This window comes from Streptomyces sp. ATCC 21386, from assembly GCF_018728545.1.
GTDB lineage: Bacteria > Actinomycetota > Actinomycetes > Streptomycetales > Streptomycetaceae > Streptomyces.
Map to the genome: position 1 here is coordinate 2,964,161 of NZ_JAAVVL010000001.1, position 457,135 is coordinate 3,421,295.

Annotated in this window: 391 protein-coding genes, 3 rRNA genes, 19 pseudogenes and 3 riboswitches (1 of these 416 only partly in view); of the genes and pseudogenes, 258 read left to right on the plus strand and 155 right to left on the minus strand. The window is 71.3% G+C overall.

The annotated features are described in order from the left end of the window. Nucleotides 1–83: 83 nt before the first annotated feature. Nucleotides 84–1,460: an MFS transporter gene (locus tag GWK25_RS12910; protein ID WP_215450104.1), complete on the minus strand. Its 1,377-nt coding sequence runs from the start codon at nt 1,458–1,460 to the stop codon at nt 84–86. 147 nt (nt 1,461–1,607) lie between these two features. Here GWK25_RS12910 and GWK25_RS12915 point away from each other — a divergent pair, with 147 nt between their 5' ends. The 4 genes from GWK25_RS12915 to GWK25_RS12930 all read left to right on the plus strand — a co-directional run bounded on the left by GWK25_RS12915 (nt 1,608) and on the right by GWK25_RS12930 (nt 5,028). Beyond that, a complete protein-coding gene (locus tag GWK25_RS12915) occupies nt 1,608–2,273 on the plus strand; it encodes an SDR family NAD(P)-dependent oxidoreductase (protein ID WP_215450107.1) in 666 nt (221 codons plus the stop codon). 72 nt (nt 2,274–2,345) lie between these two features. After that, nucleotides 2,346–3,158: a VOC family protein gene (locus tag GWK25_RS12920; protein ID WP_215450110.1), complete on the plus strand. Its 813-nt coding sequence runs from the start codon at nt 2,346–2,348 to the stop codon at nt 3,156–3,158. A 144-nt stretch (nt 3,159–3,302) separates the two neighbouring features. Next, nucleotides 3,303–4,214, plus strand: a complete 912-nt coding sequence (locus tag GWK25_RS12925) for an alpha/beta hydrolase (RefSeq protein ID WP_215450112.1) — start codon at nt 3,303–3,305, stop codon at nt 4,212–4,214. Between the two features lie 118 nt (nt 4,215–4,332). Beyond that, on the plus strand, nt 4,333–5,028 hold the full coding sequence (locus GWK25_RS12930) for an alpha/beta fold hydrolase (RefSeq protein ID WP_215450114.1): 696 nt from the start codon (nt 4,333–4,335) through the stop codon (nt 5,026–5,028). A 52-nt stretch (nt 5,029–5,080) separates the two neighbouring features. Here the strand turns inward: GWK25_RS12930 and GWK25_RS12935 are convergent, their stop codons facing one another. The 3 genes from GWK25_RS12935 to GWK25_RS12945 all read right to left on the minus strand — a co-directional run bounded on the left by GWK25_RS12935 (nt 5,081) and on the right by GWK25_RS12945 (nt 9,623). Beyond that, nucleotides 5,081–5,866, minus strand: coding sequence for an MBL fold metallo-hydrolase (locus tag GWK25_RS12935; protein WP_215450116.1), 786 nt, complete (start codon nt 5,864–5,866; stop codon nt 5,081–5,083). A gap of 133 nt (nt 5,867–5,999) precedes the next feature. Beyond that, nucleotides 6,000–7,748 (minus strand): SulP family inorganic anion transporter, encoded by a 1,749-nt coding sequence (locus GWK25_RS12940; RefSeq protein WP_215450120.1) that lies wholly within the window; start codon nt 7,746–7,748, stop codon nt 6,000–6,002. A 102-nt stretch (nt 7,749–7,850) separates the two neighbouring features. Further along, on the minus strand, nt 7,851–9,623 hold the full coding sequence (locus tag GWK25_RS12945; RefSeq protein ID WP_215450121.1) for an FAD-dependent oxidoreductase: 1,773 nt from the start codon (nt 9,621–9,623) through the stop codon (nt 7,851–7,853). A 257-nt stretch (nt 9,624–9,880) separates the two neighbouring features. Here GWK25_RS12945 and GWK25_RS12950 point away from each other — a divergent pair, with 257 nt between their 5' ends. From GWK25_RS12950 to GWK25_RS12970, 5 genes are all read left to right on the plus strand, one after another. Next, entirely contained in the window at nt 9,881–10,594 is a 714-nt protein-coding gene (locus GWK25_RS12950) for a hypothetical protein (protein ID WP_215450123.1), read from the plus strand. 168 nt (nt 10,595–10,762) lie between these two features. Then, entirely contained in the window at nt 10,763–11,506 is a 744-nt protein-coding gene (locus GWK25_RS12955; protein WP_215450125.1) for a DUF1775 domain-containing protein, read from the plus strand. Nucleotides 11,507–11,601: 95 nt separating this feature from the next. Beyond that, nucleotides 11,602–12,027, plus strand: coding sequence for a DUF6003 family protein (locus GWK25_RS12960; RefSeq protein ID WP_215450127.1), 426 nt, complete (start codon nt 11,602–11,604; stop codon nt 12,025–12,027). A gap of 9 nt (nt 12,028–12,036) precedes the next feature. After that, nucleotides 12,037–13,002, plus strand: a complete 966-nt coding sequence (locus tag GWK25_RS12965) for a YihY/virulence factor BrkB family protein (protein WP_215450129.1) — start codon at nt 12,037–12,039, stop codon at nt 13,000–13,002. A gap of 104 nt (nt 13,003–13,106) precedes the next feature. Then, entirely contained in the window at nt 13,107–13,568 is a 462-nt protein-coding gene (locus GWK25_RS12970) for an ATP-binding protein (protein ID WP_215450131.1), read from the plus strand. A 57-nt stretch (nt 13,569–13,625) separates the two neighbouring features. Here GWK25_RS12970 and GWK25_RS12975 read toward each other — a convergent pair whose 3' ends face one another. Continuing rightward, complete coding sequence (locus tag GWK25_RS12975) at nt 13,626–13,847, minus strand: DUF6480 family protein (RefSeq protein ID WP_215450133.1); 222 nt, start codon at nt 13,845–13,847, stop codon at nt 13,626–13,628. Between the two features lie 25 nt (nt 13,848–13,872). Then, the gene (locus GWK25_RS12980; protein ID WP_215450134.1) at nt 13,873–14,295 is read right to left on the minus strand and encodes a CBS domain-containing protein; all 423 of its coding nucleotides are present in this window, start codon (nt 14,293–14,295) and stop codon (nt 13,873–13,875) included. A 446-nt stretch (nt 14,296–14,741) separates the two neighbouring features. Here GWK25_RS12980 and GWK25_RS12985 point away from each other — a divergent pair, with 446 nt between their 5' ends. Continuing rightward, nucleotides 14,742–15,422: a HemK2/MTQ2 family protein methyltransferase gene (locus tag GWK25_RS12985; protein WP_215450135.1), complete on the plus strand. Its 681-nt coding sequence runs from the start codon at nt 14,742–14,744 to the stop codon at nt 15,420–15,422. Nucleotides 15,423–15,513: 91 nt separating this feature from the next. On the opposite strand, the gene GWK25_RS12990 is transcribed toward GWK25_RS12985, so the two are convergent. Further along, entirely contained in the window at nt 15,514–16,194 is a 681-nt protein-coding gene (locus tag GWK25_RS12990; RefSeq protein WP_215450136.1) for a type III effector protein, read from the minus strand. 168 nt (nt 16,195–16,362) lie between these two features. Here GWK25_RS12990 and GWK25_RS12995 point away from each other — a divergent pair, with 168 nt between their 5' ends. From GWK25_RS12995 to GWK25_RS13025, 7 genes are all read left to right on the plus strand, one after another. Next, entirely contained in the window at nt 16,363–16,797 is a 435-nt protein-coding gene (locus GWK25_RS12995) for an Hsp20/alpha crystallin family protein (protein ID WP_215450137.1), read from the plus strand. Between the two features lie 169 nt (nt 16,798–16,966). Then, nucleotides 16,967–17,410, plus strand: a complete 444-nt coding sequence (locus tag GWK25_RS13000) for a DUF2267 domain-containing protein (RefSeq protein WP_251828843.1) — start codon at nt 16,967–16,969, stop codon at nt 17,408–17,410. Between the two features lie 101 nt (nt 17,411–17,511). Beyond that, nucleotides 17,512–18,063: a GNAT family N-acetyltransferase gene (locus tag GWK25_RS13005; RefSeq protein WP_215450140.1), complete on the plus strand. Its 552-nt coding sequence runs from the start codon at nt 17,512–17,514 to the stop codon at nt 18,061–18,063. 308 nt (nt 18,064–18,371) lie between these two features. After that, entirely contained in the window at nt 18,372–19,853 is a 1,482-nt protein-coding gene (locus tag GWK25_RS13010; protein WP_215450142.1) for an alanine racemase, read from the plus strand. Further along, the gene (locus GWK25_RS13015) at nt 19,850–21,169 is read left to right on the plus strand and encodes a pyridoxal-phosphate dependent enzyme (RefSeq protein ID WP_215450143.1); all 1,320 of its coding nucleotides are present in this window, start codon (nt 19,850–19,852) and stop codon (nt 21,167–21,169) included. The genes GWK25_RS13010 and GWK25_RS13015 overlap by 4 nt, the downstream gene beginning before the upstream one ends. A 1-nt stretch (nt 21,170) precedes the next feature. Beyond that, on the plus strand, nt 21,171–22,370 hold the full coding sequence (locus tag GWK25_RS13020) for an aminotransferase class V-fold PLP-dependent enzyme (RefSeq protein ID WP_215457348.1): 1,200 nt from the start codon (nt 21,171–21,173) through the stop codon (nt 22,368–22,370). A 48-nt stretch (nt 22,371–22,418) separates the two neighbouring features. Next, nucleotides 22,419–23,174, plus strand: coding sequence for a trans-aconitate 2-methyltransferase (locus GWK25_RS13025; protein WP_215450144.1), 756 nt, complete (start codon nt 22,419–22,421; stop codon nt 23,172–23,174). A 13-nt stretch (nt 23,175–23,187) separates the two neighbouring features. On the opposite strand, the pseudogene GWK25_RS43420 reads toward GWK25_RS13025, so the two are convergent. The 4 genes and pseudogenes from GWK25_RS43420 to modA all read right to left on the minus strand — a co-directional run. Next, a pseudogene (locus tag GWK25_RS43420) lies at nt 23,188–23,382 on the minus strand (molybdopterin-binding protein); the annotation flags it as partial. 136 nt (nt 23,383–23,518) lie between these two features. Next, nucleotides 23,519–24,703 (minus strand): ABC transporter ATP-binding protein, encoded by a 1,185-nt coding sequence (locus GWK25_RS13035; RefSeq protein WP_215450145.1) that lies wholly within the window; start codon nt 24,701–24,703, stop codon nt 23,519–23,521. Further along, nucleotides 24,700–25,614 carry a molybdate ABC transporter permease subunit gene (gene modB / locus GWK25_RS13040; protein ID WP_215450149.1) on the minus strand — a complete coding sequence of 305 codons (915 nt, stop codon included), beginning with the start codon at nt 25,612–25,614 and terminating at the stop codon, nt 24,700–24,702. Before modB ends, GWK25_RS13035 begins: the two co-directional genes overlap by 4 nt. Further along, nucleotides 25,611–26,435: a molybdate ABC transporter substrate-binding protein gene (gene modA, locus GWK25_RS13045; RefSeq protein WP_215450151.1), complete on the minus strand. Its 825-nt coding sequence runs from the start codon at nt 26,433–26,435 to the stop codon at nt 25,611–25,613. Before modA ends, modB begins: the two co-directional genes overlap by 4 nt. Nucleotides 26,436–26,819: 384 nt before the next feature. Between modA and GWK25_RS13050 the strand changes: the two genes are divergently transcribed. Next, on the plus strand, nt 26,820–28,766 hold the full coding sequence (locus tag GWK25_RS13050; RefSeq protein ID WP_215450153.1) for a S41 family peptidase: 1,947 nt from the start codon (nt 26,820–26,822) through the stop codon (nt 28,764–28,766). A gap of 69 nt (nt 28,767–28,835) precedes the next feature. Here GWK25_RS13050 and GWK25_RS13055 read toward each other — a convergent pair whose 3' ends face one another. After that, complete coding sequence (locus GWK25_RS13055; RefSeq protein WP_215450155.1) at nt 28,836–29,957, minus strand: peptidoglycan bridge formation glycyltransferase FemA/FemB family protein; 1,122 nt, start codon at nt 29,955–29,957, stop codon at nt 28,836–28,838. A gap of 182 nt (nt 29,958–30,139) precedes the next feature. On the opposite strand from GWK25_RS13055, the gene GWK25_RS13060 reads away from it, so the two are divergent. Continuing rightward, nucleotides 30,140–31,087, plus strand: coding sequence for an ATP-dependent DNA ligase (locus GWK25_RS13060; protein ID WP_215450157.1), 948 nt, complete (start codon nt 30,140–30,142; stop codon nt 31,085–31,087). 97 nt (nt 31,088–31,184) lie between these two features. Here GWK25_RS13060 and GWK25_RS13065 read toward each other — a convergent pair whose 3' ends face one another. Next, the gene (locus GWK25_RS13065; RefSeq protein WP_215450159.1) at nt 31,185–31,616 is read right to left on the minus strand and encodes a TraR/DksA C4-type zinc finger protein; all 432 of its coding nucleotides are present in this window, start codon (nt 31,614–31,616) and stop codon (nt 31,185–31,187) included. 197 nt (nt 31,617–31,813) lie between these two features. Here GWK25_RS13065 and GWK25_RS13070 point away from each other — a divergent pair, with 197 nt between their 5' ends. Next, nucleotides 31,814–32,758, plus strand: a complete 945-nt coding sequence (locus tag GWK25_RS13070) for an RNA polymerase sigma-70 factor (protein ID WP_215450161.1) — start codon at nt 31,814–31,816, stop codon at nt 32,756–32,758. 157 nt (nt 32,759–32,915) lie between these two features. After that, nucleotides 32,916–34,172, plus strand: a complete 1,257-nt coding sequence (locus GWK25_RS13075) for an NAD(P)/FAD-dependent oxidoreductase (protein ID WP_215450162.1) — start codon at nt 32,916–32,918, stop codon at nt 34,170–34,172. An 85-nt stretch (nt 34,173–34,257) separates the two neighbouring features. Here the strand turns inward: GWK25_RS13075 and GWK25_RS13080 are convergent, their stop codons facing one another. Together GWK25_RS13080 and GWK25_RS13085 are read right to left on the minus strand one after the other, a co-directional pair. Further along, nucleotides 34,258–36,210, minus strand: coding sequence for an amino acid transporter (locus GWK25_RS13080; protein WP_215450164.1), 1,953 nt, complete (start codon nt 36,208–36,210; stop codon nt 34,258–34,260). A gap of 195 nt (nt 36,211–36,405) precedes the next feature. Further along, a complete protein-coding gene (locus GWK25_RS13085; RefSeq protein ID WP_215450166.1) occupies nt 36,406–37,071 on the minus strand; it encodes a DUF4097 family beta strand repeat-containing protein in 666 nt (221 codons plus the stop codon). A 444-nt stretch (nt 37,072–37,515) separates the two neighbouring features. Here GWK25_RS13085 and kdpF (GWK25_RS13090) point away from each other — a divergent pair, with 444 nt between their 5' ends. The 4 genes and pseudogenes from kdpF (GWK25_RS13090) (at nt 37,516) to GWK25_RS13100 (ending at nt 40,513) form a co-directional block, all read left to right on the plus strand. Then, nucleotides 37,516–37,605, plus strand: coding sequence for a K(+)-transporting ATPase subunit F (gene kdpF, locus GWK25_RS13090; RefSeq protein WP_215450168.1), 90 nt, complete (start codon nt 37,516–37,518; stop codon nt 37,603–37,605). Nucleotides 37,606–37,636: 31 nt separating this feature from the next. Further along, a pseudogene (kdpA, locus tag GWK25_RS44520) lies at nt 37,637–38,887 on the plus strand (potassium-transporting ATPase subunit KdpA); the annotation flags it as partial. Nucleotides 38,888–38,890: 3 nt separating this feature from the next. Beyond that, a pseudogene (locus tag GWK25_RS44525) lies at nt 38,891–39,877 on the plus strand (HAD-IC family P-type ATPase); the annotation flags it as partial. Between the two features lie 5 nt (nt 39,878–39,882). Next, nucleotides 39,883–40,513, plus strand: a pseudogene (locus GWK25_RS13100) (potassium-transporting ATPase subunit C). A gap of 246 nt (nt 40,514–40,759) precedes the next feature. On the opposite strand, the pseudogene GWK25_RS13105 reads toward GWK25_RS13100, so the two are convergent. Continuing rightward, nucleotides 40,760–41,629, minus strand: a pseudogene (locus GWK25_RS13105) (SGNH/GDSL hydrolase family protein); the annotation flags it as partial. 198 nt (nt 41,630–41,827) lie between these two features. Between GWK25_RS13105 and GWK25_RS13110 the strand changes: the two are divergent. Both GWK25_RS13110 and GWK25_RS13115 read left to right on the plus strand, forming a co-directional pair. After that, on the plus strand, nt 41,828–42,487 hold the full coding sequence (locus GWK25_RS13110) for a response regulator transcription factor (protein WP_308011095.1): 660 nt from the start codon (nt 41,828–41,830) through the stop codon (nt 42,485–42,487). Beyond that, complete coding sequence (locus GWK25_RS13115; protein ID WP_215450172.1) at nt 42,484–43,593, plus strand: sensor histidine kinase; 1,110 nt, start codon at nt 42,484–42,486, stop codon at nt 43,591–43,593. Before GWK25_RS13110 ends, GWK25_RS13115 begins: the two co-directional genes overlap by 4 nt. Nucleotides 43,594–43,750: 157 nt before the next feature. Here the strand turns inward: GWK25_RS13115 and GWK25_RS13120 are convergent, their stop codons facing one another. After that, nucleotides 43,751–43,966 carry a hypothetical protein gene (locus GWK25_RS13120; RefSeq protein ID WP_215450178.1) on the minus strand — a complete coding sequence of 72 codons (216 nt, stop codon included), beginning with the start codon at nt 43,964–43,966 and terminating at the stop codon, nt 43,751–43,753. A gap of 215 nt (nt 43,967–44,181) precedes the next feature. On the opposite strand from GWK25_RS13120, the gene GWK25_RS13125 reads away from it, so the two are divergent. The 3 genes from GWK25_RS13125 (at nt 44,182) to GWK25_RS13135 (ending at nt 48,319) form a co-directional block, all read left to right on the plus strand. Then, nucleotides 44,182–45,429, plus strand: coding sequence for a DUF418 domain-containing protein (locus GWK25_RS13125; RefSeq protein ID WP_215450179.1), 1,248 nt, complete (start codon nt 44,182–44,184; stop codon nt 45,427–45,429). Between the two features lie 766 nt (nt 45,430–46,195). Continuing rightward, nucleotides 46,196–47,530 carry a glycoside hydrolase family 68 protein gene (locus tag GWK25_RS13130; RefSeq protein WP_251828844.1) on the plus strand — a complete coding sequence of 445 codons (1,335 nt, stop codon included), beginning with the start codon at nt 46,196–46,198 and terminating at the stop codon, nt 47,528–47,530. A gap of 288 nt (nt 47,531–47,818) precedes the next feature. Then, entirely contained in the window at nt 47,819–48,319 is a 501-nt protein-coding gene (locus GWK25_RS13135) for a hypothetical protein (protein WP_308404226.1), read from the plus strand. 90 nt (nt 48,320–48,409) lie between these two features. Here the strand turns inward: GWK25_RS13135 and GWK25_RS13140 are convergent, their stop codons facing one another. The 4 genes from GWK25_RS13140 to GWK25_RS13155 all read right to left on the minus strand — a co-directional run bounded on the left by GWK25_RS13140 (nt 48,410) and on the right by GWK25_RS13155 (nt 52,091). After that, nucleotides 48,410–49,006: an HD domain-containing protein gene (locus tag GWK25_RS13140; protein ID WP_215450182.1), complete on the minus strand. Its 597-nt coding sequence runs from the start codon at nt 49,004–49,006 to the stop codon at nt 48,410–48,412. A 390-nt stretch (nt 49,007–49,396) separates the two neighbouring features. Further along, nucleotides 49,397–50,662 (minus strand): MFS transporter, encoded by a 1,266-nt coding sequence (locus GWK25_RS13145; protein WP_215450183.1) that lies wholly within the window; start codon nt 50,660–50,662, stop codon nt 49,397–49,399. Nucleotides 50,663–51,045: 383 nt separating this feature from the next. Then, nucleotides 51,046–51,756, minus strand: coding sequence for a cation transporter (locus GWK25_RS13150; protein WP_215450184.1), 711 nt, complete (start codon nt 51,754–51,756; stop codon nt 51,046–51,048). After that, nucleotides 51,756–52,091 (minus strand): helix-turn-helix transcriptional regulator, encoded by a 336-nt coding sequence (locus GWK25_RS13155; protein WP_215450186.1) that lies wholly within the window; start codon nt 52,089–52,091, stop codon nt 51,756–51,758. The genes GWK25_RS13150 and GWK25_RS13155 overlap by 1 nt, the downstream gene beginning before the upstream one ends. A 239-nt stretch (nt 52,092–52,330) precedes the next feature. Here GWK25_RS13155 and GWK25_RS13160 point away from each other — a divergent pair, with 239 nt between their 5' ends. From GWK25_RS13160 to GWK25_RS13170, 3 genes and pseudogenes are all read left to right on the plus strand, one after another. Next, nucleotides 52,331–53,854 carry an ABC transporter substrate-binding protein gene (locus GWK25_RS13160; RefSeq protein ID WP_215450191.1) on the plus strand — a complete coding sequence of 508 codons (1,524 nt, stop codon included), beginning with the start codon at nt 52,331–52,333 and terminating at the stop codon, nt 53,852–53,854. Nucleotides 53,855–53,866: 12 nt separating this feature from the next. Next, on the plus strand, nt 53,867–55,660 hold the full coding sequence (locus tag GWK25_RS13165; protein ID WP_215457350.1) for an ABC transporter permease subunit: 1,794 nt from the start codon (nt 53,867–53,869) through the stop codon (nt 55,658–55,660). Nucleotides 55,661–55,843: 183 nt separating this feature from the next. Further along, nucleotides 55,844–56,037 (plus strand): annotated as a pseudogene (locus GWK25_RS13170) (IS1182 family transposase); the annotation flags it as partial. A gap of 65 nt (nt 56,038–56,102) precedes the next feature. On the opposite strand, the gene GWK25_RS13175 reads toward GWK25_RS13170, so the two are convergent. Together GWK25_RS13175 and GWK25_RS13180 are read right to left on the minus strand one after the other, a co-directional pair. Beyond that, on the minus strand, nt 56,103–58,928 hold the full coding sequence (locus tag GWK25_RS13175) for a SpoIIE family protein phosphatase (RefSeq protein ID WP_215450193.1): 2,826 nt from the start codon (nt 58,926–58,928) through the stop codon (nt 56,103–56,105). 81 nt (nt 58,929–59,009) lie between these two features. Further along, a complete protein-coding gene (locus tag GWK25_RS13180) occupies nt 59,010–60,104 on the minus strand; it encodes an ABC transporter substrate-binding protein (RefSeq protein WP_215450195.1) in 1,095 nt (364 codons plus the stop codon). Between the two features lie 382 nt (nt 60,105–60,486). Here GWK25_RS13180 and GWK25_RS13185 point away from each other — a divergent pair, with 382 nt between their 5' ends. The 4 genes from GWK25_RS13185 to GWK25_RS13200 all read left to right on the plus strand — a co-directional run bounded on the left by GWK25_RS13185 (nt 60,487) and on the right by GWK25_RS13200 (nt 65,127). Further along, the gene (locus GWK25_RS13185; RefSeq protein ID WP_215450197.1) at nt 60,487–61,836 is read left to right on the plus strand and encodes an aspartate aminotransferase family protein; all 1,350 of its coding nucleotides are present in this window, start codon (nt 60,487–60,489) and stop codon (nt 61,834–61,836) included. A gap of 27 nt (nt 61,837–61,863) precedes the next feature. After that, entirely contained in the window at nt 61,864–62,943 is a 1,080-nt protein-coding gene (locus GWK25_RS13190) for a phosphotransferase (protein WP_215450199.1), read from the plus strand. Nucleotides 62,944–63,072: 129 nt separating this feature from the next. Beyond that, nucleotides 63,073–64,245, plus strand: coding sequence for an ROK family transcriptional regulator (locus tag GWK25_RS13195; protein ID WP_215450201.1), 1,173 nt, complete (start codon nt 63,073–63,075; stop codon nt 64,243–64,245). A gap of 171 nt (nt 64,246–64,416) precedes the next feature. Then, a complete protein-coding gene (locus tag GWK25_RS13200; RefSeq protein WP_215450203.1) occupies nt 64,417–65,127 on the plus strand; it encodes a 2-phosphosulfolactate phosphatase in 711 nt (236 codons plus the stop codon). A gap of 19 nt (nt 65,128–65,146) precedes the next feature. Here the strand turns inward: GWK25_RS13200 and GWK25_RS13205 are convergent. The 9 genes and pseudogenes from GWK25_RS13205 to GWK25_RS13250 form a co-directional block, all read right to left on the minus strand. Further along, a pseudogene (locus GWK25_RS13205) lies at nt 65,147–65,380 on the minus strand (IS5/IS1182 family transposase); the annotation flags it as partial. A gap of 27 nt (nt 65,381–65,407) precedes the next feature. Beyond that, entirely contained in the window at nt 65,408–66,106 is a 699-nt protein-coding gene (locus GWK25_RS13210) for an alpha/beta fold hydrolase (RefSeq protein ID WP_215450205.1), read from the minus strand. A gap of 125 nt (nt 66,107–66,231) precedes the next feature. Beyond that, nucleotides 66,232–66,984, minus strand: a complete 753-nt coding sequence (locus GWK25_RS44530; protein WP_215450207.1) for a hypothetical protein — start codon at nt 66,982–66,984, stop codon at nt 66,232–66,234. Then, nucleotides 66,981–67,253, minus strand: a complete 273-nt coding sequence (locus GWK25_RS13220) for a PadR family transcriptional regulator (protein WP_308404227.1) — start codon at nt 67,251–67,253, stop codon at nt 66,981–66,983. Before GWK25_RS13220 ends, GWK25_RS44530 begins: the two co-directional genes overlap by 4 nt. Nucleotides 67,254–67,471: 218 nt before the next feature. Further along, nucleotides 67,472–68,611 (minus strand): N-methyl-L-tryptophan oxidase, encoded by a 1,140-nt coding sequence (gene solA, locus GWK25_RS13225; RefSeq protein WP_215450211.1) that lies wholly within the window; start codon nt 68,609–68,611, stop codon nt 67,472–67,474. A 110-nt stretch (nt 68,612–68,721) separates the two neighbouring features. Beyond that, nucleotides 68,722–69,783 (minus strand): tartrate dehydrogenase, encoded by a 1,062-nt coding sequence (locus tag GWK25_RS13230; protein ID WP_215450217.1) that lies wholly within the window; start codon nt 69,781–69,783, stop codon nt 68,722–68,724. A 465-nt stretch (nt 69,784–70,248) separates the two neighbouring features. Beyond that, nucleotides 70,249–70,653, minus strand: a complete 405-nt coding sequence (locus tag GWK25_RS44730) for an FAD-dependent oxidoreductase (protein ID WP_374200610.1) — start codon at nt 70,651–70,653, stop codon at nt 70,249–70,251. A gap of 20 nt (nt 70,654–70,673) precedes the next feature. Further along, nucleotides 70,674–71,159: a RidA family protein gene (locus tag GWK25_RS13245; protein ID WP_215450219.1), complete on the minus strand. Its 486-nt coding sequence runs from the start codon at nt 71,157–71,159 to the stop codon at nt 70,674–70,676. Nucleotides 71,160–71,215: 56 nt separating this feature from the next. Next, nucleotides 71,216–71,896: a haloacid dehalogenase type II gene (locus GWK25_RS13250; RefSeq protein ID WP_215450222.1), complete on the minus strand. Its 681-nt coding sequence runs from the start codon at nt 71,894–71,896 to the stop codon at nt 71,216–71,218. 377 nt (nt 71,897–72,273) lie between these two features. Here GWK25_RS13250 and GWK25_RS13255 point away from each other — a divergent pair, with 377 nt between their 5' ends. Next, a complete protein-coding gene (locus GWK25_RS13255; RefSeq protein WP_215450224.1) occupies nt 72,274–72,960 on the plus strand; it encodes a GntR family transcriptional regulator in 687 nt (228 codons plus the stop codon). Between the two features lie 500 nt (nt 72,961–73,460). On the opposite strand, the gene GWK25_RS13260 is transcribed toward GWK25_RS13255, so the two are convergent. The 3 genes from GWK25_RS13260 to GWK25_RS43440 all read right to left on the minus strand — a co-directional run bounded on the left by GWK25_RS13260 (nt 73,461) and on the right by GWK25_RS43440 (nt 75,000). Then, complete coding sequence (locus GWK25_RS13260; protein WP_215450226.1) at nt 73,461–74,522, minus strand: low specificity L-threonine aldolase; 1,062 nt, start codon at nt 74,520–74,522, stop codon at nt 73,461–73,463. Nucleotides 74,523–74,539: 17 nt separating this feature from the next. After that, the gene (locus GWK25_RS43435; protein ID WP_251828847.1) at nt 74,540–74,683 is read right to left on the minus strand and encodes a hypothetical protein; all 144 of its coding nucleotides are present in this window, start codon (nt 74,681–74,683) and stop codon (nt 74,540–74,542) included. Nucleotides 74,684–74,904: 221 nt separating this feature from the next. After that, entirely contained in the window at nt 74,905–75,000 is a 96-nt protein-coding gene (locus GWK25_RS43440; RefSeq protein WP_251828848.1) for a hypothetical protein, read from the minus strand. A 141-nt stretch (nt 75,001–75,141) separates the two neighbouring features. Here GWK25_RS43440 and GWK25_RS13270 point away from each other — a divergent pair, with 141 nt between their 5' ends. Then, on the plus strand, nt 75,142–76,047 hold the full coding sequence (locus tag GWK25_RS13270) for a LysR family transcriptional regulator (protein WP_215450227.1): 906 nt from the start codon (nt 75,142–75,144) through the stop codon (nt 76,045–76,047). A 55-nt stretch (nt 76,048–76,102) separates the two neighbouring features. Here the strand turns inward: GWK25_RS13270 and GWK25_RS44735 are convergent. After that, nucleotides 76,103–76,581 (minus strand): annotated as a pseudogene (locus GWK25_RS44735) (Tn3 family transposase); the annotation flags it as partial. A gap of 403 nt (nt 76,582–76,984) precedes the next feature. Between GWK25_RS44735 and GWK25_RS13275 the strand changes: the two are divergent. The 9 genes from GWK25_RS13275 (at nt 76,985) to GWK25_RS13315 (ending at nt 86,065) form a co-directional block, all read left to right on the plus strand. Beyond that, entirely contained in the window at nt 76,985–77,470 is a 486-nt protein-coding gene (locus GWK25_RS13275) for a RidA family protein (protein ID WP_215450229.1), read from the plus strand. Nucleotides 77,471–77,592: 122 nt separating this feature from the next. Continuing rightward, complete coding sequence (locus GWK25_RS13280; protein ID WP_215450231.1) at nt 77,593–78,699, plus strand: alanine racemase; 1,107 nt, start codon at nt 77,593–77,595, stop codon at nt 78,697–78,699. A gap of 76 nt (nt 78,700–78,775) precedes the next feature. Further along, complete coding sequence (locus GWK25_RS13285; protein WP_215450232.1) at nt 78,776–79,510, plus strand: SDR family NAD(P)-dependent oxidoreductase; 735 nt, start codon at nt 78,776–78,778, stop codon at nt 79,508–79,510. Nucleotides 79,511–79,751: 241 nt separating this feature from the next. Continuing rightward, a complete protein-coding gene (locus tag GWK25_RS13290) occupies nt 79,752–80,105 on the plus strand; it encodes a cupin domain-containing protein (RefSeq protein ID WP_215450233.1) in 354 nt (117 codons plus the stop codon). A gap of 416 nt (nt 80,106–80,521) precedes the next feature. Next, on the plus strand, nt 80,522–81,625 hold the full coding sequence (locus tag GWK25_RS13295) for an ABC transporter substrate-binding protein (protein ID WP_215450234.1): 1,104 nt from the start codon (nt 80,522–80,524) through the stop codon (nt 81,623–81,625). Beyond that, nucleotides 81,618–82,757 (plus strand): ABC transporter ATP-binding protein, encoded by a 1,140-nt coding sequence (locus GWK25_RS13300; protein WP_215450235.1) that lies wholly within the window; start codon nt 81,618–81,620, stop codon nt 82,755–82,757. Before GWK25_RS13295 ends, GWK25_RS13300 begins: the two co-directional genes overlap by 8 nt. A gap of 3 nt (nt 82,758–82,760) precedes the next feature. Continuing rightward, entirely contained in the window at nt 82,761–83,657 is an 897-nt protein-coding gene (locus GWK25_RS13305) for an ABC transporter permease (protein WP_215450236.1), read from the plus strand. After that, nucleotides 83,657–84,520: an ABC transporter permease gene (locus GWK25_RS13310; protein WP_251828849.1), complete on the plus strand. Its 864-nt coding sequence runs from the start codon at nt 83,657–83,659 to the stop codon at nt 84,518–84,520. The genes GWK25_RS13305 and GWK25_RS13310 overlap by 1 nt, the downstream gene beginning before the upstream one ends. A 60-nt stretch (nt 84,521–84,580) precedes the next feature. Further along, on the plus strand, nt 84,581–86,065 hold the full coding sequence (locus tag GWK25_RS13315) for an NAD-dependent succinate-semialdehyde dehydrogenase (RefSeq protein WP_251828850.1): 1,485 nt from the start codon (nt 84,581–84,583) through the stop codon (nt 86,063–86,065). A gap of 416 nt (nt 86,066–86,481) precedes the next feature. Here the strand turns inward: GWK25_RS13315 and GWK25_RS13320 are convergent, their stop codons facing one another. Then, complete coding sequence (locus tag GWK25_RS13320) at nt 86,482–87,666, minus strand: magnesium and cobalt transport protein CorA (RefSeq protein WP_215450238.1); 1,185 nt, start codon at nt 87,664–87,666, stop codon at nt 86,482–86,484. A 205-nt stretch (nt 87,667–87,871) separates the two neighbouring features. Between GWK25_RS13320 and GWK25_RS13325 the strand changes: the two genes are divergently transcribed. After that, entirely contained in the window at nt 87,872–88,990 is a 1,119-nt protein-coding gene (locus GWK25_RS13325; protein WP_215450240.1) for a winged helix DNA-binding domain-containing protein, read from the plus strand. Nucleotides 88,991–89,147: 157 nt separating this feature from the next. On the opposite strand, the gene GWK25_RS13330 is transcribed toward GWK25_RS13325, so the two are convergent. The 3 genes from GWK25_RS13330 to GWK25_RS13340 form a co-directional block, all read right to left on the minus strand. Beyond that, nucleotides 89,148–89,945, minus strand: coding sequence for a trypsin-like serine protease (locus tag GWK25_RS13330; protein WP_215450241.1), 798 nt, complete (start codon nt 89,943–89,945; stop codon nt 89,148–89,150). A 387-nt stretch (nt 89,946–90,332) separates the two neighbouring features. After that, nucleotides 90,333–93,185: a LuxR family transcriptional regulator gene (locus GWK25_RS13335; protein ID WP_215450243.1), complete on the minus strand. Its 2,853-nt coding sequence runs from the start codon at nt 93,183–93,185 to the stop codon at nt 90,333–90,335. A gap of 249 nt (nt 93,186–93,434) precedes the next feature. Further along, nucleotides 93,435–94,307, minus strand: a complete 873-nt coding sequence (locus GWK25_RS13340) for a LuxR C-terminal-related transcriptional regulator (protein ID WP_215450245.1) — start codon at nt 94,305–94,307, stop codon at nt 93,435–93,437. Nucleotides 94,308–94,408: 101 nt separating this feature from the next. Between GWK25_RS13340 and GWK25_RS13345 the strand changes: the two genes are divergently transcribed. Together GWK25_RS13345 and GWK25_RS44740 are read left to right on the plus strand one after the other, a co-directional pair. Then, the gene (locus GWK25_RS13345) at nt 94,409–96,088 is read left to right on the plus strand and encodes an AMP-binding protein (RefSeq protein ID WP_215450246.1); all 1,680 of its coding nucleotides are present in this window, start codon (nt 94,409–94,411) and stop codon (nt 96,086–96,088) included. 42 nt (nt 96,089–96,130) lie between these two features. Continuing rightward, nucleotides 96,131–96,346 (plus strand): annotated as a pseudogene (locus GWK25_RS44740) (hypothetical protein); the annotation flags it as partial. Here the strand turns inward: GWK25_RS44740 and GWK25_RS13350 are convergent. Further along, nucleotides 96,279–96,983 (minus strand): hypothetical protein, encoded by a 705-nt coding sequence (locus tag GWK25_RS13350; protein WP_215450248.1) that lies wholly within the window; start codon nt 96,981–96,983, stop codon nt 96,279–96,281. The pseudogene GWK25_RS44740 and the gene GWK25_RS13350 overlap by 68 nt on opposite strands. A gap of 289 nt (nt 96,984–97,272) precedes the next feature. Between GWK25_RS13350 and gcl the strand changes: the two genes are divergently transcribed. Beyond that, nucleotides 97,273–99,057: a glyoxylate carboligase gene (gene gcl, locus GWK25_RS13355; protein WP_215450250.1), complete on the plus strand. Its 1,785-nt coding sequence runs from the start codon at nt 97,273–97,275 to the stop codon at nt 99,055–99,057. Between the two features lie 1,012 nt (nt 99,058–100,069). Here the strand turns inward: gcl and GWK25_RS13360 are convergent. From GWK25_RS13360 to GWK25_RS13375, 4 genes are all read right to left on the minus strand, one after another. Continuing rightward, the gene (locus GWK25_RS13360; RefSeq protein WP_215450252.1) at nt 100,070–100,960 is read right to left on the minus strand and encodes a 2-hydroxy-3-oxopropionate reductase; all 891 of its coding nucleotides are present in this window, start codon (nt 100,958–100,960) and stop codon (nt 100,070–100,072) included. 47 nt (nt 100,961–101,007) lie between these two features. After that, complete coding sequence (locus GWK25_RS13365) at nt 101,008–101,856, minus strand: TIM barrel protein (protein ID WP_215450254.1); 849 nt, start codon at nt 101,854–101,856, stop codon at nt 101,008–101,010. A gap of 398 nt (nt 101,857–102,254) precedes the next feature. Next, complete coding sequence (locus tag GWK25_RS13370) at nt 102,255–103,541, minus strand: cytochrome P450 (RefSeq protein WP_215450257.1); 1,287 nt, start codon at nt 103,539–103,541, stop codon at nt 102,255–102,257. A 17-nt stretch (nt 103,542–103,558) separates the two neighbouring features. Next, nucleotides 103,559–104,887 carry a glutamine synthetase family protein gene (locus GWK25_RS13375; protein ID WP_251829753.1) on the minus strand — a complete coding sequence of 443 codons (1,329 nt, stop codon included), beginning with the start codon at nt 104,885–104,887 and terminating at the stop codon, nt 103,559–103,561. 362 nt (nt 104,888–105,249) lie between these two features. Here GWK25_RS13375 and GWK25_RS13380 point away from each other — a divergent pair, with 362 nt between their 5' ends. Genes GWK25_RS13380 through GWK25_RS13410 form a run of 7 tightly spaced genes read left to right on the plus strand, consistent with a single transcriptional unit; the run spans nt 105,250 to nt 111,375 of the window. Then, on the plus strand, nt 105,250–105,438 hold the full coding sequence (locus tag GWK25_RS13380; protein WP_215450260.1) for a ferredoxin: 189 nt from the start codon (nt 105,250–105,252) through the stop codon (nt 105,436–105,438). A gap of 2 nt (nt 105,439–105,440) precedes the next feature. Continuing rightward, nucleotides 105,441–106,670, plus strand: coding sequence for an NAD(P)/FAD-dependent oxidoreductase (locus GWK25_RS13385; protein ID WP_215450262.1), 1,230 nt, complete (start codon nt 105,441–105,443; stop codon nt 106,668–106,670). Between the two features lies 1 nt (nt 106,671). Beyond that, nucleotides 106,672–107,478 carry an acetoacetate decarboxylase family protein gene (locus tag GWK25_RS13390; RefSeq protein WP_215450264.1) on the plus strand — a complete coding sequence of 269 codons (807 nt, stop codon included), beginning with the start codon at nt 106,672–106,674 and terminating at the stop codon, nt 107,476–107,478. 31 nt (nt 107,479–107,509) lie between these two features. After that, a complete protein-coding gene (locus GWK25_RS13395) occupies nt 107,510–108,973 on the plus strand; it encodes an aldehyde dehydrogenase (protein ID WP_215450265.1) in 1,464 nt (487 codons plus the stop codon). After that, complete coding sequence (locus GWK25_RS13400) at nt 108,966–109,886, plus strand: 3,4-dihydroxyphenylacetate 2,3-dioxygenase (RefSeq protein WP_215450266.1); 921 nt, start codon at nt 108,966–108,968, stop codon at nt 109,884–109,886. Before GWK25_RS13395 ends, GWK25_RS13400 begins: the two co-directional genes overlap by 8 nt. Continuing rightward, a complete protein-coding gene (locus GWK25_RS13405) occupies nt 109,879–110,724 on the plus strand; it encodes a fumarylacetoacetate hydrolase family protein (protein WP_215450270.1) in 846 nt (281 codons plus the stop codon). Before GWK25_RS13400 ends, GWK25_RS13405 begins: the two co-directional genes overlap by 8 nt. Nucleotides 110,725–110,772: 48 nt before the next feature. Continuing rightward, nucleotides 110,773–111,375 (plus strand): TetR/AcrR family transcriptional regulator, encoded by a 603-nt coding sequence (locus tag GWK25_RS13410; RefSeq protein WP_215450272.1) that lies wholly within the window; start codon nt 110,773–110,775, stop codon nt 111,373–111,375. 169 nt (nt 111,376–111,544) lie between these two features. Here GWK25_RS13410 and GWK25_RS13415 read toward each other — a convergent pair whose 3' ends face one another. Then, entirely contained in the window at nt 111,545–111,694 is a 150-nt protein-coding gene (locus tag GWK25_RS13415; RefSeq protein ID WP_215450274.1) for a hypothetical protein, read from the minus strand. 104 nt (nt 111,695–111,798) lie between these two features. Here GWK25_RS13415 and GWK25_RS43445 point away from each other — a divergent pair, with 104 nt between their 5' ends. The 11 genes from GWK25_RS43445 (at nt 111,799) to GWK25_RS13470 (ending at nt 120,898) form a co-directional block, all read left to right on the plus strand. Continuing rightward, nucleotides 111,799–112,404 carry a cytochrome P450 gene (locus tag GWK25_RS43445; RefSeq protein ID WP_215450276.1) on the plus strand — a complete coding sequence of 202 codons (606 nt, stop codon included), beginning with the start codon at nt 111,799–111,801 and terminating at the stop codon, nt 112,402–112,404. Nucleotides 112,405–112,725: 321 nt separating this feature from the next. Next, entirely contained in the window at nt 112,726–114,183 is a 1,458-nt protein-coding gene (locus GWK25_RS13425) for an APC family permease (RefSeq protein ID WP_215450278.1), read from the plus strand. Nucleotides 114,184–114,300: 117 nt separating this feature from the next. After that, nucleotides 114,301–115,791, plus strand: coding sequence for an aldehyde dehydrogenase (locus GWK25_RS13430; protein WP_215450280.1), 1,491 nt, complete (start codon nt 114,301–114,303; stop codon nt 115,789–115,791). Beyond that, on the plus strand, nt 115,788–116,510 hold the full coding sequence (locus GWK25_RS13435; protein WP_308404228.1) for a gamma-glutamyl-gamma-aminobutyrate hydrolase family protein: 723 nt from the start codon (nt 115,788–115,790) through the stop codon (nt 116,508–116,510). The genes GWK25_RS13430 and GWK25_RS13435 overlap by 4 nt, the downstream gene beginning before the upstream one ends. Nucleotides 116,511–116,517: 7 nt before the next feature. After that, complete coding sequence (locus GWK25_RS13440; RefSeq protein ID WP_215450282.1) at nt 116,518–116,853, plus strand: hypothetical protein; 336 nt, start codon at nt 116,518–116,520, stop codon at nt 116,851–116,853. An 86-nt stretch (nt 116,854–116,939) separates the two neighbouring features. Next, nucleotides 116,940–117,191 carry a thiamine-binding protein gene (locus GWK25_RS13445; RefSeq protein ID WP_215450284.1) on the plus strand — a complete coding sequence of 84 codons (252 nt, stop codon included), beginning with the start codon at nt 116,940–116,942 and terminating at the stop codon, nt 117,189–117,191. After that, nucleotides 117,188–117,556, plus strand: coding sequence for a helix-turn-helix domain-containing protein (locus GWK25_RS13450; protein WP_215450286.1), 369 nt, complete (start codon nt 117,188–117,190; stop codon nt 117,554–117,556). Before GWK25_RS13445 ends, GWK25_RS13450 begins: the two co-directional genes overlap by 4 nt. Nucleotides 117,557–117,668: 112 nt before the next feature. Next, nucleotides 117,669–118,202 carry a 2-oxo-4-hydroxy-4-carboxy-5-ureidoimidazoline decarboxylase gene (gene uraD, locus GWK25_RS13455; RefSeq protein ID WP_215450288.1) on the plus strand — a complete coding sequence of 178 codons (534 nt, stop codon included), beginning with the start codon at nt 117,669–117,671 and terminating at the stop codon, nt 118,200–118,202. Then, the gene (gene uraH, locus GWK25_RS13460) at nt 118,199–118,612 is read left to right on the plus strand and encodes a hydroxyisourate hydrolase (RefSeq protein WP_215450290.1); all 414 of its coding nucleotides are present in this window, start codon (nt 118,199–118,201) and stop codon (nt 118,610–118,612) included. Before uraD ends, uraH begins: the two co-directional genes overlap by 4 nt. A gap of 2 nt (nt 118,613–118,614) precedes the next feature. Beyond that, nucleotides 118,615–119,508: a factor-independent urate hydroxylase gene (pucL, locus tag GWK25_RS13465; RefSeq protein ID WP_215450292.1), complete on the plus strand. Its 894-nt coding sequence runs from the start codon at nt 118,615–118,617 to the stop codon at nt 119,506–119,508. Between the two features lie 10 nt (nt 119,509–119,518). After that, nucleotides 119,519–120,898, plus strand: coding sequence for an 8-oxoguanine deaminase (locus tag GWK25_RS13470; protein ID WP_215450294.1), 1,380 nt, complete (start codon nt 119,519–119,521; stop codon nt 120,896–120,898). Between the two features lie 159 nt (nt 120,899–121,057). Here the strand turns inward: GWK25_RS13470 and GWK25_RS13475 are convergent, their stop codons facing one another. Then, a complete protein-coding gene (locus GWK25_RS13475) occupies nt 121,058–123,256 on the minus strand; it encodes an alpha-N-acetylglucosaminidase (protein ID WP_215450296.1) in 2,199 nt (732 codons plus the stop codon). 295 nt (nt 123,257–123,551) lie between these two features. Here GWK25_RS13475 and GWK25_RS13480 point away from each other — a divergent pair, with 295 nt between their 5' ends. Continuing rightward, nucleotides 123,552–125,240, plus strand: coding sequence for a heme peroxidase family protein (locus GWK25_RS13480; protein WP_215450298.1), 1,689 nt, complete (start codon nt 123,552–123,554; stop codon nt 125,238–125,240). 110 nt (nt 125,241–125,350) lie between these two features. Here GWK25_RS13480 and GWK25_RS13485 read toward each other — a convergent pair whose 3' ends face one another. The 5 genes from GWK25_RS13485 to GWK25_RS13505 form a co-directional block, all read right to left on the minus strand. Continuing rightward, nucleotides 125,351–125,773 (minus strand): thioesterase family protein, encoded by a 423-nt coding sequence (locus GWK25_RS13485; protein WP_215450299.1) that lies wholly within the window; start codon nt 125,771–125,773, stop codon nt 125,351–125,353. A gap of 93 nt (nt 125,774–125,866) precedes the next feature. Further along, on the minus strand, nt 125,867–126,517 hold the full coding sequence (locus GWK25_RS13490; RefSeq protein WP_215450301.1) for a hypothetical protein: 651 nt from the start codon (nt 126,515–126,517) through the stop codon (nt 125,867–125,869). A 52-nt stretch (nt 126,518–126,569) separates the two neighbouring features. Next, nucleotides 126,570–127,169 carry a histidine phosphatase family protein gene (locus GWK25_RS13495; RefSeq protein ID WP_215450302.1) on the minus strand — a complete coding sequence of 200 codons (600 nt, stop codon included), beginning with the start codon at nt 127,167–127,169 and terminating at the stop codon, nt 126,570–126,572. Between the two features lie 44 nt (nt 127,170–127,213). Then, nucleotides 127,214–127,747 carry an HAD domain-containing protein gene (locus tag GWK25_RS13500; RefSeq protein WP_215450304.1) on the minus strand — a complete coding sequence of 178 codons (534 nt, stop codon included), beginning with the start codon at nt 127,745–127,747 and terminating at the stop codon, nt 127,214–127,216. Between the two features lie 167 nt (nt 127,748–127,914). Continuing rightward, nucleotides 127,915–129,123 carry a pyridoxal phosphate-dependent aminotransferase gene (locus GWK25_RS13505; protein ID WP_215450306.1) on the minus strand — a complete coding sequence of 403 codons (1,209 nt, stop codon included), beginning with the start codon at nt 129,121–129,123 and terminating at the stop codon, nt 127,915–127,917. A gap of 86 nt (nt 129,124–129,209) precedes the next feature. Here GWK25_RS13505 and GWK25_RS13510 point away from each other — a divergent pair, with 86 nt between their 5' ends. Next, nucleotides 129,210–129,851: a winged helix-turn-helix transcriptional regulator gene (locus GWK25_RS13510; protein WP_215450308.1), complete on the plus strand. Its 642-nt coding sequence runs from the start codon at nt 129,210–129,212 to the stop codon at nt 129,849–129,851. Nucleotides 129,852–130,139: 288 nt separating this feature from the next. On the opposite strand, the gene GWK25_RS13515 is transcribed toward GWK25_RS13510, so the two are convergent. The 3 genes from GWK25_RS13515 to GWK25_RS13525 form a co-directional block, all read right to left on the minus strand. Next, entirely contained in the window at nt 130,140–130,952 is an 813-nt protein-coding gene (locus GWK25_RS13515; RefSeq protein ID WP_215450310.1) for a hypothetical protein, read from the minus strand. Then, nucleotides 130,952–132,229: a VWA domain-containing protein gene (locus GWK25_RS13520; protein WP_215450312.1), complete on the minus strand. Its 1,278-nt coding sequence runs from the start codon at nt 132,227–132,229 to the stop codon at nt 130,952–130,954. Before GWK25_RS13520 ends, GWK25_RS13515 begins: the two co-directional genes overlap by 1 nt. A 62-nt stretch (nt 132,230–132,291) precedes the next feature. After that, on the minus strand, nt 132,292–133,821 hold the full coding sequence (locus tag GWK25_RS13525) for an IucA/IucC family protein (RefSeq protein WP_308404229.1): 1,530 nt from the start codon (nt 133,819–133,821) through the stop codon (nt 132,292–132,294). Between the two features lie 222 nt (nt 133,822–134,043). Between GWK25_RS13525 and GWK25_RS13530 the strand changes: the two genes are divergently transcribed. Then, a complete protein-coding gene (locus GWK25_RS13530; protein WP_215450314.1) occupies nt 134,044–135,651 on the plus strand; it encodes an IucA/IucC family siderophore biosynthesis protein in 1,608 nt (535 codons plus the stop codon). Nucleotides 135,652–135,684: 33 nt separating this feature from the next. Here GWK25_RS13530 and GWK25_RS13535 read toward each other — a convergent pair whose 3' ends face one another. Genes GWK25_RS13535 through GWK25_RS13545 form a run of 3 tightly spaced genes read right to left on the minus strand, consistent with a single transcriptional unit; the run spans nt 135,685 to nt 139,393 of the window. Then, a complete protein-coding gene (locus GWK25_RS13535; protein ID WP_215450316.1) occupies nt 135,685–136,740 on the minus strand; it encodes an ABC transporter ATP-binding protein in 1,056 nt (351 codons plus the stop codon). After that, nucleotides 136,737–138,338, minus strand: coding sequence for an iron ABC transporter permease (locus GWK25_RS13540; RefSeq protein WP_215450318.1), 1,602 nt, complete (start codon nt 138,336–138,338; stop codon nt 136,737–136,739). Before GWK25_RS13540 ends, GWK25_RS13535 begins: the two co-directional genes overlap by 4 nt. A gap of 5 nt (nt 138,339–138,343) precedes the next feature. Beyond that, nucleotides 138,344–139,393: an iron ABC transporter substrate-binding protein gene (locus GWK25_RS13545; RefSeq protein WP_215450319.1), complete on the minus strand. Its 1,050-nt coding sequence runs from the start codon at nt 139,391–139,393 to the stop codon at nt 138,344–138,346. A 294-nt stretch (nt 139,394–139,687) separates the two neighbouring features. Here GWK25_RS13545 and GWK25_RS13550 point away from each other — a divergent pair, with 294 nt between their 5' ends. The 5 genes from GWK25_RS13550 (at nt 139,688) to GWK25_RS13570 (ending at nt 144,831) form a co-directional block, all read left to right on the plus strand. Continuing rightward, on the plus strand, nt 139,688–142,279 hold the full coding sequence (locus GWK25_RS13550) for an AMP-binding protein (RefSeq protein WP_215450320.1): 2,592 nt from the start codon (nt 139,688–139,690) through the stop codon (nt 142,277–142,279). Nucleotides 142,280–142,494: 215 nt separating this feature from the next. After that, nucleotides 142,495–143,283, plus strand: coding sequence for an N-acetyltransferase (locus tag GWK25_RS13555; protein WP_215450321.1), 789 nt, complete (start codon nt 142,495–142,497; stop codon nt 143,281–143,283). Then, nucleotides 143,280–143,504: a translation initiation factor IF-1 gene (gene infA / locus GWK25_RS13560; protein ID WP_031047878.1), complete on the plus strand. Its 225-nt coding sequence runs from the start codon at nt 143,280–143,282 to the stop codon at nt 143,502–143,504. Before GWK25_RS13555 ends, infA begins: the two co-directional genes overlap by 4 nt. 128 nt (nt 143,505–143,632) lie before the next feature. Then, on the plus strand, nt 143,633–144,547 hold the full coding sequence (locus GWK25_RS13565; protein ID WP_215450322.1) for a HipA family kinase: 915 nt from the start codon (nt 143,633–143,635) through the stop codon (nt 144,545–144,547). After that, nucleotides 144,544–144,831 carry a SelT/SelW/SelH family protein gene (locus tag GWK25_RS13570; protein ID WP_184901107.1) on the plus strand — a complete coding sequence of 96 codons (288 nt, stop codon included), beginning with the start codon at nt 144,544–144,546 and terminating at the stop codon, nt 144,829–144,831. Before GWK25_RS13565 ends, GWK25_RS13570 begins: the two co-directional genes overlap by 4 nt. 1 nt (nt 144,832) lies before the next feature. Here the strand turns inward: GWK25_RS13570 and aceB (GWK25_RS13575) are convergent, their stop codons facing one another. Beyond that, nucleotides 144,833–146,467 (minus strand): malate synthase A, encoded by a 1,635-nt coding sequence (gene aceB, locus GWK25_RS13575; protein ID WP_215450323.1) that lies wholly within the window; start codon nt 146,465–146,467, stop codon nt 144,833–144,835. A 187-nt stretch (nt 146,468–146,654) separates the two neighbouring features. Continuing rightward, nucleotides 146,655–147,305 carry an NTP transferase domain-containing protein gene (locus GWK25_RS13580; RefSeq protein WP_215450325.1) on the minus strand — a complete coding sequence of 217 codons (651 nt, stop codon included), beginning with the start codon at nt 147,303–147,305 and terminating at the stop codon, nt 146,655–146,657. Between the two features lie 235 nt (nt 147,306–147,540). Here GWK25_RS13580 and GWK25_RS13585 point away from each other — a divergent pair, with 235 nt between their 5' ends. Further along, nucleotides 147,541–147,855 carry a DUF5955 family protein gene (locus GWK25_RS13585; protein WP_215450327.1) on the plus strand — a complete coding sequence of 105 codons (315 nt, stop codon included), beginning with the start codon at nt 147,541–147,543 and terminating at the stop codon, nt 147,853–147,855. 280 nt (nt 147,856–148,135) lie between these two features. Here the strand turns inward: GWK25_RS13585 and GWK25_RS13590 are convergent, their stop codons facing one another. Continuing rightward, nucleotides 148,136–148,939 carry an IclR family transcriptional regulator gene (locus tag GWK25_RS13590; RefSeq protein WP_215450329.1) on the minus strand — a complete coding sequence of 268 codons (804 nt, stop codon included), beginning with the start codon at nt 148,937–148,939 and terminating at the stop codon, nt 148,136–148,138. 276 nt (nt 148,940–149,215) lie between these two features. Here GWK25_RS13590 and allB point away from each other — a divergent pair, with 276 nt between their 5' ends. The 3 genes from allB (at nt 149,216) to GWK25_RS13605 (ending at nt 152,430) form a co-directional block, all read left to right on the plus strand. Continuing rightward, a complete protein-coding gene (gene allB, locus GWK25_RS13595; protein WP_215450331.1) occupies nt 149,216–150,553 on the plus strand; it encodes an allantoinase AllB in 1,338 nt (445 codons plus the stop codon). A gap of 50 nt (nt 150,554–150,603) precedes the next feature. After that, nucleotides 150,604–151,734: an allantoicase gene (alc, locus tag GWK25_RS13600; RefSeq protein ID WP_215450333.1), complete on the plus strand. Its 1,131-nt coding sequence runs from the start codon at nt 150,604–150,606 to the stop codon at nt 151,732–151,734. A gap of 309 nt (nt 151,735–152,043) precedes the next feature. Next, on the plus strand, nt 152,044–152,430 hold the full coding sequence (locus GWK25_RS13605; RefSeq protein ID WP_215450334.1) for a ribonuclease domain-containing protein: 387 nt from the start codon (nt 152,044–152,046) through the stop codon (nt 152,428–152,430). Nucleotides 152,431–152,500: 70 nt separating this feature from the next. Here GWK25_RS13605 and GWK25_RS13610 read toward each other — a convergent pair whose 3' ends face one another. Beyond that, entirely contained in the window at nt 152,501–152,704 is a 204-nt protein-coding gene (locus GWK25_RS13610) for a hypothetical protein (RefSeq protein ID WP_215450335.1), read from the minus strand. Nucleotides 152,705–152,883: 179 nt separating this feature from the next. Here GWK25_RS13610 and GWK25_RS13615 point away from each other — a divergent pair, with 179 nt between their 5' ends. Together GWK25_RS13615 and GWK25_RS13620 are read left to right on the plus strand one after the other, a co-directional pair. After that, nucleotides 152,884–154,137 carry a histidine kinase gene (locus GWK25_RS13615; RefSeq protein WP_308404230.1) on the plus strand — a complete coding sequence of 418 codons (1,254 nt, stop codon included), beginning with the start codon at nt 152,884–152,886 and terminating at the stop codon, nt 154,135–154,137. A 272-nt stretch (nt 154,138–154,409) separates the two neighbouring features. Continuing rightward, on the plus strand, nt 154,410–155,255 hold the full coding sequence (locus GWK25_RS13620) for a hypothetical protein (RefSeq protein WP_215450337.1): 846 nt from the start codon (nt 154,410–154,412) through the stop codon (nt 155,253–155,255). Nucleotides 155,256–155,318: 63 nt separating this feature from the next. Here GWK25_RS13620 and GWK25_RS13625 read toward each other — a convergent pair whose 3' ends face one another. Next, nucleotides 155,319–156,347, minus strand: coding sequence for an aldo/keto reductase (locus GWK25_RS13625; protein ID WP_215450338.1), 1,029 nt, complete (start codon nt 156,345–156,347; stop codon nt 155,319–155,321). 124 nt (nt 156,348–156,471) lie between these two features. Between GWK25_RS13625 and GWK25_RS13630 the strand changes: the two genes are divergently transcribed. After that, entirely contained in the window at nt 156,472–157,146 is a 675-nt protein-coding gene (locus GWK25_RS13630) for a response regulator transcription factor (RefSeq protein ID WP_215450339.1), read from the plus strand. A 94-nt stretch (nt 157,147–157,240) separates the two neighbouring features. After that, nucleotides 157,241–158,431, plus strand: a complete 1,191-nt coding sequence (locus tag GWK25_RS13635; RefSeq protein ID WP_215450341.1) for a cytochrome P450 — start codon at nt 157,241–157,243, stop codon at nt 158,429–158,431. A gap of 217 nt (nt 158,432–158,648) precedes the next feature. Here the strand turns inward: GWK25_RS13635 and GWK25_RS13640 are convergent, their stop codons facing one another. Beyond that, the gene (locus tag GWK25_RS13640) at nt 158,649–159,659 is read right to left on the minus strand and encodes a Gfo/Idh/MocA family oxidoreductase (RefSeq protein WP_215450343.1); all 1,011 of its coding nucleotides are present in this window, start codon (nt 159,657–159,659) and stop codon (nt 158,649–158,651) included. Between the two features lie 129 nt (nt 159,660–159,788). Between GWK25_RS13640 and GWK25_RS13645 the strand changes: the two genes are divergently transcribed. From GWK25_RS13645 to GWK25_RS13665, 5 genes are all read left to right on the plus strand, one after another. Continuing rightward, the gene (locus tag GWK25_RS13645; RefSeq protein ID WP_215457355.1) at nt 159,789–160,526 is read left to right on the plus strand and encodes a GntR family transcriptional regulator; all 738 of its coding nucleotides are present in this window, start codon (nt 159,789–159,791) and stop codon (nt 160,524–160,526) included. A gap of 167 nt (nt 160,527–160,693) precedes the next feature. Continuing rightward, complete coding sequence (locus GWK25_RS13650; RefSeq protein WP_012999673.1) at nt 160,694–161,839, plus strand: ROK family glucokinase; 1,146 nt, start codon at nt 160,694–160,696, stop codon at nt 161,837–161,839. Continuing rightward, nucleotides 161,836–162,417: a sugar kinase gene (locus tag GWK25_RS13655; protein WP_215450345.1), complete on the plus strand. Its 582-nt coding sequence runs from the start codon at nt 161,836–161,838 to the stop codon at nt 162,415–162,417. Before GWK25_RS13650 ends, GWK25_RS13655 begins: the two co-directional genes overlap by 4 nt. Before the next feature lie 212 nt (nt 162,418–162,629). Continuing rightward, nucleotides 162,630–165,521 (plus strand): DEAD/DEAH box helicase, encoded by a 2,892-nt coding sequence (locus GWK25_RS13660; RefSeq protein ID WP_251829766.1) that lies wholly within the window; start codon nt 162,630–162,632, stop codon nt 165,519–165,521. Continuing rightward, nucleotides 165,518–168,064, plus strand: a complete 2,547-nt coding sequence (locus tag GWK25_RS13665) for an SWIM zinc finger family protein (RefSeq protein ID WP_308404231.1) — start codon at nt 165,518–165,520, stop codon at nt 168,062–168,064. Before GWK25_RS13660 ends, GWK25_RS13665 begins: the two co-directional genes overlap by 4 nt. A gap of 827 nt (nt 168,065–168,891) precedes the next feature. On the opposite strand, the gene GWK25_RS13670 is transcribed toward GWK25_RS13665, so the two are convergent. Further along, entirely contained in the window at nt 168,892–169,242 is a 351-nt protein-coding gene (locus GWK25_RS13670) for a hypothetical protein (protein WP_251828853.1), read from the minus strand. A gap of 114 nt (nt 169,243–169,356) precedes the next feature. Here GWK25_RS13670 and GWK25_RS13675 point away from each other — a divergent pair, with 114 nt between their 5' ends. From GWK25_RS13675 to GWK25_RS13685, 3 genes are all read left to right on the plus strand, one after another. Further along, nucleotides 169,357–169,605 (plus strand): hypothetical protein, encoded by a 249-nt coding sequence (locus tag GWK25_RS13675; RefSeq protein WP_215450347.1) that lies wholly within the window; start codon nt 169,357–169,359, stop codon nt 169,603–169,605. After that, on the plus strand, nt 169,605–171,905 hold the full coding sequence (locus GWK25_RS13680) for a cation-translocating P-type ATPase (RefSeq protein ID WP_215450349.1): 2,301 nt from the start codon (nt 169,605–169,607) through the stop codon (nt 171,903–171,905). The genes GWK25_RS13675 and GWK25_RS13680 overlap by 1 nt, the downstream gene beginning before the upstream one ends. Nucleotides 171,906–171,984: 79 nt before the next feature. Continuing rightward, a complete protein-coding gene (locus GWK25_RS13685; protein WP_215450351.1) occupies nt 171,985–172,503 on the plus strand; it encodes a copper chaperone PCu(A)C in 519 nt (172 codons plus the stop codon). Between the two features lie 131 nt (nt 172,504–172,634). Here the strand turns inward: GWK25_RS13685 and GWK25_RS13690 are convergent, their stop codons facing one another. Further along, a complete protein-coding gene (locus GWK25_RS13690; protein WP_215450353.1) occupies nt 172,635–173,129 on the minus strand; it encodes a copper chaperone PCu(A)C in 495 nt (164 codons plus the stop codon). A gap of 362 nt (nt 173,130–173,491) precedes the next feature. Here GWK25_RS13690 and GWK25_RS13695 point away from each other — a divergent pair, with 362 nt between their 5' ends. The 5 genes from GWK25_RS13695 to GWK25_RS13715 all read left to right on the plus strand — a co-directional run bounded on the left by GWK25_RS13695 (nt 173,492) and on the right by GWK25_RS13715 (nt 176,669). Continuing rightward, entirely contained in the window at nt 173,492–173,707 is a 216-nt protein-coding gene (locus GWK25_RS13695) for a hypothetical protein (RefSeq protein ID WP_215450355.1), read from the plus strand. 266 nt (nt 173,708–173,973) lie between these two features. Then, nucleotides 173,974–174,183 carry a hypothetical protein gene (locus GWK25_RS13700; protein WP_215450357.1) on the plus strand — a complete coding sequence of 70 codons (210 nt, stop codon included), beginning with the start codon at nt 173,974–173,976 and terminating at the stop codon, nt 174,181–174,183. A gap of 202 nt (nt 174,184–174,385) precedes the next feature. Beyond that, nucleotides 174,386–175,021, plus strand: coding sequence for an ATP-binding cassette domain-containing protein (locus tag GWK25_RS13705; RefSeq protein ID WP_215450359.1), 636 nt, complete (start codon nt 174,386–174,388; stop codon nt 175,019–175,021). Further along, nucleotides 175,018–175,896 (plus strand): metal ABC transporter permease, encoded by an 879-nt coding sequence (locus tag GWK25_RS13710; protein WP_215450361.1) that lies wholly within the window; start codon nt 175,018–175,020, stop codon nt 175,894–175,896. The genes GWK25_RS13705 and GWK25_RS13710 overlap by 4 nt, the downstream gene beginning before the upstream one ends. Beyond that, nucleotides 175,845–176,669 carry a metal ABC transporter substrate-binding protein gene (locus GWK25_RS13715; RefSeq protein ID WP_215450363.1) on the plus strand — a complete coding sequence of 275 codons (825 nt, stop codon included), beginning with the start codon at nt 175,845–175,847 and terminating at the stop codon, nt 176,667–176,669. The genes GWK25_RS13710 and GWK25_RS13715 overlap by 52 nt, the downstream gene beginning before the upstream one ends. A 401-nt stretch (nt 176,670–177,070) precedes the next feature. Here GWK25_RS13715 and GWK25_RS13720 read toward each other — a convergent pair whose 3' ends face one another. Then, complete coding sequence (locus GWK25_RS13720) at nt 177,071–178,738, minus strand: class I adenylate-forming enzyme family protein (RefSeq protein WP_215450365.1); 1,668 nt, start codon at nt 178,736–178,738, stop codon at nt 177,071–177,073. Further along, the gene (locus GWK25_RS13725) at nt 178,735–180,474 is read right to left on the minus strand and encodes a CoA transferase (RefSeq protein WP_215450367.1); all 1,740 of its coding nucleotides are present in this window, start codon (nt 180,472–180,474) and stop codon (nt 178,735–178,737) included. Before GWK25_RS13725 ends, GWK25_RS13720 begins: the two co-directional genes overlap by 4 nt. A 125-nt stretch (nt 180,475–180,599) precedes the next feature. Between GWK25_RS13725 and GWK25_RS13730 the strand changes: the two genes are divergently transcribed. Continuing rightward, nucleotides 180,600–181,772: an acyl-CoA dehydrogenase family protein gene (locus GWK25_RS13730; protein WP_215450369.1), complete on the plus strand. Its 1,173-nt coding sequence runs from the start codon at nt 180,600–180,602 to the stop codon at nt 181,770–181,772. Nucleotides 181,773–181,856: 84 nt separating this feature from the next. Here GWK25_RS13730 and GWK25_RS13735 read toward each other — a convergent pair whose 3' ends face one another. Together GWK25_RS13735 and GWK25_RS13740 are read right to left on the minus strand one after the other, a co-directional pair. Further along, on the minus strand, nt 181,857–182,885 hold the full coding sequence (locus tag GWK25_RS13735) for a glycoside hydrolase family 88 protein (RefSeq protein WP_251828854.1): 1,029 nt from the start codon (nt 182,883–182,885) through the stop codon (nt 181,857–181,859). Next, nucleotides 182,882–184,024 (minus strand): MFS transporter, encoded by a 1,143-nt coding sequence (locus GWK25_RS13740; protein WP_251829769.1) that lies wholly within the window; start codon nt 184,022–184,024, stop codon nt 182,882–182,884. Before GWK25_RS13740 ends, GWK25_RS13735 begins: the two co-directional genes overlap by 4 nt. Nucleotides 184,025–184,283: 259 nt before the next feature. On the opposite strand from GWK25_RS13740, the gene GWK25_RS13745 reads away from it, so the two are divergent. Both GWK25_RS13745 and GWK25_RS13750 read left to right on the plus strand, forming a co-directional pair. Beyond that, complete coding sequence (locus tag GWK25_RS13745; protein WP_215450370.1) at nt 184,284–185,027, plus strand: hypothetical protein; 744 nt, start codon at nt 184,284–184,286, stop codon at nt 185,025–185,027. Between the two features lie 186 nt (nt 185,028–185,213). After that, nucleotides 185,214–185,823, plus strand: a pseudogene (locus tag GWK25_RS13750) (sigma-70 family RNA polymerase sigma factor). A gap of 208 nt (nt 185,824–186,031) precedes the next feature. Here GWK25_RS13750 and GWK25_RS44745 read toward each other — a convergent pair. Continuing rightward, the gene (locus GWK25_RS44745) at nt 186,032–186,391 is read right to left on the minus strand and encodes a hypothetical protein (RefSeq protein ID WP_215450371.1); all 360 of its coding nucleotides are present in this window, start codon (nt 186,389–186,391) and stop codon (nt 186,032–186,034) included. Nucleotides 186,392–186,572: 181 nt separating this feature from the next. Between GWK25_RS44745 and GWK25_RS13760 the strand changes: the two genes are divergently transcribed. The 23 genes and pseudogenes from GWK25_RS13760 (at nt 186,573) to GWK25_RS13870 (ending at nt 212,356) form a co-directional block, all read left to right on the plus strand. Beyond that, on the plus strand, nt 186,573–188,309 hold the full coding sequence (locus tag GWK25_RS13760; protein WP_215450372.1) for an ABC transporter ATP-binding protein: 1,737 nt from the start codon (nt 186,573–186,575) through the stop codon (nt 188,307–188,309). After that, a complete protein-coding gene (locus GWK25_RS13765; protein ID WP_215450373.1) occupies nt 188,306–190,114 on the plus strand; it encodes an ABC transporter ATP-binding protein in 1,809 nt (602 codons plus the stop codon). The genes GWK25_RS13760 and GWK25_RS13765 overlap by 4 nt, the downstream gene beginning before the upstream one ends. Beyond that, nucleotides 190,111–190,290, plus strand: coding sequence for a hypothetical protein (locus GWK25_RS13770; RefSeq protein ID WP_215450374.1), 180 nt, complete (start codon nt 190,111–190,113; stop codon nt 190,288–190,290). Before GWK25_RS13765 ends, GWK25_RS13770 begins: the two co-directional genes overlap by 4 nt. Then, nucleotides 190,287–191,024: a class I SAM-dependent methyltransferase gene (locus GWK25_RS13775; RefSeq protein WP_215450375.1), complete on the plus strand. Its 738-nt coding sequence runs from the start codon at nt 190,287–190,289 to the stop codon at nt 191,022–191,024. Before GWK25_RS13770 ends, GWK25_RS13775 begins: the two co-directional genes overlap by 4 nt. A gap of 61 nt (nt 191,025–191,085) precedes the next feature. Continuing rightward, nucleotides 191,086–192,684 carry an ABC transporter substrate-binding protein gene (locus GWK25_RS13780; protein ID WP_215450381.1) on the plus strand — a complete coding sequence of 533 codons (1,599 nt, stop codon included), beginning with the start codon at nt 191,086–191,088 and terminating at the stop codon, nt 192,682–192,684. Further along, nucleotides 192,681–193,679 (plus strand): ABC transporter permease, encoded by a 999-nt coding sequence (locus GWK25_RS13785; protein ID WP_215450383.1) that lies wholly within the window; start codon nt 192,681–192,683, stop codon nt 193,677–193,679. The genes GWK25_RS13780 and GWK25_RS13785 overlap by 4 nt, the downstream gene beginning before the upstream one ends. Continuing rightward, nucleotides 193,676–195,682, plus strand: coding sequence for a dipeptide/oligopeptide/nickel ABC transporter permease/ATP-binding protein (locus GWK25_RS13790; protein WP_215450385.1), 2,007 nt, complete (start codon nt 193,676–193,678; stop codon nt 195,680–195,682). The genes GWK25_RS13785 and GWK25_RS13790 overlap by 4 nt, the downstream gene beginning before the upstream one ends. Further along, nucleotides 195,675–197,477: an oligopeptide/dipeptide ABC transporter ATP-binding protein gene (locus GWK25_RS13795; protein WP_215450387.1), complete on the plus strand. Its 1,803-nt coding sequence runs from the start codon at nt 195,675–195,677 to the stop codon at nt 197,475–197,477. The genes GWK25_RS13790 and GWK25_RS13795 overlap by 8 nt, the downstream gene beginning before the upstream one ends. 238 nt (nt 197,478–197,715) lie before the next feature. Then, entirely contained in the window at nt 197,716–197,931 is a 216-nt protein-coding gene (locus tag GWK25_RS44535; RefSeq protein ID WP_308404232.1) for an ATP-binding cassette domain-containing protein, read from the plus strand. A gap of 82 nt (nt 197,932–198,013) precedes the next feature. Continuing rightward, nucleotides 198,014–199,408 (plus strand): alanine racemase, encoded by a 1,395-nt coding sequence (locus GWK25_RS13805; protein WP_308404233.1) that lies wholly within the window; start codon nt 198,014–198,016, stop codon nt 199,406–199,408. Between the two features lie 92 nt (nt 199,409–199,500). Continuing rightward, the gene (locus GWK25_RS13810; RefSeq protein ID WP_215450389.1) at nt 199,501–200,481 is read left to right on the plus strand and encodes an ornithine cyclodeaminase; all 981 of its coding nucleotides are present in this window, start codon (nt 199,501–199,503) and stop codon (nt 200,479–200,481) included. A 29-nt stretch (nt 200,482–200,510) separates the two neighbouring features. Beyond that, nucleotides 200,511–201,914, plus strand: a complete 1,404-nt coding sequence (locus GWK25_RS13815; protein ID WP_251828855.1) for an MATE family efflux transporter — start codon at nt 200,511–200,513, stop codon at nt 201,912–201,914. 47 nt (nt 201,915–201,961) lie between these two features. Further along, a complete protein-coding gene (hisC, locus tag GWK25_RS13820; protein WP_308404234.1) occupies nt 201,962–203,050 on the plus strand; it encodes a histidinol-phosphate transaminase in 1,089 nt (362 codons plus the stop codon). Next, nucleotides 203,047–204,030 carry a PLP-dependent cysteine synthase family protein gene (locus GWK25_RS13825; protein WP_215450395.1) on the plus strand — a complete coding sequence of 328 codons (984 nt, stop codon included), beginning with the start codon at nt 203,047–203,049 and terminating at the stop codon, nt 204,028–204,030. The genes hisC and GWK25_RS13825 overlap by 4 nt, the downstream gene beginning before the upstream one ends. An 85-nt stretch (nt 204,031–204,115) precedes the next feature. Further along, nucleotides 204,116–205,129, plus strand: a complete 1,014-nt coding sequence (locus tag GWK25_RS13830) for an ABC transporter substrate-binding protein (RefSeq protein WP_251828856.1) — start codon at nt 204,116–204,118, stop codon at nt 205,127–205,129. A gap of 142 nt (nt 205,130–205,271) precedes the next feature. Continuing rightward, nucleotides 205,272–206,240 carry an iron chelate uptake ABC transporter family permease subunit gene (locus GWK25_RS13835; RefSeq protein WP_215457363.1) on the plus strand — a complete coding sequence of 323 codons (969 nt, stop codon included), beginning with the start codon at nt 205,272–205,274 and terminating at the stop codon, nt 206,238–206,240. Beyond that, complete coding sequence (locus GWK25_RS13840) at nt 206,240–207,079, plus strand: ABC transporter ATP-binding protein (RefSeq protein ID WP_215450397.1); 840 nt, start codon at nt 206,240–206,242, stop codon at nt 207,077–207,079. Before GWK25_RS13835 ends, GWK25_RS13840 begins: the two co-directional genes overlap by 1 nt. 87 nt (nt 207,080–207,166) lie before the next feature. Further along, a pseudogene (locus GWK25_RS13845) lies at nt 207,167–207,441 on the plus strand (Fe-Mn family superoxide dismutase); the annotation flags it as partial. 241 nt (nt 207,442–207,682) lie between these two features. Next, nucleotides 207,683–207,875: riboswitch (cobalamin riboswitch) on the plus strand. Nucleotides 207,876–207,915: 40 nt separating this feature from the next. After that, nucleotides 207,916–208,329 (plus strand): (2Fe-2S) ferredoxin domain-containing protein, encoded by a 414-nt coding sequence (locus tag GWK25_RS13850; protein ID WP_215450399.1) that lies wholly within the window; start codon nt 207,916–207,918, stop codon nt 208,327–208,329. Nucleotides 208,330–208,517: 188 nt separating this feature from the next. Continuing rightward, the gene (locus GWK25_RS13855; protein WP_215450401.1) at nt 208,518–209,513 is read left to right on the plus strand and encodes an ABC transporter substrate-binding protein; all 996 of its coding nucleotides are present in this window, start codon (nt 208,518–208,520) and stop codon (nt 209,511–209,513) included. Then, nucleotides 209,510–210,640 (plus strand): FecCD family ABC transporter permease, encoded by a 1,131-nt coding sequence (locus GWK25_RS13860; RefSeq protein ID WP_374200611.1) that lies wholly within the window; start codon nt 209,510–209,512, stop codon nt 210,638–210,640. The genes GWK25_RS13855 and GWK25_RS13860 overlap by 4 nt, the downstream gene beginning before the upstream one ends. 59 nt (nt 210,641–210,699) lie before the next feature. Then, entirely contained in the window at nt 210,700–211,506 is an 807-nt protein-coding gene (locus tag GWK25_RS13865) for an ABC transporter ATP-binding protein (RefSeq protein WP_215457364.1), read from the plus strand. Nucleotides 211,507–211,639: 133 nt separating this feature from the next. Further along, nucleotides 211,640–212,356, plus strand: a complete 717-nt coding sequence (locus GWK25_RS13870; RefSeq protein ID WP_215450403.1) for a (2Fe-2S)-binding protein — start codon at nt 211,640–211,642, stop codon at nt 212,354–212,356. Nucleotides 212,357–212,768: 412 nt separating this feature from the next. On the opposite strand, the gene metE is transcribed toward GWK25_RS13870, so the two are convergent. From metE to aceA, 4 genes are all read right to left on the minus strand, one after another. Further along, on the minus strand, nt 212,769–215,087 hold the full coding sequence (metE, locus tag GWK25_RS13875) for a 5-methyltetrahydropteroyltriglutamate--homocysteine S-methyltransferase (protein WP_215450405.1): 2,319 nt from the start codon (nt 215,085–215,087) through the stop codon (nt 212,769–212,771). A gap of 180 nt (nt 215,088–215,267) precedes the next feature. Beyond that, a riboswitch (cobalamin riboswitch) is annotated at nt 215,268–215,467 on the minus strand. 226 nt (nt 215,468–215,693) lie between these two features. After that, nucleotides 215,694–216,563: a 3-hydroxybutyryl-CoA dehydrogenase gene (locus GWK25_RS13880; RefSeq protein WP_215450412.1), complete on the minus strand. Its 870-nt coding sequence runs from the start codon at nt 216,561–216,563 to the stop codon at nt 215,694–215,696. Continuing rightward, nucleotides 216,560–218,152 carry a malate synthase A gene (gene aceB, locus GWK25_RS13885; RefSeq protein WP_215450413.1) on the minus strand — a complete coding sequence of 531 codons (1,593 nt, stop codon included), beginning with the start codon at nt 218,150–218,152 and terminating at the stop codon, nt 216,560–216,562. Before aceB (GWK25_RS13885) ends, GWK25_RS13880 begins: the two co-directional genes overlap by 4 nt. 100 nt (nt 218,153–218,252) lie before the next feature. Then, on the minus strand, nt 218,253–219,533 hold the full coding sequence (aceA, locus tag GWK25_RS13890) for an isocitrate lyase (RefSeq protein ID WP_215450415.1): 1,281 nt from the start codon (nt 219,531–219,533) through the stop codon (nt 218,253–218,255). Between the two features lie 383 nt (nt 219,534–219,916). Between aceA and GWK25_RS13895 the strand changes: the two genes are divergently transcribed. Further along, nucleotides 219,917–221,329: a short-chain fatty acyl-CoA regulator family protein gene (locus GWK25_RS13895; RefSeq protein ID WP_215450417.1), complete on the plus strand. Its 1,413-nt coding sequence runs from the start codon at nt 219,917–219,919 to the stop codon at nt 221,327–221,329. 45 nt (nt 221,330–221,374) lie between these two features. On the opposite strand, the gene GWK25_RS13900 is transcribed toward GWK25_RS13895, so the two are convergent. Together GWK25_RS13900 and GWK25_RS13905 are read right to left on the minus strand one after the other, a co-directional pair. Continuing rightward, nucleotides 221,375–222,910, minus strand: a complete 1,536-nt coding sequence (locus GWK25_RS13900; RefSeq protein WP_215450419.1) for a PepSY domain-containing protein — start codon at nt 222,908–222,910, stop codon at nt 221,375–221,377. A 228-nt stretch (nt 222,911–223,138) separates the two neighbouring features. Further along, nucleotides 223,139–223,825, minus strand: a complete 687-nt coding sequence (locus GWK25_RS13905; RefSeq protein WP_215450421.1) for a hypothetical protein — start codon at nt 223,823–223,825, stop codon at nt 223,139–223,141. Between the two features lie 331 nt (nt 223,826–224,156). Between GWK25_RS13905 and GWK25_RS13910 the strand changes: the two genes are divergently transcribed. Beyond that, entirely contained in the window at nt 224,157–224,381 is a 225-nt protein-coding gene (locus GWK25_RS13910) for a heavy-metal-associated domain-containing protein (RefSeq protein ID WP_215450423.1), read from the plus strand. Between the two features lie 211 nt (nt 224,382–224,592). Here the strand turns inward: GWK25_RS13910 and GWK25_RS13915 are convergent, their stop codons facing one another. From GWK25_RS13915 to GWK25_RS13960, 10 genes are all read right to left on the minus strand, one after another. After that, entirely contained in the window at nt 224,593–225,903 is a 1,311-nt protein-coding gene (locus tag GWK25_RS13915) for an MFS transporter (protein ID WP_215450425.1), read from the minus strand. Continuing rightward, entirely contained in the window at nt 225,900–227,696 is a 1,797-nt protein-coding gene (locus GWK25_RS13920; RefSeq protein ID WP_308404235.1) for an ABC transporter permease subunit, read from the minus strand. Before GWK25_RS13920 ends, GWK25_RS13915 begins: the two co-directional genes overlap by 4 nt. Nucleotides 227,697–227,788: 92 nt before the next feature. Next, entirely contained in the window at nt 227,789–229,288 is a 1,500-nt protein-coding gene (locus tag GWK25_RS13925; RefSeq protein WP_215450427.1) for an ABC transporter substrate-binding protein, read from the minus strand. 254 nt (nt 229,289–229,542) lie between these two features. Further along, nucleotides 229,543–230,361, minus strand: coding sequence for an ABC transporter ATP-binding protein (locus GWK25_RS13930; RefSeq protein ID WP_215450429.1), 819 nt, complete (start codon nt 230,359–230,361; stop codon nt 229,543–229,545). Further along, a complete protein-coding gene (locus GWK25_RS13935) occupies nt 230,358–231,428 on the minus strand; it encodes an iron ABC transporter permease (RefSeq protein WP_215450431.1) in 1,071 nt (356 codons plus the stop codon). Before GWK25_RS13935 ends, GWK25_RS13930 begins: the two co-directional genes overlap by 4 nt. Further along, entirely contained in the window at nt 231,425–232,492 is a 1,068-nt protein-coding gene (locus GWK25_RS13940; protein ID WP_215450433.1) for an ABC transporter substrate-binding protein, read from the minus strand. Before GWK25_RS13940 ends, GWK25_RS13935 begins: the two co-directional genes overlap by 4 nt. Nucleotides 232,493–232,504: 12 nt before the next feature. After that, nucleotides 232,505–232,712: riboswitch (cobalamin riboswitch) on the minus strand. A gap of 348 nt (nt 232,713–233,060) precedes the next feature. After that, entirely contained in the window at nt 233,061–233,372 is a 312-nt protein-coding gene (locus tag GWK25_RS13945; RefSeq protein WP_215450435.1) for a helix-turn-helix transcriptional regulator, read from the minus strand. Between the two features lie 64 nt (nt 233,373–233,436). Then, nucleotides 233,437–233,739: a hypothetical protein gene (locus tag GWK25_RS13950; RefSeq protein ID WP_215450437.1), complete on the minus strand. Its 303-nt coding sequence runs from the start codon at nt 233,737–233,739 to the stop codon at nt 233,437–233,439. 205 nt (nt 233,740–233,944) lie between these two features. Beyond that, nucleotides 233,945–236,167 carry a cation-translocating P-type ATPase gene (locus GWK25_RS13955; RefSeq protein WP_215450439.1) on the minus strand — a complete coding sequence of 741 codons (2,223 nt, stop codon included), beginning with the start codon at nt 236,165–236,167 and terminating at the stop codon, nt 233,945–233,947. Nucleotides 236,168–236,213: 46 nt separating this feature from the next. Next, entirely contained in the window at nt 236,214–236,525 is a 312-nt protein-coding gene (locus tag GWK25_RS13960) for a DUF1490 family protein (protein ID WP_215450441.1), read from the minus strand. A gap of 214 nt (nt 236,526–236,739) precedes the next feature. Here GWK25_RS13960 and GWK25_RS13965 point away from each other — a divergent pair, with 214 nt between their 5' ends. The 8 genes and pseudogenes from GWK25_RS13965 to GWK25_RS43475 all read left to right on the plus strand — a co-directional run. Beyond that, nucleotides 236,740–237,678, plus strand: a complete 939-nt coding sequence (locus GWK25_RS13965; protein ID WP_215450443.1) for a metal ABC transporter solute-binding protein, Zn/Mn family — start codon at nt 236,740–236,742, stop codon at nt 237,676–237,678. A 71-nt stretch (nt 237,679–237,749) separates the two neighbouring features. After that, complete coding sequence (locus tag GWK25_RS13970) at nt 237,750–238,556, plus strand: ATP-binding cassette domain-containing protein (RefSeq protein ID WP_215457367.1); 807 nt, start codon at nt 237,750–237,752, stop codon at nt 238,554–238,556. Then, nucleotides 238,553–239,434: a metal ABC transporter permease gene (locus tag GWK25_RS13975; protein ID WP_215450446.1), complete on the plus strand. Its 882-nt coding sequence runs from the start codon at nt 238,553–238,555 to the stop codon at nt 239,432–239,434. Before GWK25_RS13970 ends, GWK25_RS13975 begins: the two co-directional genes overlap by 4 nt. 39 nt (nt 239,435–239,473) lie before the next feature. Beyond that, nucleotides 239,474–240,046: a hypothetical protein gene (locus GWK25_RS13980; RefSeq protein WP_215450448.1), complete on the plus strand. Its 573-nt coding sequence runs from the start codon at nt 239,474–239,476 to the stop codon at nt 240,044–240,046. An 18-nt stretch (nt 240,047–240,064) separates the two neighbouring features. Next, nucleotides 240,065–240,187, plus strand: coding sequence for a hypothetical protein (locus tag GWK25_RS44275; RefSeq protein ID WP_286014523.1), 123 nt, complete (start codon nt 240,065–240,067; stop codon nt 240,185–240,187). Further along, nucleotides 240,174–240,302 (plus strand): hypothetical protein, encoded by a 129-nt coding sequence (locus tag GWK25_RS44280; RefSeq protein WP_286014524.1) that lies wholly within the window; start codon nt 240,174–240,176, stop codon nt 240,300–240,302. The genes GWK25_RS44275 and GWK25_RS44280 overlap by 14 nt, the downstream gene beginning before the upstream one ends. A gap of 19 nt (nt 240,303–240,321) precedes the next feature. Then, a pseudogene (locus GWK25_RS44750) lies at nt 240,322–240,717 on the plus strand (methyltransferase domain-containing protein); the annotation flags it as partial. A 243-nt stretch (nt 240,718–240,960) separates the two neighbouring features. Continuing rightward, a pseudogene (locus GWK25_RS43475) lies at nt 240,961–241,140 on the plus strand (chorismate-binding protein); the annotation flags it as partial. A gap of 101 nt (nt 241,141–241,241) precedes the next feature. Here the strand turns inward: GWK25_RS43475 and GWK25_RS13990 are convergent. Continuing rightward, a pseudogene (locus GWK25_RS13990) lies at nt 241,242–242,054 on the minus strand (SDR family NAD(P)-dependent oxidoreductase). A gap of 378 nt (nt 242,055–242,432) precedes the next feature. Next, nucleotides 242,433–244,585 (minus strand): annotated as a pseudogene (kdpB, locus tag GWK25_RS13995) (potassium-transporting ATPase subunit KdpB). 641 nt (nt 244,586–245,226) lie between these two features. Between kdpB (GWK25_RS13995) and GWK25_RS14000 the strand changes: the two are divergent. The 6 genes from GWK25_RS14000 (at nt 245,227) to GWK25_RS14025 (ending at nt 250,222) form a co-directional block, all read left to right on the plus strand. Beyond that, the gene (locus tag GWK25_RS14000) at nt 245,227–245,592 is read left to right on the plus strand and encodes a hypothetical protein (RefSeq protein ID WP_215450449.1); all 366 of its coding nucleotides are present in this window, start codon (nt 245,227–245,229) and stop codon (nt 245,590–245,592) included. Nucleotides 245,593–245,602: 10 nt separating this feature from the next. Then, a complete protein-coding gene (locus tag GWK25_RS14005; RefSeq protein ID WP_215450451.1) occupies nt 245,603–246,277 on the plus strand; it encodes a hypothetical protein in 675 nt (224 codons plus the stop codon). 178 nt (nt 246,278–246,455) lie between these two features. Beyond that, on the plus strand, nt 246,456–246,545 hold the full coding sequence (locus GWK25_RS43480) for a potassium-transporting ATPase subunit F (protein WP_215450453.1): 90 nt from the start codon (nt 246,456–246,458) through the stop codon (nt 246,543–246,545). 10 nt (nt 246,546–246,555) lie between these two features. Next, on the plus strand, nt 246,556–249,051 hold the full coding sequence (locus GWK25_RS14015) for an ATP-binding protein (protein WP_215450455.1): 2,496 nt from the start codon (nt 246,556–246,558) through the stop codon (nt 249,049–249,051). Between the two features lie 30 nt (nt 249,052–249,081). After that, nucleotides 249,082–249,840 carry a DUF4118 domain-containing protein gene (locus GWK25_RS14020; RefSeq protein ID WP_215450456.1) on the plus strand — a complete coding sequence of 253 codons (759 nt, stop codon included), beginning with the start codon at nt 249,082–249,084 and terminating at the stop codon, nt 249,838–249,840. A gap of 103 nt (nt 249,841–249,943) precedes the next feature. Beyond that, nucleotides 249,944–250,222, plus strand: coding sequence for a hypothetical protein (locus GWK25_RS14025; RefSeq protein ID WP_215450458.1), 279 nt, complete (start codon nt 249,944–249,946; stop codon nt 250,220–250,222). 5 nt (nt 250,223–250,227) lie between these two features. On the opposite strand, the gene GWK25_RS14030 is transcribed toward GWK25_RS14025, so the two are convergent. Beyond that, nucleotides 250,228–250,848 carry a hypothetical protein gene (locus tag GWK25_RS14030; protein ID WP_251828858.1) on the minus strand — a complete coding sequence of 207 codons (621 nt, stop codon included), beginning with the start codon at nt 250,846–250,848 and terminating at the stop codon, nt 250,228–250,230. A gap of 234 nt (nt 250,849–251,082) precedes the next feature. On the opposite strand from GWK25_RS14030, the gene GWK25_RS14035 reads away from it, so the two are divergent. The 7 genes from GWK25_RS14035 (at nt 251,083) to GWK25_RS14065 (ending at nt 259,154) form a co-directional block, all read left to right on the plus strand. After that, nucleotides 251,083–251,223, plus strand: a complete 141-nt coding sequence (locus GWK25_RS14035; RefSeq protein ID WP_215457972.1) for a hypothetical protein — start codon at nt 251,083–251,085, stop codon at nt 251,221–251,223. After that, a complete protein-coding gene (gene kdpF, locus GWK25_RS14040) occupies nt 251,220–251,309 on the plus strand; it encodes a K(+)-transporting ATPase subunit F (protein WP_033264828.1) in 90 nt (29 codons plus the stop codon). The genes GWK25_RS14035 and kdpF (GWK25_RS14040) overlap by 4 nt, the downstream gene beginning before the upstream one ends. A gap of 9 nt (nt 251,310–251,318) precedes the next feature. Next, entirely contained in the window at nt 251,319–252,980 is a 1,662-nt protein-coding gene (gene kdpA, locus GWK25_RS14045) for a potassium-transporting ATPase subunit KdpA (protein ID WP_215450460.1), read from the plus strand. A 44-nt stretch (nt 252,981–253,024) separates the two neighbouring features. Beyond that, nucleotides 253,025–255,118 (plus strand): potassium-transporting ATPase subunit KdpB, encoded by a 2,094-nt coding sequence (kdpB, locus tag GWK25_RS14050; RefSeq protein WP_374200612.1) that lies wholly within the window; start codon nt 253,025–253,027, stop codon nt 255,116–255,118. Between the two features lie 5 nt (nt 255,119–255,123). Then, on the plus strand, nt 255,124–255,738 hold the full coding sequence (gene kdpC, locus GWK25_RS14055) for a potassium-transporting ATPase subunit KdpC (RefSeq protein ID WP_215450464.1): 615 nt from the start codon (nt 255,124–255,126) through the stop codon (nt 255,736–255,738). A 124-nt stretch (nt 255,739–255,862) separates the two neighbouring features. Beyond that, the gene (locus GWK25_RS14060; protein ID WP_215450466.1) at nt 255,863–256,546 is read left to right on the plus strand and encodes a response regulator; all 684 of its coding nucleotides are present in this window, start codon (nt 255,863–255,865) and stop codon (nt 256,544–256,546) included. Between the two features lie 55 nt (nt 256,547–256,601). Continuing rightward, complete coding sequence (locus GWK25_RS14065) at nt 256,602–259,154, plus strand: sensor histidine kinase KdpD (RefSeq protein WP_215450468.1); 2,553 nt, start codon at nt 256,602–256,604, stop codon at nt 259,152–259,154. 54 nt (nt 259,155–259,208) lie between these two features. Here GWK25_RS14065 and GWK25_RS14070 read toward each other — a convergent pair whose 3' ends face one another. The 3 genes from GWK25_RS14070 to GWK25_RS14080 form a co-directional block, all read right to left on the minus strand. After that, nucleotides 259,209–259,931, minus strand: a complete 723-nt coding sequence (locus tag GWK25_RS14070) for a TrkA family potassium uptake protein (protein WP_215450470.1) — start codon at nt 259,929–259,931, stop codon at nt 259,209–259,211. Next, nucleotides 259,924–261,294, minus strand: a complete 1,371-nt coding sequence (locus GWK25_RS14075) for a potassium transporter TrkG (RefSeq protein WP_308404236.1) — start codon at nt 261,292–261,294, stop codon at nt 259,924–259,926. The genes GWK25_RS14070 and GWK25_RS14075 overlap by 8 nt, the downstream gene beginning before the upstream one ends. Nucleotides 261,295–261,470: 176 nt before the next feature. After that, nucleotides 261,471–262,568, minus strand: a complete 1,098-nt coding sequence (locus GWK25_RS14080) for a universal stress protein (RefSeq protein ID WP_308404237.1) — start codon at nt 262,566–262,568, stop codon at nt 261,471–261,473. 53 nt (nt 262,569–262,621) lie between these two features. On the opposite strand from GWK25_RS14080, the gene GWK25_RS14085 reads away from it, so the two are divergent. Beyond that, nucleotides 262,622–262,864, plus strand: a complete 243-nt coding sequence (locus GWK25_RS14085) for a hypothetical protein (RefSeq protein WP_215450474.1) — start codon at nt 262,622–262,624, stop codon at nt 262,862–262,864. 119 nt (nt 262,865–262,983) lie between these two features. Here GWK25_RS14085 and GWK25_RS14090 read toward each other — a convergent pair whose 3' ends face one another. Continuing rightward, entirely contained in the window at nt 262,984–263,319 is a 336-nt protein-coding gene (locus GWK25_RS14090) for a YnfA family protein (protein ID WP_215450476.1), read from the minus strand. A 126-nt stretch (nt 263,320–263,445) separates the two neighbouring features. Here GWK25_RS14090 and GWK25_RS14095 point away from each other — a divergent pair. The 4 genes and pseudogenes from GWK25_RS14095 to GWK25_RS14110 all read left to right on the plus strand — a co-directional run. Continuing rightward, nucleotides 263,446–263,793 (plus strand): annotated as a pseudogene (locus GWK25_RS14095) (transposase); the annotation flags it as partial. 32 nt (nt 263,794–263,825) lie between these two features. Further along, nucleotides 263,826–265,124 (plus strand): 4-carboxymuconolactone decarboxylase, encoded by a 1,299-nt coding sequence (pcaC, locus tag GWK25_RS14100; protein WP_215450478.1) that lies wholly within the window; start codon nt 263,826–263,828, stop codon nt 265,122–265,124. Nucleotides 265,125–265,167: 43 nt separating this feature from the next. Continuing rightward, on the plus strand, nt 265,168–265,803 hold the full coding sequence (locus tag GWK25_RS14105) for an MBL fold metallo-hydrolase (RefSeq protein ID WP_215457370.1): 636 nt from the start codon (nt 265,168–265,170) through the stop codon (nt 265,801–265,803). An 80-nt stretch (nt 265,804–265,883) separates the two neighbouring features. Beyond that, a complete protein-coding gene (locus GWK25_RS14110; protein WP_215450480.1) occupies nt 265,884–266,663 on the plus strand; it encodes an exodeoxyribonuclease III in 780 nt (259 codons plus the stop codon). Nucleotides 266,664–266,694: 31 nt separating this feature from the next. Here the strand turns inward: GWK25_RS14110 and GWK25_RS14115 are convergent, their stop codons facing one another. After that, nucleotides 266,695–268,464 carry an SGNH/GDSL hydrolase family protein gene (locus GWK25_RS14115; RefSeq protein ID WP_308404238.1) on the minus strand — a complete coding sequence of 590 codons (1,770 nt, stop codon included), beginning with the start codon at nt 268,462–268,464 and terminating at the stop codon, nt 266,695–266,697. A gap of 253 nt (nt 268,465–268,717) precedes the next feature. On the opposite strand from GWK25_RS14115, the gene GWK25_RS14120 reads away from it, so the two are divergent. After that, nucleotides 268,718–269,167 (plus strand): DUF6278 family protein, encoded by a 450-nt coding sequence (locus GWK25_RS14120; RefSeq protein WP_215450484.1) that lies wholly within the window; start codon nt 268,718–268,720, stop codon nt 269,165–269,167. Nucleotides 269,168–269,388: 221 nt separating this feature from the next. Next, nucleotides 269,389–270,132, plus strand: coding sequence for an amino acid ABC transporter ATP-binding protein (locus GWK25_RS14125; RefSeq protein ID WP_215450486.1), 744 nt, complete (start codon nt 269,389–269,391; stop codon nt 270,130–270,132). A 155-nt stretch (nt 270,133–270,287) separates the two neighbouring features. Here the strand turns inward: GWK25_RS14125 and GWK25_RS14130 are convergent, their stop codons facing one another. Beyond that, nucleotides 270,288–271,886, minus strand: a complete 1,599-nt coding sequence (locus tag GWK25_RS14130; protein WP_215450488.1) for a CocE/NonD family hydrolase — start codon at nt 271,884–271,886, stop codon at nt 270,288–270,290. A 107-nt stretch (nt 271,887–271,993) separates the two neighbouring features. After that, entirely contained in the window at nt 271,994–272,755 is a 762-nt protein-coding gene (locus GWK25_RS14135; protein WP_215450489.1) for a hypothetical protein, read from the minus strand. A 132-nt stretch (nt 272,756–272,887) separates the two neighbouring features. On the opposite strand from GWK25_RS14135, the gene ggt reads away from it, so the two are divergent. After that, on the plus strand, nt 272,888–274,693 hold the full coding sequence (gene ggt / locus GWK25_RS14140) for a gamma-glutamyltransferase (RefSeq protein WP_251828859.1): 1,806 nt from the start codon (nt 272,888–272,890) through the stop codon (nt 274,691–274,693). Here ggt and GWK25_RS14145 read toward each other — a convergent pair. Together GWK25_RS14145 and GWK25_RS14150 are read right to left on the minus strand one after the other, a co-directional pair. Beyond that, the gene (locus GWK25_RS14145) at nt 274,686–277,268 is read right to left on the minus strand and encodes an ATP-dependent Clp protease ATP-binding subunit (RefSeq protein ID WP_215450491.1); all 2,583 of its coding nucleotides are present in this window, start codon (nt 277,266–277,268) and stop codon (nt 274,686–274,688) included. The genes ggt and GWK25_RS14145 overlap by 8 nt on opposite strands. A 72-nt stretch (nt 277,269–277,340) precedes the next feature. Then, nucleotides 277,341–277,964 carry a TetR/AcrR family transcriptional regulator gene (locus tag GWK25_RS14150; RefSeq protein ID WP_215450493.1) on the minus strand — a complete coding sequence of 208 codons (624 nt, stop codon included), beginning with the start codon at nt 277,962–277,964 and terminating at the stop codon, nt 277,341–277,343. 306 nt (nt 277,965–278,270) lie between these two features. On the opposite strand from GWK25_RS14150, the gene GWK25_RS14155 reads away from it, so the two are divergent. From GWK25_RS14155 to GWK25_RS44540, 3 genes and pseudogenes are all read left to right on the plus strand, one after another. Continuing rightward, nucleotides 278,271–279,317 (plus strand): NAD(P)/FAD-dependent oxidoreductase, encoded by a 1,047-nt coding sequence (locus GWK25_RS14155; RefSeq protein WP_215450495.1) that lies wholly within the window; start codon nt 278,271–278,273, stop codon nt 279,315–279,317. A gap of 94 nt (nt 279,318–279,411) precedes the next feature. Beyond that, the gene (locus tag GWK25_RS14160) at nt 279,412–281,046 is read left to right on the plus strand and encodes an MFS transporter (protein WP_251828860.1); all 1,635 of its coding nucleotides are present in this window, start codon (nt 279,412–279,414) and stop codon (nt 281,044–281,046) included. A gap of 264 nt (nt 281,047–281,310) precedes the next feature. Next, nucleotides 281,311–281,785: pseudogene (locus tag GWK25_RS44540) on the plus strand (alpha/beta fold hydrolase); the annotation flags it as partial. Nucleotides 281,786–282,015: 230 nt separating this feature from the next. On the opposite strand, the gene map reads toward GWK25_RS44540, so the two are convergent. Beyond that, nucleotides 282,016–282,801 (minus strand): type I methionyl aminopeptidase, encoded by a 786-nt coding sequence (gene map, locus GWK25_RS14170; protein ID WP_215450497.1) that lies wholly within the window; start codon nt 282,799–282,801, stop codon nt 282,016–282,018. Between the two features lie 73 nt (nt 282,802–282,874). On the opposite strand from map, the gene GWK25_RS14175 reads away from it, so the two are divergent. The 9 genes from GWK25_RS14175 (at nt 282,875) to GWK25_RS14215 (ending at nt 294,164) form a co-directional block, all read left to right on the plus strand. Then, nucleotides 282,875–283,159: a helix-turn-helix domain-containing protein gene (locus GWK25_RS14175; protein WP_215450499.1), complete on the plus strand. Its 285-nt coding sequence runs from the start codon at nt 282,875–282,877 to the stop codon at nt 283,157–283,159. A gap of 183 nt (nt 283,160–283,342) precedes the next feature. Continuing rightward, nucleotides 283,343–284,836 carry a tetratricopeptide repeat protein gene (locus tag GWK25_RS14180; protein WP_215450501.1) on the plus strand — a complete coding sequence of 498 codons (1,494 nt, stop codon included), beginning with the start codon at nt 283,343–283,345 and terminating at the stop codon, nt 284,834–284,836. Nucleotides 284,837–285,035: 199 nt separating this feature from the next. Continuing rightward, nucleotides 285,036–285,878, plus strand: a complete 843-nt coding sequence (locus GWK25_RS14185; protein WP_215450503.1) for a nitrilase-related carbon-nitrogen hydrolase — start codon at nt 285,036–285,038, stop codon at nt 285,876–285,878. A gap of 62 nt (nt 285,879–285,940) precedes the next feature. Beyond that, the gene (locus tag GWK25_RS14190) at nt 285,941–287,227 is read left to right on the plus strand and encodes an aspartate aminotransferase family protein (RefSeq protein WP_215450504.1); all 1,287 of its coding nucleotides are present in this window, start codon (nt 285,941–285,943) and stop codon (nt 287,225–287,227) included. A 31-nt stretch (nt 287,228–287,258) separates the two neighbouring features. After that, nucleotides 287,259–288,836, plus strand: a complete 1,578-nt coding sequence (locus GWK25_RS14195; protein WP_215450506.1) for a PucR family transcriptional regulator ligand-binding domain-containing protein — start codon at nt 287,259–287,261, stop codon at nt 288,834–288,836. 155 nt (nt 288,837–288,991) lie between these two features. Continuing rightward, entirely contained in the window at nt 288,992–289,834 is an 843-nt protein-coding gene (locus tag GWK25_RS14200; RefSeq protein WP_215450508.1) for a nitrilase-related carbon-nitrogen hydrolase, read from the plus strand. 94 nt (nt 289,835–289,928) lie between these two features. Further along, nucleotides 289,929–291,332: a dihydropyrimidinase gene (gene hydA / locus GWK25_RS14205; protein ID WP_215450510.1), complete on the plus strand. Its 1,404-nt coding sequence runs from the start codon at nt 289,929–289,931 to the stop codon at nt 291,330–291,332. Nucleotides 291,333–291,343: 11 nt separating this feature from the next. Beyond that, a complete protein-coding gene (locus tag GWK25_RS14210; RefSeq protein ID WP_215450512.1) occupies nt 291,344–292,363 on the plus strand; it encodes a TIGR03842 family LLM class F420-dependent oxidoreductase in 1,020 nt (339 codons plus the stop codon). A 232-nt stretch (nt 292,364–292,595) separates the two neighbouring features. Further along, nucleotides 292,596–294,164: an NCS1 family nucleobase:cation symporter-1 gene (locus GWK25_RS14215; RefSeq protein ID WP_215450514.1), complete on the plus strand. Its 1,569-nt coding sequence runs from the start codon at nt 292,596–292,598 to the stop codon at nt 294,162–294,164. A gap of 42 nt (nt 294,165–294,206) precedes the next feature. Here the strand turns inward: GWK25_RS14215 and GWK25_RS14220 are convergent, their stop codons facing one another. Further along, on the minus strand, nt 294,207–294,878 hold the full coding sequence (locus GWK25_RS14220) for a hypothetical protein (protein WP_215450516.1): 672 nt from the start codon (nt 294,876–294,878) through the stop codon (nt 294,207–294,209). A gap of 191 nt (nt 294,879–295,069) precedes the next feature. Here GWK25_RS14220 and GWK25_RS14225 point away from each other — a divergent pair, with 191 nt between their 5' ends. The 14 genes from GWK25_RS14225 to GWK25_RS14290 all read left to right on the plus strand — a co-directional run bounded on the left by GWK25_RS14225 (nt 295,070) and on the right by GWK25_RS14290 (nt 310,652). Then, the gene (locus GWK25_RS14225; protein ID WP_215450518.1) at nt 295,070–295,765 is read left to right on the plus strand and encodes a DUF4232 domain-containing protein; all 696 of its coding nucleotides are present in this window, start codon (nt 295,070–295,072) and stop codon (nt 295,763–295,765) included. 40 nt (nt 295,766–295,805) lie between these two features. Then, on the plus strand, nt 295,806–296,663 hold the full coding sequence (locus GWK25_RS14230; protein ID WP_215450519.1) for a bifunctional 2-polyprenyl-6-hydroxyphenol methylase/3-demethylubiquinol 3-O-methyltransferase UbiG: 858 nt from the start codon (nt 295,806–295,808) through the stop codon (nt 296,661–296,663). A 64-nt stretch (nt 296,664–296,727) separates the two neighbouring features. Then, nucleotides 296,728–298,590 (plus strand): gamma-glutamyltransferase family protein, encoded by a 1,863-nt coding sequence (locus tag GWK25_RS14235; RefSeq protein WP_215450521.1) that lies wholly within the window; start codon nt 296,728–296,730, stop codon nt 298,588–298,590. 118 nt (nt 298,591–298,708) lie between these two features. Beyond that, nucleotides 298,709–299,554 carry an inositol monophosphatase family protein gene (locus GWK25_RS14240; RefSeq protein WP_215450522.1) on the plus strand — a complete coding sequence of 282 codons (846 nt, stop codon included), beginning with the start codon at nt 298,709–298,711 and terminating at the stop codon, nt 299,552–299,554. Nucleotides 299,555–299,739: 185 nt separating this feature from the next. Beyond that, nucleotides 299,740–301,152 carry an NAD(P)/FAD-dependent oxidoreductase gene (locus tag GWK25_RS14245; RefSeq protein WP_215457372.1) on the plus strand — a complete coding sequence of 471 codons (1,413 nt, stop codon included), beginning with the start codon at nt 299,740–299,742 and terminating at the stop codon, nt 301,150–301,152. Between the two features lie 104 nt (nt 301,153–301,256). Then, nucleotides 301,257–302,249, plus strand: a complete 993-nt coding sequence (locus tag GWK25_RS14250) for an SCO3242 family prenyltransferase (protein WP_251828862.1) — start codon at nt 301,257–301,259, stop codon at nt 302,247–302,249. A 32-nt stretch (nt 302,250–302,281) separates the two neighbouring features. Then, nucleotides 302,282–303,130 (plus strand): sugar phosphate isomerase/epimerase, encoded by an 849-nt coding sequence (locus GWK25_RS14255; RefSeq protein WP_215450525.1) that lies wholly within the window; start codon nt 302,282–302,284, stop codon nt 303,128–303,130. Between the two features lie 143 nt (nt 303,131–303,273). Further along, nucleotides 303,274–304,089 (plus strand): EboA domain-containing protein, encoded by an 816-nt coding sequence (locus GWK25_RS14260; RefSeq protein WP_215450527.1) that lies wholly within the window; start codon nt 303,274–303,276, stop codon nt 304,087–304,089. A gap of 81 nt (nt 304,090–304,170) precedes the next feature. Then, the gene (locus GWK25_RS14265; RefSeq protein WP_215450528.1) at nt 304,171–305,025 is read left to right on the plus strand and encodes a TatD family hydrolase; all 855 of its coding nucleotides are present in this window, start codon (nt 304,171–304,173) and stop codon (nt 305,023–305,025) included. Nucleotides 305,026–305,035: 10 nt separating this feature from the next. Continuing rightward, a complete protein-coding gene (gene eboE, locus GWK25_RS14270) occupies nt 305,036–306,259 on the plus strand; it encodes a metabolite traffic protein EboE (RefSeq protein ID WP_215450530.1) in 1,224 nt (407 codons plus the stop codon). Nucleotides 306,260–306,362: 103 nt separating this feature from the next. Further along, nucleotides 306,363–307,763, plus strand: coding sequence for an alkaline phosphatase family protein (locus GWK25_RS14275; protein ID WP_215450532.1), 1,401 nt, complete (start codon nt 306,363–306,365; stop codon nt 307,761–307,763). Next, entirely contained in the window at nt 307,760–308,944 is a 1,185-nt protein-coding gene (locus tag GWK25_RS14280; protein WP_215450534.1) for a cytochrome P450, read from the plus strand. Before GWK25_RS14275 ends, GWK25_RS14280 begins: the two co-directional genes overlap by 4 nt. Before the next feature lie 110 nt (nt 308,945–309,054). Then, nucleotides 309,055–309,564 (plus strand): O-acetyl-ADP-ribose deacetylase, encoded by a 510-nt coding sequence (locus tag GWK25_RS14285; protein WP_215450536.1) that lies wholly within the window; start codon nt 309,055–309,057, stop codon nt 309,562–309,564. Between the two features lie 233 nt (nt 309,565–309,797). After that, nucleotides 309,798–310,652 (plus strand): hypothetical protein, encoded by an 855-nt coding sequence (locus GWK25_RS14290; protein ID WP_215450538.1) that lies wholly within the window; start codon nt 309,798–309,800, stop codon nt 310,650–310,652. Nucleotides 310,653–310,799: 147 nt separating this feature from the next. Here the strand turns inward: GWK25_RS14290 and GWK25_RS14295 are convergent, their stop codons facing one another. After that, nucleotides 310,800–311,168 (minus strand): metalloregulator ArsR/SmtB family transcription factor, encoded by a 369-nt coding sequence (locus tag GWK25_RS14295; RefSeq protein ID WP_215450540.1) that lies wholly within the window; start codon nt 311,166–311,168, stop codon nt 310,800–310,802. Between the two features lie 57 nt (nt 311,169–311,225). Between GWK25_RS14295 and GWK25_RS14300 the strand changes: the two genes are divergently transcribed. The 3 genes from GWK25_RS14300 (at nt 311,226) to GWK25_RS14310 (ending at nt 315,399) form a co-directional block, all read left to right on the plus strand. Continuing rightward, nucleotides 311,226–313,190, plus strand: a complete 1,965-nt coding sequence (locus tag GWK25_RS14300; RefSeq protein WP_215457373.1) for a heavy metal translocating P-type ATPase — start codon at nt 311,226–311,228, stop codon at nt 313,188–313,190. 212 nt (nt 313,191–313,402) lie between these two features. Next, a complete protein-coding gene (locus tag GWK25_RS14305) occupies nt 313,403–314,899 on the plus strand; it encodes an AlkA N-terminal domain-containing protein (RefSeq protein ID WP_286014525.1) in 1,497 nt (498 codons plus the stop codon). A gap of 8 nt (nt 314,900–314,907) precedes the next feature. Further along, the gene (locus GWK25_RS14310) at nt 314,908–315,399 is read left to right on the plus strand and encodes a methylated-DNA--[protein]-cysteine S-methyltransferase (protein WP_215450544.1); all 492 of its coding nucleotides are present in this window, start codon (nt 314,908–314,910) and stop codon (nt 315,397–315,399) included. 23 nt (nt 315,400–315,422) lie between these two features. Here GWK25_RS14310 and GWK25_RS14315 read toward each other — a convergent pair whose 3' ends face one another. The 4 genes from GWK25_RS14315 to GWK25_RS14330 all read right to left on the minus strand — a co-directional run bounded on the left by GWK25_RS14315 (nt 315,423) and on the right by GWK25_RS14330 (nt 320,740). Then, nucleotides 315,423–316,157 carry a Sir2 family NAD-dependent protein deacetylase gene (locus GWK25_RS14315; protein WP_215450545.1) on the minus strand — a complete coding sequence of 245 codons (735 nt, stop codon included), beginning with the start codon at nt 316,155–316,157 and terminating at the stop codon, nt 315,423–315,425. A gap of 55 nt (nt 316,158–316,212) precedes the next feature. Next, nucleotides 316,213–318,618 (minus strand): PQQ-binding-like beta-propeller repeat protein, encoded by a 2,406-nt coding sequence (locus tag GWK25_RS14320; protein ID WP_251828863.1) that lies wholly within the window; start codon nt 318,616–318,618, stop codon nt 316,213–316,215. Nucleotides 318,619–319,086: 468 nt separating this feature from the next. Further along, nucleotides 319,087–319,578 carry an NUDIX hydrolase gene (locus GWK25_RS14325; RefSeq protein ID WP_215450548.1) on the minus strand — a complete coding sequence of 164 codons (492 nt, stop codon included), beginning with the start codon at nt 319,576–319,578 and terminating at the stop codon, nt 319,087–319,089. 64 nt (nt 319,579–319,642) lie between these two features. After that, nucleotides 319,643–320,740: an ADP-ribosylglycohydrolase family protein gene (locus GWK25_RS14330; protein WP_215450550.1), complete on the minus strand. Its 1,098-nt coding sequence runs from the start codon at nt 320,738–320,740 to the stop codon at nt 319,643–319,645. 280 nt (nt 320,741–321,020) lie between these two features. Here GWK25_RS14330 and GWK25_RS14335 point away from each other — a divergent pair, with 280 nt between their 5' ends. Further along, on the plus strand, nt 321,021–322,139 hold the full coding sequence (locus tag GWK25_RS14335) for a glycerate kinase (RefSeq protein WP_215457375.1): 1,119 nt from the start codon (nt 321,021–321,023) through the stop codon (nt 322,137–322,139). A 3-nt stretch (nt 322,140–322,142) separates the two neighbouring features. Here GWK25_RS14335 and GWK25_RS14340 read toward each other — a convergent pair whose 3' ends face one another. The 10 genes from GWK25_RS14340 to GWK25_RS14385 form a co-directional block, all read right to left on the minus strand. After that, nucleotides 322,143–323,360 carry an alpha/beta fold hydrolase gene (locus GWK25_RS14340; RefSeq protein ID WP_215450552.1) on the minus strand — a complete coding sequence of 406 codons (1,218 nt, stop codon included), beginning with the start codon at nt 323,358–323,360 and terminating at the stop codon, nt 322,143–322,145. Between the two features lie 206 nt (nt 323,361–323,566). Next, nucleotides 323,567–324,439: a CDP-diacylglycerol--serine O-phosphatidyltransferase gene (pssA, locus tag GWK25_RS14345; protein ID WP_215450554.1), complete on the minus strand. Its 873-nt coding sequence runs from the start codon at nt 324,437–324,439 to the stop codon at nt 323,567–323,569. After that, nucleotides 324,426–325,082: a phosphatidylserine decarboxylase gene (locus tag GWK25_RS14350; RefSeq protein ID WP_078531507.1), complete on the minus strand. Its 657-nt coding sequence runs from the start codon at nt 325,080–325,082 to the stop codon at nt 324,426–324,428. The genes pssA and GWK25_RS14350 overlap by 14 nt, the downstream gene beginning before the upstream one ends. 191 nt (nt 325,083–325,273) lie before the next feature. Further along, nucleotides 325,274–326,479, minus strand: a complete 1,206-nt coding sequence (locus GWK25_RS14355; protein WP_215450556.1) for an acyl-CoA dehydrogenase family protein — start codon at nt 326,477–326,479, stop codon at nt 325,274–325,276. Then, nucleotides 326,479–326,991, minus strand: a complete 513-nt coding sequence (locus GWK25_RS14360) for a MaoC family dehydratase (protein ID WP_215450558.1) — start codon at nt 326,989–326,991, stop codon at nt 326,479–326,481. The genes GWK25_RS14355 and GWK25_RS14360 overlap by 1 nt, the downstream gene beginning before the upstream one ends. A 4-nt stretch (nt 326,992–326,995) precedes the next feature. Then, nucleotides 326,996–327,970 carry a CoA ester lyase gene (locus GWK25_RS14365; RefSeq protein WP_215450560.1) on the minus strand — a complete coding sequence of 325 codons (975 nt, stop codon included), beginning with the start codon at nt 327,968–327,970 and terminating at the stop codon, nt 326,996–326,998. Then, nucleotides 327,967–330,003: a protein meaA gene (locus tag GWK25_RS14370; protein ID WP_215450562.1), complete on the minus strand. Its 2,037-nt coding sequence runs from the start codon at nt 330,001–330,003 to the stop codon at nt 327,967–327,969. The genes GWK25_RS14365 and GWK25_RS14370 overlap by 4 nt, the downstream gene beginning before the upstream one ends. A gap of 9 nt (nt 330,004–330,012) precedes the next feature. Next, nucleotides 330,013–331,350 carry a crotonyl-CoA carboxylase/reductase gene (gene ccrA, locus GWK25_RS14375; RefSeq protein WP_215450564.1) on the minus strand — a complete coding sequence of 446 codons (1,338 nt, stop codon included), beginning with the start codon at nt 331,348–331,350 and terminating at the stop codon, nt 330,013–330,015. Nucleotides 331,351–331,786: 436 nt separating this feature from the next. Further along, a complete protein-coding gene (locus GWK25_RS14380; RefSeq protein ID WP_230213611.1) occupies nt 331,787–332,596 on the minus strand; it encodes a TetR family transcriptional regulator in 810 nt (269 codons plus the stop codon). A gap of 307 nt (nt 332,597–332,903) precedes the next feature. After that, nucleotides 332,904–334,727, minus strand: a complete 1,824-nt coding sequence (locus GWK25_RS14385) for a 3-hydroxyacyl-CoA dehydrogenase family protein (protein ID WP_215450565.1) — start codon at nt 334,725–334,727, stop codon at nt 332,904–332,906. Between the two features lie 402 nt (nt 334,728–335,129). On the opposite strand from GWK25_RS14385, the gene GWK25_RS14390 reads away from it, so the two are divergent. After that, a complete protein-coding gene (locus tag GWK25_RS14390) occupies nt 335,130–335,702 on the plus strand; it encodes an adenylosuccinate lyase (RefSeq protein WP_215450566.1) in 573 nt (190 codons plus the stop codon). Between the two features lie 77 nt (nt 335,703–335,779). On the opposite strand, the gene GWK25_RS14395 is transcribed toward GWK25_RS14390, so the two are convergent. The 3 genes from GWK25_RS14395 to GWK25_RS14405 all read right to left on the minus strand — a co-directional run bounded on the left by GWK25_RS14395 (nt 335,780) and on the right by GWK25_RS14405 (nt 339,143). Continuing rightward, nucleotides 335,780–336,310: a GNAT family N-acetyltransferase gene (locus GWK25_RS14395; protein WP_215450567.1), complete on the minus strand. Its 531-nt coding sequence runs from the start codon at nt 336,308–336,310 to the stop codon at nt 335,780–335,782. A gap of 68 nt (nt 336,311–336,378) precedes the next feature. Next, nucleotides 336,379–337,950 carry an alpha/beta hydrolase gene (locus tag GWK25_RS14400; protein WP_215450568.1) on the minus strand — a complete coding sequence of 524 codons (1,572 nt, stop codon included), beginning with the start codon at nt 337,948–337,950 and terminating at the stop codon, nt 336,379–336,381. Between the two features lie 149 nt (nt 337,951–338,099). Then, nucleotides 338,100–339,143, minus strand: coding sequence for an Rv2578c family radical SAM protein (locus tag GWK25_RS14405; protein ID WP_215450569.1), 1,044 nt, complete (start codon nt 339,141–339,143; stop codon nt 338,100–338,102). A gap of 253 nt (nt 339,144–339,396) precedes the next feature. On the opposite strand from GWK25_RS14405, the gene GWK25_RS14410 reads away from it, so the two are divergent. From GWK25_RS14410 to GWK25_RS14460, 11 genes are all read left to right on the plus strand, one after another. After that, complete coding sequence (locus GWK25_RS14410) at nt 339,397–339,840, plus strand: SRPBCC family protein (RefSeq protein ID WP_012999610.1); 444 nt, start codon at nt 339,397–339,399, stop codon at nt 339,838–339,840. Between the two features lie 177 nt (nt 339,841–340,017). After that, complete coding sequence (locus tag GWK25_RS14415; protein ID WP_215450571.1) at nt 340,018–342,417, plus strand: MFS transporter; 2,400 nt, start codon at nt 340,018–340,020, stop codon at nt 342,415–342,417. 175 nt (nt 342,418–342,592) lie between these two features. Beyond that, nucleotides 342,593–345,055, plus strand: coding sequence for a SpoIIE family protein phosphatase (locus GWK25_RS14420; protein ID WP_215450572.1), 2,463 nt, complete (start codon nt 342,593–342,595; stop codon nt 345,053–345,055). A 110-nt stretch (nt 345,056–345,165) separates the two neighbouring features. Next, a complete protein-coding gene (locus tag GWK25_RS14425; RefSeq protein ID WP_215450574.1) occupies nt 345,166–345,891 on the plus strand; it encodes a class I SAM-dependent methyltransferase in 726 nt (241 codons plus the stop codon). Between the two features lie 125 nt (nt 345,892–346,016). Beyond that, nucleotides 346,017–346,850, plus strand: a complete 834-nt coding sequence (locus tag GWK25_RS14430) for a M55 family metallopeptidase (RefSeq protein ID WP_215450576.1) — start codon at nt 346,017–346,019, stop codon at nt 346,848–346,850. Further along, entirely contained in the window at nt 346,843–348,174 is a 1,332-nt protein-coding gene (locus GWK25_RS14435; protein WP_215450578.1) for a M20/M25/M40 family metallo-hydrolase, read from the plus strand. Before GWK25_RS14430 ends, GWK25_RS14435 begins: the two co-directional genes overlap by 8 nt. Nucleotides 348,175–348,201: 27 nt before the next feature. Further along, on the plus strand, nt 348,202–350,184 hold the full coding sequence (locus GWK25_RS14440; protein WP_215450580.1) for an LpqB family beta-propeller domain-containing protein: 1,983 nt from the start codon (nt 348,202–348,204) through the stop codon (nt 350,182–350,184). Nucleotides 350,185–350,216: 32 nt separating this feature from the next. Next, nucleotides 350,217–351,146 (plus strand): LD-carboxypeptidase, encoded by a 930-nt coding sequence (locus GWK25_RS14445; RefSeq protein WP_215457376.1) that lies wholly within the window; start codon nt 350,217–350,219, stop codon nt 351,144–351,146. Between the two features lie 36 nt (nt 351,147–351,182). Beyond that, nucleotides 351,183–351,431, plus strand: a complete 249-nt coding sequence (locus GWK25_RS14450; protein WP_215450581.1) for a LapA family protein — start codon at nt 351,183–351,185, stop codon at nt 351,429–351,431. Nucleotides 351,432–351,457: 26 nt separating this feature from the next. Continuing rightward, nucleotides 351,458–352,030 (plus strand): GNAT family N-acetyltransferase, encoded by a 573-nt coding sequence (locus GWK25_RS14455; RefSeq protein ID WP_215450583.1) that lies wholly within the window; start codon nt 351,458–351,460, stop codon nt 352,028–352,030. A gap of 46 nt (nt 352,031–352,076) precedes the next feature. Then, nucleotides 352,077–352,973, plus strand: coding sequence for an arginase family protein (locus tag GWK25_RS14460; protein ID WP_215450585.1), 897 nt, complete (start codon nt 352,077–352,079; stop codon nt 352,971–352,973). Between the two features lie 3 nt (nt 352,974–352,976). Here the strand turns inward: GWK25_RS14460 and GWK25_RS14465 are convergent, their stop codons facing one another. Then, nucleotides 352,977–353,330: a VOC family protein gene (locus tag GWK25_RS14465; protein ID WP_215450587.1), complete on the minus strand. Its 354-nt coding sequence runs from the start codon at nt 353,328–353,330 to the stop codon at nt 352,977–352,979. A gap of 77 nt (nt 353,331–353,407) precedes the next feature. Here GWK25_RS14465 and GWK25_RS14470 point away from each other — a divergent pair, with 77 nt between their 5' ends. Beyond that, nucleotides 353,408–353,908 (plus strand): phage holin family protein, encoded by a 501-nt coding sequence (locus GWK25_RS14470; protein ID WP_215450594.1) that lies wholly within the window; start codon nt 353,408–353,410, stop codon nt 353,906–353,908. 191 nt (nt 353,909–354,099) lie between these two features. On the opposite strand, the gene GWK25_RS14475 is transcribed toward GWK25_RS14470, so the two are convergent. Then, nucleotides 354,100–355,056, minus strand: a complete 957-nt coding sequence (locus GWK25_RS14475; protein ID WP_215450596.1) for an LLM class F420-dependent oxidoreductase — start codon at nt 355,054–355,056, stop codon at nt 354,100–354,102. 166 nt (nt 355,057–355,222) lie between these two features. Here GWK25_RS14475 and GWK25_RS14480 point away from each other — a divergent pair, with 166 nt between their 5' ends. From GWK25_RS14480 to GWK25_RS14540, 13 genes are read left to right on the plus strand one after another with little or no spacing between them, the layout of a single operon-like run. Next, a complete protein-coding gene (locus GWK25_RS14480; protein ID WP_308010749.1) occupies nt 355,223–356,644 on the plus strand; it encodes an NAD(P)/FAD-dependent oxidoreductase in 1,422 nt (473 codons plus the stop codon). After that, on the plus strand, nt 356,641–358,488 hold the full coding sequence (locus GWK25_RS14485) for a transketolase (protein WP_215450598.1): 1,848 nt from the start codon (nt 356,641–356,643) through the stop codon (nt 358,486–358,488). Before GWK25_RS14480 ends, GWK25_RS14485 begins: the two co-directional genes overlap by 4 nt. 36 nt (nt 358,489–358,524) lie before the next feature. After that, a complete protein-coding gene (gene ligD / locus GWK25_RS14490; protein WP_215450600.1) occupies nt 358,525–359,451 on the plus strand; it encodes a non-homologous end-joining DNA ligase in 927 nt (308 codons plus the stop codon). 52 nt (nt 359,452–359,503) lie between these two features. Further along, nucleotides 359,504–359,878 carry a gas vesicle protein gene (locus tag GWK25_RS14495; protein WP_215450602.1) on the plus strand — a complete coding sequence of 125 codons (375 nt, stop codon included), beginning with the start codon at nt 359,504–359,506 and terminating at the stop codon, nt 359,876–359,878. 45 nt (nt 359,879–359,923) lie between these two features. Further along, on the plus strand, nt 359,924–360,349 hold the full coding sequence (locus tag GWK25_RS14500; protein ID WP_033529797.1) for a gas vesicle structural protein GvpA: 426 nt from the start codon (nt 359,924–359,926) through the stop codon (nt 360,347–360,349). Next, nucleotides 360,346–361,095: a GvpL/GvpF family gas vesicle protein gene (locus GWK25_RS14505; RefSeq protein ID WP_215450604.1), complete on the plus strand. Its 750-nt coding sequence runs from the start codon at nt 360,346–360,348 to the stop codon at nt 361,093–361,095. Before GWK25_RS14500 ends, GWK25_RS14505 begins: the two co-directional genes overlap by 4 nt. Nucleotides 361,096–361,123: 28 nt before the next feature. Next, entirely contained in the window at nt 361,124–361,387 is a 264-nt protein-coding gene (locus GWK25_RS14510; RefSeq protein WP_215450606.1) for a gas vesicle protein GvpG, read from the plus strand. Next, the gene (locus GWK25_RS14515) at nt 361,384–361,962 is read left to right on the plus strand and encodes a DNA primase (protein ID WP_215450608.1); all 579 of its coding nucleotides are present in this window, start codon (nt 361,384–361,386) and stop codon (nt 361,960–361,962) included. The genes GWK25_RS14510 and GWK25_RS14515 overlap by 4 nt, the downstream gene beginning before the upstream one ends. Next, on the plus strand, nt 361,955–363,208 hold the full coding sequence (locus GWK25_RS14520) for an SRPBCC family protein (RefSeq protein WP_215450611.1): 1,254 nt from the start codon (nt 361,955–361,957) through the stop codon (nt 363,206–363,208). Before GWK25_RS14515 ends, GWK25_RS14520 begins: the two co-directional genes overlap by 8 nt. Next, nucleotides 363,205–363,570, plus strand: a complete 366-nt coding sequence (locus tag GWK25_RS14525) for a gas vesicle protein (RefSeq protein ID WP_086803677.1) — start codon at nt 363,205–363,207, stop codon at nt 363,568–363,570. Before GWK25_RS14520 ends, GWK25_RS14525 begins: the two co-directional genes overlap by 4 nt. Then, on the plus strand, nt 363,567–364,340 hold the full coding sequence (locus GWK25_RS14530) for a GvpL/GvpF family gas vesicle protein (protein ID WP_215450613.1): 774 nt from the start codon (nt 363,567–363,569) through the stop codon (nt 364,338–364,340). Before GWK25_RS14525 ends, GWK25_RS14530 begins: the two co-directional genes overlap by 4 nt. After that, the gene (locus GWK25_RS14535; protein ID WP_033529791.1) at nt 364,337–364,525 is read left to right on the plus strand and encodes a gas vesicle protein; all 189 of its coding nucleotides are present in this window, start codon (nt 364,337–364,339) and stop codon (nt 364,523–364,525) included. Before GWK25_RS14530 ends, GWK25_RS14535 begins: the two co-directional genes overlap by 4 nt. Then, nucleotides 364,522–364,803, plus strand: a complete 282-nt coding sequence (locus tag GWK25_RS14540) for a gas vesicle protein K (RefSeq protein WP_033529790.1) — start codon at nt 364,522–364,524, stop codon at nt 364,801–364,803. Before GWK25_RS14535 ends, GWK25_RS14540 begins: the two co-directional genes overlap by 4 nt. 2 nt (nt 364,804–364,805) lie before the next feature. Here GWK25_RS14540 and GWK25_RS14545 read toward each other — a convergent pair whose 3' ends face one another. The 3 genes from GWK25_RS14545 to GWK25_RS14555 all read right to left on the minus strand — a co-directional run bounded on the left by GWK25_RS14545 (nt 364,806) and on the right by GWK25_RS14555 (nt 367,459). Beyond that, nucleotides 364,806–364,976 (minus strand): hydrophobic protein, encoded by a 171-nt coding sequence (locus tag GWK25_RS14545; protein ID WP_184901459.1) that lies wholly within the window; start codon nt 364,974–364,976, stop codon nt 364,806–364,808. A gap of 43 nt (nt 364,977–365,019) precedes the next feature. Continuing rightward, nucleotides 365,020–365,841, minus strand: coding sequence for a class I SAM-dependent methyltransferase (locus tag GWK25_RS14550; protein WP_215450615.1), 822 nt, complete (start codon nt 365,839–365,841; stop codon nt 365,020–365,022). A 124-nt stretch (nt 365,842–365,965) separates the two neighbouring features. Next, nucleotides 365,966–367,459 carry a bifunctional phosphatase PAP2/diacylglycerol kinase family protein gene (locus tag GWK25_RS14555; RefSeq protein WP_215450617.1) on the minus strand — a complete coding sequence of 498 codons (1,494 nt, stop codon included), beginning with the start codon at nt 367,457–367,459 and terminating at the stop codon, nt 365,966–365,968. 354 nt (nt 367,460–367,813) lie between these two features. Here GWK25_RS14555 and GWK25_RS14560 point away from each other — a divergent pair, with 354 nt between their 5' ends. The 3 genes from GWK25_RS14560 (at nt 367,814) to GWK25_RS14570 (ending at nt 370,357) form a co-directional block, all read left to right on the plus strand. Further along, on the plus strand, nt 367,814–369,433 hold the full coding sequence (locus GWK25_RS14560; protein ID WP_215450619.1) for an ABC-F family ATP-binding cassette domain-containing protein: 1,620 nt from the start codon (nt 367,814–367,816) through the stop codon (nt 369,431–369,433). Nucleotides 369,434–369,533: 100 nt separating this feature from the next. Continuing rightward, the gene (locus GWK25_RS14565; RefSeq protein ID WP_215450621.1) at nt 369,534–369,767 is read left to right on the plus strand and encodes a DUF6158 family protein; all 234 of its coding nucleotides are present in this window, start codon (nt 369,534–369,536) and stop codon (nt 369,765–369,767) included. Next, the gene (locus GWK25_RS14570) at nt 369,764–370,357 is read left to right on the plus strand and encodes a TIGR03086 family metal-binding protein (RefSeq protein ID WP_215450623.1); all 594 of its coding nucleotides are present in this window, start codon (nt 369,764–369,766) and stop codon (nt 370,355–370,357) included. Before GWK25_RS14565 ends, GWK25_RS14570 begins: the two co-directional genes overlap by 4 nt. Before the next feature lie 171 nt (nt 370,358–370,528). On the opposite strand, the gene GWK25_RS14575 is transcribed toward GWK25_RS14570, so the two are convergent. The 6 genes and pseudogenes from GWK25_RS14575 to GWK25_RS14600 all read right to left on the minus strand — a co-directional run bounded on the left by GWK25_RS14575 (nt 370,529) and on the right by GWK25_RS14600 (nt 377,462). Next, nucleotides 370,529–372,634, minus strand: a complete 2,106-nt coding sequence (locus GWK25_RS14575) for a catalase (protein WP_215450625.1) — start codon at nt 372,632–372,634, stop codon at nt 370,529–370,531. After that, nucleotides 372,634–373,176 (minus strand): type 1 glutamine amidotransferase domain-containing protein, encoded by a 543-nt coding sequence (locus GWK25_RS14580; protein WP_215450627.1) that lies wholly within the window; start codon nt 373,174–373,176, stop codon nt 372,634–372,636. Before GWK25_RS14580 ends, GWK25_RS14575 begins: the two co-directional genes overlap by 1 nt. Before the next feature lie 98 nt (nt 373,177–373,274). Then, on the minus strand, nt 373,275–374,174 hold the full coding sequence (locus GWK25_RS14585; RefSeq protein ID WP_215450629.1) for a hypothetical protein: 900 nt from the start codon (nt 374,172–374,174) through the stop codon (nt 373,275–373,277). A 268-nt stretch (nt 374,175–374,442) separates the two neighbouring features. After that, nucleotides 374,443–374,868: pseudogene (locus GWK25_RS14590) on the minus strand (CBS domain-containing protein); the annotation flags it as partial. Nucleotides 374,869–374,955: 87 nt separating this feature from the next. Then, the gene (locus GWK25_RS14595; RefSeq protein WP_215450633.1) at nt 374,956–375,447 is read right to left on the minus strand and encodes a DUF2795 domain-containing protein; all 492 of its coding nucleotides are present in this window, start codon (nt 375,445–375,447) and stop codon (nt 374,956–374,958) included. Between the two features lie 197 nt (nt 375,448–375,644). Then, nucleotides 375,645–377,462 carry a thiamine pyrophosphate-requiring protein gene (locus GWK25_RS14600; protein WP_215450635.1) on the minus strand — a complete coding sequence of 606 codons (1,818 nt, stop codon included), beginning with the start codon at nt 377,460–377,462 and terminating at the stop codon, nt 375,645–375,647. A gap of 234 nt (nt 377,463–377,696) precedes the next feature. Here GWK25_RS14600 and GWK25_RS14605 point away from each other — a divergent pair, with 234 nt between their 5' ends. Then, nucleotides 377,697–378,485 carry an RNA polymerase sigma factor SigF gene (locus tag GWK25_RS14605; protein ID WP_215450637.1) on the plus strand — a complete coding sequence of 263 codons (789 nt, stop codon included), beginning with the start codon at nt 377,697–377,699 and terminating at the stop codon, nt 378,483–378,485. A gap of 127 nt (nt 378,486–378,612) precedes the next feature. On the opposite strand, the gene GWK25_RS14610 is transcribed toward GWK25_RS14605, so the two are convergent. After that, nucleotides 378,613–379,725: a PAS domain-containing protein gene (locus tag GWK25_RS14610; protein WP_215450638.1), complete on the minus strand. Its 1,113-nt coding sequence runs from the start codon at nt 379,723–379,725 to the stop codon at nt 378,613–378,615. Between the two features lie 110 nt (nt 379,726–379,835). On the opposite strand from GWK25_RS14610, the gene GWK25_RS14615 reads away from it, so the two are divergent. From GWK25_RS14615 to GWK25_RS14630, 4 genes are all read left to right on the plus strand, one after another. Then, entirely contained in the window at nt 379,836–380,552 is a 717-nt protein-coding gene (locus tag GWK25_RS14615; protein WP_215450639.1) for an ANTAR domain-containing response regulator, read from the plus strand. 256 nt (nt 380,553–380,808) lie between these two features. Continuing rightward, entirely contained in the window at nt 380,809–381,510 is a 702-nt protein-coding gene (locus tag GWK25_RS14620; RefSeq protein WP_215450640.1) for a PT domain-containing protein, read from the plus strand. A 273-nt stretch (nt 381,511–381,783) separates the two neighbouring features. Beyond that, the gene (locus GWK25_RS14625; RefSeq protein WP_215450641.1) at nt 381,784–383,001 is read left to right on the plus strand and encodes an aminotransferase class I/II-fold pyridoxal phosphate-dependent enzyme; all 1,218 of its coding nucleotides are present in this window, start codon (nt 381,784–381,786) and stop codon (nt 382,999–383,001) included. 112 nt (nt 383,002–383,113) lie between these two features. Further along, nucleotides 383,114–384,250: an MBL fold metallo-hydrolase gene (locus tag GWK25_RS14630; RefSeq protein ID WP_215450642.1), complete on the plus strand. Its 1,137-nt coding sequence runs from the start codon at nt 383,114–383,116 to the stop codon at nt 384,248–384,250. An 81-nt stretch (nt 384,251–384,331) separates the two neighbouring features. On the opposite strand, the gene GWK25_RS14635 is transcribed toward GWK25_RS14630, so the two are convergent. Together GWK25_RS14635 and GWK25_RS14640 are read right to left on the minus strand one after the other, a co-directional pair. Further along, complete coding sequence (locus GWK25_RS14635; protein ID WP_215450643.1) at nt 384,332–384,943, minus strand: DedA family protein; 612 nt, start codon at nt 384,941–384,943, stop codon at nt 384,332–384,334. Between the two features lie 43 nt (nt 384,944–384,986). Next, a complete protein-coding gene (locus GWK25_RS14640; protein ID WP_215450644.1) occupies nt 384,987–385,760 on the minus strand; it encodes an MBL fold metallo-hydrolase in 774 nt (257 codons plus the stop codon). A 161-nt stretch (nt 385,761–385,921) separates the two neighbouring features. On the opposite strand from GWK25_RS14640, the gene GWK25_RS14645 reads away from it, so the two are divergent. From GWK25_RS14645 to dnaK, 6 genes are all read left to right on the plus strand, one after another. Next, nucleotides 385,922–386,422 (plus strand): hypothetical protein, encoded by a 501-nt coding sequence (locus tag GWK25_RS14645; protein ID WP_251828866.1) that lies wholly within the window; start codon nt 385,922–385,924, stop codon nt 386,420–386,422. A gap of 223 nt (nt 386,423–386,645) precedes the next feature. Continuing rightward, entirely contained in the window at nt 386,646–388,820 is a 2,175-nt protein-coding gene (locus tag GWK25_RS14650; protein ID WP_374200613.1) for a phage holin family protein, read from the plus strand. Between the two features lie 170 nt (nt 388,821–388,990). Next, on the plus strand, nt 388,991–390,052 hold the full coding sequence (locus tag GWK25_RS14655; protein ID WP_215450646.1) for an ATP-binding protein: 1,062 nt from the start codon (nt 388,991–388,993) through the stop codon (nt 390,050–390,052). After that, entirely contained in the window at nt 390,049–391,860 is a 1,812-nt protein-coding gene (locus tag GWK25_RS14660) for a hypothetical protein (protein ID WP_215450648.1), read from the plus strand. Before GWK25_RS14655 ends, GWK25_RS14660 begins: the two co-directional genes overlap by 4 nt. A gap of 133 nt (nt 391,861–391,993) precedes the next feature. Next, nucleotides 391,994–392,419 carry an OsmC family protein gene (locus tag GWK25_RS14665; RefSeq protein WP_012999567.1) on the plus strand — a complete coding sequence of 142 codons (426 nt, stop codon included), beginning with the start codon at nt 391,994–391,996 and terminating at the stop codon, nt 392,417–392,419. A gap of 123 nt (nt 392,420–392,542) precedes the next feature. Further along, on the plus strand, nt 392,543–394,420 hold the full coding sequence (gene dnaK / locus GWK25_RS14670) for a molecular chaperone DnaK (RefSeq protein ID WP_215450650.1): 1,878 nt from the start codon (nt 392,543–392,545) through the stop codon (nt 394,418–394,420). A gap of 221 nt (nt 394,421–394,641) precedes the next feature. Here the strand turns inward: dnaK and GWK25_RS14675 are convergent, their stop codons facing one another. Then, nucleotides 394,642–395,505: a helix-turn-helix transcriptional regulator gene (locus GWK25_RS14675; RefSeq protein WP_215450652.1), complete on the minus strand. Its 864-nt coding sequence runs from the start codon at nt 395,503–395,505 to the stop codon at nt 394,642–394,644. A 269-nt stretch (nt 395,506–395,774) separates the two neighbouring features. On the opposite strand from GWK25_RS14675, the gene GWK25_RS14680 reads away from it, so the two are divergent. Further along, nucleotides 395,775–396,221 carry a hypothetical protein gene (locus tag GWK25_RS14680; protein WP_251828867.1) on the plus strand — a complete coding sequence of 149 codons (447 nt, stop codon included), beginning with the start codon at nt 395,775–395,777 and terminating at the stop codon, nt 396,219–396,221. Between the two features lie 3 nt (nt 396,222–396,224). Here GWK25_RS14680 and GWK25_RS14685 read toward each other — a convergent pair whose 3' ends face one another. Continuing rightward, a complete protein-coding gene (locus GWK25_RS14685) occupies nt 396,225–397,082 on the minus strand; it encodes a helix-turn-helix domain-containing protein (RefSeq protein ID WP_215457380.1) in 858 nt (285 codons plus the stop codon). Between the two features lie 144 nt (nt 397,083–397,226). Between GWK25_RS14685 and GWK25_RS14690 the strand changes: the two genes are divergently transcribed. Both GWK25_RS14690 and GWK25_RS14695 read left to right on the plus strand, forming a co-directional pair. Beyond that, the gene (locus GWK25_RS14690) at nt 397,227–397,532 is read left to right on the plus strand and encodes a 4a-hydroxytetrahydrobiopterin dehydratase (RefSeq protein ID WP_215450654.1); all 306 of its coding nucleotides are present in this window, start codon (nt 397,227–397,229) and stop codon (nt 397,530–397,532) included. A gap of 5 nt (nt 397,533–397,537) precedes the next feature. Further along, on the plus strand, nt 397,538–398,281 hold the full coding sequence (locus GWK25_RS14695; protein ID WP_215450656.1) for a class I SAM-dependent methyltransferase: 744 nt from the start codon (nt 397,538–397,540) through the stop codon (nt 398,279–398,281). Here GWK25_RS14695 and GWK25_RS14700 read toward each other — a convergent pair. After that, nucleotides 398,250–398,726, minus strand: coding sequence for a hypothetical protein (locus GWK25_RS14700; protein WP_215450658.1), 477 nt, complete (start codon nt 398,724–398,726; stop codon nt 398,250–398,252). The genes GWK25_RS14695 and GWK25_RS14700 overlap by 32 nt on opposite strands. After that, complete coding sequence (locus tag GWK25_RS14705) at nt 398,723–399,223, minus strand: hypothetical protein (RefSeq protein WP_215450660.1); 501 nt, start codon at nt 399,221–399,223, stop codon at nt 398,723–398,725. Before GWK25_RS14705 ends, GWK25_RS14700 begins: the two co-directional genes overlap by 4 nt. 39 nt (nt 399,224–399,262) lie before the next feature. Between GWK25_RS14705 and GWK25_RS14710 the strand changes: the two genes are divergently transcribed. Further along, entirely contained in the window at nt 399,263–400,228 is a 966-nt protein-coding gene (locus GWK25_RS14710; RefSeq protein ID WP_215450662.1) for a YafY family protein, read from the plus strand. Nucleotides 400,229–400,417: 189 nt separating this feature from the next. Here the strand turns inward: GWK25_RS14710 and GWK25_RS14715 are convergent, their stop codons facing one another. The 3 genes from GWK25_RS14715 to GWK25_RS14725 form a co-directional block, all read right to left on the minus strand. Further along, on the minus strand, nt 400,418–401,344 hold the full coding sequence (locus tag GWK25_RS14715) for an endonuclease/exonuclease/phosphatase family protein (RefSeq protein ID WP_215450663.1): 927 nt from the start codon (nt 401,342–401,344) through the stop codon (nt 400,418–400,420). 183 nt (nt 401,345–401,527) lie between these two features. Then, nucleotides 401,528–404,188, minus strand: a complete 2,661-nt coding sequence (locus GWK25_RS14720; protein WP_215450665.1) for a cellulose binding domain-containing protein — start codon at nt 404,186–404,188, stop codon at nt 401,528–401,530. A gap of 139 nt (nt 404,189–404,327) precedes the next feature. Continuing rightward, nucleotides 404,328–407,243, minus strand: coding sequence for a glycoside hydrolase family 48 protein (locus tag GWK25_RS14725; protein WP_215450667.1), 2,916 nt, complete (start codon nt 407,241–407,243; stop codon nt 404,328–404,330). Nucleotides 407,244–407,621: 378 nt separating this feature from the next. Here GWK25_RS14725 and GWK25_RS14730 point away from each other — a divergent pair, with 378 nt between their 5' ends. The 4 genes from GWK25_RS14730 (at nt 407,622) to GWK25_RS14745 (ending at nt 411,980) form a co-directional block, all read left to right on the plus strand. Beyond that, the gene (locus tag GWK25_RS14730) at nt 407,622–409,334 is read left to right on the plus strand and encodes a glycoside hydrolase family 6 protein (protein ID WP_215450675.1); all 1,713 of its coding nucleotides are present in this window, start codon (nt 407,622–407,624) and stop codon (nt 409,332–409,334) included. A 181-nt stretch (nt 409,335–409,515) separates the two neighbouring features. After that, entirely contained in the window at nt 409,516–410,112 is a 597-nt protein-coding gene (locus GWK25_RS14735; protein WP_215450677.1) for a dihydrofolate reductase family protein, read from the plus strand. 104 nt (nt 410,113–410,216) lie between these two features. Further along, nucleotides 410,217–411,155 carry a trans-aconitate 2-methyltransferase gene (locus GWK25_RS14740; RefSeq protein ID WP_215450679.1) on the plus strand — a complete coding sequence of 313 codons (939 nt, stop codon included), beginning with the start codon at nt 410,217–410,219 and terminating at the stop codon, nt 411,153–411,155. A gap of 123 nt (nt 411,156–411,278) precedes the next feature. Further along, entirely contained in the window at nt 411,279–411,980 is a 702-nt protein-coding gene (locus tag GWK25_RS14745; RefSeq protein WP_215450681.1) for an SDR family oxidoreductase, read from the plus strand. A gap of 102 nt (nt 411,981–412,082) precedes the next feature. Here GWK25_RS14745 and GWK25_RS14750 read toward each other — a convergent pair whose 3' ends face one another. Then, nucleotides 412,083–412,919 (minus strand): aldo/keto reductase, encoded by an 837-nt coding sequence (locus GWK25_RS14750; RefSeq protein ID WP_184901550.1) that lies wholly within the window; start codon nt 412,917–412,919, stop codon nt 412,083–412,085. 232 nt (nt 412,920–413,151) lie between these two features. On the opposite strand from GWK25_RS14750, the gene GWK25_RS14755 reads away from it, so the two are divergent. Further along, complete coding sequence (locus GWK25_RS14755; RefSeq protein WP_215450683.1) at nt 413,152–413,934, plus strand: Tat pathway signal sequence domain protein; 783 nt, start codon at nt 413,152–413,154, stop codon at nt 413,932–413,934. Between the two features lie 20 nt (nt 413,935–413,954). On the opposite strand, the gene GWK25_RS14760 is transcribed toward GWK25_RS14755, so the two are convergent. After that, nucleotides 413,955–415,781 (minus strand): long-chain fatty acid--CoA ligase, encoded by a 1,827-nt coding sequence (locus GWK25_RS14760; protein WP_215450685.1) that lies wholly within the window; start codon nt 415,779–415,781, stop codon nt 413,955–413,957. A gap of 277 nt (nt 415,782–416,058) precedes the next feature. After that, nucleotides 416,059–416,934, minus strand: a complete 876-nt coding sequence (locus tag GWK25_RS14765; protein ID WP_215450686.1) for a LysR substrate-binding domain-containing protein — start codon at nt 416,932–416,934, stop codon at nt 416,059–416,061. A gap of 140 nt (nt 416,935–417,074) precedes the next feature. On the opposite strand from GWK25_RS14765, the gene GWK25_RS14770 reads away from it, so the two are divergent. Beyond that, entirely contained in the window at nt 417,075–418,184 is a 1,110-nt protein-coding gene (locus tag GWK25_RS14770; protein ID WP_215450688.1) for a bile acid:sodium symporter family protein, read from the plus strand. On the opposite strand, the gene GWK25_RS14775 is transcribed toward GWK25_RS14770, so the two are convergent. From GWK25_RS14775 to GWK25_RS14785, 3 genes and pseudogenes are all read right to left on the minus strand, one after another. Beyond that, nucleotides 418,123–419,358: a hypothetical protein gene (locus GWK25_RS14775; protein ID WP_215450690.1), complete on the minus strand. Its 1,236-nt coding sequence runs from the start codon at nt 419,356–419,358 to the stop codon at nt 418,123–418,125. The two genes, GWK25_RS14770 and GWK25_RS14775, sit on opposite strands and share 62 nt — an antisense overlap. A gap of 10 nt (nt 419,359–419,368) precedes the next feature. Next, the gene (locus tag GWK25_RS14780; protein WP_215450692.1) at nt 419,369–421,240 is read right to left on the minus strand and encodes a sialidase family protein; all 1,872 of its coding nucleotides are present in this window, start codon (nt 421,238–421,240) and stop codon (nt 419,369–419,371) included. Between the two features lie 406 nt (nt 421,241–421,646). Next, nucleotides 421,647–422,981 (minus strand): annotated as a pseudogene (locus GWK25_RS14785) (streptophobe family protein); the annotation flags it as partial. A gap of 241 nt (nt 422,982–423,222) precedes the next feature. On the opposite strand from GWK25_RS14785, the gene GWK25_RS14790 reads away from it, so the two are divergent. Beyond that, on the plus strand, nt 423,223–425,742 hold the full coding sequence (locus tag GWK25_RS14790) for an FHA domain-containing protein (RefSeq protein ID WP_215450694.1): 2,520 nt from the start codon (nt 423,223–423,225) through the stop codon (nt 425,740–425,742). A 79-nt stretch (nt 425,743–425,821) separates the two neighbouring features. On the opposite strand, the gene GWK25_RS14795 is transcribed toward GWK25_RS14790, so the two are convergent. The 3 genes from GWK25_RS14795 to GWK25_RS14805 form a co-directional block, all read right to left on the minus strand. After that, entirely contained in the window at nt 425,822–426,490 is a 669-nt protein-coding gene (locus GWK25_RS14795) for a transglycosylase SLT domain-containing protein (protein WP_215450696.1), read from the minus strand. 325 nt (nt 426,491–426,815) lie between these two features. Then, complete coding sequence (locus GWK25_RS14800; protein WP_215450697.1) at nt 426,816–427,877, minus strand: S-adenosylmethionine:tRNA ribosyltransferase-isomerase; 1,062 nt, start codon at nt 427,875–427,877, stop codon at nt 426,816–426,818. Further along, complete coding sequence (locus GWK25_RS14805; protein ID WP_215450699.1) at nt 427,874–428,569, minus strand: SDR family oxidoreductase; 696 nt, start codon at nt 428,567–428,569, stop codon at nt 427,874–427,876. Before GWK25_RS14805 ends, GWK25_RS14800 begins: the two co-directional genes overlap by 4 nt. A gap of 284 nt (nt 428,570–428,853) precedes the next feature. Between GWK25_RS14805 and GWK25_RS14810 the strand changes: the two genes are divergently transcribed. From GWK25_RS14810 to GWK25_RS14825, 4 genes are all read left to right on the plus strand, one after another. After that, nucleotides 428,854–429,999 (plus strand): GAF domain-containing sensor histidine kinase, encoded by a 1,146-nt coding sequence (locus GWK25_RS14810; RefSeq protein ID WP_215450701.1) that lies wholly within the window; start codon nt 428,854–428,856, stop codon nt 429,997–429,999. Continuing rightward, on the plus strand, nt 429,992–430,633 hold the full coding sequence (locus GWK25_RS14815; protein WP_215450702.1) for a response regulator transcription factor: 642 nt from the start codon (nt 429,992–429,994) through the stop codon (nt 430,631–430,633). The genes GWK25_RS14810 and GWK25_RS14815 overlap by 8 nt, the downstream gene beginning before the upstream one ends. A 157-nt stretch (nt 430,634–430,790) precedes the next feature. Next, the gene (chpE, locus tag GWK25_RS14820) at nt 430,791–431,039 is read left to right on the plus strand and encodes a chaplin ChpE (RefSeq protein WP_033529228.1); all 249 of its coding nucleotides are present in this window, start codon (nt 430,791–430,793) and stop codon (nt 431,037–431,039) included. Nucleotides 431,040–431,265: 226 nt separating this feature from the next. Continuing rightward, complete coding sequence (locus GWK25_RS14825) at nt 431,266–431,505, plus strand: chaplin (protein WP_215450703.1); 240 nt, start codon at nt 431,266–431,268, stop codon at nt 431,503–431,505. Nucleotides 431,506–431,687: 182 nt separating this feature from the next. On the opposite strand, the gene GWK25_RS14830 is transcribed toward GWK25_RS14825, so the two are convergent. Next, nucleotides 431,688–432,473 carry a hypothetical protein gene (locus tag GWK25_RS14830; RefSeq protein WP_215450704.1) on the minus strand — a complete coding sequence of 262 codons (786 nt, stop codon included), beginning with the start codon at nt 432,471–432,473 and terminating at the stop codon, nt 431,688–431,690. A gap of 149 nt (nt 432,474–432,622) precedes the next feature. On the opposite strand from GWK25_RS14830, the gene GWK25_RS14835 reads away from it, so the two are divergent. From GWK25_RS14835 to GWK25_RS14845, 3 genes are all read left to right on the plus strand, one after another. Then, nucleotides 432,623–433,414 (plus strand): ABC transporter ATP-binding protein, encoded by a 792-nt coding sequence (locus GWK25_RS14835; RefSeq protein WP_215450705.1) that lies wholly within the window; start codon nt 432,623–432,625, stop codon nt 433,412–433,414. 145 nt (nt 433,415–433,559) lie between these two features. Further along, on the plus strand, nt 433,560–433,991 hold the full coding sequence (locus tag GWK25_RS14840) for an NfeD family protein (RefSeq protein ID WP_184895828.1): 432 nt from the start codon (nt 433,560–433,562) through the stop codon (nt 433,989–433,991). A gap of 175 nt (nt 433,992–434,166) precedes the next feature. Then, complete coding sequence (locus GWK25_RS14845; RefSeq protein WP_033529233.1) at nt 434,167–435,114, plus strand: SPFH domain-containing protein; 948 nt, start codon at nt 434,167–434,169, stop codon at nt 435,112–435,114. Nucleotides 435,115–435,254: 140 nt separating this feature from the next. On the opposite strand, the gene GWK25_RS14850 is transcribed toward GWK25_RS14845, so the two are convergent. The 3 genes from GWK25_RS14850 to GWK25_RS14860 form a co-directional block, all read right to left on the minus strand. Beyond that, nucleotides 435,255–435,761: an HNH endonuclease gene (locus GWK25_RS14850; RefSeq protein ID WP_033529234.1), complete on the minus strand. Its 507-nt coding sequence runs from the start codon at nt 435,759–435,761 to the stop codon at nt 435,255–435,257. Between the two features lie 151 nt (nt 435,762–435,912). Next, nucleotides 435,913–436,452, minus strand: a complete 540-nt coding sequence (locus GWK25_RS14855) for a YbhB/YbcL family Raf kinase inhibitor-like protein (protein ID WP_215450706.1) — start codon at nt 436,450–436,452, stop codon at nt 435,913–435,915. Between the two features lie 53 nt (nt 436,453–436,505). Continuing rightward, a complete protein-coding gene (locus GWK25_RS14860) occupies nt 436,506–437,288 on the minus strand; it encodes a sporulation protein (RefSeq protein WP_215450707.1) in 783 nt (260 codons plus the stop codon). A 211-nt stretch (nt 437,289–437,499) separates the two neighbouring features. Between GWK25_RS14860 and GWK25_RS14865 the strand changes: the two genes are divergently transcribed. The 5 genes from GWK25_RS14865 (at nt 437,500) to GWK25_RS14885 (ending at nt 446,091) form a co-directional block, all read left to right on the plus strand. Continuing rightward, complete coding sequence (locus GWK25_RS14865; RefSeq protein ID WP_215450708.1) at nt 437,500–438,141, plus strand: DNA-3-methyladenine glycosylase; 642 nt, start codon at nt 437,500–437,502, stop codon at nt 438,139–438,141. Between the two features lie 542 nt (nt 438,142–438,683). Then, a 16S ribosomal RNA gene (locus tag GWK25_RS14870) occupies nt 438,684–440,209 on the plus strand. Nucleotides 440,210–440,510: 301 nt separating this feature from the next. Beyond that, a 23S ribosomal RNA gene (locus GWK25_RS14875) occupies nt 440,511–443,634 on the plus strand. Between the two features lie 95 nt (nt 443,635–443,729). Continuing rightward, nucleotides 443,730–443,846 (plus strand): 5S ribosomal RNA (gene rrf, locus GWK25_RS14880). Together the 16S, 23S and 5S rRNA genes form the textbook arrangement of a ribosomal RNA operon. Nucleotides 443,847–445,221: 1,375 nt before the next feature. Beyond that, entirely contained in the window at nt 445,222–446,091 is an 870-nt protein-coding gene (locus GWK25_RS14885) for a tetratricopeptide repeat protein (RefSeq protein ID WP_251829805.1), read from the plus strand. 110 nt (nt 446,092–446,201) lie between these two features. Here GWK25_RS14885 and GWK25_RS14890 read toward each other — a convergent pair whose 3' ends face one another. After that, nucleotides 446,202–447,494: a DUF1015 family protein gene (locus GWK25_RS14890; protein WP_215450709.1), complete on the minus strand. Its 1,293-nt coding sequence runs from the start codon at nt 447,492–447,494 to the stop codon at nt 446,202–446,204. 134 nt (nt 447,495–447,628) lie between these two features. Here GWK25_RS14890 and GWK25_RS14895 point away from each other — a divergent pair, with 134 nt between their 5' ends. The 4 genes from GWK25_RS14895 (at nt 447,629) to GWK25_RS14910 (ending at nt 451,815) form a co-directional block, all read left to right on the plus strand. Next, nucleotides 447,629–448,657 (plus strand): HAD hydrolase-like protein, encoded by a 1,029-nt coding sequence (locus GWK25_RS14895; protein WP_215450710.1) that lies wholly within the window; start codon nt 447,629–447,631, stop codon nt 448,655–448,657. A gap of 134 nt (nt 448,658–448,791) precedes the next feature. Then, entirely contained in the window at nt 448,792–449,835 is a 1,044-nt protein-coding gene (locus tag GWK25_RS14900) for an iron ABC transporter permease (protein ID WP_215450711.1), read from the plus strand. A gap of 29 nt (nt 449,836–449,864) precedes the next feature. Next, nucleotides 449,865–450,914, plus strand: coding sequence for an iron chelate uptake ABC transporter family permease subunit (locus GWK25_RS14905; protein ID WP_215450712.1), 1,050 nt, complete (start codon nt 449,865–449,867; stop codon nt 450,912–450,914). A 13-nt stretch (nt 450,915–450,927) separates the two neighbouring features. Then, nucleotides 450,928–451,815 carry an ABC transporter ATP-binding protein gene (locus GWK25_RS14910; protein WP_215450713.1) on the plus strand — a complete coding sequence of 296 codons (888 nt, stop codon included), beginning with the start codon at nt 450,928–450,930 and terminating at the stop codon, nt 451,813–451,815. Here GWK25_RS14910 and GWK25_RS14915 read toward each other — a convergent pair. Beyond that, entirely contained in the window at nt 451,799–452,146 is a 348-nt protein-coding gene (locus GWK25_RS14915) for an SCP2 sterol-binding domain-containing protein (protein WP_215450714.1), read from the minus strand. The two genes, GWK25_RS14910 and GWK25_RS14915, sit on opposite strands and share 17 nt — an antisense overlap. A 42-nt stretch (nt 452,147–452,188) precedes the next feature. On the opposite strand from GWK25_RS14915, the gene GWK25_RS14920 reads away from it, so the two are divergent. From GWK25_RS14920 to GWK25_RS14940, 5 genes are all read left to right on the plus strand, one after another. Next, entirely contained in the window at nt 452,189–452,491 is a 303-nt protein-coding gene (locus GWK25_RS14920; protein ID WP_215450715.1) for a hypothetical protein, read from the plus strand. Nucleotides 452,492–452,498: 7 nt separating this feature from the next. Continuing rightward, the gene (locus GWK25_RS14925; protein WP_215450716.1) at nt 452,499–453,314 is read left to right on the plus strand and encodes a TlyA family RNA methyltransferase; all 816 of its coding nucleotides are present in this window, start codon (nt 452,499–452,501) and stop codon (nt 453,312–453,314) included. Continuing rightward, on the plus strand, nt 453,311–454,216 hold the full coding sequence (locus tag GWK25_RS14930; RefSeq protein ID WP_033528902.1) for an NAD kinase: 906 nt from the start codon (nt 453,311–453,313) through the stop codon (nt 454,214–454,216). Before GWK25_RS14925 ends, GWK25_RS14930 begins: the two co-directional genes overlap by 4 nt. Nucleotides 454,217–454,414: 198 nt before the next feature. After that, entirely contained in the window at nt 454,415–456,133 is a 1,719-nt protein-coding gene (gene recN / locus GWK25_RS14935) for a DNA repair protein RecN (RefSeq protein WP_215457382.1), read from the plus strand. 336 nt (nt 456,134–456,469) lie between these two features. Next, nucleotides 456,470–457,135: the 5' portion of a glycosyltransferase family 4 protein gene (locus GWK25_RS14940; RefSeq protein WP_215450717.1), read on the plus strand. It continues 471 nt past the right edge of the window; only the first 666 of its 1,137 coding nucleotides appear in the window; the start codon lies at nt 456,470–456,472; its stop codon lies off the right edge, out of view.

Below are 457,135 nucleotides of genomic sequence, written 5' to 3' on the forward strand. Positions count from 1 at the left end.
CGGCTGCGGGCCGGTGGGGCTTCTCGCGCAGGTCCCCGCGCCCCTGGCGGGCCGCGGTCCGCCCCCCGACCGGCGTCGTCTGGTTAGGAGGCCACTTGTTCCTTCGCGGTGGCCTGGTGTGCCGCCTCGTCCTCGCCCAGCGACTCCCGGTGCGTCTCGCGCACGAACCACACCGTCACCGCCGTGATGGCCGCACCACCGCAGATCAACAACGACACCGGCGTGCTGGAACCCCCGTTCGCGGCCACCAGGCTCCCCGCGATCATCGGTGAGAAACCCGCCCCGATCAGCGTCGCGAGCTGATAGCCCAGCGACGCCCCCGTGTAGCGCACCCGCGTCCCGAACATCTCCGTCAGCAACGCCCCCAGCGGTCCGTACATGACCGACTGCGCGATGCCGTGCCCCAGTACCACCGCCATGATCAGCAGCCCGGGTGAGCGCGAGTCCACCAGCGCCAGCACCGGAAACGCCAGCGCCGCCGAGGCCAGCGCACCCGCCAGGACCACCGGCCGGCGCCCCACCCGGTCCGACAGTGCCGACGCGCACGGCAGAACCACCAGCGCCACCGCCGCCGACACCGTCAACGCCCTGAGCACCTCGGGCCGCGGATACCCGATCCCCGTCGCGTACGCGATCAGATAACTCGTGAGCAGCGACTGAGCCGTGAACGCGCCGATCCCCACACACGCCGCCAGCACCAGCGCCCGCGGCCGGCGCACCACATCCAGCAACGGCAACCGCGCCCGGTCCTTCTTCACCTGGGTGAACAGCGGACTCTCCACGACCTTGAGCCGCACGAACAGCCCGACCCCCAGCAGCACCACACTCAACAGGAACGGCACCCGCCAACCCCACGCCGCGAACTCCTCCCGCGGCATCGCCACCACCAGGGTGACCACCAGCGACGACAGCAGCGAACCCAAGGGTGCCCCCATCTGGGTGAAGCTCGACCACAACCCGCGCCGCTTCTCCCCGGCGTGCTCGACGACCATCAGCGTCGCACCGCCCCACTCACCGCCGATCGCGATGCCCTGCAGCACCCGCAGCGTGATCAGCAGCACCGGCGCCCACACTCCGATGGTGTCGTAGGTGGGCAGCAGACCGATCAGGAAACTCGCACCGCCCATCAGCCCCATCGTCAGCAGCAGCATCGACTTACGGCCCAGCCGGTCACCGAAGTGCCCGAACACGATCCCGCCCAGCGGACGGGCCACGTATCCCGCCGCGAACGTCCCGAACGCGGCGATCGTGCCCACCGCCGGATCCGCGCCGGGAAAGAACAACTCGCCGAACACCAGCGCGGCGACCGTGCCGTAGACGAGGAAGTCGTAGAACTCCACGGCGGTGCCCAGCAGCCCGGACAGCGCCACACGGCGCAACTGTCGCGTGCGCCCGGCCTGTTCGGCCTGCTCGGCCCCTTCGGAGTTCGGGGGTGGTGGGGCGACGGGGGACGAAGGCATCGCGGTCTCCCTGGAGCGGGGGGAAGGACACTGCGAACTTAGGTGCATGTCTCAACGTCGTCAATAAAGTGCACAACATTGGGTCGCGGGGGAGGGCTCCGGGACAGTGGGGACCGTCAGTCCGTCGAGCCAGGAGGCACGCACGTCATGAACGCCATCGCCGTCATCGGAGCCGGGCCGGGTCTCGGCGCGGCCGTCGCCCGTCGCTTCGGCCGTGAGGGGTTCGCCGTGGCGCTCGTCGCCCGCGATCCCGAGCGCACGAAGGCGCTCGCCGCCGGCCTCGCCGACGAGGGTGTCACCGCGCAGGGGTTCGCGGCCGACGTACGCGACCCGGAGGCCCTCACCGCCGCGCTCGACGCGGCCCACTCGGCGCTGGGGCCGATCGAGGTCCTTCAGTACAGCCCGCTGCCGCACCCGGACTTCATGCTGCCGGTGCTGGAGACGAGCCACACCGACCTGGTCGGCCCGATCGAGTTCTCCGTCTACGGCGCGGTCGCCGCCGTACGGCAGGTGCTGCCCGGTATGCGCGCCCTCGGTCGGGGCACGATCCTGCTCGTCAACGGCGGCACGGCCGTGGTCCCGCACCCCGACCGGGCGGGGACGTCCGTCGCGTTCGCCGCCGAGAGCGCGTACGGCCACCTGCTGCACGACACCCTCGGGGCCGAGGGCATCCATGTCGCGCAGCTGGTGGTGCCCGGCGCGATCGTCCCCGGGCACCACCGCAAGGACCCGGCCGTCCTCGCCGACGCCCTCTGGGGCATCCACCGCGACCGCCATGGCTTCCGGCACTTCGCCGACGACCTCGACGCCTGACGGTCGGCGCGCGGACGCCCGGGGGCGGTGTCAGGCTGAGGGCACAGCAACGAGAACGCGAAGGGGAATCCCGTGATCACCACTGACCTGACGCCCGGCTCCCCCTGCTGGCTGGACCTCGGCGTCCGCGACCTGCCGGCCGCGGCCGCCTTCTACCGGGCGGTGCTGGGCTGGGAGTACGAGCCCATGGGCGAGGGCGAGGGCGAGGGGGAGGAGACGGAGGGCTCGGGCGGAGTCTTCCGCAAGGACGGAAAGGTCGTCGGCGGGCTCGGCGAACTCACCGAGCAGGGCGCGCGCTCGGCCTGGATGATCTACTACACCGTCACCGACGCGGACGCCACGACGCGGGCCGTGGAGAGCGCCGGCGGCACGGTCCGGGTGCCGTCGAGGGACCTCGGGGACTGGGGCCGGATGGCCCAGTACAGCGACCCGCTCGGCGGCCAGTTCGCCGTCTGGCAGCCGGGCACGAACGCGGGCTTCGAACTCGCGGACGAGCCCGGCTCGCTGACCTGGACGGAGCTGTACACGACGGACGCCCCGGCCGCCAAGGAGTTCTACGGCGGCGTCCTCGGCTGGCAGTTCGGTGAGATGCCGATGCCGGGCGACGCGGGCGCGTACACGCTCATCACGCCCGCCGGGCTTCCCGAGGAGCGGATGCAGGGCGGCCTCATGCAGCTGCGGGCCGAGGACCTCTCCCTGAACGACGGACGGCCGTACTGGCACCCCGTCTTCGCCGTCACCGACTGCGACACGGCCGTGGCGGCGGTCACCGGGCACGGCGGCAGCGTGCAGATGGGTCCCGAGGACATGCCGGGCGTCGGCCGGCTCGCCGTCTGCCTCGACCCGTCGAACGCGGACTTCGTCCTCCTCGCCGCCGAGAGCTGACTCCTCGCGGCCCCTTCGCGCCTCCCACGCCACCGTCTCCGAGACGGTGGCGTGCTCACCGTTGCGGAAATCGCGATCGGCGTCCATCATCCCATCAACAGGAATCCTGTTGATTCAATGTTGGGGCGATGGGTGGGTGCGATCATGTCGTTCGGTGCCAGAATCAAGGCCAGAGGGGTGCAGTTGCTGCTCAGCGGCGTCATGACCCGTGTCCACCAGGACCTGCGCTTCGCCGACGTCCCGAAGCGGACGGAAACCCTCCGGGTGGAGACGGGCGCCGGACCGGTCGACTGCACCGTCTACCGCCCGCCGACGACCACCCCGACCCCCGCGCCCGTCTACGTCAACTTCCACGGGGGCGGCTTCATCGTGGCCCGCCCCGAGCAGGACGACCACATCTGCCGTCACATCGCCGCCACGGCCGGCTGTGTCGTCGTCAACGTGGACTACGCCGTCGCCCCGCAGCGCGTCTTCCCCACCGCCGTCACCCAGGCCTACGACGTCGTCGAGTGGATCGCGGAGAACGGCGACGCCCACGGCTGGGACGGCTCGCGGATCGCCGTCGGAGGACACAGCGCGGGGGCCAACCTGACCGCCGGGGTATGCCGGACGGCCCGAGCCCGGGGCACCTTCACACCCCGCCTCCAGATCATCGACTCCGCGCCGCTCGACCTGGTCGCCGACCCGGCCACCAAGCGGTCCCGCATCGCCAAACCGCTGCTCAGCCCGCAGCTCATGCGGATCTTCACCGCCGCCTACGTCCCGGATCCTGCGGACCTCGCCGACCCGCTGGCCTCACCCGGACTCGCCGACGACCTCGCCGGACTGCCGCCCGCCCTCGTCATCACCGCCGAGAACGACCGCCTGCGCGACGAGGGCGACGCCTACGCCGAGGCCCTGGCAGCCGCCGGGGTCCCGGTCACCCACCGTGTCTTCGAGGGCGTCGACCACTACTTCACCCACACCGGCCCGGTGCCGGCGGGCAAGGAGGCGATCGACCTGATGGCCACGACCCTGCGCACCGCCCTGGACGCGACGGTCCCCGACGCGGCCTGACGACGGTTCGCACTCGACGACGGCTCGCCCTGGACGGCGGCCGCTTCCGAGGGCCGCGCGTCCTCGGGAGCGGCCGCTTGTCCGGCCGGACCCACACCGGATCGACGAAAGGTACGACGTGCGGTTGCACACCCGGGAATGGGGCGCCGGCGAGCGGATCGCCCTGCTTGTCCACGGCATCATGTCCGACTCCCGCACCTGGCGTCGGGTCGCCCCGGCGCTCGCGGACCGCGGCTATCGGGTGATCGCCGTGGACCTGCGCGGCCACGGGCTGTCACCGCGCGGCGAGTACAGCGCGCGGCTCTTCGCCGACGACCTCGTCGACACCCTGCCCCGACAGGCCGACCTGGCCCTGGGGCACTCCCTGGGCGGGCTCGCCCTCTCCCTCGCCGTCGATCGGCTGCGGCCCCGGCGCGCGGTCTACTCGGACCCCGCCTGGTCGTCGGCCGACCCCGACCGTCGCGTCGGCCCCGAGGTGTTCGCCTCGTTCAAACGCGCCACCCGCGCCCAGACGGCCGCGCTCAACCCGCGCTGGGACCCCGAGGATGTCGACATCGAGATGGCCACCCTGGCCGCCTGGGACGCCGGCTCCGCCCACTTCCTCGGCGGCCGCCCGCTCACCGGCTTCGTCCCCGACCGGCTCGTGGTCCCCTCCCTCCTCCAACTCGCCGACCCCAGTCACCTGGTCGGCCCCGAGGACGCCGAGCGGCTCAGGTCCGACGGCTTCGCGGTCCGTACGGTCCCCGGAGCGGGCCACACCATCCACCGGGACGACTTCGACGGCTTCATGACGTCCCTCGACGGCTGGATCTGACGGCCGCGCGCCCTTTCCACGGCGGCCCGGGACGGCCCGCGCGGTGCCGTGGCTAGCGCGCGGTGCGGGCGCGCTCGTACAGGACGGGGTCGTGCGCGTTGACGACGGTCAGGTCCTCGTCGCGGCGGCGGTGCAGTTCGGCGAGGCGGGCGTGGTTGGCGCGCACCTGCTTCAGGTCGTACGCCAGCAGGTTCTCCATGGCCCGCAGGGCACGGGGGACGGGGGCGTGACCGTCGATCGTCCCCCGGTGGAAGAACGCGTCACCCGCGTGCAGGATCCAGCCGCTTCCGGTGTCGACCGCGACGCAGGCGTGACCGCGGGTGTGCCCCGGCAGGGACACCAGGACGACACCCGGGGCGACGGCGTCCAGTTCCTTGGCGGCGGCGAAGCCACGCCACGCCTCGCCGTCCGGCGTGTGCTCGACGATCTTCGGCCCGTGGGCCCACTGCGCCGACCGGTACCGCGACCGCTCCCGGCGGGACGGGGAGACCATCGCCCCCAGGACCTCGGCCGCGGTCGTGTGGACCTGGGCGCCGGGAAAGTCGGAGATGCCGCCGATGTGGTCGTGGTCGAAGTGGGTGACGACGATGTGCCGCACGTCCTCCCGCCGGAACCCGAGGGCCTCGACCTGACGCGCCGCCGTCTCCTCGGCCCGGAGTACGGGTCTGATCAGACGCCGGGAGGGCCCCAGCCGACGGCCGGGCTCGGCGATGTCGCTCAGCCCGAACCCGGAGTCCACCAGCACCAGTCCGCCCGGCGCCTCGACCAGCAGGACGTGGCACACCAGCGCGCCGGTGAGCGGGAGCATCGTCCCGCAGTTGAGGTGGTGCACCTTCACGGCCGTACCGCCTTCGGGGGTGTCGGGGAGAGACGAGCACGCACAGGGCGCGCCCGCTCCACGGCCTCCGGGGGAGGCCCGGCGCACAGCGTACGGGTCGGCCCTGGGCCCGGGTACGGCAAGGCCCCCGGCCTCATCCCTCGTCGGCGGGCGGCGGACCCCAGTCCGCCCCGGTGCGCAGGCGGTACGCGGCCACCGCGGACTCGACGGTGGGGAAGAAGTGCCCGGGGTCGATGGTGCGCGTGAGGCCGTAGCGTTCGATCTTGCGGCGTACGGGGTCCTTGAGCTCGGCGAACACCAGGTGCACATGCCGGGCGTTGAGCTCCTCGTCGAGTTCCTCCAGCACGTCGGCGGCGGTGGTGTCCACGTCGGTCATGGGCTCCGCCGCGATCACGATCCAGCTCGGCCGCGGCTCGGCGGCCGCCAGGCGCCTGACCTCGTCGCGGAAGGTCCTGGCGTTGGCGAAGAAGAGCGGCGCGTCGAACCGGTAGATCACCAGCCCCGGCAGCTGCCCGGCCCGCGGGTAGGAGCGGACGTCGTGGTAGCCCTCCAGGTCGGGCACCCGCCCCAGGACGGTGTTGTACGGCCACCAGGCACGCCGGAAGACATTGAGGACGGACAACGCCACGGCGACGGCGATCCCGGGCAGTACGCCCAGCAGCGCCACGCCCAGGAAGGCCGCGAGGCAGAGCAGGAACTCCGCTCGGCGCTGCCGCCACAGCCGTACCGCCCCCGGCACGTCGGACAGGGAGAGCGACGCGGTGATGACCACGGCCGCGAGCGCCGGCTGCGGCAGATCGCGGAAGAGGCCGGGGACCAGCACCAGCATGAGGACGATCAGCGCCGCTCCGACGACCCCGGTGAGCTGGCTCCTGGCCCCCGCGCGCTCCGCCACGGCCGTCCGGGACCCGCTCGTGCTGACCGGGAAGCCCTGGAAGAGGCCGGCCGCCAGATTCGCGACCCCGACCCCGGCCATCTCCTGGTTGCCGCGGACCTCCTGCCCCGTGCGGGCGGCGAAGGCCGACGCGTTGGAGATCGTGTCGGTCAGGGACACCAGGGCGATGCCCAGCGCACCGCCGAGGAGCGGCACGAGGTCGGAGAGCCGGATCTCGGGGATCGTGAACGGCGGGAAACCCTCGGGCAGTTCGCCGACCAGGCTGACGCCGCGCTCGCCGAGGTCGAAGGCCGTGGCCGCGGCGATCGCCAGGACCACCATCACGAGCACCGCGGGGACCTTCGGCAGGAATCGCTGCAGCACCAGGATGACGGCGATCCCGCCGCAGCCGACCGCGGCGGCGGCCGGCACCGCCGCCCCGTCGGCGAGTTCCCGGACGAACCCGGCGCACTCGCCGAGCAGGCTGTCCGCCTCCACCTTGAAGCCGAGCAGCTTGGGCAGCTGACCGATCAGGATGGTCAGCGCCAGGCCGTTCATGTAGCCGATCATCGTCGGCTTGGAGATCAGGTCGGCGACGAAACCGAGCTTCGCCACCGACGCCAGGATCATGACGGCCGCCACCATGAGCGCGAGCATCGACGCCAGCGCGACCGCCCGGTCCGGGTCCCCGTCCGCCGCCACCAGGGGCAGCACGGTGGCGGCGATCATCGGCCCGAGCGAGGAGTCCGGGCCCAGCACCAGGATCCGGGACGGCCCGCACACCGCGTACCCGAGCAGACAGAGCACCGTCGTGTAGAGGCCGGTGATGGGCGGCAGACCCGCCAGCTCGGCGTACGCCATGCCCTGCGGGACCAGCAGCGTGGTCAGGACGACCCCCGCGACCAGGTCCTTGACCAGCCACTCGCGCCGGTAGGACGACACCGCCCGGACCCCGGGGACCGCCCGTACCCGGGCGAGCAGCCCTCGACTCTCGCGCTGCGTTGTCACAGACCGCCCCGTCCTTCCGTCCCGGCACCCCGCACAGCGTGGCACGCGAACGGCCGGGACCCCGGCGCGGACGGTGAGGTGTCGGCCTGCCGGACGTCGGCGTCAGCCGAGGTCGAAGAGGTTCGGCAGCCGCAGGAGGTACCGGGTCCGGTCGTGGCGCTTGAGCGCCTCCAACTCGGGTGCCCGGTACAGCGGGGTGACGGTGCACCGCTGGGCGGACGAACCGATCCGGTCCAGCAGGGCGTTGACCGCCTGCCGGGCGGAGGTGTTGGCGCCCTCCATCGTCGCCAGGTCGATGGGTACGGCCACGTAGTCGCCGGACAGGAAGAGGTTGGGGATCTTCGTGGCCGAGCGCGGGCGGTGGTGGAAGGTCCCCGTCGGATGGATCAGCAACTGCTCCTCGTTGACCGGGTTCGGGGTGCCGAGTCCGTCCACGGCCGGGTCGAGGAACCAGGAGTGCAGCACGGAGTCCTTCAGGACCGTACGGCCGGTGTCGTTGAGCGCGGCCTTCAGCTGCGCCCACACCTCGCGGGCTACCTCGGCGCGGGTGCACTGCTTGGCCGTCTTCCCGTACAGGATGCCCGGCCGGTCCCACTCGGAGACGTCCACGGAGAGGCAGTCCGCGACCGTGCCGTCCCCGAAGTCGGCGGGGAAGTCGTGGTCCGGCCAGTGCTGCGCCTGCGCGATCGCCGTCAGCGACCAGGGGGAGTCGATGAGGTCGAGATGGCCGTGCAGGATCGGCGTGCGTTCGGTCAGATAGAACTGGATGCCGGTCATCCAGTCGGTCTGCAGCCGGTCGCACGCGGCGAGCTGGGGGTCGGCCGCGCGCACGGCCGGGTTCCAGGTGCGTCGGGCGTGCTCGACCGGCATGGCCGAGATGTAGTGGTCGGCGGTGACGGTGCGCCGGGTGCCCGCCGGATCCTCGATGACGGCCGCGCCGATCCGGCCCCCGTCCAGGGTCAGGTCCCGTACCGTCCAGCCGATCCGGAACTCGACTCCGAGGGATCGCAGATACGTCACCCACGGGTCGATCCAGGCCTCGTTGGTGGGTGCGTCGAGGATCCGGTCCAGCGGGCCGTCCGCGCCCCGCCCCAGCAGGTTGAAGGCGAAGGCCTCCAGCAGGGTGGCGACCGTACGGGTGCTGGCCTCCTCCGCCTTGGTGGCCACGATGTTGCGGGTGATGCCGACGGCGAGGATGCGCTGGTAGTCGTACGACATCTGCCCGGCCCGTACGAACTCCCACCACGGTGTCCGCTCCCACGTCTCGTCGCGGCGTTCGTCGCAGCTGGTGAGGAAGACCAGGAAGCGGTTGGCGAAGTAGAGGGCCTCGTGCAGGGGGAGGTTGAAGGCGGTGTCCAGCACCGAGGTGACGGCCCGGCGGATCTCGTCGGGGGTGAGTTCGGCGGGGCTGTTGTCCGGCCAGGGGAGCGGGATCCTGATGTCCTCGCGGCCGCCGGACCGGGCGAACAGCATCTCCTTGGGGGCGACGAGGTTGTCGTGCACGCCATGGGCGTTGCCCGGGAAGGGGATGCGGCGCATGGTGTCGGGCAGGTTGTGATAGATCCCCGGGATGAAGCGGAAGCCGTGCTCCCCGGGCAACGGGGCACGGCCGCCCGTGCCGCTGCCCGGTACGTCCATGCTGCGGGCCTTGCCGCCGAGCGCCTTGCGTTCGTACACCGTCACCTGGAAGCCGCGTTCGGCGAGTTCGTGCGCCGCCGTGAGACCGGCGACGCCCCCGCCCAGGACCGCCACGGTGTGTGGCGCGGCCTCTTCCCGCGCCTCCGCCCGCGGCGCGGTGCCGAGGGCGACGGCGCCACCGGCGGCCGTCGCCGTACCCAGGAACCCTCTGCGTGTGGTGCCGCCCAACGCGTCCATCGCCCACCCCTTACCGTCGGTAACCGTTGGCGTACGAAGATAGGAGCGCCACACCGATCCCGAAAGACGACCGACGCCGCCGGGGCCACTTTGGCTTGATCCGCGTCGGACCACCGCGGCCGTCCCTCTCGCCCCTCGCCCCGACTCTTTCGCGGCCGGTGTGGTGTGCGTCACCGCGGCCGGATTGAGTGGCAGGCCAGGGGCGTGCACGTACCCTCTCGTGACGCATGAGACCAGGACTGCGAGGATGGGGCGCGATGACCGCTGGGGGGTGTTCCCGCACGCTCAGGGCCGCCGTGTTCGCGGCCGTCTGCGTGCTGCTCACCTCCCTCGGGCACGTCCTGATGTCGGGGACCGCGGTGCCCTGGTGGGCCATGGTCGCGGGGGCGGCGGCCACCGGCGGCGCGGCCTGGTGGTCGGGTGCCAGGGAGCGCGGACCCGTACTGGTCGGCGCCGCCACGGTCGCCGCGCAGGCCTTCCTCCACGCGACGTTCTCGCTCGCCCACGCGGTGGTGCGGCATCCCCGGGGTGCCACGGGCCCGGCCACGGACGTGTCCGGCCACGCGACGGGCGCCCTGCCCGCCCGGTCCGCCATGGCGCCGATGGACCACACGACGGGAGCCCCGCCCACCGCGCCGTCGACCGACCACCTGGGCGCGGCGGTCACACACGGGCTGGAGCACGTCATGGGCGGCCTGCCCTCGACGGGCATGCTCGCCGCCCATCTGCTGGCCGCGCTGCTGTGCGGTCTCTGGCTCGCCCACGGTGAGCGTGCCGCGTTCCGCATCCTGCGGGCGCTCGCCGGCTGGCTGACCGCGCCGCTCCGCCTGCTCCTCGGACCGTCCGCCCCGGCGCAGCGTCCGCCGGCCCGCGCCCACCGCGCCCGTGGCGACGGCGGGCCGCGCCGCTACCTCCTCATCCACGCGATCACCTCCCGGGGGCCACCGGCCGGGACCGCTGTCGCCGTCTGACGACAGCCGGTTTCCGGGGGCGCCCGCGAGCACGACGCGCTGTCGGCTCCACGCCCCGGACACACGCCGCACCCCTGAGCGCGACGATCGGCACCGGCCGATCCGCGCACGCCGGGGCTGCCCCGTGTCCCGCCACGCCAACAGCCCGTCCACTCAAGGGAGTTTCCCGTGCATCGCTCCACCCTGCAGCGCACCCTGCGTCGATCCGGCGCCCTCACCGCCGTCGCCCTCGCGGCCGTCGTCGCCGTCGCGGGGCCCGCCGCGGCCCACGCCGACGTCGAGGCGAAGGGGGCCCGCGCCCTCGACCAGAACGTCGAACTGACCTTCTCCGCCGCGTCGGAGTCCACCACGGCCGGCATCACCAAGCTGGAGGTGATCCTGCCCGAGGGCATCGCCCCCGCCGACATCACCTACGAGAAGGGCCCCGACGGCTGGAAGCTCAGCCCCACCGACCGGGGCTACACCGTCTCGGGCGAGAAGCAGGCGGTGGGGGAGGACGTCGAGTACGTCGTCACCGTACGGCAGTTGCCCGACGCGAAGTCGCTGGTCTTCAAGACCCTGCAGTCCTACAGCGACGGCAAGGTGGACCGCTGGATCGAACTGGAGGAGGAGTCCGGAGACGGCCACCACGGCCACCCGGCACCCCGCCTGGACCTGAAGGCCGCCGCGCCCGGCGCGAAGCTCGTCAGCCCCACGCCCACCCCCTCCGAAGAGCCCACGACGGCCGCCCCCACGAAGGGGGCCACGGCGGAGCCGGAGGCCGGGACGCCGTCGGCGGAGCCCGCGGCGGCCGGCACGGACGGCGACGACGGTCTCTCCCCGGCCGTGCCACTGGGCATCGGTGCGGTCGTCCTCGTGGCGGTCGGCGGCGGAGTGTGGTGGCTGCGCGGCCGCCGCGGCGGAACCGCCTGACACCGGCCCCGTCCGAGGCGGCGGCGGCCGGACGGTGAATCGGCCGGGAGGGGGTATGCGGATGTCGGTCAACAGCCGTGGGGAAAGGATTGAGGATGACCGACGACGCCTATCTGTTCCTGCTCGACGACGAGTCCGTACCGCTCGGCGTGGCCCCCGCCGCCGTCGAGGACCTCGCGTGCATGGAGACGCCCGCGGTCCGCGCGTGGCTGGACGCCCACGGGACCACGCCGACCTCCGCGCGCCTGCGCCTGCTGCCGCCGGAGGAGACGGCCGCCATCCCCGAGGGCGCGGAGCGGGTGCCCGTCCCGCTGAGCGACGAGGAACTGAGCCGGGTCCGCCACCGGTTGGCACCGGAGCCGCTGGCCCGGATCGAGGAGGAACTGCTCGCCTACCGCGACTGCGCGGACGGCCGGGACGGCCTGATCGGCCGCGCCCTGGCCGCGGGCGTGCCGCCGCACCGCATCGTCGAGCTGACGGGGATGGACCCCGCCACGGTGACGGCCGCGGCGAACGGCTGAGTCGTCGCGATGGGAACCGTGGTCCACGTCCCGCAGACGCGGGACATGATCGGGGAGGAACTCTCCGGCGACGAGGCGCTGACCGCGCTGAGGCGCTACGGCGGCCGCCGGCTGCTCCTCGACGCGTTCGCGCGGTTCCGCTACGCGGACGGTTTCAGCCACTCCCGTTCGCTCGCGTTCCAGGTGGTGCTGGGCCTGGTGCCGTTCACCATCGCGCTGGTCGGCGTGGCCACGACCGTGCACACGGAGAGCGTGGGGCGGATCATCGAACTCACCGTGGGCCGGATCGTGCCGGGCGCCAGCGCGAGCCTGGTCGAGGACGCGCTGGACACCACCACGCGCAGCGCCGGTTCCGGCGTCTGGAACGCCGTCGCCATGTGGCTGGGACTCGCCTTCGCCCTGCTCAACCTCGCCTCGGCGATGGGGCAGGTGGAGCGGGGCGCCAACCGCATCTACGGCATCGAACGCGACCGGCCCTTCCTCGCCAAGTACGGGCGGGCCCTGCTCCTCGCGCTCGCCGCGGGCATGCCGATGGTGCTGGGCTTCCTCGCGCTGGTCGCCGGGGACGCCGTGGGGAACGCGGTGGTGGAGGCCCTCGGCGGGTCGCGGGAGTGGCTCGACCGGTGGGGCCCGCTCGAAGTGCCGCTGGGCGTCCTGCTCGCCTGGGTCGCGTCGGCGGTGATCTTCCGCTGGGCTCCGCGCAGGGACCAACCGGGCTACACCTGGCTCGCGTTCGGCTCGGCGGTCCACCTGGTCCTGTGGGTCACGGCCACCTGGCTACTGGCGCTCTACGTCGCGAAGAGCGGGTCCTTCGGCGCCGTGTACGGGCCCCTGACGGCGTTCGTCGCCCTGTTGCTGTGGGCCAACCTGACGGGCGTGGCGCTGTTCCTGGGCATCGCGTTCGCCGCCCAACTCGAAGCGGCCCGCGCCGGCATCACCGAGGCCGTACGACCCGATCCCGGGCCGGGGCCGTGATGCCCGGCCCGGGACCGGGCGGCTCCGGCGGCCGACGTGGGAGGCATGCATGGGACCATCGCGGGTACGGGCGCGTATGTGAGGGGGGAATGAGGGCGGGACACGTGGGATCGAATGCCGACGGTGACGGCTGCAGCGGGCCGGACACCTATCTGATGCGCGCCGGATACGCCCTGGGTGGCGAGGACGGCTGCATCGCCGATGCCCGCCACCACGCTCTCGCCTTCCTCGACCGTGCCCACGCCGATCACCATCTGCCCGTCTCGGCACGGGTGCGGGACCTCACCCAGCTGGTGGTCAGTGAACTGGTCACCAACGCCCGCAAGTACGCCCCCGGGCCGGTGCTCCTGGAGCTGCGGGTCACCACCGACAGCGTGGACATCGTCGTATGGGACAGCGATCCCACGGTGCCCGCCGCGCAGGCCGCCGACCCCGACCGGATCGGACAGCACGGGCTGGAGATCGTCAAGGCCGTCGCCGAGGACCTCTTCGTCGAGCGGGAGCCGGTCGGCAAGCGCATCACGGCCCGGATCGCCCTGGCCGATCCGTCCGGTGGCGGCCGGTAGCGCGCGGGGAACGGTGGTTCGCGGCGACGGACGTCGGCGAAGCCCGGCGGACGGACGTCAGAGGACCACGGCCATACCGACGAGTCCGATCACTATCAGTGCTGCCAGCAGCAGGATCAGGGCGAGGGACAGCGACCCCCATCCCTTGCGCGGTGCGGGCGGCTCCGGGTGGGAGATGCCGTAGGTCCCCCCTTCGCCCGGTGGGGTCTCACCGGGCGGCACACCACGGCGGGCGTCGGCTCCCGGCATCCGTCGGGGGCCGGGATCAGAAGTCGTCATGGCACACGCTCCTTCGGCGGACGCGCTACTTGTTGGGCTTCGTGGAGCTGATGTCGCCCAGGGCCGACTCGGGGTCGCGCTCGATGGCCAGGTCCCCGAGGGAGACGATGCCCACCGGGTGCTGCTCCTCGTCGACGACCGGCATCCGGCGGACCGAGTGCTCCCGCATCAGTTCCACCGCACGGCGCACGTCGTCGTCCGGGCCGACCGTGACGAGGTCGTCGCTGCACGCGTCCGCCACGGTCGTCCGGCTCGGGTCGCCGCCCTCGGCCACCGTGCGGACCACCAGGTCGCGGTCGCTGACCAGCCCCCGCAGCCGATCGCCCTCGGTGACCAGGACGGCGCCGATGTCCTCGTCCCGCATCATCCGGGCCACGGTCACCACCGACGTCTGCGGTTCGACGGTCACCGGGGCGCTTGTCATCAGGTCGCTGACATGCTGAGTCATGGGAACCCATCCCTCCGCGGAGTGGGACGGCACCTTCACCGCCGCTCGGTCTCGCGAGTACCCATAACCGACAAAACTCCACACGGTTGCTTCGGATGCCTTCCCATGGGCACCCGTCCGTCTCACACACCCCTGAAGTGAGCTCAACCACCCGGAAGTGAGCGAGGTGTCACGGATGTCCAATCCGCAGCAGCCGGAACAGCGGCGCAGCGACAAGGGCGGTGCCACACCGCAGGACAGCGCCGAGCTGAAGGCGCGGCAGTCGGAGACCAAGCGCGGCGGCCATCCCACGGCACGGACAAGGGCGACAAGGGCGGTGGCAAGGGGGGAGGAGTGCCGCCGGGTCAGCAGCCGGATCACCCGTAGCCGAGAGGTCGTACCCGCGATACAGGTGGTACGCGCGATGCGGGTGATACCCGAGAAGCAAGCAAGACGGAGGTGACCGGATGGCGGCGCTCACGTTGGTGTCGACGTCGACGCTGTTCCTCACCCCGCCGGGTGTGTACGCACCGCAGTGGGACACGGAGTTGCTCACACGCGCCCTGTGCCGAGAAGGCGTGGACTCGTCCACCGACGTGCTCGACCTGGGGACCGGCAGCGGTGCCGTCGCCGTACAGGCGGCGCGTCTGGGTGCCCGGGTGACCGCCGTCGACATCTCATGGCTCTCCGTGTTCACGACGCGCGTCAACGCGCTGCTCGCCCGGCGGCGCGTGCGCGTCCGGCACGGCGACCTCACCACGGCGGTCGCGGGGCGCAGGTACGACCTGGTGATCAGCAATCCGCCCTATGTGCCCTCGCCCGCCGACCGGATACCGGGCGGGGGGCCGAGCCGGGCATGGGAGGCCGGCCGGGACGGCCGTGTCTTCGTCGACCGCCTCTGCGTGGCGGCACCCGGGATGCTCCGCCCGGGCGGGGCTCTGCTGGTCGTCCACTCGGCCCTGTGCGGCACCGACACCACGCTGCGAAACCTCGAGGACGGCGGACTGCGTGCCTCGGTCGTCGACCGCGCCGAGGTGCCCTACGGCCCGGTACTGCGCGCCCGCCGCCCCTGGCTCGTCCGCCAGGGCCTGATCGGCGAGGGCGACGACCAGGAGGAGCTGGTGGTCATCCGCGCGGAACGCCCCTGACGAAGGGGTACGCCACCAGGGCCCATCGCCATACCCTCGGCCCCGACATCTTCGTCCCTCCCCGGCTCCCGTCGTGCGCGACGGGAGCCGGTCACGTCCTGCTCTGGCGCTGGTCGCTGCTGGCGCGGCGGAGCCGGTCGGTGTGGCGGGTGATGTCGTCGACGCGGGCCGCGATGTCGGGGTGGCCCGGAGCCAGATAGCTGTGCGTGTCCGCCAGGGGGGCGATGAGGGCGGCGGCGTCGTCGTCGGCGAGGGCGGCGGTGAGTTCGCCGAGGGGCGTGCGGGCGGCGGCGGGGAGATCGGTCAGCGCGGTGATCCGCCCCGCGAGCCCGCGCAGGTCCGCGGCGTTGGCGCGGGCCCAGGTGGTGACGGTGCGGTCGGCGGCGCGGCGGTCGCGGGTGGCCTGTACGCGCTGTTCGCCGGTGGAACCGGGCCGTCCGGGCCGTACCCGCAGGTAGCGGCGCTCGGCCGCCTGACGGCTGGAGACGCCGAGGGGGTGGGCGAGGTCGGCCCAGCTGGCGCCCGCCTCCCGTGCCGCCTCGATCAGACCCGCTTCCCACTCGGCGAGTTGATCCCGTGCCTCACGGAGCATCAGGAGCGCGGCGAGCGCCTGCTGCGAGCTGGCAGGGTCGGGTTCGGGCCGGGCCTCGTCCTGGGGCGTCCGGGCCGTGTGCAGGGCCTCGTGGATCGTGTCCAGGGCCGCGGCGGCCGCGAGGAAGGACGTGGGCGTGAGGCCGCCGGGGTCGGAGGCGGGCTGATCGGCGCTGTTCATGGGCCCTCCAGTGCGGTGTCTTCCGAGGGGTCGGCCGAGGTGATCGTAGGAGATGTCATCACCTCGACGACTTTCCGCTTGTCATCACTTGGATGACATGTTACAACGAAGGCAGGTGAAACGCATTGGCAGGAACGTGCCTGACCCGAACACTGGAGGTGTTTGACGATGTTGATGCGCACCGATCCGTTCCGTGAGCTGGACCGCCTCACCCAGCAGCTCCTGAACACGACCGGCACCTGGTCGCGCCCCTCGGCGATGCCGATGGACGCCTACCGCGAGGGCGAGGAGTACGTGATCGCCCTCGACCTGCCCGGTGTGTCCCCGGACGCGATCGATGTCGACGTCGAGCGGAACATGCTGACCGTCAAGGCCGAGCGGCGCCCCGTCACCAAGGCGGACGACGTGCAGATGGAGCTCTCCGAGCGGCCCCTGGGTGTCTTCTCCCGCCAGGTCGTGCTGGCCGACACCCTGGACACCGAGCACATCAAGGCGGACTACGACGCGGGTGTCCTGACCCTGCGGATCCCGATCGCCGAGCGCGCCAAGCCCCGCAAGGTCGCGATCGGCGGCGGCACCACGCACCGGGAGATCAGGGGCTGAGTCTCCTGTCGGCGGCCCGGGCGAGCGCCCCGGGCCGCCGCCTCGCTCGCGACCCTCACCACCGCTCGCGCTCCCCTTCACCCCCCTCCACCCCCTTCGACCCTCGGACGAGAAAGGCGACCGCTTCACGATGTTCACCCTGCAAGAGCCGTGCCGGCACACCGTGGGCATGACGTTCGAGCAGATGCTGGAGAGAGTGCGCTACGAAGGCGCCTACCCCACCCGCGCACGCGCCGAGGAGGCCGTGCGCACCGTCCTGGCCGCCTTCGGCCGCCGGCTCACCGGCGACGAGCGCGTGGAACTCGCGGCCAGGCTGCCGCATGAGGCCGCTCTCTGCTTCACGGCGGAGATCCCCGACACCGAATCCGTCACCGGCTGGGGCTTCGTCAAGGACCTGGCGTCACGTACGGGTGGTACGGCGGCCACGACCCGCTGGGACACCGGCACCGTCCTGCGGATCGTCGCCCAACTCGCGGGCGACGACCTCCTCGACCGCATCCTCGCCCAGCTCCCACCCGGCTACGCCCTGCTCTTCGGCCGGGCCGAACTCCCCCCGGCGCCCACGGCCGCCCTGGCCTCCGCGGGAGCCCCGACCGGCACGACGACCCTCTGAACCTGCAACGACCCTCTGAACCTGAGACGGCCTTCCGAACCCCGGCGGACCGGCCCCTCATGGACGTGTGCCGGCCCCGCCGCTCTGGGAGGCTGAGGGGCATGACGGTGTGCGAAGTCGTGGAGTTGCGGCAGTTGACCTGTCCCGGTGAGGTCGGCGGTGACCTCAGGCGCGAGATCATCGACTGCTGGGCGGAGGTGGCCAACGCGGGCGGTGCCGTGCTCGCCACCGAGTTTCCCCCGCTGCCGGTCACCGCGCGGGACGTCGCCCCCGTGGTCGACGGGCTCGTCGGCCGACTGCACCCGGGGCACGGGAGACTGCTCGTCGCCACCGTCGGCGGCACGTTCGCGGGCTGGCTGATCCTGCGCCGTGAACCGCACCCCCTGGGCGCGCACTGCGGCACGGTCAACCACGTCCAGACGAGCCCGCGCCATCGGGGCCGGGGCATCGGCGTCGCCCTGATGCACCGCGTGCGTGACATCGCGCGGGACGAGATGGGTCTGGAGCGGCTCTCGCTCTCCGCACGGGGTGGCGTGGGGCTGGAGGACTTCTACCGCAAGGTCGGCTGGGTGGAGGTCGGCCGCTGGCCCGGCGCGCTGCGGATCGCGCCGGGCGACGACCGGGACGCGATCCTGATGAGCCTCGCCCTCTGACACCGGGCCCGGGCGCGCCCTCTGAACCGCGCCCGCTGAGGCGCGTCCGCTGGGCCGTGCCCTCTGAAACGCGCCCGCCGAACCGCGCCTCCTGGTCGAGACCGTGCCCGCTGAACCCCGCTCTCCGGGGCGCGCCCGATCCGTCGAGACCTGCTCCGACCGTCCCGTTCCAGCCGTCCGGCATCCGGAAACAGTCGGAAATCGCCCCCCTTCCCGCCCGCCGGATTGAGAAGGCCCGGTGCTGGTTACGGTCGTTATGACTGTTCGCCGACACCGGTCCGCACTCCTCGGCGGGAGGAACCGCTGGTATGAGCGACGACCCCTTGTACCTGGAGCCGCGGCTGGAACCGCCCACAGCGGCACTCCTGGAGTCGGTTCCGCTCCTCCACACCCTCGTGGACGCACTCGGCTCACCGCTCAACATCGTGCTGCCGGACCGGATCGCCGACAATCTGCGGCAGTTCCGTTCCGTCTTCGACCGCCACCGCCTCGGCGGGCGGATCTTCTTCGCCCACAAGGCCAACCGCTCCAGCTCGCTCGTCCGTCGGCTCACCACGACGGACGCCTGCCTGGACGCCGCCTCGCTCCGCGAGCTCCAGCACGCGCTCGGGTCCGGCTTCGCCGGGGACCGGATCATGGCGACGGGCCCCAAGGACCCGGAGTTCCTCTGGCTCGCCGCGCGCAGCGGGGCCGTCCTCAACGTCGACGGCCCCGAGGAACTGCGGCAGGCCGCCGAACTCGTCCGTACACACGAACTACCGCCCCTGCGGGTGCTGTTACGCCTCTCCGGCTTCCAAAGGGCCGGAACCAGACGGCTCTCGCGCCGAAGCCGCTTCGGCACCTCGGCGAAGTCCCTGCACCAGCTGCTCGACATCCTCGAACACCACCGGCGGTTCCTGGAGCCGATCGGTGTCGGCTACCACCTGGACACCACCAGCCTCGACGAGAAGGCGGCCGCGCTCGACGGATGTCTCCAGGCCATGGAGGAGCTCCACATCCGTGGATTCCGACCGCGTGCCATCGACGTCGGCGGCGGCTTCGGCATCGACTACCTGGCGCACGCCGCCCAGTGGGAGCGCTACACCACCGAACTGACCGGCGCCGTCATGGGCAGCCGCCCACCCCTGACCTGGGGCGGCCACGGCTACGGCCTGCGGGCCGAGAACGGCACCCTGAGGGGCGCGTTGAGCCTGTACCCCGCCCATCGCCCCGTCGCCGGGGCCGCGTACCTCGACGCGCTGCTCTCCCACCCCTCGCCGAGCCTGGGACGCCCCCTCGGCGTTCTGCTGCTGGAGAGCCTGTACGACCTCTACGTCGAGCCCGGTCGCGCCCTGGCCGACCAGTGCGGCCTGACCCTCGGCAGGGTCCTGGAGGTCCGGCAACCGGAGACGGGGCCGTACCTGGTGCGCCTCGCGACGAACGCGGGGGACGTCGGCCTGGAGGACCACGGAGTGTTCATGGACCCCTTGGTCCTGCCCCGCGACCCGGGCTCCGCCGACGCGGCGGGCGCGGTCGCCGTCCACCTCATGGGCAACCTCTGTCTGGAGGCGGATCTGATCACCCGCCGCACCGTCTTCCTGCCCCGGCTGCCGCGCCCCGGCGACCTGCTCGCCTTCGTCAACACGGCCGGTTACTGCATGGACTTCGGTGCCACACACGCCCAACAGCAGCCCGTCGCCCGCAAGGTGGCGGTCCACCGGCAGGACGGTCGGTCGCAGGACGGTCCGTGGCGGTGGTGTCTGGACGAGGAGTACTGGCCGCTCGACCGCACGGGGGGTCCGCAGGGATGAGGTACGACACCATCACCGACGCCATCGGCGACACGCCGCTGGTCCGTATCGACCCGGCCGTCCACGGCCTGCGCAACATCGACCTCTACGCCAAACTGGAGATGCTCAATCCCTTCGGCTCGCTGAAGGACCGGGCCGCGTGGAGCATGACCCGCCAGGACATCGCCGGAGCCAAGGAGCGCGGCGAGACGATCGTCGAGCTGTCCAGCGGCAACACCGCCAAGGCCCTCGCCCTCATCGCCGGCCTGCACGGACTGCCGTTCAAGAGCGTCACCAACCGGATGCGCGTACCGGAGATCAAGGACCTGCTCCTGCTGCTCGGCGCCGAGATCGAGGAACTGCCCGGCCAGACCGAATGCCTGGACCCCACCGACACCGAAGACCCCCTCACCCTCTTCCACCAACGGCTGAACCGTCCGGGCGGCGCCCATCTGCACACCGACCAGTACTTCAACGCCCTCAACACCGAGGCCCACGCCACCGGAACAGGCCCGGAGATCATCGCCGACCTGGACGGCCGCGCCCCCGACTGGTTCATCGCCTGCGTCGGCACCGCCGGATCGTCCACCGGTGTCGCCAGGGCGCTGCGCGCGCACGACCCGGCGGTGCGCGTCGTCGGGCTGGTGGGCCGCAAGGGGGACTTCATCCCCGGCATCCGTACCGTCGACGAGGTGCAGGAGGTCGGCATCTTCGACCCGGCCACCTACGACACGCTGGAGGCGGTGAGCGCCGACGAGGCCATCGACGGCATGCTCACCCTGCTCCGCCGCTGCGGACTGCTCGCCGGCCCGACCGGAGGCGCGGCCTACTACGGCGCGGTCCGCCATCTCAGCTCCCTGGACGCCGAGTTGACGGAGCGGAGGACGGCCGTCTTCATCGTCTGCGACCGGGTGGAGAGCTATCTCGGCTACGTCCGGCAGCGCCGCCCGGACCTGCTGGGCCGCCCTCCGGCGAGGAACGCGCTCACCGGCCCCACCGACAGCGAGATCCGCTCGGCGAAGGTCATCGACGTCGACGACGCCCAGAAGTGGATCGCCGAGCAGCGACCCCTGGTGATCGACCTGCGCGGCCCCTTCGCGTACGCGGCGCTCCACATCGACGGATCGGTGAACATCGTCGACGAACTCTTCGAGGAACTCGTCCGGGGCGGCCTGCCGTTCAGCAGACGGCAGCCCGTCCTGCTGGCCTGTCCGGTCGGGGAGAAGTCGGCCCGGTACGCCGCCCTGCTCACCCGGATGGGCCACCCCGACGTGCGCAGCCTGGCCGGCGGTGTCATCGCCTGGCGGGACGCGGGCGCACCCCTGGTGCGTGACTGAGATGACCGACCCCGCCAAGGAGCTGTCGGAACTGGCGGCGTGGCAGCGGCCGTTGCGCGCCCAGTTCCCGATCATCACCGCGAACCCCGACCTGGTCTACCTGGACAGCGCGGCCACCAGTCAGAAACCGAGGGCCGTCCTGGAGGCCGTACAGACGTATCTGACCACGACCAACGCCAACGCGGGCCGGGGGTCCTATCCCTGGGCCAACACCACCACGGCGCTGCTGGAGCGCACCCGCGAGCAGGTCAAGGAGTTCCTGGGGGACCCGGACCCGGGACGGTCCTCGGTCCACTTCACCAGCGGGACCACCGCCGGACTGCGCACGATCGCCCTGGACTGGCTGCCCGCCCTCCTCTGTGACGGGGACGAGATCGTCGTCCCGTACGCCGACCACCAGGCGAACCTGTCGCCGTGGCTGGAGGCCGCGCAGCTGCTGGCCCGACAGGGCGTGCGCGTCCACGTCCGGCAGCTGCCGTACCAGGCCGGTTCCGGCGACTACGATCCGCGGGCGCTCGCCGCGCTCGTCGGTCCCCGTACCCGCTTCGTGGCCGCGACCCACGTCCACCACGTCTACGGCGCCGACATGAACGTGCACCGTCTGCGGCAGGTCGTCGGGCCTGAGGTGCCGATCTGCCTGGACGCCGCGCAGAGCGTCGGGCACGTGCCGGTATCGGTGGCCGAACTCGACGTGGACTTCGTGGTCTTCTCCGGCCACAAGACGATGGCCCTGCCCGGTTCCGGCGCGGTCTGGGCGCGCGGCCGGCACGGACCGCCGTTGCGGCCCGGCGGCTGGAACGGCACCCCCAACACGGTCGGAGTGGCGGGGCTCGCGGCGGCGCTCGACTGGCTGACCGCCGCCGACCCGGCCCGCATCGAACGCTGGACCGTGGCCCTGACCTCGCTGCTGACCGACCGCCTGGCCCGGATGGACGCCTACGAGGTGCTCGGCTGCCGTACGAGCCTCAGGGCCGACAGCGAGGTGCAGCGGCGCCGCAGCCTCGTCACCTTCCGGCATCGCGGGATCGGCTCGCAGGATCTCGGCTTCATTCTCTTCAGCCGCGGGTTCATGGTGCGTTCCGACGGCCACTGCCAGGCGGGCCGCGACCCGGAGGACGGCTCGGCACGGGTGAGCCTGCATGTGCACAACACCCCTGAAGAGATGGAAGAACTGCTCACCACCCTCGCCAGTCTGCAATGATTTCCATTAACAGGAACGGTTTCCGGAGACGGGGGCAGTGCGACAGGCATGGGTCTGAGTACGACGACGGCGGCGCGCTGGGTGGAGCGCTGGGAACGCCAACAGCAGTTGTACGCGGTCGACCGTGAGGAACGGTTCGAGGTCATCGCGGATCTGGTCGAGCATGTGACGCGCGACCGGTCCGTGCCGCTCGTCCTCGACCTCGGCAGCGGCCCGGGGTGCCTGGCGGCGCGGCTCGCCGCCCGTCTGCCGACCGCCGACGTGCTCGCCGTCGACGCGGACCCGCTCCTCCTGGAACTGGGCAGCGCCCACTACGGCCCCGCCCTGCGCTACGTCAGAACGGTGATCGGTGAACCCGGCTGGCTCGACGCGCTCGCCCTGGAGCGCCCGGTGGACGCGGTGGTGTCGACCACCGCCCTGCACTACCTCGGTACCCAGACCCTGCGGGGTGTCTACCGGGAGCTCGCCGGGCTGCTGCGGCCCGGCGGCATCCTCATCAACGGCGACCACATCAGCCCGGACTCCACGAAGGTCTCCGAGCTCGCCCTCGACATCGGCCGCCGCCGGAGCGAACGCTCCGCCCTGCCCCTCGTCGAGGACTGGGACTCCTGGTGGGCAGGCGCCGCCGCCGACCCCGAGCTCGCCCGGCTCCTCTCGCACCGCGCCGACGCCGGACGCCCCCACTGCGAGGGCAACGACCTGACCCTCTCCGGCCACGTCGCCCTCCTGCGGGATGCGGGGTTCGAACACGTCGGGCCCGTCTGGCAGGTGGGCCCCAGTCACGTCCTGGCGGCCCTGCGATGAACGCCCCCTGGACCGTCGCGAGGGAGACCTCAGTCGACTTGAACAGGGCGGTGACGGCGGAGCCCGCCGCCAGACCGAGTTCGGTGACCGCGTCCTTCGTGATCGCGGCGGTCAGCTCGCCGCCCTCGACCGCGACCCGCACCGAGGCCATGGCGGAGCCGACGGTCACCTCCCGCGCGGTGCCGTGCAGCTGATTGCGGATGCTCAGGCTCATGCGGGAACGCCTCGCAGCGGGGGACGGATCCGACCGGTTTCGGACGACCGGCCTCGGGACGGCCGTGCGGCCCACCGTGGCCTCGGGAGGCGCATCGCGCCCGCGAGGCGGCACGCGGCGCCGTCCCCCGTCAGGCGGGGTAGGCGTGTGTCTGGCTCGCCTTGACCGTCGCCCAGACCTCCGTGCCCGGGTGGATACCGAGCTCCGCCGCCGCGACGGTCGTCAGATCGACGGCCAGGGCGAGTTCACCGGCGAGGGAGGCACGGATCTGGTCGCCGTGGGCGTCCATGCCGGTGACCTCGCAGTGCCAGAGGTTGCGGGCGCTGGAGCCGGTGGGCCGGTCCCGGTGGAGGGTGACGGCGCTGGGCGGGAAGGCGACGAAGACGGGGCCGGTCAGGTGCTCCGTCGTCGTGATCGCCGGCCCGTCGGGGAGGTGGACGGTGTGGCCGTGCGCCTCGCCCCGGTAGAGGTTGAGGCCGACGAGGTGGGCGATGTACTCCGTACGGGGATGGCGGGCGATGTCGGACGGGGTGCCCTCCTGGACGACGTGTCCGTCCTCGATGACGACGAGACGGTCGGCCAGGACCATGGCGTCCAGCGGGTCATGGGTGACGAGCACGGCGACGGCCTCGAAGTCGGCCAGATGGCGCCGGAGTTGGGCACGGACGTCGAGGCGGGTGCGGGCGTCGAGGGCGGCGAGGGGCTCGTCGAGGAGGAGCAGCCGGGGGTGGGTGGCCAGGGCGCGGGCGAGGGCCACGCGCTGCGCCTGGCCGCCGGAGAGCCGCCGGGGCTTGCTTCCCGCCTGCGCGGCGAGGCCCATCCGCTCCAGCCACTTCGCTGCCCGCGCCCGCGCCTCCGCCTTGCTCGCGCCGTGGCAGCGGGGACCGAAGGCCACGTTGTCGAGGGCGCTGAGGTGGGGGAAGAGGAGATAGTCCTGGAAGACCACGCCGACCGGGCGGGACTCCGGTGGCCGGCCGTCCAGTTCGACGCCGTCCAGCCGCAGCCGCCCACCGTCCGCCAGCGGCACGAGCCCGGCGAGGGCCCGGAGCGCCGTGGTCTTGCCGGCGCCGTTGGGGCCGAGCAGCGCCACCACGTCACCCGGCGCGGCGGTCAGCGTCACGTCGAGACGGAACGACGCGCCGCGTACGACCACCAGCCGTGCGTCGAGACCCTCGCCGGGGGCCGGGGCCGGTCCCTTTCCCGGGGCCGAGGCGGGGTCGCCGTAGCGGTCGAGGGCGCGGTCGTGTGGGCGGTCGTGGGTGTGCGCGCGGGTGTGCTCATGGGCGTCGGCGGTGGTCTTGTCGTTGTCGGTCATGAGGCGGTCATCCATCGGTCACGCAGCCCCGCCAGCACCGCGATCGACACGGCCAGCAGGACCAGGCTGAGGGCGATCGCCGCCTCCGGATCGTTCTGGAGGGCGAGGTAGACGGCGAGGGGCATGGTCTGGGTACGGCCGGGGAAGTTGCCGGCGAAGGTGATGGTCGCCCCGAACTCGCCGAGCGCACGGGCCCACGCCAGTACGGCGCCCGCCGCGACCCCGGGCGCGATCAGCGGCAGCGTGACCCGGCGGAACGCCGTGAACCGGGAGGCCCCCAGTGTGGCCGCGGCCTCCTCGTACCGGGGGTCGGCGGCCCGTAGCGTGCCCTCCACGCTGATGACCAGGAACGGCATCGCCACGAACGCCTCGGCCACCACGACGCCGGCCGTGGTGAACGGCAGGGTGACCCCGAACCAGTCGTCCAGCCACTGCCCGACGACCCCGTTGCGGCCGAGCGCCATCAGCAGCGCCACACCGCCGACCACCGGGGGCAGAACGAGAGGGAGGGTGACGAGGGCCCGTACGAGACCGCGTCCGGGGAAGTCCACCCGGGCCAGCAGCCAGGCCAGCGGCACCCCGAGGACCAGACTCACGGCCGTGGCCGCCGTGGCGCAGACGAGCGACAGCCGCAGCGCCTGCCACACCTCGGGGCCGGTGAGCAGGTCGGGCATGCTGCGCCAGGGCGCCCGGATCAGGAGGGCGACGAGCGGGAGGACGAGGAGGACGAGGCCGATCAGCGCGGGCAGGAGCAGGGGGAGCGGGACACCCCCGTGGCGCCCGGGGAACCCTCCGCGTCCGGGAAGCCACCCGCGTCCGGAGACACGGCGTCGCCGTGGACGCCCGTCCAGGGTGTCCGCTGCGCCGGCCCCCTCCGGAGAGGACGAGGCGGAAGGAGAGGGGGACGTCACGGCTTCAGGAACCCGGCCTCGGTCAGGACCTTCTGGCCCTCGGCGGACCGCACGAGCGCGATGAACGCCTTGGCGGCGTCGGTGTTCTCCGACTCCTCGAGCAGGGTGATGGGGTAGTCGTTGACGGCGTCGGCGGACTCGGGGAACTCCACGCCCTCCACCTTCTCACCGGCCGCCCGCACATCGGTCTTGTAGACGACCGCCGCGTCGGCCTCCTTCAGCACCACCTTGTTGAGCGCGGACTTCACGTCCTCCTCGTACGACACCGGCGTGAGCTTCAGCTTGCTCGCGTCGAGTGCCTTCCGCGCGGCGGCGCCGCAGGGCACGGCCTCGTCGCAGAGCACGACCTTCAGGTCGGAGCCGGTCAGATCCTTGAGGGAGGAGATCTTGTCGGGGTTGCCGGGGAGGGTGGCGATCTCCAGCTGGTTGCGGACGAATGTCTCGGGGGTCCCGGAGGCGTCACCGGCCTCGGTCACGACGGCCATCGTCCTGGGGCTGGCGGAGGCGAACACGTCCGCCGGGGCGCCGCCCGTGATGCCGGCGGCGAGCGCGTCGCTGCCGCCGAAGTTGAACGTCACCTTCGTCCCGGGGTACTCCCTCTCGAACCGCTCGCCCAGCGTCGTGAAGCTCTCCTTGAGCGAGGCGGCGGCGAAGACGATCACCTCACCGGACAGCTCGTCCGAGCCGGAGGAGCCCGACTTCGCGGAGGAGCCGGAGTCGGAGGAACCGCAGGCGCTCAGGGCGAGCAGAGCGGCGCCACCGGCCCCGACCGCCCGCAGGGTCCGCCTGGTCGTACGGGTCCGGCGTACGGAACGGGTCATCACGGGTCCACTTCCTCTGGTCCTGAACGGACTCGGCGACGGTCGACGCCCCTGATCGACTGGTCGACCGCTCAACTTGCCGACGCTCGCCGTCACCGATTCCGTAGGTGCCTCTGCGTAGATGATGATAATGCCGCAAGTGCCAGGTTGGAGTCATCAGCGTCATCGCATGAGCTGGCCTGTTCGCAGCTCAGCATGGCATGTGCGTTCGTACGGCAGTGTCGTGCGGCCGCCGGGTGCACCGCGCCCCGCCCGCCGAGCCCCACGTCCGCCGGGTGGGGCACTTTCCCGCGTCCGATCGGCTGAAATGCCGCCCACGGGCCTCAGGCGGGCCTCCGACGGCCCGACGTAGGGATTCCCCGATCCCCATCCCTGAGGAGCACCATGACCGACTCGGCCGACGACAGAACCGCCGCTTTCCTCCAACACGCCGCGGAACCGGTCCGCGCCCGCCTGGCCACCTCGACCCCCTTGAGCAGCTTCCTCGAAGGCGCCGGCACCCTGACGCTGGAGGAGCGCCGCCTCATCGTCGATCAGGCGCTCGTCCTGCTGGAGCAGAACTACGTGCACCTGCCGCTCAAGGCCGCGATGCACGCCGTGAACCCGGTCCAGCGCCTGCGGGTCCTGCGCCGGCGACTCGAACGGCAGACCGAGCAGACCATGCCTCGGGAGTGGCTCTTCCACGCCGAGGTGTCGGAGATCTTCCACTCCGTCCGGGACCTCCACACGAACTACCTGCTCCCGGACCCCTTCAACGGCAGGATCGCCTTCCTGCCGTTCCTCATCGAGCAGTACACCGACGAGCAGGGCACCCACTTCATGGTCACGCACGTGGCCGAGGGCTTCTCCGCACCCGGCTTCGGGCCCGGCGTGGAGATCACCCACTGGAGCGGCATTCCCGTCTCGTCGGCCGTCGACCTGAACGCGGCCCGGTTCGCCGGCAGCAACGCCGCCGCCCGCCGCAGCCGAGGCGTCCAGTCGCTGACCGTGCGGCCGCTGCGCATCCACCTGCCTCCCTTCGAGGAGTGGGTGACCGTCAGCTACCTCGACGCGAACGGCACGCCGCGTGAGCTGCGCGAGAACTGGCGGATCGTGGAGAACCTGCCCCCGATGGTGGACGCGGACGCGATCAGCGCCGCCGCGCTCGCCCAGGGCCTGGACCTCGACGCGGACGAGACGAGCCGGGCCAAGGTGCTGCTGTTCGCTCCTCGGGTCGTCGCCCAGGAACGAGCGGTCCGGGCCGACGAAGCCATGCCCGAGCTGCGCCGGGGCGAGGTCGCCACGACCATGCCCAAGGTGTTCAAGGCCCAGCACGTGGAGACGTCGTCCGGGACGTTCGGCCACATCCGGATCTTCACGTTCGGCGTGGACGACCCGGCGGCCTTCGTCCGGGAGTTCGTGCGCCTCATCGGACAGCTGCCGCAGAACGGCCTCATCGTCGACGTCCGGGACAACGGCGGCGGTCACATCCACGCCGCCGAGTTCACCCTTCAGACCCTCACCCCCCGCCGGATCGCCCCCGAGCCGGTGCAGTTCATCAACACCCCGCTCAACCTGCGTATCTGCCGGAGGCACCAGGACGGTTCCACGGGCATCGACCTGGGCGCCTGGGTCCCCTCCATGGAGCAGGCCATCGAGATCGGCGCCACGTTCTCCAGCGCCTTCCCCCTCACCCCCGAGGAGGGTGCCAACGCGATCGGGCAGCAGTACTTCGGACCGGTGGTCCTCATCACCAATGCGCGCTGCTACTCCGCCACCGACATCTTCGCCGCGGGGTTCCAGGACCACGGGATCGGCCCCGTGCTCGGCACCGACGAGAACACCGGAGCCGGTGGGGCCAACGTCTGGACCCACAAGCTTCTCTCCGACCTCCTCCAGGGCGACCGGGCCACACCGTACGTACCGCTGCCGAAGGCAAGCGGCATGCGTGTGTCCATCCGCCGCACCCTCCGGGTCGGCGCCCTGTCCGGCACCCCGGTGGAGGACCTCGGCGTGATCCCCGACGAGGCGCACCGGATGACCCGCCGGGATCTCCTGGAGGACAACGCCGATCTCTTCGACAGGGCGGGGCGGCTGCTGAAGGACCGGGAGCCCCACGCCGTGTCCATCACGGACACGATCTCCGTCAACGGTTCGCTGAAGTTCAAGGTGAGGGCCACGAACGTCGACCGCGTGGACGTCTACGTCGACCAGCGACCGCGTGCGTCGGTGGACCTCACCGACGGACAGGCCGACGTCACCGTGCCCGCCGCGCCGCCCGGTCACTCGGCCCGCATCGAGGGCTTCGAGGCCGGCCACCTCGTCGCCAGCAAGACGGAACGGCTCAACTAGAGCCTGTGGGCGGGGACATGGCCTCCATGTCCCCGCCCACGAGCTCGGACGACGGGATCAGCGACGGGATCAGCGGCGGGACATGTAGAGGTCGAAGGCCTTGTGCAGCGCCCTGTTGAGCGGGAAGTCCCACTCGCCGAGGTACTCGACGGCCTCGCCGCCGCTGCCGGACTTGAACCGCAGGAGCCCCAGCAGGTGGTTGCCCTCCTCCAGCGTGTCGGTGATGCCCCGGAAGTCGTAGACAGCGGCGCCGAGCGCGTGGGCGTCGGTCATCATCCGCCACTGGACGGCGTTGTTGGGCTGCACCTCGCGCTTACGGCTGGTGGAGGCGCCGTAGGAGTACCAGACGTGTGTGCCGACGGTCAGCATCGTGGCCGCCGCGAGTACCTCGCCCTCGTGGTGGGCGAGGTACAGGCGCATACGGTCGGTGTCCTCCGAGGTCAACGCGGTCCACATGCGCTGGAAGTACGCCAGGGGACGGGGAACGAACCGGTCCCGCCCGGCGGTCTCCACGTAGATCTCGTGGAAGGCGGGCAGGTCCTCGTACGCGCCCCGCACGACCGTGACACCGGCCTTCTCCGCCTTCTTGATGTTGCGGCGCCACTGCTGGTTGAGACCCTGCTGGATCTCCGCCAACGACCGCCCGGCGAAGGGGACTTGGAAGACATAGCGCGGCTGGCCCGCGGCGAAGCCGTCCTCGCCTCCGGGGTGGGCCGCCCGCCAGCCCATGCGGCGCAGCCGGTCGGCGATGTCGGCGGCCCCCGGCTCGTGCACGGTGGCCTCGACGTCCCGCAGCCGCCTCGCCCGCGGGTCGGCGATCGCCGCCTTGACCGCCTCGGCACTCCAGCGACGGGTCACCACCGGCGGCCCCATCTTCACCGAGAACGCGCCCTGCTCCTTCAGGTGGCCGAGCATCGGCTCCAGCCACCGCTGAAGATCCGGCGCGGTCCAGTCGATGACCGGCCCCTCGGGCAGGTAGGCGAGGTACCGCCGCAGCTTCGGCAAGGGCCGCAGCAGCACCAGGCCCACGCCGACCAGCCGGTCGCTCTCGTCGAACCAGCCGAGGCTGCGCGCCCGCCAGTCCGGCTTCACATCGCCCCACGAGGGCACCTGCATATGGCTCACCGAGGGCCGGGCCCGGACGAAGGCCAGATGATCCTCACGGGTGATCGCCTTCAGTCGCAGGCTCATACGCGGCGCTCCTTCGCTCGGCGCACCAGCCTACTGAGGCACAGGGCTCGTCCAGGTCCGCGCACGTACGCGAGTCGCCGCCACACCCGGAGCAGTCACGGGCCGTCCGGCGGGAGCGGGAGGTGTTCTCGTCGCGGGGGGAGGGGCGCCGACCTAGGCTGAGGGTGTCGTAGGAGGTCCCGGTGCCGCCCTTCGTTCTGCCGCTGCCTCTCGCTCGGGCCCGCGCGGTCGCCGCCGTACCCGAGGGGCGGGGCTGGAGTCTGGAGCCGAAGTGGGACGGCTGGCGGTGCCAGCTCCACACCGCGACACGGCGGGTGTGGAGCCGGCGCGGTACCGATCTGTCCCGTGCGTTCTCCGATGTCGCCGACGCTGCCGCCGAACTGCCGGACGCCGTTCTGGACGGTGAACTCGTCGCGGTCCTCGACGACGGCTCCGGCGTGGCCTTCGACCGGCTGCAGAGCCGGGCCGGCCGCCGCGGCCCGCGGCGCGACGCCGACTTCACGGTCCACGCCGCCTTCTTCGACGTCCTCGCCGTCGGCGCCACCGACTGGCGGCCCCGCCCGTACGCCGAGCGCCGAGCCGAACTGTTGCGGCTGCTCGACGCCGGACCCGCCACGCTGCGCCCCGTACCGGCCACCGAGGACGCCGGGCAGGCCCTCGCCTGGGTCGGAGCGCTCGCCGGGGTGGAGGGACTGGTGGGCAAGCGGACCCTCGCCCCGTATGTCGCCGGCCTCGCCTCGGGCTGGGTGAAGTGGCGCGAGCGTCACACGACCGAGGCCGTGGTCCTCGGGGTGACCGGCACGACACCGACGACCCAGGCCCTCGTCCTGGGCCGCCCGCGCCTCGGCGGGATGCGAGCCGTCGGGGTGAGTCTCCCGCTCGCCGGGCCACTGCGTCAGGCCCTGGCACCCCTGCTGCGCGTGGCGGGCGAGGAGATGTGCGAACTGCCGGGCGCGGCGTGCGGGCTCCCCGGCACGGACACGGTGCGCTTCTGGCCGGTCGAGGCCGAGGTGGTGGTGGAGATCGAGGCCGACCAGCCGGGGGTGGAGCCCGGTCGGCACGGACGTCGTCCACTCGTCCGACGCGTACGGGGCGACCTGTCGCCGGATCTGCTCGACGAAGGAGAGTGACCCGGGGGCCGGGTCCGCTCACCGTGCCCGGGCGGGCCCCCACGGGGGTGGTCCGTGGGCCGGGTGCGAGCCGGCGTCCGGCATCAGGCGTCCCGCCTCAGGCGGTGCGCGGTGGCCGACGGGTGTCGGAACCGGCGCAGCGGACGCATGTGGTCGCCGCCGGGCGGATCTCCAGGCGCTCGGGCGGAATCGTCGCCCCGCAGCTCTCGCACTGCCCGTACTCTCCGCGATCGAGGCGTTCCAGGGCACGGTCCAGCTCCGCCAGGTGCTCGCGTGCCTGCGCCATGAGGGAGGCCACGTGGGCTCGCTCGAAGGCGGTGGTGCCTCCCTCGGGGTCGTGCTCGTCGTCCACCGCGATCAGGGCGTTGGCCGCGACGATCCCGTCGAAGTCGCGGCTCAGCGCGGCCGCGCGGGCGAGGGTCTCGGCACGGGCGGCCGCGAGGCGTGCGCGGGCAAGGGTCTCGGCGCGGGCGGCCGAGAAGGTGGACGGGCCGGGGTCGTCGGGACCGTGGTGGGATGCGTCACCCATGCTGCGAGAACGTGTATACGCGGTTCACGATTCCCGTGCGGGAGACGGGAGACGGGAGACGGGAGACGGGAGACGGGAGACGGGAGACGGGAGACGGGAGACGGGAGACGGGAGACGGTAGGCGGGAGGCGGGAGCGGGAGCGGGAGCGGGGCCGGGGGGCGGCCCTCCGTCGGCGGCACCCTCTAGGATCCGGAGCATGGCGCTGACGACGCACGACGTGGATCGGTTCGAGGCGACGAGGCCCCGACTGGAGGCGATCGCCTACCGCCTCCTCGGCTCGGCGGGCGAGGCGGAGGACGCCGTGCAGGAGACGTTCCTGCGCTGGCAGGCGGCCGACGTCGACAGGGTCGAGGTGCCCGAGGCATGGCTGACGAAGGTGCTCACCAACCTGTGTCTCAACCAGCTCACCTCGGCCCGCGCACGCCGGGAGACCTACGTGGGCCAGTGGCTGCCCGAGCCGCTGCTCGCCGGCGACCCGATGCTCGGTCCCGCCGACACCGTCGAGCAGCGCGAGTCCGTCTCGTACGCAGTCCTGACCCTGCTGGAGCGTCTCACCCCGGGCGAGCGGGCGGTGTACGTGCTGAAGGAGGCCTTCGACTACCCGCACCGGGAGATCGCCGAGATCCTCGACATCAGCGAGGCGGCCAGCCAGCAGATCTTCCACCGCGCGAAGAAGCACGTGGCGGCGGGCAAGACCCGTACGGAGATCGACGAGACGGCGGCCCGGCGGGTCGTCGAGGAGTTCCTCGCGGCGGCCACCAGCGGGAAGACCGAACCGCTGGTGGCGCTGCTGACCTCGGACGCCATCGCGGTCGGCGACGGCGGCGGAAAGGTCCCGGCCCGCGCCAGGGCATTCGAGGGCGCCCTCGCGGTCGCGAAGTTCATGCGGGGCCTGTTCAAGCCGGCCCCGCAGAAGCGGTCCCTGGTCGGCGGCTCGCCCGAGATCCACATCTGGAAGGCCAACGGCAGCCCCGCGGTCCTGGCGGTCGTCGAGGGCCGGGTCGTCGGGGTCATCTGTCTGGAGATCGGTACGGACGGCATCGTCGCGTTCCGCAGCCAGGTCAACCCCGACAAGCTGGAGCGCGCGACCGAGGTGTGGGCGGCCACCGACCACGGAGAGCCGCTGTTCCACGCGTTCTGAGCCTCTGCGCGCCTGCCCGCCCGCGTTGTCCTGAGCCCCCATAGCAAAATGTGACCTGCTTCACATTCTCTTGCTGTCAGGAAAACGCGGGCTGCCCGGTTCAAGGGGCGAGACCGAGCAACGGCAAGCCTCGGACCCGCGCAGACAGGAGCAGAAAATGCAGCAGCACCGCATCATCGTCCTCGGAGCCGGCTACACCGGAGCCTCCGCCGCCGGGCGCCTCGCCAAGCGGCTGCACCACGCGGACGTCGCGATCACCCTCGTCAACGCCGAGCCCGACTTCGTCGAGCGCGTCCGGATGCACCAGCTCGCGGTGGGCCAGGAGCTCAAGCCCCGCCCCTTCGAGGAGATGTTCGAGGGCACCGGCGTCGAGGTGAAGCTCGCCGAGGTCGCCGGCATCGACGCCGACCGCAGGATCGTCACCGTGGTCGACACGCAGGGCGCCGGGCGGCAGGAACTGGAGTACGACACCCTCGTCTACGCGCTCGGCAGCGGCTGGAACCCCCAGGGCGTGCCCGGCACCGCCGAGCACGCCCACGAGATCTCCAGCCGGCCCGGCGCGCTCCGGCTGCGTGAGCGGCTGGCCCGGCTGGACGCGGGCCGGCCCGTGGTGATCGTCGGCGGCGGGCTCACCGGCGTGGAGGCCGCCACCGAGATCGCCGAGGCCCGCCCCGACCTGGATGTCGCCCTCGTGGCCCGTGGCGGCTTCGGCGACTGGCTCTCCGACAAGGGCCGAGGGCATCTGCGGAAGGTCTTCGCCGGGCTCGGCATCACCGTGCACGAGCACACCGCCGTCACCGCCGTCGAAGCCGACCGGGTCCTCACCGACGGGACGCCCGTCCCGGCCGCGGTCACCGTCTGGGCCACCGGTTTCGCCGTCCACCCGATCGCCGAGGCCAGCACCCTGGAGGTCTCCGGCACGGGCCAGATCGTGGTCGACGGGACCATGCGCTCGGTCTCGCACCCCGAGGTGTACGCCATCGGCGACGCGGCTCTGGTGATGGGCCCCGGCGACAAGCCGCTGCGGATGTCGTGCGCCTCCGGTGTTCCCACCTCGTGGCAGGCCGCCGACACCATCGCGGCCCGCCTGACCGGCGGAAAGCTCCCGAAGATCGGGATCCGCTACTACCAGCAGTGTGTCTCGCTCGGCCGCAAGGAGGGCCTGATCCAGTTCGTCACCGCGGACGACCGGGCCGTCCCGAAGGCCCTCACCGGCCGCCTCGCCGCCGTCTACAAGGAACTCGTCTGCAGGAGCGCGGCCTGGGCCGTCGCCAACCCGACGGTGGGCATGCCGGTCCGTCGCCGCCGCATGGTACAGCCGACCGTTCCGGCGGACCGGGCTGCCGGGGCGGGCCGCACGCACGCGGGGAGCCCTTCAGGGCAGGCGGACTCGACCGAGACGGTCGCGGCCTGAGCCGTACGGCCCGGCCTGCCCGGCCGCACGACGGAACGGGGCCCTCGACCAGAGGCCCCGTTCCGTCGTGCGGGCGGGCAGGCCGTCAGCCGGCGTGTACGCGCGGTCGGCGTGCGCGGTCGCGTTCCGCCTCGCGCAGGACCTCCCGGGTGACGGGAGCGACCTCGCCCTGGCCGAAGAGGAAGAAGCGGAGGAAGTTGGCGAAGGGGTTGCCCTCGGTCCACTCGAAGTAGATGTGCGGGATGCGGCCCGTCTCGTCGCGGACGTGCAGGAGCAGCGCGGCGAGGGCGTTGGGGATGGTCGAGGACTCCAGGGTCAGTACGCGATAGCGGCCGTGCAGGATCTCGCCGCGCACCGTCAGGCCCGCCTCGAACTCCGACGGGTCCGTCACCGTCACCTCGACGAAGACGAAGTCCTCCTGCTCCGGCAGATCGTTGTCGGCCCGGATCTGTTCGATCTTGTCGCGGTACTCGGCCTTGTCCCGCTGGTCGGGCTCGTTGGCGATGAACCGGATCTTGCGGCTGGCCATGTCCCTGATGAATCGGTCCGCCATGGCGTCGAGCGTCACGCTGGTCACGCGGAGCTCGAAGGCGCGGGCGAGGCGGGAGAGGAGGGAGACGAGAATGATGCCGGCGATGAAGCAGGCACCGATCTTCACGCCGTCCGGGCGCTCGATGACGTTGACCACGGTCGTGTAGAGGAAGACCACCGAGATCACGCCGAAGCCGATGGTCCAGCCCCGTTGCGCGGCCTTGCGGGCCGCTATCGTCACCGCGATGGCCGCCGAGGAGATGAGGACCAGCACGCCGGTGGCGTAGGCGCCGCCCTGGGCGTCCACGTTCGCGTCGAAGATCCAGGTGACCAGGAAGCCCACGAGGGTGAAGACGATGACCATGGGGCGTACGGCACGTGCCCAGTGCGGGGCCATGCCGTAACGGGGCAGGTAACGCGGCATCAGATTCAGCAGGCCGGCCATGGCGGAGGCGCCCGCGAACCACAGGATGGCGATGGTCGAGACGTCGTAGACCGTGCCGAAGACATTGCCCAGGTAGTCGTGGGCGAGATAGGCCAGCGCGCGGCCGTTGGCGTCACCGCCCGGCTCGAACTCCTTCTCCGGGATGAGGAGGGTGGTGATGAAGCTGGTGCAGATCAGGAAGACGCTCATGATCACGGCGGCGGCGGTCAACAGCTTCTTCGTGTCCCGGACGCGGCCCTTCGGGTTCGCCTCCGTGTCGCCGGGGTCGCCCTTCACGTGCGGCATCACGGCCACGCCGGTCTCGAAGCCGGAGAGGCCGAGCGCGAGCTTCGGGAAGACGATGAGCGCCACGCCGATCATGACGAAGACGTTGCCGTGCTCGGCCGTCAGCGCGGTCGACCAGTCGGTGACGACATGGCCCTCGGTGACGACGTGCCACAGGCCGGCGATGACGACCACCACGTTCAGCCCGAGGTAGACGGCGACCAGGGTGACCGCGACGCCGATGGCCTCCAGGAAGCCCTTGAGGAAGACCGCGCCGAGCAGGGCTATGAGAATGAGCGTGATCAGGAGCTGCTTGTCGTGCAGGGCGCCGGTCAGGTGCGGGTTCTCGATCAGGTGCGTGGAGGCGTCCGCCGCCGAGAGGGTGATCGTGATCAGGAAGTCGGTCGCCGCGAAGCCCAGCAGGGTGAGGACGAAGAGCTTGCCCTTCCAGAACGTCAGCAGGCGTTCCAGCATCGCGATGGAGCCCTCGCCCCGGGGGCTCTCCTCCGCCACCCGCCGGTACACGGGGAGGGCTCCCGCGAGGGTGACGACGACCAGCACGATGGTCGCGACGGGGGAGAGCAGGCCGGCCGCCAGCGCGGCGATGCCGGGCTGGTAACCGAGAGTGGAGAAATAGTCGACGCCCGTCAGGCACATCACCCGCCACCAGGGCTGCCCCCGGTGCGCGGGCTCAGGCCGGGCGTGCGGTCCGGTGTGGCCATCGCCCTTGCCCATGTCGGACAGACCCTCCAGCATCCAGGCGTGCAGGCGCCGTTGAGGGCGTTCGGTGATGGCCATCGGCGTGCTCCCGGTGCATGGCTCCGTAGGGGAAAGGCCATCACGCGGACGGCACCCTCAGAGTAAACAGAGAGTGACGCCCGGGCCCATGGGAAGCGTGCTCCGAAGGCGTCAAAGGTCCGTTAAGACCTTCGCGCCTTCGTGCCCTCGTGCCTTCGTGCCGTCGTGCTTCGTGCCTTCGTCAGCCGGTGCTGCTCAGAGGCTGCGGGCGGTGATGTCGCCCTGCATCGTGGTGGCGCGGATGTCCAGCTCGGCGGTGCCGTCGTTGCGGAGGGCGTTGCTGACGCGGCCGTACTCGGTGCCGGCGTCCAGGGCGGCCGAGACGCCGGCGGCGGCGCCGACCGTGATGTCCCCGGACTGGGTGAGCAGCACGACCTTGCCGCGCACGGCCTCGGCGATCCGGATGGAGCCCCGCTGCGTGCTGATGTCCGCGGGGCCGCCCAGCCGGCCGACCTCGACGTCGCCGTCGATCGCGGTGAGGCGGAGGCTCGCGACCTCGCCGACCTTGATCCGGCGGTACGCGCCCGCGAAGGCGACGTCGCCGAGGCGTCCTTCGGTCTGCAGCTCGGCGCTCTCGGACCTGGCCTCGACGTGCGAGCCGACGGGCAGGTGGACGGTGACCTCCAGGGACCCGGAGAAGCCGACCGGCTTGCTGTCGGGGGCGGCGGTGGTGACGTGCAGGACACCGTCGGCGTACGAGACGGTGGTGCGCTCGGCGGTCTTGACGTCGCGCCCCTTGGACGGGTCGGCGGGGTGGACCTCGACGGTGGTGGCGGCGCCGTCGGTGGCGACGAACCGCACGTGCCCGGCAGGGATGTCCAGGACGGCGGAGATCGGGGCGGGGGTCTCGAACTTCTGCATCATGCTCTCCTGTGAATTGAAGTTTCGGATACGGGAAAAGCTACGTTGCGTTCGTGGATCGAGCAACATAGTTGCTGTGGCCGATTGCCATTACTGCAGGTCGAGTTGGTGAATTCGTTGCAGTGGACTACCGGCTAAATGCAACGGCTGATCGCAGGAGCGTTGCAATGAGCTGCAGGTGAATGCTGCGCCCACTCACCATCGCCAGAGCCCCGGACGGATCTGGCGCGGGCCGGCCCGTATGGGTTCCGTCAAAGCCGACGGTCTCCTCGTAAGGGACCCGTCAACGGGCGCTCCGTGCGGCCGAAGAGGGGCTTTCCTCTAGTCGTCCGATCCTGTTCCGACCCTCTCCTAGGAGTTCGCGATGGCCGATGTGGCCTTCGTCGTCGTCACCGTCGCGGCGTTCGCGCTGGTGGCTCTGGTGGCCAAGGGGGTGACCCGGCTGTGAGCGTCGAGCATGTCGTCGGCCTGATCGTGGCCGTCTCCCTGCTGGGCTATCTCGTCCTCGCCCTGGTCTTCCCGGAGAGGTTCTGACAGTGACATCAGTTGCTGCCGCGGCGGGGGCATGGGTCCCGTACTCGCGGGCGTCCTCCAACTGCTCGCCCTGATCGGCGCGCTGGCTCTCGCCCACATCCCCCTCGGCACCTACATGGCCCGGGTCTACTCCTCCGACCGGCACTGGGTCGTCGAGAAGTGGATCTACCGGGGCATCGGTGCCGACCCCGACACCGAGATGCGCTGGCCCGCGTATCTGCGCGGCGTCCTGGCCTTCTCCGTGGTCGGTGTGCTCTTCCTCTGTCTGCTCCAGCTCCAGGGCGTCCTGCCCGGCTCGCTCGGCTTCGACTCGGTCGACCCGGCGCAGTCGTTCAACACGGCCGTGTCCTTCGTGACCAACACCAACTGGCAGTCGTACTACGGCGAACAGACCATGGGACATGTGGTCCAGGTCGCCGGGCTGGCGGTGCAGAACTTCGTCTCCGCGGCCGTCGGCATCGCGGTGGCCGTCGCTCTCGTACGCGGGTTCTCACGGTCCCGGACCGGTGAACCGGGCAACTTCTGGACGGACATGGTGCGCGGTACCGTCCGCATCCTGGTGCCGCTGTCCGTGGTCGCCGCGCTCGTGCTGGTGGCGTGCGGGGCGATGCAGAACTTCTCCGGCATCCACGAGGTCGGCCAGTTCACGGGCGGCTCCCAGCAGTGGAACGGCGGCGCGGTCGCCTCGACGGAGGCCATCAAGGAGATCGGCACGAACGGCGGCGGCGTCTTCAACGCCAATTCCGCCCACCCGTTCGAGAATCCGACGCCGTTCACCAATCTCTTCGAGATCTTCCTGCTGCTCGTCATCCCGTTCTCCCTGACCCGCACCTTCGGTGTGATGGTCGGCAGCGTGCGGCAGGGGTACGCGATCCTCGCCACCATGGCGACCATCTGGGCCGGCTTCGTTGCCCTGATGATGTGGACCGAGTTCGCCCATCACGGCCCGGCGTTGCAGATCGCGGGCGGGGCGATGGAGGGCAAGGAGCAGCGCTTCGGGGTCGGCGCCTCGTCGATCTTCGCCGTGTCGACGACGCTGACCTCGACCGGCGCGGTGGACTCCTTCCACTCCTCCTTCACGGGACTCGGCGGCGGCCTCACCCTGCTCGGCATGCAGTTGGGCGAGATCGCGCCCGGCGGCACCGGCTCCGGCCTCTACGGCATGCTGATCATGGCCATCATCGCCGTGTTCATCGCCGGACTGATGGTCGGCCGCACCCCCGAGTACCTGGGCAAGAAGATCGGCACCCGCGAGATCAAGCTCGCCGCCTGCTGCATCCTCGCGTACGGGCTGCGCGAGCGGAGTCGGGGCGAGCCCGTCGGCGCCGAGTGGATCGCCTTCACCGCCCAGACCCGGATGTCGGGCGTGGACGTCGACGGACGCAAGGTCCGCAAGGGCGCGGCCGGTGCGGTCGTCGCCTGGGTGCGGGCGCGGGGCGGCACGGTCTCCGAGGACGCCGGGGCGCTGGCCGACCGGATCTCCGGGGCCGGCGGCACGCCGCTGATGGTGGCCGTCGAAGACGCCGACGGGGCACGCGTGTTGGGCGTCATCCACCTCAAGGACGTCGTCAAGGAAGGCATGCGGGAGCGGTTCGAGGAACTGCGGCGCATGGGCATCCGGACGGTCATGATCACGGGCGACAACCCGCGGACCGCGCGGGCGATCGCCGAGGAGGCGGGCGTCGACGACTTCCTCGCCGAGGCCACTCCCGAGGACAAGATGGCCCTCATCAAGCGTGAGCAGGCCGGCGGCAAGCTCGTCGATGACCGGCGACGGCACCAACGACGCCCCGGCCCTCGCCCAGGCGGACGTCGGCGTGGCCATGAACACCGGGACCTCCGCCGCCAAGGAGGCCGAGACATGGTGGACCTCGACTCCGACCCGACCAAGCTCATCGAGATCGTCGAGATCGGCAAGCAACTGCTCATCACCCGGGGCGCGCTCACGACCTTCTCCATCGCCAACGACGTGGCGAAGTACTTCGCGATCATCCCGGCGCTGTTCGCGGCCGTCCATCCGGGGCTGGACAAGCTCAACATCATGGGTCTGTCCTCGCCGGACTCCGCCATCCTCTCGGCGGTCGTCTTCAACGCGCTGATCATCCTCGCGCTGGTCCCGCTGTCCCTGAGGGGCGTGCGGTACCGGCCGGTCAGCGCGGACAGGCTGCTCCGCCGCAACCTGACCGTCTACGGCCTCGGCGGCCTCGTCGCGCCGTTCATCGGCATCAAGCTCATCGACCTGCTCATCTCTCTGATCCCCGGGATCGGGTGAAGAACATGAACAACTCCTTCGCGAACACCGCCCGGTTGCTGAGCGCGGCCCTGCGGGCCCTGCTGGTGCTGACCGTGCTCACCGGCATCCTCTATCCGCTGGCCTCACAGGTGTGGCGCAGGCGCTCTTCCCCACCAAGGCGAACGGCTCCGAGGTGACGTACGACGGCAAGGTCGTCGGGTCCTCGCTGATAGGCCAACAGGGCTACAGTCTGGACTGCTTCCAGCCCCGCCCTGCGCACGGACTGGGTGAGAACTCGCTCAACACCCGCTACAAGCTGATCCTGTCCGGCGCCACCAACCTGTCCGCGGACAACAAGGAACTCATCCAGCAGGTCGAGGACGCAAGGCGAAGGTCGTCAAGGACAACTCGGTGCCCGGCCACACCGTCAGGCCGTCCGAGGTCCCCGCCGACGCGGTCACCTCCTCCGGCTCCGGTCTCGACCCGGACATCTCCCCGGCCTACGCCGATCTCCAGGTCCACCGGGTCGCCGCGAGGAACAGCCTGACCGTCGCCCAGGTGCAGAAGCTGGTCGACGAGCACACCCGGGGCCGCACCCTCGGCGTCATCGACGAGCCCCGGGTGAACGTCCTCGAACTCAACATCGCGCTCAAGGACCTCGTGGCGGACAAGTGAACGGGGCTACAACCGGACCGTATGGCGCACCGGGAAGCCCGCGAATCCCGTGCGGTGGGCCAGTGGTCCCCACAGAGCCCGCGGGAGGTCCAGCGAAACCACGATGGCCGCCGCCCCCACCACGATCAGGAACCAGACACCGCTCTGCGCGAAGTGCTTGTCGAGGAGGAAGTACGTGATCGCGCCGATGACCGGGCCCTCGATCGTTCCCCCGTCGGCGGTGCCGGCACTGCCGAGATCCGTTCACCTGCCGGTGATGCCGGACCGCACGAGTGCGGATGCGGGGGCCGGGTTCTTCAGCCAGCCGGCGCTGCCCGCGGCTCGGACGCCGCGGTGGAAGGCGTCCGCCATCTTCTGATAGCCCGCGTCGTTGGGATGCAGAGGGTCAGCCAGGTCGGCCGTGGTCAAGCCGCTCATGTCAACGTACGCGACGCGCTTGCCTGCGCCCTGTGCGTCGCTGACGATCTCGCGGACGGCCTGGTTGTAACTGCCCCGCCACCGCTCCTCCGTGCTGCTGGTGGAGACGACCAGGGAAGCGACGAGGACCGTTGCGTCGGGGACAGCGGCGGTGATCTGGCTGACCAGCAACCTCAGCCGAGTGATGGCGGTGTCGACCTCCGAGGCCCTTCGGAGGTCGTTGGTACCGATGTGCAGCGCCACGACGTCGGGCCGGTGGCGCTTCAGTGAGGCGTCGGCGAGTACGGCGATCTGGTCGATGCGATATCCGGAGTGGCCTTCGTTGCCGGGGTCGGACATCGAACCGTTGCGCACCGAGCCCACGAAGTCCAGCGGATGGCCGTCCGCAGCAAGCTTGTCCCACAGCGGCCCCCGGTAGCCGTTGCCCGTACTGCTCCCCACACCCCACGTTATCGAGTCGCCCAACGGCATGACTCGCAAAGGCGTGTCGGAGGCGACGAGGGCAGGGGCCACACCGGCCGCTGTCACCCCGAGCATGGCGGCGACAAGCGCGTACACGCCGAAGAGGGCCAGGCCGCGGGCCAGGTCCAGCCCGATCAGCCGGCCGACGCCGGGCGCGCCGGTCGACGGATCACCACGGTCACCCTCAGGAGACGGGGTATCGGCCGGGAGCAGCGCGGAGTCCGGGTGATGGGTCATGGCCCTCAGACTGGAGACCGGGCCGATCACGGCCCATCCGGCAGAAGGCTGCTGTGGCCCTGCCGACAGGTGGGTGCTACCCCGCCGTGTGGCTGGAGCTGCAGCTCAGTGGCCCACCGGGGCCTGTCGGGGCTTAGGGTCGAGTCCGCATGGGCCGGACGGTATGAACGAAGGGTAGGGGAGCGCGTGATCCGGGTAGTGGTGGTCGACGACGAGGCTCTGGTCCGCTCGGGCTTCCAGCTGATTCTGGGCGCGTCCGAGGACATCGAGGTCGTCGCGACCGCGACCGGCGGCGAGGCGGTCGCCACGGTCCGCCGGGAGCGGCCCGACGTGGTGCTGCTGGACATCCGGATGCCGGACGTCGACGGGCTCACCGTGCTCCGGGAGCTGCGTACGATGCCGGACCCGCCGGTGGTGGCGATGCTGACCACGTTCGACGCCGACGAGTACATCCTCACCGCCCTGCACTCCGGCGCGGCCGGTTTCCTGCTGAAGGACACCGAGCCCGAGCAGCTCGCCCACCTGGTGCGCACCCTGGCCGCGGGCGGTGTGGTGCTGTCTCCCAAGGCGTCGCGGACGCTGCTGCACAGCCACCCCGGCACCGGGTCGGCCGTCGACGAGGAGGCAGCCCGGGTCCGGCTGCTCACCGCGCGGGAGCGCGACGTCCTCCGCCTGGTGGCGGAGGGGCTGTCCAACGCCGACATCGGTGCGCGCATCCACCTGGGTGCGGGCACGGTGAAGGACCACGTCAGCGCCATCCTGACGAAGCTTCGCGTGACGAGCCGCGTGCAGGCCGCCCTGCTGGCGCAGCGGTCCGGGCTCCTCGACGAGTGCGTGCGGCCGGAGGCCGGCGGATGAGCCGTGCGCGCGCCCTGTGGCAGCGGGTTCCCGCGCCGGTCATCGACCTCGCCCTGGTGGCCGCGGCGGCCGTGGACGTGCGGCTGAACAACTGGGAGCCCACGCGCATCGAGGTCGCGTTGGCGGCTGTCGGGTGCACCGCGCTGGCCTTCCGGCGCCGGTTCCCGTTCGCCGTGTTCCTGCTCACCCTGCCCGTCGCGCTGATGCAGGACGTCGCCGTCGCCGTCCTCGCGGCGCTGTTCACTCTGGCCGAACGCTCCCGCAACCGCCGTCTCCTCGCCGTGTGCGTCGCCCTGGCCGCGGTCGCGAGCAGCACCCCGTGGCCCCTGGCCGAGGTCGACCGGACCATGACAGCGGTCTTCTTCGTGTACGGCCTGGCCACGGCCGCGGCACCGGTCCTCTTCGGCCAGCTTCTCCAGGCACAGCGGGACCTGGCGCGGCGGTTGGCCGAGATCGAGGAGGCAAGGGAACACGAGCGGACCCTGCACGCCCAGGCCGTCCTCGCTCGCGAACGCGCCCAGCTGGCCCGGGAGATGCACGACGTGGTCTCCCATCAGGTCAGTCTGATCGCCGTACGGGCCGGGGCGTTGCAGGTCGCCACCCGGGACGTGGACGCCAAGGAGGCCGCTCGAACGATCCGTTCGCTGAGCGTCACCACGCTCGACGAACTGCGCACCATGGTCACCCTGCTGCGGGCCTCCGGCGGCGACGCCACCGAGCTGACGCCTCAGCCCACCCTTGCCGACCTGCGTAAACTTGTGGAATCGAGCGGCAGTGACGTACAGCTGACGGGGGAACTGCCGCCCACGGTGAGCACACCCACCCAACGCGCCCTCTACCGTACGGTTCAGGAAGCGCTGACCAACGTCCGTAAACACGCACCCGGCGCCACTGCCAGCGTCGAATTGTGGCAGGACGGCGAGGGCATCGGAGTGACCGTCACCAACACCCCGTCCACGCGTCCTTCCCTGTCCCTCCCCAGCTCCCAGCAAGGGCTCGTCGGGCTGCGGGAACGCGCCGACATCCTGCACGGCACCCTGGAAGCGGGCCCGACCGCGGAAGGCGGCTACCGGGTCCGGCTGCGGATCCCGCTCGGCGCGGACTGAGCTGTCGCCCAAGGCCGCGTCAGCTGCAGCGCGCGTCGTTGAATTTCGCGGGCCACCTCCGTGATGACGTCCCGCAGCGCGAGCTCGTTTTCCTTCTGCGGTCCGCCCGGCACCGTGTGGACGGTGCCGGGCGGACCGGTCTTGATCGTGAGCCGGCTCAGCGGACGAGTCCGGCGGTGCTCGTGGAGAGGGCGCGCACCAACGCTTCGGGTACTTCGGGGTGTACGACGACCAGGACGAGGGTGCCCGCAGCCAGCACCAGGCCCAGGAACTCCAGGAAGTCGCCCCTGCGCGGGAGGACGTCACGGCCCGGTTCGTCGGCTGGTGAGGCGAGGGAGGTGTCGGGCCTCTTGCGTCGCGCGCGGTGTGTCATGCCACCAGCCTGTAAGCCCGTCCGTCCCGTGCCCATCCGACGACCGTCGGGTCCACCCCCGCCGAGTGACTGGAGAAGACTGCCGTCCGGTCGCAACCGACGGGCCGTCCGGACGGGACTCCGCCGGTCGGCAGGGCGGTACCCGCCGGTCGGCGGGGGCGTTACCGAAACCTGCCGGATGGCCCGCCCCCTGAGCCCCGCGCGAGGTTTGCGGTATGTCACAGACGCAGTCGCCGCAGGAGACGTCAGCTCTCCCGGAGAACTCACCTCCGCCGTCCCGAACCTCCCCCGACTCCGCCGTACCGGCCTCGCCCGGTCCCTCGATGGGACGCCTCGTCGGAGTGGACCTGGCCCGCGCGCTGGCGGTGTTCGGCATGTACGTCGTGCACATCGGCCCCCCGTTGTCCGCCACGAGCGGCGTCGGCAGCTGGGTCCGCTACATGTCGGACGGTCACTCGTCGGTCCTGTTCGCCACCCTCGCCGGGTTCTCCCTGATGCTGCTCGCCGGCCGCCGCGAGCCGAAGACGGGCCTGGCGGGCCGGCAGGCGAGGGCCCGCATCGCGATCCGCGCCGTGGTCCTGCTGGCGCTGGGCACCGTGATGGCCATGGAGTACGGGGGAGTGATCATCCTCGGCTTCTACGGGGTCTACTTCCTCCTCGCCCTGCCCCTGGTGCGACTGAGTGCCAGGACCCTCGCGATCATCGCGGCCGCGTTCGCCCTGGTCACACCGCAGCTGGCGTTCGTCCTGACCTCGCTGCTGACGTCGTCGGTCCAGGAGAGCATCAACGCCTACGACCCGCTCCGCCGCCTCAGCGAGGTCGGAGTGCTCGACCTGCTGCTCACCGGCTTCTACCCGGCGCTCACCTGGATGTCGTTCGTGATCGCGGGCATGGCCCTGGGCCGCCTGGACCTGTCTTCCACCACCGTCCAGAAGCGACTGGCCGCCTTCGGCGCCGCCATCACCGCGGGCGCGTACGGCATGTCCCTGCTGCTCGCCGGCCCGGGCGCGCTGCGGAGCCTCGCGGAAGACGGGTCGTCCTCCGGCGGCTCCGGATCGATGCCCCTGGACAAGGGGTCCCTGCCCGACATGCCGCCGTCGTTGCTCCTGACGGCCGGCCCGCACAGCGGCACCACGTTCGACATCATCGGCAGCATCGGAGTCGCGATCCTCGTGATCGTGGGCGCGACCGTGGCGATGGACCGCCTGCCGCGACTGCGCCGCATGGCGAAGCCGGTCATCGCCGTGGGCACCATGTCCCTGACCGCCTACGTCGGCCACTTCCTCGCCCAGTCCGCGCTGGCCGTGCCCGCCGGGACCGGCACCCAGCAGTCCTGGGTCCCGCTGCTCCTGTTCGTCCTCGGGGCGATCGTGTTCGCCGCGATCTGGTCCCGCTTCTTCCGCCGAGGCCCCCTGGAATACCTGCTCAACGCCGCCACCAAGCCGGCGAAGCACATCCGCTGACATCAGGCCGGGGTGGGGCGCCCCCTCCCTCCACCCCGGCACGGCGGGCCCAGGCAAGCCGGCACGCCTGGCCCTCCACCGACTGGAGGAGGCCCGGGCACGCGACGCGGGCGGATCCGGACTCGGCCCGGCCATCGCCCGCGACATGGCCATCGCCCACGGAGGCACCCTGACGGTCCAGGACACACCGCACGGCGCACATCTGTCGTTCCGCATCACCACGCCAGGCGGGCCGAACACTCCGACCGACCGTATGCGGAATGATGTGGCCGACCGGACTGGAGCGACGCCGGTGTAGTGACTTCCTTGCCCCGCAGTCTCACATCGACCTCTCGGCGTGCGCACCGCCGCCGTTCGGCGGTACCCGCCAACTCACCGCATCCCGCAACGGCCCGCCGCACGGCGACCATCGCGCCATAGGCCGCCGCATCGTCGATCTCACCCTCGGCGAGCCGGAGTTCGCCCCGCCAGTCCCTCTGCGTCAGCATCCGGAAAGTGTGGTTGGCCCAGGTCGCGTGCGCACGCCGAGGGCACAGTCGCATCGGACGGGACCGAGAGCGAAGGCGCGAGGGAGTCGGCCTGGCCGGTCCTGGACCGGCCAGGCCCAGCTCATGCGCCTCACCCACCACCTCTCCACTTCCTGCACGCGGAAGTTGATTGCTGTTAACGGAAGTTGATGGTGTGTCAGTCGAGAAGAGGGGTAACCGCGAAACGGAATCGCTTCCGGTTCGGTTCCATTCGGTCACTCCCTTGGGAAGGACGACGCATGCGCAGATCACGCAGAGTGCTGATCCGGCTGGCCACGGGCTTGATGGCCCTCGCGATGCTGGGCGGTGTGGCGACGCCGGCTTCCGCGGACGAGCCCGCCTCGTCGCAGACGGGAACGCGGCAGTACAGCGCGGACGACGACTACTTCGCCGTCTGGTCCCGCGCGGACGCATTGAAGCTCCGGCAGGACAAGACCAACACGGCCCCCCGCGTGTCGCCGGACTTCCCGGTGATGACCGACAAGGTGTGGGTGTGGGACACCTGGCCGCTCACCAAGCTCAACACCCGGACCGCCACCTACAAGGGCTGGCACGTCATCTTCTCGCTGACGGCTCCACGCTCGGTGCCGTTCGGCGACCGGCACTGGTACGCGAAGATCGGCTACTTCTACTCGCGTGACGCCAAGAGCTGGAAGTACGGCGGTGATCTGTTCCGGCCCGGCACCTCTTTCGGCTCACGTGAGTGGGCCGGCTCGGCGGCGCTCGTCGGCGACAAGGTGTACTCCTTCTACACCGCTTCCGGACGCGACAACGGCGGCGTCGACCCCAACGACGCACTGCAGCGTCTGGCGCAGGCGACCGGCAAGATCCATGCGGACAGCAAGCGCGTGTGGTTCAGCGGCTTCCAGGACCACCGCATCATCGCCGAGGCCGACGGCAAGCTGTACCAGACCCTGCAACAGTCCCAGGCGGGCCCGATCATCTACGCCTTCCGTGACCCGTTCGTCTTCCGGGACCCCCGGGACCGCAAGATCCACCTCCTGTTCGAGGGCAACACCGCCGGTGTCGCCGGCACGTATCAGTGCACCAAGCGCGACATAGGTGACGTCCCGGCCGGCCACGAGGTGCCGGAGGACGCGAAGTACTACACGGGCAACATCGGTCTGGCCACGGCTGACAGCGGCAGCATGGACAACTGGCGGCTGAAACCCCCGCTGCTCTCGGCCAACTGCGTGAACCAGCAGACCGAACGGCCCCACCTGGTCATCCGCAACGGCAAGTACTACCTGTTCACCATCAGTCACAAGTTCACGTTCGCGCCGGGGCTGAGCGGCTGGGACGGCCTCTACGGCTTCGTCGGATCGTCCCTGCGCAGCGACTACAGGCCGCTCAACGGCAGCGCACTGGTCCTGGGCAACCCGGAGGACGCCCCGACGCAGCAGTACTCGCACTACGTGATGCCCAACGGGCTGGTGGAGAGCTTCATCGACACGGTCCCGACCGCCGACGGCGGGACCCGCTTCGGCGGCACCCTGGCCCGCACGCTCGTGGTGTCCCTGAAGGGCGACAAGACCAAGCTCATCGCGCAGTTGGGCTACGGCTTCATCCCGTGACCGACCCGTAGTCGAGCAACCCGCCGTGGCCGGCCACGCCATGCTTGGCCCCACGGCGGGTGTGTCCATGCAACGGGTTCGGCGGTAGTCGGTGGTGACGCCGAGGAGCCGGCAGACGACGACGGCGGCAGCGGCGTCGAACACGAGCTGCATCCGCATCCCGCCGAGGTCGGAGGCGGACAGGCTGGTCCGCGCGGCCGCATCCGCCACCTGGTCGGCCACCTGCATGTGCAGCACGAGAAGGAAGGTGGCAAGGACGGTCAGTACGAGCTTCGCCGATACCCAGTAGTGGCGGAACAGACCCCATGTGGTGCCCAGGGACTGGACCAGCCCGGTCAACAGCGAGGCGAATGCCAGCGGGACGATCACGTACCAGCCTGTGACCTCCATGGCGAGATACACGCCCCGCACCTGCTGGGAGTCCTCGCCGGTCACCTCGCCGAGCTCGCCGAACTCCGGGACCGGGCGGGTAACCCGGGTGAGCGGCTGGAGGCGGTGCTGGAGCGCTACGCGTTCATCCAGAAGCAGCGGCACGGCCATGGGGGAGAGCTGTCCGCCCTCCTGCACCGGGGTGACGATGTGGCGCATGCCGAGCAGCATCTGCGCCACTTCGTCCGGGGATTGCTGGCTGAGGGGGTCCGGGCGGGCGAGGTGCGGGACGACGTCCCGCCGGACGAGCTGGCGGGCTATTGCCTGCACGCCCTGGTCGGAGCCGGAGTGCTGTCGTCCAAGGCTGCGGTGCTGCGGCTCGTCGCGGTGACCCTGGCGGGCCTACGTCCCCAGGGCTGACGCCCCATAGCCGTGTCGGGCGCTGCCGGGCGCCCAGCCCTGGTGATCGTCTGCGGCCCACGCCGGCTGACTGACACGACGCTGCCGACCTCAGGCCTGCGCGTGGCCGTATCGCGCCCTGGCCGAGGTCAGGTCTGGTTCGCCGAACCTGGCGCGCAGAAGACCGAATGCGTGGACCTTGTCCGCGCCGAACTTCTCCACGTGCGCGGCATAGGAGTCGGCGGTGAGGAAGGTGGGTGGTGTCGTCTTGCTGTGGAACTTGTCCGCGTACATGACCAGTTGCTCTTCGATGGTCTCCGCCAGATAGTCGGCCTCGGGTATGGCGAGCTTCTGTTCGCGGATGTCGTGCCGGGTGAGACCAACTCCCGTATGGCAGGAGCAGAAGCGGCGCAGGTGCTCCGGGAAGCCCTCCTCTTGGAGGATCTCGTGGCCGAGGACGCCATGGCGGATGTAGTTGCGGTGATCGAGCCGACCGGCCTGGTCGTACAGCCGGTAGACGCCGATGTCGTGGAGCAGGGCGCCGACACGGACGAGGTCGGCGTCGAGGGGGAGGTCTGTCTGTGTCACAAGCTGTTCGGCGATGCCGCAGACGATTTCGCAGTGGGTGAAGACGAGGTCCAGCGCCTCATGCGATGGCGCGTACCGCTCGTGCAGCGCGCGTACCTCATGGACCGTCGGAAGGATCACTCCGGCAGCGTACCTTCCCACCGACAAGCGATCGGCCGCCCACACAGCCGTCCGGGCGCCATGCAGTGGTCCCCCCCGGCGGGACCGTAGCAGGGTGAACCTTGCCTGATGCGGCACTACACGTCCTCCGCGTGCTGGAGCGCATGGCCGAACCCGGGAGCTGCTGTTCGCCCACGCCGTGCACCGCGCCTTGGCCGGCCCCAGCACCGGCTCCCTGCGCTCGCCAGCCCTGCGCGTGCGGATCGAGGACTTCGTCACCTGGGCCGGCGCCGAGGCAGCCCGCCACTGCATGCCCAGGAGGTCACCCCGTCTGACCCGGGCGGAGCCGTGCGGGAACAGGCCCTGTGCCACCGCACCGGAGTCCCCGATTCCCCACGGCTCGATATCCGTCTACCGGTCGGAGCATCTCGGCAGGATTGCCACCGCCAGGGCCGGTACTGCGGCGAGGATCAGCCAGGGCACGGCAGGTGGCAGGTCGAGGTCGAGCAGGGAGCCGGTGACTGAGCTGCCGACGAGGACGATCAGGCCGGAGACGGAGGACAGCGCGCCGGTGTAGAGGCCGATGCGGCCGTCCTCGGCGAGGTCGGGTACCCAGGCGCGGGCGGCGGGGACGACCAGCATCTGGCCGAGGGTGAGCAGGACGACGTACCCGGCGGCGGGCAGCAGCCCCGCCACACCCGTCCTGCCGGCGGGCAGGGCGGCGGCCACGACGGCGAAACCGGCCGCGATGAGCAGCAGTCCGGCGGTCATGGAGCGGCGCAGGCCGAGCCGGTCTCCCGCCCAGCGTGTGAGGGGCAGTTGGGCGCAGACGACCAGCAGGGAGGACAGGGCGAACAGCCAGGACAGGGCCGCCTGGGAGCCGGTCGTGCGTTGCACCTCGTCCGGCAGGGCGAGGTAGAGCTGGTTGTAGGCGAGCAGGTAGGTGCCGTAGGCGCAACACAGGGCGAGGAAGCGGCGGTTGCGTCGCAGTGCGCGTGTGCCGCCCCGCTGTCGGGTGCGCACTCGGCCGGGGATGTGCTGCGGCATCAGCCATACGTGCCCGGCCAGGACGAGGACGAAGACGGCGGCTCCGGCGAGGCAGGTGGTGCGGAAGTCCACGGCGAGCAGCAGGGCGCCGAGCAGCGGGCCGATGAAGGCGCCGGCCTGTCCGGCCGCGCTCAGCAGAGCCAGCACCCGAGTGCGTGAACCGTGGCCCTCCTCCTCCCTGATCACCGCCTGCCGGGCCACTTCGGACTCCACCGCCGGGGAGAACAGCGCGGCGGCGAAGCCGATGAGAAGCACCGCGCAGATCACCGTCCAGGTCTGCTCCGCGTACCCCAGCCAGACGAACCCGGCGACCCGCAGCACACAGCCGGCCAGCACGATCGGCCGTACGCCGTAGCGGTCGACGAGTGCGCCGCCGACCACGAAGAGACCCTGCTGGCTGAAGGTGCGCAGACCCAGGACGAATCCGACCATCCACCCTGCCATGCCGAGCGCGGTGCCGAGGTGCTCGGCGAGGAACGGCAGAACGGCGTAGAAGCCGATACCAGAGGTGAGTTGGGTGAGGATCAGCAGTCGCAGCAGCGGTGACAGATGCTTCCAGGTCCGCTCGCGTGAAGGCTTGGTCGTCCGGACGGTTCGGCGGGTCAGTGTGCGGGAGATGAGCTCGGGCATGGTGGCGTCCGTCTGTTCCTGGGTGTGTGAGTACGGGCGTACGCCGTCGCTCGCTGGTTCTCGCAGTGCTTCAGTGGAGCAGCCTGGCGCTTTGGTCGATTGTCGACCATTTGCTGCTCCGGTGCGATGAGTATCTCCGGCTTCGAGGTGATGCGGTCAGTGAAGCATCGTGGAGAATCCGGCAACAAGGGACGTGAGGCCGCGAGATCGACCACGTATTTTGTGCCTGTGCACAATTTCCTGTCAGGGGTCCGATTCAGTTCTGCTCGGCAGCGCCGTCTCGGTCGGTCGACCAGGCGGTGGCCGCGCTGAGGGCGGAGAGATCAACAGGTGACGGCTGTCGGAGCTGATCAGCTGATGGAACGGCAGCAGCGCGGGTCGGCTCAGCAGCAGTCGCAGCCCGGCCGGCAGCCGCACGCATCGGCCTGGGTGCCGTCCTTCGGCGCCGCCGCGGCGGTGGGCGGTGCGCAGCAGCCCTTGCCCTGCCAGGCGTCGTGGCCTTCCTTGACGGCGATGACGGCGATGACGAGGGCGGCGATCGGGTCGGCCCAGGTCCAGCCGAGGGTGGCGTTGAGGATGAGGCCGGCCAGGAGCACGGCGGACAGGTACGTGCACAGCAGGGTCTGTTTGGAGTCGGCGATCGCGGAGGCGGAGCCGAGTTCGCGGCCGGCGTTGCGCTGGGCTGCGGACAGGAAGGGCATGACCGCCAGCGACAGGGCGGCGAGCACGATGCCGGGGATGGATCGTTCGGCTTCCGTGGTGCCGGTCAGGACGCGGACGGCGTCGAGGGTGACATAGGCGGCGAGGGCGAAGAACGAGATCGCGATGATCCGCAGGGTGCGCTGCTCACGCGCTTCCCGTACGGCATGGTCGGGTGCCGAGAACTGCCAGGCGACTGCGGCGGCGGAGGAGACCTCGATGACGGAGTCCAGACCGAAGCCGATCAGGGCGGTGGAGGAGGCGAGGGTGCCGGCGGTGATGGCGACACCCGCTTCTATGGCGTTGTAGGTGATGGTGGCCGCCACCAGTAGCCGTACGCGCTTGGTGAGGATGTCGCGGCGGGCCGGTGAGGGCCCGAGGGATGTCGCGGCCATCAGCAGCAGCCCTTGTCGTCGGCGTCGACGCAGGTGCGGTCGCTCTCCACGGCCACTACGGCGGTGCGCAGGTCGTCCAGTGCGTGGCCGAGGCGTTCGTCGGCGAGTTCGTAGCGGGTGCGGCGGCCGTCGGGCACGGTGACGACCAGTCCGCAGTCCCGCAGGCATGCCAGGTGGTTCGACAGGCGGGTGCGGGAGACGCCGAGGGCGTCGGCGAGGTCTGCCGGATAGGCGGGGGCCTGGCGCAGGGCGAGCAGGATCCGGCAGCGGATCGGGTCGGCGAGCGCGCGGCCGAAGCGGGTCAGCACGTCGATGTCGGAGGCAACGGTCAGCACACCCACGACAGTACAGGGATTGCTGAATTCAGGGAAACGTGTACCCTTCCGGGTCGGCTCTCGGTCCACTTCGCCCACGGTTTCGGGAGGACGGGGCCCGCGCGGCGATCTCATTGGTTAAGAGTTCATCTACCGAGGTAGATCAAGTTAGGGTGTCCTAAGTATAGTGACCGAGTCCCAAGGCCCACTTATGGCGCGCAGGGGCTCAAACCACCCTCTCTTGCACGACAGGACCTTCCATGCGTACGACCCCCCGCGGCCTTGTCTTGACGCTTGCCCTCACTCCGCTGCTCGCAGGCTGTTTTGCGTCCGGCGGGCAAGGTACGGGCACGGGCGCTGAAGGAGGGTCGGCCGGTCGGTTGAGGGTCGCGCTCGCCCGGCCGCCGGTGATGGCGCTGTCCCCGTACAGCGACGACGCCACTTTGCTGGGCAAGCTCTCCGCGGTCGAAGGGCTGACTGCCCTGGACAAGAACGGGGCCGCAGCTCCCGCGCTGGCGAAGTCCTGGAAGCAGAACAGCCCTACCACCTGGACCTTCGAGCTGCGCAAGGCGACCTTCCAGGACGGCACCGAGGTCACTGCCGAGTCCGTCGTCAACGCTCTGGATCACGCGGGCGCGGCGACGCCCAAGCCCCGTGTCCTGAGCGATGTCACCCTCACCGCGAAGGCCGACGACGCCGACACGGTCACCATCAGCACCAAGACGGCTGACCCGGTGCTCCCCCTGCGTCTGGCCAGCCCGGTGCTGGCCATCCTCTCCGCCAAGGCGTACGCCAAGGACGGCACCGCCAGCGCGATCGGCACCGGAACCGGTCCCTTCGAGGTCACGAAGCTCACCGGCAAGTCCAAGGCCACCCTCGACCGTTACGACGGTTACTGGGGCGGCAAGGCCAAGGCGCCCGGCATCGACGTGACCTGGATAGCCGACGGCCCGGCCCGCGCCAACGCCCTGCGTGGCGGCGACGTGGACATCGCCGAGTGGATCCCCACGTCCCAGGCGAAGCTGCTGGAGGCGAACACCCGTCACGAAGTGCCGTCGGTACGGACTGACAGCCTCATCCTGAACACCGGCAACGGCATCTTCACCGACCCCGCGCTGCGTGCCGCCGCTCGCGAGGCCGTGGACGGCTCCGCTCTCGTCGATTCGATCTTCGGCGGCTACGCCGACCCCGCGCAGGGCCTGTTCGGCCCCGCCGTGTCCTGGGCCGCCGGCGAACGCGTCGACGTCACCGGCCGCGCCAAGGCCGCGACACCCGCACAGGTCAGGTCCAGGACGAAGGGCAAGGTCCTGCGGCTGGCCGCCTTCACCAACCGCGCAGAGCTGCCCGAGGCCGCCTCCGTGCTGCAGCAGCAGCTGGAGAAGGCCGGGTTCACCGTCAAGCAGGACGTCCGCGAGTACACGCAGATGGAGGCCGACCTGCTGGCCGGCAAGTACGACGCCCTCGTCATGTCCCGGGTGGTGCTCCTCGACACCGGCGACGCGGTCGCGTATCTGGCCAGCGACTACAAGAGCGGCGGCGTGTACAACATCGCCCGGCTGAAGGACTCCAAGGTGGACCAGGCCGTCAAGTCCGCCGCCGAGGAAGGCGACACGGCGAAGCGGCAGCAGAAGATCATGGCCGCCGAGGCGCAGATCCTGCGCACCGACGCCGTCGTCCCGCTCGTCCACGAGAAGGTGGTCCAGGGCATCGCCGCGAACGTCGAGGGCGTGATCCTCGACCCGCGCGAGCGCTCCCTGATCGACGTCGACACCCACCTGAAGTAGCCGGTGAGCGTCATGTCGGCCGGTACCGAGGCCCGCCCGTCCCGGTGGCGGGCGGGCCTCGGCCGCCTCGCCGCCGGGGTCGCGCTGCTCACGGCCGTGGCCCTGCTGCCCTGGCTGTCCGGGAACGACCCCGCGCTGACCGTCCTGCGGGCCCGCTCCGCCGACCAGGACCCCACGCCCGCCCAGCTGGCCGCCGTACGAGAACAACTGGGCCTGGATGAGGGGCCGTTCACGCATCTCGTGCAGTGGCTGAGCGGACTGCCGCGGGGTGACGCGGGCACTTCCTGGGTGTCGGGTGAGGCGGTGCTGCCCCAGGTGACGAGCGCCTTCGCGATCTCCGTCACGCTGATGCTCGGGGCGCTCGTCGTCACCATCGCCGTCGCCGCACTGGCCAGCGCCCGCACCCTGTATCTCGGCTCCCGGCGACGACTGCACCAGGCGACATCAACCATCTCGGTCGCCGTCCTCGCCGCGCTGCCCAAGTTCCTGCTCGCCTCACTCCTCGCCACCGTGTGCGGGGTGTGGCTGGGCTGGTTCCCCTCCAGCGGATGGGACGGACCAGCGTCCATGGTGCTGCCCGCACTCGCCCTGGGTGTCCCCTCCGGGGCGATGATCGGCGGCCTGCTCGACCAGTCGCTGCCCGCCGCCTTCAACGAACCGTGGGCCCGCACCTGGCACGCCTACGGCTTCGCACCCCACCACGTCGCCCGGCACGCGCTGCGCCGCGCGCTGGCCGGTGTCCTCCCGCAACTCCTGCCGACCGTCATCGCCCTGGTCGGCGGCGCCGTCGCGGTGGAGAAGATCTTCAACATTCCCGGACTGGGCCGCCTCGCCCTGGACGCCGCCATCGCCCAGGATCTGCCACCCCTGCAGACCGCCACACTGGCCCTCATCCTGCTCGGCACCGCGGCCGGCCTCCTCATCCGCGCCCTGCGCCGCGCGCTGCTCGGCCCGGCCCTGCGGGACGGGGCCCTGCCCGCCCTGCACACACCTGCCCTCCCGCGAGGGCGCTCCACCCGCTGGGCCGCCGCAGCCTGCGCCCTCGCCCTGCTCGCGCTGGTCACCGCCGGACTGCTCCGAGACCCCCTCCAGGTCGACACCGCGGCCCGACTGCTCCCGCCTTCAGCCGCACACCCGTTGGGCACGGACGCCCTCGGCCGCGACCTACTGGCCCGCCTCGGCCACGGGGCGCTGCGCACGGTGGGTGTGGCTCTCGTGGTGACCGCGGTGTGCGCGCTCACCGGCCTGCTGCTCGGCATGGCCGCACAGGTCGGCGCGGGGCTCACGGAAGTGGTGTCGACGATGCCGGCCGTCCTCGCCGGAATGCTGACCACGGCGGTGACCGGCCCGTCGGCCTCGGGTGCCGCCCTCGCCGTCTGCCTGGTCGGCTGGACCCCGTACGCAGCCCAGGCCGCCGCCCTGCTCGAACAGGAACGGGCCAGCGGCCACATGCTCGCCTCCCTCTCCTTCGGCGCCGGACCGGGCTACCTCCTCCGCCACCACCTGCTCCCCGCCGTACTGCCCCCCGTCCTGCGCAACGCCCTCCTGCGCCTGCCCACCACGGTCCTCGTCCTGGCCTCCCTGGGCTTCCTCGGCCTGGGCGAACAGCCGCCCGCCGCGGAGTGGGGCCGGCTGCTGTCGGAGAACCAGTCGTACGCGGAACTGGCGCCCTGGACCGTACTGGGCCCGGCGTGCGCGCTCGTCCTGCTCTCCGTCCTCGCCCTCTCCGGCACGGACACCACTGCTGTACGCAGCCGGACGTCAGCCCGAGCCCGGCTGTCCCGTCGGTCCCGTCAGGAGAGGTGAGCAGGGGCAGGGCAGGGCCGGCGCCGGGCGAACCGAACCCCGGTCGCCTGTACACCCCTCGGCTACAGCGGGGCCACGGTGAGGGCAACGAGTGCGGCGACACCTGACCCGTCCCGGCAAGCCGTACCTCGACGCGGCTCCGGATTCCGCGCGCCGGGTTTCCTCCACTGCATGGGACACGGCAAGCTCGAAGCGAACGCCTCCCGGCACAAGGCGATGAGCTACGGCCGCCTGGTCGACAAGGAGGAGCCGATCAAGGCCGAGATCGCCCACCTGGGGCCCGGGCCGCCGCCCTGCTCACCGACGCCGAGGCCGCCGACACCGCCGAGGACGGGACCTTCGGGCCCGACGGCAAGGACACCGATCTGCCCGAGGACGGGGGCTGCACCGCGTGAGTCCGGCACCGGGTCCGCCCCGACCTGAACCCTGGCGCGGACCGTCGTCACCAGCCCGTGTCGTCCCACTGGTCCAGCAGCGTCTCGGCCAGGTCGCCGTCGGGTTCGGGCAGGTTGCCGTGGAGAGACTGCTCCGTCCAGATCACTTTCCCGCGGGCCAGGTAGCGGGTGCCCCACCCCTGCGTGAACTGGGCCACGAGGAACAGGCCCCGCCCGCCCTCGTCGGTGTCGGCGGCCCGGCGCAGATGCGGAGAGGTGCTGCTGCCGTCGGTGACCTCGCAGATGAGGCTGTCGCCGTCACGCAGGACCCGCAGCCGCCTCGGGTCGCTGCCGTAGCGGATGGCGTTGGTGACCAACTCGCTGATCACCAACTCGGTGGAGAACGCGAACTCCTCCAGCCCCCACTCCTCCAGCCGACGGGCGACCTGGGCCCGGATACCGGCGACGGCGGCGGGGTCCGCGGGGATGTCCCAGTCGGCGACCTGGGACGGGTCGAGCAGCCGGGAGCGGGCGACGAGCAGGGCGATGTCGTCGCTCGGGCGCACCGGCAGCAGGGCGTCGAACACCGCCCCGCAGGTCTCCTCCGGTGTCCGGTCCGGCCCCGCCAGGGCGTCGTGCAGCAGCGCGAGACCGGCGTCGATGTCCCGGCCGCGGTCCTCGATCAGCCCGTCCGTGTACAGGACCAGCCGCGAGCCCTCGGGCAGGGTGTACTCGGCCTTCTCGAAGGGTTGGCCGCCTCCGAGGCCCAGCGGCGGTGAGACCGGTACCGGTATCCGCTCGACCGTGCCGTCGGGGCGCACCAGGGTCGGTTCCAGGTGCCCGGATCGGGCCAGGGAGCACCGCCCGGCAACCGGGTCATAGACGGCGTACAGGCAGGTCGCTCCGGTGATCCCCTCGCCGTCGCGGCTTTCCTCGCCGTCGACCCGGGTGACCAGCTCGTCGAGACGTCTGATCAGTTCGTCCGCGGCCAGGTCGAGGGACGAGAACGTGCGCACCGCCGTGCGCAGCCGGCCCATGGTGGCCGCGGCGTGCAGACCGTGGCCGACCACGTCGCCCACCACCAGCGCCACCCGCGCCCCGGGCAGCGGGATGACGTCGAACCAGTCGCCGCCCACACCGGCCCGGGCGGGCAGATAGCGGTACGCGACCTCGACGGCGGACTGCTCGGGCAGGGAACGCGGCAGGAGGCTGCGCTGCAGGGCCACCGCCAGGGCGTGCTCGCGCGTGTAGCGGCGCGCGTTGTCGATGGCGACCGCGGCCCGGGCGGCCAGTTCCTCGGCGAAGGCCAGGTCCTCCTCGTCGAAGGCGTCCTGATCCGCGCGCCAGAAGTTGACCGTGCCCAGCACGACACCACGGGCCTGGAGCGGCACGGTGATCAAGGAGTGGAGCCCGGAGTCCAGGATGCGCCGGGCCCGGTCGGGATCCTGGACACACCAGTCGTGGGACACGGTCAGGTCGGCGGCGAGGACGGGCCGCCCCTGCCGGGCGCTGACGGCCACCGGGTTCTCGGGGGTGAAACGGACCAGGTCCCCCACGGGGAAGAGCGGCCAGGACGACCCCTTGGCGCTGTGCAGTGCCGTGCGGCGCAGCTCGGGACTCGGGCCGACCGGCTCCTCACCTTCCAGCACCGGATCCTGGAGGTCGACCGTGGCCACGTCGGCGAACCCGGGGACCGCCACCTCGGCCAGCTCCTCGGTGGTGCGCACCACGTCCAGAGTGGTGCCGATCCGCACCCCGGCCTCGTACAGCATCCGCAGCCGCTCCCTGGCCACGGCCGCCCGGCCCGCCAGCGCCTGGAGTTCCGTGGTGTCCCGCAGGGTGGCCACATGGCCCCGTACGCCGCCTTCCGGGTCGACGGGCCGGAGGTTGACCGCCAGCAGATGGTCGCCGGCCAGGTGGACCTCGTCGGTGACCACCCGGCCGGAGGCCAGCAGAGCGGCGGTATCCGCTGCCAGGCCCAGAGCGGTGATCCGGTGCTGTTCCGCGTCCGCGGGCAGGTCCAGCAGGCGCCGTGCCTCGTCGTTGGCGAGGAGCAGCCGCCCGTCACCGTCGATGATCAGCACTCCCTCCCGCACCGCGTGCAGCACCGCGTCGTGGTGCTCGTACATCCGGGTCATCTCGGCCGGTCCCAGTCCGTGGGTCTGCCGGCGCAGCCGCCGCGACACCAGGGCGCTGCCGCCGGTGACGAGAGCGAGCGCACCTGCGACGGACCCGAGCAGGATCGGCATCTGGCGTTGGACCACGGAGTTGACGTTCTTGACCGTGACCCCGACCGACACCAGACCGACGATCTTCCGTCCTCCCGTGTCGAAGACGGGAACCGTGGACTCCACGGCGAGCCCGAGGCTGCCCTCGATGTCCTGGGTGAAGGGCCGGCCGGCAGCCGCCTCCTTGCGCAGGGCGTAGACGTGCTCCCCGATCAGACTCGGGTCGGGGTGGGTCCAGCGGTAGCCGCGCGGATCGATCGCGACGACGAAGTCGACACCGGTCAGTTCACGGGTCTCCTCCGCCCGTGGCTGCAGCGCGGCGGTGGGGTCGGCGGACTTCATGGCCTCTACCGTTCCCGGCGCCCGCGCGAAGGCCTGGGCGACGGCCAGCGACACTCTGCGGGCCTCCTCCGTGCTCGACGTGCGGGCCTGCAGGACGAGCGCCACGCCCGCCGCGGCCGCGAACAGGATCACCAGCACCAGCTGCCACAGGAACACCTGACCCGCGACGCTGCGCGCGCTCAGCACGGAACGCGCACGGGTCCCCGGCGGCCGGGCGGGCGACCCTCCCGACCGGACAGTGTCCCCGCCCGGGGGCGCGGCTGCGGCCGCACCGGAACGACGACCGCCGGGCCGGTCGGTCGACGGGTCGGAGATGCTGGTCATGTCCACGGGATGTCCTTCCCGGTGCCCGGCGGGGAGCCGGCGGTGCCGAGGGACGGTACCGGCCGTCCCTGTGCCGTGTCCTCAGGACCGCACCCACTCCTGCCAGCGCTTGGTCACGGTTTCCTTGTTCTCGACCCACCAGCCGATGTCCAGGTCGAAGCCGGTGTAGAGGTGTTCCGGGGAGCTGGCCAGATCCGCGGCGGACCTGGGCAGGTACTTGTACGCGGTCGGCACCACCGGGCCCATGGGGTAGACCTCGGCGACGGCGGCCTGCACCTCGGGGCGCAGGGCGAAGTCGATCAGCCGGTGGGCGGCGTCCGGGTGCCGGGCGCCGCGGGGGATGCCGTAGCCGTTGCTCTGCCGACGGGCGCCGTTCCACTGGTAGGCGAGCGGGGCACCTCGCTGGATGAGGTGGTTCGGGCGACCGTGCCAGACCGTGGTGGCGGCGACCCGTTGGCGTTCCAGGAGCAGCCCCGGCGTGGCGCCGTCGCCCCAGAACCGGCGGACGGCGTCCTTGAGCTCGTCCAGGGCCGCGAAGGCGCGGTCGACGTCGAGGGGGTAGAGCCTGTCGGCCGCCACACCGTCGGCGAGGAGGGCGAACTCCAACTCGGGCGGGCCCGCCTCCGGGCTCTGCAGGGCACGGCTGCCCGGGAAAGCCTTGGTGTCCCAGAAGTCGGCCCAGGTCTCCGGTGCCTTCCCGCCGAAGCTGTCGGTGCGGTACGCCATGACGCTGGCCCAGTAGTTCTTGCCGATGCCGTGGGAGGTGAGCAGGGACCGGGCGACACCGGCGTGCTGGGCGTTCCTCAGCCGGTCGTAGTCGAGTTCCTGGGTGGCGTCGTCCTTCTCGAAGAGGGCCAGTGCGCTCATGTCGATGTCGATGAGGTCGAACCGGGGCCCCTCCCGGATCTGGGAGAGGAGCTCCGCGTACGTCGGGACGTGGACCACGTCGACCCGGACGCCGGTCTCCTTGCTGAACGGCTCGTACACGACCTTGCGGTGCGCCTCGCCGTAGGCGCCGCCGATGTCCCGGACGACGACTGTCCTGCTGTTTCCGGCTCCGCCGGAGTTCCGGGCGGCGGAGGGCCCGCACGCGGTGGCCGTCACGGCGGGAGCCGCCGCCGTGACGGCGGCGACGCCCCGGAGGAACGTTCTTCGCTCGATTCCGACGTCCTTCACCGTGCGCCTCCTGCGAAGCCGGGTGCGGTGCCCGCGGGATGGGGTTGAGGGCGGCCGCCGACGTTCGCTACTGGGATGCGAGCCGGATCATGAGTCGGCCGGAGTGATGTGAGACCGGCCCCATGGTACGGCTATCGACGTCAGACCCCTATGGCCCGGACATCGCCCGCGCAAACACCGGGCCGGCCCCGGTGCCGACGGGCTGCTGGACGACGCGGGGCGCCCGCCTGCACGAGTCGCCGTCGACGCCCTCGCACGCTTCCCCGCCACAAGGGTTGCCGTACCGGCGCGTGAGAGATAAGTTTCAGGCTGAAACAGAAACAAAAAGCGTCGCGGCTGAAGTGGCCACGATGAGATGCGAGCACGAAGGAGGGATCTGCTGATGACTTCCACGCCGAACCGAGCGCTGGCCAACTACCCCAACAGGTTCGACCCCGCAGCGCTCGGTGGCCTGCCGGAGCGACTGCGGTCCACCGTCAAGCGGCGAAGCGGCGTACTGGGCCCGGGTTACGCGTTGAACTATCGGGAGCCGGTCGAGTTCGTCTCCGGTCGAGGCGCTCACCTCTTCGATCCGGAGGGCAATGACTTCCTCGACGCCTACAACAACGTGCCGTGCGTAGGTCACGCACACCCGCACGTCGTCGAGGCCGTGTCCCGCCAGCTGGCGGCGGTCAACACCAACACGCGCTATGTGCAGGAGTCACTCGTCGACTACGCCGAGCGCCTTCTCGCCACCATGCCCGAGGCGCTCTCGAGGATCAGCTTCGCGTGCAGCGGGTCGGAGGCGAACGACCTGGCCATGCGCGTGGCGCGCTTCCACACGGGCGGCGAGGGAATCATCGTGACTCGCTGGGCCTACCACGGTCTGACTCGCGAGGTCGCGAGCTTCTCGCCGACGCTCGGAGCGGGGTCACCGCTCGGCCCGAATGTGCGCGTCATCGATGCGCCGGATCCGCGACTCGTCCCGCCGGGTTCATCGCTTCCCGACCACATGCGACGCCAGGTGCGCGGCGCGATCAACGACCTCGAGCGCCACGGTTATCGGCTTGCGGCGCTGATCACCGACTGCGCGCACTCCAGTGACGGCCTCTTCACCGACCCTGTCGGTTACCTGTGCGACATGGTCGAGGAGGTGCACGCCGCGGGCGGCGTGTACATCGCCGACGAGGTCCAGTCGGGATTCGCCCGGCTAGGAGAGTCGATGTGGGGGTTCAGCCGCCACGGGGTGCTTCCGGACATCGTCACGATGGGCAAGCCCATGGGTAACGGTATGCCGATCTCCGGCGTGGCGTTCAGGCCCGAGATATGCGACGAGTTCGGGCGGAACGTTCGCTACTTCAACACCTTCGCGGGCAGTTCGATCGCGGTGGCCGCCGGCGCCGCGGTTCTGGACGTTCTCGAAGCGGAGAACGTGCAGCAGCGAGTTCTCGACAACGGCAGGGCGCTTCGAGCCGGCCTGGAGGAGATCACTCGTGAGTCCCCCCACGTCGCGGAGGTGCGCGGCGCCGGTCTGTACGTGGGCGTCGACATCGTGAAGGACCGTGAGTCGCTGGAGCCCGATCGTGCGCGCGCCGACGACATCATCAACGACATGCGCGAGCGTCGCGTCCTCATCAGCGGCACCGGCGAAGCGGTCAATGTGCTCAAGATCCGACCGCCGTTGGCCTTCGACTCGGCTGACGTGACGCGATTCCTCGAAACCTTCGCGGAGATCGCCGAGACGCGCCTCTAGCAGGCTGAAATCCGAAGGGACCGAACGGTGAACGCCTCGCCCCCCGCACGTATCGCCCAGCAGTTGTTCGACGAGAGCGGCCTGGCATCGTCCCACGAGCCCATCGAGACCAACGTGGTGGACGCCCTCCTCGCCCGGCACTACCGGCTGGGCGGACATCTTGAGCGGCTGGCAACCGAGAAGGACGACACGTTCCGCCTGCGGACCGGCGCGGACGACCATCTCGTCAAGGTTTCCCCGCCCGACGAGCCGGTGGCTGTCGTAGCTCTGCAGACGGCTGTGATGCGCCATCTCGAAACCGAGGCTCCTCATCTGCCCACCCAGCGGGTCAAGAAGACCGTCGAAGGCGCCGACAACGTACCGATCGCGCTGGAAGACGGCAGGGTTCGAGTCCTGCGTGTCCTCGACTTCGTCGAAGGCGCCGTCCTGGCGCGGACGAACCCCGATCCCACTCAGCTGGCCAAGGCCGGGCAGATGCTCGGGCGAGTGGACATGGCTCTGCGGTCATTCAGACATCCAGCGGACGAGCGGCGCCTCGTGTGGGACCTCCGCCACTTCCACCAGTTGCGGGAACTCATCGAGTACACGCCCGACGCCGCGCACCGTCGGCTGGCTCAAGAAGTGTTCCGCCTTTTCGACGAGGCCGTCGTTCCGAGGCTGGGCGATCTCGAGACCCAAGTGATCCATGGTGACTACAGCCCCTACAACGTCCTGGTGGATCCGCGGACGGACAGCTTCGTCACCGGAGTGATCGACTTCGGTGACAGCATGCGCAGTGCTTTGATCTTCGATCCCGCGGTGTCTCTCGCGAACCTTCTCGGCCGGACACCGCGAGATCCCTGGCACGAGGCATACGACTTCGTCGCGGGATACGAGCGGGCGCGCCCGATCAAGGACACCGAACTCCCGCTGCTGCCTGTTGCCGCGCTGGCACGGCTGACACTTCGTGCGCTGGTCACCCATTGGCGGGCGGAGCGGGTGCCGGACCGTCGCGAGTATCTGCTCGAGCATGCCGGCGACGACTGGGTCAACGTGGAGCGAGCCATGTCCGTCGCCATGCGGGAGGTCGTGGACCGCTTGCTGAGCACCCGCCGTGACACGCCTTGAGCGGCGCTCTGAGGCGACGCGTCGGCTTTCCACCCGGCCGACCCGCCCGACCCGGCCGCACTCACCGAGATCACCCCGGCGACCGAGACCACTGGTTCGGGCTGCGTACGGTCTGGCTAAGGTCATGAGGTGAGCAGCATCAACCCCACACCACGCGACTACAACACGGCACGCGTCCTTGAGGTGGTTCTCTCCCATGCGCCGCTGACCCGGAACAAGCTCATCGAGTCCACGGGGTTGAGCAAGGCGACGGTGTCGCGGGCCGTCGAAGACCTGCGCTCGCACGGGTTCGTCGTGGACGGGGGAGTCGACGACGTCGTCGGGCGTGGCCGTCCCTCGACGTACCTCGACGTGCCCGAGACGGCCGGCCACGTCGTGGGGGTCGGCTTCGGCGCCGTGACCACCGGCGTGCTGGTGACCGACCTCCGCGGCCGCGAGATCGGACACGTGGTCGTCCCGACGGTCGAGCACCACGACGTCCCTGCCGGCGGCCGGTGGCTGGCCGACCTGGTCGCACAGACCAGCGCCTCGGCACGAGGGCCCCGGCGCCAGATCGTCGTGGCACTGCCCGCTCATGTCCGCGACAGCACCGAGGTCCTTCGGCCCGCCGATCCGATGAAGATCTTCTCCGGCAGAGACCTCCACCGAATCCTCGAGGAACTCCTCGACACTCCAGTGACCTTCGACAGTGACGCGAACGCGTCCCTGCTCCAGGTGCTCACGGACGACGTGAGCATCCACAACGCCGCCCTGTTCAGCCTCAGCAGCACCGTGAACTTCGCGACGTGCAGGGACCGGGAACTGGCTCGGGGACGTACTCCTGCGTTCGGCGACATCGGTTCCCTCTCCTCGGGTGTCGACGACCGCACACTCAACGGGATGCTGAGCACCGCGGGGCTTGCGAAGCTCGCTCGTGAACACGGACTGGACACCGAGCGCGTCGAGGACCTGTGGCTCATGCCTCCAGACCATCAAGCTCGTGCGGAGATACTCAAGGCATTCACGACGGCGGTCACGACCGCCGTGAGTGTCGTCGCGGTGACCCTCGATCCCGAATCCGTCTACTTCGTCGGCCGGTTGCGCCCTTTGGTGGAGGAGGCGCTCCCCGAAGTGCGCAGGCGACTCGAGCACAGCTTGCCGGCCGTGCCCCGGATCACGACCGTCTCCCAGGTCCTGGGACTCTCGGTGGCGCGCGGCGCGGTGCACGCCGGCCTGGCCATGACCCACGACCGCCTGCAGGACGCACTGCTCAAGGCACGCGCTCAGGGTCCGCAGCAGGAACAGGCCGCGCCGACGTTCTGATCCGCAAGAGCCGCGACGGGGCGTGGCCGTGAACGCCGTGGGCAGCCGGGAAGCGTCCTTCGCCCGATTGCTGGGCGCGTGCCCGTGCGGTAGCCGCCCAGCGGATCCCGAGTCACCGAAGATCGTCAACGTGTCTTGTGGACCGCTTCAGCGGGCTGCGACCATCCCGGCATGGGCTCGCGAGTAGTCGGAATACCCGACGTGGACGGCACCGAACAGGTGGCCGTTGTGATCGATGTGATGCGGGCGTTCACCACCGCGGCATGGGCTTTCCACCGTGGGGCAGACAAGATCGTTCTCGCTGCCGACGAGGGCGAGGCACTGGCGATCAAGGCGTGTCACCCAGGCTGGCTTGCGCTCAAGGACGGGGCACTGGTCAACGGGTTCGACCTGGTCAACTCCCCTGGCCTGATCCAGGAGGCCGACTTGACTGGCCGCACCGTGATTCAAAAGACGACTGCGGGAACGGTCGGGGCCCTGGCGGTTGTCGAGGCGAAATTGGCGCTGTGCGCCAGTTTCGTCGTGGCCGGCGCGACGGCCCGGGCCCTGACAGATGCCGGCGCCGACTCGGTGACATTCGTGGCCACCGGCGAGGACGGCCGTGCCGCCGAGGATCTGGCCTGCGCCGAGTACCTGGATCGGCTCCTGGCCGGGGATCGTCTCGACCCCGGCCCTTGTCTGCACCGTGCCCGCACCTCCCCGGCCGCGGACGACCTGCGCAGCGGGCGACGCCGCGGTGCTCACCCCACCGATGTGGAGTTGTGTTTGGAGGTCGACCAGTTCGACTTCGCCATGAAGGTGGGGCTCGAGGAAGGGATGGCAATGCTGCGGCCGCTCCGGACTCGACCAGATGCGGTGTCCGCTGTACACCGTGCACGGTAATCAATGAGCCGTTCCCGCTTCACGCCGACGCGAGGTGGAGGGTGAGGACGGCCTTGACGATGTCGGTGATCCGGATGGTGCCGCAGCGCAGCTTGCGCAGTAGGCGCCAGCCCTTGGGCGTGGCCAAGCCTGCTCGCCCACGGCGCGGATCTTCGCATGGGCGACGTTGACCGCCTGCTTGCCGTCCGAAGGCGTCGCTGATCACCTGCACGTTCATGCCGTGCTTCTTGTGCTTGCCGGAGTAGAACGGGCGTCGGCGGCGACCCGCATGCGTCTGCGGTCACGCCCCGGCTATGTCGAGGAGGACCCGCGCCAGTTCGCGTGGCTGGGAGAACATCGGCCAGTGGCCGGTGTCCATCTCGATCAGCCGCCAGTGCCCAAGGGTCAGCAGCTTGGCTACGTCATCGCTCGGCTCTGGGTCATCGAGCGTGCACTTGATGTAAGTCGCCGGGAGGTCGCCGAGCGGCTTTTCCAGCATGGCGGGTTCGGTCAGCGTGGCACCCGGGTGCGGCGTCGCACCGTGCACGATCCGTGCGATCTGCTCATCGGTGAGACCGTGGCCCTCGAAGTGGGCCGGGGGCGCGACCGGCCAGAATCCTCCGTTCTCGGCGATCGATGCCCGCACCATCGCCCCGCCGTCCGGCCAGGCGGAGACGAACGGTTCACCATCGGCCGGAACACTGGAGTCGAGGAAGACCATGTGCGTGAGCCGGTCGCCGATCCGCCCGGCGGCCTGACCGCTGGGGATACCCGAGTAGCTGTGACCTACCAGAACGACTTCACGCAGGTCCTGGTGCTCGACCTCGTCAACGATGTCCTGGACGTGGGTCTGCTGCCCAGCCGGCACCCCTTGCTTCTCGGCGAGGCCGGAAAGGGTCAGTGGGTGGACGCCATGGCCGGCCGCACGCAGATGCGGCACCACATCGTCCCAGGCCCACGATCCGAGTCGCGCACCTGCAATGAGCACAAAGTTCACCATGGCCGCAACGTAGCGGAGCGGCCCGACGACCGCTTCGGAAATGCTTTCGATACATGGACGAAGGGCGACCACGAGCTACCCGTGAGAGGTCGCAGAACTCGTTTGATGGGCGAAGACGCGCCGGCCTAGCCGCCCTCGGCGTTCTCGCGCGCCGAGGCGAGTTCGATGCCCCTGATCCGGCGCAGCCACCCGACGAGAAGGCGCAGAGCGATGCCGCATCCGGCGCACCAGCCCCAGCCCTCGGTGAGCAGGGTGTGCAGGCCGTCCGCGTGCTGGATGTAGACGACCTGGGTGCCGACGACGGCGGTGATTAGTCCGTTCGTTCGTGATTCCTTCGAGAGCAGCCAGTCGACCGGCAGCCACACGGGGGCGACCACGTCTCGTAGGCGCATGCGCAATGCCGCCCAGAGGAAGCCGAGGGCGTAACGCGCCCTGCGGCTGGAGGAGAGGACGATGCCGTTTCCCGGATCGCCTGCCAGGACCGCTGCCCACTCCTGCCGCAGGTGTGCCCTGTGCCGGCCTGCCACGAAGGAGGCGAGGTCCACGGTCCGGCGGGCGGCTCTGCCCGGTGCGGGGGGCGTACGCGTGTGGGAGGAGGCCGGGGTCTCTTCCTCCGCGCCCGGCGGGCGATTGCGTAGAGCGGTGATCAAGAGGCTGGCGGTGGCGAGCAGGATGGCGAGTGCCGTGATCGCGCCGAAGAGCCAGCCGCCGCTGAGCAGGGCTTGGGCGAACGCCGACTCCGGGTCGAGCAGCTTCACCCCGAAGCCCACCAGCAAGAAGATCGCGGTCGTCGTTCCGGCCAGGATCGGGACCAGAACGGCGAGAACAGCCAGCCACCCGGGGCGGTCGTCCTCTTCGTGCTGCCCCTCCGTACTCATGCCGCGCCCCCTTCAGCCCTGGCGCGCAGCCCGAAGAACCGGGGCTTCCGTTCCCTCGCCTCGCGCGCTGCCTGCTGGCCGACTGCCGTGAGCTCGTAGTAGTACCGCTTGGGCCTGCCTGGGTGCTCCCCGGTCTCCTCGTACCGGGTGGCCCATCCCGCGTCGACCAGGCGCTCGAGGATGGGGTACACCGTCCCCGACCCGAGATCGGCCTCCTCGCAGATCTTCAGACCCCAGGCGGGGGAGTCGGGGGTGGACGCCAGCAACACTTTGATCACCTCAAGTGTCGGGCGTGTGAGTCGAATTGATGCCATGCCACGAGTGAAGCACCGCGTGGAGCATATGTCGAGTACGACAGATGGGTGCTGCGGTCGAGACGGGAGCCGAGGGTACGGCGGTCGGAGCCAGGCGCCTGTCCGACAGGTCATGTGTCCAGGCTGACGCCTTGGACGGGGTCAGAGGGTGAAGGGGGTGGAGGTGTTCATGGTCATGCCTCCGTACGGCCGATGGTGGAGAGGAAGCCGATGGGCTGGGGCGAGGTGCCGTCCAGGGCGAGGTCGGCGGCTATGTCGCCGAAGGCGGGTGAGAGTTTGAAGCCGTGGCCGGAGAACCCGGCGAGCAGGATGACGTTCTCGGCGCCGGGCAGCGGGCCGACCAGCGGGCGGGAGCTCTCGGTGTAGCCCTCCATGAAGGCCGTGAGACGGGTCGGGTCCGGGTGCAGGTCGGGCAGGTAACGGCCGATCAACTCCCTGAAGACCTCCAGCTCTTCCGGCCGCACCGTCCGCTCCAGCTGGTTCGGGTCTTCGACGACCCGGTGCAGTACGCGGTTCAGGCCGAGCTTGACGGAGATGCCGTCCGGGGAGGGCAGGCCGTACCAGTGGGCGGGTGCCGTGCGGATGAACGCCGGGCGCTCCTCGCCGAACCAGGCCTCGGGGTCGGTCGGCACGAACCAGGCGCTGATGACGCGGCGGATGTCCACCTCCCAGGGCAGGTCGGGCAGCAGGTCGTTGACCCAGGGGCCGGGGGTGACGACGGCGGTGTCGAAGCGCTCGCTGCCGGCGTCGGTGCGGATCTCCACTCCGCCGGCGACGGGGACGATCTCGCGGACCGTGGTGTAGCGGTGGATCACGGCGCCCAGCTGCTCGGCGCGGCGGGCGGCGGTCTGGATGGTCAGCTCGGGGCGGATGAAGCCGGCGCGGCGGTCGAGCACGGCCGCGTCGCCATCCTCGATGCGGTACTGCGGGAAGCGCTTGGCGAGGGCTTCGGCGTCCAGTACCTCGTGGTCGAGGTCGTGCTCGGCGATGGACTGCAGGACGGTGGCCATCTGCTGGTGATCGGTCGGCCCCATCAGCAGGCATCCGGTCAGGCGGCGCAGCTCGCGGCCGGTCTCCTGCTGGAGCTGCTCCCACAGGGTGTCGGCGTGCTTGAGGAGGGTGACGTAGCGGGAGTCCTCGAAGTGGGCGCTGCGGAAGATGCGGGTCTCGCCGCCGGCCGCGCTGCGGTCGTGGCCGGGAGCGTAGCGGTCGTAGCCGACGACCTCGGCGCCGCGGGCCGCCAGCCGCCAGGCGGCCTGGCTGCCCATCGTTCCGACGCCGACCACCGCGACGCGTTTCTTCGCAGCTGACACGGGACTTTCCTTTCGTATCGCCGGGGCGCTTGCTGTGCCCTCGACGCGCGGCTGTTCGATCGTGGTGGTGGGGGAGGGGAGCCGGGCTCCGAGTTCGAAGGGCCGGGCGGTCAGAGCAGTTCCAGCAGCTTCCCGGTGAACTCGTCGGTCGTCGCCGTACCGCCCAGGTCGCGGGTTCGCACATCCGACTTGGCCAGGACGGCGGTGATGGCGTTGTCGATGTCCCGGGCGGCCTCGGGGTGGCCGAGGTGGTCGAGCATCATGGCCGCGGACCAGATCGCACCCAGCGGGTTGGCGATGCCCTGGCCCGCGATGTCGGGCGCGGAGCCGTGCACGGGCTCGAACATCGAGGGGAAGTCCCGCTCGGGGTTGAGGTTGGCCGCCGGGGCGATGCCGATGGATCCGGCGACCGCGGCCGCGAGGTCACTGAGGATGTCGCCGAAGAGATTGGAGGCGACGACTACGTCGAAGCGGGCGGGGTCGAGGACGAACTTCGCGGCCAGCGCGTCGATGTGCTCCTGGTCCCAGGTGACGCCGGGGTGCTCTGCGGCCCGCTCGGCGATCAGCTCGTCCCAGAACGGCATGGTGTGGATGATGCCGTTGGACTTGGTGGCGGAGGTGAGTCTCCCCCGGCGGCGGGTGGCGAGGGAGAACGCGTAGTCGGCGACACGGGTGACCCCCGCGCGGGTGAACACCGCCTCCTGAACGGCCAGTTCCTCGGCCGTTCCCTGGTTCAGCCGCCCGCCGATCTCGCTGTACTCGCCCTCGACGTTCTCCCGTACGACGACGAGGTCGACCTCGCCCGCGGCGGCGCTGCGCAGCGGGCTGTCCACGCCCTCGAAGACCCGGATCGGCCGCAGGTTGACGTACTGGCGGAAGGCGCGGCGGATGGGGATCAGCAAACCCCACAGCGATACGTGGTCCGGTACGCCCGGGTAGCCGACGGCGCCCAGCAGGATCGCCTCCGCCTCGCGCAGCCGGTCCAGGCCGTCCTCGGGCATCATCGAGCCCTCGCGTGCGTAGCGCTCGCAGGACCAGTCGTAGGAGGTGTAGGAGAAGCCGATTCCGTGGCGGCGGCCGACGGCGTCCAGGACGCGCCGGGCGGGCGGCAGGACCTCGGTCCCGATGCCGTCACCGGGGATGAGGGCGATGCGGTGGTGGTGGTGCGTCATACGTCCGATTGCAGCAGCGGGGCGGGCAGCGCGTCCAAGACGCGATCCCGATCTGCCTTATAAGGCCGGCTTATAAGGGGCCCCATCGCGGTCCTCTCTCGCCATCGCAGGCGGACCGGAGCGGGCGCCTGCGGCGGGGCCACGACGGGATTCCTCCGTGGTCCCGGCGGCGGGGTGGCGCCGGCGCCCCAGTGGCGGGGGGCCCGGCAACAAGCCGGCACCTGGTCGGGCTGCGGCGTCGCGCTATGGCGTCGGGCGGGCCCGGTGTCGGTCGGGCAGACGGTGGGGCATGAGCGGCTCACGGATGACGAACACCCGGAACTTCAGTGCTGCTTCGGACAGTTGGGAGTCGCGGCTCCACACCAGGCTGATCAACCGGTGGCAGTCGGGCGTGTCCACGTGCACGCCTTCCGGCCCCGCGGCCAGAGCTTGGACGCCTCAAGACACCGACTTCCCGCCGACTGTTCAGAGCCAATCGCGCCGCTTGAAGATGACGTACAAAGTGGCGCGGATGGGGTGGTTCGTGGGCGCTCCGGGGTGGGCCGAGAGCCAGCCGCCGTTGCGCCCCGATGCGCCGTCGCCGACCTGTTCGGCCTCGAAGACGGCGACCGAGAGCGACGGTTCGAGCTTCTTGGCGAAGTACGCCGCCCACAGGCCGGTGTAGCCGCCGTCGACCGAGAGGGGGTTGCCCGGTGACGTACGAGGATTCCGGCGACGGGAGGCAGAGGACGGCGTCGGCGCTCTCCTCGGGAAGGGCGAGGCGCCGGAGCGGGATCTGCCCCCTCGCGCCGGCCAGCAGGATCTGTCCCGGGGGGCGATCGTGCCGGCCGCGGGCGTCGAGTGGGTCTTGAAGCCGGGCCGCCGCCGCACTGCTCATGAGTGGCTCGCCGCTACACAGCGGTGCAGACGACCTGGATCTCGACAGGGGTGTTGAGAGGCAGACCGGCGACACCGATCGCGGTGCGGGCGTGCCGTCCGTTCTCACCCAGTACTTCGATGAGTAGTTCACTGGCCGCGTTGGCGACCTGTGACTGCTGACCGAAGTCCGGTGTGCTGGCCACGAAGACCAGCATCTGCACGATCCTGAACCGGTCCAGATCACCCACCGCCTGCACAGCGGCAGCGAGCGCGTTGAGCGCGGCATGGCGTGCGAGCTCCTGCGCGGTCTCCAGCTCCACGTCACGGCCGACAACGCCCTGACCCAGCAGCTCGCCGTCCTTGAAGGGGAGTTGGCCGGAGAGGTGGATGGTGGAGCCCACCGTCCGGTGGGGCACGAGGTACGTGGTGCCGGCGAGGACGGGAAGCTTCAGTCCCAGGGCCCGGAGCCTTTCTGAAGCCGAGTCACCCTTGACGGTTTGAGGCAGGGGCTGAGTCATGCCGCCACCGCCTTGCTGCGCATCATTTTGTTCGGTTCTCCGCTCAGGTGCAGGCGTCAGGGGCGCGGGAGGCCGAAGAGGACGGGGAGGTCGGCGATGTCGGTGATCCGCTCGTAGCCGAGCCAGTGCTCGTCGTGCTCCCAGCCGCGGTCCATGTACACCTTGTTCTCGATGCCCATGATCGCCGCGGGACGATGGTCGTACATGGGGCTCGCGGAGACGTGGACGATCTCGTCGGGTGTCACGCCGAGCTTGTCGAACATGTACTCAAAGGCGCGGAGTCGCGGCTTGTAGACGCCCATCTCCTCGGCGCTGATGACGACCTCGAACGGGGCCTTCAGGTTCTCCGAGAGGCGCTTTGCGTGCGCGGTGTCGCTGTTCGTGATGATCACCAGCGGGACTTCCTCGGCCAGGCGGTTCAGCGCCTCGGTGACACCGGGGTACGGGCCCCAGGTGGGGATGGTCTCGTACACCGCCCGCGCCTCGTCCTCGCGGTACTCCAGACCGACCTTGTGCAGGGCGCGCTCCATGGAACGGGCGACGACCTGGTGGAACGGCTGGTACGCGCCCGTGCACTCGTCGATCCGGTACGCCTTGCAGATCCGCAGGAACTCGTCGGCGACCTCGGCCGGCAGCCGGTCGCCCAGGACCTCACGCATGGTGTCGTTGATGCTGAACTTGATCAACGTTCCGTTCATGTCGAACGTCACGAACTTGGGCTTGGCGTCGAATCCCATGAGTCCTCCTAGTGCTTCAGCGAGGGCCGGCCTTGGTCGATTGTCGACCATTTAGTTGGTCGATTGTCGACCAATCGAGTCTCGACTGTCAACAGCGTCGGAGAAGTGCCCTCAGGCGGACCCGGCGCCGGCTCATCGAGCGGGTTCGTCGGCAACGGCAGGTCGCCGGTCAACCGGGCGCTCGGCTTCTGACGTGAAACCTGGCACCGACTCGACGAAGTAGGCCGAAGGGGTGGCAGACCCGGATGGGGTACCGCTGTGCAAATCAGCGAGTTGCGTGCCTGGCGGTCAAGTTGAGGCGTGGATGCGGCAAAACCAGCAGGGGTATAGTCGACAAACGACCAGGTGGTCGGGCGTGGGCAGGAGAGGGTAACGGGGTGGACCACAAGTTCGAGTGGCAGGAGCAGCGGACGACAACGCCGGACGGTGTCTACCGCACGTTGCGTGCCGCCATCCTCGATGGAAGCGTCCCTCCTGGTGGCCAGCTGCGCGAGGCGCACATCGCCGCTGATCTGGGGATCAGCCGGTCCCCGCTGCGTGAGGCGCTGACCAAGCTGGAGGAGGAAGGGCTGGTCGTCAAGATCCCCTACCGCGGGGCGTTCGTCGTAGAGGTGAGCGCTCGTGAGGTCGCCGAGATCGACTCGATCCGGCTACGTGTCGAGCCGTACGCCGCCGAGCTCTCGGCCGAAGCGCTGCGTGGCCCTGAGCGGCCGCAGTTGCTGCAGACCGTCGAGGATCTCCGTCGGGCGATGGAGGAGGACGACATTCCGGCCAGCATCGACGCGCACCTCCGCTTCCACAGGCTCTTCTACGATCTCTCGGGGCACGGCGTCCTGCAGAGTCTCTGGAACGGCTGGGAGACCAAGCTGCGCCTCCACCTCAGCGTCGACCACCGCACCTACAGCGACAACCCGCAGCAACTGGTCGTCGAGCACGAGAGGTTGGCCGCCGTCGCCCTGGAAGGCGACACCGACGCGTTCCGCCACGAAATAGCTGCCCACTTCCCCATGGGGCTGGGAGCCCGGGCGGCAGGTCCAGGGGAACACACGCCCCGGCACACTTGAGGCGTTGGCGACGTGCCTGAAGTGTCAAAGCCCGCTCGCCACTGTGACGTCGCATGCACGCCGATGCCGAAACGTCGAGGATCAAGCTCGCACCCTCCACACGATCTGTGGTGGATCGTGAGTCAGGGTTGCAGGCTGCCGACCGCCGACATCGTGCGGCGGGTGGGCCACCTTGCATGCAAGGACTGATGCCGCAGTCGCACAGGGTAGGGGTCGCACCTGAGGCCGTACCTGCCTATCGGTAGGAAGGGAATGACCAACCCCCGCTGTGCGTCGGCTGGATGCCTCCGCGCCACGCTCGTTGTTCTCTCGGATCTTCCCGAAGGCCGGCGGCGTTCTTCCGGCCGTGAACGGGCCCGTTGCCGCCACGCGATGCCGCTGCCAGGTTCGTCGCCACGGGCCTGCAGGGCAATCGCCGGTGCTCTTGCGAGGCTCCTGGCGCGGCCGGAACCGCGGCCGTTGCGCGCTGAGCAAGCCGCCTTGCCCGTTACAGCCGGTGGTCAGCGGGTGTGGCGGTGGACCGCGTCCAGGAACTGATCGATGTCTTCAGGGGTGTGAGCGAAGGAGGTGACGAGTCGGACGATGCCCGGCGCCCAGCGGTCGTGGTAAAAGGTGTAACCCTCCGCGAGCAGCCCTTCGGTTGTCTGCTGGGGCAGGCGGCAGAAGAGAATGTTGGCCTGCGGGCTGCTGAGGAGTTCGGTGCCGGGGATGGCCTTGAGACCGTCGCCGAGCCGGGCGGCCATCGCGTTGGCCCGGCGGGCGTTACGCAGCCACAGACCGTCGGTGAGGTAGGCGTCGAACTGGACTGTGTGAAAGCGCATCTTGGAGGCGAGCTGGCCGGCCCGCTTGGCACGGAAGGCGAGTTCGGAGGCCAGCGCCGGATCGAAGGAGACGATGGCCTCTGCGGTCATCGCGCCGTTCTTGGTCGCCCCGAAGGACAGCACGTCGATGCCGGCCTTCCAGGTCATCTCGGCCGGGGTGACGCCGAGGTGGTCCAGGGCGTTGGCGAAACGGGCGCCGTCCATGTGGACGCGCAGTCCCGCGTCCTTCGCGATGGTGGCCAGACGGCCGATCTCGTCCAGGGTGTAGACGCTGCCGCGCTCCGTGGCCTGGCTGATGCTCACCACCGACGGCTGCACACTGTGAACGTCACCGGCTCTGCGGCGCACCGTCTCGCGGAGCGCGTCGGAGTCGATCTTGCTGTCGTCGCCGGGAACCGGGACGAGTTTGGCGCCGCCTGTGAAGAACTCCGGCGCACCGCACTCGTCGACATTGATGTGACTGCTCGGGTGGCACAGCACGCTGCCCCAGGGCGGGGTCAGAGCGGCCAGGCTCAGGCAGTTCGCGGCGGTTCCGGTGGAGACCGGGAAGACCTCGACGTCACGTTCGAAGATCTCGCTCAACCTGTGGCGGACGCTGCCGGTGAAGGGGTCGTCGCCGTACGACTGGGCATACCCGGCTGCCGCCGCGGCGACGGCCTGCACTATCTCGGGCGAGGCGCCCGCGATGTTGTCGCTGATGAAGGCCCGATGGGCGGGGATGACGTCGGTGCTGGTGCTCATGGGTGACGTTCCTTGGCTCAGGTGCTGACGGGGGAGGCGAAGACGACGGTGTTGTCCACTGCCTCGGCGGCGGTGCGGTAGAAGTGCGGGGCATCGCCGGTGAAGGCGAGCATGCCGCCGGGGCCCAGGCCCTGCGTGGCATCCACGGACCCGGTGGGCACGTGCCCGACGGCGACGAGCAGGTACTCGATCGCGCCGGTGGCGTGGCTTCGTCTCGGGCAGGATGCGCAGCCGACAGATCTCCAGGCTGTTGCCACTGCTGCTGCGCAGCAGCTCCCTGGCGACCTCGCCCGGCTCGGCGGGCGTGCCCGGCCGGTAGACCGGCCCGGCGCCGGCGTCGCACGTCGGCAGGTCGCGATCGGAATGCGCAGCGCAGCCGCGATCACGTCCAGGCTGTCATCGGCGGATCGCCCGCCTCCAGCTGCGAGAGCGTGCCCTTGCTCAGCCCGGCGCGCCGGGCCGTCTCCGTGGCGCTCATGCCACGCTGCCGGCGGCGGCGCGGCGCAGACGGATCTTCGCGCCGATTGCAGAGCGTGCATGCGCCCACACTGCCTCGTCGGCACTTTGAAGGCCACAAGCAACTTCTAAACCTAAGATGTAGCGGCGCTACACTTTCACCATGGACGAACGGCAGCTGCGGATCCTGCGCGAACTGGGGGATCTCGGCAGCGTCAGCGCGGTCGCCGAAGCGCTGCACGTGACGCCCTCCGCGATCTCGCAGCAGCTGCGGCTGCTGCAGCGCGCAATCCCCCTACCGCTCACCGAACGCGCCGGACGCCGCTTGGTCCTGACCGACGCCGGGCAGGCCCTGGCTGCCGCGGCCATCAAGGTCGAGACAGCCCTGGCCCAAGCCAGGCACACGGTCACCGACTTCGCCGAGAACCCCGACGGCACCGTCTCGCTGGCCGCATTCCACAGCGCAGCGTCCGCCTTCTTCCCGATCCTGCTGCGCGGCCTTGCCGAGCCCGGGCGACCCCGCCTGGCGCTCGCGGACGAGGACGTCGCCCAGGACCGCGTCCCGGCCCTCACCCGTCACTACGATCTCGTGCTCGCCCACCGCTTGGATCACGGCCCTCAATGGCCACGCACAGTGACCGCCATTACGTTGCTGAGCGAGCCCCTCGATGTCGCCCTGCCAGCCGACCATGTGCTGGCGTCCAAGCCGCTGCTCACGCCGCGGGACGTGGCGGACCAGCCCTGGATCACGGTGCACGACGGCTTCCCGCTGATGTCCATCATCGAGGCCATCGCGAGCATGGCGAACCGTCGGCTCGACATCGTCCACCGCGTCAACGAATTCGCGGTGGTCGCCGAGGCCGTCGCCGCAGGCGGCGGCCTCGCGCTGATGCCCCGTTGGACCGCTCGGCCGCACCCCGACGTCGTCCTCAAGCCGCTCGGCGGAGTACACGCCCGACGCGACATCGACGTCCTCCACCGGCCCGAGCGCACCGCCCGGAAGGCCGTCCGCACAGTCCTTGCCGAGTTGCACCGCGCCGCCGCACACATCCAGGGCCGCGACCGCTGACTTGCGCCAACCGCTAGCGGCTCCGTGGCACAGCTCAAGGAACAGGCGACAGCTGTCACACGGCCTCCACCGCCCGGTTGGATCGACGGTACCGCCGTGAGGATGCGTCATCGCCGTCATAGTCGTCGAGGTCGAGCTCGACCGCGTCCGGGTCCCGCAGCGGGCGCAGGGCGTCGGTGGCCGGGCCGCCGACAGTATGTTGTGGTCCAGAGCACCATGGTCGGGGTACGCCTGGTGGATGGTGCAGCGTTTGCGGTGGTACACGTCCTGGGCCCGGCTTGTACCTCGATTCCTGTACGGGGAACTGCCAGTTCATCTGCCGCCGGTAGGTGTCGTCCACCGGGTCGACCACCCATAACAGGTGCTCAGTCTTGGCGATCCATCCGTACTCCGCGAACGCCGCATCCACCGCGCCGTACGTGCCCGTCTCGACACCGGGAACCGTGGCCCCGGATCCGCTGGTTCCAAGTCGCGGAATCTTGGGCTGAGGTCGTAGCTGAGGATCTTGAACAGGCCGAACACCATGTCGGAGTACTCGTGGTACTCGTAGCTGTCCCGTAGCTACCGCGCATGCTCATACGCCGTCTTCGGCCGCGCTTGGTGAGGCCGGCCACGCACATGGTCGTCAGTGCCGAAGCGGATGAAACCGGTGAGCCAGGTCTCGCCGTCGACCGTCGTTTCCGGCGGCGGGCGGTACAGCCGCATGCGGTGTTCCGAGGTCGCATTCGAGGCTGAGCTTGGTATTGACAGTGCTCAACAGGCGCCCATATGGTCGACAAACGACAATGACGTGGTTGGTTTAAGCCGCCATACGGCGTTTTATCGCCCCTGCTACTCGAGAGGAGAACCGAGTGCAGATGACCAAGATTCATGCGAAGCGGGTTCTCGGGGCCCACCCCGTGGGCATGCGCCCTGCGCCGCACGCGGAGGTGGCGCGATGAGCCAGTCCGTGGCTTCCGCAGCGAGCACCGGCTCGGCTTCCGGTCGGCTTCAGGTCCTGGGCCTGGCGCTTCCCGAGCTCAGCGACAACCCGTACTACGTGCACCACCGGGCGGTGGGTGCCAGTATCTACATCTCGGGTCAGCTGCCTTACAAGGACGGTTGGCTGCTGGGGCAGGGCACTGTGGGCAGGGACGTGGAGCTGGAGACGGCGCGGTCGCTCGCCCGCCATGCCGTGCTCAACTGCCTCGCTGCCGCTGTGCAGGCGGTGGGTGATCTGGACCGGGTCCGGATCGTGCAGATGCTGGTCTTCGTGGCCAGTACGCCGGACTTCGGTCAGCAGTCGCAGGTCGCCAACGCGGCCAGTGACCTGCTCATCGAGGTACTGGGTGAGAACGGGCGGCACGCCCGTACCGCGATCGGTGTCGCCGGGCTGCCGCTCAACAGTCCGGTCGAGATCCAGATGGTCTGCACCGCTGCGTAGGGCGGGCCCATCGGCAGTGCACGCAAGTGGGCGCGATATCGCGGGCCGCGTGTTCGGTATTCAGAGGGAGTCAGCACCCGCGCCCCTCGATCATTCCAGGCAGAACCACAAGGAGGGGCAGCGTGAACCGGCTGCAACGAGCACTCGACGCTCTGGTCGAGCGGATCGACACCCCCGCGCCGATCGTGCTGGTCGACGTCATGCAAGGCAACATCGACCGCATCCAGAGCTTCGCGGACCAGCAGGCCCTCCAGGTCAGGCCGCACGTCAAGACACACAAGTGCGTGGAGATCGGGCGGCGCCAGATCGAGGCCGGCGCGGTCGGGATCACCGCCGGTAATGTCGGTGAGGCCGAGGTCTTCGCCGCGGCCGGGTTCGACGACATCTTCCTCGCCTACCCGATCTGGGCCGCGGGATCGAAGAAGTCCCGGATCCGCAAGCTCGCCGAGTCCGCCCGCCTGCGGGTCGGCGCCGACAACGTCGCGGCGATCGAGGCTCTCGCCGACGCGATGGGTGACGAACCCGGGCGGCTGCAGGTCGTGATCGAGGTGGACTGCGGTGCCCGTCGTTCCGGCGCGCCGCCCGAGGCCGCGGGCGACCTCGCGCTCGCCGCCCGCAGGCGCGGTCTGGTGCCGGTGGGAGTCTTCACCTATCCAGGCCACGGCTGCAATGGCCCCGATGCCCGCCGGCGCGCAGCGCGGGACCAGGAGGCCGCGCTCACCACCGCGGTACGCAGCCTCGAAGGCGTCGGCGTCACCGCTGAGGTGGTGAGTGCCGGTTCCACTCCCACTCTGGAGTTCTCCACGAGCAGTGTGATCACCGAGATCCGTCCCGGCGAGTACGTCTTCGGCGATCTGAACAATGCCCGGCTGGGCGCCTGCACGGAGGACCAGATCGCGCTGTTCGTCGCCGGGACCGTGGTCAGTGACTGGGTCCCCGGCCAGGTCATCGTCGATGTGGGCAACAAGGCCCTCAGCAAGGAAGGCGGCCCCGACATCGGCTACGGCGGCATCGCCGGCACGAAGGCGGTCCTGTCCAAGGTCAACGAGTACCACGGGTTCCTCCCGCTGCCGGAGGGCGACTTCCGCCCCAGTGTCGGCACCGTCGTCCCCGTGGTGCCGAACCATGTGTGCCCGGTCGTCCTCGGTTTCGAGGAACTGATCGTCACCGACAGCACGGGCACGTCGCTGCAGCGCTGGCCGGTCGACGCCCGCGGATTCCTCAACTGACCGGCATGGGAGGCGACTTCGTCCTCCCCGATCCCCCACCCCCGACCGACCTCCCCCGCGATCAGGAGTGCCCCACATGAGACTTGACAACGTCACGGCCCTGGTGACCGGCGCCAGCAGTGGCATCGGACAGGCGGTGAGTTCCCACTTCCGGCGTGAGGGCGCGCGGCTGCTGCTCACCGGCCGCCGAGAGCGACTCGACAGCGCTCAGCCCGACGATCTGTATGTTCCCGGAGACCTCAACGACGAGGCGTTCGTCGAGCACTTGGCCAAGCAGGCCGCCGAGTCCTTCGGCACCGTCGATGTCGTCGTCCTCAACCACGGCCTGCAGGCCGACGGCCCGCTCACCGAGATGGCCTGCGACGACGCGAGGAACGTGCTCGAGAGCAACCTGCTCAGCGCGTTCCTGGTGATGAAGCACTTCGCGCCGCTGATGCCCGAGACCGGCGGCTCGTTCGTCTGCGTCAGTTCACGGCTGGGCATGGTCGGCATGGCCGGGCAGGTCCTGTATTCCGCCGCCAAGGGAGGCCTCATCATGCTCGCCAAGGGCGCGGCGATCGAATGGGCCCCGCGCAACATCCGCGTCAACGTCGTCGCTCCGGGCCTGACCGCCACCCCGGTCATCGAAGCGGCGTTCCAGCGCAGGCCCGACCCCGAGGCCTACCGCCGCCAGCGCGAGAGCACGATCCCGCTCCAACGCCTGGCCACCCCCGAAGAAGTCGCCGACGCAGTGCTCTTCTTCGCATCATCGGAGTCGTCGTACGTGACCGGATCGGTCCTGACCGTCGACGGCGGATACACCGCCGGCTGAACAGCCCCGCTGAACACCACCACCAACAATGGGCCGAACGACCTGCACTGCTCTCGCCTTCTGCCTTGGGCGACCGCCGATCGTGGCATGAACTGTCGAACACGCGCCGAGCACGAGCCTCCTGCCGCCGTGCTCGAACAGGGCCACCCACGGTGCGCCCATGCCGACTACCGCATCCGATACCGCATCCGAGCCAAGCGGCGTCGCGGCTAGCAATTTCTCAAGCTCCAAAAGGAAAGACATGTCGCTCCTGAAGGCCATCGACACCAATCCCTCCTTCGCGCCTCGCGAGTCCGGCCCCCTCCCGGAACGCCTGATTTCCGGCAACCCCGCCTTCAAGACCTGGGCCCAGGACGTCGCCCGTGGGGAGTCCATCCATACGGGCATCTGGGAAGCGACGCCCGGCGAGCTGCGCTCGATCAAGGGCGACACCTTCGAGTTCTGCCACATCCTCTCCGGCGTCGTCGAACTCACCCCCGAAGGCGGCGAGCCGGTGATCTACAAGGCCGGCGACAGCTTCGTCATGAAGCCGGGCTACGTCGGCGTCTGGAAGACCATCGAAACCGTGCGCAAGATCTACGTGACCGTGATGTGATCCCGAATCCCGATGCCGCGCACCCTGATCGTCTTCGGATCTCTCGCGAAGCCACCTGTTGAGTTTCGCCGGGGCCGATGAACCGATCGGCCCGTTCCGCAGCCGCGAGCCCGGCTCTGCTTCATCCCTCACCACGCCCTCATGCTGCGGCTCTGGCGAGGACAACCCCACTTCGCTGATCACCGCCTGCCAGGGCTCCAGCTTCCCCACGGCCACAGCCGACGTCGCTCCGACGACCAGGTCGTCGGGGGACTTCGATCCACGGCGAACACGCGCCCAAAGCGGCGATCAGCGGCGATCGGCAACGTAGGCGGGCGATGTTCCGCCCGCGTTCGTCACCCTGCACCACCCCCCGCACCCGCGAGGTAAAGCCCCGCACAGCTGGTCCCACGCGTCCCCAGATGAGGAGTATTGCCATGAGTGATGCCCAGATCGGTCGTAGAGCGCTCCTGCGCGGAGCAGGCGGCATTGCCGCCCTGGCCGCTCTTCCCTCCCTCGCCGCCTGCGGTTCCGGCTCCAGCCGGACGTCCGGCGGCAGCGGTGGCAAGGGTTCCAAGACGGTGGTCGTCCGTGACAGTGGCGGTTCCTACGGTGCGGCTCTGCAGAAGGCGATCTACACGCCGTTCACGCAGGAGACCGGCATCCAGGTGAAGGTGCTGAACCTGGACGACGCTCCGCTGCTGGCGCAGATCAAGCAGGGCAGGCCGCAGTGCGATCTCATCAACAACTCGATGATGTCGCACACCAAGTACGTCAAGCAGGACGCCCTGGAGGCGCTGGACCTCGACCGGCTCAAGAGCGTGAAGAGCGCGAAGATCCCGCAGGAGCAGGTCACCGAGCATGCCGTCGGCCACGCTTTCTACGGTCAGTGCATCGGGTACCGCACGGACGCGTTCGGCGGCAGGAAGCCGGAGTCGTGGGCGGACTTCTGGGACACCAAGGCGTTCCAGGGCTCCCGCGCGATGGTCCATCCGGACGGTGACCTGCCGGAGCTGGAGTTCGCGCTCCTTGCGGACGGTGTGCCGATGGACAAGCTGTACCCGCTGGACGTCGAGCGGGCGTTCAAGGTGCTGACGCGGCTGCGGGGCGACATCAAGAAGTTCTGGGACAGCGGCCCGCTGCCCGGCGTGCTGCTGAGCCGCCAGGAGGTCACGATGTCCACGGTCTGGGACGGTCGGCTCGCCGATCTGGAGAAGCAGGGTGTCCCGGTCACCCGGCAGCTGAACGGTATGCGCCGGCAGTTCTCGGGCTACGCCATCGCCAAGGGCGCGGCCAACACGGACAACGCCTACAAGCTGATGGACTTCTCACTGCGTGCGGAGAGCCAGGCCGCCCTGGTCAAGTTCTTCCCGTCGAACCCGTCGTCCCCGCTGGCCTACGCCAAGCTGACCGAGGAGCAGCGCAACGCGTCCGCGGGTGCGCCGAAGTTCTACGACAAGGGTTTCGACGCGGACGTCGACTGGTGGCTGAAGAACGAGTCGGCCGTCACCAAGCGCTGGTTGGAGTGGGCTCGTGGCTGATTTCGGTGTCGCCGCACCGTCGGTGAAGGTGGCCGGCGTCAAGCCGGCCACCGCGACCGGCAAGGCGCTGTCGGTGGTGGCTCTGCGCAAGACTTACGGCGATGTCGTCGCGGTCGACGAGGCGTCGATGGAGATCGCGGCGGGTGAGTTCGTCACTTTCCTCGGCTCGTCGGGGTCGGGCAAGACCACGACGCTGATGATGATCGCCGGGTTCTGCGAACCCGACTCCGGCACCATCACCGTCGGAGGCCGTGATGTCACGCGTCTCGCCCCGCAGAAGCGGGGCCTGGGGTTCGTCTTCCAGCAGTACCTGCTCTTCCCGCACATGACGGTCAGCGAGAACGTCGCCTTCCCCCTCACCCTGCGCGGGGTGGGCAAGGACGAGATCCGCCGCCGGGTGGGGGAGACGCTGGAGATCGCCGGGCTGTCCGGGTTCGGCGGGCGTAAGCCGCGTGAGCTGTCGGGTGGTCAGCAGCAGCGTGTCGCCCTGTGCCGGGCGCTGGTCTACCGTCCGCCGGTCATCCTCATGGACGAGCCGCTGGGAGCGCTGGACAAGAAGCTGCGTGACCAGCTGCAGGTCGAGATCAAGTCCATCCAGCAGGAACTGGGCCTGACGGTCATCTATGTGACGCACGATCAGGAAGAGGCGCTGGTCATGTCGGACCGCATCGCGGTGATGCGCAACGGCCTGATCGAGCAGTTCGACACCCCGAGGGAGTTGTTCGAGCGGCCGAGGACGCCGTTCGTGGCGGACTTCCTGGGCGCGGCGAACTTCCTGCCCGGCCGCATCGACAAGCACGACGGCGAGCACACCCTGGTCCGCCTCGACGGCAGTGGTGGCCTGCTCAAGGCGCGCCGCCACCAGCTCGCCCCCGGTACTCGGGTGAAGGTGGCTGTGCAGCCGGGCCGGCTGCGGGCTTCCGCCGCCGACGACGGGTTCTGTACCGGCACGGTCGAGACCGCCACCTATGTGGGCACCCTGGTCCGCGCGGGCGTGCGCATCGACGGCGGTGACGGGCCGCTGCTGCGCATGGAGGTACCCGCGGGGCGGGGTCCGGTCGCGGGCGAGCGGGTCGGGATCACCGCCGACCCCGAGGACGTCAACCTCTTCGCCGACGAACAGGGCGGGTGAGCCATGGCCGCCACCCTCACCGCCACCGCCCCCGCACGCCCGCGCAAGCTGCTGGCCTCGCGCCGGACCCGGGTCGGGATCCTGTACGCGCTGCCGGTCGTCGTGTATCTGCTGGTGCTGTTCGTCTACCCGATCTTCAGCACGCTGCTGCTCAGCCTGAAGGACGCCGACGGCTCGTTCACGCTGCACTGGTACGCAGACGCCCTCACCGGCGTGAACCTGTCGGTGCTGTTCACCACGCTGCGGATCTCCGCCGAAACAGCGGTGCTCAGTCTGGTGTTCGGGTTCGTGCTGGCCCAGGCGATCTCCCGGCTCAAGCCCATCCTCGCCGGCCTGGCGATGCTCGTCGTGGTCGTCCCGCACTTCGTCTCCGCGCTGGTGCGCACCTACGGCTGGATCATCATGCTCGGCGACAAGGGCCTGGTGAACGAGACCCTGACGGCCATGTCGGTCCCTGGCGCGCCGTTCCAGCTGCTCTACAACGAGCTCGGTGTGGTCATCGGCACCACGTCGATGATGCTGCCCTACACGGTGCTGCTGCTCTACGGGGTGATGCGCGGAGTGGACCGGCGTCTGCTGGCTGCCGCGTCGAGTATGGGTGCGGGCAAGGTGACCATCTTCCGCCGCGTCTATCTGCCGCTGGTCGCGCCCGGTCTGGCCAGTGCCGGACTGCTGAGCTTCATCCTCTCGCTGGGCTACTACATCACCCCCGCTCTGATGGGTGGCCCGAATCAGACGATGATCGCGACCCTCATCAACCAGCAGGTGACCAAGGAGAACCAGTGGAACGGGGCCGCCGCGCAAGGAGTGATCCTGCTGGTGCTCACCCTGGCCGGACTGCTCCTGGTCAAGGCCGTCACCTCACTCGGCGCCAGCCGTAAGAAGAGGAGTGGGTCCTGATGGAGCTGCGCAAGACCCTCACCGGACGCATCGCCCTGACCGCTGTGGCCACGCTCATCCTGCTGTTCCTGGCACTGCCGATCGTCGTCATCCTCGTCACCTCCTTCAGCAACAACGCCTTCGCCGCCTTCCCCCCGGAGACGTGGACGCTGAACTGGTACAAGGCCCTGTTCGCCGACGGCAGCAAATGGCCCGCCGCGCTCTCCCTGAGCGCCCTGGTCGCCGCCCTGAGCACCGTGTTCTCCCTGATCATCGGGGTGACCGCGGCGACCGCCCTGGTCCGCAGCGAACTCCCCCTGCGCTCCGCGGTCTTCGCCCTGGTCCTCGGACCGCTGGTCATCCCCCAGATCGTCACCGCGCTCGGGCTGTTCCTGCTGTTCGAACCGGCCGCGATGCTCGGCAGCCCCATCGCCATCGCCCTCGGTCACACCGTGCTGGCCTCACCCATCGCGGTGCTCATCCTGATCGCGACCCTGCGCGGGATCGACGAACGCCTGGAGGACGCCGCCGCCAGCATGGGCGCCGGCCGCCTCACCATCGCCCGGAAGATCACCTTCCCGCTCGCGGCACCGGGCATGATCGCGGCGGCGATCTTCTCCTTCATCACCAGCTTCGACGAGTTCTACATCTCCCAGTTCCTCTCCTCCGTCGACACCGTCACCCTCCCGGTGCAGGTCTACAACTCCCTCACCTTCGAGATCGACCCCAGCGTCACGGCCGTCAGCGCCATCCTCATCGCCTTCGCCATCCTCGCCCTCGGCCTGGTCGCCCTGGTCCGCTGGATCGGCTCCGGCAGGCAGGACTCCCTGCTCTCGGTCGAGAACACGGTCGGCGTCGCCAACCCGGGAGGCGAAGCCGTATGACCACCCACCGACCGTGCTTCGCAACCACAGCAGTCTTCGATCAGCGAAAGGGCCACGCGCATGACTGACATGCTCACCGCTCCCTCGTGGGAGTCGGCAGTTCTCGAATCCGTCCCTCGTGGCTTCCTCGCCCACGACTGGCAACCCGCCACCGGAGGTCGCACCTTCGAGGTGCGCAACCCCGCAACCGAGGAAGTCATCGCCACCGTCGCCGACTGCGGCCCACGGGAGGCATTGAGCGCACTGGACGCGGCGGCCGCGGCCGCCGACCAGTGGGCCCTCACCAGCCCGCGGGATCGTGCGGCCGTCCTGCACCGGCTCACCGACGCCCTGATCGAGCACCGTGAGCGGCTGGCTCGGATCATCACCCTGGAGATCGGCAAGACGATCAGAGAAGCCCGGGGCGAGGTCGACTACGCCGCAGCCTACTTCCGCTGGTACGCCGAGGAGGCGGTCCGTCCGCCCGGGCGCAGTACTCCCTCTCCGGACGGGAGGAGTCACATCGTCACCGTCGCCGAACCGGTCGGCCCTTGCCTGCTGATCACTCCGTGGAACGTGCCGCTGGCCATGGCCGCCCGCAAGGCCGCCGCCGCCCTCGCCGCAGGCTGCACCGCCATCCTCAAACCGGCCGCGCTCACCCCGCTGTCTTCTCTGGTGCTGGGCGAGCTGGCGCGCGAGGCCGGCGCGCCCGCGGGTGTCCTGACCGTGATCACCAGCAGCGACGCGGCAGCGGTCAGCACGACGCTGCTGGCCGACCCCCGGCTGCGCAAGGTGTCCTTCACCGGGTCCACCCCGGTCGGCAGGCTGCTGCTCCAGCAGAGCGGTGCCCGGGTGCTGCGCACCTCGATGGAGCTGGGCGGCAACGCGCCTTTCCTGGTCTTCGACGACGCCGACCTCGACCTCGCGGTCCGCGAAGCGGTGATCGCGAAGATGCGGCTGGGCGGCCAGTCCTGTGTCGGCGCCAACCGGTTCCTCGTCCAGGAGGGAATCGCCGACGCGTTCGCCGCCGCGCTGGGCGAACGGATCGCCGCCATCCGGGTGGGTGCCCCGGACCGAGAGGACACCGAGCTCGGCCCACTCGCCGACCACCGGGCGGTGGACAAGGTCCGTCACCTTGTCGAGGACGCGGTGGCCCGTGGTGCCGTTGTCGTCGGCCAGGCGGACATCCCTGACGGGCCGGGCCATTACGCGGCGCCGACCGTGCTGGACCATGTCCCCGCCGACGCCGAGATCATGAGTGAGGAGATCTTCGGTCCCGTCGTGGCCATCCACCGCTTCTCCACCGAGGCCGAGGCCATAGCGGTGGCCAACGACACCGAGCACGGCCTCGCGTCGTATGTGATGACGTCCCACATCGACCGCGCCCGGCGGGTCGCCGCCCGGCTCCAGGCCGGAATGGTCGGCATCAACCGCGGCCTGGTCTCCGAGGTCGCGGCACCCTTCGGCGGGGTCAAGCAGTCCGGCCTGGGCCGTGAGGGCGGACCCGAGGGCCTCCACGAGTACCAGCAGCTCAAGTACCTGTCGCTGCCCGGCTTTCACAGCTGAGCAAGCCGAAACGCGCGGAGCCTGCTTCCGTCGTGCAGGGCAGGGCAGTGACCGGGGTGAGGGTCGATTCCGCTACGTGCACCAGCGGCTCGGTCAAGGGTGTCCGCCAGTCTCCGGCGGCTTTGATGTCGCCGGCCTGGCCCCCCGGGTCGGATCCTCGACAGGCCGATCCTCGGGACGCGGCGCCCGGCGGCCTGGCGGGGGACCGGATGCCGGTGACCGACGACGAAGGCGGGCGACGTCGCGCGGAGGTGTCGACCGGGCAGTTATGCGGGGCAGTTGCCGAGAAGGGGAGGCGGCGGTCGGCATTGATTTCTTCCCGTGCCCTCCCCACCGATCCCCCAAGGCGATTCCGGCCCTGCCGTCGGCCGATGCGAGAGCGAAGACCACGGAAGGCGCGGGCTCGACGAAAGGGCTCAGAGCCAGTCCCGCCGCTTGAAAATAACGTACAAACTGGCACAAACGACCCCCATCAGGCCGATCGCGAAGGGATAGCCGAAGACCCAGCGCAACTCCGGCATGTGCTTGAAGTTCATCCCGTAGATCGTCCCGACCAGCGTCGGGGCGAACAGGATCGCCGCCCACGACGAGATCTTCTTGATCTCCTCGTTCTGTTCGAAGCCCGCCTCCGCCAGGGCCCGCATCTCCGCGTTCTGCTGCTGGGTGACGAGGGTGGCGTTGACCGTGAGGATCTCGGTGAGGGCCTGGCGGAAGCCGTCCACGCGCTCGCTGGTGTGGGTGACGTGGTCGGCGACGTCGCGGAGGTAGCGCTGGAGCTCCTCGTCCGTCTCGTACTTGGTGAAGCCGGCCATCAGGCCGTGGAGCATCCCGACCAGGGGGCGCGTGGCGCGCTGGAACTCGACCATCTCGCGCGAGAGTTCGTAGATGCGGCGGGAGACCTCCGGGTCGCCGCGGAAGACCTCCGTCTCGATCTCGTCGATGTCGTTCTGCACCCCCGCGACGACGGGCGCGTACCCGTCGACCACCGCGTCGAGGATGGCGTAGAGGACCGCCTCGGGGCCCAGCTTCAGCAGTTCCGGGTCCTTCTCCATCCGGCGGCGCACGGCCGACAGGTCCGGTGCCGCCCCGTGCCGGACCGTGATGACGAAGTCCGGCCCCACGAAGACGTGCAGCTCGCCGAAGTCCACCTCCTCCAGCGCGTCGAGGTAGCGCGCGGCACGCAGGACGACGAAGAGGGTGTCGCCGTAGCGTTCCAGCTTGGGGCGTTGATGCGCCTCCATCGCGTCCTCGACCGCCAGCGGGTGCAGGTCGAACTCGGCGGCCAGGGAGAGGAGTTCGGCCTCGGTCGGTCGCGCGAGCCCGATCCACGCCATGCCCGCCGGGGCCCGGCGGAGTTCGCGGAAGGTGTCCGCGAGGGTCGCTGGGGAGGAGACGCGTACCCCGTCCTGGTACAAGGCCGCCTCCACCACACTGGCGGCCCGCTCGACCGCGGACGGTGGCGCCGGGTCCGGGCGCGGTGTCGTCGGCCCGCCGGGCGGTGTCGGCGGAGAGGGCAGCGCACGGCGCCAGACGGACTTCCGGCCGCTCTTGGAAGTGGGGCCGGTGCTCTTCGGCGCCGGACGGGCGCGTCGATCGGCCATCGCGGATGCCTCCCGAGGTGCGCGGAGTCGTAGGACTGTGTGATCACCCATCAGGATACGGACAGGTACGGACGGGATTACGGACCGGTACGGACCGGATTACGGACAGGGCGCGAACAGGGGCCGGGGGAGTTCGGCGGTGAAAACCGTGCGCCCTCGATGTCGAGGACAGAAGTTGTCCGCAACGCCCGCTAGCGTGCACAGCATGACGAACAAGGCGCCCCAGACCGCCGCTCCCCGGCTCGGCACCCTCGCTCTCAATCGCGCGACCCTGGCCCGGCAACTCCTCCTGAGCCGGGTGGAGATGTCCGCCCACGACGCCGTCGAACACCTCGTCGGCCTCCAGGCGCAGAACGTCCAGCCGCCCTACTACGCGCTCGCGGCCCGTCTGGACGGCTTCGCGCCCGAGCAGTTGTCGGAGCTGATGGCCGATCGGGAGGTCGTCCGCATCGTCAGCATGCGGTCCACGATCCACACGCACACCGCCGAGGACTGCCTCACCCTGCGGCCGTTGGTGCAGCCGGCCCGGGAACGTGAGCTGAACCTGTTCCGCAAGGGTCTGGTCGGCGTCGACCTCGACCGGCTGGAGGCCATCTCCCGCGAACTCGTCGAGGACGAGCCGCGCACACTGAAGCAGTTGCGTGAGGCTCTGGTCGTGGAGTGGCCCGACGCAGACCCGTTCGCCCTCGGCCTCGCCGCGCGCTGCCGGCTGCCGCTCGTCCAGGTGACCCCGCGCGGCCTGTGGGGCAGGAGCGGGCAGGTCGCCCTGACGACCGCCGAACACTGGCTCGGCCGGCCCGCCCAGGAGGCCCCGGCACCCGAGGCCGTGGTCCGGCGCTATCTCGCCGCCTTCGGGCCCGCCTCCGTGAAGGACATGCAGACCTGGGCGGGACTGACCCGTCTGCGCGAGGCGTTCGAGCGGCTGCGCCCGGAGCTGGTCACCTTCCGGGACGACCGCGGCACCGAGCTCTTCGACCTCCCGGACGCGCCCCGCCCGGACCCGGAGACTCCGGCGCCGCCCCGGCTGCTCCCCGAGTTCGACAATCTCCTTCTCTCGCACGCCGACCGTTCCCGGGTCGTGCCCCCCGACCTCAAGGGCCGTTCCTGGCAGGGGAACCAGGCCCACCGCACCTTCCTCGTCGACGGTTTCCTGGCCGGTATCTGGAAGCTCGACGGCGACGTCGTGACCCTCGAACCCTTCGGCGCTCTCACCGTGCGGCAGCGCGCGGAGCTGGTGGAGGAGGCCGCCCGCCTGCTCAAGACGCTGCACGGCACCGGCTCGTACGACATCCGCTTCGGCACGGTGGCAGCCGCCGACCGGTGACCCGCCGTCGACCGCGGCCCGCCGCCCTCGTCGCACAAGTGGAGAGGGGGCGCCCCGAACCGCTCGTGGCAGGTTCGAGGCGCCCCCTGATATCACCTGAGGACGTGCCTCAGGAGTCCGTGGGCCGACTTCCCGTCGCTTCTTCCCGTGTCTTCCGTTACGAGTTGACCTGCGCGGCGACCGCGCTGGAGAAGGTGGTCAGCCGGGTGTAGATACCGGGGTACTGCGCGTCGGCGCAGCCGTAACCCCAGGAAACCACGCCTGCCAGGACGCCCCCGATCATCAGGGGGCCGCCGCTGTCGCCCTGGCAGGTGTCCACGCCGCCGGAGGAGTATCCGGCGCACACCATGTCGCTCGCGATGAACGCGGAGCCGTAGGAGCTGGAGCTGCCGCAGACCGAGTTGGCGACGGTCGGCACGGTCGCGGTGCGCAGCTGGTTGGAGGAGGAGCCGCCCGAGGAGGTCGTGCCCCAGCCGACGATACGGGCGGTGGTGCCGGCCGCGTAGACGCTGGTCTGGGAGGAGGAGACGTACGGGACCGTGGTGTACGGCATCGACGTCGACAGCGTCAGCACCGCCACGTCGCTGCCCTGTTCGGCGGCCGTGTAGTTCGGGTGGATCCAGATGCGGCTGACCTGGCTGACCGTACCGTTGGTGCCGTTGCGGTAGGTGCGGCCGCCGACCACGCGGGTGCTGGAGGCGGATCTGCCCTCGACACAGTGGGCCGCGGTGATGACCTTCGTCGGGGAGACCAGGGTGCCGCCACAGAACTGGCTCTGCGAGGCGTTCGTGATCTGCATGACGTACGGGTACGCGCTCGCGGTGGTGGTGGTGCCACCCACGATGGGCTGGGGAGCGGCGACGGCGCCGGGCGCGGTCAGCAGTGCGCCGGCAGCGGCGGCGGCGGTGGCAGCGGCGGCGACCATCGACTTCTTGGCGCGGTTGAACCCGAACATGGTTCTCCTCATGGGGGGTTGCCGGTGGGGGACGCGCGGGTGGGGGGAGTGCACAGAGCCTGCGGTGCCGCCCCCGCTCGGGGGAGCCGAGCGGGGGCGGCGGGCCGGTCCGTGTGCCCTGGCGTGCGGCACGTCACAGAAACTAAGAGTCGGAGCGAGTCGCTCCCAAGGGGGGATCCCCCTAGGGGAGTTGAGGAGGGAAAACCCTCGATGACCCGGGCCGGGGTTTGAGCCTAGGCTGGAGCCGCAAGGTCGCCGCCCCACACGGATGCCTCCACGGTGCGCCCGCACGGATGTCTCCCCGGCGCGGCAGACGACACGCAGACGGGAATGTGACGCGACAGGGCCCAGGTCCCGGGAGGGGCTCGTCAGCCGGTCCCGGGGAGGTCAGTTCGTACGGTGTCCCGCCGCCAGACGCACGATGTCCACACGCGACCGGATACCCAGCTTCCGGTAGACGCGTGTGAGGGTCGCCTCGACCGTCTTCACGCTGATGTACAGCCGGCCGGCGATCTCCCGGTTGGTCGCGCCCTCCATGACCAGCTCCGCGACCTGGCGTTCCGTCGCCGCGAGCACGGAGAGGGCGTCCAGCGCGGACGGGGCGATCGCGGGCTGCGGCGGCGGCGCCGGGGCTACCGAGGCCTCCTCCACCTGGCGCAGCCACGGCAGGGCGCGGCACCGGCGGAACAGCCGGGACGCCTCGTCGTACACGCCCGGTGCGGGCACCCCCCCTGGCCGGCCGGCACCGAGGCCCTGCGGGGCGGCGCGCAGCCCCGCCAGGGCGTACGCGGCCCGCGCCTCCTCCAGGCCGTGGCCGAGTTTGGCGAGCCGGTCCTGTGCCGACGTCAACTGCCGTACGGCGGCGTCCTGTTCACCCCGGGCCGCACGCACCAGGGCCTCGGCGCGGTCGAGCACGGCGAGCACGCTCTCCCGGCCGAGCCGCAACGCCTGCTGACGGGTGACATCGACGACGTCCTGCGCCTCCGCCAACTCGCCCACCCGCACCAGGGCTTCGGCGAGGTCGCCGTGCCACCGGCCGCGCGCGGGGTCGTAGATCCCCAGCCCGTCCTCCAGCTCCCGCACGCGACGCAGGGACTGGACCGTTCCCGGCGCGTCCCCCGCCACCAACTGGGCGTGCCCGAGGGCGCCGAGGGCGCGGGAGAGGTACATCAGGTCGCCGTCCTGCTCGGCGCGGTCGGCGGCCTCACGGGCGAGTGCCCGGGCCCGCTCCACATCGCCGCCGGCGGCCTCCGCGAGCGAGGTGAGCATGGCGGACGCGCCCTCGCCGATGCCGGAGTCCCGGGCCAGGACGTAGCCCTCGCGGGCGAGGTCGAGGGCCCGGCCGCAGTGCCCGGAGCGCAGCTCGGTCTCGGCGAGGAAGCGCACGTAGTGCACCTCGCTCTCGACCATGCCGCGCCGGCGGACCTCCCGCAGCAGCGAGGTGATCGTGGCGCGGGCCTCGCCGAGCTGGTCGCTCATCAGCAGCCAGCGGAAGCGGGTCGCACCCGCCCCGTTGTGGTGGCACGCGAGCAGCGGGTCCTGCGGCTCCTTCAGCGCCCGTTTGATCGTCATGGGCGCGTCCGGGTGGCCCATCAGCATCTCGGTCTGCGCCTGGAAGGCCAGCGCGAGCAGCTCCGTGCGCCGGTCCTCGGCGCGTCCGGCCAGCTCCGCGGCGCGCGCGGCCTCCTCCCGGCTCTGCGCGAAGTCGCCCTCCAGGACCAGCGCCCGCCAGGCCAGCTGGTAGCGGACCAGCCCGAGCAGCCGCGGGTCGTCGCCCGCGTCGGCGAGGACCTGCGGGTAGACGGCGTCGACCTCGGCGAGGGACTGCCCGGCCGCGTCGATCACCACCATCCAGGCCCGGACCCGCTCGGCGGGCTCGGTGGCCCGGCTCAGCACCTCACGCGCGATGTCCCGGCCGAGGTCGTTCTCCCCGGCGGTGATCGCGTCCTCGGCGGCCTGCAACCGCCGCTCGTCCGGGCCGGGAGTCGCGTCCGCCGGGGTGTGCCGGGCCGAGAGCAGCCCCAGCTCGGCGGCGACCGAGGGCGCGCCCCGGTCCCGGGCCGCGGCGGCGGCCTCGCCGAGCCGTGCGGCGACCTGCGGATCGGTGCCCTGGGTGGCCAGCGCCAGGTGCCGGGCCCGTTCGATGGGGTCGACGGCGGCGGTGGACAGTGCGGCGTGGGCGGCCCGCCGCTCCTGCGCGGTCGCCTCGGCGTACAGCGCGGCCGAGACCAGGGGGTGCGCGAACCGCACGCCCGGCGCCTCACGCTCCGGAGCGAGCAGGCCCAGCTCGACGGCCTGCGCGGTCTCCGCCTCGGCGTTCTCCCGCCCGGCGGCGCGCAGCAGCGCCAGCGTGGGCCGGGCACCGGCGCTGGCGACCAGCAGGGTACGGCGGGCCTCGGCGGAGAGCATGTCCAGCCGGTTCAGGACCAGGGTCCGCAGCGAGGTCGGCACGGGAAGCGGCTCACCGGGGCGCGGCGGGGTCGCGCGGTCGGCGAGGGCGCGGCCCAGCTCCAGCGCGAACAGCGGGTTGCCGCCGCTGGTGCGGTGGATGTCACGCACGGTCGAGCGGGGCAGACCGGTGTAGCCGCGGTTCTCCAGCAGCTCGGCGACGTGCGCCCGGGACAGCGGGGCGACCCGCAGGGCGAGGGTGTCGGGCGGAGACGCGCGTAGATACCTGTCCTGCTCGTGGCCATGGGGGTCCGTCGAGGTGCGTACGGCGCACAGCATGCGCACCGGCATCTCCCCGAGCCGCCGCGCGGCGAACCCGAGCAGCTCCACACTGGCCGGATCCAGCCACTGGAGGTCGTCGGCGACGATCAGCACCGGGCCCTTGGCGGCCAGCGCGCGCAGCGTCGACAGCACGGCCAGCCGCAGGGCCAGCCCGTCACGCTGGAGCGTGGACTCGCCACGGCCGGTGAGCGCGGACTCCAGCGCGGTGCGCTGCGGCGCGGGCAGCTGGTCGGAGACCTCGTCCATGACCAGCCCGAGCAGGTCGGTCAGGGCGAGGAACGGCAGATGAGACTCGGACTCGGTGGCCGAGCACCGCAGCACCGTCCGTGCCGAGTCTTCGTATTCGGCGGCCAGGGCGCGCAGGACGGTCGATTTCCCGATGCCCGCGGAGCCGTGCACCAGCACGCTGCCGCCCCGCGAAAGCTGCTCGCGCGCCCCGGCGAACAGCTCCTCCCTGCCAATGACCAGGTCGGGGCGGGGTCTCCCAGGCTCCTTGAACTCCCGTCGCACGGGCCACCGCTCCCCTCGAGTGTCGTGTCCGGGCCAATATTAGGCGTCCGGTCTTTGAATTTCGGAACGCGGCCCGGTGTGGGAAATAACAGGAAGGGTACGGCATAGGGAATTTCACAGGCCCGTTACATGAATGCTCCCGGGACACGACGGCCGCGCCCCGGGAGAGGCGCCCCGTCAGTGGCGCGGGAAACCGCGCGACCGGCCCCCAACCGGCCCGCAGTGCGAGAACCGACCCCACCGCCCCACCTACGGCAGTAGCCCCGCCCGGCGGGCGGCCACCACCGCCTCCCACCGCCCGTGCGCCCCGAGCTTCCGCATGGCCGACCTCAGATATGCCTTCACCGTCTCGGGGCGCAGCCCCAGACGCTCCGCGGCGACCCGGTTGCTGGCACCCGTCGCGACGCACGCCAGCACATCCGTCTCACGCGCCGTGAGGACGACCCGGGGCACACCCTCCGGCGGGGCGCTTCCCCCGCCGGTCACGCCGGCGAGGCGCCCGCACACCCGCAGCAGCTCCGCCCGCAGCTCCGGATCGTCGACGCGCGGGGCGAGCGCACGCAGCGCCCCGTGTGCCTCCCGGACCTCCTCCCACGCCCCGGCCGCCCCCTCGGGCGTCGGGACGGTCGCGGCCAGCAGGTTCCGTGCCTCGTCGCGCACCACCAGCGTCTGCTCCATGTCCCGTGCCGCGTCCAGCGCGGCCGAGACCGTACGGTCGCCCAGTGGCTGGGCCGCGCGCAGGGCGCCGTACAGCACGCCGCGCACCTGGCGCCGTACGACGACGGGGACCGCGAGGACGGAGCGGATGCCCTCGGCGGCGACCGCGACGTCGTACTCGTGACTGATGCGGCGCGACGTGGAGTAGTCAGTCACCCAGCAGGGCCGGGCCAGGGCCACCGCCTTGCCGCCGAGACCGCTGCCGGAGTGCACGGCCAGGCCCTGGAGCGAGGTGGTCCGGTTCCCCTGGAGTTCGCTGATGCGCAGTTGCCCGGGACCGGGCTCGACCAGACCCGCGAAGGCGAGCGGCAGTCCGGTGGCCCGCCGCAGCCGGTGCAGCGCGCCGCGCAGGTCCGCCCGGCCCGACCAGGCCGGCCCGACGGAATCAGAGGGATCCAGTGCCACGAGCTCGCCCCTTCCGCGCGGCGCACCCCCGTTCGGGGGTAGTGAGACGTGTATCACGCATTACACGATGTCAGGCAACGGTCCGGCAATGAGGAGGACACATGTCGGCGAGGACGAGCGCCACGGAGGAGTTCCGGGCGGCCCGGGACTTCTTGCTGGCCCATCGCGAGGACTACGCCACGGCCTACAAGGGTTTCGACTGGCCCCGCCCCGAGTACTTCAACTGGGCGCTCGACTGGTTCGACGTGATCGCACGTGGGAACGACCGCACGGCCCTGTACATCGTGGAGGAGGACGGCGCCGAGACCCGTCTCTCCTTCGCCGAGATGTCCGAACGTTCCTCGCGTGTCGCCAACTGGCTGCGGGACCGGGGCGTCCGCGCCGACGACCGCGTCCTCGTGATGCTCGGCAACCAGGCGGAGTTGTGGGAGACCGCCCTCGCAGCGATGAAGCTGCGCGCCGTCGTCATCCCCGCGACCCCGCTGCTCGGCCCGGCCGATCTGCGGGACCGCGTGGAGCGCGGCCGGGTCCGGCACGTGATCGCGCGCGCCGAGGAGGCGGCTAAGTTCGCGGACGTTCCCGGCCGTTACACCCGCACCACGGTCGGCGGCACGGTCGAGGGATGGCGGCCGTACGAGCAGGCCTACGCGGCCCCCGCCCACTTCGAGCCGAACGGTGCGACCAACGCCACCGACCCGCTGATGCTGTACTTCACCTCGGGCACCACCGCACGGCCCAAACTGGTCGAGCACACCCATGTGTCGTATCCCGTCGGCCACTTGGCCACCATGTACTGGATCGGTCTGCGCCCCGGCGACGTCCACCTCAACATCTCCTCGCCCGGCTGGGCCAAGCACGCGTGGTCCAACCTCTTCGCCCCGTGGAACGCGGAGGCGACCGTCTTCCTCCACAACTACACGCGCTTCGACGCGAGCCGGCTGCTCGCGGAGATGGACCGCGCGCGCGTCACCACCTTCTGCGCCCCGCCCACCGTGTGGCGCATGCTCATCCAGGCCGACCTCGGCCAGCTGCGGACCCCGCCCCGTGAGGTCGTCGCGGCCGGTGAACCCCTCAACCCCGAGGTGATCGAGCAGGTCCGCCGCGCCTGGGGCGTCACCGTCCGGGACGGCTTCGGCCAGACCGAGACCGCCGTCCAGGTCTCCAACAGTCCCGGCCAGGAGCTGAAGAGCGGCTCGATGGGCCGGCCCGCCCCCGGCTACAAGGTCGTCCTCCTCGACCCCGTCACCGGTGCCCCCGACGCCGACGAGGGAGAGATCGCCCTCGACCTCTCGGGCCGCCCCGTCGGCCTCATGACCGGCTACCACGGAGACCCCGACCGTACGGCGGAGGCCATGGCCGGTGGCTACTACCGCACCGGCGACATCGGCTCCCGGGACCCGGACGGCTACCTCACCTACGTGGGCCGCGCGGACGACGTGTTCAAGGCCAGCGACTACAAGATCAGTCCCTTCGAGCTGGAGAGCGCCCTGCTGGAGCACGAGGCGGTCGCCGAGGCGGCCGTGGTGCCCGCGCCGGACGAGGTGCGGCTCGCCGTGCCGAAGGCGTACATCGTGCTCGCGGCCGGGTGGGAACCGGGCCCGGACACCGCGAAGCTGCTCTTCGAGCACTCCCGGACGGTCCTCGCCCCCTACAAGCGCCTGCGCCGCATCGAGTTCGGCGAACTCCCGAAGACCGTCTCCGGCAAGATCCGCCGTATCGCGCTGCGCGAGGCCACGGCCGAGGGCTCGGACGCGGAGTACCGCGAGGAGGACTTCCGGTGACCTCGTACGGCCATGGGACGGGCGCGACCCCGTTGCCGTCCCTGCGTCGTCCCGCGCGAGGCCGCCGCACCGCCCACCCTTGAGGAGCTGCGGGCCTTCTGCGACGGGCGGTTGGCGCACCGCAGGATCTGCAGCGCGCTGCGTGTCCTGGACGCCTTCCCGATGACGGCCGGTACGGCGTGGTCGTCGCTCAGGTGCTCGCGCCGGTGGCGACCAGCTTTGTCGCCGCGCGGTTCACCGGCTGCGGGGTGCCCGTGAGATCCAGGACGAACAGGGAGACGCCCAGGCCGTCGGCGCGGTCGCGGGCCTCGTCCACGTACCCGGCGAGGGAGAAGTACACGCAGTCGGCGGACTCGGTCATGGCGGTCAGCCACAGGCACTCGACGTCGCGCGGCGAGGCCGGGCGCACCGACGGGTCCACCTGGGCCAGGACACCCCGCGCGGCGAGCCCGATCCCCGCGGGCTGGCGCTGGTCGGCGCGGCGGATGTCCTGGTAGCCCAGCCAGCGCAGATAGAGGGCGACGGCGGTGACGGCGTCGCGGGCCGTGCGGATGGTGACGGGGCGGAAGGCCGCGCGGGGGCCGTCGTCCGCCCCGGTCGTCCGCACGGCGTCGCCCGGGCCCAGCGGTCGTAGGGCGCCGGTCACGGGCACCCGCAGCACGGTCCCGCAGGAGCAGCCGAGCTCCGGGTGGGGCCACTGGTCGGCGCGGCCGCAGTTCCCGCAGCGGACCGTGACCCAGTCCTCGTCCCAGGTGCGGTGGGTGACCGCGGTCGGGGCGGCGCGGTGGTCGAGGGCCGGGGCGACCGGGGCGCCGCACGCACAGGGGTAGGCCGGGGCCGCGTACCGGTGCTCCCGCCCGCAGTCGGGGCACCGCACCGCCATGCTCTCGCTCATGCTCCCCACCCCACCGCCGGGCCCGTCGCAAACGCCTCCTCATCGTGCCCCGGGCAGGGCCCCTCCGGCAGGGAAACACCCCGAGACGCCCCGGTGGGTTCCGCGCTCCGCGCCCTTGACGCTCCCTGACCCGCCCCCTACATTGCTTCCAGATAGTAGAAAATATTTTCCGCAATGTGGAATCAGTGAGCGACTGAGCAGGTGCGGAAATCACACCGACAGATCACGGAAGTGCTCACCGCGGGGCGCGACGGGAGCGCGAGTCCGGCAGCTGAAGCAGGAGTACGCAATGGCTCGTATGACCGCTGCCCGCGCGGCAGTCGAGATCCTCAAGCGCGAGGGAGTCCGTGACGCGTTCGGGGTCCCCGGCGCCGCGATCAACCCTTTCTACGCGGCCCTGAAGGCGGCCGGCGGGATCCAGCACACCCTCGCCCGGCACGTCGAGGGCGCGTCGCACATGGCCGAGGGATACACCCGCACCCGGGCCGGGAACATCGGGGTCTGCATCGGCACCTCCGGGCCGGCCGGCACCGACATGATCACCGGGCTGTACTCGGCCATCGGTGACTCCGTCCCGATCCTCTGCGTCACGGGCCAGGCGCCCACGGCCGTGATCCACAAGGAGGACTTCCAGGCCGTCGACATCGCCTCCATCGCGGGGCCCGTCACCAAGATGGCCGTCACCGTCCTGGAGGCCGCGCAGGTCCCCGGCGTCTTCCAGAAGGCCTTCCACCTGATGCGCTCCGGCCGTCCCGGGCCCGTCCTCGTCGACCTTCCCGTCGACGTGCAGCTCACCGAGATCGAGTTCGACCCGGACACCTACGAGCCGCTGCCGGTCCACAAGTCGGCCGCCACGCGCGCCCAGATCGAGAAGGCGATCGGGATGCTGAACGCGTCGCAGCGGCCGCTGATCGTCGCCGGCGGCGGCATCATCAACGCCGACGCCTGCGAACTCCTCGTGGAGTTCGCCGAGTTGACCGGTGTGCCGGTGGTCCCCACGCTCATGGGCTGGGGTGTCCTGCCGGACGACCACGAGCTGAATGCCGGCATGGTCGGCCTCCAGACCTCGCACCGCTACGGCAACGCCACCTTCCTGGAGTCCGACTTCGTCCTCGGCATCGGCAACCGCTGGGCCAACCGGCACACCGGGAAACTGGACGTCTACACGGCCGGGCGGACGTTCGTCCACGTCGACATCGAGCCCACCCAGATCGGCAGGATCTTCGCTCCCGACTACGGCATCGCCTCCGACGCCAGGGCCGCGCTGAAGCTGTTCGTCGCGGTGGCACGGGAGCTGCGGGCGGCCGGCCGGCTGCCGGACCGCTCCGCGTGGGCGGCCGACGCGCAGGACCGCAGGGCCCGCCTCCAGCGGCGTACGCACTTCGACGACATCCCGATCAAGCCGCAGCGTGTCTACGAGGAGATGAACAGGGCCTTCGGGCCCGAGACCCGGTACGTCTCCACCATCGGCCTCTCCCAGATCGCCGGCGCCCAGATGCTGCACGTCTACCGCCCGCGCCACTGGATCAACTGCGGCCAGGCGGGCCCCCTCGGCTGGACCGTGCCGGCCGCGCTCGGCGTCGCCAAGGCCGACCCGGAGGCATCCGTCGTCGCCCTCTCCGGTGACTACGACTTCCAGTTCATGATCGAGGAGTTGGCCGTCGGGGCGCAGCACCGCATCCCGTACGTCCACGTCCTGGTCAACAACTCCTACCTGGGCCTCATCCGGCAGGCCCAGCGCGCCTTCGACATCGACTTCCAGGTCAACCTGGAGTTCGAGAACGTCAACTCGCCCGAGCTGGGCGTCTACGGCGTCGACCACGTCAAGGTCGCCGAGGGCCTCGGCTGCAAGGCGATCCGGGTGACGGACCCGGCCGACCTGGGCGCCGCGTTCGAGCAGGCCAAGAAGCTCGCGGCGGAGTACCGGGTCCCGGTGGTCGTCGAGGCGATCCTGGAGCGCGTCACCAACATCGCGATGTCCACGACGAACGACATTGGCGACGTGGTCGAGTTCGAGGAGATCGCGACGGAGCCGGGGCACGCTCCCACGTCCGTCAAGCCGTTGCGGGTGTGAGGGGCTGAGGGGCTGAGGGGCATCCGCGGTGGCGTGGAGCGTCGCCGCCGGTGACCTTGGGCGTCGGCTGTGTCTCGTCGGAGTCGGGGGCGGCTCATCCTGGGGGTGGGCCGCCCCGTCCCGTGCCCGGGTCCTCGCACGGCGCCGAGCGTCTCGGAGAGGGCGGACAGGGAGAGGGGAGGCCTTGCGGCGACGTGACCTCGCGTGCATGCGAGCCGCTTCGTCGCGCCGCCGCGCTCGGCCTCCCCCGTTACCCCGGTTCACCCCCGATCCCCGGGCCCCCGTTTCCCCCGGGCCCCCGTTTCCCCCGTGGGGCCTTTCCCCCGTCGAGGCCCGCCGCCCCCGTGCCGGCGGGCCTCGTGTGTCGAGAATGTGCCCTGCCCCAGGGGCAGTTGAAGCCCCCCGGCGTGCTTTCAGAGCTTGATTTGAGGGTTCCGTAGACGCTCTACGCAGCCTTGCGTAGGCAGCGGGCGCTGACGGCCGCCGGTGATCGGGGTGTCGCACCCTGATCGCGAAAGGCCCGCCACCGGCTGGGCGGTGCACGGGCTGAGCGAAATCGACGGGTCGGACCGCGGCGGCCGCGGCGGCTCCGGTCTCGTGTCCCTCACGTCGAGACGCGGGCCGGGGCCTTCACCACCGCACTGGCGCGCAGCGCCGCCGCGGTCCGTGCCCTGCCCGCGAGCGACCGACGCTCACCCCTCATCCGGGTCGGTCGGAAACGGTCGCGGGCGGTGCGTCCGGTGGCTGATGGGTGTTCACCAGGGACCGGACGCCGATCGGGGATGGCAGGGGATGGAGGAAGACGATCGCCGGGGCGGGGCGCACGGCACACCCGTCGGCGACGGCCCGAGCTTCACCCCCCGTCAGGGGTCGTACGGCCGCCGAGGCGGGTACGCCGACGTCGCTCAGGAAGTCGGCGTACCCGGGACGGCGGTTCCGGCCCGCGGCGGCGCCTGGGCGCGACAGGACAGATGTCGGCGCCGCCGCGGACCGGAAGTGGGTGGAGCGACCCTCAGACCTGGGCGCCGGAGAGGCGTTCCACGGCCCGCAGCAGGGCCGAGTGGTCGAGGCCGCCGTCGCCCTGGGCGCGCAGCGAGGCCACCAGTTGGGCGACCACGGCGCCGACCGGCAGGGCGGCGCCCACGGTGCGGGCCGCGTCGGTGACGATGCCCATGTCCTTGTGGTGCAGGTCGATGCGGAAGCCCGGCTTGAAGTCCCGGTCAAGGAAGTTGCCCTTCTTGCGGGCCAGCACGGTCGACCCGGCGAGCCCGCCCCCCAGGACGTCGAGGGCCGCCGTGAGATCGACGCCCGACTTCTCCAGGAAGACCACGGCCTCGGCGCACGCCTGGATGTTGACGGCGACGATCAGCTGGTTCGCGGCCTTCACGGTCTGCCCCGCACCGTGCGGACCGCACAGCACGATCGTCCTGCCGAGCGCCTCGAACAGCGGCACGGCCTCGTCGAAATCGGACCGGTCGCCGCCGACCATGATGGACAGCACGGCCTCGACGGCGCCGGCCTCACCACCGGAGACCGGGGCGTCGAGCACCCGGATGCCCTTCTCCCGCGCGGCCTTCGCCAGGTCGACGGAGGTCTGCGGGGTGATGGACGACATGTCGATCAGCAGGGTGCCGGGCCGGGCGTTGGCCAGGATGCCGTCGGGACCGTACGCGACGGCCTCGACCTGCGGGGAGGCGGGCACCATCGTGATGACGACGTCGGCGTCGCGCACGGCGTCGGCGACACAGGCCGCCGCGGTCCCGCCGGCGGCGGTCAGCCGGTCCAGCTTGTCCTGCTCCAGGGTGTGGCCGGTGACGTCGTAACCCGCCTTGATCAGGTTCTCGGACATGGGGGAGCCCATGATGCCGAGCCCTATCCACGCGACCTTGGGGAGATTGCTCATGGTGAGGGTGCCTCTCTGACTGCTCTGCTACGGCGGTGGGGTGGGCCTCAGCGGCCTCGGCGAGCCGCGCGGGCCTCCCGGGGGAGCCACTCGAAGGCCTCGGAGCTCGGCCGGTCGCCCGGCTTGTACTCCAGGCCGACCAGGCCCTCGTAACCGGCCTTGCCCAGCTGGTCGAGGAGATCCTCCAAGGGGACGGCCCCGGTGCCGGGGACGCCGCGGCCGGGGTTGTCGGCGATCTGCACGTGCCCGGTCCGCCCGGTGTGCTCGGCGATCACCCGCGGGAGGTCCTCGCCGTTCATGGACAGGTGGTAGAGGTCCATCAGAAAGCGCGCGTTGCCGAGGCCCGAGGCCTCGTTGACCTTGTCGACGACGTCGGCGGCGGCCGGGGCCGACACCAGCGGGTAGAGCGGTGACTCCACCTTGTTCAGGGCCTCGATCAGCAGGATCGCGCCGATCCGGTCGGCGGCACGCGCGGCCAGGACCAGGTTGTCCAGGGCCAGGGCGTCCTGCTCGGCCGGGTCCACACCGGCGACGCGATTGCCGTACAGCGCGTTGAGCGCCCCGCAGCCGACTGACTCGGCGAACTCCGCGACCACGTCGACGTTGGCGCGGAAGCGCTCCGCTTCCTCGCCCGGGATCGACAGCGCGCCGCGATCCGGTCCGGGCAGCACCCCCGAGTAGAAGTTCAGCCCGGTCAGCCGTACGCCCGCGTCCTCGAACGAGCCACGCAGGGCGTCGAGTTCGGACCGAGGGGGAGTGGGGGAGTCGACCCAGGGCCACCACAGCTCGACCGCGGTGAAGCCGGCCGCGGCGGCGGCCGCGGGGCGCTCCAGGAGCGGGAGTTCCGTGAAGAGGATCGACAGGTTGACGGTGTAGCGCTGCTCCGCGAATCCCATGGGCCCTCGGACGCTCCCTTCCGTGCACTCTCCGAGTTCAACCGGACTGTATTTCGTATGGTGGAACTCTCTTTCTGCTTAATGGAAGATTGCCGTCGGCGGCCGGAGCTTGTCAAGAGGGCACGGCGGTAAACGGCACCGCGCGTCAGGACTTCGCCCAGATCTGCAGGCGTTCGTCGAGGAGCTTGCGAGAGAAGGCCGGGGGTGCCGAGCTCACGGGCCAGGAGCAGCGGGATGGCGTAGGGGAGCGGTGACCGCCGACGCGGCCGGACGCAGGCGCTCGGGGACAGCGGCGATCGCGCTGAGCAAGCGTGTCCGAGGCAGACGTGAGGGGCGGCCGCTCGGTCGAGTTCGGGAGTTCCGGCGGCCGCCCCCATCGGGAAAGCTGGGTCAAACGGTCAGACGAGGGTGACCTCGACCGGCAGTTTCTTGATGCCGTTGACGAAGTTGGAGCGTACGCGCGGGACTTCGCCGGCCAGACGGATGTCGGCGATCCTCGGGATGAGCTCCTCGAACATGATGCGGATCTCGGTGCGGGCGAGCAGGTTGCCCAGGCACAGGTGCGGGCTGCCCTTGCCGAAGGTCACATGATCGTTGTCGGTGCGGGCGACGTCGAAGTCGTACGGGTTGCCGAAGACCTTCTCGTCGCGGTTGCCGGAGGCGAACCACATGACGACCTTGTCGCCCTCCTTGATCCGCTTGCCACCCAGTTCCACGTCACGGGTCGCCGTGCGGCGGAAGTGGTAGACGGGCGACGCCCAGCGCAGGAACTCCTCCACCGCCGTCGGGATGAGGGAGGGGTTCTCCTGAAGCCGGGCCAGCTGCTCGGGGTGCTGGAGCAGGGCCAGCATGGAGTGGGTGATGGTGTGGCGGGTGGTCTCGTTGCCGGCCACGACGAGGAGCAGGAAGTAGTTGTCGAAGTCCTGCGGCGAGAGCGGCACACCGTCCTTCGGGGTGGTGTTCACCAGCCTGGACACCAGGTCGGTGCCGTCGCCGCCGCGCCGCTGCCGGGCCAGCTCACGGCCGTATTCGAAGACTTCGAGGGAGGCCGGGGAGCGGAAGGGCAGGTGGCGGTACTGCTCGCTCTCCGCGCTGTCCAGCAGGACGTCGGCGTAGTCGGGGTCGGTGTTGCCGATGATGCGGTTGCCCCAGTCGATGAGTTGCTGGTTGTCCTCCGGCGGTACGCCGAGGAGGCGGGCGAGGACGTTGATGGGGAAGTCGGCGGAGACGTCGGCGACGAAGTCGAAGCTCCCCTTGGCCAGCGCCGCGTCCAGCGTGGTGGCGGTCAGACCGCGCAGGAAGTCGGTGTAGCTGCCTATGACGCTCGCGCCGAACTGGCGCTGGAGCAGGCTGCGCAGCGCGCGGTGGCGGATGCCGTCCAGTTCCAGGATGGAAGCCCGTGTCTTGATCTGGTCCTCGTCGACCTCTTCGAGGTTCACGAACTTCATCGAGGTGAAGGTCTCGGCGTCACGGTCGACGCGGGCGATGTCGGCGTGCCGGGTCACCGCCCAGAAGCCGGAGTTGGGGGCCTCCTCCGGCTGCCAGTGCACCGGGTCCTGGTGGCGCAGGGTGTGGAACATCCGCCACGGGGTGACCCCGTCGGTGAAGTTGTCCAGGTCGGAGAGGTTGACGTCCGCCAGTGGCATCGGTTCGTGCACGGCGGCGGTCGGGGTCTCGGTCGTCATCGGATGGCTCCCAGTCGTCACAGGTGGTAGGCGTACTCGGTGAACTCCCAGTCGGTGACGTGCCGGTGGAAGCGTTCGATCTCGTTGCGCTTGTAGGAGAGGAAGGAGTCGGTGAAGTTCTTGCCGAGGACGTCGGTCAGTTCCGTGTCCGCTTCCAGGGCGTCCAGCGCGGTCGGCAGGCTCATGGGCAGCACGGCCGCCCTGGAGGTGTCGTAGCCGTACCCCTCCAAGGGGGCGGGGGGCTCCTCGCCGGCCAGAACCCCGAGCAGCGCGGCGGCGACCGTGCCCGCGATCAGCAGGTACGGGTTGGCGCTGGCGTCACCGAGGCGCAGTTCGAACCGTGCGCCGGAGCCGCGCTCGGGCGGGATGCGGACCATGGCGCTGCGGTTGTCCAGGCCCCAGTCGATCAGCCAGGGCGCGAGGGTGTCCGGGCCGAAACGCTTGTAGGAGTTCACGGTCGGGTTGGCCAGTGCGGCCAGGGCCGGGGCGTGGGCGAGGATGCCGGCGACGGCGTGGCGTGCGGTGGCGGACAGCCCGTACGGCCCGGCGGGATCGTCGAAGGCGTTACCGGCGCCTTCCTCGTCGAAGCTGTCGCAGGACAGATGGAGGTGGAAACCGGATCCGCCGGCGTCGTTGAACGGCTTGGCCATGAAGGTGGCGTGTTTCCCCTCCTTCCGGGCCAGCTCCTTGATCGCGGACTTGAAGCGGAAAGCGCGGTCCGCGGCGGACAGGGCCTCGGAGTGGGTGAGGTTGATCTCGAACTGGCCGCCGTCGAACTCGTGGTTTCCGCTGGTCACGCCGATGTTCATGTCCCGCAGCAGACGCAGCGTGCGGAGCAGGTGATCGTCGCCGTCGGCGCGCAGACCGGCGGTGTAGACGGCCCCGGCGGCGCCCGAGTAACGCTTCCAGCCGCTCGGGGAGGCCGGGGCCTCCTCGCAGAGGAAGTACTCGAGCTCGGGGCCGACCACCGGTCGCAGGCCGTGTTCGGCACACCGGGCGAGGACGGTGCGCAGCAGATCGCGGGGCGACTCGGGCGCGGGCAGGCCGGTGGCCGGGTCGGTGACGTCGGCTAGGCAGGAGGCGACTCCGGGCTCCCAGGGGAGGGGGGCCAGGGTGTCCATGTCCGGTCGCACGGTGATGTCGGGCAGGCCGGCGTCGAGACCGCCGGAGACGGGGACCACGTCACCCTGGGGGCTGGTGTGGTAGACGGCCCGGCAGAAGGCCAGACCGTGGTCGCAAGCCGACGGCAGGTGGTCCAGCAGGATGTCGCGTGCGCGGTCGGTCCCGATGAGGTCGGGATAGGTCACGCGCACCACGTCGATACCCTCGGCGGCGAGCCGCTGCATGTGCTGACGGAGGCTGGGGGTCGGGGCTGCGCTCACCGATGTCTCCTCGGGCGCTAGGGGTGTGGAACGTAGTCAGAGGGCCGGTACGGGTGGGGGCGCGACGTACGGACGGCTTGTTTGATGCCAAACGGTATGAGCGCTACGGACACCCCGCAAGGGGGCAGGGGAAAAAATTATCCGCATGGATAGGTATTGACCAGAGCCGGACGGCTTCCTATGTTGTTTGAAGCCAAATGAGTAAGGGTCCGGTCGGTTGCCGGGCTCTTGGCCGGGGCCCGGCCGACGGCGATCCGACGGCGGTCGGGCCCCTCTTCCTCCCTGCCTCTCCCGCCCCGACGCCCGCACCTCCAGGAGGACCGGCCATGAAGGTCGTCGTCGACATGAACAAGTGCCAGGACCACGGCCAGTGCGTCTTCGCCGCCCCCGATGTCTTCTCCATGGACGACAGCGGCCACCTCGCCTACGTCCCCGACCCCGACGACGCGCTGCGCGACGAGGTCGAGGAAGCCGCCGACGTGTGTCCGCTCCAGGCCATCCGTCTCGAGGGCTGACCATGACGCCGAGGAGTGCACGCATCGTCGTGGCCGGCGCCTCCATGGCCGGCCTGCGCGCGGCGGAGCAACTGCGGGCCGCCGGCTGGGCCGAGGCCATCACGCTCGTCGGTGACGAGCCGCACATGCCCTACAACCGGCCGCCCCTGTCCAAGGAGGTTCTCGCCGGCAAGGCCGCCTTCGAGTCGCTCTCCTTCCGCCCGCGGGCAAGCGTGGCCGACGCGGAGTGGCGGCTGGGCACCAAAGTCGTCGCCGCGCGGCTCGCGGAGAACATCGTCGAGTTCGACGACGGCGAGGCACTGTCGTACGACGGTCTGGTCGTCGCCACCGGAATGCGGCCCCGACGTCTGCGCTGCCCCGGCCCGCTCGCCGGTCGGCACACCGTCCGCACCATCGACGACGCGCAGGGCCTGCGGCAGGCCCTCACCCGGCCCGGAACCCGGGTGGTCGTCGTCGGGGGCGGTTTCATCGGCTGCGAGGTCGCCGCCACCGCCGTCGCTCTGGGCGCCCGTCAGGTGACCGTCGTCGACCCGCTGCCCCTGCCGATGGTCGGCCCCCTCGGCGAGCTCCTCGCCAAGGCCCTGCTGAAGCGCCACGAAGAGCGCGGCGTGCGCTTCGCCCTCGGCACGGGTGTGACCGGCTTCACCGGCGACGGCCACGTCACCGGCGTCGCCCTCGCCGACGGCACCGTCCTGCCCGCCGACGTGGTGGTCGAGTCGGTCGGCTCGGTCGCCAACACCGAGTGGCTGGACGGCAACGGCCTCGACCTGGCCGACGGCGTGCCCACCGACGAGCACCTGCGCGTCGGCGGACGGCCCGACGTGGTGGCCGTCGGTGACATCGCCCGCTTCCCCAACGCCCGCTACGACGGCGTACCCCGCCGTGTGGAGCACTGGTGCATCCCCACGGACACCGCCAAGCATGCCGCGAAGACCCTCGTCGCCCACCTGAACGGCGCCGAGCACGAGCTGTCCGCGTTCGCGCCGCTGCCCACCTTCTGGAGCGACCAGCACGACTTCCGCCTGCAGTCCTTCGGGGCGCCGGTACTCGGCAAGGAGGACGTGCGCGTACTCGAAGGCGACCTCGACGGTGACGTCGTAGTCGGCTACCACGCCGGCGGCCGGCTGGCCGGTGTCGTCGCCCTCGGCGGCCACGCCGCGGCGGCCGCCGCCTCCCGCTACCGCGCCGAACTGCTCAAGCAGCCCGCCCTCACCCCTGAAGGACTTTGCTGACATGACCACCGTCCGTGGATTCTTCTTCCCCAAGACGGCGAGCGGAGCCTCGTCGCTGGTCCCCTCGCCGCCCTGGCGGTACTCCGGTGACCTGCTCACCGTCGAGTACCGCACCGACCCGGCACGCGTGCGTGAACTGCTTCCCGAGCCACTGGAGCTCGCCGACGAGGACCCCGGCGCGGTGGCGCTGATCTGGGCCGACTGGCAGTCCTGCTCGGCGTCCGGGGCGGAGCTGCTCGATCCCGTGCTCTCCCAGTACAAGGAGGCCTTCGCGGTCGTCCGGTGCAAGTACCGGGGACAGACCTATTCGCGCTGCGTCTACATCTGGGTCGACAAGGACTTCGCCATCGCGCGCGGCCTGCACCAGGGTTACCCGAAGAAGCTCGGCTCGATCCACCAGACCCGCCCGCACCCGTACGGCCCCGCGCCGCGCATCGAGGCGGGGGCCCGGTTCGGCGCCACGCTCGCCGCCGCCGACCGGCGCCTGGCCCAGGCCGTGGTCACCCTGCGCGAGCCGTCGGAGTCGAACGGCTTCGTCAACGCCCACCCGATGGCCCACCACCGCTGGCTGCCCTCCATCGAGAAGGGCAAGGGCCTCGCTCTCGACGAGCTGATCGAGTCGGGGGCCGCGTCCTTCGAGGCGGGACAGGCCTGGCGCGGCGACGCCGAACTGGAGCTGTTCGAGGCGCCCACCGAAGAACTGGCCCGCCTGGAGATCCGCGAGCCGATCGGCGCCTACTACCGCCAGGTCGGCGTCGTCTGGGACGGCGGCCGACTGCTGGAATCCGGCACCTCCGGCGCCGAGTAGACCCCACCATCATGAGACCGGAGGACAGACCATGAGCGAACACACCATCACCGTGGCCGGGGTCGCCGTCGACACCCGGCACTGGATCGGCGGCGAGCGAGTCGCCTCCGCGCAGACGTTCGAGGATGCCTCGCCCATCGACGGCGGCACGATCGGCCACATCTCCCGGGGCACGGCCATGGAGGCGGCCGCCGCCGTGGCCGCCGCGAACGCCGCGTTCCCCGCCTGGGCCGCCACCTCCCGCGCGGAGCGCGCCCGCATCCTGCACGCGATCGCCGACGGGGTCGAGAAGCGGATCGAAGAGCTCGCCATCGTCGAGACCACCGACAACGGCGCCCTGCTGCGCTCCCACCGCCGCGGAGTGATGCCACGCGTGGCGCACAACTTCCGTTTCTTCGCGGACTGGCTGCTCCAGTTGGAGCACGGGGACTTCGAGACGCGCGGCCACGCCAACCACGTCAGCTGGGACCCGGCGGGCCCCTGCGTCCTGATCACCCCGTGGAACGCACCGCTCATGCTGGCCACCTGGAAGGTCGCACCGGCCCTCGCCGCGGGCGACACGGTCGTCCTCAAGCCCGCCGAGTGGTCGCCGCTGACCGCCTCCCTGCTGGCCGACATCGCCGCCGAGGCCGGACTCCCGGCAGGTGTCCTCAACGTCGTCCAGGGCTACGGCTCCGAGATCGGCGACGCGCTGACCTCGCATCCGGACGTGCGCCGCATCAGCTTCACCGGCTCGGTGCCCACGGCCACGCGCATCGCGCAGTCGGCGGCCGCGAACCTCACGCCCCTGAGTCTCGAACTGGGGGGCAAGTCGCCGCTGTTGGTGTTCGCCGACGCGGACCTGAACCTTGCCGTCGACCTGGCGGTGGAGCAGTACGACAACGCCGGCCAGGTGTGCCTCGCGGCCACCCGGCTGCTGGTCGAGGAGTCGGTCGCGGGGGAGTTCACGCGCCGGTTCGTCGAGAAGGCGAGCGCGCTGAAGCAGGGTGATCCGCGCGACGAGGCCACCGACATCGGGCCCAACATCCATCCCCGCCAGCTGGAGAAGATCGACGGCTTCGTGCGGCGGGCCGTGGCGGCCGGGGCCCGCGCGGTGATCGGCGGGCACCGGGGGGCGGGCCAGTACTACGCGCCCACCCTGCTCACCGATGTCGACCAGGACGCGGAGATCGTGCAGGAGGAGGTCTTCGGCCCGGTCCTGACGCTGCAGACCTTCGCCGACGAGGACGAGGCCGTCCGGTTGGCCAACGGCACCCGCTTCGGGCTGGCCGCCACCGTCGCCACCGGCGACCCGGAGCGCGCCGAACGCGTCACCGGGCAGCTCGTCGCGGGCACGGTCTGGGTCAACTGCTTCTTCGTCCGCGATCTGCAGGCCCCCTTCGGCGGCTCCCGCCTCTCCGGCGTCGGCCGCGAGGGCGGCACCTGGAGCTTCGACTTCTACTGCGACCTGAAGAACACGGTCACCGCACCGAACGGATGGACGAACCATGGGTGAGATCGTCGGGGCGGGCCTCCTCGCCCACGTCCCCACCATCGTGCTGCCCGAAGAGGACCGGCTGGAGCTCAACGAGGGCAAGGAGATCACCCTCGTCACGGGCCTGCACCAGCTTCGCAAGGAGGTCTTCGAGCGGGACGACTACGACACCGTCGTGGTCCTCGACTCGCACTGGGCGACGACAGTCGAGTTCGTGGTGACCGCGCAGCAGCGGCGGGCGGGGTTGTTCACCTCCGAGGAGCTGCCACGCGGGATGTGCCGTATGCCGTACGACTTCCCCGGTGATCCCGAACTGGCCCACAACATCGAGAAGTTCGCGGACAAGCACGGCACCTGGATCACCGCCATCGATGACGAGTACCTGCCGATCTACTACGCCACCATCAACCTCTGGAAGTTCCTCGGCGAGGGCCTGCCCGACAAGCGGTGGGTGACCATCGGGGTCTGCCAGACCGGCGACATGGAGGACCACCTGCGGCTCGGCCGCGCCCTGGCCGACGGTATCGCCGCCACCCCGGGGCGGCGCGTGCTGCTGATCGCGTCAGGAGCCCTGTCGCACACGTTCTGGCCGCTCAGGGAACTGCGAAACCACGAGGCCAGCGACCCGGTGCACATCTTCACACCCGAGGCGCGCGAGGCCGATCACGAGCGGATCGCCTGGTTCAAGGAGGGCCGCCACGACCGGGTCCTGGACACCATGGACGAGTTCTGGAAGTACAAGCCGGAAGCGAAGTTCTTCCACTACCTGATGATGGCCGGCGCCCTCGGCGAGCGTGCCTGCGTCGCCAGGGCACGTCAGTACGGCGAGTACGAGAACTCGATCGGCACCGGTCAGGTGCACCTCTGGTTCGACCGCCCCGAGGGCGGCTGGACCGCATCCCACACCCCCGCACAGGAGTCCGCTCATGCCTGAGTACCGCCGCATCCTGCTCGACGGCGCCGCAGTCCAGGTCACCGTCGACGGTGACGAGCTGGTCGCCGGGGACGGCCGCCGCGTCAAGACCGACGAGGCGCACCACCTGCCGCCGGTCGTCCCCTCCAAGGTGATCGCCGTCCACCTCAACCACCGCAGCCGCGTCGAGGAGTTCGGGATCGAGCTGCCGGCCACGCCCACCTACTTCCACAAGCCGACGTCGGCCCTCAACGCCCACAAGGGCGCGATCGTGCGTCCCGAGGGCTGCAAGTGGCTCAACTACGAGGGCGAGGTCGCCATCGTCATCGGCAGGACCGCGCGCAACATCTCCCCGGCCGAAGCGGGCGAGTACATCGCCGGCTACACCGTCGCCAACGACTACGGCCTGCACGACTTCCGTGACACCGACGCCGGCTCGATGCTCCGGGTCAAGGGCTCCGACACCCTGTGCCCGCTCGGTCCGGGGCTGGTCACCGACTGGGACTTCCACGGCAAGAGCCTGCGGACGTATGTCAACGGCGAGGTCGTCCAGGACGGTTCGACGGACGAGATGCAGTGGGACATGCACTACCTCGTCGCCGACATCGCCCGCACCATCACCCTGTACCCGGGCGACGTCCTCCTGTCGGGGACGCCGGCCAACTCCCGGCCCGTACGGCCCGGTGACGTCGTCGAGGTCGAGGTGGAGGGCCTCGGACGGCTCACCAACCACATCGTCACCGGCCCCACTCCCATCCGCGCCGATGTCGGCGCGCAGCCCACCGAGTCCGAGGAGGTGCTGTCCACCGCGCTCGGCGGCGACTGGGAGTTCCGCGGCATCCGCCCGCCGAAGCGCTGACGCCCCTGCGACGGTCCGCCGGCCCGGCGTACGGGTAGGGTCGCGCGCATGAGCGATTCCTCCGACAAGCCCCCGGCCAGGCCCCGCAAGCGGGTGGACTACGGGACCGGCCGCGAGGCCCTGCTCAACGCCGCTGTGCGCGTCGTGGCCCGAGGCGGGCTGCGCAAGCTCACCTATCGCGCCGTCGCGGAGGAGGCGGGTGTCACGCACGGGCTCGTGGTGCACCACTTCGGTTCCCGGGACGCGTTGATCGAGGCGGCCCTCGAACACGCGGTGCGCACCAGCGCGAGCACGAGCTCCCTGGAGCCGGGGACGGGCGACATCGCGGACTTCGCGGCGGGACTGGCGGACATGGTCACGCGTGCGCCTGCCCTGCAGACGTTCCAGTACGAGCTCATGCTCGAGTCCCGGCGCAGGCCCGAGCTGCTGCCGCAGATCCGCGCGCTGTACGACGAGTACTTCCAGGCCACGGAGAGGGAACTGTCCCGCAGCCTGCCCGAAGGCACCAGCCCTGCCCTGACCCGGCTCGTCTTCGCCGCTCTGGAGGGCCTCGTGCTGCACCAGTTGGTCTTCGACGAGCCGGACGTCACCGAGGCCGCGCTGAAGGAGCTGCGGTCACTGCTGATCCGGAAGCCTGGGGAGGCGGAGTAGCCGCCCATGTCGTTGTCCCTGCCATAACAGCAGGTCAGACCGAGTCCCCGTCGCCCGGCGACGGGGACTCGTCTGTTTCGGGCGGCGTAAGGAGTCGATTACCCGCCCGCGAAGTATTGAAGGAGCACCCGGTCTACCGGCATCCGGCGGGCCTGTACGTCGTCTTCCGCTACGAGGACGTCGCCCGGCTGATCCGCAACCCCACCCTGAGCGTGGAGCGGCTCGACTTCGGGCCGGCCGCCCCGATCCACCACACCATGCTCGGCAGGGACGCCCCCGACCACACGCGGCTGCGGAGGATCACCAACCGCTGGTTCACGCCCAAGGCCGTCGGGGCTGAGCCTCGGTCCCGGCGGCAACGACGAGGAGGCCCGCGCCACCACGGAGGCGTTCGCCTGGTTCGCCGAGCGCATCCGCCGGCTGGTGGCCGACAGGCGCGCCCACCCCGGCGAGGGGCTGATCGACGCCTTCATCGTCGCGCAGGACGAGGGGAGGATGACCGAGGAGGAAGTCGTCTGCACGATCTTCCTGTTCTTCGCCGTGGGCCACCTCGACGTGAAGCACCTGATCAACCACGGCATCTGGCTGATGGCGCGGCGGCCCGAGCTGTTCGCCGCCTACCGCGACGAGCCGGAGGCGCGGCCGGGCATCATCAACGAGATCCTGCGGATCGACACGCCCGAGTCCATGGTGGTGCGCCTGACCACGCAGGACACGGTCATCGGCGGCACCACCGTACCGGCCGGCGAGGCGCTGGCCCTGCTCATCGCCTCGGCCAACCGCGATCCCGAGGTCTTCGCCGACCCCGACACCTTCGACCACACCCGCCCCCTCGCCGCCAGTCAGCACCTGGCGTTCGGCTCCGGCATGCACGGCCGCGCCGGCCAGGTCCTGGCCCGCGCCGAGGCCGACATCGTCTTCAGTTCGATCCTCGCCCGGTTCTCCGGCATCGAGTTGGCGGGAGAGCCCGCCTGTGCGCACACCGAGTTCCTGCGCACGACCACCCACCTCCCCGTCCGTCTTCGCTGATACCGGACCCCCTTCGAGAGGCAGGAGCCGTCATGAAGGTCGAAGTCGCGGCACGGCGGCCGGCGGACGGGTGCCGAGCGGACCCTGCTGACCTTGCTGGGCGTCCGCCGGAAGACGTCGAGGCCGGTCCTCGTACGGCTCGTGCGCCGGGGCGCGGCCGACCGGCCCGCCGCCCGAATCACGGTCCTGTAAAGACCTCCGTGTCCGCACAAGGATCTCACCGCAACCCCTTGCCAAACGGATAGTTCCAGCCCACCATGAGGCAACTCGTTTGGCCTAAAACAAAACTCCGCCCTCCCCGTCCCCCGGCAGGTGATTCGAGTGGACAGTCAGACCGCGGTCGCCACGCAGACCGCTGATGATGCATCCATAGCAGGCAGACTCAAGCCCGACTCTCTCGGTGTCCTCGGCATCCTCTTCTTCGTTCTCTCCGCCCAGGCGCCGCTGACCGGCATCGCCGGGGCCGTGCCCATCGCCATCGCCATCGGCAACGGCGCAGGCGCTCCGGCCGCCTACCTCGCGGCCGGCGTCATCGTCCTGCTGTTCTCCGTGGGCTTCGTCGCCATGGGCCGCCACGTCGTGGACGCCGGCGCCTTCTACACGTACATCGGCAAAGGGCTCGGCCGCTCGGCCGGCTCCGGCAGCGCCGCCGTCGCGCTCTTCGCCTACTGCGCCGTCCAGGCGTGCATGTACGGGTTGTACGGCAGCATCATGAGCGGCCTTGTCGAGCACCACACCGGGGCGCACGTGGCGTGGTGGGTCTGGGCCCTCGTCACCATGGTGATCGTGCAGGTGCTCGGCGCCTCCGGCATCGAGATGGGCGCCAAGATCCTTGCCGTCTTCGTGCTTGCCGAGTTCAGCATCCTCATCGCCTTCGCCCTCGTGACCCTCTTCAAGGGCGGCGGCCCCGAAGGGCTCGGCCTCACGGACAGCTTCTCGCCGTCCGCCGCGCTCCAGGGCGCTCCCGGCGTGGCGCTGATGTTCGCCGTGGCGTCGATGTTCGGCTTCGAGGCCACCGCCATCTACGGCGAGGAGGCCCGTGAACCCCACAAGACCGTTCCCCGGGCCACCTATCTGTCCGTCGCGGTGGTCACCTGCTTCTTCGCCTTCGCCTCGTGGATGCTGGTCTCCGCGCACGGTGCGTCCCAGGCCACGGCCGAGGCGGGCAAGGCCCTGGAGAGCGGCGACGCCGCGGCCTTCGTCTTCGCGCCGATCGCCGCCCAGTTCGGCGGCTGGGTGGGCGACGTCCTGCCGCTCCTGCTGGCCACTTCCCTGTTCGCCGGCCTCCTGGCCTTCCACAACTCCGCCAACCGCTACCTGTTCTCGCTCGGCCGCGAAGGGCTCCTGCCGCACGGTCTGACCGCCCTCAACCGGCGTCACTCGCCCTGGGCGGCGGGCGCCGTGCAGACCGTGATCGCGGTGCTGCTCGTGGTGCCCTTCGCGGTCCTGGGCAAGGACCCGGTGCTGACCCTCTTCTCCTGGTTCAGCGGGGTCGCCGTCCTCGCCATCATGCTGCTGTACTTCCTGACCTCGGTCTCGGTCGTCGTGTTCTTCCGCCGCTCGGGTGCCGACACCCGCCCCTGGAACACGCTGATCGCCCCCGTCCTGGGCGCGCTCGGCATCGCCGGTGCCATCTGGCTCATCATCGCCAACTTCACGACCCTCATCGGCGGCGACCGAACCACGGCCCTCTGGCTCCAGGCCACCGTTCCGGTGGTGCTGATCGCCGGCGTCGTCGCCGCCCGGCTGACGCGGTCCAGGGCAGCGACCACCGACTGAACACCGCGATCCCTCACCGATACGGCCGGAGCCTGTGCCCCGGCCGTATCCGGCCTTCCGCCGGAGCGCGTGAGTTGTTTCGCCGAACGAAACGGATGAGACGGAGATGAAGAGCGCGTGCTGAACGCCACCCATGAGGAACTGCTGCGCCGCGTCGAGGGACTCGATCTGCCCACGCATCACCACATCGACGGCAACGCCGAAGCCGGTGACGGTGGATCGTTCGCGGTGGTCTCCCCGCGCGACGGTCAGACCCTGGTCCAGGTCGCCGACGCGGGGGAGGCGGAGGTCGATCTCGCCGTCGCGGCGGCGCGCCGCGCCTTCGACGCCGGGCCGTGGCCGCACCTGCCGCCCGCCGAGCGGGGCAGGGTCCTGCTGCGGATCGCCGAGCTGCTCGAGGAGCGGCGCGAGGAACTGGCGCTGACCGTGAGCCTGGAGATGGGCAAACCCATCACGGACGCGTACGCCATCGAACTGCGCGCCGCGATCAACACCTTCCGCTGGTACGGGCAGCTCGCCGACAAACTCACCGACGAGTCCCCCCACACCGCGCCGGACGCGCTCGCCCTGGTCACCCGGGAGCCGACCGGCGTCGTCGGCGCCGTCGTGCCGTGGAACTTCCCGCTCACCTTGGCGAGTTGGAAAGTCGCGCCCGCGCTCGCCGCCGGCTGCACGGTCGTCCTGAAGCCGTCGGAGTCCTCTCCGTTGTCCGCCCTCCTCCTCGGCCGCGTCGCCACCGACGCCGGACTGCCGCCGGGCGTCCTCAACGTCGTCACCGGCGACGGCCCGGTGGCCGGCCGGGCGCTCGGCCTGCACCCCGACGTCGATGTCCTGGCCTTCACCGGATCCACCGCCGTCGGCCGTCACTTCCTGCGCTACGCCGCCGACTCCAACCTCAAGCGCGTCTGGCTCGAACTCGGCGGCAAGTCACCGAACATCGTGCTGCCCGACGCCCCCGACCTGGAGAAGGCCGCGGCGACCGCGGCCTGGGGCATCTTCTTCAACCAGGGCGAGATGTGCACGGCGCCCTCCCGGCTGCTGGTCCACTCCTCCATAGCCGAACAGGTCACGGAGGCGGTCGTGGCGCGGGCGCGCGAGCTGCGGGTGGGCGACCCGCTCGATCCGGCCACCGAGATGGGCGCGCTGGTCGGCGACAACCACCTCGGCAGGGTCCTGGAGCATGTCGCCTCCGGTCTGGACGAGGGCGCCCGGCTGCGCGTGGGCGGGGACCGGGCCCTGGCCGAGACCGGCGGCAGCTACCTGCGGCCCACCGTGTTCGACCGGGTCGACCCCGGCATGCGGCTGGCCCGCGAGGAGATCTTCGGTCCCGTCCTGTCCGTCCTCGCCTTCGACGATCTCGACGAGGCGGTACGGCTGGCCAATGCCACCGAGTACGGCCTCGCCGCCGGCCTGTGGACCTCCGACCTGTCCACCGCCCACAAGGTCGCGCGTGCGCTCAAGGCCGGGACGGTCTGGGTCAACTGCTACGAGGAGGGCGACCTGACCGTCCCCTTCGGCGGCATGAAGCAGTCCGGCAACGGCCGCGACAAGTCCGCCCACGCCGTCGAGAAGTACACCGAACTGAAGACCACCTGGATCCAGCTGTGACCCGTACGCACCCGCGACCCCTGATCGCGATTCCGGCCCGGTTCGCCGCCACCACGTCCGCGCTCCGCTACGCCGCCGAGGTCAACGCCCGTGCGCTGGTCGAGGCCGTGTGGCGGGCCGGGGGCGAGCCGGTGAGCATCCACCCCGCCGACCCGGCCGGAGCCGACGTGGCCGAGCGGCTCGCCCGCTTCGACGGCGTGCTCCTCCCGGGGGGCGGAGACCTGGCACCGCACCGCTACGGAGCCACCGACACCCATGACAGCGTCTATGACGTCGACGACCTCCAGGACGTGTTCGACCTCGAAGTCTCCCGCCGGACACTGGACTTGGGACTGCCCCTGCTCGCGATCTGCCGCGGGCTGCAGGTGGTGAACGTCGCCCTCGGCGGCAGCCTGGAACAGGACATGGGCGGCGCGGACCGCGAACACCGGCACATCGTGCACCCGGTCGCGATCCGGCGCCGCACCCTGCTCGAACAGGCCGTCGGCGCCGAGAAGACGGATGCCTCCTGCTACCACCACCAGCGAGTCGACCGCATCGGCGTCGGGCTCACGGTCACCGCGAGGGCCGCCGACGGCACCGTGGAGGGGCTCGAACTGCCCGGCCACCAGGGATGGTTCACGGCGGTGCAATGGCACCCCGAGGACACCGCAGGTCAAGACCCGGCCCAGCAGGCCCTGTTCGAGGCGCTGGTCCAGGCCGCCCACGACAGACACTGAAAAGGACATGGCTCTCCTCGGCCCCGAGCGACAGGCACTCCGCCTCGCCCCCGGACTCGACGACGTTCCACCGGGCCGGGTGCTGAGAGGCATCGCCGCCGCCCGCGGCCCCGGGCCGCAGGACCGCACCGGGAGACGCATCCGCAGATCCTGGGCCACCTCTCCCCGGGAGGAGCAGGGCAGCCAGGCCGCGCTGCGGGACTTCCTCGACGATGTCATCGCGGTCTGGAGCGATGCCCCGGCTCTTCAGCACCTCCACCCGCTCGGCGAGTTCACGTTTGGTCTCGGCTGCCGCGGCCTTCCCGCTCCCACGCCCTGCGCCATGCCTGCGCTTCCCTGCTGAACCTGCGGGACGGTCCGCTAGGGTCGTGTCGGAAGGCTGAGAGAAACTGCAGGTCAGAGCAGCTGTTATGGGGTGCTGTGAGATTGATGCGATTGAGAGTGGAGTTCACGACCGAGCCCTTCGACCTCGACGAGGCCCCGGCGCACGCGCTCGTGGCGCGGGAGGTCGTCGAGGCGGCCGACCTGGACGCGGTCGACGTCGGGCCGTTCGGCAACACGGCGGAGGGGCGGGCCGACGCCGTGCTCACGGCCGTGGACGCCCTGCTGCGCCGGACCCTGGAGTCCGGTGCCACTCGGATCTCGCTCCAGGTCAATGTGATCGGGGAGGGCGGCGAGTGACCGGCGCCGGTGACGAGCGCTTCGTCGCGGCCGTCAAGCCGCTGGTCGACGCCATGGGCGGCCTGATGCTCCCGCCGGGCGAGGCCGGCCCCGACGACGTCGTCCTGGCCTGGGAGGGTGCCGACGTCGTCGCCGTACGGCTGCCGCAGCTCGCCGAATCGCTGGATCACATCCTCGCCGCGATGGAGCGCCAGAAGGGCAAGCCGCTGGCCGACCTCGACCGCAAGGCCAAGCAGGAGGTCGTGCGGACCCTGGAGGCGCGCGGCGCCTTCTCCGTGCGCCACGGCGTGGAGACCGTCGCGAGCGCCCTCGGGGTCAGCCGCTTCACCGTCTACAACTACCTCAACCGCGACAAAGGGGCCTGAGTCCCGCGGGCGAGTGCCGTAACCGCGATTTTTCAACAAACTGTTGACGCGATGTCGTCGCGGGGCGTTAGCTTGCCGTAGCCAGTCCAGCACCACGGCGACGGAGGCTCCCGTGACTTCGCGTACTTCGCGTTCCTCGACACCGGGCCTCGCCCGTTTCAACGCCCTGGAGAAGCACGTGGCCGCCGCCGCGCTCCACGAGGCGTGCACCTCGGCCGCATGGGGGCGCAGACTCCTCGCCGGCCGCCCCTACGCCGCCGTCGAGGACCTCCTCGCCGCCAGTGACGCCGCCATGGCCGAACTGAGCGAGGAGGACCTGGCGCAGGCCATGGCCGGGCACCCCCCGATCGGCCGCCCGAAGCCGGGCGACCCGACCTCGGCCCGTGAGCAGCGCGGCATGGCCGGCGCCTCCGACGAGCTGAAGGCGGAGATGCTCGAACTGAACCTGGCCTACCAGGAGAAGTTCGGTCATGTCTTCCTGATCTGCGCCACCGGCCGGACCGGCGAGCAGATGCGCGACGCGGTCCGGGACCGGATCGGCAACGCGCCGGAGCGGGAACGCGAGATCGTCCGTACCGAACTGGGCAAGATCAACCGCATCCGCCTGGCCCGGCTCGTCGACGTCGAAGAGGAAGCCCGATCATGAGCACCAGCACGACCGCCTCGGTGTCCACACACATCCTGGACACCTCCGTCGGCCGCCCCGCCGCGGGCGTCGCCGTCCACGTCGCCGCCCGCGGCGGACGGGAAGCGGACTGGCGGGCGCTCGGCGGCTCGGCGACCGACGCCGACGGCCGCTGCAAGGACCTGCCGGCCCTGCCGGAGGGCACCACACAGGTGCGACTCGACTTCGAGGTCGAGCCGTACCTCGCCCGCAACGCCGCACAGACCGTGCACAAGCAAGCCGATGCGCAGCAGGACGCCCCCGCGAATCGGGACAGCGGTGCCGTGTTCTTCCCCGAGGTCGTCATCACCTTCACGGTGACGCCCGGGGAGCACTACCACGTACCGCTGCTGCTCAACCCGTTCGGCTACTCCGTTTACCGAGGGAGCTAGCTATGCCCATCCTTGGACCCAACCAGTACGGCAAGGCCGAGAACCGCGTCGTACGCATCACGCGGGACGGAGCCACCCACCACATCAAGGACCTCAACGTCTCGGTCGCGCTGAGCGGCGACATGGACGAGGTCCACCTCTCGGGCTCGAACGCGAACGTCCTGCCGACGGACACCACCAAGAACACCGTGTACGCCTTCGCCAAGGAGCACGGCATCGAGTCCGCGGAACAGTTCGGCATCCATCTCGCCCGGCACTTCGTGGCCTCCCAGCCGGCCATCCACCGGGCCCGTGTCCGTATCGAGCAGTACGCCTGGGAGCGCATCGAGCACGGCGGCGAGGGCGCGCACTCCTTCGTCCGGCAGGGCCAGGAGACCCGGCTGACCCAGATAACCCACGACGGTTCGTCGTGGGAGGTCGTCTCCGGTCTGAAGGACCTCACGGTCATGAACTCGACCGACTCCGAGTTCTGGGGTTACGTCAAGGACAAGTACACGACCCTGCCCGAGGCGCACGACCGCATCCTCGCCACCGAGGTCTCCGGCCGCTGGCGCTTCAACTGGACCGACGACGAGCAGCCGATGCCCGACTGGGAGGCGTCCTACGAGCAGGTCAAGAAGCACCTGCTCCGGGCCTTCGCCGAGACGTACTCCCTCTCGCTCCAGCAGACCCTCTACCAGATGGGCGTACGGATCATCGAGCACCGCGAGGAGATCGACGAGGTCCGCTTCTCCCTCCCGAACAAGCACCACTTCCTGGTGGACCTGGCCCCCTTCGGGCTCAAGAACGACAACGAGGTCTACTTCGCCGCCGACCGCCCCTACGGCCTGATCGAGGCCACCGTCCTGCGGGACGGGTGCGAGGCGAAGATCCCGGCGGACCTGACCAACCTCTGAGGGGCGCAGCATGACAACAGTTCAGCGCATCGTGATCGAGAACTGTTCGATCGCGACCGTGGACGCCGACGACACCGAGTACGCCACCGGCCACCTCGTCATCGCCGGCGACCGCATCGAGTCGCTCGGCAGGGGGCGGGCCCCCGAGGACCTGGCGGACGTCGTACGCCGTATCGACGCGACCGGCCACCTCGTGACCCCCGGCCTGGTCAACACCCACCACCACTACTACCAGTGGATCACCCGGGGCCTCGCCACCGACCACAACCTCTTCGACTGGCTCGTCGCCCTCTACCCGACCTGGGCGCGCATCGACGAGCAGATGGTCCACGCGGCCGCCCAGGGATCCCTGGCGATGATGGCCCGCGGCGGTGTCACCACCGCGATGGACCACCACTACGTCTTCCCGAAGGGCTCCGGCGACCTGTCGGGCTCCATCATCCGGGCAGCCCGCGAGACGGGCGTCCGCTTCACGCTCGCCCGAGGCTCGATGGACCGCAGCGAGAAGGACGGCGGACTTCCGCCGGACTTCGCGGTCGAGACCCTGGAGGGCGCGCTCGCCGCCACCGAGGAGACGGTGCGGCAGCACCACGACGCCTCCTTCGGTGCGATGACCCAGGTGGCCGTCGCCCCCTGCTCGCCGTTCTCGGTCTCCACCGAACTGCTGCGTGAGGGCGCGGAGTTGGCCCGTCGCCTCGGGGTGCGGCTGCACACCCACGGTTCGGAGACGGTCGAGGAGGAGAAGTTCTGCCACGAGCTGTTCGGCATGGGCCCGACCGACTACTTCGAGTCCACGGGCTGGCTCGGCGAGGACGTGTGGATGGCCCACTGCGTCCACATGAACGACTCCGACATCGACGCCTTCGCCCGTACGAGGACGGGCGTGGCCCACTGCCCGTCGTCCAACGCCCGGCTGGCGGCGGGGATCGCCCGGGTCCCCGACATGCTGGCGGCAGGCGTCCCCGTCGGCCTCGGCGTCGACGGCACGGCCTCCAACGAGTCCGGCGAACTCCACACCGAGCTGCGCAACGCGCTCCTGATCAACCGCCTCGGCGCCCACCGCGAGGCCGCCCTCACCGCCCGCCAGGCGCTCCGCCTCGGCACGTTCGGCGGAGCCCAGGTCCTGGGCCGCGCGCGGGAGATCGGCTCCCTGGAGCCCGGCAAGCTCGCCGACCTGGTCCTCTGGAAGCTCGACACGCTCGCGCACGCCTCGATCGCCGACCCGGTGGCCGCCCTGGTCCTCGGCGCGGCGGCCCCGGTGACGGCGTCGTTCGTCAACGGCCGCCAGATCGTGGAGAACAACCGCCTGCTGCACGTCGACGAGGACGCGATCGCCCGCTCGACCAGGGAGGAGGCGCGGCGGCTGGCGCGGATCGCCGCCGGAGCCTGACCCGCTGAACTCTGGTCGAGGGGGACGGCCCTCGGCCAGAGCCGTGTACCTCGGTGAGGTCCACGGCAGCCGTATCCGGGGCGCGCACGCGCGTGCGCGCCCCGGAACGGTGTCCCCGGCGGGCCGTCCAGGGTGGGCCGCACGCGCCGGCGGGGTCCGTCAGGAGAGTGCCGCGAGCCGGTCCCGGACCCGGGTCGCGACCGTGTACGTGTCGCCGGTCGGCTCGGTCGCGAGCGGTCCCGGGTTCCGCGCCCAGCGGTCCTCCAGGGCGAACCAGTCGATCTTCGCCGGTGTCCGGCCCTCGGCCAGCGCGGCACTCAGCTCCTCGAAGTACGTCGACCAGCGCAACCGGTACAGCCCGCCGACCAGTCCCGCCCACTCCCGGTTGGCGTAGTCCCGCAGCCCCGCGTCCGCGCCCTTCCGTGTCCCCCACACGGTCAGCAGCGACAGGTTGTCGTACGCCAACTGGTCCCGCTCGGCGGCGTCCGCGCCCCAGGAGCGGGCCTCCTCGACCCAACGGCCCAGCAGATGACGGGAGTCGGTGGCCACCAGCTCGTCCAGCAGATCGATGAGCGACAGCCAGTCCGCGCTCGACCTCGCGAAGAGCGCCGTGTCCTCCGCGTCGTACGCCGCCTTGATCTTCGGCAGCATCACCCGGCTGCGGTTGGCGAGGGTCTGGCGGGCCACGTCGAGGAGATCGCGGCGGTACGCCGCCGAGACCCGCAACTCCGGTCGGACCTTCAGCAGTTCGTCCAGCGCGGGCTCGAAGTCGGCCGCACTGTAGCGGAGTTGCTTCGGAGACCAGCGGCCGGCCCGTACGACGTTCAGGGCCGGCCGGGCACCGAACAGGCCGTCGGCGCCCTCGCTCCAGGAGTCGGCGCGGGTGGTGCCGTACGCGGTGCGGCGCAGGATGTCCCAGGCGGCCTCGGCGTGCGGATCGAGGGCGCCGTACCGGGCGTGCGCCCACTCGGCGAACCAGGTCTTCAGGTCCAACTCGCCCTCTCGCCAGGCGAGTTCCGAGAACAGGGTGAAGGCTGCCGGGTTGTTGTCCGCTGCCTCCGGCATCAGGGCGATCCCCCGCAGCCTACTGCCGGACTTCGTGCGCCACTTCTCGTACAGCGCCGCCCAGTCGGGGGTGTTGGCGCCGAGCGCGGTGTGCCCGCCGAAGTTCCAGATGGAACCGAAGGCGTACGGGGTGTCGCCCCAGTCGGCCTCGCGGTCGGTGACCGTGGGGAAGCGGTCGGAGAGACCGTCGACGACGAGCATCCGCTCCTTGTCGACGGCGTCGACGATCGCCCGCGGCGGGTTGTGCTGCCAGCCGAGGATCACCCAGGTGGCCCCCGGGTGAGCGCGCTGGAGGGCGCGCTCGACGCCCTTCGCCGCGTCGGCCACGGGGACGTCCCCCGGGTCGCCGCCCTCGTGCAACAGGTCCATCTTGTACAGGGTCGACGGGCCGAACATCTCGTCCTGCACCCGGTAGAAGGCCGCCGCGACCGTGGCGAACTCGGCGCCGCGCGGGTCCAGCCAGTCGGGGCGCGCGAAGCCCATCCATTCGCCCTGCGGCACGGTCCGCGCCCCCGGGACCCGCTCCGCGAAGCCCGCCGGGACCGTCCCGAAGTAGCCGGGGAACACCGGTGTCATCCCCAGCTCCCGCGCCCGGTCGGCGATCCGGCGGCCGAGGGCGGCCCGCGCGTCCAGGAGCTGCCGGGAGACGGGGGAGGGGAAGGCGGAGAGGTTCTGCAGCAGCCACCACGGCTGGTGGGCCGGGCCCGGCACCCACGCCCGCAGCTCCTCCTCGCCGTACCCGAACTCCTGGAACACCCGGTGGTACAGCGCGTCCGCGCCCGCGTAGACCAGGACCTCGTTGTAGCCGTGCAGCGCCAGCACGTCCAGCTCGCGCTCCCAGTACCCCCAGTCCAGGTACGCGCCCGTGTAGCCGTCGTTGGTGTCGTTGAGGGCGAAGCGGTGGACGACGTTCGCCCGGCGGCTCACCGCCTGGCCGAGGCCCGGCAGCTCACGCGGCAGGAGGTCCGTCTGCTCGCCCGCCCAGTTGATGTCGGCGTACGCGACGTGTTTCAAGTACCAGTTCAGGCCGGTGAGTTGCGTGGCCGGGGTGTCACCGGCGACCGTGATGCGGCCCGTGCTCCCCGATACGTGGAAGGTGTCCTTCTCCCTTCCCTCCAGGAAGGTGATCTGCCGCCAGTGGTCCGGCAGCAGCCTTCTGGTCGCCACCGAGGCCGTGCGCTGTGCCTTGTCGGTGCGGGGCGCGTCGTCCGAGGGGATCGCGCGGGCCGAGGTGCAGGCGGCGGCGGAAGCGGCGGCGAACGCGGTGAGCAGGGCACGGCGGGCGAGCGGCATGGTGTCTCCGGGGATGCGGTGGGGGGTACGCCGTGGGAGGAATACCCGCCGACACCCCACTTGTGCGCGGACACGCGGCCACACGGGGGAGAACCCGACGTGAACGGCTGCTTCCTACGCCAATATGAGTAGATCTCCCGGTTCGGGAACCTCTCCTCGTGGCCGACGCGTTGTCGGGAAACAGGGATTTATCCGAATGATCGCTTCGCGTCCGGTGGGGGCCGGTACCGACGGGGAGAGCCGGTAAGTCCGGTTGTGGCCGTTCGCGGAGCCGGGGGACAGAACGGGGACACACATGGTGCATCGACACCATCGCGAGACCTACTACGTCGTCAACGAGGGCCGGATCCTGGAGTTCGAGAAGGGGGCGGCGGTCGCGCGCGTGCCGAGCGCGACCGAGCAGCAGATGGCCTTCCGCTTCTCCCGTTTCGGCGAGAAGGGGGTCCAGCTCGACGAGGAACTGCTCGGCAAGCTGGCCGTGGCCATGACCACGGGCACCGGCGGCGCCGACCCGGACTCGGGGGAGCCCGGCGCGTCGGTCCCGGCGGGGTTCACGTATCTCGGTCAGTTCGTCGACCACGACCTGACCCTGGACCGCACCCAGGTGGGCCTGGGTGAACCGGTCCCGGTCGAGGACCTGGTGCAGGGGCGCAGCCCCGCCCTCGACCTGGACTCGCTCTACGGCATGGGCCCGCGCCACGCGGGCAGCGCCCGTTTCTACGAGCCCGGCGGCCGCCTGCGGATGGGCACGACACTCGGGGTGGACTTCCCGCCCGAGTCGACCTCCAACATCGACCGCGAGGGCTTCGACCTGCCGAGGGCCGGCGAGGCGGCCGGTGGCACCCGGGCCGACAAGCGCGCCCCGCTCATCCCGGACGCGCGCAACGACGAGAACCTCGCGGTCGGCCAGCTCCACCTGGCCTTCATCCGCTTCCACAACCGGGTCGTCGACCACCTCGCCGAGCGCGGAGTGCCCGAGCACCGGCTGTTCCAGGCCGCCCGGGAGCTCGTCGTGAAGCACTACCAGTGGGTGCTGCGCACCGACTTCCTGCCGCGCATCGTCGACCCGGACATCGTCGAGCGGGTCTTCACCCGCGGACGCAGGCACTTCGAGCGCCCTGGATACGTCCGCCCCGGCGACTTCCCGACGATGCCCATCGAGTTCTCGGTGGCGGCCTATCGCCTCGGGCACAGCATGGTGCGCGGGGCCTACCAGTGGAACAGCGTGTTCCGCGCGGGCGGCCCCGGTCCGATCGCCTCGCTCGGACTGCTGTTCCGCTTCAGCGGGACGGCGGGCAACCTCACCCCGGGACCGGACGACCTGAGCGACCTCGACGACCCGGACTCCGGCGAGAACCTGCGACTGCCGAGCAACTGGATCGTCGACTTCCGCCGGCTGTTCGACTTCGGCGAGATCGGCCGGGAGGACCTGGTCGTGCCGGAGCGCGAGTTCAACGTGGCCAAGCGGCTGGACACCCTGCTCGTCGACCCCCTGTCCACGCTGCCCACCGGCACCTTCGACGGCCGGGGCCGCCCGGCCCCGCCGCCGATCCAGCGCAACCTCGCGTTCCGCAACCTGGTGCGGGCCTCGATGGTCGAGCTGGCCACCGGGCCGCAACTGGCCGCCCAGATGGGATTCAAGCCCCTGACGGAGGACCAGATCCTGCGCGGCAACGGCGGAGCCGTGCTGGAGGGCTTCACCGACGCCGAGCGCACCCAGCTCGTGGAGCACACCCCGCTCTGGTTCTACGTGCTGCGCGAGGCCGAGGTGAACGAAGCGCGCCCCGGCAGCCTCACCGGGGTGGGCGGCACCCTCGTCGCGGAGGTCTTCCACCGGGCGATGGAGGGCAGCCGGAGGTCGATCGTGAAGCACCCGGGCTGGCGCCCGAGCCTCCCCTCCCACCGCAAGGGCAGGTTCACCATGGCGGACCTGCTGCTCTTCGCCTTCGAGAACGACCCGGAGCTGCTGAACCCGCTGGGCTGAGCGGCCACCGGTCGTGACTCCCCGGCGTCGTGGACCGTGAGCGCGAGCCCACGGCGCCGGGACCCGTCGCCCCTGCCGGGACCCGGGCGGCGCGTGGTCCGTCGGCGTGCCTACAGCCCGAACAGGCTGGGGTCCGCCGCCAGGGCCCGGAAGTACTCCCGGGGGTCGGCCACCAGCTTGCGGATCCTCAGATCCATCAGCCCGCCGACACCGGTGATCTCGGCGGCCACTGTGCCGTCCGTCCTGCGTACGGTCTGCTCGATGCGGAACGTCTTGCCCTCGCCCCACGCGAACACGCACGTCACCTCGACCTCGTCACCGGCCAGCAGCTCGTGCCGGTAACGGACCGTCGTCTCCAGGGCCACGGGCCCGACCCCCTTCGCCAGCAGGTCGGCCTGGCGTATCCCGGCGGCCTGCAGCAGCGACCACCGCGCGTGTTCGCCGTACTGGAGGTACACACTCTGGTTCAGGTGCCCCTGCACATCGGTCTCGTACCCACGCACGGTCACCGGAACGGAAAACGGCTCGGCCATGACTCCCCCTACCTGAGGCGAACGACAACGCCCACCAGCTTACTGAGCGCTTGCTCAGACCCCGGGACCCGAGTCGGCCCGCTGGTCGCTCCGCTAGACGCGCCTCGGCGAAGCCAGCAGATAGCGCTCGCGTGTCCGTGGATCCGTGTGCTCGCCCGCCTGCCAGCCCGCCTCTTCCAGCGTCGCCCCGCAGGCCCGCAGCGCCTGGGCGTCGGGCTCCCGCACGGCGACGGCCTCGGGCTGGGGCGTGGCCCGCACGCGGTAACCCCCGCCCGCCGGGTCCGCTCCGGCGGGCCGGTGGCCCTCGGCCTCCAGTGCCAGGGCGGCGGCCTGCACGAGATGCGTGCGCTCCCAGCCGCAGGGGCGGTCCGTGGCGCCGCCGGTGTTGGTCATCCGGCGCAGTTCCAGAAGCCCCTGCCAGGCGCTGTGGACCTCCCGGGCCCGAGCCGGTCCCGTGGCGGCGGCCTCCTCACCGCCGACCCGCGCGGCGAAGACGCCCGTACCGGCGGGAGCGGTGTCCGTCGGGGCGGGCTCCCGGGAGGCCGTCTCCGGGGCCGGTGCCGTCTCCCGCAGGCGATGCCCGGCCGGGGTGAGGAAGTGGTCGTGCGGCGGGCGCAGATGCCGGAAGGCGAGCCCGCGCTTCACCAGGGCCGCGAGCTGGTGCTCCGTACCCGTCAGCCGTCCCGTCACGGGCTCGGCGGCGTCGATGATCCGCCGCTGGGCGGCGGTCGGCGGTCGTGTCACGGCATCCTCCCTCACCCGGACCGGCCCTGGGGCACGCCTACGGATACGGAGACTACGAGGAGGGTCTGACATTCCACCCCGCGAGGACCGGACGCCCATGCTCCGTTCCGAGCCGGCAGACCGTGCCCGTGGCCAGCTGGAACAGCGCGCCGCCGGAGGCGGGCAGCCCGAGATAGCGGGCCGTGAGCACGCGCAGGAAGTGACCGTGGGCCACGAGCACCACGCTGCCCTCCGTGTTCGCCAGCGCCGCGTGGGCCTTGGCCAGCATGCGGTCGGCACGGGCACCCACCTCCTCCGGGCTCTCCCCGGGGTGCTCCGGCGGCCCCGGCGCCACGCCGTCCGTGAACAGGAACCACTCCGGCCGCGTGCGGTGGATCTCGACGGTGGTGACGCCCTCGTACCCGCCGTAGTCCCATTCGACGAGGTCGGCGTCGATGCGCGCTCCGGTGAGTCCGGCCAGGTCGGCGGTCTCCCGGGCGCGCTTGAGCGGGCTCACGAACACGGCTCCGAGGCGGTGCGAGCCGAGCAGCGGGGCGAGGCCGCGTGCCTGCTCGCGGCCGTGGTCCGTCAACGAGATGTCGGTCCAGCTGGTGTGCTGCCCGGACACCGACCACTCGGTCTCACCGTGCCGCACAAGAAGAAGATCACCCATGCCCTCAGGCTACGAGTCCGCGGCGCCCGACGGCGTCCCGCTCCTCACAGGGCACGGGCCCACCGTTCCAACTCCGTGAACTCCGCCTCCCGCAGCCCCCGGCGCGGATCGATCCGCATCAGCAGCGCGGCCGTGTCGTGGTGCTCGGCCACATGCCGGACGTCGAGGTCGGTGATCATGTCGTCGACCCAGACGAACGGCCGTCCCGCCGCCCACTCCAGGACCTGCCGAGTCTTCCAGTACAACCCGTCCGGGTCCTCGGCGAAGAGGCCGGCGAACTCGATGACCGGCAGGTCGCGGGGCAGCCCGATCACCGGGCCGATCATCTCGTTGGCCTCGTGCATCCAGGTCGTCGCCCACGCCAACTCATACGGCAGCGCGAGCAGTCGCTCGCCGTGCGCCGGATTGAGCCGGATCCGCAGCCCCCGGCGCAGCCGCCGGGAGCCCGGTTTCTGCCGGGAGGACCAGTTGGCCGGGCGCACCCGGTGGGTCACATAGCCGCGAGGACGCCACAGGCGGGCGCCGAACGGGTTCAGGGGGCCGTCGACGTCGAGGAGGAGCAGCGGGCGCTCAGTCATGGGGAAGGGCTACCCATGCCGGGTGGGCGCCGATGCCCGGACGCCCGCGTACGCCGACGACCCGGCCCGTATACGCGACGGTGCCGTACCGCTGTCGACGGCCACCCGTACCCGTCGTCGTCGACCACCGGTACCGGCCGTCGTCGACCACCGGTACCGGCCGTCGGCTACTGCCGGTACCCGCTCAGAAAGCGGCCGATCCGGCTGATCGCCGCGTCCAGGTCGTCGGCGTGCGGGAGGGTGAGGATGCGGAAGTGGTCGGGGGTCGGCCAGTTGAAGCCGGTGCCCTGGACGACCTGGATCTTCTCGCGGAGGAGGAGGTCCAGCACGAACTTCTCGTCGTCGTGGATCTTGTGGACCTTGGGGTCGAGCCGGGGGAAGGCGTACAAGGCGCCCTTGGGCTTCACGCAGGAGACGCCGGGGATCTCGTTGAGCTTCTCCCACGCCACGTTGCGCTGCTCGTGGAGGCGGCCGCCCGGGGCGGTGAGTTCGGTGATCGACTGGCGGCCCCCGAGCGCGGCCTGGATGGCGTACTGGGCGGGCGCGTTGGCGCACAGCCGCATGGAGGCCAGCATCGTCAGGCCCTCCAGGTAGTTGCGGGCGTGCTGCTTGGGGCCGGTGACGACCAGCCAGCCGGAGCGGAAGCCCGCGACGCGGTACGTCTTGGACAGGCCGCAGAAGGTCAGGACGACCAGGTCGGGGGCGAGCGCGGCGGCCGAGTGGTGGACGGCGTCGTCGTACAGGATCTGGTCGTAGATCTCGTCGGCGAAGACCATCAGGCCGTGGCGGCGGGCGAGGTCGAGGATGCCCTCGATGATCTCCTTGGGGTAGACCGCGCCGGTGGGGTTGTTCGGGTTGATGATGACGACGGCCCTGGTGCGGTCGGTGATCTTCGACGCCATGTCGTCGAGGTCCGGGTACCAGTCGGCCTGTTCGTCGCAGAGGTAGTGGACCGCCTTGCCGCCGGCGAGGGTGGTCACCGCCGTCCACAGGGGGAAGTCGGGGGCGGGGATCAGGATCTCGTCGCCGTCCTCGATCAGTGCCTGTACGGCCATGGAGACCAGCTCGGAGACGCCGTTGCCGAGGAAGACGTCGTCCACGTCGACGTCGAGGCCCCGCTCCTGGTAGCGCTGGGCGACCGCGCGGCGGGCCGAGAGGACGCCGCGCGAGTCCGTGTAGCCGTGGGCCTGCGGGAGCATCCGGATCATGTCCTGGAGGATCTCCTCCGGCGCCTCGAAGCCGAAGAGCGCGGGGTTGCCGGTGTTGAGACGCAGGACGCTGTGCCCCGCCTCCTCCAGCGCGTTGGCGTGCTCGATCACGGGGCCGCGGATCTCGTAACAGACCTCGCTGAGCTTGCTCGACTGCCGGAACTCCATGCGCCCTCGCCCTCCGGTTCGTTGTGATGCTTGGTTTTACCAAGTAGGTGCTTGGAAAGTCCAACGACATGTCTAGACTGCGTCCCATGTCACCTCGCCGAAGCTACGACCAGTACTGTTCCGCCGCGCGGGCGCTCGACCTCGTCGGTGACCGTTGGACCCTGCTGATCGTGCGCGAACTGCTGGCCGGGCCGCGCCGCTACACGGATCTGCACGCGGACCTGCCGGGCGTCAGCACGGACGTGCTCGCGTCGCGACTCAAGGACATGGAACGGGACGGTCTGTCGACACGGCGCCGGCTGCCGCCGCCGGGAGCGGCATACGTGTACGAACTCACCGATCGGGGGCGGGATTTGCTGCCGGTGCTGCAGGCGCTGGGTGCGTGGGGGGAGCCGGCGCTCGGGCAACGCCGGGCCACGGACGCGGTACGGGCGCACTGGTTCGCGTTGCCGCTGCTGCGGGCGCTGCGCGGGCTGGCCGGGGGTGGTGCGGGCCTCGTCGAGGTCCGGCTGGAGGAAGGGGCGTTCCATGTGTGGGCGGGGGCGGAGGAGGGGCCGGTGTACGGGGACGGGCCCGCGCCGGGGGAGGCGGACGTACGGCTGACCCTCGACACGGACACCTGCGGTGCGCTCGGCCGGGGGGAGTTGGGGCTGAGGGATGCGGTGCGGGCGGGGCGGGTCGAGGTGGAGGGGGAAGGGGCGCTGGCCAAGGAGTTGCGGGAGGGGTGAGGGAGGGGCTGTCGAGGGCCGTCGTCAGCTGCGGGTCCGTGGGGCTTCTCGCGCAGTTCCCCGCGCCCTGAAAGACCCGGCCGTGCGGGCCTGAAAAGCACGGGGCGCAGCCCCTGCTTCTCAGGGGCGCGGGGAACTGCGCGAGAAGCCCCACCGGAGCCGCGGACGGAATCGAGATCCAAATCGGAGCCGCGGACAGGATCGAAGAGGTGGCCCCCTGGCGGAATCCGCAGCCTCCATGCCGAGGCCCGCCGAAGGAACATGGTTCGGCGGGCCTCGGACGACACGTCAGGCGCTCGGCGGTGGGACCCGGCCCGGCCTGCCGGCGCCCCGCGTCAGCGAGTAGCCGGCGATCCCCGCCAGCGCGGCCAGCACCGCCCCCAGCGCGGTCCACACCCAGCGGTCGCTCCACCAGCCTGAGGCCCACCCGTCGTCGGGTTCCAGGGAGGAGAGGACCGCCTCGGCCGAGGAGTCCTCGTCGTCCTCCTGCCGGGACGTCACCGCGATCCCCGGGACCAGCGGCTGGGCCAGCGAACCGTCGACCGCCGCCGACCCGCCGATGTCCTTGGAGTCGACCTCGACCTCGGCGCCGACCGGCAGCCCCAGATCGGCCGTGGCCAGCCGGGTCGTGGTGAGCCGGAGGTAGTACGTGCCCGGCAGCGGGTCGTCGGCCCACTCCTCCGACCACGCGCGAACGGTACGCAGGGTGCAGGACAGCTCGACGGAGCCCGCCCCCGCCCCGGCGGTCCGGGTCTGCGCGCCGTACTGGCAGGCCTGGCGGCGCCGCAGCCCGTCGTACACGTCGATCTGCCAGGTCGAGGAGGACTCGGCCCCCTCGGGCAGCTTGACGCTCGCCCGCACGGTGGGCCGTTGGCCCGCGTCGGCCGGGAACGACCAGTACAGGTAGTCACCGGTCGAGGCGTTCGCCGTCGCGGTCTGCCCCTGCTCGAACTCCGCGGCCGTACGGAAGGACGTGCCCGCCTCGGTGGGCGCGTCACCGCCGTCCGAGGGGCTCGCGGACGGCGTGGAGTCCGCGACCGCCGGAGAGACGGCCAGGCCCAGCGCCAGCAGGGCCGCGCTCAACCCACGTGTGATCCGCATCAGTTGGTCCTCCAGACCGCGACCCGCCAGCGTGACAGCCAGCCCCACAGCACACCCGCGAGGAACCCGACGAGTACCAGCACACCGAGCAGCCACCAGCCGCGGCCGAGGCCGAAGGAGGCCACGTCGGCGGCCTGGTCGGGCCCGTCCACGACGTCGACGGTGATCTCCAGCGGCAGACCGGGCGTGGTCTTCACACCGCTCGCCGGTGAGTAGGAGTGGGTCACCTGGAGGCAGACGGTCTCGGCGACGTCCTCGTCCGCCGAGTCCTCGGCGTCCTCGGTCTCCGGCTTCGGGTGCCGCAGACCGGCGGAGATGACGTCGGTACGGCCCGTGCCGGCCGCCTCGCCGCGCACGATCTCGCGGTTCTTCGTGGTCACGGCGCGCAGCAGCACCCCGTAGTGCGGGTTGACGTCCCGGTCCGCCGCGACGCTCACCGAGGCCCGCAGCTCCTGGCCCGGCTTCACGTCCACGCGGTACCAGCGCTGCTGCCCGAACTCCTCACGGTCCGTGTAGAGACCGGACGTCAGCGTGGGTGCCTGTGCGCACGCCTCGGCGCCCTCCACGGCCTTCGGCACGACCACGGGGTCGGCGGCCCGGTCGACCAACTGGTTGACGCGGTCGGTGAGTTCGTCCCGGTGCTCGATCGAGGTGTACGTGCCGCCGGTCGCCTCGGCGATACAGCTCAGCTGCAGCCGCATCTTGGCGTTCGGGACCAGGCCGAGCGTGTCGATGGTCAGGCCGATGCCCTTGGCCGCGATCTCACGGGCCACCTCGCACGGGTCGAGCGGGGCACAGGTGTCCTCGCCGTCGCTGATCAGCACGATCCGCTTGGTGCCCTCGCCGCCCTCCAGATCGTCGGCCGCCTTCAGCAGCGCGGGGCCGATCGGGGTCCAGCCGGTCGGCGTGAGCGTCGCGACCGCCGTCTTCGCCTCCGTGCGGTCCAGCGGTCCCACCGGGTAGAGCTGCGCGGTGTCCTTGCAGCCCGTCTTCCGGTCGTCGCCCGGGTAGTCGGCGCCCAGCGTGCGGATGCCGAGCTGGACCTCCTCGGGCGTGGCGTCCAGCACCTCGTTGAACGCCTGCTTCGCCGCGGCCATGCGGGACTCGCCGTCGATGTCCTTGGCCCGCATCGAACCGCTGACGTCCAGCAGGAGGTTGACCTTGGGCGCGGTGGCCGTGGTCTCGTCGGCGACGGCCGTGGTCGGCACCGCGATCCCGGCCGTCAGGGCGGCGAGCAGGGCGAACACCCCTGCTGCCGGCCGTTTTCTTGTGATCATCGGCGGATCCTATTGATCCGGAGGGCCGTGCTTCAAAACGAGAGCCGCTGTTGACGGGCCGTTCACCGCAGCGGACTCGGCACCTCCGCCCAGATGTCACCTGGCCGCTCCGGCGAAAGTCGCATCAGCGTCAACGCCTTCGTCGGTACCGGCCCCTCCAGCAACGTGCCCAGATCGGCGGTGCGCGGCAGCTCCCGTACGGCGGCGGCGAGCGCCTCGCGCAGGACAGGCGTCGAACCGGCCGTCGCACCGAGCGTGCCCGTGATCAGGGCGCCGAACAGCTTGCGCCGCAGGGTCCTCTCGTCGTCCGTGACGATGCGGCCGGTCATCGCGGGCGCCGCGATGCCGTGCCGGGCGAGGCGGGCCGGGCTGACCCGGATGTCCGCGAGGTCGCGGTAGACGAGACGGCGGGGGGCACCCGACGGGGACAGGACCACCAGGAGGTTCTGGCCGTGTGCCTCCAGGGCCACGCCCACGTCGAGCAGCCGGAGGGAGACCGTGAGCGCGAGACGGGTGAAGTCCGCCAGCCAGAAGGGCGACCGCGGCAGCTCCGTCGTCGCCAGGGCGGCCACCGGCAGAACCCGTTCACCGGCCGCGGTGTCCGCGTACGTGTCCGGTGACTCGCGCAGCACCGCCGCGAGATCCGGCGAACCGGCGGTGACCGCGCCGAGCGTGCGTGTGACGTGCAGCAGCCCTTCGGTGCGGGCCGCGACCTCGGCCATGAAGTCCGACACGATCGCCGAGGTCTCGATCGAGTAGACCGAGATGTCCCGCACGGAGGAGGTCAGCCGGGCACTCAGCGCGGTCTTGACGTGCGGACCGCCGTCCGCGAGGGCGAGGGTGCGCAGCGACATCAGCGGATGCGCCTCGACCACCTCCCCCAGCGGGCACTTCAGGACATGGGCCGCCTGCCACGGATGCACCGGGACCAGCACCCGTCCGCCGTCCCACAGCGTGTCCGGCCACTCCCCGACGACCAGCGCGTCGTCGACGGGCGCCAGCCCCAGCCGCACCACCGGCCGGTGCTCCGGCCCGTAGGCGAGCTGGTCGACCGCCGAGAAGCCGGGCCGGGAACGGCAGTTGGGGTGGAACGGATGCCCGTCGACGATCGCCTGCTCCCACTCCCAGCCCGCCCGGGGGGCCGAGTGCGCCAAGGGGGCCGGTGGTGCACCCCGGTTGGCGCGCGAAAGGGCCAACGAGGCCACGCTGTGGTCGAGTTCGGCGGCGAAGGCGGCACTGTGCGGAACGGCGAGCGCGCTCATCAGCCGCGCCGGACGGTCGTACGGCCGCTCGTCGAACCACACCTGTGCGACCCGCGCCGCCGTGCCGTACGGGTCCACGACCGGGCCGTGCAGTCGCCGGCCGTCGGCGAGGTGGAGCGTGACCCCGTCTCCTCCCGCCGTCTCCCGCCGCACCACCCAGGGCAGCGGCTCGTGGACGAGGCCGCGCCACAGCCGGGTCAGCACCGCCGCCCGGGCGCCGGGCAGCGCGGTCGCGTACGGCAGCGTCAGATCAGGGCGTACGGCGCCCAACTCGGCGCCGAGCGAGGCCTCTGCGTCGGCTTCGGCGTCGGTCACGGGGGGACGGGCCACGGAGGGGCTCCTCGGGTGCGGGTGCGGGGGCGACGAGTGCGGGCGCGGTGTCGGGCGGGTACGGGTGGCGACAGGGATGTCGGTGCGAACGTCGGCGTACGACCACTGCCCGTCCGTCTCCTCCGCGACGCATGACGCCATCGCGGGCGGACGCCTCATGGCTGCTTCGCGACGAGGCGTGAGGGGCAGACATACTGATCACGAGTGCACCGTAAGGAACGAATGGACCCCGTGGACGCCAACCCGCCCCGCGACGGCATCGGCGCCGTAGCCGACGCCCACGCAGCCGCACCCCTGCTCAACTGCCTTCTGCGGGAGGCGGGGGAGCCGACCGACGCGCCGGAGGGGGAGCCGACGGGTGCGCCGGGGAGAGGGCCGGACGGACAGTCGGCAGTGTCGTCGGGCGCGACCGTGGTGCACCGCCTCAGGGGCAGCGGCCGCTTCCTGCGGGTGCGCGGCACCCGCCGCCCCGCCCACCCCGAGGTGCGCACGGAGGACGGCTGGCACGCCCTCACCCACACCGACCTCGTCAAACTCGTCGCCGAGGAACTGCGCGCCCTCACCGGCCTCGCCAACTCCGAACTGCCCGCCGAGATGCTGGACAGCCGCGAGGCCGTTGCCGCCCTCCTGGCCCGGCGCGCCCACGCGCCGGTGCCCGAGGATCCGTACCGGCGCTCCGAACAGTCCCTGATCACCGGTCATCCGTACCATCCCGCTCCCAAGGCGCGCGGCGGCGGGCCGGCCGCCGCCTGGCTGCCCTACGCCCCGGAGGCGTATGCCCGGTTCCCGCTCGTCCTCCTCGGCGTCCGTGAGGACGCGGTGGTCGAGGAGGGCGACACCACCGCCCTCGACACCCTGGGCTCGGCGCCGCCCGGCTATCGGCTCCTGCCCGCCCACCCCTGGCAACTCGACCTGGTGGGCGACGAGTTGGGCGAAGCGTTCGCGGACGGACGTCTCGTACGGCTGGGCCGGACGCGAGGGGAGAGCTGGCCGACGGCGGCGATCCGCACGGTGTACGTGCCCGAGGTGGAACCGGAGGCCGTCGGCGGTCCCGGCTCCGACCTCTTCCTGAAGTTCAGCCTCGACGTACGGATCACCAACGACATCCGCCGGCTGTGGCGGCACGACCTGCTCAGGCTGCGCCGCACCGACCGGGCGGTCACGGAGGCCTTCGCCGGGTCGCCGGGTGCCTGGCTGAGCGACCGCGGCTACCGCACCGCCGCCTTCGCGTTCGAGGAGCTGGCGGTGTTGGTGCGGGACGGCCTGGGCGGCCATGTGCCCCCCGGCACGACACCCGTCCTCGCCGCCGCCCTCACCGAGAGTGCCGGGGCCTTCCCGGGGAACCCGCTCCCGCGCGCCACCGACCCCGAGGCCTGGTGGGAGGCGTATCTGCGGGCGGTCGTCCCCCCGGCCCTCGCCGCGTTCCACGGCCACGGCGTCGTGCTGGAGGCCCACCTGCAGAACACCGTCGTCGCCTGCGACGCCTCGGGCACCCCCGTCCAGGTGGTCTACCGCGACGCCGAGGGGGTGAAGCTCCTCCCGGACGTCACGCGCGCGGCCGGCTGGGAACGGCTGGTCTACTGCCTCTTCGTCAACAACCTCCTGGAGATCGTGGCGGCCCTGACCGAACACCACCCGGCGCTCGACCCCCGGCCCGCCGTACGACGAGAGCTGGAGCGCCACGGTCACGTACCGGAGGTCGCCGACCTGCTCGACTCGCCCACGCTGCCGGGCAAGACGAATCTGCTGCTCAGATGGACGGGGGCGGACGGCGCGGCCGCGCGCTACCTCCCCCTGCCCAACCCGTTCCGCCGACCGCCCCGGGCGTGACGTCCCCCCCCGTGTGCGTATCGCAAGGGCTCCTCACGACGGAACGTTCGCGTGCAGCGTCGCCTCGCCGGTGACCCGTACGCCCGTCTCCTCCCCGGGCCTCACCGGCGGCTGGCCCGGGACGCGGACGTCGATGGGCGAGCCGTGGCCCGGGACGGTCACGGTGACCATGGCGTCGTGGCCGTAGTAGCGGATGTCCGTCACCTCGCCCCGGACGGCGCCCTCGGTGTCCGGGGCGGTGAGCCGGAGCTGTTCGGGACGCAGCAGGACCGTGCCCTCCCGGACGTCGGTGGGCGGGCCGGTGAGGGGGACGCGGCCCAGCGCGGTCTCGGCCGTCCCGTCGGCGCCGGTGGTGCCGGGGAGCAGGACCGCCTCCCCGACGAACCCCGCCACCCACGGGTCCGCGGGCCGGCGGTAGAGGTCCTGGGGCGTGGCGCACTGGACGACCCGGCCCGCGTGGACGACCGCGACCAGGTCCGCCGTGGACAGGGCCTCCTGCTGGTCGTGGGTGACCAGGACCGCCGTCGCGCCCGTCGCCCGCAGCGCCGCCCGCACGTCCGCCCGCACTCCCGCCCGCAGGGCGCTGTCCAGGGCGTTGAACGGCTCGTCGAGGAGGACCAGTTGGGGGCGCGGGGCCAGGGCCCGGGCCAGGGAGACGCGTTGCTGCTGGCCGCCGGAGAGTTCATGGGGCATGCGGTCGCCGTAGCCGGCGAGGCCGACCAGGTCCAGCATCTCCTCCGTGCGGTCCCGGCGTTCGGCCCGGTCGGCGCCCTTGAGGCCGAAGGCCACGTTGCGGGCCACACTGAGGTGCGGGAACAGCGCGCCCTCCTGGGGCACGATGCCGATCCGGCGGCGCTCGGGCGGCAGGTGGACGCCGGCGCCGCCGATCACCCGGTCGCCGATCCGTACGGTGCCCGCGTCCGCGCGCAGGAAGCCCGCGACGACCCGGAGCATGGTGGTCTTGCCGCAGCCGGAGGGACCCAGGACCGCGACCAGGCAGCCGGACGGCACGGTGAGGTCGAGGCCGCGCAGGACGGGTGCGTCGGGGCCGTAGGACTTCGTCAGGCCCTCGATCCGGAGAGCGTTCATGGGCGGTGCCTGCCAAGGAGGTAGGAGGGAACGGCCGCCAGCAGGATCAGCGCGGCCGCGTAGGGGGCCGCCGCCGCGAACGAGCCGGCGCCCGTCTCGGTCCACAGCCGGGTGGCCAGGGTGTCCATGCCGGTCGGGCGCAGCAGCAGGGTGGCCGGCAGCTCCTTCATGCAGACCACGAAGGTGAGGGCCGCCCCGGCCGCCACTCCGGGCGCGGCCAGCGGCACGGTGACCTCGCGCAGCACCTGCCAGGGGCGCCGGCCGAGCGAGCGGGCGACATCCTCCAGCACGGGCGGCGCCTGGAGGACGGCGGCGCGGGTCGCGGCGACCGCGACGGGCAGGAAGAGGACGGCGTACGCGCCGACCAGCAGCGGCAGTTGCTGGTAGAGGGGGTAGGCGTAGCGGACCGCGAAGAAGACCAGGGCCAGGGCGACCGTGATGCCGGGCAGCGCGTGGCCCGCGTAGGCCGACTGCTCCAACAGCCGCGCCCCGCGCCCCTTGTGACGGGCCGCGATCACCCCCACCGGCAGGGCGAGGACCGTGGTGAGAGCGGCACCCGCGGCGGCGACCCCGAGGGTGGCCAGGGCGGTGTCCGTGAGCAGGGGCAGGTCCCAGCCGGCGGAGGTGCCGGCGGCCAGCCAGTAGCCGAGGGTGGCCAGCGGGAAGACGACCGCCACGGCGACCACGGCGGCGCACCACAGCAGGGCGACCGGCCGCCACCGGCCGAGGGGGAGCGCGGCGACCGGGCGGGCGGTGCCGGTGCCGGTCCGCGCGTGTCCGGCACGTCCGCGCGTACGGGCCTCGGCGGCGACCAGGGTCACCGTCATCACCACCAGCACGACGCTGAGCGCGGCGGCCGGGGTGCGGTCGAAGGAGGCGCGGTAGGAGGTGTGGATGGCGCGGGTGAACGTGTCGTAGCGCATGAGGGAGACCGCGCCGAAGTCGGAGAGGACGTAGAGCGCGACGAGCAGGGCGCCGCCCGCCGCCGAGGGGCGCAGCTGGGGCAGGGTGACGCGCCAGAACGTCCGCAGGGGTCCGTGTCCGAGGGAGCGGGCGGCCTCCTCCAGCGCCGGGTCCGTGCCGCGCAGCGCGGCGGCGACCGGCAGGAGGACGTAAGGGAAGCTGACGAGGGTCAGGGCCAGCGCGGCGCCGCCGAAACCGGCGAGGTCGGGCTCGGCTGCCAGCCACGCGAACGCGGCCACGTAACTGGGCACGGCGAGCGGCAGCGTGGCCAGCACCGACCAGGCACGGGCGCCGGGCAGCGCGGTGCGCACGGTCAGCCAGGCCAGCGAGACGCCGAGCACCAGACAGGCCGCCACGACGACGGCGGTGAGGCCGAGGCTGCGGCCGAGGAGGGCGAGGGTGCGCTCGTCGGCGACGACGTCCCAGGCGAAGGCGGGCCCGCGTTCGAGGGCGCGCACGGCGAGGTAGCCGAGCGGCAGCAGCGCGAACAGCGCGGCGGCGCAGGCGGGGACGAGCAGGACGAGCGGCGGCCGGCGCCCGGCGTCGGAGGCGGCCCCCCGGGCGGCGCGGACCCGGCGGCGCCCGGCCGGAGCGTCCGCGCCGGCCGGGGGTGCCGTGGATGCGGTGGTGTTCACGAAGGTCAGACGAGCCCGACGTCCTGGAGCATCGCCAGGGTCTCCTGGAGGGAGTCCAGCTTGCCGAGGTCGATGTCGGGGGACTCCAGGGACTCGAACGGCGGCAGCCCCTCGACGGTGCTGGTGACGCCCGCGGCCAGCGGGTACTCCTTCGTCGTGTCGGCGAAGTAGGTCTGCGCGTCCTTCGAGAGCAGATAGTCGACGGCCTTCTGCGCGGCCTCGGTCTGCCCGCTGTCCTTCAGGATGCCCGCGCCCGCCACGTTGATCAGCGCGCCGGGGTCCTTGCCGGGCAGGAAGTGGAGCTTGGCGTTGACCTTGTCCTCGCCCTTCTCGGCGACCCGCTCGTACCAGTAGTAGTGGTTGACCAGGCCGAGGGAGACCTCGCCGGCCTCGATCGCGTCGAGGGTGGCGAGGTTGTGGGCGTAGGTCTTGGCACCGTTGGCCTTCAGGTCCGTCAGCCACTCGCGGGTCGCGTCGTCGCCCTCCAGGACGCGCATGCCGGTGACGAAGGCCTGGAAGGAGGCGTTGGTGGGCGCGAAGCCGACCTTGCCCTTCCACTGCGGCTTCACCACGTCGTGGACGCTGTCCGGAACCTGATCCTCGGTGAGGTCGTCCGGGTTGTAGGCAATCACCCGGACACGTCCGGACAGACCCACCCAATCGCCGTCGCCGCCGCGGTAGGCCTCGTCCACCTCGTCGAGCGAGGACTGCGGGAGCTTCTTCAGCATCCCCTCCTTGGAGAGGGCGCCCAGGGCGCCGGCGTCCTGGGAGAAGAACAGTCCCGCCTTGGTGCGTTCGCCCTCCTCCAGGATCTGGGCGGCGAGTTCCGCGCTGTCGCCGTAGCGCACCTCGACCTTGGCGCCCACCGCCTTCTCCAACTTGTCGAGCAGCGGCTTGACCAGCTTCTCGTTGCGTCCGGAGTAGATGACGAGGGTGGAGTCGCCCCCCTCCCCGGCCGTGCTCGTGTCGTCGTCGGAGCCGCAGGCGGCGAGGGCGGGGAGCAGCAGGCCGGCCGCGACGAGCGCGGTGATCCGGCGAGCCAGGGGGCGTCGCATGGTGATGTGCCTTCCTGCGGGATCCACCGGCGAACCGCTGGGCGCGGGGTCGGTCGGTGGGTGGGGAGATGATGTTTTCAAGCCAACTGTGAACATGCTATGAATAAGGTAAACCTTGCCTAAGCGTCAAGGGATCTGTGCTATTTGCGGACGCTGCCGCAGAAAGGTTGCGCGCCCGTGATCTCACCGCCCGAGCCCCTTAGCGCTCCCTCCCGGCCCCCGGCCGCGAGCCCCTTCTCGACCCCGATCCCCCTGTCGGCACCGCCGGTCCGGCCCTCCGCCGGACCGCGCGGAGTGACCTTCGCACGCCAACTCGCCGCCCACGGCGACCGCGTCGCCTTCATCACGCCTTCGGGAGAACTCGGCTATCGAGAGCTCGCCCGGCGGGTCACCGCCACGGCCAAGCGCCTCGGCCCCGTCCGCCGACTGGTCCTGCTGGCCGGCGCCAACCGCGTCGACACCCTCGTCGTCCATCTCGCCGCCCTGTCCGCCGGACACCCGGTCCTGCTCGTCCCCGGGGACAGCGACAGCACGATCGACGCGCTGACCGAGGCGTACGACCCGGACGTGGTGGCCCGTCAGGACGAGCGCGGCCACGTCACCCTCGACGAACGCAGGCCCGGCACCGCCCACACCCTCCACCCGGACCTCGCGCTGCTGCTGAGCACGTCGGGCTCGACCGGCTCCCCGAAGCTCGTACGGCTCTCGCACGACAATGTGCAGTCGAACGCCGCGTCCATCGCCGGATACCTCGGCATCACCGACACCGACCGCGCGGCCACGACCCTGCCCCCGCACTACTGCTACGGCCTCTCCGTCATCCACAGCCACCTGGTGCGCGGCGCCGGGCTGATCCTCACCGACCGGTCGGTGGCGGACGCCGGCTTCTGGGAGGAGTTCCGCGCCGCCCGTGGCACCTCGCTGGCCGGCGTGCCGTACACCTTCGACCTCCTCGACCGCGTCGGGTTCGCCGACATGGAGCTGCCGCACCTGCGCCGCGTCACCCAGGCGGGCGGTCGGCTGGCACCCGAACGGGTCGCCCGCTACGCGGAACAGGGGCGCCGGGCGGGCTGGGAACTCTTCGTGATGTACGGCCAGACCGAGGCGACGGCCCGCATGGCCTATCTGCCCCCGCACCTCGCCGCGGCCCGCCCGGAAGCCGTCGGCGTGGCGATCCCCGGCGGCTCCTTCCGCCTGGCCCCCGTCGACCCGCCGACCGACCCGGACACCGCCGGGAAGTCGGACGCGGACGACGTCGGCGAACTCGTCTACTCCGGCCCGAACGTCATGCTCGGCTACGCGCAGGGCCCGGCCGACCTCGCACTCGGGCGCACGGTCCAGGAACTGCGCACGGGCGACCTGGCGCGGCGCGCACCCGACGGGCTGTACGAGATAGTCGGGCGCCGCAGCCGGTTCGCGAAGATCTGCGGCCTGCGGATCGACCCCCAGCGTGTGGAGACCCTGCTGGAACGGCAGGGGATCACCGCGTTCTGCGTGGCCGACGGGGACGCGCTGGCGGTGGCGGCGCTCACGGACGGCGTCGGGAGCACCTCCGACGAGACACACGTGCGCCGCCTGGTGGCACAGGAGTGCGGCATCCCACCACGAGCCGTCCGGGTGCGCCTCGTTCCGGAACTGCCCCGCCTGGTCAGCGGAAAGCCCGACCACGAGGCCGTACGCCGTCTCACGCGTCCGCGGCCCCCGGCGGCGGGCGAGGCGGGCGCGGCGGGTGCCGGCCCGTCCGCCGCCCCGCGGAGGACCGACCCGGGGGCCGCGCTGCGGAGCCTCTACGCCGACATACTCGACTGCGACGACGTCACCGACGACAGCAGCTTCGTCGGTCTGGGCGGCGACTCGCTCTGCTACGTGGAGATGTCCCTGCGGCTGGAGGAGGCCCTGGGCACCCTCCCCACGGACTGGCCCGCGCGGCCGATTCGCGAACTCGCTTCCCTGGCAACGCAGTCGCGGGACCGTCCGGAGGGCAGCGGGGCGCGCGAGCCCCGCTCCCGAGGCGCCCGGCGTTCCCTGGAGACCGGGATCGCGCTGAGGGCGGTCGGGATCGTGCTCGTCGTCGGCTCGCACATCCCCGTCTTCATGCTCCAGGGCAGCGCGCACATTTTGATCGGCGTCGCGGGCTACAACTTCGCCCGCTTCCACCTGACCGCCGCCGCCCACCGCGACCGCGTACGCCACCTGTGGCGCGGCGTCGCCCGGATAGCCCTCCCGAGCATGGTGTGGATCTCCTGCGCGGTCCTGCTGACCGGGCTGTACGACCCCGCCAACGCCCTGCTGGTCAACAGCCTCCTCGACCAGGGCACCGAGCGCCACGAGTGGCACTACTGGTTCGTGGAGGCGCTGGTCTACTTCCTGGTCGTGCTGGGTGCGCTGCTGGCCGTGCCGCTGCTGGACCGGCTGGAGCGGCGCCACCCGTTCGCGGTCCCGCTGACGCTGGTGGCGATCGGCCTGGTCGGCCGCTACGACCTGCTGGACCTGGCGCCCGCCCGCTTCCACCTGGGCCCCGCCGTGGTGTTCTGGCTGTTCGCGCTGGGCTGGGCGGCGGCGCGGGCGACGAGCGCGCGGCGACGGCTGCTGCTGACCGCGGTGCTCCTGCTCACCACGCCCGGCCTGTTCCAGGACCAGCCGCAGCGCACGCTCCTGGTCGTCGCGGGCCTCACCCTGCTGATCTGGGTGCCGACGCTGCCGAGCCTGGGCCCGGTCAACCGCGTCGCCGGCGTCCTGGCGAGCAGTTCCCTCTACATCTATCTGACCCACTTCCAGGTCTACCCCTTCCTCCGCGACGACTTCCCCGTCCTCGCCCTCCTCGCCTCCCTGGCGGTCGGCGTCGGGTACGCCACGGTCGCCACCCGCGTGGTGCGCAGAATCTGACCGGTCGGCAGCCGCCCGGCCGAGCCGGACAAATGCTTTGGGCGGGGCGGTTCCCCGTTGCTAGGGTCGTGGCGGACCGTGAAGTCGTCGTAGGGAGGTGAGCCCCGTGAACACAGACACCCGTGGGTGCTCCCTCAATCCGTCACGGTCCGGCGGCTGACGTTCGGTGTCGCCGGGAGCGCCTGAGATCGAGGCACTCCTGGAGGGAGACTCCGATGAGAACGAAACCCCGCACCGCCGGTCCGGGCGAGAACGCCGTGATGATCACGCGCGTCGCGGACGGGCAATGGCACGCACTGGAAGACGACCTGGTGGTCGGCCGCGGGCACGCACGGCACCGGCCCGACGGACGGCTGTTCGTCAGCATCGACGCCTGGCACGACGAGCCCTTCGACCGGCTCGCCGCGGCGATGTCGGCGGACCTGCCGGCGCCTGTGCACACGGTGGTCGACGAGGCCGACGCGGAGCTGACGGCCCGTTGGCGCCGGGCCGGATTCACGGTCCGGCGCCGCGAGTGGGAGTACGTCGTGCCCACCGACCCGCAGGTCACGGGGCTCGACGTCCTGCCGCCTTCCGGCGTGACGATCGTCCCCGCCGGCCGGGCGGACGAGAGTCTGCTGCGGGCGGTGGACCGCGCGATCCGTGACGAGGTCGAGGCGACCGTCGGGTGGCATTCGATGCCCGCGGAGGTGGTGCACGGCCCCGACGGAGACACCGTCGTCGACCCGTCGACATACGCGGTGGCCGCTGCCCCGGACCGTTACCTGGGACTGATCCGGGTGGTGATCCCGATCCGGCCGCGGATCGGGCTGCTCGCGGTCCGGGCCGGCGAGCGGCGCCGGGGCATCGCGCGGGCGCTGCTCTCCCACGCGCTGGGCACCCTGCACCACGCCGGGTTCACCGAGGCGTGGACCGAGGTGCAGGAGTCCAACCACGCGGCCTCGGCGCTCTTCGAAAGCGCCGGCGCCCGGCGGGCCGGCAGCAACCTGGAGCTGGTGCGATGACGAGGAACAAGAACGTCATCGAGGTCGAGGGCAGGGTCGTCGAGTGCCTGCGCAGCGCCATGTTCACCGTGGAGCTGGAGAACGGCCACCAGGTGCTCGCGCACATCAGCGGGAAGATCCGCAAGAACTACATCAAGATCATGCTGGAGGACCGGGTGCTGGTGGAACTCCCGCCGTACGACCTGACACGCGGCCGGATCGTGTTCCGGTACCGGAACTGACGGCGGCCGGCCCCCGCCGCGGCAGCTGATCCCGAGCCCCGGTCACGGCGATGCCGTGACCGGGGTCCGCCGGGCGCGCGACGGCGTCCGGTTACTATGTTCCCTTCGTCGAAGGCCGGGAGCGGAAGATGCTGAGAGAGGTCACCGCGACCCGCTATGTCGCCCCCCTGCGTGCCGGTGGCTCCGTGCCCGGCGTCGTCGAGGCCGACGACCTGGGCACCTACGTCGTCAAGTTCACGGGCTCGGCGCAGGGGCGCAAGGCGCTGGTCGCCGAGGTGATCGTGGGGGAGCTGGCGCGGGCGCTCGGGATGCGGTTCCCGGAGCTGGTCCTCGCGCGCTTCGACCCGGCGATCGCCCAGAGCGAGCCGCACCAGGAGGTGCGGGAACTGCACGCGGCGAGCGCCGGCCTCAACCTCGGCATGGACTATCTGCCGGGCGCCGCGGACTTCACCCCGGAGGTCGCGCGGGAGTTCCGGGTCGACCCGCTGGAGGCCGGCCGGATCGTCTGGCTCGACGCCCTCACGGTCAACGTCGACCGCACCGTGCACAGTTCGAACCTCATGATCTGGCCCACCCTCGGCGTCGCACCCCCGCGCCTGTGGCTGATCGACCACGGCGCCGCCCTCGTCTTCCACCACCGCTGGGACGCCTCGGACCCCACCAGGGCCTACGACTTCCGCCACCACGCCCTCGGCCACTACACCCCGGACGTGCGCGCGGCCGACGCGGAGCTCGCGCCGAAGGTGACCGAGGATCTGCTGCGGCGCATCGTCGCGGAGGTCCCGGACGGCTGGCTGCCCGTCGAGGACGGCTTCACCTCGCCCGACGAGGTCCGCGACGCCTATGTGCGCTATCTCCACGCGCGCGTGGCGGCCTCCGCCGACTGGCTGCCCACCGACTTCCCCACCCGGGAGGAACTCGCCGCCGAGGAGGCCCTCCGCGCGGCGAGAACACAGCGAGGCCGGCCGGACTGGCTGAAACGGGTCCCCGATCTGCACGGCAAACCGGCGGCGGAACAGGATTGGTCGGTGCACCTGGGATGACGCGGACACAGCGGGTCGAGATCGAGTACTGCACCCAGTGCCGCTGGCTGCCCCGGGCCGCCTGGCTGGCCCAGGAACTGCTGACGACCTTCGAGACCGAACTGACGGAGCTGTCCCTCAAGCCCGGCACGGGCGGCGTCTTCGTGGTCCGGGTGGGCGACGAGGTCGTCTGGGACCGCCGTGACCAGGGCTTCCCCGAGCCCACCGCCGTGAAGCAGGCCGTACGCGACCGAGTGGCCCCGGGAAGGTCCCTGGGCCACTCGGACAGGATCGGCGGGTCGTGACTCAGCCCTTGAGCTGCTCGTACGCCGGCAGGGTCAGGAAGTCGACGTAGTCCTCGTCGAGGGAGACCTCCAGCAGGAGGTCGTGGGCCTGCTGCCAGTGCCCGGCGGCGAACGCCTCCTCGCCCAACTCCGCCCGCAGGTTGGCGAGTTCCTCGGCGGCGACCTCGCGGGCCAGCTCCGGCGTGGCCTTCACCGTCTGTCCGTCGCGCTCGAACTCGACGCCCGCGTTGATCCACTGCCAGATCTGGGAGCGGGAGATCTCGGCGGTGGCCGCGTCCTCCATCAGGTTGAAGATGGCGACGGCGCCGAGGCCGCGCAGCCATGCCTCGATGTAACGGATGCCGACCTGGACGGCGTTGACGAGTCCGGCGTACGTCGGCCTGGCCTCGAGGGAGTCGACGGCGATCAGATCGGCGGCCTTGACGTCGACGTCCTCGCGGAGGCGGTCCTTCTGGTTGGGCTTGTCGCCGAGGACGGCGTCGAAGGAGGCCATGGCGATCGGGACCAGGTCGGGGTGGGCCACCCAGGAGCCGTCGAAGCCGTCGTTCGCCTCACGGTCCTTGTCGGCCTTGACCTTCTCGAACGCGATCTTGTTGACCTCCTCGTCGCGCCGCGACGGGATGAAGGCGGCCATGCCGCCGATCGCGTGCGCACCGCGCTTGTGGCAGGTGCGGACGAGGAGTTCGGTGTACGCGCGCATGAACGGGGCGGTCATCGTCACCGCGTTGCGGTCCGGCAGGACGAACTTGGCGCCGCCGTCGCGGAAGTTCTTCACGATGGAGAAGAGATAGTCCCAGCGGCCCGCGTTCAAGCCCGAGGCGTGGTCGCGGAGTTCGTAGAGGATCTCCTCCATCTCGTACGCGGCCGTGATCGTCTCGATGAGGACGGTGGCGCGAACGGAGCCCTGCGGGATGCCGAGGTGGTCCTGAGCGAAGACGAACACCTCGTTCCAGAGGCGGGCCTCCAGGTGCGACTCCGTCTTCGGGAGGTAGAAGTACGGGCCCTTGCCGAGGTCCAGCAGGCGCTGGGCGTTGTGGAAGAAGTACAGCCCGAAGTCGACGAGCGCGCCGGGCACCGCTCGGCCGTCGGTGTCCACGAGGTGGCGCTCGTCGAGGTGCCAGCCGCGCGGGCGCATGACGACCGTCGCCAGCTCCTCGTTCGGGCGCAGCGCGTAGGACTTGCCGGTGCGCTCGTCGGTGAAGTCGATGTTCCGCGTGTAGGCGTCGGCCATGTTCACCTGGCCGAGGACCACGTTCTCCCACGTGGGCGCGGAGGCGTCCTCGAAGTCCGCGAGCCAGATCTTCGCCCCCGAGTTCAGGGCGTTGATCGTCATCTTGCGGTCGGTGGGGCCGGTGATCTCGACACGGCGGTCGTCCAGGGCGGCCGGGGCGGGGGCCACCTTCCATGAGTCGTCGGCGCGGATCGCGGCGGTCTCCGGGAGGAAGTCGAGCGTGGAGGTGCGGGCGATCTCGGCCCGCCGCTCCACGCGGCGGGCCAGCAGCTCGTCACGTCGGGGGGTGAACCGGCGGTGCAGCTCGGCCACGAAGGCGAGGGCGGCCGGGGTGAGGACCTCGTCCTGGCGGGGCAGGGGCTCGGCGTCGACGATGGCCAGCGGGGACGGCGCTGGTGCGGACATGAGCTGTCACTTCCTTCAGCGGGCGTGGCACCGGGTGTCAGTCGACCCGGGTCGGGCTGTGGGCGCCCCCGGATGGGTGGGACGCTTCTGAACAATGGATAGTAGTTTCCTCATGGTGGAAGTTCAATGTTTTGTTGATGTCGAGATTCTTCGGATCGAGGCAGGGTGGCGCTGAGTGTCACCCCGTTCACTCAAGGTGGACGAGGTCGGCCTCGGTGTCGATGTCGTACGGCCTTGCCACGTCCCCGCACTCGACGAGGGTGACCGTGTCGCCGCGCTCCTTCAGGTAGGCGCGTGCCCCGCGGTCACCCGTGGCGGAGGCGGCGATGCCGGCCCAGTGGTCGGCGCCGAAGAGGACGGGGTGGCCCCGCACACCGTCGTACGCGGCTGCCACCAGCGACCCGCGCGACCCGCGCGAACCGTGTGCGGTGAGGACGCGGGCCACCGCCTCCGGCCCGATGCCCGGCTGGTCCACCAGGGACACCAGGGCGGCGGCCGCTCCCGTCCCCGGCAGTGACTCCAGTCCGGCTCGCAGCGAGGAGCCCATTCCCTCGGCCCAGTCCGGATTGTCGACCAGGACGCAGCCGGACAGATCGGCTCGGGCGCGCACGGCCGCCGCCTCGGCGCCGAGGACGACATGGACCCGGGTGCAGCCGCCCGCCCGCAGCACGTCGACCGCGTGTTCGACCAACGGGCGGCCGCGGTGGGTGAGCAGGGCCTTGGGCCGCCCGCCGAGGCGCCGCCCGCCGCCGGCGGCCAGCAGCAGGCCGACGACCTCGCTCTCGGACGCCGGGCGGGCCGGGTCGGGGGCTGTGTTCCGGGACTGGTGCTGCGTCATGTCCCTTGCATACCCGACCGGGCGGGGGCGTCCCGTGAAGCCCCACGGGCCGGGTGCCGTCTTTGTGGTGCCCCGGGACTGAATTTCGGTCCCCGTGGTGGCGCTCGCCACACCGATTGGCGTTTACTGGCCCGCGCCACCCCCGGCGCCCGACCGACGCCACGGGGCGGGCGGCCGTGCGCCGTCGCACGGCCATGACTCGTGCACGAAGGCGTGGGCGAGGGGGGAGAGGGCTGTGTTGCGGAGCTTGGGGCAGAGGCCAGTGACCGGCGGTGACGAGGATCCGAGAGTGGCGGAGCTGAGCTCGGCCGTGTCCCGGCTGCGTCGTGAACTGGCCGCGCATCCGGCGGAGTTGCCCGACCGGGGCATAGCGGAGGACGAGCTGGCGGCGCTCGCGGCGATGGCCGTCACCGGGATGCCGGAGGTTCCGCGGTTGCGGCGGTCGCTGTTGCTGATCGCGGGGTCGATCGGGTCGGTGAGTGCGTTGGCGAAGGGGCTGGCGGATGTGCGTACGGCGGTGGAGTTGTTCGGGGAGCCGCCTCGTCGGTGACGTCTTCTTCCGCCCCCGCCGCCCCTACCCGTCCCTCCCCCACTCTCGGCTTCGCTCGAGCGGGAGGTGCCCCCACCAAGGGGCTGCGCCCCTTTGACCCCCAGGGTCCGTCCGGTGGGGGCTGGTCGCGCAGTTCCCCGCGCCCCTGAAGGGCCTACGGCCGCTTCGGGGAAAAGCAGGGGCGCAGCCCCGCTTTTTCAGGGGCGCGGGGAACTGCGCGAGAAGCCCCACCCACCCGCACCCGACAACGCACCGGACGACATGAGCGGAACCCCGCCGTTCAGCCGCCCGCACCCGAACTCGCCAGCGCCTCCGACAGTTCCACCGCCACCTGCTGCAGCACCGGCACGATCCGTTCCGTCGCCGTCTCCGTGACGCGTCCCGCGGGGCCGGAGATCGAAATGGCCGCGGCGGTGGGGGAGTCCGGGACGGAGACGGCGAGGCAGCGGACGCCGATCTCCTGCTCGTTGTCGTCGACCGCGTACCCCAGCCGCCGGACGTCCTCCAGGGCGCTCAGGAAGCCCTCGGGCGTGGTGATCGTCTTGTCCGTGGCCGCAGGCATGCCCGTACGGGCCAGCAGTGCCCGCACCTCGTCGGCCGGGAACCCGGCGAGGAGCGCCTTGCCGACCCCCGTGGAGTGGGGGAGGACGCGGCGGCCCACCTCGGTGAACATCCGCATGGAGTGCTTGGACGGCACCTGGGCGACGTAGACGATCTCGTCGCCGTCCAGCAGGGCCATGTTCGCCGTCTCGCCGGTCTCCTCGACGAGACGTGCGAGGTACGGGCGCGCCCAGGTGCCGAGCAGTCGGGAGGCGGACTCGCCGAGGCGGATCAGGCGCGGGCCGAGGGCGTAGCGCCGGTTGGACTGCTGGCGTACGTAGCCGCAGACGACCAGCGTCCGCATCAGCCGGTGGATCGTCGGCAGCGGCAGGCCACTGCTCGCGGACAGCTCGCTCAGGCCCACCTCGCCGCCGGCGTCCGCCATCCGCTCCAGCAGGTCGAAGGCGCGCTCGAGGGACTGGACACCACCGGAGGACGACTTGGCGGAGTCGGTCGTGTGGGCGCTGGCGCTGGACGTCGGCACGGGCGCGGTCCTTTCGAGATGGCGGGCGAGGTCGCAGCCTACCCGGCAGTTCGTTGACTACGAGCTCGTACGTCATTAAGTTCTGCTCAGTGGAATGGTAATTCCGTGTTGTGAAAACAGCCAGGATGTGTGCCGCGGGAGGCAGAGTGGAGGGGGGTGCCCTTGACGGGGTGCGAGGACGGGGTGAAAACTCCTTCAACAGAACGTTGAATTCCGTTACGTGGAAGTAAATACCGTTACGCGGAAGTGAAGAGCGGTACGGCGAGAGGGGTCCCGGTGTCCGAGGCTGAACTGGTGTTGCGCTCGACGCGCGTCATCACCCCCGACGGATCGCGCCCCGCCGCGGTCGCCGTCGCCGACGGCACGATCACGGCCGTACTCCCCTACGACGCCGACATACCGTCCGGCGCGCGCCTGGAGGATCTCGGCGACCACGTCCTGCTGCCCGGACTCGTCGACACCCATGTCCATGTGAACGACCCCGGGCGCACCCACTGGGAGGGCTTCTGGACCGCCACCCGCGCGGCGGCGGCCGGAGGCATCACCACCCTCGTCGACATGCCCCTCAACTCCCTCCCGCCGACCACCACGGTCGACCACCTCCGCACCAAGCGTGAGGTCGCCGCCGACAAGGCCCACATAGACGTCGGCTTCTGGGGCGGCGCCCTGCCCGACAACGTCAAGGACCTGCGGCCGCTGCACGACAGCGGGGTCTTCGGTTTCAAGGCGTTCCTGTCGCCGTCGGGCGTGGAGGAGTTCCCGCACCTCGACCAGGACGGACTCGCCCGCTCCCTGGCCGAGATCGCGGGCTTCGGCGGACTGCTGATCGTCCACGCCGAGGACCCGCGCCACCTCGACGCGGCTCCCCAGCAGGGCGGCCCCCGGTACGCGGACTTCCTCGCCTCCCGCCCCCGCGACGCCGAGGACACCGCCATCTCGGCCCTCGTCGCCCAGGCCCGGCGGCTCGACGCGCGCGTCCACGTGCTCCACCTCTCCTCCGGCGACGCCCTCCCGCTGATCGCCGAAGCCAAGCGGGAGGGCGTGCGCATCACGGTGGAGACCTGCCCGCACTACCTCACCCTCACGGCCGAGGAAGTCCCGGACGGGGCGAGCGAGTTCAAGTGCTGCCCGCCCATCCGGGAGTCCGCCAACCAGGACCTCCTCTGGCAGGCCCTCGCGGACGGCACGATCGACTGTGTGGTCACCGACCACTCCCCGTCGACCGCCGACCTCAAGACCGACGACTTCGCCACCGCCTGGGGCGGCATCTCCGGCCTGCAACTGAGCCTCGCGGCCGTCTGGACGGAGGCCCGCCGGCGCGGCCACGGCCTGGAGGACGTGGTCCGCTGGATGTCCGCCCGCACGGCCGCCCTCGTCGGTCTGGACCGCAAGGGCGCCATCGAGCCCGGCCGCGACGCCGACTTCGCCGTCCTCGCCCCCGACGAGACCTTCACCGTCGACCCGGCCGCGCTCCAGCACCGCAACCGGGTCACCGCCTACGCCGGCAAGACCCTGTACGGCGTGGTCAAGTCCACCTGGCTGCGCGGTGAACGCATCGTCGCCGACGGCGAGTTCACCGAGCCGAAGGGACAACTCCTCACCCGCAGGCCCTGATTCATCCCCGCACCCGCCGCGGCCACCACCGAAAGGCAGACCTGATCATCGTGACGGCGCAGCACCACACCCCGCTCGCGAGCTTCACCGGCGACGCGAACCCCTACGTCGGCGGCGACCCGTACGCGGACTACCGCACCGCGGACTTCCCCTTCACCCGGTACGCCGACCTCGCCGACCGCAGGCTCGGCGCGGGTGTGATCGCCGCCAACGACGAGTTCTTCGCCCACCGGGAGAACCTGCTGGTGCCCGAGCGCGCCGAGTTCGACCCCGAGCACTTCGGGCACAAGGGCAAGGTCATGGACGGCTGGGAGACGCGCCGCCGCCGGGGTGCCTCCGCCGAGCATCCCTGGCCGACGGCCGAGGACCACGACTGGGCGCTGATCCGCCTCGGCGCGCCCGGTGTGATCCGGGGGATCGTCGTCGACACGGCCCACTTCCGCGGCAACTACCCGCAGGCGGTGTCCGTCGAGGGCGCCTGCGTGGCCGGGTCCCCCTCGCCGGAGGAACTGCTCGCCGATGACGTGAAGTGGACGACGCTCGTCCCGCGCACCCCGGTGGGCGGCCACGCCGCCAACGGCTTCGCCGTCTCCGTCGAGCAGCGCTTCACCCACCTCCGTCTGAACCAGCACCCCGACGGTGGCATCGCCCGCCTCCGGGTCCACGGCGAGGTCGTACCGGACCCGGCCTGGCTCGCGGCTCTCGGCACCTTCGACGTGGTCGCCCTGGAGAACGGCGGCCGGGCCGAGGACGCCTCCAACCTCTTCTACTCGCCCGCCACCAACACCATCCAGCCCGGCCGCGCCCGGGTGATGCACGAGTGCTGGGAGACCCGGCGCCGCCGCGACCAGGGCAACGACTGGATCCGCTACCGCCTGGCCGCCCAGTCCGAGATCCGCGCCCTGGAGATCGACACGGCGTACCTCAAGGGCAACGCGGCCGGCTGGGCCACGGTCTCGGTGCGGGACGGGGACGACGGCGAGTGGACGGAAGTCCTCCCGCGCACCCGCCTCCAGCCCGACACCAACCACCGCTTCGTCCTCGCGGCCCCGGCCCTGGCCACGCACGCCCGCGTCGACATCTACCCCGACGGCGGCATCTCCCGCCTCCGCCTCTTCGGCTCCCTGACGGAGCGGGGCAGCAGCCACCTGTCGACCCGTCACCAGGAACTGGGCGGCTAGCCCGGGGCGTGGAAGGGTGCGGGGAGCGGCGCGAGAAGCCCCGACGCTCCCCAATCCGTCCACCACGGACCCACGCGGGACGTCCCCGGCCCAGTTTCGGGCCGACGATCGGGCGGGGCGTCCCGATAGGTTCGTACGTGCTCCCGGAGCACGCCCGACCTGCGGCCGGCCCGCCCACGGCCGACGGTGTGAAGGTCGCGGGCAGGTCCGTCGGCCCCGGTTAACTCCCGGAAAACTTAACGGACGTGCCCGGAAAATCATGGAACTTGTCATTGACATGTCACTGTCTACGCGCGTCATCATGAGGCCATGCGATTCCCCCCACGAGCACCACGCATCGGGGTGGCGGCCGCCCTCCTGTCCGCCCTCCTCGTCGGCGGCACCGTCACGGCCACACCGGCGGCCGCGGCGGTCGGCACCATCTGCCACAGCGACCTGCCGTCGCAGGCGCACACCACGCTCGACCTGATCGCGCGGGGCGGCCCCTACCCGTACGCGCAGGACGGCAGCGTCTTCCAGAACCGTGAGCGCGTCCTGCCGTCGCGCTCCACCGGCTACTACCACGAGTACACAGTGAAGACCCCCGGCTCCTCCACCCGCGGCGCCCGCCGCATCGTCACCGGTCAGGCCCACGAGGAGGACTACTACACCGCCGACCACTACGCGTCGTTCGACCTGGTCGACCACGACTGCTGACCAGGCCGGCCGACACCCCGCGCGACCGCCCGTCCTTCCCCCACCGGACGGACGGTCGCGCGGACACCGGTCAACGAGGCCGCCGGCTCTCCGCCGCCGCGAACAGGGCCACCGCCAGGACGATCAGCGCGATGCTCACATAGATCTCGTAGCCGTCCAGGGTGCTCCACCGCTGCGTCACCCCCCACTTCAGCTTGCCGGTGAGTTCGTACACCAGACCGCCGGTGCCCTGCAGCAGGGCGATGAACCCGAGAAACTCCAACAGCTGCTTCATGTCCAGGATCCTCGCCCCGCGGTCCCCCCACGTTCATCGGCCGCGGGGCGAGGTCCGCGCGACGGGAGTACCGATCCTCGGCGGGACGGTCAGCCGAAAGTCGACGGTGCCACGACTTCGGTCGAGATCACCGCCGGAGGGGAGGTGGCGGGACCCGGCTCCCCCTAGATTTGTCGACCGTGAGCGGTGACAAGGCGGTACCCGAGCCCCCGAACTTCCCGGGGCGGAGCTGGCTGCTGCCGTCGGCCCTCCTCGACTCCGGCTCCGACACCGCGGACGGCCGACCCGGACGGCCCCCCAGGCGCACCGCGCGCGACTGGGCCGTCGACTTCACCTGCTTCCTGCTGGCCGTCTTCATCGGCCTCCTGGGCGCGGACACCGTCAGGAACGAGCCCGACCTGCCGCCGGCCTTCGCCGCGTTCGACCAGGTGCTGGGCGCGCTCGCCTGCGCCGCCGTCTGGCTGCGCAGACGCCGGACGGTCGGCCTCGCCGTGGCGATGGTCCCCGTCTGCTTCGTGTCGAACACCGCGGGCGGCGCCGGTCTGGTCGCCCTGTTCACCCTCACCGTGCACCGGCCCTTCCGGTACGTGGCCTGGATCGGGGGCGCGTCCCTCCTGCTGACCCCGCTCTTCTACTGGCTGCGCCCCGACCCCGACGTCTCCTACGCCTGGGCGGTCCTCCTGGTCGTCTTCCTCACCGTCGCGATCGTCGGCTGGGGCATGTTCGTGCGCTCCAAGCGGCAGCTCATACTGAGCTTCCGGGACCGAGCCAGACGTGCCGAGACCGAGGCGGCACTCCGGGCCGAACAGGCGCAACGGCTCGCCCGGGAGGCCATCGCGCGCGAGATGCACGACGTCCTGGCGCACCGCCTGACGCTGCTGAGCGTCCACGCGGGCGCGCTGGAGTTCCGGCCCGACGCGCCGCGGGCCGAGATCGTCCGCGCGGCGGGCGTCATCCGGGAGAGTGCCCGCGAGGCGCTGCAGGACCTGCGGGAGATCATCGGCGTGCTCCGCGCGGGCGAGCCCGAGGAAGCGGGCCGCCCCCAGCCGACCCTGGCCGCACTCGACGCCCTCGTCTCCGAGTGCCGTGAGGCCGGGATGAAGGTCGTCCTCGACCAGCACGTCACCGACCGCGCCGCCGTCCCCGCCTCCGTCGGCCGCACCGCCTATCGCATCGCCCAGGAATGCCTGACCAACGCCCGCAAGCACGCCCCCGGCGCCGAGGTCACCGTCACCGTCAGGGGCGCCCCGGGCGACGGACTCACCGTCTCCGTACGCAACCCCGCGCCCCCGGGAGAGGTCCCGCCGGTGCCCGGCTCCGGCCAGGGCCTGATCGGCCTCACCGAACGCGCCACGCTGGCCGGGGGCCGCCTGGACCACGGCCCCGAGGAGGACGGCGGCTTCGCCGTGCGCGCCCGGCTGCCCTGGGACTGACCCCGGGCACGACTCCGACCGGAACACCACTATCGGGGTGCGCCGGACCATCTCCGTCCCCCATGATGGCCAGTTGACCCGTACGACAGCCGCGGCACGTACGGCACACAGCACTGGAGCGTCCCGGGCACGGGACGGGAGGGGACAGCGGAGTGAGTTTCGGGGGACGGAATCCGTACCAGCCATCCTGGCCGCCACCGGACGGCGGACCGCACCCACCGCCTCTCCCTCACTTCCCGCCGCATCCCCCCTACGGCCCGCCGCCCACTCTCGTGCGGCGGCTGCGCGAGGACGAATGGCCGCCGCTCAGGGAGTTCCTCAGCGGGCTCCGGCTGCACGGCTGCCTGTGGGTGCTGGCCGCGATGTGCGCGTGGCCGATGGTGGTCGGTCTGCTGGTGGGCTACCCGCTGGCCCGCTCGGCGCGCCGCCCCGCCCGGCGGATCTTCCCCTCCCGCCCCCGCCACCGCCCCCTGGACGACGACGTGACCCGATTGCAGCGCAGGCGCGCCTGGACGGCCACCGCCATGTCGCTGCTGATCCTGGCGGTGTACGGCAAGCCCGAGGACGTCGACCAGGCCCAGCAGCAGTTCATGATGCGGCTGACCATCAGCCCCTGGCTGCTGCTCCTGAGCGCGCCCGTGGTCGTCGCGGCCCTGTTCCGCTGGTCGTCGCCCGACGCGCGCCGGGCCATGCGCGCACCGCTGAGCACCGCCGGGAAATCCGCCCTGTGGTACGTCGGCGCCTTCACGGCGGTCCCGCTCCTCTGCGGGGCGATCTACTACACCCGCGTCCACCTGGCACCCGACATGAACCTGTGGGCGCCCCTCGCCCTGCTCGTCCCGCTGCTCTGGGTGCTGCTCTTCATCGTCTTCGCCACCGGGCCCGCGGTCCGCAGCGCCTTCAACACCGTCGATGTGCACGCCGCGCTCCCCGCGTTGCTCACCGGCGCCCTGGTCTGGGAGTTCTCCGCCATCAACCTGGCCGTCGGCGGACTGCCGCCGGGCCCGCCGCTGGTCCAGCTCGCCGCCCTCGTCGGCGGCCCGGCCTCGGTGACGGCCGTCGCCTGGTGGGAGATACGCCGGCTGCGCACCCGCCACGGCGTACGCCTGCGCGCCTGACGGGCGGTCCCGGCCCGGGTCACGCCGTACGCCTGCGCGCCTGACGGGCGGTCCCGGCCCGGGTCACGCCGTACGCGGCACCACGCGCTGCCCCACCGACCCGTACACCCACGCCGACGCCTCGTCGATGAAGTCGCCGGGGAAGCCCAGGCGGAAGTCGGTGGTCGCCTCCAGCCGGGCCAGGACCTCCTCCGGGAGGACCAGCCGGGCGGCGCCCAGGTTGTCCATCAGCTGTTCGACGCGGCGGGCGCCCAGGACGGGGTGCACGGCGGGGGAGTGGGCCATGGTCCAGGCGATGGCCACCTGGGCCGGGGTGGCGCCGAGTTCGTCCGCGGCCACCTGCACGGCCTCCGCCACCGCCCGCTCGCGCGCGCCGATCGCCTCGGCCGACAGCCGGGTCGCGGTGCCCGGGGCCACCCCGCCCGGACGGGTGTACTTGCCGGACAGCACACCGTTCTGCAACGGGCTCCACGCCGCGACCGACATGCCGAACGCCTCCGCCATCGGCAGCAGTTCCCGCTCGATGTCCCGGTTGAGCAGGCTGTACGGCACCTGCAGTGCCGACAGCGGCGACCAACCCCGCCATTCGGCCAGGGTGTTGGCACGCGCCACCACCCACGCCGGGGCGTCCGAGATGCCGACGTACAGCACCTTCCCGGACCGTACGGCGTCGTCGAGGGCGCGCATCGTCTCCTCGACGGGGGTGTTGCGGTCCCAGATGTGCACCCAGTAGAGGTCGATGTAGTCCGTCCCGAGGCGCCGCAGACTCGTCTCCAGGGACAGGGCGAGGTTCTTGCGGTGGTTGCCCGCGGCGTTGGGGTCGGCGCCGTCCCGGGACACGGTGTACTTGGTGGACAGCACGAACCGGTCGCGACGCCCCTTGAGCAGCTCGCCGACGATCCGCTCGCTCTCCCCGCCCCGGTAGTTGACCGCCGTGTCGATCACATTGCCGCCGGCCTCCGCGTACACGTCGAGGATCCGCGCGCACTCCTGCGGCGGCGCCCCCACCCCGCCCTGCTCCCCGAACGTCATGGCGCCCAGGAACAGTTCGGAGACCCGCAGCCCCGTCCGGCCCAGGAGTCGGTAACGCACCCAAAACCTCCGTCAGTTGAATGCCGTACCGGCCGACACTAACGGGTCGGGCCGAGGCGACGCGGCGGTCCGGACGAAGCGCCCTACGGTAGTGCTCCATGACCGACATCCGAACGGTGGGCCGATGACCGCGATCCGACTGCTCCTCGTCGACGACGACCCTCTCGTGCGCAGAGGCCTCTCGCTCATGCTGGGCGGCGCCGACGACATCGAGATCGTGGGCGAGGGCGCCGACGGCGACGAGGTGGAGGCCCTCGTCGACCGTACGCGCCCGCACGTCGTCCTCATGGACATCCGGATGCCGACCGTCGACGGCCTCTCGGCCACCGAGCGGCTCCGCGCCCGCCCGGACGCGCCCGAGGTCGTCGTCCTCACCACCTTCCACGCCGACGACCAGGTCCTGCGCGCCCTGCGGGCCGGCGCTGCCGGCTTCGTCCTCAAGGACACCGCGCCTGCCGAGATCGTCGAGGCGGTACGGCGGGTCGCGGCCGGCGACCCCGTGCTCTCGCCCGCCGTCACCCGCCAACTCATGGCACACGCCGCGGGCCCCGGCCCCGACACCCGCCGGACCACCGCCCGTTCGCGGGTCGCCACACTCAACGACCGTGAACGCGAGGTCGCCGTGGCCGTCGGCCGCGGCGCCTCCAACGCCGAGATCGCCGCCGAACTCTTCATGAGCGTCGCCACCGTCAAGACCCATGTCTCCCGCGTCCTCGCCAAGCTCGGTCTCAACAACCGGGTGCAGATCGCCCTGTTGACCTACGACGCGGGGCTGCTGGAGGAGGACGGGCGCCCCTGACGGACGGTGGGCACCCCTGACGGACGGTGCGCACCCCTGACCGAGGCGGGCACTCCTGAGCGACGGCGGGCGTTGGACGAGGGAAGGGGGAACCATGGGACATGAGCATGTGATCGATCTCGGGGAGTACGGCCCGGGGTTCACCGAGAACCCGCATCCCGTCTACGCCGAACTACGGGCGCGCGGTCCTGTCCACCGGGTCCGGCTCCCCAAGCACGACGCGCACCACGAGGCCTGGCTCGTCGTCGGTTACGAAGAGGCGCGGGCGGCACTCGCCGACCCCCGGCTGTCGAAGGACGGCTCGACGATCGGGGTGACCTTCCTCGACGAGGAGCTGATCGGCAAGTACCTGCTGGTCGCCGACCCGCCCCAGCACACCCGACTGCGCGGGCTGATCGCCAGGGAGTTCACCGGGCGCCGGGTCGAGCGGCTGCGGCCGAGGGTCCAGGAGATCACCGACTCGCTGCTGGACGAGATGCTGCCGCGCGGCCGCGCCGACCTGGTCGAGTCCTTCGCGTACCCGCTGCCCCTCACCGTCATCTGCGAACTGCTCGGGGTGCCCGAGATCGACCGGGCGGCCTTCCGCAAGCTGTCGACGGAGGCGGTGGCACCCACCAGCGGGGAGAGCGAGTACGCGGCCTTCGTCCAACTCGCCGCCTACCTGGAGGAGTTGGTCGAGGACAAGCGGTGCGCACCGCCCGCCGACGATCTGCTGAGCGCGCTGATCCGGACGACCGACGAGGACGGCGACCGGCTTTCACCCGCGGAGCTGCGCGGCATGGCCTTCATCCTGCTGATCGCCGGCCACGAGACCACCGTCAACCTCATCACCGGTGCCGTCCACGCCCTCCTCACACACCCCGGGCAACTCGCCGAGGTCCGGGGCGACATGAGCCTCGTGGACGCGGTCGTGGAGGAGACGCTGCGCTATGAGGGGCCGGTGGAGAACGCGACGTTCCGTTTCGCCGCCGAGCCGTTGGAGATAGGGGGCACGGTCATCCCGGCGGGGGACTCGGTGCTGATCGGGCTGGCCGCGGCCGATCGGGACGGCGGCCGCTACCCCGGCCCCGACCGCTTCGACATCCACCGGGACACGCGCGGTCATCTCGCCTTCGGCCACGGCATCCACTTCTGCCTGGGTGCCCCGCTCGCCCGGCTGGAGGCGCGGGTGGCTCTGCGTGCGCTGCTGGAGCGGTGTCCCGGACTCGCGCTGGACGGGGCGCCGGGGGAGTGGCTGCCGGGGATGCTGATACGGGGGGTGCGAAGCCTGCCGGTGCGCTGGTGAGGCGGTTCCCCGCGGAAGGGCTGCGCCGCTTCGCCCCCCAGGCGTCCGTCCGGTGGGGGCTGGTCGCGCAGTTCCCCGCGCCCCTGAAAGCCCCAGGCCCTGCGGGCCTGAAAGCACGGGGCGCAGCCCCTGCCTCTCAGGGGCGCGGGGGACTGCGCGAGAAGCCCTCACCGGGCCGGCAGCCGCGATCGCTTGCGAACCTCTCAGAGACGTCGCGCTACTCCCGGCCCCCCGGAATCTCCCCCAGGTTGACCGGCCGATGCTCCCGCCGGGACAGCTCGCACGCCTCCGCCACCCGCAGGGCCTGCAGGGCCTCACGCCCGTCGCACGGGTTCGCCCGCTCCCCGCGCACCACCTCCACGAACGCGCCGATCTCCGCCTCGTACGCGGCCGCGAACCGCTCCAGGAAGCCGGTCCACGGCTTGTCCGCGGGCGGCGGCCCGCTCGGCTCGGTGGACGCGACCGGCGTACGGTCGTCCAGCCCGACGACCACCGTGTCCAGTTCCCCGGCCAGCTCCAGCCGTACGTCGTACCCGGCCCCGTTCACCCGCGCCGCCGTGGCCGTGACGAGGGTGCCGTCCTCCAGGGTGAGCACGGCCGCCGCCGTGTCGAGATCGTGCGCCTCCCGGAACATCGGGTGCGCGACGTCCGACCCGGTCGCGTACACCGTGCCGACCTCGCGCCCCGTCACCCACCGCACGATGTCGAAGTCGTGGATCAGACAGTCCCGGTAGATCCCCCCGGAGACCGGCAGATACTCCGGGGGCGGCGGCGTCTGATCGGCCGTCAGCGCCCGTACGGTGTGCAGCCGCCCGAGCCGGCCCGCGCGCACCGCCTCCCGCGCCGTGACATAGCCCGAGTCGAAGCGCCGCTGGAAGCCCATCTGCAGCACCGTCCCGGCCGCGTCGACCTCGGCCAGCGCGCTTAAGGTGCCCGGGAGGTCGACGGCGACGGGTTTCTCACAGAAGACCGGCAGCCCCGAGCGTGCTGCCCGACCGATCAGTTCGCCGTGGGCCGACGTCGCGGCCGTTATCACCACGGCGTCCACGCCCCAGGTGAAGATCTCGTCCACGCCCGGCGCCATCGTCTCGCCGAGGCGATCCGCGAGGTCATGGGCCCGAGCCGTGTCGACGTCGGTGATGATCAGGGAGCCGACATCACGGTGGCGGCTGAGGGTGGTCGCGTGAAACGTCCCGATGCGACCCGCCCCGATGAGTCCGATGCGCATGGGAAACAAAGTGGGGTCGTACCTGCCGCTGTGTCAATGGTTTGTCCGGACAACCGAACCACGCGGCTTCCCGTCACCCAGGAGCGCGGTTACGCTCGGCCCGTGCCGAAACCAGAAGTGGATCCGACCGTGTCGCTCCAGCTCAGCGTCGACCGCAGCAGCCCGGTCCCGCTCTACTTCCAGCTGTCCCAGCAGCTGGAGGCCGCGATCGAGCACGGCGACCTGACCCCGGGCAGTCTGCTGGGCAACGAGATCGAGCTGGCCGCCCGCCTGGGCCTGTCCCGCCCCACCGTCCGCCAGGCCATCCAGTCCCTGGTCGACAAGGGACTGCTCGTACGCCGCCGCGGTGTGGGCACCCAGGTCGTGCACAGCCAGGTCAAACGCCCCCTGGAACTCAGCAGCCTCTACGACGACCTGGAGGCCGCCGGCCAGCGCCCGGCCACCCGCGTCCTGGTCAACACCACCGTCACCGCCTCCGCCGAGGTGGCCGCCGCCCTGGCCGTCGCCGAGGGCGGCGAAGTCCACCGCATCGAGCGACTCCGTCTGGCCCATGGCGAGCCCATGGCCTACCTGTGCAACTACCTTCCGCCCGACCTGCTCGACCTCGACTCGCCCCAGCTGGAGGCCACCGGCCTCTACCGCCTCATGCGGACCGCCGGCATCACTCTCCACAGCGCCCGCCAGACCATCGGCGCGAGAACGGCCACCCCGGAGGAGGCCGACCGCCTCGCCGAACCCGAGGGCGCCCCCCTGCTGACCATGCAGCGCACGACGTTCGACGACACGGGCAGAGCGGTCGAATACGGCACCCACGTCTACCGCGCCTCCCGCTACTCGTTCGACTTCCAGCTGCTCGTGAGGGCGTAGGAGATCTCCGTGCCGCGCCCCTGGAAAGCGCGGGGCGCAGCCCCCGCTTTCCAGGGGCGCGGGGAACTGCGTGACCAGCCCCCACCGGACCCGCACCCGAAAAACAACCCATGGCACCCCCCGCCCCCACGCCACACCGAGCGGAGCGCTAAGGCAGAATCGGCCCGATGAGCACTTACCGCGACTTCACCCACCGCGGCTCCGCGCGGGCCACCGTCCTGCGGACCGTGGGAACGCGCGAGCGCCGCTCCCATCTGACGGCCCCGCGCGTCCCCACCGTCGGCATCGACATCGGCGGCACGAAGGTGATGGCGGGCGTCGTGGACGCCGACGGCAACATCCTGGAGAAGCTCCGCACGGAGACCCCGGACAAGTCGAAGAGCCCCCAGGTCGTCGAGGACACCATCACGGAACTGGTCCTGGACCTCTCCGACCGGCACGATGTGCACGCCGTCGGCATCGGCGCCGCCGGCTGGGTGGACGCGGACCGCAACCGCGTCCTGTTCGCCCCCCACCTGTCCTGGCGCAACGAACCGCTGCGCGACCGCCTCGCCGGCCGGCTCGCGGTGCCCGTCCTGGTCGACAACGACGCCAACGCCGCCGCCTGGGCCGAGTGGCGCTTCGGCGCCGGCCGCGACGAGGACCACCTGGTCATGATCACGCTCGGTACCGGCATCGGCGGCGCGATCCTGGAGGACGGCCAGGTCAAGCGCGGCAAGTTCGGCGTCGCGGGTGAGTTCGGCCATATGCAGGTCGTGCCCGGCGGCCACCGCTGCCCGTGCGGCAACCGGGGCTGCTGGGAGCAGTACAGCTCGGGGAACGCCCTGGTCAGAGAGGCCCGCGAACTCGCGGCGGCCGACTCCCCGGTGGCGTACGGGATCATCGAGCACGTCAAGGGGAACATCGGCGACATCACCGGGCCGATGATCACCGAGCTGGCCCGAGAGGGCGACGCGATGTGCATCGAGCTGCTCCAGGACATCGGCCAGTGGCTCGGCGTCGGCATCGCCAACCTGGCCGCCGCCCTCGACCCGTCCTGTTTCGTCATCGGCGGCGGAGTCTCGGCCGCCGACGACCTGCTGATCGGCCCGGCCCGGGACGCCTTCCGCCGTCACCTCACCGGCCGTGGCTACCGTCCCGAGGCGCGGATCGCCCGCGCCCAGCTGGGCCCCGAGGCCGGCATGGTGGGCGCCGCCGACCTTGCCAGACTCGTCGCCCGCCGCTTCCGCCGCGCGAACCGGCGCCGGGTGGAGCGCTACGAGCGCTACGCGCGGTACGTGGAGGCCCGTCGCACCACCCAGGACACCGCGTGACCGCCGCGGTGCCCCACCAGGGCTCTTCCCCCGAGGAACCGGAGCGGCCCGCCGAGGCCCGCCGTCACATGATCCGTCGCCGGGCGATCACCCTGGCGATCATCGTGCTGCTCATCGGGGTTCCCGCCGGCTATCTGGTGATCTCCGCCAACCAGAGCCGCGACAGCGGCAAGGACAAGGAGAAGAAGTACTCGGCGACCGGCCTCACCGCCCACTGGCCCTCCCGGATCCAGCAGCGCCTCTATCAGGTGCCGATCCCGCCGTACTCCAAGCACGTCGCGTACTACGAGACGAACAACTGGCGGACCAGCCGTCTCTACGTGCAGTTCTACACGAGCAACGAGGGCCTGGAGAGCTTCCTCAACCAGATCGGCGTCGGCACCGGCGACCTGGTCGAGGACAAGACGGCGATCAACGCCCGCGACCGGGGCATCGTCGGCTGGGACTTCACCGGGACCGGACCCTGGTACGGCCTCGTCAACGAGCAGAAGAACCCCGCGCCCACCCACAACATCGTCGTGAACCGGTCCAACCCGGAGCATCCGATGGTGTACGTGGTGTCCCGAACCGTGCCCTGACCTGCCCGGACGCCGCTGCGGACGGGCTGTCGTCCGCTCGCCGCGGCCCATTGTCAGACCCCGCCCGTAGAGTCGGAGACAGCTGATCGAGTCGCATCGTCGAGCCGCGTGGCCGCGCCATGCGGTCGAGGCGCATGGCCGAGTCGAGAGCGGCTGACAGGAGCCGGACCGGAGAGGGCTCATCCGACCAGGAGCGGGAGGTGACCGAAGGTATGCGGGACATGGCTGTTCCCGAGGCCGACACGGCCGTACCCGCGCGGACGCCGGTCCCCGCCGTACCCGCGCGGACGCCCGTCCCCGCCGTGGCCGGGCGGACTTCCGTCCCCGTCCGGCTGGCCGCCGTCTTCCTCCCCGCCCCGCTGCCCCGACACAGCAGGTTCGCCTTCTGGGACCCGGCGGGCGCGGAGCAGCCTCCGGGCGCCGTCGAGGACCTCACCGTCGTACGACCCCACGGCTCCGGCGCCCGCCGGGGCACCGTCCCCGCACGGTGCCTGCCGGTCGGCGAAGCCCTTCCCCTGCTCACCCGAGCCCGCCGCGACCCCGCCGCCCACCCCGCCACGGCCTGCTGGGGCGCGGCCGCGCTGCACGCGTTGCGGCTGGTCGCGCGGGGGCGGCTGCTGCCCGGGCTGACCGCCGACGGATACGACGCCTGGCGGGCGGGACCGCTCGACCCGGACGACATCGCCCACCTCAGAGCCGTCGCCGCGGCCCTGCCGTACGAGGGCCACGCCGTCCCGCTGCCCGGCAGGGGACCGCTCCGGCTGCCCGAGCCGGAGGCACTCATGCGGTCCTTCCTGGACGCGGTCGCCGACACCCTCCCACGCGGCCCGGCGGCGCCGTACGTCTCAGGGAAACCCTTCGCCGCGCACGCCGGACAGCGCCTGCCGCACGCGCGCGACTGGGCTGCCGAGGTCGCCGCGGGCATGGACGCGGGCGTACGGATCTCCCTGCGCCTGGACCTGTCGGCGTACGACCTCTTCGACGACGTCGAGCGCGCTCCGCGCGCGGGCGCCGCCGTCGTCCAGGTGCACAGCCTCGCCGACCCCACCCTGGTCGTCGACGCGGCGGCGCTCTGGGCGGGCGACGCGGACGCGGCGTTCGGGCCCCGCGCGCGGGTGGACGCCGCCCTCGCCGTACGCCGCGCGGCCCGGGTCTGGCCGCCCCTGGACCGCCTCTGTGAACAGGACGTCCCCGATGTCCTCGCTCTCTCCGAGGACGAACTGTCCGACCTGCTGGGCGTCGTCGCGACCCGGCTCGCCGCGGCCGGTGTCGCGGTGCACTGGCCCCGGGACCTGGCCCACGACCTCAGCGCCCGCGCCGAGGTGCGCCCCGCGCCCGGCTCCGCCACGGACGGCACCGGCTTCTTCGAGAGCGAGGAACTGCTGCGGTTCCGTTGGCAGTTGGCGATCGGCGGCGACCCGCTCACCGAGGCCGAGATGGACACCCTCGCTGAGGCCCACCGGCCGATCGTCCGCCTCCGCGACCAGTGGGTCCTCGTCGACCCGGCCCTCGTGCGCAAGGCCCGCAAGCGCGAACTGGGCCTCCTGGACCCGGTGGACGCCCTGTCCGTGGCCCTCACCGGCCAGGCGGAGGTCGACGGCGAGACGGTGGAGGCGGTACCGGTCGGGGCACTGGCGTCCCTCCGTGACCGCCTGACGGCCGGCCTCGGCCCGGTCGAACCACCGCCGGGCCTCTCGGCCACCCTCCGCGACTACCAACTCCGGGGCCTGGCCTGGCTGGACCTCATGACCTCCCTCGGCCTCGGCGGCTGCCTCGCCGACGACATGGGCCTCGGCAAGACGATCACGGTCATCGCGCTGCATCTGCGCCGGGCCCGACCCGAGCCCACGCTGGTCGTCTGCCCCGCCTCCCTGCTGGGCAACTGGCAGCGGGAGATCACCCGCTTTGCCCCCGGTGTCCCCGTGCGCCGGTACCACGGCACCGACCGCTCCCTGGACGACCTCGACGGCGGTTTCGTCCTCACCACCTACGGCACCATGCGCTCGGCCGCCCCGCACCTGGCCGACCAGCACTGGGGCATGGTCGTCGCCGACGAGGCCCAGCACGTCAAGAACCCCTACTCGGCGACGGCCAAGGCGCTGCGCACGATCCCGACCCCCGCCCGCGTGGCCCTCACCGGCACCCCGGTCGAGAACAACCTCTCCGAACTCTGGGCCCTCCTGGACTGGACGACCCCGGGGCTCCTCGGCCCGCTGAAGTCCTTCCGGGCCCGGCACGCCCGCGCCGTGGAGAACGGCGAGGACCAGGACGCGGTCACCCGCCTCGCCCGTCTGGTCCGCCCCTTCCTCCTGCGCCGCAAGAAGTCGGACCCGGGCATCGTGCCCGAACTCCCGCCCAAGACCGAGACGGACCACCCCGTCCCCCTCACCCGCGAACAGGCCGCCCTGTACGAGGCCGTCGTCCGGGAGTCGATGCTGGCCATCGAGACGGCGGAGGGCATCGCCCGCCGGGGTCTCGTCCTGAAGCTGCTCGGCGCCCTCAAACAGATCTGCGACCATCCCGCGCTGTATCTGAAGGAGGAGGCGGGAGCCGCCGCCGGAGACCGCCCGGCCGCCCGCTCCGGCAAACTCGCCCTGTTGGACGAACTGTTGGACACGGTGCTCTCCGAGGACGGCTCGGCGCTGGTCTTCACCCAGTACGTCGGCATGGCCCGGCTGATCACCGCCCACCTCGCCGCCCGCGCGGTCCCCGTCGAACTGCTGCACGGCGGTACGCCGGTCAAGGACCGCGAACACATGGTGGACCGCTTCCAGAGCGGGGCGACACCGGTCCTCGTCCTGTCGCTGAAGGCGGCCGGCACCGGCCTCAACCTCACCCGCGCGGGCCATGTCGTGCACTTCGACCGCTGGTGGAACCCGGCCGTCGAGGAACAGGCGACCGACCGCGCCTACCGCATCGGCCAGACCCAGCCCGTCCAGGTCCACCGCTTGATCACCGAGGGCACGATCGAGGACCGCATCGCCGAGATGCTGGAGTCCAAGCGAGCCCTCTCCGACGCCATTCTCGGCTCCGGCGAGACGGCCCTCACGGAACTGACCGACCGAGAACTGACCGACCTGGTGTCGCTGCGGAGGTCGTCGTGAGCGGGGACACGGGGACGCCGGGCGGGGCGAGGGCGTGGAGCGGGGAAGAGGGCCGGGGAGCCGAGGCGGAGCGGACCCCGCCGGGGCAGACGGACGACGGTTCGCGGTCCGAGGCGGCGGAAGTGGCAGAGCCGGCAGCTTCGGGCGGGCCTGCTTCCGGCGCCGCGCACCGGCCTGCCGACGCGGCTCGTCGGGCACTGCGGGCGGCACGGGTACGGGACGGGCAGGGAGCGGAGCCCGGCGACGGCCGGGGCTCGGCCGCCGCTCCCGGTACCGGCGTGGCCGGGCCGAAGAGCGCGGCGGACGTCCCGGCGGCGGCGCGGCCCGGCGACGTGGCACGGGAGGCCCTGCGCAGGGCGCGGACGGCGGAGGACGCCTCGGCGCAGGCGACCACGTCGGACGCACCCGCTGCCGGCGAGGGCGATCCATTCGGCGCAGCCCCCGGCACGGCAAGTGCCATGGACGCCCAGTCCGGTTCGGCGGAGAGGCCGAGCGCCGTCCCCGGCGCGGCAAGTGCCTTCGACGCTCACTCCGACGACGGTGCAGCGGTCCGCGCCGGCGAAGACGACGCGGCCGACGCCGGGCCCGTTGACGTGGGCAGGACCGGGCGGCGGCCCGGTGACGTCGCCCGGGAGGCTTTGCGGGCGGCGCGTGATGCTGAGCGGGCCCGGGTCGAGGCGGAGGGCGCCCGCGCCGGGGCCGCGGGCCAGGAGGGCCGGGCCGCCCGGCGGAGCGGCGCGTCGTCGGCCCGGTCGCGGGCCGACCGGGGGACCTCCCCGAGCCCCGACAGCGGCGGGAGCAGCGGCGGGAGCGGGGAGGCAGTGGGACGCGGGGATCCGTGGGGCGCCCCGCGAGGCCGGGCACCCGGAGGAGTCCACGAGGAACGCCGCTCGGCAGGCACCCCCGCAGGCCGAACCCTGCGTGACCGTACGCGCGAGCTACGTGAACTGCTCGCCGGTGCCTTCGAGTTGCCCGCCGAAGAGCCCGATGCCGATGAGACCTCAGCCGTGCAGCCGTACGCCCGCACCGGCACCGGCACGGGCACCCGCACCGGCACCGGGTGGGATCGTGCGGCCGACGAGCCGGTGTCGCCGCACGAGCGCACACCCGGCGACCGCGCGTCGCGCGCCCCGGCCGCTCCCGACCCGGGGCCCGGACCCGACCTGCCCGGCACCCCGCCCCCGGACCCCGCCCTCCCCGCCGCTCACGTCCCGGACGCCCCCACCACCCCTCGCGTCCCCCGCACGATGGCCGCGCCCTCACGGGACGGTGAACTGCGGCGCACCTTCCGCCCGTTCCCGCCCCGCCCCTCCGCCGGGGAGGCGTTCGCGGAGAGCTGGTGGGGCAACGCGTGGGTGACGGCGCTGGAAGAGGGCGCCCTGGACACGGCACGGCTGGCGCGCGGCCGGGCGTACGCCGACAAGGGAAAGGTCGACGCGGTCACCGTCACGCCGGGGCTGGTGCTGGCGTACGTGCACGGCAGCAGACCCCGGCCGTACCGGGTGCAGCTCCGGCTGCGGACGCTGGACGACGCCGAATGGGACCGCTTCCTGGACGCGGCGGCGGCACAGCCGGGCCACATCGCCGCGTTGCTGGACAAGGAACTGCCCCACGCCCTGGCCGGGCCCGGGGCCCGACCAGCTGCCGGACCCGGAGGCCGGGGCGTGCGCCTGCTGCCGGGCGCGGGCGAGCTCGAACCCCGGTGCAGCTGCCCCGACTTCGGGCACCCCTGCAAGCACGCGGCGGCGCTCTGCTACCATACGGCGCGGCTGTTGGACGAGGACCCCTTCGTGCTGTTGCTGCTGCGCGGCCGGGGTGAGCGGGAGTTGATCGACGCGCTGTCACGGCGCAACGCGGCCCGCGCGGCGCGCGCCGCGCAGGAGCAGGAGCCCGCGCCGCTCCCGGGCGTACGGGCCCGTGACGCCCTGGCCCCGCGCGCCCTCCCGCCCTTGCCCGCCCCGGCACCCCCACCGCCGCACCCGGAACAGCCGCCGGTCTACCCGGGCGCGCCCGGCGGCCCCGACCCGTTCGCGCTGGACCAGCTGGCCACCGACGCGGCGGCCCGCGCGCACGCGTTGCTCACCACGGGCCGGGACCCGGTGGCCGAACTGACGCTCTGGCAGGACGCGGTGCGGCTCGCCGCCGCCCGCCCCGGCTCCGGTCTCACCGCGACCACCCGCGCCCTCTACTCCTCGCTGGCCGCCGCCACCGGTCGTACCCCGGCCGACCTGGCCCGCGCGGTCGCCGCCTGGCGCCAGGGCGGCCTCGAAGGGCTGACCGTACTGGAGGAGCCCTGGGACCCGCCCGCCGGCCGCTTCGACCGCGCCCGCCCCCTGCTGCTCGCCGCCGACCTCCCGGCCTTCCGCCCCTGGCGCAACCACCTCACCCACCCCCACGGTCACATGCAACTCCGCCTCGGCCAGGACGGCCTGTGGTACGCGTACGAGTCCGAGCCGGGTCACGACGACTGGTGGCCGAGAGGCACCCCGGACCTCGACCCGGTGGGCGCCCTGACCGTCCTGGGACCGGCCGACGACGACTGACCGCCCCCGCCGCCGGAAGCCCCGCCGGCCTCCGGCAGCCACCGACGCGGCCGGGCACCCTTCCCTCGCCCGGCCCCTTTCCCGTCGGGATCGGTCGTGCGACACGCGGGGATGTTTGTTCGATCCCTGGATCGGTCGTCGCGTGGAGACGGCGTGAGCGGCGTGTGACCTGTGTTGCGGTGAAGACGGTGTGAGAGTTGCCCGCCGATGTTCGGGAGTCGGCTGGGCGGATTCGAGGGCCTGGGACCGAGCACCGAGGAAGGGACGTTAGCGTGGAGCGGTGAGTGAGACGCAAACCCCCGCCCTCCAGTACCGGTTCGACGGGCCGGACGACGCCCCGGTCCTGATTCTCGGGCCCTCGCTCGGCACGACCTGGCACAGGTTGTAGAAACCGTCTTCAGGCGTCCACGTGGTCCTAAACGACACCGTTTGCGTAGGCGGAATCCCTGAGGTCCGGGAGACGCCCACGGGGTTGGTGACACGGGCGTGCCACGTGAGGCACCTCTGGCGGCCTGGTTCGACGGGGGATTCAGTGCAGACGGGGACCTGATAGGACGGGCCTCGCCGGCTTGCTCCGGCGAGGCCCGTCGTGCAGTTGTCAAGGCCGTCCTGGACATGCCTCCGCTCCGGAGTGCATGCCGATCGGTGCCATCTCCTGGCTCACGCCCCGAGCGCGCCTTCGGGGGCTGCTCACCACAGGGCGTCCTGCTCGGCTGACGGCTTGAGGGTCGGAGGTGTCGCGGCCGGGTGCACTCGCGTCTTGTTGTCGATGGCACGAGGTTCCGTCGTCACGGCGTCCGCGTCACGTAGCTGCCGGACGGCGTCGATCACTTGGGTGGGCCGGTAGACGGTTTCCAAGAGGCGTATCGCTTGAGCTCCGGGATGGTTCGTCCGTCGGGAGCTTCGGAGATGAAGTCGCGCAAGATGCGTCGCAGCGGAGCCGTATCGGGTTCGAATACGAGATCCAGCGTCTGTTGTTGGGTGTCTCTGGGGTCGCGGTAGCGGACGCCGTAGGAAGGGTCCACCTTCCACATGGCGTCCTTCATCTTCTCCAGGCCCAGTTCGTGCTGGGTGCCGAAGGTCAGGTATTCCATGAGGATCACGCGCATACGTTTCGGAAACCTGTGCAGAGCGTCGGCGAAGACCTCGTAGGTCCCGGCCCGCCTGGACTCGGCCATGCATGTGGTGCACGCCACACGCCAGCTCTGGAACTCATCCCTCGGTGGGCCCGACCACTGATGCGGTACGGCACGACCTGACCGACGCCGTACGAGGCGATCTGGAGACCAGGTATGGGCGAGTCCCGACAAACCACCTCCCGCGGTGCGGGTACGGCGCTGCGGAAGCTGGTGCCACCGCCCGCGCTGTGCGGCTTCCTCCTGCTGCTGGTGCTGATGTTCGCGGTGTCCTACACCGTCGGCGCGGCTGCCGGACCGGTCGCGCCCGGCATGCAGGGCACCACGCAGAACGGTGGCGGCGACGGGGGCACGGATATGGGAGACATGCAGGACGGGCACGACATGCCTGGGAGCGGCGGCTGATGAGCACGGAACCTGCGCTCGCGCTGGTGACCACGGACCTGACCGTCGGCGGGATGACGTGCGCGGCCTGTGTGCGACGGGTCGAGAAGAAGCTCGCCAAGCTGGACGGCGTCACGGCGACCGTCAATCTGGCCACCGGGCGGGCCCGGGTGAGCCATCCGGCGGCGATCCGTCCCGGGGAACTCGTCGCGACGGTCGAGAAGGCCGGCTACACGGCCGCGATCCCCGAGCCTCCCAAGAAGCGGCAAAGCAAGGACGACCAGAGCGAGGGGGAGACGGGGGAGACGGGGGAGGCCCGGCAGGAGCGGGACCGGCTGCTGATCACCGCGCTGCTGGCGGTGCCGGTGCTCGTGCTGTCGATGGTGCCCGCCTGGCAGTTCCGGAACTGGCAGTGGCTGTGTTTCGTGCTCGCTGCGCCGGTCGCCGTATGGGGGTCGTGGCCGTTCCATGTGCGCGCCGCGCGGGGGCTGCGGCACTCCACCGCGACCATGGACACCCTCGTGTCGCTGGGTGTCGTGGCGTCCTTCTCCTGGTCGGCGTACGCGTTGTTCCTCGGGGGCGCGGGCGAGCCGGGTATGCGGATGCCGTTCAGTCTGGTGCCCTCCGCCTCGGACGGCGTCGCGCACATCTACCTCGAAGCGGCCGTGGGTGTGCCGCTGTTCGTGCTGGCCGGGCGGTTCCTGGAGGCGCGGGCCCGGCACGGGACCGGTGCCGCGCTGCGGTCGTTGGCCCAACTCGCCACCAAGGAAGTGTCGGTGCGCGAAGGCAGCGCAGAACGGCTCGTTCCCATCGAGGAGTTGTGGGTCGGGCAGGTCTTCGTCGTGCGGCCCGGTGAGCGGGTGGCCACCGACGGGGAGGTGGTGGAGGGCAGCTCCGCCGTGGACCTGTCCCTGGTCACCGGGGAGAGCGAGCCGGTCGAGGTCCAGCCGGGCTCCGCGGTGATCGGCGGGGCCGTCAACGCGGGCGGACTGCTGCTGGTGCGGGCCACGGCCGTGGGGGCGGAGACGCAGCTCGCCCGCATCACCCGGCTGGTGACCGAGGCGCAGGCCGGGAAGGCGAAGGCGCAGCGGCTGGCCGACGCGGTGGCCGGGGTCTTCGTCCCGGTGGTGCTGGCACTGGCGGTGACGGTGCTCGGGTTCTGGCTCGGCGCCGGGGCCGACCCGCAGGCGGCGATCACGGCGTGCGTCGCAGTTCTGGTCGTGGCCTGTCCGTGTGCGCTGGGGCTGGCGACGCCGACCGCGTTGATGGCGGCGACCGGCCGGGGCGCCCAGTTGGGTGTGCTGGTCAAGGGGCCGCAGGCGCTGGAGGGTCTCCAGCACCTCGACACCGTGGTGCTCGACAAGACCGGCACCCTCACCTCCGGGCACATGAGCGTCGCCCGGGTCACCGCGGTGCCGGACGGCCTGGGCAAGGAGGCGGCACTGGGCCTGGCCGGGGCGGTCGAGCAGGGCTCGGAGCATCCGCTGGGCCGGGCGATCGTCTCGTACGCCCGCCGGACCCTGCCCGAGCAGCCGTTGCCGGATGTGCGCGACTTCCGCGCCGCGGCAGGCCGCGGAGTGCAGGGGCGTGTCGAGGGACGTCTGGTCGAAGTGGTCGCGCCGGACGACGAGTTGCCCCCGGCGTTGGCGGAAGCACTGCCGACGGTGGAGACCGCGGCGCACACCCCCGTCCTGGTGAAGGTCGACGGGGTGGCCGAGGCGCTGATCGAGGTCGGTGACGTCGTACGACCGGGAAGCTACCGGGCCGTGCATCGACTGCGGCGGCTCGGCGTACGGCCGGTGCTCGCCACCGGAGACCGGGAGGCGCCCGCTCGGGCCGTCGCCGCTGCTCTCGGCATCGAGGACGTGCGCGCCCGCTGCACGCCCGAGGACAAGGCCGAACTCGTACGCGACCTGCGGGAGGAGCAGGGCTGCCGGGTCGCGGTCGTCGGCGACGGGGTGAACGACGCCGCCGCACTGGCCGGCGCCGACCTGGGCATCGCCATGGGTACAGGCACGGACGCGGCGATCGGGGCCGCCGACGTGACGCTTGTGCGCGGCGACATCGAGGCCCTTGGGGACGCGGTGCTGCTGGCCAGGCGCACCCTGGGCACGATCCGCGTCAACCTCGTGTGGGCCTTCGGCTACAACGTCGTGACGGTGCCGCTCGCCATGGTGGGCCTGCTCAACCCGATGGTGGCCGCGGCGGCGATGTCGCTGAGCTCGCTGCTGGTGGTGGGCAACAGCCTGCGGTTGCGGGCCTGGCAGCCCTCCACCGCGCGGAAGCAGCGGACCTCGCCTGCCCCGAGGGGCGAGCGATGATCTCTTGCTTCGCGCCCACTCGGAGGCGAGCCCTGCCACCTCGCCATGCCGTGGCGACGACGATGATCAGAGGCCGCCGATGACCGTGCACCCCTGGCGCCCGACCCGCCGTCGGCTCGCCGACGCCCTGCTTTCCGCGCTCGCGCCCGTCGCCGTGTGCAGTGTCGCCCTGGGCGGCCTGACCGCCTGGACCTCCTCCGGCAACGCGGGCACCCCCGCGCGGATCGCGATCACCGACGCGCACGTCTTCATGCCGTACGGGAACACCCGGGACACCGCCGCGTTCTTCCGGATCACCAACTCCGGAGGTGCCGACGACCGGTTGCTGAAGGTGACCATGTCCGGCGCGGACGGAGAGACCGCGCTCAGCCGTCACCGCATGAGCAGTGGCCGGGCGGCGTACGCGGAGACGGTGGACTCGGCCGACGTCCCGGCCGGCGGCAGCCTTGCCATGTCCCCGACCGGTCTGGATGTGACGCTGCGGGCGAAGCCGGGGTGGCGCGAGTTCGACTTCGTGCCGTTCACGCTGCACTTCCAGCACAGCGGACCGGTCGAAGCGCTGGCGATCGTGGTCCGCCCCGGCAGGTTCGGGGTGTGACCGTGCCGGCACTACGGCCTTCACCTTGCCGTGGCGGACGAGGCGGGTCGCGGCCGGGGCGTCAGCGCGGTCCTGGCTCAGGCTGATCGCGGCGCCCAGCCCTCGGCTTGGCGAGCATGGCGACCATGCCCTCACCTCGGACGCGTGGTCACGGGCACTCGGACGCCGACCTGCCCGCTGTATCGGAACCACAGGTTGTAGCGCACGCTCTGGCCGGGCTTCAGCGCGGGAGGGTCCAGGATCACGACTCCGAGTCCGCCGGGGGCCATGAGCACCGTGCCGCCCGCGGGAATGCCGACGGCCCAGGCCGGCTCTGTGCGCCCCGTCCCGGTTCGGCGCACCGTACGGCGGATGACGCTGATCCCCAGATCCGGGGAGTCCGCGTACTGCAGAGTGTCCGGAGAGGAGCCGGTGTTGCGGATCTCGAAGTACGCGGCGGTCGAGCGCGCCCCCATGGGCGCGATGATCCGGGCGTCGACGACCTCGATCCTGGGCGGCGGGTCACCGGCCGCGCCCGTCGCGGTGTAGACGGTCAACAGGGCAAGCGCCGCGCAGCACGCGCCGAGGGGCACCACCGCGGCCCGTAGGGCGTGCATGACCGGGCTGTCCCGCATCACCGGACTCATCGGGCTTCTCCACTCCACACCTCAGAGGTCGGGGCGCACCTTGCCGTGGTTCCCGCCGCACCAGGGCGTCCTGTCCCGGACGAACCGGCAACGACGAACCGGCCAACCACCCACGTCGTCGCCTTCGCCTGCGACGCTGGAGGCGTGAGCGGGCTGGGCGGAGCTGACGCACCGAGGGGTCGAGCAGCTGCCGGCGATCGCATTCCTCAGGAGTCGGTTCGGGAAGGCGCCTGGTTCCGTGCAACCGCAGTGAGATGGAGCATCAGCCGCTGGCGACTGGCGATATGCGGGCGAGGGTATCTCTCAAGCAGTCCCGGGCGGTCACCCCGGTGAGCGCCCCGAAGCGCGAGAGGTTGTGCACGATGAGCAATGTTGACGGCCTGGAACCGGTGGCGACCTTCTGCGGCGACTGCGACTGCGGATGTCCGCAGTTGTTCGTCGACCCCGCCGCCCCCAACGACCGCCGCGTGATCCTCACGGATGACTTCGGGCAGCGCGTACAGATGAGTGCTGACCAGTTCTCGTCCATCGTCGCGGATGCCAAGGCCGGGAAGCTGGACGACATCACCACGGCCTGATCCCCGCCCTGGCTGCGACCGACACCTCGTTGCAGTCCGCGCTGACTCGGCGTCCGGTTCCGGCGTGCGGCGTCGGGGAAGCCTTTCGGCGAAGTCCGCGTCGACACCGGCGAGGGCTCGGCGCGGACTTGCAGTGCGAAGGCGGTCATATGGCGGGTTCCGGACATGACCGGGGCGACGGGACGCACATGCTGTGGCCCTGGGAACCGGAGCCCGCGAAGGCCGCCCCCATCTGGACGCGGGCGCGGACCGGCGGATCCTGGCCCTTGACCGCTGCCACCCTGGCCGTGCCGGCCGGTGGCTACGCCTGGCTGGGCTCTGCCTTCGGCGGCACCTCAGGCGCCCTGGTCGGCTGCGTCGCCGGACTCGTGCTGAGCGCGCTGTTGCGTCTGCTCGTGGAGACAGCGATGTCGGGCCCACGACGGGTGCGCCACCGAGGGTCCGGCCTGGCGCGCCCGAGGCGCACCTCTCGGTGACGTCACACCTTCTCTGACCGTTCTCGTTCCTCCGGTCGTCGTCCTGGTAGGGACGAGCCTGGTCGTCGCCGAACGGCTCGGGCTCGTGCCCGGAGGCAGACGCGCGCAGACGACACCGCGAGGCTTCGTGAATTCGCCTGGCTCGTCGGGAACTCACGGCCCTCCCTCTCCGACTCCTTTCGGGGAACGAGCAGGAGGTGGGATGGACGGTCTGGATGTGCGGATGCGTGAAGTCGCCTGCCGACACGGCCGCGTTGAGGCCGTACGCGGTGTGGATCTCGACATCGGGGCGGGCGAGCGGGTCGCGCTGACCGGTACCAACGGGTCGGGCAAGACCACGCTGATCCGCGCGGTGCTGGGCCTGCACCGCCAGACTGGCGGGCAGATCACGGTCGGCGGCCGGGGCACCGGTACGGCGGCCGAGTGGGCGTGGCGGCGCCGGGCGTGTGCCTGGATTCCGCAGAAGCCCGCTGTGGGGCGATTCCCCTTGCTGGCACACGAGTTGCTGGCCAGCAGCCGGGCACGGGCCGAAGCCGTGGAGGCGGCGGAGAAGCTGGGCGTCGGAACGCTGACCGGACGGCCACTGCACACGCTGTCCGGGGGACAGTTGCAGCGCATGTATCTGGCCCGTGCGGTCGGCTGCGTCTCCGCCGGGGCGGGGGTCCTGCTGGCCGACGAGCCCACCGCGGCCCTCGACTTCGCCGGGCAGGGGGAGGCCGCCGATGTCCTGCTGTCCCTGCCGGTGACCGTCGTGGTGGTCACGCACGACCGGGCGCTGGCCGACCGCTGCGACCGGGTGCTGGAGATGGCAGCCGGCCGGCTGAGGGAGGTCCGGTGAACACCCTCGCCGCCGCCGACCTCGGGCCGCTCCTCCAGCTCATACCCGTCCAACGGGCAGGTGCCGCCCTGCTGTTGGCCGCGATCGGCCTGCCCGTGATCGGCGTCGTCATCGTCGGGCTGGACATCATGCCGGTGCGGTTCGCGATGATGCACGTCGCCCTGCTGGGCATCGCGATCGGGCTGCTGACCGGGCTCGATCCCATGCTGTGCGCACTGGTCGCCTGCGCCCTCGCCGGGGCCGGGGTCGCGCCGCTCGCCCGCACGCCGGACGGGCTGTCGGGCGCGATGGGCCTGCTGATGAGCCTGGCGATCGCCGCCGCGCTGCTCGTCCTGGCCGTCTCCGGAGTCAACGCACAGGGCGCCTTCGCGCTGCTGTGGGGCTCGATCCTGTCGGTGGGCACGGCCGACCTGTGGCTGCTCGGCACGCTTGCCGTCGTCGTACCGGCCCTGTTCTGGTGGCGTCGCCGCGACCTCGCCCTCCTGCTCTACGACCGCGAACTCGCCCTCTCCTCCGGGGTACGCGTCGACCTGCTCACCCTCCTTCTCCTCGTCCTGGTCGCGGTGTCCGTGGCCGGGGCCATCAAACTGACCGGCGCGCTGCTCGTCGACGCGCTGACCCTGCTGCCGGCGCTGGCCGCACGGCGGCTGGGCACCTCCCTCAAGTCCATCACCGCATGGGCGGTCGGCATCGGCGTCGTCGTCAACCTCACCGGGTTCCTGATCGCGCTGAAGCTCGACTGGCCGCCCGGACCCGTGCTCGTCCTGACGGCCGGGATCGTCGTCCTGGCCGTCCATCTCATCCCCGAACGGAGAATCAGCTCATGGCGCGCATCCGCGTCCGCATCGCCCGTGTCCCTTCCGTCCTCGCACTGAGCCTGAGCGCCGCGCTCGTCCTGACCGCCACCGCGTGCGGTTCCGACAAGGCCGACAGCGCGGACACGAGCACGAGTGGGCAGAAGAACGACGACGCCCCTGTCGTCGTGGCCACCACCACCTGGGAGGGCGCCTTCGCCAAGGCCGCAGGCGCGAAGGACGTGAAGGTCATCGTCCCGTCGTCCGCGCAGCACGCCCCGGACTACGACCCCAAGCCGTCCGACCTCACGGCCATCGCGGGCGCCGACTTCGTGCTGTACGCGCCCTTCGAGCCGTACGCGGAGAAGATCAAGGAAGCGGCCGGGTCGGACGCGAAGCTGGTCGAGGTCGGCCTCGACAACGACGCCGACAAGGCGAGTGCCGAAGTCGCCCGTCTGGGCAAGCTGTTCGGCACCGAGGACGCCGCCGCGAAGTGGGACACGTCCTTCAAGAGCGAGTACGGCACGCTGCAGAAGGAGCTGAAGGAGGCGTGGCCGGACGGCAAGGCCCCGGCCGTCGTCGCCCAGGTCTTCTCCGTCTGGTCGGCGAAGATGGCGGGCGCGGAGGTCAGTGGCACGTACGGTCCTGAGGCCGTGACCGCCAAGAAGCTGTCCGACCTGGCGAAGAAGAAGCCCGCGTACGTCTTCGACAACGTGCACATGACGACGGGCAAGGTGCTGCCGGACTCGGGGGCGAAGCAGGTGGAGATCGTCAACTACCCCGGCAAGGACCTGGACCTGCTGGCGGTCTACAAGAACGCGGCGGACACGATCAAGAAGGCGATGGCCTTGTAGCGAGGGGGCTTCTGCCGAGCGGGTGCGGCGCCGTCGGGGGATTGCCGGTGGCCCCGCACTCGTACGGTCCGGTGATCCCCTTCGGACACCCGGTACCGGGGTTGAGGTGCCGTTCTCGGTGTTGTGGGTGTGCATCTCGCTCCGGCGATCGCCGCGTTCACAGCGGGGGCCGCGTCAGGGCTGAGCGGGAACTGTGCGCCCGGCGCGACCCGACTCATACTCATGGGGCAGGTCGCTGCCGCGGACTCCGCCCATCCGAGCACCGAGACCGCAACCCGCTGACCGCGGGACGAGAGCCTGCGTCAACGACGCGCGGGGCCGGAGCCACAGGAGGTGGCTCCGGCCCCGCGTCGTTGACCCTTCCGGCGAACTGGTCGAGCCAGGCCCACAGGCCGTACGGGTCAGACGGCCTGGGCGAGTGACTCCGGCGCCTGTGCGGAGCACCGCTCACGCAGGAGGGCCCGGTCCGGCTTGCCTGCCGGAGTCAGCGGCAACTCCGTGACGATCAGCAGGTGCTCGGGGTGTTTGCGGCGCTCCAGACCGCGCGCGTCCAGATGTGCGGACAGGTCTTCCCGCGTGGGTGCGTCGCCCCGTGGGACGACGCAGGCCGCGAGCCGTTCGCCCATCAGCGGATCCGGCACGCCGACGCACACCACGTCCCGTACGAGTGGGTGCGTGGCGAGTTCGATCTCCACCTCGGCCGGGCTGATGTTGGCCCCGCCCCGGATGACGACGTCCTTCAGGCGGCCGACGATCCGCAGGTTGCCGTCCTCCTCGATGAGGCCGAGGTCGCCGGTGCGCACCCAGCCGTCGGCGGTGCGGTAGCGGGCGTCGAGGTCGGGGGCGGCGACGTAGCACAGCGGGGTCATGGGGCCGCGGGCGACGATCTCGCCGACGGAACCCTTCGGCGCCTCGGTGAACTCCGGTGCGTCGGGGACGGCGATGCGTATGTCGGCGACGCGCGGGTCCGGGTGTCCGGCGAGGATGCCCGGTCCTTCCCCGCGCAGGGGTTCGTCGCCCAGCCCGGTGTGGCAGTTGACGCCGTCGGCCGAGCCGTAGAGGTTCACGACCGGGCAGCCGAAGACCCGGCGGGCTTCGTCGGCGGTGGCCTCGTCGAGTGGTGAGCCGCCGACGATGACGGCCGTGGGCGGGCTGAACGCCGGGTGGTGTCCCTCCGCGATCCGGTCCAGCATCATCCGGATCATGGTCGGCACCCCCAGGACGTGGGTGGGCTCGTGTTCGGCGAGCGCGTCCAGGGCCGCCTCGGGGGTGAAGTGGTCGAGCAGGACGAGCGTTCCGCCGTGCCGGGCGAGGGTGACGGCGGTGCCGTTGCTGCCGAACGCGGAGGCCAGCGGTACGAGGAAGAGGCAGCGCGGCGGCCGGTCGTCGGGGATGAGGGAGGCGAGGAAGTTGCCGCGGCCGCCGGCCAGCGCGTTGTGGGAGTACGCCACCATCTTCGGCTCGGCCTCGGAGCCGGAGGAGACGAGGATGCGGGCGGCGGAGTCGGGGTCGGGGCGGGCCGCGGTGAAGGACTTCGGGTCGGTGCGCAGCAGCGCGGAGAAGGCGACGGCGTCGTCCGGGGCCGTACCGGGCCCGGCGGCGATCACGGTGTGCAGCGCGGGCAGCTCAACGGTCAGGGCGAGCAGGTCGGCGGCGTGGCGGCTGTCGCGGTGTTCGGTGGCGGCGATGACGGCGACCGCCTCCGCTCTGCGCAGCAGCGAGGCCGCCTCCCGCCCGCCCCGGCCGACCGGGAAGGGCAGGGCGACGGCGCCGAGGGCGGCCAGCGCGAGGTCGGCGATGACGGCGTTGCGGCCGTTGGGGAGTTGTATGCCGACCACGTCACCGGCGCGTATGCCGAGCGCGGACAGCCCGGCGGCCAGACATCGCACCTTGCGGTCGAGGGCGGTGTAACAGAGTTTCCCTTTGGCGTCGAGGACCGCGGTGCGGTGCAGGTCGGCGATCTGTCGGGCGCGGAAGAGGCTGTACAGGTCCAGGTCGGGGCAGGTGCCGTCGACGGCCCAGGCGCGGCGCAGTTCGGCGGGCAGCAGGTCGTGCAGGTCCACGGTCATGCGAAGCTCCAAGGGTTCGGGACGGCGGGGGCGCCGTGCGCATCGCGGCTGATCGAGCCGGAGGAGAGGAGATCGGCGAGGTCGGTGACGACCGGGACGGCGGGCAGGCCGCGGTCGTGCAGCCGTTCCAGCGCTTGAGCTGTCGACAGGTCGCTCACGTCGTACGGGATCGCGGCGTGGTCGGGCAGGGCGATCCAGCCGTCGGCGGTGCGCAGGGGGCGGCGGAACCCGGCCGGCCGGCGCGGGTCGAGCCCTTGCGCGGCCCGGGCCTGGGCGGGCGCGGTCAGCACGTCGGCGGCGCCGAGCAGGGACGAGTCCACGCGCACGCCGGCTCCGGTGCGTTCGCGCAGCAGCAGGCCCGCCAGGGCAGCCTCGGCGCCGAGCAGTCCGCCCAGCACGTCGAGCAGGGTCATCAGGGACGGCGCGGGCGCCTCGTCGGCGGGCCGTACCGCCTCGCCCACGCCGGTGCGGGCCTGGACCATGAAGTCGGTGCCCATGGGGGTGTCGGGCAGCCGGTCCGCCCAGCCGCTGGTGTACGCGTAGACGAGCGCGGGGTTGGCGACGGCGAGGTGCTCGTGGTCGAGGCCGAGCTGGGCGGCCTTGCCCGGTGCCCAGTTGTGCAGGAACACATCGGCGTCGGCGGCCATCTCACGCAACCGCTCCCGGTCGGACGGGGACTTGATGTCCACCTCGACGGCCTTCTTGCCCCGGTTCAGCGCGAGCCACCGCGCCGAGATGCCCGAACAGGCCGGCGGCATACCGCGCAACGGGTCGCCGCCCGGCGGCTCGATCCGGACCACCTCCGCCCCCAGCAGGCCGAGGACGTGGGCGGCGAGCGGGGCCTGGATACGGCGACCGGCCTCCAGGACGGTGAATCCGGCCAGCGGCCCGCCTTCGGGGGCGCCGCGCGGGACGTACGTGGCGTCGTGCGGGGCCAGCCCCCAGGGCGCCGCCCCGTCGTACTCGGCCGCCCGCCCGGCCAGCGACCCCAACGGGCACACATCGGCGCCCGATGAGCCCGCTGCCTGCCGGATCCGCTCCCAAGAGCTCGCCCGCACCACCTCGTGCAACACGTGAGGGAAGGGCGCGCAGGCGGTGGCGTACCGGAACTGGAAGGGCCGCCACCCCCGGCGTATCGCCTCTTCGGGAGCCTCGAGGGCGCGCCAGAACGCCGCCCACACGCCCGGGTCGAGCGTCTCCAACTCGAAGACCGTTCCGTCGGCGGAGATGAACGGCGGTCCGCCCGGGGCGAGTTCGGCGGCCTCGCCCTCCTCGGCTCCAGCGGCGGCCAGGTACTGGGAGACCGTGAGCAGACCGGCCCGTTCGGCGCTCACTTCGACCTGCGTGATGTGCTCGGCCCCGCGCGCCCGGGCCAGTAGCCCGGCCAACAAGCCCTGCACGGCGAGAACGCCGGTGGCGGTGGCGGCGTAGTCGACGGCGAGGCCGCGGGGGGTGCCGTCGCGGCGTCCGTGCACCGCCATGATGCCGGTGGCCGCCTGCACGGTGGCCTCATCGGTCGCGGTCTCGCCCCAGACGGTGCCGGCGCAGACCTCGCCGACCTCGCGCCCGGTCACGGTGAACCGGCCTTCCGAAGTGCCGTCAGGCCGGGCGCCGAGCAGCCTCAGATGCTCCGCGACCAGAGCGTCCGCAGCACCCGGTGGGCCTGAACCTTCGAAGCGGAGCCCGTCGAGCGGTCCGGCCGTCCGCGCGATGGCCGGTGTGGCTGGAGTTGCCATGCCTCTCCTTTCCTGACGCACGGGAACCCGGAGGCGATCGCCCCCGACCAGTTCCACGAAAGATGCAGTCGGCCGGCCGGGGTCGGGGGTTCCCGCCACTCCAGGGAAAAGTGAGGAAGATCCGCATGGAGGACATCACCGGAGCGCCCCAATGCCCGGCGGACACAGCAGAGTTGAGAGATCACGTCGCGGCGTTCGTACGCGACCGGGTGGTGCCCCACGAGCCGGTACTGGACGCCGGCGGACCGGAGGCAGCCGCCGTGCTGCGGGGACTGCAGGCGGAGGCCAAGGCCGAAGGGCTGTGGGCGCTGCCGCTTCCCTCGGAACTCGGCGGTCAGGGGCTGCCCCTGCGCTCGTACGCCCATGTCGCCGAAGCCGAGGGAGCCAGCGACCACGGACCGGCCGCCCTCGGCTCCGCCCCCCTGCTCGACACGCTGATGCTGTGGCGGCACGGAAGCCCCGGCGTCCGTGACCGGTACGCCGAGCGGCTGGTGGCCGGGGAGATACGGGCCTGCTACGCGATGACCGAGCCGGAGACGCCGGGTACGGATCCCTTCCTCACCGCCACCCGCGCCGAGCCGGGGGAGCACGGCACCTGGCGGCTCAGCGGGCGGAAATGGTTCACCAGCGGGGCGGCGGACGCCGACCTGGTCACGGTGCTCGCCCGCACCGATGGCGAACCGGCGGGCCGAGAGGGCCTGTCGTTGCTCCTCGTGCCCACCGGCTCACCCGGCTTCCGCGTGGTGCGCGAGCTGCCGGTGTTCGGGGCGAGCGGCCAGTGGGAGATCGCCCTGGACGAGGTCGTGGTCGACGGCGATCACCTGATCGGCGCGCGCGGCAAGGCCCTGGCTGTCGCGGGCGAACGGCTCCAACTGGGCCGCACCCTGCGCTGCCTGCGCTGGCTGGGGCAGGCACGCCGGGCCTTCGACCTGATGCGAGAGCGCGCGGTGACCCGTACCCGCTCCCGAGGCCCCCTCGGTGACCTCCAACTCGTCCAGCGCCACGTCTTCGAGTCGCTGCTCGCCCTGCGCACGACCCGTCCGCTGGTGTACGAAGCGGTGGCCCGCCTCGACGCGGGGCTCGACGCACATGTGGAAGTGGGACTGGCCAAGGTGGCCGCCGCGCGCGCCTTGCAGCAGGTGGCCGACGCGGCGATCCAGGTGTACGGGGCCGCGGGTCTTGGCCCGGACACCGCGCTGCCCGCCCTGTTCCGCACCGGCAGAGCGGCCCGGATCCTCGACGGCCCGGACGAACTGCACATCACGGCGGTCGCACGCCGGGTCCTGCGGTCCACCTGATAGCCCATCAGGAACGGCCCCCGCCAAGGCGGCTGGCGCCGGACGCCGCTCCTTGACGGGCGAACGTTGCCTGCCGGAGTCCTACTAGGCGTCGTGAGGGTCGACGAAGCCCGCGAGTGCGGCGAGCGCGTACGCGAGGAAGAAGTCACCCCAGACCAGCTCGTGTCGCGTCGCGATCCCCGAGGCGAGGTCGTAGCAGCCGTTCAGGAGGCGGCCGTCCGCCGTGACATGGGTGCTGACGAGTTCGTCGAGCAGTGTGACGGCCTGGTCGCGGTGGCCGAGCTTGAGCAGGGCCACCGCGGTGATGGCGGCGGCGGAGGTGTCGAGAGGGCCATCGGGGTGTGCCGCGTCGGCCGGCGGTACAGCCGGCTCCTTGAGCAGGCGGCCTACGGCTTCCGCGAGGTCGTCGGTCTCGAGACGGTGAGCGGCGTCGGCGACAGCCAGCAGCAGCCAGGCGCGGCCTCGGCTCCAGCCGCGCGGTGGATCGTCGCAGGGAGCCCAGCCGACAGGCCGCTCGTACCGCCAGGACCAGCACAAGGGGCCCTCGCCCGCGCAGAGTTCAAGGTGGCGGTGGAGATGAGAGCTTGCCACCCGGGGGTCCACCGAGGCCAGCAGCGGGACCATGCCGGGCACGCCGTCCACGCGTGCCAGGAGCCGGGGCCCGCCGAACGCCGAGCCCCAGGGAACCAAACCGAGTTCGGCGTCGTACGCGTCCCGGCAGGCTTGGGCCGCCCGCGCGCGCAGAGCGGCGGCCTCTGGCGTGTCGGCGAGCGCCGTGCCGTACCAGAAGATCAGTCCGCGCGTGGCGGTGTCGGCGTCCACCCAGTCAGTGAGCCGGCCGGTGAACCGCATGGCGGCCTCGCGGTCGGTCTCCTGCCCCGTGCGCCGGGCGCGCAGCCACAACAGTCCTGCCCAGAAGCCGCCAGTCCACGAGCCCCGCCCGGTCGTCGTCCACCGGCCGTCGCCGGGGTTCGCGAAGAGCGGGAAGCGGTCGGCTACTTCGGTCAGGGTGACAGCCACCCGGCCGAGGACGGACTCCAACGCGGGGCCGACCCACTCCGGTACGCCGGGGGTTGAGTCGACCGGGCCCTTGGCCGTAGGCGCCGTACTCATCGCCGTACGACCGATCGCCGCTCTCGCACCGCCCAGACCAGCGCCACCACGCCCGCGCCCACGAATTCACCGGCGACCAGCAGCCACCCCGTCCCGTAGTGCCCGGCAGCGGCCAGCAGACCGAACAGCGGCGGACCGATCGCGAAGCCGGCGAAGAAGCCGGCCGAGACCAGGGCCGAGTCCTGGCCTGCCTGTCCGGGCGCCGCCCGCTGCATCACCAGCACCATGGAGACCGCATTCGCGGAGACGGCGAAGACGCCCACGGCGACAGCCGCGACCCAGGCCAGCGGATGTACGTACGCCGAGGCCGCGAGCAGCAGCGCCGCCCCCACCGCTCCGGCCGCCAGCCCGCCAGGAAGCCACAGCGCGCGCCCCGGCCGACCGGCGACCTTGGACCAGCCCACCCGCCCGGCGATCCCCGCGACGCCCAGCACCGCCACCAGCGCGGCAGCCACCGTCGGGCCGAGGTCGAGCCGGCGCACGCCGTACAGGGCAAGGTAGGTGTTCACGGAGGCGATGCCGCAGCCCAGCAGCAGCGAGAAGACGGCCAGCCAGGCGATGGTGCCGCGGGGGATCCATGAGGCGGGGGCGTACTTCGGCGGTGGATCGGCGGGCAGCGTACGCGCCGCCCAGACCGCGGCCACCACGGCCGTCCCGGCAGCCGCCCACACCGCGCCCCGCCAGCCGACGACCCCGGCCAGCGCGGCCAGCGGCAACCCGGCGGAGAACGCGCCCACCTGCACGCCCGACTGCTTCATCCCGGTCACCGCACCGCGGCGCTCGGCGGGAATTGCTGCCAGGATCGTCTTGTTCGTGGCGGGGTTCGCCAGCGCCTGCGGCAGTCCGCCCAGCGCGACCGCCGCCAGCAGGAACCCCGCCCCCGGTGCCGAGCCGATGAGTGCCAGGGCCACTGCCGACACCAGCAGCAGCGCGACGAGGCAGCGACGCGGGCCCAGACGGTCCACCACACGCCCGCCGGCCGGTGAGAGCACGGCGGCCGCCCCGAAACCCACCGTCGTGGTCAGCCCCAGCACGGTGGGCGACACATCCAGGTCGTCCACCAACCGTGGTCCGAGGGCGCCGAGCAGGAACAGCTGCATCATCGAGAAGGCCATGGCGCACGTCAGCAGCGCGGTCATGGCCGTGGTCGCCCGCGCCGGGTCAACTTCTGCCGCGGTCCGGATCTCACTCTGCTCCGCCGCCACCGGCGCCCCTCCTCAACCCCCGCTCCACCCCGGCGGTCCTTCCCGGGTCCTCGGCAGGAGTCGGCACGAACGGCCTTTGAGTTCCCGTCCGTTGCTGTGGCGTGGATCACGATGACTGGATTGAGTCGGACACCCGGGGCATGTCCGTACCCTCTCGTGACGCGTGAGACCCGGACTGCGAGGATGAGGCCCCATGACCGTTGGGTGGTGTTCTCGCATGCTCAGGGCCGCTGTGTTCGCGGCCGTCTGCGTGCTGCTCGCCTCCCTGGGTCACGTCATGATGTCGGGGACCGCGGTGCCCTGGTGGGCCATGGTCGCGGCGGCGGTGGCGACCGGCAGCACAGCCTGGTGGCTGGCCGGCCGGGAGCGCGAGCCGCTCATGGTCAGCTCCGTCGTGGTCGCCACCCAGGCCGTACTCCACTCGTCGTTCTCGCTCGCCCAGGCAGTAGTACACCCGCAGACAACCGGCGGCAGGTCGCTCGTCCAGCAGTGGCTGGGTTACCTGCTGTGCGGTTCGCCGTCGGGTCCGGGCACGGAGCACGTCGCCATGTCGACGTCCATGAGCTCGATGGGCTCCATGGACCATGCGATGGGCGCCATGCACTCCATGGGGTCGATGGACCACATGGGGACCGCGCACTCCCTGGATCACGGCATGGGCGGCATGTCCTCGACCGGCATGCTCGCGGCCCACCTTCTCGCCGCGTTGCTGTGCGGCGTGTGGCTCGCCCATGGCGAGCGCGCCGCGTTCCGCATCCTGCGGGCTTTCGCCGGCTGGCTCGTCGCTCCGCTGCGCCTGATCCTCCGGCTGCCCGCACCGCCGCACCGGCCACGTGTCCGCGCCCTCAGGGGCCGTTCGCATCGCAAGCCGCGGCGACTTCTCCTCGCCCACGCGATCACTTCTCGGGGTCCGCCCTTGGGGATCGCTGTCGCCTGACGACAGCCGGCTTCCCGGGGCCGCACAGGGGGACGACGAGCCGTCGGCTCCCCGCCTCGGGCATCGGTCGCGCGCACACGCGCGCCCGACCGCTCCCCTTTCACCGGTTCCGCCGTCCCGCTCGCGTCTCCGCGCGCGCCGACCCGGACACCGCTCCCCTGGATTCCCGAGAAGGAGAGACACCAGGTGCTCACTCCTGTCCTGTCCGCACCGCGCGAAGACGCGAAAGAAGCGTCGAGAGACGCGTCGATCACGGCCTGGGCGCTGGCCGCCCGCAGCGGCGATCCCGACGCCGTCGACCTCTTCGTCCGCGCCCTGCACCGAGATGTCCGCCGGTACGTGACCTTCCTCGGTGCCGACCCCCAGAGCGCCGACGACCTGACCCAGGACACGTTCCTGCGAGCCCTGGGCAGCCTGCACCGGTTCGAAGGCCGTTCCTCGGCCCGCACCTGGCTGCTGTCCATCGCCCGCCGCGCGGTGATCGACAGCATCCGCTACAGCTCCTCCCGTCCCCGTCTGTCGGACACCGACGACTGGCAGTCGGCCGCCGAACGCGCCCAGCCGCGCGACCTGCCCGGCTTCGACGACCCTCGCCGAGCTGCTGGACGCGCTGCCGGACGACCGCCGCGAGGCATTCGTCCTCACCCAGCTGGTCGGGCTTCCGTACGCGGAGGCGGCCAGTGTCAGCGCCTGCCCGGTGGGCACGGTGCGCTCCCGGGTCGCCCGCGCCCGCACCTCGCTGATCCAGTGGCTGGACGAGGCCGAGCGCTGCACCCAGGTGGCCGCCGCGGCCTGACAGTCCGCGTACCTGTGCCGCCGCCCGGTTCGTCCTCCGGGCGGCGGCAACCTGAACCGGCCCCCCGCCGAGGCCACAACCGCCAGAAACAGATCCTCCGTGGCAGCGGCGCAGGGCGGCTGCGGGCGTGTTTCCACCCGGCACCCGCAACCAGCGGCTCTGCCCTGCCACACCGTGACCAGGACGCCGAGCGCACAGGCGCCACGCATCAATCGGAGCGCCGCCGCGCACCCTTCAACTGCTCGGCCATATCCGCGAACATCTTGCACCCCGAGACCGGTTCGGTGACCTCCTGCAGCACCTCCCGATCTACGAACGGGTTCAGCGAGAACCGCAGTTCGGGCTCCCGACTGCGGTCGGCGTCGAGTCGACCATCGTCGACGCCACGGGCGAAATCCCGAGCGTCCTCCGGCCCGGTGGGGTGACGCGCGAGGGCCTCGAAGCGGTGCTGGGACGCCTTGTCGGGGACGCGGCCTCGCAACCCGTCTCGAGCGGCGAACCGGCTGAAGTCGGGGGCGTCGAGGGCCTGGCGGTCGGTGAGGAAGGGGTCCGGTAGCCGGATCGTCATCACCTGCCTGCTAAGGCGGTTGAATTAGGTTATTTAAAATGACAACCATTTAACTTAATGTCTTCGAAGTCTTGACGGCGCCACGCGCGCTGGACTACTTATTGCCAAGAGGTTGCAATAAGCCTCCGTCCGGGGCAGAGCGTCCCACGATGCCAGCCCGCCCGGGCGGAGAGGATCCTCCTTGCGATCGGCTGTCGGCCTCTTCCTGTCCTTCTCGCGACGCGCCCGGATCGAGGTCGCCGGGCTGGTCGTCCTGATCCTGCTCGTCACCGCCACCTACATCGGTCAAGGGCTGCTGATCGCGAGGCTGTTGGCGAACGTGCTCGGCGGCGCCTCCGTGGGCGAGCTGGCGGGTCCGGTGGTCGGGATCGTGGCGCTGCAGCTCGCCCGGATCGCCGTGATCGTGGTCCGCGACAGCTGGGCGCCCCGCGTCTCCGGCCGGGTGAAGGAGACGGTGCGGCAGCGGCTCACGGAGAAACTGATCGAGATCGGGCCGGGGCAGGCTCAGCAACTGCGCACCGGGGACCTGCAGTCCACCGTCGTCGACTCGGTGGAGCTGCTCGATCCCCTGATCGGCCGCTTCGTGCCGTCGGTGTACGCGTCCATGCTCGGAGCCGGCGCGGCATCGGCATGCATCATGGTGATCGATCCGCTGGTCGGTGTCATCGTGCTGGTGTGCGCCCTGCTGGCGCCGCTGTCCCAGCTGCTCGGCGCGCGGTGGATCAAGGATCGCGGTGACCGCTGGATGCGGTCCTACCGCGGCTTGTACGCCGAGAACCTCGACGCCGTGCAGGGCATGGCGACGCTCAAGGCGTTCAACGCCAGTGGGCGCCGCGGACGCGAACTGGCCGAACGGGCCGAGGCGTTCTGCGTGGACTCGATCCGGCTCATGTGGTCCTGGGCCGCCTCCTCCAGCGTCGCGCAGCTGCTGGTGCCGATCGGGACCACCGCGGCGGTCGCGCTCGGCGCCTGGCACGCGGCCAGTGGTTCGATCAGCGTGGCCGGGCTCTTCGTCATCCTCATGCTCACCCGGGAGACGTTCCGGCCGATGCACGACCTGGAGGCCGCCTACCACGCCGCGTACTCCGCGATCCCGGCCAGCGTCGGCGTCGCCGAGCTGCTGCGGCTCGAGCCGGACGTGACCGAGCCGGCCACGGCGGCCCCCGCGCTCACCGAGGACCCGCCGGGGCTGACGTTCTCGGACGTCTCCTTCACCTACCCGACGCGAAGCGCCCCGGCCCTGCGGAAGTTGAGCCTGACGGTGGCGCCGGGTGAGCGACTGGCGGTCGTCGGCCGTTCCGGCGCGGGCAAGAGCACGCTGATCGCGCTGCTGATGCGCTACTTCGACCCCGACGACGGTCTGATCCGGCTCGGCGGGCGGGACATCCGCGAACTGCCGCTGGAACAACTGCGCGCGCTCGTCGGCGTCGTGTCCCAGGACACGTACCTCTTCCACGGCACCGTCCGGGACAACCTGCTGCTGGCCAAGCCGGACGCGCGACCGGACGACCTGGACCGGGTGACGGCGGCGGCCCGTGCCGACAGGTTCATCCGCGCGCTGCCGCAGGGCTACGACACCGTGATCGGTGAACGCGGGCTGAAGCTGTCCGGCGGTGAACGGCAACGGCTGGCGATCGCACGGGCGTTGCTCAAGGACGCGCCGGTCCTGGTTCTCGACGAGCCGACGTCCAGTGTGGACGCCGCGAACGAGGCGGAGATAACCCAGGCACTGACCGAGCTGATGCGTGGCCGGACGAGCGTCGTCATCGCGCACCGGCTGTCCACGGTCCGCGACGCCGACCGCATCGTCGTGATGGACGGCGGCCTCGTGGTCGAGGCGGGCAGCCACGCCGACCTGCTCGGCTCGGCCGGTGCGTACGCCGAGCTCGTCGCCACTCAGACGGGAGCGACGCGATGACCGCTGTCACCCACGACCACGACCACGTGCACGACACCGGCGATGAGGATCACGCGCGGCCGCGGTCGTTGAGTGCCCGGCTGCGGGTGCTCATGCCGCTCCTCGGGGAGCACCGGAGGCTGATCGCCGTCGCCTATCTCGCGGGCGCGGTGCACCAGTTGCTCGCGCTCGCCTCGGCCGGGATCGGCGCCTACGTGGTCGCGCTCGCCGCGACCGGTACCCCGGCCGGGGAACTCACCGGGTGGATCGTGCTGTTGGCGGCGCTCATCGTGCCGCTCGCCTTCTTCAACGTGACCGACAGCGTGTCCGCCCACGTCGCCGCCTTCCGCGCCCTGGCCGACACTCGCGGCAAGGTGTACGCGGCCTTCGAGCGGCTCTCCCCCGGGTACATGCTCGAACGCCGGTCAGGCGACCTGGGATCGGCGGCGATCGCCGACGTCGAGCAGATCGAGCTGTTCTTCGCGCACACGCTGAGCCCGCTCGCGGTGGCCACCACGGTCCCGGTGGCGACGACGGTGGCGCTGGGCAGCTTCCACTGGTCACTGGCGGTGGCGTTGCTGCCGGTGCTGCTGGTGCTCGCGTCGGTGCCGGCCTGGTTGCGCCGCCGGGCCGAGGTGCACGGACGGGACCTGCGTGCGTCACTCGGCCGGATCGGCGCCGACAGCGCCGACACCTTCCAGGGCCTGCGCGAGCTGGTGAACTTCGGTGGCCGGGAGCAGCGGCTGGGGCTGCTGCGCCGGGAGGGCGCGCGGCTCGCGGCGGCGAAGGCGCGGCACGGACGGCGGTCCGGAATCGAGTACTCCGCGACAGACACCATCGCCCTCGTCGGCATCCTCGTGGTGCTGGTGCTCGGCGCCCGCCTGGTGGCCGAAGGCGAACTGGCCGCCACCGCCTTCCCCGTCGCCGTCGTACTGGCCGCGATGTCGATGATGCCCGTGCTCAAGGTGACCGAGGTCGCCCGGGAGCTGTCGGTGGTGGCCGCCGCCGCGGAACGCATCGTCACGTTGATCGAGGAGCCACCCCCGGTGACCGATCTGGTCGACGCCCCGCCCGCCGGCCCGGTCTCCCCGGTGGTGCGCTTCGACGGGGTCGGCTTCTCCTACCGCGACGACCTGCGGCCCGCCGTCGAAGACGTCTCCTTCGAGATCCGCCCCGGGGAGACCGTGGCGCTGGTCGGGCACTCCGGGGCCGGCAAGTCCACCTGCGCCAACCTGCTGCTGCGGTTCTGGGACGCGGCCGCCGGCTCCGTCACGATCGGCGGGCACGACGTGCGCGACTTCCCGGCCGAGGACCTGCGCCGACTGATGACCCTGGTGCCGCAGGACACGTTCCTGTTCAACACCTCCCTGCGGGAGAACATCCGGCTCGGCCGCGCGGACGCCACCGACGCGGAGGTCGAGGCGGCCGCACGGGCGGCCCAGGCGCACCAGTTCATCGCCGAGCTGCCCCACGGTTACGACACGGTGGCCGGGGAGCTCGGCGCCATGATGTCCGGCGGGCAGCGCCAGCGCATCGCGATCGCTCGCGCGCTGCTCAAGGACGCGCCGATCCTCGTCATGGACGAGGCGGTGTCCAACCTCGACGCCGCCAGCGAACAAGCCGTCACCGAGGCGATGAACAGCGCCAGACAGGGACGCACCACACTGGTCATCGCGCACCGGCTGTCCACCATCCGCACCGCTGACCGGATCGTCGTCCTGGACCGGGGCCGGGTCGCCGAAACCGGTACCCACGCCGAACTGGTCGCCGCCGGCGGTCGTTACGTCAACCTGCTCGCCTCTCAGCTCGACGAGGAGTCAGCGTGACCGCCGGCACCAGCCGTCCCGCGCGACCTCCGTCGGGCGGGACGTCGCCGGCATACCGGCCCGTCCTGCGGGACCGGACCCGCCCGCTGGACGTCGCCCGCATCAGGCACGAGATGCCGGCCGTCGGTGGCCTGGAGCAGCTCGCCGAGGAAGAGGAACTGGAGCAGCCGCAATGACCGATTCCGACGTGCAGGAACCCATCACGTCGTACTGGAGCGGCCACGGCCCCGACTACGACGCGCACCCGACGAGCCGGCTGCACATGGGCGAGGCCGCACAGCGCTGGCAGCAGGTATGGGCCTCGGCGCTGCCCCAGGCACCGGCCGACGTGCTCGACGTCGGCACCGGCACCGGCCAGGTCGCGGTGCACCTGTGGCAGCTGGGGCACCGGGTCACCGGAGTGGATCTCGCCGAGGGGATGCTGGACCTCGCCCGCGCCAAGGCCGCGGAGTTGGACGACCCGCCGCTCTTCCGCGCCGGGGACGCCGTGCGCCCGCCGTTGCCCGCCGCCTCGTTCGACGCCGTCACCGCGCGGTACCTGCTGTGGACGCTGCGCGAACCGGTGCGGGCGCTGCGGAACTGGCGCGAGCTGTTGCGGCCCGGCGGGCGTCTCGCCGTCGTCGACGGGCTGTGGTTCGCCAACGGGATCGACACCTCCCGGGACACGCCGGACAGGGCCGTGTTCCGCTCCGCCTACCAGCCCCACGTGGTGCGGGCGCTGACGCTCGCGGAGTCCGCGGATCCGCAGGACTTCGCCGCTGCGGTCCGCGACGCGGGCTTCGTCGACGTGCGGGTCCGTGACCTGCCGGAGATCCAGGCCGCGGAACTGGAGCTGTCCCGCGATCCCGCGGTCGGCCACCGGGTCGACCCCCGGATGCAGTTCCTCATCACCGCGCGGCGGGCGCCGTGAGGAATCCACGGCGCCTTGTCGTAAGTACGCCCGCCGACGCCCGCACCACTGGAGAACCCACTTGAGCCCTTCACTCCGCCGCCCGCGGGCCGGTCGGTTCCGGTCGCTGACGGCCGCTCTCACCGCGACCGCCGCCGTGTTCACCCTCACCGCCTGTCAGTCCGGCGATCCGCAGGCGGGCGCGCCGAAGGCGGGCGGGACCCTGCGCATCGGCTTGGCTTCGGAGTCCGGGGCACTGGACCCGCACACGTTCAGCGCCAACTTCCTCGTCCTCGACGGCGTTTTCGACGCGCTCGTCGGCTATGGCCCCAACGGGAAGCTGCGACCGGAGCTGGCCGAGTCCTGGACCGTGGCTCCGGACGGCAAGTCGGTCGAGTTCGACCTGCGCGACGGCGTGACCTTCCACGACGGGACCGCGTTCGACGCCAAGGCCGTCAAGTGGAACTTCGACCGCTGGGTCGGCCAGAAGGACTTCGCCTTCTTCCGCGCCTCCAAGGTGATCAACGGTGTCGAGGTGATCGACCCGGACACCGTCAAGCTGAAGCTCTCCGAGCCGTACGACCCCCTGTTGCAGGAACTGTCGATCGCCCGGCCGGTGCGCTTCCTCAGCCCTGCCTCGGTCGGCGCCGACGGGAAGTTCTCCGCACCAGTGGGCACCGGGCCGTGGAAGTTCGTCTCCAACTCGGCGACCGGTGCGGTCCTGCAACGAAACGACGCGTACTGGGGGAAGAAACCGCTGCTGGACCGCCTGGAGTTCAAGGTCATACCGGACTCCCAGTCGCGCCTGGCCGCGTTGCGCAACGGTGAGCTGGATGTCATCGGCGGCGCCTATCTGGCTCCGATCACCCCGGTCGAAGCGAAGTCGCTCAGCAAGGGCGGCGGCGGAGCGCGGCTTCTCACGGGCGAGCCCGACGTCACGGTCATGCTCGGCTTCAACCCGAAGGGCCCTGCCGGGGACAAGGCCGTCCGTGAGGCGGTGGGCAAGGCGCTCGACCGCAAGGCCCTCATCGAGGCGCTCTACCTCGGCTACGGCGAGCCGGCGTCGCGCTTCTTCCCGCCCGCCGTCCCCGACTCCGGCACCGACCAGACCTTCACCTTCGACAAGGCCGCCGCCGAGAAGGCGCTCGACGCCGCCGGCTACAAGCGCTCCGGCGACACCCGCAGCAAGGACGGCAAGCCGCTGCGCCTGCGGTTCCTGGTGTCCGCCAACGCCAACGGCATGCAGGACGCCCGCGGCAGCGCCGAAGCGGTGGCCGGGGCACTGAAGGAGGTCGGGATCGGCACCGACATCGTCTTCGTCGACGACACGGCCTACTACGAGGACAAAGCGGCCGGAAAGTGGGACATCGCGTTCTTCGAGACCTACGGCGCCCCCTACGACCCGTCGAGCACGGCGGTCGCCTTCCTCGCCGAGGGCGCCGAGTCACCGGTGTTCGCGACCGGCGCCTACGACCGGCTGGTCGACGCCGCGCTGTTCGCCCGCGACCCGAAGGACCGCAAGGCCAAGTACCAGGCCCTCTACGACGCGCTGTACGCCGACGCCGGCTATGTGCCGATCGCCTACCGCACGCGATTGTGGGCCGTGCGTGACACCGTGACCGGGTTCGCCATCCCGACCACCGAGTACGACCTCGAGCTCAACGGAGTCGGCCTGAGGTGAGTGTGTCCGCATCGACCGGTCCGGGGCGTGCGGTACGCGCGCCCCGGACCGGCGCCACCGTGGCGGGGTTCCTGCTGCGCCGCACGGCAGGTCTCGTGGTGGTCCTTCTCGCCTTGTCGGTGGTGACGTTCGCCCTGGCCCAGCTCGCCCCCGGCGACCCGGCCCGGGCCCGGGCCGTGGACCGGATCGGGCCTGCCGCCACCGCCGCGGACATCGAGGCGGTACGCGCCGAGCTCGGCCTGGACGGCCCGGTGGCCGAGCAGTACCTCCGGTTCCTCGGCAACGCGCTCACCGGAGATCTCGGCAAGTCGTACCGGACCGGGCAGCCGGTGACTGCCGAGCTGGCCGCCCGGGTGCCGGTCACCCTCGGGCTGGCCGCGCTCGGCGGTGGACTCGGTGTGGCCCTCGGGCTGGCCCTCGGCCTCGCATCGGCGCGCGCCCGCGGGCGGTTCGTACGGGGGGTGCTGCGTACGGTCGGTCTCACCGCCTCCGCGGTGCCACCCTTCTGGCTCGGCTACCTGCTCGTGCTCTACCTCGCGTTGACGCTCGGCCTGGTACCCACCGGCGGCATGGCCGGACCGAGCACGTGGCTCCTGCCCATGGTCGTCCTCGCCCTACCGCTGGCAGGGGTGCTCAGCCGGATAGTCGCGGTCACCGTGGCCGACGCGCTGGCCGCACCCCACATCCAGGCCGCCGTGGCGCGGGGTGCCTCGCCGCGCCGGATCCTGCTGCGTGAGGCGCTGCCGAACGCGGCCGGACCGGTCCTGACCGTGGCCGGGTTCACCGTCGCCGGGCTGCTCACCGGCACCGTCATCGTCGAGCAGATCTTCGGCTGGCCGGGGGTCGGAGACTACTTCGCCCAGGCCGTCGCCGCGCGGGACCTGCCTGCCCTGCAAGGCGGCGTCGCCTACTTCGGGTTCGCCATCGTGGCCGCCAACGCGGCCGCCGACGCGCTGCACGGCCTCATCGATCCGCGAGTCCGGAGCGTGCGGTGATCAGACGTCAGAGTGGGGCCGGCACGGCCCGGTCCCGTCGCCGCCGGCGCACGACGGTCGCGGCCGTACCCCTGGTCGGCTTCGTCCTGCTCGGCCTGAGCGCGCCCTGGTTGATGCCGTACGACCCCACCGCCAACGACCTGGCCGCCACGTTGCAGGCGCCCGGGGGAGAACACCTGCTCGGCACCGACCAGCTCGGTCGCGACCAGCTGTCGCGGCTTCTCCAGGCGGCCCGGATCTCCCTGACGGTCACGGCTGCCGTGCTGCTGCTCTCGATCGCCCTCGGCGTGGTCCTCGGTGTCACCGCCGGCTACGTGGGCCGCGCCTTCGACCGGCTGCTGGTCGGGCTGGCCGACGTCGCGATGGCCGCCCCCGGCCTGCTGGTCGCATTGGCCGTCATCGGTGTCCGAGGGCCGGGCACGGAGAACATCGTGCTGGCCCTCGCCCTCACCGGGTGGGCACCCTACGCGCGGATCGCTCGCGCCCAGGTCCGCGGCGCTCGCAGCGGGGTGCACCTGGACGCGCTGCGCGTGCTCGGTGCGCCCCGCCGCCGGATCGTCGGGCGGCACCTGCTCCCGGCCACGATCGGCCCCTGCCTCGTCTACGCCAGCACCGACATCGGGATCATCGTGCTGGCCGTGGCGTCGTTGAGCTTCCTCGGGCTGGGCGTCCCACCACCCGACGCGGAATGGGGGGCGATGCTCGTCGAGGCACGGCCTTTCCTGGACTCCGCGTGGTGGCTGGCCTATCCACCAGGGATCGCCATCACCGCGGTCGTGCTGGCGGCGAACCTGCTGGGTGAGAACCTCACGACCGGCGACCGGGCACGGCCGTCGGCGTTCTTCGTCGGGCGGCGGGTTCCGCGACGGCGGCCGAAGCCGGCCGGCTCATCCGCGAACGCTCCTGTTCCGGCCGGCCCGTCCGTGAAAGCCCCTGTCCCGGTCGGGCCCGCCGCGGACCGCGCGGAGTCCGCCCAGGAGAGTGCGGAGTCCGCCCAGGACAGCGCGGTCTTCGAAGTCCGGGCACTGAACGTCTCCTACGGCGATCGGCGGGTCGTGGCCGACGTGAGCCTTCGTCTGGCGGCCGGGGAGATCCTGGCGCTGGTGGGGGAGAGCGGGAGCGGCAAGTCGAGCTCGGCGCTGGGGCCGCTGGGCCTGCTCGGTCCATCGGCGCAGGTGAGCGGCTCGGCTCTGCTGCGCACCCCAGCCGGCACCCTCGACCTGATCGAGGCGCCTGAGCCGGCCCTGCGGCAGATCTACGGGCGGGAGGTCGGCGTCGTCTTCCAGGACAGCCTGGCCGCCCTGAACCCGCTGCGTACCGTCGGCGCATCGCTCGATCAGGCCATCCGGTTGTCCGGCTTCGCGACGGACCGGGCCGCGGTCCTGCTCCGGCGCGCCTCTCTGTTGGACGCCGTCGGGCTGCCCGACGCCGCGCCGCGCTATCCGCACGAACTCTCCGGAGGGATGCGCCAGCGGGTCCAACTCGCCATCGCGGTGGCCGGCGAGCCGCGGCTGCTCATCGCCGACGAACCCACCTCCGCCCTGGACGTCACGGTGCAGGCGGACATCCTCGACCTGCTGCGGCGCTACCGCGACCGGACCGGAGCCGCCGTCCTGCTGGTGACGCACGACCTCGGGGTCGTCGCCGAGATCGCCGACACCGTCGCCGTCGCCTACGCCGGCCGGATCATCGAGCACGGGCCGGCCCACCGGGTGCTCACCCGGCCGGACCACCCCTACACCCAGGGCCTGCTCGCCGCCGTGCCCGACCTCGCCGTCGCGCCCGGAACTCCCTTCGTGACCTTGCCCGGCGCGCCCGGCGCCGGACCGGACGACGTCGCGGGGTGCTCCTTCGGGCCGCGTTGCCGTCTCGTCCAACCCCGCTGCGCCGCCGAGGTGCCCGAACTGGACCCGGTGGGTGAGACCCACTGGTCTCGCTGTGTGCGCCACCCTTCGGCCGAGGTGGCCGTCCAACTCCGGCCCCGCGGAGGCGCCCGTGCTTGAGATCGACGCATTGACGGTCGGCTACCCCGGCCGGGGCGGACCGGGCGGGCCGGTGCTGACGGACGTGTCGTTGCGGGTCGATCGGGGCGAGATCCTCGCCCTGGTGGGGGAGTCCGGCTGCGGCAAGTCGACGCTGGCGCGGGCCGCGGTCGGCCTGCTCGAACCGGATCGCGGCGCGGTGCGGGTCGGCGGGGCGGACGTGCACCGGGCGCGGGGTCGGGCGGCGCGCGACGTGCGGCGCCGTTGTCAGATGGTCTTCCAGGACGCCGGGCTCTCGCTGAGCCCACGTCTGAGCGTCCACGAGGCGATCCGCGAACCGCTGCGGATCCACAGGGTCGGCAGCCGCGCCGAGCAGAAGGCCCGTGTCGAGTACCTCCTGCACACCGTCGGGCTGGGGCCGGAACTCGCTGACCGACGCCCGGGGGAACTGTCGGGTGGACAACGTCAGCGCGTCGCCATCGCGCGCGCCCTCGCTCTGGAACCGGACGTGCTGATCTGCGACGAGCCGGTCACGGCGCTCGACGTCTCCATCCAGGCCGGGGTGCTCAACCTGCTGTCCGAACTACGGGACCGGCTCGGCCTGGCGTGCCTGTTCATCGCCCACGACCTGGCCGTCGTGCAACGGCTGGCCGACCGCATAGCGGTCATGTACGGCGGGCGGGTCGTGGAAGAGGCCACCAGCGCGACGTTCGCCGTGGCACCGCTGCACCCGTACACCAGAAAACTGCTAGCCGCGGCACCGGCGCTGAACTCCCACCATCGTCGGCGAGCGGTCGAGGAGCCGGGGATCCGACCGCTGCCCTCGCCGGCCGCCCAGGACGGGTGCGGCTTCCGCGCCCGGTGCCCGGACCGTGTCGCGGCCTGCGAGAGCCGACCGCCCCTGATCCCGCTGGCCGCCCCGCAGCCCCGACCGGCCACCCAGGACGGCCACTACGTGGCCTGTCATCTTCCTGCCCCGGCCGGCGCATCGTCCGATCACCACGGAAACCCGGAGCAATCCATGACCGACACCGCCGAACACACCGACACCTGGACCGATCTGCTCACCCGCTGGGACCGGCAGCAGGACCTCTACATCGAACAACGCGAGCGCCGCTTCGACGTCATGTTCGACTTCCTCGGCGAACTCGCCCCAGGACCCGCCCCCACCGTGCTCGACCTCGCCTGCGGCCCCGGCTCGATCAGCGACCGGCTGCTGCGCCGTTATCCCGAGGCGCGTGCCGTCGCCGTCGATGTCGACCCGGTGCTCCTGACGATCGGGCAGGGCGCGTGCGGGGACCACGGCGGTCGGCTGCGCTGGGTCCGGACCGACCTGCGCACCCCCGACTGGGTCACCGCCCTCGACGAGGACGGCAGGCCAGGCACCTTCGACGCGGTCCTGTCCAGCACCGCCCTGCACTGGCTGAGCCCGCCGGAGCTGGTCGCGGTGTACCGCGCCGCCGCGACGCTGCTCAAGCCCGGTGGCGTGCTGATCAACGCCGACTACCTTCCGGCCGGCCCGCGCAACAAGCGGATCAGGGGGGCCAGCGCGGCCGTCAACGCCCGTCGGCAGTCCGCCGCGATCGCCCGTGGCGCCGAGGACTGGGAGACCTGGTGGAAGAGCGCGGAATCCGTGCCCGCCTTGGGTGAGGCCGTCGACATCCGACGCCAGATCTGGCCGCAGGGCAGAAAGGGCAAGTGGGCCACCGCAGGCATCGACTACCACGAGGCCGCGCTCCGCGAGGCGGGCTTCGCCGAGGTCGACGTCGTGTGGCAGGACCTCGAGGAGCGGGTGCTGATCGCGCTGATGCCGTGACGGCCGGGCTGTTCACCCCTGCTGTGGCGGAGAGTTGTGGCCGAGCAGGACGCCGGATGGCGCCACGCTCTCACGGCTCAGCAGGCGGCGGCAGGCCGGTCGAAGAACTCTTCGTCTCGCGTCGCGTCGCCCATCGGCGCCGGCCGAACTCGCGCAGCTCCTCCCGCCCGATGCGCCGGCGGCTGCGCCCGGCCGGACACGAGGCCGAGGCCGTCGCGCGCGCCGGCCAGGCACGCCAGTGCATCACGACGCTGCGGACGGCTACGACACAGTCGCCGGTGAACGCGGCGCGCTCATGTCCGGCGGCCAACGGCAACGCATCGCGATCGCACGGGCCCTGCTGAAGGACGCTCCGATCCTCGTCATGGACGACGAGGAGCTTCTCGCCCTCGACGGCGCCTACGTCGAGCTGCTGTCCTGGCAACTCGACGGTTTCGCCGGGCCGGACGCCTGACTTCTTCCCCTGCGCACCGGGTGGGCAGGGGACCCTTACCTGCTTATTGAAAATGAGTGTCATCATCGTGTAAGAATCTGGTGTGCTTATATCACCGCAGGCGTCGGCGCCTCCGATGGCCGGAGTGCGGCCCTTCGCGCTCACCGCACTTCGGCATCCCACGGTCGCCACGCTTCTCGCGGATCACCGCGCGCTGCTGGCCGACCTTCTGGAGGGACTGGGATCACCGCTGCACGTCGTGCTGCCCGAGATCTTCGAGGAGAACGTCACCGAACTCCGGCGGGCGTTCGCCGAGGCGGGCGCCACCGCCGACATCCTGTTCGCCAAGAAGGCGAACAAGGCCGCCTGCTACGTCACGTCGGCCGCTGCCCTCGGCGTCGGGATCGACGCCGCCAGCACCCCCGAACTGGTCAAGGCCCTGGCCGGTGGGGTGCCCGGACACCGGATCGGCGTCTCCGGCCCGGAGAAGGACGACACGCTGCACTCTCTCGCGGTTCAGCACGGCTGCCTGGTCGCCGTCGACTCGATCAGCGAACTACGTCGGCTCGCCGCGACCGCACGGCTCGCGCGACGGCAGGCCAGTGTCCTGCTGAGGTGCCGGACGGCCGGTCAACCGGGAAGCCGCTTCGGGCTGTCCGCCTCCGAGCGTGACGCCGCCGTCGGTCTGTGCGCGGAACTCGCCGACCACATCAGCCTCCGCGGCTTCTCCTTCCATCTGAACGGCTACTCCACCGCGGAACGCGCGACGGCGGCGAACGAGATGATCGAGCACTGCCTCGACGCCAGGCGGCGCGGCTCGCTCCGCGCCGAACTGGTGGACATCGGCGGCGGGTTGCCGGTCCGCTATGTCGAGCCGCGACTCTGGGACGAGTTCATCGAGCAGAACCGCCCGGCCCACTACCACGCGGCCAAGGACTTCAAGGACTTCTATCCGTACGGCGGGCAGACCGCCGCCGAGGCAGTGCGCGCGATCATGGCGCACCCGGTCGACGGGGACGAGACGCTGTCGGCGAAGGCACGACGCATCGGCATCCGGTTCGTCGTAGAGCCCGGCCGTGCCCTGCTCGACCAGGCCGGATTCACGATGTACCGCGTACAGCAGGTGGACGACCGGCGGGACACCGACGGCTACGCCATCGTCACGGTCGCCGGCAGCAGTTTCAGCCTCTCCGAGCAGTGGTTCAACAGTGACTACCTCCCCGACCCGCTGCTGATGTCCGCCCGGTCCACCGCCGACGAGATGTTCCCGGCCTGCGTCGCGGGCTCGACCTGCCTGGAGAGCGACCTGGTGACCTGGCGGAAGATCGGCTTCCCGCGCCCCGTCCGGCGCGGTGACCACCTGGTCTACCTCAACACCGCGGGCTACCAGATGGACTCCAACGAATCACCGTTCCATGACGCCGCGCTACCCCTGAAAGCCGTTCTCCGCCTCGGTGACGGCGGGGCCCGGCCGCGCTGGCACCTGGACGGGATCTGACGCCACCTCGAACCGATCCGGCGCGACCTCGAACCGATCCGGCGCGACCTCGAACCAGTCCGGCACGACCTCGAACGAAGGAGAAACCCCGCATGTCACAGAGCTACGCCCCGCCCGGGCAGTTGTGGCTCTTGCCGCAGTCCCAGCAAGAAGGTCTCGACCTTGACCACCGCCAGGTGATCGAGGTCGTCGAGCAGGCGTACCGCGCACTGCGCGAAGGCGGCTCGAACAACCCGGTCAAGACGATCATCGACGATCCCGACCACCGCTCGCTGAGCTATTCGATGGTGGCCAGGGACGGGGGCAGCGGCACCGTCTGCTTCAAGGCCGTCTACGAGTTCGACCCGCGCCGCACCCGGGACAGTTACCGGTTCCACTCGTTCGTCTTCCTCGTCGACGACACCACCGGGGCGCCCATAGCGCTGATGGACGTGGTGAAGCTCGGCCCCCTGCGGTCCTCGGCCACGACCGCGCTGTTCGCCCGCGCGGCCTGCCCCGACGCCAGAACCGCCCTGGTCGTCGGCACCGGCGTCCAGGGGCAGGCGGCCCTGCCGATGCTGGTCGCGGCCCTGCCGAAGCTGGAGCGCCTGCAGGTGTTCGGTACCTACCCCGAGGGTCTGCGCGCGGTCCAGGACAGCGTCGACGGACGCGAGGTCGAGATCGTCAAGGATCTCCGCGAGGCCGCCGGCGAGGCGGACATCGTGATCGGCGCCGCCGGCCTGTCGGCCACGGAGGAGGTCCGGCGCGACTGGATGAAGCCGGGCTCGGTCGCCGTACTCCTCGGGTACGGCGTGCACGCCGACGTGTGCCACGGCGCGGACTACCGGATCGCCACTGACACCGCCCAGATGCACGCCACCTGCGACGACCTGCGGGGCGAGGACGGCAGCCTGCCGTCGGTCGACGCCCAGTTGCCGGACGTCCTGCTCGGCCGGGCACCCGCCCGGCGCACTCCGGACGACGTGGTCTTCGCCTACAACAGCGGCATGGCGGTCACGGACGCCGCACTGGGCCGGTACATAGCCGATCTCGCGCAGTCGAGCGGACGCGGGGAAAAGGTCAACTTCTGGTGAGCAGTACCCGGACAACCGACACGACCGACATGACAGAGGCCGGCGTCGGCTGGTGGGTCAAGAACTCGCGGGCGCTGCTGAAGCTCGCGTTTCCGCTGATCCTGACCAACTTCGCCTATGTCGCGCTGACCACCGTGGACATCGTGATGCTGGGCAGGCTCGGGGCGGTCGAGATCGCCGCCGCCGGTCTGGCCATCGCGCTGTTCAACCAGTTGCGTACCACCGGGACCGGCCTGGTCACCGGGGTCAGCAACCTGGTGGCCGAGGCGCGGGTGCGAGGCGACCGGGAACGGATCGGCGCACTGCTGTTCGCGGGCTTCTTCTGGGCGACCGTCTGCGGTGTGGCGTTCTGCGCGGTGCTGCTGCTGATCGGCCCGCTGCTCATCCTGCTGGGTCAGGACCCGAAGGTGGTCGACAAGGCGGGTGACTTCCTGGTGGTCCTGGCGCCGGGCATGCTGCCCTGCCTGTGGTTCCAGAACCTGCGGCACTTCACCACCGGCCTCAAGCGCCCCGGCCCACTGCTGGCGATCACACTGGCCTCGGTCGGCGTGACCATCGGCCTGAACTACGCACTGATCTACGGCAAGTTCGGCCTGCCGGAGTTCGGATTCGTCGGCGTCGCGATCGCCACCGTCACGGTGTTCCTGCTGTCCTTCCTGGCGTTCATCGCGGTGATCCTGCGTGACAGCGTCCTGCGCCCGTACCTCACCTCGCCCGACGCGCGGCGCTGGAACGGGGACGCGGTCCGGTCCGTCTGGCGCCTCGGCCTGCCGATCTCGGGCACCTATGCCTCGGAGGCCGGGTTCTTCAGCGTGCTCACCCTGATCATCGGCTCCCTGGGCGTCAACGCCCTCGCCGCGCAGACGGTCCTGAACCAGATCGTCTACATCGTCTTCATGATCTCCGCCGGCCTGTCCCACGCGGCGTCGATCCACATCAGCGAGGCCGACGGCGTGAACGACTACGCGACGGCACGCCGAGTGGGGCTTCTCGGCGCGGCCTGGGGCGTGATCGCGACGCTGGTGATCGCCGTCCTGTACCTGGCGATCCCGAACCCGATCGTGTCCCTGTTCATCTCGGCCGAGCACGCCGACAACTCGGACATCGTCGCTCTCACCGTGACCGGACTCCTCATCGCCGCCCTCATGCAGGTGTTCGACGCCACGCAGAACATCGGCAACGGCATCCTGCGCGGCATCGGCGACACCGCCGGGCCCTTCCGGATCTCCCTGGTCGGCTACTGGCTGATCGGGCTGCCCGCCGGCTACCTGCTCGGAGTGACCGCCGACTGGGGCGTCGAGGGCGTCTGGATCGGCCAGACCATCGGCCTCGCGGCCACCGCCGCCATCCTGCTGGTCGCGTTCCTGCGCCGCGTCGACCGGCTCCACCGCGAGACGTCAGGCGCACCCGTCCCGCAACCGGAGCCGTCATGAACCCCGTCCTCGCACCAGCCACTTCGGCGTCGTTGATACGCGGCGAAGTGGCTGACCTGCCGCTCTACGATCCCGGCGCCGACCCGGACGAGGTGGCCGCCCTCAGCGGCGGCCGCGTGATCAAACTCTCCAACAACGAGAACCCGTACGGCGTCTCTCCCGCGGTCGCCGAAGCCGTACGCCGCACTCTGGCCGGCGGCGTCTCCCGCTACCCCGACCCCACCGGCAAGCGGCTGGCCGAGGCCATCGGGACAAGCCTGGACGTGCCCGCCGAGCACGTCGTGCTCGGCAACGGTTCGGAGAACATTCTGGAGTTGCTGTGCCAGGCCGTACTCGATCCCGGTGACCTGGTGGTCACCCAGGCGCCCGGATTCGCCCTGCATGAAATCTTCCCCCGCGTCATGGGCGCCCGGGTCGTCAAGGTCCCTGTGACTGCCGAGTTCGGATTCGACGCGGCCGCCTGGCGTGACGCGCTGTCCGCGGGACCGAAGCTCGTCTTCCTCGCCAACCCCTGCAACCCCACCGGCGCGATGCTCGGCGCCGGCGAACTGGAGCAGGTCGTTGCCGCCATGCCGGAGTCGGCCCTGCTCGTGCTCGACGAGGCGTACGGAGAGTTCGCCCGGACCGACCCCGAGTACCCGGACGGGCTGGAGGCCCTGCGCGGCCAGGACCGGCCGTGGATCGTCCTGCGCACCTTCTCCAAGGCCTACGGCCTGGCGGGCTTCCGGGTGGGGTACGGCATCGCCTCCGACGCCGCCCTGATCCAGGCACTGGACCGGGTCCGTACTCCGTACAACGTCAACCAACTCGCCCAGGCCGCCGCCATCGCCGCGCTGGGCGACCACGAGCACCTGGCGGAAACGGTGCGCCGGACCGGTCTGGAGATCGCCAGGGTCACGGACCGGCTGCGCGGCGCGGGACTGCGTGTCGTCCCGTCCTCGACCAACTTCCTTTTCATCGACACCGGTCACCGCTCCGACCGAGTCGCCCAGGAGCTGCACCGCGCCGGAATCATCGTCAAGGCGTGGCGCGAGCCGGGATACGAGACCTACATCCGAGCCTCCCTGTCGACGCCCGAGGAGAACGACGTGTTCGTGCGGTGTCTGACGGAGATCTGCGCGAAGGGAAAGCTGTGATCAAGAGCAAGGTATCCGACCTGATAGGCCGAACACCCCTGCTCAAACTGTCAGTCGCGGAGGGTTCGGCGACCGTCCTGCTGAAGCTGGAGCAGTTCAACCCCACCGGCACCGCCAAGATCCGGATGGCCCGGAACATGGTGGACGAGGCGGAGGCGGCGGGGCTGCTCGCGCCTGGTGGGTGGCTGGTCGAGTCCACCTCCGGCAACACCGGGCTCGGGCTGGCACTCATCGCAGCCGAACGCGGCTACAAGTTCACCGCCGTGGTCGACAACCACTCCAGCATCGACAAGCTGCGCGGCATGCTCGCCTACGGCGCCGACATACTCAACGTCGCCGGGGACGAGGAGGGCCTCGCCACCGCCGAACGCGACACCGTGGCCGAGAAACTGGCGGCCGAGCAAGGCGCGTACTGGACCGCGCAGCACCGCAATCAGGGGAACCCCAACGGCTACCGGCCGCTCGCCCACGAACTGCACGACGACCTCGGCGACGACATCGACTACCTGTACGGGGCGGTGGGCACCGGCGGCTCGCTCTGCGGCACCGGTCGCGTCCTGCGCGAACGCATCCCGGACCTGAAGATCATCGGCGTCGAGCCGGTCGGGTCCGTCGTCTTCGGCGGGCCGGGCGCGCCGTACCACCAGTCCGGCACCGGTACGCCCGAAGGCTCGGAGATCGGCGGCGTCGTCGACTACGAAGTGATCGACGAGGGGGTCAAGGCCAGCGACTCGGAAGCCTTCGAGACCTGCCGTTACCTGGCGAGGAACTTCGGCATCCTGATGGGCGGTTCAGCCGGCGGCGTGGTCTACAAGGCCCTGGAGCGGGCGCAGAACGCGGGGGCCGGGACCACCATCGTCGTGCTGGTCTGCGACGGCGGCGACAAGTACCTGGACACCGTCTTCAACGACGACTGGATGGCCGCCAACGGCCTGTTCGACGAGCAGGTCGTCCACCGGCTGGCCGCGATGCTGCGGTAACAACGGCCGACGGGCCGATCACTGCGACACGACGCCCTTATTCCATCACCAACAGACTGGTACTCTGCAGCCGATGAAAATGAAAATGATTTCCACAATGTTGACGGCCGCGGCGGTGCTCGCGGTCGCCGGGTGCGGCAACGACTCCGCCTCCGATGCGGCCGGGAAGGCGACGACGGCTGCGAAGGGCGCGACGACCTACCCGTTCACCATCAAGAACTGCGGCACCGACGTGACCTACAAGGCCGCGCCGAAGAAGGTCGTCACGCTGAACCAGACCGCCGCCGAGATCCTCATCCGCCTGGGAGTGGGGGACCGGATCGTCGGATCGGGCTATGAGATCGAGAAGGCGCCGGACGCGATCGCCGCGCAGTACGAGAAGATTCCGATCCTGTCCGGGGACGGCGAGACGATCAAGCACGAGAAGCTGCTGGAAGCGCAGCCGGACTTCGTCTACAGCTCTTTCGCGAGCTTCCTCACCAAGGAGGAGGCCGGTGACCGCAAGGACCTGCACGACCTGGGCGTGCCGACCTACCTGACCGAGTTCGACTGCTCGTACCACGAGAGCGTGGCCGACGCGGACTTCGAGATGCTGTACGAGGAGTACCGCCGCCTGGGCAAGATCATGGGCGTGCCCGACGCCGGCGAGAAGCTGGCGACCGAGCAGAAGGCCGTGGTGGACAAGGCGCTGAAGGGCTACAAGAAGCCGGACAAGCCGCTGAAGGTGATGTGGTTCTACTCCACCTACGAGGGCACCCCGTGGGCCGCGGGCCCCGGCGGTCTGCCGCAGCACATCTCCGAGAGCGTCGGGGTCGAGAACATCTTCAAGGACGCGAAGACCAAGTGGGCGGAGGTGAGCTGGGACGAGGTCGCCGCCCGGAATCCCGACGTCATCATCCTGGCCGACCTGAGCCGAGGCGAACCCAACGACACCGCCAAGGAGAAGATCGAGCTGCTCAAGAAGGACCCCCTCACCCGCAAGCTCGCCGCCGTGCAGGGCGACCGGTTCGTCACCATCCCCGGCACCCACATGGACCCCAGCTACGGCAGCGCGTCCGCGGTACCCGCGCTGGTCGACGGCCTGAACAAGCTTGGCTGAGCCGTCAACCACCATGACCACGAGCTCACAGACGACTGCCGCGCCCACCGGGACTCCGGTCACCAGCCCTGAGAAGGTTCCGGTTGGCGCGCGGCGCGCCTCGACGGCGGCACTCTTCATCCTGGCCGTGGCCGGGCTGCTGATGTCGATCGTCGCCGCCTCGCTGTTCGGAAGCGCGAACATCCAGCCCCTGGATGTCGTCTCCACGATCCTCAGGCACATCGGCCTGGGCGATATCGCCCCCACCCCGCCACTGCCGGGGCTGCTGGACGCGTTGATCTGGGAGTCACGTTTCCCGCGGGTGCTGCTGGCCTGCGTGGTCGGCATGGCCCTGGCGGTATCGGGCGCGGTCCTGCAGGCGGTCACCAGGAATCCCCTGGCCGACCCCTACCTGCTGGGAGTCTCCTCCGGCGCCTCCACCGGCGCGGTCGCCGTGCTCCTGCTGGGCATCGGCGGAAGCATCTCCCTGTCGACCGGAGCGTTCGTCGGCGGCCTGGTTTCCTTCGCCCTGCTGCTGGTCCTCCTCGGCGGGGGGCGCGTCGCCAGCCCTTCCCGAGTGGTGCTCACCGGCGTGCTCGTGTCCCAGTTCTTCGCGGCGCTCACCTCGGTCATCCTCATGGTCAGCGGCGACGCGAACTCCACCCGCGGCTTCACCTACTGGCTGCTCGGCACCCTCGGCGGCGCCCGATGGGACGGCGTGACCGTCACCGTCGTGATCATCCTGATCGGGGTGATCGCCGTCCAGTTCTTCGCGCCCGCCCTCGACGCCTTCACGTTCGGGTGGGACTCCGCCGAAGCCCTGGGGATCAACGTCACCGCTGCCCGCGTCTGGCTGATGGTGCTGACCTCGGTCATGACGGCGGCCGCCGTGGCGGCCTCCGGCGCGATCGGCTTCATCGCGCTGCTCGTCCCGCACGCAGTCCGTATTCTCGCGGGCCCGACGCACCGCTCCCTGCTCCCCCTGTCCGCACTCGTCGGCGCCATCTTCCTCATCTGGGTGGACGTGTTCGCGCGGACGGCGTTCTCGCCGCACGAACTGCCCGCCGGCGTCATCACCGCGCTTCTCGGCGCGCCTGCCTTCGCGCTGGTCCTGAAGCGTCTGGAGTCCTGATGGGCCGCATCACCACCACCCAACTCTCCTGGTCGGTCAAGGGCCACCGGCTGCTGGACAACATCGAGATGGCGGCCCACGACGGGAAGATCGTCGGCCTTCTCGGCCCCAACGGCTCGGGCAAGTCGACACTGCTGCGCCTGCTCGCCGGACTGCGCCGCCCCGACACCGGAACCATCCACTTCGACGACACCAGCCTGCACGACCTCAGCCGCCGGGTGCGGGCCCGCCGGCTCGCCGTCGTCGAACAGGACGTGTCCGCCCACAACCACGTCAACGTCCGCCAGGTCGTGGAACTCGGCCGCACACCGTTCCGCGGCCGCTTCGACGCACTGACCGAGCAAGACCGGCGGATCGTCGACGCGGCGCTGGAACGGACCGACATCACCGGCAAGCAGTACCAGAGCTGGCACACCCTCTCCGGAGGGGAGAAGCAGCGCGCCCAACTCGCCCGCGCTCTCGCCCAGGAACCGCAGGAGATCCTGCTCGACGAACCCACCAACCACCTCGACATACGCCACCAGCTCGAGCTCCTCGACCTGCTGACCTCACTGGAGGTCACCTGCGTCGTGGCCCTGCACGACCTCAACCTCGCCGCCCGTTACTGCGACCACATCGTCGTCCTCGACCACGGTGAGGTCGCCGCGGCGGGCGCTCCGGAGGCCGTGCTGACCCGGGACCTGATCCAGTCGGTCTACGGCGTCGACGTCCTCGTCGACCGCGAACACACCACCGGCACCCTCCGCATCACCTACCTGGCCGCCACCGCCACGGGAACGACTGCTGCACAAGTGAGGCAACTCGATCCCCAAGAGGGCTTGTCAGCTGCCGACCGGTGATGTCGTAGCCGGATGAGGAGAGTGCACCGTTTCGGCAGACGACTGGGCACTCCCACACCGCTTTCGGTGTTCTGGTGAGCCAGCCGCAAGAACCTGGCCTTCCACCTCTCCGGCCGCATCCTGCACAGCATCTACTGGCACAACACGACCGGTGAGGGCGGGGGCGAGCCGCTGGAGAAGGACGGCGTGGGCGAGTCGGCGGACGCCATCGCCGAGTCCTTCGGGTCCTTCGCCGACTTCAAGGCGCAGCTGTCCAAGGCGTGGGCCACGACGCAGGGTTCAGGCTGGGACGTGCTGGCGTGCTGGCGTACGAGCCGCTGAGCAGCTGGCTGATCGTCGAGCAGGTCCACGACCACCAGGGCCTGCTGTCCGCGCCGTGAGCGTGGTGATGCCGTAGCGGCGACGGCGCGGCTGTCCTGCTCGTGATCGTCTTCTCGACCTTCACTTGCACGCGGTATGACGAAGGGCTTCCGCGAGGACGTGACTCCGGGGAGCCCTTGGGTTGTCCCGGTTCCCGGACATAGGGGGAGGCGCGCGATGCTTTCGTGCGCGGGTCGTGTGCTGCGCCTCACCACGGCGCATCGCGCCGCGGACGTATGAGATGACGTGTCCTTCTGTCATGATGGCCCGCGACAAAGGCGACGGCGGAACGAGGAAGCCGGTGTGAATCCGGCGCGGTACCGCCACTGTGATCGGCGAGCGGATCCCGAACAGACCACTGCCCGGACGCGGGTGGGAAGGCCGGGACGAGCACTGACCCGAGAGCCAGGAGACTCACGCGGTCGCCTCCTCGATGTGACTGGGGCGGATTTCCCCGGGGAGGCTGGTGTGTCGGGATGCCCACGGACGTATCGCGGGACGGCTCGGTGCCGTGCCGGGTCGTGGTGTGCCGGGACTGCTGCTGCGGCAGTCCGAAGGTGACCGGTGTGGACCACGGTGAGCAGACCGCGCGTCTGGCCGAGGACGCCCCGGTCCGGATCACCGAGTGTCTCGACGTGTGCGAGCAGGCGAATGTGATCGTCGTGCAGCCCTCGTCGGAGGGGCGCGCCGCCGGTGGCCGTCCGGTCTGGTTCGGCCTCGTCAACGATTCCGACGCGACCGAGGACATCGCCGCCTGGGTACGGGCGGGCGGACCGGGCATCGCGGAACTGCCGGACATCCTGGACCTCTACGTCTTCACCCCGCCCCGGCGCGCCCGGGCCGGGAACTCCGTGTCATCGGCTGCCGAGGCGGCTCGACAGCTGACGTGACGCGACTGACGCGCCGCGACTGACGCGCCGCGACTGACTCGACGACTCCCGACCCGACCTGACCTGCCCGATCGACCCGACGCGATCGAACTCAGCCACTCCGGCCGGCCGTCGTACCCGGCCGCCCTCCGGACCACCACCTGGTCCGGACCGTTCCCGTTCCACCCCGCGGTGAGAGGACCCACCCCATGATGGGCAAGCGCCCGATGTCCCTGCTGTCGGCGATCGCCGCCGCGGCCCTGCTGATATCCGGCTGTGGCGGGAGCGCCACCCGGGACGACGCCGCCCAGGCCGCCGGCCCCGCCGTCGACGGCTTCCCCGTCACCCTCTCCAACTGCGGTGTGAAGACGACCTATCAGCGTCCTCCGCAGCGCGCGGTGTCGCTGAACCAGCACGCGACCGAGGTCATGCTGGCGCTGGGCCTGGGGAAGTCGTTGGTGGGCACGGCCTACCTCGACGACAAGATCCTCCCCGAGTACCAGGACGCGTACGACGGCATCAAGGTCATCGCGAAGGAGTACCCGTCCTTCGAAGCGCTGTTGTCCGCCGAACCCGACTTCGCCTACGGCGGTTTCGCCAGCACCTTCGACGAGAAGGAGGGCCGCAGCCGCGATGCCCTGTCCAAGGCCGGGATCAACTCCTACCTGAACATCGAGGAGTGCCCGTCCGGGCCCGTGACGATGGCCACGATGGACCAGGAGATCCGCAACGTGGCCAAGATCTTCGGGGTGCCGGAACGAGCCGACAAGGAGCTGAAGAAGCTCCACGCCACCCTCGACACGGTCGAGAGCAAGCTCGCCGGAGTCACGCCGGTCAAGCTCTTCGTCTACGACAGCGGAGACAAGACGGCCTTCACCGCCGGCGGGGCGGGCATCGGCAACGAGATGATCAAGCAGGCGGGCGCGGTGAACCTCTTCGCCGACGTGGACAAGGCGTTCGGCGACGTGTCGTTCGAGCAGGTGGCCGAGCGGGCGCCCGAGGTCATCGTCATCTACGACTACGGCGACCAGTCGGTCGAGGACAAGAAGAAGTTCCTGCTGTCGAACCCGGCGCTCAAGGACGTACCCGCCATCAGGAACAAGCGGTTCGCCGTGCTGCCCCTGTCGTCCACGGTGCTGGGCGTCCGGGTGCCGGCCGCCGTGGAGTCCCTGGCCCGCCAGATCCACCCGGATCGCTTCAAGTGAGCGGCGCGACCGACGCGGCGGGCGTGACCGAGGAGAAGGACGCGGGCGCCGGACCGGAGGCGAGCTTCCGGAGAGCGGTCGGCGGTGATGTCACAGTCCCGGGCCGCAAGCGGATTCCCTACCCGCTCGTGCTCCTGCTGCTCGGCGCGCTCGTCCTGGTCTCGGCCACGTTCGGGATCGCCGTCGGATCCATCGGCGTCCCGGCCGACCAGGTGTGGGGCATCCTGCTGCACCGCGTGCATCCGGCGCTGGCCGACCCGACCTGGACTCCTGTCCGCGAGACGATCGTCATCGACGTACGGCTGCCGCGCGTGCTGCTGGCCGGTGTCGTGGGCGCGGGCCTCGCCGTGTGCGGGATGGCCCTGCAGGCTCTGGTGCGCAACCCGCTCGCGGACCCGATGCTGCTCGGGGTCTCCTCGGGTGCCACGGTCGGCGCGGTGCTGGTCGTCGTCTTCGGCCTCACCCTGTTCGGGGTGTTCTCCCTGCCGGTGGCGGCGTTCCTCGGCGCTCTCGCCGCGCTCGTCGCCGTCTACTTCCTGGCCCGGTCCGGCGGGCGGATGACCACCGTACGGCTGGTGCTGGCGGGCGTGGCGATGGCCGAGGTGCTGTCGGCGCTCGCCAGCTTCCTGGTCGTCACCTCCGACGACCCGCACAAGACGCAGTCGGCGCTGCGCTGGATGCTCGGCGGGCTGGGCGGCACGACCTGGACGGTGGTGTGGATCCCCGTCGGCGCCGTCCTGCTCGGCACGGCCGTCCTGCTCGGTGTCTGCCGGTCCCTCAACCTGCTCCTGGCGGGGGAGGAGGCCGCCGTCGCGCTCGGTCTGGACGTACACCGTTTCCGTGCCGCGATGTTCACGCTGGTCGCGTTGATGATCGGCACGATCGTCGCGGTCAGCGGCCAGATCGGCTTCGTCGGCCTGATCATGCCGCATGTCGTACGGCTGCTCGTCGGCGCCGACCACCGCCGCGCGCTGCCCGCCGCCGCGCTGCTCGGCGCGGCCTTCCTCATCGCCGCCGACCTGGCCGCACGCACCGTCATGAGCCCGGAGGAGATCCCCGTGGGCATCCTCACCGCCCTGGTCGGCGGCCCCTTCTTCCTGTGGCTGATGCGACGGAGGACAGCATGACGCACGACAGCGTGACGCAGGACAGCATGACGAGGAAGACACCGACAGCGACCGGCGCGATGACGGCCACGGCCGCACCCGGCACCCTTGCCGTGGAGGACGTCTCGGTCGTTGTGGAGGGGCGGGCGCTGGTGGACCGGGCGTCCCTGCGGGTGGCTCCCGGCGAGGTGGTGGGGCTCGTCGGCCCCAACGGCGCGGGCAAGTCCACCCTGTTGCGCACGGTCTACCGAGCCCTGCGCCCCACCTCGGGGCGGGTGCTGCTCGACGACCAGGACGTCCGCCGGATGTCCGGCAAGAGTCTGGCGCGCCGACTCGCCGCCGTTCTGCAGGAGTCGGCCGCCGACTTCGAGCTCTCGGTCCACGACGTGGTGGCCATGGGCCGCACCCCGCACAAGCGGCCCTTCGACGGGGACGACGCCGACGACCGCGCCATCATCATGGCCGCGCTCGACGAACTCGGCGCGGCCGGCCTCGCACAGGCCCCCTTCACCCGGCTGTCGGGCGGTGAGAAACAGCGCGTGCTGATCGCCCGGGCCCTCGCCCAGCGGGCGGGCACCATGGTGCTGGACGAGCCGACCAACCACCTCGACCTGCGCCACCAGCTCGACACCCTGCGCCTCGTCCGCCGGCTCGGCGTGACGGCCCTCGTCGCCCTCCACGACCTCAACCTGGCCGCCGCGTTCTGCGACCGGATCTGCGTGATGGACGGCGGCCGAGTCGTGACCACCGGGCCCCCCGCCGAGGTCCTCACCACCGAACTGCTGGCCGACGTCTACCGCGTCGACGCCGAGGTGACCAAGCACCCCCGCACCGGCGTACCGCACATCACGCTGCTTTCCGGTGCCGATCGCTGCGGAAAGAGGTGATGATTCCTTGACGACGGCCTGATGCGCCGCGTGTTGCATGAAATGCCGAGGAGATTTCCTCGCCATGCTCGCCATGCTCGGAGCCTGAATTCGGCACACCCGAATTCGAATCGGAACGACCCGAATTCGGCTCATGACCATACATACCGGAGTCGATGTGAATGCTCTGCGGCAGGCACCCGCGCCCGCAGTCGCCGAAGCCCTCAAGGACATCGCGTCCCTCGGTTCCTTCTTCTCGATCGAGCTCGGCGGCCCGGACGCCGGATGGCACCCCGTCGAGGAGGCGTACGCCCGCGGCTTCGCCGACCTGGTCACGGCGACCGCCGACCGCTACGCCACCCGTGAACTGCGCATCGGCGCCTCCATCGTGCAGCTCGGACACGCCGCGCGCCTGTGGTCACCAGTGCTGGCCTGCACCGTCGTACACGGTATCGTCCCCGACCTGACCCGACTGTTCCGCGCGGACGACGGCCCCGCACTGCGCCTGCCCGCAGTCCCCGACGGCTGGTACGCGCCCGAGATTCCGCAGCTCACGGACCTGCTGTACGAGATGGTCATGACCCGGCATCTGGATGCGCTGGCCGCCGGACTGCGCGTCAAGGTGGCCCCCGGACTGCTCGCCGGGAACGCGGCCTCGGCGCTCGTCGAGGCGGCCCGCGCCGTCCTGGCGGCCAGAGCGGATCTGCGTGACCCCCTCGCCGATCTCGTCGCCGGCCTGCTCAACACCGGCCGGCTGGCCGGTACCGGCAAAGTCATCGGACCCGATCTCGGCTTCCGCAGGCGTAGTTGTTGTCTGTATTACCGGGTGCCTTCGGGAGTGAAGTGCGAAGACTGCTCGCTGGCCGGATGAATTCCTCGGATCCCGACCGGAAACGGGTATTGAGAATTCGATTCGGCCGCCCGAGGCTAGCGTCCGTTCGGGAGCGAATCCGCAGGGGAGCACCAGGACGACGTCCGGACGGAGCGCGGCCAGCGCCTCGGTGTCGAGGGTGTAGAGGGACGACCCTGAGTGCGCCGAACCGCCGACGGCGTCGGAGATCTCACGGCTGGTGAGGTCGTCCGGGGTGAACTCCGCACCCGTCACGACCGGTACGCCGGTCACCGCCGCGGGTGGCCAGTCGCACTCGTGGGTCCGGCCCACCAGCCGTTCGACGAGGCCGAGCTCGGCCACGATGTTGGGCCCTCTTCATGCCTTGGTCGTGGCGGCGCCGCGCGTCCGGGGCCGGGACGCTCGTGGCGTCCCGGCCCACTGGGACCTACGGTCAGCAGGCGGGCAGCTCGCCTCTGACCGTGCGGGCGGCGGCGACCAGGTTCTCCAGGGAAGCCCGGGTCTCGGGCCAGCCGCGGGTCTTCAGGCCGCAGTCGGGGTTGACCCACAGCCGTTCGGCCGGGATCGCCTTCAGGCCCGTGCGGAGCAGCCCGGCGGCTTCCTCGGCGCTGGGGACGCGCGGGGAGTGGATGTCGTAGACACCCGGGCCGGCCTCGCGCGGGTAGCCGTGGGCGGCCAGCTCCCGGGCGACCTGCATGTGCGAGCGGGCTGCCTCCAGGCTGATGACGTCGGCGTCGAGGTCGTCGATGGCCTGGACGATGTCGCCGAACTCGGCGTAGCACATGTGGGTGTGGATCTGGGTGTCCGGGCGGACGCCGGCGGTGGTGAGCCGGAAGGCTTCCGTCGCCCATGCCAGGTAGCGGGCGTGATCCGCGGCGCGCAGCGGCAGCGTCTCGCGCAGTGCGGGCTCGTCGACCTGGATCACCGAGGTGCCCGCAGTTTCCAGGTCGTTCACCTCGTCGCGGAGGGCGAGGGCGACCTGACGGGCGGTCTCACCGAGGGGCTGGTCGTCCCGGACGAAGGACCAGGCGAGCATGGTGACCGGCCCGGTGAGCATGCCCTTGACCGGCTTGTCGGTGAGGGACTGGGCGTACGACGTCCAGCGCACCGTCATCGGCTCGGGGCGGGAAATGTCCCCGGCCAGGATCGGCGGGCGGACGTAGCGGGTGCCGTACGACTGGACCCAGCCGTGCTGCGTGGCCAGGTACCCCGTCAGCTGTTCGGCGAAGTACTGGACCATGTCGTTGCGTTCGGGCTCGCCGTGGACGAGGACGTCGATTCCGGTCTTCTCCTGGAAGGAGATGACCTCCTGGATCTCCGCCTTGATGCGCTCCTCGTAGCCGGCGGTGTCGATCCGTCCGGCGCGCAGGTCCGCCCGCGCGACGCGCAGTTCGCCGGTCTGCGGGAAGGACCCGATGGTGGTGGTCGGCAGCAGCGGCAGGCCGAGATGGGCGCGCTGGGCCGCGGCGCGTTCGCCGTACGGCTGGGAGCGGCGCGTGTCGGCGTCCGTGACGGCCTCGGCGCGGTTGCGTACGGCCGGGTCGCGGGTGATCGGGGAGCCGGCGCGGGAGGCCAGGTCGGCGCGGTTGGCGGCGAGTTCGGCCGTGATGGCGTCGGTGCCCTGGGCGAGGCCGCGTGCGAGGGTGACGATCTCGGCGGTCTTCTGCCGGGCGAAGGCGAGCCAGCGCAGAATCTGCGGCTCGATGTCCCGTTCCAGGCCCGTGTCGAGGGGCACGTGGAGGAGGGAGCAGGAGGCGGCGACGTCGACCCGGTCGGCGAGGCCCAGCAGGGTGCCGAGGGTGGAGAGGGACTTCGCCAGGTCGTTGATCCAGATGTTGCGGCCGTTGACGACACCGGCCACCAGGCGCTTGCCCGGCAGCCCGCCGACGGCGGCGAGCGCGTCGAGGTTGGCCGCGGCGGCCTCGGTGAAGTCCAGGGCGAGTCCCTCGACGGGGGCCTTCGCCAGGACGGGAAGCGCCTCGCCGAGCCGGTCGAAGTACGAGGCGACCAGCAGCTGCGGCCGGTCGGTCAGCGCCCCGAGGTCGCGGTAGGTGCGCTCGACGGCGTTCAGTTCCGCAGGGGTGCGGTCCTGCACGAAGGCGGGCTCGTCCAGCTGGACCCACTCGGCGCCGGCCGCGCGCAGGTCGGCGAGGACCTCGGCGTACACCGGCAGCAGGCGGTCGAGGAGGGTGAGCGGTTCGAAGTCCGCGGGGGCGCCGGGGGCGGGCTTGGCGAGGAGGAGGTAGGTGACGGGGCCGACCAGGACCGGGCGGGCGGTCAGGCCCAGCGCCAGGGTCTCCTTGAGCTCGGTGACCTGCTTGGTCGAGTCGGCCGTGAAGACGGTGTCCGGGCCCAACTCGGGCACGAGGTAGTGGTAGTTGGTGTCGAACCACTTGGTCATTTCCAGCGGGGCGACGTCCTGGGTGCCACGAGCCATGGCGAAGTAGCCGTCAAGGGCGTCGGCCTCGACGGCGGCGCGGTGGCGGTCGGGGATCGCGCCGACCATGACGGTGGTGTCGAGGACGTGGTCGTAGTACGAGAAGTCGCCGGTCGGCACCTCGTGGATGCCGGCGTCGGCGAGCTGCCGCCAGTTGGCGGCACGCAGGTCGGCGGCGGTGGCGCGGAGGGCGTCGGCGGTGACGCGGCCCTTCCAGTACCCCTCGATCGCCTTCTTCAGTTCCCGGTTCTGACCCTGGCGGGGGTAGCCGTACACGGTGGCCCGTGCTGCCGCGGCTGCGGACTTGCTGGTCACGGAGATCTCCTTCGCGAGACGATTCCCTGAGATCCCGGAGACGGGACGAGAACGCGAAGGGATGACGAACCGGACGGAACCGACCTCACGCGGCACAGCGCGGTCCTCCGCCTGGTATGTACGCCGACCCGCCCTCGAGGTCACCGAGATCTCCGCGCGCGGAACGGTCCGCGCACGGGCAGTTGGCAGGTCTTCGGACTCGCGGGCACGTCCTCGTCGTTCACCGAGGAGGACACCTACTGGCCGTCGCTTCCCGGGCCCGGTACGTCGGACCCAGTGCGTATGACGGCGGTCGTTCCCGCTCACCGCTGCGGGGCAGTCCCGGATTCCCACCGGGTTCCCTCTTGCGACACCCCGCCTGGCGGACGGGGCGAACCAGCTGCTCCGGCCACCCTACGGGGTGTCGCCCGCGGGGCAAGGGAGCGGTCCAGGATCTGGAAGGTGACACGGAGCACGTCGGAGGAGGAGGAGAGGAGGAGGGCGGGAACGACGGCGAGGGGCGGGAAGCGCCGCACTCGCGCTTCCCCGCCCCTTCCCAGTCGCGCCGCGCGGGACCCTCACCCCTCGCGGCGGTGCGGGCCCCTCAGCCCGCGTCGTACCAGGCCCTCAGCCCTGGTCGTAGGTGTGGAAGCCCCGGCCGGTCTTGCGGCCCAGCAGCCCTGCCTCCACCATCCGCTGGAGCAGCGGGGGAGAAGCGTAGAGGGGTTCCTTGAACTCGTCGTAGAGCGACTCGGCGATGAACGCGACGGTGTCCAGGCCGATCAGGTCCGCCAGCTTCAGCGGGCCCATGGGATGGGCGCAGCCGAGCTCCATGCCGGAGTCGATATCGGTGGCGGTGGCGAAGCCGGACTCGGCCATCCGGATCGCCGACAGGAGATACGGGACGAGGAGCGCGTTGACGACGAAGCCCGCCCGGTCCTGGGAACGGATCACCGTCTTGCCGAGGGCCCGGGTCGCGAAGTCCTCCACCGCGACGGTCGTCGCGGCCGACGTGTGCAGCGAGGTCACGACCTCCACCAGGGGCAGTACGGGCACCGGGTTGAAGAAGTGCAGGCCCACGACCCGGTCCGCGCGGCTCGTGGCCATGCCGAGCCGCATGATCGGCAGGGAGGAGGTGTTGGTGGCGAGCACGGCCTCCGGATCCTCGACGATCTTGTCGAGGGCAGCGAAGATCTCGGTCTTGGCGTCGGCGTTCTCGATGACGGCCTCGACGACGAGCTGGCGGTCGGCGAGGTCGTCCAGGCTGCTGGTGAGGACGAGCCGGGCCAGGGCGTCGCCGGCGGCTTCCCGCGTCAGCTTGCCCCGTCGTACGGCACGCTCCAGGGAACCCGCGATCCGGTCGCGGGCGGCGCGGGCCGCGATGGCGTCCGCCTCGCAGACCACGGTGTCGAGCCCCGCCCGTGCGCACACCTCGGCGATGCCTGCGCCCATCTGTCCGCCGCCGACCACGCCGACGCGTCCGATTGCCGCGCTCATGCCTGGGCCTCCGTCCGTCGCACCAGGTGCCGGGTGTAGGCGTCCGGTGTGAAGAACAGCGGCAACTCGCTTGCCAGCGCGGTCCGTTCGAAGAGGGCGCGGATGTCGTCGACGGGCGCCCACGGGTACTCGGCGCCGAGCGCTGCCACCTCGTAGTCGAGGATCTCCTCCACTGTCGCCCGGTCGATGACCCGGTGCCGCAGCCACTGCCAGATCTGCACGCGGGCGATCTCGGCGGTGGCCGCGTCCTCCATCAGGCCGTTGATGGCAACCGCGCCCTGCCCGCGCAGCCAGGCGGCGAAGTAGCGCAGCGCGACGGAGACGTTGGTGCGGATCCCCTCCAGGGTGGGCGGGCCGCTGATCCGGCGCACCGACAGCAGGTCGGCCGGGGTCACCTCGACGTCGTCGCGGGTTCGGTCCAGCTGGTGAGGGCGTTCGCCGAGGACCCCGTCGAAGACCTCGCGGCAGACGGGGACGAGTCCCGGATGGGCGACCCAGGAGCCGTCGAAGCCGTCCTCGGCCTCGCGCTCCTTGTCCAGCCGGACCTTGGCGAGCGCGGCCTCGTTCGCGGCGGGGTCCTTGCCGGGCACGTGGGCGGCCATGCCGCCGATGGCGTGGGCGCCGCGCCGGTGGCAGGTGCGGACGAGGAGTTCTGTGTAGGCCCGCATGAAGGGGGCCGTCATCGTCACCTTCGCCCGGTCGGGGAGGAGGAAGTCGGTGCGGTGGCCGAAGGTCTTGATCAGGCTGAACAGGTAGTCCCAGCGACCGGCGTTGAGCCCCGAGCTGTGCTCACGCAGCTCGTAGAGGATCTCCTCCATCTCGAACGCGGCGGTGATCGTCTCGATGAGAACGGTGGCCCGGATCGTGCCGCGCGGGATACCGAGCAGCTCCTGGGCGAGCACGAAGATGTCGTTCCAGAGGCGGGCCTCGTAGCGGTTCTCCAGCTTGGGGAGGTAGAAGTACGGGCCGTACCCGGCGTCGATCTGACGCTGGGCGCAGTGGAAGAAGTACAGGCCGAAGTCGACGAGGGCGGCGGGCACGGGCCGGCCGTCGTACGTCAGGTGCTCCTCGTCGAGGTGCCAGCCGCGCGGCCGGACCATGATGGTGGCGAGCTGTTCGCCCAGCCGGTACTCCCTCCCCTCGGGCGTGGTGAAGTCGATACGGCGCTCGATGGCGTCGAGCAGGGTGAGCTGGCCGCCGATGACGTTGTCCCAGAGAGGCGCGGTGGCGTCCTCGAAGTCGGCCATCCACACCTTGGCGCCGGAGTTGAGGGCGTTGACGGCCATGCGCCGGTCGGGCGGGCCGGTGATCTCGACGCGCCGGTCGGTCAGACCGGGCGCGGGCGGCGCCACCCGCCAGGTCGGGTCGTCGCGCACAGCGGCCGTGACCATGGGGAAGTCGAGAGGCGAGCCCGATGCCAGTCGCAGTACCTGCCGACGGCGTTCCTTCATCAGGTCCCGCCGACGCGGCTCGAACGCCTCGGCCAGCCGGCCGATGAACTCCAGGGCGGCGGGGGTGAGGATCTCCTCGTGCCGGTGACCGGGGGCGGCGAGGACACGGACGTGGTGGATGAGTGCGGTGGTGGACATCGGGCTCTCCTGAGGGATGGGAGCGGAGGGAGACGGAGACGGTTCGTCCCCCTCCGCTCGGCCGAGGGCCGGCCGGACGGCGGGTGTCCGGCCCGGCGGCCTAGTGGAACTGCTCTTCCTCCGTGGAACCGGCCAGCGCGGTCGTGGAAGAGGCAGGATTGACGGCCGTCGACACCAGGTCGAAGTAGCCCGTGCCGACCTCACGCTGGTGCTTGACGGCGGTGAAGCCGTGGGCCTGCGCGGCGAACTCCCGCTCCTGGAGGTCGACGTAGGCGGTCATGCCGTGCTCGGCGTAGCCGCGGGCCAGGTCGAACATGCCGTGGTTCAGGGAGTGGAACCCGGCCAGCGTGATGAACTGGAACTTGTAGCCCATCGCCCCCAGCTCCCGCTGGAACTTGGCGATCTGGTCGTCGTCCAGCGCGGCCTTCCAGTTGAAGGAGGGCGAGCAGTTGTACGCCAGCATCTGGTCCGGGTACTGGGCGTGGATGGCCTCGGCGAACTCGCGGGCCTGGGCGAGGTCGGGGGTGCCGGTCTCCACCCAGATGAGGTCGGCGTACGGGGCGTAGGCCAGGCCGCGGGCGATGACCGGCGCCATGCCGTTGTGGACCCGGTAGAAGCCCTCCGCCGTCCGCTCACCGGTGACGAACTCGGCGTCGCGCTCGTCGACGTCGCTGGTCAGCAGGTTGGCGGCCAGCGCGTCCGTGCGGGCGATGATCACGGTCGGTGTGTCGGCGATGTCGGCGGCGAGCCGGGCCGCGTTGAGGGTGCGGATGTGCTGGGACGTCGGGACGAGGACCTTGCCGCCGAGGTGGCCGCACTTCTTCTCGGAGGCGAGCTGGTCCTCGTAGTGGATGCCGGCCGCGCCCGCCGCGATCATGCCCTTGGTCAGCTCGAAGGCGTTCAGCGGGCCGCCGAACCCGGCCTCGGCGTCGGCGACGATCGGCGCCAGCCAGTCGGTCGAGCTGTCACCCTCGCTGGTGGCGATCTGGTCGGCGCGCAGGAGGGCGTTGTTGATCCGACGGACCACCTGGGGCACGGAGTTGGCCGGGTACAGGCTCTGGTCGGGGTAGGTGTGCCCGGCCTGGTTGGCGTCGGCGGCGACCTGCCAGCCGGAGAGGTAGATGGCCTGGAGCCCGGCCTTGACCTGCTGCACCGCCTGGCCGCCGGTGAGCGCGCCCAGCGCGTGGATGTAGTCCAGCTCGTGCAGCTGGCGCCACAGCCGCTCGGCGCCGCGCCGGGCCAGGGTGTGTTCCTCACGGACGCTGCCGGAGAGCCGTACGACGTCCTCGGCGCTGTAGGTGCGCTCGATGCCCTGCCACCTCGCGTCGGTGGCCCAGCGCCTGGCCAGTTCCTCGGCCGCCTGCGTCGTCGCTTCTGCCATGACTGTCACCGTTTCCTCGGTCTGTACTGGCTGCCAATCCCGCCGTCCGGATGAACAGAGGTGGCACTGCGTGTCGTCTTGCTGGGATGCGGCCCGCCGTCACCCCGGAGGGCGAAGGTGAGCAACGCTGCCGGCGTGGTGCGCCGCGGATGCCGGGATCTCCGACGTCAGGGCAGTGAATCGTGCCCCGGGTTCCGGGCGGTATCGGCCGGGTCCGGCGGGCCGCACTGAAACTCTGGCATTGGCACTGAGTGCCATCAACCGTGGAACAATGCCAACTTCTGCGAATCTTCTCGCCGCGGATTGCCAACTTTGCGAAGGTCTGAGTGGCGGGTTCGTCCCGTACGCTGACCGGGTCGGGACGCCTGGTGGGAGGAACGCGGGTGAGCAAGACGTACGCGGGTGCGCGGCTGCGGCGGCTGCGTGAGGAGCGCCGTATGAGCCAGGCGGAGCTGGCCCGCGTCCTGGGTATCTCGCCGAGCTATCTGAACCAGATGGAGCACGACTCCCGCCCGCTCACCGTGCCCGTCCTGCTCCGGCTCACGGAGACCTTCGGCGTCGACGCCGCCTTCTTCTCCGAGCGCGACACCGCCCGCCTGGTGGCCGACCTGCGCGAGGCGCTGACCGGGGAGATCGCCGCTTCCCGGGTCTCCCCGTCCGACCTCGCCGAACTGGCCTCGCGGATGCCCGCGGTCGCCCAGGTCCTGCTCGACCTGGGCCGCCGCAACCAGCGGCTGGCCGAGCGACTGGCCGGGGCGGCGGACGGCCGGGGCGCAGAGCGGGAAGCCGCGCCCTCACCGCACGAGGAGATCCGCGACTTCTTCTACCGCCGTCAGAACTACCTCCACGACACCGACCTGGCCGCCGAGCACCTGGCCGAGGAGATCGGTGTCCGGCCCGGCGAGGTGATCGGGGCCCTCACCGCGAGACTTGCCGGGACACACGGGATCCGTCTCGCCGCGGAGTCCGGCGAACGGCTGCACCGCTACGACGACCGAACCCGCACCCTCCACCTGTCCTCGCGGCTGCGGCCCGGTCAGCGCGCCTTCCGCATGGCGACCCAGCTGGCCCTGCTGGAACACGGCGAGGAGCTGGGCCAGCTGGCCGCGGAGGACTTCGAACCCGGCTCGCAGGCTCACGCGCTGGCCCGGATCGGGATCGCCAACTACTTCGCCGCCGCGCTGATCCTGCCGTACACCGTCTTCCACACGGCCGCCGAGGAGGTGCGTTACGACATCGAGCGGCTCACCGACCGCTACGGACTCGGTTACGAGACCGTCTGCCACCGCCTGAGCACTCTCCAGCGGCCCCGGCTGCGCGGGGTGCCCTTCTCGTTCGTCCGGGTCGACCGGGCCGGCAACATGTCCAAGCGGCAGTCCGCGACCGGGTTCCACTTCTCCCGGGCCGGCGGCACCTGCCCCCTGTGGAACGTCTACGAGGCGTTCACCTCACCTGGCAGGATCCACGTCCAGATCGCCGAAATGCCGGACGGGCAAAGGTACTTGTGGACCGCCCGCGCGGTCACCCGGCACCGCGGCGGCTGGGGCGAGCCCGGCAAGACGTACGCCATCGGGCTCGGCTGCGAAATCCGCCACGCCCACCGCCTCGTCTACTCCGACGGGCTCGACCTCGCCAACGCCTCCGCCGCGACTCCGATCGGCATGGGCTGCCGGGTCTGTGAACGCGTGGCCTGCTCCCAGCGGGCCGCGCCACCGCTGGGGCGCCCGCTGCTCATCGACCAGAACAGCAGCACCTTCGTGCCCTATCCGGTCGGGAACGACGGGGCCCGGGGGTAGGCCGAGATCTCGGCCCCCCCACGGACGTCCCGGCCCGACGGAAGGTCAGGCCCCCGCGGTTGAACGAGTGGCGCGCTGCCGCTGGATCAGGCCGAGCGCACCGTCAAGGACGAGGAAGCCCAGCAGGGACCAGCCCAGCAGCGGAACCGCCCAGCCGACGGCGATGGTCAGCGGCACGACCACGGCAAGGGCGGGCCAGGGCAGCTTCCGCCAGGTACCGCGCGCGGGCGGACGGCCCACCCAGGCGCGGCGGTCGGCCCGGGTGGGCCTGCGCTGCCACCACGTGCGGTAGCCGAGCACGATGCCCACGGTCAGGCCGAGGGCGATGACCGCGAGGACGATCTGGTTCGCCAGGCCGAAGAGGGTGCCCATGTGGGCGGCTACACCGAGCGTGCTGAGCTTGGCGAGCGTCGGATGGTCCGCCCAGTCGACACGCGAGGTGACCTCGCCGCTGTGCGGGTCGATGGCCGCCTGGTCCTTGTGGACCGGCCACAGGCCGTCGGTCTGGGCGACGGTCCAAGTGCTTTTGTCGTCGGCGGGTGTGCTGATCTCCACAGGACCGTCGAGGCCCGCGGCACGGGCCTTGTCGAGGATCCGGTCGATGCTCAGCCCTTCCGGCAGGCCGCCCTCCGTGGCGTCTTCGCCGGTGCTCTCGCCGCCCGAGTGGTCGTGTCCCGACGAGCCGGTCCCGGCGGACGCGGTGGTCTCCAACTCGGGCGCGTAGGCGCTCAGCGAGGTCCGCAGGTCGGTGATGCGTTCCCCGGCGTGCGTCGACCAGGTCAGGCCGGTGACGCTGAGGGCCAGCAGGCCGACGGAGATCCACACCCCGGTGACCGCGTGGAAACCGCGACTGCGGCGCACCCCTCGCGCCCCGCGTTCCGGCAGCACGGTGTTCCGCTTCGAGCCGCCCGCGTAGGTGCGGCGGCGGCCGAACCACAGCAGCAGACCGCCCAGGACGAGCACCCACAGCCAGCTCGCGGCGAGTTCGGAGTAGAGCCGGCCCGTCTCGCCGAGGTGAAGGTGGCGGTGCAGGTCGTCCAGCCAGGTCGCCAGCGGAGTCGAACCGAACCACGTGGTCAGGGCGCCGCGTACCTCGGCGGTGTAGGGGTCGACGTAGACCGTGCGCTGCTTGTCCTGCTCGGCGAGTTCGGGAACGGAGAGCACGACCTTGGTGGTGTGGTCCGGCTCGTCGGGCGGAACGACCGAGGCGATGACGCCCTCGGGGTGGGCTGTGCGAGCGGCCACTATCTGCTCGGTCAGCGGCCTGGGCTCGTCACCGACCCGCTCCACCCGCAACTGGTCGCCGTAGACGAGCTGGTCGAGCTGCGGCACGGCGGTGTACGCCAGCCCGGTCAGCGCCGCGACCAGCAGGAACGGGGCGACCAGGATGCCCGCGTAGAAGTGCAGCCGGGTCAGCAGCGGCCACCAGCCGGAACGGGTACGACCGTCGGCGCCGCCGCTCTTCGCCGGTGCCGCGGAGGTCGGCGGGGCATCGGTAGCGGTCTGTGCGGCTGGTGGGCTCGCGTCGGGGGAGCCGGCGGGTGGGTTTTCGTCGGGGGAGGCGTCGGACGTGGTGCTCATGAAAGGGCTCAGCTCCTGGAGTCAGCCCGGCCCTCTGCGGGGAACCGGGTTGCTGTTCACTGCTGGAGGGCTCGTGTGGCCCACCGGCTCCGTCGCGAGGGGCGGGGCCAGTGGTAGCGCACGGTGTGCCCGTGAGAGCCGACGCGTGCGGCTGGGCGAACCCGGGGCGTGCGCGGCGAGAACACCGGCCGGGCGAGAAGTGCGCGGTGCACCCTCGGTTCGGCCGGATCAGCGGGTGAACAGCAGGGGCGGCCCGCGGCGGGCGAGCGTGTGTTCCAGTACTCGGGTGCCGAATGGCACCTCGTGCTCCCCGGCGCCCCACTGGCGCGCCACACGATGGCGGGACAGCACCGCCTGGTGCCGCGCCCACCGCCGTAGCAGGTCCAGGGCGCGGAGCGTGGCCGAGACGGGCGCGCCGAGCAGGCGGCACAGCCGCCACACCACGGCCTCTCCCTGGCGCAGCCACCAGGCGGCACCGAGCCCGGCTACCAGGTGCGCGAGCAGCATGAAGGGGCTTGGATGGGCGGCGTCCAGGGCCATGCCGACCGGCTCAACACCTGTCCCGGTGGCGCCTGTCGCGGACACCGTGGTGTGGTGCTCCGCATGCGGCGAGTGCCCGGCATGTCCACCGTGGTGTGCGGCGGGTGCGGTGCTGGTGCGGGTGGGCCCGGCCAGGGCGAACAGCACGTGCAGCGCGCCCTGCGTGACCGTGACCGCGCCGCCGATCTGGACCAGGGAGCGCTCGCGCCCGGCGAGGCGTCCGGCCGTGACCCCGACAACCGTGCCCCCGACCGCCAGCAGTGCGAGCGGCGGATGATGCCCGGCAGCCATGCCGTGCCCGGTGGCGGCCAGCAGCACGCACACCAGGCTGAACACCGCCACCCGCGAGGCGCGAAGCAGGCCGCGGTCAGCCATCGCTCCTCCTCGCGTGTTCGCCGGGCTGTCCCCGCTTCTTGTCGCACCCATACGTGTGCGACTCCGTGACTGTTCATTTCCGGCCACGGTGATCGTCGACTGCGGTCGGGACGATGCGCGTGTCCGAGCCCGTGCGCCCGCTCACAGTCGGGTGGGGGAGCGGCGCGTGCGGCAAGGGCTGGCAGAGCCTACCGTGACCGAAATTCGCCGCACCAGCCCGCCGGCCGCAGTTCAGAACGCTGGGACGGTGAACGGGGCGCACTCGCCCCGCGTACACCACGGCACGCGATTCCCGCGGTCACCGAGAAGCGGCGAGGACAGGAGCATCCGCATGGCTGAGAAGACCTACACCGTGTCCGGCATGAGCTGCGGCCACTGTGCGGCGAGCATCACCGAGGAGGTCGTCGAGGTCGCAGGGGTGACCCTGGTCGAGGTCGACGTCCCGGCCGGCCGTGTGACCGTGACGGGCGAGGCCCTGGACGACGCTGCCGTACGCGCCGCGATCGTGGAGGCGGGCTACGAGGTGACCGGTGCTGCGTCGGCCATGGCTGCCTGACCGATCGGGTGGGACGCACATCAAGTTCGACATCTGCCTCCTCGAACCCCCGACGCTTGGACGACGCTCTGGCCCTCTGCCGCCCTGCGCCGCACGGTCGGCTTTTGGACCCTGATGCCCCGCGCCCGCGTCGAGCAGTTGGGTCGGCTGGTCCACCACGAAGGAAGGCCCAGCCTCTCCGAGCAGGACTGAGCACCCTGGAACCCCGGCGTCAGCGTGTGGCCGGTCGCCCGGGCGGCAGCAGCGCCACCGCCAGTGCCGGTACGGCGGCGAGGACAAGCCACGGCACGGCGGGCGGGAGGCCGAGGTCGAGGAGGGAGCCGGTGGCCGAGCTGCCGATGAGGACGATCAGGCCGGAGACGGACGACAGCGCGCCGGTGTAGAGGCCGAGGCGGCCCTCGGCGGCCAGGTCGGGCACCCAGGCGCGGGCCGCGGGCACGACCAGCATCTGGCCGAGGGTCAGCAGGACGACGTATGCAGCGCCGGGCAGCAGCCCGGCGAGGCCCGTCCACCCGGCGGGGCGCGCGGCGGCCACGACCGCGAAGCCGGCGGCGATGAGCAACAGCCCGGCAGCCATGGAGCGGCGCAGGTCGAGCCGGTCGCCCGCCCAGCGTGTGACCGGAAGTTGTGCGAAGACGACCAGCAGGGAGGAGAGGGCGAACAGCCAGGACAGGGGCGCCTGGGAGCCCGCCGCGCGCTGTACCTCGTCCGGGAGGGCGAGGTACAGCTGGTTGTAGGCCAGCAGGTAGCTGCCGTAGGCGCAGCACAGGGCGAGGAAGCGGCGGTTGCGCAGCAGTGCGCGCGCCCCGCCGCGCTCCCGGGTGCGGATGCGGCCGGGGATGTGCTGGGGCATCAGCCAGGCGTGCCCGGCGAGGACGAGGACGAAGACTGCGGCTCCGGCGAGGCAGGCGGTGCGGAAGTCCACGGCGAGCAGCAGCGCGCCGAGCAGCGGCCCGACGAAGGCGCCTGCCTGGCCCGCCACGCTGAACAGGGCCAGGACCCGGGTCCGGGAGCCGTGGCCCTCCTCTTCCCAGATGACGGCCTGGCGGGCCGCCTCGGACTCCACGGCCGGGGAGAACAGCGCGGCGGCGAAACCGATCACCAGCACCGCGCCTATCACCGCCCACGTCGCCTCCGCGTACCCCAGCCACGCGAACCCGGCGATGCGCAGGACACAGCCGGCCAGGACGACGGGGCGTACGCCGTACCGGTCGACGAGCCAGCCGCCGACCACGAACAGCCCCTGCTGGCTGAAGGTGCGCAGGCCGAGGACGAAGCCGACCAGCCAGCCCGCCATGCCGATCGCCGTGCCGAGGTGCTCGGCGAGGAACGGCAGTACGGCGTAGAAGCCGATGTTGAAGGCGAGTTGGGTCAGGATCAGCAGCCGCAGCAGCGGTGACAGGTCCTTCCAGAGCTTCCAGGTCCGCTCGCGCGGGGCTCTGGGCGTCCCGTCCTCGGGCGTCCCGTCCTTGGAGGTCCGGGCTGTTCGGCGGGTCAGGGCACGGGAGATGAGATGCGTCATGGCGTTTCTGTGGGGGAGGCGGGCACGGGGGTCAGCAGGGGGGCCGGGTGGTTCGGCTGCCGCTCCGGCTCGGGCCCGGCACTCACCGCGTCGCCGGGTGTTCCGGCCGGGTCTGCCGGCCGCTTCCGTCGCCGGGGCAGGCGTATGCCGCCCGCGGCGGTCACCGCGAGAGCCCCCAGCAGGGCGAGGACGGCGGCGGGGAAGAGGACCGCCCAGGGGGCGCGTTCGGCGTACGGCTGGTTCTCGGCGAGCAGCAGGCCCCACTCGGGGGAGGGCGGCTGGGAGCCGAGGCCGAGGAACCCGAGGGCGGCCAGGGACAGGGCGATGCCGGGCAGCCGGAGCAGGGCGTGCCGGGTGACCGGGGGCAGGATGGCCGGCAGCAGCTCGTGCCAGAGGAGGTACCAGGGTCCGGCGCCGAGGGCCCGGGTGGCGGTGAGGTGGGTGGTGGCGCGCTCCTGTTGGAGGAGGGCGGAGGTGTGGGTGGCCAGCGGGGACCAGGCGACGATGGCCACCGCGAGTGCCGGGGTCCACGGGCCGCTGCCCGCGATGCCGGTGACGAGGAGACCGGCGAGTACGGGGGGTACGGCGTTGACCGTGTCGACGAGCGGGGCGGACAGCCGGGGCAGCAGTCCCAGCAGTACGCCGGCCACGAGTGCGGCGACGCTCACCGCGAGAGCGATGGCGAGGGTGTTCAGCGCCCCGTGCGCGATGCGGGCCAGCAGGTCGCGGCCGAGGGCGTCGGTGCCGAACGGATGCGCGGCGGACGGAGCCTGGAGCTTGGCGCCGGTGTTCAGGGCGAGCGGGTCGCGGGGCAGGCCGAGGGCGATGACGCCGATGAGCAGTGCCCCGTACAGCAGGGGCAGGACCCGGGGCGCGGGTGGGGTGGGCCGGTGCAGGGAGTGCAGGGCGCCGTCGCGCAGCGCGGGTCCGATCAGCCACCGTGCCGTGAGCCGGGCGAGGATGCCGGCGGCAGCAGCGAGGAGCACCAGGGCGAGCGTGCCGGTCTGCAGCACGGGCAGGTCCTGGGCGAGAGCGGCCCGCAGGGTGAGCCGGCCGAGCCCGGGGATGTCGAAGATCTGCTCGATGGCGACCGATCCGCCGGTGAGGCCGACGACGAACAGGCCCAGGTTGGGCAGGAGCCCGGGCACACACCGCCGTAGCGCCTGTCGGGCCACGGACTTCGGGGGTACGCCGCGTGCGGCGGCGGCCAGTGCCCAGGGTTCGGCGAACGCGCCGGGCAGCATGTCGTCCAGCATCCGCCCCAGCACGGCCCCGGCGGGCAGGCCGAGGGCGAGCGAGGGCAGCACCATCCACTGCGGGCCGTACCAGCCGAGCGCCGGAAGCCAGCCCAGCTGTACGCCGATCACGGAGGCCAGCACGGAGGCGAGGAGGAACTCGGGCAGCGCGGCCAGTACGGCCGTGGCGGTGCCGCCGGGCGTGCGGTCACCGAGGCGTCTCCGCGAGCCGAGCCACAGCGTGCGGGCGCACACCGCGGCGGCCGTGGCCACGGCGACGGCGAGAGCCCCGGCCATCAGCAGCAGGGACACCGCGAGGGCCTGCACTGCGGCGGGCAGCACGTCGGTGCCGGAGACCCAGGAGGTGCCCGCGTCCCCGCGCAGCAGCCCACCGAGCCAGCGCCCGAGCAGCGGCAACGGGCCGTCACCAAGGCCGAGTTGGTCCCGGATGGCCCGCAGCGTCTCGGGCGTCGGGTCACGCTCGGCCGACCGGGCTCTGAGCACGGTCAGCGCGGGGTCTGTGCGGGACAGCCAGGGCAGCAGGCCGATCCCGCACACCAGGGCGGCCGTGAGCGCGGCCCGCCACAGCAGCGCGGGGCCGCCGCCGCGCGCGAAGGCGCGCAGGGCGGCCGAGCGGTGGGAAACGGTCTTCAGCGCCGGGTCCCCGTCCCGATGAGGGCGCGCTCGTACGGGTCGAGCAGCGGGCCCTGTACGGACTTGGCGATGCCCGTGACCAGCTTCAGATGCACCAGCGGGATCACCGCGTCGGTGCCGAGGATGGCGGCCTCCGCCTTCAGCGCGGCGTCCTGCCGCTTGGCGGTGTCGGACTCGGCCTGGGCGGCGGCGACCAGCTTGTCGACGTTCTTGTCGCACAGGAACGACAGGTTGTTGGAGCCGTCGCAGGTGTAGTCGCTGCCCAGGACGGTGACCGGGTCGCCGGTGTCCAGCATCATGTTGCGGCCGTAGACGACGGCGTCGAACTTCCCGGCCATCATGTCGCCTTCGAGGCGTGTGTAGGTACGCACCTCCAGCTTCACCTTGAAACCGGCCTTCTGCAGCTGCTGTTGCAGCACCTGGGCCACCTCCGGCATCTCGGGCCGGTCGGTGTAGGTGGCGATGGTGATGCTCTTGCCCTTGGGGTCGGTCGCCTTCACCCGCCCGGTCGGCTCGGTCCGCTTGCCGGCCGCCCAGGGCAGGGCCGGCCCGTAGAGGCCCTGGGCGGGCACGGCGTACCCCTCGTAGGCGCCCTTGGCGATGGCCGAGGTGTCGATCGCCTCGCGTGCGGCGGCCCGCAGTCCCGCGTCCGTGAAGGCGCCGGACTTGGTGTTGAGGTACAGGCTGGTGTTGCGGGCGGTGTTGACCTCGTGGACGGTGCCCTTGTCCAAGGAGGCGACCTGGGCGACGGGGAGGGACTCGGCGATGTCGACATCACCGGTGCGCAGGGCGTTGGCGCGCGCGGTGCCGTCCGAGACGAACTTCGCGTCGATGCCGGACGCCTGGGCGCGTCCGCCCCAGTAGTCGTCGTACCGGTCCAGGGTGGCCGTCGTGTCACCCGTGGTCTTGGTGAGTTCGAAGGGGCCGGTGGCGGTGCCGACCACGTTCACCGTGCCGTTCTTCTTGTACGCCTTGGGTGCGAACACCGCGAGGGACGGGTTGGACAGCCGCAGCGGCAGTATGGGGTCGGCTTCGGCGGTGCTGACACGGACCTGCTTCCCGCCGACGGCCTCGGCGGTGAGCTTCACACCGGAGAGGGCGGAGGGGGCCGGGTCGGCCTTGCCGACGGCGGTGAGAGCGGCGGCGACGGCCTTCGCGGTGACGGCCTCGCCGTCCTGGAACTTCGCCTCCTGCAGGGTGAACACCCAGCTCTTGGCGCCGCTCTCGCTGCTCCACGACTCGGCGAGCGCGGGGGCCGCGGTGCCGTTGGCGTCCAGCTTGGTCAGCCCCTCGGTGACGCCCAGCCGGGCAAGGAGCATGGCGTCCTGCCCGAACGGCGAGTAGTTCTCGACGGGAGCGAAGGGGAGGGCGACGCGCAGGCGTGCGCCGTCGGCGGAGCCCGAGGACGACGAGTCGTCGCCGGAGGAGGCGAAACAGCCGGAGAGCAGCGGCGTGAGCAGCAGGCCGGCTATCAGCCGAGGGCGGGAAATTCTCATGGTCCTCGTCGTTCTGTGTGCTGGGTCGTTCGGTGTGCTGGTCCTGTGCGGTCTTCCCAGGTTCGGCACCGAACGCGAAGTATATGAATATCGTTTTCGTTTGAACAAGAGGGGTCTCGCAGCGCAGGACGCCGCTCCCGCCGCAGGGCCCGCCGGGCGAGTGCGGACACGTGTGGAGATGCACCGACCGGTAACCGCCGTCCGCCTTCGCGAAGTCCGGCAGCCCATCCACCATTTGGCGGGCGCCAGGACCGTCACTTCCCGGCGGCCGTCCCCAGGAAGCGGATGTGCGGCCGGTCGCCGGACCCGGGACGGGTCACCGTCGCCCGTACCCCGTAGACGTCGGCGATCAGGGACTCGGTGAGGGTCGCGGCCGGGGTGCCGGCGGCCACCACCCGTCCGTCCCGCAGGACGACGACCTGGTCGCAGTACATGGCGGCCAGGTTGAGGTCGTGCAGGGCGACGACGCTGGTGACGGGCAGTTCGGCGACGAGGTGCAGCAGGTCGAGCTGGTGGTGGATGTCGAGGTGGTTGGTCGGTTCGTCCAGCAGCAGTTCCCGGGGTTCCTGGGCGAGGGCGCGGGCGATCTGCACGCGCTGGCGTTCGCCGCCGGAGAGCGTGTGCCAGGGCTGGTCGGCGCGGTCGGTCAGGCCGGTGCGCTCCAGGGCGGTGCGTACGGCGTTCTCGTCCGCCTCCGTCGCGGGTGTCCAGGCGCGGCGGTGCGGGATGCGGCCGAGGCGTACGACGTCGAGGACGGTCAACTCGACGAGGGTGTCGGCCTGTTGCTCGACGACCGCCACGCGCCGGGCCACGGGGCGGCGGCCCCAGTCGGGCAGGGGGCGTCCGTCGAGGGTGACGACCCCGGAGGTGGGGGCGAGGACGCCGGACAGCAACCGCAGGAAGGTGGACTTCCCGGAGCCGTTGGGGCCGAGCAGTCCGGTCACGGAGCCGGGGCGGGGGGCGACGCTGACACCGTCGAGGATCAGCCGCCCGTCGATGGAGCGGCTGACGCGGTCGGTGGCGAGGGTGGACGACCGCGCCGCGACCGCCTTCTCATCCGTACCGGAGGTCATCGCGTCCTCCTCGTGCTCGTGCGGTACAGGACCAGGACGAATGCCGGGACGCCGACGAGCGAGGTCACCACGCCCACCGGTACCTCCTGGGGGTCGAGGACGGTACGGGCCAGGGTGTCGGCCCACACCAGAAAAACCGCCCCGGCCAGGGCGGTGACCGGCAGCAGGCGGCCGTGTCCGGGGCCCACGAGGGCGCGTGCGGCGTGTGGCAGGACGAGCCCGACGAAGCCGATCGCGCCCGCCGCGCCGACCAGAGCGGCCGTCAGCAGCGCGGTCACGCACAGCAGCGCCAGCCGGGTTCGGGCGACCGCGACACCTAGGGTGGCCGCCGCGTCCTGGCCGAAGGCGAAAGCGTCCAGTGTGCGCGCGTACCCGAGACACACCACCAGCCCGAGTGCCAGGACGGCCAGGCAGAGCCATACCTCGCTCCAGCCGGCCCCGCTGAGCGACCCGAGCAGCCAGAACAGCACGCCCCGGGTGGTCTCCGCGTCGGCGGCCGTCATCACCACGAACGAGGTCAGCGCGGAGAACAGCTGCATGGCGGCCACCCCGGACAGCACCACCCGGTCCGTGGTCCCGCCCAGGGTGTGACTGAGCAGCAGCACGAGCGCGAACGAGCCGAGCGCGCCCACGAACGCGCCCCCGGAGATGGACAGGACACCGCCTCCGGCACCGAGGACGACCACGACGACGGCGCCGGTCGACGCTCCGGAGGAGACCCCGAGGACGAACGGGTCGGCGAGCGGGTTGCGCAGCAGCGACTGCATCACCGCCCCGCACACGGCGAGGCCGGCGCCGCACACCGCGGCGAGCAGGGTGCGCGGCAGCCGCAGGTTCCACACGATGCCGTCCCGGATCGGGGACAACTCCGTCGTGCCCCATCCCAGATGGGAGGCGACCGCGGACCAGACGTCGCCGACGCCGATGTCCGCCGGGCCGATGGTGACGGCCACGGCGACGGACACCGCGAGCACCGCCAGCCCGGCGCCCAGGCCGGCCGCGGTCCGCAGGGTCCCCACGGCGGCCCGCGGGGACCGGGCCGCGGGCTTGCGCAGAGCGGTGGTCATCCGCCGAGTCCGTACGCGCGCAGCGCGGCGGCGACCTTCTCGACTCCCTCGACGGTGCGGATCGTGGGGTTCATGGCCTGTCCGCTGAGCAGCACGTACCGCTTCTTCTTCACCGCGTCCATGTTCCGGGTCGCCGGGTTGGACTCCAGGAACGCGATCTTCTTCGCGGCGGTCTCCGCGGTCTGCGACTTACGGGTGAGGTCGCCGATGACCAGCACGCCGGGGTTGCGGTCGGCGACGGTCTCCCAGTTGATCTGGGGCCACTCCTGCTCACTGTCGTCGAAGACGTTCTTCGCGCCGAGCGTGTTCGTGATGATGCCGGGTGCGCCGCAGCAGCCCGCCATGTAGGGGGACTCCTGATTGGCGAACCAGTACAGGATCGTGGTGTCCTCGGCGTCGATCCCGGAGGTGGCCTTGGCAACCCGGTCCTTCAGCTCCGTGACCAGCTTCTCGCCGCGCTCCTCCACCCCGAAGATCCGGGCCAGTTCACGCACCTCGCGATAGACGGTGTCCATGGCCAGCGGCTTCGTCCGTGAGCCGTCACCGTCGCCGCTGTTGTCCTTGCCCTCGCAGTCGGCCGGCGAGAGATACGTCGGCACTCCGAGTTCCTCGAAGCTCTCGCGCGGGGCAACCCCGCCCTTGCTCAGGGTGGAGGCGAAGGAGGACGCGACGAAGTCCGGCTCGGCGTCCAGGACCTTCTCGAACGACGGGGCGTTGTCGGCGAGCCGGGGCACCTTCGCGTTGGCCTTCTCCAGCCCCTTCATGACCGGGTCGGTCCAGGTGGCGGTGCCCACCATCCGGTCGGCAAGCCCGAGGGAGAGCATGATCTCGGAGGTGCCCTGGTTCAGGGACACCGCCCGCTTCGGCGGGGCCTTGACCGTCACCTTCTCCCCGCAGTTGTCGAGCGTGACGGCCCGGGCACCGGCTTCGGCGGACTTCCCGGACCCGTCGGACGACGAGCCCGAGCCGCAGGCGGACAGCAACAGCGCCCCGGTCAGGAGCAGAAGGGAACAGCGGGCGGGACGTGACAGCGGCACAGTGACTTCCTGGGCGTCGGGGCCCATGCGCGGGGCCCGTTCGGACGGTCGGCTGCCAGCAGGTCTTCGGACTCGGGATCATTCCGACGGGGCACCTTCCCAGACCCGGCCATCACCGGGTCCAGTGGCTGTCGCCCCGCCCGTCACCCTCACCGCTGCGCGTCAGTTCCGGACTCCCACCGGATTCCCTGACCCGTGCACGCGGACGTCCGTGTGCACGAGTGCGACTGGCGCCCGGAAGTTACCATGACCTTACCTGCTTCCGCCGCAGTGCCTGCGGTACTCCCGGTCGCCGGGCATCGGACCGCGCAGGACGCACGCGGTTTCCGTGGAACAGCGGCGTGGGGGCGTAATCCATGGCAGGCCTGACTTCCGGAGGCCGGAGGCCGGTGGCGCAGCGCCCCAGCGCCCCGACGCAAGGGCCGTGGCCTGGGTGATCCGCCGGCGTAAGAGACTCAGTCGAGCGGGGGGCGGCATGTGCGTGTGTGTCGGCGGGTACGTCGGAGAACTCAGCGCCCCTTCTTGCCCAGGTACCGAGGGCCGCCCGGCGGGAAGCCGGGCGGCCCTCAAGATGTTGCCGCGTCTGGACGTGGCCCTACTCCTGTGCGTGCCGAATGGCGTCCAGCACGATGTGTGCCACATGGTCGTCGGTCAGGCGGTAGCGCGTCTCGCGGGCCTCGCGCCGGGCGGTGACGATCCGGGAGGTGCGCAGCACCCTCAGGTGCTGGGAGACCAAAGGCTGGCTGACGCCGAGGGCGGTCACCAGCTCGTGGACGTACTTCCCGCCGTCGGCCAGCTCGCGGACGATGCCCAGCCGGACGGGCGACGCCAGTGCGCGCAGCAGGTCGCTCGCGGCCTGCAGGGTCTGCAGCGGCTCGTCCGCCGGGGGAGGGGAAGCCATTGTCATATGCAGACATTAGCATATGGCAACGATTTCCAGTGCGGCGGTTGGCCGCTCGGGGTGCGAGCTGTCAGTGGTCGTCCCAGTGTCCTTCGTGGGCCGCGTGACGGTGACCGTCGTGCACGTAGTCGGTGTGGTCCTCGTGCGGAACGGCGACGTGGCCGCAGCCCTCGCCGTGCTGGTGGTCGTGGCCGTCGTGCACGGCGTGGCCGGTCTCCGCGCACTCGTCGACGTGGTCCCCGTGGACCCGGTGGACGTGGCCCTCGTGCGCGTAGTCGGTGTGGTCCCCGTGCGGGAAGGCGACGTGGCCGCAGCCTGCGCCGTGGGTGTGTGCGTGGTCGTCGTGGGTGCGGTGCTCGGTTGCGGTGGCCATGGAGTGCTCCTTGTGCGTGGTTGTGCGCCCGCGGCTCTCGCCGCGGTCAGTGCATGGCGACATTAACATATAGCGATTGCTGCATGTGTTAGCGGTTCGGTGGTGGAGTGCTGGTCAACTCCGGGCGCCGAGGCTCGAGCCCGATGCGGGCGGCGAACAGCTGCGGCCACGCTCTGGGTTCGAAGAGGGCTGACGGGAATCCGCGTCAGCGCACTCGCCGCTCCTCGAGCGGTGCGGCACGCAACCGTCCGGCCGTGTCGCTCGGCAGGTGGGGTGTGTGGCCCACCAGGCGGGCGGAGTTGGCGACCACGGCGATGCTGCTGGTGTTGTGCAGCAGGGCGGCGAGGACGGGGTTGATGGAGCCGCCCGCGCCCGCGATGAGGCCGGCGAGGTTCACGCCGATGGACAGGGTGTAGTTCTGGCGTACGACGCGCAGGGTGTGCCGGCTGAGTTCGACCACGGCGGCGACCTGGCGCAGGTCGTTTCCGGCGAGGGCGATGTCGGCGGTCTCCAGGGCGACGTGGGAGGAGTGGGCGCCCATGACGATGCCGACGTCGGCGAGTGCCAGCGCGGGCGCGTCGTTGGTGCCGTCACCGACCATCGCCACGCTGTGCCCGTCTGTCTGGAGGTCGCGGATCAGCTGGAGTTTGGCCTCGGGCAGGGCGTGGGCGTGGACCTCGGTGATGCCGAGGGTGTCGGCCACGGCCTGGGCGGTCTCGGGTGCGTCGCCGGTCAGCAGCACGATGCGGGTCACGCCGAGGTCGGTGAGCTGGCGGACGACGGTGTCGGCTCCGCCGCGTACCGCGTCGGACAGGCCGAGCATGCCGATCAGTCTGTCGTCGTGGGCGAGGCAGATGACGGTCTCACCGCCCGCGCGCAGTCGGCTGGTCCATTCCTGGGCGACGTCGGAGAGTTCCAGGCCGTGGCGGCGCAGCAGGGCGGGGCTGCCCACCAGCAGGCGGCTGCCGTCGAGTTCGGCGCGTACGCCCATGCCGAGGACGACCTCGCAGGCTTGGTGGATGGGGATGTGCAGGTGCTGTTCCTCGGTGCGTCGGACGATGGCCTGGGCGAGGGGGTGGCGGGCGTGCAGTTCGCCGGAGGCCGCGAGGCTGAGGACCTCGTCGGCGGTGACCGTCTCGTCAAGGGTGACCACGCTGGTGACCAGGGGGCGGCCGAGGGTGAGGGTGCCGGTCTTGTCGAAGACGACGGCGGTGACGCGGCCGATTCCTTCGAGGTGGGTGCCGCCCTTGATGAGGGTGCCGCGGCGGGCGCCGTTGCCGATGGCCGCGCTGATCGCCGTCGGGGTGGCCAGGCCCGCGGCGCAGGGGCAGGCGATCAGCAGCATGGTCATCGCCCGCCTGGCGTCCCGGGTCAGCACGTACGTGATCCCGGCGAGGACGAAGGAGACGGGCACGAAGCGGCGGGTGAAGGCGGTGGCGACGGTCTGGATCGGGGCCCGGTCGGCCTGCGCCTCCTCGACCCGGGTGATGATCCGCCCGACGACCGTGTCCTGTCCGACCGAGGTGGCCCGGACGGTCAGGGAGCCGTGGGTGACCAGGGTGCCCGCGTAGACCTCGCCGCCGGGCTGGACGTACACCGGGAGCGCCTCGCCGGTGATCGCCGCCTGGTCCACCAGCGCCTCGCCGGACTCGGCGGTGCCGTCGACGGGGATGCGGTGGTGTTCGTACACCGCTACGACATCCCCGGTCCTGACCTCCGCGAGATCAACCTCTACCTCGACGCCGTCGCGGACCAGCCAGACCCGCTCCTCGCCGACGGAGAGCAGTTCCTCGATGGCGCGCCGGGTCCGCCGCAGCGTGATGGCCTGCAGGAACTCGCCGATGTTGAGCAGCCACAGCACCATGAGCGCGACCACGTTCTCGCGCAGCACGAGTGAGATCACGGTCGCTGTCGTGACGAGCAGATCGGTGCCGACGTGGCGTCTGCCGCCGAGGGTGCGGGCCGCACCGCGGAAGAACGGTAGTCCGGTGAAGACGGTGACCGCGCCGAGGAGCCCGGCCGAGCCGCCCGGGGTCCACGGGGGGCGGCCGAGCAGCCGCCGTACGCCCACCAAGGCGAGCACCGCGCCGCCGACCACCAGCCGCGCGACCTCTCCCGTGGAGGAGTCGGGCACGGACCGGCTCGCACGGGCGGGCACGCCCGGCGGCGGCGCCTCGTCCAGAGCGGCGACCAGTCGGTCCACATCGACCAGGTCCGGCTGCACCCAGACGATCACGGCACCGGTACGGGGGAAGATCCGCAGCGCCCGGAAGCCCGGCAGGTCGGTGAACCGCTCGTCGACGATCCCGGCGCAGCCGGGCCGCGCCCGCAACCACGGAACCATCAGCCGGACGCGGCCCGCGGCGGCGGACCGCACTACGACACCGGAGTCGGCGCCGGGCGAGGGAAGGTCCCCGGATGCGGACATGACGATCGCCTCTCAGCGCTCGTGTTCAATCAGCGTCACTGACCGGTCAGTGCTCGTGATCGTGGTCGTGCCCCTCGACACCGACCGCCGAGGGAGGCGCCGCCTCCTCGCCGAGCTGCTCCCGGGCCTCCGCCAGCAGATCCCCCGCCTTCAGGCGGGCCTCCTCGGCGGCCTCGCCGAGTCGCCGCCCGGTCGTGATGCCACCGGCGATACCGCTGACCAGAAGCCTGCGGGCTGCCGGTTTCGCTTTGGGCGCGGCCTTGGCGGCGCCCCGCAGCACCAGTACACCGGCGGTTCCGGACAGGGCGTAGTGCGCGATGCGGCCCACGACCGCACCTGCGAGAGCGGCGGGATGCATCGTGGTCTCCTTCCGCGGAACGGATTCAGCCGTCTTCGACGCGGTAGGTCAATTGTCGCCCCATGGCCGACATATCGCATCAGTCGCATCTCAGGACGGAATCGCATGTGAAGCGTAGACTTTTCGGTAATGAATGCCATGTTGTATCGCTGAAAGATGGTCTTGACGCTCGTTTCCACCTGGCGGATACGTCACCGTGTCGCGGAGGAATCCCATGCGTGTGTCCTCGTCCCGTGGTCTGGCGTTCGTAGCCGGCGTATCCCTGATCCTCCTTGTCGGCTGTGGCAGTTCGTCCGACGCCGCTGATGACGGCGACGCCCCGCAGAGTCCCGCCGCCTCGTCCGCCGTCGAGGTTGTGGCGTCGACGAACGTCTACGGCGACATCGCCGAGCGGATAGGCGGCGGGAAGGCGGAGGTCACTTCGATCATCAGTGATCCCGACCAGGACCCGCACTCCTACGAGGCCAACACACAGAACCAGTTGGCACTGTCCAAGGCGAAGGTCGTCATCGAGAACGGCGGCGGCTACGACGACTTCATCGACCGCATGCTCGAGAGCGGCGACAACTCGTCCGCCGAGGTGATCAACGCGGTCAAGGTCTCCGGGAAGACCGCCCCGGAGGGCGGGGAACTCAACGAGCACGTCTGGTACGACTTCCCGACCGTGGCCAGGCTCGCCGACCGCATAGCGGCAGCCCTGGGCAGGGCGGCACCCGGCGACGCCGCCACCTTCACGAAGAACGCCGAGACCTTCAAGGCGAAGCTCAAGCCGCTGGAGGCGAAGGAAGCGCAGATCAAGGCCGACCACGGCGGTGAGCCGGTGGCCATCACCGAGCCCGTACCGCTGTACATGACCGAAGCGAGCGGACTGGTCGACAAGACCCCGGAGGAATTCAGCGAGGCCATCGAGGAAGGCGACGACGTCTCCCCGAGGACCCTGCAGGAGACGCTGGCACTGTTCACCGGCAAGCAGGTGGAAGCGCTGGTCTACAACGACCAGACCACCGGCCCGCAGACTGAGAAAGTCGAGCAGGCGGCACAGGCCGCCGGGATCCCCGTCGTACCCGTGACCGAGACTCTGCCCGAGGGCAAGGACTACGTCGGCTGGATGACGGCCAATGTCGACGCGCTCGCGAGCGCACTGGGCAAGTGAGGGCGAGCGCTGTGGTGTCGTTGCCCCGTGCCCGAGAGGTCAGGATCGACGATCCTGGCGCCGGCGCGGCGGTGATCAGCCTGCGGGGAGCGGCCCTGTCGTACGGCGACCGTGTGCTGTGGCAGGAGATGGACCTCGACGTGTGGCCCGGGGAGTTCCTGGCGGTGCTCGGCCCGAACGGGTCGGGCAAGACCAGCCTTGTACGGGCCCTCCTGGGCCAACGGCAATTGTCCGCAGGCACGTTGACGGTCCTGGGCCACCCGCCCGGCAACGGGAGCCGGCACATCGGCTACGTCCCGCAGCAGGCGACGCTCTCCGCCCACGCGATGCTGCGTGCCCGGGACCTGGTCCGCTTCGGCATTGACGGGCACGGCTTCGGGCCCCGGTGGCGCACGCGCGCAGTGCGCCGCCGAGTGGACGAAGTCCTCGACTCGGTGGGGGCCGCCGCGTATGCGGACGTCCCGGTCGGCCTGCTCTCCGGCGGCGAACGGCAGCGGGTACGCATCGCGCAGGCCCTGGCGACCGATCCCCGCATCCTGCTGTGCGACGAGCCCCTGCTCTCCCTCGATCCGCACCACCAGCAGGCGGTCACCGAACTCGTTGACGCTCGCCGCCGTTCCCACGGCGCGGCGGTGGTCTTCGTGACCCACGAGATCAACCCGGTGCTGGGCATGGTGGACCGCGTGCTGTACCTCGCCCGTGGTGGCTACCGGGTTGGCACCCCCGACGAGGTGCTGACCTCCGAGTCGCTCTCGCAGCTGTACGGCACACAGGTCGACGTCATCCGCGTCCGGGGCCGCATCACTGTCGTGGGCGTACCGGATGAGGCGACGGCACCGGCACATCACCATGAACTACCCGGCGGAGTACGGCCATGACGATCGCCGACGGTGTCTGGCAGCAGATCTTCAACTTCGACAACTACGGCGAACTGCTCGACCTGGTCCGCAACTCCCTCGTCGCCGGCGCCGCACTCGGCGTGATCGGCGGCATGGTGGGAGTGTTCGTCATCATGCGGGACCTGCCGTTCGCGGTGCACGGGATCAGCGAGCTGTCGTTCGCGGGCGCCTCGGCCGCGCTGCTGCTGGGCGTGAACATCGTGGCGGGTTCGATCGTCGGCTCGCTGATCGCGGCCGGGGCGATCGGGCTGCTCGGTTCACGTGCCAGGGACCGCAACTCGGTGATCGGCACGCTCATGCCGTTCGGTCTGGGCCTGGGTGTGCTCTTCCTCGCCCTGTACGAGGGCCGGGCGGCGAACAAGTTCGGCATCCTCACCGGACAGATCGTCGCTGTCGACACCCCGCAGATGTCGTGGTTGCTCGGCACGTCGGCGGTGGTGCTTGTGGCGCTGGCGGTGATGTGGCGGCCGCTCGCCTTCGCCAGTGCCGACCCGGATGTGGCCGAGGCGCGGGGTGTGCCGGTGCGGGCGCTGTCGTTCGGCTTCATGCTCGTGCTGGGACTCGCGGTGGCGTTGTCCGTGCAGATCGTCGGAGCGCTGCTGGTCCTCAGCCTGCTCGTCACGCCCGCGGCCGCCGCGGCACGGATCACGGCCTCGCCGGTGCTGCTGCCCGTGCTGAGCGTGGTGTTCGCGGTGGTCTCCATCGAGGGCGGGATCCTGCTCGCCCTGGGCAGCTCCATCCCCATCAGCCCGTACGTCACCACGATCTCGTTCGCGATCTACATCGGGTGCCGGGTGGCGGGTACATACCGGACTCGGCAGTGGGGGGTCCGGAGAACAGTCCCCGGACTCGGCTGACGATCAGCGTCGCGGACCGACTCGTTCACCGGCGCGATCGTGCTCAGCTTCGTCTGCCGCGTCGTCAGCTTCGGTGTGCTGCCGTATCTGATCCTGTGGCTGTCCGGGATGCTGGGCTACAGCCCGCTGGGCACCGGGCTGCGGCTGCTGGCGATGACGGCCTTCATCATGCTGGTCGCCCCCTTCAGCGGGCTGTTCCTGAAGCTGATGCCGACGCGCGGTGTCATGGCACTCGGCACCGGCATCACCGCGGTCGGGCTGCTGACCATGGCACGGGTCGGCCCCGACGACTCCTGGCTGGTGATGCTGCCCGGCCTGGTGCTGCTCCGTATCGGCGGGGCGATCGCTTTCCCGCCGCTGACCTCGACGACGCGCGGCTCGCCGCCCTGCGGGTCCCGGAGGGGATGCGGCAGCAGGTCCGGGACGCCGTGGCAGCCGGGCAGTTCGGCTCGCTCGAACGCGCCCTGCCAGCCAGCGCACGCGAACCGGTCCTGGACGCGGCCCGCTCCGCGCTCACCGGCGGCCTGGCGACCATCTGCGTCGCGGCGGCCGTGGTCATCCTGCTCGCCGCGCTCGCTTCCTGGACCCTCATCCGCGACCGGGATCAGCTGACCGTGAAGGAGGCGGCAGATGCTGCTGCCTGACATCACGGGGCGCGATGCGAGCGGCCTGCTCGTCGCCCTCGCCTCCTGCACGGCCCACCGCGACCGGGATCAGCTGACCGGGAAGGAGTTGGCGGATGCTGCCGGCTGACATCACAGGGCGGGACGCCTGCGGTCGGGTCGGCGGGTTCTGCGACCTGCTCGCCTCCTGGACCCTCGTCCGGGACCGGCTGACCGCGAAGGAGCCGGCCGATGCCCCTGCCTGACACCACCGCCGTCCAGGACATGTACGGCCCGCCCGCCGAGTTCTACGACCTCCTCGCCGCCCCCGCCTGGGCGCGGCTCGGCCCGCTGCTGCGCCGGGCACTCGACCGGGTCGACCCGGGGCACGGGCCCCTGCTCGACATCGGCGCGGGCACCGGTCTGTCCACCGAGACCGCCGCCGACGCCGTTCCCGGTGCACAGCTGCTGGCGGTGGAGCCCTCCGCCGGGATGCGTATCGCGCTGTCCACCCGGCTCGCCTGCCGTCCCGCGCTCGCCGAGCGCGTCACCGTCACTGCGGGCACGGCGAACGACGCGCGGCTGCCGCTTCGCCTGTGCGCGGCCGTCGCCCTCGGCGTCGTAGGACACCTCGCATCCGCCGAACGCGCCGCCCTGTGGCGGCTGTTGAGCGAGAGGCTGGCGCCCGGAGCACCCGTCGTCGTCGACGTCCTGTCCCGCACGGCACCCCCGACCCGGGCCCCGCTGCGGCTGGCGACCCGTCGTGTCGGCGCCCTGACCTACGAGTCGTGGAGCGAGGGTGCCGACGACGGCTGGACCCTCACCTATCGCGTGCGCGACGGGGAGACGATCGTCCGCGAGCACGCCGTACCGCTGCCCTGGTCGGGGATCGGCCTCGACGACCTCGCTGAGGAAGCCGGTGCCGCAGTGCTCGTCCTGCGCACCGTCTTCCAGCGCGACGGCCGCAGCTGGCTACGGGCCGGGGCCGGAGTCATGGGACAGTCGACACCGGAACGCGAGTGGGAGGAGACCTGCGAGAAGCTCCGCAGCGTTGCCCCGCACCTGCGCCACAGCCCCGGCACGGCACCCGCGGAGCCGCGATGAGCGATCAGCCGCCCGCAGCCCTGGTCCTGGTCCACGGCGGCTGGCTCACCGGCGCCTGCTGGGAGCCCGTCCTGGTCAACTCCGTTCCGGGGAAGGGGCGTTCAAGCGGCGCTGCGGCCGACGAGCAGGTCCGCCAGCTTGTTCAGGCGCTTGACCGTGCGGTCCTCCGTGGCGGACGGGGCCGGGTCGACGCGCTCGGCGCGGTCGTAGTACGCGCCGTTGACGATCTCGACCGCGGGGTCGCACAGCCGGACCACGTGCGCGGCGCCCTCGGCGGGCGTGACGCCCTCGTGCGAATAGAGCGACAGCAGCGTCGTGTCACACACGCCCGGGTGCACGGAGACGGCGGTGACCCGCGGGTCGGCGGCGAAGACGGTGAGCGCAAGCTGGGACTGGGCATAGGCGGCGAGCCGGGAGTAGCGGCGGGCCCGGTTCGGGTCGGACCACTGGATCGACGCCGTGCGGTGCAGGGAAGACGACACGTTGACCACACGGCCGCCGGGGTCGCTGGTCAGTGCCGGCTCCAGCAGGCAGGTCAGCAGGTAGTGGGCGAGGAAGTTGACCTGGAAGGCGATCTCGTTGCCGTCGGCGGTGACCGTGTGCCGTTCGGGCGCGGCCATGCCCGCGTTGTTGACGAGGACGTCCAGGTGCGGGTGCTCGGCGACGACCTTGTGGGCGAGGCTCTCGACCTCGTCGAGGCGCGCGAAGTCGGCGGCCTAGGTGCACAGCTGGTTCGCGTCGATGCCGGCCGTGGCGATGAGGCTGTCTGCGGCGGCGCGGGCGTCCTCGGCGGTACGGCCGTGCAGCAGCACGGTGACGCCGCGCTCGGCGAGCTGCCGGGCGACCTCGTGGCCGATGCCGGCCGTGGCGCCGGTGACCAGGACAGTGCGGGAGGAAAGGGCGGTGTCGGACATGATCCAATCCGGGTTGAGGGCACGCGAAGGAGGCCCCGGCGAGGGGCGGCGGGCGTGCGGGTACGAAAACGGGGCGGGGCGCCGGACGGGAGTCACGGCGCCCCGGGGGGATGCGGAACGCGTCAGTGGGACACGGACGCGGCCATTTCCGCACAGCGCGGCGCACGACGGGACGGCCGAGCGAAGCGAGATGGGGGCCCCGGCCGAAGGCTGGGGGAGGGACTCGGCGGTCGGTCGAAGAGAAGCCAGGTGCTGTTCACGTCATCCATGGAAGCCGTACCGCAGAGCGGGGGCAAGCCCGGCTCCCGTTCTCTGACGCGCTTCTGACGTGCGCATATGTGCCCTTGACGGCCAGGGTGCCAGAACAGGAGGCGGGGCTCAGCCAAGGCCGGGCACCCCGGAGATCAGCAGGTCGATCAGCTTGATGCCGACGAAGGGCAGGACGAGGCCGCCGAGGCCGTACAGGAGCAGGTTGCGGCGCAGCAGGTCGTGTGCCGACGCGGGCGTGTATCGGACGCCGCGCAGGGCGAGCGGTATCAGCGCCACGATGATGAGGGCGTTGAAAATGATTGCCGAGGTGATCGCGGAGGTCGGGCTGTGCAGGCCCATGATGTTGAGCGACTGCAGGCCGGGATAGGCGCTCGCGAACATCGCCGGGATGATCGCGAAGTACTTGGCGACGTCGTTCGTGATCGAGAACGTCGTCAACGCGCCCCGGGTGATGAGGAGTTGCTTGCCGATCTCGACGATCTCGATGAGCTTGGTCGGGTTGGAGTCGAGATCGACCATGTTGCCGGCCTCCTTGGCCGCCGATGTGCCCGTGTTCATGGCGACACCGACGTCGGCCTGGGCGAGGGCAGGCGCGTCGTTGGTGCCGTCGCCAGTCATCGCGACCAGCTTGCCGCCGGCCTGTTCCTGCTTGATCAGGGCGAGTTTGTCCTCGGGTGTTGCCTCGGCCAGGTAGTCGTCCACGCCCGCCTCCTGGGCGATGGCGCGGGCGGTGAGCGGGTTGTCGCCGGTGATCATCACCGTGCGGATGCCCATGCGGCGCAGTTCGGCGAAGCGTTCGCGGATGCCGTCCTTGACGACGTCCTTGAGGTGGATCAGGCCCAGCACGCGCGGGCCGTTCCAGTCGTGCACGGCCACCAGTAGCGGGGTGCCGCCCGAGGCCGCGACCGAGTCGGCGAAGTTCCGTGCCTCGAGCGGGACCTGGCCGCCGTACATCTGGACCCACTCGATGACCTGCTGGGCGGCGCCCTTGCGGATGGCGCACACCGCGCCGTTGCCCCAGCGCAGGTCGACGCCGCTCATCCGGGTCTGCGCGCTGAAGGCCACCCAGCGGGCGTTCGCCAGCTCGCCCTCGGCGGGCTCGCGCAGGCCGTGGCGGTTCTTGGCCAGGACGACGACGGAGCGGCCTTCGGGTGTCTCGTCGGCCAGCGAGGACAGCTGTGCCGCGTCCGCGAGTTGCCGCTCGCCGATGCCGGGCAGCGGCACGAAGGCGGCGGCCTCGCGGTTGCCGAGAGTGATCGTGCCGGTCTTGTCGAGCAGCAGGGTGTTGACGTCGCCGGCTGCCTCAACCGCCCGCCCGGACATGGCCAGGACGTTGCGCTGGACGAGGCGGTCCATTCCGGCGATGCCGATCGCGGAGAGCAGGGCGCCGATCGTGGTCGGGATGAGCGTGACCAGGAGGGCCACCAGCACGGTCGTCGACTGGACGGCGCCCGCGTATGTGGCCATCGGCTGCAGGGTGACCACGACCAGGATGAAGATGATCGTGAGCGACGCGAGCAGGATGTTGAGGGCGATCTCGTTCGGGGTTTCTGCCGGTTCGCGCCCTCGACCAGGGCGATCATGCGGTCCAGGAAGCTGTGGCCGGGGCGGGCCCTGACCCGCACGACGATCCGGTCGGACAGGACCGTCGTGCCGCCCGTGACCCCGCTGCGGTCGCCACCGGCTTCGCGGATGACCGGTGCCGACTCGCCGGTGACGGCTGACTCGTCGACCGCGGCCACGCCGTCGATGACGTCGCCGTCCGCAGGGATCATCTCGCCCGCCTCGATCAGGACGACGTCCAGCGGCTTGAGGTCGGTGGCGGCGACGGCCTCCGAGCGGGCGGTGCGCAGGTCCGTCCCCCAGCGCCAGTCCAGCAGGCGCAGCGCGACGGTGTCCGTGCGGGCCTTGCGCAGTGACTCGGCCTGGGCCTTGCCGCGGCCCTCTGCGACGGCCTCGGCGAGGTTGGCGAAGATCACCGTCAGCCAGAGCCAGGCGCTGATGACCCAGGTGAAGACAGCCGGGTGGATCAGGGCCGACAGTGTGGTCAGGCCCGCTCCGACGGAGACGACGAACAGCACGGGGTTGCGCACCAGGACCCTGGGGTGCAGTTTGCGCAGTGCCTCAGGGAAGGACCGGACGAGCTGGGCGGGTTCGAAGAGTCCGCTCGGGGCGCGCCGTCGGGCACTCGGTCTTGCTCCGGGCTCTGCGGTGCGCTGGGGGCGGGACGGCGGGGCCTGCTCGGGAGCGGCGGGAAACATGGGGACCTTCGTGTCTCGTCGACGACATGACAGTGGCCGCCGAGGAGCCGTGCGGGACCGGGGCCCCGGCCCCGCACGGCGGGCGCACGGACGTCGGCGGTGGGACGACGACAGGACGCCGTGCGCCGGTGCGTACACCTCGACACGCACCGGGCCGCCTCGACCGGTTCCGGACGCTCGGTCGGGAACCGTGAGGCCGCTGACGCCCGTGGCGTCCTCGGCGGCCGACAGGGAATCTAGCCGCGCCGGAGGCTCGAACCAGCCTGCTCGGCAAGGAATTTGCGGCTCCCATACGGGTCGGCCGTGGGCGGCGTCAAACCTCCGTCAAGAAACCTGAGATGGCGTCAGGACGGCGTCAACGTCCACCGCATTTGGCCGATTTTCGTCGCAGACTGATCGGCACGGGGGGGCGACCGTCCGTGGCGTGACGTTGGAGGGCGCGTGACCTCCCCCAGTTCTCGGCTTCGCTCGAACCGGGAGGTGCCCGCATCGCCGGCACGACGCGCGGTCCTGAGACGGGGGCAGGGACTGCCGCACAGACACAGCACGGAGACGTCGCCCCCGTTCCGGGCCGTCCGGCGCCGCGACCACGAGGGGGGTCGCGGCCGGGCGGCTCCGGGCATCGCCTCCGCCGCGAGGCCGTGGCCGCGTGGGCCGCTCTGCGCCGCCGCTACTGGGCCACCGTGCCCGCGCGACTGCGTCTTCTGCGCGCCGCCACGGCCTCGCTTGCCCTGGCCCTGGCACTGCTGCTCCTGTTCGCCGGGCTCGCCGCATCCGGCACCTGGGACCGGATCGCCGGGCAGGACGCGCCCCGCACCACCAGCGCCACCGACCTCGACCTCGCCCTGAACGACATGGACGCGCAGGCCGCCAACATCCTGCTGTCCAACGGCAACGCGGGCGAACGGCGGCTCACGACGCCGTACGGGAAGGCGGTTGGCGTCTACGCCGACGCCCGCCGCTCCATCGGCCACGCTGCGCACCCTGGCCGTTGCCGCCGAGGGTGACCGCGCGGCCGTGAAGACCGTGGAGTCACTCACCGACGACTTCGCCGAGTACCAGGAGCTGATCGGCAGAGCCCGGGACGCCTTCGACTCCGTCGTCGCCCTCTCCCGCGCCCGCGCCATCGCCTACGACGCCAACGCCGACGAGAGCCGCTACCTCCTCGACCCGCAGCGCCGTCAACGGTATGCGCAGGCGTTCCTTGCCAAGTCCCAGCAGCTGTACGGCATGCAAGGGGTCACCCTCGCGACGTACGACGACGAACTCGCGCGGACCTGGCAGGCGTATGAGCAGGACCACGGTGACCTGCGGTCCACCGGTGAGTTCCGGCGCGAGCTCGACAACATCACCTACACCGGGGAGCGGGCCGCGACCGAGCGCACGGTCGAGGCGCACGCCGTCTACCAGCGCGACGACCGGAAGATCCGCGCGCTCGTGGCGAAGGGGCACGAGCGGGAAGCGGTCGAGTTCTGCATCAGCTGGGATCCGGGCATGTCCAACGCGCACCTCGGCGCGTACATGGACGCCCTGGGCAGGGTGATCACCATCAACCGCGACCACTTCGGGGCGTCGGTCCGCTCCGGCCGCTCGACGCTGACCGAGCTGCTGCCCTGGTGCTGCGGCCTGCTGGTGGCAGCGTGCGCGCTGACCGTCCTGGGGCCGCGGCCGCCGCTCGCCGAGTTCCGCTGACCCCGCGGGCCCCGGGGCGGGCCACCGCGCCGTCAAGGTCGCGTCAGGGTCCTCGTGCGGGGCGCCAGAGATGTGTCAAAACAGTGCCAGGCGGCCGGGAGAAGCGCTTCGGTGAGGGAAAACAAACCGGAGTGGCACGGGACAGGACCGGCCCGGGAGCCCGAGGAGCTGAGTATCGGTGAGCATCGAGAATGTCGTGGGCCTGATCGTCGCGGGTTGCCTGGTCGGGTACCTCGTGATGGCGGTGAAGTTCCCGGAGAGGTTCTGAGTCGGCTCCCATGAACGACGTACGGCCGGGACGGCTGAAGGTCTACCTCGGGGCGGCTCCCGGCGTCGGCAAGACCTACCGGATGCTCGACGAGGCGCGCCGCCGGGCGGCGCGGGGCGCCGACGTGGTGGTCGGGTTCGTGGAGTGCCACGGACGCCCGCGAACCGAGGCCATGCTCGACGGGCTGGCGGTCGTCGGTCGGCTCAACTGTGCTTACCGGGGCGGGAAGTTCGCCGAGATGGACCTGGCCGCCGTCCTCGACCGGCGTCCGCAGGTCGTGGTCGTGGACGAACTCGCCCACACCAACGTCCCCGGCGACGGCCGCAGCGCCAAGCGGTGGCAGGACGTCGAGGAACTGCTGGCGGCGGGCATCGACGTGATCACCGCCGTCAACATCCAGCATCTGGAGTCCCTCAACGACGTCGTCGAGAAGATCACCGGGGTGCCGCAGCACGAAACGGTCCCCGACGAGGTCGTACGACGCGCCCAGCAGGTCGAGCTCGTCGACATTCCGCCCGAGGGACTGCGGCGGCGGATGGCGCACGGCAACATCTACGCGCCCGAGAAGGTCGACGCCGCGCTCGCCCACTACTTCCGGCCCGGCAATCTGACCGCGCTGCGGCAGCTGGCGCTGCTGTGGGTGGCCGACCGGGTGGATGAGGCGCTCCAGTCGTACCGCAGCGAGCACGGCATCGGCGGGGTGTGGGAGACCCGGGAGCGCGTCGTGGTCGCACTGACCGGCGGGCCGGAGGGCGACACCCTGATCCGCCGGGCCGCAAGGGTCGCCGACCGGTCGGCGGGCGGTGACCTGCTCGCCGTGCACGTCACCCGCAGCGACGGGCTGGCCGTCGGCGCCTCGCACGCCTCACTCGCCCGGCAGCGGGGGCTCGTGGAGGATCTGGGCGGCAGCTACCACTCGGTGGTCGGGGACGACGTGCCCACCGCGCTGGTGGAGTTCGCGCGCGCCGAGAACGCCACCCAGCTGGTGCTGGGCACCAGCCGCCGAGGCCGTCTGGAGCAGTTCCTGACGGGACGGGGGATCGGGGAGACGACCGTCGCGCTCTCCGGCGACATCGATGTCCACATGGTCACCCATGAGCGGGCCGGGCGGGGCAGACTGCTGCCGTCCCGGCGGCGCACCCTCTCGACCGGCCGTCGGATCGCGGGCCCGGTCACCGGGCTCGCGCTGCCGGTGCTGCTCACGCTGCTGCTGGAGCAGGCGCGCGGCACCCTCAACCTCACCAGCGAGGCGCTGCTGTACCTGCTGGCCGTGGTGGGCGTGGCCTGCATCGGTGGGGTCGCCTCCGCCGTGGTCGCCTCGATCACGGCGTCCTTGCTGCTCAACTACTGGTTCGTGCCGCCCAGGGGACACTTCACGCTCGGCGACACCAACAACTTCCTGGCGCTCGTCGTCTTCGCGATCGTCGCCGCCACCGTCGCGGCCGTCGTCGACCGCTCGCTGAGACTGTCCCGACGCTCGGCGCGGGCCACCGCCGAAGCGGAGACCATGTCGTCGCTGGCAGGAACGATCGTGCGCGGCGGCGCGACGATTCCGGCGCTGCTGGAGCGCACCCGCGAGACGTTCGGCATGGACTCGGCGGAACTGGTGGAGCAGCCGCCCGGCCCCGGCGCGTACGACGGCGTCACCGTGCCGGTCGGCTCCCGCTCCTACCTCGTGCTGCGCGGCCGTACACTCCCCTCCTCCGAGCGGCGGGTGCTGGCCGCCTTCGCCGCGCACGTCGGATCGGCCGTCGAGCGCGTCCGGCTCGCCGAGGCCGCCGCCGAGATAGAGCCGGTCAAGGCCGCCGACCGGCTGCGTACGGCGCTGCTGAGGGCCGTGGGCCACGACCTGCGCACCCCGCTCGCCGCGGGCTGGGCCGCCATCACCTCGCTGCGCAGCCGTGACGTCGAGTTCACGGACGAGGACCGCGTGGAACTCCTGGCCACCGCCGACGAGTCCATGGCCAAGCTGAACGGGATGGTGGAGAACCTCCTCGACCTCAGCCGCCTCCAGGCGGGCGCCCTCATCCTGAACCTGCGGGCCACGACCCTGGAGGAGGTCCTGCCGGCGGCGCTCGGGGACACGCCGGGCATCGAGGTCGCGGATCTGGAGGGGATCCCCGAGATCCTGGCCGACCCGCCACTGCTGGAACGGGTCATCGCCAACCTGGTCGCCAACGCGGCCCGCCACACCCCGCCGGGGACGAAGGCGCTGGTGACCGCCAGCGCTCTGGCCGGCCGCGTCGAGGTGCGGGTCGTCGACCGGGGGCCCGGCCTGTCGGCCGAGGACCGGGAGCGGATCTTCGAACCCTTCCAGCGGCTCGGAGACACGGACAACACCACCGGCCTCGGCCTCGGTCTCGCCCTCTCGCGGGGCCTGGCCGAGGCCATGGACGGAACGCTCACACCGGAGGACACTCCCGGCGGTGGACTGACCATGGTCCTCGCCCTCCCGGTCGTCGCAGGCGAGCAGATGTCACAGGTTCGTGGTACGCAGATTGCATAGGCGCCGTACGAGCGCGGGAGGCGATGAGAGATGGCCGGGTTTCCGCTGCGGGACCGGATGGCGGTGGTCGCCGCGCTGTTGGGGCCGTTCCTGGTGTCCCTCGCCCTCGTGCCGTTCCGGACCGACCTGTCGAACACCAACGCGGCCCTGATCCTGGTCGTGGTGGTCGTCGCGGTCGCTGCCGTCGGAAACCGGATCGCGGGCGCGGTCGCGGCGCTGTCGGCCGCGGCCTGGTTCGACTTCTTCCTCACCCGCCCGTACCAGCGGTTCACCATGACCGACACGGACGACATCGAGACCGCCGTGCTGCTCCTGGTCGTCGGCCTGATCGTCTCCCAACTGGCAGCGCACGCCCGGCGCCTGGAGGTGGTGACGGTGACCGACGCCGACCACCTCCGGCGCATCCACGAGACGGCCGATCTGGCCCGGACGACCAACTCGGCCGACACGGTGGTCGAGCACGTCCGGCGTCAGCTGGTCGAGCTGCTGGACCTGCGGGCCTGCCGCTTCGAGTACGGCACGCTCATGGGGCAGCCGCCGAGGCTGGAGCAGGATGGCGCGGTGGCGGTCGGCCGCCGCCGCTGGGACGTCGACGCCACCGGCTGGCCCGAGGGCGAGATCGAGCTGCGTGCGTACGGCAACGGCCACTACTTCGGGCGGTTCATGATGACCCCCGGACCGGGGAGCGTCCCCTCGCTCAAGGCCCGGCTCGTCGCGGTGACGCTCGCCGACCAGGCGGGCGCCGCCCTGGACACGGCCGGCCTGACGAACGGGCGCACCTCGGCCTGAGAGGCCGGTGCGGCCACATACGAGATCTTGACGCCCGGTGTGTCGGCAGGCCGGGACTGTGCCTCCCTGACCTGCCGTTGTTGACGGGCTGGAGCAACGCTCCGTGCACGAGGCGTTCCGGAAGAACCAGTGGCAGGTGCTGGCCGTAGGGGCAGCCGTCGGACCGCTGTCGGAGCACTCCTCGACGGACACCCTTGCCGGTCTCGGGCGTGACGCGGGCCTCCGGCGTGATGCGGGTCTCGACTGGCGTCCGCCGCAGGGCCGCATCCTGCGGGCGGGGGACCGGGTGGTGCCGGCGACGACGCGGCGCGGTCTCGACGTGCTGATGACCGGTGTACAGCCGCCCCCGGGGCGTCGGCGCGGCGAGAGCACGGGTCGTTGACGCGCCTATGCGGCGGGATGCTCGTCGGCCTCGGTCGTCATCCCGGAGACCTTGAACACCGCCCATGCGGTCTCGCGGTCGATGCGGTCCGACAGCGCGTGCAGCGCAGACAGGGGAGTGCCGTGGCGATCCCCGCCCGCCGATGCCCGGGCGTCGGTGCCGAGGCGGTGCCACAGGGCCGGATTGGCGATCAGCACCTGGATGTCGCAGTCGGCCTGCCCGCCCAGGGCGTCCCGCAGCACCAGACGCTGACAGGCGTGACCGGTGACGCGGGCGGCGACGAGACGGTCGGTACGCACCCGGCGGGTGCCCCTGAGGGTCCGCACGGCCAGCCATCCCTCGCCCGCGGTGACGCGGGGAGGCATCAGGACGAGGAACAGCAGCAGGGCGAGCCCGAGCCACAGAAGGGCACGCGCCGCGGTGAACGTACCGGCCGCCGCGTCCACCAGGACGAGCAGCCCGAGGAGGGAACCGACACAGACGAGTGCCGTGCGCAGGTCCGAAGCCCACTCGCAGTCGACGATCTCGCCCCTGCGCGGCCCGGGGTGTCCCGCGGCGCGGTCGGCCCCGGGGCCGGACGGGCCGGTACCGTGGCTCTCCCTGTCCCCATGAGTGCTGCGTCCCATGACGGGGACGATATGCGGGAGATTTCGCCCGGCCCCGTTTCTTGTCGTGCCGCTAACGGGTTGCCGACCAATCCCTGACACCTCGGCACGGGCTGCGGAAGCCGGGTGGGAATATCGGTCGGCCCCACGCAGTCCATGATCACCCGAACGGCGGGCGCGGCGCGGCGTAAGAAGTGCGTCAAGGCCGTCAGGGCCGCCGTAAGAGGGCCGTTAAGGACGCTTGAATCCGGCCGCGTGGCGGGTTTCCTGTACTGGTCCTATTCGTACTCGAACCTCATCCAGGAGCTTGCGATGGCCGATGTGGCCTTCGTCGTCGCCACGATCGCGGTGTTCGCGCTGGTGGCTCTCGTCGCCAAGGGGGTGGCGAAGCTGTGACTGCCGAGAACATCGTCGGCCTGGTCGTGGCCGTCGCCCTGCTGGGCTATCTCGTCCTCGCCCTCGTCTTCCCGGAGAGGTTCTGAGCCGCCGCCATGAGCTCCGTACTTGCTGACGTGCTCGTGGTGACCGCGCTGATCGGCGCGCTCGCCCTTGTGCACCGTCCCCTCGGCGACTACATGGCCGCCGTCTTCCAGACCAAGAAGCACCTGCGCGTCGAGAAGTGGATCTACCGGTCCGTGGGCGCCAACCCGGACGCCGAGATGCGCTGGCCCGCCTACCTGCGCGGAGTGCTGGTCTTCTCCGCGGTGAGCGTGCTCTTCCTCTACGTGCTGCAGCGGATCCAGGACAAACTCCCGCTGTCGCTCGGCTTCAAGCCGATCACCGCGGATCAGGCGTTCAACACGGCCGCCTCCTTCGTGTCCAACACGAACTGGCAGTCGTACTCGGGCGAGGTGGCGATGAGCCACGTCACCCAGACCATGGGCCTGGCCGTGCAGAACTTCGTCTCCGCAGCCGTCGGCATCGCCGTCGCGGTGGCCCTGGTGCGCGGCTTCGCCCGCTCCCGCACGGGTGAACTGGGCAACTTCTGGGCGGACCTGGTGCGCTGCGTCATCCGCATCCTGGTCCCGCTCTCGGTGGTCGCGGCCGTGGTGCTGATCGCCTGCGGTGCCATCCAGAACTTCGGCGACATCCACAGCGTCACCACCCTGACCGGTGACAAGCAGGCCATCAGCCCGGGTGCCGTCGCCTCCCAGGAGGCCATCAAGGATATTGGCACGAACGGCGGCGGCTTCTTCAACGCCAACTCCGCGCACCCCTTCGAGAACCCCAACGGCTTCACCAACTGGCTGGAGATCTTCCTGCTGCTGGTGATCCCGTTCTCGCTGCCGCGCACCTTCGGCAAGATGGTCGGCAACGTCAAGCAGGGCTACGCGATCCTCGCGGCGATGGGCATCATCTGGTTCCTCGGAGTGGTCGCCGTGACGATCACCGAGTACGCCCACCCGGGCACCGCCTCGCAGCTCGCGGGCGGCGCGATGGAAGGCAAGGAGCAGCGCTTCGGTGAGGGCAACTCCTCGCTGTTCGCGGTCTCCACGACGATGACCTCGACCGGGTCGGTCAACTCCTTCCACGACTCCTTCAGCGGGCTTTCGGGCGGTGTTCTGCTGCTCGGCATGATGTTGGGCGAGATCGCGCCCGGCGGCACCGGCTCCGGCCTCTACGGCATGCTGATCATGGCGATCATCGCGGTGTTCATCGCCGGGTTGATGGTCGGCCGTACGCCCGAGTACCTCGGCAAGAAGATCGGCACCCGCGAGATCAAACTGGCGGCCTGCTACATCCTGATCACCCCGGCGCTCGTGCTGATCGGCACGGCGCTGGCGATGGCGCTGGGCAAGGGCGAGTCGTCGATGACGAACATCGGGGCGCACGGCTTCTCCGAGGTGCTGTACGCCTACACGTCGGCGTCCAACAACAACGGCTCGGCGTTCGCCGGGTTCGCCGCGAACACCGAGTACCACAACACGATGCTCGGTCTGTGCATGCTCTTCGGCCGCTTCCTGCCGATGGTGTTCGTGCTGGCGCTGGCCGGCTCGCTCGCCGAGCAGAAGCCGGTTCCGGAGACCGCGGGCACGCTCCGCACCGAGAAGCCGCTGTTCACCGGCCTCCTGGTGGGCGCGATCCTCATCATCACCGGTCTGACGTTCTTCCCGGCCCTCGCGCTGGGCCCGCTGGCCGAGGGGCTGGCGTAATGGCGACCAACACGCAGAAAAACGACGTAAAGAAGCAGGACTCCATGTCCACTCCCACCCTTGCGCCTCACCAGGACGCGCCCACCGGGCACAAGTCCGACGGACGGGTCGGCGGAGGGCTGTTCGACCCCAAGCAGCTCGTCAAGTCGCTGCCGGACGCCTTCCGCAAGCTCGACCCGCGGGTGATGGTCAAGTCACCCGTGATGTTCGTGGTCCTCGTCGGCTCCGTCCTGACGACGATCTTCTCCTTCAAGGACCCGGGCGACTGGTTCGGCTGGGTGATCAGCGCCTGGCTGTGGCTGACCGTGATCTTCGCCAACCTGGCGGAGGCCGTCGCCGAGGGCCGCGGCAAGGCGCAGGCCGACACCCTGCGCAAGGCCAAGACCGACACGGTCGCCCGTCGGCTGCTCAAGGACGGCTCCGAGGAGCAGATTCCGGGCACCGAGCTGAAGATCGGCGACCTTGTGGTCTGCGAGGCCGGCGACATCATCCCCGGCGACGGTGACGTCGTCGAGGGTGTCGCGTCCGTGGACGAGTCGGCGATCACCGGTGAGTCGGCCCCGGTCATCCGGGAGTCCGGCGGCGACCGTTCGGCCGTCACGGGCGGTACGAAGGTGCTGTCCGACCGCATCGTCATCAAGATCACGACGAAGCCCGGTGAGACGTTCATCGACCGGATGATCAACCTGGTCGAGGGCGCCGCCCGGCAGAAGACGCCGAACGAGATCGCGCTGAACATCCTGCTGGCGTCCTTGACCATCGTGTTCCTGCTGGCGGTGGCGACCCTGCCGCCGTTCGCGAACTACGCGGGCAGCCATCTGACGATGGTCGTGTTGGTGGCGCTGCTGGTCTGCCTCATCCCGACGACGATCGGCGCGCTGCTGTCCGCGATCGGTATCGCGGGCATGGACCGGCTGGTTCAGCGCAACGTGCTGGCGATGTCGGGCCGTGCGGTCGAGGCAGCCGGTGACGTCTCCACGCTGCTGCTCGACAAGACCGGCACCATCACCCTCGGCAACCGTCAGGCCGCCGAGTTCGTGCCGGTGCGCGGGACCACGGAGGCCGAGGTCGCGGACGCCGCCCAGCTGTCGTCGCTGGCCGACGAGACGCCCGAGGGCCGCTCCATCGTCGTCCTGGCGAAGGAGAAGTACGGGCTGCGCGAGCGCCACCAGGGCGAGCTGGCCCACGCCACATGGATCGAGTTCACCGCCCAGACCCGGATGTCGGGTGTGGACGTGGACGGCCGCAAGGTCCGCAAGGGTGCCACGGCCTCCGTCATCGCCTGGGTGCGGGAGGAAGGCGGCACCGTCGCCGACGACGCGGACACCATCGCCAACCGTATCTCCGAGGCGGGCGGCACCCCTCTGCTCGTCGCCGTCAAGGACGGCAAGGGCACCCGGATCCTCGGGGTCATCCACCTCAAGGACGTCGTCAAGGAGGGCATGCGGGAGCGGTTCGAGGAACTGCGCCGCATGGGCATCAAGACGATCATGATCACGGGTGACAACCCGCTGACCGCCAAGGCGATCGCCGAGGAGGCGGGGGTCGACGACTTCCTCGCGGAGGCCACTCCCGAGGACAAGATGGCGCTGATCAAGCGGGAGCAGGCAGGCGGAAAGCTGGTCGCGATGACCGGCGATGGCACCAACGACGCGCCCGCGCTTGCCCAGGCCGACGTCGGCGTGGCGATGAACACGGGTACGTCGGCCGCGAAGGAGGCCGGCAACATGGTCGACCTCGACTCCAACCCGACCAAGCTGATCGAGATCGTCGAGATCGGCAAGCAGCTGCTGATCACGCGCGGTGCGCTGACCACGTTCTCCATCGCCAACGACGTCGCGAAGTACTTCGCGATCATCCCGGCGCTGTTCGCGGCCGTCTACCCGGGCCTGGACAAGCTCAACATCATGGGCCTGTCCTCGCCGGACTCCGCGATCCTGTCCGCGGTCATCTTCAACGCGCTGATCATCATCGCGCTGGTGCCGCTGTCCCTGAAGGGCGTGCAGTACCGGCCGGTCAGCGCCGACAAGATGCTCCGCCGCAACCTCACCGTCTACGGCCTCGGCGGCCTGATCGCGCCGTTCATCGGCATCAAGATCATCGACCTGCTCATCTCGCTCATCCCCGGGATCGGGTGAAGGACATGAACACCTCTTTCGCAAGCTCCGCACGCATGGCGTGGGCCGCCCTGCGCATGCTGCTCGTCCTCACCGTGGTGACCGGCATCGCTTACCCGCTGCTGGTCACTGGCATCGGCCAGGCTCTGTTCAACGACAAGGCCAACGGCTCGATGGTGAAGGTCGACGGCAAGGAAGTCGGCTCGAGGCTGATCGGCCAGAGCTGGAACATCAAGGGCACCGACAAGCCCGACCCGAAGTGGTTCCAGGGCCGCCCGTCCAACAGCGGCTACGACCCGCTGACCACGGGCTCCAGCCAGCTGGGCGCCAGTGACCCGACCCTCGTCAAGAACGTGAAGGCGGCCAAGAAGCATGTCGCCGAGTTCAACGGCGTACCCGAGTCCGAGGTGCCCAAGGACGCGGTCACCGGTTCGGCCTCCGCCATCGACCCGGACATCTCCCCGGACTACGCCGACATTCAGGTCAAGCGGGTGGCCGAGAACAACGGGCTGACCGCCGCGCAGGTCCAGGAGCTGGTCGACGACCACACCACGGGCCGCACGCTCGGCTTCATGGGCGAGCCCCGCGTCAACGTCCTGGAGCTCAACATCGCGCTCAAGGAACTCGTGGCGAAGAGCTGATGGGTTTACGCGAACCGCACGGGAGCCGACGGCCCGGGACACCTCCCGGAGCCGTCGGCTCCCACCGCCATTCAGCCCCTGCGGGCTGTCCCGCCCCCGCGCATGACAGGAAAGGCGCACACCGATGACCCGGGTGCTGGTCGTTGAGGACGACCCCCAGCTCGTACGCGCGCTCGTCATCAACATGCAGGCCCGCCACTACGGCGTCGACGCGGCCCCGGACGGGGCCACGGCCCTGCGGCTGGCGGCCGCCCGTCAGCCCGACGTGGTCGTCCTCGACCTGGGCCTGCCGGACATGGACGGCGTCGACGTCATCAAGGCTCTGCGCGGCTGGACCAGGGTGCCGATCCTGGTGCTGTCGGCCCGGCGGGCGTCCGATGAGAAGGTCTCCGCGCTGGACGCGGGCGCCGACGACTACATCACCAAGCCGTTCAGCATGGACGAGCTGCTGGCTCGCCTGCGCGCCGCCGTGCGCCGTACGGAATCCGTGCCGATCGAACCCGAGATGACGCTGGTCACGACCGACGAGTTCACCATCGACCTGGCCGCGAAGAAGGTCCACCGCGGTGGGCACGACATCCGCCTCACCCCGACCGAGTGGCACCTGCTGGAGATCCTGGTGACCAACCCCGGCCGGCTCATCACGCAGAAACAGCTGCTGCAGGAGGTGTGGGGTGTGTCTCAGAGCAGCAAGACCAACTACCTGCGGGTGTACATGGCCCAGCTGCGCCGCAAACTGGAGGCCGACCCGTCCCATCCCCGCTACCTGATCACCGAGCCCGGGATGGGTTACCGCTTCGAGGCGTGAGCCCGACCCCCGGCCGGTCCACCGCCCGGACGAGACTAGAGCAGAGACGAGACAGATGGCACGCGGCAAGCTTCGGATCTACCTCGGTGCGGCACCGGGCGTCGGCAAGACGTACGCGATGCTGTCGGAGGCGCACCGGCGGGTGGAACGCGGCACCGACTGCGTGGTCGCCTTCGTCGAGCACCACCACCGGCCGCGCACCGAGGTGATGCTGCACGGCCTGGAGGAGATCCCGCGCAAGGAGCTGGAGTACCGCGGCAGCGTCTTCACGGAGATGGACGTCGACGCCGTCCTGGCCCGTCGTCCGCAGGTCGCCCTGGTCGACGAGCTGGCCCACACGAACATCCCGGGCTCGCGCAACTCCAAGCGCTGGCAGGACGTCGAGGAGCTGCTCGCGGCCGGGATCGACGTCATATCCACGGTGAACATCCAGCACCTGGAGTCGCTGGGCGACGTCGTCGAGTCCATCACAGGAATCCGGCAGAAGGAGACCGTGCCGGACGAGGTGGTGCGCCGCACCGACCAGATCGAGCTGGTCGACATGTCGCCGCAGGCACTGCGCCGCCGCATGGCGCACGGCAACATCTACAAGCCCGACAAGGTCGACGCGGCCCTGTCGAACTACTTCCGGCCGGGAAACCTCACCGCCCTGCGCGAGCTGGCCCTGCTCTGGGTGGCCGACCGCGTCGACGAGTACCTGCAGCAGTACCGCAGCGAACACCAGGTCTCCACCATCTGGGGCTCGCGCGAGCGGATCGTGGTCGGGCTGACCGGCGGCCCGGAGGGCAGGACGCTGATCCGCCGGGCCGCGCGGCTGGCGGAGAAGGGCGCCGGCGGCGAGGTGCTGGCGGTCTACATCGCCCGCAGCGACGGACTGACCTCGGCCTCACCGAAGGAACTGGCCGTCCAGCGCACTCTCGTGGAGGACCTGGGCGGAACCTTCCACCACGTCGTCGGCGACGATGTCTCCGTCGCGCTGCTGGAGTTCTCGCGCGCCGTCAACGCCACCCAGATCGTCCTCGGCGTCTCCCGTCGCAAGAGCTGGCAGTACATCTTCGGGCCCGGCGTCGGCGCCACCGTCGCCCGTGACTCCGGCCCCGACCTGGACGTCCACCTGATCACCCACGACGAGGCGGGCAAGGGCCGCGGGCTGCCGGTCGCCAGGGGCGCGCGGCTCGGCCGGTCGCGGATCATCTGGGGCTGGCTGACCGGAGTGGCAGGCCCCGTGCTCCTCACGCTGCTGCTCAGCAATGTCGTGCCCGACGTGGGCCTGGCCAACGACATGCTGCTGTTCCTGACGCTGACGGTGGCGGCGGCGCTGCTGGGCGGCCTGCTGCCCGCCCTGGCCTCCGCCGTGGTGGGGTCGCTGCTGCTCAACTGGTTCTTCACCGAGCCGGTCCACACCCTGACGATCGCCGACCCGAAGAACATCGTCGCCATCGCGGTCTTCGTCGGCGTGGCGGTGTCGGTGGCGTCGGTCGTCGACCTGGCGGCCCGCCGCACCGAGCAGGCAGCCCGCCTGCGTGCCGAGTCGGAGATCCTCTCCTACCTCGCCGGCAGCGTGCTGCGTGGCGAGACCAGTCTGGAGGAACTGCTGGAGCGGGTGCGCGAGACCTTCGGTATGCGGTCGGCGGCCTTGTTGGAGCGGGAGAACGACACGGCACCGTGGACCTGCGCGGGCAGGGTCGGTGAGAGCCCCGTGGTGGGGCGGCCCGAGGACGCCGACGTGGACGTGCCCGTGGGCGACCACATGGCACTCGCACTGTCGGGACGGGTACTACCGGCCTCCGACCGGCGCGTCCTGTCCGCGTTCGCCGCCCAGGCAGCCGTCGTCCTGGACCGCCAGCGGCTGAAGTCCGAGGCCGACCAGGCCAGGGAACTGGCCGAGGGCAACCGCATCCGCACCGCTCTGCTGGCCGCGGTCAGCCACGACCTGCGCACCCCGCTCGCCGGCATCAAGGCATCGGTGTCGTCCCTGCGCTCGGACGATGTCGAGTGGTCCGAGGAGGACCAGGCCGAACTCCTCGCCGCGATCGAGGAAGGCGCCGACCGACTCGACCACCTGGTCGGCAACCTGCTGGACATGTCCCGCCTGCAGACCGGGACCCTCACCCCGCTGATCCGCGAGATCGACCTGGACGAGGTCGTCCCGCTGGCCCTGGGCGGAATCCCGGAGCCCGACGAGACGGTCGACCTGGACATCCCCGAGACCCTGCCCATGGTGGCCACCGACAAGGGTCTGCTGGAGCGGGTCGTCGCCAACATCGTGGAGAACGCGGTCAAGTACAGCCCCGAGGGCGAGCCGGTCCTGGTGGCGGCCAGCGCCATCGCCGACCGGGTCGAACTCCGCGTCGTGGACCGCGGACCGGGCGTCCCCGACGAGGCCAAGGACCGCATCTTCGCGCCCTTCCAGCGCTACGGCGACGCCCCGCGCGGAAACGGCGTCGGCCTCGGCCTCGCGGTCGCCCGCGGCTTCGCCGAGGCCATGGGCGGCACCCTCCACGCCGAGGACACCCCCGGCGGGGGCTTGACCATGGTGCTCAGCCTGCCGGCCGCGGCAGATCGTCAGCCGGTCACCGCGGACCTTCCGGCGACCGCCACCTCGTAGAACCGCTCCGGGCTTGCTCGTCTCACAGCGGGCTGCGGCGACGGTGACGGCGTCTCACTGGTCCAGCTCCGCGAACGTCTCCACGTCCCGGGTCTTGCCCGTGACGATGATGACGTCGCCCGGGTGGACGACTGTCTCGGCGGTGGCGTGCGTGAAGTCGGCGCCAGGGCGTTTGATGCCGACGACGGTCACGCCGTACGTACTGCGCACCCGGCTCTCGCCCAGCGGCACCCCGCCGACGAACTTCGGGGCGAGGGTCTTGATGAGGGCGTAGTCGCTGTCGAAGGCGATGAAGTCCAGCATCCGGCCGGTGACCAGATGGGCCACGCGCTCGCCCATGTCGTGCTCGGGCAGCACGACATGGTGGGCGCCGATCCGCTCCAGGATCTGGCCGTGCTGCCGGGTGGTGGCCCGCGCCCAGATGTGCGGTACGGCGGCGTCGACGAGGTTGGAGGTGGTCAGGATGCTGGCCTCCAGGTCGGTGCCGATGCCGACCACCACGCGGGAGAACTCCCCGACGCCGAGCTGCGCCAGCGCGGCGGGATCGGTGCAGTCCGCGGCGGCGGCGTGGGTCAGCTCGTCGCCGACCTTCTGGACCAGGCCGGCGTCGGCGTCGATGCCGAGCACGTCCCAGCCGCGCCGCATCAGCTCGCCCGCCACCGACTGGCCGAAACGGCCGAGCCCGATGACGGCGACGCGCGAGTCGCGGCCCGGGCGACGCTCGGCGGCGGTCCGCCGATCCCGGTGAGTGCGCAGGAACTTCAGACGGTCAGCCAATGACGGGTCGCTCCTCGGGCAGGGTGTAACGGCGGTCGCGCTGCCGCAGGGCGAGCGCGCTGGCGAGAGTGATCGGGCCGACGCGTCCGATGAACATCAGAACGATGACGGTGAGTTGACCCGCCGCCGGAAGGCCCGCGGTGATGCCGGTGCTCAGGCCGACCGTGCCGAAGGCGGAGACGGCCTCGAACAGGACCGCCTCGGCCGACTCCTCGGTGACCGCGAGCAGGACCAGCGTGCCGACAATGACGAGGCCCACTCCCAGCAGCGCCACGGTGAGGGCCTGACGCAGGGTGGCGCCGGAGATCCGGCGGCCCATGATGTCCGCGTCGGTGTGCCCGCGGATCTCGGCCAGGATCGCGGCGGCCAGCACCGCGAACGTGGTGACCTTGATACCGCCGGCGGTGCCCGCGCTGCCGCCGCCGATGAACATCAGCACGCAGATGCCCAGCAGGGTCGCCGGTTCCATGGCGCCGGTGTCGACGGTGTTGAAACCGGCGGTGCGCGCACTGGCGGCGGTGAAGAACCCGTTCAGCACCTTGTCGCCCCAGCCCATGGGACCGAGGGTCGCGCCGTTGCTCCATTCCAGGCCGCAGGTCAGGACCGTGCCCGCGGCGAGCAGGAGGGCGGAGGTGACGAGGGTGAGCCGGGTGTGCAGGGACCAACGGCGTCTGGTGCCGCCGACCTGTGGCGTGCGACTGCGCAGCAGTTCGAGCAGGACGGGGAAGCCGAGGGCGCCGAGCATGCAGGCGAGGGCGACCGGCAGCAGGATCCAGGGGTCGTCCGCGTAGGCGACGAGGTTGTCGTCAGGCAGGGCGAATCCGGCGTTGTTGAAGGCGGAGATCCCGTAGAAGATCCCATGGTGGACGGCGTCCCCGACCGACAGGCCGTGGCCGAAGCGGAGGCGGAGCGCGAGTGCGGCGGCCGTGGTGAGCTCAACGACGAGCGTGGTACCGGCGATTCCCAGCAGCACCCGGCGGATACCACCGACACCAAGCCCCCTGGTCTCCGTTTCCTCCTGCGTGGTGAGCTGCGTCCGTAGCCGCAGCCGGCCGGAGACGAGCAGGGCGAGCAGCGACGCGAGCGTCATGATGCCGAACCCGCCGATCTGGATCAGCGCCAGGACCACGCCCTCGCCGAACGGGGTCCAGTGGCTGCCGGTCCCCACGATGGACAGGCCCCCGCTGAGCGCACCCGCGGCGGTGAACAGGGCGGTCAGCACGCTCGTGCCCCGGCCTGGCGCGGTGGCGGCAGGCAGCATCAGCAGCGCCGTACCCAGCGCGACGGCGAACGCGAAGCCCAATACGACGCCGCGGGTGGGGTGGACGGCCAGCTGTGACCACCGGGCCCGAGTCGCACCCACGGCCACCAGCCACCTCCGATGTCCCGACGCCACACTTCGGCAGTGGCCTGTCGCGTTGCGCGGCCGCGGAAAGGGGCCGTCCTGGCCCAGCATCCCCGTCCGAACCGGCGTACGGAACGCGGCACGGCGTTAAGGAGGCGTCGAAATCCGCCGATGGGCGGGCCACCGTCCTCGGATCACTGCGCGGCGTCGTGGGCTCCGGCGGAGCGCGTACGGCGGTGCAGGAGCCGACCGTGCGCCGCTTCGGAGTGGGTGACGACATAGACGTCGATGTCGTCACCGGAGCCCTCGATGATGGTCTCGCCCACGCCCCGGGAGAACAGCTCCTTCAGGCGGCTGCGCCGGGTGGCGCCGATGACGATCTGGGTGGCGTTGACCTCGCGGGCGAAGTCCAGAACGCCCTGGGCGGTGTCGTCCCCGGTCACGGTGTGGAAGCTGCCGCCGAGCTCCTCCACCAGCGCACGCTGACTCTCCAGGAGCTCGGGGGACGCGGTGGCGAGCCCGTCGCAGCGCTCGACGTGGACGGCGAGGAATTCCCCGCCCGCCCCGCGCGACGCGGTCCGCTTGGCACGTCGGACGAGGGTGTCACCCTCGAGCCCGCCGGACAACGCGACCAGCACCCTCTCCCGAGTACCCCACGGCTGCTGGATGCCATGGCCCTGGCGGTAGCGCAGCAACGCTTCCTCGACCCGGTCGGCGGCCCACAGCATGGCCAGCTCCCGTAGGGCCGTGAGGTTGCCGAGGCGGAAGTAGTTCGACAGCGCCGGGTCGATCTTGTCGGGCGGGTAGATGTTGCCGTGCACCATCCGACGGCGCAGCGCCTCGCCGGACATGTCCACCAGCTCGATCTGGTCGGCCTGCCGGACCACGTCGTCGGGCACGGTCTCGCGCTGCCGGATCCCGGTGATCTGCTCGACCACGTCGTTGAGGGACTCCAGGTGCTGGATGTTGACGGTGGAGACGACGTCGATGCCCGCATCCAGCAACTCCGCGATGTCCTGCCAGCGCTTTTCATTGCGGCAGCCAGGAACGTTGGTGTGGGCGAGCTCGTCGACCAGGGCCACGTGAGGGCGGCGGGCGAGGACGGCGTCGAGATCCATCTCGGTGAAGGAGGTGTCCCGGTAGGGCACGGTCTTGCGGGGCACGGTCTCCAGCCCTTCGGCCATCTGCCGGGTCAGCGGCCTGCCGTAGTCCTCCATGAACCCGATGACCACGTCGGTGCCCCGCTTCGCGCGGCGCTGCCCTTCGCCGAGCATGTCGTAGGTCTTGCCCACCCCGGGAGCCGCTCCGAGGTAGACCCGCAGCTTGCCCGCGGATCGACGTGGGCATGACCGGAAAGACCCTGACGCTGGTCACGAGGCCGGGCATCGTGGTCGATGCCGGCGGTCTGCAGCTGGTGCACAGCAGGGTCAAGTTCCGTCAGGATCCGACGAATCCCCGAACGCCGGTCACTCTGCGCGTGGAGCTGGTCGGTCAGAAGGCCCACGGCCGCGTGGTGGTACGGCCCCCGCGGCGGACCTTCGGGCAGTGGCTGCTGCGCAGGCCCCGATCGCCTTCTGCAGATGATTGACTCCAGCGTTTTGAACTGCCTGCGGGCGGTCGCTGAGGTTTCCTCAGGCTGAGTGATGCTTGGGTGTTGAGGGGGCGGGGCTTGCGGCAGAGCGCGGCGAAGTCCCAGGGCACCCCCGGTCAGTGGCTGCGCGGGGCGTACATGATGACGGCCATCCCGGCGAGGCAGACCAGTGCGCCGATGACGTCGAAGCGGTCGGGCCGGTAGCCGTCGGCGACCATGCCCCAGGCGATCGACCCGGCGACGAAGATGCCGCCGTACGCGGCGAGGATGCGGCCGAAGTTCTCGTCGCTCTGGAATGTGGCGACCACGCCGTACAGGCCGAGGGCGATGACACCGGCCCCGATCCAGATCCACCCCCTGTGCTCGCGGATGCCCTGCCAGACCAGCCAGGCCCCGCCGATCTCGAACAGGGCGGCGACGACGAACAGGGCAACGGAACGAGCGACAGTCATAACCGTGAAGGCTAGCCGCGGGCCTGACCAGCGATCTGCAGCGGGTCGGCCGTCTCCCTGCAGCCGCAGCCGTCCTCGGCCGCCGAGGAGGCGCGGCATGCCCTGCAGTTGCTCGACGTCGTGGGGATCGGTCCGGACACGGCGGTCGCTCTGCTGATCACGGTGGGGGACAACCCGGAGCGGCTGGACAGTGAGGCGTCGTTCGCCGCGCTGCGCGGAGTCAGCCCGGTCGAGCGTTCCTCGGGACGGCGAAACTACCGTCGGCTCAACCGCGGTGGCGACCGGCAGGCCAACGCCGCCGTCCACCGGATCGTCTTCACTCGTCTGCGGGTCGACCCGCGCACCCAGGACTACTACGAGCGCCGGATCAAGGAGGGCAAGACCCGGCGCGAAATCATCCGTTGCCGCAAACGTTACGCTGCCCGGGAGGTCTTCCACCTGGTAGAACAGCTGCAGCCAGCACCCCGCTCATAGGGGCTGTCGTGACAGATGAGAGGCTCAGACGGGTGAGCGAGACACCACCGAACACCCTGCAATACCGCTTTGACGGGCCAGAAGACGCTCCCGTCCTGATCCTGGGTCCCTCACTGGGTACCACATGGCACATGTGGGACCGTCAGATCCCGGAACTGACCAAGCAGTGGCGGATCTTCCGCTTCGACCTGCCGGGTCACGGCGGCGCACCGGCGTACCCCGGCGGCTCGGTCACCGAACTGGCCGCCCGTCTGCTGGCCACGCTGGACGCGGTCGGCGTCCAGCGGTTCGGCTACGCGGGCTGCGCGTTCGGCGGCGCCATCGGCACCGAACTGGCGCTGCGCCACCCCGAGCGCCTCGCCTCGCTCGCGCTGATCGCCTCCTCGCCGCGCTTCGGCACGGCCGACGAGTTTCGCCAGCGCGGGGTGATCGTGCGGACCAACGGCCTCGACCCCATCGCGCGGACGTCCCCCGATCGCTGGTTCACCGCAGGGTTCGCGGCGGCGCAGCCCGCCATCACCGAGTGGGCCGTACAGATGGTCCGTACCACCGACCCCGGCTGCTACATCGCCGCCTGCGAGGCGCTCGCCTCGTTCGACGTGCGTGCCGAACTCGGCCGGATCGGCGTCCCCACCCTCGTCCTCGTCGGCTCCGACGACCAGGTCACCGGCCCCGCCGAGGCCCGAACGCTGGTCGCGGGCATCCCGGACGCCCGGCTCGCGGTCGTCCCCGGCGCCTCCCACCTCGTCCCGGTCGAGCAGCCCGCCGCCGTCACCGATCTGCTCGTCCGCCACTTCTCCACCGCCTGGCAGCCCGCCTACGACTCGACCACCGGCCAGGTCGCCATCCCGGCAGCCCCGGTCAAGCCCGCCCTCGGGGCCGTCATGCCGCAGACCGGCCCGGTCGCCGAGATCGCGCCGCCCGTCCTCCAGCCGGAGGCGACGGGCAGACCGGACCCGTACGACGCCGGGCTGAAGGTCCGCCGCGAGGTGCTCGGTGACGCGCACGTGGATCGGGCGCTGGCGTCGGCGGACGACTTCTCCGGCGACTTCCAGGAGTTCATCACCCGCTACGCCTGGGGCGAGATCTGGGACCGGCCCGGCCTCGACCGCCGTTCCCGCAGCTGTGTCACCCTGACCGCGCTCGTCGCCGGCGGGCACCTGGACGAGCTCGCCTTCCACACCCGCGCCGCCCTGCGCAACGGCCTCACCCCGAACGAGATCAAGGAAGTCCTCCTCCAGGCGGCCGTCTACTGCGGGGTACCGGCCGCGAACAGCGCGTTCCGCGTGGCCCAGCAGGTCATCCGCGAGGAGACCACCCCCGAGGAGTGAGCCGCCGCCGGCTGCCCGTCCGGGGGAGGATGGAGCCATGACCATGAAGCTCACGAAGAAGTCGCACGCCTGCGTCCGGCTGGAGAAGGACGGACGCACGCTCGTCATCGACCCGGGCGGGTTCAGCGAGGAGGACGCCGCCCTCGGCGCGGACGCCGTGCTGGTCACCCACGAGCACCCGGACCACTTCGACGAGGGACGGCTGCGGGCTGCCCTGGAGGGCAACCCGGCTGCCGAGATCTGGACCCTGCGCTCGGTCGCCGAGCAGCTCTCCGCCGCCTTCCCGGGCCGGGTGCACACCGTCGGCCACGGCGACACGTTCACCGCCGCCGGCTTCGACGTGCAGGTCCACGGCGAGCTGCACGCGGTGATCCACCCGGACATCCCGCGCATCACCAACGTCGGCTACCTCGTCGACGGCGGCCGTGTCTTCCACCCCGGCGACGCCCTCACCGTCCCCGGTCACCCCGTCGAGACGCTGATGCTCCCGGTGATGGCCCCCTGGAGCAAGATCTCCGAGGTCATCGACTACGTCCGCGAGGTCGGGCCGCAGCGGGCGTACGACATCCACGACGCCCTGCTCACCGACCTGGCCCGCCCCATCTACGACCGCCAGATCGGTGCCCTGGGCGGCGCGGAACACCTCCGGCTCGCGCCCGGGGCCTCCGCGGACGTGTAGCGGCCCCCGGACCAGGGGCCCCACAGGGCCGTGACCGGGCGGGACGGGCGTTGTCGGACCCGCCCGGTAGGTTGTGGGGCATGCGCATCGCGACCTGGAACGTGAACTCGATCACCGCCCGCCTCCCGAGGCTCCTCGCCTGGCTGGAGAGCAGCGGCACGGACGTGCTCTGCCTCCAGGAGGCCAAGATCGCCGAGGACGGCTTCCCGCTCGACGCCCTGCGCGAGGCGGGCTACGAGGCCGCCGTGCACGCGACGGGGCGGTGGAACGGCGTGGCGGTGATCTCCCGCGTCGGCATCGAGGACGTCGTCAAGGGCCTGCCCGGCGATCCCGGCTACGACGGCTCCGTGGAGCCCCGCGCGATCTCGGCGACCTGCGGCCCGGTCCGCGTCTGGTCGGTGTACGTGCCGAACGGCCGCGAGGTCGACCACCCGCACTACGCGTACAAGCTCCAGTGGTTCGAGGCCCTCAAGGCCGCCGTCGCCGGTGACGCGGCCGGCAGCCGCCCCTTCGCCGTCATGGGCGACTACAACGTGGCGCCGACGGACGACGACGTGTACGACGTCGCCGCGTTCGAGGGCCTCACCCACGTCACCCCCGCCGAGCGCGCCGCCCTGGCCTCCCTGCGCGAGGCGGGCCTGACCGACGTGGTCCCCCGGCCCCTCAAGTACGAGCACCCCTTCACGTACTGGGACTACCGCCAGCTCTGTTTCCCGAAGAACCGCGGCATGCGCATCGACCTCGTCTACGGCAACGAGCCGTTCGCCAAGGCGGTCACCGACGCGTACGTGGACCGGGAGGAGCGCAAGGGCAAGGGCGCCTCGGACCACGCGCCGGTCGTGGTGGACCTGGAGGTCTGACCCGCGCGACGCCTCCGGGCCGCGCGGGCCGTCACAGCAGGTCGAGGTCCACCGACTCGGCGAGCGCCGCGAGGCCCGCCTCGTTCGGATGCAGGTGGTCCCCGGTGTCGTACGCGGGGAGCAGCCGGGCCGGACGAGCCGGGTCGCGCAGCACCTCGTCGAAGTCGAGGACCCCGTCGAACGCCTCGCCCGCCTCGCCGCCCCGGATCCACTCGTTCACCGCGACCCGCTGGGCGTCGACGGCGGCCGTGCAGCGCGCCTCGCCCTCGCAGGGCGCCACGGTCGCCACGAGCACGCGCAGACCCCGCTCGCGTCCCCGGGCCGCGATCTCCCGCAGCCCGGCGACGACCTCGCCGGCCGTGGCACCCCAGCGGACGTCGTTGACGCCCTGGAAGACGACGACGGTACGGGCGGAGGTCTGGGCGAGGACATCGCGGTCGAGGCGGTGCAGGGCACTGACGCCGCCGGTGTCGGTGGAGACACCGTCACCGGAGTAGCGGTCGGTGACCACCCGGTTCGCCGAGATCCCCTGGTTGAGGACGCCGTAGCGCGGGACCTCGTCCTGGCTCAGCAGCCGCCGGGCCAGGACGTCCGGCCACCGCCGGTTCGCGTCGACGGTCGTGGCCTCCCCGTCCGTGATCGAGTCCCCGAGGAGCACGACGGAGCCCGGTCCGCCGCCCACGTCCACGCCGGTCAGCAGCGGCCAGGACGAGATCGTGGAGGTGTACGCCGTGGCCGACGCGTCCCCCGCGTGGTTCCCGGGTTCGCTGACGTACGACGTCTGCCGGGCGAGCCGGTGCACGGGGGCGGCCGTCACCGTGCCGGGCAGGTGGAAGCTCACCAGCAGGTCGGTGTCCGGCGGCACCTCGAAGCCCAGCGGATCGCTGAACGCCTGCGCGCCGGCCGGGATCACGGTGCCGGCCGCACCACGGAAGGACAGGGCCACCGGCCGGTTCCGGGCGGTCGCGCCCGTCGCCCGCACCGCCACCGTCGCGCCGCCCACCCGTACCGGAGCCGAGGCGAAGGTGTTGTCGAGCCGGATCCGCACCCGGTGCCCGCCCGCCGAGGTGTGGACGACCAGCCGCAGGGTCCGGTCCGTCCAGGGGCCGACGGCCGGATAGCCGGACGTGGAAGCGGCCCAACTGCCGGTCCAGGCGGCCGCGTCGGGGCGGACCGAGAGGGCGAACACATGCAGGTCGGGGACGCGCGGGAGGGTCACCGAGGAGACTTCCCGGCCCCGGACGAGCGGCACGGTGACGACGTACAGCCGAGCCTTCTCGGTGAGTTGACCGCCGGGGGAGTTCACATGGGGGAGGGCGACGGCCTTGGTGGCGAGGGGCCCGGTGCGCCAGTCGGGGGCGGTCAGCCGGTACGGCGAGCGGGTGCCGTTCCGGTAGCGGACCGTGCCCGTGCCGGTCGCGTCGGCGCCGCCCGTGGCGGCCACCAGGAAGGCCAGCGCGTCGCCCCGGCCCCGTACGCGCACGGCCTGGCCCGCGGCGCGTACGTTGTCGGGCTCGCCCGCCGCACGGCGCGGCCAGGTCAGGTGCGCGCCCTGAACGGTCAGCGTGCGCCCCGGTGCCCATCCGGCGGCCGTCAGGTCGCCGGCGGAGAGGGAACGGCCGGAGCCGTCGAAGTCGGCGTCGGCGGGCCGCGCGTCGTCGCTGACCGCTCTGTTGTCGAAGAGGTGTTCCAGCGGCGCCGGTTCGGCCGCCGGGCCGGCGGCGGCTCGGGCCGTGGCGACGGGTGCGACCGCCGCCACGAGTGCCAGGACGACGGCCGTTCTCCAGACGCGTCGGCGCACGCGTGATCCCTTCTGCTCGCTGGACCCGCGACGGCGGCGATGCCGACGGACACGACATCGCTGCGCCCACGGGTGCGACACCGGTACAACGACGAGACGACCGATGTGACATGACGACGGATGTGCCATGAAGCTAAAGAGGCGTCAGGGACCCGTCAATGAGGCAGGCGGGAACCACGGCCGAACTCCCGGCGAACAAGCGGTTTCCGCGCGCCTGTGGTGCGAAGGGTGAGGCGGGTGACACGCTGAGCACATGAACATCTCTTTCCTGGGCAACTGGCGCAAGAGGCGTGACCCCGCGTTCGGGGTCGCGGTGTTCACCGGCGGCGACGGTGACGACGACGGTCACGAGGGCCTCGCCGAACTTCTCTCCGAATGCGAACTGCTGCGCGCGCAGGCGGCGCTGGACGGAGTCGAACTCGACGACTCCGCAGGCTCGTTGGAGGCGATCGACCAACTCGTCCCGCGCTGGCGCGACGACGAGGAGACCGCGGCCTGGCTCGGGAACGACGCGGGCCTCTACCTGGGCACGGTCGTGGTCCGGACCGTCCCGGGCGCCCGCTGGGAGATCTGGCCCAACGGCCAGCCCGTGGTGCGGCTGGACTCCGGACGTGAGATCGACGTGGTGGAGGCGGGCCAGGCGTGGGCCGCCAGCGGCGCACCGGAGCTCTCCCAGCTCTACGCCGAGGTCGCCGAGCAGTGAGCGGCCCGCGCGCGCTCCCCGGCGCGGACAGCGGCGGACGAGCGGACGGTGACCGACAGGCGGACGGCGGCGGACAGGCGGACGGCGGCGGACAGGCGGACGGCGGCCGACAATACGGCTAATCCCCGCGAGTGCGTGTCGCGTCTTGCGGTCCCCTCCGTCCGGATAGTTTGCGGCACCTGCGACATCACACGGTCGAGGGCGAGTAGGGCGGGCAGGGCATGGCGGTCGAACCGCTGATCGAGATGCACGACGTGAACAAGTACTTCGGGGAGCTGCATGTCCTCCAGGACATCGACCTCACCGTCGGCAAGGGGGAGGTGGTCGTCGTCATCGGCCCGTCCGGGTCGGGGAAGTCGACGCTGTGCAGGGCGATCAACCGGCTGGAGCCCATCCGCTCCGGCACGATCCGGATCGACGGGCAGCCGCTGCCGAGCGAGGGCAAGGCCCTGGCGGCGCTCCGCGCGGACGTGGGCATGGTCTTCCAGTCCTTCAACCTCTTCGCGCACAAGACGGTCCTGCAGAATGTGTCGCTCGGTCAGATCAAGGTCCGTAAACGGAAGAAGGAGGAGGCCGGCCGGCGCTCGCGCGAACTTCTGGCCCGGGTCGGTCTCGCCGACCAGGCGCCGAAGTACCCGGCCCAGCTCTCCGGCGGCCAGCAGCAGCGGGTGGCCATCGCCCGCGCCCTCGCCATGGACCCCAAGGTCATCCTGTTCGACGAGCCCACCTCGGCCCTCGACCCGGAGATGATCAACGAAGTCCTCGAAGTGATGCAGCAGTTGGCGCGCGAGGGCATGACCATGGTCGTCGTCACCCATGAGATGGGTTTCGCCCGATCGGCCGCCAACCGGGTGGTCTTCATGGCGGACGGCCGCATCGTCGAGGACCGCTCTCCGGACGCGTTCTTCACGAACCCGGAGAGCGACCGCGCCAAGGACTTTCTCTCCAAGATCCTCAAGCACTGACCACCGGCGCTGGACCGGACGCGGGCCTCGACTACGATGAGCGGTTCATCCACTTGGGGTGAGCGAGGCCGTGGACGCCACCCCCGGCCGAACAGGGACGCTGCTGCCGGGCGCGCAGCAGCCTGGGGCCAGGCCCGCCCGGCGGCAGCCGGAGATCACTGCTCGCGCAGCGGGATCGACACGTACGACGGGTCGTTCGGCGGCGAGGAGAAGGTCAGCTGCGCGCCGGTCGGGTTGTGCTCGATGTAGAGCGGGTCGACCGTGTCGACGACCAGGGCGAGGCGGTGGCCCGCCGGAACGTCGTAGGCCGTGGAGAGCAACTCCAGGTCCACAGCGAACGGCTTGCCGGGCGTCTCGCCGTGGAAGGTGTACGGCGCGTGGCTGACCAGCTTGCCGAGGCCGAGCGGGCCCACGTCGTACAGGTAGGCGACGAGGGTGCCGCTCTCCTTGGTGGCCGTCACCGTGGTGTGCAGTTTCGCGGTGCCGCGCACGGCCTGCGAGGTCGGGTACTTCTCCGACTGCCATACGGCCGCCCAGCGGCGCGGCAGCAGCGGTATCGAGGCCACGGGCGGGAGTTGGGCCACCTGGTCCAGGATGCTGGAGAGGAAGACCACCCCGCCGTTCGCGCCCGAGTCGACGTTCGCGCGGATCGTGGTACCGCTCGCCAGGGCGATCTTCTTGCGGGTGGCGGTGACCGACTTCCAGTCCGGGTAGCCCTCGAAGGCGCCGCCCGTACGGGACTTGAGCCGGACGGGCTGCTCGCGGTCGATGCCGTTGGCGGTGCCCTTCAGATAGCGGTCGAACCAGCGCCGGGTGTCCGTCCACACGTCGTTGGGGAGCCCGAACAGACCGGTCATCTCGGTGGTGGCGTGGTCGCCCGGCCGCAACTCCAGCCGCTTCGGGCCGGTGAGCTTCTCGTAGAAGTCGGCGTACTGGTTGGGCGGGAAGATCGAGTCGCCCCAGGCGTTGGCGAGCATGACGGCCGTGCCGTGGGTGTTGAGCCGGTCCGCATAGGTCTCGGGGGAACGTTTCTTCCCCCAGGTGATCATGTCCTCTTCCTTGGCGAGGTTGGAGGCGTAGAAGTCCTTGAAGGTCTGCTGGAGTTCGGGGCTCTGTCGCCCGGTGATCCGTCCGGCGCCGTCGAGCAGGGCGGACGCCTGGAGGTGCTGGGTGCGCCCGCCGTAGATCGAGTCGATCAGATCCGCCCAGCCGCTCAGCGCGGCGACCGCCTTGACGCGCTTGTCGTGTGCGGCGGCGAGGAGACTGATACCCGCCCCGTACGACAGCCCCGCCATGCCGATGTGCGCCGCGTCGGCCGGGGTGTTGGCGAGTGCCCAGTCGATCACCTTGGAGGCGTCGGCTATGTCGGGTGGTCCGGCGACCTCTATGTATCCGCCGGACTCCCAGAAGCCGCGCACGTTGTAACTGACCACGACGTAGCCCGCGTCGGCCAGCTTCTGGGCCTGGGCCAGATACTCGACCTGGGGCAGACCCCAGCTCGTGGGCAGGACCAGGAGCGGGTACGTGCGGGAGGCGTCCGCCGGGGCGACCACATTGGCCTTGAGGACGATCCCGCCCTCGCCCTTGATGTCGACGAAGCGGGTGGTGGGCGCGGCGGTGGAACCTGACGCCGCCTGGGCGGCGGGGGCGAGGCCGAGGGCCGTGCCGGCGACCAGGGTGGCCGAGACGGCGCCCACGGCGCTCGTCCGCAGCGCCCTGGTCGTACGCGATGTGGTGCCGTGCGGGTGTCTCACGGGTCGCTCCTCACTCGTGTCAGTGCAAAGTGACCCGACGGTAACCGGACACCCTTACCGGAAGTAACTCCTCGGTAAGTTACGTGACGGTAACGTTCGGCGGTGAACTATGAGGCGCGGTGCGAGATCTGGGCGGGGGCGGTCGGTGCGGGTGCCGGCGTCTGGGCCGCCCGGGTGACGTCCGCGACGAGCTCGACCACGTCGGCGCCGTACGCCTGGGAGTTGACGACCTTCAGGAGGAGCACGAAGGTGCCCGTTCCGTACTTGCGGTGCAGACGCTCGTGGTTGCGGGCGAGATAGCGCGTGGCGGCCTGGTTGGTGATGGCGCGCTGGCCGCAGAAGAGGAAGACCGGCCGGGCCTGGTCCGGCTGTCCGGTGGTGAGCCGCGCCAGGAGCACGTGTTCGGTGACGCCGGGCTCCAGGCGGTACTGCTCGCTGCCGATCTGGAAGGCCGCCCGGTGCGGGCCCGGCTCAGGATCGCTGTTGAAGGTGACGCCGGGCAGCATCGCCCCTATGTGCGCCGCCATCCGGCGATTTGATATGGGGCCTCCCACGCAGAACTCGGTGCGCTCGCCGAAGCCCTGCTGTGCCGCGTCCTGGGTGATGATCTGGGCGTGCGAGCCGCAGTCCTTGATCAGCGCGGAGAGCTCCAGCAGCGCGAACACGTCGAAGCGGTGGACCGCCAGGTCCGCGCTGGACGGATCCCGGTTGACCACCAGCAGGGACTCCGAGTTCGCCGGCAGCCCGAAGAACGTCTGCTTGCGGCGGAGCTTCCGCTTCCACAGGTACGTCCGGAAGAACCAGCCCAGGGAGGCACTGAGCCCCGCCGCGATCACGCCGAGGACGATATTGCGCACGTCGTCATTCATGGCCGCGCATGGTAGCGGGCGCCGTCGAACAGTGCTCGAATCCCATGTCCCCTTCATGGCCCCGGAGTGCCTCCTGACGGGGCCATGGCAGCCGCGTTAGTCTGCGCGGACGGTCCTTGACTGGAGGTACGGATGCGTCTGCGTCGCCCTGTCGCGCGGAAACTGGCTGTACTGGCGGCGACGTCCGCCGTGATGTCGGTGGGGGCGGCACCGCCGACCTCGGCGGCGACGAACACCCCCTCGAAGACCCCGGTCGCCGTCGGCTACAGCGGCGCCGTCTCCAGCGTCGACCCGGACGCCTCCGCCGCCGGCATCGAGGTGCTCCGCAAGGGCGGCAACGCGGTGGACGCCGCGGTGGCCACGGCTGCCGCGCTCGGTGTCACCGAGCCCTACTCGGCGGGCATCGGCGGAGGCGGCTACTTCGTCTACTACGACGCCAAGTCCCGTACGGTGCACACCGTCGACGGCCGCGAGACCGCGCCGCTCAGCGCCGGCGAGGACCTCTTCCTGGAGAACGGGCAGCCGATCCCGTTCGCCGAGGCCGTCACCAGCGGGCTGAGCGTCGGCACCCCCGGCACCCCCGCCACCTGGGGGACCGCGCTGAAGAGCTGGGGCAGCAAACCCCTCGACAAGCTGCTGAAGCCCGCCGAGAGACTCGCCCGCGACGGGTTCGTGGTCGACGAGACCTTCCGCGCCCAGACCGCCTCCAACGAGGCCCGGTTCCGCAACTTCCCGGCCACGGTCGACCTCTACCTCCCCGGAGGGAGGCTTCCGGTGGTCGGCTCGACGCTCAAGAACCCCGATCTGGCCCGCACCTATGCCGAGTTGGGCCGCAAGGGCGTCGGCGCGCTCTACCGGGGCGACCTCGCCCAGGACATCGTCGACACGGTCAACAAGCCGCCGGTCGACCCGGCCTCGGGGTACAACGCCCGCCCCGGCGACCTGACCAGGGCCGACCTCGCCAGGTACCGCACCAAGCGGCAGGCCCCCACGAAGACGTCGTACCGCGGCCTCGGCGTGTACGGCATGGCGCCCTCCTCCTCCGGCGGCACGACGGTCTCCGAGGCGCTCAACATCCTGGAGCGGACCGACCTCTCCAAGGCGAGCGACGTCCAGTACCTGCACCGTTACATCGAGGCGAGCCGGATCGCGTTCGCCGACCGGGGCCGCTGGGTCGGCGACCCCGCCTTCGAGGACGTACCGACGAGGGAACTGCTCTCGCAGCGGTTCGCCGACTCCCGCGAGTGCCTGATCAAGGACGACGCGGTGCTCACCAGCCCCGTCGCCCCCGGTGACCCGCGCAACCCGGCGCCCTGCGCGACCGGCGGCACGGCCGCGCCGACGACGTACGAGGGCGACAGCACGACCCACCTCACGGTCGCCGACAAGTGGGGCAACGTCGTCTCCTACACCCTGACCATCGAGCAGACCGGTGGCAGCGGCATCACCGTGCCCGGCCGGGGCTTCCTCCTCAACAACGAGCTGACGGACTTCTCCTTCACCCCGGCTAACCCCGCCGTGCACGACCCGAACCTGCCGGGACCGGGCAAGCGGCCGCGTTCGTCGATGTCACCGACGATCGTGCTCGACGGGCACGGCAAGCCCGTGGTGGCGCTCGGCTCGCCCGGCGGCGCGACCATCATCACGACCGTGCTGCAGACCCTGACCGGCTTCCTCGACCGGGGCCTGCCGCTGGTCGACGCGATCGCCGCGCCGCGCGCCAGTCAGCGCAACCAGACCACCACCGAACTCGAACCGGGCCTGTGGAACAGCCCGCTGAAGACCGAACTCGAAGCCATCGGGCACGGCTTCCGGCAGAACCCGGAGATCGGCGCGGCCACCGCCGTCCAGCGTCTGCCCAACGGCAAGTGGCTGGCCGCCGCGGAGACCGTACGGCGCGGCGGCGGCGCGGCGATGGTCGTGCACCCCGTCAGGTAGCGCCCCCGGAGGCGGGCGGCGGCGTCGTACGGAACGCAAGCCGCCCGTCCTCCACCTCCGCCACCACCCGGCTGCCGGACGGCAGCCGCCCGTCGAGCAGCAGCCGTGACAGCGGGTTGTCGACCTCCCGCTGGATCGTGCGGCGCAGCGGCCGGGCGCCGTACTCGGGCTGGTGGCCGTGGCGGGCGAGATGGTCGACGGCCTGCTCGCCGAACTCGATCGTGACGCCCCGCGCGTGCAGCCGCCGCCGCGTTCCTTCCAGCAACAGATCGGTGATCCGCCGCAGTTGGTCGTCGCCGAGCCGGCGGAAGACGACGATCTCGTCGATGCGGTTGAGGAACTCGGGCCGGAAGTGCTCCCGGAGCGGCCGCAGGATCCGCTCCCGCCGGTCCTCCTCGTCCGCCTCGGCGCCGCCTGCCGAGAAACCGAGCCCCGCCCCGGCCCGGCCGATGGCGTCCGAGCCCAAGTTGCTCGTCATGACGACCACGGCATTGGTGAAGTCGACCGTACGGCCCTGCGAGTCGGTGAGCCGACCGTCGTCGAGGACCTGGAGCAGCAGGTTGAAGACGTCCGGGTGGGCCTTCTCCACCTCGTCCAGCAACAGCAGCGAGTACGGGTGGCGCCGTACGGTCTCGGTCAGCTGACCGGCCTCCTCGTGGCCGACATAGCCGGGCGGGGCGCCCACCAGGCGGCTGACCGTGTGCCGTTCCTGGTACTCGCTCATGTCGAGCCGCACCATCCGGTCCTCGCTGCCGAAGAGGGCCTCCGCGAGCGCGCGGGCCAGCTCCGTCTTGCCGACGCCGGTCGGGCCGAGGAACAGGAAGCTGCCGATCGGCCGTTCGGGACTGGCGAGCCCGGCCCGCGAGCGCAGTACGGCGTCCGCCACCACGTCCACCGCCTCGTCCTGTCCGACGACCCGTCGGCGCAGCCGCTCCGCGAGCCCCAGCAGCCGTTCCCGTTCCTCCTGGGTGAGGCTGCTGACGGGGATGCCGGTCTGCCGGGAGACGACCTCGGCGATGTCCTCGGCACCGATCTCCAGGCTCTGCCCGTCGTCGGCCCGCCCCTCGTCGCGCCCCGCGTCGATCCGCTGCCGCAGCTCCCCGATCCGGTCCCGCAACCGGGTCGCCTGCTCGTACCGCTCACCGGTGACCGCCTGGTCCTTGTCCCGGGTCAGCTGCTCGATCTCCCGCTCCAGGGCCCGTACGTCCGTGCCCTTGGTCCGCGCCCGCAGCCGGACCCGGGCGCCGGCCTGGTCCATCAGGTCGATGGCCTTGTCGGGCAGCCGTCGGTCGGTGAGATACCGGTTGGACAGCTCCACGGCGGCCGCCAGTGCCTCGTCGGTGTAGCGGACCTGGTGGTGGGCCTCGTAGCGGTCGCGCAGCCCCCGCAGGATCTCCAGGGCGTCACCGCTGTCCGGCTCCGGGACCAGTACCGGCTGGAACCGGCGGGCCAGCGCCGCGTCACGTTCGATCCGCCGGTACTCCTCCAGCGTCGTCGCCCCGACGATGTTCAGCTCGCCGCGCGCGAGGGCCGGTTTGAGGATGTTGCCCGCGTCCATCGCGCTGCCCTCACCGGAGCCGGCGCCCACGACCGTGTGCAACTCGTCGATGAAGACGACCAGTTCGGCGGAGTGCGCGCGGATCTCGTCGACGATGTTGGTGAGCCGCTCCTCGAAGTCGCCCCGGTAACGGGTCCCGGCGACCACACCGGACAGGTCCAGGGCGACCACACGGCGCCCGGCCAGCACATCGGGCACGTCACCGTCGGCGATGCGCTGGGCCAGCCCCTCCACGATCGCGGTCTTGCCGACACCCGCCTCACCGATCAGTACCGGGTTGTTCTTGCCGCGCCGGGAGAGCACCTCGACGGTCTGCTCGATCTCCGCCTCCCGGCCGATGACCGGGTCGATACGGCCCTGGAGGGCGAGGTCGGTCAGGTCGCGGCCGTACTTGTCGAGGGTCGGGGTGGCGCTGCCGGAGCGCCGCGGAAGGTCGGAGCGGGGGAACCCGGACAAGGGGATGCCCACGGGCGGCGTCGGTGCCGACGGGTCCGCCGCGTCCGGCGGCAGCGCGCCGGCCGACAGGTGCGCGGCGCCGAGGATGTGACCGGCGGCCGAGTCCGGGTTGGCGGCGAGGGCGCTGAGGACGTGTTCGGGGCCTATGTGGCCGGCGCCGGTGGCCCGGGCCAGCTCGTGCGCGTCCAACAGGGCACGCTTGACCGCCGGGGTGAGCGCGAGCGACGCGGGGGCGGGCCCCTGGCCGGGTTTGTGCCGCTCGGGCCCCGACCGCTCGTCGATCGCACCGGCCAGCGCGTCGGGGTCGGCACCCGCGCGGGCCACCAGACTTCGGGTCGGTTCGGCGCTCAGCGCGGCACGCAGCAGATGCTGGGTGTCCAGGTCGGTGCTGCCGTGCCGCGCCGCGTAGGCCGCCGCGTCGGCCACCAACTGGCGGGCCTGGCCGCTCATCAGCCGGCCGATCTCGATCCGCTGCGGGCGCGGGCCGCCGAAGAAACGGGCGAAGAACTCGGTGAAGGGGTCCGGACCGTAGCCCTCCGGCCCCGGGAATTCGCTGTTCATTCGGCGCCGGGTTCCCGTGTACGGAGGTCTCTAGCCCCACGAGGTCACGGCGGCGCGTAAACCTGGCTCGTCTCAGCTGTGGCGCGGGCGAGGCAGCAAGGCGAACGCGCTCTCCGCGATCGAGGTCAGGCGGTCGGGGCTGTGGCCGTACGCGCCTACGACATCGGTCCCGCGGATGACGGTCAGCAGAAGGTACGCGAGGTCGTCGGGGTCCGCGTCGGGGTCGATGTCACCGTTGCGCTGCGCCGCCCGCACACACTCGGCCACCGCCGTCCGGACCACGGAGAAGCACTCCTTGGCCAGGCGTTTCACCTCGGGGTCGGAGGCGCCGACCTCCAGGGCCATCTTGGCGGCGAAGCAGGCCGCCCCCGCCCGGTCGGAGGCGGGGGGCACGTCGGCCGCGAGGGGCACCCCGTGGACGGCGCGGAGCAAGTACGCGTGCAGTCGTTCCAGGGCGCCCTCGTCCGGTCCGGCGAGCATCTTCCGCGGCCCCTGCCCCAGCCGGGCGAAGTAGCCGGCCATCGCCTCCAGCAGCACGCCGTGCTTGCCCTCGAACGCGGCATAGAGGCTGCCGCGGCCCAGGCCGGTGGCGGCGCTGATGTCGTCGACGCTCGTGCCGTTGTAGCCCGAGGCGCGGAACTGCCGCTCGGCGGCATGGAGGACGTGGTCGCGGTCGAAGCTTCGTGGTCTCGCCATACGTAGAAGGTACGACCGCGCCGAGGTATTTGACAACTCAGTACAGAACCGCCTAGGTTCCGGACTGTTCAGTAAAAAACCCCTCTGAGCTCACCGGACAGGGTGCTTGCACGCCTGGCGCGATGGAGAGCAACCCGTGCTGTGCACTCCCTTGCGCCGCCCGGCATCGCGACGCCTTCCAGGCCGGCAAGGCCCGGTCTGATCCTCGCGATCCCGGCGACGGCGAACTCCATCGCCGACCACATCGTGGGCTTCCTGAACAGCTGACCCCTGCGACCACCCAGAACTCGAAAGGTTGACCGAACCATGACTGACAAGGAAAGGCAGGAGGCCACGGCTGTGACGCCTCCTCCGTACGCGAGCGACGCACTGGCCGAGGGGACCGTCGACGCGGTGGTGATCGGCGGGGGCGCCGCGGGGCTGAACGGTGCGCTGATCCTCGCCCGCTCCCGCCGCTCGGTCGTCGTGATCGACAGCGGCTTGCCGCGCAACGCTCCGGCGGAGGCCGTGCACGGCCTCCTCGCCCTGGACGGCACCCCGCCGCCCGAGATCCTTCGACGGGGCCGGGAGCAGGTGCGCCAGTACGGCGGACGCGTCGTGTTCGGCGAGGTGGTCTCGGCCGAGCCCGCCGCCCCGTCGGCGGACGGGGACCTGCGGTTCACCGTCACCCTGGCCGACGGCCGCCGCACCACCGCCCGCCGCGTCCTGGTGGCCACCGGCCTGAAGGATGTGCTCCCGGAGGTGCCCGGGCTCGCCGAGCACTGGGGACACAGCGTGGTGCACTGCCCGTACTGCCACGGCTGGGAGGTGCGCGACGAGCCCGTCGGCATCCTCGCCACCGGCCCGGCCTCCATCGGCCACGCGTATCTGTTCCGCCAGCTGACCGAGGACCTGACCTACTTCACCCACGGCACCGACCTGGACGAGGACAGCCGCGCCCGCTTCGCCGCCCGCGGCATCCGCGTCGTCGACACCCCGGTCACCGAGGTCGTGGACGACGAGGACGGTGCCCTCGCGGGTGTGCGCCTGGCCGACGGCCAGGTCGTGGCCCGCCGCGTCCTCGCCGTCGCCCCGCAGATGCAGGCCCGCACCCAGGGCCTGGAAGGTCTGGGCCTGCCGGTGCGGGACCTGCCGAACATGGGCCGCGGTTTCGCCTCCGGCATGGCCGGCACCAGCGAGGTGCCGGGTGTGTGGGTGGCCGGCAACGTCACCGATCCGGTCGCCCAGGTCGGGGCCTCCGCGGCGGCCGGCGCACTGGCCGGCGCCGACATCAACAAGGTGCTGGCCATCGCGGACACCGACGCGGCCCTCCAGGGGATCGCCGAGGCAAGCCCACAAGCGGCCACACGATGATCTCGAAGCCCGGAGAACCCAGCCCGTCGCCCGCTCGACTCACGGGCAGTCAAGTGATTCCGCTCGTCCGCCCCGTCCCCCTCAGGAGCTTCTGATGTCCTTCCTCGCGAACACCCCCGTGGAGAAAATGACGGGGCCTTACGCGCGGCGCTGGTGGGCGCTGCTCGTGCTGTGCCTGAGCCTGCTGATCACGGTGATGGCGAACACGTCGCTGATCGTCGCCGCCCCCGACATGACCACCGATCTGGGCCTGAGCAGCAGTGATCTGCAGTGGGTCGTCGACAGCTACACCGTTCCGTACGCGGCGCTGATGCTGGTGCTGGGCGCGATAGGCGACAAGTACAGCCGACGCGGTGCGCTGGTGCTGGGGTTGCTGATCTTCGCCGGCGGTTCGGTGATGGGGAGCCTGGTCGACGAGACCACGCTGGTCATCGTGGCCCGCGCGATCATGGGTGTCGGTGCCGCGGTCGTGATGCCGGCCACGCTGTCCCTGGTGGTCGCGACCTTCCCCCGGAGCGAGCGGGCCAAGGCCATCACGGCCTGGGCCGCGACCTCCGGGGTGGCGGTGGCCGTCGGCCCGCTGGTCTCCGGCTGGCTGCTGGAGGACCACGCCTGGGGCTCGACCTTCCTGATCAACGTGCCGATCGCCCTCGTCGCCGTGTTCGGCGCGCTCGCCCTGGTACCGCCGTCGAAGGCGGAGGGCATGGGCCGCATCGACTACGTCGGTGGTCTGCTGTCGATCGTCTCCGTCGGCTCCCTGATCTACGCCGCCATCGAGGGCCCGCACTCCGGCTGGGGCGCCGGCCCCGTCACCGCCGCCGTGGTCGCCGGTGCCGGTCTGGTCGCCTTCGTCGCCTGGGAGCTGCGGCACCCGCACCCGATGCTGGACGTCCGCAAGTTCGCGCTGCGGCCCTTCACCGGGTCGATGCTCGCGGTGCTGTTCTTCTTCTTCGGTATGTTCGCCGTGATCTACTACGCGACGCAGTTCCTGCAGTTCGTCCTCGGCTACGGCGCCCTCGACACGGGTGTACGGCTGCTGCCGCTGGGCGGTGCGGTGTTCCTCGGGTCCGCGGTGACCGGGCTGCTCGCCCCGAAGCTGGGGGTGAGGGTGATGGTCGTGACCGGCATGGCCGTCGGCACGGCGGGCATGCTCCTGCTCACCCAGATCGACAAGGGGTCGACGTACGGGGACTTCCTGGTGCCGCTGATGATGCTGGGCCTCGCGCTCGGACTGAGCATCTCCCCGGCGACCGACACGATCATGGGATCCTTCCCCGAGTCCGAGCTGGGCGTCGGCGGCGGTGTCAACGACACCGCGCTCGAACTGGGCGGGGCGCTGGGCATCGCGGTGCTGGGCTCGCTGCTGGGCACGGCCTACCGGGACGAGCTGACCGACCTGGTCGGCAACCGGCTCCCCGGCGAGGCGATGGAGATCGCCAGGGACTCGGTCGGCGCCGGCCTGGCCGTAGCGGAGCGGGTCGCGCAGGATCCCTCCGCCGGGCCCCAGCAGGCCCAGGCCGCCGTGGACGCCGTCCACCAGGCCTTCGCCCACGGCGTCGCCCAGACCAGCCTCGTCGGCGGGATCATCATGGCCGCCGGAACACTGATCGTCTTCGCGGTCCTGCCGGGCCGGCGCGGGTTCGCGGGCGAGAGCGCCGAGCCGGGGGGCCGGGACGGCGGCGAGCGAGGCGGCGACTGTGCCGGAGCACACCGGGTCCCCCCCCGCTAGACCGCCGACGGGGCGTCCCTCGCATCGCCGGGGACGCGCCCGCCGGAGCGCCGGGCGCCGCCTCAGCCGGATCGCCGGCCAGGCGCGTCGGGCAGGAGCCCGGCGGCGCGAGACGCGCAGGGCGCGGGCGTGCTCCGGACGAGGGTCTGCCCCCGCCGCTGCCGCTCACCTCGGGGTCAACCCGTCACTGACCAGCACCGCCCAGGCCGAACGGGCGATGGCGCTGTGGCCCCGACATCAAGGGCGTAGCCGATCAGCGGCCGCAACTACCGCCACCTCATCCCGCTGGTCTCGGACCACTACACCGTCTACGCCCTCGACCTGCCGGGGATGGGCTACTCCGAGATCGTGCCCGGCGCCTCGTACGAGGAACCGGCCATGCGTGCGGGCGTCAAGCGGCTCCTGGCCGAACTCGACCTCCGCGACGTCACACTGGTCGGGGAGTCCATGGGGGCTGTGCTCGCCCTGACCACCGCGGCCGATCTCCCGGAGCGGGTACGGCGCGTCGTCCCGGTGAACGCCTACACTTCCGCGGCGGGGTCGCCCGGTCCGGCCTTCTCGCCCGACTCGTGGTCAGCGGTGCCCTCGCCCCCGTAGTGGGTCCGGTGATCGCGGGGCTGCAGCCCAAGCCCGCCCTCCGCGCGATCATGCGGGGCGGCCTCGGCGACAAGAGAGCGCTGCGGGAGGACTACCTGGACGGACTCCTCCAGGTGGCCGCCGTCCCGGCTACCCGACCGTGCTGGAACGGCCGGACGTACTGGCCGACCTGCTGAACGCGGCGGCCTGACCACCCGAGAGCCGGCCCCGGCCTGGTGAAGGGGTAGCGCGCTCGACGGTGGCGGACAGGCTTGTGATGGTGTCCAGGGCCAGGCCGGGGGCCCGAAGAGACCGTAGGCCCGTAAGAGGCCCTCAAGGGACGCGGGGAGCTGGCGAGAAGCCCCCACCCGCAGCCGGACGACCGGCGCCAGCTCAGCCGCGTTCGAAGGGCGCCCGCGCGGTCAGCACCCGCGGCCCCGCCTCCGTGATCGCCACCGTGTGCTCCGCGTGCGCCGCCCGGGAACCGTCGTTCGTGCGCAACGTCCAGCCGTCCGGGGCCGCGTGGTACCCGTCCGTACCCCCGCCGATCACCATCGGCTCGATCGCCAGGACCATCCCGTGCCGCAGCTTCATCCCGCGCCCGGGGCGGCCCTCGTTCGGCACCCCCGGGTCCTCGTGCATCCTGCGCCCGATGCCGTGCCCGCCGAACCCGTCGGGGATGCCGTACCCGGCGGCCCGGCAGACGCTGCCGATCGCGTGGGCGATGTCGCCGATGCGGTTGCCCACGACGGCCGCCTCGATACCCGCCGCGAGGGCGCGCTCGGCCGTCGCGACGAGCCGCAGGTCCGCCGTGCGCGGCGTGCCCACCACGAAGCTGAGCGCCGAGTCCCCGGCCCAGCCGCCCAGCTGCGCGCCGAAGTCGAGGGACACGAGGTCCCCGTCGCGCAGCCGGTACGCCGTGGGGATGCCGTGCACGATCGCGTCGTTCACGGAGGCGCAGAGCACCGCCGGGAAGGGCGTGGGCGCGAACGAGGGGTGGTAGCCCAGGAAGGGGGAGGTGGCGCCCGCCTTCCGCAGCACCTCGTGGGCCAGTTCGTCCAGTTCGAGCAGCGAGACCCCCACGTCGGCGGCGTCCCGCACGGCCGTGAGCGCCTGCCCCACGACCTGCCCCGTCTCGTACATCGCGTCGATCGACTCATCCGTCTTCAGTTCCACCATGCCAATTACTATACCGCTTGGTACCCAATTCTAATACCGGCCCACCGGAAGGGATCGGTATTAGAATGGGGTCATGGTGCGCACCCCTCTCACCCCCGAAGAGCGCGAACGCGGCGAGCGGCTCGGCCGGTTGCTGCGTGACGCCCGTGGCGGCCGCAGCATGGCGGAGGTCGCCGCCGGCGCGGGCATCTCCGCGGAGACCCTGCGGAAGATCGAGACCGGCCGTGCCCCCACCCCGGCCTTCTTCACGGTCGCCGCCCTCGCCCGCGCGCTGGGTCTGTCCATGGACGACCTCGTGACGCGGTGCGGCCCGGCCGCCGTCGAGGCGCCGACGCCGACGGTGGCGGCGGTGGCCTGAGGCGGGCCGCCGCCGCCCTGGCCGAAGTTGTTCGCCGGCCCTGGCCGGACTCCTTCGCGCACAGTCATCGGGGCGGCGCGGACGGCACACTGCGTCCGCTCCGAAAACTTCACGTAGCCCATCTGTAACACCACTGGTGTTTTCTTGCGGACCGGAGCACTCCAGTCGGCCGGGGAGTATGCGATGGCTGTGGATCAACTCCCGGGTCAGGTGCGGGAGTTCGCGGGATACCTGAACAAGCTGATGACCAAGCTCGACCAGGGCGCCGGTTGGTGCGCCGTCTTCTGGCAGCGGGACCCCGAGGGCATGCGCGCCTGCCTGGACGGTCTGGAAGTGCCGCCCTGGGACGTCGTGGAGGCGCTGATGCACGACCTCGACACGGTGTACGGGCCCGCCGCGGCTGCCCAGGAGACCCAGCGGGCCCGCGCGCTGCACCGCGCCTCGCTCGCCGCGTACGACTCCCGGCCCGGCGGCCGTGAAGCCCTCGGCGACCGGCTCGACGTCATGCTCCGCGAACAGCGCTACGCCGCCGACCGCACCGCCGACCTGACCCGCAGGCTCCAGGCGGCCACCAGCCGGGAGGAGGCAGACTCCCTCCGCCTGGACCTGGCCTGGGCCCACGACGACCATGAACGCGCCAGCGCCCGCTGCACGGAACTGCGCACCCGCATCGAGGACGCCGACCGCCGCGCCCCGCACCACCCCGTGCGGGGCGCGGCGCGCGTCGAGGAGCATGCCGTCGGGGACGTCCGCCGCGTACCGGAGGCGGGAGACCGGGCGGACGACCGTCGGCCCGCGTTCACGCCTGAACCCACCCCCGCTGCCACACCGGCCCCGGCCCCCGAATCCGAGCCCGATCCCTACCCCCGAGACCACGCCCCGGAATTCACCGTCCAGGAGTCCCCCGCCCAGGAGTCCCGCGCGCCCGCCCCCGCGCCGACCAAGCAGCGTGCCAAGCGCCGCCCCCGAGGGGGTGCCCGTTTCGCCGGGGCGGTGGAGGTCGAGGAGGCACCGCCCGTGGCCGAGCCCAAGGCCGCGCCGAGCGGGGGCCGCAAGGGGCGGGCTCCCCGGGGGGCCCGGTACGCCGGGGTGGGGGAGCCGGCCGAGGCGGTGGCGCCGACGCAGCCGCCGGCGCGTCAGGCGCTGGACGACGAGGCGCGGCAGGAGGTCGCCGGGACCGTGCAGCACCTGGTGCGGTTGCGCCGGGAGGGCCGCAGCGGGGAGGCGCACGCCCTCCTCGTGGAGGTCGCGCACTGGCCCGCCGCCCGTTTCCCGTTGCTCGCGGCCGAGTTGCACCGCGCGGGGCTGGACGCCGACTGGGCGACCCTGCTGTGGGAGGCCGGGTCCTTGCCCGCCGACCGGCTGGTCGCGGTCGCGGACGCCCTGAACGCGGTCGGTCGCGCCGCGGACGGGGAGCAGATGCTGCGGCAGGGTGTCACGCGGCCCGCCGAGGAGATCGGCGAGGCGGTGCTCGGCTTCGTCGCGCAGGGGCGTGATCGGGAGGCGCGTGCGCTGCTCGACGTCTATGTGCGCGTGCGTACGCCGGAGGAGGCGGCGCGGAGCGTGGAGGCCCATCCTCGACGGCTCGCGCCCCTCGTCCTGGCGGCGGCGCGCGGCGTCTCGAAGGAACGCCACCGAGACGTCACCCACGCCCTGCGAGTCCAGGGCCTCACCTGACCCCACCCCCGCCGATGCGGTCGGTTCCAGGCGTGAAACGCAGGCGTAATCACCCACTGGAGTGCGAAACGTGATCGACTCGGCCGGTTGACGACGATGGTCTTGCCCAGCCCGTCGACGGGGCTTAGTTTCAAGCCTCTACGGCCTGCTTCTACGGGCGTAGAGGCTCTCTGACGTCCCTGTCGAAGGAGCAGCTGACATGGCCAACGTCGTACGCGCCGCCCTGGTCCAGGCGACCTGGACCGGAGACACCGCGTCCATGGTCGACAAGCACATCGAGCACGCCCGCGAGGCGGCCCGGCAGGGCGCGAAGGTGATCGGCTTCCAGGAAGTCTTCAACGCGCCCTACTTCTGCCAGGTCCAGGAACCGGAGCACTACGCCTGGGCGGAACCCGTGCCCGACGGCCCCACCGTGGCCCGTATGCGGGAGCTGGCCCGCGAGACCGGCATGGTGATCGTCGTCCCCGTCTTCGAGGTCGAGCAGTCCGGGTTCTACTACAACACCGCGGCGGTCATCGACGCCGACGGCACCTACCTGGGCAAGTACCGCAAGCACCACATCCCCCAGGTCAAGGGATTCTGGGAGAAGTACTACTTCAAGCCCGGGAACCTCGGCTGGCCGGTGTTCGAGACGGCCGTCGGCAAGGTGGGCGTGTACATCTGCTACGACCGCCACTTCCCGGAGGGCTGGCGCCAGCTCGGTCTGAACGGCGCCCAGCTCGTCTACAACCCGTCGGCCACCCACCGCGGCCTCTCCGCCCACCTCTGGCAGCTGGAACAGCCGGCCGCGGCCGTCGCCAACGAGTACTTCGTCGCCGCGATCAACCGCGTCGGGCGGGAGGAGTACGGGGACAACGACTTCTACGGCACCTCCTACTTCGTGGACCCGCGCGGCAAGTTCGTGGGCGAGGTCGCGAGCGACCAGGGCGAGGAACTCGTCGTCCGGGACCTCGACTTCGACCTCATCGAGGACGTACGACAGCAGTGGGCGTTCTACCGGGACCGCCGGCCCGACGCGTACGAAGGACTCGTACAGCCCTGACGTGGGCACGTACGCCGTGAGACTCGCAGAACCCGTACAGCAGTGAAAGGAGTGGTGCAGCCGTGACCGACGAACTGCTCGGACGCCACAAGGCCGTACTGCCCGACTGGCTCGCGCTCTACTACGCGGACCCGCTGGAGATCACCCACGGCGAGGGGCGCCACGTCTGGGACGCCGCCGGCACCAGGTACCTCGACTTCTTCGGCGGCATCCTCACCACGATGACGGCGCACGCCCTGCCCGAGGTCACCAAGGCGGTGAGCGAGCAGGCCGGGCGGATCGTCCACTCCTCGACGCTCTACCTCAACCGGCCGATGGTCGAACTCGCCGAGCGGATCGCGCAGATGTCCGGCATCCCGGACGCCCGTGTCTTCTTCACCACCTCCGGCACCGAGGCCAACGACACCGCCCTGATGCTGGCCACCACGTACCGCGGCAGCAACCAGATCCTGGCGATGCGCAACAGCTACCACGGCCGCTCCTTCAGCGCGGTCGGCATCACCGGCAACAAGGGCTGGTCCCCGACCTCGCTGTCCCCGCTCCAGACGCTGTACGTGCACGGCGGCGTCCGCACCCGCGGCCCGTACGCCGACCTGAGCGACGCCGACTTCATCACCGCCTGCGTCGCCGACCTGGAGGACCTGCTCGGTCACGGCCGGCCGCCGGCCGCGCTGATCGCCGAACCGATCCAGGGCGTCGGCGGCTTCACCTCACCGCCGGACGGCCTGTACGCGGCCTTCCGCGAGGTGCTGCAGCGGCACGGCGTGCTGTGGATCGCCGACGAGGTGCAGACCGGCTGGGGCCGCACCGGCGACAACTTCTGGGGCTGGCAGGCGCACGGCCAGAACGGGCCGCCGGACATCCTGACCTTCGCCAAGGGCATCGGCAACGGCATGTCCATCGGCGGTGTCGTCGCCCGGTCCGAGGTCATGAACTGCCTGGACAGCAACTCGATCTCGACCTTCGGCGGCACCCAGATCACCATGGCCGCCGGCCTCGCCAACCTCAACTACCTCATCGAGCACGACCTCCAGGGCAACGCACGCCGCGTCGGCGGGCTGCTCATCGAGCGGCTGCGAGCGATCACCGCGCAGATCCCGGCGGTCAAGGAGGTACGCGGCCGGGGCCTCATGATCGGCATCGAGCTGGTGAAGCCCGGCACCGACGAGGCCAACCCCGAGGCCGCGTCCGCCGTCCTGGAGGCCGCCCGCCGGGAGGGGCTGCTGATCGGCAAGGGCGGCGGGCACAACACCAGCGCGCTGCGCGTCGCGCCCCCGCTGTCGCTGACCGTCGCCGAGGCAGAGGAAGGCGCCGACGCCCTCGAACGGGCTCTGAGGAGCATCCAGTAGCACCAGAGGAACAGATCTGAGGAACCCCGCCATGACCACCACCTCGGCCACCGCTCCGGAACCCGCCCTGTCGGTACGCCAGGTCCTCGCCCTGGACCGGGTCCTCGCCGGAGAGCCCGAGGTGGTGGCCGGGGCCGGACAGCTCGACCGGCCCGTGCGCTGGGTGCACGTGGCCGAGGCGCCCGACGTCGGCGTGATGCTCAGCGGCGGCGAGATGGTCCTCACCACCGGGGTCCTGCTCGCCGGCGACGAGGACGCACAGGCCGAGTACATCCGCTCGCTGTACCGGGCCGAGGCCGCCGCGGTGGTCCTCGGCCTCGGGCGGGCCTTCCCGACGCCGCCCGACGTGATGCGGAGGGCGGCGGAGCGGTGCGGTCTGCCCATGGTCGTGCTGCACCGGCCGTTCCCCTTCGCCGACCTGACCGAGGAGGTCCAGTCCCGGCTCGTCCGGCGGAAGTTCGCGGCCGTGAGCCTGTCCGAGGCCGTCCGCACCACCCTGACCGGGCTCATCACCGCGGGCGCCCCGCTGCAACAGCTGCTCGACGAGATCGCCCAGCACGCGGGCTGTCCGCTCGTCCTCACCAACCTGGCCCACCGGGTCCTCGCCACGGCCGGGGAGCGGTCGGCGGTCGACGACGTGCTGCGCGACTGGGAACGCATCTCCCGCCAGGCGGGCGGCACCCAGGGCGACGGCTGGGTCCGGGCCGAACTGGGCGGGCGCGGGGAACGCTGGGGCCAGATCGTGCTGTGCGGCTACCGGGGCGACGTCGCCACCGGCCGGCTGCTCGCCGACCGGGCCGCCGAGGCGCTCGTGCTCCACCGGATGCTCGGCGGCGCCGCGCACTCCTGGGAGGAGCAGTCCGCGCAGAGCCTGCTGACGGACCTCGTCTCCGGGGTCGTACCGGCCCGGCAACTGCTGCCCAGGGCGCGGGCGGCAGGGCTGCCCGTCAATCGCCGTACCTTCGTGCCGCTCGTCGTCGCCGACGGTGACCCGGCCCAACTCGACCGCGTGTTGCGCATGTTGGGGCTCCCCGGGCTCGTCGCCGAACTCGCGGAGGGGGTCACCGCCGTACTCCTCAGTCTGGCCCGGGACCAGGACGCGACCGCGCTCACCGCGCACTTCGCGGCCCGGCTGCGGTCGGAGTCCGGGGTGCGGACGTCGGTCGTGGCCGCCGCGGAGGCCCGCACCACGTGGGAGGACGTGCCGGGCGGGCTGCGGGAGGCCCGGCACGTGGCCGACGCCGTCGCCCAGTCCGCCACGACCGGGCTGGACCTCCCCGTCGTCGTACGTCTGCGCGACGTCCATCTGCGCGGCCTGATCCGGCTGCTGCGCGACGACCCGCACGTCCAGGCCTTCGCCGAGCGGGAGTTGGACGGGCTGCTGTGCGGTGACGGACACGTCGAACAGGATCTCCTGCCCGTGCTGCGGACCTATCTGGCGACCGGCCGGAACAAGTCGCACACCGCGCAGCTGCACCATGTGAGCCGGCCCGCGCTGTACCGCCGGCTGGAAGCCATAGAGGCCCGCCTCGGTGTGGACCTCGACGACTTCGAACAGGCCGCCTCCGTCCACATCGCCCTCCTCGCGCACGACGCGCAACAGGGCTGAAACATGCCGGGACCTGCGAAAACAGCGGTGAAACATGCGCCCACGAAGAGGTGACACGGTGGAACGGAGAAGGCCCGCAGACGTGACACCGTGCAACTCAAACCGGCTTCCCGGACTTCCTACTCTCGCTGCACACCGAGTGACCGGAGGTCCCGATGAGCAGAGTCATCCGCGCAGCCATCTTCCAGACGGCCTGGACCGGAGACAAGGAGTCGATGATCCAGGTCCACGAGCAGGCGGCCCGCGACGCGGCGGCCCAGGGCGCGCAGGTCATGTGCTTCCAGGAGCTGTTCTACGGGCCCTACTTCTGCCAGGTCCAGGACAAGGCGTTCTACGAGTACGCGGAGGCTGTCCCCGACGGCCCGATCGTCAAGCGCTTCCAGGCGCTCGCCAAGGAACTCGGCCTGGTTCTCGTGCTGCCGATGTACGAGGAGGAGCAGCCGGGGGTCCTCTACAACACCGCCGCCGTGATCGACGCGGACGGCAAGTACCTCGGCAAGTACCGCAAGCACCACATCCCTCAAGTCCCCGGATTCTGGGAGAAGTTCTACTTCCGCCCGGGCAACGCCGGCTGGCCCGTCTTCGACACCGCCGTGGGCAGGATCGGCGTCTACATCTGCTACGACCGGCACTTCCCGGAGGGCTGGCGTGCGCTGGGCCTCGGTGGCGCCGAGATCGTCTTCAACCCGTCGGCCACCTCGCGCGGCCTGTCCCGCTACCTCTGGCAGCTGGAGCAGCCGGCGTCGGCCGTCGCCAACGAGTACTTCATCGGCGCCATCAACCGGGTGGGCGTCGAGGAACTCGGCGACAACGACTTCTACGGCACCTCCTACTTCGTGGACCCCGAGGCCCAGTTCGTCGGCGAGGTGGCCAGCGACAAGGAGACCGAACTCGTCGTCCGCGACCTGGACCTGGCCAAGCTCCGCGAGGTCCGCGACCGCTGGCAGTTCTTCCGCGACCGCCGCCCGGACGCGTACGGCCCGCTGACGGCGCCGTAGCGAAGCCTCCCCGCGCCCTGAAGGGGCGCGGGGCACTGCGCGACCAGCCACGAACGACCGGCACTGTCCCGACAACCGAACGGAGCGTGACCGAATGAGCGGCCGTACAGTCATCCGCGGCGGTCTCGTCATCACAGCCTCGGACGAGATCCACGCCGACGTCCTGATCGAGGACGGCCGAGTCGTCGCACTCGCGGCGAGCGGAAGCACGATCGCCGACGCCTGGACGGCGGACCGCACCCTCGACGCCACCGGCAAGTACGTCGTCCCGGGCGGTGTGGACGCCCACACCCACATGGAACTCCCCTTCGGCGGAACCTTCGCCTCCGACACCTTCGAGACCGGCACCCGGGCCGCCGCGTGGGGCGGTACGACCACGATCGTCGACTTCGCCGTGCAGAGCGTCGGCCACACCCTCCGCGAGGGCCTCGACGCCTGGCACGCCAAGGCGGAGGGCAACTGCGCGATCGACTACGGCTTCCACATGATCGTCTCGGACGTGAACCAGGAGACGCTCAAGGAGATGGACCTGCTGGTGCAGGAGGGCGTCACGTCGTTCAAGCAGTTCATGGCCTACCCGGGCGTCTTCTACAGCGACGACGGCCAGATCCTGCGCGCCATGCAGCGCTCCGCCGAGAACGGCGGCCTGATCATGATGCACGCGGAGAACGGCATCGCGATCGACGTGCTGGTGGAGCAGGCCCTGGCCCGCGGCGAGACGGACCCCCGCTACCACGGCGAGGTCCGCAAGGCCCTCCTCGAAGCCGAGGCCACCCACCGCGCCATCAAGCTCGCCCAGGTCGCGGGCGCCCCCCTGTACGTCGTGCACGTCTCGGCGATGGAGGCAGTCGCCGAGCTGGCCCGCGCACGGGACGAGGGGCTCAACGTCTTCGGCGAGACCTGCCCGCAGTATCTGTTCCTGTCCACGGACAACCTCGCGGAGCCGGACTTCGAGGGCTCCAAGTACGTGTGCAGCACGCCCCTGCGGCCGCGCGAGCACCAGGCCAAGCTCTGGCAGGGCCTGCGCACCAACGACCTCCAGGTGGTCTCCACGGACCACTGCCCCTTCTGCTTCGTCGGCCAGAAGGAGCTCGGCCGCGGCGACTTCTCCAAGATCCCCAACGGCCTCCCGGGCGTCGAGAACCGGATGGACCTGCTGCACCAGGCGGTCGTCGAGGGGCACATCTCGCGTCGCCGCTGGATCGAGATCGCCTGCGCGACCCCGGCCCGGATGTTCGGCATGTACCCGAAGAAGGGCACGATCGCGCCGGGCGCGGACGCCGACATCGTCATCTACGACCCGCACGCCGAGCAGGTCATGTCCGCCGAGACCCACCACATGAACGTCGACTACTCGGCGTACGAGGGCAAGCGCACCACCGGCCGGGTCGAGACGGTCCTCTCGCGCGGCGAACTCGTCATCACCGAGCGGGAGTACACCGGGCACGCCGGGCACGGCACGTACACCCCCCGCTCCACCTGTCAGTACCTCAACTAGGAGTGGAGCAGATGGACTTCGGACTCGTCCTGCAGACCGACCCGCCGGCTTCGCGCGTCATCGAGCTGATGAAACGCGCCGAGGACAACGGCTTCACGTACGGCTGGACCTTCGACTCCGCCGTGCTGTGGCAGGAGCCGTTCGTCATCTACAGCCAGATCCTGGCCGGCACCACGAAACTGACGGTCGGCCCGATGGTCACCAACCCGGGCACCCGCACCTGGGAGGTCACCGCCTCGACCTTCGCCACGCTCAACGACATGTTCGGCAACCGCACGGTCTGCGGCATCGGCCGCGGTGACTCGGCGATGCGGGTCGCGGGCCGCAAGCCCAACACGCTGGCCCGGATCAGCGAGGCGATGAAGGTCATCCGGTCGCTGGGCAGCGGGGGAGAGGCGGACCTCGGCGGTACGGTCATCAGCTTCCCCTGGATCAAGGAGGGCGCCGAACTCCCGGTCTGGATGGCCGCGTACGGCCCCAAGGCTTTGAAGATGACCGGTGAGGAGGCCGACGGTTTCATCCTCCAGCTCTCCGACCTGTACCTCACCGAGTACATGGTCAAGGCGGTCAAGGACGCGGCCGTGGCCGCCGGACGCGACCCGTCCGAGGTGAAGGTCTGCGTGGCCGCGCCCGCGTACGTCACCGAGGACGACTCGCCCGAGGCGCTGGCCCACGCCCGCGAACAGTGCCGCTGGTTCGGCGGGATGGTCGGCAACCACGTCGCCGACCTGGTGTCCAAGTACGGCGAACACTCCGCGGCCGTACCGGAGGAGCTGACGGACTACATCAAGGCGCGCGAGGGGTACGACTACTCCCACCACGGCCGCGCCGACAATCCGGACACCCAGTTCGTGCCCGACGAGATCGTGGACCGCTTCTGCGTCATCGGCACCCCCGCCATGCACATCGAGAAGCTGAACGCGCTGAGGGCCCTCGGCGTGGACCAGTTCGCCGTCTACGACATGCACGACGCGCAGGAGAGGGTGATCGACACCTACGGCTCGACGGTCATCCCGGCGGTCAACGGCTAGACCGGCTTCTCTGCGGTCACGGCCGACCTGGCTTCCCGGATCGACCCGCCGACTGCAAGAATCCGGCCACCCCGGCAAGCGGAATCAACCGCTCCGATCCACTCCTCCGCCCCCCGACCTCCCCCCGAGACCCCCACACCTTGTCTCCTGCCCTTCCGCCGTCCCGGAAGGGCAGGGCCCAAGGCCTCCGCACGGCCTTTCTTCCCGTCCCGCCTCCCTGATTGGCCTGCCCATGACCGACATAGCACCCACGGGGTCGCCGACAGCCCAGTCCGCCGACCCCTCCGGCCGGATCGAGCTGGCACCCGGGGCCTTCCCCGCCGAAAGCCCCTTCGCCAACGAGGACCTGCGCCCCGTACCCGTCTCCGAGCGCAAGTGGACGACGTACAACTTCGCGGCGCTGTGGATCTCCATGGCCCACTGCATCCCCAGCTGGACCCTGGCCTCCGGCCTGGTTGCCCTCGGCATGGACTGGAAGCAGGCCGTCTTCACCATCGCCCTGGCCAACGTCATCGTGCTGCTGCCGATGCTGGCCACCGGGCACGCCGGCCCCAAGTACGGCATCCCCTTCCCGGTGCTCGCCCGCGCCTCCTTCGGGCTGCGCGGCGCCAACATCCCTGCGATGATCCGGGCCGCCGTGGCCTGCGGCTGGTTCGGCATCCAGACCTGGATCGGCGGCTCCGGGATATTCGCGCTCGGCTCCAAGCTCACCGGCGGTGAGTGGGAGAGCGCGGGGAAGATCGCGGGCAATCCCTGGCCGCTGTGGCTCTGCTTCATCCTCTTCTGGGCCCTGCAGATAGCGATCATCTACCGCGGCATGGACTTCCTGCGGCACTTCGAGAACTGGGCCGCGCCCTTCGTGATCGTCGGCGCGCTCGTGCTGCTGGTCTGGATCGCGGTCAAGGCCGACGGCTTCGGCGCGCTGCTCGACCAGCCCTCCAAGCTCGGCTGGGGCCCCGACTTCTGGCCGGTCTTCTTCCCCTCGTTGATGGGAATGATCGGCTTCTGGGCTACTTTGTCCCTGAACATCCCTGACTTCACCCGTTTCGGTGCCAGTCAGAAGGCGCAGACCTGGGGCCAGTCCCTCGGCCTGCCGACCACGATGACGCTCTTCGCGATCCTCGCCGTCCTGGTCACCTCCGGCTCCGAGGTCGTCTACGGCGAGGCCATCTGGGACCCGGTCACGCTGGCGGCCAAGGCCGACAACGTCTTCGGGCTCCTCTTCGCCCTCATCACGGTGCTCGTCGCCACCATCTCCGTGAACATCGCGGCCAACGTGGTCTCACCGGCGTACGACCTGGCGAACCTCGCCCCGAAGCTCATCAACTTCCGTACGGGCGCGCTCATCACGGGTGTCGTCGGCATCCTGATCTTCCCGTGGAAGCTGATCTCCACGCCCGAGTTCTACATCTTCACCTGGCTCGGTGTGGTCGGCGGTCTGCTCGGCACCGTCGCCGGCATCCTCATCGCCGACTACTGGATCGTCCGCCGTACCGTCCTGCACCTGGCGGACCTGTACACGCCGGGGGGACGCTACTGGTACTCCTCCGGCTGGAACTGGCGGGCCATAGCGGCCTTCGTGGTCGGCGGAGTGCTCGCGGTCGGCGGCTCGTACTCGACCGTCTCCGAGGACGGTGTCTCCTCGGGGCCGTTCCCGCACGACGGCCTGATCCCGTTCCTCAAGCCCCTCGCCGACTACGGCTGGGCGGTGGGCCTCGGCGCGTCGATGCTGCTGTACGTGCTGCTGATGGCCGGTGAGCGGGAGAAGGCCCGGACCGACAAGGAGCGGGTCTCCGTCTGACGGGCCCGTGCTCGCGGCGGCGGCCGGCGCCGGGGAGACGCCCTACTGGGAGTCCTCCAGCACGGCCGCCGCTTCCTTCGCCGCCTTGATGGCACCCTTGTTGATCTCGTCCGTGCCGGGCGCCTTGCGTGACTCGAAGTCGCTGCCGTTGTAGGTGACGACCACCAGGGCGTTGGACATCCGGACGTACACCACACCCTCACGGGTCTGCTGCTTGTCCTCCGTGGTGAGGTTCACCACGGAGTACGCCTCGTCGCCGAGACCGGGCACGGCGCCGCCGCCACTCTTCTCCGTGGTGCGCGTCCGATAGGCGCTTTCGGCCTTGTCGTCCGATTGCTGGACCTCGTACGAGACGTCCAGCCAGCGGTAGTCGAAGCCCTTGAGCGCGTTCCATGAGCAGGTGCGGCGCACGGACTCGTTGGTCGACGCGATCTCCTTGCCGGCCGCCTTCGCGCCGGGAACAAGTGATTTGACTGTTTTTTCCGTGACGCCGGAGCAGGGTGAGGGCGCCTTCTCGTACGTCTTGGTCACCGTCGCCGTCGACGGCGCGGACTCGTCGGCCGAGACGGGGCCCGACGCCGTGTCCCGCGCGGTGTCCTCCCCGGCCGGGCTCGCGGACAGCGGACCGGACGACAACGCCCAGCCCGCGACGGCGAGTACGGCGACCGGCATCAGTCGCGCGGTGAGGGCGAGCGGCAGAGGGAGATCACGCACAGCGCACTTCTCGGGGTCGAGGCGGCGGTACCGCCGGGCGGTGGGGTACGCCAGTGTCACACGACTGCCTGTGGGACGAAAGTGCGAACTCGCTCCGTGCATACCCGGTGACAGGGTCCCGCGTGTGCGGAGGCACGAAGTCCCGCGCGGAGTCACGGCCTCCGCACCCCCGTCCATGTCAGGATCGGACCATGATCCCGATACGCGGCCGTACGGCCTCCCGCGCGCTCGTGGCGGTGGCGCTGACCCTGGCCGTCGGCGGCTGCGGACTCTCCGAGGAACTCGACCGCGAGCGCGACCCGGACCGTGCCGGGCGCACGGCCGCGGCCTCGTCGGCGGGGACGGAAACCCCAGGAGGACCGGGTCTCTCGGTGCCGCCCGATGCGGCGGAGGCCGAGTCGGGAGCGGATCCTACGGGGGACGCCTCGCCCGACACGACGGCCGTCTGCCCGAGCTCCGGGGTGCGTATGCTGCCCGGCCTCGTGGACGCGGCGATGGGGTTGCGGGCGATGGGCGTGACCCTCACCAACTGCGGCGAGAAGACGTACACCGTCAAGGGCTACCCCTCGATCCAGCTGCTCGACACGGAAGGCGAGCCCTACGACGACGTACGTGTCCTCCAGGGCCCCCAGGACGTCACCACGGCCGTCCCCGACCTCGGTGCGCATCAAGTCACCCTGGAACCGGGCGAGTCCGCCGGGACCACACTGGTCTGGCGGAACACGGTCACCGAGGCGGACGCACCGGCCGTGAACGCCCCCACCCTGCGCATCGCCCCGCTCCCCGGCCGCCCCGCCGAGGTCCTCACTCCCGACGGCGGACTCGACCTCGGCAACACGGGCCGCCTCGGCACGACGGCCTGGACGAAATTCGCCCCCGGTTCTTAACCGGTTGCGAGTCCGCCGTCCCGATCAGCACGCTGACACCATGAGCCGGTCACCGTACGACACCGAGCCCCAACTCCCCTCCCTGCCCGGGGAGATCCTCGCCTACTACGAGCGCGGAGGAGAGCTCACCCGTCTTCGGGAGGGCGTCGGCCGCCTGGAGTTCTGGCGCACCCGGGACCTTCTGCGCCGACTGCTGCCCGGGGCGCCCGCGCGCGTGCTCGACGTCGGTGGCGGTACGGGGATCCACGCCGAGTGGCTCGCCGGGGACGGGCACCGGGTCGAGGTCGTCGACCCCGTTCCGATGCACGTGGAACGATCCGGGCGGCTGCCCGGGGTCACCGCCCGGCTCGGGGACGCCCGCGCGCTGCCCGCCGAGGACGCCGCCCACGACGTCGTGCTGCTCCTCGGTCCGCTCTACCACCTGCCCGAACGACCCGACCGGGTGCGGGCGTTGGCCGAGGCCCGGCGCGCGGTGCGGCCGGGCGGTGTGGTGGTCGCGGCCACGATCAACCGCTTCGCCGGCCTCAACGACAGCCTCAGGCAGGGGAACTACTTCATTCCGGAGCGCCGCGAGCGCACCGACGCCGTGTCGGATCACGGCAGGCACCGGTACTCGCCGGCGGACCCCGACTTCACCACCGCCTACTTCGCCGATCCTGCCGACGTGCCGGGCGAATTCGCCGAGGCCGGTCTCGCGCCCGACGGACAGTACGGCGTCGAGGGCGTCGCCTGGCTGATGGGCGGGGTGGAGGAGTGGCTGGACGACCCGGAACGCCGAGAGGCCGTACTGGCGGCGACCCGGCGCATCGAGGCGGAGCCGTCGCTGCTGGGGGCGAGCGGACATGTGCTGACCGTGGGGCGGAGGCCGGGAGAAGACCTGGAGGGCGGCCACGGCTGAGCCGCGGTGCGCCGCCCGCTGCGTACGATCACCGAACGCCCGTCGCGCAGTGAGGAGTCCGCCCGTGTTCACCACTCGACCGACGCTCCAGGGGACCTTCGGCATGGTGTCCTCCACGCACTGGCTCGCCTCGCAGTCGGCGATGGCCGTGCTGGAGGACGGCGGCAACGCGTTCGACGCGGCCGTGGCGGCGGGCTTCGTCCTGCACGTCGTCGAACCCCATCTCAACGGCCCGGCGGGCGAGGTGCCCATCCTCCTCGCCCCGGCCGGCGGCGAGGTCCGGGTGCTGTGCGGACAGGGCGTGGCACCCGCCGGGGCGTCCGCCGCGCACTACCGGGGGCTCGGCCTCGAACTCGTCCCCGGCACCGGCCCCCTGGCGGCAGCCGTGCCGGGCGCCTTCGACGCGTGGATGCTCCTCCTGCGCGACCACGGCACCAAGGACCTCGCCGACGTCCTGAAGTACGCCATCGGCTACGCCGAGGACGGACACGCGCCCGTGGAGAACCTGGGGGCGACCGTCGAGTCCGTGCGGGACCTCTTCGAGAAGGAGTGGCTGTCGTCGGCGGACGTGTACCTGCCGGGCGGGCGGGCGCCCCGGCCCGGCGAACTGTTCCGCAACCCCGCCCTGGCCGCGACCTGGCGGCGGCTGCTCGCCGAGGTCGAGGGGGCCGGGGACCGGGAGGCCCGGATCGAGGCGGCGCGCGCGGTGTGGCGTGCCGGCTTCGTCGCCGAGGCCCTCGTCCGCCAGGCCGGCCGGCCCACCCTCGACACCAGCGGCGAGCGGCACACCGGCACGCTCACCATGGCCGACCTGGCCGCCTGGTCCGCGAGCTACGAGGCACCGGCGACGTACGACTGGAACGGCTGGACCCTGTGCAAGGCGGGCCCCTGGAGCCAGGGCCCGGTCCTCCTCCAGCAACTCGCCCTGCTGCCGCGCGACCTGCCCCCGTACGGGTCCGCCGAGTACGTGCACCTCCTCGTCGAGGGCTGCAAGCTCGCCATGGCGGACCGGGAGGCCTGGTACGGGGACGCGGCGCCGGTGCCGCTCGCCGAGCTGCTGTCCGACGAGTACAACGCCGCGCGGCGGGCGCTCGTCGGCGACACGGCGTCGTACGACCTGCTGCCGGGCGCCCCGGGCGGCCGCAGCCCGCGACTGAGCGCGCACGCGCGCGTGGTGGCCACCGAGGAGCCGGGCTTCAACGCGCTGGGCGTGGGCGAGCCCACGGTCGCAAGCGGGCTCGGGGGCGTCGGGGAGCCCACCGTGGCCAAGAGCCCCCGGTCGCCGGTGCCGGGGGAGCCGGAGGTCGCGGCGGACGGCGGCACCCGGGGCGACACCTGCCACCTCGACGTCGTCGACCGCTGGGGCAACATGGTCGCGGCCACGCCCAGCGGCGGCTGGCTGCAGTCCAACCCCGTGGTGCCCGAGCTGGGGTTCCCGCTCGGCACCCGGCTGCAGATGGCCTGGCTGGACGAGGGCCTGCCCAACTCCCTGACGCCGGGCCGGCGCCCACGCACCACGCTCACCCCGTCGCTCGCGCTGCGCGACGGGGTGCCCGTCATGGCCTTCGGCACGCCCGGCGGCGACCAGCAGGACCAGTGGCAGCTGCACTTCTTCCTCGCCGTCGCCCTCCGTCCGCACGTGCGCGGCGGCCTCGACCTCCAGGGCGCGATCGACGCCCCGAACTGGCACAACGACAGTTTCCCCGGCTCGTTCTACCCGCGCGGCATGCGCCCCGGCAGCGTCACCGTCGAGTCCCGGACCCCTCCGGCGGTCGTCGAGGAACTGCGCCGACGCGGCCATGACGTCGTCGTCGGCGAGGCGTGGTCCGAGGGCCGGCTGTGCGCGGTCGCACGCGACCCGGAGACCGGGGTGCTGTCGGCGGCGGCGAACCCGCGCGGCATGCAGGGGTACGCGGTCGGGCGCTGAGCCAGGACGAATCCTCCCGTTTCCGGGGGCTCCGGTCGGCACCGGGAATTCACGGTGATTCCATGCCGAATACGCCGAACGGGTGGGGATTGTCAGTGCCGCGTGCTGTCATGGAGGCATGATCGAAGCCAACGAAACCATCGACGAGTTTCTCGCCCGACACGCCTCGGACGTCGAGGAAGCGATCCGCAAGGCCGCCGCCACGGAGATCATGCCGCGCTTCCGGCAGCTCGCCGCGCACGAGGTCGACCAGAAGAGCGGACCGCACGACCTGGTGACCGACGCCGACCGCAAGGCCGAGGCGTACCTCACGGAGGCCCTCCCCGCGCTGCTGCCCGGATCGGTCGTGGTGGGCGAGGAGGCGGTGCACGCCGATCCCGCGTCGTACGAGGCGCTCCAGGAGCAGGCACCGGTCTGGATCGTCGACCCGGTGGACGGCACCCGGCAGTTCGTGCGCGGCGAGCCCGGGTTCTGCACCCTGGTCGCCCTCGCGCAGGGTGGGGTCCTGCTCGCCTCCTGGACGTACGCCCCCGCGCTCGACCGGCTCGCCGTGGCGATCCGCGGCCGGGGGGCCACGCTCGACGGTGAGCCGCTGCGGGCCGGTGCGCCCGACCCCGGCCGCGACCTCGACATAGCCACCTCCCACCCGGACTACACCACCGAGGACCAGAAGCGGGCCCTGCTCGGCCTGTGGACCGACGGGGTGTCCCCGCGTTCCTGCGGCTCGGCCGGGCTGGAGTACCTCGCCATCGCCCGGGGCCACTTGGACGCGGTCGCCTTCAGCTGGGAAGCGGCATGGGACCACGCGGCCGGCCTCCTGCTGGTCGAGGAGGCGGGCGGCGCCCACCTCACCCTGGCCGGCGAGCCCTTCCGCATCACGGGCGGCAACACCCTGCCGTTCACCGCGGCCCGGGACGCGGCCACGGCCCGCCGCGTGGCGGATCTGCTGGCGGCCGGAGCCTGAACGGAGGGACGCGGGACGACGGCGCGCGGTCCGGGGTGAGAGTCGGCCGGGCGTGGGTCACCCCTGACCGGTGCTGTCGGTGCCGCGGCATATCCTGAGCGCAGGTGTTGCCGTCGGCGGGAGCCCGTCGGCACGGCCTGGTGGTCATCGGCCGACGACGACGAAAGGGTCCGGACGTGCCGTCGATGCTCGACGCGGTGGTGGTGGGGGCGGGGCCGAACGGCCTGACAGCCGCCGTGGAGCTGGCCCGCCGCGGCTTCTCCGTGGCCCTTTTCGAGGCGAAGGACACCGTGGGAGGGGGCGCCCGCACCGCGGAGCTGACCCTGCCAGGCTTCCACCACGACCCCTGCTCGGCCGCCCATCCGCTCGGCGTCAACTCGCCCGCGTTCAAGGCGATGCCGCTCCACCGCTACGGCCTGGAGTGGCTGCACGCCGACCTCCCGATGGCGCACCCCTTCCTCGACGGCTCGGCGGCCGTGCTGTCCCGCTCGGTGGGGGAGACGGCCGCCTCGTTCGGGCCGCGTGACGCGGGCGCGTACCGCCGACTGGTCGAGCCCTTCCTGCCCAAGTGGGACACGCTCGCCCGGGACTTCATGTCGCTGCCGCTGTCCGCGCTGCCCCGCGACCCGGTCGCTCTCGCCCGCTTCGGCCTCGTCGGCCTGCCGCCCTCGACCTGGCTGATGCGCCGCTTCAAGGACGAGAAGGCACAGGCGCTCTTCGCCGGACTCGTCGCCCATGTCATCGCCCCGCTCGGCGGCCTCGCCACCGGCGCCGTCGGCCTGGTCTTCGCCCTGGCCGCGCACGCCGCCGGCTGGCCGGTCGCCCGGGGAGGCTCGCAGGCCATCTCCGACGCGCTCGCCGCCTACCTGAAGGACCTCGGCGGCACCGTCCACACCGACTACGAGGTCAAACGCCTCGACGACCTGCCGCCGGCCCGCGCCTACGTCTTCGACACCTCACCCACCGCGCTGGCCCGGATCGCGGGCTTCGGCGGCCACTACGACGCGTACCGCTACGGCGCGAGCGTCTTCAAGCTCGACTACGCCCTGGACGGCCCCGTGCCGTGGACCGCCGAGGAGGCACGCCTCGCCGGTACCGTGCAGGTCGGGGCGAGCAGGGCCGAGATCGGCGCGGCGCTCGACGCGGCCTCCCGGCAGGGCCGTGCGCCCGACCGGCCCTTCCTGATCACCGTGCAGCCCAGCCTGGTGGACCCCGGCAGGGCCCCCGAGGGCAAGCACGTCTTCTGGGCCTACGGCCACGTCCCCAACGGCTGGACGGGCGACCTGACGGACGCCGTCGAGCGTCAACTGGAGCGTTTCGCCCCGGGTTTCCGCGACCGTGTGCTCGCCCGCGCCACCGCCGGCCCGCCCGAACTCGCCGCGCACAACGCGAACTACGTGGGCGGCGACATCGCCTGTGGCGCCGCCTCCGGCCTCCAACTGCTGCTGCGCCCGAGGCTCTCGCTCCGCCCGTACGGCACCCCGCACCCTGCCGTGTTCATCTGCTCCTCCGCGACCCCGCCGGGACCCGGGGTGCACGGCATGTCGGGCCACAACGCGGCCAAGGCGGTCTGGCGGAGACTGCGGCAGGAACCCTGAGTCCACCGGCGCGTTCGGTAAAGCCACGGCCAACATCACGAGCCGACAAAGGTCTTCACACTTTCTCCATGCGCATGTTCAAGTCGCATGGGTAAGTTGCCGCCATGAAAGATCGGAGAGCGTTACCGGGCTCCCGCTCGTGGCCTGCCGTGAGCCTCGCCGACCTCGCACAACTCGTCCGGGCCCCGGCCGCGTTGAGCGTCCCCGGTGACGTCCTCGCGGGCGCAGCCGCCGCGGGACACCCGTTAGGTGTGCGGACGGTCGGCGTGATGGGTTCGTCCGTCTGCCTCTACTGGGCCGGCATGGCCCTCAACGACTACGCCGACGCCACGGTCGACGCCGTCGAGCGCCCCGAGCGCCCCGTCCCGTCCGGCCGTGTCCCGCGCCGCACCGCCCTCGCCGTCGCCGGCACCCTGACCGCCGGGGGCCTCGCGCTCGCCGCCGCCTCGGGGGGCCGCCGGAGCCTGCTGGGAGCTCTTCCGCTGGCCGCCGCCGTCTGGGCCTACGACCTGAAGCTCAAGTCCACCCCGGCCGGCCCGGCCGCCATGGCCTCCGCGCGCGCCCTCGACGTCCTCGCGGGTGCGCTCACCACCGGACGCGGACCGGGCCGCACGACCCGGACCGGGACCGCCCTGCTGCGCGGCGCCGTCCCCGCCGCGCTGGTCGGCGCCCACACCTACACCCTGACCGCCCTCAGCCGCCACGAGATCTCGGGCGCCCCCGCCCGGCTGCCGGCCGCGACCCTCGCCGCCTCCACCACCACCGCCCTCGCCACGGCACTCCCGGCCGCCCGCACGGCGCTCGCCTGGCGTGCCGGGCGACTCAGGGGGCGCGCCGGCACCACCGCCGCCGCCCGGGCCGGCGTGGTGACCGCGGGCGCCCTCGCCTACCTCGGCAGCTACGGAGCGGCGCAGGCCCGTGCCGTACGGGAACCCTCGGGCGATAACGTCCGACGGGCCGTCGGGGCCGGCATCCTCGGACTGATGCCCCTGCAGGCCGCGTTGACCGCCCGCAGCGGAGCCACGGCAGCGGCGGCGGCCCTCGGCGTCGTCCACCCCCTCGCGCGACGGCTCGCCCGGCGCATATCCCCCACCTGAGCAGCGCGCACCTCCGCAGGAGAAGAGCCGGTATGACCCCGCCCCCCACCGCCCTCAGATTCGGCTACGGCACCAACGGCTTCACCAACCACCGGCTGAGCGACGTGCTCGCGGTCCTCGCCGACCTCGGCTACGACGGCGTCGCCCTCACCCTCGACCACGGCCACCTCGACCCGTACGCGGACGACCTGCCCAGGCGGGTGGCCGCCGTCGCCCGGGACCTGGCCCGGTACGGACTCGACGTCACCGTGGAGACCGGCGCGCCCTACCTCCTCGACCCCTGGGGCAAGCACCACCCGACCCTCATGGCGGACGGGGCCGAGCGCAGGGTCGACCTGCTGCGACGGGCCGTGCGCGTCGCGGCCGACCTCGGCTCGCCCACCGTCCACCTGTGCAGCGGCCCCGCGCCGGACGAGGGGCTCCCGGAGCGGGACGCGTGGAAACGGCTCGCGGCGGGCGTCGAGACCGTCCTGGAGACCGCGGAGGAGTACGGCGTCTCGCTGGCCTTCGAACCCGAGCCCTACATGTTCGTCGACACCGTGGAGCGATGCCTCGAACTCGCCGAACTGGTCGGTGGGCACGAGCTGTTCGGTATCACGCTCGACATCGGGCACGCGCACTGCGTGGAGGACCGGACCGTCCTGGAGTGCGTCCGCCTCGCGGCCCCGCGTCTGCTGAACGTGCAGATCGAGGACATGCGGCGGGGTGTCCACCAGCATCTCGAATTCGGCACCGGGGAGATCGACTTCCCGCCCGTGCTCGCCGCCCTCCAGGACCTCGACCACCGCGGACTGGTCTCCGTGGAGATCCAGGGCGGTTCCCTCGACGCCCCCGACGTGGCCCGTCGCTCGCTCGACTTCCTGCGCGCGGCGACGGCCTGACCCGGCCACCTCGCCGGAATCCGCCCGACCCCACCTCGCCACCCCTCACGTCCCTCACCTCCCGCGTCCTTCACCCCTGACGTCACTCACCCCTCAGGTCCCCCACCTTCCACGTCCTCCACTCCACCGGAGGTTGTTCCGTCATGGTGTCCACCGGTATGCCGTCCTCCGGGGCGGCCGAATCCACCGACCCCCGCACTCTCCTCGCCCGCCACCCTCTGGACCGGGCCGCCCGCGCCTGGCTCGACGAGGCCGTGGCCCGTGTCACCGAGCGCCCCGCCGCCGTACGCGCGCTGTTCCCCGCCGCCCGCAGACACTGCGGACGTGCGCGGCTGGACGCGCGCCGGACCGTCGACGAGGTCGCCCGCGCCGTCCTGCTCGCCGCGCTGCCACTGGGCGGGCAGTTGCTCGCCGACGAACTCGCGGGCCTGTACCGCCACGGCGACCCCGCCGAACAGCGGGCGATCCTGCGGGCCCTGCCGCTGCTCGACGCCCCGGACGGCGGTGACGCTCGTCGGGAACCCCTCGGCGACCTCGCGCTGCCGCTCGTCCGTGAGGCCCTGCGGGGCAACGACAGCGGCATCATCGAGGCCGCCCTCGGCCCGTACGGGGCCGCCCGGCTGCCGGATGACGAGTACCGGCAGGCGGTGTTGAAGTGTGTGTTCCACGAGATCCCCCTGGCCGGGATCGACGGGCTCCCCGCCCGCGCGGACGCCGAACTCGCCCGGATGCTGGCCGACTTCGCGCATGAGCGGGTCGCCGCGGGCCGTGACGTGCCGCCGGACGTCTGGCCCGTCGTCTGCCCCTTCCCCGCCGCCGACCGGCTCGGCGAGCGACTCACCGTCGAGACGCGTACCGCGGCCCCCGAGCGCCGGGAAGCCGCCGAGCGGGCCCTTGCGGCGCTCCGCCGGGACCACGGACTCGCCACCACCCCGCCCACGCACCCCGCCCTCCCTTGACCGAGCCGTACCTGCACAGCGTCATCGCCCCGGCCCCCAGCCGGAGCGCCTCACCGGACCACTCGAGGAAAAGGCCTGCCCGTGCGCATCTTCGACCCCCACATCCACATGACCTCCCGCACCACCGACGACTACGAGGCGATGCACGCGGCCGGGGTGCGCGCCGTCGTCGAGCCGGCGTTCTGGCTGGGCCAGCCCCGCACGTCGCCCGAGAGCTTCTACGACTACTTCGACGGACTGCTCGGCTGGGAGCCCTACCGGGCCGCCCAGTTCGGCATCCAGCACTTCTGCACGATCGCCCTCAACCCCAAGGAGGCCAACGACCCGCGCTGCCGACCCGTACTGGACGAACTGCCGCGCTACCTCGCCAAGGACCGGGTGGTCGCGGTCGGTGAGATCGGCTACGACTCCATGACGCCGGAGGAGGACGAGGCGCTCGCGACCCAGCTCCAGCTCGCGATCGAGCACGAACTGCCGGCTCTCGTGCACACCCCGCACCGCGACAAGGCCACCGGCACCCGCCGGACCCTGGACGTCGTACGGGAGTCGGGCATCGCCCCCGAACTCGTCGTCCTCGACCACCTCAACGAGCTGACCGTCGGCATGGTCCTCGACAGCGGCTGCTGGGCGGGGTTCTCGATCTACCCGCGGACCAAGATGAGCGAGGACCGCATGGTGACCATCCTCCAGGAGCACGGCACCGAGCGCGTGCTCGTCAACTCGGCGGCCGACTGGGGTCGTTCGGACCCGCTCAAGACCCGGAAGACCGCCGACGCCATGCTCGCCGCCGGGTTCGACGACGACACCGTGGACCGGGTGCTGTGGCGCAACCCGGTCGCCTTCTACGGCCAGAGCGGACGGCTGGACCTCGACGATCCCAAGCCGGACGAGGAGTCGAGCTTCCAGGGCAACTCCGTCCGGCGCGGCGGGGAGTGAGGGAACCCCCATGCGCTTCCGGCACCCGGACGGCACCACCGTCCACCTCGGCTACTGCAGCAACGTCCACCAGGCCGAAGACCTCGACGGCGTTCTCACCCAGCTCGCCGACCACGCCGAACCGGTACGGGAGCGCCTGGGCGTGGACCGGCTGGGCATCGGACTCTGGCTCGCCCGTGACGTGGTCGCCCGGCTCACCTCCGCACCGGGCGAGTTACGGCGCCTGAAGAGCGAGCTCGACGCCCGGGGCCTGGAGACCGTCACCCTCAACGCCTTCCCCTACGCCGGGTTCCACCGCGAGGTGGTCAAGAAGGACGTCTACCTGCCCGACTGGGCGGACGAGGCCCGCCTGACGCACACCCTCGACTGCGCCCGCGTCCTCGCCGCGCTCCTGCCCGACGACGCGGAACGCGGCAGCGTCTCCACCCTGCCGCTGGCCTGGCGCACACCGTGGCCGCCGGAGCGCGCCGACACCGCCCGCCGCGCCCTGGACCGGCTCACCGCCGGCCTCGCCACGGTCGAGTCGGACACCGGCCGCCGTGTCCGCGTCGGTTTCGAACCGGAGCCCGGCTGCGTGGTGGAGACCACCGGCCAGGCCGTACGGGAACTGCGCGGCCTCGATCCCGAACGGCTCGGCGTCTGCCTCGACGCCTGCCACCTCGCCGTGCAGTTCGAGGACCCCGGCGCCGCCCTGCGCCGCCTGGCCGAGGCCGGGCTGCCGGTCGTCAAGCTCCAGGCGTCCTGCGCGGTCGAGGCCCCCGACCCGTCCGACCCCGCCGCCCGCACGGCCCTGCACCGCCTCGCGGAGCCCCGCTTCCTGCACCAGACCCGCACGGCGGCGCGGTGGGACCGGAAGGCCGAGGAGCTGATCCGGGCGGGAGAGGGGCCGCGTACGGCGGACCGGGCGGAGCCGGAGGTGCGGGGCGTCGACGATCTTCCGGACGCCCTGGACGGGGACCTGCCCACGGACTCCGGCCCCTGGCGCGTCCACTTCCACGCCCCGCTGCACGCCGACCCCGAACCGCCGCTGCGCACCACCGCCGACCAGCTGGGCCAGGTGCTGGCGGGACTCCTCGGCGGGGCCTCGGCCGACTGCGACCACATCGAGGTCGAGACCTACACCTGGTCCGTCCTGCCCGATCCGCCCACCGACCTGCCCGGCGGTATCGCTGCCGAACTCGCCTGGGCCCGCGACCGGTTGACCGGCCTCGGCCTCAAGGACGACCGGCGATGATCCGGACGACGCGGCCCCACCGGGAAGTCCCCGGCCGGCTCCCGGCCCACCATCGAGGAGAACCCGCGATGAACCTGCGGACCAGCACCGAGGAGAACCAACGATGAGTACCCGACCCAACCGGCTCGTCGTTCTCGACATCGTCGGTCTCACCCCCAAGCTGCTCGCGCACATGCCCGCCGTGGCCGCCCTCGGCGAGCGCGGCTTCCGGGCCCGGCTCGACCCCGTCCTGCCCGCCGTGACCTGCACGGTCCAGTCCACGTTCCTCACCGGCGAACCGCCCTCCGGGCACGGCGCGGTCGGCAACGGCTGGTACTTCCGCGACCTCGGTGAGGTGCTGCTGTGGCGCCAGCACAACGCACTGGTCGGCGGGGAGAAGATCTGGGAGACGGCCCGCAGGACCGACCCCGACTACAAGGTCGCCAACATCTGCTGGTGGTACGCGATGGGCGCGGACGTCGACCTCACGGTCACCCCGCGTCCGGTCTACTACTCCGACGGCCGCAAGGAACCCGACTGCTACACCTGGCCGCCGACCCTGCACGACGAACTCACCGACCGGCTCGGCCCGTTCCCCCTGTTCACCTACTGGGGCCCCAACGCCGGCATGCCCTCCACCCAGTGGATCCTGGGCGCCGCCCGCCAGGTCTTCGACGAGCACGACCCGGACCTCACCCTCGTCTATCTCCCCCAACTCGACTACGAGCCCCAGCGATCCGGACCGGACTCACCCGCCACGATCCGCGCCGCACGCGAACTCGACGACGCGCTGCGCCCGTTGCTCGACCACTTCCTGGGCGAGGGCGCCACGGTGGTCGCGCTCAGCGAGTACGGCATCACGCCCGTCTCCCGCCCCGTGGACATCAACCGCGCCCTGCGCCGGGCCGGACTGCTCCAGGTGCACACCCAGGACGGCATGGAGTACCTCGACCCCTGGACCTCACGCGCCTTCGCGGTCGCCGACCACCAGGTGGCCCACGTGTACGTACGGGACCCGGCCGACACCGCGGAGGTCGCCAAGCTGCTGGCCGAACTCGACGGCGTGGAGCAGGTGCTGGACGCCGAGGGCAAGGCCGCGCAGGGCCTGGACCACGAACGCTCCGGCGAACTCGTCGTGGTCGCCGACCCGGACGCCTGGTTCACGTACTACTACTGGCTCGACGACGAGCGTGCCCCCGACTTCGCCCGCCAGGTCGAGATCCACCGCAAGCCCGGCTACGACCCCGCCGAGCTGCTCTACGACGAGACCGTACCCGCCGTGAAGCTGCGCGCCATCGGCCAGGTCGCCCGCAAGAAGCTGGGCCTGCGCTACCGCATCAGCACGGTGCCGCTGAACCCCGCCGGCGTCAGCGGCAGCCACGGCCGGCTCCCCGCCCACCCCGACGACGGCCCCGTCCTGCTGTGCTCCACGAGCGAGCCGGCCCGGGAGGCGTACGCCGCCACCGAGATCAAGTCCCTGCTGCTGGGCCTCGCGGGCCTGTCGGAGAAGGAGCCCCGCGCATGACCACACACCCGTCTCTCCCCACCCTCCGCCCGCTGCTCGACCCCTCGCCCGAGTACGCCAAGTGGCGTACCGAGGAGCCGATCCGCCGGGTGACGATCTGGGGCGACAACAGTCCCTGGCTGGTCACCCGGCACGAGGACGCCCGCGCGGTCCTCGCCGACCCCCGCTTCAGCGCCGACGCGACCCGCGACGGCTTCCCCGGCTTCCGACCCCAGTCACCGCCCCGCGCGCCGGGCCAGTTCTTCATGATGGACCCGCCCGACCACACCCGTCTGCGCCGCGTCCTGATCCCCGACTTCACCTTCCGCCGCATCGAGCAGCTGAGGCCGGCGATCGCCCGGATCTGCGGCGAACTGCTCGACGCGATGACGGCGGACGGCGCCACCACCGCCGACCTGGTCGAGGCGTACGCCCTGCCGCTGCCCTCGCTCGCCATCTGCGAGCTGCTCGGCGTGCCGTACGAGGACCACGACTTCTTCCAGCGGCAGGCCAGAGCGTTCAGCAGTCTGTCGTCGGGGCCGGACGAGATGATGGCCGCCCGCAAGGCCCTCCACGCCTACCTGGGTGAGCTGCTCGACCGGCGCGGGCGGGAGCCCGCCGACGACCTCCTCTCCCGGCTCGCACGGGACCGGGTGGCGACCGGCGAGATCAGCGCGCCCGAGGCCGTCGGCATCGCCTCGCTGCTGCTGGTGGCGGGACACGAGACGACCGCGAACATGTTCCCGCTGGCGGTCGTGGCCATGCTGCGCCACCCCCCGCAACTGGCCGCCCTGCGCGCGGACCCCGCCCTGTGGCCCGGTGCCGTGGAGGAACTCCTGCGTCATCTGACCGTCGCGCACTCGGGACTGCGCCGGGTGGCCACCGAGGATGTGGAGGTGGCCGGTGTCCGCATCCGCGCGGGCGAGGGTGTGGTCGTGGCGCTCCAGGCCGCCAACCGCGACCCGTCCGTCTTCGCCGACCCCGACACCCTGGATGTGCGCCGTGGTGCCTCAGGCCATCTGGCCTTCGGCCACGGACTGCACCAGTGCGTCGGCCAGTCCCTTGCCCGCGCGGAACTCCAGGTCGGCCTGCCCGCGCTCTTCGACCGTCTGCCGGGCCTGCGCCTGACCGCACCGCCGGAGGACTTCGCGCTGACGATGGCCACGGTCCACGGGGTGCGGTCGCTGCCGGTCGGCTGGTAGGCCGTCACGCACGAGGCGGGCCGCCCGTCACGAAGGAGGCGTGCCGCGTGCCACGAAGGGCGCCGGAAATGGCGGGCCCGCGTGTCCCGTCGGCTGGTATAGAGGCGGGCATGACGACCATCACCCTCGTCCGGGGCGACATCACCCGGCAGTCCGTCGACGCCATCGTCAACGCCGCGAACTCCTCCCTCCTCGGTGGGGGAGGAGTGGACGGTGCCATCCACCGGCGCGGCGGTCCCGCGATCCTGGCCGACTGCCGGGTGCTCCGCGCCTCCCGGTACGGCAGGGGTCTCCCCACCGGCCAGGCCGTCGCCACCACGGCGGGCGACCTGGACGCGCGGTGGGTCATCCACACCGTCGGACCGGTCCACAGCCAGAGCCTCGACCGCTCCGCCCTGCTCGCCTCCTGCTACCGCGAGTCCCTCCGCGTCGCCGACGAGTTGGGAGCCCGGACCGTCGCCTTCCCGGCCGTCTCCGCCGGCATCTACGGCTGGCCCATGGCGGACGCCGCCCGTATCGCCGTGGAGACGGTCCGCGCCACCGAGACCTCGGTCGAGGAGGTCAGGTTCGTCCTCTTCGACGACGAGGCCTACCAGGCGTTCGCCGAACAGGCGGGCTGACACCGGCGCGGAGCGGGACGCGGCCCGGCGTGTCGCGCTCCCGCACTCTGACGGACGAACGGCGCGAGCGACTCGAACGGAGTCGTACGGAGCGGTTGTTCGAGGGAAACAAGCTGGTCAGGGTGGTCGACGTGGTCGGTCGGCGGGCCCGGCCGGGGTGCCGTGCTCGGTTGCGGCGCCTCGTGGCGCCTCCCACGGTGAGCGCAAGGACAGCTCCTTCGAAAGGAACGTGCATGCGCGCCCTCGTCTCCCGTGCTCTTCTCCTGTCACCTCTGGTCTGCGGGGCACTGGTCTTCGGGCCGGTCGGCACCGCCACCGCGGCCGTCGACGCGGGCCGAACCGCCTCCGACCGTGCCACTTCCCGGGCCGCCGCGGTCCCCGAACCCGATCTGGACGCCTTCTTCGACTCGTTGGAGAAGGAGATCGACGCCCTCCTGGCGCAGGAGGAGGCGGAGGCGGACGCCATCGTCGACAAGGAGATCGCCGGCATGGAGGCGCTCCTCGACCAGCTCGAGAGCGACCTGGACGCGCTGCTGGCGGACCTCGACGCCGACACGGACGCGGCCGCGGAGGCGGCGGGCACGGTCACGGAGACCGAGGTCGCCGGCACCGACGTGGACGAGCTGCTGGGCCAGTTGGACCTGCTGGACCGCATGGACCAGAACGATGTGCTCGCCCCGCTGCTGGACGAGATGACCACCATCGCCGAGCTGGACGCCGAGCAGCTGAACACCGCCGAGGCGGCCCGGCACGTCGCGGCCCTCAGGACCGCCCACGCCACCGTTCAGCAGCGGTTGCAGAAGATCGAGGCGGCGGCCCCGGCCGGCTCCGACCGCGCCGCCGCGGCGAAGGCCGACCCGGTCGCGGATCTGCTGGCGGCCCTCCAGGCCGCGGTCGACGCGTTGCTGAAGGCGCTGACCTCGCTCGACCTGGGCGCGGTCCTTGGTGCGGTGACCGGTCTGCTCGCCCCGGTCCTCGGTGTCGTCACCGGTCTGCTGCAGCCGGTGCTCGGCCTGGTCACCGGCCTGCTCGGCGGTCTGCTCGGCGGCCTGCCCGCCACGACGCTCCCGGCGGTTCCCACGACGTGACGGACGTTTCGGACACTCGCCTCGGGCACCCGCCCCGGCCACCGGCCGGGGCGGGTGCCGTGTTGTCTGCCCGGCGGTGCGTCCCGTCGGCCCGGTGCTGCGTGTTGTCGGCCCGGTGCTGCGCGGTGTCGGTCGCCGTCCGTGGACTCAGTCCCCGTCCGGCGCGTCGCTGAGCCCCAGCCGCAGGTGCTCGACGTGGTAGACGGCCTGGTCCAGCAGCTCGGCGACATGGTGGTCGTGCAGCGCGTACACCACCGAACGGCCCCGGCGCTCACCCACGACCAGGCCGAGGTTGCGCAGCAGACGCAGCTGGTGGGAGCAGGCGGACTGTTCCATCCCGACCTCGGCGGCCAACTCGGTGGCCGGGAGCGGCCCTTCGCGCAGCCTGGCCAGGATCAGCAGGCGGGACGGGGTGGAGAGGGCCTGGAGGGTGGTGGCCACCTTGGCGACGTTGGCCGCGTCCAGACGCACACGGGGGGTGGCGTCCTGCTCTGAGGTGACGGCTCCATGACCCATGGCGAGTATCTTACTCATCGCACATGAAGGCATGAATGAGTCTTCATGTGTTCCTGTATGGTGGCCCGCGTGTCTGCCACCCTCACCCCCACCCCGGTCCGCCGTCCGTCCGTGCCGACGGCCCCTCGCCGCCGCACCCGCGTCCTCGCCCTCCCCGAGGCCCGCTGGGCCCTGACGTCCACCCTCGCCCTCCTGCTCGCGTTCCCGCTGGACCTGGCCGGGGCCTCCGCCTGGCTGTACGGCCCGCTCTACGTGATCGCCTACGCGGCCGGCGGCTGGGAGCCCGCCCTCGAAGGGCTGCGGGCACTGCGCGAGAAGAGCCTCGACGTCGACCTGCTGATGATCGTGGCGGCACTGGGAGCGGCCGCGATCGGCCAGGTCCTCGACGGCGCCCTGCTGATCGTCATCTTCGCCACCTCCGGAGCCCTGGAGGCCCTCGCCGCCGCCCGCACCGCCGACTCCGTACGGGGACTGCTCGACCTCGCGCCCACCACGGCGACCCGCCTGTCGCCCGACGGCACCGCCGAGGAGACCGTGCCGACGGACCGGCTCGCCGTCGGTGACGTGGTGCTGGTCCGCCCCGGTGAGCGCATCGGTGCCGACGGGCTGGTCCTTACGGGGGAGAGCGAGGCCGACCAGGCCACCATCACCGGCGAACCGCTGCCGGTCCCCAAGGCTCCGGGCGACGAGGTCTTCGCGGGCACCCTCAACGGCACGGGAGCGCTGCGCGTCCGCGTCGCGCGTGACCCGGCCGACTCCGTGATCGCCCGCATCGTGAGCCTGGTCGAGGAGGCATCCCGCACCAAGGCGCCGACCCAGCTCTTCATCGAGAAGATCGAGCAGCGGTACGCCGTCGGTGTCGTCGTCGCCACCCTCGCCGTCTTCGGTGTCCCCCTGGCCTTCGGCGAGGACCTCACGGCCGCGCTGCTCCGCGCCATGACCTTCATGATCGTCGCCTCGCCCTGCGCGGTGGTCCTCGCCACCATGCCGCCGCTGCTCTCCGCCATCGCCAACGCCGGCCGCCACGGTGTGCTCGTGAAGTCCGCCGTCGCCATGGAGCGGCTGGGCGAGACCGACGCCGTCGCGCTCGACAAGACCGGCACGCTCACCGAGGGCAAGCCCGAGGTCGTCGCCGTACGACCGCTGCCGGGCTCCGGCCTCGACGAGGACGGACTGCTGGCGCTGGCCGCGGCCGCCGAGTACCCGAGCGAACACCCGCTGGCCCGCGCGGTGGTGGCCGCCGCCGGGGCGCGGGGACTGCGGGTGGCCGCCGCCGAGGACTTCGTGGCCACGCCCGGCCGAGGCGTCCGGGCGACCGTCGAGGGACACGTGGTGACCGTGGGGCGGGCGGGGGAGCGCGGCGGCGACGGCGACGAGGCCGCCGTGGACGCAGCGGTCGCCCCGGGGACGACCGTTCTCGTCGAGCGGGACGAGGTCGCCGTCGGGACGCTCACCCTGGCCGACCGGTTGCGCCACGACGCGCCCGCCGCGGTGAGGGCGCTGACTGCCCTGACGGGTGGGTCGCCGGTCCTGCTGACCGGGGACAACGCGCGTGCCGCCGCCCAGGTCGCGGCGGACACGGGGATCGGCGACGTGCGGGCCGAGCTGCTGCCGCAGGGCAAGGTGGAGGCCGTGCGGGAGTTGCAGGGCGGGGGCGCCCGGGTCCTGTTCGTCGGGGACGGGGTCAACGACGCGCCCGCGCTCGCCGCCGCGCACGCCGGGGTGGCCATGGGCCGGGCCGGTTCCGATCTCGCGCTGGAGACCGCGGACGCGGTGGTGGTGCGCGACGAGTTGCGCGCGATCCCGGCGGTGGTGCGGCTGTCGCGGGCGGCCCGTCGGCTGGTGGCGCAGAACCTGGTGATCGCGGGGGTCTGCATCGCGGTGCTGGTGGTGTGGGACCTGGTGGGTCATCTGCCGCTGCCCCTCGGGGTGGCGGGACACGAGGGGTCCACGGTCCTGGTGGGGTTGAACGGTCTGCGGTTGCTGCGGGAAGCCGCGTGGCGGAAGGCCGCGGGCGCCTGAGGAGGTCGACGGGCAAAGCTGCCGGAAGCGCCGGAAGACGGCCGGTGGAAGGCGGACGGCGGACGGGGGACGGCGGACGGGGGAAGGCGGACGGGGGAAGAGGAAGGGGGAAGAGGAAGGGGGAAGGGGGAGGGCGGAAGGTCGCAGGTCACCCCACGCTGATGTCGGATTTCCGCCAGCCCTGTGCCCTTCCCCTCCCCGATGCTTGAGTCATGCGGAACGGGATGTACACGGATATGGAACGGTGTGTGCGGGCCGTGCGGTCGAAGGACGCGCGGTTCGACGGATGGTTCTTCACGGCGGTGGTGACCACGCGGATCTACTGTCGGCCCAGCTGCCCGGTGGTGCCGCCCAAGGCAGAGAACATGACGTTCTACCCAAGTGCGGCGGCCTGCCAGCAGGCCGGGTTCCGGGCCTGCAAGCGGTGCCGGCCTGACGCGAGTCCGGGGTCACCGGAGTGGGACCAGCGGGCGGACCTCGTGGCGCGGGCGATGCGGCTGGTCGGCGACGGCGTCGTGGACCGGGAGGGCGTGCCCGGACTGGCGCGGCGGCTCGGCTACAGCGCCCGGCAGGTCGAGCGGCAACTGCTGGCCGAGCTGGGCGCGGGCCCGCTGGCACTCGCCCGGGCGCAGCGGGCGCAGACCGCGCGGCTGCTGATCGAGACGACCGCGCTGCCGATGGCGGAGATCGCATTCGCCGCCGGGTTCGGGTCGATCCGGACGTTCAACGACACCGTCCGGGAGGTCTTCGCGCTGGCGCCCGGCGCGCTGCGCGAGCGGGCGACGCGGTCGGCCCGGCAGCGCTCCGACTCCCCGGGCACATCGGGGGCGTTGAGCCTCCGACTGCCGTTCCGGGCCCCGCTCAACCCCGACAACCTCTTCGGGCACCTCGCCGCGACCGCCGTACCCGGGGTGGAGGAGTGGCGCGACGGCGCGTACCGGCGCACGCTCCGGCTGCCGTACGGTCACGGCGTCGTCGCCCTCACGCCGGAGCCCGACCACATCGCCTGCCGGCTCTCCCTGGGCGATCTGCGGGACCTGCCCGCCGCCATCAGCCGCTGTCGCCGCATGCTCGATCTGGACGCCGACCCGGTCGCCGTCGACGAGCAACTGCGCACCGATCCCGTGCTCGCGCCGCTGGTGGACAAGGCGCCGGGGCGCCGGGTGCCACGGACCGTCGACGAGGCCGAGTTCGCCGTACGGGCGGTGCTCGGCCAGCAGGTCTCCACGGCCGCCGCCCGAACCCACGCGGCCCGGCTCGTGGTGGCGCACGGTGAGCCGGTCGACGACCCGGAAGGGGGCCTCACCCATCTCTTCCCGTCCCCCGAGTCGCTGGCGGCCGTCGATCCCGAGTCCCTCGCGATGCCGCGCACCCGACGAACCACCTTCGCCACCCTGGTGGGACAACTCGCCGACGGGACACTGCACCTGGGCGTCGACAGCGACTGGGCCGAGACCCGCGCCCGGCTCCTCGCGCTGCCCGGTTTCGGTCCCTGGACCGTCGAGGTCATCGCCATGCGCGCCCTCGGCGACCCGGACGCCTTCCTCGCCGGGGACCTCGGCATCCGGCGCGCGGCACGGGAGTTGGGCCTGCCCGCCACCCCGGCCGCCCTCGCCGCCCGGGCCGAGGAGTGGCGGCCGTGGCGGGCGTACGCGGTCCAGTACCTCTGGGCGACGGACAGCCACCCCATCAACTTTCTTCCTGTATAGGACAGTTCATGCAGCAGCAGAAGCGGCACACCCTCGTCGACAGTCCCTACGGCCCCCTGACCCTCGTCGCCGACGACGGTGTGCTGTGCGGCCTCTACATGACCGACCAACGCCATCGCCCGCCGCAGGAGAGCTTCGGCGTACGCGACGACACGGCCTTCGCCGAACCCGAAGAACAGCTGGAAGCCTATTTCGCGGGCGAGTTGCAGGTGTTCACCCTCGAACTCCGCCTGCGGGGCACCCCGTTCCAACGCCAGGTCTGGGAACAGCTCGCCCGGATCCCCTACGGCGAGACCCGCTCGTACGGCGAACTCGCGGGCGCCCTGGGCAATCCCAAGGCGTCCCGCGCGGTCGGTCTGGCCAACGGCAAGAACCCGGTGGGCATCATCGTCCCCTGCCACCGTGTCGTCGGCTCCGACGGCAGCCTCACCGGCTACGGCGGCGGCACGGAGCGCAAACAGCGCCTCCTGGACTTCGAACGGGGCGCGGCGCTCTTCTGAGGGGCCCGGCCCCCGGGGGTCTCTCAGTCGCTCGCCGCGCGGATCTCCCGCAACACCTCCGGCAGCGCCTTCCCGATCGGCTCCCGTACGATCTCGTCCGCCCGCTCGTCGTACGGGGTCGGCTCGGCGTTGACGATGATCAGACGGGCCCCGTGGTCGGCGGCGACGCCCGCGAGCCCGGCGGCGGGCTGCACCTGGAGGCTGCTGCCGACGGCGATGAAGATCTGGCAGGCCTTGCTGATCGCGACGGCCTCACCGAGGACCACCGGGTCGAGGCGCTCGCCGAACATGACGGTGGCGGACTTCAGCACGCCCCCGCACTTCAGGCACGGCGGGTCGTCCTCACCCGCCTCGACCCGGGCGAGCGCGTCCTCCATCGGCATCCGGTCGTGGCAGCCGACGCACACCACGGACCGCGCGGAGCCGTGCAGTTCCAGGACCTTGCGGGCGGGCATCCCGGCCAGTTGGTGCAGCCCGTCCACGTTCTGTGTGATCACCCGCACCGGCACCCCGGACCGCTCCAGCTCCGCCACCGCCCGGTGCGCCACGTTCGGCTCGGCCTGGAGAGTCCGGTTCCGCCGCCGCATCTGCCACGAACGCCGACGGATCTCCGGATCACCCATGTAGTACTCGTACGTCACCAGCTTCTCGGCCTCCGGATCGCGCCGCCACAGCCCGTTGGGGCCCCGGTAGTCGGGGATGCCGGAGTCGGTGGAGATGCCTGCGCCACTGAGGAGGGCGACGAGGGGCTTGTTCATGGGGCGAGCGTAGGTCGGCCCCGCTGCCGGGGCGAGCGGATATCGGCGTGACGGGTCAGGGGGCGGGCAGGCCGTACGTGTGGTCGTAGTGCTGGGCGACCAGGACGCCGCTGTGGTCGCAGGCGAGCTGCCAGTCGTTGAAGCCGGTCTCCAGGCCGTCCGTGAAGTTCCACAGGAGCCGGCCCTTGGCGGCGCCGATCGCGTAGAAGCCGTTCTTGTTCTTGTAGGCGGGGACGTAGACCGCCTCGGGGCCCGCAGTGATCGGCTGGTCGATGTTGAGGCGCGGGGTGGGGCAGAACCAACGGCGGGCGCCGGTACCGGCGTTGAACGCGTACACGCCGGCCGGGTCCGTGCCGGTCACGTAGACGGTGTTGCCGTAGCCGCCGAGGGACGCGAACATGCCGCGCTCGGGCTTGACCCGCCAGCGGAGTCTGCCGCTGGCGAGGTCCAGGGCCTTGAGCTGCTGGCCGATGGCGAACACCGTGCGGTTGATCACGGCGAGCCCGGGCCGCAGGTCGTAGCCGACCGGGTGCCGCCACAGGACGCCGGAGCTGTCGGTGTCCCGGACCGTGACGTTGCGCAGTCCGTCGGCGTAGACGAAGTAGCCGGGGAGGATGAGGGGCGCCAGCTTGATGCCGACGTCCTCCGGGCTGATGGGGATGACATCGGCGCGGCGGGCCGCGAGGTCCACGCCGAACACCGTGTCCGTGGACGTCGCGACGCCCTGCTCGTCGGACTCGCGCCGGAGCCGGACGCCGATGACGGAGACGGTCCGGTCGTCGACGGCCCCGAGCAGGGTGGTGAACCGGAAGTCCGGCCCGAAGTCGATGGTGAAACGTTCCGTTCCGTCGACCGGGTCGACCCCGATCACGGTCGCCCCCTCGCCGAGCGCGACCGCGGCGCCGAAGGCCAGCACGGCCGGGGTGGGCGACTGGCTGATGCCCTCGTAGACCCACTTGGGCCGGGTGCCGTCCTTGAGGTTCAGGCAGAGCAGGTCGCCCGGGCGGGTCTTCACCAGGGCCGTGCCGTCCTTGAAGGTGGCGGGCGCCTGGAGCAGCGGCTCGCTCCGGTGGGTCCACAGCGGTTTGGGCGCCGGGCCCGCGGGCTCCGTGGACGGCGCCGTCGGCTTCTTGCGTCGGCCGAGCACCAGGCCGGCGCCGACCGCGGCCGCGGCGGAACCCGCCGACAGGGTGAGGACGGTGCGCCGCGACGGACCGGGACGCGACACGGCGCGGCGGTGCCCGGTGGGGCGGTACGGCTCCGGCTCCTCCGGAGCGGCACCGGGCTCCGCGCCGTCGACGGCCGCGGCTGGGGACGAAGGCCCGCGGCCGGTCCGGCCCGCGCCGTCGACAGCCCCACCGTCCCCGCCGGCCCCGCCGGCCGAGGGCACCTCGGCCGACCGGCCCCCGGAGCCGTCGTACCGGCCCCCGGAGCCGTCGTACGGGCCGCCGGACGCGCTCGTCGAGGCGGTGTCCGCGACGCCGGGCGCCTCCTCCCGCTCGAAGTCGTACGCGGCGCCACGCCCCGCCTCGTACACGGCCCGGTCGGGTCGCGGCGTGTAGGCGTGACGTTCCTGCTGGAAGTCGTACGCGTCCCGTTCCCGTTCGGTCTCGGTGGAGCGGAAGGCGACCGGGCCGTTCGGCCCGGACTCCAGGGTCTGCACCGCCGCCGCGCGGAGGGCGACCGAGGAGGCCACCGACGGGGGCAGCCAGCCGTCCGCCGCCAGTTGCTCCACACCGCCGGGCGCGCAGGCGGCGGCCAGCTTGTCCGGCGTGATCCGCAGCCGGGGGTCCTTGGTGAGACAGAGGCTGATGATCTTGTCGAGGGGTTCGGGCACACCGCTCAGATCAGGTGCGCTGTGCACCACCTGGTAGAGGAGCGTGGCCGCCGCGCTGCCGCTGAACGGGGCGTGCCCGGACGCTGCGAACGTGAGCACCGAGCCCAGCGAGAAGATGTCCCCCTCGGGGCCCAGCGGCTCGCCCGTGGCCTGCTCGGGGCACATGTACTCGAAGGAGCCGAAGAGCGCGCCGGAGCGGGTGAGGTCGTAGCCGTCGCTCGCCCGGACGATGCCGAAGTCGATCACGCGTGGACCGTCGGCGGCGAGCAGCACGTTGGAGGGCTTCAGGTCGCGGTGCACGAGCCCGGCCGCCTGCACCGAGATCAGGGCCTCGGCGATGCCGGCGCCCAGCACGAGGACGGACTCCACCGGCAGGGTCCCGTGCGCGGCGACCGCCTCGGCCAGGGTGGGCCCGGCGATGTAGTCGGTGGCCAGCCAGGGGATGGCGGCCTCGGGGTCGGCGTCCACCACGGGCGCGGTGTATCTGCCGCCGACCGCCCCCGCGGCCTCCACCTCGCGACGGAAGCGGACACGGAAGTTCTTGTCCCCCATCAGCTCGGGTCGGATGGCCTTGACCGCGACGGTCCGCCCCTGCGGGGAGCGCGCCAGATAGACCCGCCCCATCCCTCCTGCGCCGAGCCGTGCCACGAGACGGTACGGACCTAGCTCCTCGGGATCGTCTGAGCCCAGTGGTTCCATGACCTCAGCTGCCTGTTCGGTGAGGACGGGCGAGAAACGGCCCGCGGTTGGGGGGAGACCGACTGCCCCGGGCGGCTCCCGGTGACCGTTCCCCCAGGGGCTCCGGATCTCCCGGCGCCACGGCCCGCGCCCGGGCCGCCGGTCACGGGTGTCCCGAGTGCTGCCCCGGTCACCGAGCGGGGCGACGAGGCGCGATCGCTCGGAGGGGCTGACGTCAGCCTAGATGCTGGAGTGACGACCGGGCAGTGTTTTCAGCCAGCGCTTTAAACTTCCATTAATTGAAAGGCTCACCCACTTCACGTTCTGTACAAGGCAAGTTGACTCGATGTCAGCTGACTCCTGTCAACGGCGGACGCTGACAGAGCCACACCGCGGTGGCCGATCATCGACGGTTCAGGCCACCCGCTCGCCGTTCTCCAGTTCGACCGCTCCCGTGCCCTCCGTCAGCGCGTCGAGGGCGGCCAGCACCCGTCGGCCGAGCGGTCCCAGGAGGTACTCGGGCAGCTCGGCGCGCGGGACGAGCCGCCACGACAGCAACTCCTCCTCCTGCAACCGGATCCGCTTCAGATCGTCCTCGTCCAGCACCCCGCCGTCGTACACGTACGCCACCAGCGGAGGCCGCCCCGCCCCGCGCACCCAGTCCACGGCGAGCAGCCGCCCCGGCTCGACGTCCAGCCCGATCTCCTCCAAGGTCTCGCGCCGCGCCCCCTGCCTCGGGCTCTCGCCGTCGTCCGACTCGATCGTCCCGCCCGGGAGCGCCCATCCCGCACGGTAGTTGGGCTCGACGAGCAGCACGCGCCCCTCGGCGTCACGGAAGATCGCGGCGGCACCGGCGAGGACACGGGGCAGGCTCGCGATGTACGCGGCGAAGTCCTGAGTGGTCATTCGCTCAGGGTAGACGGCCCGCGACGGCGGGAAATCGGCGCTCGGGGAGCGGACGGACCGGCGCTCAGGGGCCGAAGGACTCGGCCAACCGCACCGTGCGCTCCGCGAGTTCACTGATGCGCACTCCGTCGAAGCCGAACACGGCGCTGCGTACGGTGTCCTCCAACGGGTCCTTCCAGCGCTCCGGGATCGCCGCCGCCCCGCACAGCACACCCGCCACCGAACCGGCGGTGGCCCCGTTGGAGTCGGTGTCCAGGCCGCCTCGGACGGTCAGCGCGAGGGTGCGGGTGAAGTCGCCCTCGCCGTAGAGCAGCCCGGCCGTGAGCACGGCGACGTTCGGTACCACGTGGATCCAGCCGAGCCCGGACGTCTCCTCGCCCACCGTCGTGAGCGTCTCCTCCCAGGCCAGTCCGGCCTCGTACAGCGACACGACCCGCCGCACCGTCCGCGCCAGCCGGCTGCTCGCCGGGATCACCGCCAGCGCCTCGTCCAGCGCGGCCCGTGCCCCCGGCGCCGTGAACGCCGCCGAGATCAGCGCCGCCGCCCACATCGACCCGTACACGCCGTTGCCGGTGTGCGACAGCACCGCGTCGCGCCGGGCCAGCGAGGCCGCGCGCCGGGGCAGGCCCGGCGAGGTCCAGCCGAAGACGTCGGCGCGGATCAGGGCGCCGATCCACTCCTGGTACGGGTTGTCGTAGGTGGCCGTCAGCGGCGGCTTCAGCCCGCCCGCGAGGTTCCGGTACGCCACCCGCTCCGCCGTGAACGTCTGGAGATACGGCAGCCGCAGCAGCCACAGGTCACCGAGCTGCTCGGTGCTGAAGCCGAAGCCGTGCGTCTCCAGCAGGTGCAGCCCGAGGATCGCGTAGTCCACGTCGTCGTCGCGGCAGCTGCCGTGGATCCGGCCGCGCACGCAGTCCCGCCACTCCGGCCGCAGTGCGAGCCCGTCGCTCTCGGTGGGCGGTTCCGGGAGGTAGTCGGTGAGCGGCAGGGCACCGGCCAGCCGCAGATAGCGCTCGATCCGCGCCCGGGTCCACACCTCCCCCTGCTCCACCGGCTTGCCGAGCATGTTCCCCGCGATCCGGCCCAGCCAGCCCCCGAGCACACGGTCGGCGAGCTCGGCACCGACCGGGGGCGCGAGGGGGGTGGTGGTCGTGGGCGTCATGTCCGAAGGTCTACCCGATTCCGCCCGATTCCGCGCACGCCGGCCCGGCGGGGCTCACACGGTGGCTGCCCGGCGGTGTCCGGCGGACGGTGTTCGGTGGGCGGGACGGGGCATGACGTACCGGGGCCGGGGCGGTTAGGGTCACAGCGGCGCGACTGCCTTGACGTGCGCAAGGCCCGAGGAGCGAGGGGAACGCAAGGTGGCGAACGCCGCAAGAAACGGGTTCCATGCGTCCGGCGACACGGACACGGCCGACGACACGGGCACGGCCGCCCCGCGGGTGCTGATCGCCGCGGACAAGTTCAAGGGCACGCTGACGGCCGTCCAGGTCGCCGAGCGGGTCACGGCGGGCCTGCGCCGGCTCCTGCCCGACCTGGAGGTCGAGGCGCTGCCGGTCGCCGACGGAGGCGACGGCACGGTGGCCGCGGCGGTCGCGGCCGGTTTCGAACGCCGTGAGGTACGGGTCGCGGGGCCGCTCGGTGAGCCCGTCACCGCCGCCTACGCGCTGCGCGGCGACACGGCCGTCGTGGAGATGGCCGAGGCGAGCGGCCTGCAACGGCTCCCCGCCGGGGTCTTCGCACCGCTCACGGCCACCACGTACGGCTCCGGGGAGCTGTTGCGCGCCGCGCTCGACGCGGGCGCCCGCACGATCGTGTTCGGCGTCGGCGGCAGCGCCACGACGGACGGCGGCGCCGGCATGCTGGCCGCGCTCGGCGCGCGCTTCGTGGACGAGGCGGGGGAGCCCGTCGGGCCCGGCGGCGGAGGCCTGCACGACCTGGCGACGGCGGATCTGTCGGGCCTCGACGAGCGGCTCACGTCGGTCGACCTCGTACTGGCGAGCGACGTCGACAACCCGCTGACGGGCCCGAAGGGCGCCCCGGCCGTGTACGGCCCGCAGAAGGGCGCGAGCCCCGAGGACGTGGCGACGCTGGACGCGGCCCTGACGCATTTCGCGGCCGCCTTGGAGAAGACGGTCGGGCCGCGCGCCGCCGAGCAGGCCCTCGCCCCGGGCGCGGGCGCGGCGGGCGGTATCGGCTACGGCGCCCTGATCCTCGGAGCCCGTTTCCGCCCCGGCATCGAGGTCATGCTCGACGTCCTGGGTTTCGCTCCGGCACTGTCGAAGGCCACGCTCGTCATCACGGGCGAAGGCTCCCTCGACGAGCAGACCCTGCACGGCAAGGCCCCGGCGGGGGTCGCGGCGGCCGCCCGCGCCGCGGGCAAGGAGGTCGTGGCGGTCTGCGGCCGCCTGGCCCTGCCACCGGAGGCCCTGGGCCGGGCCGGAATCCGCCGGGCGTACCCCCTGACGGAGGCCGAGCCGGACGTGGAGCGGTGCCTCGCCGATCCCGGCCCGATCCTGGAAGAGGTGGCTGAGCGAATCGGCCGGGACTTTCTCACCTGACGGCTACGGCAGGGGGATCAGGTTGCCGTCCAGCTCCCTGAAGTATCTGCCGCTGCTGAAGCCCTCCACCTTGCCTTTCTTGAACCAGCGCTTCGAGAAGTGGTGGATGGCCTGGGCGGTGGTCTCCCAGACCAGGGAGTGGCTGGATCCCTCGAAGCAGAACATCAGCTTCTTCGTGCCCTCGATGGCCGTGTAGAGGTCGGGGACGGAGAAGTACAGGTCGTCGGGCATCGGGTTCGGGCTGTTGGCCGTCCGGTCCAGCTCCCCGTAGAGGATGAGCACGGGAACCCGGTCGCCGAGCACGTGCCTGCCGTCGTGCTTGTGCGGCACGGTCTTGCTGTTCCAGCCCCACCAGTAGGTGTTCCGGTACCGCAGGACACCCTCGTGCTCGCCGTCCGTGAGGGGTCCCCACTTGCTGGCGACCGGGTCGTCCTCCATGCAGGCGGCCCAGGCGAGCTCGTCGATGCCGGGCTCCCACAGGGAGGGGGTGCCGGTCAGTGCCTTCTTGAATCCGGTCTTGCTGGTGACGTGCATCGGGAAGCCGAACTGGAGGGCCGGCTGACCGACGGGCAGTGACGTGACACCCGGCGGTCGCCCGAAGATGTCATCGGTGTTGCCCGACCACCGCCCCCGTGGCGGGAACATCGGAGCGAGCAGGAACAGACTCTCGACCTCGTCGGGGTGCAGAAGGGTGTATGGGCCCATGACGAACGAGGCCGCGGACCAGCCCACGAAGCGGATCTTCTTGCCGGGGCCGACCTGGGACCGGATGAACCGCACCACCGTCGCCAGCTCCGCAGCGTCACTCTCCGCGTTGCCCAGCTCGGACTTGTACGTCGGCTCACCGGGCGCCGGGATCGTGTGGTCGACGAGGACCGGCTGCTGCTGCGCCGGGTTGGTGTTGTACGGATCGTCCATCTGCCCCGGACGGGGTGACCTGCCGGAGCCCTGGAGGTCCATGAGGAAGACGTCGTAGTGGGCCGCCGCCAGTGCCTGTGCCCAGCTGTACCGGTCGGCGTCGCCGCCGGGCACCGGCGCCAGGTCGAAGCCGGCCAACTCCGGCACGCTTCGGCCGTGCAGCATCAGCACCGGTTCGCGGTCCTGCGCGTGTCCGTTGCCGGGGGTGCCGTCGTACTCCCGGACGGGCAGCTCGATCTCCATGCCGTAGGTCGCCGGCATCGTCGACCTGTGCTTGACCTTGTGCTCGTCGTATCTGGTCATGACCATCTCCTGACAGTCCGGTGGGGACAACTGAGGTGAAATACTCCCCTTTCCACCGTCCTCCCTCTGCTCACCCCGAGCAACTCGACCCCCACGCCAGGTAGTTGACCCCTCAAGGTCACACCCCCGACGCCCCTTGAACCAGAAACGGGTGTGGCCCGAGCCATGAAGGCTCGGGCCACACCCGTCAGTGCTGGAGCGGAGCGTCAGGGCAGTTGCGCCGCCCGCGCCTCGCGCCGGTTGTCGCGGAAGTTGTTCACCCGGCGGGCCGTGGCGAACAGCGGGATCACCGCGCCCATGACGAGCTGCAGCGCGCAGCCGGTCTGGAGCAGCAGCTGACCACCGGGGGCGTCGAAGGCCCAGGCCGCCAGGAGGCCCATCGCGAGGACGATCCAGGTGAGCACCGCGCCCGCGAGGGGACCCCGCGGCTTCGGGTACTCGACGCGGCTCACCATCAGCCACGCGACACCGACGATGGCCAGGAGCGTCGCCACGAAGGGCAGCTCCAGCAGCACGATCGAGATGACCGTCAGCGCGCCGAACGGCGACGGCATGCCCTGGAAGGTGCCGTCCTTCACCGTCACGCAGGAGAATCTCGCGAGCCTCAGCACCACGGCCAGCAGCACGACGATCGCCCCCACCGCCGCCACCCGCTGGTGGGCGTCGTCCGCGACCATGCCGTAGACGAGGACGAAGTACGCCGGCGCGAGGCCGAAGCTGATCAGGTCGGAGAGGTTGTCCAGCTCCGCGCCCATCGGCGAGGAGCGGAGCTTGCGCGCCACCAGCCCGTCGAAGAGGTCGAAGATCGCCGCGCACAGCATCAGGATCACGGCGGTGGCCGCGCTGTGGCGGGCCATGCCCGTCTCCTGGCTGCCGGTGAGGTGCGGGATCAGGATGCCGGTGGTGGTGAAGTACACCGCCATGAAGCCGCACGTGGCGTTGCCGAGGGTGAGCGTGTCCGCTATCGACAGGCGGAGCGACAGCGGCATCTCCTCCGCGTCGTCCTCCACGTCGTCCACCTCGGGCACCCAGCCCGTCCCGGTCTGGCCGGGTTGGGTCTCCGGATCAGTCACGGTCAATGCGAGTCACCCCAGCCACGGTCTTCTGGCCCACCTCGACGTCGATCTCCACACCCTCGGGCAGGTAGATGTCGACGCGGGAGCCGAAGCGGATCAGCCCGATCCGGTCACCCTGCTCGACCTTGGTGCCTTCGGGGATGTACGGAACGATACGGCGAGCCACGGCGCCGGCGATCTGGATCATCTCGATGTCACCGAGTTCGGTGTCGAAGTGCCAGACGACGCGCTCGTTGTTCTCGCTCTCCTTGTTGAACGCCGGTACGAACCCACCCGGGATGTGCTCCACGGACGTCACCGTGCCGGAGAGCGGCGCGCGGTTGACGTGGACGTTGAGCGGGCTCATGAAGATCGCGACGCGGGTGCGGCCGTCCTTCCACGGCATGATGCTCTGCACCACTCCGTCGGCGGGCGAGATGACCCGGCCCTGGGCGATCTCACGCTCGGGGTCGCGGAAGAACCACAGCATGCCCGCCGCCAGCGCGGTGGCGGGTACGGCCACGGCGCGCGCGGCGCCGGAGCGGCGCGAGCGGGCGAGGCTGAGTGCTGCGGTGGCGACGGTCGGGAGAAGCCACGGCGATGCTCCGCGCGCAAGACGTACGCCTGCCAGGCTGTCGCGTGGTGCAGAGGTTTGGCTGTGGGGCATGGATGACCTTCGTAGCGGATGATGCCGCGCGGTGACTGGGGACGGCGGCTTTCACGGGATCGTACCGGTCGCGGGCCGCAACTGGGCAAGCCAGGAAGCCGAGTCGACGGCCGAAGAGTGCTGACGGGGTGTGATCTTCTTCTCGAAGAAAACACCCCTAACCAGACATCCGACCCCGGACCAACCGTGTACTAGCCCTGGAATCGATACTCTTCGAGCAGCCGACGACCGATGATCATTTTCTGGATTTCGGCGGTACCTTCACCGATCAGCAGCATCGGCGCCTCGCGGTAGAGGCGCTCGATCTCGTACTCCTTGGAGAAGCCGTAACCGCCGTGGATCCGGAAAGAGTCCTCGACGACTTCTTTGCAGTATTCGGAGGCCAGGTACTTCGCCATCCCTGCTTCGAGGTCGTTTCGTTCGCCCGAGTCCTTTTTGCGTGCTGCGTTGACCATCATCGCATGCGCGGCCTCGACCTTGGTAGCCATCTCGGCCAGCTTGAACTGGATCGCCTGGTGCTGGGCGATCTGCTTGCCGAAAGTGTGGCGCTGCTGGGCGTACCGGACACCGAGCTCGAATGCACGCTGAGCGACACCGCAGCCACGCGCCGCCACATTCACGCGGCCGACCTCGACGCCGTCCATCATTTGGTAAAACCCCCGGCCGGTGGTGCCGCCGAGTACACGATTGGCCGGAATGCGCAGTCCGTCCATGATGAGCTCGGTCGTGTCGACGCCCTTGTAGCCCATCTTGTCGATCTTCCCGGGAATGGTGAGACCCGGGCGGACCTCTCCGAAGCCGGGCTCCTTCTCGACGAGGAAGGTCGTCATCGACTTGTGGGGTGCCGTGCCCTCGGGGTGTCCTTCGTCACTTCGGACGAGAACGGCGACCAGGGTTGACGTCCCGCCGTTCGTGAGCCACATCTTCTGACCGTTCAGGACGTACTCGTCGCCGTCCTTGACCGCCTTCGATGTGATCGCCGACACATCGGAACCGAGCCCCGGCTCCGACATCGAGAAGGCGCCGCGGACGTCACCGGCCGCCATCCTCGGCAGGAAGTGGTCCTTCTGCTCCTGCGTGCCGTGCTGCTTGAGCATGTACGCCACGATGAAGTGCGTGTTGATGATGCCGGAGACCGACATCCAGCCGCGGGCGATCTCCTCGACGCACAGGGCGTACGTCAGGAGCGACTCGCCCAGACCGCCGTACTCCTCGGGGATCATCAAGCCGAACAGGCCCAGCTCCTTGAGGCCGTCGACGATCTGCTGCGGGTACTCGTCACGGTGCTCCAGCTCGGTCGCGACCGGGATGATCTCCTTGTCCACGAAGTCGCGGACGGTGGAGAGGATCTCCTGCTGGATGTCCGTCAGACCGGCGGTCTGGGCGAGGCGCGCCATTACTTCTCCTGCTGCTTCAGCTCCGGGCGGCCGGGCTGCTCGCCGCCGCGCTCCTTGATGTACGTCTCGGTGGGGACCATGACCTTGCGGCGGAACACGCAGACCATCGTGCCGTCCTGCTTGTAGCCCTTGGTCTCCACGTACACGATGCCGCGGTCGTTCTTCGACTTCGACGGCCACTTGTCGAGCACGGTCGTCTGGCCGTAGACCGTGTCGCCGTGGAAGGTCGGCGCCACGTGCTTGAGCGACTCGATCTCCAGGTTGGCGATGGCCTTGCCGGAGATGTCCGGCACGCTCATGCCGAGCAGCAGCGAGTAGATGTAGTTGCCGACGACGACGTTCTTGCCGAAGTCCGTCGTCTTCTCCGCATAGTTCGTGTCCATGTGGAGCGGGTGGTGGTTCATGGTGAGGAGACAGAACAGGTGGTCGTCGTACTCCGTGACCGTCTTGCCCGGCCAGTGCTTGTACGTCGCCCCGACCTCGAACTCCTCGTAGGTGCGTCCGAACTGCATGGCCCTACGCCTCCGGGATCTCGAACTTGCTGGTGCGCTGCATGCCGGCGGCGCGTCCCTTGCCGGAGATGACCAGGGCCATCTTGCGGCTGGCCTCGTCGATCATCTCGTCGCCGAGCATCGCCGAGCCCTTCTTGCCGCCCGCCTCGGAGGTGTAGTAGTCGTACGCGTCCAGGATCAGCTCGGCGTGGTCGTAGTCCTCCTGCGAGGGCGAGAAGATCTCGTTGGACGCCTCGACCTGGCCGGGGTGCAGCACCCACTTGCCGTCGAAGCCGAGGGCCGCGGCGCGCTGGGCGACCTCGCGGTAGCCGTCGATGTTGCGGATCTGCAGGTAGGGGCCGTCGATCGCCTGGAGGTTGTTGGCGCGGGCGGCCATCAGGATCTTCATCAGGATGTAGTGGTAGGCGTCCGCCGGGTAACCGGGCGGCTGCTCGCCCACGACCAGCGACTTCATGTTGATCGAGGCCATGAAGTCGGCCGGGCCGAAGATGATCGTCTCGACCCGCTGGGAGGCCGTCGCGATCTCGTTGACGTTGTTCAGGCCCTGCGCGTTCTCGATCTGCGCCTCGATGCCGATCTTGCCGACCTCGAAGCCCATCGTCTTCTCGATCTGGGTGAGGAGCAGATCGAGGGCGACGACCTGCTGTGCCGTCTGCACCTTCGGCAGCATGATGCAGTCGAGGTTCTGGCCGGCGCCCTCGACGACGGTGACGACATCGCGGTACGTCCACTCCGTCGTCCAGTCGTTGACGCGCACCACCCGCGTCTTGCCGGTCCAGTCGCCCTCGTTGAGGAACTTGACGATGGTGTGCCGCGCCTCGGGCTTGGCGAGCGGGGCGCAGGCGTCCTCCAGGTCGAGGAAGACCTGGTCCGCCGGGAGGCCCTGGGCCTTCTCCAGGAAGCGGGGGTTGCTTCCCGGCACCGCGAGGCAGGAGCGCCGCGGACGAAGGCGGTTCACCTGAGGAACAGGGCTGGTCATGCGGGGACCTCCGTGCTGATGAGGGGGCTGAGCTTGTTGGCCTTGCGGATCTCGTCGACGATACGGCCGATGATCCCGGTGATGTCGAAGTCCTTCGGGGTGAACACGGCGGCCACTCCGGCGGCCCTGAGCCGGTCCGCGTCGGCGTTCGGGATGATCCCGCCGGCGATCACCGGGATGTCGCCGGCACCCGCCTCGCGCAGCCGTTCCAGCACGTCCGGGACGAGCTGGGCGTGCGAGCCGGAGAGGATGGAGAGCCCGACCGCGTGCACGTCCTCGGCGAGGGCGGCGTCCACGATCTGCTCCGGGGTGAGCCGGATGCCCTGGTAGACCACCTCGAAGCCCGCGTCGCGGGCCCGCACGGCGATCTGCTCGGCCCCGTTGGAGTGCCCGTCCAGACCCGGCTTGCCGACCAGGAAGCGGAGCTTGCCGACGCCCAGGTCCCCGGCCGTCCGGTCCACCTTGCGGCGGACCTCCGCCATGGCCGAGCCCTCCTCGGCGGAGACCGCCACCGGCGCCGACGAGACACCGGTCGGTGCGCGGAACTCGCCGAACACCTCACGGAGGGCCCCGGCCCACTCGCCGGTCGTGACTCCGGCGCGGGCGCACTCCAGGGTGGCCTCCATCAGGTTGTCGGTGCCCTTCGCGGCCTCCTTGAGCCGCTCCAGCGCCTTGCACGGGCGCGGGTGGTTGAAGGGCGGCTGGTAGCGCGTGTCGCGCCAGTTCTCCAGGGACTTGATCACCCGCGCCTCGACCGCCGGGTCGACCGTCTGGATCGCCGCGTCCAGGTCGGCGGTCAGCGGGTTCGGCTCCGTCGACTCGTAGATGTTGACGCCGACGATCTTCTCCTCGCCGGACTCGATCCGGGCCCGGCGTTCGGCGTGCGAGGAGACCAGCTGCGACTTGAGGTAGCCGGACTCGACGGCGGCCATCGCGCCGCCCATCTCCTGGATCCGCTCGATCTCGGCGAAGGAGGCCTCCACCAGCTCGGCCACCTTCGCCTCGATGACATGGGAGCCCTCGAAGATGTCCTCGTACTCCAGCAGGTCGCTCTCGTGCGCCAGCACCTGCTGGATGCGCAGCGACCACTGCTGGTCCCAGGGCCGGGGCAGTCCCAGCGCCTCGTTCCAGGCCGGCAGCTGCACCGCCCTGGCCCGCGCGTCCTTGGAGAGCGTCACGGCCAGCATCTCCAGCACGATCCGCTGGACGTTGTTCTCCGGCTGCGCCTCGGTCAGCCCGAGGGAGTTGACCTGGACGCCGTACCGGAAGCGCCGCTGCTTGGGGTTCTCGATGCCGTACCGCTCGCGGGTGATCCGGTCCCAGATGCGGCCGAACGCCCGCATCTTGCACATCTCCTCGACGAAGCGGACGCCCGCGTTCACGAAGAACGAGATGCGGGCGACGACATCGCCCATGCGCTCCTCGGGCACCTGGCCGGAGTCGCGCACGGCGTCGAGGACCGCGATCGCCGTGGACATCGCGTACGCGATCTCCTGCACCGGCGTGGCCCCGGCCTCCTGCAGGTGGTAGCTGCAGATGTTGATCGGGTTCCACTTCGGGATGTGGGAGACCGTGTACGCGATCATGTCCGTCGTCAGCCGGAGCGAGGGTCCCGGCGGGAACACATGGGTGCCCCGCGACAGGTACTCCTTGACGATGTCGTTCTGGGTCGTGCCCTGGAGCTGGGTGATGTCCGCGCCCTGCTCCTCGGCGACGACCTGGTAGAGCGCCAGCAGCCACATGGCGGTGGCGTTGATGGTCATCGAGGTGTTCATCTGCTCCAGGGGGATGTCCTGGAACAGCCTGCGCATGTCACCGAGATGGGCCACCGGGACGCCGACCCGGCCGACCTCGCCGCGGGCGAGGATGTGGTCGGAGTCGTAGCCGGTCTGCGTCGGCAGGTCGAACGCCACCGACAGACCCGTCTGCCCCTTGGCGAGGTTGCGCCGGTACAGCTCGTTGGACGCCTCGGCCGTGGAGTGACCGGCGTACGTGCGCATCAGCCACGGCCGGTCCTTCTGACGCTCACTCATCTCGGGACCTCAGATGTTCCGGAAGCGGTTGATGGCGTCGATGTGCTGGGCGCGCTTGGCGTGGTCGCGCACGCCCAGGCCCTCCTCGGGGGCGAGGCAGAGGACGCCGACCTTGCCCTGGTGGAGGTTGCGGTGCACGTCGTACGCGGCCTGCCCGGTCTCCTCCAGGGAGTAGACCTTCGACAGGGTGGGGTGGATCTTGCCCTTGGCGATGAGGCGGTTGGCCTCCCAGGCCTCGCGGTAGTTGGCGAAGTGGGAGCCGATGATCCGCTTCAGCGACATCCACAGGTAGCGGTTGTCGTACTCGTGCATGTAGCCCGAGGTGGAGGCGCAGGTGGTGATGGTGCCGCCCTTGCGGGTGACGAAGACGCTCGCGCCGAAGGTCTCGCGGCCGGGGTGCTCGAAGACGATGTCGATGTCCTCGCCGCCGGTGAGTTCGCGGATGCGCTTGCCGAAGCGCTTCCACTCCTTGGGGTCCTGGGTGTTCTCGTCCTTCCAGAACGTGTAGCCCTCGGCGTTGCGGTCGATGATCGCGTCGGCGCCCATGGCCCGGCAGATGTCGGCCTTCTGTGCGCTGGAGACGACGCAGATCGGGTTGGCGCCGCCGGCGAGGGCGAACTGCGTGGCGTAGCTGCCGAGTCCGCCGCTGGCGCCCCAGATGAGGACGTTGTCGCCCTGCTTCATGCCGGCGCCGTTGCGGGAGACCAGCTGGCGGTAGGCGGTGGAGTTGACCAGGCCCGGTGCGGCGGCCTCCTCCCAGCTGAGGTGGTCGGGCTTGGGCATCAGCTGGTTGGACTTGACGAGCGCGATCTCGGCGAGCCCGCCGAAGTTGGTCTCGAAGCCCCAGATCCGCTGCTCGGGGTCGAGCATGGTGTCGTTGTGGCCGTCGGAGGACTCCAGCTCGACGGAGAGGCAGTGCGCGACGACCTCGTCACCGGGCTTCCAGGAGTTGACGCCGGGGCCGGTGCGCAGGACGACGCCCGCGAGGTCGGAGCCGATGATGTGGTACGGCAGGTCGTGGCGCTTGGCCAGCTCGCTGGTGCGGCCGTAGCGCTCCAGGAACCCGAAGGTGGACAGCGGCTCGAAGATCGAGGTCCACACGGAGTTGTAGTTGACCGAGGAGGCCATGACGGCCACCAGGGCCTCGCCCGGCCCGAGCTCGGGCACCGGGACCTCGTCCAGGTGGATCGACTTGCGCGGGTCCTTCTCGCGGGTCGTCATGCCCGCGAACATCTCCGTCTCGTCCTTGTGCACGGTGATCGCGCGGTACGAGTCGGGGAGCGGCAGAGCGGCGAAGTCGGCGGACGTGGAGTCCGGCGACTGGATCGCGTCCAGGATGTCCTTCACGGTGGTGCCTCCGGCGACGAGCGTCCTCGCGGGAAGACGCTGTTGAGGGTTACGTCAGGTGCTGCTTGCTGTGCGGGTGATGCCGTCGGTTCGGCGGAGGTGGTGCTTCGGCGGCGCTGTGTGTGGCGCGGAGGTTGCCTGTGACGCAGGCGTCCGGGCGCGTGGACCGTGGTCCGCGGGGACAGCCGGCCTACGGGATTTCGCCGCACTCCGGCCGCCCGGACTCCTTCAACGTATGGCACGCCGTGTCACCCCGCAAGGCACCGAGTGCCAGAAAGTTCGCTCAGGTGAAATCTTTACGTAACACCTGAGCGATGATCGATCAGGCGGGGGTGAAAAAGGGCCCCTGACGTGCCAAAACGGCCACCCGGTGGGGTGGCCGTTCTCACAGTTACCGTTGAGTAGATCGTGGTTTCAAGCGCGGTTCCGGGACGGATCAGCGGTCGCGGAGCGCCTCTTCGATGGTGCGCATGACCTCGTCGAGCGGGGCGTCGGTGCGGGCGACGGTCACCAGGACCTCGCCGTGCGTGGACGTCGTCGCGGCAGCCGGCTCGGGCGCCAGGGTGCGGCCGGCGCCGATGCCCGTGCCGAAGGTCTTGCGGACGATGGCGAAGGCGTGGTCGAGCTGGGTCTCGACGTCGCCCTGCCCGCCGGATCTGAGCCACCGCCGCAGCACGTGGTTGTGCGCGGTGACCACGGCGGACGCGGCCACCTCGGCGAGCAGCGGGTCGTCGTTGCCGGCGTCGTGGTGGGCGTGCTCGTCGAAGTGGCCCAGCAGATAGCGGGTGAAGAGGCGCTCGTAGCGGGCCACGGAGGCGATCTCCGCCTCCCGGAGGGTGGGGACCTCTCGGGTCAGCTTGTAGCGGGCGACCGAGATCTCCGGCCGGGCCGCGTACATCTTCATGACCTCCTTGATCCCGCGGCACACCGTGTCGAGCGGATGCTCGTGCGGGGGCGCCGCGTTGAGCACCGCCTCGGCGCGGATCAGGGTGTCGTCGTGGTCCGGGAAGATCGCCTCTTCCTTGGAGCGGAAGTGGCGGAAGAAGGTGCGGCGGGCGACCCCGGCCGCCGCCGCGATCTCGTCGACGGTGGTCGCCTCGTACCCCTTGGTCGAGAACAGCTCCATGGCCGCGGCCGCCAGTTCCCTGCGCATCTTGAGGCGTTGGGCGGCGGCACGACTTCCCGCGGCGCTCTCCGGAGCGTCGGGCGCAGCTGGTGTACGTGAGGACTTGGCGGGCTGGGACATGCCCCGAACGTACTGCATCCGTGCAGGAGAGTGCGCGTGTCCGGCCATCCGGCCGCCCGGCCGGGACCGGGGCGCGACCAGGTCGGCGGCCGGGGCGGCGGGGGAGGGGCCGGGCGCGAAGCCGGCGGACCGGGACCCCGAGGGGCGGCTACTCGGGCCGAGCAGACCGCCCCAGTCCGCGCCGGTCGCCGCCCCGTCGGAATGGCCTGTGCCGGTCGTCGCCCCGTCCGTCGACGCCGGGCCAGGCCGGCGGGCCGACGACGAGGACGCGGGAACCCCGGCCGTGCCGAACTCGTCGCCCGACCGCTCAGCGCTTGGCATATTCGCGGAAGCCGCGGCCCGTCTTGCGGCCGAGGCAGCCCGCGGCCACCAGGTGCTCCAGCAGCGGCGCCGGGGCCAGTCCCGGGTCGCGGAACTCGCGGTGCAGCACCTTCTCGATGGCCAGCGAGACATCCAGCCCGACCACGTCCAACAGCTCGAACGGGCCCATCGGGTAGCCGCCGCCCAGCTTCATGGCCGCGTCGATGTCGTCCAGCGTCGCGTAGTGCTCCTGCACCATCTTGATCGCGTTGTTCAGGTACGGGAACAGCAGCGCGTTCACGATGAATCCGGCCCGGTCGCCGCAGTCCACCGGGTGCTTGCGGACCTTCGCGCACAGCTCTCGGACCGTGGCGTGCACGTCGTCGGCCGTCAGCACCGTGCGGACCACCTCGACCAGCTTCATCGCCGGCGCGGGGTTGAAGAAGTGCATCCCGATCACGTCCTGCGGGCGCGAGGTGGCGCGGGCGCAGGCGACGACCGGCAGCGAGGAGGTGGTGGTGGCGAGGATCGCGCCCGGCTTGCAGACCTTGTCGAAGGTCGCGAACAGCTGCCGCTTGACCTCCAGGTCCTCGGCCACCGCCTCCAGCGCCAGATCGACGTCGGCGAAGGCGTCGTAGGACCCGGCCGGGGTGATCCGGTCCAGGGTCTCGGCGGCGGCCTCGACCGTCATACGCCCCTTGTCGACGGAGCGGGCCAGCGACTTGCCGATCCGCGCCTTCGCGGCCTGCGCCTTCTCCTCGCTGCGGGCGGCGAGCACGACCTCGTACCCGGCCTTCGCGAACACCTCGGCGATCCCGGACGCCATGGTGCCGGAGCCCGCGACACCCACGGAGCGCACGGTGCGCCCGGCGACCGTGGCGACCCCGTCCCGCGGCGTCAGCGCGTCCGGCACGACCGTGGCGGAGCCGGGCGCCTCGTAGGAGTAGAAGCCGCGCCCCGACTTGCGGCCGGTCAGACCCGCCTCGCTGAGCTGGCGGAGGATGGGCGCCGGTGCGTGCAGCCGGTCGTGCGAGGCCGCGTACATGGCCTCCAGGACCGTGCGCGCGGTGTCGACGCCGATGAGGTCCAGCAGCGCCAGGGGGCCCATCGGCAGCCCGCAGCCGAGCCGCATGGCCGCGTCGATGTCCTCGCGGGAGGCGTACTTGGCCTCGTACATCGCGGCGGCCTGGTTGAGGTAGCCGAACAGCAGCCCGTCGGCGACGAAACCGGGCCGGTCGCCCACCGCGACCGGCTCCTTGCCCAGGTCGAGGGCGAGGTCCGTGACGGCCGCGACGGCCTGCGGTGCGGTCAGCACCGAGGAGACGACCTCGACCAGCTTCATCGCGGGCGCCGGGTTGAAGAAGTGCAGACCGAGGACCCGCTCCGGACGCGCCGACTCGGCGGCAAGCCGCGTCACCGACAGGGCGTTGGTGCCGGTGGCGAGCACGGCCTCCGGCCGCACGACCGCGTCGAGTTCACGGAAGACCTGCTGCTTGATCTCGTACGACTCCGGGACCACCTCGATCACCAGGTCGGCGTCGGCCGCGGCCTGGAGGTCGGTGAAGGTGCGGAAGCGGGCGAGGGCGTCACCGCGCTCCCGCTCGGTGATCCGTCCACGGGTCACGGCGCGCTCGGTCGCGGCCTCCAGGGCCGCGACGGCACGCGCGCCGGCGGCCTCGCTGATGTCGATGCCGACGACCTCGCGGCCGGCCCGGGTCAGCACCTCGGCGATACCGGTGCCCATGGTGCCGAGACCGACCACGGCGATCGTCTTGAACGGGGACTGCGCAGACAGAGGGGACGGCGACGAGTCGGAAAGGGGAGTGGCCATCGCGGGACTCCAGGAATGAGGGTGACGACTGAGGGAAGCGCAGCCGATACGCGAAGAGCGCGTAGGCGGCGCGTGGGGCGCGGGTGTTGGTGATGCCGGGCTGATGAACGCACACGCCCGGTGCCGTCGCCGCGGGGCGTGCACACGCCCGGGGGCAACGACTGAACCGACCGGCCCTGTCCCGAGGCCGAGCCGTACTGGTACGCCGGAGACCGAAACTCCGGGCACCGAACCGACTGTGCTCGCGACGGCTGCGTCACCAAACCGTCGAGAGCGAACACGAGTGGGTAACTCGCTCGTCTGAGCTTAACCGGTGGGTAACGAGCGCGCCAGCCCTCGTGTTTGTGACGTACGTCCCGAAGGGTGTTCGCGAAGCGCGTTCACGCCCGTACGCTCGGTCGCATGGACGAGGAGTTGCGATCACTCACGGAGCGTGTGCGGGGAGAGTCGGGAGGCTCGGCCGAATGGGAGCGGCTCGTCACGACCGAGTCCACGGACGAGTTGGCGGCGGTGCTCACCGAACCCGGTCAGCCGTTGTGGGCACGGGAGTTGGCCGCGTTCAGGCTGGGGGTGGCGGGGGACCGCCGGGCCTTCGAGTCGCTGGTGCTGCTCCTCAATCACCGCGATCCGCCACGGTGCGCCTCCGCCGCGTACGCGCTGGCCCGGCTCGGGGACCCGCGCACCGCGCGGGCGGCCGCCGCCCTCGCGACGAACGAACTCCGGGTCGCCTATGCCCTGCACCCCGTGCGGTTGCTCGTCGAACTCCGGGCGCCCGAGGCGGTGCCGGCGCTGATCACCACGCTCCGGCGCCGCCTCGGTCCGCACGACCCCTACCGCCGGGTGGCGCTGGCCTGTGTGGAGGGGCTGGGGGTGTTGGGGGACAGCAGGGCCGAGCCCGTCCTGAAGGACGCCCTCGCCCATCCGAGGCTCGCGGAGGCGGCGGTGCGGGCGCTGACGCGGATGCGCTCCGCTTAGGGAGCTGCTCCATGGGCTGGGTGCTGATTCTTCGGCTGCGGGTCGGTGAGGGCTGGTCGCGCAGTTCCCCGCGCCCCTTACGGGGCGCGTACGTAGCGCACCTCGGGCACTTCGACCCCGGCTGCCTCGAAGGGTTCCTCCGTGCCGTCCGCCGTGAAGCCGTGGTGCTCGTAGAAGCGGCGGGCCCGGACGTTGTCCTTCAGCACCCACAGGAGCATCCGGTCGTGGCCGGCGGTCTCGCAGCGTTCGGTGGTGGTGCGCAGCAGCGCCGCGCCGACCCCGCCGCCCCAGTGCCCGGGCCGGACGTAGAGCGCGTACAACTCGGCGTCGTCGGTACGGACTTCGCCGTCGCGGTAGGGGCCGTACGCCGCCCAGCCGATGATCCGGCCGGCCCGCTCGGCGACCAGGTTCACCACCGGGTTGCCGGGCTTCAGGAGCAGCTCGCGCCGTCGTTCCGCGTCCTCGGCCACCCGCATCGCGTCGAGGTACGACTGTGGCACGAGCCCGGTGTACGCGGTCTGCCAGCCTCCTACCCGGATCTCCGCCACGGGACGGCAGTCGGCCGGCGTCATCTCGCGGACGCGGAGGTCATGAGGGGTGTCGTTCATGACGGCACCCTAGGGCCGGGCGGCCGTGGGAGCCCCGTGGTTTTCGGTGGGCCTCCCACGGCCCGGGCTCAGCCGCGGAAGCCCAGCAGGCCGTGCAGCGTCGAGCCCCGGGACGAGGCGGACGCGGCCCTCTTGCTCAGGGGCTTCGGGTCGGGGAGCTTCGCGCAGACGGCGTCCACCTCGCCCGTTCCGCGCGGCACCCTGCCGTCGGTCAGATACGCCGCCAGGTGCTTGTCCAGGCAGGTGTTGCCGCTCAGCGAGATGCCGTGGTTCCCACCGCCCTGCTCGACCACCAGGCTGGAGTTCCGCAGCAGTTGGTGCGTGGCGACCCCGCCCTCGTACGGGGTCGCGGCGTCGTCCGTCGCCTGGAGGATCAGGACGGGCGGCAGCGCGGTGTTGGAGACGTCCACCGGGTCTAGGGCCTCGGTCGGCCAGAACGCGCAGGGCGCGTTGTACCAGGCGTTGTTCCAGGTCATGAAGGGCGCCTTCTCGTACATCAACCAGTTGTCGTCGCGCCACTCGGCCCAGTCGCGCGGCCAGCGCGCGTCGCGGCACTGCACCGATGTGTAGACGCTGTAGCCGTTGTCACCGGCCGCGTCCACGGCGCCGAAGTTCTCGTAGGCCTCGACCAGCGGGTCGTCGTTCTTCTTCTTCACGTAGGCGGCGAACGCCTCGGCGAGATGGGGCCAGTAGCCGTCGTAGTAGCCGCCGGGCATGAAGGTGTCCTCCAGCTCGGAGGGGCCCACCTTGCCGTCCGCGGGCTTGCGGGCCAGTGCCGCCCGCATGGCGTACCACTTGGCCTCGATCTTCTCCGGGTCGGTGCCGAGCCGGTACGTCTTGTCGTGCTTGGCGATCCAGGCCATCAGTGCCCGGTGGCGGTCGTTGAACGCCTGGTCCTGGCGGAGGTTGTCGTCGTACCAGACGCCCGAGGGGTCGACGACGGAGTCCAGCACCGCGCGCCGCACCCGGTGCGGGAAGAGCTTGGCGTACACGGCGCCCAGGTAGGTGCCGTACGAGTACCCGAAGTAGTTGATCCTCTTGGCGCCGAGGGCCGCGCGGATGGCGTCCATGTCCTTGACCGAGCTGACCGTGTCGATGAACGGCAGTACGTCCGCGTACTTCTTCGCGCAGGCGTCGGCGAAGGCCTTGGCGCGCTTGAGGTTGGCCCGCTCGGTCCGTGCGTCGGCCGGCAGTGAGTCGGGGCGCACCGGCCCGAAATGTCCGGGCCGGCAGTCGAGGGCGGGCTTGCTGGCGCCGACGCCGCGGGGGTCGAAGCCGATGACGTCGTACTGCGCCGCCACCTTCTTCGGCAGGGAGGACGCGACGAATCCGGCCAGGGTGCGGCCGCTGCCGCCGGGGCCGCCGGGATTGACCACCAGGGGGCCCTGGTACTTCTTCGCGGTGTGCGGGACGCGGGACAGGGCGAGCGTGATCTTCCTGCCGTCCGGCTCGCCGTGGTTCAACGGCACTTTCAGGGTCGTGCACTGGAGCGTCGGATAGTCGCCTGTGGCGCACTTCTTCCAGGCGAGTTTCGCCGTCGGTGCGGCGGCGAGGGCGCCACTCGTGCCGGCCGGGACCGCCGTGACCATTCCGGCCAGCACGGCGGCGGCACCGCACAGAGCGGCTGCGCGTTTCTTCATCAGTCAGGCCTCCCAGGACGGAGGATCGCGGGCCGTGCACACCACGGCCTTCGTCGCATCGTCCCGGAGCAGACCTCCGAAGGAACTCGTGTCGGCGAGAGTTGACCCGATCGGGGGCGCGAGAAGCGCCCGGATGCCCTGAGGGAGGGTCAGAGCAGCGTCAGCTGCGTCGGTTCCGGGTCCCGGACCGGCTCCGGTGCCACCGGCTCGCGCGCGGGTGTCCGTCGCGGCAGCTCCGCGCGCCGGGGGCCCATGCCGTACTCCTGCGCCAGCTCGTGGACCTGACGGGTGATCTGCCGCTGGTACCACTTGGGTGCGTAGGCGCCCTCCGCGTACAGCAGTTCGTACCGCCGTACGAGATGGGGGTGGTGGCGTTCCAGCCAGGCCATGTACCACTCGCGGGCGCCGGGCCGCAGATGCAGCACCAGGGGGGTCACCGAGGTGGCGCCGGAGGTGGCGATCGCCCGCACGGTGGCGCGCAGCCGGTCGGGGTGGTCGCTGAGGAAGGGGAGCACGGGGGCCATCAGCACTCCGCAGCCGATGCCGACGTCGGTGAAGGCCCGCACGACGTCGAGCCGGCGCTCGGGGGCGGGCGTGCCCGGCTCGACCGTGCGCCACAGCTCGGGGTCGGTGAAACCGACGGAGACCGAGATGCCGACCTCGGTGACCTCGGCGGCCTGCCGGATCAGGTCCAGGTCGCGCAGGATCAGCGTGCCCTTGGTGAGGATCGAGAAGGGGTTCGCGTGATCGCGCAGGGCGGCGATGATGCCCGGCATCAGGCGGTAGCGGCCCTCGGCGCGCTGGTAGCAGTCCACGTTGGTGCCCATGGCGATGTGCTCGCCCTGCCAGCGCGGTGAGGCGAGCTGTCGGCGCAGCAGGTCGGGGGCGTTGATCTTCACCACGATCTGGGAGTCGAAGTCGAGGCCCGTGTCGAGGTCCAGATAGCTGTGGGTCTTGCGGGCGAAGCAGTAGACGCACGCGTGCGTGCAGCCCCGGTAGGGGTTCACCGTCCATTCGAACGGCATCCGGGAGGCACCCGGCACCCGGTTCACGATCGTCCTGGCCCGGACCTCGTGGAAGGTCATGCCGCGGAACTCGGGAGTGTCGAAGGTGCGGCTCGTCACCATGTCCGCGCCGAACAGTGCGGCGTCGCGGGCCGTGGCGGGGTTCTCGGCCAGATGGTCCCAGCGCATGGACGCCTCCTCGGTTGCTCTCGCCCCAGAATAGAACACATGTTCCCTTGATCGTGCGAACTGGTTTTCGAACATCGTGTGGAGGTCTCGTCGGGGCCCCCGGGCCGTCCACTCCGGGCCCTTGAGGTGGTCCCTCCCGGGCCCTCGGCGCCGTCCGCTCCGGGCCCTTGGGGCACCCCGATTTGGGCCCTCCGGCCGGGGGGTGGTTGGCTTTCCGCACATCCCCGAGTTACCAAGTGCTGGAGGAAGTGCAATGGCGCAGGTCGAGGCCACGACCGAACGGGTCGTCGCGGCGGACGCGGAGACGGTGTTCGACACCCTCGCCGAGTACAACGGCGCGCGCGAGAAGCTGATGCCGCAGCACTTCAGCGAGTACGAGGTGCGCGAGGGCGGCGACGGCGAGGGCACCCTCGTCCACTGGAAGCTCCAGGCCACCAGCAAGCGCGTCCGTGACTGCCTCCTGGAGGTCACCGAGCCCTCCGACGGCGAGCTCGTCGAGAAGGACCGCAACTCCTCCATGGTCACCGTCTGGCGGGTCACCCCGGCCGGTGAGGGCAGCTCCCGTGTCGTCGTCACCACCACCTGGCAGGGCGCCGGCGGCATCGGCGGCTTCTTCGAGAAGACCTTCGCCCCCAAGGGCCTCGCCCGGATCTACGACGCCCTGCTCGCCAACCTCGCCGCCGAGGTGGAGAAGTAGCACGGAGGAAGCGGTACGCGCGGCCCAACGGGCGATCGACCGGCGCGCGTTGCCGTCCTCACCGGTTCGAGTGGATCTCCTTGACGCTCCCCGGAATGCCGTAACTCGCCGCACTTGCCGACAGTTGCCGCTTAATGCGGGAATTGTGCGGTGAGTGCGACGAGGGGAGCGGTACGCATGGGCGCGACCACACTGGTGAAGGGCGAGCCGACCACCACGCCCGCGCCACCGCCACCGGCGGACGGGCCTGCCCGGCTCGGCCCGTACCGCGTCCGGCTGGTCTTCGCAGCCCTGCTGCTCGTCCTGCTCCTCGCCGCGCTGGAGCAGATGGTCGTCGCCACCGCCCTCCCCGAGATCGTCGGGGAGCTGCACGGCGCGGACCGACTGTCCTGGCCGATCACGGCCTATCTGCTCACCGCCACCGTCACCCTCCCCGTCTACGGCAGGCTCGGTGAACTCCACGGCCGCAAGGGCGTCCTGCAGTGCGCGCTCACGGTCTTCGTGGCCGGCTCCGCGCTCGCCGGGTTCTCCCGGAGCATGGACCAGCTCATCGCGTTCCGCGCGCTCCAAGGCGTCGGCGCGGGCGGCCTCATGATCGGCGTGCAGGCGATCATGGCCGACATCCTGCCGACCCGGAACCGAGGGCGCTGGCTGGGCCTGGTCGGCGCCGTCTTCGGCCTCGCCTCCGTCACGGGCCCGCTCCTGGGCGGCGTGCTCACGGATCACGTCGGCTGGCGGTGGTGCTTCCACCTCAACGTGCCCGTCGGGCTCCTCGCGCTGGCCGTCGTCACCTTCGCGCTGAGGCTGCCGCCGTGCACGGCCAAGGGGCGCCTCGACGTCGTGGGGGCGGTACTGCTGGCGGCCGCCTCGACCTCCGCCGTCCTGCTGGCCGGTTGGGGCGGCACCACCTACGCCTGGACCTCGCGGCCCGTCCTCGGCCTCGCCGCCGGCGCGGTCGCCGCGACCGTCCTCTTCCTGGTCGCCGAGCGGTTCGCGCCCCAACCTCTCGTCCCCCTGCGGCTGTTCAAGGAACCGGCCTTCGTCGTCACCGGCCTGGTCGGGATCGCCATCGGCATCGCCCTCTTCTGCGCCGCCGGCTACCTGCCGACCCAGCTGCGGATGGTCGGCGGGATCTCCGCCACCGAGGCCGGGCTGCTCATGCTGCCGATGACCGCCGGCATCGTCGTCGCGTCCGTGGTCTCCGGCCGGCTCATCGACCGCACCGGCCACTACCGGACGTACCCCGTCCTCGGCAGCGCCCTGACCGCGCTCGGCGTGTGGCTGCTGTCCCGTCCGGGGGCGGACGCGTCCCGGCTCCAGTTCGGCATCCGGACCGCGGTCCTCGGCGCGGGCATCGGCATGGTGATGCCGGTCCTGATCCTCGCCGTGCAGAACTCCGTGCGCCCCGCCGACACCGGGCCCGCCACCGCGGCCGGCAACTACCTCCGGCAGATCGGCGGCGGCGTGGGCGTGGCCGCCTTCGGCGCGCTCCTCACCGCCCGGCTGACCGACCGCCTCCCACAGAGCCCGGGCGCCGTGCTCCCCGACCCCGGCTCCCTCACCCCGGACCTCGTCCACACCCTGCCGCACCCCCTGCGCGAGGCCTACGTCCAGGCGTACGCGGGCGCCATGCCGGGGATCTTCCTGTACCTCACGCCCGTGCTCGTCCTCGCGGTCCTCGTCGCCTGCTTCCTCAAGGAGAGGACCCCCGCGCCCGTCGACGAGGTGCCCGCCGACCCGGCCCCCGAGCCCGAGCCCACGGACACGCCCCCCGTCCAGATCCCGCAGGCCCGTTCGCCGTACCTCCCCGGCGCCCCCGTCCCCGTCCCCGTCCGGGGCACGGTCCGGCAGTCCGACGGCACCGTCGTGACCCGGGCCGCGCTCACCCTCATCGACGCCGGGGGCCGGCAGACGGGGCGCGGCGGCAGCGGCGACGACGGGCGGTACGCGCTGTCCACCCCGGGGCCGGGCGCGTACGTGCTGATCGCGGCCGCCGGGGGCCACCAGCCGCAGGCCGTGAGCGTCACCGTGGGGGAGGGGCCCGTCGAGGTCGACATCGTGCTCGGCGGCGCGGGCCGCCTGTCCGGGACCGTACGGACGGCGGACGGCCGGACGGTGAGCGACGCGACCGTCACGCTCACCGACGTGCACGGCGAGGTCGTCGTGACCACCCGCAGCGGGGAACGGGGCGAGTACCTCGTCACGGAGCTGGTCGCGGGGGAGTACACCCTCGCCGCCGGCGCCCACTCCTACCGCCCGGCCGCGCTGCCCGTCACCGTCCGGGCCGCCCGCGAGACGCGCCAGGACATCGAGCTCGCCGGGGGCGCCGTCCTGCGGGGCACGGTCCGCGCCGGGGGCGGCCGGCCGGTGGAGGACGCGCGCGTGACCCTCCTCGACGCTGCCGGGAACGTCGTCGCCACGGCCACCACCGGCATCGACGGGACCTTCCGGTTCGTCGACCTGTCCTGCGGCGAGTACACGGTCATCGCCACCGGCTATCCACCCGTCGCGACGGTGCTCCAGGTCGCCTCCGGCTCCAGGACGGAACAGGACCTCCACCTCGGCCACGCGGACTGAGGAGCCGGACACTCGGGGGCGCGCGAATGATCGTGCGCCGCCTGCGTGGCCTGCGCGTGCGCCGGAGGCTCCCAGGGAGCAATTCGTGTATTGCCACACATCGCAACGCTACGCAGCCGTACGGTAGGGAGGGCGGCGCAGATCTTGCGAGCCATGGGGAGAAAGGGCCTTGGCCATGGACCGTGGCACCGACACGGGCGCGACTACCGGCCTCGTAGCCGGTGACGAGACGCCGGAGCACGCCTCGGTCGGCCGTATTCCCCTGGCCGTGGTCGTGGTCGACCGCGCCGGACTCGTGTCGCACTGGAGCTCCGGCGCACGCCGGCTCTTCGGCGCGACCAAGGACGAAGCGGTGGGCCACCCCGCCCTCGACCTGCTGCCCGTCTCCGGCGCCCTCCCCGACGAGGACGACATCCCGCCCCACGCGGCCCACGGCGCGTACGACGCCCTCGGCCACGACCTGGAGACGTCGCTGGACGGACGGCTCTCCTACCCGGCGGCCGGCCGCGCCCGGCTCAGCGTGCCCGGCCGCGGCCGGATCGACGTGCTGTGGTGGGCTTACCCCTTGGTCGGCCCCGGCCGGGAACGGCTGCTGGTGCTGGCCGCCGACGCGGAGACCGTGCGGCGGGACGACGGGGCGGACATCGCCGTGGAACGCATCGCCCCCGGCTTCGCCCTGCACACCGACTTCCCCGGCGCCGAGAAGCTCGCCCGCAGGCTCCCCGAGATCCTGCCCAGCATGAGCGTCGGCGAGAGCGCCCGGATCGTCGCCCAGGTCCTCGAACTGGGGTATCCGGTGCTGGAGTTCAGCCAGAACGACCGCGTGCCCGTCACCCCCGACTGGGGCGTGCCCCGGCGCGCGGAGCGACGGGCCCGCCGGGAACGGGCCGCGCGCGCCGTCGCGCAGGGGCTGCCGGTGCCGGAGGACGCGCCGGACGAGGGCGAGGACCTCGAACACGCGGCCGTGCGCGAGCGTCTGGAGTTCCTCAACGAGGTCAGCGGGCGCATCGGCACCTCTCTCGACCTCTCCCGGACCATCGTCGAGGTGAGCAGGGCGGTCGTGCCCCGCTTCACCGACGTCGCCGGCACCTATCTGCGCGAACAGGTCGTCGCCGGCGAGGGGTTCCCGGACGGGGTGCCCGACACGACGACCATGTGGCACCGGGTGGCCGTGGAGCACACGGACGAGCCGGGCCGCTGGGACGACGTCGTCCCCGTCGGCGAGGCCATGCCGTTCCCGGCGCACACCCCGTTCTTCCAGTGCATGACCACCGGAGAGCCCGTCCTCGTGCCGCGCATCAGCGAGCAGATGGGGCACGCGATCGCCGCGCAGTTCGAGAAGCGCGACATCCGGCCGCTGATCACGGGCCGCTCCATGCTGGTCGTGCCCTTGAAGGCCCGCAACGTCGTCCTCGGCTTCATGATCCTGCTGCGCCACCCGGAGCGCGAGGTCTTCGACGACATGGACCGCGTCACCGGCGCCGAACTCGCCGCGCGGGCCGGGCTCGTCCTCGACAACGCCCGCATGTACACCTACCAGGAGAACGTCGCCGAGACGCTCCAGGACAGCATGCTCCCGCAGATCGAGGCCCACATGACGGGCTGCGACATCGCCACCCGCTATCTGCCCGGCACGCTGCTCGGACGGGTCGGCGGCGACTGGTTCGACTCGGTGAAGCTGCCGGGCGCCCGCACCGCCCTGGTCGTCGGCGACGTGATGGGGCACGGCCTCAACTCGGCCGCGATGATGGGGCAGTTGCGCACGGCCGTGCAGACCATGGCCGCCCTCGACCTGCCGCCCGCGCAGCTCCTGCGCAACCTCGACGACCTCGCCCAGCGCCTCGGCGAGCACTACCTCGCGACCTGCCTCTACGCCGTCTACGACCCCATCGCGAGCGAACTGCACCTGGCCAACGCGGGCCACATCCCGCCCGTGCTGGTCCGCGCGGCGGACGGCCGCAGTGAACTGCTCGACCTGCCCACGGGAGCGCCGATCGGCGTCGGCGGGGTGGCGTTCGAGGCGGTACGCGTGCGCGTGGAGCCGGGTGACCGGCTCGTGATGTGCACCGACGGGCTGGTCGAGATGCGCGGCGAGGACATCGGCGTGGGCCTTGCGACGCTCTGCGAGTCCGCCGCCCACCCGGCCGCCTCCATGGACGACGCCTGCGACACCATCATCCGCGCCCTCAACACACGCGGCGGCCGCAAGGACGACGTCGCCCTGCTGATGGCGCGGCTGAGCGGCATCGAGCCCGAGGACGTCGCCGAGTGGCGTCTCGCCCCCGACCCGGTCGAGGTGGCCCGCGCTCGCGCCGCCGTTCGCGAACAGCTCTGCGTCTGGGGCCTCGACACCCTCGGGGACACCACCGCGCTCCTGGCCGGAGAACTCGTCACCAATGCCGTACGGCACGCGCGCGGGCGCCGGATCGAACTGCGTCTGGTCCGTGGCGACACCCTGCTGTGCGAGGTCTACGACGACGATCCGACGCTGCCGACCCTGCTCAGCGCGGCACTGACGGACGAGCACGGCCGTGGACTGCGGGTCCTCACCACCCTGGCCCGTGAGTGGGGGACCAGCCGGACGGGCGCGGGAAAGACCGTGTGGTTCGAACTGACCCTGCCACGGAGGCGCGCGTGATCCGAACGTGGGGTGAAGGTACACGCACGATGCTTGTCTCCGGCTGCCGGGCACGGTAGACCGATCTGGGCCGTCGCCGTGGCGGCCGTGTCGCTGTTCGGGGGTATGGCATGAGCGTGACGAGTCGGTACCGGGACGCCTGGGAGGGGTTCTGGCGGGAGGCCCCCGACGAACCGGGCGCCGTCTTCTGGGACGCGGGACCCGAACGGACCGCGGCCGTCCATCTGGCGCTCTTCGAGCCCTACCTGACCGCGGCGGACCTCCCCCTCGTCGACCTCGGCTGCGGCAACGGCACCCAGACCCGCTTCCTGGCCGACCGCTTCCCCCGCGTCATCGGGGTCGACCTCTCCGGCGCCGCCCTCGACCGGGCCCGTGCGGCCGACCCCGACGGACGGGCCGCCTACCGTGTGCTGGACGCGGCCGACAAGACGGACGCCGAAGCCCTCCACGCCGACCTCGGCGACGCCAACGTCTATGTGCGCGGCGTCCTCCATCAGTGCGAGCCCGACGACCGCCAACGCCTCGTGGACACCGTCGCCACGCTGCTGGGGGAACGAGGCCGGGTCTGCCTCGTCGAACTCGCCGAGGCCGCGAAGCCCGTCCTCATGGGCCTCGCGGCCGACCCGGCAGGCCCTCCGGCCAAGCTCGCCCCGATCTTCCGGCACGGCATCGCCCCCGGCGAGGTCACCGACGCCGCGGTGCCGGAGTACCTGCGCGCCGCCGGTCTCACCGTGGTGACCAGCGGTGAACTTCCGCTGGTCACCACGGAACACACTGCGGACGGCACCCGGATCGAACTGCCGTCGAGGTGGTACGTGGCGGGCCGCACCGCCTGAGGCCGGGTGTTCGCGGGCGGACGGTGAGGCGACGACAGGCCCCGGTCCACGCCTCGGTGGGCCGGGCCGGTGAGAGTTATCCACAGGTCTGCCACGGATCGTCGTGAGCGCGTACGGTGCGAGCCATGAAGATCCTCATCAGCGCCGACATGGAGGGCGCCACCGGTGTCACCTGGCCGGCCGACGTGCTGCCGGGGACACCGCAGTGGGAGCGGTGCCGTTCGATGTTCACCTCGGACGTGAACGCCGCCGTCCTCGGGTTCCTCGACGGCGGGGCCGACGAGGTGCTGATCAACGAGGCGCACTGGACGATGCGCAACCTGCTGCTGGAGGAGCTGGACGAGCGCGCGCAGATGCTCACCGGCCGCCACAAGGCGCTGTCCATGGTGGAGGGCGTGCAGCACGGGGACGTGGACGGCATCGCGTTCGTCGGCTACCACGCGGGCGCCGGGATGGAGGGCGTCCTCGCCCACACCTACCTGGCGAACTCCGTCACCGGGGTGTGGGTGAACGACGAGCGCGCCAGCGAAGGGCTGCTCAACTCGCATGTCGTGGCCGAGTACGGGGTACCGGTTGTGCTGGTGACCGGCGACGACGTGGCGTGCGAGGACGCCCTGGGCTATGCGCCCGAGGCGCTCAAAGTGGCGGTCAAGGACCATGTGTCGCGGTACGCGGCGGTGTGCCGCACCCCGGCGAGAACGGCCGCCGACATCCGCGCGGCCGCGAAGGAGGCCGCGGCGCTCGCCGTACGGCACGAACCGGTCAGGGGAGGCCCGTTCACCGTGGCGCTCGAGTTCGACGCCGAGCATCTGGCGATGGCGGCGACCGTGGTGCCCGGGGTGGTCCGTACCGGTGAACGCAAGGTCGCGTACACCAGCCCGACGATGTACGAGGGAATCCGCACCTTCAAGGCGGTCACCACGATCGTCTCGGCCGCGGTGGAGGAGACATATGGCTGAGCAGACGGCACCCGTGGACCAGCGGGCGCTGGACGAGGTGGTCCGGTTCACCTCCGACCTCATCCGCATCGACACCACCAACCGCGGCGGCGGGGACTGCCGGGAGCGGCCTGCCGCCGAGTACGCCGCCGCGCTGCTGGCCGAGGCCGGCCTGGAGCCCACACTGCTGGAGCGCACCGAGGGCCGGACCAACGTCGTGGCGCGCATCGAGGGCACCGACCCGTCGGCGGACGCCCTGCTCGTCCACGGTCATCTGGACGTCGTGCCCGCCCAGGCCGCCGACTGGACCGTGCACCCGTTCTCCGGGGAGATCCGCGACGGGGTGGTCTGGGGGCGGGGCGCGGTCGACATGAAGAACATGGACGCGATGATCCTCGCCGTCGTGCGCCAGTGGGCGCGCACCGGCGTGCGCCCCCGCCGGGACCTCGTGATCGCGTTCACCGCCGACGAGGAGGCGAGCGCCGAGGACGGTTCCGGGTTCCTCGCCGACCGGCACGCCGCTCTCTTCGAGGGCTGCACCGAGGGCATCAGCGAGTCGGGGGCCTTCACCTTCCACGACGGCGGCGGCCGGCAGATCTATCCGATCGCGGCGGGGGAGCGCGGCACCGGCTGGCTGAAGCTCACCGCGCGCGGCCGGGCCGGCCACGGCTCCAAGGTGAACCGGGCCAACGCCGTGACCCGGCTGGCGGCGGCCGTCGCCCGGATCGGCGCGCACGAATGGCCCCTGCGCCTCACCCCGACCGTCCGCGCCGCCCTCACCGAACTCGCCGCGCTGTACGGCGTCGAGGCCGACCTCGACGGCCCGGGCGGTGTCGACCGGCTGCTCGACAAGCTCGGCCCGGCCGCCGTCCTGGTGGAGGCGACCGTCCGCAACAGCGCCAACCCGACCATGCTGGACGCCGGTTACAAGATCAACGTGATTCCGGGGGAGGCCGCCGCGCGCGTGGACGGACGGTATCTGCCCGGCGGCGAGGACGAGTTCCGGGAAACCCTCGACCTGCTCACCGGACCGGACGTGGAGTGGGAGTACGAACACCGGGAGGTGGCGCTCCAGGCGCCGGTGGACTCCACGACGTACGCGCGGATGCGGGCCGCCGTCGAGGAGTTCGCGCCCGAGGGGCACGTCGTGCCGTACTGCATGCCGGGCGGCACGGACGCCAAGCAGTTCTCGCGGCTCGGCATCACCGGCTACGGCTTCTCGCCGCTGAAGCTCCCCGAGGGCTTCGACTACGCGGCGCTCTTCCACGGCGTCGACGAGCGCGTCCCCGTGGAGGCGCTCCACTTCGGCGTCCGTGTGCTCGACCGCTTCCTGCGGACGGCCTGACCGATGAGACTCGGGGCACGAAGGGACATGGGGGACAAGGTGCAGACCCTGGCGTACGGTGCGTGGCCCTCGCCGATCGACGCGGCGCTCGCCGCCGCGCACGACGGGCATCCCGAGTTCGTGGGCTTCGTCGGCGACGAGGCCTGGTGGACCGAGCCACGGCCCACCGAGGGCGGCCGGCGCACCCTGGTGCGGCGCACGGCCGACGGCACGGAGGAGTCGGTCCTGCCGGCCCCGTGGAACGTGCGCAGCCGCGTCATGGAGTACGGCGGGCAGCCCTGGACCGCGGTCCCGCGGGACACCGGCCACCTCGTGGTCTTCGTGAACTTCGCCGACCAGCGCCTCTACGGGTTCGCACCGGGCGGCGAGCCCCGCCCGCTCACCCCGGTGTCACCGGTCGGCGGCGGCCTGCGCTGGGTGGACCCGAGACCGCACCCGGAGCGGGACGAGGTGTGGTGCGTCCTGGAGGAGTTCACCGGCGAGGGGCCCACCGACGTACGGCGGGTCGTCGCCGCCGTACCGCTGGACGGGTCGGCGGCCGAGGACCGGGGGGCCGTACGGGAACTCACCGACGACAGCCGGCGGTTCGTCACCTCCCCCCGGCTCTCGCCCGACGGCCGCCGTGCCGCCTGGCTCGCCTGGGACCACCCCCGGATGCCCTGGGACGGCACGTCGCTGCTGGTCGCCGAGGTGACCGAGGGTGGCCTGCTCGGCACGCCCCGGACCGTCGCGGGCGGCCCGGAGGAGTCCGTCGCCCAGGTCGACTGGGCCGCCGACGGCACCCTGGTGTACTCCAGCGACACCACCGGCTACTGGAACCTCTACCGCCTCGACCCCGACGGCGGCGACCGCACGGCCCTGTGCGCCCGGGAGGAGGAGTTCGGCGGCCCGCTGTGGAAGGTCGGCTGGCGCTGGTTCGCGCTGCTGGAGGGCGGGCTGGTCGCCGTGATCCACGGGCGGGGTGCGACCGCGCTCGGCGTCCTGGACCTGGAGACCGGCCAGGTCGTGGACGCGGCAGGACCATGGACCGAGTTCGCCCCCTCGCTCGCCGTGCGCGGCGGCCGGATCCTCGGGATCGGTGCCAGCCCCCGCAGCGCCTACGAGGTGGTCGAGCTGGACGCCGCCACCGGCGACGCCCGGGTGGCCGGAGCCGCGCACGACGACCCGGTGGACCCCTCCTACTACCCCGAACCTCAGATCCGCAGCTTTCTCGGCCCCGCCGGACGCGAGATCCACGCACACGTCTACCCGCCCCACAACCCCGGCGCCGTCGCCTTCAGCACCGAGCTGCCGCCCTACGTCGTCTGGGCCCACGGCGGGCCCACCAGCCGCGCGCCGCTGGTCCTGGACCTCGCGATCGCCTACTTCACCTCGCGCGGCATCGGCGTGGCCGAGGTCAACTACGGCGGGTCCACCGGATACGGACGGGAGTACCGCAACCGGCTGCGCGAGCAGTGGGGCGTCGTCGACGTCGAGGACTGCGCGGCCGTCGCGCTCGCCCTCGCCGACGAGGGCACCGCCGACCGGACCAGGCTCGCCATCAGGGGCGGCAGCGCGGGCGGCTGGACCGCCGCCGTGTCCCTCACCGCGACCGATGTATACGCCTGCGGAACCATCATGTACCCCATCCTCGACCTTGCGAACTGGGGATCGGGGGGCACGCACGACTTCGAATCCCAGTATCTGGAGACTCTGGTGGGTCGCCTGGCCGAGGAGCCGATGCGGTACGACGAGCGGTCGCCCACCGAGCACGCCGACCGGATCAAGGCGCCGTTCCTGCTGCTCCAGGGCCTCGACGACGTGATCTGCCCGCCCGCGCAGTGCGAGCGGTTCCTCGCCCGGCTGGACGGGCGGCAGGTGCCGCACGCCTACCTCGCCTTCGAGGGGGAGGGGCACGGCTTCCGGCGGGCGGAGACGATGGTGCGGGCCCTGGAGGCAGAGCTTTCGCTGTACGCGCGGGTCTTCGGGTTGAATCCTCCGGGTATCCCTACTCTGGAGCTCGCCAAGTGACACCCGTGATACCAGTGACACCCGTGACATCAGTGACGCCGTTGACCAGACCGGCTCGCCTCGTCCCCGGCGCCCGGGTGGCCGTCGTCGCGCCCAGCGGACCGGTCGCCGAGGAACGGCTCAGCGCCGGGCTGGACCTGCTGCGCGGCTGGGACCTCGACCCCGTCGTCGCACCCCACGCACTGGGCCGGCACCCCGAGTTCTCCTACCTCGCGGGCACGGACGCCGACCGGGCCGCCGACTTCCAGAGCGCATGGTGCGACCCCTCCGTGTCCGCCGTGCTCTGCGCCCGCGGCGGCTACGGCGTCCAGCGGATGGTCGACCTGCTCGACTGGGACGCGATCCGGGCCGCAGGCCCCAAGACACTCGTGGGGTTCAGCGACATCACCGCCCTGCACGAGGCGTTCGCCACCCGGGCCGGACTGGTGACCCTGCACGGCCCCATGGCCGCGGGGATCGACTTCCTGAAGAACACCCGGGCCCAGGAACATCTGCGCGCCACCCTGTTCTCCCCCGAGACGGTCCGCACGATCCGGGCCGTCGAAGGCAGCTCCGCCCTCGTACCGGGCCGCGCGCGAGGGGTCCTCCTCGGCGGTTGCCTCTGTCTGCTCGCCGCCGAGCTGGGCGGTCCCCATGCCCGGCCGTCCGCCCGGGGCGCCCTGCTCTGCCTGGAGGACGTCGGCGAGGAGACCTACCGCCTCGACCGCTATCTCACCCAGCTCCTGCGCGCGGGCTGGCTCGACGGGGTCGCCGGCATCGTCCTCGGCTCCTGGGCGGAGTGCGAACCGTACGAGAAGGTGCGGGCACTGCTCGTCGACCGGATCGGCGGGGCCGGGGTGCCGGTGGTGGAGGAGTTCGGTTTCGGACACGGGGAAGGGGCGCTGACGATCCCCTTCGGGGTGACGGGGGAGCTGGACGCGGAGGCGGGGACGCTGACGCTGGACGTGCCGGCCCTGATCTGACAGGCGCGTCGTAGGCGCCCGCGTCATTCTGGAGGTATGAGCCCGAAGACAAAACCACGAGCCGGGACGCACGGGCACAAGCGATGGAGCGAGACGCTGACACCCGGCAGGGTGGTCGTGGGCGTACTCGCCGTCCTCGCGCTCGTCTTCGTCTTCCAGAACACCCAGAGCACCGACATCCAGCTGCTGGTCTCCGAGGTCACCATGCCCCTGTGGCTGGCGCTCCTCGGAACGGGCCTGGTCGGAGCGGTGTGCGGGGCGTACTTCATGAGACGACACAGGTGACCCGCGCCCCGACGTACCGTGGCGGGGTGTCCGAGAACGTTCGTCATCTCATCGAAGGCCCCCGCGTCGCGATCCGGCGCTTCACACCCGAGGACGGACCCGAGTTCGTCCGACGGGTACGCGAGAGCGGGGAGCTGCACCGGCCGTGGCTGTTCCCCCCGGCCACCCAGGCCGCGTACCGCGCGTACGCGGGACGGCTGATCGAGGATCCGACCAAGGCCGGGTTCCTGGTCTGCGAGAGGGACGGCGGGGGCATCGCCGGATTCATCAACATCAACAACATCGTGGAAGGCGGCTTCCAGAGCGGCGCCCTCGGCTACGGGGCCTTCGCCCACGCCGCCGGGCGGGGCCTGATGGGGGAGGGGCTCGCTCTGGTCGTCGAGTACGCGTTCACCTTCATGGGGCTGCACCGGCTGGAGATCAACGTGCAGCCCCAGAACGCCGCCTCCATCGCGCTCGCGCGACGGTGCGGGTTCCGGCTGGAGGGGTTCTCGCCGGACTTCCTGTTCATCGACGGCGCCTGGCGGGACCACCAGAGGTGGGCGCTCACCACGGAGATGGAGCGCCCGGCGCCGGGTGGGGGCCGCCTCCCGGAATGATCCGTTCTCGTCCCGGTGGGCGGGCCCGTCGCGCAGGATGGGAGCCATGCGGAACATCGTCGTCGTGGACGCCCCCTCCAACCTCGGCCTCCGGCCGCCCGCCCCGGGAACCGTGCCCGGCTGCCACAAGCTCGCCGGCGCGCTGCGGGAGCAGGGCATCGTGCGGCGGCTCGGCGCTCTGGAGGGCGGGGTGGTCGTGCCGCCCCGCTACGACCGGGGTGACTGGCAGGAGGGCGACGGCGTCTTCAACGCCGGCGCGATCGCCTCGTACACGCGCAGGCTCGCCGACCGGATCGAGCGGCACGTCCGGGCGGGCGAGCTGCCCGTCGTCCTTGGTGGGGACTGCTCGATCCAGCTCGGCGCCTCGCTCGCGCTGCGGCGGATCGGGCGGTACGGGCTGGTCGCCGTCGACGCCTCCGCCGACTTCCGGCATCCGGGGAACTCCGACCGGGTCGGGGCGGCCGGCGGCGAGGAACTGGCGCTCGCCACCGGGCGCGGACAGCAGGACCTCACCGATCTGGAAGGACTGCGGCCCTATCTGCGCGACGAGGACGTACGGCTCTTCGGCATCCGGGACGTGTTCGAGGACGACCGCACCGAGCTGGCCGACCTGAAGATCCCCGTCGTGACCGTCGGCGAGCTGCGCACCTGGGGCGCGGACGATCTCGCCCGGGTCACAGCGCTGAGCTTCGAGACACCCGAACTGGACGGCTTCTGGGTCCACTTGGACGCCGACGTCCTCGACCCGTCCGTCATGCCGGCCGTCGACAGTCCCGACCCCGACGGGCTGCTCCCCGACGAACTGACCGCGCTGCTGCGCCCGTTGGTCCGCTCACCGCACTGCGTGGGTCTCAACGTCACCATCTACGACCCGGATCTGGACCCCGACGGCACGGCGGGCGCGCTGCTCACGGACCTCGTGGTGGCCGCGTTCGCCGCCTGAGGCTCACCCGGCCGCCCGGCGGTCCGCGTACTCGTAGACCGAGCCGTCGGGGTGGACCGCGATCAGATTGCGGCCGACGGGGGTCGGGACGGGGCCGGCCAGCACCCGGGCGCCGGAGGCCGTGAGGACCCGGTTCGCCTCGTCGACGTCCTCGACCGCGATGGTCGCGGCGACCTTGCGCAGGACCTCCAGCTCCGACTCCGGGCCGCTCATCAGCAGGAAGCAGCCGACGGCGGCGACCTGGACGCCACCGCGTTCGAAGCGCATCGCCGGTCCGCCCGAGAGTCTCTCGTAGAACGGGACCGCTGCTTCCAGGTCGTCGACGCAGATGCGGAGCGTGGTGCCGAGAATCTCCATGGTGCAGAGCCTAGTTGGGGATCCGCCCGCGGCGCATGCCGCCGTTACGCGGACACAGGCAGGGGTACCCGGGCGCAATGGACCGCTTGGATCATCTCGAACATCTGGACAAGCACTTGGTCGACGAGCTGGCGCTGGTGGCCCGCGAGACCATCCGCGACGAGCTGCGGCAGCAGACCCGCAAGCAGCGCCGCAAGGCCGCGCTGTACGCCGCGTCCGGGGCGCTCGCCCTGTACGCGGGTGCCGCCCTCGCGCTGGCCCTCGGACTGGCCCTGTCGCTGGGCCTGCCGGACTGGGCCGCCGCGCTGATCACGGCCGTGGTGCTCGGTGGGGCGGCGTATGTGCTGAGGAGCGCGGCGCGTCCCTCGGCCTCCCGGCCGACGGCCGAGCACGAGGGCGAGATCGCCGCGGGCCGTGACCGGGTGACCGGCGGTACGGCGCCGGGGATGCCCCCGGGCGGTAAGGGGCCGGCCGGATATCCGCCGGTGCCGCCCGTCGCACCCGGCGTCGCACCCGGCGGCGCGACCGGTTCGCCGCCCCCGGCCGGCGTCGACCCCGAGGACCCGCGTCACCGGTAGCGGCGTGAGGACCCGCGTCACCGCGGCGGTGAGCGGAGGAGAGAGCAGAAGAGCTGAACGGAGAAGAGCGGCACAGGGAGCGGGCCCGGACGGCAAGGACGTCCGGGCCCGCTCCCTGTGCACGTGCACTCGGCCCAGACGATGGGGAGAGGGAAACACCATCTGGGCCGAGAACTCGGGGGCGGTGCGGATCAGCGCCGGAGCTGCGGCAGCACCTTCGTGCGGTAGAAGTCGAAGAAACCGCGCTGGTCGGGGCCGATCTGGCTGACGTAGACGCGGTCGAAGCCGGCGTCGGCGAAGGCGGTCAGCTCGGCGACGTGCTCGTCGACGTCGTCGCCGCACACCGTGTTCTCGCCGACCATCTGCTCGGTGACCAGCGGCTCCAGCTGCTCGAAGTGGCTGGGCGTGGGCAGGATCTGACCCATCTCGCCGGGCAGCAGCTGGCTCGACCACAGATGGCGGACGAGCCGGACGGCGGCGTCCCGGTCGGGGCCCCAGCACACCTTCGTCCCGCCGCTGACGGGGTTCGCGCCCCCGCCGCCCTTGCGGTACCGGGTCACCAGTTCCTCGTCGGGGCTCATGGTGATGAAGCCGTCGGCGACGCGGGCGGCGAGCGCGGTGGCCTTGGGGCCGAAGCCGGAGATGTCGATGGGGACCGGCGCGTCGGGGAGCGTGTAGAGGCGGGCGTTCTCCACCGTGTAGTGCGTGCCGCGATGGGTGACCTCCTCGCCGGTGAACAGGCGACGCATCACCTGGACCGACTCCTCCAGCATCTCCAGACGGACGTCCGCCGGGGGCCAACGGGTGCCGAGGACATGCTCGTTGAGCGCCTCGCCCGAGCCGATGCCGAGCCGGAAACGACCGCCGGTCATCACCGAGCTCGTTGCCGCGGCCTGGGCGACGACGGCCGGGTGGATCCGGACGGTCGGGCAGGTCACCGCCGTCTCGATCGGCAACGACACGGCCTCGGAGAGCGCGCCGATCACCGACCACACGAAGGGGCTCTGGCCCTGGGCGTCGTTCCACGGGTGGAAGTGGTCCGAGATCCACAGACAGTCGAATCCGGCCTGTTCCGCCATCCGAGCCTGCTCGATCAGCTCGGCGGGACCGAACTCCTCGGTCGCCAGGAAGTATCCGTACTCGGGCATGGGGGGTACCTCCGCGACAGGTGCGCTCGGGGCGGGCCGGTTCGTGGTCCGAGTACCCGTGGATCACGGCGGAAACCCGCGCACGCTCGGGCGGAGCGCCGGTTTGGGCCCGTTGACCAGGGGGACGCGGAAGGTTCGTACGCACGCGACCCGCCGGAGGCGAACCGTGAGTCGACCCCGCATCGTGATCGTCGGTGCCGGTTTCGCCGGCTACCGGACGGCCCGCACCCTCGCGCGGCTGACCCGGAACAAGGCCGACATCACCCTGCTGAACCCGACCGACTACTTTCTGTATCTCCCGCTGCTGCCCCAGGTGGCCGCCGGCATCCTGGAACCACGCCGGGTCACCGTCTCCCTCACCGGCACCCTGCCCCATGTGCGGCTGGTGCTGGGCGAGGCCGACGACATCGACCTCGACGCACGCACCGTGCGCTACTCGGATCCCGAGGGCGGCGTCGGCACCCTCACCTACGACCGGCTGGTGCTCGCGGCCGGCAGTGTCAACAAGCTGCTGCCCATCCCCGGCGTCGCCGAGCACGCCCACGGCTTCCGAGGGCTGCCCGAGGCGCTGTACCTCAGGGACCACGTGACCCGGCAGGTGGAGCTGGCCGCCGGGAGCGAGGACCCCAAGAGCTGCGACGCGCGCTGCACCTTCGTGGTGGTCGGCGCCGGTTACACCGGGACCGAGGTCGCCGCCCACGGCCAGATGTTCACCGACGCGCTGGTGCGCAAGCAGCCGCTGCGGGAGGGCATGCGACCGCGCTGGATGCTGCTCGACATCGCGGACCGGGTGCTGCCCGAGATGGACGAGAGGCTGTCGCGGACCGCCGACAAGGTGCTGCGTCAGCGGGGTGTCGACGTGCGCATGGGGACCTCCGTGAAGGAGGCGACACCGGGCGGAGTGCTGCTGAGCGACGGGGAGTTCGTCGACACCCGCACCCTCGTGTGGTGCGTGGGCGTGCGGCCCGATCCGCTCGCCGAGTCGCTGGGCCTCCCGATGGAACGGGGGCGGCTGCTCGTCGAGCCCACGCTGCAGGTGCCGGGGCGGCCCGACGTGTTCGCCTGCGGTGACGCGGCCGCCGTACCCGATCTAACCAAGCCCGGCCAGTACACCCCGATGACCGCCCAACACGCCTGGCGGCAGGGCAAGGTGGCCGCCTACAACGTCGCCGCCTCCCTCGGCCGGGGTGCGCCCGAGCCCTACCGCCACAGCGACCTCGGCTTCGTCGTGGACCTCGGCGGGGTCAAGGCCGCCGCCAACCCGCTCGGCGTACCGCTGTCCGGGCCGGTCGCCGGGGCCGTCACGCGCGGCTACCACCTCGCCGCCATGCCCGGCAACCGCGTCCGGGTCGCCGCCGACTGGCTCCTCGACGCCGTACTGCCCCGCCAGGGGGTCCAGTTGGGCCTCGTACGGTCCTGGTCGGTCCCCTTGGACACGGCGTCACCGGAGCTGGCCAGGATGCCCGGCGCGCCCGAGAAGGTGAAGGCGGGCGCCGGGAAGTCGCCGACCACGTCACCGGGTCAGAAGCGCGGCCCGGCGTCCGAAACCCCGCCGCAGCCCGCTGAGGGTTCGGAAGGAGAGTCATGAACAGCCGTCAACTGACCGAGCTGGCCCAGCAGTTGCGGGTCGACAGCGTCCGCGTTTCGGATGCCGCGGGCTCCGGGCACCCGACATCGTCCATGTCGGCCGCCGAGCTGATGGCGGTGCTGCTCGCGAAGCATCTGCGCTACGACTTCGAACGCCCCCAGCACCCCGCCAACGACCGCTTCGTGCTGTCCAAGGGACACGCCTCGCCCCTGCTGTACTCCGCGTACAAGGCGGCGGGCGCGATCAGCGAGACCGAGCTGATGACCTTCCGCAAGCTGGGCAGCCGACTGGAGGGACACCCCACGCCACGGCGGCTGCCATGGGTGGAGACGGCCACCGGGTCGCTCGGCCAGGGCCTGCCCGTGGGCGTCGGCATCGCGCTGGCCGGGAAGCGGCTGGACCGCACCGGCTACCGGGTGTGGGTGCTGTGCGGCGACAGCGAGCTCGCCGAGGGTTCGGTGTGGGAGGCCGCCGAGCACGCCGCGTACGAGCATCTCGACAATCTGACGGCGATCGTCGACGTCAACCGGCTCGGACAGCGCGGTCCCACCCGGCACGGGCACGACCTGGACGCCTACGCCCGCCGCTTCTCGGCCTTCGGCTGGCACACGATCGAGATCGACGGACACGACGTCGACGCCGTCGACCGCGCCTACGGCGAGGCCGCCTCCACCAAGGGCCAGCCCACCGTGATCCTGGCCCGCACCCTCAAGGGCAAGGGCGTCGAGGCCGTCCAGGACCGGGAGGGCCTGCACGGCAAGCCGCTCAAGGACGCCGACGAGGCGATCGCGGAACTCGGCGGGGTGCGCGACCTCCGCGTAGAGGTCCCCCAGCCCCCCGCCGCGCGGATGCTGCACGCGGTACGCACCGGGCACCTGGAACTGCCGCGCTACGAGACCGGTGACGAGGTCGCCACCCGGGACGCCTACGGGCAGGCCCTCGCCGCCCTCGGCTCCGCCCGCGGGGACGTCGTCGCCCTGGACGGCGAGGTCGGCGACTCCACCCGCTCCGAGTTCTTCGCCAAGGAGCACCCCGACCGCTACTTCGAGTGCTACATCGCCGAACAGCAGCTCGTGGCCGCCTCGGTGGGCCTCGCCGCCCGCGGCTGGGTGCCGTACGCCGCCACGTTCGCGGCGTTCCTCACCCGCGCCCACGACTTCCTGCGCATGGCGTCGGTCAGCGGGTCCGGCATCAATCTCGTCGGCTCCCACGCGGGCGTCGCCATCGGCCAGGACGGGCCCTCGCAGATGGGTCTGGAGGACCTGGCGATGATGCGCTCGGTGCACGGCTCCACCGTGCTGTACCCGTGCGACGCCAATCAGACCGCCAAGCTCGTCGGCACCATGGCCGGCCTCGACGGCGTCCGCTACCTGCGCACCTCCAGGGGCGCCTCGCCCGTCCTCTACAGTCCGACCGAGGAGTTCCCGGTCGGCGGCAGCAAGGTGCTGCGCGCCTCGGACACCGACCGGCTGACGGTCGTCGCGGCCGGGGTCACCGTCCACGAGGCCCTCAAGGCCGCCGACGCGCTGGACCGCGAGGGCATCCAGGTCCGGGTGATCGACCTCTACTCCGTCAAGCCCGTCGACCGCCGCACCCTGCGCGAGGCCGCCGAACGCACCGGCTGCATCCTCACTGTCGAGGACCACCACGAGGAGGGCGGCCTCGGCGACGCGGTCCTCGACGCCTTCCTCGACGGCCGCCCGGTGCCCCGCCTGGTGCGCCTGGCCGTCCGTACGATGCCGGGCTCGGCCTCGCCCGAGGAGCAGCTGCGCGAGGCGGGCATCGACGCGGAGGCGATCGCGGTGGCCGGACGGCTGCTGGTGGAGCACGCGATCACGCCCTGAACGTTCTGAACGATCGCGATCCGGAAGGAGCAGGCGATGGGGGACACGCACACGCTGCGCGTCGGCCGCCGTACCGTCGAGATCCACCGGCCGGACAAGGTGCTGTTCCCCGCCGACGGCGAGGGCGGCGGCAAGGAGTACACCAAGGGCGATCTCGTCGCCTACCACCGTGCCGTCGCCCCCTTCATGCTCCCCCATCTGCGCGGGCGCCCGCTGATGCTGGAACGGCACCCCGACGGGCTCGACGGGCCCATGTTCATGCAGAAGAACACCCCCGGGCACTACCCGGAGTGGATCGAGCGCGTCGAGGTGCCCAAGGAGGGCGGCACGGTCGTCCACCCGGTCTGTGACGACGCGGCCACCCTCGTCTACCTGGCCGACCAGGCCTGCCTCACCCTGCACCGCTGGCTCTCCCGGACCGGCGACGTCGACCGGCCCGACCGGCTCGTCATCGACCTCGACCCGTCGGTGGACGACTTCGCCCAGGTCCGGGAGGCCGCCCGGGACGTACGGGAGCTGCTCGACGAGCTGAAACTGCCGTCCGTGCCGATGACCACCGGCTCCCGGGGCGTCCATGTCGTCGTGCCGCTGAACGGGCACGACGACTTCGACACGGTGCGCGGCTTCGCCAGGGAGATCGCCGAGGAACTCGTCCGCGCCCATCCCGAGCGGCTCACCGTCGAGCCCCGTAAGAAGGACCGGGGCAACCGGCTCTACCTCGACATCCAACGCAACGCCTACGCCCAGACCGCCGTCGCCCCCTACACCGTGCGCGCCCGCCCCGGCGCACCCGTGGCCACGCCCCTGACCTGGGACCAGCTGGACGATCCGGCCGTCGACGCCCGCCGCTGGACCCTGGCGGACGCCGTCGACCAGGCCCGCACCGATCCCTGGGCCGGGGCGATGCGCCGGGGACGGGCGCTGGGCCCGGCGCGGCGCAGGCTCGCGGAGCGGCGCGGCTGACACCGACAGGTTTGGCCAACGGCCGGGGGGCCACTCGGTGTTCGAGGTGGCCATGTCGAACACATCGAACACATCAAAAACACAGAATTCACGTACGGCGCACAAGTCGGACGGGTCGGAGGAGAGCGAAGAGGCACAGGCATCGACGGACGAGCGCCCCAGCCCCATGCAGGTGCTGCGTCATGCGCGGACCCAGCTCGCGGAGCTGACCGGCATGGCGCCCGAGTCCGTGTCGTCGTTCGAACAGACCGAGGACGGCTGGATCTTGGAAGTCGAGGTCCTGGAGATCGCCCGGGTCCCCGACACGATGAGCCTGCTCGGGAGCTACCGGGTGGAACTCGACCCCGAGGGCGAGCTCACCGGCTACCGGCGCGTCCGCCGTTACGAGCGCGGGAGGGCTGACCCACATCGCCCCGGTGGCCGGTAGGCCGCGTCCCGCTCCAGCATCCACAGACAAGGAGGATCAGCCGGCATGACCGTAGTCCCGGCACAGCAGTCCGGCGGCGGAGGCGGCAGCAGCGGCCTGTACGACGTCCTGGAACTCATTCTCGACAGGGGGCTCGTCATCGACGCCTTCGTGCGAGTCTCCCTGGTCGGCATCGAGATCCTGAAGATCGACGTCCGGGTCGTCGTGGCCAGCGTCGACACCTATCTGCGCTTCGCCGAGGCGTGCAACCGGCTCGACCTGGAGGCCGGACCGCGCAAGAACCCCGGCCTGCCGGACCTCGTCGGTGAGATCACCGAGTCCGGCGCGCGCGGCAAGTCCAAGGGGGCGCTGTCCGGCGCCGCCGAGACGATCTCCGACGCCTTCAAGCAGGCTCGCGAGGAGGGTCAGTCCGAGTCGCGGCCGCGGGCCCGCAAGACCACGAGCTCGCGCAAGAGGGAGGAACAGGAGTGAGCACGTACGTCTACGGCATCACCGCGAGCTCGCACCCCGCTCTCCCCGAGGGCATGGGCGGTGTGGGAGATCCGGCCCGCCCGGTGCGCATCCTCAAGGAGGGGAAGCTGGCGGCGATCGTCAGCGAGGCCCCCGAGGGGCTGCGCCCCAAGCGCAAGGATCTGCTCGCCCACCAGAACGTCCTGAGCGAGGCGGGCGCGGGCGGCCCCCTGCTGCCCATGCGCTTCGGCAGTGTCGCTCCGGACGACGAGTCCGTCACCGGGGTGCTCGCCGAACGCGCGGAGCACTACACGGAACGGCTCGGCGCCCTCGACGGCAAGGTCGAGTACAACGTGAAGGCCAGCCACGACGAAGAGGCCGTGCTGCATCGCGTGATGGGGGAGAACCCCGAGCTGCGGGCCATGACGGAGGCAAACCGGCAGGCGGGTGGCGGTACCTACGAGGACCGGCTGCGGCTCGGCGAGATGGTCGTCGCCGCCGTGCAGGCCCGGGAGGCCGACGACGCGGCGGAGGTGCGGCAGGCGCTGGAGCCTGCCGCCGAGGCCGTCAGCGCGGGCCCCGAGTCGACCGGCTGGCTGGCCAATCTGTCGTTCCTCGTGGGCCGGGACTCGGCGGCGGTCTTCCTGGGCGCCGTGGAGGAGGTGCGCAAGAGCCATCCGCACATCGAGGTGCGGGTGAACGGGCCGCTGCCGCCGTACAGCTTCGTCGAACCAGGGCCCGCGCAGCCCGCCGAGACGACGCACTGACAGCGCGTGACGGCCGAGGAGGCACGTGATGGGACTGATCACCGAGGTGCTGCTGCTGCCGTTCGCACCGGTGCGCGGCAGCCTCTGGACGGTGAGACAGGTGCTCACCGAGGCCGAGCGCCAGTACTACGACCCGGCGGCCGTCCGCGCCGAACTCGCCCGCCTCGAGCAGCGGCTCGAAGCGGGCGAGGTCGATGAGGACGAGTTCGACCGCCTGGAGGACGAGCTCCTGGAGCGGCTGGAGATCAGCGCGCGGAGGAGCACAGGAACCGGCGACGGGACGACACAATGAATCGAATCGGACTGGGCCTCGCGGTAGGGGCCGGATACGTCCTCGGACGTACCAAGAAGATGAAACTCGCGTTCGCCATCGGCACCATGGTGGCCGGCAAGCGGATGCACCTCAACCCACGGGCGCTCGCGGAGCTGGCATCACAGCAGCTGCAGAACAACCCCCAGTTCAAGGAGCTCGGGGACCAGCTCCGCGAGGACCTGCGCGGCGCGGGCAAGGCGGCCACCGGGGCGCTGGTCGAGCGGCAGATCGAAGGGCTCGCCGACCGGCTGCACGGGCGTACCTCGCAGGTGCGCGACCAACTCGCCGGGGTGACGCCCGATGTGTCCGGACGCGACGAGGACGAGGAGGAGCCGGAGCCCGGCCGCGAAGCGCCCGAGGAGTCGCGACGGTCGTCGCGCGGGCAGACGGCGAAGAAGCCTCCGCCCAAGAAGGCCGCCGCCAAGAAGACGGCCGCCAGGAAGACCGCCCCGGCGAAGAAGGCGGCTCAGACGAAGAGGACCGCACCGGCCAAGAAGGCTGCTCGCAAGGCCACGCGGTCACGGACGACGAGGGGAGGCGGCGGTGATGACTGAGACCCTTGGAACGGCGACCGGCCGCGCGACCGGCGAGGTGACGGACCGGGCGAAGGACGCGACGAAGAGCAATCCGCTCTCCGACGTCGCCCACAGCGAGGCCGTCGACCATCTCAAGGCCGAGGCCCGGGAATACGTGGCCGCGCAGGCGCAGCGGCTGCTTGTCGGTGCCGGCCGCAAACTCGGCGAGACGACCGGCAAGCTCAACGACATCGCCGAGGGCAACAGCCCCGGCTTCGGCAAACTCGCCCTCGACGGCGGCCGCAAGCTCGCCGAGGGCAAGGGGCCCGTGCGCAGCGCCCTGGAGGTGGGCGCCGGCCGTGCCAAGGACAAGGTGGTCGGCGCGTTCAAGAACCTCGGCGGCGGCAAGGGCAAACGCAAGGGAAGCTCGGGCAACAAGCCCACGGTGATCATCGAGTCCATCGACGTCGGGGTGCCGGTGCGGACCGCGTACGACCAGTGGACCCAGTACCAGAGCTTCAGCACCTTCGCCAAGGGGGTGAAGAGCGCCAACCGGGCCGACGACACCCACTCCGACTGGCAGATGAAGATCTTCTGGTCCAGCCGCGGCTGGAAGGCGCAGACCACCGAACAGGTGCCCGACCAGCGGATCGCCTGGACGTCGGAGGGCGCCAAGGGCACCACGAAGGGCGCGGTCACCTTCCACTCCCTCGCCGACGAACTCACCCGGGTCCTGCTGGTCATCGAGTACTACCCGCAGGGCTTCTTCGAGAAGACCGGCAACATCTGGCGCGCCCAGGGCCGCCGGGCCCGGCTCGACCTCAAGAACTTCGCCCGCTTCATCACCCTCAAGGGCGAGGCCGAGGACGGCTGGCGCGGCGAGATCCGCGACGGCGAGGTCGCCGTCAGCCACGAGGACGCCGTCGCCGAGGAGGAGCGGGAGGACGAGGAGCAGGAGGAGCTGCCCGAGGGCGAGGCGTCGGAGGACGGCGAGGCCGAGGGCGAGTACGAGGAGGACGAGGACGCCGACGAGGCCGAGTCGGACGAGGAGCCGCGTGACGCCGACGAGGCGGACGAGGACGAGGACGCCGACGAGGACGAAGAGGCCGAAGGGTACGTCGACGAGGACGAGGAAGGCGACCTGGAGGACCCGGACGAGGTACCCGAGGGCGAGTACGAGGACGCTCCCGAGGCGGAGGACGACGCCGGGGAGGACATCGACGAGGAACCGTACGAGGATGAGGAAGAGGAGCGGGCCGCCACCGCCGGCGGGAGTCGCCGATGACGTTCCCGAGCCGAGTCCCCGAGCCCTACGGGCAGAACGGGAGTGCCAACCTGGCAGACATCCTGGAGCGTGTCCTCGACAAGGGCCTGGTGATCGCGGGTGACATCCGCATCAACCTGCTCGACATCGAACTGCTCACCATCAAGTTGCGCCTGATCGTCGCCTCTGTCGACAAGGCCAAGGAGATGGGGATCGACTGGTGGGAGACCGATCCGGCGTTGTCGTCCCACGCGCGCCGCGACGAACTCTCCCGAGAGAATGCCGAGTTGCGCGCCCGGCTCGCGGAGCTGGACGACGGCGGGTTCCGGCGGGAGCCGGAGCCCGCCATCGAACGCGGCCGCGCCAGAGAGGAGCCCTCATGACCGGACTGCGGTACGTGTACGCCGTCTGTCGCCCCTTCGACGCCGCGCTCCAGTCCCAGCTCAAGGGCGTCGCCGGCGCGCCGCCCCGGCAACTGCGCCACCACGACCTGATCGCCGTGGTCAGCGAGGTGCCGGAGCGCGACTTCGCGGAGCAGCCTCTCCGCGCCCATCTGGAGGACCTGGACTGGCTGACCGAGACCGCCCGGGCCCACCAGAGCGTGATCGACGCCCTCACCGTGGTCACCACGCCCCTGCCGCTCCGGCTCGGCACCGTCTTCCGCGACGACAGCGGCGTACGGGTCATGCTGGAGGCCCGCGAGGAGGGCTTCCGGCGCACCCTGGACCGACTCTCGGGCCGGGTGGAGTGGGGCGTCAAGATCTACGCCGAGTCCGAGGAGCGGGAGCCGCCGCAGGCGCCCGCGAAGGTCTCCAGCGGTCGTGACTATCTGCGACAGCGCAGGCGCAGCCACAGGGCCCACGAGGAGATGTGGGAGAACGCCGACCGGTTCGCCCGCCGGTTGCACGAAACTCTCGCGGAATTCGCCGAGGACACCCGGCTGCACGCTCCGCAGAATTCCGCGCTCTCCGGAGTTCCCGGACGCAATGTGCTGAACGCGGCCTATCTGGTGCCGCGGGCGCATTCCGAGGAGTTCGTGGAACTGGTGGACCGCACGAAAGGCGAGGAACCGGGATTGCGAGTGGAACTGACCGGGCCATGGGCCGCCTATTCCTTCAGCGGGGAGACCGGAACGGGGGAGGAGAGCCCGTGACCGTGATCGAACGTCGTGAGGTCGCCCTCGTCGACCTCCTCGACCGACTGCTGGCCGGCGGGGTCGTCATCACCGGGGACCTCACCCTGCGCATCGCTGACGTCGACCTCGTCCGCATCGATCTGAACGCGCTGATCAGCTCCGTGAACGCACAGGTCCCGTCACCCTGGGGAGGAATCGAGTGACCGGCCGCAACCGTCTCGAACTGGAGCCCGACACGGTCGAGAGGGACTTGGTCAAGCTGGTCCTGACCGTCGTCGAGCTGCTCCGGCAGCTCATGGAGCGGCAGGCGCTGCGGCGCTTCGACACCGGCGAGCTCTCGGAGGACCAGGAGGAGCGCATCGGGCTCACGCTGATGCTGCTGGACGACCGCATGACCGAACTGCGCGAGCGCTACGGCCTGCGGCCCGAGGACCTGAACCTGGACCTCGGGCCGCTCGGACCGTTGCTACCGCGGGAGTGACGTCACCACCTGTACCAGCGGCTCCTTCCTCCGGAGGCGGACGTGCCGCGCACCAGGAAGCCGAGGAGCCACAGCACCAGGACGGCCAGGGCGATGTACCAGAGAACCTTCACCGCGAATCCGGCGCCGAAGAGCACCAGAATCAGAAGCAGTACCAACAGGATGGGAACCATTATGCGAACCTCCTGATGGTCCGGGTTTCCAGAATTCCCGCTTTCAGGCCGCCTTACGGCAGAGAATTTCTCCGTGGAGGACGGCGAACCAGCCGTCCTCCTGTCGTCCCCATTCCCGCCAGGAATCCGCGATCGCCCGCAATTGCCCGGCCGTGGCATGGCCGCCCTCGGTGGCCCGCTCGGCGTAGGCGGAGGCGACCGTCCGGTCCGCCCACAGTCCGCTCCACCACGCCCGCTCCTGGGCCGTGGCGTAGGTCCAGGTGGCGGAGGTGGCCGTGATGTCGGTGAGCCCGGCGCGCAGCGCCCACGACTTCAGTCGGCGCCCCGCGTCGGGCTCGCCGCCGTTGGCGCGGGCCACCCTGCGGTACAGGTCCAGCCAGTCGTCCATGCCGGCCGACTCCGGGTACCAGGTCATCGCGGCGTAGTCCGAGTCGCGGACGGCGATGATCCCGCCCGGCCTGGTCACCCGGTGCATCTCGCGCAGTGCCTGCACCGGGTCACCGACGTGCTGGAGCACCTGGTGCGCGTGGACCACGTCGAAGGTGCCGTCCGGGAAGTCCAGGGCGTGGACGTCCGCGACGGCGAAGTCCACGTTCTCCAGGCCGCGTTCGGCGGCCGTGGCCCGGGCCTGGTCCAGGATGCCGGGCGCGTGGTCGACGCCGGTGACGTGGCCGTCCGGGACGAGGGCGGCCAGGTCGGCGGTGATGGTGCCCGGTCCGCAGCCGATGTCCAGGACCTTCATGTGGGGCTTCAGTGAACCGAGGAGGTAGGCCGCCGAGTTGGCGGCGGTGCGCCAGGTGTGCGAGCGCAGCACCGACTCGTGGTGCCCGTGCGTGTAGACGGCGGTCTCCTGTGCCTTCGGCATGGCCGTTCCCCTTCCACGAGGACCGCGACAACCGCGGGTTCGTCCTCGAACCGTACGCGACCATGTCGAATGATGAGACCGCCGTCTTGAATTGTGGACGCAGCCGCGCGGGCGGCGAGATGGGTCAGTGCATCGGCACGGGCCGGTACACCGTCAGCGCCTCGGGGATCTTCCGGAGCGTCAGATCGCCCTGCACCTCGGTGACTTCGCCGTCGTACGCGAGGAGGGTGCCCGGCGCGATGCCGTCCACCCGGAGCCGCCGCACGCGGACCGCCGCGTGGGCCGGGCTGCGGGTCAGCGGGCCCGCGGCGGCCGCGGCCAGCAGGCGCAGGGCCGGGCGGCGGCCGCCGTGCACGACACGGACGTCCAGCAGGCCGTCGGCCAGATCGAAGCGCCGGGCCGGGGCGAGGCCCAGCCGGTGATAGGTGCCGTTGCCCGCGAAGAGCAGCCAGATCGGCCGGGGCCGGCCCTCGAAGGTGGCCTGGAGCGGATGCCGGTCGGAACGCAGGACCCGCAGGGCCGCGAAGACCCCCGCCGGCCAGCCGCCGACCATCTTCTCCCAGCGCTCGCGCTCCCGGACCAGCTCGGGGTAGACGCCGAGGCTGAACGTGTTGAGGAAGTGGCCCTCCGTGTCGCCGGTGCTGAAGTGCCCGAGGTCCACGCGGACGGCCTCGCCCTGACGCACCGCGCGGCCCAGGTCGCGTACGTCCTCCACACCGAGGTCGTACGCGAAGTGGTTGAGCGTGCCGCCGGGGAGTACGGCGAGGGGAAGGCCGTGGCGCAGGGCCACCTCGGCGGCGGCGTTCACCGTGCCGTCGCCGCCGCACACGCCGAGCACCCGGGCGTGGGCGGCGGCCTTCTCCAGTTCGGCGCGCATGTCCTCCGGCTCGCACTCCACTGTCTCGGCCCCGGGCAGCACGTCCCGCAGGGCGCGCACCCGGTCCGACGTGCCGGAGGCCCGGTTGGCGACCACGACCAGGCCGTCGCCGTCCGGCAGCGCGGGCGCGTCCACGTAGGGGCGGCCGGGCGGTGGCAGCTGGTCGCGGGTCGGCACGATGCCCCGTACGGCGTAGGCGGCGCCCACGCCCAGGGCGGCGCCCACCAGGACGTCGCTCGGGAAGTGGGCGCCCGTGTACACCCGGGACAGCGCCACGGCGGCGGCCATCGGGGCGACCGCGGCGCCCCAGCCGCGCGACTCCAGGGCGACACCGGCGGCGAAGGCGGCGGCGGAGGCGGAGTGGCCCGAGGGGAACGACGTGGTGATCGGCTGCCGCTTCAGCTGACGGGTCAGCGGCACGTTGTCCAGGACCGGACGGGGGCGACGGATCGAACGCTTGCCGAGGGTGTTGATGGTCGCCGAGGCGAGTGCGAGCGAGGCGACGCCCCGGACGGCCGCCTTGCGGGCCCTCGGGCTCCGGGTCGCCGCGATCGCCGCCGCCGTGGCGAACCACAGCACCCCGTGGTTCGCGGCGCGGCTCAGCTTCGGCAGGAGGGGATGGGCACCCGGCCAGTCGCGCGTCGCCACCGCGTTGAAGAGACGGCTGTCGGCGGCGAGGAAACGGTCACGGAGGATGTGGTGGCCCGGGGGGCGGACGGTGAGGTCGACGTCTGGGGTCATGGTCCACGGGTACCCCATGGCGAGGGAACCGTGTCGGGCGGGGTGGGGTTGGGCGAGGGTGGGTGAAGTTGCGTTGTCGGGTGCGGGTGCGGGTGCGGGTGCGTTGTCGGGTGCGGGTCCGGTGGGGGCTGGTCGCGCAGTTCCCCGCGCCCCTGAAAAAGCAGGGGCTGCGCCCCGTGCTTTTTCGGCCCGAAACGGCCGTAGGCCCTTGAGGGGCGCGGGGAACTGCGCGAGAAGCCCCCACGCACCCGCACCCGCACCCGCACCCGACAACGCACCCCGCACCGCAGCGGGACCACGGTCGCCGGGAAATGGATTTGCCCGTGTGGCGGCGCGGCTCGGACAATGCGCCCCATGGGACATCTCGAAGCCGCTCATCTGGAGTACTACCTGCCGGACGGGAGGGCGCTGCTCGGGGACGTGTCCTTCCGGGTGGGGGAGGGCGCGGTCGTCGCGCTCGTCGGGCCCAACGGGGCCGGGAAGACGACGCTGCTGCGGCTGATCTCCGGTGAGCTGAAGCCGCACGGCGGATCGGTTACCGTCACCGGGGGCCTCGGGGTGATGCGGCAGTTCGTGGGGTCCGTGCGGGACGAGACGACCGTGCGGGACCTGCTGGTGTCGGTGGCGCAGCCGAGGATCAGGGAGGCCGCGAAGGCGGTCGACGCCGCCGAGCACGCGATGATGACCGTGGACGACGAGGCGGCCCAGCTGGCGTACGCGCAGGCCCTCTCCGACTGGGCCGAGGCACGCGGCTACGAGGCCGAGACGCTGTGGGACATCTGCACCGTGGCCGCGCTCGGCGTGCCGTACGAGAAGGCGCAGTGGCGGCAGGTGCGGACGCTCTCCGGCGGTGAGCAGAAGCGGCTCGTCCTGGAGGCGCTGCTGCGCGGCACCGACCAGGTCCTCCTCCTCGACGAGCCCGACAACTACCTCGACGTCCCCGGCAAGCGCTGGCTGGAGGAGCGGCTGAAGGAGACCCGCAAGACCGTCCTGTTCGTCTCGCACGACCGGGAGCTGCTCTCCCGCGCCGCCGAGAAGATCGTCAGCGTGGAGCCGGGACCGGCGGGCGCGGACGCCTGGGTGCACGGCGGCGGCTTCGACACCTACCACGAGGCGAGGCGACAGCGCTTCGAGCGCTTCGAGGAACTGCGCAGACGCTGGGACGAGAAGCACGCCCAGCTGAAGAAGCTGGTGCTGACGCTCCGTCAGGCAGCGGCGGTGAGCCACGAGATGGCCTCGCGCTATGCCGCGGCCCAGACCCGGCTGCGCAAGTTCGAGGAGGCCGGGCCGCCGCCGGAGCCGCCGCGCGAGCAGGACATCACCATGCGGATCAAGGGCGGCCGTACGGGCGTCAGGGCTCTCACCTGCGAGGGACTGGAGCTCACGGGGCTGATGAAACCCTTCGACCTGGAGGTCTTCTACGGCGAACGGGTCGCCGTCCTCGGCTCCAACGGCTCCGGCAAGTCCCACTTCCTGCGGCTGCTCGCCGGCGGCGACGTGGCCCACACGGGGCAGTGGAAGCTCGGAGCCCGGGTCGTGCCGGGACACTTCGCGCAGACGCACGCGCATCCCGAGCTGGAGGGGCGGACACTGCTCGACATCCTGTGGAAGGAGCACGCCCAGGACCGGGGCGCCGCCATGTCCCGGCTGCGTCGCTACGAGCTGACCCGACAGGCCGAGCAGCCCTTCGACCGGCTCTCCGGCGGCCAGCAGGCCCGTTTCCAGATCCTGCTCCTGGAGCTTCAGGGCGTCACCGCGCTGCTGCTCGACGAGCCCACGGACAACCTCGACCTGGAGTCGGCCGAGGCGCTCCAGGAGGGGCTGGAGGCCTTTGACGGAACCGTCCTCGCCGTCACCCACGACCGCTGGTTCGCTCGTTCGTTCGATCGCTATCTGGTCTTCGGTTCGGACGGCCGCGTACGGGAGACCCCGGAGCCCGTGTGGGACGAGCGCCGAGTGGAGCGCGCCCGCTAGGTCCCCGCCAGGTCCCGTGCGCCGCTCCCGTCCGCGCGGGCGCCCGGGGACCCGGATCTTCGTACAGTGGAGGGAGGACCACCGAGATCGGGGTACCACCATGACCGGAGTGCACCCGGACCAGCTGGACGACCAGCAGCTGATGAAGGAACTGGAGTCGATCCACCGCACGCGGCACGACACACTGCTGCACGGGTCGACCGAGGCGCTGCGCACCCACAACGAACGGATGGCCCAACTGGAGGGCGAGTATCTGCGCCGCCACCCGCGCCGGCCGGTCGTCTCGGGCCGTACGCGCGACGGGGCGCGGGATCGAGGACCGGCGACGCCATGAGACCAGGGGTGAGCGCGGGGGTGCGTGCGTTGCTCGACCGGCACGCCGAGGCGCAAGACCTCTTCGGCGCCCGGGTCCACGCCGTCCGGGACGACCAGTGGGGCGCGGACACGCCCTGCGCCGAGTGGTCGGTCCGTGACCTCGTCAACCACCTCGTCTCCGAGCAGCTGTGGGTGCCCTCGCTGGTACGGGACGGCTGCATGATCGAGGAGGTCGGCGACACCTTCGGGGGTGACCTGCTGGGCCCCGACCCCGCGGCCTCCTGGGACACCGCCGCGCACTCCGCGCGGGAGGCGTTCACGGCGCCCGGCGCGCTGGAACGCACGGTTCACCTGTCCTACGGCGACACCCCGGCGACCGCGTACTGCGCGCAGATGGTCGCCGATCTCGTCGTGCACGCGTGGGACCTGTCGCGGGCGATCGGGGCGGACGAGCGGCTGCCGGGGGAGCTGGTGCGGTTCGCGGTCGACGAGATCGCCCCGTACGCCGGTGACCTGGAGAAGAGCGGGCTGTTCGCGGCGCCGGTGGCTCCGCCGGCGGGAGCGGACGCCCAGACCAGGTTGTTGTGTCTGCTCGGGCGGCGGCCTTAGGGGGCCGTTCGGTGCGGTCGGTGCGCGGCCGTTCGGAGCTCGGGGCCGACGGGTGCGTCGCGGGGTGCGGGTGCGCCGTGGTGGATCGCGCGGTTCCCCGCGCCCCCCAGACGGGAAGGGCCTTGGGCGCCCCCTCCCGAGGGGCGCCCAAGGCCGTGTGATCGTTGTTCGTCAGCAGCGGGTCGGCGGGCGGTCCCAGTGCCGGTGGGCCGCGATCGCCGCCACGAACTCCCTGGTGAAGTCCTCGCTCGCGGTGCCCTGGGCCGTGTCCGTCACCACGCCCCGGTCCGCCACCACATGGTGGAACTCGGAGGAGAGCCGGACGCCCTCCGGCCGGAGGGCGGCGACGACCCCGACGCCGGACCCCAGGGCGCCGATCGGCTTGCCGTGCCGGTAGGCGTCGCGGACGAAGCGCATCGCGTCGGGGTCGGCGGCCTGGGACGGGGTGCCGACCGGACCCCCGGGCAGGAACACCGCGTCGTACAGGACGGACGCCACCGTCGGCAGGGCCCGGTCCACGGTGTACTCCGCGCCGTCCGCGCCACGTACGGTGCCGTCCTGGGCCGCGAGGGCCTCCACGATCGCGCCCTCCGCCGCCAGCGCCTCCCGCACACCGGTCACCTGCTCGGCGTCCACACCGTCGGATACCAGAACCGCGATCTGCCGGGTGCGGATGGAACCGGGGCCGCGTTGCGCCTCCAGGCTGAGAGCCGGGGAGCTGAGCTTGTACGCCCCCGGCTCGGCGTCCGACGGGACGGGCACCCCGACACCCTTCGCCACCTCGGCCGCCAACTCCGGGTCCACCTTCACCAGTTGCTCCACCGTACGGGCGCGGACCGAGAGGGCCCCGACCTTGCCCAGTTCGAAGCGGAAGGCGGCCACGATGTGTTGCCTCTCCCAGGGCGCCATGCTGTTCCAGAACAGCGCGGGCTGGCTGTGGTGGTCCTTGAAACTCTCGCTGCGGCGACGGATCTTGGCACCGTCGACGCGCTCGGCGAGGTGCGTGTAGGCGTGCGGGTCGGCGCCCGCGTGGGCCGGGCAGCCCCCGCCGAGGGAGTTCGGGAAGTAGTTCGTGCCGCGGTGGATCGCCGACTGGTGATAGCCGTCGCGGTGGTTGGTGCGCACCGGCGCCACGGGCCGGTTCACCGGCAGCTGGCTGAAGTTGGGGCCGCCCAGGCGGATCAGCTGGGTGTCCAGGTAGGAGAAGTTCCGGGCCTGCAGGAGCGGGTCGTTGGTGAAGTCGATGCCCGGGACGACGTTCGCCGTGTGGAAGGCGACCTGTTCCGTCTCCGCGAAGAAGTTCTCGGGGTTGCGGTCCAGCACCATACGGCCGATCGGCCGTACCGGCACCTGCTCCTCGGGGATGAGCTTCGTGGCGTCGAGCAGATCGAAGTCGAAGGCGAACTCGTCCTCCTCCGGCACGAGTTGGACGCCCAGCTCCCACTCCGGGAACTCGCCGGCCTCGATGGCGTCCCACAGGTCCCGGCGGTTGAAGTCCGGGTCCCGGCCCTGGCACTCCTGCGCCTCGTCCCACACCAGCGAGTGTGTGCCGAGCTTCGGCTTCCAGTGGAACTTCACGAACGTGCCCCGCCCGTCGGCGGTCACGAAGCGGAAGGTGTGCACGCCGAAGCCCTGCATCATGCGGTAGCTGCGCGGGATCGCCCGGTCGGACATCAGCCACATGATCGCGTGCAGCGTCTCCGGCTGGAGGGACACGAAGTCCCAGAGTGTGTCGTGCGCGGAGGCGCCCGTCGGGATGTCGTTGTGCGGCTCAGGCTTCACCGCGTGCACGAAGTCGGGGAACTTGATCCCGTCCTGGATGAAGAAGACCGGGAAGTTGTTCCCCACCAGGTCGTAATTGCCCTCGGACGTATAGAACTTGGTCGCGAAGCCGCGTACGTCCCGCACGGTGTCCGCCGACCCGCGCGGCCCCTGCACGGTCGAGAACCGCACGAAGACGGGCGTGCGGACCGACGGGTCCTGGAGGAACGCCGCCCGGGTGAACTCCGCGCAGGACTCGTACGGTTCGAAGTACCCGTACGCCCCCGCGCCCCGGGCGTGGACCACCCGCTCCGGGATCCGCTCGTGGTCGAAGTGGGTGAGCTTCTCCCGGAAGTGGAAGTCCTCCATCAGGGTCGGCCCGCGCTCACCGACGGTCAGCGAGTCGTCGGTGTGGTCCACGGCCACGCCCTGGTCGGTGGTGAGGGGCCCCGACGCCGGGTCGACCGGGTGAGCCGCCTCGCGCTGCTCCTGCTTGCGGTCCAGGGGGGAGGTCATCAGGCGGCCTCCTGGGAGAACACGTCGAGGAACGCCTCACAGAACGCCTTGAGGTCGTCCGGTTTGCGGCTGGTGACGAGCTTGTTGGGGCCGTGGTCGCAGATCCGGACCTGCTCGTCCACCCAGGTGCCGCCCGCGTTGCGGATGTCCGTGCGCAGACTCGGCCACGACGTCAGGACCCGGCCGCGCACCACGTCCGCCTCCACCAGCGTCCACGGCGCGTGACAGATCGCCGCGACCGGACGGCCCCGCTCGAAGAACGACCGGGTGAAGGACACGGCCTTGTCGTCCATGCGCAGGAAGTCGGGGTTGGCCACCCCGCCGGGCAGGACCAGCGCGTCGAACGACTCGGGCGGGGCCTCGCCCACCACGGCGTCCACGGCGAACGTGTCCGCCTTGTCGAGATGGCCGAAGGCCTGGACGCGACCGGGCTTCGTCGACACCAGGACGGGTGCGTGACCGGCGTTCTCCGCCGCCTGCCAGGGGTCGGTCAGCTCGATCTGCTCGACACCCTCGGGGGCTGTCAGGAATGCGATACGCATGGCTGCTCGGTCTCCTCTCCTCGCGTTTCCCCGTGTTGTTCCGTTGCGTTGTTCCGTGCCTTGTCCCATGCATTGCTCCGTGCCCGGTCCGTCGGCGGTCATCGGGCCACCACCCGCAGGGTCCGCAGCTCCGGGTCCGACGGATCGGGCACGTACATGCCGTGCTCCACGCCCGACCCGAGGTACTCCACGACCGTGTCGGCGTGGGTGAGTTGGGCCACGACACGCCGGTGGTCGCCGAGCCCGAGATCCACCCGGTGGTGCTCGCGCAGCCACTCGACGGCCGCGTACCCGCTCGTGCCGAGACCGGAGACGTCGATCACGACCAACAGCGGGTCGTACGCGAACGCCCGGCCGGGACCGGTGAGTTCGGCCTCGGCCAGCGGGACGAGTCCGGGCAGCTCGGCCACCTCCGTACGCACGCCGGTCGCCAACCTCAGGGCCCGGCCGTACGCCGTGGGCGTGACCAGCAGCATGCCCTTCGCGTCGGGCGCCCGCTCGAAGGCCGCGGCGACCTGCTCGGGGCCCGGCGGGTGCGACAGGCGGTGCTCGGCGTCCCAGCGCGGGCGCACCCACACCGGTTCGATGCCGGCCAGGATCACGCCCGCGATCACGGACTTGTGGGCGTTGCGCGCGACCAGCAGCTTCTCGCCCGGCCCTGCCACCGCCAGCATCGACGCCTTCACGGACAGGGAACTGCCGCAGGTCGAGAAGTAGGCCCGGTCCGCGTCGACGGCGTCCGCCATCAGCTCCTCGGCCCGCTCCAGGACCCGGCCGGACATCCGCCGGTCGTCCAGGCCGTTCAGGGCGAGCACGTCCGAGGCGAACACATCGGGACCGAGCGTCAGGGCGACCCGCGCGTCCACGCCCACGCCGCCCTTGTGGCCGGGCGGTGAGAAGGGCCGGCGGTCGGCGCGCCGGTAACGCTCCAGGGCCTCCAGGACGGGGGTACGGGAGTGGTCGGGCCGCTGGTCGGTGGTCACGCTGTCGTCGTCCATGGTCTCCGTGCCGGTGGCTGTCCGATGCGGGGTCGGGGGTGCGGTGGTGTGGGGCCCGTGTCGGGGGCGGGCCGCTCGCTCATCCCGGGCCAGGCCCCTGGCCGATGCCCGAGGAAAGGCCCCCTTCGGAGCCGGCTCCCGAGCCCGCTTCTGAGCCGGCTCCCGAGCCCGGGGCCGTGCTGAGGACGTTCCCGGGCGTCGGGTCCGTCCCCGAGCGGGTCCCGGACATCCGGTCCGTTCCCGGGCCGGGCCAGGAGGGGCCGGCCGGGCCCGGCCATGGCTCCGGGGACGCCCTGCTGATGTGGGCGAGCGTAGAGTCCGGGTCCTGGGAGACGGCCAGGTCGCCGAGGCTGACCATGCCCACCGGGTGTCCGTCCTCCATGACGGGCAGCCGGCGTATCGCGTGGTCGCGCATGAGCGCGACGGCGGCGGACACCGCGTCGTCCGGGCCGACCACGACCGGGTTCGGGGTGCAGACGGCCTGGGCGCTCACCGTCAGCGGGTCGGCGCCGTCGGCGACGGCCCGCAGGGTGATGTCGCGGTCCGTCAGAACCCCGATCACGTGTCCGTCGGACGCCACGAGCACGTCCCCGATGTCCTGGGCGCGCATCAGTTGCGCCGCCTCCACGAGGGAGGCGTCCGGGCGGACCGTCGCCACACCTGGCGTCATGACTTCCCTCACGAACTCGGCCATGGTCTCCGGGCCTCTCGTCGCTCCGTCCCGACCGGGGGCGCGCCCGCATCGGCGTGACCTTGCCCGCAGTACCCGAGAGCAGGGGCCCTATGTGTCCCCGTCGTGTGTGGATTCCGTGGCCTCCGCCGGGGGCCGAGCGGCCCCACCCCTCGCTTCTCCGGCCGCTCCGGCTCCTCCGGCCTCCCCGGTCCCACCGCTCTCGTCCTGGATCGCGACCACCGCCTCGGCGAGCCGGTGGACCGACTCGTAGCGCGCCTTGCGCGGCAGCCTCTCCAGGGGCGCGACCAGCCCGTCCGGTGCGTGCCGGTCCCGAAGGACCCGGATCAGCTCGCCGGGGCCCGCGGGGAACGACGTACGGCCCAGGACGCGGGCCAGGTCCAGCCGCAGGGCCTCCACCCGCGCGGGCGCCCGGCTCGGCGTCACCGGCCCGTGGGCCACCTCCGGGTCGTCCTCCGCGTAGGGTTCGGGGTCGTTCCACTCCTCCGTCCGGGTGGGATGCCCCGAACGGAGCAATCCCTGCAGTTCGTGCTTCATCTCGTCGTCGCGATGGGCGCTCATCCGGTCGCTGCCTCGCTGCATGACTCCCCTCCAGATCGGTTGGTGGCCCCCGCGTACCCGAACACCCGGCGCCGACACGGGGGAGTCGGGCCACGGACCGCCGGGGCGCGGACCGCCGGGCCATTGACCGCCGGGGCGCGGACCGCCGGGCCACGCACCGCCGAGGAGCGGACCGCCGGCGCGCGCACCGGCGGCGCGCGGAATCGGTGGCGTGCGCCTCAGGACGCGCCGTCGCCGTCGTGCTTCTTCGACCCGGCGCCCGGCAGGAATTCCTGCATCTTCGCCTTGAAACCCTGCTTGACCATGGACCCCCGGTCCGCGTCGCCCTTGAGGATCGAGGCGGCCGTGGACTCCATCTGCTCCCAGGTCGCGTGCGGCGGGATCGGCGGCACCGCCGGGTCGGTGAGGAACTCCACCACCGCCGGACCGTCCGCCGCGAGGGCCGCGCGCCACCCCGCCTCGACGTCCTCCGGCTTCTCCACCCGGATCCCGGTCAGCCCGAGCGAGCGCGCGAAGGCGGCGTACTGGACGTCCGGCAGCTCCTGCGAGGGCAGGAAGGACGGCTCGCCGCCCATCGCCCGCAGCTCCCACGTCACCTGGTTGAGGTCGTGGTTGTTCCAGACGGCCACCACCAGCCGCGGATCCTCCCAGCGGTCCTGGTACTTGGCCGCGGTGATCAGCTCCGCCATGCCGTTCATCTGCATCGCCCCGTCCCCGACCAGGGCGATCGCCGGACGGTCCGGGTGCGCGAACTTCGCGCCGATCGCGTACGGCACCCCGCACCCCATCGTCGCCAGCGTGCCGGACAGCGAACCGCGCATGCGTCCGCGCATGGTGATGTGCCGGGCGTACCAGTTCGCCGCCGAACCGGAGTCCGAGGAGATGATCGCGTCGTCCGGCAGCAGCGGATCGAGGGCGTGGGCCACCAGCTCGGGGTTGATCGGGTCGGCCGACAGCTCCGCCCGGCGCGCCGTCACCTCGCGCCAGCGCGCCACCCCCGCGCACACCTCGTCGTACCACTCGCGCCCCCGCTCCGGATCGATCAGCGGGATCAGCCGCTCCAGCGTCGCCTTGGCGTCCCCGACGAGATTCACCTCGTACGGGTAGCGCATCCCGACCATGTGCGGGTCGATGTCGATCTGCACGGCCCGCGCCTTGCCGAAGTCCGGCAGGAACTGGGAGTACGGGAAGGACGAGCCGATGGTCAGCAGCGTGTCGCAGTCGCGCATCAGCTCGTACGAGGGGCGCGTGCCCAGCAGCCCGATCGAGCCGGTGACATACGGCAGTTCGTCGCTCAGCGCGTCCTTGCCGAGGAGCGCCTTGGCGACGCCCGCGCCGAGCAGCTCGGCGATCCGGGCCACCTCGGCACGGGCACCGGCGGCGCCCTGCCCGATGAGGATCGCGACCTTGTCGCCGGCGTTCAGGATCTCGGCGGCCCGCTCCACCGACTCCGCCGACGGCACCGCCGTCCAGGAGCCGCCGCCCAGGCTGGAGGGGACCATCTTGAACTCGTGGGTCGGCGCCGAGTACTCCAGTTCCTGCACGTCACCGGGGACGATGACGGCCGTCGGCGCCCGCCGGGCGTACGCGGTGCGGATCGCCCGGTCGAGGACGTTGGGCAGTTGCTCGGGCACGGTCACCGTCTCGACGAAGTCCGAGGCCACGTCCTTGAACAGGGTGTGCAGGTCGACCTCCTGCTGGTAGGAGCCGCCCATCGCGCTGCGGTGCGTCTGGCCGACGATCGCCAGCACCGGCACATGGTCCAGTTTGGCGTCGTACAGCCCGTTGAGGAGGTGGATCGCCCCCGGGCCCGACGTCGCCGCGCACACTCCGAGCCGGCCGGAGAACTTGGCGTAGCCGACCGCCTGGAAGGCGGACATCTCCTCGTGCCGGGACTGGATGAACCGCGGCCGGTCCTCGGCCCGGCCCCAGGCCGCGAGCAGCCCGTTGATGCCGTCCCCTGGGTAGCCGAATACCTGTTCGACATCCCATTCGCGCAGCCTCCGCAAGATGTGATCGGCGACGGTGGTGCTCATACTGGACCTCCCGGGGTGTGGTCTCCCGAGCGAGTCACCCGCGGGCGGAATGGAAAACCCCGAATGTGTTTGCCGTGCATGATCCGGGGCAGGCGCATAGAAGTGCTTCGGACAGGAGGCACGTCCGTGGAAGTGGCGAGTTTTCCCTCACGGGTGTGCTGTCCCCTGTACACCTCCGCGCCCCCACGGTGACCGTCCATCCCAGAAGCGCCATCCAGGGAGTTGCGACGCACCATGCGTACCCAGGCCAAGCATCATCCGCACGACGACGCCCCCGACACCGCGGAGGCATTCCGCCAGCTGGCCGCGCTTCCGCCCGGTCAGCAGCGGGACACCCTGCGTGAGCAGATCATCGAGGCGTGGCTCCCCATGGCCGAACGGCTCGCGGGCCGGTTCCGCAACCGCGGCGAGAGCTACGACGACCTGCGCCAGGTCGCCTCGCTCGGCCTGGTCAAGGCCGTCGACCGCTACGACCCCGAGCTGGGCAACGCCTTCGAGAGCTATGCCGTCCCCACCGTCACCGGTGAGATCAAGCGGCACTTCCGGGACCACATGTGGACCCTGCACGTGCCGCGCCGGGTCCAGGACCTGCGCAACCGTGTGCGGTTCGCCAGTCAGGACCTGTCCCAGACCATCTCCGGGCGACGCCCCACCGTCGCGGAGATCGCCGCACACGCGAACATGAGCGAGGAGGACGTCCAGGTAGGGCTGGAGGCCCTGGAGAGCTTCACGGCGCTGTCGCTGGACGCGGAGCTGCCGGGGAGCGAGGACGGCTACTCGCTGAGCGACGCGCTGGGGGCGCCGGACCCCGCGCTGGACACGGTGGTGGACCGCGAGGCCGTGAAGCCCCGGCTGGCCGCGCTGCCGGAGCGGGAGCGGGCGATCCTGTACATGCGGTTCTTCGGCGACATGACGCAGAGCCGGATCGCCGAGCAGTTGGGGATCTCGCAGATGCACGTGTCGCGGTTGATCAGCCGGTGCTGTGATCGGCTGCGGGACCAGGTGATGAAGGACGCGGTGTAGCTCCGCTGGTCGGCCCTGGGTGCCGTGGGCGCCGTGGGGGCGGGGTGCGTTGTCGGCTGCCGGCGCGTCGTGGCTGGTCGCGCAGTTCCCCGGGCCCCCTCGCGGGGCGCGGTCCACCGGGCACCGCCTAGGGTGTCCCGGGTTTCATCGCCAGGGCTATGTGGCGGGACATCGTGTCCATCACCTGGGCCTCGGCCATCGAGAAGGCCAGGCGGGCGCCTGAGCGGAAGAGGGTCAGGACGCCCTTGACCGGGCCTTCCGGGAGAGCCAGCGGCACGGTCAGCAGGGAGGTCACATCGGCCTTCACGAGGACCGGGGCCCCCGAGCCGTCGTGGCCGAAGGCGGCCGGGTCGGCCGGGCGGATCTGGAGCGCGGGGGAGCCGCCCCGGGCGGCCGTGACGACGAGGGGGCAGGTGGCGGGGTCCTGGGACACCAGGAGCTTGGCCTCCTCCTCCGAGGGCGCCAGGACCGTGGAGCGCGCGAGGCGGGGAGCCGTCGTGTCGGCGACCACCCAGTCGGCGAAGCGGCCGTGCAGGACACGGGCCGCCCGGTCGAGGGCCGTGCCGGCCGGCGCCGCGAGCAGGGCCGTGGTCATCGCGTCGAGGAGGTCCATCAGGGCCGCGTGGCGGGTGGTCTCGGTGAGGTTGGGCAGCGGACGCAGGGGCTCGACGGTCGGCATCCGGTGCCCGGCCGGCTGGAGGAGGACCAGGACGGTGTTGCGCGGCTCGCCGCTGCCGGGGCGCAGCTTGGTGAGCGTGGCGCGGACCGGCAACGACGGGCGCTGCTGCAGGTGGACGTTGAGGCTGCGGTCGCCCTCGCCGCGGGCCACGGCCGCCGCCTGCGAACGGAACGCGCCCCGGTCGGAGTGGGTGAGGAAGCCGCTGAGCGGACGGCCCGTCGCATATCCGGACCGTACGCCGGTGAAGGCGGTCGCGGCGTGGTTGAGGCGCCGCACCACCGTCTCGCGGTCCACCAGCAGCACCGGCAGCGGCAGGCTCTGGAACACGGTCCTCAGCAACTGGTGCTCCTGCGCGGCGGACGGGGTGCCGCCGGCCGGCCCCGAGGCGGTCAGCCGCTCGTACCACGGCCACAACTGGTCCGCGACGTGGTCGAGTTCGAAGAACGCCGCGTCCAGGACCGTCGGCAGATCTCCCGTCGGCACCGAACGGGCCGCCTTGAGCTCCGCGACACGGCGTACGAAATCCGCGAGTTCGTCACCGAATTCGTCCGTCTGGGTCATGCGACGAACGTAGCGCCTGGACGACGCAGAGGGCACGGCCGGACCGAAAGCCGAAGATTCGTTTTCCGCACGGGTGCGTGGGAAGGCGATCCGAGGAGGAGGCGTGCATCATGCCGGAACGCGAACAACTCGACCGCGTGGGCCGGGAATCAGCGGAATCCGCACATCCGGGCAGAAGGCTCTCCGAACTCGTCGAACAGGCCGCCCGCTGCACCGACGACTGCTGCGGCGCCAGCGGCATGGTGTCCGACAGCGGCCCCGAGCGGCCCGCCGCGGTCACCCACCCCGACCTCGCGGGACTTGTCGCCGTCCAACTGCGCTCGGGCGACGGACCGCTCCCGGCCGCGCTGGAGCGCGGTGAGCCCGTCGACTCCGCCGATCTGCTGCGCGAGGAACGCTGGCCGGAGTACCGGGCGGTGGCCCTCGGCGCGGGCGTACGGTCCAGCGTCACGCTCCCCTTCCGGCGCTCCGGTCTCACCGTGGCCCTCAGCCTCTACAGCTTCCGCCCCCACACCCTGCAAAACGTCCCGCACGGTCCCGCCCGTGCCCTCGGCGACCTCGCCGCGACCTGCATCGTGCGCGACCGCTCCTACCGGGCAGCCCTCAGCGAACTCGACCAGCTCGGCGCCGCACTGCGCTCCCGCCCCGTGGTCGACCAGGCCTGCGGCATGGTGATGCATGTCCTCGGCTGCGACGCCGACGCCGCGTTCACCGTCCTCCGCCGCATCTCCCAGGGCACCAACCGCAAACTCTCGGACGTCGCCTCGGCCGTGGTCCAGAAGAGGGGCAGGGGCCTGGAACGAGAACTGGTCTCCCTTTCCAGCTGAGCCGAGCCGCAGCGCGCCCCAAAGGGGCGCGGGGAACTGCGCGAGAACCACGACGTGCCTGACTCGGCGACGCACCCACTCCCACAACGGCGCTCACCGGCGAACCCGGCGGAGCGAACCGTCACCCGGTCGGCCCTCCGCGTCCCGCGAATGGTGCCCGGCGACGCGCGCCCCGTGGGGCTCGGCGCTCTGATGGACGCGGGGCACGGCGGTCGTGCCCCCAACCCCGCCGGAGTCGGCCGAAGGAGTCCCCCCGATGCCCCCGCCCACGCCCACACCCCCGCCCACGCGCCGCAGAGCCCGTGTCCTGTCCGCTGCCGTCCTGCTCGGTGCCGTCCTGGGTGCGGCCGCCCCGCCCGCGTACGCGGACCCCGCGGCCGAAGTGAGCCCCCAGTCCGTCGAGCCGGGCGGCACCGTCACCTTCTCCGTCGCCTGCGACCCGACCGGCGGCACCGCCCCCGAGACCATCGACGCCAGCTCACAGGCGTTCGAACAGGGCACCGTCACGCTGCAACGGCTCCCCGGCGACGGTGACGCCGCCGCCGGCCCCTCCTACCAGGGGACGGCGAAGATCGCGCCCGCCGCGGACTTCGAGACCGGCGTCGACGCGGCGAACTCGGCCACCGAGTGGGGCGTGGACGGCGTGTGCCCGGCGGCCCCCGGCGGCGAGGGCAAACAGTGGAGCGCGGCCTTCGACGTCTCCGTCGGCGGCGACCAGCCCTGGTCCACCCTCAAGCCGACCCACCAGCCCACGCACCAACCGACCCATCAGCCGACGGACCAGCCCTCCCACCACTCCACGCACCGACCGGCACCGGTCCAGCGCGGCGTGCACGCGGGTGGCGGCGGGGCCTTCACCGACTCCGTCCCGGCCATGGTCGCGGGCGGCCTGCTCGTCGCCGGCGCGCTCGGCGCGGCCGTGCACCGGCTGCGCCGCCGGGACCGGTGGACGCCCTGAGCGCTCCGAACCCGGCCACCCGGCCCTTGGCGGATGTGACCGGCGCAACCCGCCCCGGGGCCCATGGGGCGCGTGGGCCTGGGTACTGACAGGCCGAGGGGCGTGCGAGGCCCGCCGAGTCCGACACGGGCCGCCGACGCACTCCGACGCACGAACGAAGCACCGAGCAGTACCCCGCGGCAGCACCAGCACCAGCACCAGCACCATCGACATCCCGGAGCGATCCCGAGGGGTGAGCGCCGGGCGACGCACCAGCGAATGGGCGGAGGCACCATGCGGCGGACGGATCCGGAAGGGCACGGTCCGGTCCGCTACGGCCCGCCGCTCCCCGCCCAGGGACTGCCCGTCCTTCCCGAACTGGCCGCCGTGCTCTCCGCCGCGTCGGACCGCTCCCACCCCGTCCCGCTCGGTGGTGACCCGGCCCTGTTGGACGCCGCCTGCGGCTACTGGGACCGGCGCGGACTGGCCACCACCCGGGAAAGGGCCCTGGCCGCCCCCGGTGCCCCCGCCCTGCTTCTCGCGCTGACCGCCGCGATCGGCGGCGACGTGCTGCTCCCGCGGCCGTGCGCCGCCTGGTGGGAGCCGCAGGCACGGACGCTGGGGCGAAGCGTCTTCCACGTGGCCACGCCCGCCGAGTGCGGGGGCGTGCCGGACCCGTACGCGCTCCTGGAGACCGTCCGCAGGATCCGGGCCGAGGGCGGCGACCCCCGGCTGCTCGTGCTGTGCGTAGCCGACGACCCGACCGCGACCGTGGCGCCGCCCGAACTGGTGCACGAGGCCATGGAGGCGGCCCTGGGGGAGGGGCTGCACCTGGTCAGCGACGAGACCTGGCGCGACACCGTGCACGACCCGCACGACACCGTGCTGCTCAGCCCCGCCGAGATGCTGCCGGACCGGGTCACCGTCGTCGCCGACCTCGCGGGCGCCTTCCTGCCCGCCGGCTGGCCGGCCGCCGTCGCCCGCTTCCCGGCGAACGGGGACGGGACGGGGCTGCGCGACCGGGTCCTGGACGTGCTCACCGCGCTGGGCGCCCGGGTCGCCACCCCGGTGGCCGCGGCCGCGGCCCACGCCCTCGGCGAGCCCGCCGCCGTCACCGAACGGCTCGCCGCCGCCGTACGTCTGCACGCGCGCCTCGCCGACGCCGCGTACCGCGCCGTGGTGGCGGCCGGGGCGCTCGCCCTGCCGCCGCGCGCCGGTCGGCATCTCTACGCCGACCTTGCCCCGCTGCGCTCGGCCCTCGCCGGGTACGGCGTCGGCGACGCCCAGGAGGTGGAGGACTTCCTCACCGATCGGCTCGGGATGTCCGCGCCCGGTGGTCACCGGTTCGGGGACGACCTCGGGGCGCTGCGCGTCCGGCTGTCCACGGACGCGTTCCTCGGCACCACCGAGGAGGAGCGCGCCCGCGCCCTCACCGCACCGGATCCCCTGCAACTCCCGCAGGTGGAGAGGGCGTTGACCCGCTTTGGAGCGGCGTTCGAGGAGCTGCGGTGAGGATCTTCGGCGGGACCGACGGGATCGGCGGCCTCGGTGACCCCGGCCTTCGGCGGACTTCGGCGATGACGATCCTTCGTGACGACGACGCTCAGTGACGGGAGCCTCCTCGATGGCGCAGCAGTCCGAGTCGACCACCTCCACGACGACCGCCTCCACGACGACGACCTCCGAGCCGCCCACCGCGGCGACGACCACCTCCGAGCCGCCGGCCGCGGCGACGACCGCCTCCTCGCCGGCCGTCCGGGGCAACGGCGAACCGGCGTCCAGGATCCTCCTCCCGCCGCTCGCTCCGCCCCGCCCCCTCGGGGAGCCGCGCCGCTGGCCCCGGTCGTTCGCCGACCGGCTCACCACGCCCCTGCCCGGACTGAAGGCCCTCGCCCGGTTCGCCCGTGAGGGCTCGGTGCGGCCCGGGGCCGACGGGCTCGCCGACGTCCCGCTACTGCCGTACGAGCCGAGCCCGTTGCCGAGGGTGGACGCCCGTACCCTGGCCGTCTCCTGGGCGGGGCATGCGAGTTGGGTGGTGCGGATCGGCGGGCTGACCGTCCTCACCGACCCCGTCTGGTCCCGCCGCATCCTGGGCACCCCCGCACGCGTCACCCCCGTGGGCGTCGACTGGGACGCGCTGCCCCGGGTGGACGCGGTCGTCATCAGCCACAACCACTACGACCACCTGGACGCGCCCACCCTGGCCAGACTCCCGCGCGACACCCCGGTGTTCGTGCCCGCCGGACTCGGCCGCTGGTTCCGGCGGCGCAGGTTCGACCGGGTCACCGAGCTGGACTGGTGGGAGGCGGCCGAACTCCACGGCGTCCGCTTCGACTTCGTACCGGCCCACCACTGGTCCAAGCGCACCCTCACCGACACCTGCCGGTCCCTGTGGGGCGGTTGGGTCCTCACGGCCCCGGACGGCAGGCGCCTCTACTTCGCCGGCGACACCGGCTACGGCCACTGGTTCTCCCTCATCGGCCGTCGCCACCCGGGTATCGACGTCGCCCTCCTGCCGATCGGCGCCTACGACCCCCGCTGGTGGCTGAGCGACGTGCACTGCGACCCGGAGGAAGCCGTCCGCGCCTTCCAGGACCTCGGCGCCCGTCACATGGCCCCCATGCACTGGGCCACCTTCGTGCTGTCGGCCGAACCGGTCCTGGAGCCCCTGAGGAGGGTGAGGACGGCCTGGCGGGCGGCCGGACTGCCGCGCGAGAACCTGTGGGACCTGCCGATCGGCGGCTCCCGAGTGCTGGACTGACCCGTGCGCGACGCGCCCCGGGCCGGGGGCGCGGACGCCCCCGGCCCGGCCCGCGACGCGCCGTCGGTCAGTCCCGTGCCCTCACCGGACGACCCGGCGCCACACACTCGGCACCAGACTGATCAGCAGCGTCAGCACGACGGCCGCCAGCACCCCTTCCCACGGCTCCTTGAACAAGGACCCGCCCAGGATGCCGATCAACTGGTACGTCACGGCCCACGCGAGGCACGCCGGCAGATTCCCCCGGGCGAACCGTCGCAACGGCATCCTCGCCAGCAGACAGGCCAGCATCACCGGCAGACGCCCGGCCGGCACCAGCCGGGACAGCACCAGCACGGCCACCCCGTGGTCGTCGAGCTTCTCCTGCGCCTGGGTCAGCCGGTCCTCGGGCGCCCGGCGGCGGATCGCCTCCAACCAGCGCGAACCGTTCTTGGAACCCATGCCGCGCCGCCCCAGCCAGTACAGCGCGATGTCCCCGAGGAAGGCGGCGACCGACGCCACCACGAACACCATCAGCAGCGAGAGCGGTGCCGTCTGATGGAACGCCACCACGGCCGCCGAACTGACCAGCGCCCCGGTCGGCACCACCGGTACCAGCGCCCCGATCAGCACCAGCAGGAACAGTGTGGGATAGCCGATCGCCTGCTGCGTGGACGCGTACGGCACGGGAGCGCTCGCGGCCAGGGCGATCACCGAGCCTCCCTCATGACCTCTGTGACCGCGGTCGGCGGGCGTCTCATCGCGCCACCCCCGGTCGCACGCTCTCCCCGTGGGCCAGCCGGTGCACGGCCACCCCGGGAGCGCGTGCGGCGGCGAGGCGTACGAACTCCTCACCGGGAGCGTGGAATTCATGGGGGCGCACGGCGTCCATGCCGATCGGCCAGTACGTGCCGTAGTGCACCGGAACCGCGCTCCGGGGCGCGAGCAGCGCAAGCGCCTCCGCCGCGCGCCCCGCGTCCAGATGCCCCTCGCCGAGGTACGGTCCCCAGCCGCCGACCGGCAGCAGGGCCACGTCGACCGGCCCGACCTCCTTCGACATCGTCTCGAACAGCCCGGTGTCCCCGGCGAAGTACGTCCGTGCCTCGCCCTCGACGACGAAGCCGAGCGCGGGCGAACGATGCGGCCCGACCGGCAGCCGCCGCCCGTCGTGCCGGGCGGAGACAGCGCGTACGACCAGGTCACCGACCTTGACCCGGTCCCCGGGCGCCGCCTCGGAGAGTCGGAGATGGGCCAGCCTGCGCAGCCCCGGCACCTGGCGCGGCGCGCCCTTCGGCACCACCACCCGGGTCCCCGGGGCGAGCCGGGCCAGGGAGGGGACATGCAGATGATCGGCGTGCAGATGCGAGACCAGTGCGACGTCCGCGACCGCGGCCTCCGGCGGCGGGGGCGCGCCCCGGCGCCTGCGCAGATGCGCGAGCCGGCGCGCGAACAGGGGGTCGGTCAGCACTCTCGTACCCGAGTCCTCCACTGTGCAGGTCGCGTGACCCCACCAGGTGATCTCCACCGGCACTCCGTTCGCCTCCTTCGCGCCACTCCCCCGAGCCTACGGGCTGGAGTAGGGTCTGCGGCCTGAGCCCGTCCCGCGGATCATGCCGTGGACGGGCATGCCGGTTCCGGCGTCCGCGGTTCGCTCCGTGGGACGGGTCCCGGGCCCGGGGGAGGGGGAACAGCATGGGAGACAAAGGTGACCGGAGCGGCGTCTGCGGGGTGGCGTGCCCGGACGCGGCTCGTGGCCGCGGTGCGGTGGGGCAGGGCGCGCCGGGACGCGGCGCGGCGGTGCGGGTCACGGCCATAGCGAGCCTGACACCGCTGGAGGAGCTGGAGGCGGACCCCTTCCTGGTCGACTCCCGCAGCCAGCACGCCATGTGCGCCCGCTGGGCGGCCGAGCGCGGCTATGTGGTCACGCGCGAGCTGCTCGTACGCGGTCTGCGCCCCGATCACTGCGCCCTGTGGTCCGACGTCGACGCCGGCCTGGTCGATCTCTTCGTCGCCCCCAGCCACCGTGTCCTGGAGCGCGCCTTCGCCTCCGTGGACGACTTCGCCGCCGAGTGCGCCCGGCGCGGCATCCGCGTCGAGACCGTCGGCCACGCCGAACCCGCCTACGACGCCCAGATGAAGGCGCACGTCCACCGCCGCCTGTCCATGCCGACGGCGGGTTACGACGGCCGCTGAGGGGCTGGCGGTGCCTCTTCGAGCGCCGGGCAGCTTTTCAAGGGACGCGGGGAACTGCGCGACCAGCCACCGAGGACCCGCGTCCCGCGACGCACGGCACGTCCCGACCCCTGCCCGGCCCGCCACGGGCCATGCCCCCGTGCCACCCCGTCATGCCACCCCGGCGCCCCCACCCCCTATGACAGGCTGACCCCAGGACCGTGACGGTAAAGGTGGCCAGAACGTGGGCGGTGGTCGTTGGCGGAGGGTGCTGAGCGGCGTCTGGCGGATGCTCGCCGTATGGGCGGTGTCCACCCTGACCATGCTCGTGCTCGCGGGCGCGCTGCCCGACTTCCGGCTCCGGTCCGAGAGCGACGAGAGCGCCACGCAGATCGCCGTGACCGCTGCGTTCGGCGCGGGCGCCTTCGGTCTGCTGTCCTCGCTCGTGTGGCCGCTGCTGGTGCGGGCCCTGCTGCTGGTCCCGGCGCTCGTCCTCGGCCTGCTCGTCTTCTTCCTGAACGGCTCCCTGCTTCTGCTCGCCCTGCGGCTCAACCCCTCCGGCCAGGGCGGCGCGGCCGCGCCCGAGACGGCCGTGGTCGTCGCGGCGGTGATGTCCGCCGTCGCCTCCGCCACCGGGGGCGCCCTCGCCGTACGGGACGACGACGCCTACCGGCGCCGTCTGTACCGCCTGGCCGACCGCCGCCGCGGGCACGCCGACCGCCGCCCGGGGCCCGCCGGACCCGGCACCCTCTTCCTCCAGCTCGACGGCGTCGGCCACGACGTGCTGGTGGCGGCGGCGGAGAAGGGGCTGATGCCCACCGTGGCCGCGTGGCTGGGCCTGGCGCCGCCGCCCGCTTCCGCCGGCATCGCCCGCCCCCGGCCCACGCACCGGCTCACCCCATGGCGCACCGACTGGTCCAGTCAGACCGGCGCCAGCCAGCTCGGCATCCTGCACGGCACCAACCACGACGTGCCGGCCTTCCGCTGGTACGAGAAGGAGACCCGGGAGGTGATGGTCTGCAACCGGCCCTCCAGCGCCGTCGAGCTCCAGCGCCGGGCCGTCGACCGCACCGGCGACGGCGGTCTGCTGACCGTCGACGGCGCCAGCCGCGGCAATCTCTTCAGCGGCGGCGCCGAGCAGCTCGCGCTGGTGCTGTCGATGGCCGCCCGCCGGGGCAGGCGCAACCGGTCCCGCGCCGGCTACTTCGCCTACTTCTCCGACCCGGCCAACGCCGTCCGCACGGCCATGTCCTTCGTCGCCGACGTCCTGCGGGAGATCGGCCAGTCCACCCGGGCCCGGATGGCCGAGCAGCGCCCGCGCGTCAAGCGCGGCGGGCTCTACCCGTTCATCCGGGCCTTCGCGACCGTCGTCGAGCGCGATGTCGTCGTCGCCGCGGTGATCGGGGACATGTTCGCCGGCCGGGCGGCGATCTACGCGGACCTGGTGGCGTACGACGAGGTCGCGCACCACTCCGGACCGCACAGCCGGGACGCCGCGAAGGTCCTCGAACGCCTGGACCGCTCCCTCGCGCTGATCGCCCAGGTCGCCGAACACGCCCCGCGCGCCTACCGGATCGTCCTCCTCTCCGACCACGGCCAGAGCCCCGGGGAGACCTTCCTCGGCCGCTACGGCCTCACCCTGGGCGACCTGGTCCGCGCCGGCTGCGGCCTGGCCGTCCCGCGCCGCGCCCAGCGCACCCACAGCGGCGCCGAGGCACGCGCCGCCGTACGGGCCGCGCTGCGCATCCCCGTCGAGGAGGGCATCGAAGAGCACCGCCCCACCCGCCGCTCCGAGCCCATCACACTGGCCTCCGGCAACCTCGGCCTCGTCTCGTTCCCGGACGTCCCGCACCGGATGAGCCGTGAGGAGATCGACGCCCGCCATCCCGCGCTGCTCTCCACCCTCGCCAACCACCCCGGCGTCGGCTTCGTCCTCGTCCGCAGCGAGGAGCACGGCGGTGTGGTCCTCGGCGCGCACGGCGCGCAGATCCCGATCGACGAGCTGAGCGACGAACACCCGGGTCCCCTCGCCGACTTCGGCCCCGGCGCCGCCGACGCCGTACGCCGCACGCACGGCTTCCCGCACACCGCCGACATCATGGTCAACTCCTCCTACGACCCCGCCGACGGAGAGGTTCTCGCTTTCGAGGAACAGATCGGCTCCCACGGAGGGCTGGGCGGCTGCCAGTCCCGCCCCTTCCTGATGTCCCCGCTGGCCCTCTCCGAGCCGGTGGCGGAGGACGAGCCCCTGGTGGGCGCGGAGCACGTCCACCGAGTCCTCAGACGCTGGCTGAGGGAAGCGGACGGCCCCCAGGTGCCCGTGGCTCAACTGGAGCACACCGAAGGGGCGCGGGGAACTGCGCGACCAGCTACGAACCGACCCGCACCCGCCACCCGACAGAACCCGGCAGACGCCTAGGCATCCCTCGACAGGACCCGGCAGACGCACAGGCATCCCTCGACAGGACCTGGCAGACGCACAGGCGCCCCCGGCCACGGAAAATTCGGCTGCGCTCCCGTGAAGCGGTCACCCACACTGTCCGCGGGCGTCCGCGACGTCCACAGGACCGAATCCCAGGAGCCCACGCCTTGCAGGCAGCCGTCACCGTCACGCCCTCCCGCCTCCCCGAGCTGCTGCTCGGCCTCGCCACCGTGCGCCCCGTCTTCCTCTGGGGCGCCCCCGGCATCGGCAAGTCCTCCCTCGTGCGGGACTTCGCCGAGTCGCTGGGCCTGGAGTGCGTGAGCCTCCTCGGTACGCAGCTCGCGCCGGAGGACCTGATGGGCGTCCCGCAGATCCGCGACGGCCGCTCCGTGTTCTGCCCGCCGGAGGCGATCGCCCGCGACGAGCCGTACTGCCTGTTCCTGGACGAACTGAACGCGGCCACCCCGGATGTGCAGAAGGCCTTCTACTCGCTGATTCTGGACCGCCGTATCGGCAACTACGAGCTGCCGAAGGGCTCGATCGTCGTCGGCGCCGGCAACCGTGCCACCGACAACGCCCTGGCCCGCCCCATCGCCTCCGCCCTGGTCAACCGGCTCACCCACGTCCACCTCCAGGCGTCGGCGAAGGACTGGCTGCTCTGGGCGGAGGGCAACGGGATCCACCCCTGGGTCCTGGACCACCTCACCGACCGCCCGGACCAGCTGTGGTCGAAGCCGCCGAAGAGCGAGGAGCCGTTCTCCACGCCCCGCTCCTGGCACATGCTCTCCGACGCGCTGCACTCCTTCGGAACCGACCTCGACGAGGAGACCCTGAAGGTCCTCGCGCACGGCACACTGACGCCCGCGCACGCGGTGGCCTTCTGCGGCTACGTCAAGATCGTGCGCAGCCGGTTCGGCATCGAGGCGATCCTCAAGGGCGAGGCGGGCTGGCCCCACCGCGTGGAGGACCGCGACCTGCTGTACTACCTGGCCGACTCCTTCCGCGGCCGGCTGATCAAGGAACTGCCGGTCAGCAAGCAGCACATGTCCGCGAACGGCCGGCAGACCGCGTACCGCGCCAAGTCCCTGCTGGTGCGGCTCGCGGAGATCTCCGTCGAGGTCGCCCAGACCGTCATCGCCGACGACACCGACGGCAACCCCGTGCTGCCCGCCTGGTTCCTGGTCGAGGCGGCCCGCGACATGCCCCGACTGGTGGAGGCGCGCCGGTGAGCACGGCCGGCGGCAAGGGCCGGGGGAAACGGAAGACACAGCGGGACCTCGCAGCCGAGGCGTTCGAGGCGGGGCTGGAGGCGGTGCGGCGCAACTCCGCGCTGCGGGCGGTCGGGTTCAGCGTCTGCCGCAAGGAGAAGTGCGACCTCGCGCCCCGTGAGGGCCTCGTCCGGGTCGACTCCGAGGGCGTGCTGCACGCGCACCCCGACCGGCTCGCCGCCCCCGACGCCTGGGCCTGGGCCATCGCCCACGCCGCCCTCCACCTGGGTTTCGGACACGTCCCGCCGGCGCAGGGCGAGCCCACCCAGCCCGACCGGTTCGACCTCGCCGCCCGCTGCGTCGCCGTCAACCGGTTCCTGCTCACCTTCCCCGTCGGCGTGACGCCCGAGCACCTGCCCGCCGGCTACCCGGACGGCGACGAGGAGCGCCTCGCCGCACGCTGGCGCCGTGACGGACTCCCGGCGGCGTACGAGCACTGCGGCACAGCCGGCGGGGAGCCCGACCAACTGCTGCTGCCCTGGCCCAAGTGGCTGGGCACACCCACGGACTGGCAGCTCGCCTTCGCGCACGCCCTCACCCGCACGATGTCCGCCGCGATGGACATGGCCGGCGGCCGCCGGGAGTCCCTGGAGGACGAGCCGACCCGCATGCGGCCCTGGGAGAAGGCGCTGAGCTGGTTCATCTCCTCCTACCCGCTGCTCGGCGGCATCGCGGCCGGCATCCGGATCGTCGCCGACGTCGAACTCGCCCACGCCCACGGCATCTCCGTCGCGGCCGTCGACGCGGAGGCGGGCGAGATCTACCTCAACCCGCTCCGCCAGTTCGACGACGAGGAGTGGCGGTTCATCCTCGCCCACGAGATGCTGCACGCCGCCCTGCGTCACGGCGACCGCTGCGGCACCCGCGACCCGTTCCTGTTCAACATCGCCGCCGACTACGTCATCAACGACTGGCTGCGCGAGATGCAGGTCGGCACCATGCCCGAGGGGCTGCTGTACGACCCCGAACTGACCGGGCTGTCGGCCGAGGAGGTCTACGACCGGATCGTCGGCGACCTGCGCCGGATGCGCAGGCTCGCCACCCCGCGCGGCAAGGGCGTGGGCGACATCCTCGGCGGTCCGCTCGGCTCGCCGCGCGACTACGTGGACCTCGACGAGTTCTACCGCCGGGGCCTCGCCCGGGGCTTCGACCTGCACGAGCGGCAGGAACGCGGCCTGCTGCCCGCCGGTCTGGTCGAGGAGATCCGTGCCCTCAGCCATCCGCCCCTGCCCTGGGACGCACAACTCGCCCGCTGGTTCGACGAGTTCGTACCCAGCCCTCAGGCCGTACGCACCTACGCGCGCCCTTCGCGCCGTCAGTCCGCCACCCCCGACATCCCGCGCGCCGGACGGTACTTCCCGCCCGAGGAGATCGCCCGCTGCACCTTCGGTGTCGTCCTCGACACCTCCGGTTCCATGGACCGGACGCTGCTCGGCAAGGCGCTGGGCGCGATCGCCTCGTACGCGGCGGCCCGGGACGTACCGGCCGCCCGGGTCGTGTTCTGCGACGCCGCGCCGCACGACGCGGGATACCTGCCGGTCACCGAGATCGCCGGGCGGGTACGGGTACGCGGGCGCGGCGGTACGGAACTGCAGCCGGGCGTCGATCTGCTGCACCGCGCCGACGACTTCCCGCCGGGCGCGCCGGTCCTGGTCATCACGGACGGCTGGTGCGACGTGCTGCGGGTACGGCGGGAGCACGCGTATCTGATCCCCCAAGGTGCTCGCCTGCCGTTCACCGCGCGGGGGCCGGTGTTCAGGGTGAGATGAGCCTCGTACCCGCCGGAGTGTGATCGGATGGGGGCACGGAACCCCGGCGACGGGATCCCCGTGGCGGAGACCCCCGCAGCGGAATCCCCCGCGACGGGACTCCGGCATCGTGACTGACAGGAAAGGACTCATCGTGGCCACCACGCGCACCGCACACACCGTCTGGGAAGGCGAGCTGCTCAAGGGCACCGGCACCGTCACCTTCGACTCCTCCGGCATCGGTTCGCAGCCGGTGTCGTGGCCGTCGCGCGCGGAGCAGGCGAACGGCAAGACCAGCCCCGAGGAGCTGATCGCGGCCGCCCACTCCAGCTGCTTCTCCATGGCGCTCTCCCACGGCCTCACGGGCGCGGGCACCCCGCCCACCCGCCTGGAGACCAAGGCCGACGTGACGTTCCAGCCGGGCGAGGGCATCACCGGCATCCACCTCACCGTCCGCGGCGAGGTCCCCGGCCTCGACGCGGCCGGCTTCCAGGAGGCGGCCGAGGGCGCAAAGAAGAACTGCCCGGTCAGCCAGGCCCTGACCGGCACGACGATCACGCTGACGGCCGAGCTGGCCTGACCGTCTGCTTCGTGCGCCCCGTCTCCGCCCCATTGACAAGAGCCCACTCAAGTTTTGTGCTGGTGGTGGGAACACTTGGCGGACCTCGCGGATCCTTGCGGACTCCGCTGGAAGGGGACGGCGATGGGGCGTGCGGTCGGGATCGATCTCGGGACGACGAACTCGGTGGTGGCCCTGCTGGAGGGCGGTGAGCCGACCGTCGTCGTCAACGCGGAGGGACAGCGGACCACACCGTCGGTGGTGGCCTTCGCCAAGAACGCCGAGGTGCTCGTCGGCGAGATCGCCAAGCGGCAGGCCGTGACGAACGTGGAGCGCACGGCGCGCTCCGTCAAACGCCACATGGGCGACGCGAGTTGGCGGTTCCCCACGGAGGGCTCCGTGGACGGCACCCGCTACCGGGCCCAGGAACTGTCCGCGCGCGTGCTGCAGAAGCTGAAGCGGGACGCCGAGTCGTACCTCGGGGAGGACGTCACCGACGCCGTCATCACGGTGCCCGCGTACTTCGACGACGCGCAGCGGCAGGCGACGAAGGAAGCGGGGGAGATCGCGGGCCTGAAGGTCCTGCGGATCATCAACGAGCCCACGGCGGCGGCCCTCGCCTACGGCCTGGACCGGGGCGAGGAGCAGACCGTCCTCGTCTTCGACCTCGGCGGCGGCACCTTCGACGTCTCCCTCCTGGAGATCGGTGACGGGGTCATCGAGGTGAAGGCCACCAACGGCGACACCCGGCTCGGGGGCGACGACTGGGACCAGCGGGTCGTAGAGCATCTCGTCCAACGCTTCCGGGGGCAGCACGGCGTCGATCTCGGCCGCGACAAGATGGCGTTGCAGCGGCTGAGGGAGGGCGCCGAGCGGGCCAAGATCGAGCTGTCCAGCTCCTCCGAGACGTCGATCAACCTCCCGTACGTCACCGCCTCCGCCGAAGGCCCCCTCCACCTGGAGGAGACGCTGACGCGCGCCCAGTTCCAGGAGCTGACCGCCGACCTGCTCGACCGGTGCAGGACGCCGTTCCACCAGGCCGTCAAGGACGCGGGGGTGAAGCTCGCGGCGATCGACCACGTCATCCTCGTGGGCGGTTCGACGCGGATGCCCGCCGTGAGCGACCTGGTCCGGGAACTCACCGGCAAGGACCCGCACAAGGGGGTGAATCCCGACGAGGTGGTGGCGGTCGGCGCCGCGCTCCAGGCGGGCGTCATCCGGGGCGACGTGAAGGACGTCCTGCTCCTCGACGTCACCCCGCTGTCCCTGGGCATCGAGACCAAGGGCGGCATCATGACCAAGCTGATCGAGCGCAACACGACGATTCCCACACGCCGTTCGGAGATCTTCACGACGGCGGCCGACAACCAGCCCTCGGTCGGCATCCAGGTGTACCAGGGCGAGCGGGAGATCGCCGCGTACAACAAGAAGCTGGGCGTCTTCGACCTCACCGGGCTGCCGCCCGCGCCGCGGGGTGTCCCGCAGATCGAGGTGGCCTTCGACATCGACGCGAACGGCATCATGCATGTCTCGGCGAAGGACCTCGCCACCGGCCGTGAACAGAAGATGACGGTGACCGGCGGCTCCGCGCTCCCCAAGGACGACATCGACCGCATGATGCGGGAGGCCGAGCAGTACGCCGACGACGACCGCCGGCGCCGTGAGGCCGCCGAGACCCGCAACCACGCCGAGCAACTCGCCTACCAGACCGAGAAGTTCCTCCGCGAGAACGAGGAGCGCGTCCCCGCCGACAGCAGGGCCGAGGTGGAGTCCGCGGTGGCGGAGGTGAAGCGCCTCCTGGAGCACCCCGAGGACACCGCGTCCCTTCGCGCCGCAACCGACCACCTCTCCACCGTCAGCCAGCGCATGGGCCAGGCCATGTACGCGGCGGCCGCCGGCCGGGCCGAGACACCGCCCTCCGGCCCGGCCGGCCGGCGGAACGCGACCGAGGAAGAGGACACGACCGTGGTCGACGCGGAGATCGTGGACGAGGAGAAGGGGCCGAAGGGCGGGGCGGCGTAGGAAGGACCCGGCGGCGGCAGGAAGGCGCGGGAAGGCGGGCGGCCCCACGCTCCGGGTCGACGGGGGCGGCGGCCGCCCGCTCGCCGGGCACGGGCCGGGACCGCGGGGCCGTCCGTCTTCGCGGCGTCGCTTCACCCGCGTCCGCCGCGACGGCGGCCGGCGCTCCTGGCGGGTGGCGGCCGTGCCGACCCCGGCGTGCCCGGCGGAGGGGCGGGTGGCGCTCAGTATGTGTCGCGGTACCGCTTCAGGATGTCCCGCGTCGCCTCGGCGGAGGCGGCGTGTGCCGCCATGTGGTCGAGGACCTCGAGGTGGAGGGAGACCTCGCTGCGGGAGTCGAGGTAGAGGGCGCCGGTGAGGTACTCGCTGTAGACCATGTCGGGGAGTTCCGGTTCGGCGAAGCGGAAGAGGGAGAAGGGGGCGTAGGTGCCCGGGTGGGGGCCGCTGGCGAACTCGCAGACCTGGAGGCTCACATGGTCCTTCTCGGTGACGTCGAGAAGCCGGTCGATCTGGTCGCGCATCACGTGGGAGCGGATGCTCACCGGCCGCCTGAGAGCCGTCTCGTCCATGATCACCCACAGGTGCGGCGGATTCTCCTGGGTGAGGAGCTTCTGTCTCGCCATCCGTAGCGACACATGCCGTTCGATGCTCTCGGCACCGGTCTGCCCGACCGTCCCGGCCTCCATCACGGCCCGCGCGTATTCCTCGGTCTGCAGCATCCCCGGCACGAAGTGCGGCTCGTACTGCCGGATCAGCTGCGCCGCGCCCTCCAGGCTGACGTACACGCTGAACCAGTCGGGCAGCACATCGTGGAACCGCTGCCACCACCCCGGCTTGTTCGCCTCCTCGGCCAGCGTCACGAACGCGGCGACCTCGTGGTCGGCGACCCCGTACGTCGTCAGCAGCACCTGGACGTAGGGGATCTTGAGAGCGACGTCGGCGGTCTCCATGCGCCGTACCGTCGCCGGGGCGACCCGGAGGACGCGTGCCGCCTCCTCGCGCTTGAGCCCGGCGGCCTCCCGTAGTTCCTGGAGCCGTTTTCCGAGCACCACCTGGCCCACGGTGGGCGCGGCCCGCCGCTCACTCACGCCACGCCTCCCCACGTGCTGAGATACCCCAACAGTCTGTCATGCCCCGGTGGCACCGCCCAGGGGTGGCCGGAACGCGATGCTCCAGCGGCCTCGTGGCCCGACGATCCCGCAGGGTACGGGGTGCCATGACCTCGGAGGTAATCGACCGGCGTCGGCACCGCGCGGCAAGGTGGGGTCACCGAGGTTCTCCGACCGCCCCTCGGGGCGCTCGGGGCCTCCGGTCCTCCCGTTGCCCGCCCCACCACCTCCACGGAGCGTGATCTGCCATGTCCCTGACTTTCGTGGCGACGGCCCGGCTCGCCGTACTGGCCCGGACCACCGACCCCCGCACCATGCTGCGCCGCTTCCTGGCCGCCGACGCGGCGGTGACCGGGGCGAACGGGCTCGCCTACCTCCTGGCCTCCGGCCCCCTCGGCCGCTTCCTCGGGGTCGACCCCGGGCTGCTCCTCGGGCTCGGCGCGTTCCTCACCGTGTACGCGGCGGGTGTCGCCCTGCTCGCCGCGCGTGAGCGTCCGCCGGCGCTGCCCGTACGGGTGGTGATCGAGGCCAACCTCGCCTGGACGGTCCTCAGCCTCGTCTCCCTGGTGCTGTGGCTGACGCCGAGCGCGGCGGGTGCGGTGTGGACGCTGCTCCAGGCGGTCACCGTGGCCGGGTTCGCGGCACTCCAGTACCTCGCCCTCCGCGCGGCCGACGACCGTACGGACACCGGCTGACCGTCAGGACATCAGCCCGTGCATGTACTTGACCGTCGCCGGGTCCGCCGGGAGGAACGTCTCGATGGCGAGCTCGGCCACGGTCACGTCCAGAGGGGTGTTGAAGGTGGAGACCGAGGAGATGAACGACAGCACCCGGCCCTCGTGCTCGATCCGCATCGGCAGCGCGAAGTATGCGCTCGCCTCCGCGCCGGGCCCCGCCCCCGCGTCCCCGGCGGTCTCGTCCTCGGGTGTGCCCGGCGGCAGCGGATACGCCGCCACCTCCTCGTAGAGCGCCCGCAGCGGCTCCGAGCGGTGCAGCGCGGCCTGGCGCTCCATCTGCTCCAGGAGGTGCCCGCGCCAGGCGCGCAGATTCCGGATGCGCGGCGCCATGCCCTCGGGGTGCAGCGTCAACCGCATCGCGTTCAGCGGTGGCACCAGCAGTGACTCGGGGATCCCGTCGAGAAGCATGGCGATGCCCCGGTTCGCGGCCAGGACGTCGTACGTCGCGTTCATCACCAGCGCCGGGTACGGCTCGTAGCCCTGGATCAGCCGCTCCATGCCCTCCCGCAGCGCGCCCATCGACGGGTCGTCGAGCGGCGTCTCCGGGTAGTGCGGGGCGTAACCCGCCGCGAGCAGCAGCGCGTTCCGCTCCCGCACGGGCACCTCCAGGTGCTCGGCGAGCCGGAGCACCATCTCCTCGCTCGGGCGGGAGCGGCCCGTCTCGACGAAGCTGATGTGCCGCGCCGAGGAATCGGCGCGCAGCGCCAACTCCAGCTGGCTGACCCGACGTCGCTCCCGCCAGGCCCGCAGCAGCGGGCCCACGCCCTGGACGGCGGGCGTGGTGGGACGGCCCGGGGCACCGGTCGGGGAACTGGTCATCGGGACACTGGTCATGCGGAGAACGTAACCGAGCCGGTCGAGGCGTGGCGTGCCCGGGCTCCTGACCAGGGACCCGGCCCTTGGTCTGTGGCACGCTGGGAGGGACCGGACGTCACGGAGGGGACCTCCCGGAAGGAGTGGGTCATGCCCGTCGAACCCTTGTCGCAGAAGGAGATCGAGGACCGGCTGACGGAGCTGCCCGGCTGGTCGCTGGACGGGGACCGGATCGCCCGTTCCTACCGGCTGGGCTCGCACTTCGCGGCGACCGCGATGGTCGTGCACATCGCCCAGGTCCAGGAGGAGCTCGACCACCATTCCGACCTCACCCTCGGCTACAACACGGTGTCGCTGACCATCCACACCCACAGCGTCGGCGGCGCCGTCACCGAGAAGGACTTCGAGCTGGCCCGCAGGGTGGAGGCGCTCGCCCCCGGTCACGGGGCGAGCTGAGGCGGGTGCTGGACTACGACAAGGAGGCCGGCGCCTACGACGCCCTGCGGGGCGGCGAGCCCCGGGCCGAGGCCGCCGCCCACGCCGTGCTCGGCCTCGTCCCCGAGGGCGCCCGCCGACTGCTCGACATCGCCTGCGGCACCGGGATCGTGACCCGCCGCCTCGCGGCTGCCCGGCCGGGGACACGTGTGACGGGGGTCGACCTCACGCATGCGATGGCGAGCCGGGCCGCCGCCCGGCTGCCGGGCTCCGTCGTGATCGGTGACGCCCGCCGACTCCCGTTCCGCGACGGGGAGTTCGACGCCGTCACCAGTGTGTGGCTGCTGCATCTGCTGGGCGGCCCCGGGGATGTGCGGGCCGTGGTCGGGGAGTGTGCCCGGGTGCTGCGCCCCGGTGGCGTCTACGTCACCACCGTCGACAAGGCCGCCTCCCACAACGTGGGCAGCGACATCGACGTGGTACTCGCCCCACGGCCCCGGGCGCCGGCGATGGACCCCGCGGACGCGGTCGAGAAGTACGCCGTCGCACACGGTCTGCGTGCCGCCGGGCAGGCTCGTTTCCCCGGGCGCGGCCAGGGCCGCAGCCCCCGCCGCACGATCGCCGACCTGCGCCGGGGCTGGTTCGTCACGCTGCCGCCCGGCGATCCGCTGGCCGACGGCTTCGCGGCGCGCCTCGCCGCCCTGCCCGACCAGGATCGGCCGCGCCCGGACCCGGAGTTCACCCTGCGCGCGTTCCGGAAGGCCGCCTGAACTCCATGATCCAGTTGGTCAGCCAGGTCGCCCCCTCGTCCCGTGAGAACGCCTGCTCCCAGCGGGCGGAGGTCGCGGACATCCCCGACCACACGAAACGCACCCGCACGTTCTCGTCGTCGTGGGTGTCGTCGCCGTGGAACACCCCCCGGCCGCCCTCGAACCGGCCTGTGACCGGCGGGAACAGTGTGCCGGTACGGCTGGAGGACCAGCTCAGCGACCAGGTCCGCGCCCGTGGGTCGAACAGCCGCAGGGTCAGCCCCTTCGAGCCGAGGTGCGGCATGTCGATCTCGTCGATGTTCGCGGCCCCGTCGAAGAGGGGCCAGCAGCGGCTGGTGGAGGTGAACTCCTCCCAGTCGCCGTCCGGCGCGAGGAAGTCGGTACGGCGGCGGTGGTGAGCCTCCCACGCGCCGTGGAAGAAGTCGAAGTCGTGCGGGCCGCTCATCGCCGACCTCCGGCGAGCGTCGGGGTTCCGGTCGTCCCGGCGGGCAGGGAGTCGCCCAAGTAGGCGTCGAGGTCCGGGAGTTCGGGGGCCAGGACGTGCCGTACCCAGGCGTCGCGCTCGTGCTGGATCGGCGGGAGTTCCCAGACGCAGCCGATCCACGGCCGGTCGGTGGCGACGAAGTGCGTGGGGTCGGTGTCCGGGCAGCCGAGCACCGGCTGGCCCGCCGCCGCTCCGGCGAAGTGCAGGACGTTGTCCCACACCCAGCTGTAGACGTTGAGATAGGCGCCGGTGTCGCCGCCCCGGTGCAGCACGACGAAGGTCGCGGGCGGTGTGGTCCCGTCCGGCTCCGGCAGCAGTGCGGGAAGGAGCGTGTACGCCGCCTCCGCGACCTCGGGCGCGATGCCGGCCGGGTCGGCCGTGACGTGGTAGCGCTTGATCCGTCGGCCGGCCGCCTCGACGGGCGGCGGCACGGTCAGCAGTTTCTCGGTGAAGGGCATGGCGGCACGTTAGGGCCGCTTCACTGACATCCTGTGTCAGTGAAGTCCAGCCGACTCGTCTCCATCCTGCTGCTGCTCCAGACCAGGGGGCGGATGACCGCCGCCGAGCTCGCCGAGGAGCTGGAGGTCTCCGTCCGCACGGTCTACCGGGACATGGAGGCGCTGGGCGCGGCCGGGGTCCCGCTCTACGGCGACGCGGGCCACGCCGGGGGCTACCGCCTGCTGGACGGCTACCGCACCCGCCTCACCGGGCTCACCAGGAACGAGGCCGAGGCCCTCTTCCTCGCGGGCGTCCCCGGGCCCGCCGCCGACCTGGGCCTCGGCGCCGTGCTGGCCGCCGCGCAGCTGAAGGTCCGCGCTGCCCTGCCCGCCGAGCTGCGGGCCCACGCCGACCGGGTCGCCGACCGCTTCCATCTGGACGCCCCCGGCTGGTACGCGGAGACCGACGACACCCCGTTCCTGCCCGTCGTCGCCGACGCGGTCTGGAGCGGCCGGGTGCTGCACGTCCTCTACCGCCGCTGGGCCGAGCCGACCGACGTACGGCGCCGCCTCGAACCGTACGGCCTGGTCCTCAAGGCGGGCCGCTGGTACGTCGTCGCGGGCCCGGGACCCCGCACGTTCCGCGTGGACCAGATCCTCGACATCCTCGAACCCGACGCCGCCGACGAGGAGTTCACCCGCCCGGACGGCTTCGACCTCGCCGCGTACTGGGCGGCGTACCAGCGAGACTTCCACGCCCGGCTGCACCGGGGCGAGGCGCTGGTCCGGCTGGCGCCGGGTGTGACGCTGCCCAGGGCCGTTCCCGTCGAGGGCGGCACGGCCGAAGACGGCTGGACCATGGTGAGGGTGCCCGTCGAGTCGGTCGGGCACGCGCACGGCGAGTTCCTGCGGCTGGGCACCGACATCGAGGTGCTGGAACCGGCCGAACTGCGCCACAGCATCGCCCGGACCGTGGTCGAACTGGCCGAGAGGTACGGCGACGTGACCGGGAACCGCGGCGACTGAAGCAGCGGAACTCGGCCGTCGCCGCCACCGCCCGCCAGGGCGAGCGCCTCGACCGTGGCGTGGTCAGCGTGCACGTCGACAGCGGCAACCGTCCGCGCGATCGTGAACCCGCGGGTGCGCTGATCGGCGCGTCCTGGTAGCCGCTCCGTGGGCGGGCGCGGCCCGCCCACGGACTCCCGCGCGAGCTCGTCAGCCCAGCGTGACGGACGCCTGCACCGGCAGATGGTCGCTGGGGAACTGGCCGCCGGAGGCGAACGTGTTGATGGCCGCCCGATGCACCGTGATGCCCGGAGTGGTCAGGATCCAGTCGATGCGGTCGCCGCCGGGGGTCAGCGGCCGGTAGCCGTGGAACGTCGCGTACAGGTCGTTGCGCTCGGGCGCCGCGTCCCAGGTGTCGACGAGTCCGGCGCCCAGCATCGTGTCGTAGACCGTGTTCCGGTGGGCCGCCACGTTGAAGTCGCCGGTGACGACGAGGGGCAGCGACCGGTCGAGCCCGGCGATGCGCTGGGCGATCAGGGCCGCGGAGCGGTCGCGGGCGTACTGACTGAGGTTGTCGAGGTGGGTGTTGAGGACGTAGAACTGTCTGCCGCCGTCCATCAGGTCACGGAACCGGACCCAGGTGACCATCCGGATGGAGCCGCCGCCCCAGGTGTTCGACCCGGGTACCTCCGGTGTGTCGGAGAGCCAGAAGTGCCGGTACTCGACGGGCGCGAGCCGACGGGTGTCGTAGAAGACGGCCATGAACTCGTCGCGGTTGCCGCCCGCGCGTCCGGTGCCGATCCAGCGGTAGGCCGTCCCAAGGTCGGCCTCGATGTCGCGCAGTTGCTGATGGAGGCCCTCCTGGGTGCCGATGACATGGGGCGCCTCCTGCCGCAGCAGGGCCCGCATCACCGGCCTGCGCACGGCCCAGCTGTTGGGCTGAACGGTGCTCGCGTAGCGCAGATTGAAGGACATGGTCGCGAGAGGCGGGCCGGCGATGACCTCCTCCTTCTTCTTCTCCACCGCCTCGGCGGGTGCGCCGGACAGTCCGGTGGTACGGGACAAGGGCAGCAGAGCCGCCGCGGCGAGGGCGGCCTTCATGCTCAGTCGGCGCGTGACGCGGCTGTGGTTCGGCACAGGGGCTCCTTCTGTGAAGGTCTCCGGGCGAGCCGTGCGTACACACTCTGGGATGCCCTTCTGTGCCCGGCATGAACATGCCGACAGGGGAGGGTGTACGCGGTTCGACCTTCCACCTGCACAGGGTACGAAGAGGGCGCGCGCCGACCCGGACGCGCGCCCTCTTCTCGTCCGGCGCGGGTGTCAGGTCACCGCGCAGGACTGGTCACCGAGCTTGAAGGCGGCCGGCTTGCCGTTCGTCCCCGACCAGCTTCCGGTGAAGCCGAAGCTCACGGACGCACCGGCCGCCACCGTGCCGTTCCAGCCGATGTTCCGGGCGGTGACCGCCGACCCCGTCTGGGTGTGGGCGGCGTTCCAGATCTGGGAGATGCTCTGGCCGCCCGGGAAGGTCCAGCCGAGCGACCAGCCGGTCCACGCGGTCGCGCCCGTGTTGGACAGCCGCACGTCCGCCTGGAAGCCCCCCGGCCACTCATGGGTGATCTTGTACGTCACCGCGCAGGGCCCCGTCGGCTCGGGGTCCGGATCCGTGCCGCCCCCGCCGCCGCCGGCGTCGGCGGAGTCGCCGTAGATGACCCCGCGCCCGTTCGTCGAGATGTAGACCCGCCCGTACACCCTCGGGTCACCCGTGATCGCCGCGCCCGTCCACCCCCACCGGTGGGCGTCGTCGTTGATCCGGGTCCAGGTCGCGCCCTTGTCCGTCGAGCGGAAGATGCCGCGCACGCCGCCGATCTTGGCGCTGGTGTAGAGGGTCTGGTACGAGGCTCCCGTCGCCGCCTTGCCGAAGCCGATCGTGTCGGCCTGCTCGACGCCGGAGAGCTTGGTCCAGGTCACGCCGCCGTCCGTCGAGTGCCACAGTCCGTAGGCCCCGTCGGGGGCGCCACCGGCCAGCCAGACGTCGCCCTTCACCCCGGGCAGCGCCTTGAAACGGACACTGTCGCCACTGGGCAACCCGGTCGCGTTCGACGCGGTGAAGGTCGCCCCGCCGTCCGTGCTGACGTAGAACTTCCCGGACTTGAAGCCGTAGAAGGTCTTCGGGTCCACCCGGTCGGACTCCACGATCGCGCCGGACGGGATACCGCTCGACGCCGACCACGTGCTGCCGAACCCGGTCGTGTACCGCACGCCCGTGCCCTCGGGACTCCACACGAAACGGCCGCCGTCCGAGGCCGCCGCGACCGTACCGCCGCCGCTGACACCCGAGGGGTCGGTCCCGGCGAACCAGTTGGCGCCGTTGTCCGTGGAGAACGCGATGTGCGGACCGGAGTCCAGATTCCCCACGCGCACCACCGTGTCCGGGTTCGACTCGGCGAAGTCCAGACTGGTCGTCGTCGTGAAGTTCGGCTGGGTGAACATCATCGACGGGACCTTCGTCAGATCCGTGTGCCGGAAGCCGCCGATGTCTCCGAGCGCGCTCAGCAGCGGCGCACCGGACGGGGGAGAGGCCAGGTCGTTGACGGCCGTCTCCTCCAGCCCCCGCACCATCGGCCTGATGGTGAACTGGCTGCCGCTGTCCCAGTTCCGCAGGTTCTCCGTGCCGTAGATCGTCGCGCCGGTCCCGTACATCATCCGGTTCGAGTCGAACGGGTCGATCTCCAGCGCCTCGGTCATCCAGCCGAGCTTGGGTGTCTGCTCGGGCGGCGAGGGATTCGCGCCCCAGGTCAGCCAGGGGGACGAGGAGACGTCCATGGTGTAGCGGTTCGCACGGTTCGGGTACGACGTGTAGTCCCAGGCCCTGGTCCAGGTGGCGCCGCTGTCCGTGGAGCGGAAGATCTGGGTGTCCGGCCACCAGGAGCTGTACGCCGTGGCCATGACCGTGCCCGGGTCCTGCCGGTCGACGGTCAGCCCGCTGAAGCCGTAGTGGGTGTCGGCCTCCGCCACCGGGCTGATGTCCGTCCAGGTGCCGGTCGCCGTCGCGTACCGCCACAGCTGCCCCTTGCCGCCGTCGTACGGCCCGCCCTTGTCGCTGTACGACAGGTACAGATGGCCTGTGGCGGTGTCGAGCACACCCTTGTGGGCCAGATGACCCGTCGGCTGCCCGGCCAGCCGCGACCAGGTCGCCCCCGCGTCCGTGGACCGGTAGACCGCGTTGTCCTTGTCGGCGACCCCGACGTACAGGGTCCGCGTGGCGTTGCCGGACGTGCCCGTCGACTCGTCGAAGGTGACCCAGACGATGCCCTGGTTGTCGCTGGAGTAGCCGCTGGTGTCGGACGGATCGGCCACGTAGTTGCCGACGTTCGGGAAGTTCGTCACCTGCGACCAGGTGACCCCCGAGTCCGTGGACCGCCACAGCCCCTTCCCGCTGGGCGCGCCCAGGTACAGCACGCTGTTGCGGTTCGGGTCCACCGCCAGCCGCTCGCCCATGCCCCGCCCCGGCATGTTCCCGCCCAGCTTGAACGGCAGGTTCGCCTTCTGCCAGCTGGCCCCCCGGTCGGACGACCGCAGGATCGCCCCGTTCCCCGGATCCCAGCTGTTGGTGTACGTCCCGGCCGCCACGTACACCTTGTCCGGGTCGACCGGGTCGGAGGCGAGGCTCACGACACCGGTGTGACCCCAGTCGTCCCAGCCGACGGAATCGAGCAACGGGGTCCAGGTCTTGGACGACTCCACCCAGCGATAGGCGCCGCCGATGTCGGTGCGGGCGTACGCGAGGTTGCGTTCCTTGCGGTTGAAGACGATGCCCGGGACGAAGCCGCCGCCGTCGATCCGTGCGTTCTTCCAGCTGTAGGTGTCGGCGGCGACGGCCACCGACCTCTCGGCCCGCTCGGCGGCCACGACGGGCGGCGAGCCCGCCAGCAGCCCGGCGGCGAGGGCCAGGACGGCGGTGAGGATGCGCGTTCTTCGCACAGTGGGGGCCTCTCCTGACAGGTGGGGGGAAGATCCCCGCGCCCCCGAAGGGGCGCGGGGCTGTGTCTGCTGTGCGGCTCCGCCGCGTGGGCGCGACCAGCCACGAACGGTCCGCGGCCGGCGGACGTCCGCCGCGGTGCTACTCCAGCAGCTCCGCGTACGAACCCATGGCCAGGGCGATGTCCGCCTGGGCCCAGAACCGGTGGTACGTGAACGAGGGCGCGGCCCCGCCGGCCAGATACGCCTCGATCTTCGACCAGGCCGGGTCGTCCTCGTAGAACGACCTGATGGATTCGAACGTCGACGTCGAGTTGATGGTGTCGCCGTTCGGCATCCTCCCGGTCCACCCGCTCGGCACAGGCACCCGGTCGTCGAACCGGTTGTAGTCCGCCCGGGTCTCGGGAACCGCGACCCCCAGGCCGTCCTGGTGGTGCTCCCACATGCCGTCGAGCAGCGCCTTGGCGACCCGGGCGGCGTCCGTGTCACCGGAGCGGTCCGCGTAGTACGTCAGCGTCTTGGCGTACGCGGCGGCCACCCCCACGTCGTCGGTGTAGTCGGCGACGGTGACGTGAAGTCCCGCGTTGGCTCCGGGACTCGACGCGTTCCACGTGTCGGGCGCACCCGACCACTGGAGCGTCGACGGAATCCGGTACGTCCCGTCCGGATTGATCGTCGTCTTGGACAGCGCCCAGTCGACCCACTTGTCCAGCACGGTCTTCGCGGCCGCGTTGCCCGTCTGCTGGTAGTACTCGGCGACCCGCTCCATGGACCACGCCTGGAAGCCGAACCACTGGTTGGACGGCGGGTCGTGGTACACCGGCTTCTCGTCGTAGAACATGCCGTAGAAGGTCGGCGTCCCGGCCGGGGGAGTGGCGTACCGCCCCGCCCAGCTGTTGGTGGCGCCGCCCGCGATGCCGCCCTCGTTCGACTGCAGCCAGCGGTAGAACTCGATCTGCCGGTCGAGGGACTTGGCCCAGTCCGCCTGCCCGGTCGCCGACTTGGGCTTCAGCGGGGCGTAGTTGGCGAGGGCGTGGGCGGCCAGCGGGTTCTGGTAGCCGCCGTGCGTGTGGCTGGAGCCGATGCGCCAGGCCCAGCCGGCGCTGGTGTCGGTGGCACCGCCCCACGCGTAGTACCAGTTGAGCAGGTAGTGGGCGGAGTCCTTGCCGGTGCCCGCGGGGCAGGTGGTCGGCCCCACACAGTTCCCGATCTTCTTGAAGTACTTGTCGTACATCGCGTAGCGCAGGTAGTCGCCCATCTTCGCGGCCTTGCCGATGGTCGCGGCGACGTCACCGCCCTTGCCCTGCTGCTTGGCCCAGACGTCCGCCCAGTAGGCGGCCTGCACGGCTCGCGCGTCGGCGTCCGGGGCGTTGGTGAACTTCCACTGCTTGGCGTACGACGCGTCACGGGTGAACAGATCCAGGTACCCGTTCGGACCGCCGTACTTGAACTGGTCGCAGGTGGGCTGCGGGATCGTCTCCCACACCGACTCCTGCGGCCCGCGCTGGAAGGTGTTGATGTACGACGGGCCGGTGTCGGTCGGCCCCGCCTCGCACTTGCCGGGCGAGTTGCCGTAGCCGTAGACGTTGTCCACGTCCTGCAGCCAGTGCATGCCGTAGATGTCGTCCGTGCCGTGGGCGCTCTTCAGCTCGGCGGCGATGGGGTCCGCACCGACCGAGACATTGGTGTTGAGCTGCGCCGGATACTCGTTCGGGGTGTCGTGCTCCGGGGCGTACGTCGCCGGCTTGGAGGCGTTGTAGAAGGAGTTGGTGGGCTGGTCGGGCTTGGTGGGGATCATGTACTTCTCCATGATCTCCCAGGCCCCGTTGAACTTGGACCAGTCACCCGTCACCTTGCCGTACATGGCCTGGAGCCACAGGAGGTAGCTGTACGCCTCCGAGGTGGTCTCATGGCCGTGGTCCGGCGCCTCGACGATCAGCGTCTCCACCGAGTGGTACGGGATGCCCTCGGGGGAGAAGTAGCCGTTCGCCGGGTTGGTGATCTTGCCGTAGAGCTCCAGGAACCGCTCGTCGTACTCGCTCGACGCGGCCAGCTGGGTCACGGTCACCGAGGCCTTGGCGTGGCCGGTCGCCGTCGAGTCGAAGACGGCCGAGCCGGTGCCGGAGGCGTTCGCGGAGATCGTCACCTTCTGGGCGGTGCTCCAGTTCGACGGCGTGAAGGTCAGCGACCCGCCGCCCGTCACCGACAGACCGGTGTTGCCGGACGCCCGCGCGGTCGTCACCGTCACGTTGCCGGAGGGCTGGGTCGAGAGTTTCACGTCGTACGTGCCCGACTCGCCCTGGCGGACGCCCAGTTGGGTCGGTGAGACCACCACGGCGGGACCCGAGGCGACCGTGATGCCGACCGGTGTGGAGTTCGCCGACGCGCCCATGCTGTCGTACGCCTTGGCCACCAGCGAGTGACTGCCCACGCTCAGCCCGGTGGCGGAGTACGTGTACGGCGAGGTGGTGTCCGTGCCCAGCAGTGTGGTGTCGTCGTAGAACTCGACCTTGGTGATCGTGGCGTTGTCCGCGGCGGCGGCGGTGGCCGCCATCGGGACCGCCGTGCCCTGCGAGTACACCGTGCCCGGCGCCGGGCTGGTCAGCACCGTGATCGGCGGCTGGTGCGCGCCCACGCACGCGGTGCCGTTGATCGCGAAGCTGGTCGGCGCCGTGTTCGTGCCGCTGTACGTGAACTGGGCGCCCGTGCTCACCGCGGCCCCGACGGCGATCGTGCCGTTCCAGGAGGCGTTCCGCGCGGTCACGGTCTTCCCCGACTGCGACCAGGTGCCGCTCCAGCCGCCCGTGAGCTTCTGGTTGCCCGCGTAGTCGTACGTCAGGGTCCAGCCGCTGATGGCCTCGGTGCCCCGGTTGCTGATCGTGAGCTCGGCGGTGAAGCCCGAGCCCCAGTCGTTGGTCTTGTAATCGACGTTGCAGGCGACCGCGGCCGCGCTGGCGGGAGTCGACCCCGTGGTGAGCATCGTCAGGGGGAGAGCGAGGGCCGCGACCACGGCGGTCCACAGACGCCGCGTGGTGCGGCGTCGAGGTCTGGGGTGCATGCTCTGGTTCCTTCCGTGCGGCTCTAACGAAGGTGGGGGCGGAGCAGCAACAACAAGCCTTGAACCAGTGGGAGCGCTCCCATATTGAAGAGGAGGGCCCAAGGGGTCAAGGTGTTTGAAGAGTCGAAAAGATTCGACCCGGCAGAAACAATTCATTGGGCGCAATAACGCAACACCCCTGTCTTTTACCGTCACTTGGCGCTACCTTCACCAGCACCAGTGGGAGCGGTTCCATCAGTCGACGCGCTCGTCCCAGGCGCGTCCGAGCTGCGAGGAACGCTCCGCGCACACCCCCAGCGTTCAGGTCTTTTACTCGCCTCGGCGACAGCGCGACGACTCCTCCTCGTACACCCCACTACGGAAGAGGAACCCGCACTCATGAGCCGTACCGGAACAGCACTTCTCGCGGCGTTGGCGCTGGTCGCCGGCGCCGCCGGGACCGCCATGGCCGCGGTGCCCGACGACGTCGGCGCCCAGGCGGTCCCCTGCACGGTCGACTACAAGGTGCAGAACCAGTGGTCCACCGGCTTCACCGCCGCCGTCACGATCACCAACAACAGCGCCGCGAAGTCCTCGTGGGCCGTCAAGTGGTCCTACGCGGGCAACCAGCAGGTCACCAGCGGGTGGAACTCGCGGATCACCCAGAGCGGTTCGTCGGTGACCGCGGCCAACGAGACGTACAACGGCACGCTGGCCACCGGCGGTTCGGTCAGCTTCGGCTTCCAGGCCTCCTACAGCGGCAGCAACGCGCTCCCGGCGACCTTCACGCTCGACGGCGTGACCTGCAACGTCGACGACGGCGGCGGTGGTCCCGGCGAGCCGGGCCCCGGCACGCCGGGCAGCAGGGTGGACAACCCGTACAGCGGCGCCAAGGTGTACGTGAACCCCGAGTGGTCCGCCAACGCCGCCGCCGAACCGGGCGGCAGCCGGATCTCCAACCAGCCGACGGGCGTCTGGCTGGACCGCTCCGCCGCCATCGCGGGCACGGGCGGCAAGATGGGCCTGCGGGCCCACCTCGACGAGGCGCTGCGGCAGAAGGGCTCGGGCGAGCTCGTCGTCCAGTTGGTGATCTACAACCTGCCCGGACGTGACTGCTCGGCCCTCGCCTCCAACGGCGAGCTGGGCCCCACGGAGATCGACAAGTACAAGACGCAGTACATCGACCCGATCAAGGCGATCCTCGCCGACCCCAAGTACGCCGGCCTGCGGATCGTCACCACGGTCGAGATCGACTCGCTGCCCAACCTCGTCACCAACACCGGCAGCCGCCCGACGGCCGTGCCGCAGTGCGACGTGATGAAGGCCAACGGCAACTACGTCAAGGGCGTCGGGTACGCGCTGAACAAGCTGGGCGACGTCCCCAACGTCTACAACTACGTCGACGCGGGCCACCACGGCTGGCTCGGCTGGGACGACAACTTCGCCCCCTCCGCCGCCATCATGAAGGAGGCGGCGACCGCCGAGGGCGCCACGGTGAACGACGTCCACGGCTTCATCACCAACACGGCGAACTACAGCGCGCTGAAGGAGAACAACTTCACCATCAACGACACCGTGGCCGGCAAGTCGGTCCGCGAGTCGAAGTGGCTGGACTGGAACCGCTACGTCGACGAACTGTCCTTCGCCCAGGCCTTCCGCAACCAGGCGGTCTCGGCGGGCTTCAACTCGAACATCGGCATGCTCATCGACACCTCCCGCAACGGTTGGGGCGGTACCGCACGGCCCACCGGGCCGGGCGCGACGACCAGTGTCGACACCTACGTCGACGGCGGACGCTACGACCGCCGACTCAACACGGGCAACTGGTGCAACCAGTCCGGAGCCGGTCTCGGCGAGCGTCCGAAGGCCTCCCCGGCGACCGGGATCGACGCCTACGTGTGGATGAAGCCGCCGGGGGAGTCCGACGGGGCCAGCTCCGCCATCCCGAACGACGAGGGCAAGGGCTTCGACCGCATGTGCGACCCGACGTACACGGGCAACCCGCGGAACAACTACAACATGTCCGGCGCCCTGGCGAACGCGCCGCTCTCCGGGCACTGGTTCTCCGCCCAGTTCCAGCAGCTGATGCAGAACGCGTACCCCGCGCTCTGAGTCCGCTCGCGTGATCCGGTCCGCCAGGGGTCAGTCTTCCTTCCCCCACCCCCTGGCGGACCGGTGGCATGCCCGTGTGAGCCACGTCACGATGAGGGAGGTGAGTGGATGCGATGAGTTCCGGGCGGCGTGGCGGTCTGTATCGCCGTAAGCCCGTGACGGTGAGAGAGAAGAGAACCCCATGCGCATCGTGATCTGCGAGTTCATGAGCCTGGACGGCGTCGTGCAGGCTCCCGGCGGTGCCGACGAGGACACCGACGGCGGGTTCGCCCACGGCGGCTGGACCCACCCCTTCTTCGACCCGGAGGTCGTGGGCGGCGCCTGGGACTCCGCGCTGGAGAAGGCCGACGCCCTGCTGTACGGCCGCCGCACCTGGAAGGCCATGGCCGAGGCGTGGCCCGACCGCGAGGGCGACCCGTTCGCCGACCGGATGAACTCCATCCGCAAGTACGTCGTCTCCACGACGCTCACCGAGTCCGAGCTGACCTGGAACAACACCACGCTCGTCCCGGGCGCGGAGGCGCTTGCCGAGATCCGCAAGCTCCGTGAGGCCGAGGGGGGCGACCTGCTGGTCATCGGCAGCCCGACGCTCGCCCGCGCCCTGCTCCAGGAGGGGCTCGCCGACGAGCTCGTGCTGATCGTCATGCCGGTGCTCCTCGGCGGAGGAAAGACGATCTTCTCCGGCGACGGTGCCAAGCACACCCTGGAACTGGTCTCCACGACCACCAGCGGCACGGGCGCGAACGTCTGTGTCTACCGTCCGGCGAAGCAGGGCTGACCGAGCGGAATCGGCACAGCCGATTTGCCGTTACGGCAAGAGAGGTGGCGGTCCTCCGGTGTGTCGGAGCAGGCTGACGGCACCCGGAAGAGAGGCTCACCGTCATGGGACAGCACCACCACGGCCAGGATCCGCACCGGCACGGACACCAGTGCGGGCAGGACCACGGCCACGATCACGGCCACGATCACGGCCACCGGCACCACGCCGGGCTCGACTGGGCCGAGCTGGCCGAGCACCTCGTGGAGCAGGCGGAACTGTTCGACCCGCTCAACCGGCGTGCCGCCGCATGGGTCGCCATGCGGCAGCCCGAGCCGGGTCTGGTCGTCGACGTCGGCAGCGGCCCAGGGGTGGTGAGCTGTCTGCTCGCCGAGGAGTTCCCCGGTGCCCGGGTCGTCGCACTGGACGGCTCCGGACCCCTGCTGGAGCGTGCGTGTGCGCGTGCCGAACAGCTGGGCCTCGCCGACCGGTTCGCCACCCTGGAGGCTGAACTCCCGGACGGGCTCGGTGAGTTGGACTACCCGGCCGACCTGATGTGGGCCAGCCGCAGTCTGCACCATCTCGGCGACCAGCGCGCCGCCCTCGCCGCCTTCGCCGAACGCCTGGCGCCCGGCGGCACGTTGGCCCTCGTCGAGGGCGGGCTGCCCAGCCGGTTCCTGCCGCGTGACATCGGCATCGGGCACCCGGGGCTGCAGTCCCGGATCGACGCGGCGGAGGACCGGTGGTTCACCGAGATGCGGGGATCGGTGCCCGGGAGCGTCCCGGAGACCGAGGACTGGCCGGGGCTGCTCACGGCCGTGGGCCTGCGCGAGGTCACGTCCCGCACCTTCCTGCTGGACCTGCCGGCCCCGGTCACCGCAGCCGCCCGCGCCTACGCCGTGGGCCAGTTCCAGCGCGCCCGGGGCATGCTCGCGGAGTTCCTCGACGCCGCCGACCTCTCGACGGTCGACCGCCTCCTCGACCCCGACGACAAGGCGAGCCTGCACCACCGCACGGACCTCTTCGTCCTCGCGGCCCAGACGGTGCATGCGGCTCGAAGGTGAAGGAGCGCGTCGCGGCGAAGTCCCCCTGGTCCGGCGTCACTTGACTTCGAGAGTGCTCCAAGTGATGGACTCCGCACGTCGGCCGGGGCCCACCCGGCCGGCCGGAACCAAGAGGGGGATCTCATGACCGACGCTCCAGTGGCGCTCGTCACCGGTGGATCCAGCGGCATCGGAGCCGCTGTCGCCCGGCAGTTGCTCGACCTGGGCCACCGGGTGGCCGTCACCGGGCGCAGACCCGACCGGTTGCGGGCCTTCGCCACCGAACTCGGCGACCCGGAGGGGCTGTTGACCCTGCCGGGGCACGCGGCGGAGTACGCGGACGTACAGGCGGCGGTGGACGCCACGCTGAAGGAGTTCGGGCGTATCGACACCGTCCTCGCCAACGCCGGGTTCGGCACCCACGACACGGTCGCCGAGGGGGATCCGTCCGGGTGGTCGGAGATGGTGCTGACCAATGTGCTCGGCCCGGCGCTGCTCATTCGTGCCTCCATCGACGCCCTCAAGGAGAGCCGGGGGCGGATCATGCTGGTCGGCAGCGTCGCGGGCTTCGTCCACACGCCCGGGAACATCTACGGGGCGACCAAGTGGGCCGTGACCGGCCTCGCCGAGAACACACGGCGTCAGGTCACCGAGTGGGGTGTCGGGGTGACCCTGATCGCGCCCGGCCGCGTGGAGACGCCGTTCTGGGACAGCTACGGCAGCCTTCCGCCCGGTCATCTCCTCACCGCCGACCAGATCGCAGACTCCGTGGTCTGGGCGATCCGACAGCCGGCCGGGGTGGACATCAACACCGTGGTCGTACGGCCGATCGGGCAGCCCGTCTGAGCGAGGGCGCCGCGGGTGCCGGACACGCGAGACCGCCCGTCGAGCGGCTTACGACGGGCGGTCTCAGGTTCTGTCTCGGTCTGCCTTGCCTCAGGCTTTGTCTCAGGCCTGGTTGAACGTCGCCGGGTCCGGGCCGATGCGCCGGTCCTCGTTCAGCGCGCTGATCGCGGCGATGTCCTCGGTGTCCAGGGAGAAGTCGAAGACCTCGATGTTCTCCTTGATGCGGGACGGGGTCACGGACTTGGGGATGACCACGTTGCCCAGCTGGAGGTGCCAGCGGAGGACCACCTGCGCGGGGGTGCGGCCGTGCTTCTGCGCGATCGCGATGATCGCCGGCACCTCCAGGAGTCCCTTGCCCTGGCCGAGCGGCGACCAGGCCTCGGTGGCGATGCCCTGCTCCGCGTGGTACTCGCGGGCGGCGAGCTGCTGCAGGTGCGGGTGCAGCTCGATCTGGTTGACGGCCGGGATGACGTTCGTGGCCTCGATCAGGGTCTCCAGGTGCTCCGGAAGGAAGTTGGAGACACCGATGGCCTTGGCGCGTCCGTCGGCGTAGAGCTTCTCGAACGCCTTGAACGTGTCGACGAAGGTGCCCCGGTCCGGCAGCGGCCAGTGGATCAGGTACAGATCCACGTACTCCAGGCCGAGCTTGTCCAGGGACTCGTCGAAGGCGCGCAGGGTGGAGTCGTAGCCCTGGTCGCTGTTCCAGAGCTTGGTGGTGACGAAGAGGTCCTTGCGGGCGACGCCGGCCTTGGCGAGGGCCTTGCCCGTACCCTCCTCGTTGCCGTAGATCGCGGCGGTGTCGATGCTCCGGTAGCCGGCCTCCAGAGCGGTGGTGACCGCCTGCTCGGCCTCGTCGTCCGGCACCTGCCACACGCCGAAGCCCAGCTGGGGCATCTCGACGCCGTTGTTCAGGATGATCGGGGGGACCTTGCTGCTCACGAGCTCTCGATCCTTTAAGTCGTCGGGTGGTACTTCCCATCGTCAACGATCACGGCGCGCGATGCATTCCTGAGCGGCTCGCTCGCGCCCCGAATCGCAGATTGGCCGGAAATGGATCCGGCGGCCCCAGCCTATCGGTCTGGACCATTGACCGAACCCGGTCGCGCGGGGAACCTGTCCCTGCCGCGACACACGTCGGTGAATCTCACTCACGTACGTGAATGGATGGCTCATGACCCCCACACGCAGGAACGTCCTCGGCGCCGCGCTCGGCGGCGCCGCGGCGGCCGCCGCAGGGCTGCCGGCCCCCGCCGCGCACGCCGCCTCCTGGCAGTTGAAGTGGTCCCCCTCGGCGAGCGCCGACGGACTGCGGGCCTTCGAGACCCTGGAGGACGACCGCGCCGACTCCCACACCGCCGCCGCGCCGCACATCCGCGCCACCGGCGACACCTGGCGGTTCGACATGCACACCGTCGACCGGGACACCTCCACCGACCGCCAGCGCCACGAGGTCACCGGCCTGCGGACGGGCAGCGGCTTCCTGCGCTGGACCGAGGGGCAGACCTGGCGGGTCACCTACCAGATGTACATCCCGACCTCGCTGAAGGCGACCACGAGCTTCACGCACATCATGCAGATGAAACAGCCCGGCGCCGGCACCTCGCCGCTCGTCGTGCAGTCCCTGCGGCGGGTGAACGGGACGCAGACCGTCGAACTGAAGCTGCCGATCGACGACATCCTGGTCGGCCGCACCGACCTGGCGCCGCTGCACAACTCCTGGGTGGACGTCGACTTCCAGGTCAAGGTGGGCAACGGCTCGGCCGGCTCGGTGCGGTGGATCCTGAAGAAGGGCTCGACCGTGCTCATCGACGTCTCCCGCAGCGGCGTCGACACCTTCCTCGCGGACCGGCTCCGCCCCAAGTGGGGCATCTACCGCTCGCTGGGCGACACCTCGGGGTCCCTGCAGAACTGCCATCTGCTGCTGCGGAACATGCGGGGCTACCAGTTGGTCTGACCGGCGAAGGGGCGCGGGGCTCACGCCCGGTACAGCGCCTCGACCTCGCTCGCGTACGCCTTCTCGATCGCCTTCCGCTTCAGCTTCAGCGAGGGCGTCAGCAGGCCGTGCTCCTCGGAGAACTGGTGGGCGAGGATCCGGAACGTACGGATCGACTCGGCCTGCGAGACCAGGGTGTTGGCGGCGACCACCGCCCGCCGCACCTCGGTCTCCAGCTCCGGATCGCGCACCAGCTCGGCCGGCGACAGCTTCGCCTTGTTGTGCATCTGGAGCCAGTGCTCGACGGCCTCCCCGTCCAGGGTGACCAGTGCGGCGATGTACGGGCGGTCGTTGCCGACGACGAGGCACTGGGCGACCAGCGGATGGTCGCGCACCCGCTCCTCCAGGATCGCGGGCGAGACGCTCTTGCCGCCCGAGGTCACCAGGATCTCCTTCTTCCGCCCGGTGATGGTGAGATAGCCGTCCTCGTCGAGGGAGCCCAGGTCGCCGGTGGCGAGCCAGCCGTCGTGCAGCGTCTCGTCGGTGGCCTTCTGGTTGTTGAGGTAGCCCTGGAAGACGTTGGGCCCGCGCAGCCAGATCTCGCCGTCGTCCGCGATGTGCACGGTCACGCCCGGGATGGCCTGGCCGACGGTGCCGTACCGGGTGCGCTCCGGCGGGTTGGCGGTCGCGGCCGCCGTGCACTCCGTCAGGCCGTACCCCTCGAAGATGTGGACGCCCGCGCCCGCGAAGAACAGGCCGAGCCGGCGGTCCATCGCCGAGCCGCCGGACATCGCGTACTTGATCCGGCCGCCCATGGCCTCGCGGATCTTGCCGTAGACGACCTTGTCGAAGAACTGGTGCTGCATCCGCAGCCCGGCCGACGGTCCGGGCCCGGTGCCCCAGGCCCGCGCCTCCATCGCGTCCGCGTACTTCACGGCGACCTCGACGGCCTTCTCGAACGGCCCGCCCTTGCCCTCGCGTTCGGCCTTGCGACGGCTCGCGTTGAAGACCTTTTCGAAGATGTACGGCACCGCGAGGAAGAACGTCGGCTTGAAGGCGGCCAGGTCGGGCAGCAGGACCGCCGCGTTGAGCTGCGGCTGATGGCCGAACTTGACCTTCCCCCGGATGCCCGCGACCTGCACCATCCGTCCGAAGACGTGCGCGAGCGGCAGGAACAGCAGCGTCGCCGCCTCGTCACCCCTGCGGGACTTGAACAGCGGCGCCCAGCGCTCGATGACCGTGTCCGCCTCGACCATGAAGTTGGCGTGCGAGATGACACAGCCCTTGGGGCGGCCCGTCGTGCCGGAGGTGTAGATGATCGTCGCGATCGACTCCGGTGTCACCGCGCGCCGGTGCCGGTGCACCACCTCGTCGTCGAGGTGCGCCCCCGACTCGTACAGCTCCTGCACCGCGCCCACGTCCAGCTGCCAGAGCCTGCGCAGCTGCGGGAGCCGGTCGATGACCGTGGCGATGGTCATCGCGTGGTCCTCGTGCTCGACCATGGCGGCCGTGCACTGGGAGTCGTACAGCATCCAGAAGACCTGCTCGGCGGAGGAGGTGGGGTAGACGGGGACGACCTGGGCGCCGACGGTCCACAGCGCGTAGTCGAAGAGGGTCCACTCGTAGCGCGTACGGCACATGATGGCGACCCGGTCGCCGAACCGGATGCCCTGGGCCAGCAGGCCCTTGGCCAGTGCGAGGATCTCGTCGCGGAACTCGGCGGAGGTGACGTCGCGCCACTCGCCGCGCTCGTCCTTGCGGCCGAGCGCGATGTGCGTCGGGTCCTCCTGGGCGTGCTCGAAGACGACGTCGGCCAGACCGCCCACCGGCGGCGCCGACGCCAACGGGGGGTTGGTGAACTCGCGCAAACCCGCTCCTCGTGGCGCTCCGCACAGCGCGTGAAAGCTACCTCACCGGGAGAACGGGCGGGAGGGTCGTGGAGGGGGCGCATTCGAGGGGGCGGAAGGCGGTGACGCCGGAAAACGCACGCAGATGGGGAGGTCTCCGGCGCAATTCCTGACGCATCAGTAAGTTTCGGGACCGTAATCTCCACCGAACCCGCACGGTCCGGTCACGGTGCGCGACCTTTCGAACACGGTCTGGCCTGGGGAAACGCGAGCATCGTTCAGGTTCGGCCCGGGGTCGTCACACCCCCCGTGCGCGGCCGTGGAGCCTGTCGCCGCCGGAGAGGATGGCCGCCGCGAGGGCGTCCGCCGCGCTCGTCGCCGCTCCCGGGCGGCGTCCGTGGACGAGCACGAAGTCGACCTCGCCGAGCTCCGGCAGCCCGGCGCGCTCCGGCACGCGGACCAGACCGGGAGGCACCAGACGGCGGGAATGCGCCATCACGCCGAGGCCCGCCCGGGCGGCGGCGACGAGGCCGTTGAGGCTGCCGCTGGTGCAGGCGATCCGCCAGGCGCGGCCCTCGCGCTCCAGCGCCTCCAGGGCCAGGGCGCGGGTGATGCCCGGCGGCGGATAGACGATCAGCGGGACCGGCCGGTCGGCGTCGAGACGGAGCCGCTCCGCGCCGATCCACACCAGCCGGTCCGTCCAGACGGGTTCGCCGCGGGGATCCTCCGGACGGCGCTTGGCCAGCACCAGATCGAGCTTGCCCGCCGCGAGCCGCTCATGCAGCGTGCCCGACAGCTCGACGGTCAGCTCCAGGTCCACCTCGGGATGGTCGTGCCGGAAGGCCTCCAGGATCTCCGGGAGCCGGGTCAGCACGAAGTCCTCCGAGGCGCCGAACCGCAGCCGTCCGCGCAGCCGGGTGCCGGTGAAGAACGCCGCCGCCTGCTCGTGCACCTCGAGGAGCCGCCGGGCGAAGCCGAGCATCGCCTCGCCGTCCTCCGTCAGCTCCACGGAGTGCGTGTCCCGGGAGAACAGCTGCCGCCCGCACGCCTCCTCCAGTCGCCGCACGTGCTGGCTGACCGTGGACTGCCGCAGCCCCAGCCGCCGGGCGGCCTGGGTGAAACTCAGGGTCTGGGCCACGGTGAGGAAGGTGCGCAGCTGGGAGGGGTCGTACACGATCGCCACCCTACTCGCTTATCGTGGAACGCGATGACAGTCAGAGCGGTATGAAGGATTCCCGATCAAGGGCCGGGAGAGGACGATGGAGAGGGGCCTTCCGGCCCTGACGCACCCTCATCGAAAGTACGTGGAGCACCGTGAAACGCCTGAAGTGGCCGCGTTGGATGCCGATCGACCCGTACATTCTGCTGCTGCTCGGGACGGTGGGCCTCGCGGCGCTCCTCCCGGCACGGGGTACGGCCGCCGAGGTCGCCTCGGGGGCGTCCACCGCCGCGATCGCCTTCCTCTTCTTCCTCTACGGCGCCCGGCTCTCCACCCGCGAGGCCCTCGACGGGCTCAAGCACTGGCGGCTCCACCTCACCGTTCTGGCCTGCACGTTCGTCATCTTCCCGCTGCTGGGCCTGGCGGCCCGCGGCCTCGAACCGGTGTTCCTCACCCCCTCCCTCTACACCGGTCTGCTCTTCCTCACCCTCGTCCCGTCGACGATCCAGTCCTCGATCGCCTTCACCTCGATGGCCCGGGGCAACGTCCCCGCCGCGATCTGCGCGGGCTCCTTCTCCTCCCTCGCGGGCATCGTGATCACCCCGCTGCTCGCCGCGAGCCTGCTGGGCGGCAGCGTCGGCGGCTTCTCCGCCGACTCGCTGCTGAAGATCGTGCTGCAGCTGCTGGTGCCGTTCGTCGCCGGACAGCTGGCCCGCCGCTGCGGAAGCAAGAGGAGCCGCGCGCAGCGCGTCAGGCAGGGTGGTGGCGGGCGACGGGCGGGCGGCTTCGTCACCCGGCACAAGCGGATCCTCGGCCTCGTCGACCGCGGCTCCATCCTCCTCGTCGTCTACGTCGCCTTCAGCGAGGGCATGGTGCGCGGGATCTGGAGCCAGGTCAGCCCGCTGCGGCTCGCCGGACTCCTCGTCGTCGAGGCGGTCCTGCTCGCGGTGATGCTGCTGCTCACCTGGTACGGCGCCAAGGCCCTGCGCTTCGACCGGGCGGACCGGATCGCCATCCAGTTCGCCGGCTCCAAGAAGTCCCTCGCCTCCGGACTGCCCATGGCGAGCGTCCTGTTCGGCCCCGAGGCGTCCCTCGCCGTCCTGCCGCTGATGCTCTTCCACCAGATGCAGCTGATGGTCTGCGCGGTCATCGCCAAGCGCCGCGCCAAGGATCCGGTGGAGGGCGCCGCGGACGAGCAGGCCGTCACGGAGCAGCCAGACGGAGCGATACGAACCGCGGTCGGTACAGGGACACGTTCCGGGTGATGTTCAGCTGCGCCGCCGCCGCGTCGGCGTCCAGCCAGTTGACGTCGTAGCTGAGCAGCAGCCGCCCGTCGCCGACCGCCCGGTGCGCCTGCGGGTTGTACGCCGCGACGCCGGTGTTCGGCAGCGGGGGACTGAACCCCTCGGTGGGCCCGTGCCAAGGGCCGGTGGGGGAGCAGGCCCAGTACGCGGTCACGGTCGTCAGCCCCGCCGTCCCGGCGGCCATGGTGAACAGCACATAGGTGCGCCCGTCCCGGACGACGCTGAAAGCACTGCCCACCCCTTTGCGCTCACCGTCGCCGAGCACCGCCTTCGGCCGCGCCCGCACCGCCCACCGGCTCCCGTCCCAGTACTCCCACGCCCCCGGCTCCCCGAGCCGGCCGCGCGGCACCCGCGCCACATACGCGTGAGAGGTCGGCCGGGAGGCGGCCTGGGCGTCGGTGCCGCCGAAGACGTACGTCCACTCGCCCGCGTCCACGGCCGTCGTCCCGAACAGCACACGGCGGGCCGGATCGGCGACCGCCTCCTGGTCCAGCACCGTGGTGATCCCCTCCAGCCGCAGCGCCGGCAGCGACAGGGTGGCGACCTCGGTCGCGGTGGGCACCCCGTAGATCCACGGTGAGGGCCCCGCCTTACGCGTCCACAGCAGCACCCGTACGACCTTCTCGTCCGAGCCGGGGGAGCGGGGCTCGACCCGCGCGGCCACCGGCCAGCGCCATCGCTGCGGGGCCGGGTCCGGGAAGACGGGCGCCGGGAGCGTGGCCTCCAGACGGCCCGAAGGGGACATCACCACGGCCGAGTTGCGCACCAGGGGCGTGGCGACGTCCCGCCAGGTGAAGGACTCGCCGGCCGGATTGGGCGGCGGGTGCACCTGGCCCAGATAGGTGTCCGAGAACAGCCACAGCACCCGCCCGTCCGGGAGCCGCACGGAGTGGGTGCCGTCGCCGCCGGTCCAGTCGTCGGTGCGGGTCGCGTCGTCGCCGTACCGGGCGAACTCGCCGGTCAGCGAGGCATCCGGGTCCCAGTCCCGGACCGTACGGGCCGTGCAGGAGACGCCGCCCTCCCGGTCGTCGTCCGGGAGGGCGGTGAGCAGCACGGCGGCGAGGGCCAGGACCAGGGCCAGGATCAGGACCGGTCCGGCCCCCGTCCGCTGTCGCGCTCCGGCGTCGTCGGGCACGGAAGGGACGTTAGTTGCCCGCGTCCACCCGGTCCATGGGCAGTCGCAGGATCTCGCCCCGCGTCGCGGAGTCGGCCGGCGAAAGACCGGCCACTTCCTCGTCGCTCAACGCCCGGTCGTACACCCGTACTTCGTCGAGGGCGCCGGTGAAGTGCGCCCGGCTGTCCACCCGTTGCCCGATGTGCACGCCGAACGGCGAGTTCCGGCTGACCGACCCGGGGACGTCGGCGGCGGTGAACGCGGTGCCGTCGACGAAGAGGGCGAGCTGCCCGCCACCGCGCCGTAGCAAGAGCCGGTGCCACGCCCCGTCGTTGTACGCGCCCGTGGAGCGCACGGAGGCGGTCCGGGGCGGCGAGGCCCCGTCCCGCACGGTGATCAGCCCCGTCAGCCGCCCGGACGCCGGCTCCCCGCGCAGCCACACCTGCGGCTGCGTGGTACCGACCCCGCCCATCCACAGCATCGGCTGCTCCCCGGCGGTCGCCGAGTACCGGAACCAGAGCGAGGCGGTGAACTCCTTGGTGCCGAGCGGCAGTCGGGACCGGTACGGCAGCCGTACGGCGTCGTCCGCGCCGTCGAACCCGAGCGCGCCGCCGGCCACGCCGTCCGTGGGCCGGGCGCCCCCGAGGACAGCCGCCGGTCTGCCGCCGGGCGCGGTGTCCGGCGTCGTCGGGTCCGGGCCCCTGCGGGGCTTCAACCAGTCCTGCGTGAAGCGGGCGAAGCGGATCTCGTCCCGGGCGTCGACCGCGCCACCCTCGTACAGCAGCCCGACGATGTCGTCGCCTGCCTCGCCGCCGCCGATCCGGACCAGATCCGAGTAGCCGGACCAGTCCGTGGTGACGACCGTGCCCCGGTCCACGCTCTCCCAGGTGCGCCCGCCGTCGTACGAGGAGCGGATCGCCATGGTGCGGCGGCGGTCGGGGTCGGCCGGGGCCGCCAGCAGCATCCGGTTCCCGAGGCGGAGCACGGAGCCCTGCACCTGGGGCGTGTACAGGTCCGGGAGCGCCCGGAAGGGGCCGGTGAAGGTGGTGCCGCCGTCCCGACTGACCGTCTGGCTGCGGTGGCCCAGGTCGGTGCCGTCCTGCTCGCGCCCGCCGACCAGCACCGAGCCGTCCGCGCGCTCGGCGAGTGTCAGCTCCGACGGCTTCTGGCGGAACGTTCCGTCGTCCGCGATCGGCCAGGTGTCCGTGGCGCCGATCCGCCAGTTCTCCCCGCCGTCGTCGCTGGTCACGAGCGCCGCGTGGTTGGCGGTGACCCGGCCGTCCGCCCAGGTCTCGGCATTGACGCCGAACACGAGACGCCCGGCGCGAGGGCCCCGGGTGAGCTGGATGCCGTGCACGGGGCCGGTGGCGTACCAGGAGTTCCAGTCGGCCGGGCGGATCTGGTCGCTCAGGCTGCGCGGCTCGGACCAGGTCAGGCCGTCGTCGTCGCTGTACTGGAGGTGCGGGGCGCGGTCGCAGGGGACGTCACAGCTGGCGCTGTCGAGGCGGCCGGTGTTGTAGGTCTCCGCCAGCACGATGCGGCCGGTCCTGCGGTCGACCACGGGGGCGGGGTTGCCGTGGGTGTCGCCGCCGCCCTCGTTGATCACCTGCAGGGGGCCCCAGGTGCGGCCGCCGTCCGTGGACCGCTTCAGCACGAGGTCTATGTCTGCCGCGTCCCCGCAGTTCAGGACGCGGCCCTCGGCGAAGGCGAGCAGGGTTCCGGCGGTCGTCCGGACGACCGCCGGGATGCGGAAGCAGGCGTAGCCGGGGTCCTGGGAGGCCTTGAAGAGGACCTGCTGCTCGAACTCGGCCGTGGTGGGGGTGGGTTGGGGCGCCCCGGAGCCCCGGAGCCCCGGAGCCCCCGGAGCCCCCGGAGCCCCCGGAGCCCCCGGAGCCCCCCGCACCCCGTCCGCCCCCTCCTTGCGTGCCCCGGCCCTCCCCGCCCGACCCGTCGCCGCCCCTCCCCGCCGACCCCTGCCCGGACGGGCGACGCTCCCCGTACTCCCCGTACTCCCCGGACTCCCCAGGCTCCCGGAAACCCTGAGCCCCCGGCGCCCCCTGAGCCCTTCGCAGCTCCTCCGGCAGTCGCAAGTACGGATTGGTGTCCGGATTCGGCGGACGGTACGGCGTAGCCGGCGTGTACGGTCCGGACGGCGTGCCGACCCCGTGGGGCCCGGCGGTCCCCGCCGCCCCGCCCGCACCCCCGTCCCCACGAGCCAACAGCGACGCCCGCAGCCCGGCTGCCCGCGTCGCGCAGGCCAGCACCGCTCCGGCGGCCCCGGCCCCGGCACCCCACAGCGCGCCCAGCACCACCGCCGTCGCCGCCCGCCCCCGCAGCTCCACGCCCGCGTCGAACGCGTCGATGCCGAACAGAGCCAGCGAGGCGTCCACCGACACCTGCGTCGACCACACGAGCAGCGGCAGTGCCACCGCCGTCGCCACCCCCAGCCGAAGCGCGCAGCGCCCGATGAAGCCGAGCACGCTCCCACCCCGTGCATCCGCACCGGAGGCACCCCCCGCAGCAGCGGCAGCCGGCCCCCGTACGAACGGCGTACGCACGGCGGTCAGCACCCCCGCGTACAACATCATCAGCGCGGCCGCGAGGCCGAGCAGCCAGAGCCGTCCGTCCAGTTCGGCGAGGCGGCCGAGGGTGACGGGTTCGCTCGCGTCGACGCGCAGCAGTTCCCCCAGCGGGTCGGGCAGGAGGTCGGCAAGCGCCCCGTGCGCGCCGCCGTCCCAGGGGACGAGGAGGCCGAGGGGGACGCCCAGCCAGACCCCGTTCGGAGCGCCGAGGAGGGCCGCGCCGGCGATCCGCCTCGGGTGCGGGTCGCCGACCGCCGCGTACACCGCCGCGGCCAGCCCGGCCAGGACCGCCACCAGGAGGACCGTGACCATCGCGGACACGGCGGGCCGTACGACCCGGTGCATCCAGTCGAGTCCGGGCGGCAGGGGAGTGCGGCGCGAGGCCAGCAGGGCGATGAGCAGCACGCCGAGGCACCAGGTCAGGCCGCCGAGCACGGTCGGCACGGTGTCGACGGTGAAGCCGACCTCGGCGTCGGTCGCGGCGAGGTCGCCCAGCCGCTCCGGCAGCAGACCGCCGCCCAGGTCGCCGAGGTCGCCGAGCCCGGGGATCTCGATGTCGTCGAGGTCGCCGCCGCCCGGCAGCTGTTCGTCGATGCCGAGGCGGCTGCCGTCGAGGGTGATGACCGCGTTCCCGGCCCGGGCGAGCCCGCACATCAGGACCACGAACAGCGCGAGCACCGCGCCCGCACGCGCGAGGAGTTCGCCGGCCGGGACGACAACTCCCGTGCCGCGCAAGGAGCGTAGGAAGAACCAGGACAGCAGGAGGGCGCCCACAAGGCTGACACCCAGTGGCGTGATCTCGATGGCGGTGGTCGCCTGGGCCCCTTCCAGGCCCATCACGGACACATCGCCGGACGGGGTCACCGACCCACCCGCCCCGAGCGCCACAACCGCCGCGGTCATGGGCCCGAGTTGGCCCGCCGCGTCGGCGTCCAGCAGATGCAGACCGAGCGCCGCCGCACCGGCCATGCCGATCAACGCCCAGCTCACCGCCGCGATCGCGGAGAACACCACGTCCCCCCACGGCACACGCCTGCCATGGTCAACATACCGGTCGCTCATGGTCGGACCCCCCGATCCGCATCGCGGAGTTGCACCGCTGATGTCCCCCTCGCGGGGGATTACCACTCTCCGGCCCGGTTTCAACCCCGTCAACGGGACGGGGAGATGCCCTCCTACGTTCTCTTCACAAGGCCCGACTTTCGGTCAGGGGGTCGAGCCTGAAATAGTTCCCCCCGATGTTCGACATCCCTAGACTCCCTGTGTTGGGGGTAATTCGGGGGACAACTCAGTGGGGCATGGAGTGCCGGAACTCGTACTGGAATTGAACGGACAAACCTGGACGCTCGATCCGTCCAGGGCATATACCCTCGGACGTGATCCGCAGGGGGACATCGTGTTCGACGACGCCAGGGTGTCCTGGCGTCACGCCACGATCAGCTTCGGCGGCCGTAGTTGGGTGATCGAGGACCACGGCAGCACCAACGGCACCTTCGTGCAGGGGCAGCGGATCCACCAGCTGGAAATCGGCCCCGGCTCGGCCGTGCACCTCGGCAACGCGACCGACGGGCCGAGACTCAGCCTCTCGGGCACCGCCGCGTCCGTCGCGCAGCCCCAGCAGCAGCCGTACGCGGCGCAGGGCGCGAGCGCCGGTTACGCCGGCCAGCAGACCCCGCAGCCGCAGGCGTCGCAGGCGGGCTGGCAGCAGCCGCCGGCGGCACAGGTCCCGCAGCAACAGGGCTTCCCGCAGCAGGGCCCCGGTGGTGGCGCGGGGGCGCCGCCGGTCTACGGCGACCGCAGCCCGACCACGTTCCACCAGCTGGCCCTCGGCCGGGTGATGCGGATCGGTCGTGCGCTGGAGAACGAACTGGTGGTCTCCGACCTCCAGGTCTCGCGTCACCACGCAGAGTTCCACGCGACGCCCGACGGGCGCTTCGAGATCCGCGACCTCGGCTCGCACAACGGCACGTTCGTCAACGGTATGCCGATCGCCAAGGGTGGTTCGGCCCTCCTCGGGCCGAACGACATCGTGGGTGTCGGCCACTCGACGTTCCGTATCGTCGGCGACCGCCTGGAAGAGTTCGTCGACACCGGTGACGTCTCCTTCTCCGCACGCCATCTGACGGTCACCGTCGACGGTGGCAAGCAGATCCTGAAGGACGTCTCCTTCGGTGTCCCGGAGAAGTCGCTCATCGCGGTCATCGGCCCGTCCGGTTCCGGCAAGTCCACCCTGCTGAAGGCGCTCACGGGCTACCGCCCGGCCAACCAGGGTGACGTCCTCTACGACAACCGGAACCTGTACAAGCAGTTCGCCGAACTGCGTCAGCGCATCGGGCTGGTTCCGCAGGACGACATCCTGCACAAGGAGCTGTCCGTCAAGAAGGCCCTCAAGTACGCGGCCAAGCTGCGCTTCCCGGCCGACACCACGGCCGCCGAGCGCGACGCCCGGATCGACGAGGTGCTGCGCGAGCTCAAGCTCGACATCCACAAGGACAAGAAGGTCACCTCCCTCTCCGGCGGCCAGCGCAAGCGAGTCTCGGTCGCCCTGGAGCTGCTGACCAAGCCGTCGCTGATCTTCCTGGACGAGCCGACCTCCGGCCTCGACCCGGGCATGGACCGTGACGTCATGCAGCTGCTGCGCGGCCTCGCCGACGACGGCCGCACGGTCCTGGTGGTCACCCACTCGGTGGCCGAGCTGGCCATCTGCGACAAGCTCCTGGTGATGGCTCCGGGCGGCTCGGTGGCGTACTTCGGTCCGCCCGAGGAGGCCCTGAACTTCTTCGGCTACGAGACCTGGGCCGACGTCTTCTCCGCCTTCGAGAACTACCGCGACTACGACTGGGCGGGCCGCTGGAAGGGCTCGCAGCACTACCAGATGTACGCCGCGGACATCGACGCCGTCGCTCCGCAGTCGGTGCACATGCCGCCGCCGCAGGCGATGCGTCCGCCGAAGCCGCAGGGCTGGTTCTCCCAGCTCGGCACCCTGGTCCGGCGCTATGTCTCCGTCATCGCGTCCGACAAGGGCTTCCTGGCGCTGACGGTGATCCTGCCGGCCGTCCTCGGCGCGGTGAGCCTGCTCATCGACCCGGACAAGGACCTGCTGGTCCGGAAGATCAACCCGGCGACGAACCTGCCCATCCCCAACGGCACGGCCACCACTGTGCTGCTGATCCTCGCGGTCGGCGCGTGCTTCGCGGGCGCCGCCAACTCCGTCCGAGAGCTGATCAAGGAACGGGTGATCTACGAGCGGGAGCGGGCCACCGGTCTGTCGCGCTCGGCGTACCTGATGTCCAAGGTCATCGTCCTCGGTGCGGTGACCGTGTTCCAGGGCGCCATGGTCGGAGCGATCGGGTTCTCCAGCCGGACGATCCCGGACGAGGCGCTGATCTTCGGCGAGGGCAAGGTCGCCGTCATGCTCGAGCTCTCCATCCCGATCATGGGGCTCGGCTTCACGTCCATGATGTTCGGCCTGGTCATCTCCTCGCTGGTGAAGACCGCCGAGAAGACGATGCCGCTGCTGGTCATGTTCGCGATCGTCCAGGTCGTCTTCACCGGCTGCCTCTTCGCCCTGCACGGCAGCCCCGGCGTCAACGAGTTCTCGTACCTGATGCCGTCCCGCTGGGCGGTCGCCGCCGCCGGTGCCACGCTGGACTTCAACAACATCAGCCCGCCCAAGGAGGCCGGCGACACCGACCCGCTGTGGGACCACACGGCCGGCGCCTACAGCCTCGACATGATCGCCCTGATCGTGCTCGGTGTGATCTGCGGCTTCCTCGTGGCCCGCTTCCTGCGCCGCCACGAGCCCGAGGTCATGCGCAAGTAGTCCACGGGCAGTGACGTACGAAGGGCGGCACCCGAACCGGGTGCCGCCCTTCCGCGTTCTCAGAGGTCCCGCGCGGGCCTCAGTACGCGCTGTTGACGTTGTCGATCGAGCCGTAGCGGTCGGCGGCGTAGTTCGCGGCGGCCGTCAGGTTGGCGACCGGGTCGTACTGGCTCTTCTTCGTGCCCGGCACGTGGTACGCGTCGAAGGTCGGCTTGATGACCTGCAGCAGACCGATCGACGGGACGCCGTTCTGGGCGTTGATGTCCCAGTTGTTGATGGCGTTCGGGTTGCCCGAGGACTCCCGCATGATGTTCTTGTGCAGGCCGTGGTAGGTGCCCGGGATCTTGTGCTTCTTCATGATGTCGAGCGCCTCGCGGATCCAGCCGTCGAGGTTGTTCGGGTACGTCTTGGCGGCGGCGGCCTTGAGCTGGGCGGCGCGCTTGGCGGACCGGCTCGCGGCCTCCTTCTTCGCGCGCTCCTGCTCGGCCTTCTTCTTCGCGGCAGCGGCGGCGGCCTTCTTCTCGGCGTCGGCGGCCTGGTTCGTCACGCTGGCCTTCGCGGCGGGCGCCGGGTTCTGGCTGAACGCCGCCGGAGCCGCGGACACCGTCTGCGTGGCGGTCTGAGCCTCGGCCGGCACCAGCGAGAACGCGAGGGCGGCGGCGCCGAAGGCGGCCACTCCCGCGAACGAGAGCTTGTGGGTCTTGGTCAGCGCGAGACTGTGGCCGTGGATCTTGGCGTTCTTGAGCATGAGTGAGGGACCTCTTCGAATAGCGCGGAGGTCGCTCTGCGTGCCGGGTGGGGGACACAGCTCTTCCAGCACAAACGCCGCGGAATGACCCACGGCGCCGAGCGACGGTTGCCATTCTTAGCGGCCGCAAAATCGGGTGGCAAAGGTGTGACGTACGATGCCGCTTAGTTGTACGGGAACCGGCAAAATAGGACAGACCGCACCGTCCTTCCCGCTCATACCGCCCGTATGCATCTCCTAGGCGCCTTCGTACGTGATGTGCGCCCTATGGGGGGCCTCACATGGCCCGGATGCTTTGTTCACGGTCGGTTGCTGCCGCAATGCGCTACGTGAGGCCCGTCTCCGGCAGGATCAGATGCACGTCCCCGAACTCGTGCCACAGATAGCGCCCCGCCACCGCGGCCTCGTACGCGCGGTCGATCGCCGCCCGCCCCGCGACCGCCTCCAGCATCAGCAGGTGCGAGGCCTCCGGCTCGTGCAGCCCGGTCAGCAGCCCGTCGACCGCCCGCACCCCGCGCTCCGGCGTCACCACCAGATCCGTCCAGCCCTTCCGGGCCCGTACGACACCGTCGGACCCGGTCGCCGACTCCGCGGCCCGCACTGCCGTCGTCCCCACCGCCAGGACCCGTCCCTCGCCCGCCCGCGCCGCGTTGATCAGCCGCGCCGAGACCCCGGGCACCGCGAACCGCTCCGGGTACGGCGGCTCGTGCGCCTCCGCCGAAGCGACCCCGGTGTGCAACGAGACCGGCGCGAACAGCACCCCCCGGCTCACCAGCTCCGCCACCAGCCGGGCCGTGAACGGCCGCCCCGCACTCGGCATCTCCGCACTGCCCGCCCCGTCCTCGGACGGCAACGCGAACACCGTCTGGTACACGGACAGTGGCTGGTCCCGCTCGGTGTAGGAGTAACGGATGGGTCGCCCGTGCTCCCGCAGCAGCCCGGCGACGGCCGACGAGGACACCCGGGCCCACCACAACCGTTCCCCCCGCTCGCTCAGGGGCTCCTCCAGGACCAGCCGAACGCCGCGGGGCAGCCGCACCTCCGTCCCCGCCGGACCGCCCGCACGCGCGCGCGTGGTGCCGCGCCCGTCCGGATCCCGCAGCTCGACCGCCCACCGCCCGTCGTCGCCCCGCGTGGAGAAGTGCACGACCACGCGCGTGTGCCCGATCCTTCCGCCCACCGCCGCCGCCAGTGTCGGCGAGGTGTTGACCACCAGCACATCGCCCGCCGACAGCAGCCCCGGCAGCGCCGCGAAAGCGTGGTGCGACACCTCCGTCCCCCGCGACACCAGCAGGCGAACGCCGTCCCGGTCGAGGCCCGGCCCGCGCTGCTCGGCGGGCACACGCGCGTGCAGCTCGTCCGGCACCCGCACCGTCACCGTCGTCATCGCCCCTCCAGCAGCGACGGCGCCCCGTAGCGGCCACTGGCCGGCCGCTCGTCGAGCAGCCGCAGGAAGGCCGGCACCACACCGGCCGGCGCCGGCCGCGGCTCGTCGTCCTCCGGTACGGCCGCCGCGTACAGGTCCGTGGCCATGTCCCCGGGGTCGACGGCCCACACCCGCAACCCCGGCTCCTCCTCCGCCAGCACCGCCGACAACTGGTCCAGCGCCGCCTTCGAGGCCCCGTACCCGCCCCACGTCGCGTACGCCTCGGCCGCCGCGTCCGAACTGACGTCGATCACCGCGCCCGCACCCGAGGCCCGCAGCAGCGGCAGCGCCTCCTGGACCAGCCCCAGCGCCGCGACCACATTCACCTCCAGCGCCCGCCGCAGCCCGTCCAGAGGCAGCTCCTCCAGCCGTACGAGCGGCTCGGCGCCCAGCGCGCTCGCGTTGTTCACCAGCAGGTCCACCCCGCCCAGCGCCCGCGCGGCCGCCACCAGCTCCGCCCGGTGCCCGGCGTCCGTGACATCCCCCGCGAGGGCCTCCACCCGCGTCCCGTGCTCCGAGAGCTCCGCCGCCGTCTCCGTCAAGGGCCCGGCGGTCCTGGCGTCGAGCACCAGATCCCACCCGCGCTCCGCCAGCGCCGCGCCCAGCGCCCGGCCCAGCCCCTTCGACGCCCCCGTGATGATCGCCACCGGCATGACAAACCGTCCCCTCGTCCTCGCCCGCCTCCGAACCCGGCGGCGGTGATCCCAACGTAGGAACCGCACCGCCCCCGCCGCCTCGTACGCGAGCCGCAGAGCCCCGGGGCCCTTCGCCCTAGGCCACCGGACCGGGCCCCGAGATCCAGGACCGTTCGCAGGCCGTCGGACCCGGACCCCCGGACCTAGGTCCGGTCGTAGGCCCAGGGCCTAGGTCCGAGGGCCCCGGTGGGGCCACCGGCGGTCCGATCCGCGCCGTCGGACCCCGCCGGTACGGTGAGGTCATGAGTCAAGGTCCACGGTCCGGCCTCGCCGCGGTGAGCAGTGCCCTGCTGGCCATGAGCAGGCACCTGGAGGTGCGCGACGTCCTCAAGACGATCGTCGCCTCCGCGCGTGAGCTGCTGGACGCGGAGTACGCCGCGCTCGGCGTCCCCGACGACCACGGAGGCTTCGCCCAGTTCGTCGTCGACGGCGTCAGCGACGCACAGTGGAAGGCCATCGGCCCGCTGCCGCGTCAGCACGGCATCCTCGCCGCGATGCTCCACCAGGCCACCCCCGAGCGCCTGGCCGACGTTCGCAAGGACCCCCGCTTCGAGGGCTGGCCCAGCGCCCACCCCGACCTGATCGACTTCCTGGGCCTGCCCATCCGCGACGGCGACGAGGTCATCGGCGCCCTCTTCCTCGCCAACAAGCGGTGCCCCAAGCCCGAGGGCGGCTGCGGCTTCACCGAGGAGGACGAGGAACTGCTGTCGATCCTCGCCCAGCACGCCGCCATCGCCCTGACCAACGCCCGCCTCTACGAGCGCAGCCGCGAGCTGACCATCGCCGAGGAACGCTCCCGGCTCGCCCACGAGCTCCACGACGCCGTCAGCCAGAAGCTGTTCTCCCTGCGCCTGACCGCCCAGGCCGCCGCCGCCCTGGTCGACCGCGACCCCTCCCGCGCCAAGGGCGAACTCCAGCAGGTCGCCGCCCTCGCCGCCGAAGCCGCGGACGAACTGCGCGCCGCCGTCGTCGAACTCCGCCCCGCCGGGCTCGACGAGGACGGCCTGGCCGCCACCCTGCGCACCCAGGTCCACGTCCTGGACCGCGCCCACAGCGCCCACGTCACCTTCTCCGGCCGCGGCGCCCGCGCGCTGCCCGCGGCCCAGGAGGAAGCCATGCTGCGCGTCGCCCAGGAGGCCCTGCACAACGCCCTGCGGCACTCGGGGGCGAAGCGGGTCGACGTCACGCTGGACCGGCACGGCGGCGGAGCCGTCCTGCGGGTCACCGACGACGGCGACGGCTTCGACCCCCAGGCCGTACGCCGCGCGGGACGCCACCTCGGCCTGGTCTCCATGCGTGACCGGGCGAGCGGGGTCGGCGGCAGGCTGGCCGTGGAATCGGCGCCCGGCAAGGGCACGACCATCGAGATGGAGGTCCCCGGTGGCTGACGCGATCAAGGTGCTCCTCGTGGACGACCACCAAGTGGTCCGCCGCGGTCTGCGCACCTTCCTGGAGGTGCAGGACGACATCGAGGTCGTGGGCGAGGCCGCCGACGGCGCCGAAGGCGTCGCCCGCGCCGAGGAGCTGAGACCCGACGTCGTCCTCATGGACGTCAAGATGCCCGGCATGGACGGCGTCGAGGCCCTCCGCAGACTCCGCGAACTCGACAATCCCGCGCGCGTGCTCATCGTCACCAGCTTCACCGAGCAGCGCACGGTCGTCCCCGCCCTGCGCGCCGGAGCCGCCGGGTACGTCTACAAGGACGTCGACCCCGACGCCCTGGCCGGCGCCATCCGCTCGGTGCACGCCGGGCACATCCTCCTGCAGCCGGAGGTCGCCGACGCCCTGTTGTCCCAGGAGGAGGCCAACTCCGGGCAGGGGAGAGGCGGTTCGCTGACCGAGCGGGAGCGCGAGGTGCTGGGCCTGATCGCCGACGGCCGCTCCAACCGCGAGATAGCCCGTGCGCTGGTGCTGTCCGAGAAGACGGTGAAGACCCACGTCTCGAACATCCTCATGAAGCTCGATCTGGCGGACCGCACCCAGGCCGCACTGTGGGCGGTACGCCATGGTGTGACCGGATGATGTGCGGATTGTCCGGCAACACGGAGGGTTCCACTCCGGGCTGAGATTCATACTGTCGGGTGTATGTCCACCGGGTGGCGCATCCTGCCGGGAGCCCCGGCGTTCTTCAGTGCGTGCTGCGTGCGACCGCCGCAGTGATCGCAAGGAAGGGCTCAAAGTGAAGAACCTGAAGAAGGCCGCCGCTGTCACGATGGTGGCCGGTGGCCTCGTCGCCGCCGGCGCCGGTATGGCCTCCGCCACCGACGGCGGGGCGCACGCCGACGGCAAGGCCATCGGCTCGCCGGGCGTCGTCTCGGGCAACGTCATCCAGGCCCCGGTCCACATCCCCGTGAACGCGGTCGGCAACAGCGTGAACGTCGTCGGCATCCTGAACCCGGCCTTCGGCAACCTGGGTGTCAACCACTGACGTTCCCGCCCCGGAGCACTCGTGACCACCGGCCTTCCAGGCACTCCCTGGAAGGCCGGTCAGGTTTCGTCCGGAGTCGTTTTCGTCGTGTAGTCGTTCCATCGCCCCAATGCGCCGAAGGGGCCCTTCCCGTCGCTCGCGCGTACCACCGCGGATCAGCCCCGCGTTGATCAGCGCACGGCCCGCGGGCGGGCCGGACCCGTACGACGCAGGAGGAACGCAGCTCATGAACTTCGCCAAGAAGGCCGCCCTGACCGTCACCGCCGCCGGTCTCGCCGCGGGCGCCTCGTCCGGTGCCGCCGTCGCCGACTCGGTCGCCGACAGCGCCGCCGTGGGCTCTCCGGGCGTCGCCTCCGGCCTCGACGTCCAGGTCCCCCTCGACGTACCCGTCACGGTCACGGGCCTCAGCGCCAACCTCGTCGCCGCGCTCAACCCGACGTTCGGCAACGTCAGCGCCAACCACTGACCCTCCGCCGCGCCCGGCCCAGCGGCCGTCCGTCCGTCCCAGCTGCGGGCAGTCGTGCCGCTGGGGCGATGGGGGAAGGGTGGGGCACAGGCGGCACCCGGCAAGCGCCGGTGAGCGAAACCCTGCCCCGCCCGGCCGCAGCCGCCGGGCAACGCACAACCAAGGGCCGACACTCGCCGTTACTACCGCCCCCGCTCCCGCTCCTCCACGAACGCGTTGTACGCCGCCACCTGCGCCCGCCGGGCCGTCCGCTCCACCGGCCGCAGTGCGGCAGTCCGCGACGCCATCTCCGACGCGCTCACCGCCCCACCGTGCCCGTTCTCGAACGCCACGGAGATCAGCAGCCCGATGCGCTGCGCCAGCTCCAGCACCCGTACCGCACGCGGCGGGTACCCGGGCGCCAACACCTCCCGCCCCTGCTCGGCCCGAGCCCGGTACGCGTCGATCGCCGCCTCCGCCACCGGCCCCGAGGCCGCCACGTCCAGTCGCGACAGCACCGCCGTCGCCTCCCGCAGCGCCTCCGCCAGCTCCCGTTCGGCCTCCCCGAGCGAGGGCACATCGGCCGGCGGCGCCTCCCGTACCTCCAGACAGTGCCAGACGACCTCGACGTGCTCGTCGCCCTCGGGCCCCACCGTGGACACCTCCGGCACCAGCCCGAGCGCACCGCCGTGGCAGACGACCGCCTCCTCCGCCTCCAACGCCCGCTTGTTGAACTCCGGCGGACCGCTCAGCCCCAACGGATGCCCCGGCGCCGGCAGCGCGACCCGCAACCCGGTCACCCCGAGCGCCCGCAACCGCCCCAGGCCGAGCGTCAGCCCGACGGGCCCCGACTCGCGGGGCAACCCCTCCACCCGGTGCACCGCGTCCTCCCCGACGATCGCGAGCACGGCGTCATCCGGTGAGACAAGTCCGGCAAGAAGGGCATTTCCCCATGAGGCGAGGCGTCCTGAGCGTGGTTCGGAGAGCATGCCCCCACCCTAAGGACGACCGAGGCGATGGGTGGCCCGACCGGTGGCGTAGATTTCCCTATGGGCTGCGCCCACCCGGCGGTGGCTCCAACCACAGGCGTACGCGACAGCCGAGACAGGCCGACACTGCAAGGGGAGACAGCGCGCTCATGAGCGATGTTCTGGAGCTGGAGGACGTATCCGTGGTCCGCGAGGGCCGGGCTCTGGTGGACCAGGTCTCCTGGTCGGTCAAGGAGGGCGAGCGCTGGGCCATCCTCGGCCCGAACGGCGCGGGCAAGACCACCCTCCTGAACATCGCGTCCAGCTACCTCTACCCCAGCAAGGGCACCGCCACGATCCTCGGCGACACCCTCGGCAAGGTCGACGTCTTCGACCTGCGCCCGCGCATCGGCATGGCCGGCATCGCCATGGCGGAGAAGCTCCCCCGGCGCCAGACCGTCCTGCAGACCGTGCTGACCGCCGCGTACGGCATGACGGCCACCTGGAACGAGGACTACGAGGAGGTCGACGAGCTGCGCGCCCGCGCCTTCCTCGACCGCCTCGGCATGACCGAGTACGTCGACCGCAAGTTCGGCACCCTCTCCGAGGGCGAGCGAAAGCGCACCCTCATCGCCCGAGCCCTGATGGCCGACCCCGAGCTGCTCCTCCTCGACGAGCCCGCCGCCGGCCTCGACCTCGGCGGCCGCGAGGACCTCGTACGCCGCCTCGGCCGCCTGGCCCGCGACCCGATCGCCCCCTCCATGATCATGGTCACCCACCACGTCGAGGAGATCCCCCCGGGCTTCACCCACGTCCTGATGATCCGTCAGGGCAAGGTCCTCGCCGCGGGCCCCCTGGAGCTGGAACTCACCTCCCGCAACCTCTCCCTCTGCTTCGGTCTCCCGCTCGTCGTCGACCAGCTCGGCGAGCGCTGGACCGCCCACGGCCTGCCGCTCACCTGACCTCCAACTCCCTCCCGGCTTCCGCCGGACGGACGCGCCGGGGCCACAACACGGCCCCGGCGCAACCGACTTGGGAGCCCTCTGTACGCGATCTTTGACCGTGCGCTCTGTTCGGCGGCCCGATCGCGGTTCTACCATTGCCGATGTGGACAGCATCGACGCATGGGTGTGGTGGCTGATCGGCGCGGCCGGGCTCGGGATCGCCCTCGTCGTGACCGCGATGCCCGAGTTGGGAATGCTCGCCCTGGGCGCGGTCGCCGGGGCCGTGGTCGCGGGGCTGGGCGGTGGGGTCGTGCTCCAGGTCGTCGTCTTCGCGATCGTCTCCGTCGCGCTCATCGCCGTCGTCCGGCCCATCGCGGCCCGGCACAGATCGCAGCGGCCGCAACTCGCCACCGGGATCGACGCGTTGAAGGGCAAACACGCCGTCGTCCTGGAACGGGTCGACGGCGCGGGCGGCCGCATCAAGCTGGGCGGAGAGGTCTGGTCCGCCCGGGCGCTCGACACCGGCCAGGCTTTCGAAGTGGGCCAGGAAGTGGACGTCGTCGAGATCGAGGGGGCCACGGCGATCGTCATGTGACCTCGCACGACGTGGTCACGAGGCGATGACGCTATGGCGTGAACGCCCCACCGGGCAGGCGGTGTTCTGCCAGACTCGACCACAAGATCTTCAACGGCCTCGACAGGCATAGGATCTTGAGGACTTCAAGATCTTCAGGCAGCGACACGGCGGAGAAGGGCTCGGGGAGCGAACGATGGAACCGATCATCATCGTCCTGATCATTCTGGTGGTGTTGGTCTTCATCGCCCTGATCAAGACCATCCAGGTGATCCCACAGGCCAGCGCGGCCATCGTCGAGCGGTTCGGCCGCTACACGCGCACACTCAACGCGGGCCTCAACATCGTGGTCCCGTTCATCGACTCCATCCGCAACCGCATCGACCTGCGCGAACAGGTCGTGCCGTTCCCACCGCAGCCGGTGATCACCCAGGACAACCTGGTCGTGAACATCGACACGGTCATCTACTACCAGGTCACCGACGCCCGCGCCGCGACCTACGAGGTCGCCAGCTACATCCAGGCGATCGAGCAGCTCACCGTCACCACCCTGCGCAACATCATCGGTGGCATGGACCTGGAGCGGACCCTGACCTCCCGCGAGGAGATCAACGCGGCCCTGCGCGGCGTCCTCGACGAGGCCACCGGCAAGTGGGGCATCCGCGTCAACCGCGTCGAGCTGAAGGCGATCGAGCCGCCCACCTCCATCCAGGACTCGATGGAGAAGCAGATGCGCGCCGACCGTGACAAGCGCGCCGCGATCCTCACCGCCGAAGGTACGCGTCAGGCGGCCATCCTCACCGCCGAGGGTGAGAAGCAGTCCCAGATCCTGCGCGCGGAAGGTGAGGCCAAGGCCGCCGCCCTGCGGGCAGAGGGCGAGGCCCAGGCCGTGCGTACGGTCTTCGAGGCCATCCACGCCGGTGACCCGGACCAGAAGCTCCTGTCCTACCAGTACCTCCAGATGCTCCCGAAGATCGCCGAAGGCGACGCCAACAAGCTCTGGATCGTCCCCAGCGAGATCGGCGACGCCCTCAAGGGTCTCTCCGGCGCCATGGGCAACTTCGGCAACCTGGGCGGCGGCCCGACCGTCCCCCGCCCCACCGACGGCAACGGCGAACGCCGCGAGAAGCCGGCGATCGACTGACCGGAGCACACGACATCAGGCCCACCCTCGAAGAAGAGGGTGGGCCCACGTCTTTGTCTTCTGGCTTTTAGGGGCGCGGGGAACTGCGCGAAAAGCCACGACGCACCCGCAGCCCGCAACGAACCACAGGCCCAACGGCGTTACGCGGCTCCCTGCGAGAGCCAGGCGGGCAGCGCATCGAAGTCATCGTGGCCCAGCGACAGCAGCATCGCATCGGCCGGCGTCGGCTCGAACGGCTGCCGCAGCAACGGCATCCCCGCCTGCTCCGGAGTCCGGTCCGCCTTGCGGTGGTTGTCCTCGGCGCAAGACGCCACCGTGTTCAGCCAGGTGTCCCCACCGCCCCGCGACCGCGGCACCACGTGGTCCACGGTCGTCGCCCGACGGCCGCAGTACGCGCACCTGTGCCTGTCCCGTACCAGCACTCCCCGCCTCGACCACGGCGCTTGTCTTCGGAACGGCACCCTCACGTACCTGCAGAGTCTGATCACCCGGGGCGCCGGTATGTCGACCGCGGCTCCGCGCATGCGCAGCTCGGGGTGGGTCTGCTCGACGACGGCCTTGTCCTGCAGCACCAGCACGACGGCTCGGTTGAGCGTCACCGTCGACAGCGGCTCGAAGCTCGCGTTCAGTACCAGCGTGTCCCGCATTCCAGCCCACCTCCTGTGCCAGCCCACCCCCCGGCGGGCTTGGATCAACTCTGGCCGGGCACGCCGAGATGGACAACGCAATAAAAAATGCCCGTCTCTGATCACTTCCAAGACCAGAGACGGGCAAACGTTCAATGAACGTCCGGCTTCGTTACTTTTCCGCCACGGCGGCGTACTCACCGATGAGTTGGGCGCGGGCCAGGGTGTGGAACCGCAGGTTGAACCCGACCACCGCGGGAGAGGCGTCCGAATCCGGACCGAGCTTCTCCTGGTCCACGGCGTACACCGTGAACACGTACCGGTGCGCCGGATCGCCGGGCGGCGGCGCGGCTCCGCCGAAGTCCTTCGTCCCGTAGTCGTTGCGCGCGTGGACGGCTCCCTCGGGCAGTCCCTCGAACTTCCCCGAGCCGGCTCCCGTCGGCAACTCCGTCACCGACGCCGGGATGTCGAACACGACCCAGTGCCAGAACCCGCTCCCCGTCGGGGCGTCCGGGTCGTAGCACGTCACGGCGAAGCTCTTGGTCTCCGGCGGGAAGCCCTCCCAGCGCAGCTGCGGCGAGGTGTTCCCCTCCGCGTAGACCTGGGCGTCCTTGAGCGTGGAACCCGCCTCGACGTCCTCGCTCGCGACCGTGAAGGACGGCACGACCGGGTGGAAATCGTGGGGGAGCGGCGGCCTCTTCGGCTCGGTCACCTGGATACCTCCTGATGGATCCGGGGGTGGGTGTGGTTCCGGTGGTACCGAGCCTAGAACCAGCTGCGCTTGCTGCCGACCTCGGACAGCCACTGGTTGAGGTACGCCGCCCAGTCCGTGCCCTGGTAGTCGTGCAGACCCACCCTGAAGGAGCGGAACGAGTCGCTGCCCTCGCTGAACAGACCCGGCTTCTTGTCCATCTCCAGCACGACGTCCATCTCGCGCTCGTCGGCGACGAAGCTCAGCTCCACCTGGTTCAGGCCGTGGTACTGCTGCGGCGGGTAGAACTCGATCTCCTGGTAGAACGGCAGCTTCTGCCGGGTCCCCCGGATGTGACCGCGCTCCATGTCCGCGTTCTTGAAGCGGAAGCCCAGCTGGATGAAGGCGTCCAGGAGAGCCTGCTGCGCGGGCAGCGGGTGCACGTTGATGGGGTCCAGGTCACCGGAGTCGACCGCGCGCGCGATCTCCAGCTCGGTGGTCACACCGATGTGCATCCCGGGCAGCGGCTGCCCCTGGATGGTGGTGATCGGCGTCTCCCACGGGATCTCCAGCCCGAACGGCACCACGTGGACGGCCTCGGCCTTCAGCTCGAAGGCGCCACCGAGCCGCTGTTTGGTGAACTCGATGTCCTGCTTGTACTCCGCGTCCTGACCCTCGACCTCGACCTTGGCCTGCAGCCCGACGGACAGCGCCTCGATCTGCTGGTCCACGGAGCCGCCCTGGATCCGCACCTCACCCTGGACGACCCCGCCCGGGACGACGTTGATCTCGGTCAACACCGTCTCGACCGAAGCGCCACCGGCTCCCAGGCTCGCGAGCAGCCGCTTGAACCCCATGTCTGTTCCTCCCGTCAGGCGAAAGCCTGCGTATCTGCGTGGTTCTGTGTTCTCTGTGGTGTGGATCGCTCTGCGTGGCGCGGAGCCTTGATCACTACAAACGCAAACCGACGACGCCCGGTTCCGCGTCCTCCAGCTCCTTCACCCTTCCAAGGAGGACGCCCCCACGCCACCCGTCGGCACGCACCCGTCTGGACTACGCTCGTACGCCATGATCGCGAGCCCCGACCGTACGCCCCTCGCCCGCGAGTTCTTCGACCGCCCCGTACTGGAGGTGGCGCCGGACCTCCTCGGGCGCGTCCTCGTCCGCACCACGCCGGAGGGCCCGATCGAACTCCGTCTCACGGAGGTCGAGGCCTACGACGGTGCGAACGACCCCGGCTCCCACGCCTACCGCGGCCGCACGGCCCGCAACGGCGTGATGTTCGGCCCGCCCGGACACGTGTACGTCTACTTCACCTACGGCATGTGGCACTGCATGAACCTCGTCTGCGGCCCGGAGGGCCGGGCGAGCGCGGTCCTGCTGCGCGCCGGCGAGATCACCGAGGGCGTCGACCTCGCTCGCAAACGTCGAATCTCAGCCCGAAATGACAAGGAACTGGCCAAAGGGCCGGCCCGGCTGGCTACGGCCCTGGAGGTGGACCGAGCCCTGGACGGCACGGACGCCTGCGCCCCCGAGCCCACGCCCCTGACCGTCCTGACGGGTACTCCGGTCAGCTCTGACCAGGTAGTGAGCGGCCCCCGCACCGGAGTCTCCGGCGACGGTGGTGTCCACCCCTGGCGCTTCTGGATCGCCAACGACCCGACGGTCAGCCCTTATCGGGCCCACGTCCCCCGCCGGCGCTCAACTTGACTCGCCCCTGGGCGATCCGTAACGTAGCCCGAGCCGCTTGAACCGGTTACGGCGATCAGCCAGCAGCCGAGAGCGGCCAACCCACTACCTACGACATCCCCTCGGCGGGGGCGAATTAGGCATGCCCTGATTCCAGCCCGCACCACTCAATTATGAGTTGCCGAGGGAATCGGCTAACGTAGTGAATGTCGAAAGGCCGCAGGGAAACCACGAGGCCAATAGGCAGCCGAAAGGCAAATCCCGCCGACAGGGAATCGGATCGGAAAACGATCTGATAGAGTCGGAAACGCAAGACAGCAAGGCCGAAGGGAAACTGCCCGGAGGAAAGCCCGAGAGCAACTCGGGTGAGTACAAAGGAAGCGTCCGTTCCTTGAGAACTCAACAGCGTGCCAAAAATCAACGCCAGATATGTTGATACCCCGTCTCCAGCATCAGCTGGGACGAGGTTCCTTTGAAACAAACACAGCGAGGACGCTGTGAACCATCGGACTATTCCTCCGGTGGTTCCGCTCTCGTGGTTTGCACCCGATTACGGGTACACATTCACGGAGAGTTTGATCCTGGCTCAGGACGAACGCTGGCGGCGTGCTTAACACATGCAAGTCGAACGATGAACCACTTCGGTGGGGATTAGTGGCGAACGGGTGAGTAACACGTGGGCAATCTGCCCTTCACTCTGGGACAAGCCCTGGAAACGGGGTCTAATACCGGATACAACCACTAGGGGCATCTCTTGGTGGTGGAAAGCTCCGGCGGTGAAGGATGAGCCCGCGGCCTATCAGCTTGTTGGTGAGGTAACGGCTCACCAAGGCGACGACGGGTAGCCGGCCTGAGAGGGCGACCGGCCACACTGGGACTGAGACACGGCCCAGACTCCTACGGGAGGCAGCAGTGGGGAATATTGCACAATGGGCGAAAGCCTGATGCAGCGACGCCGCGTGAGGGATGACGGCCTTCGGGTTGTAAACCTCTTTCAGCAGGGAAGAAGCGAAAGTGACGGTACCTGCAGAAGAAGCGCCGGCTAACTACGTGCCAGCAGCCGCGGTAATACGTAGGGCGCGAGCGTTGTCCGGAATTATTGGGCGTAAAGAGCTCGTAGGCGGTCTGTCGCGTCGGATGTGAAAGCCCGGGGCTTAACCCCGGGTCTGCATTCGATACGGGCAGACTAGAGTGTGGTAGGGGAGATCGGAATTCCTGGTGTAGCGGTGAAATGCGCAGATATCAGGAGGAACACCGGTGGCGAAGGCGGATCTCTGGGCCATTACTGACGCTGAGGAGCGAAAGCGTGGGGAGCGAACAGGATTAGATACCCTGGTAGTCCACGCCGTAAACGGTGGGAACTAGGTGTTGGCGACATTCCACGTCGTCGGTGCCGCAGCTAACGCATTAAGTTCCCCGCCTGGGGAGTACGGCCGCAAGGCTAAAACTCAAAGGAATTGACGGGGGCCCGCACAAGCAGCGGAGCATGTGGCTTAATTCGACGCAACGCGAAGAACCTTACCAAGGCTTGACATACACCGGAAACGGCCAGAGATGGTCGCCCCCTTGTGGTCGGTGTACAGGTGGTGCATGGCTGTCGTCAGCTCGTGTCGTGAGATGTTGGGTTAAGTCCCGCAACGAGCGCAACCCTTGTTCTGTGTTGCCAGCATGCCCTTCGGGGTGATGGGGACTCACAGGAGACTGCCGGGGTCAACTCGGAGGAAGGTGGGGACGACGTCAAGTCATCATGCCCCTTATGTCTTGGGCTGCACACGTGCTACAATGGCAGGTACAATGAGCTGCGAAGCCGTGAGGCGGAGCGAATCTCAAAAAGCCTGTCTCAGTTCGGATTGGGGTCTGCAACTCGACCCCATGAAGTCGGAGTTGCTAGTAATCGCAGATCAGCAGTGCTGCGGTGAATACGTTCCCGGGCCTTGTACACACCGCCCGTCACGTCACGAAAGTCGGTAACACCCGAAGCCGGTGGCCCAACCCGCAAGGGAGGGAGCTGTCGAAGGTGGGACTGGCGATTGGGACGAAGTCGTAACAAGGTAGCCGTACCGGAAGGTGCGGCTGGATCACCTCCTTTCTAAGGAGCATCTAGATCTCGCAAGAGATCCAGGGCCACAACGTCGGCGAACGTCCGACGGTGGTTGCTCATGGGTGGAACGTTGATTATTCGGCCGGTTTCACGGGCCGGAGGCTGTTAGTACTGCTCGCAAGAGCGTGGAAAACATGATCTCCGGACGGAATCTGGTCGGGCACGCTGTTGGGTGTCTGAGGGAATGAACTTTCCTTCAGTTGCCGGCCCCGGTGAAGCACCATGTAGGTGGTGTGTGACGGGTGGTTGGTCGTTGTTTGAGAACTGCACAGTGGACGCGAGCATCTGTGGCCAAGTTTTTAAGGGCGCACGGTGGATGCCTTGGCACCAGGAACCGATGAAGGACGTGGGAGGCCACGATAGTCCCCGGGGAGTCGTCAACCAGGCTTTGATCCGGGGGTTTCCGAATGGGGAAACCCGGCAGTCGTCATGGGCTGTCACCCACTGCTGAACACATAGGCAGTGTGGAGGGAACGCGGGGAAGTGAAACATCTCAGTACCCGCAGGAAGAGAAAACAACCGTGATTCCGGGAGTAGTGGCGAGCGAAACTGGATGAGGCCAAACCGTATGCGTGTGAGACCCGGCAGGGGTTGCGTATACGGGGTTGTGGGATCTCTCTTCTGTTGTCTGCCGGCAACAGGACGAGTCAGAAACCGTTGATGTAGGCGAAGGACATGCGAAAGGTCCGGCGTAGAGGGTAAGACCCCCGTAGCTGAAACATCAGCGGCTCGTTTGAGAGACACCCAAGTAGCACGGGGCCCGAGAAATCCCGTGTGAATCTGGCGGGACCACCCGCTAAGCCTAAATATTCCCTGGTGACCGATAGCGGATAGTACCGTGAGGGAATGGTGAAAAGTACCGCGGGAGCGGAGTGAAATAGTACCTGAAACCGTGTGCCTACAAGCCGTGGGAGCGTCGGACATCAAGCTTGCTTGGTGTCTCGTGACTGCGTGCCTTTTGAAGAATGAGCCTGCGAGTTTGCGGTGTGTTGCGAGGTTAACCCGGGTGGGGTAGCCGTAGCGAAAGCGAGTCCGAATAGGGCGACTTTAGTAGCACGCTCAAGACCCGAAGCGGAGTGATCTAGCCATGGGCAGGTTGAAGCGGAGGTAAGACTTCGTGGAGGACCGAACCCACCAGGGTTGAAAACCTGGGGGATGACCTGTGGTTAGGGGTGAAAGGCCAATCAAACTCCGTGATAGCTGGTTCTCCCCGAAATGCATTTAGGTGCAGCGTCGTGTGTTTCTTGCCGGAGGTAGAGCACTGGATAGGCGATGGGCCCTACCGGGTTACTGACCTTAGCCAAACTCCGAATGCCGGTAAGTGAGAGCGCGGCAGTGAGACTGTGGGGGATAAGCTCCATGGTCGAGAGGGAAACAGCCCAGAGCATCGACTAAGGCCCCTAAGCGTACGCTAAGTGGGAAAGGATGTGGAGTCGCAGAGACAACCAGGAGGTTGGCTTAGAAGCAGCCACCCTTGAAAGAGTGCGTAATAGCTCACTGGTCTAGTGATTCCGCGCCGACAATGTAGCGGGGCTCAAGCGTACCGCCGAAGTCGTGTCATTGCGATATATACCCCCAACGGGGATCGTGATGGGTAGGGGAGCGTCGTGTGCCGGGTGAAGCAGCCGTGTAAGCGAGTTGTGGACGGTTCACGAGTGAGAATGCAGGCATGAGTAGCGATACAAACGTGAGAAACGTTTGCGCCGATTGACCAAGGGTTCCTGGGTCAAGCTGATCTGCCCAGGGTAAGTCGGGACCTAAGGCGAGGCCGACAGGCGTAGTCGATGGATAACCGGTTGATATTCCGGTACCCGCTGTGAAGCGTCAAACATCGAACCAGGCGATGCTAAGTCCGTGAAGCCGTCCCGGATCCTTCGGGTGAAGGGGAGTGGTGGAGCCGACGAACCAGACTTGCAGTAGGTGAGTGATGGGGTGACGCAGGAAGGTAGTCCATCCCGGGCGGTGGTTGTCCCGGGGTAAGGGTGTAGGCCGTGCGATAGGTAAATCCGTCGCACTTGTGGCTGAGACCTGATGCCGAGCCGATTGTGGTGAAGTGGATGATCCTATGCTGTCGAGAAAAGCCTCTAGCGAGTTTCATGGCGGCCCGTACCCTAAACCGACTCAGGTGGTCTGGTAGAGAATACCGAGGCGTTCGGGTGAACTATGGTTAAGGAACTCGGCAAAATGCCCCCGTAACTTCGGGAGAAGGGGGGCCACACCTGGTGATAGCACTTGCTGCTTGAGCTGGGGGTGGCCGCAGAGACCAGCGAGAAGCGACTGTTTACTAAAAACACAGGTCCGTGCGAAGCCGTAAGGCGATGTATACGGACTGACGCCTGCCCGGTGCTGGAACGTTAAGGGGACCGGTTAGTCACTCTTCGGGGTGGCGAAGCTGAGAACTTAAGCGCCAGTAAACGGCGGTGGTAACTATAACCATCCTAAGGTAGCGAAATTCCTTGTCGGGTAAGTTCCGACCTGCACGAATGGCGTAACGACTTCTCGACTGTCTCAACCATAGGCCCGGTGAAATTGCACTACGAGTAAAGATGCTCGTTTCGCGCAGCAGGACGGAAAGACCCCGGGACCTTTACTACAGTTTGATATTGGTGTTCGGTTCGGCTTGTGTAGGATAGCTGGGAGACTGTGAAGCTCGGACGCCAGTTCGGGTGGAGTCGTCGTTGAAATACCAGTCTGGTCGTGCTGGATGTCTAACCCGGGTCCGTGATCCGGATCGGGGACAGTGTCTGATGGGTAGTTTAACTGGGGCGGTTGCCTCCCAAAGGGTAACGGAGGCGCCCAAAGGTTCCCTCAGCCTGGTTGGCAATCAGGTGGTGAGTGTAAGTGCACAAGGGAGCTTGACTGTGAGACCGACGGGTCGAGCAGGGACGAAAGTCGGGACTAGTGATCCGGCGGTGGCTTGTGGAAGCGCCGTCGCTCAACGGATAAAAGGTACCCCGGGGATAACAGGCTGATCTTCCCCAAGAGTCCATATCGACGGGATGGTTTGGCACCTCGATGTCGGCTCGTCGCATCCTGGGGCTGGAGTCGGTCCCAAGGGTTGGGCTGTTCGCCCATTAAAGCGGTACGCGAGCTGGGTTTAGAACGTCGTGAGACAGTTCGGTCCCTATCCGCTGCGCGCGCAGGAATATTGAGAAGGGCTGTCCCTAGTACGAGAGGACCGGGACGGACGAACCTCTGGTGTGCCAGTTGTTCTGCCAAGGGCATGGCTGGTTGGCTACGTTCGGGAGGGATAACCGCTGAAAGCATCTAAGCGGGAAGCCTGCTTCGAGATGAGTATTCCCACCCACTTGATGGGGTAAGGCTCCCAGTAGACGACTGGGTTGATAGGCCAGATATGGAAGCCTGGTAACGGGTGGAGTTGACTGGTACTAATAGGCCGAGGGCTTGTCCTCAGTTGCTCGCGTCCACTGTGTTGGTTCTGAAACCACGAACAACCCCATTTCTCATGGTCACGAGGGATGGTGCGGTATTCATAGTTTCATAGTGTTTCGGTGGTCATAGCGTGAGGGAAACGCCCGGTTACATTCCGAACCCGGAAGCTAAGCCTTACAGCGCCGATGGTACTGCAGGGGGGACCCTGTGGGAGAGTAGGACGCCGCCGAACAATCTTTGGAAAGGACCCCTGGTCCCAGCGTTCAGCTGGGACCAGGGGTCCTTTTGTTTCTAGAATGCTTGCAGTACCGAAGACAGGAGTCACCATGTCCACCAACTCTCCCGACGATCGACCGGAGCGCGACCAGCGGCGACGGGACAGTGGTGACCGTGGCGGCTATCGCGGTGGACCGCGCCGCGACAACGACCGGCGCGACAACGACCGTGGTGGTTACGGCCGACGTGACGATCGCCGTAGCGACGATCGCCGTGGTGACGACCGCCGTAGCGACGACCGCCGTGGTGACGACCGAGGCGGGTTCCGTCGCGATGAGCGCCGCGATGATCGTGGTGGCTTCCGTCGTGACGACAACCGTGGCGGTGGCTTCCGTGGCCGTGACGACCGTCGGGACGACCGCCGTGAGGGCGACCGGGGGTCTCGTCCCGCGTTCCGCCGTGACGACCGCCCCGGGGCGCCCCGTCGTGACGATCGGGATCGCGACCGTGGCTTCCGTCGTGACGGCGACCGGCCGGCCTTCCGTCGCGACGAGCGCCGTGACGACCGGCGTGACGACCGTCCCGCGTTCTCTCGTGACGACCGGCGTGACGACCGGCGGGACAGCGGGGACCGTGGTGATCGTGGCGGCTTCCGTCGTGACGACCGGGACCGTGGGTTCCGTCGGGACGACCGCCCGGCTCGTCCCGAGCGTCGTGAGGGTGACCGTCCCTCGTACCGTCGCGATGACGACCGCGGTGGTTTCCGTCGTGACGACAGCCGTGGTGAGCAGCGCGGCGGCGGCTTCCGCGGGCGCGACGACCGCGGCCGAGACGACCGCCGTGGAGACGACCGCGGTGGGCGTCCGCCCTTCCGGCGTGACGACCGTCGCGACGGTGACCGACCGCCTTTCCGGCGTGACGACCGTCGCGAAGACTTCCGCCGTGACGACCGCCGGGACAGTGATCGCGGTGACCGGCCGGCCTTCCGTCGCGACGAGCGCCGTGACGACCGGCGCGACGACCGTCCCGCGTTCTCTCGTGACGACCGTCGGGACGACCGCCCGGCTCGTCCCGAGCGTCGTGAGGGTGACCGTCCCTCGTACCGTCGCGATGACGACCGCGGTGGTTTCCGTCGTGACGACAGCCGTGGTGACCAGCGCGGCGGCGGCTTCCGCGGGCGCGACGACAGCCGTGGAGGTGAGCGCCCCGGCGGGTTCCGTGGACGCGACGATCGTGGCCGGGACGACCGGGGCCGTGGCCCCCGTCGGGACGACCGTGGGGGTCGGCCCGGTGGCTTCCGTGGCCGTGACGACCGGCGCGGCGGCGACGACCGGCGTGGCGGTGGGCGTTTCCGCGACGAGCGGGACCGGGACCGTGAGCCGATCAAGCGGCTGCCGATCCCGGAGGACGTCACCGGCGAGGAGATTGACAAGGACGTACGGCAGGAGCTCCAGAGCCTGCCGAAGACGCTCGCGGACGATGTCGCCAAGAACCTGGTGATGGTCGCGCGGCTCATCGACGAGGACCCCGAGGGGGCGTACGGCTACTCCAGGGTCGCGCTGCGGCTGGCCTCGCGTGTGGCGGCCGTGCGGGAAGCGGCCGGCTTCGCCGCGTACGCGAACCAGAAGTACAGCGAGGCGCTCGCGGAGTTCCGTGCGGCCCGGCGGATGACCGGCAACGTCGAGCTGTGGCCCGTCATGGCGGACTGCGAGCGTGGTCTCGGGCGGCCCGAGAAGGCGCTCGACATGGCCGGGGCGCCCGAGGTGCACAAGCTGGACAAGGCGGGCCAGGTCGAGATGCGGCTCGTCGCGGCCGGCGCTCGGCGTGACATGGACCAGCTCGACGCGGCCATCGTGACGCTGCAGAGCCCCGAGCTGGCCTCCAACTCCGTACAGCCGTGGACCGCGCGCCTGCGGTACGCCTACGCCGACGCGTTGCTCGCGGCCGGGCGTGAGGACGAGGCGCGGGAGTGGTTCGCCAAGGCCGTCGAGGCCGACAAGGACGGCAGCACGGACGCGTCGGACCGGTTGGCGGAGATGGACGGTGTCGAGTTCGTGGACGTCCTCGTCGAGGACGAGGACGAGGACGAGGACCGGGACGACAACGAGGCCGAGAATTCCGACGAGGACCACCGCGCTGACCGCGAGGACCTTGAGAACCGCCAGGACCACAAGGACCACAAGGACCACGAGGTTGTCGGGGGTGCCGACGTGAAGGACGCGGACGCGGACACGGACGCCGGTGTCGACGGCAAGGACTGACGTCCCGGGCAGACAGTGAAGGGCGGGATCCCGTGCAGGGGTCCCGCCCTTCTGTATGTCCGCTTGTATGTCCGATCGCCCGGCCCCCGGCCACCCCGGAAGCCGCCGCTTCAGAACTCCAGCGCGCGCAGGACCAGCCCCGACGCCGGCTTGGGGCCGAACGACGTGGACTTGCGGGGCATCGTGACGCCCTGGCGGGCCAGCTCGCGTACGACCTCCTCGCGGACCGGGTGCATGAGGACGGCCGTGCCGCCGGCGCGTTCGGCCTTCTCCACGGTCGCCGCCGTGTCGTGGATGTAGGCGACATGCGCCGGGGAGTCCTCGGGGATGCGCCAGACGTGGTCGAGGAGGGTGGCGTGCAGCACCGTCGCGTCCAGGGTGCGCCAGGCCGATGGGCGGTCGGCGGGGATCGTACGGGCGAGGAGGTCCGGGTCCGGGCGGTCGACGAGGTGGAAGGAACCGTCACCCGCGAGGACGAAGGCGTTGCCGGTGGCGGCCGCGTCCGCCAGAGCTTCGAGGGCCTCCGGGAGCGGGACATCGAGACGGCGCACGCGGAACAAGCCGTCCAGGGCGGTGAGGGCGGCCGGGAGCGGGAGTTGATGGAGGAGGCGGTGGATCGCCCGCACGCGCAGGGGGTAGCGGGCGGTGTCCACCAGCAGGACCAGGCCGTAGTCCCAGGGGCTCGGGGACGGGTGCTCCGAGCGGAGCCGGAGGTAGGTCGCCCAACGGTGGTGGCCGTCGGCTATCAGGGCCTGGTGGCGGGCCAGATCCGACTGGATCTCGGCGAGGTCGGCGGGGTCGGTGACTGCCCAGAGGCGATGGCTGAAGCCGTCCTCCGTGGTCGTGGCGAGGAGCGGGGCGCGTTCCGTGGTGCGTTCGACCACGGCTGTCGCTCCGGCCCCGGCGCCGTCCCCCCGGTACGTGAGCAGCAGGGGCTCCATGTTGGTGCCGGTCGCGCGCATCAGGGCAGCGCGGTCCGCGATGACGTGGGGGATGACGTCCTCGTGGGGGAGGACCACGCCGGCGGAGGGCTCGGAGAGGCGGAGGGCGCCTATGAGACCGCGTTGGAGGATGCTGCCGTCCGCCTGCTCGTACACGTAGAGACCGGGCTCGGCGTCGGCGGCGAGGACACCGTCGGCGAGCCAGCGGCGCAGTGTGTCGGCCGCCTGTTCGTCACGGGCGCCCGGGGTACTGCCCTGGGGGAGTATCAGGCGGACGATGTTGTGGGGATCGGCGGATTCGAGGTGGAGCAGACCGTCCGGCCGTACGACGACGTCGTACGGCGGTGATGTCACGGCGGCCAGGCTGCCGACCCGGTCGGGGTCGTAGCGAAGCCCCCGGAACGGGGTCAGTTCGAGGCCGCTGCGCGCCGGGATCTCCTCCGCGGGACCTGCGTAGTTCATTGATGCATCGTATGGGTGTCGGTGCCGTGAGGGATGATCGGGGAAAGTGACCTGACCGATTGTCGACCCACGGCCGCCCGACCCGGCCGCCGCGGCGACCGTCGGACGTCGGACCGAGCGAGGAGCGGAGCACGATGAGCCAGGCAGTCAGGACGCGGCCCGACGGCAGTGGGCAGGCCCTGAGCGAGGCGTACGACACGGCTCTGCTCGATCTGGACGGTGTGGTGTACGCGGGAGGGAGCGCGATCGCGTACGCCGTGGAGTCCCTGAGCACAGCGCGCGCCGGTGGTATGCACCTCGCGTACGTCACCAACAACGCGCTGCGGACGCCCGACACGGTGGCCGCGCATCTGACGGCCCTCGGCATACCGACCGAGGCCGGTGACGTCATCACCTCGGCGCAGGCCGTGGCCCGCCTGATCAGCGAGCAGCTGCCCGCCGGGGCGCGGGTGCTGGTCATCGGTGGTGAGGGGCTGCGCGTCGCGCTGCGCGAGCGGGGTCTGGAGCCGGTCGAGTCGGCGGACGACGATCCGGCGGCGGTGGTGCAGGGGTACGGCGGCCCCGAGCTGCCCTGGGGGCGGTTCGCGGAGGCCTGCTACGCCATCGCGCGCGGGGTGCCGTGGTTCGCGTCCAACACCGACCTGACGATCCCGAGCGCGCGCGGGATCGCGCCGGGCAACGGGGCGGCGGTGCAGGTGGTCCGGATCGCGACCGGCGCGGAGCCGCAGGTGGCGGGCAAGCCGCTGCCGCCGATGCACCGCGAGACGATCCTGCGCACCGGTGCCGAGCGGCCGTTGGTGGTCGGGGACCGGCTGGACACGGACATCGAGGGAGCGTTCAACGGCGGAGTCGACTCACTGCTGGTGCTGACCGGTGTCACCGACGGCGCACAGTTGCTGGCTGCGCCTCCGCAGCATCGGCCCACGTATGTCGACGCCGATCTGCGGGGCATGCTCACCGGGCAGCCTGAGGTCGTCGAGGCGGGCACCGGTTTCCGCTGCGGTGGCTGGACGGCCACGGCGGGACCGGACCGGCTGGAACTCGACGGTGAGGGTGGGGCCCTGGACGGGCTGCGCGCGCTGTGTGCGGCGGCCTGGACGGCGGCCGGCGAGGGCTCGTGCGAGCTGGACGGGGAGAAGGCGCTGGCCCGACTGGGACTGTGAGGGGCTCGATCGTCCCAGGCAGCCGCAGCCGCGCAGCCGCAGCCGCAGGTGAGCGCCGCAGTCCGCAGTCCGCGGCGTGTGCGGTGTTCGTGGACGGGATCGAGCCAAAAAGGAGGGTAGGCTAACCTAACCGGGTGTTGGTCGACAGTCCCCCTGAACCGAGCGCGGAGACCGCCCCCGCGCCACCGAATCGCCGGGCGGTACGAGCCGTCGGGCTTCTCGTGGCCCTCGTGATCCTCGCCCTGGTCGCCCTGGCGAGTATCGCGATCGGTGCGAAAGAACTCTCCCTCGAACAGGTCTGGCACGGCCTGTTCGAGGACACGGGGACGTACGGCGACGCCGTGGTCGGGGAGCGGATCTCGCGCACGCTCCTCGGACTGCTCGCCGGAGCCGCGCTCGGGTCGGCCGGTGCCGTCCTCCAGGCACTCACCCGGAACCCGCTCGCCGACCCGGGCCTGCTCGGCATCAACGCGGGCGCGTCCGCGGCCGTGGTCACCGCCATCACCTACTTCGGTGTCACCTCGCTGAGCGGGTACGTGTGGTTCGCGTTCGCCGGCGCCGCTCTGGTCGGGGCGCTGGTCTGGTTCCTCGGCGGGAGCCGTGGAGCGACGCCCGTGCGGCTGGCGCTCGCGGGCACGGCCATCAGTGCCGCGCTCTACGGCTACCTCCAGGCCGTGATGATCATGGACGACGCGGCACTCTCCAAGATGCGCTTCTGGACGGTCGGTTCACTCGCCTCGGCGACCGACGAGACCATCACCCAGGTGCTGCCGTTCCTGGCCGCCGGTACGGTCGTCGCGCTGCTGCTCGCCCGCCCGCTGAACGCGATGGCCATGGGCGACGACACCGCCCGCGCGCTCGGCGCCAACCTCAACCGCACCCGTGCCCTCTCCATGGCCGCCGCCACCGTGCTGTGCGGTGCCGCGACGGCGGCCTGCGGGCCGATCGTCTTCGTCGGGCTGATGGTCCCGCACGTCGTGCGGTCCTTCACCGGGCCCGACCTGCGCTGGATCCTGCCGTACGCGACCGTACTGTCGCCCGTGCTGCTGCTCGGCGCCGACGTGCTCGGGCGCATGGTGGCGCGGCCCGCGGAACTCCAGGTCGGCATCGTCACCGCGATCCTGGGCGGTCCGGTCTTCATCTTTCTCGTACGACGGCGGAGGACGGCCCAGCTGTGAAGACGCAGGCCACGAGGGAGACCCACGTCATGAACGAGCCCGCCGGGGGCGGCCGGGCGCTCCGCACGGCCGGCGGCCTGTCCGTCCGGCTGGACGTGCGGGCGTTCACGGTCGTCGTCCTGCTGCTGTTGGCGGCGCTGACCGCGAGCGTCGTCCTGATCGGGACCGGCGACTTCCCGATCCCGGCCGGCGACGTCCTGAGGACGCTGCTGGGCGACGGGGACGCGGGCCAGGAGTTCATCGTCAACGAGCTGCGGCTGCCCAGAGTTCTGGTCGGGCTCCTCGTCGGGGCCTCGCTCGGGCTCGGCGGGGCGCTGTTCCAGTCCGTCTCCCGCAACCCGCTGGGCAGTCCGGACGTGCTCGGCCTCTCCCAGGGCGCCACCGCCGGGGCCCTGGTCGTGATCGTGCTGTTCTCCGGCAGCGCGAACCAGGTCGCCCTCGGAGCGCTCGTCGGCGGTCTGGTCACCGGCATCGCGATCTATGTGCTGGCCTGGAAGCGGGGCGTGCACGGCTACCGGCTGGTGCTGGTCGGCATCGGTGTCTCCGCGATCGTCACGGCGGTCAACGGCTACCTGATCACCAAGGCCGACCTCGTCGACGCGGGCCGCGCGGTCGTCTGGATGACCGGCTCCCTCGACGGCCGTGACTGGGCCCAGGTCTGGCCGCTGCTGATCATGTGCGCGATCCTCGTCCCGCTGGTGCTCGGCAACGCACGCGGGCTGCGGATGATGGAGATGGGCGACGACGTGTCGTACGCCCTCGGGGTGAGCGTCGAGCGCGTACGGCTGCTGCTGATGGTGTCGGCCGTGCTGCTCACGGCCGGAGCCACCGCCGCCGCCGGGCCGGTCAGTTTCGTCGCCCTCACCGCGCCCCAGCTCGCCAAGCGGCTGACCCGTTACCCGGGCCCGAACCTGGTGCCCGCGATGTGCATGGGCGCGACTCTGCTGGTCGTCGCCGACCTGGCCTCGCAGCGGGCCTTCGGGGCCGACCGGCTGCCGGTCGGCGTGGTCACCGGCGTACTCGGTGGCGTCTATCTGCTGTGGCTGCTGGTCACCGAGCGGAAGGCCGGGCGGATATGAAGCCCGCGCGGACATGAACGACAACGACAGCGCGTCGGCGTACGCGAACGACAAGAGGAGCACCGTGAACCGCCTGTCCGCCGAGAACGTCACTCTCGCCTACGACCAGCGGGTCATCGCCGAACAGCTGTCGGTGGAGATTCCCGACAACTCGTTCACCGTGATCGTCGGCCCCAACGCCTGCGGCAAGTCCACGCTGCTGCGAGCCCTCTCCCGGATGCTGAAGCCGTCCCAGGGGCGGGTGCTGCTCGACGGACAGGTCATCCAGTCGATGCCCGCGAAGAAGGTCGCCCGGACGCTCGGGCTGCTGCCGCAGTCGTCGATCGCGCCCGACGGGATCACCGTCGGCGACCTGGTGGGCCGCGGCCGGTACCCGCACCAGGGGCTGCTGCGGCAGTGGTCGGCCGAGGACGAGCGGATCGTCCGGGAGTCCATGGAGTCGACCGGGGTCGCCGAGCTGGCCGACCGCTACGTCGACGAGCTGTCCGGCGGCCAGCGCCAGCGGGTCTGGATCGCCATGGCACTCGCCCAGCAGACCCCGCTGCTGCTGCTCGACGAGCCGACCACCTTCCTCGACATCCAGCACCAGATCGACGTGCTCGACCTGTGCGCCGAACTCCACGAGGAGCAGGGGCGCACGCTGGTCGCCGTGTTGCACGACCTCAACCACGCCGCCCGCTACGCCACCCACCTCATCGCCCTGCGCGGCGGCTCGGTGATCGCCGAGGGCGCCCCCTCCGAGACCGTCACCGCCGAGCTGGTCGAAAAGGTGTTCGGGCTGCGCTGCCGGGTCATCGACGACCCGGAGACGGGCACCCCCCTGGTGGTGCCGGCGGCGCGCAAGGCACGGTCCGGCGAGGCGGGGGCCGAGAAGGTGACGGCTGCTAGAGGAGCTTCCTGAGCTGGAGCAGGTCGCGGAAGCCTGCCTCCAGCTTCACCCGGCCCGAACCCCAGGCCTTGGCGAAGTTCAGTTCCCCGTCGACCAGGGCCACCAGGTCGTCGCCCGTCATCGCGAGGCGGATCTGCGCCTTCTCGACGGGCGGCCCCTGGAGGGTGTGGTGCACCTCGATCCGGCCCTCCCGCATCCGGCCCACGAAGGTGACGTCGAGATCCCTGATGTGGCAGCTCACCGAGCGGTCGAGGGCCGTCGCCTCGCGCACGTGTCCATCGGCGCCTGCCATGGTGTCCGAGAGCTTTTCGAGCGCGGCGCGGCACTCATCGATCGTTGCCATCGCGACCGACGGTACCCCAGAGCTTCGCGGTAGCGTCTGGGCATGAGCGACTCTTTGCCCGAGGTCGTGGCGCAGGCGGACGCGGCGGTTCCGGAGCCGCCGGACGAGGCCGGACCCGAGGACGACCCCGCCGCCCCGGCCCCGCTGGACGTGCCCCGCACCGCCACCGGCCACCCCGAGGTCGACACGGCCCTCGACCGGCTGGCCGACGCCGACCACCTCGCCACCGACGGCCATGTGGAGGTGTACGAGGATGTACACCGGGGGCTGCGCGACGCGCTCACCGCGCTCGACGCCCGCCCGGGACCTCCGGTGCCCCCGCGGACCCACGAAAGCAGGAGCTGAACCGAACGTGGCAGGAGTCGCACGCCGTCGTCTGGACGCCGAACTGGTCCGGCGGAAGCTCGCGCGGTCGCGTGAGCACGCGAGCCAGCTGATCGCCGCCGGTCGGGTCACCGTCGGCAGGACCGTCGCGACCAAGTCCGCCACCCAGGTGGAGACCGCTGCCGCCATCGTGGTCGTGAGCGACGACAGCGACCCCGAGTACGTGTCCCGGGGCGGCCACAAGCTCGCGGGCGCGCTGGAGGTCTTCGTCCCGCAGGGGCTGGCCGTCGAGGGGCGGAGGGCGCTGGACGCCGGAGCCTCCACCGGCGGGTTCACCGACGTACTGCTGCGGGCCGGGGCCGCGCACGTCGTCGCCGTGGACGTGGGATACGGACAACTCGCCTGGACCTTGCAGAGCGATGAACGCGTCACCGTCAAGGACCGTACGAACGTACGCGAGTTGACGCTCGAAGCGATCGATGGGGAGCCTGTGGATCTTGTCGTGGGGGATCTGTCCTTCATCCCGCTCGGCCTGGTACTGCCCGCCCTGGTGCGGTGCGTGAAGCCGGATGCCGATCTGGTGATGATGGTCAAGCCGCAGTTCGAGGTGGGGAAGGAGCGGCTGGGCAGTGGGGGAGTCGTGCGGAGTCCGGAACTGCGCGCCGAGGCGGTGCGCGGGGTGGCCCGGCGGGCCGGGGAGCTGGGGCTCGGGGTGAAGGGTGTGACGGCCAGTCCGCTGCCCGGCCCCTCGGGCAATGTCGAGTACTTTCTGTGGCTGCGTGCCGGGGCTCCCGCGCTGGACCCGGCCGACGTCGACCGAGCAGTGGCGGAGGGCCCGCGGTGACTCAGGACCGATCTCGAACTGTCTTCCTGCTCACCCACACCGGGCGGCCGGCGGCGATCCGCAGTGCCGAACTCGTCGTCAAGGGGCTGCTGCACCACGGCATCGTCGTGCGCGTCCTGGAGTACGAGGCCGAGGACATCCCGCTGCCGGAGGAGGTGGAACTCGTCAAGGAGGCCACCCCGCAGTGCCTCGACGGGTGCGAGCTGCTCATCGTCCTCGGCGGTGACGGCACGCTGCTGCGCGGCGCCGAGTTCGCCCGCGCGTCCGGGGTGCCGATGCTGGGCGTCAACCTCGGCAGCGTCGGCTTCCTCGCGGAGGCCGAGCGGGACGACCTCGACAAGGTCGTCGACCGTGTGGTGACCAAGTCCTACGAGGTCGAGGAGCGGATGACCGTCGATGTGGTCGTCCACCAGAACGGGGACATCGTCCACACGGACTGGGCGCTCAACGAGGCGGCCGTGCAGAAGGCGGGCGCCGAGAAGCTGCTGGAAGTCGTCCTGGAGATCGACGGGCGGCCGGTGACCGGGTTCGGGTGCGACGGCATCGTGCTGTCGACGCCGACCGGGTCGACGGCGTACGCGTTCTCGGCGGGCGGGCCCGTGGTGTGGCCCGAGGTCGAGGCACTGCTGATGGTGCCGATCTCCGCGCACGCGCTGTTCGCCAAGCCGTTGGTGACCTCGCCGAACTCGGTGCTGGCGGTGGAGGTGCTGCCGCACATTCCGCCGGGCGTGCTGTGGTGCGACGGGCGGCGGACCGTCGAGCTGCCGCCGGGGGCGCGGGTGGAGGTGCGGCGGGGGGCGGTGCCGGTGCGGTTGGCCCGGCTGCACCACGCTTCGTTCACCGACCGGCTGGTGGCCAAGTTCGCGCTGCCCGTTTCCGGGTGGCGGGGGGCTCGGCACTAGCGCGGTGTGGGGGACGGCGGGACGCGTCGGCGGCTGCGGGGCGTCGGTGGCTGGTCGCGCCCACGCGGCGCAGCCGCATACCGACACAGCCTCGCGCCCCTGAAAGAGCGCGTTGTACCCCCCGGGAGTGACATAGGTGCCGGGGGGCGTCGCGGTCTCCCTCCCCGACCTCGTAAGGTCGTGTCCGTGTTGGAGGAGATGCGGATACGGTCGCTCGGAGTCATCGACGACGCTGTCGTCGAGTTGTCGCCCGGCTTCACCGCCGTGACGGGTGAGACGGGTGCGGGCAAGACCATGGTGGTCACCAGCCTCGGCCTGCTGCTCGGCGGGCGGGCGGACCCGGCGCTCGTGCGGATCGGTGCGAAGAACGCCGTCGTGGAGGGCCGGATCGCCGTGCCCGAGGGCGCGGCGGCGGTGGTCCGGGCCGAGGAGGCCGGGGCCGAACTCGACGACGGGGCGCTGCTGATCAGCCGTACCGTGTCCGCCGAGGGACGGTCCCGGGCACATCTGGGCGGTCGGTCCGTCCCCGTGGGCATGCTCGCCGAGCTGGCCGACGAACTCGTCGCCGTGCACGGGCAGACCGACCAGCAGGGGCTGCTGAAGCTGTCCCGGCAGCGGGCGGCGCTCGACCGGTACGCGGGCGACGCGGTGGCCGTACCGCTCACCAAGTACGGCGAGGCCTACCGGCGGCTGCGGGCCGTGGCGACCGAACTCGACGAGATCGTCACCCGTGCGCGGGAGCGTGCCCAGGAAGCCGACATGCTGCGGTACGGCCTGGACGAGATCGCCGGCGTCGAGCCCCGGGCCGGCGAGGACGTGGAGCTGGCCGAGGAGGCCGAGCGGCTCGGGCACGCGGAGGCGCTGGCCTCGGCGGCGACGGCCGCGCACGCCGCGCTCGCGGGCAACCCCGAGGACCCGGAGGGGGTGGACGCCACCACCCTCGTCGCGGGCGCGCACCGCGCGCTGGAGGCCGTGCGGTCGCACGACCCGGCGCTCGCCGTGCTCGCCGAGCGGATCGGGGAGGTCGGGATCCTGCTGGGCGACGTGGCCGGGGAACTGGCCGGATACGCCGACGACCTGGACGCCGACCCGCTGCGGCTGGCGGCCGTCGAGGAGCGGCGGGCCGCGCTGACGGCGCTGACGCGCAAGTACGGCCAGGACATCACCTCGGTGCTGTCGTGGGCCGAGGAGGGCGCCCAGCGGCTCACCGAACTCGACGGCGACGACGAGCGCATCGAGGAGCTGACCGCCGAGCGGGACGCGTTGCGGGCCGAGTTGGGGGGCCTCGCCCAGGCGTTGACGGACGCCCGTGCCGAGGCCGCCGAGCGGTTCGCCGCGGCCGTCACCGCCGAGTTGGCCTCGCTCGCCATGCCGCACGCGCGCGTGTCGTTCGAGATCCGGCAGACGGACGACCCCGAGGGCGTCGAGGTGGGCGGGCGTACGGTCGCGTACGGGCCCTCCGGCGCGGACGAGGTCGAGCTGCTGCTCGCGCCGCATCCGGGGGCGCCGCCGAGGCCCATCGCCAAGGGCGCGTCCGGTGGTGAGCTGTCGCGGGTGATGCTGGCCGTGGAGGTGGTGTTCGCGGGGACGGACCCCGTGCCGACGTACCTCTTCGACGAGGTCGACGCCGGTGTCGGCGGCAAGGCCGCGGTCGAGATCGGTCGGCGGCTCGCTCGTCTCGCCAGATCGGCGCAGGTCGTGGTGGTCACGCACCTGCCGCAGGTGGCGGCCTTCGCGGACCGGCAGTTGCTGGTGGAGAAGACCAACGACGGTTCGGTGACCCGGTCCGGTGTGAAGGTCCTGGAGGGCGAGGAGCGGGTGCGCGAGCTGTCGCGCATGCTCGCCGGCCAGGAGGACTCGGAGACCGCCCGCGCCCACGCGGAGGAACTCCTGGCGGCGGCCCGCGCGGACGCCTAGGCGGGACGAGCCGTCGCCCGGACGGGACGAGTCGATGTCCGCAGACGGGACGGTCGGTGACGCCTTGGCGGGACGCGAGTCGCGTGGAGGGGCAACCTCGTGCGGGAGTTCACTCGTGTGGGTGACTCCGGGTCCGAGGTTGCCCGGCCCTCCGGCTCGCGCCCCGTCCGGCTGTCCCGGAACACCCCTGCGGCCTGGCATCCTTGGACAGGAACGACGTAGCGGGACGTGCTGCGTGGACCGTGCGGAAGCACCTCGTACGGCCCACCCCCACCGCGGGACCCTTCTGCGCGTTCCTTCGTGACCGTCCGACCCCGAACCAGGAGCCCCGGCCACGTGAGCCACGTGAGCAGCCACTCACCACACGGCCAGTCGCCGCTGCGGACCGTGCAAGTGCTCGGCGGCGGCAGCGCGGTGAGCAGCGCGCACGTGCGGTCGTTGGCCTCGGGGCTGGTCGCCAGGGGCGTGCGGGTCACCGTCTGCGCCCCCAGTGAGACGGACGGACAGTACGACTTCACCGGCGTCGGCGCCCACCACGTCCATGTGCCCCGCAGCAGCGACCCGGCCTCGGTGGCCAGTCTGCGCGGCGCCTTCGCGGACGCCGACCTGGTGCACGCGCACGGACTGCACGCCGGGTTCCGCGCCATCCTCGCGCTAGGCCGACGCACCACCCCGCTCGTCGTCACCCTGCACACGCGGTCGTACGCGGAGGGTGCGCGGGCGCATCTGCTGCGGCTGCTGGAGAGGCGGGTCGCCAAGGCCGCCGCCGTGGTGCTCGGCACCTCCTCCGACCTGGTCGACCGGGCCCGCAGCCGGGGCGCGCGCGACGCCCGGCTCGCCGCCGTCGCGCTGCCGGTGCCGCGCCCGACCGCCCCCGGCGGGGACCCGGACCGGCCCGCTTCCAAGGTCAGGGCCGAACTGGGCGCCACGGAACGCCCGTTGCTCATGGCCGTCGGCACGCTCGACCACCGGCGGGGGTACGACACCCTGCTCGACGCCGCC

What these genes read in the sequence shown, in the direction of transcription:
- GWK25_RS12910 (WP_215450104.1), bottom strand. Translation starts at nt 1,460, where the DNA reads ATGCCTTCGTCCCCCGTCGCCCCACCACCCCCGAACTCCGAAGGGGCC.
- GWK25_RS12915 (WP_215450107.1), top strand. Translation starts at nt 1,608, where the DNA reads ATGAACGCCATCGCCGTCATCGGAGCCGGGCCGGGTCTCGGCGCGGCC.
- GWK25_RS12925 (WP_215450112.1), top strand. Translation starts at nt 3,303, where the DNA reads ATGTCGTTCGGTGCCAGAATCAAGGCCAGAGGGGTGCAGTTGCTGCTC.
- GWK25_RS12945 (WP_215450121.1), bottom strand. Translation starts at nt 9,623, where the DNA reads ATGGACGCGTTGGGCGGCACCACACGCAGAGGGTTCCTGGGTACGGCG.
- GWK25_RS12950 (WP_215450123.1), top strand. Translation starts at nt 9,881, where the DNA reads ATGACCGCTGGGGGGTGTTCCCGCACGCTCAGGGCCGCCGTGTTCGCG.
- GWK25_RS12960 (WP_215450127.1), top strand. Translation starts at nt 11,602, where the DNA reads ATGACCGACGACGCCTATCTGTTCCTGCTCGACGACGAGTCCGTACCG.
- GWK25_RS12965 (WP_215450129.1), top strand. Translation starts at nt 12,037, where the DNA reads ATGGGAACCGTGGTCCACGTCCCGCAGACGCGGGACATGATCGGGGAG.
- GWK25_RS12975 (WP_215450133.1), bottom strand. Translation starts at nt 13,847, where the DNA reads ATGACGACTTCTGATCCCGGCCCCCGACGGATGCCGGGAGCCGACGCC.
- GWK25_RS12980 (WP_215450134.1), bottom strand. Translation starts at nt 14,295, where the DNA reads ATGACTCAGCATGTCAGCGACCTGATGACAAGCGCCCCGGTGACCGTC.
- GWK25_RS12985 (WP_215450135.1), top strand. Translation starts at nt 14,742, where the DNA reads ATGGCGGCGCTCACGTTGGTGTCGACGTCGACGCTGTTCCTCACCCCG.
- GWK25_RS12990 (WP_215450136.1), bottom strand. Translation starts at nt 16,194, where the DNA reads ATGAACAGCGCCGATCAGCCCGCCTCCGACCCCGGCGGCCTCACGCCC.
- GWK25_RS12995 (WP_215450137.1), top strand. Translation starts at nt 16,363, where the DNA reads ATGTTGATGCGCACCGATCCGTTCCGTGAGCTGGACCGCCTCACCCAG.
- GWK25_RS13000 (WP_251828843.1), top strand. Translation starts at nt 16,967, where the DNA reads ATGACGTTCGAGCAGATGCTGGAGAGAGTGCGCTACGAAGGCGCCTAC.
- GWK25_RS13005 (WP_215450140.1), top strand. Translation starts at nt 17,512, where the DNA reads ATGACGGTGTGCGAAGTCGTGGAGTTGCGGCAGTTGACCTGTCCCGGT.
- GWK25_RS13010 (WP_215450142.1), top strand. Translation starts at nt 18,372, where the DNA reads ATGAGCGACGACCCCTTGTACCTGGAGCCGCGGCTGGAACCGCCCACA.
- GWK25_RS13015 (WP_215450143.1), top strand. Translation starts at nt 19,850, where the DNA reads ATGAGGTACGACACCATCACCGACGCCATCGGCGACACGCCGCTGGTC.
- GWK25_RS13020 (WP_215457348.1), top strand. Translation starts at nt 21,171, where the DNA reads ATGACCGACCCCGCCAAGGAGCTGTCGGAACTGGCGGCGTGGCAGCGG.
- GWK25_RS13025 (WP_215450144.1), top strand. Translation starts at nt 22,419, where the DNA reads ATGGGTCTGAGTACGACGACGGCGGCGCGCTGGGTGGAGCGCTGGGAA.
- GWK25_RS13035 (WP_215450145.1), bottom strand. Translation starts at nt 24,703, where the DNA reads ATGACCGACAACGACAAGACCACCGCCGACGCCCATGAGCACACCCGC.
- modA (WP_215450151.1), bottom strand. Translation starts at nt 26,435, where the DNA reads ATGACCCGTTCCGTACGCCGGACCCGTACGACCAGGCGGACCCTGCGG.
- GWK25_RS13050 (WP_215450153.1), top strand. Translation starts at nt 26,820, where the DNA reads ATGACCGACTCGGCCGACGACAGAACCGCCGCTTTCCTCCAACACGCC.
- GWK25_RS13055 (WP_215450155.1), bottom strand. Translation starts at nt 29,957, where the DNA reads ATGAGCCTGCGACTGAAGGCGATCACCCGTGAGGATCATCTGGCCTTC.
- GWK25_RS13065 (WP_215450159.1), bottom strand. Translation starts at nt 31,616, where the DNA reads ATGGGTGACGCATCCCACCACGGTCCCGACGACCCCGGCCCGTCCACC.
- GWK25_RS13070 (WP_215450161.1), top strand. Translation starts at nt 31,814, where the DNA reads ATGGCGCTGACGACGCACGACGTGGATCGGTTCGAGGCGACGAGGCCC.
- GWK25_RS13075 (WP_215450162.1), top strand. Translation starts at nt 32,916, where the DNA reads ATGCAGCAGCACCGCATCATCGTCCTCGGAGCCGGCTACACCGGAGCC.
- GWK25_RS13080 (WP_215450164.1), bottom strand. Translation starts at nt 36,210, where the DNA reads ATGGCCATCACCGAACGCCCTCAACGGCGCCTGCACGCCTGGATGCTG.
- GWK25_RS13085 (WP_215450166.1), bottom strand. Translation starts at nt 37,071, where the DNA reads ATGCAGAAGTTCGAGACCCCCGCCCCGATCTCCGCCGTCCTGGACATC.
- GWK25_RS13115 (WP_215450172.1), top strand. Translation starts at nt 42,484, where the DNA reads ATGAGCCGTGCGCGCGCCCTGTGGCAGCGGGTTCCCGCGCCGGTCATC.
- GWK25_RS13120 (WP_215450178.1), bottom strand. Translation starts at nt 43,966, where the DNA reads ATGACACACCGCGCGCGACGCAAGAGGCCCGACACCTCCCTCGCCTCA.
- GWK25_RS13125 (WP_215450179.1), top strand. Translation starts at nt 44,182, where the DNA reads ATGTCACAGACGCAGTCGCCGCAGGAGACGTCAGCTCTCCCGGAGAAC.
- GWK25_RS13130 (WP_251828844.1), top strand. Translation starts at nt 46,196, where the DNA reads ATGCGCAGATCACGCAGAGTGCTGATCCGGCTGGCCACGGGCTTGATG.
- GWK25_RS13145 (WP_215450183.1), bottom strand. Translation starts at nt 50,662, where the DNA reads ATGCCCGAGCTCATCTCCCGCACACTGACCCGCCGAACCGTCCGGACG.
- GWK25_RS13150 (WP_215450184.1), bottom strand. Translation starts at nt 51,756, where the DNA reads ATGGCCGCGACATCCCTCGGGCCCTCACCGGCCCGCCGCGACATCCTC.
- GWK25_RS13160 (WP_215450191.1), top strand. Translation starts at nt 52,331, where the DNA reads ATGCGTACGACCCCCCGCGGCCTTGTCTTGACGCTTGCCCTCACTCCG.
- GWK25_RS13165 (WP_215457350.1), top strand. Translation starts at nt 53,867, where the DNA reads ATGTCGGCCGGTACCGAGGCCCGCCCGTCCCGGTGGCGGGCGGGCCTC.
- GWK25_RS13175 (WP_215450193.1), bottom strand. Translation starts at nt 58,928, where the DNA reads ATGACCAGCATCTCCGACCCGTCGACCGACCGGCCCGGCGGTCGTCGT.
- GWK25_RS13185 (WP_215450197.1), top strand. Translation starts at nt 60,487, where the DNA reads ATGACTTCCACGCCGAACCGAGCGCTGGCCAACTACCCCAACAGGTTC.
- GWK25_RS13200 (WP_215450203.1), top strand. Translation starts at nt 64,417, where the DNA reads ATGGGCTCGCGAGTAGTCGGAATACCCGACGTGGACGGCACCGAACAG.
- GWK25_RS13210 (WP_215450205.1), bottom strand. Translation starts at nt 66,106, where the DNA reads ATGGTGAACTTTGTGCTCATTGCAGGTGCGCGACTCGGATCGTGGGCC.
- GWK25_RS44530 (WP_215450207.1), bottom strand. Translation starts at nt 66,984, where the DNA reads ATGAGTACGGAGGGGCAGCACGAAGAGGACGACCGCCCCGGGTGGCTG.
- GWK25_RS13230 (WP_215450217.1), bottom strand. Translation starts at nt 69,783, where the DNA reads ATGACGCACCACCACCACCGCATCGCCCTCATCCCCGGTGACGGCATC.
- GWK25_RS13245 (WP_215450219.1), bottom strand. Translation starts at nt 71,159, where the DNA reads ATGACTCAGCCCCTGCCTCAAACCGTCAAGGGTGACTCGGCTTCAGAA.
- GWK25_RS13250 (WP_215450222.1), bottom strand. Translation starts at nt 71,896, where the DNA reads ATGGGATTCGACGCCAAGCCCAAGTTCGTGACGTTCGACATGAACGGA.
- GWK25_RS13260 (WP_215450226.1), bottom strand. Translation starts at nt 74,522, where the DNA reads ATGAGCACCAGCACCGACGTCATCCCCGCCCATCGGGCCTTCATCAGC.
- GWK25_RS43440 (WP_251828848.1), bottom strand. Translation starts at nt 75,000, where the DNA reads ATGAGCGCCACGGAGACGGCCCGGCGCGCCGGGCTGAGCAAGGGCACG.
- GWK25_RS13270 (WP_215450227.1), top strand. Translation starts at nt 75,142, where the DNA reads ATGGACGAACGGCAGCTGCGGATCCTGCGCGAACTGGGGGATCTCGGC.
- GWK25_RS13275 (WP_215450229.1), top strand. Translation starts at nt 76,985, where the DNA reads ATGAGCCAGTCCGTGGCTTCCGCAGCGAGCACCGGCTCGGCTTCCGGT.
- GWK25_RS13285 (WP_215450232.1), top strand. Translation starts at nt 78,776, where the DNA reads ATGAGACTTGACAACGTCACGGCCCTGGTGACCGGCGCCAGCAGTGGC.
- GWK25_RS13290 (WP_215450233.1), top strand. Translation starts at nt 79,752, where the DNA reads ATGTCGCTCCTGAAGGCCATCGACACCAATCCCTCCTTCGCGCCTCGC.
- GWK25_RS13295 (WP_215450234.1), top strand. Translation starts at nt 80,522, where the DNA reads ATGAGTGATGCCCAGATCGGTCGTAGAGCGCTCCTGCGCGGAGCAGGC.
- GWK25_RS13305 (WP_215450236.1), top strand. Translation starts at nt 82,761, where the DNA reads ATGGCCGCCACCCTCACCGCCACCGCCCCCGCACGCCCGCGCAAGCTG.
- GWK25_RS13310 (WP_251828849.1), top strand. Translation starts at nt 83,657, where the DNA reads ATGGAGCTGCGCAAGACCCTCACCGGACGCATCGCCCTGACCGCTGTG.
- GWK25_RS13315 (WP_251828850.1), top strand. Translation starts at nt 84,581, where the DNA reads ATGACTGACATGCTCACCGCTCCCTCGTGGGAGTCGGCAGTTCTCGAA.
- GWK25_RS13320 (WP_215450238.1), bottom strand. Translation starts at nt 87,666, where the DNA reads ATGGCCGATCGACGCGCCCGTCCGGCGCCGAAGAGCACCGGCCCCACT.
- GWK25_RS13325 (WP_215450240.1), top strand. Translation starts at nt 87,872, where the DNA reads ATGACGAACAAGGCGCCCCAGACCGCCGCTCCCCGGCTCGGCACCCTC.
- GWK25_RS13330 (WP_215450241.1), bottom strand. Translation starts at nt 89,945, where the DNA reads ATGTTCGGGTTCAACCGCGCCAAGAAGTCGATGGTCGCCGCCGCTGCC.
- GWK25_RS13345 (WP_215450246.1), top strand. Translation starts at nt 94,409, where the DNA reads ATGTCGGCGAGGACGAGCGCCACGGAGGAGTTCCGGGCGGCCCGGGAC.
- GWK25_RS13350 (WP_215450248.1), bottom strand. Translation starts at nt 96,983, where the DNA reads ATGAGCGAGAGCATGGCGGTGCGGTGCCCCGACTGCGGGCGGGAGCAC.
- gcl (WP_215450250.1), top strand. Translation starts at nt 97,273, where the DNA reads ATGGCTCGTATGACCGCTGCCCGCGCGGCAGTCGAGATCCTCAAGCGC.
- GWK25_RS13360 (WP_215450252.1), bottom strand. Translation starts at nt 100,960, where the DNA reads ATGAGCAATCTCCCCAAGGTCGCGTGGATAGGGCTCGGCATCATGGGC.
- GWK25_RS13365 (WP_215450254.1), bottom strand. Translation starts at nt 101,856, where the DNA reads ATGGGATTCGCGGAGCAGCGCTACACCGTCAACCTGTCGATCCTCTTC.
- GWK25_RS13370 (WP_215450257.1), bottom strand. Translation starts at nt 103,541, where the DNA reads ATGACGACCGAGACCCCGACCGCCGCCGTGCACGAACCGATGCCACTG.
- GWK25_RS13375 (WP_251829753.1), bottom strand. Translation starts at nt 104,887, where the DNA reads ATGCAGCGGCTCGCCGCCGAGGGTATCGACGTGGTGCGCGTGACCTAT.
- GWK25_RS13380 (WP_215450260.1), top strand. Translation starts at nt 105,250, where the DNA reads ATGAAGGTCGTCGTCGACATGAACAAGTGCCAGGACCACGGCCAGTGC.
- GWK25_RS13385 (WP_215450262.1), top strand. Translation starts at nt 105,441, where the DNA reads ATGACGCCGAGGAGTGCACGCATCGTCGTGGCCGGCGCCTCCATGGCC.
- GWK25_RS13390 (WP_215450264.1), top strand. Translation starts at nt 106,672, where the DNA reads ATGACCACCGTCCGTGGATTCTTCTTCCCCAAGACGGCGAGCGGAGCC.
- GWK25_RS13395 (WP_215450265.1), top strand. Translation starts at nt 107,510, where the DNA reads ATGAGCGAACACACCATCACCGTGGCCGGGGTCGCCGTCGACACCCGG.
- GWK25_RS13400 (WP_215450266.1), top strand. Translation starts at nt 108,966, where the DNA reads ATGGGTGAGATCGTCGGGGCGGGCCTCCTCGCCCACGTCCCCACCATC.
- GWK25_RS13405 (WP_215450270.1), top strand. Translation starts at nt 109,879, where the DNA reads ATGCCTGAGTACCGCCGCATCCTGCTCGACGGCGCCGCAGTCCAGGTC.
- GWK25_RS13410 (WP_215450272.1), top strand. Translation starts at nt 110,773, where the DNA reads ATGAGCGATTCCTCCGACAAGCCCCCGGCCAGGCCCCGCAAGCGGGTG.
- GWK25_RS13440 (WP_215450282.1), top strand. Translation starts at nt 116,518, where the DNA reads ATGGCTCTCCTCGGCCCCGAGCGACAGGCACTCCGCCTCGCCCCCGGA.
- GWK25_RS13445 (WP_215450284.1), top strand. Translation starts at nt 116,940, where the DNA reads ATGCGATTGAGAGTGGAGTTCACGACCGAGCCCTTCGACCTCGACGAG.
- uraH (WP_215450290.1), top strand. Translation starts at nt 118,199, where the DNA reads ATGAGCACCAGCACGACCGCCTCGGTGTCCACACACATCCTGGACACC.
- pucL (WP_215450292.1), top strand. Translation starts at nt 118,615, where the DNA reads ATGCCCATCCTTGGACCCAACCAGTACGGCAAGGCCGAGAACCGCGTC.
- GWK25_RS13470 (WP_215450294.1), top strand. Translation starts at nt 119,519, where the DNA reads ATGACAACAGTTCAGCGCATCGTGATCGAGAACTGTTCGATCGCGACC.
- GWK25_RS13475 (WP_215450296.1), bottom strand. Translation starts at nt 123,256, where the DNA reads ATGCCGCTCGCCCGCCGTGCCCTGCTCACCGCGTTCGCCGCCGCTTCC.
- GWK25_RS13480 (WP_215450298.1), top strand. Translation starts at nt 123,552, where the DNA reads ATGGTGCATCGACACCATCGCGAGACCTACTACGTCGTCAACGAGGGC.
- GWK25_RS13485 (WP_215450299.1), bottom strand. Translation starts at nt 125,773, where the DNA reads ATGGCCGAGCCGTTTTCCGTTCCGGTGACCGTGCGTGGGTACGAGACC.
- GWK25_RS13495 (WP_215450302.1), bottom strand. Translation starts at nt 127,169, where the DNA reads ATGGGTGATCTTCTTCTTGTGCGGCACGGTGAGACCGAGTGGTCGGTG.
- GWK25_RS13500 (WP_215450304.1), bottom strand. Translation starts at nt 127,747, where the DNA reads ATGACTGAGCGCCCGCTGCTCCTCCTCGACGTCGACGGCCCCCTGAAC.
- GWK25_RS13505 (WP_215450306.1), bottom strand. Translation starts at nt 129,123, where the DNA reads ATGGAGTTCCGGCAGTCGAGCAAGCTCAGCGAGGTCTGTTACGAGATC.
- GWK25_RS13510 (WP_215450308.1), top strand. Translation starts at nt 129,210, where the DNA reads ATGTCACCTCGCCGAAGCTACGACCAGTACTGTTCCGCCGCGCGGGCG.
- GWK25_RS13515 (WP_215450310.1), bottom strand. Translation starts at nt 130,952, where the DNA reads ATGCGGATCACACGTGGGTTGAGCGCGGCCCTGCTGGCGCTGGGCCTG.
- GWK25_RS13520 (WP_215450312.1), bottom strand. Translation starts at nt 132,229, where the DNA reads ATGATCACAAGAAAACGGCCGGCAGCAGGGGTGTTCGCCCTGCTCGCC.
- GWK25_RS13530 (WP_215450314.1), top strand. Translation starts at nt 134,044, where the DNA reads ATGGACCCCGTGGACGCCAACCCGCCCCGCGACGGCATCGGCGCCGTA.
- GWK25_RS13535 (WP_215450316.1), bottom strand. Translation starts at nt 136,740, where the DNA reads ATGAACGCTCTCCGGATCGAGGGCCTGACGAAGTCCTACGGCCCCGAC.
- GWK25_RS13545 (WP_215450319.1), bottom strand. Translation starts at nt 139,393, where the DNA reads ATGCGACGCCCCCTGGCTCGCCGGATCACCGCGCTCGTCGCGGCCGGC.
- GWK25_RS13555 (WP_215450321.1), top strand. Translation starts at nt 142,495, where the DNA reads ATGAGAACGAAACCCCGCACCGCCGGTCCGGGCGAGAACGCCGTGATG.
- infA (WP_031047878.1), top strand. Translation starts at nt 143,280, where the DNA reads ATGACGAGGAACAAGAACGTCATCGAGGTCGAGGGCAGGGTCGTCGAG.
- GWK25_RS13565 (WP_215450322.1), top strand. Translation starts at nt 143,633, where the DNA reads ATGCTGAGAGAGGTCACCGCGACCCGCTATGTCGCCCCCCTGCGTGCC.
- GWK25_RS13570 (WP_184901107.1), top strand. Translation starts at nt 144,544, where the DNA reads ATGACGCGGACACAGCGGGTCGAGATCGAGTACTGCACCCAGTGCCGC.
- aceB (WP_215450323.1), bottom strand. Translation starts at nt 146,467, where the DNA reads ATGTCCGCACCAGCGCCGTCCCCGCTGGCCATCGTCGACGCCGAGCCC.
- GWK25_RS13580 (WP_215450325.1), bottom strand. Translation starts at nt 147,305, where the DNA reads ATGACGCAGCACCAGTCCCGGAACACAGCCCCCGACCCGGCCCGCCCG.
- GWK25_RS13605 (WP_215450334.1), top strand. Translation starts at nt 152,044, where the DNA reads ATGCGATTCCCCCCACGAGCACCACGCATCGGGGTGGCGGCCGCCCTC.
- GWK25_RS13610 (WP_215450335.1), bottom strand. Translation starts at nt 152,704, where the DNA reads ATGAAGCAGCTGTTGGAGTTTCTCGGGTTCATCGCCCTGCTGCAGGGC.
- GWK25_RS13630 (WP_215450339.1), top strand. Translation starts at nt 156,472, where the DNA reads ATGACCGCGATCCGACTGCTCCTCGTCGACGACGACCCTCTCGTGCGC.
- GWK25_RS13635 (WP_215450341.1), top strand. Translation starts at nt 157,241, where the DNA reads ATGGGACATGAGCATGTGATCGATCTCGGGGAGTACGGCCCGGGGTTC.
- GWK25_RS13640 (WP_215450343.1), bottom strand. Translation starts at nt 159,659, where the DNA reads ATGCGCATCGGACTCATCGGGGCGGGTCGCATCGGGACGTTTCACGCG.
- GWK25_RS13650 (WP_012999673.1), top strand. Translation starts at nt 160,694, where the DNA reads ATGAGCACTTACCGCGACTTCACCCACCGCGGCTCCGCGCGGGCCACC.
- GWK25_RS13660 (WP_251829766.1), top strand. Translation starts at nt 162,630, where the DNA reads ATGCGGGACATGGCTGTTCCCGAGGCCGACACGGCCGTACCCGCGCGG.
- GWK25_RS13670 (WP_251828853.1), bottom strand. Translation starts at nt 169,242, where the DNA reads ATGGCCGAGTCCAGGCGGGCCGGGACCTACGAGGTCTTCGCCGACGCT.
- GWK25_RS13675 (WP_215450347.1), top strand. Translation starts at nt 169,357, where the DNA reads ATGGGCGAGTCCCGACAAACCACCTCCCGCGGTGCGGGTACGGCGCTG.
- GWK25_RS13680 (WP_215450349.1), top strand. Translation starts at nt 169,605, where the DNA reads ATGAGCACGGAACCTGCGCTCGCGCTGGTGACCACGGACCTGACCGTC.
- GWK25_RS13685 (WP_215450351.1), top strand. Translation starts at nt 171,985, where the DNA reads ATGACCGTGCACCCCTGGCGCCCGACCCGCCGTCGGCTCGCCGACGCC.
- GWK25_RS13690 (WP_215450353.1), bottom strand. Translation starts at nt 173,129, where the DNA reads ATGAGTCCGGTGATGCGGGACAGCCCGGTCATGCACGCCCTACGGGCC.
- GWK25_RS13695 (WP_215450355.1), top strand. Translation starts at nt 173,492, where the DNA reads ATGAGCAATGTTGACGGCCTGGAACCGGTGGCGACCTTCTGCGGCGAC.
- GWK25_RS13705 (WP_215450359.1), top strand. Translation starts at nt 174,386, where the DNA reads ATGGACGGTCTGGATGTGCGGATGCGTGAAGTCGCCTGCCGACACGGC.
- GWK25_RS13715 (WP_215450363.1), top strand. Translation starts at nt 175,845, where the DNA reads ATGGCGCGCATCCGCGTCCGCATCGCCCGTGTCCCTTCCGTCCTCGCA.
- GWK25_RS13720 (WP_215450365.1), bottom strand. Translation starts at nt 178,738, where the DNA reads ATGACCGTGGACCTGCACGACCTGCTGCCCGCCGAACTGCGCCGCGCC.
- GWK25_RS13725 (WP_215450367.1), bottom strand. Translation starts at nt 180,474, where the DNA reads ATGGCAACTCCAGCCACACCGGCCATCGCGCGGACGGCCGGACCGCTC.
- GWK25_RS13730 (WP_215450369.1), top strand. Translation starts at nt 180,600, where the DNA reads ATGGAGGACATCACCGGAGCGCCCCAATGCCCGGCGGACACAGCAGAG.
- GWK25_RS13735 (WP_251828854.1), bottom strand. Translation starts at nt 182,885, where the DNA reads ATGAGTACGGCGCCTACGGCCAAGGGCCCGGTCGACTCAACCCCCGGC.
- GWK25_RS13740 (WP_251829769.1), bottom strand. Translation starts at nt 184,024, where the DNA reads ATGACCGCGCTGCTGACGTGCGCCATGGCCTTCTCGATGATGCAGCTG.
- GWK25_RS13745 (WP_215450370.1), top strand. Translation starts at nt 184,284, where the DNA reads ATGACCGTTGGGTGGTGTTCTCGCATGCTCAGGGCCGCTGTGTTCGCG.
- GWK25_RS44745 (WP_215450371.1), bottom strand. Translation starts at nt 186,391, where the DNA reads ATGACGATCCGGCTACCGGACCCCTTCCTCACCGACCGCCAGGCCCTC.
- GWK25_RS13765 (WP_215450373.1), top strand. Translation starts at nt 188,306, where the DNA reads ATGACCGCTGTCACCCACGACCACGACCACGTGCACGACACCGGCGAT.
- GWK25_RS13775 (WP_215450375.1), top strand. Translation starts at nt 190,287, where the DNA reads ATGACCGATTCCGACGTGCAGGAACCCATCACGTCGTACTGGAGCGGC.
- GWK25_RS13810 (WP_215450389.1), top strand. Translation starts at nt 199,501, where the DNA reads ATGTCACAGAGCTACGCCCCGCCCGGGCAGTTGTGGCTCTTGCCGCAG.
- GWK25_RS13815 (WP_251828855.1), top strand. Translation starts at nt 200,511, where the DNA reads ATGACAGAGGCCGGCGTCGGCTGGTGGGTCAAGAACTCGCGGGCGCTG.
- GWK25_RS13830 (WP_251828856.1), top strand. Translation starts at nt 204,116, where the DNA reads ATGATTTCCACAATGTTGACGGCCGCGGCGGTGCTCGCGGTCGCCGGG.
- GWK25_RS13835 (WP_215457363.1), top strand. Translation starts at nt 205,272, where the DNA reads ATGTCGATCGTCGCCGCCTCGCTGTTCGGAAGCGCGAACATCCAGCCC.
- GWK25_RS13840 (WP_215450397.1), top strand. Translation starts at nt 206,240, where the DNA reads ATGGGCCGCATCACCACCACCCAACTCTCCTGGTCGGTCAAGGGCCAC.
- GWK25_RS13850 (WP_215450399.1), top strand. Translation starts at nt 207,916, where the DNA reads ATGCCCACGGACGTATCGCGGGACGGCTCGGTGCCGTGCCGGGTCGTG.
- GWK25_RS13855 (WP_215450401.1), top strand. Translation starts at nt 208,518, where the DNA reads ATGATGGGCAAGCGCCCGATGTCCCTGCTGTCGGCGATCGCCGCCGCG.
- GWK25_RS13865 (WP_215457364.1), top strand. Translation starts at nt 210,700, where the DNA reads ATGACGGCCACGGCCGCACCCGGCACCCTTGCCGTGGAGGACGTCTCG.
- GWK25_RS13870 (WP_215450403.1), top strand. Translation starts at nt 211,640, where the DNA reads ATGACCATACATACCGGAGTCGATGTGAATGCTCTGCGGCAGGCACCC.
- GWK25_RS13880 (WP_215450412.1), bottom strand. Translation starts at nt 216,563, where the DNA reads ATGAGCGCGGCAATCGGACGCGTCGGCGTGGTCGGCGGCGGACAGATG.
- aceB (WP_215450413.1), bottom strand. Translation starts at nt 218,152, where the DNA reads ATGTCCACCACCGCACTCATCCACCACGTCCGTGTCCTCGCCGCCCCC.
- aceA (WP_215450415.1), bottom strand. Translation starts at nt 219,533, where the DNA reads ATGGCAGAAGCGACGACGCAGGCGGCCGAGGAACTGGCCAGGCGCTGG.
- GWK25_RS13900 (WP_215450419.1), bottom strand. Translation starts at nt 222,910, where the DNA reads ATGAGCACCACGTCCGACGCCTCCCCCGACGAAAACCCACCCGCCGGC.
- GWK25_RS13905 (WP_215450421.1), bottom strand. Translation starts at nt 223,825, where the DNA reads ATGGCTGACCGCGGCCTGCTTCGCGCCTCGCGGGTGGCGGTGTTCAGC.
- GWK25_RS13910 (WP_215450423.1), top strand. Translation starts at nt 224,157, where the DNA reads ATGGCTGAGAAGACCTACACCGTGTCCGGCATGAGCTGCGGCCACTGT.
- GWK25_RS13915 (WP_215450425.1), bottom strand. Translation starts at nt 225,903, where the DNA reads ATGACGCATCTCATCTCCCGTGCCCTGACCCGCCGAACAGCCCGGACC.
- GWK25_RS13925 (WP_215450427.1), bottom strand. Translation starts at nt 229,288, where the DNA reads ATGAGAATTTCCCGCCCTCGGCTGATAGCCGGCCTGCTGCTCACGCCG.
- GWK25_RS13930 (WP_215450429.1), bottom strand. Translation starts at nt 230,361, where the DNA reads ATGACCTCCGGTACGGATGAGAAGGCGGTCGCGGCGCGGTCGTCCACC.
- GWK25_RS13935 (WP_215450431.1), bottom strand. Translation starts at nt 231,428, where the DNA reads ATGACCACCGCTCTGCGCAAGCCCGCGGCCCGGTCCCCGCGGGCCGCC.
- GWK25_RS13940 (WP_215450433.1), bottom strand. Translation starts at nt 232,492, where the DNA reads ATGGGCCCCGACGCCCAGGAAGTCACTGTGCCGCTGTCACGTCCCGCC.
- GWK25_RS13945 (WP_215450435.1), bottom strand. Translation starts at nt 233,372, where the DNA reads ATGACAATGGCTTCCCCTCCCCCGGCGGACGAGCCGCTGCAGACCCTG.
- GWK25_RS13950 (WP_215450437.1), bottom strand. Translation starts at nt 233,739, where the DNA reads ATGGCCACCGCAACCGAGCACCGCACCCACGACGACCACGCACACACC.
- GWK25_RS13955 (WP_215450439.1), bottom strand. Translation starts at nt 236,167, where the DNA reads ATGTCCGCATCCGGGGACCTTCCCTCGCCCGGCGCCGACTCCGGTGTC.
- GWK25_RS13960 (WP_215450441.1), bottom strand. Translation starts at nt 236,525, where the DNA reads ATGCATCCCGCCGCTCTCGCAGGTGCGGTCGTGGGCCGCATCGCGCAC.
- GWK25_RS13965 (WP_215450443.1), top strand. Translation starts at nt 236,740, where the DNA reads ATGCGTGTGTCCTCGTCCCGTGGTCTGGCGTTCGTAGCCGGCGTATCC.
- GWK25_RS13975 (WP_215450446.1), top strand. Translation starts at nt 238,553, where the DNA reads ATGACGATCGCCGACGGTGTCTGGCAGCAGATCTTCAACTTCGACAAC.
- GWK25_RS44275 (WP_286014523.1), top strand. Translation starts at nt 240,065, where the DNA reads ATGCTGCTGCCTGACATCACGGGGCGCGATGCGAGCGGCCTGCTCGTC.
- GWK25_RS44280 (WP_286014524.1), top strand. Translation starts at nt 240,174, where the DNA reads ATGCTGCCGGCTGACATCACAGGGCGGGACGCCTGCGGTCGGGTCGGC.
- GWK25_RS14015 (WP_215450455.1), top strand. Translation starts at nt 246,556, where the DNA reads ATGAACGACGTACGGCCGGGACGGCTGAAGGTCTACCTCGGGGCGGCT.
- GWK25_RS14020 (WP_215450456.1), top strand. Translation starts at nt 249,082, where the DNA reads ATGGCCGGGTTTCCGCTGCGGGACCGGATGGCGGTGGTCGCCGCGCTG.
- GWK25_RS14030 (WP_251828858.1), bottom strand. Translation starts at nt 250,848, where the DNA reads ATGGGACGCAGCACTCATGGGGACAGGGAGAGCCACGGTACCGGCCCG.
- kdpA (WP_215450460.1), top strand. Translation starts at nt 251,319, where the DNA reads ATGAGCTCCGTACTTGCTGACGTGCTCGTGGTGACCGCGCTGATCGGC.
- kdpB (WP_374200612.1), top strand. Translation starts at nt 253,025, where the DNA reads ATGTCCACTCCCACCCTTGCGCCTCACCAGGACGCGCCCACCGGGCAC.
- kdpC (WP_215450464.1), top strand. Translation starts at nt 255,124, where the DNA reads ATGAACACCTCTTTCGCAAGCTCCGCACGCATGGCGTGGGCCGCCCTG.
- GWK25_RS14060 (WP_215450466.1), top strand. Translation starts at nt 255,863, where the DNA reads ATGACCCGGGTGCTGGTCGTTGAGGACGACCCCCAGCTCGTACGCGCG.
- GWK25_RS14065 (WP_215450468.1), top strand. Translation starts at nt 256,602, where the DNA reads ATGGCACGCGGCAAGCTTCGGATCTACCTCGGTGCGGCACCGGGCGTC.
- GWK25_RS14085 (WP_215450474.1), top strand. Translation starts at nt 262,622, where the DNA reads ATGACCGGAAAGACCCTGACGCTGGTCACGAGGCCGGGCATCGTGGTC.
- GWK25_RS14090 (WP_215450476.1), bottom strand. Translation starts at nt 263,319, where the DNA reads ATGACTGTCGCTCGTTCCGTTGCCCTGTTCGTCGTCGCCGCCCTGTTC.
- GWK25_RS14105 (WP_215457370.1), top strand. Translation starts at nt 265,168, where the DNA reads ATGAAGCTCACGAAGAAGTCGCACGCCTGCGTCCGGCTGGAGAAGGAC.
- GWK25_RS14110 (WP_215450480.1), top strand. Translation starts at nt 265,884, where the DNA reads ATGCGCATCGCGACCTGGAACGTGAACTCGATCACCGCCCGCCTCCCG.
- GWK25_RS14120 (WP_215450484.1), top strand. Translation starts at nt 268,718, where the DNA reads ATGAACATCTCTTTCCTGGGCAACTGGCGCAAGAGGCGTGACCCCGCG.
- GWK25_RS14125 (WP_215450486.1), top strand. Translation starts at nt 269,389, where the DNA reads ATGGCGGTCGAACCGCTGATCGAGATGCACGACGTGAACAAGTACTTC.
- GWK25_RS14135 (WP_215450489.1), bottom strand. Translation starts at nt 272,755, where the DNA reads ATGAATGACGACGTGCGCAATATCGTCCTCGGCGTGATCGCGGCGGGG.
- ggt (WP_251828859.1), top strand. Translation starts at nt 272,888, where the DNA reads ATGCGTCTGCGTCGCCCTGTCGCGCGGAAACTGGCTGTACTGGCGGCG.
- GWK25_RS14145 (WP_215450491.1), bottom strand. Translation starts at nt 277,268, where the DNA reads ATGAACAGCGAATTCCCGGGGCCGGAGGGCTACGGTCCGGACCCCTTC.
- GWK25_RS14150 (WP_215450493.1), bottom strand. Translation starts at nt 277,964, where the DNA reads ATGGCGAGACCACGAAGCTTCGACCGCGACCACGTCCTCCATGCCGCC.
- GWK25_RS14155 (WP_215450495.1), top strand. Translation starts at nt 278,271, where the DNA reads ATGACTGACAAGGAAAGGCAGGAGGCCACGGCTGTGACGCCTCCTCCG.
- GWK25_RS14160 (WP_251828860.1), top strand. Translation starts at nt 279,412, where the DNA reads ATGTCCTTCCTCGCGAACACCCCCGTGGAGAAAATGACGGGGCCTTAC.
- map (WP_215450497.1), bottom strand. Translation starts at nt 282,801, where the DNA reads ATGGTGGAACTGAAGACGGATGAGTCGATCGACGCGATGTACGAGACG.
- GWK25_RS14175 (WP_215450499.1), top strand. Translation starts at nt 282,875, where the DNA reads ATGGTGCGCACCCCTCTCACCCCCGAAGAGCGCGAACGCGGCGAGCGG.
- GWK25_RS14180 (WP_215450501.1), top strand. Translation starts at nt 283,343, where the DNA reads ATGGCTGTGGATCAACTCCCGGGTCAGGTGCGGGAGTTCGCGGGATAC.
- GWK25_RS14185 (WP_215450503.1), top strand. Translation starts at nt 285,036, where the DNA reads ATGGCCAACGTCGTACGCGCCGCCCTGGTCCAGGCGACCTGGACCGGA.
- GWK25_RS14195 (WP_215450506.1), top strand. Translation starts at nt 287,259, where the DNA reads ATGACCACCACCTCGGCCACCGCTCCGGAACCCGCCCTGTCGGTACGC.
- GWK25_RS14200 (WP_215450508.1), top strand. Translation starts at nt 288,992, where the DNA reads ATGAGCAGAGTCATCCGCGCAGCCATCTTCCAGACGGCCTGGACCGGA.
- hydA (WP_215450510.1), top strand. Translation starts at nt 289,929, where the DNA reads ATGAGCGGCCGTACAGTCATCCGCGGCGGTCTCGTCATCACAGCCTCG.
- GWK25_RS14210 (WP_215450512.1), top strand. Translation starts at nt 291,344, where the DNA reads ATGGACTTCGGACTCGTCCTGCAGACCGACCCGCCGGCTTCGCGCGTC.
- GWK25_RS14215 (WP_215450514.1), top strand. Translation starts at nt 292,596, where the DNA reads ATGACCGACATAGCACCCACGGGGTCGCCGACAGCCCAGTCCGCCGAC.
- GWK25_RS14225 (WP_215450518.1), top strand. Translation starts at nt 295,070, where the DNA reads ATGATCCCGATACGCGGCCGTACGGCCTCCCGCGCGCTCGTGGCGGTG.
- GWK25_RS14230 (WP_215450519.1), top strand. Translation starts at nt 295,806, where the DNA reads ATGAGCCGGTCACCGTACGACACCGAGCCCCAACTCCCCTCCCTGCCC.
- GWK25_RS14240 (WP_215450522.1), top strand. Translation starts at nt 298,709, where the DNA reads ATGATCGAAGCCAACGAAACCATCGACGAGTTTCTCGCCCGACACGCC.
- GWK25_RS14245 (WP_215457372.1), top strand. Translation starts at nt 299,740, where the DNA reads ATGCTCGACGCGGTGGTGGTGGGGGCGGGGCCGAACGGCCTGACAGCC.
- GWK25_RS14250 (WP_251828862.1), top strand. Translation starts at nt 301,257, where the DNA reads ATGAAAGATCGGAGAGCGTTACCGGGCTCCCGCTCGTGGCCTGCCGTG.
- GWK25_RS14255 (WP_215450525.1), top strand. Translation starts at nt 302,282, where the DNA reads ATGACCCCGCCCCCCACCGCCCTCAGATTCGGCTACGGCACCAACGGC.
- GWK25_RS14260 (WP_215450527.1), top strand. Translation starts at nt 303,274, where the DNA reads ATGGTGTCCACCGGTATGCCGTCCTCCGGGGCGGCCGAATCCACCGAC.
- eboE (WP_215450530.1), top strand. Translation starts at nt 305,036, where the DNA reads ATGCGCTTCCGGCACCCGGACGGCACCACCGTCCACCTCGGCTACTGC.
- GWK25_RS14275 (WP_215450532.1), top strand. Translation starts at nt 306,363, where the DNA reads ATGAGTACCCGACCCAACCGGCTCGTCGTTCTCGACATCGTCGGTCTC.
- GWK25_RS14280 (WP_215450534.1), top strand. Translation starts at nt 307,760, where the DNA reads ATGACCACACACCCGTCTCTCCCCACCCTCCGCCCGCTGCTCGACCCC.
- GWK25_RS14285 (WP_215450536.1), top strand. Translation starts at nt 309,055, where the DNA reads ATGACGACCATCACCCTCGTCCGGGGCGACATCACCCGGCAGTCCGTC.
- GWK25_RS14290 (WP_215450538.1), top strand. Translation starts at nt 309,798, where the DNA reads ATGCGCGCCCTCGTCTCCCGTGCTCTTCTCCTGTCACCTCTGGTCTGC.
- GWK25_RS14295 (WP_215450540.1), bottom strand. Translation starts at nt 311,168, where the DNA reads ATGGGTCATGGAGCCGTCACCTCAGAGCAGGACGCCACCCCCCGTGTG.
- GWK25_RS14300 (WP_215457373.1), top strand. Translation starts at nt 311,226, where the DNA reads ATGGTGGCCCGCGTGTCTGCCACCCTCACCCCCACCCCGGTCCGCCGT.
- GWK25_RS14305 (WP_286014525.1), top strand. Translation starts at nt 313,403, where the DNA reads ATGCGGAACGGGATGTACACGGATATGGAACGGTGTGTGCGGGCCGTG.
- GWK25_RS14310 (WP_215450544.1), top strand. Translation starts at nt 314,908, where the DNA reads ATGCAGCAGCAGAAGCGGCACACCCTCGTCGACAGTCCCTACGGCCCC.
- GWK25_RS14315 (WP_215450545.1), bottom strand. Translation starts at nt 316,157, where the DNA reads ATGAACAAGCCCCTCGTCGCCCTCCTCAGTGGCGCAGGCATCTCCACC.
- GWK25_RS14320 (WP_251828863.1), bottom strand. Translation starts at nt 318,618, where the DNA reads ATGGGGCGGGTCTATCTGGCGCGCTCCCCGCAGGGGCGGACCGTCGCG.
- GWK25_RS14325 (WP_215450548.1), bottom strand. Translation starts at nt 319,578, where the DNA reads ATGACCACTCAGGACTTCGCCGCGTACATCGCGAGCCTGCCCCGTGTC.
- GWK25_RS14330 (WP_215450550.1), bottom strand. Translation starts at nt 320,740, where the DNA reads ATGACGCCCACGACCACCACCCCCCTCGCGCCCCCGGTCGGTGCCGAG.
- GWK25_RS14340 (WP_215450552.1), bottom strand. Translation starts at nt 323,360, where the DNA reads ATGACCAGATACGACGAGCACAAGGTCAAGCACAGGTCGACGATGCCG.
- GWK25_RS14350 (WP_078531507.1), bottom strand. Translation starts at nt 325,082, where the DNA reads ATGCCCCACAGCCAAACCTCTGCACCACGCGACAGCCTGGCAGGCGTA.
- GWK25_RS14355 (WP_215450556.1), bottom strand. Translation starts at nt 326,479, where the DNA reads ATGGCGCGCCTCGCCCAGACCGCCGGTCTGACGGACATCCAGCAGGAG.
- GWK25_RS14360 (WP_215450558.1), bottom strand. Translation starts at nt 326,991, where the DNA reads ATGCAGTTCGGACGCACCTACGAGGAGTTCGAGGTCGGGGCGACGTAC.
- GWK25_RS14365 (WP_215450560.1), bottom strand. Translation starts at nt 327,970, where the DNA reads ATGACCAGCCCTGTTCCTCAGGTGAACCGCCTTCGTCCGCGGCGCTCC.
- GWK25_RS14370 (WP_215450562.1), bottom strand. Translation starts at nt 330,003, where the DNA reads ATGAGTGAGCGTCAGAAGGACCGGCCGTGGCTGATGCGCACGTACGCC.
- GWK25_RS14380 (WP_230213611.1), bottom strand. Translation starts at nt 332,596, where the DNA reads ATGTCCCAGCCCGCCAAGTCCTCACGTACACCAGCTGCGCCCGACGCT.
- GWK25_RS14385 (WP_215450565.1), bottom strand. Translation starts at nt 334,727, where the DNA reads ATGGCCACTCCCCTTTCCGACTCGTCGCCGTCCCCTCTGTCTGCGCAG.
- GWK25_RS14390 (WP_215450566.1), top strand. Translation starts at nt 335,130, where the DNA reads ATGGACGAGGAGTTGCGATCACTCACGGAGCGTGTGCGGGGAGAGTCG.
- GWK25_RS14395 (WP_215450567.1), bottom strand. Translation starts at nt 336,310, where the DNA reads ATGAACGACACCCCTCATGACCTCCGCGTCCGCGAGATGACGCCGGCC.
- GWK25_RS14400 (WP_215450568.1), bottom strand. Translation starts at nt 337,950, where the DNA reads ATGAAGAAACGCGCAGCCGCTCTGTGCGGTGCCGCCGCCGTGCTGGCC.
- GWK25_RS14405 (WP_215450569.1), bottom strand. Translation starts at nt 339,143, where the DNA reads ATGCGCTGGGACCATCTGGCCGAGAACCCCGCCACGGCCCGCGACGCC.
- GWK25_RS14410 (WP_012999610.1), top strand. Translation starts at nt 339,397, where the DNA reads ATGGCGCAGGTCGAGGCCACGACCGAACGGGTCGTCGCGGCGGACGCG.
- GWK25_RS14415 (WP_215450571.1), top strand. Translation starts at nt 340,018, where the DNA reads ATGGGCGCGACCACACTGGTGAAGGGCGAGCCGACCACCACGCCCGCG.
- GWK25_RS14420 (WP_215450572.1), top strand. Translation starts at nt 342,593, where the DNA reads ATGGACCGTGGCACCGACACGGGCGCGACTACCGGCCTCGTAGCCGGT.
- GWK25_RS14425 (WP_215450574.1), top strand. Translation starts at nt 345,166, where the DNA reads ATGAGCGTGACGAGTCGGTACCGGGACGCCTGGGAGGGGTTCTGGCGG.
- GWK25_RS14430 (WP_215450576.1), top strand. Translation starts at nt 346,017, where the DNA reads ATGAAGATCCTCATCAGCGCCGACATGGAGGGCGCCACCGGTGTCACC.
- GWK25_RS14435 (WP_215450578.1), top strand. Translation starts at nt 346,843, where the DNA reads ATGGCTGAGCAGACGGCACCCGTGGACCAGCGGGCGCTGGACGAGGTG.
- GWK25_RS14440 (WP_215450580.1), top strand. Translation starts at nt 348,202, where the DNA reads ATGGGGGACAAGGTGCAGACCCTGGCGTACGGTGCGTGGCCCTCGCCG.
- GWK25_RS14450 (WP_215450581.1), top strand. Translation starts at nt 351,183, where the DNA reads ATGAGCCCGAAGACAAAACCACGAGCCGGGACGCACGGGCACAAGCGA.
- GWK25_RS14460 (WP_215450585.1), top strand. Translation starts at nt 352,077, where the DNA reads ATGCGGAACATCGTCGTCGTGGACGCCCCCTCCAACCTCGGCCTCCGG.
- GWK25_RS14465 (WP_215450587.1), bottom strand. Translation starts at nt 353,330, where the DNA reads ATGGAGATTCTCGGCACCACGCTCCGCATCTGCGTCGACGACCTGGAA.
- GWK25_RS14470 (WP_215450594.1), top strand. Translation starts at nt 353,408, where the DNA reads ATGGACCGCTTGGATCATCTCGAACATCTGGACAAGCACTTGGTCGAC.
- GWK25_RS14475 (WP_215450596.1), bottom strand. Translation starts at nt 355,056, where the DNA reads ATGCCCGAGTACGGATACTTCCTGGCGACCGAGGAGTTCGGTCCCGCC.
- GWK25_RS14485 (WP_215450598.1), top strand. Translation starts at nt 356,641, where the DNA reads ATGAACAGCCGTCAACTGACCGAGCTGGCCCAGCAGTTGCGGGTCGAC.
- ligD (WP_215450600.1), top strand. Translation starts at nt 358,525, where the DNA reads ATGGGGGACACGCACACGCTGCGCGTCGGCCGCCGTACCGTCGAGATC.
- GWK25_RS14495 (WP_215450602.1), top strand. Translation starts at nt 359,504, where the DNA reads ATGTCGAACACATCGAACACATCAAAAACACAGAATTCACGTACGGCG.
- GWK25_RS14500 (WP_033529797.1), top strand. Translation starts at nt 359,924, where the DNA reads ATGACCGTAGTCCCGGCACAGCAGTCCGGCGGCGGAGGCGGCAGCAGC.
- GWK25_RS14510 (WP_215450606.1), top strand. Translation starts at nt 361,124, where the DNA reads ATGGGACTGATCACCGAGGTGCTGCTGCTGCCGTTCGCACCGGTGCGC.
- GWK25_RS14515 (WP_215450608.1), top strand. Translation starts at nt 361,384, where the DNA reads ATGAATCGAATCGGACTGGGCCTCGCGGTAGGGGCCGGATACGTCCTC.
- GWK25_RS14520 (WP_215450611.1), top strand. Translation starts at nt 361,955, where the DNA reads ATGACTGAGACCCTTGGAACGGCGACCGGCCGCGCGACCGGCGAGGTG.
- GWK25_RS14525 (WP_086803677.1), top strand. Translation starts at nt 363,205, where the DNA reads ATGACGTTCCCGAGCCGAGTCCCCGAGCCCTACGGGCAGAACGGGAGT.
- GWK25_RS14530 (WP_215450613.1), top strand. Translation starts at nt 363,567, where the DNA reads ATGACCGGACTGCGGTACGTGTACGCCGTCTGTCGCCCCTTCGACGCC.
- GWK25_RS14545 (WP_184901459.1), bottom strand. Translation starts at nt 364,976, where the DNA reads ATGGTTCCCATCCTGTTGGTACTGCTTCTGATTCTGGTGCTCTTCGGC.
- GWK25_RS14550 (WP_215450615.1), bottom strand. Translation starts at nt 365,841, where the DNA reads ATGCCGAAGGCACAGGAGACCGCCGTCTACACGCACGGGCACCACGAG.
- GWK25_RS14555 (WP_215450617.1), bottom strand. Translation starts at nt 367,459, where the DNA reads ATGACCCCAGACGTCGACCTCACCGTCCGCCCCCCGGGCCACCACATC.
- GWK25_RS14560 (WP_215450619.1), top strand. Translation starts at nt 367,814, where the DNA reads ATGGGACATCTCGAAGCCGCTCATCTGGAGTACTACCTGCCGGACGGG.
- GWK25_RS14565 (WP_215450621.1), top strand. Translation starts at nt 369,534, where the DNA reads ATGACCGGAGTGCACCCGGACCAGCTGGACGACCAGCAGCTGATGAAG.
- GWK25_RS14570 (WP_215450623.1), top strand. Translation starts at nt 369,764, where the DNA reads ATGAGACCAGGGGTGAGCGCGGGGGTGCGTGCGTTGCTCGACCGGCAC.
- GWK25_RS14575 (WP_215450625.1), bottom strand. Translation starts at nt 372,634, where the DNA reads ATGACCTCCCCCCTGGACCGCAAGCAGGAGCAGCGCGAGGCGGCTCAC.
- GWK25_RS14580 (WP_215450627.1), bottom strand. Translation starts at nt 373,176, where the DNA reads ATGCGTATCGCATTCCTGACAGCCCCCGAGGGTGTCGAGCAGATCGAG.
- GWK25_RS14585 (WP_215450629.1), bottom strand. Translation starts at nt 374,174, where the DNA reads ATGGACGACGACAGCGTGACCACCGACCAGCGGCCCGACCACTCCCGT.
- GWK25_RS14595 (WP_215450633.1), bottom strand. Translation starts at nt 375,447, where the DNA reads ATGCAGCGAGGCAGCGACCGGATGAGCGCCCATCGCGACGACGAGATG.
- GWK25_RS14600 (WP_215450635.1), bottom strand. Translation starts at nt 377,462, where the DNA reads ATGAGCACCACCGTCGCCGATCACATCTTGCGGAGGCTGCGCGAATGG.
- GWK25_RS14605 (WP_215450637.1), top strand. Translation starts at nt 377,697, where the DNA reads ATGCGTACCCAGGCCAAGCATCATCCGCACGACGACGCCCCCGACACC.
- GWK25_RS14610 (WP_215450638.1), bottom strand. Translation starts at nt 379,725, where the DNA reads ATGACCCAGACGGACGAATTCGGTGACGAACTCGCGGATTTCGTACGC.
- GWK25_RS14615 (WP_215450639.1), top strand. Translation starts at nt 379,836, where the DNA reads ATGCCGGAACGCGAACAACTCGACCGCGTGGGCCGGGAATCAGCGGAA.
- GWK25_RS14620 (WP_215450640.1), top strand. Translation starts at nt 380,809, where the DNA reads ATGCCCCCGCCCACGCCCACACCCCCGCCCACGCGCCGCAGAGCCCGT.
- GWK25_RS14625 (WP_215450641.1), top strand. Translation starts at nt 381,784, where the DNA reads ATGCGGCGGACGGATCCGGAAGGGCACGGTCCGGTCCGCTACGGCCCG.
- GWK25_RS14630 (WP_215450642.1), top strand. Translation starts at nt 383,114, where the DNA reads ATGGCGCAGCAGTCCGAGTCGACCACCTCCACGACGACCGCCTCCACG.
- GWK25_RS14645 (WP_251828866.1), top strand. Translation starts at nt 385,922, where the DNA reads ATGGGAGACAAAGGTGACCGGAGCGGCGTCTGCGGGGTGGCGTGCCCG.
- dnaK (WP_215450650.1), top strand. Translation starts at nt 392,543, where the DNA reads ATGGGGCGTGCGGTCGGGATCGATCTCGGGACGACGAACTCGGTGGTG.
- GWK25_RS14680 (WP_251828867.1), top strand. Translation starts at nt 395,775, where the DNA reads ATGTCCCTGACTTTCGTGGCGACGGCCCGGCTCGCCGTACTGGCCCGG.
- GWK25_RS14685 (WP_215457380.1), bottom strand. Translation starts at nt 397,082, where the DNA reads ATGACCAGTTCCCCGACCGGTGCCCCGGGCCGTCCCACCACGCCCGCC.
- GWK25_RS14690 (WP_215450654.1), top strand. Translation starts at nt 397,227, where the DNA reads ATGCCCGTCGAACCCTTGTCGCAGAAGGAGATCGAGGACCGGCTGACG.
- GWK25_RS14700 (WP_215450658.1), bottom strand. Translation starts at nt 398,726, where the DNA reads ATGAGCGGCCCGCACGACTTCGACTTCTTCCACGGCGCGTGGGAGGCT.
- GWK25_RS14705 (WP_215450660.1), bottom strand. Translation starts at nt 399,223, where the DNA reads ATGCCCTTCACCGAGAAACTGCTGACCGTGCCGCCGCCCGTCGAGGCG.
- GWK25_RS14725 (WP_215450667.1), bottom strand. Translation starts at nt 407,243, where the DNA reads ATGCACCCCAGACCTCGACGCCGCACCACGCGGCGTCTGTGGACCGCC.
- GWK25_RS14730 (WP_215450675.1), top strand. Translation starts at nt 407,622, where the DNA reads ATGAGCCGTACCGGAACAGCACTTCTCGCGGCGTTGGCGCTGGTCGCC.
- GWK25_RS14735 (WP_215450677.1), top strand. Translation starts at nt 409,516, where the DNA reads ATGCGCATCGTGATCTGCGAGTTCATGAGCCTGGACGGCGTCGTGCAG.
- GWK25_RS14740 (WP_215450679.1), top strand. Translation starts at nt 410,217, where the DNA reads ATGGGACAGCACCACCACGGCCAGGATCCGCACCGGCACGGACACCAG.
- GWK25_RS14745 (WP_215450681.1), top strand. Translation starts at nt 411,279, where the DNA reads ATGACCGACGCTCCAGTGGCGCTCGTCACCGGTGGATCCAGCGGCATC.
- GWK25_RS14755 (WP_215450683.1), top strand. Translation starts at nt 413,152, where the DNA reads ATGACCCCCACACGCAGGAACGTCCTCGGCGCCGCGCTCGGCGGCGCC.
- GWK25_RS14795 (WP_215450696.1), bottom strand. Translation starts at nt 426,490, where the DNA reads ATGCTCAAGAACGCCAAGATCCACGGCCACAGTCTCGCGCTGACCAAG.
- GWK25_RS14800 (WP_215450697.1), bottom strand. Translation starts at nt 427,877, where the DNA reads ATGACGACGGTGACGGTGCGGGTGCCGGACGAGCTGCACGCGCGTGTG.
- GWK25_RS14805 (WP_215450699.1), bottom strand. Translation starts at nt 428,569, where the DNA reads ATGCCGGTGGCGATCATCACGGGGGCGTCGAAGGGGCTGGGCCGGGCG.
- GWK25_RS14810 (WP_215450701.1), top strand. Translation starts at nt 428,854, where the DNA reads ATGAGTCAAGGTCCACGGTCCGGCCTCGCCGCGGTGAGCAGTGCCCTG.
- GWK25_RS14825 (WP_215450703.1), top strand. Translation starts at nt 431,266, where the DNA reads ATGAACTTCGCCAAGAAGGCCGCCCTGACCGTCACCGCCGCCGGTCTC.
- GWK25_RS14830 (WP_215450704.1), bottom strand. Translation starts at nt 432,473, where the DNA reads ATGCTCTCCGAACCACGCTCAGGACGCCTCGCCTCATGGGGAAATGCC.
- GWK25_RS14835 (WP_215450705.1), top strand. Translation starts at nt 432,623, where the DNA reads ATGAGCGATGTTCTGGAGCTGGAGGACGTATCCGTGGTCCGCGAGGGC.
- GWK25_RS14845 (WP_033529233.1), top strand. Translation starts at nt 434,167, where the DNA reads ATGGAACCGATCATCATCGTCCTGATCATTCTGGTGGTGTTGGTCTTC.
- GWK25_RS14850 (WP_033529234.1), bottom strand. Translation starts at nt 435,761, where the DNA reads ATGCGGGACACGCTGGTACTGAACGCGAGCTTCGAGCCGCTGTCGACG.
- GWK25_RS14860 (WP_215450707.1), bottom strand. Translation starts at nt 437,288, where the DNA reads ATGGGGTTCAAGCGGCTGCTCGCGAGCCTGGGAGCCGGTGGCGCTTCG.
- GWK25_RS14865 (WP_215450708.1), top strand. Translation starts at nt 437,500, where the DNA reads ATGATCGCGAGCCCCGACCGTACGCCCCTCGCCCGCGAGTTCTTCGAC.
- GWK25_RS14890 (WP_215450709.1), bottom strand. Translation starts at nt 447,494, where the DNA reads ATGAACTACGCAGGTCCCGCGGAGGAGATCCCGGCGCGCAGCGGCCTC.
- GWK25_RS14895 (WP_215450710.1), top strand. Translation starts at nt 447,629, where the DNA reads ATGAGCCAGGCAGTCAGGACGCGGCCCGACGGCAGTGGGCAGGCCCTG.
- GWK25_RS14905 (WP_215450712.1), top strand. Translation starts at nt 449,865, where the DNA reads ATGAACGAGCCCGCCGGGGGCGGCCGGGCGCTCCGCACGGCCGGCGGC.
- GWK25_RS14910 (WP_215450713.1), top strand. Translation starts at nt 450,928, where the DNA reads ATGAACGACAACGACAGCGCGTCGGCGTACGCGAACGACAAGAGGAGC.
- GWK25_RS14915 (WP_215450714.1), bottom strand. Translation starts at nt 452,146, where the DNA reads ATGGCAACGATCGATGAGTGCCGCGCCGCGCTCGAAAAGCTCTCGGAC.
- GWK25_RS14920 (WP_215450715.1), top strand. Translation starts at nt 452,189, where the DNA reads ATGAGCGACTCTTTGCCCGAGGTCGTGGCGCAGGCGGACGCGGCGGTT.
- recN (WP_215457382.1), top strand. Translation starts at nt 454,415, where the DNA reads ATGCGGATACGGTCGCTCGGAGTCATCGACGACGCTGTCGTCGAGTTG.